We start from the raw sequence: 461,373 nt of genomic DNA, 5'->3' as shown, positions 1-461,373 counted from the left end.
AGCCGCCGGTGCCGCACGCCGGGTCGCAGAGGGCGAAGCCGGGCTTCCCCTGCGGATCGGGCCTGATGCACCGCACGATCGACTGGATCAGGGCGCGGGGCGTGAAGTACTGCCCCGCGCCCTTCTTGCCCTCGGCGGCGGCCTTCTCCAGGAGGCCCTCGTACGCCGCGGCCTGGATGTCCACGCCGAGGCGCGTCCACGCGATCTCGTCGATGAGGTCGACGAGCTTCCCGAGGCTCGCGGGGCTCTTGAATCGCGGCTGCGAGCCCGCGTAGATCTCCCCCAGGACGCCGGGGGCTCCGTCGAGGGAGCGGAGGACGTCGGCGTAGCGGTCGAGCAGCGCTTGCCCGCTGCGCGCGCGCAGCGCAGGCCAGGAGCAGTCTGTCGCATCGACCTCGCCGCGGGGCGTCCTGTGCTCGATGCGCGAGAGATCGATGCCTCGCTCGGCGGCCATCTTCAGGAAGAGCAGGTAGGTGATCTGCTCGATGTAGTCCCCGTGGTCGATGCCGTCGTGGCGGAGCGTGTGGCAGAACCCCCAGAGCTTTCCAACAACGTCGGTCATGCGGCGGCGGCTTCGTTCAGGTCGTGGAGCGGGAAGGCGAGGCGCGGAAGGAGCCGGCTTACCACGGCCGGGCCCCTCACGGCGGCCGCCGCGCTCGTCCATGGCGCTGGGACGCGCCGCCGCCGATGTACTAGGCTCGTCCCGTGCCGCGCGCCCTCACCTCGCTGCTCGCGCTTTTCTTGCCGCGATTGCCCCGATCGCCGCGGCTGCCGCTGCCGCTCCTGTCGCTCTTGCCGCTGTCCGGCCTCGCCTGCGCGTCGTCCTCGCTCCCCGATCCCAAGGAGGCGGTGCAGGTCTACGCCGACGCCGCGGCGCGCGGCGACGCCGACGCGATCTACGGCATGCTGAGCGACAAGAGCCGCACCGCGATGTCGCGCGACGAGGTGCGGCGGCGCGTCGCCGAGGCGCGCGCCGAGCTCGCGGAGCAGGCGCGGAGCGTCACGGCGCCCGGGGTCGTGGTCAAGACCCGCGCCCGCGTCCGCTACCCGGACGGCGAGATCGCGACCCTCGAGCTCGACGAGCGCGAGCACGCCTTCCGGATCTCGGCCGCCGACGCGCTGCCTGCGGGCGGCCGCACCCCCGAGCAGGCCCTCGAGCAGCTCCGCCGCGTACTCGCGCGCCGCAGCTACGCCGGCCTGCTGCGCGTCCTCACGCCGGCCACGCGCGCCGCCATCGAGAGCGACCTCCGCTCGCTCGTCGAGGGGCTCGCTCAGCCCGAGGGCCTCGAGGTCCGGATTGCCGGCGACTCCGCGACGGTGCAGATCCCGGGTGGGCACGAGGTGAAGCTCCGGCGCGAGGCGGGCGTATGGCGGGTCGAGGACTTCGATTGAGACGATGGCTCGGCCGGCTCGGCGCTCGCCGGCCGCACGGCCAGGGCGGTGAGGTGGCGCTGCCGCCCTCGCGCCCCGCCGCCTCGGCCCAGCCGCGGCGCCTCGCCGTGGCGCGGCCGCGGCGCCTCGCGGCCGCGGCGCTGGTGCTGGTCTCCGCGCTGCTCCTCCTCGCGGTGCCGCGCCCTGTGCGCGCCTTTGGCGAGGAGGGGGCGTGGAACCCGCGGCCGCTGCTGACGGGCGACGCGCGATGGGAAGGCGTGCGCGCCACCGCCCCCGCGCGCTGGTCGTTCGAGCTGGAGCGGCGGACGAGCGCGCCAGCGCGCCGCAACCCGACAACGGTCCGCGCCGACGACCCGGCGCTGCTCGCCGAGCCGTTCGCGCTCTGGGGCGGCGAGGGCGACCTCCCGCCGCTCACCGAGCGGGAGGTCTTCGGCCTGCGCCGCTTCCTCGCGCTCGGCGGTGTGCTCCTCGTCGACGACTTCGCCCCGGGGAGCGGCGCGTTCGGCCGCGCCGCGCGGCGCGAGCTCGCCCGCGTCCTGCCGGAGGGCTCTCCCATCCCGATCGGCACGGAGAACGTCGTCTTCCGCTCCTTCTATCTCCTTCCGCGCGCCGTCGGCCGCGTCGAGGGCCCGCCGAAGCTCTCCGCGATCGTGCGCGGCGGCATGCCGCAGGTGATCTTCTCCGACCACGACCTCGCCGGCGCCCTGGCGCGCTCGGAGGGCGGGGGGCCGAGCGTCGAGGTCACGCCCGGGGGCGAGGCGCAGCGGGAGCGCGCGTTCCGCCTGGCCGTGAACATCGCGATGTACGTGCTCTGCTCGAACTACAAGGACGACCAGGTGCACGCGCCGTTCCTGATGCGCCGCCGCGCCATCGACGACAGCCGACCCCGCTCCGCGCCCTCGCGGCCGTGAGGCGCGATGACTTCGGGTCGCCTCGCCGCTGCTCCGAAGCTGGTCTGGCAAGACGACCACTTCACCGTGCTGTTCGACGCGTCCCTTCGCGTCGTCTGGACCGTCCGCAGCTGCAGGCCGTTCACCTCGCTGGAGGAGATCGAGGCCGTGATGGAAGAGCTCATCCGCGTCCTCGACAGGCTGGGCCGCTCCCATCACGCCCTCTTCATCGATATCCGCGCCGTCCCCGGCAGGAACGATCCGTCGTTCGAAGCGACGATGAAGCGCTTCCGACCGCACTGGCTGCGGGGCTTCCGGAGGGTCGGCGTGCTCGTGCAGAGCGTCGTCGGCGCGCTCCAGATCCAGCGCCTCGCGAGGGATGACGGCATCGAGCGGCTGATCACGAGCGATGAGGCCGCGCTCCTCCAGTACCTCACACAGGAGGGCTGAGCGGCCAGGAGCTCTGGTATCTGGGCGCGCTCAGCTACCGTCTGGCGTGGCGGAGGGCGTGCGCGATGCCGCTCTGCAGCGTGCTCAGCGTGGTGATCCCGGAGAGATCCACGCCGAGCGTGACGAGCGTCTGCGCCACCTCCGGGCGGACGCCGGTGAGCACCACGCGGGTGCCGAGCAGCTGGGCGGCGCGCGCGGTGCGCGTCAGCGCGTCCGCGACATGCGTGTCCACGGCGCGCACGCCGGTGATGTCCAGGATCGCCGTGTGGGCGCCCTGGCTGCTGATACCGGAGAGCAACGTCTCCATGATCTGCTCCGCGCGCCCGCTGTCGATCGTCCCGACGAGCGGCATCGCGACCACCCGGTCGGCGAGCGGGATGAGCGGCGTGGAGAGCTCCCGGAGGGCGGCCTGCTGCGCGGAGATGACCTCCTCCTGCAGGGCGGCCCGCTCCGCCTCTGCGCGCTTCAGGGACGTGATATCGGTCACGATGCCACCCAGACCGATCGGCGCGCCGCGATCGTCGTGGATCGGGAATTTGACGGTGAAGAAATGGCGGTGAGCGTCGCCCACCCGCAACTCCTCCTCGAACTGCATGATCTGCCCGCCGGTGAGCACCTCTCGCTCCCTCGCCACGATCCTCTCGATGGCCTCGGGGTCCAGGGTGCTCAGCTCGGCCTCCTCTCTGCCGATGAGCTCGAGGGCGTGCCTGTGCATCGCTCGCGCATGCGTGCGGTTGACGAAGACGTAGCGCCCCGCGCTGTCCTTGACGAAGATGGAGCTGCGCGCGTTGTCCACCAGCTGCAAGAGCAGCTGGTACCGACCCTGCACCGTCTTCTCCCTCCGCCGCTTGTTGCTGGTGTCATCGACGAGCGCCGCGATCTCGTGCACGTCGCCTCGGCTGTCGCGCAGCACGGCGTAGGTCCATCGGCAGAGGAGCGCGCTCCCCTCCTTCGTCCTGCCCTCGCTCATGGTCATGGAGAACCGGCTCTCCGTCCGGGCGAAGTTGAACGCCCGCACCGCGTCCGGGGGCACGGGGTCTGCGCCCACGAGGTCGACCAGCCTGCGACCGACGGCGTCGCTCGCGCTCCAGCCGAGGATGCGCTCGGCGCTGTCGTTCCAGTGCGTCACCGTGCCATCCAGGCGCCAGTGGATCAGCGCCGGCACCGCCGTGGGCAGCCCATCGAGCGCATCGAGGGCCTCCGCGCCTGCCGCGCCTCCCGGCGCAGCTCCGTTCTGCGCGTGACCGTTGGAGCGCTCCGCCAGCGCCTTCTCCAGCGCCTCGACGCGCGCGCGTAGCTCTGTGTTCTCTGCCCTGAGCCGCCCGGCCTCGTCCAGCTCTTCGCGCATCGTCACAAGGCTTCGAGCCTACGCGCGGCGTACCCGGCGTTTCAAGGTGGCTCACCGGTTGTTCGAGGTCGCCTGAGAGGTCGCAGCAACGGCGCCGGGCTGGGACACCCCGCCCCGATGTACTAGGCTCCGCGCGTGTCACGCGCCCTCGACTCGCTGCCCGCGCTGTCGCTCTCCCACGCCGGCGCGGCGAGCGGGACTCCCTCTTCTCGCACGCTTCCTGCGCTTCTCTCGCTCCCGGAGCGGCCGTGACCCGGAGCTTCGCGCCCTCGGGCGACCTCTCGTCGCCGCTCGTCGCCGTCGCCTGCGTCGTCGCCGCTCTGAGCTTCGGCCTGCTCGTGCTCGAGCTCGCCCGCGCGCGCGGCCGCGCCGCCGGGGCGGCGGGCGCCGCGTCCGCGCGGGCGGCGCTCGTCACGGCGCTCACGGGCGCGCTCGCCGTGCTCGGCCTGCTCGCCGCCATCCTCCGCCCGGTCGCTGTCACGTCGCGCGGGAGCCTCGTCGGCCCCAAGGTCGTGGTGCTGGTCGACGGCTCCCGATCCATGGACCTGCCGGGCGTCGCGGGGACCCGCCGCGACAGCGCCGAGCGGGCGCTCGAGGAGCTCGGGAAGCGCTCCGACGTCCGGCTCTCCCGCTACGTGTTCGGCGAAGGGGCGCCGCTGCCGGCCGACGCGCAGACAGGCGAAGGCGGCGGCGCGGCGCCGGGCGGGAGCGCTGGCCCCGTGCCGGCGCCCGACAGGGATGCGGGGGCGCCGGCCGCGGCGCCCGCGTCGGCCGCGGCGTCCGCGCGAGGCCGGCCGCAGCGCCGCTCGGATCTCAGCGCCGCGCTCGAGGCGCTCGCCCGCGCCGCCGACGAGCGGCCGTCGGCGTTCGTCGTCGTCTCCGATGGCCGGCTTGACCGCCCGGGCCCGGACGACACCGCCGCGGCGACGCGGGCCGCGCTGGAGGGGCTCGACGTCCCGGTGCACACGGTCGCGGTGGCGACCGAGTCCGTGCGCGACGCCGGCGTCCGCGCGGTCCGCACCTCCGGCGCCGCGGTCGCCCACCAGCCGCTCTCGCTCCGCATCGACATCGGCTGTAGCGGCGGCCTCGCGTGCGACGCGGTCCCTGTCGTGGCCCGCGAGCTGCGCGAGCAAGGCGCGCCCACGACGCTCGCCACGGGCACGGCGCACGTCGAGGGCGGCGTCGGCACGGTCGAGCTCGGCGTGACGCTCGACCGCGCCGGCACCCGCATCCTGGAGGTGTCGATCAAGGCGCCGGACGGCGACGAGCTCCCCGAGAACGACGTCCGGTACATCACGCTCGACGTCGCGCGCGACCGCATCCGGGTGCTCCACGTGGCGGGCCGGCCGACGTACGACGTGCGCGCGCTCCGGATGTGGCTCAAGGCCGACGCCTCGGTCGACGTCGTGGCCTTCTTCATCCTGCGCACGCCCGGCGACGAGGTGAACGCGTCATCGGACGAGCTCGCGCTGATCCCGTTCCCGGTCGACGAGCTCTTCAGCGTCCACCTCTCGAGCTTCGATGCGGTCGTCCTGCAGGACTTCGACGCCGCGCCGTACGGCCTGACCAAGCACCTCCCGGCGCTGGCCCAGTATGTCGACAAGGGCGGCGGGCTCATCATGGTGGGTGGCCCGAACGCCTTCGTGTCGGGCAACTATGCGCGCACGCGGCTCGCCCGCGTCCTGCCGGTGGATCTCGACATCGGCCGCGCGCCCAAGGTGGATCTCGGCGCCTTCGTGCCGCGCATCACCGCCGCGGGCCGCGCGGCGCCGGTGCTCGCGCCGCTGCTCGCGCTGATCGGCGACGAGATGCCGGAGATGCCGGGGACCAACGTCGTCGGCGATCCGCTCCCCGGGGCGACGGTGCTGATGACGCACCCGACCCGCACGACGGCCTCGGGGGCGCCGATGCCGGTGCTCTCGCTGGGCGAGCACGAGAGCGGCCGGACGATCGCGCTGACGCTCGACGGCAGCCACCGCCTGCTCTTCAGCGCGTTCGCCTCGAGCTCCGCGGGCCGCGCGCACGGCGCGTTCTGGGACGCCCTCCTCGGCTGGCTCATGCGCGATCCGCGCTTCGAGCCTGCCGCCATCGAGCCGCGCGGCGGCTGCCTCGCGGGCGAGGAGACGGCGCTCGTGCTGCGCCCCCTCGCCGGGCAGCGCGGCGAGGCCAGGGTGACCATCGCGCGCCTCGGCAGCGGCGCGGTCGTGAAGACGTTGACCGCGCCGATCGGCGAGGGGGGCGAGCCGGTCGAGCTCGCCGCCGGTCGCCTCGAGCCCGGGGGTTATTCGGCCACGGTGGAGATCGTCCCGGAAGGCGCCGCTGGCGCCGGAGGCGACCAGAAGCGGGCGACGACGCGGCGCGACTTCGCGTGCGAGCGCGGCGGCGACGAGTGGGCCGATCCCCGCCCCGATGTCGCCCGCCTGGAGGAGATCGCCCGCGCGACGGGCGGCGCGTCGGTGCTCCCGTCGGGCGCCGGCTCGCTGTCGCTGCCTGCGGCGACGCAGGTGGCGGCCGAGCGCCACGTCGCGCCGCTCCTGCCCCCCTGGGCCTGGACGCTGGTGGCGGCCGCGGCGCTCGGCGCGCACTGGATCGTGCGCCGGCGCGGGGGCCTCGCCTGAGGCGCGGGCGCCGGCCGGAGCCCTGGTCTCGTCATCAAGGAAGCGACGGCTTCTCGAGCGGATCGGCCTTGTCGCCGACCCAGACCCTCAGCACCCCGAAGTGCGCGGGGTCCCTGGTGAAGCTCGCGTGATTCACGATGAGCAGCGTCTGTGCCGGGTCGTTGAAGGCCACGTTGGCGGGTGCGTCGAGGGGAATCTCCTCCCCTGGTGCGCTGTCGATGCGCGATTCCTCGACCCCGTACTCGTCGAGCACCGAGATCGCGTTGGCCGCCGCGAGCGCGACATAGAGCTTCCCCGACTTGCCGAACGCGAACCCGTCGGGCGCCTCGCCAGCATCGTAGTCGTGGACCAGCTCCAGATCGGCCTCTTCGGGGGCGTCGACGAGCGGGAGCCGGTAGATGGACCCCAGGCTCGTATCCGACGGGGAGAACGTCACCGAGAAATAGACGTGCTCCCGCTCCGGATCGAGCCGGATCCCGTTCACGCCGATCGGCAGGTCGCCGCTGCCGACGAGGGCCATGCTCTGGAACCAGATCTCCGGCGCGCCGCCCCCGGGCGGGTAGCGGAAGATCGTCGCTTGCAGCGAGTCGGTCACATACGCGTAACCCTCCTCGTCGAAGGCGATATCGTTCGGTAGCGGCGGCGTCGGGAAGGGCGTCGGCGAGCACGCATCGCCCGGCGCGGCCATCAAGCACGCCTGTAGATCTGGCAGCGGATCGCCGTAGGTCTCCTGGACATATCCGTGTCCAGTCTTCGTGAAGCGCAGAAGGCCGAGCTGCGTGCTGAGCGCGTAGACGCGGCCGTCATCATCGACGGCGATGCAGCTCAGCGCATGCTCGGCGGAGAGCGTCTCGCCCGCCACCACGATCGTGTTCTTGTGGACTTTGCTGTCCCTGTCGAATACGGAGAGGGTCGACGGGCCTTGACCTGCGGTGCCGAACGTCGCTGGGCCGGAGACGTAGACCCGATTCCCATGGACCGCGATGCCTTCGGGGAACCCCGGAGCCGCCGGAACCGTCGCGAACGTCTTGATCTCGCCGTAGCATCCCCCCTGCGCCAGCGCCGGACCCGGGATCAGCGGCGACACCACGGAGAGGAGCGCCAGCGCGCCGCAAGCCAACCATTTTCCGTTGGAGTGCGATGATTTTGGCGTGGCGGAATGCGACATATGCCCTCCAGGGGTCCATGGTTGCGGGACCGGAGTTGTCGAAATAGGCCGCGTCGAGAAGCCAAAGTGCAAACTGCCTGGCTTCGTCAGGCTGACGACGCGGCCATGATAGCTGGAGTATATGCGGTTGAGTTGATTGGCTGTCGAGTCGAAATTCTTCGGAACATGAAATATCAGGGAGGCCGCAGACCGGCTGACCGGTGCCGCGTCGCCTGCGTCCTGTTTCATATGTGTGTCTGCGTAGTTACGCGCTTGCGCCCTGACTGCACAGCGCGGTCACGTCAGTCACGTCAGTCACGTATGTTACGTAGTGCACGTGGCGACAGATGTATGCAACAGGCGGAGAGCGCGTCCTGGCCGCGTGTTGGTGAATGCTGCCGACTGTCCCCGAAGGCCATTGAGGCGCCTCGGACGATGCCCTGTCGGCCTGCTGCGCATGCGCCGCCGGGAGCGCGCGCGTCGGTCCGCGAGACGGCGGCGCGAGGGCGTCGCCGCCAGCTTGGCGGCTCGGCGCGACTGCGCAGCATCTGGCGCGCGGCGGTCCCCGCGGTCGAGATGTCGCGCTAAGGCTGCGTCGGCCAGGCGACGCGCGTCGGCACGAGCCGGGGCTCGACGGTCCCGTCGCCCAGCTCGCCGTTCCTGTTGTCACCCCAGCAGAGCATCTCGCCCGTGCGCTTGAGCGCGCAGCTGTGGTCATCGCCGAGGGCCAGCTCGACCACATCGGTCAGCCCGATCGATTGCGGCATGAGCCCGGGATCCAGCGTGCCGTTGCCGAGCTGCCCCTTCGCGTTGTCGCCCCACAGGAGCACCGCGCCGCCCGCCACCACCGCGCCGGAGTGCCTCGCGCCGAGCGAGATCCAGGTCACGTCCACGAGGTCCGGGATCTGCCGGGGCGACGCTTCGTCGTTCACACGGCCTGTCCCGAGGCGGAACTGCGCGCCCTTGCCCCAGCAGGAGGCCACGCCGCGCGCCGGCGCGGCGCACGTGTGCAAGGCGCCCGCCGCCGTGAGGGCGACGCTGGTGAGGGTTTCGAGCTGCTTCGGGGTGTTCCACTGGTTGAAGCTGTCGACGCCGAGCTGGCCGCTCTCGTTGTGGCCCCAGCAGTTCATCCTGCGCTCGCCCATCTGCTCGATCATGCCCGCGCAGGTGTGGGAGAGGCCGGCGCTCACCGAGTCCACGTCGTCCAGCATCACGGTGGGCTCGACCCGATCGACCTCGTCGCCATAGCCCAGCTGGCCGGAGCTGCCCTCGCCCCAGCAATAGAGCTCGTGCGACGCCGTCACCGCGCAGGTATGGGTCCCGCCGACGGCGACCTGGGTCGCACCCGCGAGCTCCTTGGCGCGCACGGGGGAGGGGGAGTTCGTCGCCTCGCCGTCGCCGAGCTGTCCGCTGTTGCCCGCGCCCCAGCACGCCACCGTGCCGTCGGTCAGCACCGCGCAGGTGTGCGCGCGCCCCGACGAGATGCTCGCCGCGACCCTGGCGGCGCCGCTGAGGCCCGTGACCGGCCTCGGGATCGCTCGATCCTGCTGCAGCGTCCCGTCGCCGAGGTTGCCCCAGGTGTTCCTGCCCCAGCACCAGACCGTGCCGTCGCTGAGCACCGCGCACGTGTAATCCGTGCCGGCCGCGATGTGCGTGGGCACGATGCAGGCGCCCCGCACGCACTGGCCGCCGCAGGGCTTGTCGCAGCTGCCGCAGTGCGCGGTGCTCGTGAGGAGGTCCACCTCGCAGGCGTTCTCGGGGTCCTTGTCGCAGTTGCCGCGGTTCTCCTCGCACGCTGGCGACTGGCAGACCCCGTCCTGGCAGGTCGGCTCGCCGCCGAAGGTCGGGCAGGCGACGTTGCACGTGCCGCAGTGCTGCGCGTCCGTCATCGGGTCGACGCATGCGTCGCCGCAGAGCATGCCGCCTCCAGGACACCCGCCGCCGCTCCCGCCGCTCCCGCCGTTCCCGCCGCTCCCGCCGCCGGTGCTCGAGCTCGTCGACGCGTCGGGCGGGCGCGCCGTGAACTCGGGGCCGCACGCGGCAAAGGCGATGGCGACGGCGGCTGGCACGTACGCCGCCGCGAGGGGCAGCGAGGCGAACGGGAGCCGGCTGGCCCGAGGTCGATGCATGGAAGCCATGGAGGGCGTTCTTCCCTTGCGTTGAGGCGTGGCTACGCCCTGAGGCGCGGCGTCCGACATTCTACAGCGGGGAGCAGGTTCGTGCGCTACGGGCTCATCCGCGTCGTTCGGCTCCCTGCGGCGTACTTTCGTACGCCTCACTCGCCTGCCTAGCGGCTGAGCCCGTATCACACGAACCTGCTCCCCGCTGTAGCCGAAGTCGCGCGCCGAGATCTCTCGCCGCGCGCCGCGCGCGGGGCGCCTGTCGTGCTGATCAGCGCGTCGCGACGAGCACCTCGTCGATCGACGGCGCCTTCTCGAGCACGCCGAGGTCCACGAGCTGCTTCGCGAGCGTCTCCCAGCGTTCGCTGGTCATCACGCCGAGGCCCTTCTCCTTGGTCTCGGGGGTCTCGATCAGCGGCCGCTGCGCCTCGGCCGCGGCGACGAAGGTCTCCGCGTCCATCGAGGTGTTGAGCTTGGCCATGATCTCGTTGGACCGCGTCGGATCTTGGAGGTATGTGCGCCAGCCCTCGCGCGTCGCGCGGACGAACGCGCGGACGCGCTCCGGGTTCTCCTTCCAGAGGGCTGCGCGCGTGATCACGACCACGACGTACGGGTTGAACCCCTCGCTGGCCACCAGGAACGTGGCGGGATCGCTCCCCTTGCGCTTGGCCGCGATCGGCTCGGCGGTGATGAAGCACTGCTGGGAGAAGTCCTTGTCGGCGACGAAGCGGGCCACGCCGCCGTCGTACGGCACGACCTTCACCTTGTTGAACCCGTACTTCTTCTTGAGGTATGCGGCGTAGGGCAGCCCCGGCTCGATCGCGAGCGTGCCCGACTTGAGGATGTCGGCGATGCTCTTCGCGCCGCGGCTCTCGTGGGTCATGATGGCCTGCGGCGAGGTCTGGAACACGGCGAGGAGGGGGAGCACGTCCGCGCCGCGGGCGCGCGCGGTGAGCACCTCGTCGGCGCCGGAGATGCCGAAATCCACCTGCCCGCCGGCCACCATCTGGACGACCGGCACGCCGGCGCCGCCGCCGAGGATCTCGACATCGAACCCCTCCTTGGCGAACGCGCCCGACTCGCGCGCGGCGTAGAACCCGCCGAACTCGGGCTCCGGGACCCAGTTGAGGGCGAGCTTCACCTTCGCGGCCGGCGCGTTCTGGGCTGGCGCGGCAGGTGCGCTCTGGGAAGGCGCGGGCGGCGCGCTTCCTTGCGGGGAGGCGGACGACGCGCGCCCGTCGCCTTCCGGCGACTGCGAGCGCGAGCAGGCCGGGGCGAGGAGGGGAACGGCGGCGAGAGAGGCGAGGCGTCGCAGGAACAACCGGCGGCTGTCGGGGGAGTGCATCAGCGATTGATCTCCGAAGGATGCCAGCGCCGCAAGAGCCGCCTGCCGGCGAGGTCGACGGCGCCGAACAGCGCGAGGCCGAGCCCGGAGGCGAGCAGCACGGCGGCGAAGAGCAGATCCGTGCGCAGCTGGCGATAGGCGGAGAGGACCAGGATGCCCAGGCCGGCGGCGTCCTCCGAGAAGCCGGCGACGAACTCCCCGACGATCGCGCCGATGACGGCGAGGCCCGCCGCGATCCGGAGCCCCGTCACGAGGTGGGGGAGCGCCGAGGGCAGCTCGAGCTTGCGGAGCGTGGCGAAGCGGCCGGCCCCGTAGAGCCGGAAGAGATCCCGCAGCGCGGGCTCGACGGAGCGTAGGCCGGCGAGCGTGTTCGCGATGACAGGGAACACGGAGACGATGAACGCCGAGACCGCGACCGCGCGCAGGCCGGGGCCGCACCAGAGCACGAGCAGCGGGGCGATGGCGACGATCGGGACGGTCTGCAGGAAGACGGTATAGGGATAGAGCGCCCTCTCGAGCGGGCGCGACGAGGCGAGCGCGATGGCGGCGAGCACGCCGACCGCGGCGCTGAGGAAGAAGCCCGCGAGCGCGGCCTTCGCCGTCGTGAGGGCGCCGGCGAGCAGGGTGGCGGCGTTCACCGCGCCCGCCCGCGCCACGTCCGAGGGGGGCGGGAGGAGATAGGCAGGGATGCCGAGCGCTCGGGCGAGCACCTCCCAGAGCGCCAGCAGGATCACGAGCGCGGCGAGCGGCGGCGCGACGGCTTGGAGCGGGGTGGGTCGCACGGCTCGGCCCTCTCTAGCGCGAGGCCGCCGCGCCAGGAAGATGCTGCAGTGGAAGAAATCAGGCTCGTCCGTGGCCCGGCGCCGAGCGACGCGCGCGCCGAGCCACGGGAGAGGCGAGGTGGGGTGGGGAGCTTTGTCGAAGCGGGGTGTGAGCCGCGCCGAGCGCGGCCCCGCTCGGCCCGGCTACTTGCCCTTCTTGGCGGGGGCGGCCGGAGCAGGCGACGCCTTGGCGGTCGCGGCTGCCTTCTTCTGGTTCTTCTCCGCCGTGTCCTGCTTCTTCTGTCGCTCTTTGGCCTTCGGAGATTTGTCACCCATGGGAGCACCGCCTCGGTGGATGCGTTGGTGTTATCCGCCTTGACCGAGGCTAGCACCATCTCTGGTGGCGCAGTCACGAACTTTGTACTTCGCGAGCGCTTATGTCTCGGCTTCTCGGCGTCTCGTCTCGTCTGGTCTCGTCTCGCCGCCTTGTCGGTTTGCCTCTGGGTTGCCTCTCTCACCGACAGGCAGGGCGGCAGGGAAACGGTCGGCGCGTCCAGCTGGGGCCCTTGCTGCCTCCGGCGGATGGGTGGCTGCTGTGGGCGTCCACGACGTGAATCGCGCCGGCCCGGCGCTCGCGTGCCCGCGTCCTTCCGAGCGGTGAGACGCAGAGGCGCGGCGTCCGCTACCGCCGGGCTCGCTTGCCGGCATCGAGGGGCGGCGCTACGAGGCCCGGCGTGTTCAAGGCCATCCTCTGGGACAACGATGGAGTCCTCGTCGACACCGAAGGGCTTTACTTCCAGGCGACGCGCGAGACGATTGCGTCGGTCGGCGTCGATCTCACCGTCGACGACTATCGCCAGCTGTTCCTCGTCGAGGCGCGCGGCGCCTGGCACCTCGCCAGCGCTCGCGGGGTCGACGAGGCGGGCGTGCGGCGGCTGGCCGACGAGCGGGATCGCCGGTACCTCGAGCTCGTCGCGGGCGGAGACACGCTGTTGCCGGGCGTGCGAGAGGTCGTCACGGAGCTCGCCGCGCGCTTTCGCATGGCGATCGTCACGAGCAGCAGGCCCGAGCCGTTCCACCGAGCGCACGCGGCGACGGGCCTCCTGCGGTGGTTCGAGTTCGCGCTCACGCGGGACCAGTACGCGCGCGCCAAGCCGGATCCCGAGCCGTACCGGATCGCCTGCGAGCGGCTGGGGCTCGCGGCGCGCGATGTCCTCGTGATCGAGGACTCCGAGCGCGGGCTCCGGTCGGCCAAGGCCGCGGGCCTGACGTGCTGGGTCGTCCCGTCGCCGCTGACCGCATCGTCGGACTTCACCGGCGCGGACGCGGAGCTCGGGTCGCTGCGCGAGGTGCTCGTTCGCCTCGGAGGAGCGTGAGCGCGAACGCACGTTCGCGCGATGAGGTAGCTCACAGCGCCTGTGTGCGCGCCGCCACCGCGCTGCGTCGCCCCCTGGATTTTTGCACGTTGCACATCTGCTGGGTGCATGACCATCTGGCGGTTCGCGAACGGTTCGTGGCACCTTCGGGCCCGTGGCTTCCGGTGACGGCATCTCGCTCATCGAGCTCGTCGTCCTCGGTTGGTCGTCGGCCACCGCGGCGCCGGCGCCGATCCCCATTCGCATCGACTTCGATGCCCCGGCGGACTGCTCGACCGCCGAGCAGTTCTACGAGGGCCTCCGTGCCCGGTCGGACCGCGTGCGCCTCGCGGCTGACGGAGAGGAAGGCTGGGGTGTCCGCGTCCGGCTGAGCCGCGGCGGGGCAGGGGTCCACGGCGAGCTGCGCGTCGTTCACGCTGGCGGCGAGACCGACACGCGGATCGTCGATGCCACGTCGTGCGACGTTGTGGTCCAGGCGCTCTCGCTCACCGCGGCGCTCGCGCTCGACGAGGTGGTCGAGGTGACCGCGCCCCTTTCTCCCCCTGCGCCGCCCGTTGTCCCCCCGTCGCCTCCCGTCGCATCGCAAGAGACGCCGCCGCTCAGGTTCACGCTCGGCGCGCACGCCGTGGTGACCCAGGTCGTCGCACCTTATGCGAGCCTGGGCGGAGCTCTCGGTGCCCGGGTGACCCCGCACCTCGAGGGCCCGTGGAGCCCTTCGTTCGGCCTCTCGCTGATGTACGCGCGGAACGACCTGCTGTCGGGCGGCGACACCGCCCTCATCCAGTGGGGGGCCGCGGCCCTCTCCGCGTGCCCGCTGCGCTGGCAGCTCCTCCGTATCGTCAGCGCAGAGCCGTGCGTCGTCGCCGCCGGCGGCTGGCTCGCGGCGACGGGGCGAGGTATCTCGAACCCGGAGTCCGCCGTGCGGTCGTGGTGGAGCGCGGGAGGCTTCGCGCGCGCCGCTGCGCTGCTCGGCGGGGGCACCGCCCTCGAGCTCGAGGCGGGCGCCGTCGTGCCGCTTGTTCACCGGCGGTTCACCATGGGGTGGTCTGCAGAAACCGTCGGCGAAACGCCGGTAATCTCGCCGCTTGTTGGCGTTGGAATCGTGCACAACTTCTAAGCCAGGATTCTGTGATCACTCCGACTCGCGCTGGGAATTATGACCCATGGACGGCATCCGGAAGCTGGGCCGCAGGTATGCTGCCCCCCCCGACCCGAGGACAATGTTCCGCTCTGGCTGTCGCCCATTGCTTCCCGGTAGTGGCCGTTCTTCACTGGTCTCATGCCTCGCCTCGCGGTGAGTATGGTTGCCGACGTCATGACATCGCCTGCTTTGCCTGACAGCGAGCCGGCGAGCGTGGCGCCATCGGCGACCAGCGTGAAGCAGCGGGACGCGCGCCTGCGACGGATGGTGGACGCTCATCTTGACTTCATCGGACGGGTGCTCCGCAACGCGGGGACCCCTGCTGCCGAGATCGACGATGCGGTGCAGCGCACCTTCATCGCCGCCGCGCAGCGGCTGGACGACGTCCGGCCGGGCGCCGAGAAGAGCTTTCTTCTCCAGACCGCGCTTCACGTAGCCGCCCACGCGCGCCGCAGCGCCGCGCGTCGGCGAGAGTTCCCCGCGGCCGAGCCGCCGGAGGTTGTGGACGCTGCGACACCCGAGCAGCTCACCAGCCAGAAACACGCGCGACAGATGCTCGATCAGGTCCTCGACCAGATGGAGTCCGATCTGCGGACGGTGTTCGTGCTGTACGAGTTCGAGGAGATGAGCATGGTGGAGATCGCCGGCGTGCTGGGGATCCCGCAGGGCACTGTGGCCTCTCGGCTACGGAGGGCCAGGGCCGATTTTCGTGAGCGCGTTCGCGCGCTGGAGCTCGTTTCGACGAGCGAGGTGAGACGATGATTGAACCACGTCGCCTACTGGAGGAGAGCGACAACCCGCTCGAACGCGCGCTGCTGAACGCAGGCGCGTCGTATTCCACGTCACCGGAGACGCGCGCGAAGACGCTGGCCGCGCTGGGACTCGCCGGCGCTGCCGCCCTGTCGGCCAGCGTGGCGGCGCCTGCGGCGCTCTCCGCGGCAGGGGTGTCCTCGACATCCTCGTCGCTCGCCGTGAAGCTCGGCTGGACCAAGATCCTCGTCGCGCTCTCGACGGTGGGCATGCTCGCCGGCATCCCGGCGGGCTACCTCGCCTGGCGCGGGCAAGACGCGTCGGAGGTCGCCGCGGCGCACCGCTTCGGCGCCGCGCTCGCCGGCCCGGTCGCGCAGACGGCGGTGCAGCCGCCTGCGCAGGCGCCTGCCTCGGCGCCAGCGCCGGTGGAGGCTATCGCGGAGGAGACGATTGCCCCGGCGCTTGCTGGTGGCAGCAGCGCTGCGGCCACGAAGCTCGATCCGAAGCCGTCCGGTACGGGCGCCGCCCTGGAGGCAGAGCTCGGCGCGCTCGACGCGGCGCGCACGATGCTCGCGAGCGGGAACGCGCGAGGCGCGCTCTCGCTCCTGGACGCCTACTCCAGGGCGCATCCGCGCGGCCGACTGGGCCTCGAAGCCGAGGTCCTGCGGATCGACGCGCTCGCGAAGAGCGGCCGCTCCGACGCTGCCTCGCAGCGCGCCGCGGCATTTCTTCGCCGGCATCCGAACAGCGTGCTTGCTTCCCGGGTACGGCGCTATGTAAACAACTAAACTCTGGGTCATGCGTTGCCCTGCCTCCCTCCGTTCGTTCCGCGCAGCTTCCGGCGTCGCCGGTGCCTGGATGGCGGTGTGTGTGCTGCCTGGGTGTGTGACCACGGTGGATTCGCTCGGCTACGACCGGATGAGCAGCGATGAGCTCGGCCCGCTGACGGGCCCCTCCGAGTACCCCAACGCGTTCCGCGACGTGCTCGGCAAGACGGACGAGGAGATCGCGGCCAAGATCGAGGACAGCTTCAATCAGCTCTTCTACGGCGATCTCAGCAACGAGACCGTCTACTACACGGTGCCCGGCACCGAACAGGCCTACATCTGGGACGACTACCACAATAGCGTGCGCTCCGAGGGCATGGGCCTCGGGATGATCATCACGGTCGAGCTCGACAAGCGAGACGAGTTCGACCGGATCTGGAGATACGCCAAGTCCACGCTCCAGCCCACGTCAGGTCCCAACCAGGGTTATCTCATGTCGTGGTGCGACACCCCGGTAGGCCCGATGTCGTGCGCCGATCCCTTTGGCCTCCAGCAGATCGCGATGGCGCTGTTCTTCGCCCACGGCCGCTGGGGGAGCGACACCGGGACCATCGACTATGGGTTGGACGCGATCAGCCTGCTCGAGGTGATGCGCCACAAGGAGGCCCTGAACGGGGGAGTCGACTCGGGTGTGACGAACATCTTCGAGGCGACGACGAAGCTCGTCTACGACTACCCGCACGTCTCGGCGGGGGCCGTCACCCGTCCTTCCATCGAGATGCCCGCCTATTACGAGCTCTGGGCGCAGGCCATGCGCGACCCCTTCTGGTCCGAGGCTGCCGCCAGCGCGCGCACACACTGGCAGGAGGCCGCGCACCCGAGCACCGGGCTCATCCCGGTGCGCACCCACTTCGACGGCACGCCGGTGCTCAACTGGGACTACTTCGGCTCCGAGGCCTACCGCACGCAGCTGAGCCTCGCGCTCGACCACGTCTGGTTCGGCGTCGACCCGTGGCAAGTGGAGGAGGCGGACCGGCTGCTCGGGTTCTTCTCGAAGCTGGGCATCGACAAGTACGGCGCGGTCTTCAAGATCGATGGCGCGATGCTCAGCGCCACGCCGGAGTCGGCGCTCATCTTCATGAACGGGGTCACCGGGCTGGTCGCGACGACCGAAGATCGCGCCGACTACATCGAGGCGGTGTGGACGACGCCGCCGGCGACCGGGGAGGCCCGCTACTTCTCGGGGTTGCTCCATATGCTCTCGCTGTTGACGCTGAGCGGGCAGTTTCGCGTGTATTGATCCGACGCGCGGCCATCGCCGCGCGACGCGCGGAGGCTCTGCTCGGTCCGCGTCCCGGGGAAGGGATATCGCCCCTCGGGGGCAAGGCCGTAGCGCGAACGGCGAGGCTCATGCGAAGCGGAGGTGGAGGACCGGCGGTGCACCTCTGCCGCGGTGCCGGCCAGGCATCCTGCGCAGGCCGCGGAGCGCTCGCTCGAGCGCCGGCGGAGCGTCGCCCTCGCCGACCGGCCGCAGCCGCGGGTAGCGCGCGACAGAGCCATCCAGGGCCGGGATCTCCAGGCACGCGCGCCCCCGGAGCGGCGCTCGCAGGGGCGGGGACACCCCGTGATCGAGGATGAGCTCCGTCCCTCTCGGGAGGCGCGCGGAGGCCCGCGTGAAGAAGGCGTCGACGAGCTCGCGCGGCTGCCCGGCCAGCGCTCCCTCGGCGATGAGGAGGGTCGGCACGTCGCTCGCGCCGCGGAGGGAATCCATCCAGCCCGTACACGCGATCGAACAGCACCTCGCGAGGGCGTGGCGCTCGGATGCGTGGCAGAGGCGGTGCACGCATTTGAACTCCGCCACGTGGGGCGGATCGAGATCCACCCAGCGGAGCGTCCCGTTGTCGATGCGCGAGAACCGCGTGCAGAGCCCGGCGTTGAGGGCGATGGCGAGGCCGAACGGGTTCCGCTCGAAATAGCGCCTGACGAGCCCGTCGATGATCATGGCGCGCACCGCCGAGGTCCGGAGCGCGCTGGCGTCGAAGCCAGCCGCATCCACGTCGAGCGTGGCCAGCATCGCCTCCGCCCACGGATCGGCGAAGCCGAGATCCGGGAAGCGCACCCGCGCCTCGGCGCGCCCGACCAGCGAGAGCACCGCGTCCCTGGAGACGGCCATGGAGCTCATGAGCCCTCCTTGCATCGCTGGACACGAGGCTGCGCGAGCGCGCGCGCCCCCCGGAGCCGGGGCGTCACGACACCACCCCGCCGTGGCCTCGAACGACCTCGGCGACGAGGGCGAGCTCGAGGCGGATCACCGCGACCCGCTCCGGGAGCTTCGCCTCGACCAGCCCGCCGAGGAGCGTCACGAGCTTGTCGTAATCGGGCGCCTGCGCCTTCCAGTTCGCGATCGGATACGCCTCGTAGAGCCCGCGCGTGAGCCGCGAGGGCGTCAGTATCGAGACGCGCGCCTCCGGGTGCCAGAGCTGCAGGTGCCAGAAGCCGTGCGTGACGAAGTAGTCGAACTTCCGTCCGCTGAAGAGGCGCACCTCCCAGCCCGCGACGACGAGCGCGAGCTCGCGCTCGCGAGGATCGTGCGGCGGCGGAGGCCAGCCCTCCTCGCTCGCGGGCTCCGGCAGGCACGAGAGCCCAGACGGGAGCGGGAGGCCGACAGGAAGCGGTGTGCGAGAGCTCACGAGGCTTCTCCCTGGCGAGCGTCGGACCAGAGGAAAGCGGCGAGCGCTGCGCATCGGTACAGGCTCGGGGCAGGAGGCGTCTCTCGGATCACGTTGGCTCCGTTGTTGATATTGAAAGTGATGTTCAACTTCGATACGCTGTGGTCTCGCTGACGTCAAGCGAAAAGGGGCAGCGTTGGAGGAGGCCGCTCCGAGGGTGGGCGAGGGCATGGGCGCCGGCGGGAGCTCCAGGGGAGCGTGGTCGAGCCCGGGCTTCTGGATCGCCCCGAGGGTTCTGTCGGAAGGGGATGGTGATGCCGGGGGATCCGGATCGGGATCAGCGCGCACGTCGCGGCGACGGCCTCGGCCGGGCCGCGGCGCGGATACCGTGTTGACGCCTGTGTCCGGTCTGGGTGGAAGAGCGGGTGTGTTCGGGATTGCTAGCGCGCCGGGACGAACAAAGCTTTGGGCGGGTGATCATCGGAGACCGGCGTTGGTTACAATGAGCGCTAGATGAAGCCTCGCTGCGCAGCTCGTCCTCTCGCGATCTCCACGAAGTCCCTTGTTGCCCTCGTCCTCTCCGCGTCGCCGGCCGTCTTCGGCGCGGGCTGCGGCGTGGCGGACAGCGTGCCGATCCCGATCGCCGGAGCGCAGGAGGGGACAGGCAATGAGCCGATCGGCACGGGCGCCGCGAGCAGCGGCGCCGGGCCGAGCGGCGGGAGCGCCGCGGACCCCGGAGCGGGCTCGGGCGCGGGGCGCGCCCAGGTCATCGGGGCCGTCGTCTCGCACCATGATGTCGTCAGGATCATCGCTATCGGCGACACCGGCGAGGGAAACCTCGCGCAGAACCAGGTGGCCGATCGGATGAGCGAGAAGTGCATCGACGTCGGGGGCTGTCACGCCGTGATGATGAACGGCGACAATTTCTACGATCACGGCGTGATCGACACGATCGATACGCAGTGGGGCCCCAAGTTCGAGCAGCCCTACGACAGACCGGGGCTGAACGGCCTCCCGTTCTACGCGGTGCTGGGGAACCACGACTACGGCCCCAGCAGCAGCGGCGTGCGGCAAGCGCAGATCGACTATTCGCAGCTGCCCGTGGGCGACGGGCCCGGCATGCGGCTGACCGCCAAGTGGCACATGCCCGCCTCGTATTACGACGTTCGCGTCGGTGACGTCCATCTCTTCGGGATCGATACCGTCGACTTCACCTCCGATGACCAGGCGCGCGACATGAGCGCGCGGGTCGCCGCCTCGGACGCCACGTGGAAGATCGTCTTTGGCCATCACCCCCGCTACACATCCGGAGTTCACGCCTCGGACAACCCGTCGCTCGGGATGAGCGGGATGTACGCCATGCAGCAGGCCATCTACTGCGGGGCCGACATGTATATGGCCGGCCACGACCACAACCTCGAGTTCATCGACAAGGGGCGAGACGAGGGCTGCCCGAACACCTATTTCGCCATCAGCGGCGCTGGCTCGAAGACCCGCCCGGTGTCCTCCTCGGTCCCGACAGAGCGGGGGCAGCTCTTCTTCACGGACAAGACCGAGGGCTTCGCCTATCTGCGGTTCGAGGGGAGGAATCTGCTGTTCGAGTTCATCGACAAACAAGGCGCGGTGATCTTCACGAGGACCATGAGCAAGTGAGCGAGCGCCGCGCTCGGCGGCCGAGCGACGCCGCGGCCGTCAGCGGCGCTCGTCGTCGCGCGGCGGGCCGTCGTGCCCATCGTCGCGCCGCCTCCCGAACGAGATCGTGTTCTCTGTGCCCGCGAGCATCCGCCGGATGTTCGGGATGTGCTTGAGCCAGACGAGCGCGGCGAGGAGCAGCGAGAGGCAGAGGGCCGGGGCGTCCCGCTCGCCGAGGAGCCAGAGCAAGAAGGGCAGGGCGAGGGCGCCTGCGAGGGAGCCGGCCGAGACCATGCGGGTCGCCCGCACGATGAGCGCGAAGATGGCCAGCGTGGCGAGCGTGGACCGCGGCGCCAGCACGAGCAGGACACCGCAGGACGTCGCGACGCCCTTGCCGCCCCGCATCCCGAGGAAGACCGTGTAGTCGTGGCCAAGCACCGCGGTGAGGCCGCCCGCCGCGGCGACCCACCCGCCAGGCGCGACGGAGAGCCACGACGCGAGGGGCCCGGCGACGAGCGCGCCCTTCGCCACATCCGCGGCCAGGACGGCCAGGCCGGGCCCCCAGCCGAAGGCGCGCAAGACGTTCGTCGCGCCGATGTTCCCCGAGCCGACCTCGCGGAGGTCGACCCCTTTGACGAACCGCGCGAAGAGGTAGCCTGTCGGGATCGCTCCGAGGAGGTAGGCAAGGGCCAGGTAGATTGCCGTCATCGGGCGCCTCCCTGCCCGCGCTCACGGGCGGTGTAGCACGCCGCGGCGACGCGTGAAGCGCGCTAAAGGGCCCATGTCGCGATGGCGATCATGGTATTCTGCGAGGATGCCTGACCTGGCGCCCGTCTCGACCCGGAGTGGCCGCGCCCCCAAGATCGCGCTCGTTCTGGCCGGCGGTGCCGCCCGCGGCGCTTACGAGGTCGGCGTGGTGCAGCACATCCTCGAGGACGTCTCGCGCGATCTCGGCCGCGAGGCGCCGCTCGATATCCTGTGCGGCACCTCGGTCGGCGCCATCAACGTCTGTGGGCTCGCCGCGTTCGCGGACGAGGCGCGGAGCCGCGCGCGGCGGCTCGCCGCTGTGTGGACGCGCCTGCGCATCGACGACCTCGTGCGCCTCGACGTGCGCGGCGTGCTCGCGGTCGGGCAGGACCTGCTCCGCGGGGGCGCCGCGAGCGCGCCCTCGAGCGGCCGCGCCGCGCTCCTCGACACGTCGGGCCTCGAGCGGCAGATCGCGGAGGCCGTGCCCTTCGAGCGGATCGACGGCCACCTCGAGAGGGGGCTCCTGTCGGCGCTGACCGTGTCGACGACGCTGGTCAAGAGCGGCCGCACCGTCGTCTTCGTCCACCGCCGCGAGCCCGGCCTGCCGCCCTGGAGCCACGACCCGACGATCTCCCCGCGCGCCACCGCGATCCGCGCGCAGCACGCGCTCGCCTCGTCCGCGCTCCCCATCCTGTTCCGCCCGGTGAACATCGACGGAGAGCTCTACTGCGACGGCGGGCTGCGCCAGAACGTCCCGCTGTCGCCCGCGCGGCGCCTCGGGGCCGACGGCGTGATCGTGGTCAATCCGCGGTACATCGAGCCCGCCTCGAGCGCGGCCGAGCGCGACGCGCCGGGCTTCCCTGGGCCCCTCTTCCTGCTCGGCAAGACGCTGAACGCGCTGATGCTCGACCGGATCGACAACGACCTGGCGCGGCTCGAGAGCATCAACGGGATCCTGGAGGCGGGGCGGCGGCGTTATGGCGAGGGCTTCGTCGGCGAGCTCAACGACGAGCTCGGGCTCCCGCCAGGGCGCGCGCTCCGGCCGCTGCGGTCGCTGCTCATCCGCGCCTCCAAGGACATCGGCAGCCTGGCGGCGGAGTTCGTGCGCTCCCCGGCGTTCCGCGCGCGGGCCACGAGCGTGCTCGGACGCGTGATGCGGCGCCTCGCCGAGGGAGACGAGCAGCGCGAGGCCGACTTCCTGTCTTACCTGCTGTTCGACGGGGATTTCGCCGGGGCGCTCATCGAGATAGGCCGCGCGGACGCGCGCGCGCGGCACGAGGAGCTGTGCGCGTTCTTCGACAGGGCGCTGAGGCCGGGCGGGTTCGAGGAGCGGGCGCCCTGAGGGGGCCTGGAGACACAGGCACGCTCTGGATCCGTCCGGATCCTCTCGGGCGCTGAGGCTCAGACGACGTCGGGGCGCTCGGCGCCTATCTCGGCGCGAGCTCCGCGCGGCCGGGGCGCCCGGTGTAGACTCGCGCCGCGAGATGGCACCTTCGGATCCTTTCGGCTGGGTGGGCGCGACGATCGGCGGCAAGTACCGGCTCGACGCCGTGGTCGGCGAGGGCGGGTTCGGCGTCGTCTACCGCGGCCAGCACCTCGGGTTCGACGAGCCGGTCGCGGTCAAGTGCCTGAAGCTGCTCGGATCGCTGGCCCCGGCGGAGCGCGCGTCGTTCCAGCGAATGCTCCTCGACGAGGGGCGGCTCCTCCACCGCCTCTCCCGGGCGAGCGCCGGCATCGTGCAGGCCCTCGACACCGGCGCCGCGGTCTCGCCGTCGGGCGAGTGGACGCCGTACCTCGTGCTCGAGTGGCTCCATGGCGTGCCGCTCGACCGCGAGATCGCCGAGCGGCGCGCCCGCGGCGAGGCGGCGCGCCCGCTCGCCGAGGCGGTCGCCCTGCTCGCGCCCGCGGCGTACGCGCTCGAGGTCGCGCACGCGCAGGGCGTCGCCCACCGCGACGTCAAGCCGGCCAACCTGTTCCTCGCGGAGATCGGCGGCCGGCGCACGCTGAAGGTCCTCGACTTCGGCATCGCCAAGGTGCTCGGCGAGCTCTCGAGCATGACGCAGGCGATGGCCGAGACGGGGAGCGCGCTCCGGGCCTTCACCGTCCATTACGGCGCGCCGGAGCAGTTTCACCACCGCTTCGGCGCGACCGGGCCGTGGACCGATGTCTTCGCGCTCGCCCTGGTGCTCATCGAGGTCGCCTCGGGCAACCGCGCCCTCCTCGGGAGCGACGTCACGCAGCTCTACATCGCCGCGACCGATCCGGCGTTCCGCCCGAGCCTGAGCGGCGCAGGCGTGAGCGCGCCCGACGCCGTCGAGGCGGTGGTGCGCCGCGCGCTCGCGATCGACCCGCGGGAGCGCTACCGCACCGCAGGCGAGCTCTGGGGAGCGCTCGAGGCTGCGATGGCGGCGGCCGCGCCCGCCGGCGCGGTCGCGCTCGCAGCGGGCAGCCCGCCTGCGGGCGCGGCGCCCGGCGCTGCGGCGCTGGGCGTGGCGGGGACGGAGCGCGTTGCCGCTGGCCCTGCCGCGCCGGGCCTGGCGGACACGGCGCACACGCCGGCCGCGCTCCCTGCGCGTGAAGGCGGCGCGCTCGCGTCCACGTCCATCGACGGCGCGCTTGCGTCCGCAGGCGGCGCGCCTGTGCCCCCCGGGAACGCGCCCGCTGGCGCGCCGCCCACGTCCGTCGGTGCGCCGCCCACGCCGTCCCTCACGACGATGCGCGGCCTGGCGACGAGCGCGCCGCCGCAGGCAGCCCCGCATCCGGGGTCGCCCCCTCCCGAGCCCCAGGTCGCCACGGCCGCTCCGCGGCGGCGTCTATTGCCCGCGCTCGTCTCGGCGGTCGCGCTGGCCGCGGCCGGCGCAGGCGCCGTCGCGTTCGTCCGCCATCGCGCCCCCGACGACGCGCGGCCGGCACGCGCGCTCGGCGGCCTGACCGCGCCCCCGACAAAGGCGCCGCCCCCGCCCGATATGGTCCGGATGCCGGCGGGCCGCTTCACGATGGGCAGCGCGAAGGGCGGCAAATCCGAGCGCCCGCCCCACGAGGTGACGTTGACCCGCGCGTTCGACGTCGATCGCACCGAGGTGACGGTCGCCGCTTACCAGCGCTGCGTCGAGGCAGGCCGATGCACGCCGAGCGGCCTGCACGGCCCCCGCACGACCGACGCCGACGTCGAGCAGCGAGGCGCGCTCTGCACCGCGGAGGATCCCGCGAAGTCGCAACACCCGATCTCGTGCGTCGACCAGGCGCAGGCGGCCGCGTACTGCGCCTTTGCCGGCAAGCGGCTCCCGACCGAGGCCGAGTGGGAATACGCCGCGCGCGGCGCCGACGGCCGCGAGTATCCGTGGGGCAACGAGGCGCCAGGGTGCGCGCACGCGGTCGTGTCTCGGCCTCCTGGGCAGGGGTGCGGCGGGCGCGGCAAGGGCACGCAGGAGGTCGGCTCGGCCAAGGCCGGAGCGAGCTCGGCGGGCGCGCTCGACATGGCGGGCAATGTCTGGGAGTGGGTGGCCGACGGCTGGGACCCAGGCGTGTATGCCAGAGGCGCCCAGACAGATCCCCAGGTGCCGGCGACCGGCAGCAGGGGCGTGCTCCGGGGTGGATCGTGGGACTTCTCCGCTAGCACGGCAAAAGCGACGTTCCGGCTGGCGTATGATCGTGAGGCAGGTGACGTCTCGACCGGGTTTCGCTGCGTTCGCTCGGTCGATTGAACATGAGGTCGCCAGAGCGGGCAGCGGGAAGCGCGGATCGGCCGGCCAGGCTCATTTCAGCCGCGCCGGGGATAGGCTATCTATCCCATCTTGGTCGAACGTCGATTCACACGCCCGAGCGCGAGGTAGGATGTTGGGATAGGTAGAGCTGTGCGATCGGGCGCACGAGGCCAGGTCACCGCGAGCACGGCCTCATGCGGGCCGGCGAGGTCGATCCCGCGCATGAGCCCGGTGACTCCGCTTCCTCACCGGTCAACCCCTGCTGCGTCCACAGGAGCCCATGCAAGAATCCGAGAACATGATCTCCATCGAGGAAGGCCGAATGCAACGCGTCATCGATGCGGTTGCGCTCGCGTCCACGGGAGAGGTCGAGCTCGCGCTGAAGCAGCTGGCGGCGGTCGAACACGACGCCTTCGGGGTGATCGAGGAGGCTCTGCGCGTCTTTCTCTCCGAGCTCTCCGTGACCACGCAGCAGAAGAGCCAGGCGCTCGCCGCGCTCGCCGCCTCGAAGCGCGAGCTCGAGCATCAGCTCGACACCATCCAGCGCCAGGAGAGCGCCATCCGGGAGCTCTCGGTGCCGATCATCGATATATGGCACGGCATCCTCACGCTTCCGCTCGTCGGGCTGTTCGACTCGATGCGCGCCGTCGAGGTGACCGAGCGGCTCCTCGTGCGCGTGGCGGAAGACAGCGACGTCGAGTGGGTGATCCTCGATCTGACCGGCGTCACGCTCATCGACTCCATGACCGCCCAGCACCTCATCAAGCTGGCCCAGGCGGTGCAGCTCCTCGGCGCGCGCTGCGTCCTCACCGGCCTGGGCGGTCATGTCGCGGAGACGCTCGTCACGATCGGCGTCGCGCTCGATGAGCTGAACCCGATGCGCAGCCTGCGCGAGGGGCTCAGGTTCTGCCTTGCGCAGCGGGGGCGCACGATCTCACCGCGGTGATCCGCGGAGCTCCGGTCCGCGCGCGGCGTCGCACACGACGGAGCGCTGCGCCGCAGCGACGCGCCGCGGTGGAGCGCGCCTTTGTGATCCTGCCGGCGTGATCGATCGTACGACGTCGCCTTTGCGGAGCGCAGCCGGTGTGCCAAGGGATATTCTGTTCCATCGCATGGAGAACGCGACGATCCCCGCTCGCTTCCAGGACACCGCAGACGCCCGTCGTCGCTTCGGCGACCAGCTCGATCGACTGGGGCCCTTCCTGCTCCGCGTCGATCCGGTCGCCGACGCCGTCATGGACGCGTTCGCGTCGATGCCCCCGGGCCAGGGCTTCCGCCTCCTGGAGGCTGCCCTCGCGCGCGGCATCGACGATGACCGCGCGGTGAAAGAAGCCCCGGCCGAGCTGCGAGCGCTCTTCGCGTCGATCGATCACGTGCCCCTCTGGGTGGACTGGGAGGCGGTGAACCGCGGCGGGGCGGCGTTCCTGCGCACGGGCGCGCTCGGCGGGATCCTGCTCGGGATGCAGTCGCTCATCCTCGGGTACGCGTCGCCCGGCGGGAACAAACCGCTCGTCTTCTCGGGGAGGCTCCGTGAACAGGCCGAGCGCCGCCTCGCCGAGACGAGCCGGTTCGTCTACGCCGTGAGCCAGGCGAACGGAATGCGCCGCTCCGGCGAGGGCTTTGCGATCACCGTCAAGGTCCGCATCATGCACGCGCAGGTACGGCGCCTCATCCGCGCGAGCGGCCGGTGGCAGACGGCCCTCTGGGGCGAGCCGATCAACCAGCACGACATGGTGGCGACGGCGCTGCTCTTCTCGGTCGCGGTCATCGACGGCCTCGACAAGCTCGCCTACCGCTTCGCGCCCGCCCAGAGAGAGGACCTCGTCCACCTCTGGCGCTACGTGGCCCACGTCATCGGCGTCGAGCCGGAGCTCATCCCCGGGTCCTACGCCGAGGCGCGACGGCTGGCCGAGATGATCTTCGCGACGCAGGGCGCGCCGGACCACGACTCGCGCATGCTCGTGGACGCGCTGCTCACCCGCAGGGTGCGCAGCGCGCGAACCGACGGAGAGCGCCGGAGCGCCGAGCGGTTCATGGCCATCTCCTGCGGCCTCTCCCGGGCCGTGCTGGGCGACGAGCTCGCCGAGCAGCTCGGCGTTGCCCGGCAGCGCTTGCCCCTCGTCGTGCCGCTGCTTCGCGCGGTCGCCGCCGCTTCGAGCCGCGCGCACGCGCTGCCGCCGCTGCAGGATCTCGCGCTCGACCTCGGCGACCTCCGCTGGCGGCGCGTCATCTCCATGGGTCTCGGCGGCCGCCCGGCCGACTTCGCGCCTCCGGAGCGCCTCGCCGGCAGCGGCACCTGAGCGGTCGCGCCGCTCGCGGGGCGAAGCGGCTGCGGCGCCGGATGTCCAGGGCGATGGCGCAGGAGCGGGCTCGGCAGTCGGGGTTGAACCGCCCTCCGGTTCTGCGGTACGAGACCTCCGGCATGGAGATCATCCCTTACGGCGGTTGGAAGCGCGCCGCGCGCCTCGTCTGCGGCGACACGGAGCTCGTCGTCACGCTCGACGTCGGCCCGCGGATCATCCGGTACGGCGTCATCGGCGGTCCGAACGAGTTCTCCGAGATCCCCGAGGACATGGGCGCGACAGGCGGGACCCACTACAGGTTCTACGGCGGTCACCGGCTCTGGATCGGCCCCGAGGACGAGCAGCGGACGTTGCAGCCCGACAACGATCCGGTCGAGCACCGGGAGGAGAACGGCGCGCTCGTGCTCCGCACCGCGCCGGACAGGTACGGAATGCAGAAGGAGGTCCGCATCGCGGCGGACGCCGCGGCGGGCAGGTTCGTCATCGATCATGCGATCGAGAACCACAGCGCTTATGCCGTCGAGTTCACCCCGTGGGCGCTCTCCGTGATGGCGGGCGGCGGCGAGTGCCTGTTCCCGCACGCGCCGTTCTTCCCGCACCCCGATCGCGTCTTGCCGGCGCGGCCGCTCGTGCTGTGGTCGTACACCGACATGGCCGAGCCCCGGTGGACCTGGGGCAAGCGCGTGATCCGCCTGCGGCAGGTCGCGGGCAAGGGCCCGCAGAAGGTGGGTACGCTCGTGACCCAGGGCTACGCGGCGTACGCGAACCACAGGAACGTGTTCCTGAAGCGGTTCCCGTTCATCGAGGGCGCCACGTACCCGGACATGGGGTGCAACTTCGAGACGTTCACGAACGCGGACATGCTCGAGGTCGAGTCGCTCGGCCCGCTGCAGCGCGTGGAGCCCGGCGCCCGCGCGGAGCACCGGGAGGCGTGGTATCTGCTCAAGGGCGTTCAGCCGCCCGCCGAGGACGGCGCGTGCGCGGACTGGCTCGAGGCGGCGGCGCAGGCGCGGCCGCTGTGACCCGCTGCTCCTGAGCGCGCGGCGGTCGGGCCCTCCTCGCCGCCGTCCACTGCGCCGCCGCGGGCGGCGGCGAGCGGCGCTCAGGCCTCCACCTTGCTGGCCGCGCGCCTCAGAAAGCCCTCGATCGCTCGCGCCGACGCCTCCGGCGCGAGCTGCAGCACGAGGTGCGGAGCGTCGACCGTGACGCACTCGAGATCGGGCCGCATGCGGCGGAGCTCGCGCAGCACGCGCGGCGGCACCAGCGTGTCGCCCGCGGCGCCCAGGTAGAGCAGCGGCGCGGCGCAGCCCTGGAGCGCCGCGCGGGCGTCCACCGAGAGCACCTCGCGCACGCGCGCCGCCATCACCGCGGGATCGACGGTCTCGACGTTCGCGGCCACGCGCTCCAGCCACGCGGCGGAGGCGCGCGCGCCGACGAGGTAGCGGCGCGAGACGAGCTCCGGCGCGCGGCGGCGGAAGAGCCACGGGCCGACGAGGTGCCGCGCGAGCGACGGGACGGGCCACACCGGGTTCGTGACGAAGGTGGCCACGAGCACCACGCCGACGAGCTGCCCGGCGCTCCGGCAGGCCAGGCGGAGCGCGAGCGGCCCCGAGAACGACTCGCCGAGCAGCGCATACGGCCCGTCCGCGGGCAGGCGCGCCGCGACCAGCTCCTCGAGCGCGTCGTAATCGAGCGCCCTGTCCGCAGGGTAGGAGATGACCTCTGGCGCGATGTCGGCGGGCAGCGTCGAGAGGAACGGCTCGAAGAGCGCGCCGGTGCCGTCGAGGCCGGGGAGGAGCAGCAGCCGGAGCGGCGCGGTCACGGGCGAGAGGATCGCCGAGCATCCCACGCGCGGCAATCCAGCCGCGCCCCTGCGCGGCGCCCGGGGCGCACCGTGGAAGGGTTGGCTCGTCCCGCGCGCTCGACTATGCGGAGGCTCATGCCGCTCCACCCCCTCGCAGGCCGCAAAGCCCCTCCCGATGTGCTGATCGATCCCGACACGCTGCGCGCGCAGTACTATAGCGAGCGCCCCGACATGGGCGACCCGCAGCAGCGCGTCGCCTTCGGCACCTCCGGCCACCGCGGCTCGGCCGCCCGGCGCAGCTTCAATGAGGCGCACGTCCTCGCGATCGCGCAGGCCATCTGCGACTACCGCGCGAAGCAGGGCACGACGGGCTCGCTCTACCTCGGCATGGACACGCACGCGCTCTCGGAGCCGGCGCAGCGCAGCGTCATCGAGGTCTTCGCGGCCAACGGCGTCGACGTCCTCATCGCCGAGCGGAACGGCGTCACGCCGACGCCGGCCATCTCGCACGCGATCCTCACGGCCAACCGCGGGCGCACCTCGGGGCTCGCGGACGGCGTGGTGATCACGCCGTCGCACAACCCGCCCGACGACGGCGGCATCAAGTACAACCCGCCGAACGGCGGGCCGGCCGACACCGCCGTCACCGGCTGGATCGAGGATCGCGCCAACGAGCTGCTCCGCGCCGACAACGCGGGCGTGAAGCGCACGCCCTACGAGGCCGCGCTGCACGCGCCGACGACCCACCCGTACGATTTCATCGGCCCCTACGTCGCCGATCTCGGCAACGTGGTCGATCTCGAGGCCGTCCGCGGCGCGAAGCTGCGCATCGGCGTCGACCCGCTCGGCGGCTCGAACATCGCGTACTGGGCGCCGATCGCCGAGAAATTCGGGCTGGACATCACGGTGGTGAACCAGGCCGTCGACCCGACCTTCAGCTTCATGCCCCTCGATCACGACGGCAAGATCCGCATGGACTGCTCGTCGCCGCACGCGATGGCGAACCTCATCGCGCTCAAGGACGACTACGATCTCGCGTTCGGCAACGACGCCGACTCGGATCGCCACGGCATCGTCACGCGCAGCGCCGGGCTGATGAACCCGAACCATTACCTCGCCGTGGCGGTGTCCTACCTCTTCCGGAACCGCCCGCTCTGGCGGCCCGACGCGGCCGTGGGCAAGACGCTCGTCTCGAGCAGCATGATCGATCGGGTGGCGAAGGACCTCGGCCGCCCGCTCCGCGAGGTGCCGGTCGGCTTCAAGTGGTTCGTCGACGGGCTGCTCGACGGCTCGCTCGGCTTCGGCGGCGAGGAGAGCGCGGGCGCCTCGTTCCTGCGGAAGAACGGGCAGGTGTGGTCGACGGACAAGGACGGTATCCTCCTCGACCTGCTCGCCGCCGAGATCCTCGCCCGCACCGGGCGCGACCCGGCCGAGCATTACCGCGACCTCACCGCGCGGTTCGGCGCGCCGATCTACACGCGCATCGACGCGCCGGCCACGCCGAGCCAGAAGAGCGTGCTCAAGAAGCTCTCCCCCGACGCGGTGCGCGCCACGACCCTCGCGGGTGAGCCGATCACCGCGAAGCTCACGCGCGCGCCCGGCAACGGCGGCGAGATCGGCGGGCTCAAGGTCGTCGCGGAGAACGGCTGGTTCGCCGCGCGGCCCTCGGGCACCGAGGACGTCTACAAGATCTACGCGGAGAGCTTCAAGGACCAGGCGCACCTGGATCGCGTGCTCGACGAGGCGCGCGCGATGGTCACCGACGCGCTGTCAGCCAAGTGAGCTTCCCGGGCGCGCCCGCGAACTCTTGATCTCCCGGCGCTCCTCCGGGGATCTCGCGGCCGCCCGCCCCCGGATTCGCCTCGTGTGACCAGCGCCGGGTCAGAACAGCGACAGCTGCCGCCGCGCGCCCGTCATCTCATCGAAATCGGCCCCGCCCAGCCAGCGCAGCACCGAGTCCGCGATCGGCTTGAGCTGCTGCGACACATAATGATCGTAGTCCGGCGGCGCCGTCGTCTGGCCCGCCGGCTCCGGGCCAGCGCGCGTGATCACATAGGCCACGATCCGCCCCGCGTCCCCGCCCAGCTTGCGGGCCGCCTTCACGTGCGGCGGCGTCGTCTTCGTGTAAGCGCCGAGCGGCTTCCTCAGCGCCTTCTTGTACACGAGCTCCGCGTCGAACCGCCCCGCGCGGAGCTCCGTCACGAAGCTCCGCACGAAGCCCTCCACCGGGCGATCGTGGAAGACCAGGTCGAGCAGCTCCCGCTGGAAGCGCCGCGCTACCGCGCTCGCGTCGCGCCGGACCGCCTCGAGCCCGACGATCTCGAGCTTGTCGCCGCCCTCCCCGGCGACCAGACCGGCATAGCGCTTCTTGCTGCCCTGCGCGGCGCCGCGCAGCTCGGGCAGGAGAAAGCGCGAATAGACCTTCTCGAACTCCAGCTCCAGCCGGCTCTCGCAGCCGAACGCCCTCGCGATCTCGGCGGCGACCGACCCGGAGATGGCGTCGCGGAGCTCCTCGGCCCGGGTGATGGCGCGCGCCGCGTCCGGCTCGCCGATGTCGACGAAGAGAGAGTCGGTGTCTCCGTAGAGCACCCGGTGCCCGGCCCTCCGCACCGCATCGGCCGTGATCGTGATGACGTGCTGCCCGGCGCGCGTGATGGCGTTCGCGACCTCCGGGGAGAACAGGCGCGACGCGGGAGAGCCGAGCACGCCGAAGAGCGAGTTCATGAGGATCTTGATGGCCATCGCGCCCCGCTCGTCGCCCGCCCGCCGCGCGTCGGCCCGCTCGTCCCAGAGGCGCGCGACGAGCTCGGGCAAGATGCCCGGCTCGCCGCGCCGGAAGGCCGCGCCGCCCGGCGTCATGATGAGCGCCTCGGGCGGCCCGGCGCCCCGGGCGACGAACGTCAGCGGGTCGATGTTGAAGGTGCGAATGAGGCTCGGATAGAGGCTCTTGTAATCGTACACAACGATGTTGCGGTAGAGCCCCGGGAGCGAATCGAGCACCAGGCCGCCGGCGATCTCCGCCTCTCCCTCCGGCCCCTCCCTCGACACCGACGGCGCGACCTTGCCGCGGGCGCGGAGCGCGGGCAGGTAGAGCGAGTCGATCGCGGCGATCTGCGCCCCCACGCGGTCGAGCTGCATGCCGGTGAGCAGGCTCCTCCGCACCGAGAGCTCGATGAGCCCCGTCTTCTCCAGCAGATCCCGGACGAGGCGCGCGTCCTCGAGGTTGTACTCCGCGAGCCGCGCCGGGTCGTCGCGGTACGACGCCTCGATCTGCTCGCCCCGGTCGTCTGGCCCGAACAGCTTGCCGCGCCCGAGGATCGTCCGAGCGGCGGTCTCGAGGCGGTAATCGTCGAGCCGCAGGAAGGCGCCGCGGAGGAGCGCGAGGCCGTCGAGCACCACCCGCCCCGGCAGGACGGCGCGCGCCTCGCGCGAGAAGCCCGGATCGCGCAGGATCGCGATCTCGTCATCGCCCCTCCCGAGCGCACACAGGAGCCCGGCGCGCCGGCAATAGCGCTGGAGCGCGGGCAGATCGAAATCCGGGATGTTCCAGCCGGTGAGGACGTCGGGGTCCGCCTGGGCGACGAGCTCGAGGAAGCGCTCGAGGAGCATCCGCTCGTCAGGGAAGCGCTCGACGAAGGCGGGCAGCCCGCCGGGCACCGGCTCGTCGCGGACGAGGAGGCAGCGCTCGCCGCCCGCGCCCGCCAAGGCGATGGCATAGAGGTGCTCGCCGTCGAGGCTCGTCTCGATATCGAGCGAGAGCACGCGGAGGCGGGGCACGAAGCTCGCGGGGACGAGCGTGGGATTGCGGTACACGCGCCCGACGCCCGGGCGGAGCTCGAAAGGCCCGGAGACCGCGAACGCCCCGCGGATGCCGCGATCGATGAGAAAGCGGTAGGGAAAGCGCACGTCCGCCTCGAGGGCGTCGGCGCCGGCCTCGGCCAGCCTCTCCCGCAGGGCCGCGACGTCCCGCGGGAGCGCGGCGTGGACGCGCAGGACCGGCTCTCCGTCGAGCGTCTCGAGCGCCTCCGGGGAGACGCGGCGGTCCGCGAGCCGCCGCGCGACGTCCTCGTCGCGGGCGCGCACGAAGAAGTAGGGCCTGAACCTGTCCTCGATGACGAGCGCCGGCGCGCCGTCTTCCATCACCGCGTGGAGATGGATCTCCGGGCACCCGGCGACGACCCGGGTTGTGGGCGTGAGGATGAAGCCGCGGTCAGGCATGTGCGAATTCGCGGAGGCCCCCGGGCGAGCTCTTCACCAGCGCGCGAGGCGGCCCGGGGGCCGCTCCACGCTTCACTTGACCACCGGGACCGGCGCCCCGCAAGCCCCTCTCGTGCCTGGGCGCAGGGGATTTCCCGGAGGAGCGCGATTGCCGAGGGAGCCGGGCCTCCGCCGGAGAGGGCGCCTTTCGAGGAGGCGAGCGCCTTTGTAGGGTTGCACGCTCGATTCCACGGGGGATGGCTGGCTTGATGGGTTTGACGTGGAATCCCGAGATACGGCGCGGACGACTCCCCGGGTGTGCGTCGATCGCCCCGCGAGCGCGCCCGCGCGCAGCGCCATGAGCAGGGCAGTCCCGCGGATTACGTCGAGAGCGGGTCCGCCGCTTGCTTGACGTTCGAGACGTCGTGAGCCGCGGGCATCCACGGATCGGCCCGTGAAGCGCGCCGCGGAAATCCAGGAAGGGAATCCACCATGATGCGCCATCATTTCAAGCATCGCGTCGCGGTGATCGCCGCGCTCGCCGCGAGCGTCATCGGCAGCTCCGCGCACGCGGGTGGGCGGGGAGGCTACGTCCATCAGGGCGCGCAGATCTCCCAGCAGCAGCAGAGGCCGCAGAAGGCGAGAATGCAGCCCGCGGAGACACGGGTATCGGACGGCGCCCTCGCCAGGGTGATCTCCGCGGCCAACCAGGGTGAGATTGCCCATGCGAAGATCGCCATCGAGCTGGCGAAGTCGCGCGAGGTGAAGGACTTCGCCAGGGAGATGCTCGAGGCCCACACCCAGGCGGAGAACCAGCTGGGCGCGCTCCTCGGGCGCCTCGGGATCAAGGCGGAGCCGACGCGCGCGAGCGCCCTGCTCGCCGCGCACTCGGCCATCATCGCGGCGCACCTCCGCAGGCAGCCGGCCGAGAAGTTCGACCAGGAGTACATGGCCATCCAGGTGAGGATGCACAGCTATGCCGTGCGGATCCTGGACGAGCAGGTCATCCCGAGGGTGAAAGATCAGGAGCTGAAGCAGGAGCTCCAGCACATTCGCGACGCGGCGGCGAACCACCTGAAGCGGGCGCAGGCCATCCAGGCGACGCTGGCGGAGGGGCAGTAGCCCTAGATCCTGCGCGGCGGCCTCGCGAGGGCGCGGCGGCCTCGCCAGGGTCAGGGGGCGAACACCGCGCGCATGCACGCCTCTGCGCGCGCCTCGAAGAGGCGGTATCCGCGCGGCCCGTCGTCGAGGCACATCCGGTGCGTCAGGAGGTACGACGGATCGATGTCGCCGCGCTGAATGTGATCGAGCAGCCGCGGGATGTACCGCTGTCCGTGCTGCTGGCCGGTCCTGACGATGAGCGCCTTGTTCATGAGCGCGCCGAGCGGGATCTTGTCGGCGAACCCGGAATAGACGCCCACGATGGACACCGTGCCGCCCTTGCGGCAGGCGAGCATCGCCTCGCGCAGCACGAGCGGGCGGTCGCTCTGCATCCGGAACGCCTGCTTCACCCGATCGACCGCGTGCTGCAGGCCCGTTCCATCGGCTTCCATGCCCACCGCGTCGATGCAGGCGTCGGGGCCGCGCCCGCCGGTCATCTCGCGGAGCGCCTCCTGGACGTCGACCTCGGCGTAGTTGATGGCGTCGGCGCCCCCGCGCGCCTTCGCCATCGCCAGGCGGTCCGCGATCCGGTCGATCGCGATGACGCGCTCGGCGCCGAGGAGATAGGCGCTCTTGATCGCCATCTGACCGACGCCCCCGCACCCCCAGACGGCGACGACCTGGCCCGGGCGGATGTCGCAGAGCTCGGCCGCCATGTAGCCCGTCGAGAGCGCGTCGGAGGCGAACAGGGCGCTCTCGTCCGGCACCCCGTCGGGGACCTTGAACGCGCCGTGATCCGCGAACGGCACGCGCACGTACTCGGCGTGGCTCCCCGCGAAGCCCCCGAAAGCATGCGAGTAGCCGAAGATCGCGGCTGTCGTGTCCCCGAACACCCTGTCCGTCACCACGTGATGAGGATTCGAGTTTTCGCAGAGCGACCACAGCTCGCGCTGGCAATACGCGCACCGCCCACACCCGATGATGGACGACACGACGACGCGATCGCCCCGCTGAACCCGCTTCACCTCCGCGCCGGTCGCCACGACCTCGCCGAGGAACTCGTGCCCGAGGATGTCGCCCTGCTTCATCGTCGGGACGTACCCGTGCAGCAGGTGCAGATCCGAGCCGCAGACTGACGACAGCGAGACGCGGACGATGGCGTCGTGCGGGCTGATGAGCTTCGGCTCGGGCACCGACTCCACGACGATGTCATCCACCCCGTTCCAGCAGATCGCGCGCATGGTCACTCCCTCTCACGGTCTGCCCGGCCGGACGGCTGCCCCGCCGTCGTCGGGATCTCGCCGATCTCGATCCATTGCCTCAGCCGCCGCAGCTCGCCCCGCAGCTGCCGTCTGGGCAGCTCCGCGAGCAGCTCGCCCGCCGCGCGCGCGAGCCGCCCCCTCGGCCGCGCGCCGGGCAGCACCACCTTGATCTCCGTGCCCCTGTCGCCCGGCGCGGTCGCGAGCGAAACGACGCCTGCCGGCGTGCGCTCCGGGCCACCCGCGCCGGCCGCCCGGATCGTCGAGGCCTGCCTCTTCGCGCCCGCCTCCACGCGCCCGATGCTCTGCAGGAGGCGCCGCACGCCCGCCGCGTCCTGCAGCGCGTGCAGGACCGCCGCCCGCACGCGGTTCACCGTGACGCTGCTCACGACCCGCGGGGCGCGGGCCCCGAGCGCCCGCAGCGCCGGCGCCGCGATCTCGACCCCGAGCGACGGCCGCTCCTCGGACAGCCCGGCGACCCGCTCGTAGATGCGGTATGCCGCCGTCTCCAGCCGGCTCAAGAGCAGCCCCCCGATTCCCCTCCTCCCCGGCAGCCGCGCGCAGCTCCCGCGCTGCGCCGCCGCGCTCTGCCGCTCTCTCAGCGGGGTTCTCTCCTGCTCCGTCGGGGGCGCGCCTTCGCCGCCGCTCCGCTCCCGGTCCGCGCTCTGCGCGCCCCTCTGTGACGCGGCGCGCGCTCGCCGGCCAGCCTTCGCCCGTGCCATCTCTCCTCCTTCGAGCCTCCCCGAGAGAGCCCGCGAAGGCGCCTTGCAAGCAGGCGGCCACTCGCGCTGATCCAGGCGCTCACGTCTCAACGACGCTCCGAACATGCCACCGCCGTTGCGAGCGGGCCCAACAAGGACATTCGCGCGAGCCTCGCCTCTCTGGCGAACGACGGCGCGAACGACGGCGCGAACGACGGCGAACGACGGCGAACGAAGAGAAAGATGGATTGCAGCGAAGAAAGAAGAAGGTTGCAGGGCCTGAACTTCCAGGCGATACTCGCCGCGCCAGGACGCTCCTTGATTCAATTGACGTCCGGCCCAGAGCGAGCGCTGATTAGCATAACGTAGATACGGAGAGTTGAACGTATGAAGACTAGAATTTTCCTGCGTGCTTTTAACTTGGCGGTCTGTGGACTGGCTGTCGCGGCGTTCGCGGCGTGCGGTGGCGACGACGACGGCGGCGGCGGGAGCGGGGGCGCTGGCGGCTCCGGCAGCGCCGGCAGCACGACCTCCGCGGGCACCGTGGACCCGTCGACCACGACGGCGAGCACGGGGACCACCGACCCCGCCACGACCTCGTCGGCTGCGAGCACCTCGGCGTCGACGGGCGCGGGCGGGGGCCCCCAGACGATCGAGATGATCGATGACATGGAGGACAACGACAACGCCATCCTGGCCAAGGGCGGGCGGGTCGGTTACTGGTACACCTTCAATGACGGTTCGGAGGGGGCCACGCAGACCCCGCCGCCCGATCCGGAGGGGACCGGGGAGGAGCCTTTCACGATGACGGCGCTCGAGCCGGCGCGCTCGCAGAGCACGTATGCGGCGCGCTCGTGGGGGGAAGGCTTCGAGACGTGGGGCGCTGGTTTCGGCTTCGATCTGAACAGCCCCGAGGGCGCCAAGGCCTCCTATGACGCCTCGGCGTACACCGGAATCACGTTCTGGGCCAAACTCGGCGCGGGCTCCGGTACGAGCGTGACCGTTCTGATCTCGGATCCGGGCACGGATCCGACCGGCGGTTCCTGCTCGGAGTGCGACGCGTGGCAAAAGTCGCTCCCCGTCACCGAGGAGTGGCAGCAGTTCACGATTCCCTTCGCGGACCTGAAGCAGGGCGGCTGGGGCGATGCGGCGGGCACCGACCAGATCGACGCGACGAAGCTCTACGCGATCCAGTTCCAGATCGGCATCGCGCCCAAGTTCGACCTCTACATCGACGACCTCGGCTTCTACAACTGAGCGCCCTCGCCTCGGCTGCTCCGGGAGCCCTCGCGCAGGGGGCTCTCATACACTCTTCGCCCCCCGCACCTCCCAGGAAACATGCGAGACGCGTGAGGCGTGACGCGTCACGCCTCACGCGCGACGACCCGGGCGCCTAGCTCCTCTCCGCGCTTCCAACAAAGTGCTTGCATCGCAGGCCCCTCCCAGGCGAACGTGGCCGCGCGCTGACGCCCCTTGCGCCCAGGACAATGCCTCTCCTCGAGCTCGCATCGATCACGAAGCAGTTCCCCGGGGTGAAAGCCCTCGATGGCGTCTCGTTCGACCTCCAGGAAGGCGAGATTCACGCCCTCTGCGGCGAGAACGGCGCGGGTAAGAGCACCCTCATCAAGATCCTCTGCGGCTACTACCCCGCAGGCACCTACGGCGGCGAGATCCGCTTGAACGGCGGCGTCGTGCAGTTCAGCGGCATGCGCAGCGCCGAGGAGCACCGCATCGCGCTGATCGCGCAGGAGCTCGCGCTCGTGCCCGATCTCACCGTCGCCGAGAACCTCGTGCTCGGGCGCGAGCCCGTCCGCGGGGGGCTCATCGACTGGGACGCGGTGCGGGCCCTGGCCCGGGAGGCGCTCGCGCGCGTCGGGCTCGACATCGATCCCGAGCGCCCGATCAAGGACCTGGGCATCGGCCAGCAGCAGATGGTCGAGATCGCGAAGGCGCTGCTAAAGGACGCGAAGATCCTCGTCCTCGACGAGCCCACGGCGGCGCTCACCGAGTCTGGCGTGAGGACGTTGCTCGGCCTGCTCCGCGATCTGCGCGCCCGCGGCGTCTCCTGCATCTACATCAGCCACCGGCTCGAGGAGGTCTTCGAGATCGCCGACCGCATCACGGTCCTCCGTGACGGCAAGTCGATCACGACCCAGCCGCGGACCGCGCTCTCGCCCGACAACGTCATCTCGTACATGGTCGGCCGCGAGGTGACGAACCTCTATCCCTGCCCCCCGCCGCCGGAGGGCCCCGTCGCGATGTCGGTCCAGGGCTGGTCGGTCGAGGACGCTGGGCACCCCGGGCGGTTCGTGCTGCGCGACGTGAGCTTCGAGGTGCGCGCCGGCGAGGTGCTGGGCATCGGCGGCCTCATGGGCGCCGGCCGCACCGCGCTCCTCTCGACGATCTTTGGTGCTGCAACGAGCCGCGTCACCGGCGCGATCTCGGTCCGAGGCGGCCCCGCGACGCCGCCGTACACGGCGCCCGCGCAGGCGATCGAGGCGGGCATCGCGCTCGTCAGCGAGGATCGCAAGCGCTACGGCCTGGTGCTCGAGGCGACGCTCCTCGACAACATCACGCTCGCGACCCTGCGGCGGTTCGTGAAGGGGCTCTTCCTCGATCACACCGATCGGGAGGTCACGGCCGTCGAGCAGATGAAGGCGCTCAGGACCAAGGCGTCTGGGCCGCTCGCGCTCGCGAACCAGCTCTCGGGCGGCAACCAGCAGAAGATCGTCATCGGCAAATGGCTGATGACGGGGCCGCGGGTGCTGCTGCTCGACGAGCCGACCCGGGGAATCGACGTCGGCGCGAAGGCGGAGATCTACCAGCTCATCCACAAGCTCGCTTCGGATGGGCTCGCCGTGGTGCTCGTGTCCTCCGATCTACCGGAGCTACTGGGCATGAGCCACCGTGTGCTGGTCCTCAACCAGGGCAGGCCGACGGCCTGCATCGATCGGAAGGACGCGACCGCGGAGCGCGTGATGGCTGCTGCAACGAGGAAGGTGACGGAATGAGCGAGGCCAAGCTTCGCGTGCGTATCCCCTGGCGCGCCCTCTCGATGGTGGGCTCGCTCATCGCGATCTGGATTGCCTTCTCCATCACGACCGATGGGACGTTCGTGACGCCGCGCAACCTGACGCTCCTCGCGCGGCAGATGTCGGTGACCTCGATCCTGGCCATCGGCATGGTGATGGTCATCGTCGCGGGGCAGATCGATCTCTCGGTGGGCGCGCTCACCGGTCTGCTCGGCGCCTCATCGGCGATGATCTACGTGAGCCTCGGCTGGCCGCTGCCGGCCGCCTTCGTCCTGCCGCTCCTGCTCGGGGCCGTCCTTGGCTTCGTGCAGGGCACCCTGGTGGCGCGGCTGCGGATTCCCCCCTTCATCGTCACGCTCGGCGGGATGCTCATCTTCCAGGGCTCCATGCTCGGCTTGACAGGTGGTGTGTCCATCTCGCCGGCGCGTCCTTACCTGTTCGTGGGCCAGGCGTACGTGCCGCACACCCTCGGCTGGGCGGGCGCTGGCGTCCTCTGCGTCGGGCTGCTGTACAAGGCGGCGCGCGCGAGAGGCTCGGCGCGCTACCCGTGGATCGGGCTCGCCGTGTTCTCCCTCGCGTTCGCCGCCCTGATGAACTCCTACGAGGGTGTGCCGTTCCCCGTGCTGGTCGTGCTCGTGCTCGCGACCGTGTTCACGGTGCTCGCGAAGCACACGACGTTCGGGCGGCACCTCTACGCGATCGGCGGCAACCGAGAGGCGGCCTTCTACTCCGGCATCAGCATCGATCGTCACCTCATCGCCGTGTTCACGCTGATGGGCGTGATGGCGGGCATCGCGGGCGTGGTGCTCACCGCCCGCGTCGGCTCCGCGACCTCGGACGCAGGCCGGATGATGGAGCTCGACGCCATCGCGGCCGCCGTCATCGGCGGCACGTCGCTCCTCGGCGGGCAGGGCACCATCTGGGGCGCGCTGCTCGGCGCGCTCGTCATGGCCTCGCTCGACAACGGCATGAGCCTGATGAACACGGAGAGCTTCTGGCAGCCGATCATCAAAGGCATCATCCTCATCCTCGCCGTCGGCATCGACATGGCCAGCCGCAAGACACGAGGGCATTAGGCGAGCCGCCGCTCGCGTTGCGATCAGGGTGAGTTGCCGCCGCTCGCTTCCCGGTTCTGCGAACAGGTAGGCCCCGGGAGAGGGGGGCCCCCGCGCCGCGCGGCGGACCCCCTCTCCCGGGGCCGGGCAGCCCGTCAGGACCTTCGGGCCGGGCAGCCCGTCAGGACCTCACTGCGGCTGGACCGCCCCGAGCTCCGCGATCTCCTGCTCGATCTGCTCCCACTCCGCCATGAGCGCGTCGATGCGCGGGCCGAGCGCCTCGTCCTCGGCCTGGAGCGCCGCGATCTCGGCCTGCCCGGTGCGCTCGAAGAAGCCGTCGCTGCAGTAGAGGTCGTGGATCGCCTTCTTCCGCGCCTCGGCCGCCTCGATGGACGCGAGCACCTTGTCGCGCCGCGCGGGCAGCTCCTTCTGCCGGTTGCGACGCCGCTTCTGCTCCTCCCAGGAGCCGCCCGCCTCCGCAGGCGCGGCCGCCTTCGTGTGCTCGCGCTTCGCCTTCAGCACCACCGTGTCGGCGTCGAGGTGATCATCGCCGCAGCCGGCCAGGTACTCCTCGTAGGTGCCGGGGAAATCGCGCGGCCCGCTCGGCGTCACCTCGAGGATGCGCGTCGCCAGCTCGGAGACGAAGTAGCGATCGTGCGAGACGAAGAGCACCGTCCCCTCGAACGCCTTGAGCCCCTCGACGAGCCCCTGGATCGCCTCGAGATCGAGGTGGTTGGTCGGCTCGTCGAGCACGAGCACGTTGGGGCGCTCGACGATGATCCGGCAGAAGATGAGCCGCGCCGCCTCGCCGCCGGAGAGCGAGCCGACGCTCTTCTCGACGTCGTCGCCCGAGAACAGCGCCTTGCCGAGCTGGCCGCGGACGTAGCTCGGCGACTCGTCGGGGCACGCCGCCCACAGGAAGGAGAGCGGCGTCATCGACCCGTCGACGAGCAGCTCGCGGTGATCCTGGGCGAAGTAGCCGATGCGGGCCTCGTGCCCCCACGACGCGCCGCCGGCGTCGGCCGCGAGCCGGCCCACGAGGATCTTGAGCAGGGTCGACTTGCCTAGCCCGTTCGGCCCGATCACCGCGACCCGCTCGCCCCGTCGCACCGATAGCGACACGTCGCGCAGCACCTGCTTCGCGCCGTACGACTTCGAGATCCCCTTCGCCTCGAGCACGTCGCGCCCGCTCGGCCTCTGGATCGCGAACCGGAACACCGGCGAACGGCGCGACGTGTCGGCGAGCTCCTCGACCTCGATCTTCTCGATCTGCTTGAGCCGGCTCTGCGCCTGGCGCGCCTTGGTCGCCTTCGCGCCGAACCGCTCCACGAACGCGCGCTTGTCCGCGATGATCTTCTCGGCGCGGGCGATCTCGGCCTGCTTGCGCTCGCGGATCGCCTGCTTCTCGACGACGAAGGCGGCGTAGTTGCCCGTGTAGAGCGTGATGGTCTCGTAGTCGACGTCGAGGATGTGCGTGGCGACGTTGTCGAGGAAGCGCTGGTCGTGGGAGATGACGACCGCGCAGCCCTTGTAGCCGGCCAGGAACTTCTCGAGCCAGCGGATGGAGAGGATGTCGAGGTGGTTCGTGGGCTCGTCGAGCAGCAGCACGTCCGCGCCGCCGAGGAGCACCTGCGCGAGCAGCACGCGCAGCTTGAAGCCGCCCGAGAGCGTGGAGAGCGGCCTCCGGTGCGCCTCCACGGGGATGCCGAGCCCCTCGAGGACGGCGCTCGCGCGCGCCTCCAGCGTGTACCCGTCGTGGGCGCGGATGCGATCCTCCAGGTCGGCCACCCGGCCGGCGTCGCCGCCGTCCTCCGCGAGGCGCCGCGACTCGACGAGCGCCTCCCACACGACGCGATCACCCATCATCGCGAGATCCAGGATGATCTGGTCGTCGCTGAGGAACCGGTCCTGCCGGAGCACACCCACGCGGGCGTCCTTCGGGATGCTGACGTTCCCGTCGCTCGCGGGCTCGTCGCCCGCCACGATCTTCAGGAAGGTGGTCTTCCCTGAGCCGTTCGCGCCCACCAGGCCGTAGCGGGATCCGGCGTTCAGCTTGAGCGAGACGCCTTCAAAGAGGGTCCGATCACCGAATGATTTCGCGAGGTTCGAGGTTCCGAGCATGGCGCTGTAGGGGCTTGGGTCGCGGCGCGCGGGGCGCGGGGTGCAGCGCGCCGGGGCGGCGCGCCTTGCGGGGCGCCGTCAGCGGCGCGGCGGGGCGCACAGGCATAGCACCGCGCTCCGGGCGGGAGCCGGTGTTCGTGCGCCAGCGCGGCGCGCGGCGCCGGCGTGGCGCGCGTCCGGCTGGCAGGGAGGCCCGCCGGCCGGACGCCGGCGCGTCAGTTGATCTCCGGGCACAGGATCTTGTCCGACGCGGCGTCCTTGTTGTTCCCGTCGTTGCACTCGTCGATCGCGCCGTCTGGGTCGACGATGGCGTAGATCAGGATCGACAGGTTCGACGGGAACTTCTCGATGGTGGCGGTGAGATTCACGCTCGCCCCTGGCGCGATCGGCCCCGGGATGACCTCCTCGTGGAGCGCCGTCCCGCCCTGGCCGGGATCGCCTGCGTAGTACCGGATCCGCACGTCGCTGGCCGGCGCGGAGCCGGCGTTGGTGACGGTCGTCGGCACGTCGACCTGCTTCATGGCGCACTTGTTGGTGTTCACCCGGCCGATCTCGATCTGGAGGTCCGGGCGCGCGCTGCCGGCGTCGAGCGGCGCGGTGAGCGTGTTGTTGTCCTCGTGGCACTCGCGCTCGATGGCGTCCTCGTCGACGACCGCGCGCACGCGGGCGGGCAGCGTCCCCTGCGGGTTGTGCGTGGCGTTGTAGTGCACCGTGAGGAGCAACGAGCTGTGCGGCTCGATGCTGCTCTGGAGGACGAACTGCAGCGGCGCGAGGTCCTCACCGTAGAGCGGCTCGTCGACGACCGGCGTGTCCCACTCGCCGTAGAAGTTGATGGCGACGCCGGGGCCGACGCGGAGATCACCGAGGTTCTCGACGCGCACGGTGATGGCGACCTCGTCGGTGAGCTCGCCGCAGGTCGCGTCCGGGGACGAGACCTGGATGCCGCTCAGCGCGAGATCCGGCGCGATCCCGTACGACCGCGGGTTCGAGCGGTAGGTGTTGTAGGTGCGGCCGCCGTACGCCTTCCAGCTCTCGGGCTCCCGCACGGGGATGCCGCCGCTCTCGAGCACGTTCGTCACGTGGTAGCTGTGCTGGTTCCAGATGCGGCGCGCCGAGACCCAGAGGTCGTTCTGCGCGCCCCAGACCTCGAGGCCGTTGTTGAAGTCGGTGCCTTGCGAGCAATGGTTCGATTCGTTCGAGGTGCCGAACACGATCTCCGCGTTGCCGTCGTTGTCGACGTCGGCGACGATCGGGTACTCGGATCGGGTGCGGCTCGGCGAGGGCACCTTGAACAGGACGTCGGCCGTCACGCCGTCGTAGACGCGGAAGTAGCACTCGTCGTTGTAGATGACCTCGGCGGCGCCGTCGCCGTTGAAGTCGAACACGCTCGACCCGGTGGTGCGGCTCGAGTCGTCCTCGGTCAACCGCTGCCAGCCGTTGTGGTAGCAGACGCAGGTGCCCCGCTGCTGGTTGCACGTCGCCGCGCCCGGGGCGCCGCACTCCTCGTCCGTGGTGCACGGCTTCCCGTTCGGGGTCCGCTCCGGGTTGCCCTGCAATCCCGTGACCCCGTCGGTGAACGCGTTGGGCCACGCCGGGCACTCGGCCGTCGGCGCCTGGAGATCGAACATCATGTAGCGGAGGCCGAACGCCGTGCCGACCTCGGGGAAGCCGTCGCCGTCGAAGTCGTCCACGTTCGGGGCGCCGCCGTCGAAGGTGGTGCCCTCGGCCGTCATCACCTGGCGGCGCTTGATGGTGCCGTCCTGCCCGTTGAGCACGAAGAAGTACCCGTTGTTGAACAGGATCACCTCCGGGCGCTTATCGAGCGGGTTGTTCGGCCCGGGCGCGGCGTCCTGGTCCTCTCCGAGGACGTCGGCCACGGCGCAGAGGCCGTCGCGCTGCGCGTTCGGGATCCCGGCCGTGCCGTTGACGGTCTGCCCGTCCCAGAGCTCGAGGAGCTTGCCCTCGCAGAACGCCGTCGCGTCCTTGTCGGCGTAGGGCGGCGCGCACCCGGCCCTGCTCGTCACGCCGGGCGGCGGGCGGGGCAGAATATAGGCGGTGCTGCCCGCGACGATCTCCAGCCGGGGGTCGTCGTCGAGGTTCGCGACGCAGGCGATGGGCCCGAGCCGGTTCTGCGGGTTCGCCGGAGACCCCTGTACCCCTTGAGCCTTGTCGCCCTTGAAGTGGTCGACGATGGAGAGCTCGCGGGTCGCCTCGTCGACGCGCAACGTGAACACGTTCGGCCCGACCACGATCTCCGGGAGCCCCTGTCCGTCGATGTTGGCGAGCGCGGGCGACGGCTCGTTGTAGCCCGTCCAGAGTATGTCCGTGAGGACCTTGGTCTCGCCCGTGTTGCTGAAGATCTGGAGCCCTGTCTTCATCACCTTCGTGGAGCCCTGCATCTCCACGACGGCGGTGACCGCGACGATCTCGGGGACGCCGTCGCCGTCGAGATCGCCGACGGCCAGCCCGGCGGTCGGCATCAGCGTCGCGTCGGCGCAGGCGTAGGGCGCGTCGATGGGGTCGCCTTCGTGCCAGACCTGCGCGCCGAGCACCGCGAAGTAGTTCTCTCCCTTGCGGGGACCGCCGCCGTGGATCGCGCGGAGGACGCCGTTCTTGTCGAAGTCCGAGCCGCAGAACGTCGTGAAGATGATCTCGGGGAAGTCGAGCTCGTTGATGAGCCCGTCGCCGTTGTCGTCGTCGAGGTTGGCGACGAGCGGCGTCATGACGGTCTGCGCCGAGGTCTTGAACGGGCTGTTGGCGGCGTCGGAGTTGGCGCGGTTCTCCCCTCCCCACTGGATCTCGTTCTGCGGCAGGGCGCCCGCGAACGGCTCCGGCGGCAAGAGGCACGTGGGCGCGGCGCCCGTGCCGGAGCAGGAGCCGACCTCGCAGGAGGCGTAGGTGGGGCAGTCCCAGTCGTCCTCGCAGGGGCAGCTGGCGGTCCCGGCGCCGTCGTCGGTGCACGTGCTCTCGAAGTAGGCCTGTCCGCCGCACGTGAAGAGCTCGCGCGTGGTGCTGCCGTTCGACACGCACTGCTGGAGGCTGTCGCCGTCGCACGTCCGCTCGCCGGCCGTGCAGGCATCGACGACGCAGATGGTGCCGTTGCAGAACTGGTTGAAGGCGCACTGGAGGTCGCTCTGGCAGGCGATATCGACGCAGCGCGCGCCTGCATCCGGGGGCGTCTCGCACACCTCGGTGGCGTCGCAGGTGAGATCGTCGCACGTGTTGTTGACGCAGGTGCCTTGTCCGTCCTCCTCCTCGCAGTGCTGGTCCGCCCGGCAGTTCACGCCCTCACAGCCACTCTCGCCGCCTGCGCCGCCCGAGGCGGCCATCGACCCGACGAACCCGCCGCCATCGCCCGAGCTGCTGCTCGTGCCGCCGTTGCCCCCGCCGCCATCGCCGGGTGGCGTCGCGACATCCGGATCACCGCCGCAGGCGGCTATAGCGAGCAAAAACCAAGGAAGGGCGCGGGGAAGCAACTGCCGGGGGCACGTGGGCATGAGACGATTGTACGAGCGCGCTGTCGGCATGGAAGCGCGTTCGCGCGCGGGATCGTGCGGCGAGTGGGAGCTCTGCCCACGATGGGCGTCGCGCGCGGCGGCGGTCAGCGGCAAGCGGGGGAGAGGGGGAACAGGCTACGCGAGCCGTGGGGACGGCCGCGGTGGGGGCCGAGAGCTGCGGCACACGGAGGGTATTGGAGGTGACCTGGGTGCGAGTGCCGATCGCGCTGCCCACGCTCGATAGCGGGCGTGTCGTGCAGCGCCGGAGTCCGACAGCGCGCTTGTTCCGCCCGCGGGGCCTCACGCCCCGCCGCTCTCCAGCGCCTCCTGCAGCGCGCGCACCTCGCGCGCGAACGCGGGCTCGGTGCGCAGCGCGGCCGTCCGCTTGTCCGGCAGCGCCAGCGTGCGGTCGGCGACGACGCGCGCCGGCCGCGGGGAAAGGACGACGGCGCGCTCGGCGAGGTAGGCGGCCTCGGTGATCGAGTGGGTCACGAAGAGCACCGTCATGCCGAGCTCGGCCCAGAGCGCGCGGAGCTCGTCGTCGAGCCGGCTCCTCGTGAGCTCGTCGAGCGCGGCGAACGGCTCGTCGAGCAGGAGCAGCCGCGGGCGCGTGACCAGCGCGCGGGCGAGCGATACGCGCATGCGCATGCCGCCGGAGAGCTCGGCCGGGTAGCGCGCGCCCGCGTCGGCGAGGCCGACCTGGATGAGCGCGGCCCGCGCCGCCGCGTGGCGCTCGTCGAGCGGCGCGCCGGCGAGCTCGAGCGGCAGGGCGGCGTTCTCGAGGACGCTCCGCCAGGGCAGGAGGTGGGCGTCCTGGAAGACGTACGCGAGGGGCGCGCGCGCGCCGCCTGCGCGGCTCTCGCCGCCCGGCGCGTCCTCGGCCTCCACGACGGCCGCGCCGGCGTCGGCGCGGTCCAGCCCGGCGACGAGCCGCAGCAGGGTGGATTTGCCGCAGCCGGAGGGGCCGAGCAGCGCGACGAACGCGCCAGGCGCGATGTCGAGATCGATGCCGTCGATCGCGATCACGCCGGGGGCGCCATCCCTCGGCGCACGGCCCGCGTCGTCCACCACCGGGAACACGCGCCGGACGGCGGTCAGCCGCACGCGGACGCCGCCGCTCGCCCTGGCCTTGTTCGTCTGCATCTGCGCCCGGCGTTCTATCCGCGCCGCCGCCGGTTGACCAGGCGCTCGTGCGCCGCGCGCCGGCGCCGAGCAGCCGCGCGTGCGCCGAGCAGCCGCGCGCCGAACAGCCGTCGCCCGCGCCCTCAGCTCGACGAGGCCGTTCGCACGCAGCGGAAGCCGCCGCCGGCGAAGCGGTAGTGCGCCTCGAAGCTCGTGCGCGCCCAGGTGCGGAGCGACTGCGCGCCGTACATCCACGAGCCGCCGCGCATCACGAGCAGCGGCCGATCCGAAGGCCGCGTGTTGCGCGGGTTGTGGGAGGGGCCGTCCGCATAGAAGTGCGGATCGTCGTAGTCCTCGCACCACTCCCACACGTTGCCGGCGAGATCGAGGATGCCATACGGGGAGGCGCCCCCCGGCAGCGAGCCGACGGGCACCGTCCCGCCCTCGCGGTTGTCGTAGTTCGCGCGCGTGGGCCCGGGCTCGGCGCGCCCCCACGGGTATTTGCGGCCGTCCGTGCCGCGCGCGGCCTTCTCCCACTCGGCCTCGGTCGGCAGGCGCTTGCCGGCCCAGTTGGCGTAGGCCCGCGCGTCGTCCCACGACACGTACACCACGGGGTGATCCTCGAGGCCCGCGGGGATCTCGCCGCGCCTGAAATGGGCGAGGAGCCTGCTCGCGTCGTCGTCGTCGGGGCGATACCCCGTCACGTCGAGGAACGCCTTGAACTGCCGGTTCGTGACCGGCGTGCGATCCATGTAGAAGGCGTCGACATGGACCTTCCTGCGCTGCTGCCCGCTCAGGAACGGCCCGCCGGGGACGAGGATCATCTGCTCGCCGGTCTTCTCGCGGACCGTCGGCGCGAGCTCGCGCCCATCGGACGAGGGCCGCGCCGGGGCGGGCGAGAACTCCGAGAGCGCCTCGTCGAGCCGCGCCCGGAACTCCGCGCACGACCCCGGCCTCCCCGCCGGGTCCTTCGAGAGCGCGTCGAGCACGAGCCGGTCGAGGGCCGGCGGGATGTCGGGGCGCAGCGACGAGGGGGGCGCCGGGGCGTCGGCGACGTGGGCCATCATCACGGCGAAGTGGTTGGGGCTGTCGAACGGCACCTGCCCTGTCGTCAGCTTGTAGAGCGTCACGCCGAGAGAGTAGATGTCCGAGCGCCGATCCGCGGCGTGGGGGCTCTTCACCTGCTCGGGCGACATGTAACAACACGTCCCGAGGAACGCGCCGCTCAGCGTGTACGTCGTCCCCTCCAGGATCTTGGCGATACCGAAGTCGACGATCTTGGGGGAGAGGCCGTCTTTCCCGGTCGTGACGAGGATGTTGTCGGGCTTGAGGTCGCGATGGATGATGCCCATGCGGTGCCCCTCGTCCATCGCCTCGAGGACGCCGCCGAACAGCGCGCGGATCTCCTGGAAGGGGATGCGCCCGCGCCACCGCTCGAGGTGCCGCACCAGCGTCGACCCGTCGACGTACTCCATGACGATCGCGAGCAGGTGATCGCGCTCGACGAAATCGTAGACGGCGACCACGTTGTCGTGGCTCCAGGAGCGGAGCACCCGCGCTTCCCGCGCGAACCGCCGCCGGATCTCCGGGTTGCCGCACAGGTTCGAGTGCAGGCATTTGACGGCCACGACGCGCTCGCGCGCCCGGTCGTAAGCGCGGTAGACGACGCCCATGCCGCCCTCGCCGAGCGTCGACTCGATGCGATAGACGCTGATCTCCGTCCCGGGCAAGAGCCGCACCGGCGGCAGTGGCAAGGAGGAGGGCGGCAGCCCGACGGCGCCGGGCTGCGTCGCGGGGAACGCCGTCGCAGCGAGGGCGGGGCCGGGATCCGGCGCGGTGACGAGCTGGCCGCACGAGGGGCAGAAGCGGGCGTTCTCCGGGAGCGGAGCGCTGCAGCCGGCGCACCGGGGAGGGGTGTCCTGGCCCATCGGTGGCCCGGGAGTCTCGCACAGGTCGGGGCGGCCGTGGGCGGCGAATGTGTGGCGCGCGCGAGCCGATGACATCCACGGAGGTAAGGTAAGATCCGCCCCATGGACGACTGGCTCCACCGCGCGCCGACAGCCTTTCGCGGCAAGCGCATCTTCCGGCTCGGCCTCGCGGCGAACTACGGGATCGACGAGGGCGGGGTGCGCGCGGCGATGGATCGGGGGGTCAATCTCTTCCTCTGGACGATGCGCTCGGGCGGGCTCGGCAACCCGCTGCGCGAGGCGCTGAAGGGGCGCCGCGACAGCGTGGCGGTGGTCGGTTTTGCGCAGGCCGGCTGGTTCGGCTGGGGCGTGCGCCGGGGCGCCGAGAAGCTGCTCCGGGAGCTCGGGACCGACCACCTCGATGTCTACCTGCTCGGCTGGCTCGGCGTCGGGTCCGCCTGGACGAGCGCGACCGAGCGCGAGCTCGTGCACCTGCGCGAGAGCGGCAAGGTGCGGGCGCTCGGGGTGAGCATCCACGACCGCCCGCGGGCAGGCGGCCTGGCCGAGTCGTCGCCGCTCGACCTGCTCATGATCCGCTACAACGCCGCGCACCCCGGCGCGGAGCGTGACATCTTCCCGCACGTGCGCGACGCGAAGCCGAGCATCCTCGCCTACACGGCGACGGCGTGGCGGCGGTTGCTGAAGCAGCCGAAGGGCTGGGATCGGCCGGCGATGACGGCGGGCGACTGCTATCGATTCCAGCTCTCCAGCCCGCACGTGGATCTCGCGCTGACGGGGCCGAAGAACCGGGCCGAGGTGGAGGAGAACCTCGACGCGCTCGCGAAGGGCCCGCTCACCGCGGACGAGCAGGCGTGGATGCGGGAGTTCGGGCGCGCCGTACACGGGTGAGGAGGCGCTGGTGGATCGGCTGATCATCGCGAGCACCGTTGTTCTGCCGTCGGAGGCGGCGCGCTCGCTCTCGGAGGGCGTCGCGCCGCACGCGCTCGAGCTGGCCGCGGCGCGCTCCGCGAAGAACCTCGCCGTCGTCGCGCCGGATCCCCTCGTCCTGGGCGCCGAGGTCGTCTTTGGCCAGCCGCACCCCGACGACGTGTGCGCGGCCCCGCGGCTCCGCTGGGTGCACCTCAGCACGGCGGGGTATGCCCGCTACGACGTGGCGGCCGTGCGCGCCGCGCTCGCCGCCCGCGGCGCCGCCCTGACGACGAGCAGCGGTGTCTACGCCGATCCCTGCGCGGAGCACGCGCTCGCGTTCCTGCTCTCGGCCTCGCGCCGGCTGCCCGAGTGCCTCGAGAACCAGCGCGGCCCGCGCGGCTGGCCCGACGCCTCCGTGCGGTCGAGGAGCGCGCTCTTGCGCGGCCGGCGGGTGCTCCTCCTCGGCTTCGGCGCCATCGGCCGCCGCCTCGCTGCGCTGCTCGCCCCGTTCGAGGTGGATCTGCGCGTCCTGCGCGCCCGCCCCCGCGGCGGCGAGCCCTTCCGCGTGGTCGTGAGGGAGGAGCTGGGCGACGCCTTCGCCTGGGCGGATCACGTGGTCTCGAGCCTGCCCGAGGCCGAGGGGACGCGGCGCCTGGTCTCGGCCGCGCTGCTCGCGCGGATGCGTCCGGACGCGTGGTTCTTCAATGTCGGCCGGGGCGTCACGGTGGACCAGGCCGCGCTGCTCGAGGCGCTCGAGGCGCGCAGGATCGCGGGGGCGTACCTCGACGTGACGGATCCCGAGCCGCTGCCGCCGGAACACCCGCTCTGGCGCGCTCCAGGCTGCGTCATCACGCCGCATTCGGCCGGCGGGCGGCGCGAGGAGCCGATGGCGCTGGTGGAGCATTTCCTGGCGAACCTGCGGCGCTTCGAGCGGGGGGAGCCGCTCGCGGACAGGGTGATCTGATGCGGCGCGTGGGCGCATCTGCGAAGGTGCGGCGCACGGCAAACCGCAAAGAAAATGTTCGGTCAACCCAAGGCAGGTTCCGCCGTTGGAGCGTGACGTCTCCAACGTGCCTGGCTTTCCTCCCCCCGTGCACTCATTGGGTGAGCACGATGCTGTCGACCAGGCCGGTGGTGTTGCTGATGGGTGTGCCGAGCAGGCACCCGACGACGCTGCCGAGATAGCTGACCCCGGATGTGATCTTGGTGGCAGAGTCTCCGGCGTAGCGCCCGGCGGTGACCGTCCCGGAAAATAGGGCGGTTTGGCCGACGACGGTGGGGGCCGACCAGGTGATGGTGCTGGTGCCGCCTGTGGCATCGTTCCAGGTGACAGTCTCGGTCTCTGGCGGTCCCGCGGAGACGGGCACGCAGCCGAGGGACAGCGTGATGGAGGCGGCGCCGGTGGCGCTGGGGCCGATCACGCACGTGTCGTAGTCGAAGGCTTCGGTCACCGTGACAGTCTGCGGGGTGACGGTGACGGCCGGGCTGAAAGATCGGTTGAAGGATCCCACGCATTGAACGTCGATGACCGCCGCGCGCGCGGGCGTGGCGAGGGTGAAGCACACCGGGGCTGCGGCGGCGATGAAAGTGGCAGCGGTGAGCTGGGCGATTCGAAGAGTGTTCATCTTCGCATTGCGGAGCATAGGTCATCCCTCCTGTGAGGATTGGGGAGAGCAGCGCGCCAAACGTGCAAACTCATGGCGCCCTGCGAGCGCAGGGCGGCACCCTACGCCTCTGCGCCGCCGCGATCAATACGCCGAGGCCAGAGCTCACCGACGCGTTATCTGCTCACGGAGCTCGATCCCGTCCCTCGCGGGCCGGCTGGAGCAGCGCTGTGGCGCCGTCCGGAGCGGAATCGCGTTCGGTCACCGGGTCGGTTCAGCGATGTGTTGAGGGTCATGTCGCCTATGCACAGACGTCACCGTCTGTGCAACATACAAACGATAGCGCCCATCCATGAACGTGAATCACAGATGTGAATCACGTGGGCCGACGCATTTTTCGATTTACGTGACTTGCCACGTCCCTAGTATGCGGGCGGGCACTCCGCCGTCGTTCTCGACAGAGTGTCCGCCGTCGTTCTCGACAATGAGGGGTGCGCTCCGCGGCTGAGGCATTCAGGCAGCAGCAGTGGCAGCAGCGGAGCGCGACTGGGCCCGGGGGGCTGTTCGTGCCCGGCATCGCGGTATGCACGATGCCGGTCAAACGGGCTCGATGAGGCGGTGTGCCCTGATTTCAGCGCGGGAGCACGGTGGCTCGTGCGGCGGCGCGCGCGAAACGCGAAAGACGCGCGGGGCCCTGCCCCGATATCACCTCCGCGACTGACGTGCTCACGCTGGCATCGATCTTGAATTGTTGAATCGGACGACCTGAGGTTTCTCCAGCCAGCGCAGGCCCGGCACCGCGCGGCACCCCCGCTTGAACCAAAACAGAGGACAAACCATGCGCTCTTTCAAGAGCTCTCTTCTCGGTTATCTGGCGATCCCGGCTTTCTCCACCCTGCTGCTCGCGAGCTGCACCAGCGCCGGCCCCTCGGGGGCCGACGGCGACGACGAGGCCGCGGGCGAAGCCCATGGCGCGCTCACCCCCGAGCAGTGCAACTACTTCGACGTCAACGGTACGGTCCAGCTCTGTCACAGGACCGGCTCCTCGACGAAGCCGTACACGATCATTCGCGTCAGCGAGCAGGCGTGCATCAACGCGCACAGCGCCCACGCCAGCGACTACGTCACCAGCCTCGACCCGAGCTCGCCGCTCTACGACCCGACCTGCGGCGGTCAGGGCTGTCTGGCCGTGAACGCGCCGTGCGACCCCACGGTGCCGTGCTGTGACGGCCTCACCTGCCAGAGCGGCACCTGCACGGATGTTAACGAGTGCGCCTTGGGCACCGACAACTGCGATGCGAACGCGGCGTGCACCAACACGGCGGGCTCGTTCACCTGCGCCTGCAACGCGGGTTACTCCGGCGACGGCGTCACGTGCACCGACGTCGACGAGTGCGCCCTCGGCACCGACAACTGCGGCGCGAACGCCGCGTGCACCAACACGGCGGGCTCGTTCACCTGCGCCTGCGACGCGGGCTACTCCGGCGACGGCATCACCTGCGCGGACGTCGACGAGTGCGCCGCCGCTACGGCCAACTGTGACGCGGACGCGACGTGCACCAACACGGCGGGCTCGTTCACCTGCGCCTGCAACGTGGGTTACTCCGGCGACGGCGCCACGTGCACGGAGATCGACGAGTGCTCGCCCAACCCGTGCCAGAACGACGGGACCTGCACCGACGGTCTCAGCAGCTACACCTGCGAGTGCTTGCCCACCTACGAGGGGACCAACTGCGAGGCTTGCGAAGGCAGCCTCGCGGACTGCAACGGGCTCACGTCCGACGGCTGCGAGGCGAACCTCGAGAGCAACGCCTCCCACTGCAGCGCCTGCAACGTCGCGTGCGCGGCGGGTCAAATCTGCTCGAACGGTGGCTGCCAGACCCCGCCCTCCGGTCAGGTCCCCGGCACGCCGATCAGCGTCTCCGACCCTCACAGCCCGCTGGCTCCGGCGGTCGCCGATGTGAACGGCGACGGCAAGCTCGACGTCCTGGTGGCCAACGCCGAATCCGGGTCGTTGCTGTTCCCCTCCGGGTCGCTCTCCGTGTTTCACGGCAACGGCGACGCGACCATCCAGCCGGAGCTCTACACCACGGGCGCCCCGCTCTCCAGCAATGCGGTCGTGGCGGTGGACGTGGACGGCGACGGGTGGCTCGACGCCGTCACCGTCAACGGTCAGACCAACCTGCCCCTCATCAACGGGAGCATCAGCGTCTACCGAAACCTGGGCCCGAGCGCGCCCGGAACCTTCGGCGCGCCGACGAATTTCACAACCGGCACCCCGGGCTCCGTCCACCTCTGCACCGGGGACTTCGATCACGATGGGGCGGCCGACATCGCCACCACCAGCGTGACCCTGAACCAGGTGAGCGTGATCTTCGGCACCGGCACGGGCACCTTCGGCACGCCCGTGTTCACAACCATCGCGGGCACCGGCGGTGTGCAGTCGACCATCGCCTGCCGTGATTTGAACGGCGACGGCTTCTCCGATCTCGTGGTGACGAGCCCCGGCTCCGCGCGCCTGTCGATCCTCATCAACCAGGGCAACGGCTCGTTCGCCGCGCCGGTCGCCTACACCAACGCCGTCAACGGCCAGACGGCGGGCATCGCCTTCGGCGACGCCGACGGCGACGGCAAGCTCGACATCCTCTCGAACGGCGCAGCCGGCCGGTACCTCTTCTTCTTCAAGGGGAACGGCAACGGCACTGTCGCGAGCGGCGTTCAGTCCGCCGCCGCGCCCACCGCGATCGCCAACTCGGCGCTCGGGGTCGTGGCCAGCGATTTCAACGGCGACGGCAAGCTCGACGCCTACATCCTGGTCACCACCTCCGCGGGCGGCGTCCGCCCGATGACCGGCAACGGCAACGGAACCTTCGTCTCGGGCACCGTCGTCTCGACCGGCGCTTCGCCTGGCCTCAACGCCATCGCCGCCGCGGACATGGACGGCGATGGGTACGACGATCTCGTCCTGACCAACCGGGCATCCAGCACCGTCACCGTGGTCCCCAACGGACTCTGACCCGCTTCTTCGCCCTCGCGCTGCGTATCGTCCGGAAGTCTGCTGACGAGGCCGTTCGTCCTGGTACGCAGCGCTCCCCGGAGCTCCACGGAGCGACTCACCGTCTCCCCCTCTCGCAGGCACGTTGTAGGATGTCTGTGAGATGGGGGAGAAAGCGAGGGGCTCGCTTCCCGAACACCCGCCGCGCGGAGGCCGTCAGGGGCTCTCCGTCGCGCGCCGGCCGGCGAAGGCGTCGGCGGCGATGGGATCGCCGGTATCGCTCGAAGGATAGAGCAGATATTCCCCGTCCTCGAAGGTGCGCACTCGGCTTTACCGGGCGCAGGGGATGCAGGAGCTCGGGGCGGAGCCGGCCGCCGGCCTGGCGAGCCTGTTCGCGAGGCCCGCTCGGAGCACGGCGGCGGCTGGCGGGTAGGAAGTGGGGAGCCGCGGGCTCAGTTGCAGGTGACGCTCTGGCCCGCTGCGAGGGCCAGGACATCGGCGGCGCACGCCGCGGCCTCCGTCGCACTGAGGCCGGTCAGGAAGGCGGGGAAGGCCCCACCACTGCAATTCCCGGCGAACTCCTGAGACACGTTCATCACCTGCACACCGCAGAAGCTAATGACATCCTCACCCGCCTGCGTTCCGGCAAGGAGCTCCACGACGGAGCTGCCGTTCTCGGTGACTGCCCAGGAATAACTCCCGCCACCGCCGGTCCCGCAGGGGGCCGGGAAGGAGTAGTTGGTGCACCGGCCATCCGTCACGATCGTCCCCGCCATCGCGGACTGCCAGGCCGAGTTCCCGGCGCAGGGGCAGAGAGAGGCGGCGGTGTCGCAGAGGGTGCCGCTGTATCCGGAGTCGCACTCGCACGTGAAGCTGTTCAGGCCGTCGACGCAGGTACCGTGCACGCAGGGGTTCGACGCGCAGTCGTCGATGTTGGTCTCGCAGTTCGTCCCCGCGTAGCCCGGCTCGCATTCGCAGACGTAGCCGTTCACCGCGTCGAGACACTGGCCGTGGACGCAGGGGTCCGAGGCGCACTCGTCGATCTCGGTCTCGCAGTTGGTCCCCGTGTAGCCGGGGACGCAGGTGCAGGTGTAGCCGCTCGCGCTGCTCGTACACGTGCTGCCGTTCTGGCAGGGGCTCGGCGAGCAGTTGTCCGAGACGTTCGGCGTGCAGGTCCCGCCGGTGCACGAGAAGCCTTCACAGCACGGCAGCGTCGTGTCGCACGGCGCGCCCTCGGGCAGGCAGCCGTCGCCCTGGCAATCCGGGTCGTTCACGGCGACGTAGTCGCCGGCGTGCAAGACGTGCGCGTTGACGCACGCCGTCTGGCTGATCTTGAGGATCGAGTACGGGTGCGTGGCCGAGCCCGTGCGGTGACAGATCTGGACCTTGCCGTTGACCGTGTAGTAGCTGCACTGGGCCGCGGTGAGCGCGTCCTGGGACTCGCCGACGGCCTCTGAATGGTCGTGGTGCTCCGCAGGTGCGTCGGTGCCGGCGGTGCTGCAGGCGGCGAACAGCAGGGCTGTGGCCGCCGAGAATGTCAGATACGCCAGGCGAGATGTGTCGGGGTGTCTCATGACTCGTCCTTTTCGATGGGTGAGGCCGCCGCGCGAGGATGGGGCGCTGGCGGCGGGGAACGCGTGGTTCGTGGTCGTCGTTCGTCGTGATTCGATGTCGGTGCTAACCGCGGAACAGCCGATCTCGAGTCGATGTCGCCGGCGCCGCGCGCAGAGGGCGCGTGTCCCCGAGTCTCCAGCGCTCGAAGAGCACCGGGATCGGGGCGCACCACGGCCTCTGGCCGCTCACGCCCGCCGCCGCGAGCTGCGCGGCCTCGGGCGTAAAATGGCCCTCACGATCGCCGCTCACCGCCGCGGATGCCTTTCGACATCAGCCGAGGAGAGGGCGCCTCACATCGCCTGCGACCTCGGGGCCTCACCTTCAGTCGAGCTGATCGGGGAGGGCCGAGATCGATGGCGGTGGTTCAGTCCGCCATGGCGCGCACGTTTCCCGTTCTCGGCCCGAGCTGCAAGCGCGAACATCGGGCGTGCGCAAATTGCAACCGGACTCTGCACAGCGACGGACCGATCGTGCATAACCTTGATCGCTTTGTGCGCAGCGCCGATCGTTTTGCGCGCAGTCACCTTCCTTGCCGCGCGCGCGCGGCGGCCAGGGTGTCCGAGGGGCTCTCGCCGAAGCGCCGCCTGTACTCCACGCTGAAGCGGCCGGGGCTCGAGCCGAACCCCAGCGAGGCGCCGACGTTCATCACCGTCGTCCCGGGCGCTCCCTCGAGCAGCTCGCGGCGCGCGAGATCGAACCGCCGCTCGCGGGCGAACTCCATCGGCGTCGCGCCGTGCGCCGCCCGGAAAGCGATCTGCAACGCGCGCACGGCCACGCCGGCGGCCTCCGCGATGCGGGCGACCGTCAGCTCCTCGGCCGCGTGCGCGGCGATGAACTCCTCCGCGCGGCGCACGCACGGCCGCGAGGTGCTCGGCGGCAGGCGCTCGAAGAGGTGGGAGGCGCTGTGCGGCAGCCCGGTGAGCAGGGCCGTGAGGAGCGAATCGCCCAGCGAGGCGAGCAGGTGGAGCGAGGTGCGGGGCTGTTCGAGCGCGTGGAAGCACGCCTCGACGAGGTCTCGCACGAGCACGCCCGGTCCCGCTTCGAGCGAGAGCGCCGGGGCAAAGACGATCGGGTCCTGCGGCGCCCGGCCGGCGAGCGCGGCCACGTGCGCCGGGAGCGCCGCGGCGTCGAAGACGACGGTCCGGGCGCGAACTGCGGGGTCGGTCAGGAGGCTCCCCGAGAGACCGGGGGAGAGCAGGATCGCGCGCCGTTCGGGGACCACGCCGAGCCGCTCGCCCCCGTGGCTCAACTCGATCGTGCCTTCGGCGCACGTCGCAAGGACATACCGGTCTTCCAGGTGGTCGAAGTGGATGCGGGCCCCGCCGCGCCATGAGCCCGTCACGAAGGTCGCGGGGGCCGCGCCCGTGACGCGCAGCTCGCACGAGAAGGATTCGCGGGAGAGCGGCTCCAGCTTCGTGCCTGGATACAGGCGCTGCATGACGACCTCCGCCTCGGAGGGGTCGGCCGTGCAGATCTCGCGCGACGCGATCGTGGCGGGGCTGTCGATCCTCGTGCGATCTTGAGCGGGGCAAAGCGCGCGATTCGGCATCTGGTCTCTCCGAGATGCAATCCGGATGCCCCAAGCCTGGAGCAGCGCCCGGCGCCAATTTTCGAGCTTCGCGCGCCGTCAGGGGCTCGCCTTCGCGCGCCGGCCGGTGAAGGTGTCCGAGGCGATGGGAGCGCCGGTGTCGCTCGAAGGATCGAGCGGATCTTCCCCGTCCTCGAAGGTGCGCACGACGAGGGAGCCGGCGATCTCGTCGCATCCCTGACCGACCGTGTCGAGCACGATATCGATCCGGGCCGTCGTCAGCAGGGTGTTGTCCTCGTTGTACACGAACGCGAACAGGGCGCCTCGAGCGCCGTCGTTACCGACCTTCTCCCAGCTCCCCTGTTGGTTGGAGAAGTTGTAGAGGGGCTGCGTCGAGGTGGTCCCGAAGAAGGACCCGTCGGCCGCGAACGTCCAGAAATCCCTCGCCCCGCCGGCTTCCGAGATCAGGTAGGTCCCGGCGCAGCTGGAAGGGAAGCCTCCGGCCAGGGTGGGCGCCGGCCGGAGCGCGAGCCCGAAGGCCGCGAGCGGGAGCAGCGAGAGAGCGAGCAGGAGCCTTTTGTGCATACGGTGTCGATCCTTTCCACGGACCAGGGCGCGTGCTCTCGGCGCGTTCGAGCGCCCGGGCACCGCGACAGGTCCGCTCAAACGAGCGTGGAGAAGCTGACTCTTATCTCACGGCGGTGACGCCGCCGGAAGCGGTTTGGGCGCGGGGAGCTACGGCGCGGACGACCGAAGAGCCCTCCGAGCGCTGCGGCTGCAAGATGAATTCGAGAGATCGGCATCGCTGAAAGCTCCTTTGTGTCGAAATAGTCATTCAATCACGCCCGTGCGCCGGCTGTAGACGGGCAGGGAAGGAGCACGGACCCCGGGATCTCGGGATCAGGGCCTAATCGAGCAGCGAGCGCGAGAGCGCGGGCTGCATCTCGCGGAGCGCGGCGTCGAAGCGCGCGACCGGATCGACGCCCCAGAGGGCCAGTTCCGCGCCGATGCCCCCGAGCGTCGCGACGGCCGCCTCGCGCACCGCAGCCATTGCCTCGCGCGCCTCGTACGGGAGCGCGCCCCCGCCGAGCGCGCGGAGCGCGGGCGAGGCCAGCCGCGTGTGCGGGCGCTCGATCTCGTTCTTGAGCGCGACCCAGGCCGGATCGTCGCCCCACGCCTCCGCGCTCGGCAAGCCCGCGGCGAGGCCCAGCGCCGCTGCGGCGAGGATGGAGGCACCTCTGAGGAAGCCCGGTGTGCTCATGATGGAGAGGTCCTCCTTGGCGGCCCCCTGGCCGGAACGCCGCCCCCGGTGCGATTCATCGCAGACCCCGCGTTGCCCTCCTGACGGGGCGGAGGCGCGCATGCCGTGGGCGCACCGTAAATGTGAGCCCGGCGGCCCATCAGGTTGTTTCACTGTGAATTCTCTGTGAATCGCACCGCCGGGTCCGCACTTCACGCTTCCCATCGATCCTCGCGCGCTCCGCGGCGGAACGGCCGAGGGTGGGGCGACGCGAGGGTGGGGCGAGGCGCCATGCCCTCTCGTCCGGCACGTGAATCCGGCAGGGGTCACGCTGTTGCTTCCGGACGGGTCTGTGGGTGAGGATGCTGACACAAATGAAGCGTTCTCCGCAAAGCGCCCAGCGCGCTGCCGTCGTGGCCGAGCTGGAGCGGGTGGTGGCGAGTCCGGTATTCGGTGGGTCTGCGCGGCAGATCCGGTTGCTCCGCTTCCTGGTCGGCGAGGCGCTCGCGGGGCGCGGCGCCGATCTGCGCGCACCTCTCCTCGCCACCCGCGTCTTCGATCGGCCCGAGGGCTTCGACTCCGTCGAGGACTCGATCGTACGCGTCGAGATGAGCAAGCTCCGGCGCGCCCTCGAGCGCTATTACGCCGCGAGCCCCGCCGCCGCGGTGCGCATCGAGCTGCCACGCGGCCGCTATGCTCCCGTCTTCGCCACCGGGCCGGCCGCGGCCGACCCCGCCCAGCCCTCACTCTCCCCACGCCCCCCGATGGATTCGCAGCCCGCTGATGGGTCGGGGCCGCTGTCCCCCCGATCGGGCTGTATCCCGGGCAGCGCCGACGGGCCCGTCGTCGCGATCCTCCCCTTTACCTCGATCGGCGCCGTCGCCACCTCCTCGAGCGGGGCCGCGCCGGACAGCGAGCCGCCGGAGCCGGGCTCTGCGGGCACGCGGCGCTGCGCCGTCGCCCGCGGCCTGACCGACCGGCTCGGCGACCTCTTCGTTCGCGCACCGCGCGTGCGCGTGCTCTCGCGCGCCGCCACCCTGGACGAGGCCGAGGCGCGGGGCGCGCGCTACGTGGTCGAGGGGAGCGTGCGCATCGTCCGCAGCGCGCTGCGCGTGACGGTCAAGCTCCACGACACCGCGCGCGGGATCCAGGTGTGGGGCAAGACGTTCGACCGCTTCGACGTCGACGACCGTCTGCTCGCCGTCGAGGACGAGATCGCTTGTGAGATCACCACCCTGCTCGTCTCGCTGCCCATGGGCGCGATCCATGCCATCGAGTCCGAGGAGCGCTCCCTCCACCCTCCCCGCTCGTCGTACGAGGTGCTCCTGTGCATTCCCCGGTGGCTCGTCACCTTCGATCGCGACCTGCAAGCCGAGCTCGCGGACCACTGCGCGCGCTTCCTCGAGTGCGACCCCGATGACGGGGTGCTGCTGGTGTATTCCTCGTTCTTTCAGGTGCTCTCGTCGTGGACGGCGGCTGGCAGGGATTACGACCTTCGCCAGGCCGAAGACCATGCGCGCCGGGCCGTCGCGCTCGAGCCCAAGCTGGCCAGTGCGCACCAGGTGCTCGCGTTCGTGCTGCTCGACGCCGGCGACGGTCCAGGGGCGCTGGCCGAGGCCGAGATCGCCCTGAGGCTTGGCGGGCCGCTCATGCTCACGGGCTTCCTCCTCGCGGTCGCCGGCGACTGGGAGCGCGGCACATTCATCCTCCGCAAGCACCAGGGCTGGACGAAGCGCTATCCCCGCGCAATCCACCACGCCCTCGCGCTGGACGCCTGTCGCCGCGGCGACTACGCGGCTGCCCTCATCGAGGCCGAGGCCATCGCCCCCCGCCACCTCGCCTGGAGCGCGCTCGACCGCGCCGTCGCCCTGACCCGCCTCGGCCGCTTCGTCGACGCCCGCGCCGCCGCCGGCGAGCTCGCCGCCATCCTGCCCGCAGTCGCGCGGGATCCCCGGGCCGTTGTCCGCCGACTGACAGCGGACCAGGCCCTGGTCGACGACCTCGTGGAGGCGCTCGCGATCGCAGGGCTTGGCTGAAGTGGAGACGGCGGCGCAGGAGCGCCGCCGCCGCTCCTGCTGGTGCGGCGCGCGCTCGCGGCGGCTTCCGCATGCCCTGAGAGCGCCTTCCCGGGTGCCGAGTCGGCCGCTTCAAGGCTTGTGACGGGCGACTCGGCCGCCCAGTCGGCGATTTCAAGCCTTGAAACGGCCCGCTGGGCCGCCGAGTCGGCCGTCTCAAGCCTTGAAGCGGCCCGCTGGGCCGCCGAGGCGGCCGTCTCAAGCCTTGAAACGGCCAACTCGGCGACCGAGTCGCCCGCTGCAAGACTTGCATCAAGCCTTGCAGCGGGCCGCCGGCTCACGCGTCCGGCGAGGGCCCCGGCTGGGCGGACGGCGCGGCTGCCGGCGAGTCCGGCGCGGCCGGCTGGCCGGGCGGGAGGGCGTCGCTGACGCCGGTCGTGCGGTGGATCTCGGCCAGGTCGTCGAAGATGAGCGGCAGGAGCTCGGGCTTGCCCAGGTGGGCGAGCAGCCCGCGCACGAGGCTCTTGTTGGCGTCGTAGACACCCAGCCAGGCCTCGCGCGCGGTTGACACCTCGGGGCCGAGCTCGACCCGCTCGACGCGCGTGGCGCGCTGCTGCCGCTCGACGATCCCGAGCTTCTCGTGCACCTCCCTGAGCTCGGTCAGCCATGCGTCCGCGCCCCGGACCTTCTCGCGCTGCCTCTCGAGCTCGTCGGCGATGTGCCCGACGGCGGCGGTGAGCTTGGTGATCCGCCGGCGCGCGAGGACGCTCGGCATCTCGCCGCGGAAGAACAGCCTGGGATCGACCGGCCTCCCCTTGAGGGAGTCGAGGTACGAGCCAAACCGCACGATCACGTCGCGCGCCTCGTCGAGCACCTCGGCGGTGTCGAGCTCCGGCGCCGGCTTGGGCTGGCGATCGAGGACGTCGGACATCGCCTGATCGGCGAGCAGCTGCTTGCCCATCGCGAACTCGACCATGCCGTCGAGTGCAGCGACCTTGCCCATCAGGACCGCGGCCATCTGCTCGCGGGCGAACTTGCCATAAATCTTCGTCTCGAAAGGATCGATGTAGGGGTCTGCCATAGGCGCCTCCTTGGGTTGAGCAAAATGCGCTGATGTTGGCAGAGCCCGAGGAGCCATGGCAACGCCTGACGGACTCAACGGGACGGAATGGCACGAATCGGACGCCCTGCGGGGCTGAACAGGCCGCGGCCGCGTATCAGTCGCGGTGCGCCGCCGCCCGCAGCCGTCGCAGGAGATCCTCGCGGTCTCCTGCGTAGGCACCTCGCGGGAAGTCGCGCCGGTGTTGCTCGAGCAGGAGCCGCACGGCGTCGTGGCGACCGGCGGCGAACCCCGCGAATGCCTGCCGGATCAGCCGGGCCTCGGAGGAGGGCAGTTGGATGCCTTCGCCGCGACGAGGGCCGGGCAGGTATCGCGGGCTCGCCGGGTCGCGGCGCGCGGTCGTGAGGGCGCCGCTCACGTCGCTTTCGGCCCGCTCCCCCGAGGGCACCTGCGGGCCCGAGGGGACGGCGCTGCTGTGCTGAGCGGGCCATGCGGCCTGTGAGGGGCGAAGCGCGAGCGCATGGACGCTCGGCGGCGGGATCTCGCCGCGCCCGCCGGCGGCCAGCAGGACGAGCGCGCCCGCCACGACGCCGGCTGCGGTGCTGGCCGTCGATCGGCGGACGGCACGTGCGGGTGCCAGCGACGCGTTCCACGAGCTCGCCGCCGGGCTGGCCGCGCCGTGAGACGGCGCGCGCCGGAGGGCGCGGCGAGCCCGGTCGAGCAGCCGCCGCAGCCGACCTCCGTGGAGCGGCCCCGAGGAAGCGCGCGCTTCGGTCGCGCCGAAGGCGATGGCGAGCGGCGCGATCAGGGCGCCACGGCCGCGTCTCCGCGCTCGCCAGCGCCGCGCGGCGGCGTCGAGGCTCAGCCGCGCGAGCCGGAGGTCGTTCCACACGGTATTGCGCGGCATCGCGAGCTCTTCGGCGATGTCCTGGACCGCCTCCTCCTCCAGGTCGTGCGCGACCAGGATCGCGCGGCGCCGCGGAGGGACCTCCTGGAGCAGATCCGCGAGGATGTCGCTCTGTTGCGCCTCGATGAGCCGTGTCTCGGAGTCCGGCGCTGTGCTGGAGAGGCCGTCCAGCGCCTCCTCCGGCCACAGCTCTTCGTGCCGGCGATGGGCGCGCTTGCGCTCGTTGGAGATGTGGTTGAACGCGATCCGCAGGAGCCAGGTGCGCACGGTGGCGATGCGGGGATCGAACCGGGGCAGCGACCGCGAAGCGCCGTGGAAGATCTCCTGGACCAGGTCGTCCCGATCCGCGCCGCGGAAGCCCTGGCGCTCCACGTAGCGGCGGACCGTCTCCAGGTGCTCGGCCATGATCGCCTCGATGGTGAGCGGTGCTTTCTCGGCGGTGCTGTCGGTTTTGCGAGACGATTTCCCCATGCCTGCGTAGTTACGTGGCGAGCTCGTTCGACATTTGAAAATCGGCATATCGGGCGGAGCCGAGGCAGGCCTGTGGCGTGAGCGCTCGGCGCGCCGCGCAGCAGGGCGAGCATTCTCGCGGCGCGACCAAAATTGCCTGATAGTCGAGTCGATTCCGTCACTTTCTCCGGACCAAGGCGGCTTGACCGAAAAGAGACTCGTCACGTAGTATGCCGCGGAGATGGCGTCCACAGGACGGTTGCTCCTCGCCGTGGTCGCCGCATCTGTCGTGTGGAGTCGCGCGGCCGTGGCCGCCGGGGAAGGTCCTTTGGCTGGACCGTCCAGGGCGGCCACGATGCGCTCCCAGGCAGAGGAGGCGTTTGCGCGGGGCGAGAGGGCGCGGCGCGCGGGGCGGTGGCAGGACGCGGAGGCGTCGTATCGCGCGGCGTGGAAGGCGGATCCGCGGCCGGAGTTCGCGGGGGAGCTCGGGCTTTCGGAGCTCGCGCTCGGGCGGTCCCGGGACGCGGCAGAGCACCTGCGGGAATCCCTGCTGGTTCCGGAGACGCTCCAGCCGGCGGCGCAGCGGCGCTTCCGGACGGGGCTCGAGAAGGCGGAGCGCGAGATCTCGTCCGCGACCGTCGCGGTGAGCCGGCCCGAGGCCGAGGTGTTCATCGACGGCCGGCGGATCGGCCGCGGACAGGGCATGTATTTCGTCTACCTCGATCCGGGGCGGCACGAGGCGCGCGGCAAGCTCGATGGATATGTCGATGACGTCTATCCGTTCGAGGCGCAGCGGGGAAGGGAGTCGATGGTCGGCCTTCACCTGGAGCCCAAGCGCCCGCCGCCGGCTGTGCCTGGGCCGGTTGCGCCTGCGCCGATTGCGGCGCCGGTTGCGCCTGTGCCGGCCGCTGCGCCCGGGGGGCCGTCAGCGGGTACGGTGTTCCGCGTCGGCGGGATCGCGCTCGCGTCGGCCGGGGTCGCGCTGGGTACGGGCTTCGCCGTGGCAGCGGCGGTGCGCGGCGGGGAGGCGGAGGCGCAGGCCGCCCAGATCCGCCAGCGCGACGGGGCGGCGGCGTGCTTGTCCAAGGCATACGCCGACCCGTGCGGTGTGCTGCGCGAGATGATCGACGCGCGCGACACCCTGAAGGCCGCCGCATGGGGGAGCTTCATCGGCGCTGGCGTCGCCGGCGCGGTCGCGCTCTCGTCGCTCCTGTGGGCGCCGGAGCCGGGAAAACGCGCCGTGCGCGCGGCGCCGCTCGCGGCTGCGCATGGCGGGGGCGTGATCTTCTCCGGTAGCTGGTGAGGCTGCGCCGGAGGCGGAAGGAGCAGTGCCGATGCGGAGCGTGCGGCGGAGAAGGCTGGCAGGGCTGTGGCTCCTGGGCTTCGGAGGGGTGGCGGCGGCCAGCGGGTGCGGCGGCGCCGGGGGGTACGACTGCGCGGAGGAGGTCGCGTGCGAGATCCGGAACGACGACGGCACCAGCAACGCGCACTGCTGGGGGCAGTGCGTCCACGCGCCGCCGGACTCCTTCGGCGCGCCGAAGCTCGTCTGGACGGGGCCCGAGGTGCTCGCGCCGGCGTCGTGCGCCGAGCTCGTGCGGATCGTCCCCGGGACCGGCGAGAGGATCCCGCTCACCGACGCCACGCGGACGCTCTTCGCGCGGGCCATGCCGGAGCCGGCGCACGGCTGCCCCGCGTGCGCTTGCACGGCGCCGGCGTGCGCGCTCCCGCAGACCGTGACGGCGAGGTCGATCGAGGCCTGCGGCGACGGCAGCTCGGGGACGCAGACGTCGTTCCTACTGCCGGCAGGCTGGGACGGATCGTGTGTGTCGCCCGGCACGGTGACGGCGGAGCAGCTTGGCTCGCTCTCGATCGGTCCGGCGACCTGGGAGCCGTGCACGCCGATCGTGGCCGACGAGCCTCCGCAGCCTCTCGCGGGAGGCGTGGGCGAGGTCGCCGTCGGGTGCAGCGGTGTGGTGGAGGACGAGCTGTGTCCGGGAAAGGGGGAGCTCTGCATGCTCGAGCAGCAGCCGGCCCATCTGCCCGACGGCTGGCGCCACTGCATCGTCGGGGATGGGAATCTGGGCTGCCAGCAGCCCGAGGGAGGAGCGGACCCTCGGAAGATCTTCTCGGACAGGGTGGGGGTGTTCTATGTGAACCTGGTGACCGCGCCCGCGTGCTCGCCGTGCACCTGCGAGGCGCCGGCGACGAGCCGGTGCGAGGCGCTCGTGTACGCCTGGGAGGATGCCGCTTGCAGCGACATCCTCCTCGGCGTCGATGTGAACGAGCGTGGGATCTGCCTGGTTCCTGAGCCGACCTCCAGCTTGGCCAGCGTGAGCGCAACGTGGCTCTCGAACGAGCCCGGGACGTGCACGCCGACGCGCGGTAGACCCGACGACAAGGTGGACGGCAGGGCCAAGACGGTCTGCTGTCTGCCGAAGGCGCTGGATGCGCCGTGACGGCCTGGTCGAGAACACCGGCGGGCGGTTGGGCGCGCCGCCCGCAGCAGGAGACAACCGGAAGTTCAGGGTGTGTGGGCTCCTCGGGAGCGCGTGGGGAAGGCGGTGAGGTCGCGATGAGGTGGAACAGAAGGTGGAGGCTCCTGCGCGCGTTGATCACGCTGCCGCTGGGGGGCCTGGGCGGCGCGCTGGTCGCGGGCGGCTGCGGCAGCGCGGAGCCGCCGTGCGGCTCGCCGTGGAATCCCTGCCTCATCACCAACGAGGACGGCACGAGCAACGGCGTCTGCGCCGGGAAGTGCGTGATACAACCGATGGACAGCTTTCACAAGCCGATGCTCCTGTGGATCGGAGACGCTGACGACCCCGAACCGGCGTGCGAGGACCTCACCGGCCTCGACCTCCAGAGCCGCGATACGGTGCAAATTGCCTCGAGGACGTCCTTCCGGTTCCGGACGCTGCTGCCGGGCGACGAGCCCTGTCCCAAGTGCATTTGTAGCGTTCCGTACTGCTCCATGCCGGAGATCGTTGCGGCGCACTCGGATGCGTCGTGCGAGAACACCCCTGCGGAGACGCTCAGGCCGTTCAATCCGCCGTGGAACTGGCAAGGCGAATGCACGTCTCCGGGGACCGTGCCGGCAGAGGAGTTCAGCGCGATCTGGATCGCGCCGGGGCCGGATGGCTCGTGCACGCCCTCCACCGTGGGCGAGCCCTCTCCACCGAAGAGCCCTGCGAAGATCGCGGTCGCGTGCAGTGGCGTCGTGACGAGCAACCGGTGTCCGGAGATCGGCGACGTGTGCATGGTCGACCAGCAAGAGACCAACGTGCCCCCCGGGTGGCGGTACTGCATGATCTCGCAGTACGAGGGGCCTCACGAATGCTATCCGCCCGCCGGTCCCGGGGAGCGGCCCAGGTTCTCGGACAAGCTCACCTTCTATGATCGAGACCTTGAGCGGAGCTGCGAGCCGTGCGTCTGCGTGCCCAGCAGCACGCCGAGGAAGTGCGTCGCGCGGGTGAGCGCCTACTCGGATAGCGCGTGCAGCGAGGACGCGCTCCTCGGGACGACGCCGGTGACGGCTGGCGGGGCGGATCGCTGCCTGCTTCCCGAGCAGGATGGTGCGGCGCTCGGCAGCATTCGCGCCGAATGGGAGGTCAACGAGCTGGGGCTCTGCGAGCCGGCCGGCGGCGAGCCGTACCCGACCACCGTCTGCTGCCTGCCGGAGCCCGCCGGATGACGCGGCCGTGAACGGCGACGGCCACGCGGACGCGGTCCTCTTCAATCCCCCCCAGGCTGCACGCGACGGTCTCCCTCGGCCGCTTCAGGGGTTCTTGCGGGTGCGTCTTTCCCGAACATTGATGCGCTCTTCCTGGTTCTCGGCCGTCTGGCCAAGGCCCGTGCTCTCTTGCCGGCATCATGCGGCACCACGGGCCGGCTCGGGGATGCTTCGCTGCCCGGAAGTCGGCAACCTGTCGAGCTCCGCTGCGGGCGTGCCGGCGCTGCGCGACGGAGGGGGCGAGAGGGGAGGGCGCACCTGCATCGGCCCCAAGCGGCCCGATGTACGCCGCGCCTTTCCCCGTCGTGAGATGAAACTAGACTCCGGGCATGTCTGACCCGGATCCACTCATCCCGGAAGAACTAGAGGATCTGCTCGACTGGGCGACCATGGCCATGCTCTACGCCGTCGGTTACATCCGCATCCTCGGCGACGCGATCGTGCGCGGCGACGCCGATCTCCAGGTAGATCCCGTGGCGTGGGAAAACTCCCTGATCGCTATCGAGGGCGTGATGGTAGAGCATATCCGCGGTCGCCTGCACGGGCCTACACCCATCACTGTAGAAGACGTCGAGCGGATGCGGCGACTCCGCGGACTAGGTTCCGCTGCGCTCTCGGGCGGTGAGCGGTCGCCCGAGCTCTGCCCACTCGCTCTTAGGTGCATAGAGTGTCTGTTCGGACCGGACTGGAAGCGCGCGGCGCGGCAAGCCGAGTTCTACGCGCGCGCGCTCAATCAGGAGTTCCACGCTCATAGACGCACCTAACGGGAAGCATGCCGAGGTATATACAGATATCTCCGTTTTCATGGAAGCATGACGCAAGATGCAATACATAGAGCGACTCCATGGAGGGAGACGATGGCGGCAACCGTGGGAACCATTCGCATGAACCCGGCGACCGACGCAAGCAGCGGTCCACGTCCGTGGAGTGAGGCGGTGCCATGCGGCAGGGACATCTAGAGTCCATTCCCGGGTTGGAGGACGCGGAGAATTCGCTGTCCTCGTTGTTTCCCCCGGACGCGGCCGGATGGATTACGGCCGAAGTCAGCTCAGCCCTTGCCCGTCGACCACGAGCCAGGAGTCGACGGTGCCGGAGTCGTGGCCGAGAGCGATGCCTTCGGACAGGGGTCGAACTGCGCGCCGGCCTTCTCCTGCACGTCTAGAGGGAGCGAGCGCCGGTACACCTCGGGGAACAGGAGCAGCGACGACGGCGAACGGGGCGCGCAAGATCTGCGTGTACGACAGCCGGGCTACGCGTCTCGATGCTCGGTTCCGCGCGAATGGACCGCGCCCTCGGCGTGGCTCCCGGTTTGGCACGTGGGCTGCAAAAGCAAAAAAGAGCACGTGAGAGACGGAGCCGGCTGCCGACGACCAGGCGACGGCTGGGCGGAGCAGGCGATTCCGAGAAAGAGACACGTCATGCGGCTTGGATTGGCCCTCCTGATCGCGCTCCACGGCGTGATTCACCTCATCGGATACCGCGAGTGGTCGAAGCTCGCCGCCGCGGGTCAGCCGAGCGATCGCACGCTCGTGCCCCTCTCTTCCATGGGCAGTCAGGTCTTCGCCCTGCTCTGGCTCGCGGCGGTGATAGCGCCTCTCGCGGCGGCAGCGCTCCAGGTCCTGCGACGCGACGCGTGGTGGACGCTGGCGCTCTTCGGCGTGCTCCTCTCCCAGGGCCTCATCGTCCTCGCGTGGCCCCAGGCGAAGTTCGGCACCCTCGTCAACGTGCTCATCCTCCTGCCGATCGTGTCCGCTGCCGCACACGCACGCTTCCGCCATGAAGTCGATTCGGAGGTCCGAGCGCTGCTCGCGCGCCCCGCCGAGCCGCACGCTTCCAGCGTCGAGCCCTCCGAGCTCGAGCGCCTGCCCGCGCCGGTGCGCGCCTGGCTAGAGTCCTCAGGCGTCGTCGGCCGGGAACGGGCTCAGACGGTCCGGCTGAAACAGCGCGGCGAGCTCCGGACCAGCCCCGACGCCGCCTGGATGCCCGCGGAGGCCGAGCAGTACTTCTCCGTCGACGAGCCTGCGTTCGTCTGGAAGGTCACCACGAAGATGATGGGCATTCTCCCGATCGAGGGCCGCGACAAGTACGCCGCCGGCAAGGGCCAGATGCTCATCAAGGCGGCTTCGCTCGTCAACATCGTCGACGCGGCTGACGAGAAGATCGACCAGGGCGCCATGCTGCGCTTTCTGGGCGAGATCGTCTGGTTCCCGTCAGCGGCGCTCCGCCCCTACATCACGTGGGAGTCTATCGACGCGACGAGCGCGAAGGCGACGATGCGCCACGCGGGAAAGGTCGCATCGGCGGTGTTCTCGTTCGATCCTCAGGGGCGCGTGGTCGGGCTTCAAGCCGAGCGCTATCTCGGCGGCGGCGCGGACGCGAAGCTCACGCCGTGGTCCGTGTCGTGCTCGGACTGGCGCACGTTCCGGGGGTTCCGGATCCCGAGCCGAGGGGACGTACTGTGGAAGCTCGAGAGCGGGGACTTCAGCTACTACCGCTGGGAGATCCTCGACGTGGAGCACAACCCCGCCGGGCTATACAGGGAGAGCGGCGCTCGCATCCCCGCGCCTCGCTAGAGCGGGCGGCCGATCCGAGCGCAGATCTGCGACCGGATATCCTCCGGAAGCGAGCGCAAGTAATCATCGGGCAGGAGCCGCAACGCCTCGTCGGGCATGAGGAGGAGCCGCTGCTCGGGCGTCAGCCCCGCGACGCGCTGCTCGGGCGGCAGCCCGGCGAGCCGCTGCTCGGGCGGCAGCCCGGCGAGCCGCTGCTCCGGCGGCAGCGCCGCCAGCAGCTCGTCCACCGGCAGACCAGGCAGCAACGCCTCGATCGGCAGCTTCGTCAGCAGCGTCCGCAACACCTCGTCGAAGCCTTCCAGCTCGCGCATCGCCATCGCGATCTCCTCCGCACCGACCTGCTCGGCCAGCCGCCGGCGCGCCTCAACCGTCCGCGCCGTGCCGTGACCGAGCAATGGCGCGGGCGGCGCTGGCGCAGCAGCGCCGCGAGCAGCACGTGCCACGCGGTCCGGGTCGAGCCCATGGCGTCCTGTACTGGGCAACTCCGGTGCAGGACAAGAAAGCATGAGCGAGAGACGTGTCTCAAGGTCCTTGTCTCATCGCTTTACGAGGATGGGTAAAGTTTCATCATGCTTTCTTCAGGACCAAGCGAATCATCGCGACACCCGGGCAGCGCGGCCCCGCGGCAGCGAGCTCGGCGGGTGAGCACGTCCGTCCCCGAAGGGCGTCATTCCGGCGTGACCACCTCCAGCAAATGCCCCAGCCCCTGCGCGCGGAGCGTCTCGGCCTGGAGCCGCTCAGCGACCGCATTGAGCTCGCCGAGCGCCTGCCCGGAGCCGCCGCCCACGATCGTGCGCAGCGGTCGCTTGCCGGCCGGCGCCTCGACGAGCGCCACGACGGCGTCGGCGACCTCGCGCGGGTCGGGCGCGCCTGACGCCTCGAACATGGCGGCGAGGCCGGCGTTCATGCGCGCGGGCAGCTCGGCGAGCTCGCCGTAACCGGCGAGGCGCGCGGGCTCCGCGGGCGCCAGCATGTTCTTGCCGAGCGCGGTCGGGTAAGGCCCGGGCTCCACGATCGCCGACTCGATGCCGAGCGGCGCGAGCTCGAACCGGTACGCCTCCGCGAGCATCTCCAGCGCCGCCTTGCTGGCCGCGTACAGGCCGAAGCACGGCATGACCATACGGGCGAGCCCGGTGGAGACGTGCACGAGCAGCCCGCGCCGCCGCTCCCTCATGAGCGGCAGCACGGCGCGGTTCACGCGGTGCGCGCCGAGCACGTTCACCTGGAACAGCCGCAGCGCCTGGTCCGTCGTGAACCCCTCGCTGAGCCCCATCGCCGACAGGCCGGCGTTGTTGACCACCACGTCGATGCCGGCGCCGCCCGCGGCGAGCGCGCCGATCGCGGCCTCCACGGAGGCGTCGCGCTCGACGTCCATCTCGACGACGGTGATCCGCCCCGCCCCCTGGGCGACGAGCTCCGCGGTGGCGCCCGCGGCCCGCCCCTCGCGGTCGCGCACCGTCGCGAACACGCGGTGCCCGCGGCCCGTGAGCGACAGTGCGATCAGCCTGCCGAAGCCGCTCGAACACCCGGTGACGAGCACGTCCTTGCTCTCTGCCATCTTCACGCTCCTTCGAGCGAGAGCCGTAGCAGGACGGTGCTTTGCGCCTCTACCGCGTTCGGGGCGTGGAGGACGCGTTCGTGACGCCGCGCGCGCCGGCGCCGGTGCCGGTCGAAGCGTGCCGGTAGGCCCCCGGGGTCATCCCGGTCGCCTTCCGGAAGAACGCCGCGAAGTGGCTCGCGTTGGCGAAGCCGACCTCCACCGCGACGTCGACGATCCGGCGGTCGGGGTCGGCGAGCAGCGCCTTCGCGCGATCGACGCGGATCTGGCCGAGGTAGCGGTGCGGCGAGAGGCCAGTCGAGCGCTTGAACATCCGCGAGAAGTGGTGGACGTTCATGCCCGCCGCGTCGGCGAGCTCGACCACGCCGACGTTGCGCTCCATGCCCTCGTGGAGCTGCTCCTTCGCGCGGCGGAGCACTGGCAGCGGCAGACCCGAGCGCGGGGGAGGGCGCAGGGAGAGGCCCGAGGCCCGGAGCATGCGCGCCGCGAGCACCACGGCCGACGCCTCGACATACCCGGCCGCGGCGTCGCCCCCGGTCTCGGCCTCGTGCAGCATCGACAGGGCGAGCTCGCGGCCCACGGGGTCGTCGAAGCGGAACAGGCACGCGACCTCCCGGCTGCCGGGCGGCGCGATGCCCTCGGCCACCCGCGCGACCAGCGCGTCCGGCACGTGCACGTGGAGGAAGCCGGACCGGTCCCGCGTCCAGCACGTGCTCTGCCACCGGGCAGGGATCACCGTGAGATCTCCGCGCCCAAACACGCCCTCGTGGACGTGACCCTCCCGGCGCTGGCGCACGCGCGCGGGCGCCCCGAGGTGCACGCCGAGCACGTGGGCGTCGAAGGCGCCGCTCACGCCGTCGCACGGCGGCTGGTCGCGGCGCGCCACGAGCGCGATCGTTGCCCCCGGCGCTCCGGAGGGCCCAGACGAGGTCGTGAAGTGAAACTCCGCCACCTGCACCCCTCGGGCCCGCGACGGCCCTCGTCTCACCGCGCGTCGCTCGCGGTGAGACCCAGCGTTTCCTGACGTCGCGCGTCGCGCGTCGCGCGCCGCGACGCCCTCTTCCCGCCTACTTGGCGAAGATCGACCCGTTCCAGACGTACCGCGCCGGCTGCGCGCCCCCCCACGGCAGCAGCAGCGGCTCGAAGCCGCCGACGGGCGCCTTGTCCTGGTTGAAGGGGTACGTCTGCTCCGTCCACTCGACGGCCTTCCCCGGGGCGAGCTCGATCCCCATCTTGTCGCCCACGCGCACGAACTTGAGCTCGCCGGCGATCTTCTTGCCGCCGATGCTGCGCGCCACCTCGGCCGCGAAGATCCGCTGGATGCTCTCGCCCTCGACCCGGAAGACCTGCACGACGTCGCGGTCCACGGTCCCGCCGCCCGCCTCCTTGGGCGCCGCCGCGCGGACGGTGCCGTGGACGATGATCTCCGCCTTGCCGTCGCCGGTGAGATCGAGCGCGCGCACCGAGCGGATGTCGGCCGGAGACGCGAACTGCGCGAGCGTCATGAACGCGTACCCCGCGCCGCCCCGGAACCCCTTGCCGAACACCACGATGTCGCGGTCGTGCAGGAGCACCCGCTCGGGCTCCTTGCCGCCGGCCACGTCGGCGCCGAGGTCGAACTGCGGCTTGCTCGACGAGGCGTTCCGGTCGCGCCGGTAGAGGGCGTACACCTTGTCGAGCATCTCGGCCGGCGAGAGGCCGGCCGGCTTCGGCGCGACCCGCGCCTCCTCGGCCTTGGCCGGCGCCGGGCGCGGCCCCGCGGCGCCCGCCTGCCGCTGCTCGCTCGCCTTGGTAAACACGCCACCGGTCAGCTTGTAGAGCTGCGACTTGATCGACCCCCACGGCAAGAGCAGCGGGTCGTACGTCGTCTCGACCCCCTCCGCGTAGTTGCTCGCGTCGTACTTGGTCGCCTTGCCCGGCTCCACGCGGATCGCCATCTTGTCGCCGTCCGCGACGAAGTCGACGTCGTTGACGACCGAGCCCTTGTCCGTCGCGATCGCGATCTCGTGCTGGAAGATCGGCTTCGGCGTGTCGCCGGCGCCGAACTGGAGCACGTGGATCACCTCGCGGTACTTCGTGCTGCTGCCGGAGCGCTTCCGCAGGATGAGCTCGGCCTGGCCGTCGCCTGTCAGGTCGCGCGCCGTGAGCGACGGCAGCATCCCGTCCTTGGCGTCGACCCCGAGGTCCTCGAAGAAGTACTGCGCGCCCTTCCGGAACCCGGGGCCGAGGACGATCAGGAACCGCTCGTGGACGAGCACCCGCTCCCGCATCCCATCGCCGGCCACGTCGGCGACGAGGTCGTAGCTCGCGCGGCCCTGGATGCCCTTGCTCCGGAGGAGGCCGTCGGTGAGCGCGAGCTCCGGCTCGGTCGCGAGCGGCGACAGCGACCCGTACGCCTCCGAGCGGGCGCTGCCGACGACGGCGTCGACCCCTCCGCCGTCGTCGTCGTGGACGAAGAGCCCTGCCCGCAGCCCGACCCGGGTCGTCGCCGCCTCGGGGAACGCCGTCCAGGGGACGCTCGCCTCCAGGGTGTACCCGCCGCTCCGCGGGGCCTCGATGACCCTCGCCCCGGCCACCGCCTTGCCGCCCGGGACCTTGACGCTCCCCGCGGTCTTGCCCGGCTGCCCAGGGTAAAGCGCGACCTCCTGGATCTTTCCGCCCGGGAACCCGATCACGACCTTCACGTGATCGGCGCCGCCTCGCAGCGTGTCGTCGGTCACGTCGGCCGCCACGTAGATCCGTGTGTCGTCGTAGGCGATGGCCACCTGCGCGGCCAGATCGGCCTTGCTGGGCTTGCCCTTGAGCTTGAAGCCGAGGGAGGTGAACGCCACCGGCCACTCCTTCGGGATCCCGTCGAGCTTGAGCCATTTCGACTCGACGAGCGGCACCGCGATCGGCGTGTCGGCGGCGAGGGCGGGGGAGGGTGCTGCGGTGGTCAGCGCCGCCAGCGCGACCGGCACGAGCGCGGCGAAGCGGGAGCCGGAGGCATGAGCCGCCGGCGCACGGAGGGTTTGTGGTTTACGTCTCATAAGCTCGGGTTTGGACGCCTCTCCGCGCCCGCTTGTTCTTACCACGAGCACTTTCTTTCCGGATCGCTCCACGTCGCCCACCCGAGGCGGCACCCTGGACGCCGCGAGGCGGCCATCTCGACGTTGCAGGCGAGGGGGCTCGGCCGTGCCGAGACCCTCACCAGGCGGTCAGCCGTGGGGCTTGGGGGAGGGCGTGAGGCGGGCGGGGCCGGCGCCTTCGGGGCGGATCCGGCGGTACACGAGCTTTGCGATCTCGACGGCCGGGACGATGAGCGCCGAGAGGACGAGCAGGAGCATCCACTCGTTCGACGACATCGCGTACGTGCGGAAGACCGGGCGCAGCGCGGGCACGAGCAGCGCGATCAGGTGGATCGCCGCGCTCGCCGCGACCGCCAGGAGGAGCGGGAGGCTGATGAGCGGCTTCGACGCGAAGAGCGAGATGACCGGGCTCCGGCAGCTCCAGGCGTGGAAGAGCGGCGACAGCGCCAGCAGCGAGAAGGCGACGGCGCGCGTGCGGAGCAGCGCCTCCTCGGTCTGGTCCGACGTCGCGTAGAGCGCGACGGCGGCGAGCCCCATGATCGCGCCGACGTACAGGATCCCGAGGTAGTCGCGCTTGACGAGCAGGCCCTCGTCGCGCGGCCGCGGCGCCTCCGACATGAGCTGCGGATCCGGCGGATCGATGCCGAGCGCGAGCGCCGGCAGGCCGTTCGTGACGAGGTTGATCCAGAGGATCATGAGCGGCGTCAGCGGCGGCCATTTGCCGAAGAACGAGACGACGAACACGGCCACGAGGAGGCCCATGTTCGACGAGAGGAGAAAGAAGATGAACTTCTGGATGTTGCGGTAGATGGCGCGCCCCTCGCGCACCGCCTCGACGATGGTCGCGAAGTTGTCGTCCGCCAGCACGAGGTCCGCCGCCTGCCGCGCCACGTCGGTGCCCCCGCGCCCCATCGCCACGCCGATGTGCGCCTCCCGGAGCGCGGGCGCGTCGTTCACGCCGTCGCCCGTCATCGCCACGATGTGGCCGTGCGCCTTGAACGCCCGCACGAGCCGGAGCTTCTGCTCCGCCGTCGTCCGGGCGAAGACGCGCAGGTGCATGATCCGCCGCGCCAGCTCCTCGTCGCCCATCGCCGCGAGCTCCGCGCCGCTGAGCGCCTCGTCGCCCTCGTCCCAGAGCCCGATCTCCTTGGCGATCGCCGTCGCGGTGAGCCGGTGGTCGCCGGTGATCATGACGGCGCGGATGCCGGCGCGGCGGCACTCGGCCACCGCCTCCTTCACCCCCTGCCGCGGCGGGTCCATCATCCCGACCAGGCCGAGGAACGTGAGCTCGCGCTCGATGTCGTCCTCGTCGCGGCTGACCCGCACCCGGCGGCAGATCGCGAGCACGCGCAGCGCGGCCGCGCTCATGCGATCGGCCTCGGCGGCGATCGCCGTGCGGTCGTCCTCGGACAGCGCCCGCACGCCCTTGTCGTCGGCGAACTTCACGCAGAGCGGCAGGAGCACGTCGACGCTCCCCTTCACGTGCGCGATCTCGCGGCCGCGCTCGTCGCGCGTGATCACCGTCATCCGCTTGCGGTCGCTGTCGAACGGCAGCTCGTGCACGAACGCGTGCGACGGCGCCACCGACTCGCGCGAGTAGTTGCCCTTCGCGGCCAGCGTCAGCAGCGCCCCCTCGGTCGGATCGCCGACGATGTTCCAGCGGCCCGTCGCCCGGTCCTCGTCGAGCGACGCGTTGTTGCAGAGCGCGACCGTCGCGAACAGGTACGTGAGGGGCGCCGAGTGCTCCACGACCTCCGCGCCGCGCTCGTCCCGCAGCGCGCCCGCCGGGTTGTACCCCTCGCCGGTCACCGTGTAGCGGCGGCCGCCCGCGTACACGTTGCGCACGGTCATCTCGTTCTGGGTGAGCGTGCCCGTCTTGTCCGACGCGATGATCGTCGCGGCGCCGAGCGTCTCGACCGCGGGCAGCTTGCGCACGATCGCCCCGCGCCGCGCCATGCGCTGCATCCCCAGCGCGAGCGTGATCGTCGTGATCGCGGGCAGCCCCTCGGGGATGGCGGCCACCGCGAGGCTCACGCCCTCGAGCAGGAGCTCGTGCCACGGCCGTCCGCCCCGGATGAACCCCCAGCCGAGCAGCACCGCGGAGAGCGCCAGGCACACCCGCAGGATCATCGAGCCGAAGCGGTCGAGGCGCTCCTCGAGGGGCGTCTTCTGCTCGCCGACCGAGCGGATCATCTCGCCGATCCGGCCGAGCTCGGTGCTCACGCCGGTCGCGGTCACCACCGCGCGCCCCTTGCCGCGCACGACGCTCGTGCCCGTGAAGATCATCGTGACCCGGTCGCCGAGCGGCGCGTCGCGCGCGACCGGGGCGAGCGCGTCCTTGACCGCCGCCGCGCTCTCGCCCGTCAGCGCCGCCTCCTCGGTCGCGAAGCTGATCGTCTGCACGAGCCGCGCGTCGGCCGGGACCGAGTCGCCCGCCTCGAGCTCGAGGATGTCGCCGGGCGCGACGTCCTCGGCCGCGATGACCACGGTCTTGCCGCCCCGGCGCACGCGCGCGTTCGGCGCGCTGAGCTTCTGGAGGGCCTCCAGGGCCGCCTCCGCGCGCCGCTCCTGGTAGTAACCGAGGAAGGCGTTCAGGATCACGATGAGCAGGATCGCGATCGCGTCGCCGAACCGGTGGAGGAAGCTCGCGTCCTTGTCGGCCGTGAAGCCGACGACGACGGCGATCGCCGCCGCGGCGAGGAGCGTGAGCACGAGCGGGTTCGCGAACTGCTCGAGGATGCGGACGAGCGCGCTCTTCTTCTTCGTCTCGGGCAGGCGGTTCTTGCCGTGCTCCGCGAGGCGCTTCTGCGCCTCGGCGTCGGAGAGCCCGCCGGACGAGCTGACCCCGACGCGCTCGAGGAAGGCGCCGACCTCTTCGGCGTGGACGGGGATGGGAGCGGCGGGAGAGGCGTTCGGTCCGGCCGGGCGGAGCGCCGTGGCGGCTTGGCTCATGGGCAGGCGTGCTCTAGCGCTTCATCCTGGCTTGTTCACGTTGTTCTTCGGCCTCGAGCTCCGCGATCGCCGCCGCGAGCTCGTCTTGCTCGGCCTGGGGCGCGGCGGCCGGCGCGCCGCCTGCGCCGGCCACGCGCACCTGCGGCGGCGGCGCCGCGGCGGGCGGCGGCTCGGGCGGGAGCACGCCCATCTTCCGCTTGAGCGCGAGCAGCTCGTCGTCCGCGCCCGCCGTCGCCTCGAGCTGCCCGAACCGGTGCGCCAGCGTGTCGCCCGTGTACTGCTCGGCGATCTCCCCGGCGGCCTCGGCCTCGGCCTCGATCTGGTCGATCTTGTTCGCCATCCGATCGAACGTCTCGAAGGCGGAGGCGTTGTTCAGGCCGCTCATCGTCTCCTGGATGGCCTTCTGCGCCTCGGCCCGCTTCTTCCGGGCGATGAGCACGTTCTTCTTGCGCTTCGCCTCCTCGATCTTGTTGTTCAGGAGGCGCAGCGCCGTCTTCAGCTGGTCGACGGCCTGTTTCTGCTTCTGCCACTGGTCCTTGTAGGAGGTGGCGAGCTGGTCGTGCTCCTTCTTGCGGTTCAGCGCCTCCTTGGCCAGCGCGTCGTCGCCCGCCTTGATCGCGAGCATCGCCCTGCGCTCCCACTCCGCGGCGTGGGCGGCCTCCTGCTCGGCCTGCTTGGCCAGCCGCTTCTCGTCGGCGATCGAGACGGCGACCTGCTTCTTCGCCTCGATCAGCTGGTTTGCCATGTCGATGACGACCTGGTTCAGCATCTTCTCGGGGTCCTCCGAGCGGCTGATGAGGTCGTTCAGGTTCGACTTGATGAGGGTCGCAAGGCGCGCGAAAATTCCCATAGATCAGCTCCAACTCTCGGGGTGCGCAGGGTCGAAAGGCGCGGCGGGTCTGCTCAGCTGAGCGCGAGATCGTGCAGCACGGGGACGTGGCGGGCGAGCGCGAGATCGATGTCGCTCAGGATCGCCTCGAGCTCGTTCATGTCGAGGTTCTCGAGCTCCAGCGCCGCCGACAGGACGACGGTGCCCGCCTCGATCCCATACGAAGCATGCATCAGATCCGTCGCGTTGTACTCGAGCAGGCGGCGGAAGAGCTTGGTCTGGTGTGTGTCGTCCCCGGGGACAGGGCCGATCGAGACACGCACCGCCACGATCGGCGGGTCGATGCGGATCGCGATCGGCGGCGCGCCCGGGCCCCCCGAGACGAGGTAGGTACCGGCGTCGTTCTCGAACCGGCGATCGAGCTGCAGGAGGTAGGTTTCGACATCCTCGGCTGTGCGCGGCATGGCGCGCCGAGCCTACAGAATCATGTCGCATCGGGCTAGTGCCGCGTCCCTCGGATTCTTCCCGGGATTCCGCGCGCCGCAGGCTGCGGGCCGCGGCGACGACGCCGCGACGATCTTCCATCGAGCGCGCGCGGCTCGCCGTGGTCCTCCGAACCATGGCGTCCCCTTCGTTGGGTTCGTGCTCCGATCGCCTCGGCGCGCTGTCACGCTGTGAGCCCGCAATGCGCGCGGCGAGCCGCAATACGCGCCGCGAGCCGCGCTCCATGATCGGTTCCGCTCGCTCCGGGAATCACCGCGTTTCCCCGGATGCTCGCTTTTTTCTCACCCGTTTGAGAGTGGCGGTGGTACGGTCCCGATCCAGGTTACGTGGCGATCCACCCGGGCGACGTCGTTGCTGGCTACCGTGTCTCCCGCCTGCTCGGGCGGGGCGGCATGGGCGAAGTCTGGGCAGCAACACGGGAATCGGACAATCAGCAGGTCGCCATCAAGGTCCTGCTCGCGCGCGCCGCGATGAAGCCGGATCTCGTGCGGCGCTTCGACCGCGAGGCGAAGATCGCCTCGGCCATCCAGAGCCCGTACGTCTGCCTGCTGCTCGACGTCGGCCAGACGGACGAGGGCGAGCACCTGCTCGTGTTCGAGCAGCTCGACGGCGAGTCGCTGGCGGACCGGCTGAAGCGCGAGCAGTACCTGCCGTTCAGCGAGGTCGGCCCGATCATCGATGACGTGCTCCAGGGGCTCGTGGCGGCGCACGCCGCGGGCGTCATCCACCGCGATCTGAAGCCGGGCAACATCTACCTCGAGCACCTCGGCCTGCCGGACCGGCGCGAGCGCGCGAAGATCCTCGATTTCGGCATCTCGAAGCTCATGCGGCGCGAGAAGGAAGAGCCGACGCTCACCGCCTTTGACGCGACGCTGGGATCGTTCGCGTACATGGCGCCGGAGCAGGTGAGGGGCGCCGCGCGGGCCGACGAGCGCGCCGACATCTACGCGGTCGGCGCTGTGGCCTTCCGGGCCCTGTCCGGGCGGCTGCCGTTCGAGGGGGCGAACGCCGCGGTGCTGGTCGCGATGAAGCTCGATCGCCCGGCGCCGTCGCTCGCCGAGGCGACCGGCGAGAAATGGCCGGTAGGCATCGAGCGCTTCCTCGAGCGGGCGCTCGATCGCCGGCGTGAAGGGCGCTTCGGCTCCGCGGCAGAGGCGCTGTCGAGCTGGCGCGCCATCCAGCCAGCGAACATCACGCGCGCGGCGCGGCGCACGCAGCGGAGCAGGTATCCCTCCGAGCTGCCCGACGCGTTCCTGGAAGACAACCCCACGGTCGTCGACGGCCCCCCGACGATGACGGAGAACGGCGGGTTCACCGACGCCGGCCACAGCTCGCCGCCCCCTCCGCTCGCCCCTCCCAGGGCCAGCACGGTGCCCCCGCCGCCGCCGAGCAGGGCCGGGAGCACGGTGCCCCCGCCGCCGCCGAGCAGGGCCGCTGCGCCGCCGGCGTCGCCGAGCAGGACCGGCGTGGGCGCACCGCCGGCGCCGCCGAGCAGGGCGGGCGCAGGCGCGCCTCCAGCGTCGCCGAGCAGGACCGGCGTGGGCGCGCCGCCGGCGCCGCCGAGCAGGGCGGGCGCGGGCGGACCGCCGCCACCGCCGAGCAGGGCGGGCGCGGGCGGACCGCCGCCACCGCCGAGCAGGGCGGGCGTGGGCGGACCGCCGCCACCGCCGAGCAGGGCGGGCGTGGGTGGACCGCCACCACCGCCGAGCAGGGCGGGCGTGGGTGGACCGCCGCCACCGCCGAGCAGGGGCGGGGGCGCCGCGCCGCCGGCGCCGCCGAGCAGGGGCGGGGGCGCAGAGATTCCCCGGCCGGAGGGTCCACCTTCGCGCCGCAAGACAGAGAGGCACTGAGTTGCTCGACGCGACGGTAGGCACGAAGAACCGGGTCGAGGTGCGTGGCGGGCGCATTCGCCCCACGAAATCGTCGGCCGCGCGTGGCGGCGGATGGCTCGAGATCGGCACGGATCCCGTCATCGTGGGCCGCAACGCGGCCTGCCAGCTGGTCCTCGACGACGCCAAGGTCAGCGCGGTGCACGCCGAGTTCGTCGCCACGGAGCAGGGCGTCCGCGTGCGCGATCTCGACAGCAGGAACGGGACCTTCGTCGGCGGCGTGCGGGTCGGCGACATCTACCTGCTCACGAGCACGAAGCTGCGGCTCGGCGAGACCGAGATCCAGTTCGAGCCCCTGCGGCCCGAGCGCATCACGGTCTCGGCGATCCCGTCGTTCGGCCCGCTCGTGGCGAGCAGCCCCGGGATGCGGGCCATCTTCGAGCGCCTCTCCAAGATGGCGCCGACCGACCTCACGGTGCTCATCACGGGCGAGACCGGCACGGGCAAGGAGCTCGTCGCGCAGGCGCTGCACCTCGCGAGCGCCCGCTCGAAGAAGCCGTTCGTGGTCGTGGACTGTGGCTCGATCCCGCCGACCCTGGCCGAGGCGACGCTGTTCGGCCACGAGCGCGGCGCGTTCACGGGCGCGGTCGACAAGCGCCTCTCGCCGTTCATCGAGGCGGACGGCGGCACGATCTTCCTCGACGAGCTCGGCGAGCTGCCGCTCGAGGTGCAGCCGAAGCTCCTCCGCGCGCTCGCCGAGCGCCGCATCAAGAGCGTCGGCGGGTCGAGCTACCGCGAGGTCGACGTGCGCGTGCTCGCGGCGACGCGCCGCGACCTCGTGCGGGCCGTCAACGGCGGCAACTTCCGGAGCGACCTCTACTTCCGCGTCGCGCAGATCAAGATCGAGCTGCCGGCGCTCCGGCAGCGCGTGGAAGACATCCCCGTGCTCGTCCGCCGGATGCTGAAGGATCTCGGCGACGAGAGCGCCTACGAGCGCGTCTCGAACATGACGCTGGAGCGGCTGATGCGGCACGACTGGCCGGGCAACGTCCGCGAGCTGCGGAACGCGGTCGCCGTCGCGTTCGCGCTCGCCGCCGAGGGGGAGGAGATCGACATCGCGGCGCACCTCGGCGCCCTCACCGAGACGCCGGTGCACCAGAGCTCCTCACCGTCGATCCACCCGGGCGGCGGCGGCAGCGCGGCCAGCAGCGCGTTCGCGTCGATGAAGGGCCGCCAGTTTCAGGAGGCCAAGCGCGACGTCCTCGCGCGGTTCGAGCGCGACTACTTCGCCGCCCTGTCCGAGGACGCGAAGGGCAACGTGAGCGAGATGGCGCGGCGCGCGGGCATGGAGCGGGCGCACGTGCGGGCTTACCTCCGCCGCCACGGCATCGGCGCGAAGCAGGAACAGGAGTGAGCTCGGGCGACGGGCGGATTGAACCCGCCTGAACAGGGCAGAGTCACACCGCCGCGGCCTTGTCGTCCCTGCCGGACGGCGCGATCTCGTCGGACTCGAACAACCCTTCGAGCTCCTGCGCCGCCTGCTTCGCCGCCTCGATGAGCTTGACCTCGTCGTTGTGCACCGCGTGCCCGCGGAGGAGCACCTTCTCGTCGTGGGCCCGGAACCGCTCGATGGTCGTGCGGGCGTCCCGCTCCCGCATCCCGAGGCCCTCGAGCACGCGGGCCGCCACCTCGAGCGACGACAGGAACGTCTCCCGCTCCAGCACCGTCACGCCGATATCCATCAGCTGATACGCGTGCTGGCGGTTCCGGGCGCGCGCGTAGATGAGGAGGTCCGGGAAGTGCCGCTTCACCACCTCCGCCGTCTTCACTGACGACGCGACGTCGTCGATCGCCAGCACGAAGATCTTCGCCTTGTCGGCGCGCGCCGCGCGGAGCAGGTCGAGCCGGGAGGCGTCGCCGTAGTAGATCTTGTTGCCGTACTTGCGGACGAAGTCGACCTGCGTCGCGCTCGCGTCGAGCGCGGTGAAGGGGATCTTCCTCGTGCGGAGGACGCGAGAGACGATCTGGCCGAAGCGGCCGTATCCGGCGATGATGACCCTCGGGTCGTTGTCGTCGATCGCGTCGAACTCGCGCTCTGGCCCGCCCCGCTGCCATCGCTTGACGATCGCGTCGCCGAGCGCGATGACGAGCGGCGTGAGCGCCATGGACAGCGTGACCACGACGACCAGGAGGTCGGCGAGGAGCCTGTCCATGATGCCCTGTCCCGCGGCCATCCCGAAGAGGACGAAGGCGAACTCGCCCCCCTGCGGGAGCGCGAGCGCGAGGTCGCGCGCGGAGCCCGACGCGTGCCCGGTCACCCTGCCCAGGATGAACAGGACAGCGGCCTTGAGCGCCATCACGCCAAGGACGAGCCCGAGGACGAGCAGCGGGCGCTCGATGACGAGGCCGATGTTCGCCGACATCCCGACGGCGATGAAGAAGAGCCCCATGAGCAGGCCCTTGAACGGCTCGATGTCCGCCTCGAGCTCGTGGCGGTACTCCGAGTCGGCGAGCAGCACGCCCGCCATGAAGGCGCCGAGCGACATGGAGAGGCCCACCTGCACCATGAGGAGCGCCGTGCCGAGCACGACGAGCAGGGCCGCCGCCGTGAAGATCTCGTGCGCGTGGGTGGCGGCGATGGCCCGGAAGACGGGGCGCACGAGGTAGCGGCCGCCGGCGACGACCGCGAGCAGCACGGCCACCGCCTTGAGCGACGAGGCGACGGCGCTCCCCTCGGCGGGGGCCGCGCCCCCGTGGCTGAGCAGGGGGAGCACCGCGATCAGCGGGATCACGGCGAGGTCCTGGAAGAGCAGGATGGCGAACGCGGAGCGGCCGTGCTGCGACTGCATCTGGCCCTTCTCGGCCAGGATCTGCAGGACGAACGCCGTCGACGAGAGCGAGAGCCCGATGCCCGCGATGGCCGCCGTATCGGCGCGCAGGCCGAGCCCGGCGCCGATGAGCGCGATGAGCGCGCCCGTGACGGCGACCTGCGCGCCGCCGAGGCCGAACACGGCGCGGCGGAGCACCCAGAGCCGCGACGGCTGGAGCTCGAGGCCGATGAGGAAGAGGAGCAGCACCACGCCGAGCTCCGAGAAGTGGAGGATGTCCTCGACGTTGGTGATGATCCGCAGCCCCCACGGGCCGAGCAGCGCGCCCGCGACGAGGTAGCCGAGCACCGCGCCGAGGCCGATCCGCTTGAACAGCGGCACGGCGACAACGGCCGCACCGAGAAAGACTGCGGCGTCAGAGAGCAAGCTCATTCGTCGTGGGTCTCCTTGAGGCTCCGTGATAAGCACGATCGGCCATGCAGATCGAGCTCATCGCCACGGCAAGCGAAGATTCCGCGTACCTGCCCCGTGTGGGGCTCGGCACCCTCGCGGCGCTCACGCCCCCCGAGGATGAGATCATCTACACCGATGACGTCGTACAGCCCTTCGATCTTGAGCGCGACGTCAAGGACGTCGACCTCGTCGGCATCAGCGTCGACAGCAAGACCGCCCGCCGCAGCTACGATATCGCCGCCGCTTACCGAAGGCGCGGCGTGAAGGTGGTGCTCGGCGGCATCCACCCGACGGCCTGCCCCGACGAGGCCCTGCAGCACGCGGACGCCGTCGTGGTCGGCGAGGCGGAGGACGCCTGGCCCGCCCTGCTCGCGGACGTGAAGCGCGGTGAGCTCAAGCCGTTCTACCGCCCGGAGCTGCCGAACCTCGCGGGCAGGCCCGCGCCGCGGCGCGACCTGTTCACCTCCAAGAAGTACATCCCGTTCCAGGTCGTGCAGACGATGCGCGGCTGCCCGTATCCGTGCGAGTTCTGCAGCGTGTCGACGGCGAACGGCACCACGATGCGGTTCCGCCCGACCGACGAGGTGCTGAGCGAGCTCCGGTCGCTCGGCAAGCTCATCATGTTCGCCGACGACAACGTGATGATCCACCGGGCTTACTCGAAAGAGCTCTTCACCCGGATGGTCCCGCTGAAGAAGCACTGGATAGGCCAGTGTTCGCTCGCCGCGGTCAAGCGCCTCGAGAACGTGAAGCTCATGGCCGAGAGCGGGTGCAAGGCGCTCTTCATCGGCTTCGAGAGCATCGACGAGGAGACGGTGAAGTTCACCGGAAAGCGGCAGAACCGTCCCTCCCAGTACAAAGACACGATGGCGATGCTCCACGATCACGGCATCTCGGTCTGGGGGAGCTTCGTCTTCGGGTTCGACACGGACGATCCCGAGGTGTTCGATCGCACCGTGGAGTTCGGCATCGACATGAAGCTGACGATGGCGCTGTATGCCATCCTCACCCCGTACCCCGCGACGCAGCTGTACCGCCGCCTCAAGGCGGAGGGGCGCCTCACGGACGAGCGCTGGTGGCTGCGCCGCGACCACGACGCCGGATCGCCCTATTTCGTTCCCAAGCAGATGTCGCGGGAGCGGCTCCGGGAGGGGTGGGTGTCCGCGTGGACGAAATTCTACTCGCCGTCCTCGATATGGCGCAGGTTCACCCTCACACGGCAGTCGAGCTGGATTCAGCTGGCGGGCTTCTTTCCGCTGAATTTCATGCAGCACACGCTCGCGCACCGCAAGATCGCGGGCGGCGAGCAGCGCTTCCGCTCCGGCGTGCACATCGAGGAGACGGCCGCTTCGTCGCTGGCGCAGCCGCAGCCGGAGCCGGAGCCGCAGCCTGCGAGGGCCAAGGGCGCTCGGCAGCTCCCGATCATCGGATAGGCGATCCCCTGGCGCCAGCTTCGCGCCCTGTGCGTGCGTGGGCGTCGTCCTGCACGCTGCGGCGCGATGGTACGCGCGGCGCAATGGTGCCGCGCTCCGCTCGTCGGCAATCAGGCGGCGCCTTGGCGCGGATGTGGGCAATCGAGCGCTCCTGGATTGACAGCAGCCTACGGTGAGCGCGCGACATTCTCCTGTCGCGCTTGCAGTGCGATTGTCGCTTGCTGATTTTGCTACACTCGCGTGAGCTCCTGGAATGCCGGGGTATCGAGCGGCGGGTGTGCCTGCTTTGTCGCGGCATTGAGGGTCCCTCAAACGGAGGTGTCATGGGTCGACGTCGGTTCTCCTTCTCGCTCTCGCTCCTCATTGTGGTGGGCGCTGCCGTGTCCAGCGCTGGCTTCGCGGCCAGCTGCAGCGCGACGGGTTCGTCCAACGTGCTCGACTCGAGTGGAGCTGACGATACAGGGGTGGGAGCGGGGGGCACGACCGGTGGAGTCGACGGGCTGGGTGGGCTCCTCGATACCGATGGAGGGCAGGAGCCACACAGCGATGTGACGGTGAACCCTTGTGGGAGCGCGTGCGGCGACAGGGAGCTATGTACCGGCGCGACTCTCGGCCTGGACGACGACTGCGATGGTTCGATCGACGAGACGTGCCCTTGCATCCCCGGTCAGGCGCACTCCTGCTTCCGCGGCGATCCGTCGTTCCGGAACAGCGAGGGCTGCTTTCCTGGCACCCAGCTCTGCGACGAGACCGGCACCTGGGGCCCGTGCGTCGGCGGCGTGCACGCCGACGAGAACTGCCATATGGATACCGGCGCTCCGTGCCACCCGATGCAGGCGGCGCCCTTCGCGAACCTCGACCTCAAGGTAGGCACCGGCGCGTTCAGCGCGGATGCGGTCGCGGGATCCGAGCAGTGGACGGTGGACTGCCCCGATGGCGTCGACCCGTGCCCCGGCGTGACCGGCGCGGATCCAGCGGACGATTTCAAGCCGCTGCAGTCGGGGGAGTACACTGTCACGTACACGAAGCGCGTAGCGAGCGGCGATACCCAGAGCTGCCAGTACCCGCTCTTCGTCAGCGCGGGCGGCCTTCGCGTCGAGCTCGAGTGGGAGCACGACGTGGGCGACGTCGATCTCGATCTGCACCTCCACAAGCCGAACAACACGCAGCCCTGGAAAATGCTGGGGTCGTCGGTGGACTGCGGATGGAACAACTGCGCCATCCTGCACTTCGCGACGGAGTCAACGGAGCCCTCGGATATCCGCTGGTTCTTGAACAGCGCGAGACTACCGGATCCCGTGAACTGGTACCTCGACCCGGTGCCCGACAACAACAGCTGCTTCAACGCACCTCGGGGCGTGGGGAAACAATGGAAGACCAACGGTCTTGGCTGCCATAACCCGCGGATCGACCTCGACAACAGGGGGTGCGACCCCACCCTGACCGACCCCGATGACGAAGACTTCTGCGCGCCGGAGAACATCAACATCGATTTTCCGCCGAAGCGTCAGTGGATGCGCATCGGCGTGCATTACTACAGTGAGGGCATGGTGAGGCACGATATCCACCCGCGGATCAAGATCTTCTGCGACAGCGCCCTCGGGGCCGATCTGGGGCTCACGGGGTTCCACAGCCCTGAGCGTCCCGTCGCGTTCAAGCCCACGGACGGACGCACCATGTTCTGGCTCGTCGCCGACGTGCTCTTCCCGGAGCCGGACGAGTGCGGCCAGGCGGCCTGCGTCGTGCAGCCGCTCTACCAGAGCGCCAGCGCGAAGACGCCGCTGCTCACCACGCGGGACGACGTCGAGACGAGCTTCGGTCCCGCCTACCCGACGCTGCCCTGAAACGCGCGCCCGACGCTGCCCTGAAACGCGCGCCCGACGCTGCCCTGAAACGCGCGCCCGACCCGCCTCCAGATCACCGCGATAGCCAGGGCCTCGCGACGTCAGCGCGCGCGAACGCGCCGGCGCGAGCGCGCGAGCTCTGCCGGCGCCACCTTGCCCCACGCGCAGGGGCCGTGAGGCGCAACGCCACACCGGCCAGCAAGGCAAGCTTCGTGGTGATCTGTCTGAGGATGATTTCTCTGACGCATCGGATGAGCTGGTGGTTCGCCTGACTCCGCGTCTGGCGAGAGTGCGTCTCGTCGGCTGAAGGCGGCTCATTGTGGCCATCGCCGGCCGGAGTCCGTGCTAGGGAGTCCTCCTCCTGCGACTCACCCTGCTGAGTCTGCATGACAGTAGTTCTTATTACTCGATGAGGGTCGGGGCTTCGTGATCCGCCGTCCCGAGCCGCGCGTCCGCGCGCGCTGGGGACAGCGGTATCCGCTTTGCTTCACGCTGTAGTGCCTGGTGCACGGCGCGCTTCGCCGTCGCGCGGAGCGGGCGCAGGCCGCCGCGACACCGCGTCTAGGTCTCCAAGTGGAGGTATCATGTCTCGTCTTCGTGTCTCCTCCGTGCTCCCCGTCGTGATCGCGATCGCGGCGTCGGGCGCCGGTTTCGCGGCCGGCTGCAGCGCCGAAGGCAAGCGGCTCACGTTCGATCTGACGACGGGCGGCAGCTCGCACGCCGACGAGGCGGGCAGCGCCGGCGGGGCGGGCGGCGCCGACGTGGCGACCGCCCAGCCTGGCGACTCGGAAGGCTACGGCGGCTTCCTCGGCGATATCGGTGGAGGGACGCACGAGGACTTGCCCGAGGTGACGGTCAACCCGTGCGGGAGCGCCTGCGGTGCTACGGAGCTGTGTGGCGTGGATGAGCTCGGCGTGGATCACGCCGGGCTGGACGACAACTGCGACGGGATGATCGACGAGAGCTGCGGGTGCATCGCCGGGCAGGCGCACTCCTGCTTTCGGGGCGATCCGTCGTACCGGCGCAGCCCGGGGTGCTTCCCTGGGACCCAGATCTGCGACGAGACGGGCACGTGGGGCCCGTGCGTCGGCGGCGTGCACGCGGACCAGAACTGCCACCGGAACGACGTGGCGGGCTGCCACCCGCTCCAGGCGGCGCCGTTCACCACCGTCGATCTGAAGGAGGGCACCGGCACGTTCAGCGAGGACGCGCGTCCGGGCTCCGAGGTGTGGACGGTGACGTGCCCGCCGGGCGTGAACCCGTGCCCCTCGGTGGGAGGGCAGGGGCCGGCGGACGATTTCAAGCCGCTCCAGTCGGGCGAGTACACGGTCACGTACACGAAGAGCCTGGCGAGCGGCGAGGCCGCGACCTGCGTTTACCCGCTGTTCGTCGGCGCCCGCGGGCTCCGCGTCGAGCTCGAGTGGGAGCACGAGCCGGCCAGCGTCGATATGGACCTCTACCTCCACAAGCCGAACAACATGCAGCCCTGGACGGTCGGCGGCTCCAGCGCCGCGTGCGGCTACGGGAACTGCACGCTCGACAGCCTCTCGGGCGGCGCGGCCATCACGTGGTTCAGCGATGTGGCGACGCCCCCCGAGCCGGTGAACTGGTACCTGGATCCGGAGGAGACCAACAACAGCTGCTTCTACGCGCCTCGCGGGGTGGGGGAGGACTGGCGCGACCACGGCAAGGGGTGCCACAGCCCGCGGCTCGATCTCGACAACATCTCCTGCGCCCACCGCACCACGGACCCGGACGACCCGACCTTCTGCGCGCCCGAGAACATCAACGTCGATTTTCCGCCCAAGGCCAACTGGATGCGTATCGCCGTGCACTACTTCGGCGGCAGCGTGTCGTTCGACGTGCACCCGCGGGTCAAGATCTACTGCAACGGCGAGCTGGGGGCCGATCTCGGGCCCACCGGCTTCTACGACCCCGAGGGGCCCGTGGCCTTCGTTCCGGAGGACTCAGGCGACAGGTTCTGGCTCGTCGCCGACGTGATCTTCCCTGAAGCGGGGGAGTGCGGAGGCGATACGTGCGTCGTCAGGCCGATCTACCGGGACGAGACTGTAAAGACGCCGTACCTCTCGACGGTCCGCGACGTCCGCAACGACTTCGGTCCGGCCTACCCCAGCCTGCCGAGGCCCTGACGGCGCGGCGCTGGCCGGCGGCGGGCGCGCCCCTCACGCCTCGACGCCGGCCCGCCTGAGGAAGGCGAGCGCGGGCCCGAGCGCGTAGGCGGGCGCCCTACCCAGCCGCAGCTGCTCCCCGGTCGACAGGTGGAGGAGCAGCCAGCGCGGCGCGAGGCCCGGCTCGTCGACGTCGGTGTCCGAGGCCGGCGGGGTCGAGACGCTGACGATCGTCTGGATCGGCATGACCCGCCGGAAGCCACGGCCGTCCTGGATGAGCTCGTCGCGCTCGAAGTCGAGGCGGAACAGCCCGTGGAGCCGGCGGCGCCGGCGGACGGCGAGCAGCGCGGCGGTGGCTCCGGCGGTCCACGTCCCCGCGATGAAGAGGATGGGAAAGGGGGCCGCGCGCGCCGCCACGATGCCCGCCACGACGAGCGAGGCGACGAGCGCGAACGCGGCGACGCGACGGACGGCGAGGTCCAGGCCGTCGCCACGGCACTCGCAGACGAGCACGGTGCCTTGCGCCAGGATGGTGCCGTCGGTGTTCGAGAGCAGGACGTCTCCGTCAGGCACGGTGTTCCTCCCGATCGGGTGAGGTGGTCGAATACCGCAGACTCGGGAGCGAGGCGAGGGGCGATGGGGGAGAAGCATGTGCCGAGCCGCCGGGGGTATCCCGGGCGTTAACCAACGCTTCGCGCTGCGTTCTCCTACCTCCGAACGTTTACGTGGACGTGGACGTGGACGTGGACGTGGACGTGGACGTGGTCGTCAACGGCAGGCCGTAAACGACCACGACCACGTTCACGACCACGTTCACGACCACGTTCACGTCCACGTTCACGTCCACGCTCACGTCCACGTCCACGTCCACGTCCACGTCCACGCTCACGTTCACGTTCACGTCCACGTTCACGTTGGTGATCGATGGTGGGGTGAAGGGGGCGGGCTTCGTGCCCTGAACGTGACCGAATCCGTCCCAGCCCGGAGAGGCTCGGCGAAAAGGCGGCAACGGCCGTCAATCGCCTAACGCTCGGCGCGGGATGGGGGCCGCGCGGTGAGACGGGCGCGAGGCGGAAAAGGCATTGAATGCCCGTGGATTGGCCAGGAATGGCGAGGGGGTGGCGCGCGTGGTACGTGGTATGCCGCGGTGCCAGCGAGGGCGAGCAGGCACGCCCCTCGCGCGACCGGGGCGGTCGTCGCGGCGACTGAGGCCGAGGTTCTCATGGGGGCATGCGCGCTCGGGACCGAGCTGCCAGAGGAGGACTCTGCGATGAGTTGGATTGTGAGACAGGCATTGCTCGCGGCAGCGGTGAGCTTGATCGCGGGCTGCGCCGAGGAGCGGCCGGCCATCAGCCAGGTTCAGGCCAACGCGCTGGCGAAATCGTTCTTCGTCGGCGCCGATCTCCAGAGCAAGGAGGACGATCCCGAGTTCTGGGCGCGGACCACGGTGGTCGACGTGGGCTACGGCGCCTCGCAAGACGGGCTCTTCTCCTCCTCGTATGCTCAGGCCGATGTCGCGCGCATCAAGTGGATCATCCAGGAAGACCTCCTGCTCGGGCGCCTCACCTACGAGCGCGTGAACGACAGCGACGGCAAGGGCGCCGGCGCCGCCACGGACGATGGCGTCGTGGTCGTCGCCTACAAGATCCTCTCCCACTTCGACGTCCAGCGCGATTACAACCGAGCGACGGGGGAAGAGAGCAACGTCGTCGTCGAAAATACGACCGACCGTCCATGGTATGAGCGCGAATACATGCGGGTCGACTGGTCGAAGAACCTGAACGTCGACTCCTACGACTTCGACACGCTGTCGCTCATCGGCGTCTACGGCGGCGTGCAGTACGAGCCGCTCTCCTACTACGTCAGCGACCCGAGCCACCCCGACGCGCCCCATTTCGACCCCGAGGAGGGGTATTTCGACGTCACCAACAAGGCCTTCGCGATGCCTCAGCTCGTCGATCTCAGCCACCTCGGGTGGGGCATCGACAGCTTCCCGGCCTGCATGCTCGACACGGACTTCGCGGGCGGCACCGCGCCGGTCGGCTCGTGCAATCCCGTCGAGATCACCCTCCGGCAGTCGTTCCGGCGCGTCGTCGATCGGGACTACGAGCCGACCGAGTGGGACGGCTACCGGTTCCGAGCGTTCGGCGCGTTCGTGCGAGAGCGCTTCGGCTACGCCCGAAACTACGGCATGAGCGACGCCAAGTGGCACCGCATGATCTCCCGTTACAACATCTGGGAACGCAGCCACTACTACGACGATCCAGAGAGCATGACGGGCGAGGTCCCGTGCTTCACGCCCGAGACCACCCCCGCCGGCGCAGATCCGCACCGCGACCAGGACCGGAACGGGACCGAGGACGAGTGCGAGGCCGTCACCGGAGCCTTGATGGCCCGAGATGGAGGGATGGAGGCGGTGGGGCCCGGCTCGCGGTGCGATACCTTCAAGCAACGGTGCACCCTGCCCTACCAGCGGCGCGAGGCCGTGCCGCAGGCGTGGTACGTGACCTCGGACAGCAACCCCGACTATTTCGCCGCCACGGACATGGCAGCCCACGAGTGGGACGTCGCCCTGCGCAGCGCCGTCGTCACCGGCAAGTACGCCGAGTGCGTCCGCACGCAAGGGGACGCGGCGCGCTGCGGTGAGGCGTTCCCGGTCTACGACGGGCAGATGGACGATGACGCCGACGCCATCGCGCTCTCGCGCGAGGTCGACGCGTGCCGGCGCGGCGCGGCGCGCGAGGGGCAGCCCTGCGAGGCCCTCGCCGACGAGATCGGCGCGCGGCGAGGGTACTCGAGGGGCGTCATCGCGCTCGCGAAGATGCCCGAGATGATCGTGCTCTGTCACAGCCCCGTCGAGGCGGCCGACCCCGAGGCGTGCGGCGGTCCGCGGCTCCCCGCGGGCGTGACCGCCAGGATGTGCAGCGACGAGCGCCGCAAGGATTCAGGGCGGGATCCTGAGCGGATGAGGGCGTGCGGCGGTGCGCTGAACGCTCGGATCGGCGACCTGCGCTATCACCAGATCAACAACTTCGAGGCGCCGCAATCGCCGTCCGCCTGGGGCATCTACAGCGACTCGGAAGACCCGCTCACCGGCGAGAAGGTCGCGTCGAGCATCAATATCTGGACGCACGTCAGCGACATCTGGAGCCAGGGCGTCGTGGACACGGCCCGCTACATCAAGGGAGAGCTCAAGACCGAAGATGTGACCGACGGCGATTACGTCCGGGACTGGGCGCAGGCGAGCGAGGGCGCGTCGAGGGGCGGCGCGCTGCCGCGGTTCACGCGGGAGGAGCTGGCGCGGCGGATCGCCCGGTCCGCCGGGGTGGACGAGGCGGCCGTCTCCGAGGGCTCCGGCCAGATGGCGCAGAACCCAGCGCTGCGCGAGAGCCTCCGGCGGCTCTCGAAGGAGGTGCGCGGCATCGCGGCGGACGCCACGGCGCCCGACAGCATGCGCGGGGTCTACGAGGCGCGCCGCAGGGCCGCGGCGGGCACCGAGCTCGAGGCCGAGCTCACGACGAAGGCGATCCAGGAGCTCACCGGCGTCCAGGGGCTGCCGCTCACGGACGAGGTGATGCGCTTCGCCTCGCCGCTCCGAGGGGCGAACCCGAGCGTGCGGCGCGAGCTCGGGAACCTGAAGGAGATCGCGCTCGCCGAGCGCGGCGCGTGCGTGATGCAGGAGGCGCCGGCGCCGCTCGCGACCGCCAACCTGGCGGATCTCCTCGAGGAGAAATTCGCGAGCAAGCACGGGCGCTTCGGCGAGGGGGACGCCGCGCAGAAGGCCCGGCGCGCCGAGGCCATGCGGCGCTACCTCGCGCAGCGGGCGCACTATTCGGTGATCCTCCACGAGATGGGCCACTCCGTCGGGCTGCGGCACAATTTCGTGAGCTCTTCCGACGCCTGGGGCTACCGGCCGCAGTACTGGCAGCTTCGCACGAGCAATGGGCGGGTGAAGACGAAGTGCGAGACGCTCTCGGAGGACGGCGAGGCGTGCGTCGGGCCGAGGTATTACGATCCCGTCACCGAGAACGAGCGGAAGAACCTGATCTGGATGTTCATGCAGTCGTCGACGATGGACTATGCCGGCGAGCCCACGCAGGACCTCATCGGGCTCGGCGCCTATGATTTCGCCGCGACACGGATGTTCTACGGCGATGCCGTCGCCGTGCACGCCGACCCGAGCTACAAGGCGACCACCCCGCGCGGCAAGGGCGTGCTCGCGAAGATCGACGATTTCGGCGGCATCCTCGGCATCCAGCCCGAGTACGACGACGAGGACATCCATTACTCCGAGCTGCAGAACAAGTACGAGCTGATCGCGCCGCGCAGCTGCGTCGAGGTCGACCCGAGCGCATACGTGCCCTCGGACTGGGACGAGGAGCTGGACGGCGTCTGGCACCCCTTGCTCGACGGCCAGCTCGTGTCGATCGGCGGCAAGTACACGCGGTGCCGGCAGCAGAAGGTCGATTATGTCACCTGGCGCGCGCTGGCGACGCCGAAGGACGTGAAGGGGCCCTCGGTGGACCCGGCGGGGCGGACGCGCCTGCCTTACGGCTTCGCGACCGACCGGTGGGCCGACCTCGGCAACCTGAGCGTGTACCGGCACGACAACGGCGCGGACGCCTACGAGCTCTTCAATTTCTTCGTCACACAGCAGGAGGTGAACCACATCTTCGACAACTACCGCCGCGGCCGGCAGGCCTTCAGCGTGCGCGCGGCGTCGGAGCGGACCCTGAACCGATACAACGCGAAGATGCGCGACGGCGCGAAGGGCCTCGGGCTCATCATGAACATCTACCGCGAGTTCGCGCTGGACCGCGGCTACGATTTCGACACGTTCTGGGTCCAGGCCGCGAACAGCCTCTTCAAGGAGAACGCCCTCGCGGCCGGGATCGCGTTCGATCACTTCGCGCTCCAGATGGCGCGCCCGCAGCCGGGCGAGCATTTCCTGCCGGACGGGGACACCGTCCTCCGGTCATCGAGCGATGTCTTCGGCGATCCCGGCGAACCGCTGGTGGTCGTGCCGAACGGCGCGACGGGCTATTTCGGCGATATCGCCGTGGGGGGCAAGCCGCTCGAGAACGCGCTCGCGGAGGACAAGGGCGAGTACGACTCGTCGTACACGATGAACGCCGGGGCCTATTACGACAAGGCGTGGGTGTCGATGCTGATGACCGAGTCGGTCGACAACTTCATCAGCGACTCGCGGCACGACTTCCTCGACGCGCGTTACCGGGCGGTCTCGCTCGCCGACGTCTTCCCGGAAGGGTACCGCCGCTGGCTCGCCAACAACCTCACGGGCGACGACGCCCTCAAGGGCGTGCGCGTCGAGGCGGACCAGCGTGGCCGGCCGGTCCGGGACGCGAGCGGGTACCCGGCCGGCGCGCTCGGCTGGACCTCGTGGTGGGCCGAGAGCGGGCCGGAGAGCTGCTTCCCCGCGGCCGGGAGCATCGTCTGCAGCTCCTACGGCGCGCCCGACAGCGCGCCGTGGAACCCGCGGGCCCCGGCCAAGGTCGCCATCCTCGACCCGCAGATCGGCTGGGAGCAGCAGAAGTTCCTCATCGCGTGGACCCTCCTCTACCTGCCCGAGAACCAGAAGCAGAAGTGGCTGGACATGATGCACGTCTGGGAGGCCGGTGCAGACACCGATCCCGGCTTCCCGGACCGGGTCGAGCTCCACCACCCGTCCGGGAAGGTGTTCATGGCGAAGGCCTACGGGACCGAGTCCGTCTTTGGCAAGGTCGTGCAGAAGGGCATCGGCGCGCGCGTCCTGGAGTACGGGAATGAGCTCCTGGCGAAGGCGTATGTCACCGAGCCTGGGCCCGACCTCGACGGTGACGGCAAGGCAGACTGGCACAAGGTGAAGCTGAACCCGGAGACCGGGCAGCCGATCGTGCGGTGGGATCCGACGATCGCCGCCATCGCGGAAGACGGCGAGGTCCTGCGGGAAGGCGTGGACGGCTGCAAGGCGGACGCCGACGTGGACGATGAGGACTTCAGCGATTTCTACAAATGCACGTGCTCCTCGAACCGCGCTTGCGGCGCGCTCGAGAACTACCTCTCGGTGCCCGCCTTCATCCGGCAAGCGCTGGCGGCGTTCAAGCTGGGTGATCCGACGATGAAGGGCCTCCACTGAGCCCACGCCCTCGCGAGCGGGCCCGGCGCGGAGGACAGGAGCCCCGCGAAGGGATGAGCCCGGCGAGGGCGTGAGCACATCCGAGCACATCCGATGGCCGCCTCACGATGACGAGGCGGAGGCCCGGCGACGCCACAATGGTCGGGGCATCTTGCCGCATGGGGCGATTCGCCCCACGCGGTCGCGCGTTCACCGCGGCGCTCCAGGTGGGCCTGCGTGGCTCGGGTTTTGCTGAACTTTTCCATGAAATGACGTGTTGTTGGATACCGCCCACCCCACACGGCTCCTGTGTCGGTGACGCAGGACGGCCGGGCGGGTCGCGGTGCCGACGAGCTGCATACCGGGCCTGCCGTCGTGGAGCGCGGATTCGATCGTAGCGCCGTCGCGGGACACGGGAAACGCAGAGCAGAGAGGCTCTCCTGCGCCGCGAGCGCCGGGAGAGCCGTTGGCTCGAGGTACGGAGAGGACCAGCGATGGAGTTCGAGAATGTCACGCACGTCCAGAGAGCGCAGGCGCGGGTGGGAACGTCGCTCAACGGCGCGTGGCGGCTGGACGCGCTGATCGGCCTCGGCGGGATGGCGGCCGTGTATGCCGCGACGCACCGGAAGGGCCAGCGGGTCGCGATCAAGCTGCTGCACCCCGAGCGGGCGAGGGACCGGGGCGATCGCGCGCGGTTTCTCCGAGAGAAGGCCATCGCGCAGACCGTCGATCACCCGGGGGTCGCCGCGGTGATCGCGGACGACGTGACCGAGGATGGATCGCCGTTCCTCGTGATGGAGCTCCTCGAGGGAGAGAGCCTTCTCCAGCGCTGGAAGGCGCAGAGGGGCCCGCTCCCGCCGGCCGAGGTCCTCTCCGTGAGCGAGCAGATCCTGGAGGTGCTCGCGGCCGCGCACGCGAGGGGCGTCGTTCACCGGGATCTGAAGCCTGACAACATCTTCCTCACGCGAGAGCGCGGGGTGAAGATCCTCGATTTCGGCATCGCGCGCCTGCGGGTCCCCTCGGGGCAAACCTCCCTCGTGGGGCTCCGCGCGATGGGCACGCCGGCGTACATGCCGCCCGAGCAGGCCCGCGCGCGCTGGGATCTCGTCGATGCGCGGACGGACCTCTGGGCGCTTGGCGCGACGATGTTTTCGCTGCTGGCGGACCGATACGTCCAGGAAGCGCCGACCGTCAACGAGCTCTTCTTTCTGAGGATGACCTGCCCGATTCCGTCGCTCGCGCGGATCGCGCCGTCGATGGTTCCGGCCGTGGTGCGCGTGGTGGACCGCGCGCTCGAGTTCGCGCAGGTGGATCGCTGGCCGGATGCGCGGTCGATGCTGGCCGCTGTGCGCGAGGCGCATACCGCGCTCGCGCTCGCGCTCGCGCCACCCCGGAGCACGCTGGTTCCGCCGCCCCGGAGCACGCTGGTGCCGCCGTCCCGGAGCACGCTGGTGCCGCCGCCCCGGAGCACGCTCGCGCCGGCGACGGACCTGCGCGACCTTGGCGCGCTGGACGAACGGCCGTCTTCGGGTCGTCCCCAGGCGCGGCTTTCCCGGGCGGCGGCGCTCTCGTCGCCGCCGTCGCTCGCGACGAACGCGCGTGCGCGCTCGACGATCCCCCGCGTGCCTTGAAGCGGGCGTGAGGCAGCGACGGCCTGCCCCCGGAGCCGGGCGACGCGCTTGCCGCGCCGTTCGCGATTCGCCTGGCGTGGATCGGGGGGCGAGCCTGCGAGCTGCTCGCTGGGTGATGGGTGCGAGCCCGCGAGCAGCTGACTGGGTGATGGGGGGGCGAGCCTGCGAGCTGCTCGCTGGGTTATGCGTTCAGGCCCGCGAGCAGCTCGCTCGGCCGCAGCACGCCTCGCCGCTCCGGCTCGCGCCGGGCGAGGAGGGTCTCGTAGATATCCATGTAGCTCGCCATCATGCGCTCGGCCGAGTAGCGCCGCAGCGCGAGCTTCCTTCCGCGCTTGCCCATCGCCGCGGACTGCATGGGATCCCCCTTGAGCGTGGCGAGCTTGGCGGCGAGCGCGCCCTCGTCGTCCGACGGCACGAGGAAGCCCGTCTCCCCGTCGGCGATCAGGGCAGGGATGCCGCCCACGGCGGTCGAGACCACCGGCAGCCCCGTGGCCATGGCCTCCACCATGGAGAGCGGCAGACCCTCGGACTTCGACGACAGGACGAAGACGTCGCTCGCCGCGAGGAGCCCCGGCACGTCGTGCCGCTCGCCTGCGAAGACGACGCGGTCGCTGATGGCGAGCTCTTCGGCGAGGGCGCGCAGCGAGGCGGCTTCCGGCCCGTCTCCGACCAGGAGGAGGCGCGCGTTGTCCGAGTTGCCCGACAGGATCCCTGCGGCCGCGGCCGCGCGGAGCAGGAGCGCGTGGTTCTTGACCTGCGACAGGCGCCCGACCGCCCCGGCGACCCACGCGTCCTGGGGGATCCCGAGCTCGGCTCGGGTGCGGCGCCGGGCCGCGGCGTCCGGCCTGAACCGGGAGAGGTCGATTCCATTCAAGATCACATGAAGCTTCGAGATCGGTACCTCGTTGTGCTTCACCATGAAGTCGGCCGTCGACTGCGACACGGCCACGTGCGCGTCGGCGAGCTTGGCGGCCATGTGCCGCAGCCACGCCCTGCGTCCCTGATCGAACATGGCGCCGTGCAGCGTGTGGCACACAGGCACACGGTGCAGCCGGCCTGCGGCCGTCGCGTAGATGAGCGGCTGCTGATTGTGCGAGTGCACGATCGAGACACCATGCTTGGCGAAGAACGCCGCGAGCTTCCCGGGGAGCTTGAAGTCGAAGCCGGAGCGCTTCGGCAGCATGTGCACCGCGACGCCGCGCTCCCGGAGCTGCGCCGCGCGCGGCCCGTCGGGGTTCGTCCCGATGCCCACGACCATCACCTCATGTCCCGCGGCGCGCTGCAGCCCCGCCAGATCCACCACGACCTGCTCAGCGCCGCCCACCTGGAAGGAGTTCAGTACGTGTGCAATCACGAGACGGTTGTGACGTGCTCCGGTCATCGTCGCATGCTCGGTGGTCTTCATATCGTAATCTATGCTCATGGTTCCCCTCTGGGGTGCGCTCCGGGCGCATGTGGTCCGACCTGAGAGAAACCCCTCCTTCGTGTCCGCGTCCCGGGGGGGCAAATTACCACAGCATCTACGAAGCGAGGAGGTTTCTCTGTGGTTCTCCTCGCTATGCCGGGTACCGCTGGATTGACGTGAGGGGATGTCTTCATCGGCCCGTCCGCGGACTACGTGCAATCGCGCCTGTGGCAGATGGCAACAGCTGTGACAAAGAGCGTCGCGGCGGCTTCACGTGCGTGCCACAGCGGCTGTCCCTGATCCAGGGCAGCAGTGATGCCACGCCAACCTTCCGGCAGGAGCGCCGGAAACCGCGCATTTTTTTCGGAGCGTGGAAGAGTCCGATGTTCATGCAGCCACCGGCCAGGAATTCATGCGAAAAGCGTGCAAGCTGCCTCACGCGCTCCTGCGGGCCATCTATAGCCCCGGCGCGCGATGGTGAGGGTGTCGTCTGCTGTGGGTGTGTGTGAGGTGGTGGCGCTTCTGGTAGGTAGGGCCGCTGATCCGGCGGTGCAAGGGGTTCGCAGGTGAGGGTTGCTGGGCCCGGCGGCGTCGCTGGCCGTGCTGCTGGGGAGCGCGGGCGGACCGCGGTGGCCTGTGCAGGCGGGGCGGCAGGTGGGGGGCAGGTGGGGGGCAGGTGGGGGGCAGGTGGGGGGCAGGTGGGGGGCAGGTGGGGGGCAGGTGGGGGGCAGGTGGGGGCTGTGCGGCGATGGCACGGCGTGCTGCCGTGCGGCGTGCGGCGTGTGGAGAGCAACGGTGAGGTGCAGAGCCAGCGGTCCCCCGCCCTCGGGGTCACGGTGGACGGGCGGGGGACAGCGGGTCGAGAGGTGGGCTCGTGCTCACGCGAGCATGGCCCTCCGGTCTTTCGGGATCAGCGCTCGGGCACCTCGGCGCACACGGCGAAGGTGGTCAGCGAGACGGTCTGCGCCTTCTTGCCGAAGCCGCTCTCGAACACGGCGGTCGATGTCCAGCCCGCGCGGCCTTCGGTGGCGTCGAACGGCGAGTTCTCGACCACCCTGCTTGTCGCCTGGGCGCCGCCGGAGATCGAGAATCCGCCGCTGAGCACGACTTCACCCGCGTCGCAGAGCGCCTTGACGTTGACGAACGCGCTCGCGGGCGACGCCTCGCGCGTCACGGAGACCACGTGGATCTTCACGAGTCCAGGCGATCCGACCGGCCCCTGGGGGCCACGCTCGCCCTTGGGTCCAGCGGGGCCCTGAGGACCGCGCGCGCCGTCGATGCCCTTGAATCCCTGGAGACCCTGGATACCGACGATCCCCGCGGGGCCGCGCTCGCCGCGCTCGCCCTTGGGTCCGGCGGGACCCTGAGGACCACGCGCGCCGTCAGCGCCCTTGAGGCCCGGAGCGCCGTCAGCGCCCTTGAGGCCGTGAGTGCCGTCGACGCCCTTGAGGCCCTGGAGGCCCTGAGGACCGACGATCCCCGCGGGGCCGCGCTCGCCGCGCTCGCCGCGTTCGCCCTTGGGTCCGGCCGGCCCTTGGGGACCAGCCTCGCCCTTGGGTCCGGCGAGACCCTGAGGACCGCGCGCGCCGTCAGCACCCTTGAGGCCCGGAGCGCCGTCAGCGCCCTTGAGGCCCGGAGCGCCGTCAGCGCCCTTGAGGCCCGGAGCGCCGTCAGCGCCCTTGAGGCCCGGAGCGCCGTCAGCGCCCTTGAGGCCCGGAGCGCCGTCAGCGCCCTTGAGGCCGTGAGCGCCGTCGACGCCCTTGAGGCCCTGGAGGCCCTGAGGACCGACGATACCCGCGGGGCCGCGCTCGCCGCGCTCGCCGCGTTCGCCCTTGGGTCCAGCGGGTCCCTGGGGACCAGCCTCGCCCTTGGGTCCGGCGAGACCCTGAGGACCGCGCGCGCCGTCAGCGCCCTTGAGGCCCGGAGCGCCGTCAGCGCCCTTGAGGCCCGGAGCGCCGTCAGCGCCCTTGAGGCCGTGAGCGCCGTCGACGCCCTTGAGGCCCTGGAGGCCCTGGAGGCCCTGAGGACCTACGAGCCCTGCGGGACCCTGGAGACCACGCTCGCCGCGCTCGCCGCGTTCGCCCTTGGGTCCAGCGGGTCCCTGGGGACCAGCCTCGCCCTTGGGTCCGGCGAGACCCTGAGGACCACGCGCGCCGTCAGCGCCCTTGAGGCCCGGAGCGCCGTCAGCGCCCTTGAGGCCGTGAGCACCGTCGACGCCCTTGAGGCCCTGGAGGCCCTGGAGGCCCTGAGGACCTACGAGCCCTGCGGGACCCTGGAGGCCGCGCTCGCCGCGTTCGCCGTGCTCGCCCTTGGGTCCAGCGGGTCCCTGGGGACCAGCCTCGCCCTTGGGTCCGGCGAGACCCTGAGGACCGCGCGCGCCGTCAGCGCCCTTGAGGCCCTGAGCGCCGTCGACGCCCTTGAGGCCCTGGAGGCCCTGAGGACCGATGAGCCCCGCGGGGCCCTGGAGGCCGCGCTCGCCGTGCTCGCCCTTGGGTCCAGCGAGTCCCTGGGGACCAGCCTCGCCCTTGGGTCCGGCGAGACCCTGAGGACCGCGCGCGCCGTCAGCGCCCTTGAGGCCCTGAGCGCCGTCGACGCCCTTGAGGCCCTGAGGACCGACGAGCCCTGCGGGGCCCTGGGGGCCGTGCTCGCCGCGCTCGCCCTTGGGCCCTGCCGGCCCCTGCGGACCGCGCGCGCCGTCGACGCCCTTGAGGCCCTGAGGACCCATCTCGCCCTTGGGCCCTGCCGGCCCTTGAGCACCCATCTCGCCCTTGGGCCCTACCGGCCCCTGAGGACCCATCTCGCCCTTGGGCCCTACCGGTCCCTGAGGACCACGCGCGCCGTCAGCGCCCTTGAAGCCCTGGGGGCCGATGAGCCCCGTCGGCCCCTGAGGACCCATCTCGCCCTTGGGCCCTGTCAGTCCCTGCGGACCATGCGCGCCGTCAGCGCCCTTGAGGCCCTGAGCGCCGATGTGCCCCGCCGGCCCCTGGGGGCCGACCTCGCCCTTGGGCCCCATGGGTCCCGCGGGTCCCTGAGGACCACGCGTGCCATCGACGCCCTTGAGGCCCTGGAGGCCCTGCGGGCCGATGAGCCCTACCGCCCCAGCCGGCCCCTGCGGGCCGGGCTCGCCGCGCTCGCCCCTGGGCCCCATGGGTCCCGCGGGCCCCTGCGGACCACGCCCGCCGTCAGCGCCCTTGAAGCCCTGGAGGCCGGTGTGTCCCGCCGGCCCCTGAGGGCCCATCTCGCCCTTGGGTCCCATGGGCCCCGCGAGTCCCTGAGGACCGCGCGCGCCGTCGACGCCCTTGATGCCCTGGAGGCCCTGGGGACCGATGAGTCCCACGGTGCCTGCCGGCCCCTGCGGGCCGGGCTCGCCGCGCTCCCCCTTGAGACCCTGCGGGCCCTGCGGACCGCGCGCGCCGTCGCCACCCTTGAAGCCCTGGAGGCCCTGGGGACCGATGAGCCCTGCGGTGCCTGCCGGCCCCTGCGGGCCGGGCTCGCCGCGCTCCCCCTTGAGACCCTGCGGGCCCTGCGGACCGCGCGCGCCGTCGCCACCCTTGAAGCCCTGGAGGCCCTGGGGACCGATGAGCCCTGCGGTGCCTGCCGTCCCCTGCGGGCCGGGCTCGCCGCGCTCCCCCTTGGGACCCTGCGGGCCCTGAGGACCGCGCGCGCCGTCGCCGCCCTTGAAGCCCTGGAGGCCCTGGGGACCGATGAGCCCTGCGGTGCCTGCCGTCCCCTGCGGGCCGGGCTCGCCGCGCTCACCCTTGGGCCCCATGGGTCCCGCGGGCCCTTGAGGACCGCGCGCGCCGTCGCCGCCCTTGAAGCCCTGGAGGCCCTGGGGACCGATGAGCCCCGCGGTGCCTGCCGTGCCTGCCGGCCCCTGCGGGCCAGGCTCGCCGCGCTCCCCCTTGGGACCCTGCGGACCGCGCTCGCCCTGCGCCCCAGCGGGTCCCCGCTGCCCCATGGGCCCCTGGGGGCCGCGCTCCCCCTTCTGATACTGCTGCCCCACGAACCCCTTCTTGCCGGGCATGTGGTGCCCGATCTCGTCGGACGCCCGGGCCTCCGCCTTGACGTCTTGCGAATCGCCGGCCCAGCTCGCGCCTGTGCTGGCCATCACTCCGGCAAACCCGGCAACGATTCCAGCAGAAACCGCACTCGCTCGATACTTTCGCATGTGACTCCGCCTTTCTATCGATTCCGAGCTTCAATGCGCTCGATCCCGCAGACAGCCGCGTTCAGATGAGGTGGAGCCCAGCAGGCGAGTGAATCGGGCGAAGGCCGACTCCGGGACGGATCTCCGCCCGTGCCCCGCACCGACTTCTCGATGAGAGTCCACCAATTGCCGGCACGAAAAGTCAGGGCGATTCGTCGATGCGGCACCCGACAGGCCACGCCAAGACGCGGGCGTGACCAGGTGCAACCAGCGCTCGAAGGCTCCAGTCGCCAACCCGCTGTGTCTGGAGCGATCCTAAGTTAATGGGGGCGGTTCACCAAGCCCCTGAGGAGGGGTTGACAGCCGCGACGCCTGTCGCGCCGTCGGCTTTTATTCGTCCTCGCGCCGGGGGAACGCCGCGCCCCCATGCGAAGTCGGGGTATTCGCAGGTATCGAGAGCAGAACAGGGCGAACGCGTGGAAAGACAGCAGCTTGCGCCTGGGAGCCCGCAATGGCGCCAAGGGCGCACCAAAGCGAGAATCAGGAGACGACCGCTCACGGGACAGGAAATGGCGAACACGGCGCCCGGCGAGACGGCGCTCCGCGCGCCGCCGATGGCGCTGGGGGCCGGCGGGACGAGCGCGCGGTGCGCTCGTCAAGGCGTGGCAGCACGGCTTCGCTGGAACATCCGGTGCCGATTCAAAAGCGCCCGACATGGCCTCAGGAGCGCCCGACATGGCCTCAGGCGGCCACCGTGACGCGCCGATACGCGCCGCATCACCCCCGCGTCCGGCGTACGCATCTCGGCTCGCCTGGCGGGGCGCGTCAGATCGACGCGCGCCGGCGCCCCGTGATGGGCGAGCGCTGCACTGCGGTGGCGGACCGGGTAGGATCGCCGGGTGCCCGGCCTCGACACCGACGATGACGCCCTCCTCTTGACGGAGCGCCTGAGCCTCCGCCCCCACCGGCTGTCAGACGTCCTGTTCATGATGGAGCTGAACTCGGATCCCGAAGTGGTCCGCTACACCGGCGATACCGCGTTCGCGTGCGAGGACGAAGCGCGCGCGGTCGTCGCGCGGCTCGCGCGCCAGTTCGAGGACTTCCGCATGGGCAGGTTCATCGTCTCGGACCGGAAGACGGGGGAAAAGCTCGGCTGGTGCGGCCTCAGGTGGCACGACGACCTCGAGGTCACGGACCTCGGGTACCGCTTCTTCCGGAAGCACTGGGGCAAAGGCTACGCCACGGAGGCGGCCGCCGCGTGCATCCGGTATGCAGTCGAGGAGCTCCGGCTCTCACGCCTCGTCGCGCACGCGATGCTCGAGAACGTGGCGTCGGTCAGGGTGCTGGAGAAGCTAGGATTCCTCCGGACCGGGCCGACCGTGTTCAAGGGGCTCGTGGCCGAAGGGTTCGAGCTCCTCCTGAGGGCCTGAGCCGCCGGCGCTCTCGTGCGCTGCGCCCAGCTTCACCCGCGGGGGGCGCCGGCGCAGGCGGCCCACCCGACGGCCGTCAATGACGGAAAATGCGGCGTCATCGATCGAGCTCCCGCGACGCGAAGGCCCTGAAATAGGTGAGACCCGGGACTGTGGCCTAGTCCCGGGCCTCGGTTTGCCGCCATCTGCGCACACCCACACGTTTAAGGTCGAAGGTCAGTCCTTACACCGCCGTGTTCTGCCATTAAACTACCGGCCATCATGGACTGCGCGCCGGGGCGGGAGCGCCCCGGCGCCGCGCGAGGAGAGGCGACGCCTCACCGCGGCGCGGGCTGGCCAGGCTGGAATTGAACCAGCATCCGACGATTCAAGCCTTCTTCCGTTCGATTGGGTGATCGGCGACGAATGCTCGAGCCTGGAGTGAGAGCTTGAGACCATTGAACGGGCCGGCGCTGCCTCTTCCAGGTTGGGCTACCCCGCCGCGAGAGAAGATGAGGTGGCGGGGGCAGGATTCGAACCTGCGCTTGGGCGCCGAGCCCATCAAGCTGAGCTTGAGCTTCAACTTGCACTCCGCGGCCACGATATCGCTCCGGCGGCCGCGGCGCAAGCGCCGCCGGCCAGGGGCGGCGCGCGTCCGGCGCGCGCTACCCCGGCCCGCCTGGCGCCCGCGCATGCCGGCCGCGGCCGCGCGGCCGGACACGTCGGAGGAGCTCCGCCGTCGCCTGGCGAGGGCGCCGCCGTGCTCGCGCGCCTCCAGGCGCTTCGCCCCGGCGCGCGGGCGCCTGCAGCGGCCTGGACCCGCGATGCGCCCGGCGCCTGCACGGCGGCGTGGGCGCGCGCGACGGTGAAGCCTCGCGAGACCTCGTCAGAAACGCACGGGCGCCTGCGTATCAGTGGGGCGAGAGGAGACGACGCCTCGGCGACGCGCCGAGCAGCGCGCATCTCCGCCCCCGAACCAGGAGCCCGTCATGCCCACGCATCGGTTGATCTCGCTGTCCGCGTTGTTGACATCACTCGCCGTGGCCCCCGGCTGCGCATTCTCACCCGAAGAAACGGACGCCGAATCCGCCGACGAGAGCGCGGCGCCGCTCACGTTCACGGCCACCCCGGCGCTGGGGTCGCCCATCCTCGTGCGTGATCCAGCGGTCGCGTCCACCGTCACGATCCAGGGCAAGCTAACGCGCCTTTCGATCGGGCGCGCCTCGACCACCGGGCAGAACGGCGGAAACCGCTACTTCGTCACGGGCAGCGATCACAAGCTGCAAGAGGTCGAAATCAGCGCGACGGTCGCCGCGCAAGCCGGTGGCTTCGACGCGATCCTCGGCCGGACGGTCGCCGTGACGGGCAGCTCGTATTCCGCGCGCGGCGGCCTCGTTGCGACGCAGGTCACCGTCCCGGCCTCGGCGGTCGCCAGCCTCGCGAGCCTCGTGTCCGGGAGCTACACGGGCGACAAGCGCTGGCTCATGATCCCGTGCTCCTTCACCGATCTGTCGAATCCGACGCCGCACACGCGTGCCTACTTCGAGGGGTTGATGGGGAATACGCGGCCGGGTCTTGGTAACTATTGGTCCACGGCGTCGCACGGCCGCCTCTCGATCACGACCACGGTGCTCGACTGGCAGCCGATGCCGAACCCGGCGAGCTTCTACAACCTCCAGACCTCCAGCGAGAAGCTCGACGACCTCGTGAACGACTGCTTGAGCGCGGCGTTCTTCGGCGGCGCCAACGTCTTCGACTTCGACGGCTTCGCGCTCGCGTTCAGCCACAACCTGGAGAACCAGGTCGTCGCCGGCACGTTGCAGACGCCGGAGCGGACGCATGGCTTCTCCGTGCTCTCGCCGGTCGAGTTCAGCCATCAAGCGAGCGTCGCGCGCGCGATGGGAGCGGGCATCGATCTCACGTATTCAGGGACGGCCGCGCTGAGGTTCGACTCCCCGTGGGACGTGATGAGCCAGGGCTTCGCGCTCTCGCCGAGCGGCCTGTCGTGCAGCTCGCTCACGGCCTCGTTCGGCTGCGGCGCGGTGTTTCCGGCCGCCGAACACACGGCGCTCGCGGGCTGGCTCACGCCCTCGCAGATCCTGAGCGTCCCCCTCAACTCGATCGCCACCGCAGATCTCGACTTCGTCGGCGCGCCGCCGCTGCCGGGCCACCACGGCGTGATCCGCGTGCCCATCGACGCCACACACTATTACACCATCGAAGCGCGCCAGCAGTCTCCCTCGACGTACGACGTCGGTGTTCCGCGGAGCAGCCTCGTCATCCAGCGGATGGACGTCTCGCCGCTCCCGGACGAACCGACGGCGCAGCAAATCACCGAGTCGGCGACGCGCCTGCGTCTGGTGGAGGCTCCTGCGCCGGGCGTCACGTCCTGGAGCGGGGGATACCGCTTGACGGTCAGCTTCACGCCTCAAGCGACCGGCTACCGCGTGGTCGTCGACCGCTCGCCGCCGCCTCCTCCTCCGCCGCCCGAGCCGGAGCCGGAGCCGGAACCTCTGGACTGCTGGGAGCGTTGCCGAGGGCCCGTCTACAAGTGCGCTCAGATCTGCGGCGATTTCTGAGCCGTCGCCCCTGATTCCCTGGCTCGCGGACGCCGACTCCATGCGCCGGGATCCGCGTCCCCCTTCTTTGCCCGGAGCAGCTCGCGCTCGTCGGGCGTCTTCACCCACGTTCCACGAAAGGTCATCCCCATGAGAACCCGAACCCGCGTATCGATTTCATCCTTCGTCCTGGCAGCGCTCGCGACCACCAGCGGCGCGATGGCGCAGACCTCGTGCCCGACGCCGACGGTCGTCCAATGTCGAGATCCCGCCTACCTCGCGACGGCGTGCGGCCAGGCTTCCGTCGCGAACGAGGCGAGCGCGTGCTCCGTGCTCATCCGCACGGCGTACGACGCGGAGATGCAGCGCCCCGACGTCAGCGTCGAGGAGGTCGCGTCGCCCGACGACCCCGAGACCACCGTCGCGGCAGGCGTGAGGCCCTACAGCTTCTTCAAGCACATGACGCAGCATTTCGAGGGCCAGTTCCTCGGCGTCGAACAGAAGAGCCAGCTCTACAACGCCGGCGGCGGATCCATCAACCTGTTCGCCGACGGCATCACGCGCACCGGCCTCGAGTCGCTCGGCGCGCAACGCGAGCGCTGGCGGGCGAACGGCAACGTCGTGCAGTCGTGCACGGAGTACGTCCAGGAGCGGTTCCACGACTACACCCGCTTTCGCGATCTCGCCGACGTGTCGTTGCTGAGCGATGAGGTCCTTTTCGATCAGGCGTTCGACACGTCCACCGGCATCGCGAACCGGACCTTGTACAGCAAGTCCGGCGCGAGCGCGCTCCCGGCGGTCGTGTGGCCGTCGAACGGCCAGATCGGCACGATCATCGTCGGCGGCGTACCCAAGCCGCTCATGGATCCGAAAGCGCCGAAGAACGGCTACTTCAAGGCGTACAAGTCGCTCGCGCGCGGCAGCTTCTTCGGCCCCGCCGACGCGGCGATCCGGAGCAAGCTCCAGGCCGGGACGTCCCACCACGTGGTGAACTGGAACTGGCACGCGCAGATGCAAGACGCGCTGTCAGATGAGCACCCGGAGACCCTTCGCTACTACGAAGATCAGCAGCAGGACTTTCTGAAGCTCACCGCCGAACGCGACAAGCTGCTCGACCTCATCGCGAAGCACGGGCCGACCTTCACGTCGACCGATCACTGCACGGGACAGCCCGGCTGCGCGCCCGTGACGCGCGATCTGCAAGCCGAGCTCACCGCGCTCGAGGCCGCGCTCAAGGCGCAGCTTTACCAGGCGGACGCGGACGGGTGCATCGACGCCGTGAACGTCACGAAGTGCGACTGGTCGTACCGGCAACTTCGCGATCAGGTGGCGGCGTTCTATTCGAAGCACATGGAGGCCGCGTATCAGACGTGCGTCGCCAACACGAGCGGCAATTTCGCGTCGAGCTCCCCGGTTCGCAACGCCGTGAGCGCCTTCGGCGCACCGAAGAACGACTACACGACGACGGCGGAAGACATCGAGGGCTTCGGCGCCGTCGTCAACAACTGGGTCGCGAGTCAGCCTTTCCCCAAGACGCCGGACGGAAAGCCGTACATCGGCGACCGAAAGAGCGATCACGGCACGCTCGGATCGAGCGACCTGTCGCTCGATTGGTCGTACGACACGGGCTGGGAGGTGACGGGCCTGTCGCCGCAGGCGCAGGCATGCAGCGCCAACCTGAGCGTCGACGGCGCGTTCACGGCGGTCGGCCACGCCTACGGCACCACCGTGGAGGTGATCGACGCTGCCGCCAAGATCTACACCGAGCAATCGGCGGGCAAGGCAAAGGTCCGCCTCGAAGTGCTCGACGTCAAGATCTGGAACCGCTGGGACAACCCGTACAGCGCGGAGCTCCAGACCGGCCTCGTCAAGGAGATGAAGAGCGGGACGAAGAAGGAGTTCACGACCACGGTCTACCCGTTCGGCGTCCCGGTCACGCTCGGCGCAGGTGTCGGAATGTCGGTCGGCATGAAGATCGACGCGAAGGCGCGGATCGGCGGCACGTGCTCGTCGACGCCCACCGGATCCGGCATCGATCTCGCCACGATCACCGGGACGGTCACGCCCTTCGCCCAGGCCGATGCGTTCGCGTCGGCGGCGGTCGGAGTACCCGGCTTCCGCGCGGGCGTGAAATGCAACCTGGTCCTCGTGCGCGGCGAGATGCCGATCAGCGCGGGCGCCAGGATCACGATGAGCCCGAGCAAGGCCGTCACGGCGTCGCTCTCGTTCACGGGGAAGCAGAAGTTTCGCATGCTCGACGGCAACGTGAAGGCGTTCGTCGACGGCCCGTTCTCCTTCCTCGACTCGGAGTGGACCCTGTTCTCGTGGCAGGGCCCGTCGATCGACGAGGAGATCTTCAAGTTCGAGAAGAGCAGCATGCCGCTCGATCTCATCAAGAACTATCTCTGACCTTGGTCCGGGTGGGTCGGGGCTCGGCGGCGTCACGCCGGGCCTCGGCCCGAGCTTCGTCTCTCGGAGTTTGCATTCGTCGTTCAGGAGGTTGTATGTCCTCGCCGTTCGCCCAAAGGTTCCTGCGCCGTCGCCGCTCGATCGCCGTCGCCGCCGCGCTGCTCGCGCTCGGCGTTCCCGCCGCCCGTTACGCCATGCACGCGGCGGAGCCGGTCTCCGTGACGCCGCGAGTGCATGCGCTCTCCCTGCGATTCGAGCCGGGCTCGGTCCTCCATTATCGCGTCTCCTGGTCGGGTGAGCAGCGCGGACGCCTCTTCGCCGCGGGCGTCGGCGCGGCCGAGACGCATACCTCGAGCGCGACGGACATGGCGCTCGACATGGCGCTGTTCGTCGAGTCCGTGGAGGAGGACGGGGCGACGCTCGTTCTCTCGTTCACAGACGTGCTCCGCCACCGGCTCGACGTGCTCGGCACCGAGGCGTTCCCGGCGCGAGAGCACGCGGCGACCGCGCTCATGGGACGGCACGCGCGGGTGCGCGTCGGCACGGACGGCGTGAGCCGGGACGTCGCCTTCGAGGCCGGCGCTCCGGACGTGTTCATGAACCTCGTCCAGTGGGTCGTCGCGCAGTCGAGCGTCTCGCTCGGCCCGAGCGCCGCGGGCACGTCCTGGGAGGCGAACGAGCGGGGGCCGTTCGGCGCGTCCGTCGTTCGTTACGCCCAGGACGAGCAAGATCTCACGCGGGAGCGAGTGCGTTATTCGAGCTTCGACGCCTTCTCGAACCCCGGCTCGGCCAGCCTGCGCGTGCGCGAGCTCCGAGGTGGGTCGTCGATCCGCGTGCGCGGCGGCGCGATCGAGCGCGTCCAGAGCGAGGAGCGCGTCCGCGTGGACGGCCCCGACGGCACGAGCGAGCTCGACGGTCGGGCGCGATTCGAGCTGCGGCTCGTGCGCGTGGATCGCGGTGAGGCCGCTCCGGCCGGTATCGCGTTCGAGGCGCCGCACCCCGCGGGCGAACCGATCGTCGGCGCGGACACCGTACGCGAGCTCCTCACCCAACGCGTCGACGGGCTCACGCGCGAACGGCTGCTCTCCGATCTCGCCCAGTTCGGCAACGGCGGCGTGATGCCGGCCCACACCCGCTGGCTCTGGCGAGCGACAGGGCTCCTCCAACAAGATCCGAAGATCGCCCGGGATCTGGCGAAGCTCGCGCTCGAACCCGGCGCGACCGACAAGGCGCGCGTCCTCATCATGGATCTGCTCGCGTCCGCGGGTCACGAGGAGGCGCAGGCCGCGATGCGCACGATCCTCGCCTCTCCCGCGCTCGCGCGCTCTCCGCTCCGAGCGCCGCTCGTCCAGCGCGTGTCGTTCCTCGAGGCGCCGACGAGCGAGACGGCCGATGCGGTCTGGGACGCCTTCCAGGACGGCCAGCGGCAGGGGTACGCCGACCTGGCCTATGCCAGCGCGCACGCGCTCGCCGCGGCGTCCGGCGCCGCCTTAGCGAACGGCGACGCCGGGACGGCGAACGCCCTCGTCGCCCGGCTGGGCCGCGAGATCGCGTCCGCAGAGACGCCCGAGGCGCGGGCGGCGCTGCTCGGCTCCCTCACGAACGCGCGCAGCCCCGAGGTGCTCGCGATCGCGGAGCCCTACACCACGAGCGAGGACGCCGCCTTGCGCGAAGCTTCCGCCGAGGCGCTGCGCAGGGTCGATACGCCCGAGGCCAAGGACCTGCTCATCACCCTGGCGCGCGACACGGCCATCGAAGTGCAGAGCACCGCCCTCGCGGCCCTGCGCGATCGAACCCTCACCGCCACCGACTGGCGTGATCTCGCGGCGGCGATGAACGAGGGCCGATTCGGCAGCGCGCTCGACGGCACGCTGCTCACGCTGGCGACCTCTCAGGGTCAGGTCCTGCCCGAAGCCCTGAAGGTCGTCGCTCAGCTCGCGGCGCGCCCCGGGACGAGCGCGGCCATCCGGGCCCGGGCGCAGGCGATCCTGGCGGCCGCGGGGTGAGCCCGGGCTGTCCCATGGGTCGCGCGCGCCGCCCGCGGGCGCGCACGCTGCCCGCCAGCGTCCCATGGGCGCCAAACGTCGAGAAATTCGGGCAAGACCCGCTGGCGCCCTTCTTGCTGAACCCCTTGCACCCGCATTCGAGAGGCGGGCCCGCAGCGTCTGGCGCTGCGCGTCCAAGCGAGGAAGGTTCCCATGGTCATCGATCGTGATTCCGACATCGAGCGTGCGACGAGCGGCGACGGCAGAGCGGCGGCGGAGCTCGTCACCGCGCTCTTACCGGTCATACGTCGGCGCGTCGCGCGCGCCCTGCTCAAGGACGAGGCGAGCTGGGGACGGTCGGTCACCATCGACGTCGAGGACCTCACCCAGGAGGTGTTGCTCGCGTTGTTCGCCGACGGCGGCCGCATCCTCAAGGCCTGGGCTCCCGAGCGCGGCCTTGCGTTCGACCAGTTCGTCGGGTTCGTGGCGCGGCGGCATGCCGTCTCGATCCTGCGCAGCGGGCGCAAGGGCCCGCTCAACGCGCATCCGACCGACCCGGTCGATCTCGAGAACCTGCCGCCCGAGAGCCGGTGCCGCGACGCGCTCCGCTCCACCGAGACGCGCCAATCGCTCGAGCGCCTGACGCTCGAGCTGCATCGACGTCTGTCTCCCGCGGGGGTCGACATGTTCCGCCGGCTCTTCGTCGAAGAAGAGTCGGTGAGCGACGTCGCCCGCACTACCGGGCGCAGCGCGGAATCGGTCTATCAATGGCGCACCCGGATTCGAAAGACCGCGCTCGAGGTCCGCACGTCGCTCCCGTTCGAATCGTGAAAGGCGCCATGGAGACGAAACAACGCGCTCGCCGGGCGCTGCTCGCCGGGGCAGGGGCGGCGCGCCTCAGGCGCCGAAGAGGAAGCCGAGGACGGTGGCGCCGACCTTCTGCTCCTCGACCGTCTGGTTGTTCGCCTCCTCGCGGGCGAACTTGACCGCCTTTTGCAGCTTCTCCACCCGATCGAGCAGCTCGTTGATGCGCCGCGCCGGCAGCGCGCCCGAGAACTTGACCGTCTTCCAGTAACCGACGACCACGTCCTCGTGATAGACCTCCACCTGCGCCGGGTGTTTGTCTGTCGCCTCGGCCTTGACGTGGTTGCGCGGGATCTTCTTGGTTCGCGCCGTCTGCACCGGCTCCGTCGCCCAGGAGTCCGCGGAGGGATCGAACGTCCAGCTCTCCGACGCGTCGAGCACCGGCAGCTTCTTGATGAAGGTGTTCATGTCGACGAGCTGCTTCTCCAGGAAGAGCAGGTAAGTCACGGGCGCCCCGGTGAGAAGCACCTTGCCGTCGACGACCACGTCCGCGCGGGCCTTGCAGTTCGCATAGTCCTTGGTGGCCGTGACGTCGAAGAGCTCGCCCAGGATGTCGGCGGTGCTCCGGATGATGTCCTCGGCCTTCGCTTGCACCCTCGTCGCCTCGGGCGGGAGCTGCTCGCCCTCCTCGTCCTTCGACCGGTAGGTGCGCGAGATCCCGGAGAGCAACGCCGGCTTCTGCAGCGCGTGGTGCGCCTCGGTGAGGCGCTGGTGGGAGCGGGCCTTGACGCCCTTCTCGATGGCGATGATCTGGTTCAAGCGAGGCATGGCAGTCTCCTAGGACGACTACCCTATCAGAGGAGCAAAGCACCTGTCAGCGCCGTCGCGTGAGCCTGCAATGGGCCCGGGGAGCGCTGTCGCGAGCGCGTGAGCGCCTAGGCCGATGGGAGCAGGGCCCCTTGGCCCTCGGCCGCCGTCTCCGCCTCGGCCGGGCGCAAGGGGAGCTCGACGATGAACGCAGCGCCGGCGCCTGGCTTGCTCTCGACGCGGATGGTGCCGCCGTGGGAGGTGATGATCCACCGCACGATGTAGAGGCCGAGGCCGAGGCCGCCGATGTTGCGGACGGAGACGGCGCGCTCGAAGCGCTCGAAGATCCTGGCCTGATCGGCCTCGGCGATGCCCATGCCGTGATCGCGGACGACGAGCAGCGCGCGGCCTTCCAGGCCGCGCACGACGACGTGAATGGGGGCCCCCGCGCCGTACTTGATGGCGTTGGACAGGAGGTTGATGAGGACCTGCTCCATGCGAGAAGCGTCCCAGTTGCCCACCACGGGCCCTTCCAGCTCGAGCTGCGTGCGGCAGCAGGCGTCGTCGAGCTGCTGGTGCATGCGCTCGACGACCTCGCGTGTCAGGGCCGCGAGGTCGACGGGCGCGCGCGCGAGGGTGAGCCGGCCGGCGCTCAGCCGGGTGACGTCGAGCAGCTCGTTGACCAGGTGGGCGAGGCGCGCGATCTGGCGGCTCAGGACCTGGATCGCGGCGTCGATGCGCTCCGGAGCGACCTCGGCGCGCTGGAAGCGGGGCAGGAGGCGGGCGAGGAGGTGGGCCTGCATCTTGAGCGAGGTGAGCGGGGTCTTGAGCTCGTGAGAGGCGACGAGGAGGAACTCGTTCCGGCGCTCGATGGCCACCTGGGCCTCGGCGAACAGGCGGCTGTTGTCGAGGGCGAGCGCGGCGCGGCTCGCCAGCTCCTGGGCGAGCCACAGGTCGGCAGAGCCGTAGCGGCGCCGGGGGGCGGTCGCCAGCAGGGTCATGACGCCGAAGCACCGGTCGCGCGCGAGGAGCGGAGCCCGGAGCAAGGAGTGGACGCCGAGCCGCTCCAGGAGGGGCGCGGCGCGCACGTCGCCCACCTCGAGGCGTCGCGGCGACGCCGCCGAGAGCGGCTGCAGCGCGTCGATCACCGCCCCTGCGAGCTCGGCCGGCACCCCCGCGGCGATCGTGGGTCCCGGGGCGCCGCGAGCGAGGTCCACGTCGATGAGGCACTGGTCGGCCAGCTCGGGCACGGCGAGCTGCGCGACGCTGTCGAGGGTGGCGCCGTAGCCGAGGGCCATGAGCTGGCGGCTCGCCTCGGCGAGGAAGTGTTCGGCCAGCTCGGCCCGCCTGCGCTGGGTGATGTCGGTGGAGATGCCGCAGAGCACGCCGGGCATGACCGCCTCGCCGAGAGGGAACTTGACCGACAGGAAGGTGTGCGGCCCGTCGTCCAGCAAGATCTCCTCTTCACACTGCAGCGGCTCGCCCGCGTCGAGGACCTTCCTGTCGTTGTCACGGAGCAGCTCCGCGGTCGAGGCCGGAAAGACCTCGGCGTCGGTCTTTCCGACGAGCTCATGGCGCGACAGCCCGACGGCGCTTCCCGCGTGGCAGTTGGCGAGCAGATACCGGCCGTCGTGATCCTTGAGGTAGATGGCTGCAGCGGAGTTGTCGACGATGGCCTGGAGCGTCTTCTGGTTGGTCTGGAGCTCGCGCTCCGCCCGCCGCCGCTCGGCGTTCTCCTGCTCGATATCGGTATAGAGCATGGCGTTCTCGAGGGAGATGGCCGATTGCGAGGCGAGCAGCTCGAGCACGGTGAGCCGCCCGGGCGTGAACGCCCCGGTGATGAGCCTGTTCTCGAGGTAGAGCAGGCCGAGCAGCCGCGCCTGCCGCGCGATCGGCATGCACAGCACCGATCCCTGCCCCCTCTGCCTGAAATAGTCGTCCTCCGAGAACGGGTGCCGCCCGGCAGCGTCGTCGAGCAGCATGCGCTCGTGGCTCCGGCGAACGTAGTTGAGGACCGACTGCGGCAGCGCGGTCGCCGCCGCTTCGCGCGCGTCGAGCAGCCGCGCCGCGCTGCCGGACGTCGAGATTGCCGCCGCGATCGACAGGCGATCCTCCCGGAGCAGGAGCACGACCCCCTCTCCGGCGCCCGCGTGCTCGACCACGATGCGCAGCAGCGTCTCTAGCAGGCGCGGGAGCTTGAGCTCGCCGGAGATGCTCTGAGAGGCGGTGACCACCGACAGGACATCGAACTGCTCGGCCCGCACGGCGAAGGTGACGGTGGGGGCGATCGGCTTGCGCGGCGCGAGGGTGGGGTAGCGCTGGTCGAGCTGCTCCACCTTGGCGTGGGCGCCCCAGCGAAAGTAGCCGGCGCGGGCCTCTCGCAGGTAGGCGTCGGCGGACGTGAAGAGGCCGCACGCGCGGTAGAACCCCGCAGCGAGCTCGAAGGCGATGGCCTCGTGCTGGACGAAGCCGCCCTCCCGCGCCGAGGAGATGGCCTGCTCGTAGAGCCGCATCGCCTGCGGTTCCTGCCCGCGGAGCCGGGCGATCTCGGCGCGGACCAGGGCGTGCTTGTGGAGGAAGTTCTCGGGGCAGCTCCTGGCCCACGCGCCGAGCTGCCGCTCGCACTCGAGCAGCTCGTCTGGGGGCTCCCTCGGCGGGGCGGGCCGCGCCTCGTGAGCCTCGCCGGAGAGGGCCGCGAGCGAGAGCGCGAGATAATAGAAGCTCTCGGCGATGATGACGTTCGACTCGACCTTGTAAGGGTGCTCGGCGCGCCCGCGGGTCACCGCGGCGAACGCCGCTCCGGGAGGGGCGATCAGGAAGCGCGCCTGCGCCTTCAAGTTGTAATAGATGGCGCGGACGAGCGGAGGATTCCCCTCCTCCAGGGACGCCTCGAAGGCCGGCAGATCGAGCTCCGTGCCGTCCAGGGTCGAGAGGCGCACCGGCCTCCCGCGCAGCGCCTGGATCATGGCGTAGATGCCGAGGAGGACGCAGTGCGGTAGCGCGTAACCGGCCCTGCGCACGAAGCCGAGGCGCTCTTCGACCGCGCGGAGCACGTCCTCCAGCGGCTCCCCGGAGAACAGCGGGAATGTCTCGGCCCACATGCAGTTGTAGCACGCGTCGTTCAGGTTGCCGGACTCGACGGCGGCGCTGAACCCGTCGCGCGTGTACGGATACGTCTCTCGGTAATGGCGCGTCCAGAAGACGATGTGCTGTCCAAACATGGTGAGCACCACCGATTTCGTGGTGAGGAGGCCGCTCCTTTGCGCCAGGTCGTGACCGAGCTTGCCGAACAGATACCCTTCCCGGTATCGCCCGTACCTCGGGCCGATCACCCTCGCGAAGAAGGTGTAAGCGTGAGGGGAGGTCTCGGCGTTGCCGTGGCGCAGGCTGAGCTGGACCATGCGCAGGACGACGAGGTAGTGCAGGTTCGCGTCCATGAAGAACGCGGGGAGGGACACCCCCTTCAGCACGCCCATCGCGCTCTCGATCTCCGGATTCGTCACGCGGGGCAGGTGGATCAGGTCCGCGATCTCGCGATCGCCCAGGTCCCGCCAGACGTGCTCGGTCTCCTCGTCGACCTGTGCGTCGCTGGGGCCGAGCGGAAGCGCGATGTCGCAGGCGCGGAGCCACGCGAGCCCGATCTCTATCGCGCGAGCGTGTCGCCCTCGGGTGACGTTCAGCGCGACCGCGAGCTCGACGGCGGCGGCCGTCTCGGTCCTGGTCCTCGCGCGCTCCATGAGCTCTTCGAGGAGCCGCTCGGCCTCGTCGAAGCCGCCGGTGATGTACGCGACGTGCGCGCGCTCGAAGGTCAGATCGTACGTCAGCTCGTGCCGCGTCTCCCAAGAGGCCTGCGCGAGCAGGGAGAGGCCCGCGGCGAGGAGGGCGGCGGCGGACTGGAAGGCCGCGGCGGCCTTGGCCTTCCTGCCGGCGCGGAGGTTCAGCGCGGCGAGGTCGTCCCGCTCCGCCTGGGAGCGGAGGAGCGCGGCGCCGCGGTTGAGGTGGCCGACGACGTCGAAGAGCGACTCGTCGCGCTCGTCGGCGCGCTGCGCCTTCACGAGCAGCTGGCCGATGCGGAGGTGCACCTCGGCGAGCTGCTCGGCCGGGATGAGCGAATACGCGGCCTGCTGCACCCGGTCATGGAGGAAGCGATAACCAGCGCTCCGCCGGAGGAGCAGCCCCTCCCGCACGGCCTCCTCGAGCGCGTCGCGGAGCGCTTCCGCCGATCGGCGCGCGACGATCGCGAGGGTGTCGAGGTCCAGGCTGCTGCCGAGGCAGGCGGCGAGCTTGAGCGCGTCCCGCGCCGGGATGGAGAGCCGCTTGAGCTTGCCCACCATCAGCTCGACGACGTTGTCGGTGAACCCCTTGTCGCGGATGGCGGCGATGTCCCAGCGCCACACGCGCTGCTCGGCGTCGAAGGGGATGAGACCTTCCTTGTGCAGCTCGAAGAGGAACTGGAGGACGAAGAACGGGTTGCCGCCGGTCTTCTCGTAGACGAGCTGCGAGAGCGGCTCGACGTCCGCTTCGGGCGCGTGGACCGCCTCGGCGACGAGCGCCCCGACGTGGGCGGCCGAGAGCGGCGCGAGGACGAGCTCGGAGACGGCGGCGCCGCGCTTCTGCACCTCGGCCAGGGTGAGCCGGAGCGGGTGTGCGGGGCCGACCTCGTTGTCGCGGTAGGCGCCGATCAGCAGGAGGTGCTCGGAGCCGGTGTAGGTGGCGAGCTGCTCGAGCAAGAGGAGGCTGGCCGCGTCGGCCCATTGGAGGTCGTCGAGGAAGAGCGCGACGGGGTGCTCGTTCCGGGCGCACGCCGCGACGAAGCGCTGGAGCGCCGCGTGGAGCCGGCTCTGGGCCTCGGTGGGCGGGAGCTCGGGCACGGGCGGCTGCGGGCCGAGCAGGAGCGTGAGCTCGGGGAGCACGTCGGCGAGCAGACCGCCATCCTGGCCGAGGGCCTCCCGGAGGCGCCGCCGCCAGCGCTCGAGCTGCTCCTCGCTCGCGCACAGGATCTCCTGCAAGAGCCCCCGGAACGCTTGAAGGAAAGGGAGATAAGGGACATCGCGCTTCAGCTGCTCGAACTTGCCAGAGAGGAAGAAGCCGCGCTCGCGCACGACGGGCCTGTGCAGCTCGGCGACGAGCGAAGACTTGCCGATGCCCGAGTAGCCCGACACGAGCGCGAGCTCAGGCCGGCCATTCGCGACCACGCGCTCGAACGCGGCGAGCAGCGCCTCGATCTCGCGCTCGCGGCCGTAGAGCCGCTGCGGGACCCGGAACCGGTCGGAGAGATCGCGCTCCCCGAGCGGGAAGGGCTCGATGGCGCCGGTCGCCCGCAGCTGAGAAAAGCACCGGTCGAGGTCGTGGCGCAGGCCGAGCGCGCTCTGGTAGCGCTCCTCGGCGGCCTTGGAGAGCAGCTTGAGCACGACCGCCGACAGGAGCGGGGGAATCGAGGGGACGAGCGCCTGCGGCGGCTGCGGCGCCTGGGCGATGTGGCAATGCACCCACTCGACGGGATCGCTGGCCTGGAACGGCAGGGCGCCCGTCAGCATCTGGTAAAAGGTGATGCCAAGGGAGTAGAGGTCGGTCCGCTCGTCGATCCAGCGGTTCATCCGGCCTGTCTGCTCGGGCGCCATGTAGGCGAGCGTGCCCTCGATGAGCCTGTCGCGAGAGAGGTCCTGGGACTCGCGGGGCAGCAGGCAAGCGATGCCAAGGTCGGTGATCTTCACCTCCCCGGTGTCGGGGTTGCAGAGCAGGTTCTGGGGCTTGATGTCCTTGTGGATGATGCGATGGCGGTGCAGCTCGGCGAGCGCGCCGGTCAGGCGGAGCGCGAGAGGGAAGAAGCGCTCGAGCGGCATGGGCCCGTCGCCATCGAGCAGCTGGTCGAGCGAGCGGCCGCCGAAGTCCTCCAGGACCAGCGCGACCTGATCGCCGAACGCCTCGATAGCGCGGGCCTTGACCACGGCCGTGGTGTCGAGCGCGCTGGCGAGCTCGTGCTCGTGGTGCAGCCGGCCAAGGGCGCGGGGGCTTGCGTGGTCGCGCCGCAGGACCTTGAGGACCACCGGTCGGCCGTCCTCCGCGCGCCGGGCTCGGTAGAGGATCGTCTCTGCACCCTGGTGCAGGACCTCCACCACGAGGTAACGCGGGCTTTCTGGCATGGGCAAGAGCGTCGGCAGCCGGAGCGGCCTCCGAGGCGTCGGCGTCTGGCCTGATGGTGCCAAAAGCGCGGTGCTGCGCCACGGGAAATGGCGGCATGCCCTCGCGCCGGCTCGCCTGCAGGGCGCGTGGACCGGCCGCTCCGGGAGCCACCCGGTGAACGTCTATTCTATGTCGATGAGAGGGAGGTGCCCTGGCCGTCTGTCTCCGCCTCAGCCGCATGAAAAGGGAGCTCGACGATGAACGTGGCGCCGGCGCCGGGCTTGCTCTCGACGCGGATGGTGCCGCCGTGGGAGGTGACGATCCACCGGACGATGTAGAGGCCGAGGCCGAGGCCTCCGAAGTTGCGGACGGAGACGGCGCGCTCGAAGCGCTCGAAGATCCTGGCCTGGTCGGTCTCCGCGATGCCCATGCCATGGTCGCGGACGACGAGCAGCGCGCGCTCGCCATCGGCGTGCACGATGACGTGAATGGGGCCTCCGGCGCCGTATTTGAGCGCGTTGGACAGGAGGTTGATGAGGACCTGCTCCATGCGAGAAGCATCCCAGTCCCCGATCACGGGCCCTTCCAGCTCGAGCTGGGTGCGGCAGCGGGCGTCGGCGAGCTGCTGGTGCATCCGCTCGACGACCTCGCGCGTCAGGGCCGCCAGATCGAGGGGCGCGCGGGCGAGGGTGAGCCGGCCGGCGTTCAGGCGGGTGACGTCGAGCAGCTCGTTGACCAGGTGGGTGAGGCGCGCGATCTGGCGATCGAGGACCTGGATCGTGGCGTCGATGCGCTCTGGAGCGACCTCGGCGCGCTGGAAGCGGGGCAGGAGTCGGGCGAGGAGGTGAGCCTGCATCTTGAGCGAGGTGAGCGGGGTCTTGAGCTCGTGGGATGCGACGAGGAGGAACTCGTCGCGGCGCTCGATCGCCTCCTGGGCCTCGGCAAACAGGCGGCTGTTGTCGAGGGCGAGCGCGGCGCGGCTCGCCAGCTCCTGGGCGAGCGACAGGTCGGCAGGGCCGTAGCGGCGCCGGGGGGCGGTCGCCAGCAGGGTCATGACGCCGAAGCGCCGGTCGCGCGCGAGGAGCGGGACGCGGAGGAAGGAGTGAACGCCGAGCCGCTCGAGGAGGGACGCCGCGCGGACGTCGCCCACCTCGGGGCGGCTCAGCGACGCCGCCGAGAGCGGCTGCAGCGCGTCGATCACCGCGCCTGCGAGCTCGGCCGGCACGCCCGCGGTGAGCGCGGTGGGCGTGCGCTCCGGCGCGCCGGGATCGAGGCGCACGTCGATGACGCACCGGTCGGCCAGCTCGGGCACGGCGAGCTGCGCGACGCTGTCGAGGGTGGCGCCGTAGCCGAGGGCCATGAGCTTGCGGCTCGCCTCGGCGAGGAAACGCTCGGCCAGCTCGGCGCGCTTGCGCTGGGTGATGTCGGTGGAGACGCCGCAGAGCACGCCGGACATCACGTCCTCACCGAGCGGGACCTTGACCGACAGGAAGGTGTGCAGCTCGTCCTCGCTCATCACGTCTTCCTCGAACTCGAGCGGCTCGCCCCCGTCGAACACCTTCTGGTCATGATCGCCGATGATCTTGGCGACCTCGGCAGGCAACAGCTCGGCGTTCGTCTTCCCGAGGATCTGCTCGGTCGTCATGCCCAGGATGCGGCAGACCTCGCGGTTGACGAGCAGGTGGCGGCCGTCGCGAGCCTTGAGGTAGATGGCCGCAGCGGAGTTGTCGACGATGGCCTGCAGCGTGGCCTGGCTCTCGCGGAGCCCGCGCTCCGCCCGGCGCCGCTCGGCGTTCTCCTGCTCGATATCGGCGTAGAGCATGGCGTTCTCGAGCGAGATGGCCGACTGCGAGGCGAGCAGCTCGAGCACGGTGAGCCGCCCTGGGGTGAACGCCCCGGCGACGAACCTGTTCTCCAGGTAGAGCAGGCCGAGCAGCCGCGCCTGGCGCACGATGGGAAGGCACAGCACCGACCTCGGCTTCTTCCGCGTGAAATACGCGTCCTCCAGGAAAGGATGCCTGGCCGAGGCGTCGTCGAGCAGCACGCGCTCGTGGCTGCGGCGAACGTAGTTGAGGATGGACTGCGGCAGGGCGGCGGCCGCCGCCTCGCGTGCGTCGAGCAGCCGCGCGGCGCCCCCGGACGCGGCGATCGCCGCCGCGGTCGACAGGCGATCTTCGCGGGCCAGGAGCACATAGCCTTCCTCGGCGCCCGCGTGCTCGATCACCGTGCGCAGGAGCATCTCGAGCAGGCGGGGGAGCTTGAGCTCACCGGAGATGCTCTGAGAGGCCTTGACGACGGAGAGGACGTCGAACTGCTCGGCGCGGACGGCGAAGGTGACGGTGGGGGCGATCGGCTTTCGCTCGACGAGGAAGGGATACCGCTGGTCGAGCTGCTCGACCTTGGCATGGGCGCCCCAGCGGAAGTAGGCGGCGCGCGCCTTCTGGAGGTGGGCGTCGGCGGCGGTGGCGAGGCCGCACGCGCGGTAAAACGCGGCGGCGAGCTCGCGGGCGATCGCCTCGTGCTGGACGAAGCCGCCCTCTCGCGCCGAGGAGATGGCCTGCTCGTAGAGCCGCATCGCCTGTGGTTCTTGCCCGCGGAGCCGGGCGATCTCTGCGCGGACCAGGGCGTGTTTGTGGAGGTAGTTGTCGGGGCCGTTCCTGGCCCACTCGCCGAGCTGCCGCTCGCAGTCGAGCAGCCCGTCCGGCAGCTCCCGCTCTGGCGACGGCGGCGCCTCGCGCGGGCTGTGCGCATCGTCGTCGTCGACGAGCGCCGCGAGCGCGAGCGCGTGATAATAGAAGCTCTCGGCAAACAGCGCGCAGGCGTCCATCTTCCAGTCGTAATTGACCACGTGGGTCGATGCCGCGAGCGCCGCGCCGGGAGAGCCGAGGACGAACAGCGCTTGCGCCCGCATGCTGTGGTAGGCGATGCGCGTGCTGATCCAGTCCCCCGCCAGGAGCCGAGCCTCGAAGCCCGCCTGATCCAGCTCGGAGCCATCCAGCATGGCGAAATGGGCCGGCCGCCCGCGCAGCGTCTGGATGAGGTGCCGGGCGCTGAGGAGGACGTTGAAGATGAACTCATAGCCCGCCTTGCGCACGAAGCCGAGGCGGTCGTCGGTCTGGCGGAGGACGTCCTCCAGCGGCTCGCCGAAGAGCAGCGGGTACAGCGCTGACCAGATGCAATTGTAACACGCGTTGTTCCAGTCGCCGCACTCCACTGCGGCGTTGAAGCCGAGGCGAGTATAGAAACCGGTCTCTCGGTAGTGGCGCGTCCAGAAGACGACCCCTTGCCCGAACAGCGCGAACACCGGGCCCTTCGTGGCGAGGGCGGGGCTCCTGTCCGCCAGGTCGCAGCCGAGCTTGCCGAACAGGTACGCCTCCTTGTATTTCCCGAACCTCGGGCCGAAGACCCTCGCAAAGGCGGCGTACGCGTGGGCGGAGCTCTCGGCGTTGCCGTGGCGCAGGCTGAGCTTCACCATGCGCACGAGGAGCAGATAATGCAGGTTCTGGTCCACGAAGAAGGAAGGGACGGTCATTCCGATCAGGACGCGCATCGCGACCTTGAGCTCCGGGTGTGTCATCTGGGGCAGGTGGATCAGGCTCTCGATCGCCCGGTCGCCCAGGGCCTGCCAGACGCTCTCGCTCTCTTCTTCGACCTGCGCGTCGGTGATGGGGAGTGACAGCTCGATGTCCCAGGCGCGGAGGCACGAGAGCCCGAGCTCCACGGCGCGGGCGCATTGCCCGCGGGTCGCGTACAAGGCAATGGCGAGCTCGACGACGGCGGCCCGCTCGAGCTTGGTCCTCGCGCGCTCCAGGAGCTCTCCGAGCAGCTGCTCGGCTTGCTCGAAGCCGCCGGTGGCGTAGGCGCAGTGCGCGTGTTCCAGCGTCAGGTCGTAGGCCAGCTCGTAGCGCGCCTCCCAGCGGTCCGGCGCGAGCAGGGAGAGGCCGGCGGCGAAGAGGGCGGTGGCGGACTGGTAGGCCGCGGCGGCCTTGGCCTTCCTGCCTGCGCGGAGGTTCAGCGCGGCGAGGTCGTCCCGCTCCACCTGGGAACGCAGGAGCACGGCGCCGCGGTTCAGGTGGCCGACGATGTCGAAGAGCGCCTCCTCGCGCTCTTCTGGGCTCCGCCCCTTCAAGAGGAGCTGGCCGATGCGGAGGTGCACCTCGGCGAGCTGTCCCGCCGGGATGAGCGAATACGCGGCCTGCTGCACCCGGTCATGAAGAAATCGATAGGAGCTTCCTCGACAGAGGAGCAACCCCTCCCGCGCGGCCTCCTCGAGCGGCTCGCGGAGCGCTTCTGCCGGCCGGTTCGCGACCACCGCGAGGGCGTCGAGGGACAAGCCGCCGCCGAGGCAGGCGGCGAGCTTGAGCGCGTCCTGCGCCGGGCTGGAGAGCCGCTTGAGCTTGCCCACCATCAGCTCGACGACGTTGTCGGTGAACCTCTTGTCGCGGATGGCGGCGATGTCCCAGCGCCATACGCGCTGCTCGGGGTCGAAGGTGATGAGACGTTCCTGGTGCAGCTCGAAGAGGAACTGGAGGACGAAGAACGGGTTGCCGCCGGTCTTCTCGTAGACGAGCTGCGAGAGCGGCTCGACCTCCTCGGTTCGGGCGTGGACCGCCCCGGCGACGAGCGCCCCGACGTGGGCGGCGGAGAGCGGCGCGAGGACGATGTCGGTGAGGAGGGCGCCGCGCTTCTGCGCATCGGACAGCGTGAGCCGGAGCGGGTGCGCGGGGCCGACCTCGTTGTCGCGGTAGGCGCCGATCAGCAGGAGATGCGGTGTCCCGGTGGAGGTGACGAGCTGCTCGAGCAGCTGGAGGCTCGCGGCGTCGGCCCACTGGAGATCATCGAGGAACAGCACCATGGGGTGCTCCCTGCAGGCGCACGCCGCGACGAAGCGCAGGAGCGTCGCATGGAAGCGGTGCCGAGCCTCGGCGACCGGGAGCTCGGGCACGGGCGGCTGCGGGCCGAGGAGCGGCTCGAGCTCGGGGAGCACGTCGGCGAGCAGGCTGCCGTTTGGGCCGAGGGCCTCGAGGAGGCGCTCTCGCCAGCGCTCGAGCGCCTCCTCGCTCACGCACAGGATCTCCTGCACGAGCCCCCGGAACGCCTGGAGGAAGGCGTGGTAGGGGACATCGCGCTTCAGCTGCTCGAACTTGCCGGAGAGGAAGGAGCCGCGCTCGCGCACCGCCGGCCCGTGCAGCTCGGCGACGAGCGAGGACTTGCCGATGCCCGAGTAGCCCGACACGAGCACGAGCTCTGGCCGGCCATTCGCGACCACGCGCTCGAACGCGGCGAGCAAGGTCTCGACCTCACGCTCGCGGCCGTGGAGCCGCTGCGGGATCTGGAACCGGTCGGAGACGTCGTGCTGGCCGAGCGGGAAGGGCTCGATGGCGCCGGTCGCTCGCAGCTGAGAAAAGCACGTGTCGAGGTCGTGGCGCAGGCCGAGCGCGCTCTGGTAGCGCTCCTCGGCGGCCTTGGAGAGCAGCTTGAGCACGACCGCCGACAGGAGCGGGGGAATCGAGGGGACGAGCGCGTGGGGCAGGGGCGGCTTCTGAGCGATGTGGGAATGCACCCACTCGACGGGATCGCTGGCCTGGAAGGGCAAGGTGCCAGTCAGCATCTCGTAGAAGGTGACACCGAGGGAGTAGAGGTCGGTCCGCTCGTCGATCGAGCGGTTCATCCGGCCTGTCTGCTCCGGCGCCATGTACGCCAGCGTGCCCTCGATGAGCCCGTCGTGGCTGAGATCGTGGCTATCGCGGGGCGAGAGGCAAGCGATGCCAAGGTCGGTGATCTTCACCTCCCCGGTGTCGGGGTTGCAGAGCAGGTTCTGGGGCTTGATGTCCCTGTGGATGACGTGGTGTCGATGCAGCTCGGCGAGCGCGCCGGCGAGGCGGAGAGCGAGGGGGAAGAAGCGCTCGAGCGGCATGGGCCCGTCGCCATCGAGCAGCTGGTCGAGCGAGCGGCCGCCGAAGTCCTCCAGGACCAGCGCGACCTGATCGCCGAACGCCTCGATAGCGCGGGCCTTGACCACGGCCGCCGTGTCGAGCGCGCTGGCGAGCTCGTGCTCGTGGTGCAGCCGGCCAAGGGCGCGGGGGCTTGCGTGGTCGCGCCGCAGGACCTTGAGGACCACCGGTCGGCCGTCCTCCGCGCGCCGGGCTCGGTAGAGGATCGTCTCTGCACCCTGGTGCAGGACCTCCACCACGAGGTAACGCGGACTTTCTGGCATAGGAGAGCGTCGGCAGCCGGAGCGGCCTCCGAGGCGTCGGCGTCTGGCCTGATGGTGCCAAAAGCGCGGTGCTGCGCCACGGGAAATGGCGGCATGCCCTCGCGCCGGCTCGCCTGCAGGGCGCGTGGACCGGCCGCTCCGGGAGCCACCGGCTGAAGATCTATTCTATTCTATTTCTATTCTATGTCGATGAGAGGGAGGTGCCCTGGCCGTCTGTCTCCGCCTCAGCCGCATGCAAAGGGAGCTCGACGATGAACGTGGCGCCGGCGCCCGGCGTGCTCTCGACGCGGATGGTGCCGCCGTGGGAGGTGACGATCCATCGAACGATATAGAGGCCGAGGCCGAGTCCTCCGAAGTTGCGGACGGAGACGGCGCGCTCGAAGCGCTCGAAGATCCTGGCCTGATCGGCCTCCGCGATGCCGATGCCGTGATCGCGGACGACGAGCAGCGCGCGGTCAGCCAGGCCGCGCACGACGACGTGAATGGGGGCTCCTGCGCCGTACTTGAGCGCGTTGGACAGGAGGTTGATGAGGACCTGCTCCATGCGAGAAGCATCCCAGTCCCCGATCACGGGCCCTTCCAGCTCGAGCTGGGTGCGGCAGCGGGCGTCGGTGATCTGCTGGTGCATGCGCTCGACGACCTCGCGCGTCAGGGCCGCCAGGTCGAGGGGCGCGCGCGCGAGGGTGAGCCGGCCGGCGTTCAGGCGGGTGACGTCGAGCAGCTCGTTGACCAGGTGGGCGAGCCGCGCGATCTGGCGATCGAGGACCTGGATGGCGGCGTCGATGCGCTCCGGAGCGACCTCGGCGCGCTGGAAGCGGGGCAGGAGGCGGGCGAGGAGGTGGGCCTGCATCTTGAGCGAGGTGAGCGGGGTCTTGAGCTCGTGGGATGCGACGAGGAGGAACTCGTCGCGGCGCTCGATCGCCTCCTGGGCCTCGGTGAACAGGCGGCTGTTGTCGAGGGTGAGCGCGGCGCGGCCCGCCAGCTCCTGGGCGAGCCAGAGGTCGGCGGGGCCGTAGCGGCGCCGTGGCGCGGTCGCCAGCAGGGTCATGACGCCGAAGCACCGGTCGCGCGCGAGGAGCGGAGCCCGGAGCAAGGAGTGGACGCCGAGCGACTCCAGGAGGGGCGCGGCGCGGACGTCACCCACCTCGGGGCGTTGCAGCGACGCCGCCGAGAGCGGCTGCAGCGCGTCGATCACCGCCCCTGCGAGCTCGGCAGGCACTCCTGCGGTGGCCGTGCGCTCCGGCGCGTCCGGATCGAGGCGCACGTCGATGACGCACTGGTCGGCCAGCTCGGGCACGGCGAGCTGCGCGACGCTCTCGAGGGTGGCGCCGTAGCCGAGGGCCATGAGCTTGCGGCTCGCGTCGGCAAGGAAACGCTCGGCCAGCTCGGCGCGCTTGCGCTGGGTGATGTCGGTGGAGACGCCGCAGATCACGCCGGGCATCACGTCTTCGCCGAGCGGGAACTTGACCGACAGGTAGGTGTGCGGCCCATCCTCCATGATCAACTCTTCCTCGAACTCGAGCGGCTCGCCCCTGTCGAGCACCTGCCGGTCGTGCGCGTCGAGCGCCTCGGCGCGCGCGGAAGGCAGCAGCTCGGCGCTGGTCTTTCCGATGATCTGATCGAGCGGCCTGCCGAGGGCGCGGCTCACCTCGCGGTTGGCGAGCAGGTGGCGGCCGTCGCGATCCTTGAGGAAGATGGCCGCGGCGGAGTTGTCGATGATGGCCTGCAGCGTGGCCTGGCTCTCGCGGAGCCCGCGCTCCGCCCGGCGCCGCTCGGCGTTCTCCTGCTCGATATCGGCGTAGAGCATGGCGTTCTCGAGCGAGATGGCCGATTGCGAGGCGAGCAGCTCGAGCACGGTGAGCCGCCCTGGGGTGAACGCCCCGGCCACGAGCCGGTTCTCCAGGTAGAGCACGCCGAGCAGCCGCGCCTGGCGCACGATGGGCAGGCACAGCACCGACCTCGGCTTCTTCCGCGTGAAATACTCCTCTTCGAGGAACGGATGCCGTCCGGCGGCGTCGTCGAGCAGCACGCGCTCGTGGCTGCGGCGAACGTAGTTGAGGATGGACTGCGGCAGGGCGGCGGCCGCCGCCTCGCCGGCGTCGAGCAGCCGCGCGGCGCCCCCGGACGCGGCGATCGCCGCCGCGGTCGACAGGCGATCTTCGCGGGCCAGGAGCACATAGCCTTCCTCGGCGCCGGCGTGCTCGATCACCGTGCGCAGGAGCATCTCGAGCAGGCGCGGGAGCTTGAGCTCACCGGAGATGCTCTGAGAGGCCTTGACGACGGAGAGGACGTCGAACTGCTCGGCGCGGACGGCGAAGGTGACGGTGGGTGCGATCGGCTTTCGCTCGACGAGGAAGGGATACCGCTGGTCGAGCTGATCGACCTTGGCGTGGGCGCCCCAGCGGAAGTAGGCGGCGCGCGCCTTCTGGAGGTGGGCGTCGGCGGCGGTGGCGAGGCCGCGCGCGCGGTAAAACGCGGCGGCGAGCTCGCAGGCGATCGCCTCGTGCTGGACGAAGCCGCCCTCCCGCGCCGCCGACGCGGCCTGCTCGTAGAGCCGGGTCGCCTCCGGTTCCTGCCCGCGGAGCCGGGCGATCTCTGCGCGGACCAGGGCATGCTTGTGGAGGTAGTTGTCAGGGCCGCTCCTGGCCCACTCGCCGAGCTGCCGCTCGCAGTCGAGCAGCCCCTCCGGCAGCTCCCGCTCTGGCGACGCCGGCGCGTCGGGGGCATCGTCACAGCCGGCCGCGAGCGCGAGCGCGTGATAATAGAAGTCTTCGGCCACGAGCGCGTGCGGTTCGCACCTCCAGGGCCTGTCGACGATCACCCGGCGCGTCGCCTGGCACGCCTCCCCGGGGGAGCCGAGCAAGAACAGCTCCTGGGCCTTCAGGCTGCAGTAAAAGCTGAGAATGCCGCCCATGTCCCCGGGAGGCAGCCGCGCCTCGAACGCGCTCGGATCCAGCTCGGATCCATCCATCATCGGGAGCCGGGCCGGCCTGCCTCGCAGCGCCTGGACCAGCGCGAAGGCGCCCAGGAGGATGTTGTAGACGAACTCGTATCCGGTCTTGCGCACGAAGCGGAGGCGCTCCTCGATCTCGCGGAGGACGTCCTCCAGCGGCTCGCCAGCGAGCAGCGGGAACAGCGGGGCCCAGATGCAGAGGAAACACGCGTCGTTCAGGTTGCCGGTCTCGACCGCGGCGTTGAAGCCGGCGCGCGTGTACGGATACGTCTCTCGGTAGTGGCGCTTCCAGAAGATGATCTGATTGCCGAACAAGGAAAAGACCATGGCCTTCATGGCGAGGACGTTGTCCCTCTCCACGAGGTCGTGGCCGAGCTTGCCGAACAGATATCCCTCCTGGTATCGCCCGTATTTCGGGCCGACCGCCTTCGCGAAGGCCGCATACGCGTGAGGCGAGCTCGCGGCGTTGCCGTGCTGCAGGCTGACCTTCACCATGCGCGCGACGACGAGGTAGTTCAGGTCCGGGTGCACGAAGTACGCGGGGACAGACACGCTCGCGAGGACGCTCATCGCGATCTTGCACTTCGGGTGCGTCATGGGAGGCAGGTGGATCAGGCTCTCGATCGCCCGGTCGCCCAGGGCCTGCCAGACGCCCTCGGTCTCCTCCGCGAGCCGCGCTTCGGTGAGCGGGATCGACAGGTCAACGTCGCAGGAGCGGAGGAACGAGAGCCCGATCTCCACCGCGCGGGCGGACTGCCCGCGGGTCACGCTCAGGGCGATGGCGAGCTCGACGGCCGCGGCTCGCTCGGCCTCGGTCCTCGCGTGGTCCGTCAGCGCTTGCAGCAGCCGCTCGGCCTCCTCGAAGCCGCCGGTGATGTACGCGGCGTTCGCGCGCTCGAAGGTCAGATCGTAGGCCAGCTCGTGCCGCGCCTCCCAGCAGCCCGGCGCGAGCAGGGAGAGGCCCGCGGCGAAGTGGGCGGCGGCAGACTGGAAGGCCGCGGCGGCCTTGGCCTTCCTGCCGGCGCGGAGGTTCAGCGTGGCGAGCTGGTCCCGCTCCGCCTGGGAACGGATGAGCGCGGCGCCGCGGTTCAGGTGCCCCACGACGTCGAAGAGCGCCTCCTCGCGCTCGTCCGCGCGCTGATCCTTCAGGAGCAGCCGGCCGATGCAGAGGTGCACCTCGGCGAGCTGTCCGGCGGGGATGAGCGCGTGGGCGGCCTGCTGCACCCGATCGTGGAGGAACCGGTAGGTGGCGCCCCGGCGGAGCAGCAGCCCCTCGCGCACGGCCTCGGCGAGCGCCTCGCCGAGCTCGGCTGCAGGGCGGCTCGCGACCAGGGCGAGGGTGTCGAGGTCCAGGCTGGCGCCGAGGCACGCGGCGAGCTTGAGCGCGTCCTGCGTCGGGACGGGGAGCCGCTTCAGCTTGCCCACCATCAGGTCGACGACGTTGTCGGTGAAGCCCTTGTCGCGGATGGCGGCGATGTCCCATCGAAAGGCGCCCGCCTCCGCGTCGAAGGCGATGAGGCCTTCCTGGTGCAGCTCGATGAGGAACTGGATCGCGAAGAAGGGGTTGCCGCCGGTCTTCTCGTGGACGAGCTGCGCGAGCGGCTCGGCGCGCTCGGCCGCGGCGTGGACCGCCCCCGCGACGAGCGCCCCGACGTCGGAGGCGGAGAGCGGCGCGAGGACGAGGTCGCTGAAGGTCGCGCCGCGCTTCCGCGCGTCGGCCAGCATGAGCGGCAGCGGGTGCGCCGGGCCGACCTCGTTGTCCCGGTAAGCGCCGATGAGCAGGAGGTGCTCGGTCTCGGTGTAGGTGATGAGCTGCTCGAGCAGCTGGAGGCTGCCGGCGTCGGCCCACTGGAGGTCATCGAGGAAGAGCACCATGGGGTGCTCCTTCTGGACGCACGCCGCCACGAAGCGCTGGAGCGCCGCGTGAAACCGGTGCCGGGCCTCGACGCCCGGGAGCTCCGGCACGGGCGGCTGCGGGCCGAGGAGCAGCGCGAGCTCGGGGAGCACGCCGGTGAGCAGCGCGCCGGTCGCGCCGACGGCCTCCCGGAGGCGCTGCCGCCAGCGATCGAGGTCCTCCTCGCTCACGGACAGGATCTCCCGCAAGAGCGCCCGGAACGCCTGGAGGAAGGCGTGGTAAGGGATGTCGCGCCTCAGCTGCTCGAACTTGCCGGAGAGGAAGAAGCCCCGCTCGCGCACCACCGGCCCGCGCAGCTCGGCGACGAGCGACGACTTGCCGACACCCGAGTAGCCCGACACGAGCACGAGCTCGGGGCGGCCGCTCGCGACCACGCGCTCGAACGCGGCGAGCAGGGCCTTGAGCTCGCGCTCGCGGCCGTAGAGCCGCTGCGGGATCTGGAACCGATCGGAGAGATCGTGCTCCCCGAGCGGGAAGGGCGGAATCGCCCCGCTCGCTTGCCACCTGGCGAAGCACTCGTCGAGGTCGCGCTGCAGGCCGAGCGCGCTCTGGTAGCGATCCTCGGCGGACTTGGAGAGCAGCTTGAGGACGACCGCCGACAGCTGCGGGGGAATCGAGGGGACGAGCGCGTGGGGTGGGGATGGGTGCAGGGCGACGTGGCAATACACCCATTCCACGGGATCGCTCGCCTGGAAGGGCAAGGCGCCGGTCAGCAGCTCGTAGAAGGTGACGCCGAGGGAGTACAGGTCGGTCCGCTCATCGGTGGAGCGGTTCATCCGGCCCGTCTGCTCGGGCGCCATGTACGCCAGCGTCCCCGCGATGAGCCCGTCGTGGGAGACGTCCTGGCATTCGCGGGCCGAGAGGCAGGCGATGCCGAGGTCGGTGATCTTCACCTCCCCGGTGTCGGGGTTGTAGATCAGGTTCTGGGGCTTGATGTCCCTGTGGATGACGTGGTGTCGATGCAGCTCGGCGAGCGCGCCGGAGAGGCGGAGGGCGAGGGGAAAGAAGCGCTCGAGCGGCGTCGGCCCCTGGATGAGCCGGTCGAGCGCGCGGCCGCCGAAGTCCTCGAGGACCAGCGTCATCTGGTCCCGGAACGCCTCGATCCCGTGGGCCTTGACCACGGCGGTCGTGTCGAGCGCCCTGGCGACGTCGTGCTCGTGGCGCAGCCGCCCGAGGGCGCGCGGGCTCGCGTGGTCGCGCCGCAGGACCTTGAGCACCACCGGCCGGCCGTCCTCCTCGCGCCGGGCTCGGTAGAGGATCGTCTCGGGCCCGTCGTGCAGGACCTCGATCACGAGGTAGCGTGGACTATCGGCCATAGGAGGATCTTCGAAGGCCAATGCGGCGGCCTCCGAGGCGTCGAGCGTCGGTGCATGTTGCCAAAAGCGCCGCGCTCCGCCATGGAAAATGGCGGCGCGCCCTCGCGCCGGCTCGCCTGCGATGACGGGGGGGAAGAGAGGGAATTCGCCGAGAATCCTCAGGCGCCTGAGGCGCCTGCCGCACGGGCACGCTGTGCTGTTTCTACCGGAGCCTGGCGGCCAGCCGTCGTGCGACCGTGGAGCTATGTGCCGCAGCGCTGGACCGTGTAATCGCCGTCGACCGGCCAATTCTGGTCGCCCGCGCCGCGCACCTTCACGAACAGCGAGGTCTCGTCGCTGCTGACGATCTCGAGCGTGCCCCGATGGCCAGGGCCCATGCCGCCCCCTCCACCGCAATCGGAGAGGATCACAGATTTGGAAAAGAGGATTTGCATCGTGTAGAGATCGATGAGACCTGGCTTGTTGAGCTCGGGCGGAATATGCAGGATGAATTGCCAGATCCCTGCCCTGTCACAGTTGACGCCGATCTTGAGATCGATCACGGGCTGGGCGCATTGCTCGACAGCGTTGCTGAAGTACAGGACGAGCGCGTCCGGGGTCTCCTGCGCGACGGCGTGGAGGCCGGAGGCGCCGTCGTCCACGGCGTCCACCTCGTCGTCGTCCACCTCATCGCCGTCGTCGGCCACGACGGCGTCCGGGTTGCTCTCCGAACCCCCGAGTTGAATGGGATTGAAGACGATCTCGTTACATCCGCTGTTCATCACCGCCATCGCTCCGAGGAGCATCATCCATCGTTTCATTCGAGCGACCTCCAGGCCAGGCTCCAGAGGTGAAGTCCCTCCGTCGCGTGACGGCGGCTCATAAAAACAGATCGAGCTCGATGCCGGCTGAAGAGAGGATGAACGGTTTGCCCCAGGTCGCTGTCTCCTGCTCGACGAACCGGACGGAGACACCCTGGACGAGCACGCTGGCGAGGGCGTCGGCGCGCAGCCGGAACGTGGGGGTCAGGGCGAAGGAGAGGCCCAGACCCGCGAAGGGGCTGGCGGTCACCGCGGCCGATGCGCTCGAGCGGAAGCCTTTGGCGGCCACCCCCGTGCTCCAGAGCAACACGGCCGAGAAGCCGAGATCCGCCGAGGCCGTCCAGGGGCTTTTGCGCGGGGCCAGCTGGAAGCGCGCGCCCCCACCGGCGAGCAGCACGGAGAGCTCAGCGGTGCCTTGCGATCGCTCGGTCTGGTGGGCGCTGATCGGAATCGAGGCGAACGCGATCGCGCCGACGTGCTCGCTCGGCAGCCAGGAGAGGCCGACGTCGATGCTGACCGCCGCGCCGAAGCCGCCTGGGCTCAGCAGCACACCGGGAGCGAGCGCGAGGCGGAACGCCGGCGACGGCCTCTGGGCCGGCGCGGGCGGCGTGGCGGGCGCGCGGACCCGCAGCTTCTCGCGGATCTCGGGCGTCGCGGGCACCTCTCCGGGCGGGGGCGCGGGCAGGCCAGCCTCGAGGAGGCTGGCGCGCAGGAGCTCGACCGCGCGGAGCGCGAGCGCCGCGTCGTGGTCGGGCGTGCCGCCGTCGTCCGCCATCTCGCGGAGGACGGTCTTGCCGGTCACCCGATCGGCGATCCAGATCTCGACGCCGCGCTCGGAGGGGACGGCGCGGATCGCGGCGATGGCGCCCACCTCGCGCGCCGAGGCCTCGAGGGACGCGCGCGACGCCGGCTCGGCCGCGGGGTCGAGGCGCTCGGCCCGGAAGCCCAGCGACTCGATCTCGGCCACGATCCGCAGGCCGAAGCGATCGTCAGGGGCGCAGAGGACAGCGATGGTCGAGGGGGCTTCGGTCCGGGTCTCGTCGGCGCGCGCGCCCTCCGCGAGCGCGGCCCCTGCTGCGAGCGTGGCCCCGGCGAGGAAGGCGAGGGAGAGGAGCGTCGCGGCGCGGCGTCTCACGGCGCCGGAGGCTCGGCGGCAGGGCCCGGCTCGCCGGGCGAGCCTCCGGAGGGGACTGGCCTGCCAGGCGAGCCTCCGGGGGGGACCGCCTTCGATCCGCGCGCGAGCACGTGCTTCGCGTACGCCGCGTGCGAGCCGCTCGGATGAGCGGCGAGGTACTGCTCGGCCGCCCTCCGGGCGCCCGCCTCGTCGCCCCGCCTGTCCTCCGCCTCGACGAGGCGCCCCGCGGCATCGGCGGCGAACGCGCCCGCCGGCTGCTCGTTCAGGTACCGGGAGAACCAGCGTGCGGCGGCCGCGTGGTCCTTGCTCTGGTCCTGGGCGATCCTCCCCAGCATGAACGCCGCCGACGCGGCCTCGGGCGAGCTAGGGAACCGGGCGCGGAGGGAGGCGAAGGCCTGGGTGGCGCGCGCCGGGCTCCCGCCGAGCCGGGCCGCGTCGCCGAGCGCATGCAGATCGCTCGCGCTCGCGGCGTCGCAGAGCGCGTCGAAGCCCTCGCTCTCCGCGGCGGCCAGGGCGTCCCTGTACCTGGCCTCGAGGACCAGGGCGCGCCACGACGGCGTTTCTTGGTGCGCGGGCAGGGGAGCGACCGAGCCCTCGCCGCCTGCTTGCCCTTCCAGCGCGGCCGTCCCGGCGTCCCGGGTGCGGGCGGTCGCCAGAGGCGCGCTCGTCGAGGGCGCAGCCGCGCCCGGAGCGGCTTCGCTCGGGGCAGGTGTGTTTGGAGCGGCCGCGCTTGGAGCGGCCGCGCTCGGAGCGCCTGCGTCGAGATCGGCCGCGCTCGTGGCCATCGCGCCGGGATCGGCCGCGCTCGGGGCAGCCGCGCCGGGATCGGCCGCGCTCGGGGCAGCCGCGCCGGGCGCGATCGCCGTCGATGTGGGGCCAGAGGCAGCGTCGATCGGGCCCACCTCGAGGGTGTTCGTCGCGGGCGAGATGGTGAGCCGCTCGCCGGCGTGGACGGCGCGCGATTCGCCCACGACCGGCCCGGAGACCGTGATCGCCCCCTCGTGCAGCGCGACCATGAGCTGCTCGGTCACCGGGTCCCATCGGGTCTCGAAGCGCGTCCCGATCACGTGGATCTGGAACGGCCCGACCCGCACCGTCCAGCGCGCGCCCTCGCGGTGGACGACCGAGAGATCGAGCGCGCCTCGCTCGAGGGAGAGCTCCGCGCCGTCCGCGTCCACCGAGGCGACGCGGGCGCGCCCCCCCGGCGCGAGGCGAAGCAGCGAGCCGTCGGAGAACCGGATCGGCAGCTCCGCCATGGCGGGCGCGGCGATCCACGCGCCGACGGCCCCTGGATCGGCCGTCCCGAGCTCGAAGCGCATCGGAGCGCGGGGGCGCGCCACGAGCGCGACCGCGAGCGCGGCGACGAGCAGGGGCACCACCGCCAGCAAGGCGGCGAGCCGCACCGCGAACGGCCATCCGGGCCTCGTCCGCCGCCGCGCCCAGGAAGACTCACGGCGGGACCTCTCTCCCCGCCCGGCCGGCTCCGTATCGGGCACCGGCCCCGCAGCGAGCAGCCGCGCTCGCCCGCGCTCGCGATCGAGCCGCGCCGCCGGCATCCGGTCCTGAAGCTCGGCCACGTGCCGGCCCAGGGTGGTCAGCGGGCGCTCGGATTGCCCCACCGGGTACCTCCATCGAGCCACGCCTCGAGCGCGGGTTGCTTGCGGGCTTCGGCCTCGAAGCGGGCGCTGGCGCGGGCCAGCCGCCGCTTGATCGTCGCGAGCGAGGTCTCGCACGCCGCGGCGACCTCGGTGAGCTCCATGCCGTCGATGAACCGGAGAGCAAAAGCGATCCGCTCGTCCACCGGGAGCGCGTCCAGGACCGCGTAGGTCGCGCGCAAGGCGTCCAGCACGTCGCCCGACGCCGCGCCGGACTCGACCTCGGGCAGCTCTTCGCTCGGCAGGAACCAGAGCCAGCTGCGCCGCTTCCTGCGGGTGATCGACGATCGCGCCACGTGCACCGCGATCATCGTGAGCCAGCCCTTGAGCGCGCTCGGGTCCTCCAGGCCCGGCAGCGAGCCGAGCGCGCGGACGAAGACGTCGTGGTGCAGGTCGGCCAGGTCGTGGCTGAAGCCGAGCAGCCGGTAGAGCACCCGGTGGACGTGATCCGCGAACCGGTCGTAGAGGGCGGCGCGCGCCCCGGGGTCGCCCCGCCGGAACGCGTGCACGAGGGTCGCGTCGTCGCCAGCGAAGGCCCGCTTCGGGGCGGGCAGCGGCGGTCGGACGAGCTTCAAGGGGCGGGTCAAGCGGGGCTCCTCTGCTGAAGTCCCGCGAGGGGCGCCCCACGGCTCAGGGGGGCCAGATCCTGCCGCAGAGAGAAATGTTGGTTCCAGTTTGGGTGGAATATTCTGTGCGGTGGAGCCGGGGGATCAAGCACGGTAGAGCGGTTGGTTTGGATTGCGCGCGTACTTCGCGCACAGCGCACCCCAGAGCTCGCCCTCGCTCGGGTGGTCTGAGATGAGCTCCTCGGCGTCCTGAATGCCCGCCTGTATCGCGCCGTTGATGAACTCGGGCTCGAACAGCACGTAGCTCAGCACGTCGGGACGGCTGTACGGGCTCACGGAGGTCAGCCAGTACAGAAGGTTGAGATCGACGCGCTTGAATCTTCGCGTGCCGCGAAGGATGTCCTCCAGGGCTCTCGCTGCCACGGAGCCGACGTCGTCTTGCCCTGATGGACCACCGAAGATGATCGGAATTGTCCCCTTTCTCGAGCTTTCCATGTTCTGCTCAAGCAACGTGCGAATCTCCTCGACCATGCGATCGGAGGTGATCATGCGCAGGAGCTGCAGGATGTGGTCTTGCATCGCCGGTATCCGGCGGAGGTTCACGGCTGCGGACGTGCCGTACCACCGGGAATCTGTCGAGACCACGACGATGCCCTTGGCTCCGAACTTTTGCGCGGGCGCCAGCGGCGCGTTGAGGCGCAATCCACCGTCGACGTAGAAGGGGCCGCTGTCCTGCGGGCCGATCCGGGTCGGAGGGAACAGCACCGGGATCGAGGCCGACGCCAGCACGTGCTCCGCCGACAGCCGGGTCTTGACGTAGTCGATGGCGCGCGCCTCGTCGGACTGCAGGAGTGTAGATTGCTGTGTTTGGTAAAATATCTTGGTTCGACCCGAGCCGCTCTCGGTGGTGGCGACCGCGAGCGTATGGATACGTTCGCTGATGATGTTGGTGTTGACGGCGTTCCAGTCGATCAGGGCGCGATTTTTGAGGTTGGCGAGCAGGGGCCGTGTGTCGAGCAGGCTCATCGGGCTGGGGCCATCGATGCCCAACAAACCGGCGATGTATTCTCGGCCTGCGCGCAGCAAGGAGCGGAAGACGGAGCCCAGGACCATCCCCTTGTGGATATTTTGCCAGCGTTTCACGACCTCGTCGCTGGCCTCTTCCGGGGACATGTGGCCCAGCGACGCGAGCAGGGCCGCGTTGATCGCGCCAGCGCTGGTGCCGACGAGGATCGTCGGTCGACTGTGCTGGAGCCTGGGAAGCAGCCTGGAAACGAAGCCGGCCTCGTATGCGCCGCGCGCTCCCGCGCCGGTCAACACGATGGCAACCGGATCTTGAGGCACGACGCCGCAGCCCCCCGCGGATCGGGCCTCATTGTCGTGGTCGGACATGACGTTATCCCTCCCCCTTTGAGTATCCCAGGCAATCGCTCTACACCGAGCGACGACGAGCGCGCCACGCCGCCTTCGGGCCGTGCCGCGCAATGGCGAGGTTGTACCACGATGAGGGTGATTGTGGTAGTGAAGGGGGGATTCTGTCGAGCACGCATCTCTCGTCTGTGTCGGGCAGATCATCTGGGCGAGAGGAGCGCGGGTGAGCCCGTAAGGTTGTGAAATGAGGTGCGGAGGGAATGCGGCTCCTTCGAACCACGGAACCCTTGGTGAGCTAGCGTCGCTCTTGCTGACCGGGGCGGTCACGCTCCAGCGCGGGTAGCCGGCCCGGGGAGCGGCGACTGCGAGAGCTCAGTTCCCGTATCCCGCGCTCACGGCACCACCTTTGCTTGCGGGGCCGTCGCGCCCCGGGCTGAGGGGCACGCTTTGAAAGGGGAGCACGATGCGCAACCTGCTTCTTCGCCTTCACGTCGTCCCGATCCTCGTCGCCCTCGCCGCCGGCTGTTCGGGCGAGGGGAGCCAGCCCGCGCCGGGCACCGACGGCACCCAGCTGCCCTCCACGGAGCTCGGGCCCGAGCAGCAGGCGGAGCTCACGGCGTTGCTCGCCGAGAAGGATGCTTCGGCGAGCATGACCGCCGAGGACTTCGCCTCGCGGTACCCCGTCCCCTTCGCGTCGGGCCTGTCCTATGCGCCGGCGGACGCCGCGGGCCTCTCGCTGCTCCAGGGCACCGCGCTCGCCCTCGACGAGGACGAGCTCGCGAAGCTGTCCGAGAATGGCTTCGTCATCTCGAGCAAGAAGTCCTTCCCGACCTTCGTCTACGGATACAGCAGCATCTACGCGCTCGACCTGCCGCTCTACGTGTCCGCGGACTCGATCCTGTTCGCGGTCCACCGCTCGTACGACGCGATCCTGAAGGCGGTGGAGCTGGCCTCGCTCGCGCCCGAGCTCGCGACGATGCTGAAGCAGATGCGCGCGCGGCTCGCCGAGGGGGCCGGAGCAGAGCTCGGCGCCGAGGCGCGCGCGGACGCGGATCTCTTCACGGCCGTCGCGCTCGCGCTGCTCGACGGCGCGCCCGTCGCCCCCGTCGCGGGCGCCAGCGCTGCGGCGATCGACGAGCTCGTCGCGGGCGCCGAGGCCCACCAGGGCATGGCGGAGGTCCGCCTCTTCGGCTCGGACCGGCTCATGGACTTCTCGCAGTTCGAGCCCCGCGGCCACTACCTCGATGAGCTGCACCCCGAGCTCGCGCGCTACTTCCGCAGCATGATGTGGCTCGGCCGCGTGGATTTCCGCTTCCTCGAGACCCAGCAGGACGGCACCCAGCGCTTCCAGAGGCGGCACCTCGAGGGCGCGTACGTGCTGCGCGCCCTGGCCGACGCGGAGACCGTCGCTCGTTACAAGCGCATCGACGACGCGATCCAGGCATTCGTCGGCGAGAGCGACTACATGACCCTGCCGGAGCTCGACGACCTGCTCGCCGACCTCGGCCTCAGCGACGCCGCCGGCCTCGCCGGCGTCCCGGACGCGCGGATCGCCGAGGTCATCGTGAAGGAGGGCCACGGCACGCAGCGGATCTCGAGCCACATCATGATCAACGGCCTCGGCAAGGGCACGATGCCCCTCTCGTCGAGCTTCGCGCTGCTCGGCCAGCGGTACGTCGTCGACTCCCACGTCTTCTCGAACGTGGTCTTCGACCGGGTGAAGGGCGGCGCCGTCAAGCGCATGATGCCGAACCCGCTCGACGTGGGCTTCGCCGCGCTCAGCAACGATCAGGCAGGCCAGCTGCTCGCCCCTGAGCTCGGGCAGTTCGACTACGCGCCCGACCTGCACATGATGCGCGTGCTCGTCGACGCGCACCCCGGGGACTTCTGGGGCAAGAACCTTTACAATCGCTGGCTCGGCGCGCTGCGGGAGCTGTCGCCGGCGCGGGCGATCGGCGACGGCGAGGGGCTGCCCGGGGTGGCGAAGACCGAGGCGTGGGGCCGGCGCCTGCTGAGCACCCAGCTCGCCTCCTGGGCCGAGCTCCGCCACGACACCCTGCTCTATGCCAAGCAGTCGTACACGGGCGGGGACACGTGCGAGTTCCCGGACGCGTACGTCGACCCGTACCCGGCGTTCTTCTCGCGCATCGCCGAGCTGGCCGAGCACGGCGTCGAGATCGTCGGCGCGCTCGATCTGTCGAGCGCGCCGCAGCTCGGGCAGAGGGTGTCGGCGTACTTCTCGCAGCTTCACGATGTCGCGCGGACGCTCGGCGAGATGGCCGCGAACGAGCGCGCCGGCCTGCCCCTCACCCAGGAGCACCTCGATTTCATCAACGAGGCCGTGCAGATCCAGTATGAAGGTTGCGGCGGGCCCACGGGCGTCCAGGGGTGGTACAGGCAGCTCTTCTTCGACGAGATGAAGAGCCTGGAGCAGGATCCGACGATCGCCGACGTGCACACCCAGCCGACCGACGAGGGCGGCGCGCCGGTCGGCCGCGTGCTCCACGTGGGCACCGGCCTGCCGCGGCTCATGGTCGTGACGGCCGACCCCTGCGGCGGCGCGCCTCGCGCGTTCGTGGGGCTCGCCTCGTCGTACTTCGAGTCCATCACCGAGAACTTCGAGCGGATGGATGACCGGGAGTGGGCCGGCACGGTCCTGGAAACGACCCCCGACGTGCCCTGGATGAGGGACGTCGTCTCCCGCTGATTCCGCTGATTCCGGCGACCCAGCGCTCGGCGCTGGCGGTCCCGTGAATTCGTGCCGAGCTGTGTTGACTTGTGTCGACTTGTGTCGACCAAAGGCCGCTGCGCGCCAGCGGGATCATGGTGCTCGATCGATCCCGTCAGTCCCCGGAACGTACCACCGTCATGCGCCTGTCGCCATTTCGGTCTCGAGCTTGAGGTAAAGCTCGCGGACGATCCTTTCAATTGTCTACGCCGGTTACTTCGATTACGTCGGTTCGGCAGGTTGCCCAGAATCGCCGGCTCCCCAGCGGATCTGGGCCGTGGAAGGCCATAGAGAGGTTCGGCTGTTATGCAAGCGCAGAGCATGTTGGTGCAGCTAGGGACGGCGGTCTTCGCGATGCTGGCGGCGTCGGGCTGCATCGTCGCCGAGCGGATAGAGCAACCAGGAGACGAGCAGGTCGACTCGGTGAGCGAAGCGCAGCTCGACCCTGGCATGTTGACCCCGTGGCGGCTGTACACTGCGACGTTCTCGAACGGCCAGCCGTTCTTTCGAGCCCTTGCGATCGGCGCGAGCAATGTGGGCAGTTACCAGGCGAACACCGAGTACTTTTATGTGACCACGGCGAGCCTGCAGTACCTCGGCAAGAAGGGCGTGAGCGTCAGCCACACGGACGGCAGCGGCACGCCGCCGGCGCAGAGCGGAACGCAGCAGTTTCAGCTGCCGGTGAGCTCCTCCTGGACGTGGTTCTCGAGCGACCAGGTGAGCGGTGGATACCGCTATGACAACGGCGACGTGCACCTGCGGATCGGCACGGGCGGCGGAGAGATCACCCGGCTGACGTGGTACCAGACGATCGGGCAAGGACAGAACCCGGCCAACCTCACGCCGAACGGGGCGTTCACCGTCGGCTCAGGCGCCGTGACGGTCCCGGTTGGAAGCGCCGGATATTACGTCGACGACACGATCCCGTGATCACGGCGATCCACGGGGCGTCGAGGCGCTGACCCGGAATCAGGCCTGTGGGAGCAGGTCCGCTCGGCCGTCCGTCTCCGACTCTGCCTCCGCCGCGCGCAAAGGCAGCTCGATGATGAACGTGGCGCCCGCGCCCGGCTTGCTCTCGACACGGATGGTGCCGCCGTGGGAGGTGACGATCCATCGAACGATGTAGAGGCCGAGTCCGAGGCCGCCGAAGTTGCGGACGGAGACGGCGCGCTCGAAGCGCTCGAAGATCCTGGCCTGATCGGCCTCGGCGATGCCCATGCCGTGATCGCGGACGATGAGCAGCGCGCGGTCAGCCAGACCGCGCACGACGACGTGAATGGGGGCGCCCGCGCCGTACTTGAGCGCGTTGGACAGGAGGTTGATGAGGACCTGCTCCATGCGCGTCGCATCCCAGCTGCCCACCACGGGGCCTTCCAGATCGAGCTCGGTGCGGCAGCGGGCGTCGTCGAGCTGCTGGTGCATCCGCTCGACGACCTCGCGCGTAAGTGCCGCCAGATCGACGGGCGCGCGCGCGAGGGTGAGCCGGCCGGCGTTCAGGCGGGTGACGTCGAGCAGCTCGTTGATCAGGTGGGCGAGGCGCGCGATCTGGCGGTTGAGGACCTGGATGGCGGCGTCGACGCGCTCCGGAGCGACCTCGGCGCGCTGGAAGCGGGGCAGGAGGCGGGCGAGGAGGTGGGCCTGCATCTTGAGCGAGGTGAGCGGCGTCTTGAGCTCGTGGGATGCGACGAGGAGGAACTCGTCGCGGCGCTCGATCGCCACCTGGGCCTCGGCGAACAGACGGCTGTTGTCGAGGGCGAGCGCGGCGCGGCTCCCGAGCTCCTGGGCGAGCCACAGGTCGGCGGGGCGGTAACGGCGCCGGGGGGCGGCCGCCAGCAGGGTCATGACGCCGAAGCGCCGGTCGCGCGCGAGGAGCGGGATGCGGAGGAAGGAATGAACGCCGAGCGACTCCAGGAGGGGCGCAGCGCGGATGTCACCCACCTCGGCGCGGTCCGACGAGGTCGCTGCCAGGGGCTGCAGCGCGTCCAGCACCGCGCCTGCCAGGTCGGCAGGCACGCCTGCGGTGACCGCGGTGACCGTCCGCCCCGGGGCGTCCTGGGCGAGATCCACGTCGATGACGCACTGGTCGGCCAGCTCGGGCACGGCGAGCTGCGCGACGCTCTCGAGGGTGGCGCCGTAGCCAAGGGCCATGAGCTTGCGGCTCGCCTCGGCGAGGAAGCGCTCGGCGAGCTCGGCGCGCTTGCGCTCTGTGATGTCGGTGGAGATGCCGCAGAGCACGCCGGGCATGACGTTCTCGCCGAGCGGGAACTTGAGCGACAGGTAGGTGTGCGGCCCGTCCTCCATCATCACCACCTCCTCGAACTCGAGCGGCTCGCCCGAGTCGAGCACCCGCCGGTCGTTGTCAGCGATGATCTCGAGGTCCGTGGAAGGGAAGAGCTCGGCGGTCGTCTTGCCGATGATCTGAGCGGGCGGCATGCCCAGGAGGCGGCCCACCTCGCGGTTCGCGAGCAGGTGCCGGCCCTCGCGATCCTTGAGGTAGATGGTCGCAGCGGAGTTGTCGACGATGGCCTGCAGCGTGGCCTGGCTTCCGCGGAGCTCGCGCTCCGCCCGGCGCCGCTCGGCGTTCTCCTGCTCGATATCGGTATAGAGCATGGCGTTCTCGAGCGAGATGGCCGACTGCGAGGCGAGCAGCTCGAGCACGGTGAGCCGCCCCGGGGTGAACGCGCCGGCCACCAGCTTGTTCTCCAGGTAGAGCAGGCCGAGCAGCCGCGCTTGCCGCACGATCGGGAGGCACAGCACCGATCTCGGCCGCTTCCGCGTGAAATACTCGTCCTCCGAGAACGGGTGTCTGGCGGAGGCGTCGTCGAGCAGCACGCGCTCGTGGCTGCGGCGAACATAGTTGAGAATGGATTGCGGCAGCGCGTCCGCCGCCGCCTCGCGCGCGTCGAGCAGCCGCGCGGCGCCCCCGGACGCGGCGATCGCCGCCGCGGTCGACAGGCGATCTTCCCGGACCAGGAGCACGTATCCTTCTCCAGCGCCCGCGTGCTCGACCACGATGCGCAGGAGCATCTCGAGCAGGCGCGGGAGCTTGAGCTCACCGGAGATGCTTTGAGAGGCCTTGACGACGGAGAGGACGTCGAACTGCTCGGCGCGTACGGCGAAGGTGACGGTGGGGGCGATCGGCTTTCGCTCGACGAGGAAGGGATACCGCTGGTCGAGCTGATCGACCTTGGCGTGGGCGCCCCAGCGGAAGTAGGCGGCGCGGGCCTTCTGGAGGTAAGCGTCTGCAGGCGTGGATAGGCCGCGGTCGCGGTAGAGCCGGGCGGCGAGCTCGCAGGCGATGGCCTCGTGCTGGACGAAGCCGCCCTCGCGCGCCGAGGAGATGGCCTGTTCGTAGAGCCCGATGGCCTCCAGGTCCTGCCCGCGGAGCCGCGCGATCTCGGCGCGGACCAGGGCGTGTTTGTGGAGGAAGTTGTCGGGGCCGCTCGCGGCCCACTCGCCGAGCTGCCGCTCGCAGTCGAGCAGCCCGTCCGGGAGCTCCGGGCGGGGCGACGGCGCCGCCGCGCGGTCCTCGTCGGCGTCGACGAGCGCGGCCAGCGCGAGCGCGCGATAGTAGAAGCACTCGGCGTACAGCGCGTTCGTGTCCATCTTCCAGTCGTAATCGACGACCACACGGGCCGTCGCCGCGACCGTCTCCCGGTGAGCGCCGAGGACGAACGTCGCCTGCGCCTTCATGCTGAAGTGGAAGCATCCAGGGACGCCGCCGCCCTCCTGGCCGAGCCGCGCCTCGAAGGCCGCCTGATCCAGCTCGGCGCCATCCAGCATCGCGTAATGGACCGGCCGCCCGCGCAGCGTCTGGATGAGGTGCCGTGCGCCGAGGAGGACGTCATAGACGAACGCGTAGCCGGCCTTGCGCACGAAGGCGAGGCGGTCTTCCGTCAGGTGGAGGGCGTCCTCCAGCGGCTCGCCGGAGAGCACCGGGAACATTGCTGCCCAGATGCAGTTGTAACATGCGTTGTTCCAGTCGCCGCCCTCCACCGCGGCGTTGAAGCCGCGGCGCGCATAGAAGCCCGACTCCCGGTAGTGGCGCGTCCAGAAGACGATCTGCTGCCCGAACAGGGTGAACACCGCGCCCTTCGTGGCGAGGGTGTGGCCCCTGTCCGCGAGGTCGTAGCCGAGCTTCCCGAACAGGTACGCCTCACGATAACGCCCGACCAGCGGGCCGACCATGCGCGCGAAGGCGGTGTACGCCTGGGCGGAGCTCTCCGCGTTGCCGTGGCGCAAGCTGAGCTTCACCATGCGCACGAGGAGCAGATAGTGCAGCTTCAGATCCACGAAGTAGGCGGGGATCATCACGCCGAGCAGGATGCGCATCGCGACCTTGATCTCGGGGTGATCCATGGGCGGCAGGTCGACCAGCGCCTCGATCTTCCGGTCGCCCAGCGCCTGCCAGACGCCCTCGGTCTCTTCCTTGACCTGCGCGTCGGTGACGGGGAGCGACAGCTCGATGTCCCAGGTGCGGAGGCACGAGAGCCCGAGCTCGACGGCGCGGGCGCACTGCCCGCGGGTGACGCTCTGCGCGACGGCGAGCTCGACGACGGCGGCGCGTTCGATGTTGGTCCTCGCGCGCGCCATGAGCTCGTCGAGCAGCCGCTCGGCCTCCTCGAAGCTGCCGATGGCGTAGGCGGCGTGCGCGCGCTCGAGGCTCAGGTCGTAGGTCAGATCGTACCGAGTCTCCCAGCGCTCGCGGGGATCTTGCGCGAGGAGGGCCAGGCCGGCGGCGAAGAGCGCGGCGGCGGATTGAAAGGCCGCGGCGGCTTTGGCCTTCCTGCCAGCCCGGAGGTTCAGCGCGGCGAGCTCGTCGCGCTCGGCCTGCGAACGGAGGAGCGTGGCGCCGCGGTTGAGGTGGCCGGCGATATCGAAGAGCGCGTCCTCGCGCTCGTCGGCGCGCTGCGCCTTCAAGAGCAGCTGGCCGATGCAGAGGTGCACCTCGGCGAGCTGTCCGGCCGGGATGAGCGAATAAGCGGCTTGCTGCACCCGGTCGTGGAGGAATCGATAGGCGCTGTCCCGGCGGAGCAGCAGCCCCTCCCGCACGGCCTCTTCGAGCGCCTCGCGGAGCCCCTCCGCCGGGCGGCGCGCGACGACCGCCAGGGTGCCGAGGTCCACGCTGCCGCCGAGGCACGCGGCGAGCTTGAGCGCGTCGCGCGTGGCGACGGGGAGCCGCTCCAGCTTGCCGGCCATCAGCTCGACGACGTTGTCGGTGAAGCCCTTGTCGCGGATGGCGGCGATGTCCCACCGCCATGCGCCCGCGTCGGTGTCGAACGTGATGAGCCCCTCTTCGTGCAGGGCGATGAGGAACTGGAGCACGAAGAAGGGGTTGCCGCCGGTCTTCTCGTAAACCAGCCGTGAGAGCGGCTCGACCTGCGCTTCGGGCGCATGGACCGCCTCGGCGACGAGCGCCCCGACGTGGGCGACGGAGAGCGGCGCGAGGACGATGTCGCCGACGGCGGCGCCGCGCTTCTGCACCTCGGCCAGCGCGAGCTGGAGCGGGTGCGCGGGGCCGACCTCGTTGTCGCGATAAGCGCCTATCAGCAGGAGGTGGGCGTCGCCGGCCAGGGTGGCGAGCTGCTCGAGGAGCAGGAGGCTGCCGGCGTCGGCCCATTGCAGGTCGTCGAGAAAGAGCGCGACGGGGTGCTCTTTCCGGGCGCAGGCCGCGACGAAGCGCTGGAGTGTGGTGAGCAGCCGGCTCTGGGCCTCGGCGGGCGGGAGCTCGGGCACGGGGGGCTGCGGGCCGAGGAGCAGGGCGAGCTCGGGGAGCATGTCGGTGAGCAGCCCGCCGCTCGCGCCGAGGGCCTCGCGGAGGCGCTCTCGCCAGCGCTCGACCTGCTCCTCGCTCGCGCTGAGGATCTCCTGCACGAGCCCGCGGAAGGCCTGAAGGAGGGCGCGGTAGGGGACGTCGCGCCTGAGCTGATCGAACTTTCCGGAGAGGAAGAAGCCGCGCTCGCGCACGATGGGCCCGTGCAGCTCGGCGACGAGCGACGACTTGCCGATGCCCGAATAGCCCGAGACGAGGACGAGCTCTGGCCGGCCGTTCGCGACCGCCCGCTCGAACGCGGCGATCAGGGCCTTGAGCTCGCGCTCGCGGCCATAGAGCCGCTGCGGGATCTGGAATCGGTCGGAGACGTCGCGCTGTCCGAGCGGGAAGGCCTCGATGGCGCCGCTCTGGCGCAGCTGGGAAGAGCAGGTGTCGAGATCGTGGCGCAGGCCGAGGGCGCTCTGGTAACGCTCCTCGGCGGCCTTGGAGAGCAGCTTGAGGACGACGGCGGAGAGCTGCGGGGGAATCGATGGGACGAGCGTGTGCGGCGGCTGCGGCGCCTGGGCGATGTGGCAATAGACCCACTCGACGGGGTCGCTGGCGTGGAAGGGCAGGGTGCCAGTCAGCATCTCGTAGAAGGTGACGCCGAGGGAGTACAGGTCGGTCCGCTCGTCGACCCAGCGGTTCATGCGGCCCGTTTGCTCCGGCGCCATGTAGGCGAGCGTGCCCTCGATGAGCCCGTCGTGGGCGAGCTCCTGGGCCTCGCGGGGGGAGAGGGAGGCGATGCCGAGATCGGTGATCTTCAGCTCGTCGGTGTCGGGGTTGTAGAGCAGGTTCTGGGGCTTGATGTCCTTGTGGATGACGTGCCGCCGGTGCATCTCGGCGAGCGCGCCGGCGAGGCGGAGGGCGAGGGGGAAGAAGCGTTCGATCGACATCGGGCGCATCGGCCCATCGCCATCGAGCAGCCGGTCGAGCGAGTGGCCGCCGAAGTCCTCGAGGACCAGGGTCATCTGGTCGCGGAACGGCTCGATCCCGTAGGCCTGGACGACGACGGGCGACTTCAGGGCCCTGGCGACCTCGAGCTCGTGCTGGAGCCGGCTGAGGGCGCGGGGGCTCGCGTGATCGCGCCGCAGGGCCTTGAGCACCACCGGCCGGCCGTCCTCCTCGCGCCGCGCGCGGTAGAGGATGGTGTCCGCACCTTGGTGCAGCACCTCCAGCACGCGGTAACGTGGACTATCGAGCATAGGAGGATCTTTGAAATCCGGAGCGCCGGCGGCGTGTTGCCATTCAACCCGGTACACTGCCAAAAGCGCCGCGCCTCGTCACGAGCAAACGGCGGCGCCATCTCGCGGGCTCGTCCGTCGCGTGTCGCGCCTCCGTCATCCGTCATCCAGCGCGGGAGCCGTCGGACCGCCGCGGAGCGTCGTACGTGGACAGCCCCTCACGGAGGTGATCCAATGGAATGGCGTTCACGGTACGGCAGCTGACACGTGGTGTCTTGGCGGTGGAGTAGGGAGTCCTACAGGGCCTCTCCCTCGGCCTCGATCACGGCATGGAACCGCGACGATCTCTCCTCGCCGGAGCGCTCCGTGTTCGTGAGCCGCTCCGCGCCCGAAGGGCGCTGGACCGAGACCGAGGTGGTCGTCGACGAGGCGACCGCGCAACCTCGGCATCCGTTCACAACGGAGGAGCCCGTGGGGGGCGAGGTTCAGGCTCGGGTGGGCCGCGATGCGCGCGAGATTGCCGGGCAGCCGACCAGGGAGCGCGCTCCTACGCCTGCGGGAGCAGGGCGCCCTGGCCGTCCGTCTCTGTCGCCGCCGCATGCAAAGGCAGCTCGACGATGAACGCAGCGCCCGCGCCTGGCGTGCTCTCGACGCGGATGGTGCCCCCGTGGGAGGTGACGATCCACCGAACGATGTAGAGGCCGAGGCCGAGGCCGCCGAAGTTGCGGACGGAGACGGCCCGCTCGAAGCGCTCGAAGATCCTGGCCTGGTCGGTCTCCGCGATGCCAATGCCGTGGTCGCGGACGACGAGCAGCGCGCGGCCTTCCAGGCCGCGCACGACGACGTGAATGGGGGCCCCCGCGCCGTACTTGAGCGCGTTGGACAGGAGGTTGATGAGGACCTGCTCCATGCGAGAAGCATCCCAGTCCCCGATCACGGGCTCGTCCAGATCGAGCTGGATGCGGCAGCGGGCGTCCGCGAGCTGCTGTCTCATTCGCTCGACGGCCTCGCGCGTCAGGGCCGTCAGGTCGAGGGGCGCGCGCGCGAGGGTGAGCCGGCCGGCGTTCAGGCGGGTGACGTCGAGCAGCTCGTTGACCAGGTGGGCGAGGCGCGCGATCTGTCGGTTGAGGAGCTGGATCGCGGCGTCGATGCGCTCCGGGGCGATCTCCGAGCGCTGGAAGCGGGGCAGGAGCCGGGCGAGGAGGTGGGCCTGCATCGTCAGCGAGGTGAGCGGTGTCTTGAGCTCGTGCGACGCGACGAGGAGGAACTCGTTCCGGCGCTCGATCGCCTCCTGGGCCTCGGCGAACAGGCGGGTATTGTCGAGCGCGAGCGCCGCACGGAGCCCGAGCTCCTCGCCGAGCCACAGGTCGGCGGGGCCGAACCGGCGCCGGGGCGCGGTCGCCAGCAGGGTCATGATCCCGAAGCGCCGGTCGCGCGCGAGGAGCGGGACCCGGAGGAAGGAGTGAACGCCGAGCGACTCCAGGACGGGCGCGGCGCGGACGTCGCCCACCTCGGGGCGGTCCGGCGAGCTCGCTGCCAGGGCCCGCAGCGCGTCCGTCACCGCGCCTGCGAGCTCGGCCGGCATCCCGGCGGTGACCGTGCGCCCGGCGGCGCCGTTGGGGAGCTCCACGTCGATGACGCACCGGTCGGCCAGCTCGGGCACGGCGAGCTCCGCGACGCTCTCGAGTGTGGCGCCGTAGCCGAGGGCCATGAGCTTGCGGCTCGCCTCGGCGAGGAAGCGCTCGGCCATCTCGGCCCGCTTGCGCTCGGTGATGTCGGTGGAGATGCCGCAGAGCACGCCGGGCATGACCTCCTCGCCGAGAGGGAATTTGAGCGACAGGAAGGTGTGCATCCCGTCCTCCTGCGGCAGGTCCTCCTCCCACTCCATCGGCTCGCCTGCCTCCAGCACTCGTCGATCGTGAGCGCCGATGATCTCGGCGACCGCGGCAGGCAAGAGCTCGGCGTCGCTCTTTCCGAGGAGCCGATGGCTCGGCAGGCCGGCGACGTTGCTCGCCTGGCGGTTGACGAGCAGATACCGGCCGTCGCGATCCTTGAGGAAGATGGCCGCGGCGGAGTTGTCGACGATGGCCTGGAGCGTGGCCTGGCTCTCGCGGAGCTCCCGCTCCGCCCGGCGCCGCTCGGCGTTCTCCTGCTCGATATCGGTATAGAGCATGGCGTTCTCGAGCGAGATGGCCGATTGCGAGGCGAGCAGCTCGAGCACGGTGAGCCGCCCTGGGGTGAAGGCGCCGGTGACGAGGTTGTTCTCCAGGTAGAGCAGGCCGAGCAGCCGCGCCTGGCGCACGATCGGGAGGCACAGCACCGATCTCGGCCGCTTCCGCGTGAAATACTCGTCCTCCGAGAACGGGTGTCTGGCGGAGGCGTCGTCGAGCAGCACGCGCTCGTGGCTGCGGCGAACGTAGTTGAGAATGGATTGCGGCAGCGCGGCCGAAGGGGCCTCGCCGGCGTCGCGCATCCGCACCGCGCCCCTCGGCGTCTCGATCGCCGCGCTCCACAGGCGTTCACCCCGGACCAGGAGGACGCACCCCTGCTCGGCGCCCGCGTGCTCGACCATCGTGCGCAGGAGCATGTCGAGCAGGCGCTGGAGCTGGAGCTCTCCGGAGATGCTCTGAGAGGCCTTGACGACGGAGAGGACGTCGAACTGCTCGGCGCGGACGGCGAAGGTGACGGTGGGTGCGATCGGCTTTCGCTCGACGAGGAAGGGATACCGCTGGTCGAGCTGATCGACCTTGGCGTGGGCGCCCCAGCGGAAGTAGGCGGCGCGGGCCTTCTGGAGGTAAGCGTCGGCGGGCGTGGACAGGCCGCGGTCGCGGTAGAGCCGGGCGGCGAGCTCGCAGGCGATGGCCTCGTGCTGGACGAAGCCGCCCTCGTGCGCCGAGGAGATGGCCTGCTCGTAGAGCCCGATGGCCTCCAGGTCCTGCCCGCGGAGCCGCGCGATCTCGGCGCGGACCAGGGCGTGTTTGTGGAGGAAGTTGTCGGGGCCGCTCCTGGCCCACGCGCCGAGCTGCCGCTCGCACTCGATCAACTGTTCGGGCAGCCGCTCGGGGAGCTCCTCTGGCGGGGAGTCCCGCTCCGCGTGCGGTGCGTTGAAGAGGGCCGCGAGCGAGAGCGCGAGGTAATAGAAGCTCTCGGCCATGAGCGCGTGCGGCTGGTTCCAGAAGGGTTGCTCGGTGACGACGCGGGTCGCCGCCGCGAGCGCCTCGCCGGGAGAGCCGAGCACGAAGAGCGCTTGCGCCTTCAAGCTGTAGTACAATTCGTCCGTTGTCTCCAGCTCTCCCGCCTTCAGCCGCGCCTCGAAGGCCGCCGTATCCAGCTCGGAGCCGTCGAGCATCGCAAAGCGGGCCGGCCTCCCTCGCAGCGCCTGGATCATGGCGCGGGCGCTGAGGAGGACGCCGTGCGCGAACGCAAAACCCGCGCTGCGCACGAAGCCGAGGCGCTCGTCGACCTCGCGGAGCACGTCCTCGAGCGCCTCGCCAGAGAGCAGGTGGAACAGCGCGTCCCACATGCAGCTGAAGCACGCCATGCTCAGGACACCGGACTCGACCGCGGCGCTGAAGCTGGCGCGCCCGTACGGATACGTCTCTCTGTAGTGGCGTGTCCAGAAGGCGACGTGGTGTCCGAAGGTGGCGAACACCATCGATTTCGTGGTGAGGAGGCCGCTCCTCTGCGCCAGGTCATGGCCGAGCTTGGCGAACCGATAGGCCTCCTTGTATCGACCGAACCTCGGGCCGAACATCCTCGCGAAGGCCGTGTACGCGACGGCGGAGCTCTCGGCGTTGCCGTGGCGCAGGCTGAGCTGGACCATGCGCAGGAAGGTGAGAAAGAACAGGTTTGGGGTCATGAAGGACGCAGCGATGCCCGCGCCCTCCAGCACACCCATCGTGAGCTTGATCTCCCGGTCGGTCATGGGGGGCAGGTGAATCAGGTCCTCGATCGCCCGGTCGCCCAGGGCCTGCCAGACGCCCTTCGTCTCCTCTTCGAGCTGTGTGTCCGTGGGGAGGCGCGGAAGATCGATGTCGCAGGTGCGGAGCCACGAGAGGCCGATCTCCACGGCGCGGGCGGATTGCCCGCGGATCATACAGAGCGTAACGATGAGCTCGACGGCGGCGGCCGTCTCGGTCCTGGTCCTCGCGCGCTCCATGAGCTCTTCGAGGAGCCGCTCGGCCTCGTCGAAGCCGCCGGTGATGTACGCGACGTGCGCGCGCTCGAGCGTCAGGTCGTAGGTCAGCGCGTGCTGCGCGTCCCAAGAGGCCTGCGCGAGCAGGGAGAGGCCCGCGGCGAAGAGCGCGGCGGCGGACTGAAAGGCCGCGGCGGCCTTGGCCTTCCTGCCAGCCCGGAGGTTCAGCGCGGCGAGCTCGTCGCGCTCGGCCTGAGAACGGAGGAGCGCGGCGCCGCGGTTGAGGTGGCCGACGACATCGAAGAGCGCCTCGTCGGGCTCCTCCGCGCGCCGCGCCTTCAGGAGCAGCTGGCCGATCCGGAGGTGCATCTCGGCCAGCTGCCCTGCCGGGATGAGCGAATACGCGGCTTGCTGCACCCGGTCATGGAGGAAGCGATAGCCAGAGCCCCGGCGGAGCAGCAGCCCCTCCCGCACGGCCTCCTCGAGCGCGTCGCGGAGCTCCTCCGCCGGACGGCCCGCGACCACTGCGAGGGGTTCGAGGTCCAGGCTGTTGCCGAGGCACGCGGCGAGCTTGAGCGCGTCGTGCGTCGGGGCCGAGAGCCGCTTGAGCTTGCCGGCCATCAGCTCGACGACGTTGTCGGTGAAGCCCTTGTCGCGGATGGCGGCGATGTCCCACCGCCATGCGCCCTCGCCTGCGTCGAAGGTGATGAGCCCCTCGTCATGCAGGGCGATGAGGAACTGGAGCGCGAAGAAGGGGTTGCCGCCGGTCTTCTCGTAGACGAGCTGCGAGAGCGGCTCGACGTGCGCTTCGGGCGCGTGGACCGCCTCGGCGACGAGCGCCCCGACGTGGGCGGCGGAGAGCGGCGCGAGGACGAGCTCGGAGACGGCGGCGCCGCGCTTCTGCACCTCGGCCAAGGTGAGCCGGAGCGGGTGCGCGGGGCCGACCTCGTTGTCGCGGTAGGCGCCGATCAGCAGGAGGTGCTCGGAGCCAGTATAGGTGGCGAGCTGCTCGAGCAAGAGGAGGCTGGCCGCGTCGGCCCACTGGAGATCATCGAGGAAGAGCGCGATGGGGTGCTCCTTCCGGGCGCAGGCGGCGACGAAGCGCTGGAGCGTGGCGAGCAGCCGGCTCTGGGCCTCGGTGGGCGGGAGCTCGGGCACCGGCGGCTGCGGGCCGAGGAGCAGGGCGAGCTCGGGGAGCACGTCGGTGAGCAGTGCGCCGTCCTGGCCGAGGGCCTCACGGAGGCGCTGCCTCCAGCGCTCGAGCTGCTCCTCGCTCGCGCCCAGGAGCTCCCGCAAGAGCGCCCGGAACGCCTGGAGAAAGGCGTGGTAAGGGATATCGCGCTTGAATTGCTCGAACTTGCCCGAGAGGAAGAAGCCGCGCTCGCGCACGACGGGCCTGTGCAGCTCGGCGACGAGCGAGGACTTGCCGATGCCCGAATAGCCCGAGACGAGGACGAGCTCTGGCCGGCCGTCCGCGACCACCCGCTCGAACACGGCGAGCAGCGCCTCCACCTCGCGCTCGCGGCCGTAGAGCCGCTGCGGGACCTGGAACCGGTCCGAGAGATCGCGCCCGCCGAGCGGGAAGGGTTGAATCGATCCGCTCGCCTGCCACCTTGCGAAGCACGCGTCGAGGTCGTGGCGCAGGCCGAGGGCGCTCTGATAACGCTCCTCGGCGGCCTTGGAGAGCAGCTTGAGGACGACCGCCGACAGGAGCGGGGGAATCGAGGAGACGAGCGCGTGCGGCGGCCGCGGCGCCTGGGCGATGTGGCAATAGACCCACTCGACGGGGTCGCTGGCCTGGAAGGGCAGGGCGCCAGTCAGCATCTCGTGGAAGACGACGCCGAGGGAGTACAGGTCGGTCCGCTCGTCGACGCGGCGGTTCATACGGCCCGTCTGCTCTGGCGCCATGTAGGCGAGCGTGCCCTCGATGAGCCCGTCGTGCGCGAGCTCCTGGGCCTCGCGGGGCGCGAGGGAGGCGATGCCGAGATCGGTGATCTTCAGCTCGCCGGTATCGGGGTTGTAGAGCAGGTTCTGGGGTTTGATGTCCTTGTGGATGATGCGGTGCCGGTGCAGCTCGGCGAGCGCGTCGGTGAGGCGGAGGGCGAGGGGGAAGAAGCGCTCGAGGGGCATCGGCCCGTCGCCATCGAGCAGCCGGTCGAGCGAGCGGCCGCCGAAGTCCTCGAGGACCAGGGTCATCTGGTCGCGGAACGGCTCGATGCCGTAGGCCCTGATGACGACGGGTGAATCGAGCGCTCTGGCGACCGCGAGCTCGTGCTGGAGCCGGCCGAGGGCGCGGGGGCTTGCGTGGTCGCGCCGCAGGGCCTTGAGCACCACCGGTCGGCCGTCCTCCTCACGCCGCGCGCGATAGAGGAGGGTATCTGCTCCTTGGTGCAGCACCTCCAGCACGCGGTAGCGTGGACTATCGGGCATAGGAATTTCTTTGAAAACCGGGGCGCCAGCGCCGCGTTGCGGCTCAACTCGCTACACTGCCAAAAGCGGTGCGCCTCGTCACGAGCAAACGGCGCCGCGTTGTTGTGCCGGCTCGCCGGTGGTGACGCCTTCGTCCATGCACGGCGATAGCGGGGACGGAAAGGGAGCTGCTGAGGCGCAATCGGGCGTAGGCGCGCGCAGCGCGCTGCGCGCGCCTACGCCTGCGGGAGCAGGGCATCCTGGCCGTCCGCCTCTGCCTCCGCCGCATGCAAAGGCAGCTCGACGACGAACGTGGCGCCCGCGCCCGGTTTGCTCTCGACGCGGATGGTGCCGCCGTGAGAGGTGACGATCCACCGAACGATGTAGAGGCCGAGTCCGAGACCGCCGAAGTTGCGGACGGAGACGGCGCGCTCGAAGCGCTCGAAGATCCTGGCCTGATCGGCCTCGGCGATGCCGATGCCGTGATCGCGGACGACGAGCAGCGCGCGATCGCCGTCGCTGCGGACGACGACGTGAATCGGCTCTCCCGCGCCGTACTTGAGCGCGTTGGACAGGAGGTTGATGAGGACCTGATCCATGCGAGAGGCATCCCAGTGCCCGACGACGGGCCCTTCCAGCTCGAGCTGGGTGCGGCAGCGTGCGCTCGCGAGCTGCTGCCTCATCCGCTCGACGGCCTCACGCGTCAGGGCGGCCAGATCGACGGGGGCGCGCGTGAGGGTGAGCCGGCCGGCGTTCAGGCGGGTGACGTCGAGCAGCTCGTTGACCAGGTGGGCGAGGCGCGCGATCTGGCGGTTGAGGACCTGGAGCGTGGCGTCGATGCGCTCCGGGGCGACCTCTGCGCGCTGGACGCGGGGCAGGAGGCGGGCGAGGAGGTGAGCCTGCATCGTGAGCGAGGTGAGGGGCGTCTTGAGCTCATGGGATGCGACGACGAGGAACTCGTTGCGGCGCTCGATCGCCTCCTGGGCCTCGGCGAACAGGCGGGTATTGTCGAGCGCGAGCGCCACGCGGAGCCCGAGCTCTTCGGCGAGCCACAGGTCGGTGGGGCGGTAACGGCGCCGGGGAGCGGCCGCCAGCAGGGTCATGACGCCGAAGCGCCGGTCGCGCGCGAGGAGCGGGACGCGGAGGAAGGAGTGGACGCCGAGCTGTTCGAGGAGGGGCGCGGCGCGGAGGTCACCCACCTCGGGGCGGTCCGGCGAGCTCGCTGCCAGGGGCCGCAGCGCGTCCGTCACCGCGCCTGCGAGGTCGGCCGGCACGCCTGCGGTGACCGCGGTGACCGCGTGTCCCGTGGCGTCCGGGGAGCTGCGAGCGAGGTCCACGTCGATGACGCACCAGTCGGCCAGCTCGGGCACGGCGAGCTGCGCGACGCTCTCGAGGGTGGCGCCGTAACCGAGGGCCATGAGCTTGCGGCTCGCCTCGGCCAGGAAGCGCTCGGCGAGCTCGGTGCGCTTGCGCTCTGTGATGTCGGTGGAGATGCCGCAGAGCACGCCGGGCATGACGTTCTCGCCCAGCGGGAACTTGATGGACAGGCCGGTGCGCAGGTCGCCGTCGATCAGCACCTCCTCCTCGAACTCCATGGGCTCGCCGGAGTCGAGCACCTTCCGGTCGTGGTCGTCGATGGCGCTGGCGACGGCGGCAGGCAGGAGCTCGGCGGTCGTCTTTCCGACGATCTGCTCGGCCTTCATGCCGAGGGCGCGGGCGACCTCCCGGTTGACGAGCAGGTGGCGGCCGTCGCGATCCTTGAGGTAGATGGCTGCAGCGGAGTTGTCGACGATGGCCTGGAGCGTCTTCTGGTTCGTCTGGAGCTCGCGCTCGGCCCGGCGCCGCTCGGCGTTCTCCTGCTCGATATCGGTATAGAGCATGGCGTTCTCGAGCGAGATGGCCGACTGTGAGGCGAGCAGCTCGATGACGCTGAGCCGCGCCGGAGTGAAGGCGCCGGTGACAAGGTTGTTCTCCAGGTAGAGCAGGCCGAGCAGCCGGGCCTGGCGCACGATCGGCAGGCACAGCACCGATTTCGGGCGCTTGCGCCTGAAATACTCGTCCTCCATGAAGCGGTGCAGGTCGGTGGCGTCGTCGAGCAGCACGCGCTCGTGGCTCCGGCGAACATAGTTGAGGACGGCCTGCGGCAGCGCGGCGGCGTGCGCCTCGCCCGCGCCGAGCAGCCGCACCGCGCTCCCGGGCGCCCCGAGCGCCGCCGTGCACGGGCGCTCACCCCGGACCAGGAGGACACATCCCTCCTCGGCGCCCGAGTGCTCGATCACGACGCGCAGGAGCGTCTCGAGCAGGCGCGGGAGCTTGAGCTCGCCGGAGATGCTCTGTGACGCCTTCACGACCGACAGGACGTCGAACTGCTCGGCACGCACGGCGAAGGTGACAGTAGGGGCGATCGGCTTTCGCTCGACGAGGAAGGGATACCGCTGATCGAGCTGCTCCACCTTGGCGTGGGCGCCCCACGAAAAATAGCCGGCGCGGGCCTTTTGCAGGTAGCTGTTGGCGGGCGTGGAGAGGCCGCAGGCGTTGTAGAACCCCGCGGCGAGCTCGCAGGCGATTGCCTCGTGCTGGACGAACCCGCCCTCCCGGGCCGACGTGATGGCCTGCTCGTAGAGCCGGCTTGCCTCCGGTTCGTGCCCGAGGAGCCGCGCGTTCTCGGCGCGGACCAGGGCGTGCTTGTGGAGGAAGTTGTCGGGGCAGCTCTCCGCCCACACGCCGATCTGCCGCTCGCACTCGACGAGCTCTTCCGGGAGCGCCTGCAGCGGGGGCGACCGCGCCTCGTGCGGCGCGTTGAAGAGGGCCGCGAGCGCGAGCGCGCGATAATAGACGCTCTCGGCGATCAGCGCGTCCCGGAAGAGGTGCTCGGTGCTCTCGCGGGTCACCGCGGCGAACGCCTCTCCGGGAGGGCCGAGCACAAAGAGCGCCTGCGCCTTCAGGCGGTAATAGAGCGCGCGCGCGACATGTTGATCCCCCGCCTCCAGCCACGCCTCGAAGGCCGGCGGATCCAGATCGGACCCGTCCAGCATCGAGAAGCGGACCGGCCTCCCCCGCAGCGTCTGGATCATCGCGAGGCCGCCGAGGAGGATGCAGTACGCGAACGGGTAACCCGTCCTGCGCACGAAGCTGAGGCGCTCTTCGAGCTCGTGGAGCACGTCCTCCAGCGGCTCGCCAGCGAACAGCGGGAACAGCGCGGCCCATATGCAATTGTAACACGCGTCGATCAGCTTGCCGGACTCGACCGCGGCGCTGAAGCCGGCGCGCGTGTACGGATACGTCTCTCTGTAATGGCGTGTCCAGAAGACGACATTCTGACCGAAGAGGGTGAACACCACCGATTTCGTGGTGAGGAGGCCGCTCCTCTGCGCCAGGTCGTGGCCGAGCTTGCCGAACCGATAGGCCTCCTGGTATCGCCCGAACCTCGGGCCGATCATCCTCGCGAGGGCGGTGTAGGCGTAAGCGGAGCTCTCGGCGTTGCCGTGGCGCAAGCTGAGCTTGGCCGCGCGCAGGACGATGAGAAAGTTCAGGTTCGGGTCCACGAAGTACGCAGGGAGGGCCGCGCTCTGCAGCACACCCATCGTGAGCTCGAGCTCCAGGTTCGTCATGGGGGGCAGGCGGATCAGATCCTCGATCGCCCGATCGCCCAGGGCCTGCCAGACGCTCTCGGTCTCCTCGTTGATCTGTGCGCCGGTGGGGTGGAGCGGCAGGTCGATGTCGCAGGTACGGAGCCACGAGAGCCCGATCTCCACCGCGCGGGCGTAGCGCGCGCGGGTGACGTTCAGCGCGACGGCGAGCTTGACGACGGCGGCCCTCTCGGGCCGGGTCCTCGCGCGCTCCATGAGCTCGTCGAGGAGCCGCTCGGCCTCGTCGAAGCCGCTGGTCATGTACGCGACGTGCGCGCGCTCCAAGGTCATGTCGTAGGTCAGCTCGTACCGCGTCTCCCAGCGGTCCGGCGCGAGCAGGGAGAGGCCCGCGGCGAAGAGCGCGGCGGCGGACTGGAAGGCCGCGGCGGCCTTGGCCTTCCTGCCGGCGCGGAGGTTCAGCGCCGCGATCTCGTCCCGCTCTGCCTGGGATTGCAGGAGCGAGGCGCCGCGGTTGAGGTGGCCGACGACCTCGAAGAGCGCCTCGTCGCGCACCTCCGCGCGCTGCGCGTTGCGGAGCAGCCGGCCGATCCCCAGGTGCACCTCCGCGAGCTGTCCGGCCGGGATCAGCGAATAAGCAGCTTGCTGCACCCGGTCGTGGAGGAATTGATAGGCAGAGACCCGTCGGAGCAGCAGCCCCTCCCGCACGGCCTCCTCGAGCGCGTCGCGGAGCTCCGCCGCCGGGCGGCTCGCGACCACCGCCAACGCGTCGAGGTCCAGGTTGCTGCCGAGGCAGGCGGCGAGCTTGAGCGCGTCCCGCGCCGGGATCGAGAGCCGCTTGATCCTGCCCACCAGCAGGTCAACGACGTTGTCGGTGAAGCCCTTGTCGCGGATCGCGGCGATGTCCCACCGCCACCTGCCCTCGTCCGCGTCGAAGGCGATGAGCCCCTCCTGGTGCAGCGCGATCAGGAACTGCAGCACGAAGAAGGGGTTGCCGGCGGTCTTGTCATAGACCAGCTGCGAGAGCGGCTCGACGTGCGCTTCGGGCGCGTGGACCGCCTCGGCGACGAGCGCGCCGACATGAGCGGCGGAGAGCGGCTCGAGGACGAGCTCGGAGACGGCGGCGCCGCGCTTCCGCGCCTCGGCCAGCGTGAGCCGGAGCGGGTGCGCGGGGCCGACCTCATTGTCGCGGTACGCGCCGATCAGCAGGAGATGCTCTGGCTCGGCGTAGGTCGCGAGCTGCTCGAGCAGGAGGAGGCTCTCCACGTCGGCCCACTGGAGATCGTCGAGGAAGAGGACGACAGGGTGCTCCTTCTGGGCGCACGCGGCGACGAAGCGCTGGAGGGTCGCGTGCAGCCGTCCCTGGGCCTCGGCGGGCGGGAGCTCGGGCACGGGCGGCTGCGGGCCAAGGAGCAGCCCGAGCTCGGGGAGCACGTCGGCGAGCAGCCTGCCGTTGGGGCCGAGGGGCTCCCGCAGCTGCCGTCTCCAGCGCTCGAGCTGCTCCTCGCTCGCGCCGAGGATCTCCTGCACGAGCGCCCGGAACGCCTGCAGGAAAGCGCGGTAGGGGACGTCCCTCGCGGTCTGGTCGAACTTACCGCAGAGGAAGAACCCCCGCTCCCTGACGATCGGCCGGTGCAGCTCGGCGACGAGCGACGACTTGCCGATGCCCGAGTAGCCCGACACGAGCACCAGCTCTGGCCGGCCCTGCGCCACCACCCGCTCGAACGCCGCGAGCAGCGCCGCCACCTGGCGCTCGCGCCCGTAGAGCCGCTGCGGCGCCTGGAATCGGTCGGAGAGATCGCGCTCACCCAGCGCGAAGGGCTCAATGGCGCCGTTCGCCCGCCACTTCACGAAGCACTCGTCGAGATCGTGCCGCAGGCCGGCAGCGCTCTGGTAACGCTCCTCGGCGGCCTTGGAGAGCAGCTTGAGCACGACGGCCGAGAGCTGCGGTGGAATCGAGGGGACGAGCGCGTGCGGCGCGATCGGCGTCTGGGCGATGTGGCAATAGACCCACTCGACGGGATCGCTGGCCCGGAACGGCAGGGTGCCCGTCAGCAGCTCGTAGAAGGCGACCCCGAGGGAGTAAAGGTCGGTCCGCCCGTCGATCCAGCGGTTCATCCGGCCCGTCTGCTCCGGGGCCATGTAGGCCAGCGTCCCTTCGACGCGCCCTTCGTGCGTGAGGTGCTGGTGCTCGCGGGGTAGCAGGGAGGCAATGCCCAGATCGGTGATCTTCACCTCGCCGGTGGACGGGTTGAAGAGCAGGTTCTGAGGTTTGATGTCCTTGTGGATGACGTGCCGCCGGTGCAGCTCGGCGAGCGCGGCGGCGAGGCGCAGGGCGAGGGGGAAGAAGCGCTCGATCGACATCGGGCGCATCGGCCCATCGCCCTCGAGCAGCTGGTCGAGCGAGCGGCCGCCGAAGTCCTCCAGGACCAGCGCGACCCGATCGCCGAACGCCTCGATCGCGTGGGCCTTGACGACGACCGGCGCGTCGAGCGCCCTGGCGATCTCGAGCTCGTGCTGGAGCCGGCCGAGGGCGCGGGGGCTCGCGTGATCGCGCCGCAGGACCTTGAGCACCACCGGCCGGCCGTCCTCCTCGCGCCGCGCGCGGTAGAGGATCGTATCCGCACCTTGGTGCAGCACCTCCAGCACGCGATAACGTGGACTATCGGGCATAGGAAGAGCTTTGAAAACCGAGGCGCCAGCGACGCGTCGCGGGTCAACTCGATACACTGCCAAAAGCGCCGCACCTCGTCACGAGCAAACGGCGGCCCGTCCGCGCCGGCTGAGGCAGCAGTCGGTGCCGACGCGCGCAGCACGCAGCGCGCGCCTACGCGTGCGGGAGGAAGGTGCCCTGGACGTCTGTCTCCGGCTCGGCCGGGTGCAAAGGCAGCTCGACGATGAAGGAGGCGCCCGCGCCCGGCGTGCTCTCGACGCGGATGGTGCCGCCGTGAGAGGCGACGATCCATCGAACGATGTAGAGGCCGAGTCCGAGACCGCCGAAGTTGCGGACGGAGACGGCGCGCTCGAAGCGCTCGAAGATCCTGGCCTGATCGGCCTCGGCGATGCCCATGCCATGATCGCGGACCACGAGGAGGGCTCGATCGGCCTGCCCGCGCACGACGACGTGAATGGGGGCGCCCGCGCCGTATTTGATCGCGTTGGAGAGCAGGTTGATGAGGACTTGCTCCATGCGAGAGGCATCCCAGTGCCCGACCACAGGCCCTTCCAGAGCGAGCTCGGTGCGGCAGCGCGCGCCCGCGAGCTGCTGGCTCATCCGCTCGACGACCTCGCGCGTCAAGGCCGCCAGATCGAACGGCGCGCGCGTGAGCGAGAGCCGCCCGGCGTTCAGGCGGGTGACGTCGAGCAGCTCGTTGACCAGGTGGGCGAGGCGCGCGATCTGTCGGTTGAGGACCTGGAGCGCGGCGTCGATGCGCTCCGGGGAGATCTCCGCGCGCCGGTAGCGGGGCAAGAGCCGCTCGAGCAGGTGCGCCTGCATCTTCAGCGAGGTGAGCGGTGTCTTGAGCTCGTGGGAGGCGACGAGGAGGAACTCGTTCCGGCGCTCGATCGCCTCCTGGGCTTCGGCGAACAGACGGCTGTTGTCGAGCGCGAGCGCCGCACGGAACCCGAGCTCCTCGGCGAGCCGCAGGTCGGCAGGGCCATAACGGGGTCGGGGCGCGGCCGCCAGCAAGGTCATGACGCCGAAGCGCCGGTCGCGCGCGAGGAGCGGGACGCGGAGGAAGGAGTGAATGCCGAGCTGCTCGAGGAGGGGCGCGGCGCGGACGTCGCCCACCTCAGGGTGGTTCGGCGAGGTGGCTGCGAGGGGCCGCAGCGCGTCCGTCACCGCGCTTGCGAGGTCGTCCGGCACGCCCGCGGTGACCGTGGTTCCAGGGGCGCGGCTCTCGAGGTCCACGTCGATGACGCACCGGTCGGCCAGCTCGGGCACGGCGAGCTGCGCGACGCTGTCGAGGGTGGCGCCGTAGCCGAGGGCCATGAGCTTGCGGCTCGCGTCGGCGAGGAAGCGCTCGGCGACCTCGGCGCGCTTGCGCTCGGTGATGTCGGTGGAGATGCCGCAGAGCCCGCCGGGCATGACCTCCTCGCCGAGAGGGAACTTGAGCGAGAGGAAGGTGTGCAGCCCGTCCTCCAGCGGCAGCTCCTCCTCCCACTCCATCGGCGCGCCCGCCTCGCGCACCTTCCTGTCGTGGTCGTGCAGGGCCTCGGCGACTGGAGGATGCACGAGCTCGGCGACCGTCTTTCCGACGATCGCCGAGATCGGCATGCGCATGAGGGCGCCCACGTGCCGGTTGGCGAGCAGGAGCCGACCTTCGTGATCCTTGACGTAAATGGCCGTGGCCGAGTTGTCGACGATGGCCTGGAGGGTCGCCTGGTTGGTCTTCAGCGCCTGCTCGGCCCGCCGCCGCTCGGCGTTCTCCCGCTCGACCTCGGCATACAGCATGGCGTTCTCGAGCGAGATGGCCGATTGCGACGCAAGCAGCTCGAGCACGCTGAGCCGCCCGGGGGTGAACGCCCCGGTGATGAGACTGTTCTCCAGGTAGAGCAGGCCGAGCAGCCGGGTATGCCGCACAATCGGGAGGCACAGCACCGATCTGGGCGCCTTCTGCCTGAAATACTCGTCCTCCGAGAACGGGTGCCTCGCGGCTGCGTCGTCGAGCAGCACGCGCTCGTGGCTGCGGCGAACGTAGTTGAGGACCGACTGCGGTAGCTCGGCCGCCGCCGCCTCGCGCGCGTCGAGCAGCCGCGCCGCGCCGCTGGACGTCGAGAGCGCCGCCGCGATCGACAGGCGATCCTTCCGGACCAGGAGCACATGCCCCTCTCCGGCGCCCGCGTGCTCGATCGCGACGCGCAGGAGCATCTCGAGCAGGCGCGGGAGCTGGAGCTCGCTGGAGATGCTCTGAGAGGCCTTGACGACGGACAGGACGTCAAACTGCTCGGCCCGGACGGCGAAGGTGACGGTGGGCGCGATCGGCTTGCGCGGGGCGAGGTGGGGATAACGCTGATCGAGCTGCTCCACCTTGGCGTGGGCGCCCCAGCGGGAATAGGCGGCGCGGGCCTTTCGCAGGCAGGCGTCCGCGGGGGTGGCGAGGCCGCGCGCGTGGTAAAACGCCGCGGCGCGCTCGCTGGCGATGGCCTCGTGCTGGACGAAGCCGCCCTCTTGCGCCGACGACGCGGCCTGCTCGTAGAGCCGGATCGCCTCCGATTCCTGCCCACGGAGCCGGGCGATCTCGGCGCGGACCAGCGTGTGTTTGTGGAGGAAGTTGTCGGGGCCGTTCCTGGCCCACTCGCCGAGCTGCCGCTCGCACTCGATCAACTGTTCGGGCAACTGTTCGGGCAGCTGCGCGGGGAGCTCCCCCGGCGGCGTGGGCCGCGGCTCTCGTGCCTCGCGCACCTCGCCAGCGTCGGTGAGCGCAGCGAGCGCGAGCGCGAGATAGTAGAAGTTCTCGGCGATGAGCACGTGCGGCTCGGTCCTCAAGGGGTGCTCGTTGATCGCGCGGGTCGCCGCCGCGAACGCCTCGCTGGGCGCGCCGAGCACGAAGAGCGCCTGGGCCTTCAAGCTGTAATAGCGGCTGCGAATTCGGTGCAGATCCCCCTTGTCGAGCCGCGCCTCGAAGGCCGGCGGATCCAGCTCGGACCCGTCCAGCATCACGACGCGGGCCGGCCTCCCGCGCAGCGCCTGGATCATCACGTGGGCGCCGAGGAGGGAGCTGTGCGCGTACGCGTATCCAGCCCTGCGCACGAAGCCGAGGCGCTCATCGACCTCGCGGAGCACGTCTTCCAGCGGCTCGCCAGAGAGCAGCCGGAACAAGGGAGCCCAGATGCAGTTGAGGCACGCCATGTTCAGGTCACCGGACTCGACCGCGGCGCTGAAGCCGGCGCGCGAGTACGCATACGTCTCTCGGTAGTGGCGTGTCCAGAACACGACATGCTGTCCAAAGACGGTGAACACCACCGATTTCGTGGTGAGGAGGCCGCTCCTCTGCGCCAGGTCGTGGCCGAGCTTGCCGAACAGATACCCCTCCTGGTATCGCCCGAACCTGGGGCCGAGCACCCTCGCGAAGTCGGCGTACGCGTAAGCGGAGGTCTCGGCGTTGCCGTGGCGCAGGCTGAGCTCGACCCTGCGCAGGACCATGAGACAGTGCAGGTCCACGTCCGCGAAGAACGCAGGGGTGGCCATCGCCTGCAGCACACCCATCGTGACCTTGATCTCCGGGTGCGTCATGGCGGGCAGATGGATCAGATCCTCGATCGCCCGTTCGCCCAGGGCTCGCCAGACGCACTCCGCCTCCTTTTCGAGCTGTGCGTCGGTGGGGTGGAGCGGAAGCTCGATGTCGCAGCTGCGGAGCCACGAGAGCCCGATCTCCACCCCGCGGGCGCATTGCCCGCGGGTCAGGTAGAAGGCGAGGGCGAGCTCGACGACGGCGGCCGTCTCTCGATGGGTCCTCGCGCGCCGGGGGAGCTCTTCGAGGAGCCGTTCGGCTTCGTCGAAGCCGCCGGTGATGTACGCGACGTGCGCGCGCTCGAAGGTCAGCTCGAAGGTCAGCTCGCGCCGCGTCTCCCAGCGGTCCGGCGCGAGCAGGCCGAGGCCCGCGGCGAAGAGCGCGGCGGCGGACTGGAAGGCCGCGGAGGCCTTGGCCTTCCTGCCGGCGCGGAGGTTGAGCGCGGCGACCTCGTCGCGCTCGGCCCGGGAACGGATGAGCGCGGCGCCGCGGTTGAGGTGGCCGACGATGTCGAAGAGCGCCTCGTCGCGCTCCTCCGCGCGCGGCGCCTTCAGGAGCAGCCGGCCGATCCCGAGGTGCACCTCGGCCAGCTGTTCTGCCGGGATGAGCGAGTAAGCGGCTTGCTGCACCCGGTCATGGAGGAAGCGATAGCCAGAGCCCCGGCGGAGCAGCAGCCCCTCCCGCACGGCCTCCTCGAGCGCGTCGCGGAGCTCCTCCGCCGGACGGCGCGCGATGATCTCGAGGGGTTCGGGGTCCAGGGTGTTGCCGAGGCAGGCGGCGAGCTTGAGGGCGTCGCGCGTCGGGACCGAGAGGCGCTTGAGCTTGCCGGCCATCAGCTCGACGACGTTGTCGGTGAAGCCCTTGTCGCGGATGGCGGCGATGTCCCACCGCCATGCGCCCTCGTCGGCGTCAAAGGTGATGAGCCCCTCTTCGTGCAGCGCGATCAGGAACTGGAGCACGAAGAAGGGGTTGCCGGCGGTCTTCTCGTAGACGAGCTGCGAGAGCGGTTCGACCTGCGCTTCGGGCGCGTGGACCGCCTCTGCGACGAGCGCCCCGACATGGGCGGCGGAGAGCGGCTCGAGGACGAGCTCGGAGACGGCGGCGCCGCGCTTCTGCACCTCGGCCAGGGTGAGCCGGAGCGGGTGCGCGGGGCCGACCTCGTTGTCCCGGTAGGCGCCTATCAGCAGGAGGTGTTCGGGCTCGGCGTAGGTGGCGAGCTGCTCGAGCAAGAGGAGGCTGGCCGCGTCGGCCCACTGGAGATCATCGAGGAAGAGCGCGACGGGGTGCTCCTTCTGGGCGCAGGCGGCGACGAAGCGCTGGAGCATGGCGAGCAGCCGGCTCTGGGCCTCGGTGGGCGGGAGCTCGGGCACCGGCGGCTGCGGGCCGAGGAGGAGATCGAGCTCGGGGAGCACGTCGGTGAGCAGCCTGCCGTTCTGTCCGAGGGCCTCCCGCAGCTGCCGTCTCCAGCGCTCGACCTGCTCCTCGCTCGCGCCGAGGATCTCCTGAAAGAGCGCCCGGAACGCCTGAAGGAAAGCACGGTAGGGGACATCCCTCGCGGTCTGATCGAACTTACCGGAGAGGAAGAAGCCGCGCTCGCGCACGACAGGCCCGTGCAGCTCGGCGACGAGCGAGGACTTGCCGATGCCCGAGTAGCCCGATACGAGCGTGAGCTCAGGCCGGCCCTGCGCCACCACGCGCTCGAACGCGGCGAGCAGCGCCTTGATTTCGCGCTCGCGGCCGTAGCGCCGCTGTGGGACCCGGAACCGGTCGGAGAGATCGCGTTCACCGAGCGCGAAGGGCTGGATGTCGCCGTTCGCCCGCCACCTTGCGAGGCATTCGTCGAGGTCGTGCCACAAGCCCGCCGCGCTCTGGTAACGCTCCTCGGCGGCCTTGGAGAGCAGCTTGAGCACGACCTCGGACAGGAGCGGTGGAATCGATGGGACGAGCGTGTGCGGCGGGACCGGCTTCTGCGCGATATGGCAATAGACCCACTCGACGGGATCGTTCGCCCGGAACGGCAGGGCGCCAGTCAGCATCTGGTAGAAGGTGACGCCGAGGGAGTACAGGTCGGTCCGCTCGTCGATCGAGCGGTTCATCCGGCCTGTTTGCTCCGGCGCCATGTAGGCGAGAGTCCCCTCGATGAGGCTCTTGTGGATGGGGTCCTGGGACTCGCAGGGCAGCAGGCAGGCGATGCCGAGATCGGTGATCTTCACCTCGCCCGTGCTGGGGTTGCAGAGCAGGTTCTGGGGCTTGATGTCCTTGTGGATGACGTGCCGCCGGTGGAGCTCGGTGAGCGCGGCTGTCAGGCGGAGGGCGAGGGGCAGGAAGCGCTCGAGCGGCATCGGCCCGTCGAGGAGGTGATCGAGCGAGCGGCCGCCGAAATCCTCCAGGACAAGCGCGGCCTGATCGTTGAACGATTCGATCGCGTACGGCTTGATGATGGCCGCCGTGTCGAGCGCGCTGGCGACCTCGAGCTCGTGCTGGAGCCTGCCGAGGGCGCGGGGGCTCGCGTGATCGCGCCGCAGGACCTTGAGCACCACCGGTCGGCCGTCCTCCTCGCGCCGCGCGCGGTAGAGGATGGTATCCGCACCTTGGTGCAGCACCTCCAGCGCGCGATAACGTGAACTATCGGGCATAGGAAGAAACCGGTGCGCCAGCGACGTGCCGTGGTTCAACTGTGTACACTGCCAAAAGCGGTGCGCCGCGTCACGAGCAAACGGCGGCGTCATCTTGCGCCGGCTCGCCTGCAGCGGTGCAGTCGTCATGCACGGCGGGAGCGGGGACGGAAAGGGAGCTGCTGAGGCGCAGTCGGGGGCCGAGTGCGCAGCGCGCACCTACGCCTGCGGGAGCAGGGCATCCTGGCCGTCCGCCTCTGCCTCGGCCGCATGCAAAGGCAGCTCGACGATGAAGGAGGCGCCCGCGCCCGGCTTGCTCTCGACGCGGATGGTGCCGCCGTGGGAGGTGACGATCCATCGAACGATGTAGAGGCCGAGGCCGAGACCGCCGAAGTTGCGGACGGAGACGGCGCGCTCGAAGCGCTCGAAGATCCTGGCTTGATCGGCTTCGGCGATGCCCATGCCGTGATCGCGGACCACGAACAGCGCGCGCTCGCCTTCGCCCCGCACGGCGACGTGGATGGGGGCGCCTGCGCCGTACTTCATCGCGTTGGACAGGAGGTTGATGACGACTTGCTCCACGCGAGAAGCATCCCAGTGACCGACCACGGGCCCTTCCAGGTCGAGCTGGGGGCGGCAGCGGGCGTCGGCGAGCTGCTGTCTCATTCGCTCGACGACCTCGCGCGTCAGGGCCGCCAGATCGACCGGCGCGCGCGCGAGGGTCAGCCGGCCAGCGTTCAGGCGGGTGACATCGAGCAGCTCGTTGACCAGGTGGCCGAGCCGCCCGATCTGGCGATTGAGGACCTGGAGCGCGGCGTCGATGCGCTCCGGGGAGATCTCCGAGCGCTGGAAGCGCGGCAGGAGCCGAGCGAGGAGGTGGGCCTGCATCGTCAGCGAGGTGAGCGGTGTTTTGAGCTCGTGCGATGCGATGAGGAGGAACTCGTCGCGGCGCTCGATCGCCTGCTGGGCCTCGGCGAACAGGCGGCTGTTGTCGAGCGCGAGCGCGGCGCGGCTCCCCAGCTCCTCGGCGAGCCGCAGCTCGGCGGGACCATAGAGGCGCCGGGGCGCGGTCGCCAGCAGGGTCATGACGCCGAAGCGCCGGTCGCGCGCGAGGAGCGGGATCCGGAGGAACGAGTGAATGCCGAGCTGCCCGAGGAGGGGCGCGGCGTGGACGTCGCCCACCTCGGGCCGATCCGGCGAGGTCACTGTCAGGGGCCGCAACGCGTCCATCACCGCGCCTGCGAGCTCGGCTGGCACCCCCGCGATGACCATCTGCCCCGAGGCGCCGTGGGTGAGGTCCGCGTCGATGACGCACCGGTCGGCCAGCTCGGGCACGGCGAGCTGCGCGATGCTGTCGAGGGTGGCGCCGTAGCCGAGGGCCATCAGCCTGCGGCTCGCCTCGGCCAGGAAGCGCTCGGCGAGCTCGGCGCGCTTGCGCTCTGTGATGTCGGTGGAGATGCCGCAGAGCACGCCGGGCATGACGTGCTCGCCCAGAGGGAACTTGACGGACAGGCAGGTGCGCAGCTCGCCCTCTATCAGCACCTCTTCCTCGAACTCCATCGGCTCGCCCCCGTCGAGCACACGCCGGTCGTGGTCGTCGATGGCGCTGGCGACGGCGGCAGGCAGGAGCTCGGCGGTCGTCTTTCCGAGGATCTGCTCGGTGGGCATGCCCAGGCCGCGGCCCACCTCGCGGTTGACGAGCAGGTGCCGGCCGTCGCGATCCTTGAGGTAGATGGCTGCAGCGGAGTTGTCGACGATGGCCTGGAGCGTCTTCTGGTTGGCCTGGAGCTCCCGCTCTGCCCGCCGCCGCTCGGTGTTCTCCTGCTCGATATCGGTATAGAGCATGGCGTTCTCGAGCGAGATGGCCGACTGCGAGGCGAGCAGCTCGAGCACGGTGAGCCGCCCCGGGGTGAACGCGCCGGTGACGAGCCTGTTCTCCAGGTAGAGCAGGCCGAGCAGCCGGGCGCCGTGCACGATCGGGAGGCACAGCACCGATCTCGGCCGCTTCTGCGCGAAATACGCGTCCTCGAGGAAAGGGTGCCTCCCGGCGGCGTCGTCGAGCAGCACGCGCTCGTGGCTCCGGCGAACGTAGTTGAGAATGGATTGCGGCAGCGGGGCCGCCGCCGCCTCGCCCGCGTCGAGCTGCCGCGCGGCGCCTCCGGACGCGGACATCGCCGCCGCGGTCGATAGGCGATCTTGTCGGATCAGGAGCACATAGCCCTCCTCGGCGCCCGCGTGCTCGACCACGATGCGAAGCAGCGTCTCGAGCAGGCGCGGGAGCTGGAGCTCGCCGGAGATGCTCTGAGATGCCTTGACGACGGAAAGGACGTCGAACTGCTCGGCCCGCACGGCGAAGGTGACGGTGGGCGCGATCGGCTTGCGCGGGGCGAGGTGGGGATAGCGCTGGTCGATCTGCTCGACCTTGGCGTGGGCGCCCCAGCGGAAATAGGCGGCGCGGGCCTTTTGCAGGTAGGCGTCGGCGGGCGTGGTGAGGCCTCCCGCGCGGTAGAACCCCGCGGCGAGCTCGCAGGCAATGGCCTCGTGCTGGACGAAGCCGCCTTCCCGCGCCGACGCGATGGCTTGCTCGTAGAGCCGGATGGCCTCCGGCTCGTGCCCTCGGAGCCGGGCCATCTCGGCGCGGACCAGCGCGTGTTTGTGGAGGAAGTTGTCGGGGCCGCTCCTGGCCCACTCGCCGAGCTGCCGCTCGCACTCGAGCAGCTGCTCGGGGAGCGCCGGCGGCGGGGAATCCCGCGCCTCGTGCGGCGCGTTGAAGAGGGCCGCGAGCGCGAGCGCGAGATAATAGACGCTCTCGGCGATGACGGCGTGCGGGTCGGTTTTGAAGGGGAGCTCGGTGACGACGGGGGCCGCCGCCGCGAACGCCTCTCCGGGAGAGCCGAGCACGAAGAGCGCCTGCGCCTTCAAGCCGTAATAGAAGTCGCGAGCGATCGCCAGCTCTCCCTCCTTCACCCGCGCCTCGAAGGCCGGCGGATCCAGCTCGGTGCCATCGAGCATCGAGAAGCGGACTGGCCGCCCGCGCAGCGCCTGGATCACGGCGTGGGCGCTGAGGAGGACGCCGTGCGCGAACGCATAACCGGCCCTGCGCACGAAGCCGAGGCGCTCGTCGACCTCGAGGAACACGTCCTCCAGCGCCTCGCCAGAGAACAGGCGGAACTGCGCGTCCCACATGCAGTTGAAGCACGCCATGTTCAGATCGCCAGACTCGACCGCGGCGCTGAAGCCGGCGCGCGTGTACGGATACGTCTCTCTGTAGTGGCGTGTCCAGAGGACGACATGCTGTCCGAAGATCGTGAACACCATCGATTTCGTGGTGAGGAGATCGCTCCTCTGCGCCAGGTCGTGCCCGAGCTTGCCGAACCGATAGGCCTCCTGGTATCGCCCGAACCTCGGGCCGATCAGCCTTGCGAAGGAGGCGTACGCGAAAGCGGAGCTCTCGGCGTTGCCGTGGCGCAGGCTGAGCTTGACCATGCGCAGGACGATGAGAAAGGGCAGGTTCCGGTCCACGAAGGCCGCGGGGATGCCCGCGCCCTGCAGCACGCCCATCGTGATCTTGCTCTCCGGGTGCGTCATGGGGGGCAGATGGATCAGGTCCTCGATCGCCCGATCGCCCAGGATCTGCCACACGCTCTTCGTCTCCTCGTCAATCTGTGCGTCGGTGGGGTGGCGCGGAAGATCGATGTCGCAGGCGCGAAGCCACGCGAGCGCGATCTCCACCGCGCGGTCGTATTGCCCGCGGGTGACATTCAGCGTGACGACGAGCTCGACGACGGCGGCCGCCTCGCTCCGGATCCTCGCGCGCTCCATGAGTGCTTCGAGGAGCCGCTCGGCCTCGTCGAAGCCGCCGGTGATGTACGCGGCGCGCGCGCGCTCGAGCGTCAGGTTGTAGGTCAGCTCGTGCTTCGTCTCCCAAGAGGCCGGCGCGAGCAGGGAAAGGCCAGCGGCGAAGAGCGCGGCGGCGGACTGGTAGGCCGCGGCGGCCTTGGCCTTCCTGCCGGCGCGGAGGTTCAGCGCGGCGAGATCGTCCCGCTCCGTCTGGGAACGGATGAGCGAGGCGCCGCGGTTGAGGTGGCCGACGACGTCGAAGAGCGCCACGTCGCGCTCCTCTGGGCGCTGCCCCTTCAAGAGGAGCTGGCCAATCCGGAGGTGCACCTCGGCGAGCTGTCCCGCGGGGATGAGCGAGGTTGCGGCTTGCTGTACCCGGTCATGGAGAAATCGGTAGGCGCCGCCCTGGCGGAGGAGCAGGCCCTCCCGCACGGCCTCCTCGAGCGCGTCGCGGAGCTCCTCCGCCGGACGGCCCGCGACCACCGCGAGGGTGTCGAGGTCCACGCTTCCGCCGAGGCACGCGGCGAGCTTGAGCGCGTCGCGCGTCGGAACCGAGAGGCGCTTGAGCTTGCCGGCCATCAGCTCGACGACGTTGTCGGTGAAGCCCTTGTCGCGGATGGCGGCGATGTCCCACCGCCATGCGCCCTCGTCGGCGTCAAAGGCGATGAGCCCCTCGTCGTGCAGCGCGATCAGGAACTGGAGCACGAAGAAGGGGTTGCCGGCGGTCTTGTCGTAGACGAGCTGCGAGAGCGGCTCGACGTCTGCTTCGGGCGCGTGGACCGCCTCGGCGACGAGCGCGCCGACATGGGCGGGGGAGAGCGGCGCGAGGACGATGTCCGAGATCACGGCGCCGCGCTTCCGCGCCTCGGCCAGCGCGAGCCGCAGCGGGTGCTCGGCGCCGACCTCGTTGTCGCGGTAGGCGCCTATCAGCAGCAGGTGCGCGGCGTCGGCATGGGTGGCGAGCTGCTGGAGCAGCTGGAGGCTGGCTGCGTCGGCCCATTGCAGGTCATCCAGGAAGAGCGCGACGGGGTGCTCCTTCTGGGCGCACGCCGCGACGAAGCGCTGGAGCGTGGCGAGCAGCCGGCTCTGGGCCTCGGTGGGCGGAAGCTCGGGCACGGGCGGCTGCGGGCCAAGGAGGAGCGTGAGCTCTGGGAGCAGCTCGGCGAGCAGCCTGCCGTTCTGGCCGAGGGCCTCGCGGAGGCGCAGCCTCCAGCGCTCGACCTGCTCCTCGCTTGCGCCGAGGATCTCCTGAAAGAGCGCCCGGAATGTCTGAAGGAAGGCGCTGTAGGGGACGTCCCTCGCGGTCTGATCGAACTTGCCGGAGAGGAAGAAGCCCCGCTCGCGCACGACAGGCCTGTGCAGCTCGGCGACGAGCGACGACTTGCCGATGCCCGAGTAGCCCGATACGAGCGCGAGCTCAGGCCGGCCCTGCGCCACCGCCCGCTCGAACACGGCGAGCAGCGCCTCCACCGCGCGCTCGCGGCCGTAGAGCCGCTGCGGGATTTGGAACCGGTCGGAGCGATCGCGCTGTCCGAGCGGGAAGGGGGCGATGGCGCCGCTCGCCCGCCATCTGGCGAAGCACTCGTCGAGATCATACCGCAGGCCCGCCGCGCTCTGGTAACGCTCCTCGGCGGCCTTGGCGAGCAGCTTGAGCACCATCGCGGACAGGAGCGGCGGAATCGATGGGACGAGCGTGTGTGGCGGCTGCGGCGTCTGGGCGATATGGCAGTAGACCCACTCGACGGGATCGTTCGCCCGGAACGGCAGGGCGCCAGTCAGCATCTGGTAAAAGGTGATGCCGAGGGAGTACAGGTCGGTCCGCTCGTCGACCCAGCGGTTGATCCGGCCTGTTTGCTCCGGCGCCATGTAAGCCAGCGTCCCTTCGATGAGCCCGACGTGCGAGAGCACTTGGGCCTCGCGGGGCGAAAGGGTGGCGATGCCGAGATCGGTGATCTTCACCTCCCCGGTGTCGGGGCTGTAGAGGAGGTTCTGGGGCTTGATGTCCTTGTGGATGACGTGCCGCCGGTGGAGCTCGGCGAGGGCGCCGATCAGGCGGAGGGCGAGGGGCAGGAAGCGCTCGATCGACATCGGGCGCATCGGCCCATCGCCATCGAGCAGCTGGTCGAGCGAGCGGCCGCCGAAGTCCTCAAGGACCAGCGCGGCCTGGTCGTCGAACGATTCGATCGCGTAGGGCTTGACGATGGCCGTCGTATCGAGCGCTCTGGCGACCTCGAGCTCGTGGTGCAGCCGCCCGAGAGCGCGGGGGCTGGCGTGGTCGCGCCGCAGGACCTTGAGCACCACCGGCCGGCCGTCCTCTTCGCGCCGCGCGCGGTAGAGGAGGGTATCTGCACCTTGGTGCAGCACCTCCAGCACGCGGTAACGTGGACTATGGGGCATAGCAAGAACTTCGAAAACCGGCGTGTCAGCTGCGTGCTGCGGCCCAAATCAGTACACTGCCAAAAGCGCTGCGCCTCGTCACGAGCAAACGGCGTCGCGTCAGCGCCGGCGGAGGCAGCAGTCGGTGCTGACGGGCGCAGCGCGCAGCGCGCAGCGCAGCGCGCGCCTACGCCTGCGGGAGAAAGGTGCCCTGGACGTCTGTCTCCCGCTCGGCCGGGTGCAAAGGCAGCTCGACGATGAAGGCGGCGCCCGCGCCCGGCTTGCTCTCGACGCGGATGGTGCCGCCGTGGGATGTGACGATCCATCGAACGATGTAGAGGCCGAGTCCGAGACCGCCGAAGTTGCGGACGGAGACGGCGCGCTCGAAGCGCTCGAAGATCCTGGCTTGATCGGCCTCGGCGATGCCCATGCCGTGATCGCGGACGACGAGCCGCGCGCGATCGCCCTCGCCGCGCACGACGATGTGAATGGGGCCTCCTGCGCCGTACTTGATCGCGTTGGACAGCAGGTTGATGAGGACCTGCTCCATCCGAGAAGCATCCCAGTCCCCGACCACGGGCCCTTCCAGGTCGAGCTTGGTGGGGCAGCGGGCATCGGCGAGCTGCTGTTTCATCCGCTCGACGACCTCACGCGTCAGGGCGGCCAGATCGACGGGCGCGCGCGTGAGGGTCAGCTGGCCGACGTTCAGGCGGGTGACGTCGAGCAGCTCGTTGACCAGGTGGCCGAGCCGCGCGATCTGGCGGCTCAGGACCTGGAGCGCAGCGTCGATGCGCTCCGGAGAGATCTCCGCGCGCTGGAAGCGGGGCAAGAGCCGGGCGAGGAGGTGGGCCTGCATCTTCAGCGAGGTGAGCGGGGTCTTGAGCTCGTGAGAGGCGACGAGGAGGAACTCGTCCCGGCGCTCGATCGCCACCTGGGCTTCGGCGAACAGGCGGGTGTTGTCGAGCGCGAGCGCTGCGCGGAGCCCGAGCTCCTCGGCGAGCCACAGGTCAGCGGGGCCGTAGCGGCGCCGGGGAGCGGTCGCCAGCAGGGTCATGACCCCGAAGCGCCGGTCGCGCGCGAGGAGCGGGACCCGGAGGAAGGAGTGAATGCCGAGCCGCTCGAGCAGCGGCGCAGCGCGGAGGTCCCCGACCTCGGGGCGGTCCGGCGAGCTCGCTGCCAGGGGCCGCAGCGCGTCCATCACGGCGCCTGCGAGGTCGTCCGGCACGCCCGCGGTGACCGCGTGTCCCGGGTCGCCGTGAGCGACGCCCACGTCGATGACGCACTGATCGGCCAGCTCGGGCACGACGAGCTGCGCGACGCTGTCGAGGGTGGCGCCGTAGCCCAGGGCCATGAGCCTGCGGCTCGCGTCGGCCAGGAAGCGCTCGGCGAGCTCGGCCCGCTTGCGCTCGGTGATGTCGGTCGAGATTCCGCAGAGCACGCCGGGCATGACGCCCTCGCCGAGCGGGAACTTGATCGACAGATGGGTGCGCAGCTCCCCGTCTATCAGCAACTCTTCCTCGAACTCCATCGGCACGCCCGCGTCGAGCACCTTCCGGTCGTGGTCGTCGATGGCCTCCAGGAGCGCAGCAGGCAAGAGCTCGTTCATCGTCTTTCCGAGGAGCTGCTCGGTCCGCATGCCCAGGATGCGGCCCGCTTGCCGGTTGACGAGCAGGTGGCGGCCCTCGCGATCCTTGAGGTAGATGGCCGCGGCAGAGTTGTCGACGATGGCTTGCAGCGTGGCCTGGCTTTCGCGGAGCTCTCGCTCTGCCCGCCGCCGCTCGGCGTTCTCCTGCTCGATGTCGGTATAGAGCATGGCGTTCTCGAGCGAGATGGCCGATTGCGAGGCCAGCAGCTCGAGCACGGTGAGCCTCCCTGGGGTGAACGCTCCGGTGACGAGCCTGTTCTCCAGGTAGAGCAGGCCGAGCAGCCGGGCCCGGTGCACGATCGGGAGGCACAGCACCGATCTCGGCCTCTTTCGCGCGAAATACTCGTCCTCCATGAACGGGTGCTTCGCGGCGGCGTCGGCGAGCAGCACGCGCTCGTGGCTGCGGCGAACGTAGTTGAGGATGGACTGCGGCAGCGCGGCCGCCGCCGCCTCGCCCGCGTCGAGCAGCCGCGCCGCGCTACCGGACGCGGCGATCGCCGCCGCGGTCGACACGCGATCTTGCCGGACCAGGAGCACATAACCCTCCTCGGCGCCCGCGTGCTCGACCACGATGCGCAGCAGCGTCTCGAGCAGGCGCGGGAGCTGGAGCTCGCCTGAGATGCTCTGAGAGGCCTTGACGACGGAGAGCACGTCGAACTGCTCGGCCCGCACGGCGAACGTGACGGTGGGCGCGATTGGCTTGCGCGGGGCGAGGTGGGGATAGCGCTGGTCGAGCTGATCCACCTTGGCGTGGGCGCCCCAGCGAAAGTAGGCGGCGCGCGCGTTCTCCAGGTAAGCGTCGGCGGGCGTGGCGAGGCCGCGCGCGTGGTAGAACTGGGCCGCGAGCTCGCAGGCGATGGCCTCGTGCTGGACGAAGCCGCCCTCTTGCGCCGACGCGATGGCCTGCTCGTACAGCCGGATGGCCTCCGGCTCGTGCCCCCGGAGCCGCGCGATCTCGGCCCGGACCAGCGTGTGTTTGTGGAGGAAATTGTCGGGGCCGTTCCTGGCCCACTCGCCGAGCCGCCGCTCGCAGTCGAGCAGCTGCTCGGGGAGCTCCTGCAGCGGGGAACCCCGCTCGGCGTGCGGCGCGTTGAAGAGGGCCGCGATGGCGAGCGCGGAATAATAGAAGCTCTCGGCGATGAGGGCGGTCGGCACGACCCCATATCCATGCTCGCTCATCCCCCGGGCCGCCGTCTCGATCGCCTCTCCGGGAGAGCCGAGCACGAAGAGCGCCTGGGCCTTCATCTCGTGATAGAAGCTTTGAACGTTTTGCAGCACCCCCTCGCCGAGCCGCGCCTCGAAGGCCGGCGGATCCAGCTCGGATCCATCGAGCATCGAGAAGCGGACCGGCCTCCCTCGCAGCATCTGGACCATTCCGTGCGCGCCGAGGAGGATGCCATAGGCGAACGGGTGACCGGCCCTGCGCACGAAGCCGAGGCGCTCGTCGACCTCGCGGAGCACGTCCTCCAGCGGCTCGCCAGCGAGCAGCCGGAACAGCGTGTCCCACATGCAGTTGAAGCACGCGTGGTTCAGGTCGCCCGACTCGACCGCGGCGCTGAAGCCGGCGCGCGAGTACGGATACGTCTCTCGGTAGTGGCGTGTCCAGAAGACGACATGCTGTCCGAAGATCGTGAACGCCATCGATTTCGTGGTGAGGAGGCCGCTCCTGTCCGCGAGGTCGCAGCCGAGCTTGCCGAACCGATAGGCCTCCTGGTATCGCCCGAACGTCGGGCCGAGCATCCTCGCGAAGGACGTGTACGCGTGAGGGGAGCTCTCGGCGTTGCCGTGGCGCAGGCTGAGCTGGATCATGCGCAGGACGATGAGAAAGGGCAGGTTCGCGTTCACGAAGGACGCGGGGATGCCCGCGCCCAGCAGCACGCTCATCGTGGCCTTGATCTCCGGGTGCGTCATGGGGGGCAGATGGATCAGGTCCTCGATCGCCCGGTCGCCCAGGGCCTGCCAGACGCTCTTCGTCTCCTCTTCGAGCTGCGCGTCGGTGGGGAGGAAGGGAAGATCGATGTCGTAGGTGCGGAGCCACGCGAGCCCGATCTCCGCCGCGCGGACGTATTGCCCGCGGGTGACCTTCAGCGTGATGACGAGCTCGACGACGGCGGCCGTCTCGCTCCTGGTCCTCGCGCGATCCTCGAGCTCTTCGAGGAGCCGCTCGGCGTCGTCGATGGCGCCGGTGATGTACGCGACGTGCGCGCGCTCGAAGGTCAGGCCGTAGGTCAGCTCGTGCTGCGTCTCCCAGGAGTCCGGCGCGAGCAAGGAGAGGCCCGCGACGAGGAGCGCGGCGGCGGACTGGAAGGCCGCGGCGGCCTTGGCCTTCCTGCCGGCGCGGAGGTTGAGCGCGGCGACCTCGTCCCGCTCGGCCCGGGAACGGAGGAGCGCGGCGCCGCGGTTGAGGTGGCCGACGGCGTCGAAGAGCGCCTCGTCGCGCTCCTCCGGGCGCCGCCCCTTCCAGAGGAGCTGGCCAATCTGGAGATGCACCTCGGCCAGCTGCGCTGCCGGGATGAGCGAGTAAGCGGCTTGCTGCACCCGGTCATGGAGAAATCGATAGCCGTTGCCCTGGCGGAGGAGCAGCCCCTCCCGCACGGCCTCCTCGAGCGCGTCGCGGAGCTCCCCCGCCGGGCGGCGCGCGATCAGGGCGAGGGTGTCGAGGTCCACGCTGCCGCCGAGGCACGCGGCGAGCTTGAGCGCGTCGCGCGTCGGGACCGAGAGCCGGTTCAGCTTGCCGGCCATCAGCTCGACGACGTTGTCGGTGAACCCTTTGTCGCGGATCGCGGCGATGTCCCACCGCCACATGCGCTGCTCTGCGTCGACGGCGATGAGCCCCTCTTCGTGCAGGGCGATGAGGAACTGGAGCACGAAGAACGGGTTGCCGCCGGTCTTCTCGTAGACGAGCTGCGAGAGCGGCTCGACGTGCGCTTCGGGCGCGTGGACCGCCTCGGCGACGAGCGCCCCGACGTGGCCGGCGGAGAGCGGCGCGAGGACGAGCTCGGAGACGGCGGCGCCGCGTTTTCGGGCCTCGGCCAGGGTGAGCCGCAGCGGGTGCGCTGGGCCTACTTCATTGTCCCGGTAGGCGCCGATCAGCAGGAGGTGCGCGTCGCCGGCATGGGTGGCGAGGTGCTCGAGCAAGAGGAGGCTGGCCGCGTCGGCCCACTGGAGATCATCGAGGAAGAGCGCCATGGGGTGCTCCTTCCGGGCGCACGCTGCGACGAAGCGCTGGAGCGTCGCGTGCAGCCGGGCCTGCGCCTCGGTGGGCGGGAGCTCGGGCACGGGCGGCTGCGGGCCGAGGAGCCGCTCGAGCTCGGGGAGCACGTCGGCGAGCAGCCTGCCGTTCTGGTCGAGGGCCTCGCGGAGGCGCTCTCTCCAGCGCTCGACCTGCTCCTCGCTCGTGCTGAGGATCTCCTGAAACAGCGCCCGGAACGCCTGAAGGAATGCGCGGTAGGGGACATCCCTCGCGGTCTGATCGAACTTGCCGCAGAGGAAGAAGCCGCGCTCGTGAACGACGGGCCTGTGCAGCTCGGCGACGAGCGACGACTTGCCGATACCTGAATACCCGGACACGAGCACGAGCTCCGGCCGACCCTGCGCCGCCACGCGCTCGAACGCGGCGAGCAGCGCTAGGGCCTCGCGCTCGCGGCCGTAGAGCCGCTGCGGGACGCGGAACCGGTCGGAGAGATCGCGCTCACCGAGCGCGAAGGGCTGAACGGCGCCGCTCGCCCGCCACCTTGCGAGGCACTCGTCGAGGTCGTGACGCAGGCCGAGCGCGCTCTGGTAGCGCTCCTCGGCGGCCTTGGAGAGCAGCTTGAGCACGATCTCGGACAGGAGCGGTGGAATCGAGGGGACGAGCGCGTGGGGCGGGACCGGGCTCTGCGCGATATGGCAATAGACCCACTCGACGGGATCGCTGGCGTGGAATGGCAGGGTGCCAGTCAGCATCTCGTAGAAGGTGACGCCGAGGGAGTACAGGTCGGTCCGCTCGTCGATCCAGCGGTTCATCCGGCCTGTTTGCTCCGGCGCCATGTAGGCCAGCGTCCCCTCGATGAGGCTGTTGTGGACGAGATCCTGGGATTCGCGGGGGGAGAGGGAGGCGATGCCGAGATCGGTGATCTTCACCTCGTCGGTGTCGGGGTTGTAGAGCAGGTTCTGGGGCTTGATGTCCTTGTGGATGACGTGCCGCCGGTGCAGCTCGGCGAGCGCGCCGGCGAGGCGGAGGGCGAGGGGGAGGAAGCGCTCGATCGACATCGGGCGCATCGGCCCATCGCCATCGAGCAGCCGATCGAGCGAGCGGCCACCGAAGTCCTCCAGGACCAGCGCGGCCTGGTCGCCGAGCGATTCCATCGCGTACGGCTTGACGATGACCGCCGTATCGAGCGCCCTGGCGATCTCGTGCTCGTGCTGGAGCCGCCCGAGCGCGTGGGGGCTCGTGTGGTCGCGCCGCAGGACCTTGAGCACCACCGGTCGGCCGTCCTCCTCGCGCCGCGCGCGGTAGAGGATGGTATCTGCACCGTGGTGCAGCACCTCCAGCACGCGGTAACGTGGACTATGGGGCATAGGAGGATCTTTGAACCCAGGGCGTCAGCGGCGTGCTGCGGTTCAATTCGGTACACTGCCAAAAGCACTGCGACCCGTCACGAGCAAACGGCGGCGCGTCAGCGCCGGCTGAGGCAGCAGTCTCGGTGCTGACGCGCGCACCGCGCAGCGCGCGCCTACGCCTGCGGGAGGAAGGTGCCCTGGACGTCCGTCTCCGCCTCCGGCGGGCGCAAAGGCAGCTCGACGATGAAGGTGGCGCCCGCGCCCGGCGTGCTCTCGACGCGGATGGTGCCGCCGTGGGATGTGACGATCCATCGAACGATGTAGAGGCCGAGTCCGAGGCCGCCGAAGTTGCGGACGGAGACGGCGCGCTCGAAGCGCTCGAAGATCCTCGCCTGATCGGCCTCTGCGATGCCGATACCGTGATCGCGGACGGCGAGCACCGCGCGGCTGGTCAGGCTGCGCACGACGACGTGAATGGCGCCTCCCGCGCCATATTTGAGCGCGTTGGACAGGAGGTTGATGAGGACCTGCTCCATCCGAGAAGCATCCCAGTTGCCCACCACGGGTCCTTCCAGGTCGAGCTGGGTGCGGCAGCGGGCGTCCGCGAGCTGCTGGTGCATCCGCTCGACGACATCGCGCGCCAGGGCGGCCAGATCGACGGGCGCACGCGCGAGGGTCAGCTGGCCGGCCTTCAGGCGGGTGACGTCGAGCAGCTCGTCGACCAGGTGGCCGAGGCGCGCGATCTGGCGGTTGAGGAGCTGGATCGCGGCGTCGATGCGCTCCGGAGCGACCTCGGCGCGCTGGAGGCGGGGCAGCAGCCGAGCGAGGAGGTGGGCTTGCATCGTGAGCGAGGTGAGCGGTGTCTTGAGCTCATGGGATGCGACGAGGAGGAACTCGTCGCGGCGCTCGATCGCCTGCTCGGCCTCGGCGAACAGGCGGCTGTTGTCGAGCGCGAGCGCGGCGCGGCTCCCGAGCTCCTGGGCCAGCCACAGGTCGGCGGGGCGGTAACGGCGCCGGGGCGCGGCCGCCAGCAGGGTCATGACCCCGAAGCGCCGGTCGCGCGAGAGCAGCGGCGCCCGGAGGAAAGAGTGAACGCCGAGCGGCTCGAGGAGGGGCGCAGCGCGGATGTCGCCCACTTCGGCGTGATCCAGAGAGCTCGCTGCCAGGGGCCGCAGCGCGTCCGTCACCGCGCTTGCGAGCTCGGCCGGCAGGCCTGCGGTGACCGCGTGTCCCGGGGCGCCCGGGGGGCTGCGCGCGGGGTCCACGTCGATGACGCACCAGTTGGCCAGGTCGGGCACGGCGAGCTGCGCGACGCTGTCGAGGGTGGCGCCGTAACCGAGGGCCATGAGCTTGCGGCTCGCCTCGGCCAGGAAGCGCTCGGCGAGCTCGGCGCGCTTGCGCTCGGTGATGTCGGTGGAGATGCCGCAGAGCACGCCGGGCATGACGCTCTCGCCGAGCAGGAACTTGGTGGACAGGTAGGTGCGCAGCTCGCCGTCTATCAGCACCTCCTCCTCGAACTCCATGGGCTCGCCCGAGTCGAGCACCCGCCGGTCGTGTTCGTCGAGGATCGCGGTCGCGGTGGCAGGCAAGAGCTCGGCGCTGGTCTTTCCAACGATTTGATCGAGCGGCCTGCCGAGGCCGCGGCTCACCCGCCGGTTGACGAGCAGGAACCGGCCGTCGCGATCCTTGAGGTAGATGGCGGCAGCGGAGTTGTCGACGATGGCCTGCAGCGTGGCCTGGCTTTCGCGGAGCTCCCGCTCTGCCCGCCGCCGCTCGGCGTTCTCCTGCTCGATATCGGCGTAGAGCATGGCGTTCTCGAGCGAGATGGCCGACTGCGAGGCGAGCAGCTCGAGCACGGTGAGCCGCCCTGGGGTGAACGCGCCGGTGACGAGGTTGTTCTCCAGGTAGAGCAGGCCGAGCAGCCGCGTTTGCCGCACGATCGGGAGGCACAGCACCGACCTCGGCCTCTTGCGGCCGAAATACTCGTCCTCCGAGAACGGGTGCCGTTCGGTCGCGTCGTCGAGCAGCACGCGCTCGTGGCTGCGGAGGACATAATTGAGAATGGATTGCGGCAGCGCCGCCAGGGCCTCGCCCGCCTCGAGCAGCCGCGCGGCGCTCCCCGACGCGGTGATAGCCGCCGCGGCTGACAGGCGATCTTCCCCGACCAGGAGCGCAACCCCCTCTCCGGCGCCCGCGTGCTCGACGACGATGCGCAGGAGCGTCTCGAGCAGGCGCGGGAGCTTGAGCTCTCCGGAGATGCTCTGAGAGGCCTTGACGACGGAGAGGACGTCGAACTGCTCGGCGCGTACGGCGAAGGTGACGGTGGGGGCGATCGACCTTCGCTCGACGAGGAAGGGATAACGCTGGTCGAGCTGCTCGACCTTGGCGTGGGCGCCCCAGCGGAAGTAGGCGGCGCGCGCCCGCTGCAGGTGAGCGATGGCGGGCGTGGACAGGCCGCGGTCGCGGTAGAACCGGGCGGCGAGCTCGCACGCGATGGCCTCGTGCTGGACGAAGCCGCCCTCTTGCGCCGAGGAGATGGCCTGCTCGTAGAGCCGGATGGCCTCGGGCTCGCGCCCCAGGAGCCGGGCGATCTCGGCGCGGACCAGGACGTGCTTGTGGAGGTAGTTGCCGGGGCAGCTCGCGGCCCACACGCCGAGCTGCCGCTCGCACGCGAGGAGCCCTTCGGGGAGCTCCCGCTCTGGCGAGGTCGCCGTGTCGTGCGCGTCGTCGAACACGGCGGCGAGCGCGAGCGCATGAACATAGAAGATCTCGGGGATCTCCGCGCATGCGTCCATCTTCCAGTCATAATCGACGACGACACGGGTCGATGCCGCGAGCGCCTCCCGGGGAGAGCCGAGAAGGAACAGCGCCTGCGCCTTCAGGCAGCAGTACAGGCTATGAGCTCCGTACGAGGAGCCCGGAGGAAGCCGCGCCTCGAAGGCCGCCTGATCCAGCTCGGAGCCATCCAGCATCGCGTAATGGACCGGCCTCCCGCGCAGCGTCTGGATGAGGTACCGGACGCTGAGCAGGATGCCATGGATGAACGCGTAACCGGCCTTGCGCACGAAGCCGAGGCGCTCCTCGGTCAGGTGGAGGACGTCCTCCAGCGGCTCCCCGCAGAGCAGGGGGAACACCGATGCCCAGACGCAATGGTAACACGCGTTGTTCAGATCGCCGCACTCCACGGCGGCGTTGAAGCCGAGGCGATTGTAGGGGTAGCTCTCTCTGTAATGGCGCGTCCAGAAGACGGTCAGCTGCCCGAACAGGAAGAACACGGTGGGCTTCGTGGCGAGGTGGTCGCTCCTCTCCGCGAGGTCGTAACCGAGCTTGCCGAACAGGTAAGCCTCCTTGTATCGCCCGAACCGCGGTCCGAGCACGCGCGCGAAGGCGGCGTACGCATGGGCAGAGCTCTCGGCGTTCCCATGGCGAAGGCTGAGCGTGACCATGCGCTCGAGGACCAGATGATGCAGGTTCTGGTCCACGAAATACGCAGCGACGGACACACTCTTCAAGATGCTCATCGCGATCTTGATCTCCGGGTGCGTCATGGGGGGCAGGTGGATGAGGTCCTCGATCGCCCGGTCGCCCAGGGCCTGCCATACGCTCTCGGTCTCTTCGTCGAGGCGCGCGTCGGTGAGGTGGGTTGGCAGATGGATGTCGTAGGAGCGCAGGAAGGAGAGACCTAGCTCCACAGCGCGGGCGCTCTGCCCGCGGGTCACGTGCAGGGCGACAGCGAGCTCGACGACGGCGGCCCTCTCGATCTTGGTCATCGAGCGATCGGTGAGCTCCTCGAGCAGCCGCTCGGCTTCATCGAAGTTGCCGATGATGTACGCGCAGTGCGCTCGCTCGAAGTTCAGGGCGTAGGTCAGCGCGTGCTGCGTCTCCCAGCGTTCCTGCGGCTCGTTCGCGAGGAGGGCCATGCCGGCGACGAAGAGGGCGGCGGCAGATTCATACGCCGCGGCGGCCTTGGCTGTCCTGCCGGCGCGGAGGTTGAGGGCGGCGAGCTCGTCGCGCTCGGCCTGGGAACGGAGGAGCGCGGCGCCGCGGTTGAGGTGGCCGACGATCTCGAACAGCGTGTCCTCGCGCTCGTCCGGCCTCCGCCCCTTCAAGAGCAGCTGGCCGATCCCGAGGTGCACCTCGGCGAGCTGTCCGGGCGGGATGAGCGAATACGCGGCCTGCTGCACCCGGTCATGGAGGAAGCGATAGGCGCTGTCCCGGCGGAGCAGCAGCCCCTCCCGCACGGCCTCCTCGAGCGCCTCGCGCAGCTCCTCAGTCGGCCGCCTCGCGACCACCGCGAGGGCGTCGAGGGTCAGGCTGCCGCCGAGGCACGCGGCGAGCTTGAGCGCGTCGCGCGTCGGGACCGAGAGCCGATTGAGCTTGCCCACCATCAGCTCGACGACGTTGTCGGTGAAGCCCTTGTCGCGGATGGCGGCGAACTCCCACCGCCATGCGCCCTCGTCGGCATCGAAGGTGATGAGCCCCTCGTCGTGCAAGGCGATGAGGAACTGGATCAGGAAGAAGGGGTTGCCGCCGGTCTTCTCGTGGACGAGCCGGGCGAGCGGCTCGACCTGCGCTTCCGGTGTGTGGACCGTCTCGGCGACGAGCGCCCCGACGTGGGCGGCGGAGAGCGGCTCGAGGACAATGTCGGAGGCGGTGGCGCCGCGCTTCTGCACGTCGGCCAGCGTGAGCCGGAGCGGGTGCGCGGGGCCGACCTCGTTGTCGCGATAAGCGCCTATGAGCAGGAGGTGCGCGTCGCCGGCGAGGGTGGCGAGCTGCTCGAGGAGCAGGAGGCTACCGGGGTCGGCCCATTGCAGGTCGTCGAGGAAGAGGGCGACGGGGTGCTCCTTCCGGGCGCAGGCGGCGACGAAGCGCTGGAGCGTGGCGAGCAATCGGCTCTGGGCCTCGGCGGGCGGGAGCTCGGGTACGGGGGGCTGCGGGCCGAGGAGGCGCTCGATCTCCGGGAGCATGTCGGTGAGCAGCCTGCCGCTCGCGCCGACGGCCTCGCGGAGGCGCTCTCGCCAGCGCTCGACCTGCTGCTCGCTCGCGCTGAGGATCTCCTGCACGAGCCCCCGAAAGGCGTGAAGGAGGGGGCGGTAGGGGACGTCGCGCTTGAGCTGATCGAACTTTCCGGAGAGGAAGAAGCCGCGCTCGCGCACGACGGGCCCGTGCAGCTCGGCGACGAGCGAGGACTTGCCGATGCCCGAGTAGCCCGAGACGAGCACGACCTCTGGCCGGCCGCTCGCGACCACGCGCTCGAACGCGGCGAGCAGCGCCTCCACCTCGCGCTCACGGCCGTAGAGCCGCTGCGGGATCTGGAACCGGTCGGAGATGTCGCGCTGTCCGAGCAGGAAGGCCTCGATGGCGCCACCCTGGCGCAGCTGGGAAAAGCACGTGTCGAGGTCGTGGCGCAGGCCGAGGGCGCTCTGGTAGCGCTCCTCGGCGGCCTTGGAGAGCAGCTTGAGGACGACGGCGGAGAGCTGCGGGGGAACCGATGGGGCGAGCGCGTGCGGCGGCTGCGGCGCCTGGGCGATGTGGCAATAGACCCACGCGACGGGATCGCTGGCGCGGAAGGGCAGGGTGCCAGTCAGCATCTCGTAGAAGGTGACGCCGAGGGAGTACAGGTCGGACCGTTCGTCGACCCGGCGGTTCATGCGGCCCGTCTGCTCTGGCGCCATGTAGGCGAGCGTGCCCTCGATGAGCCCGTCGTGTGCGAGCTCCTGTGCCCCGCGGGGGGAGAGGGAGGCGATGCCGAGATCGGTGATCTTCACCTCGTCGGTGTCGGGGTTGCAGAGCAGGTTCTGGGGCTTGATGTCCTTGTGGATGACGTGGTGTCGGTGGAGCTCGGCGAGCGCGCCGGCGAGGCGGAGGGCGAGGGGGAAGAAGCGCTCGATGGCCATCGGCCCATCGAGGAACCTGTCGAGCGAGCGACCGCCGAAGTCCTCGAGGACCAGGGTCATCTGGTCGCGGAACGGCTCGATCCCGTAGGCCTTGGCGATGACCGGCGAAGCGAGCGCCGTCGCGACCTCGAGCTCGTGCTGGAGCCGTCCGAGGGCGCGGGGGCTCGCGTGGTCGCGCCGCAGGGCCTTGAGCACCACCGGCCGGCCGTCCTCGGCGCACCGCGCGCGGTAGAGGATCGTGTCCGCACCTTGGTGCAGCACCTCCAGCACGCGGTAACGTGGACTATGGGGCATAGGAGAATCTTTGAACCCGGGACGTCAGCGGCGTCTGCGGTTCAACTTGGTACATTGCCAAAAGCGCTGCGACCCGTCACGAGCAAACGGCGCGGGGCAGCGCCGGCTGCGGCTCCGGTGAACGCCTACGCCGGCCGGAGCAGGGTGCCCTGGCCGTCCGTCTCCGCCTCCGGCGGGTGCAAAGGCAGCTCGACGATGAAGGTGGCGCCCGCGCCCGGCTTGCTCTCGACGCGGATGGTGCCGCCGTGGGAGGTGACGATCCATCGAACGATGTAGAGGCCGAGGCCGAGGCCGCCGAAGTTGCGGACGGAGACAGCGCGCTCGAAGCGCTCGAAGATCCTGGTTTGATCGGCCTCGGCGATGCCCATGCCATGATCGCGGACGACGAGCACCGCGCGAGCGCCCTCGCGGCGCACGATGACGTGAATGAGGCCTCCCGCGCCGTACTTCATCGCGTTGGTCAGCAGATTGATGAGGACCTGCTCCATCCGAGAAGGATCCCAGTGTCCAATCACGGGCTCGTCCAGCTCGAGCCGGGTGCGGCAGCGGGCGTCCACGACCTGCTGGTGCATCCGCTCGACGACCTCGCGCGCCAGGGCGGCCAGATCGACGGGCGCGCGCGCGAGGGTCAGCTGGCCGGCGTTCAGGCGGGTGACGTCGAGCAGCTCGTTGACCAGGTGGGCGAGGCGCGCGATCTGGCGGTTGAGGAGCTGGATCGCGGCGTCGATGCGCTCCGGGGCGACCTCCCCGCGCTGGAGGCGGGGCAGGAGCCGAGCGAGGAGGTGGGCTTGCATCGTGAGCGAGGTGAGCGGCGTCTTGAGCTCGTGGGATGCGACCAGGAGGAACTCGTCGCGGCGCTCGATCGCCTCCTGCGCCTCGGCGAACAGGCGGCTGTTGTCGAGGGCGAGCGCTGCGCGGCTCGCCAGCTCCTGGGCCAGCCACAGGTCGGCAGGGCCGTATCGGTGCCGCGGCGCGGCCGCCAGCAGGGTCATGACGCCGAAGCGCCGCTCGCGCGCGAGGAGCGGGACCCTGAGGAACGAGTGAACGCCGAGCGGATCGAGGAGAGGCGCGGCGCGCACGTCGCCTATCTCGGGCCGGTCCGGCGACGCCGCTGCCAGGGGCCGCAGCGCGTCCGTCACCGCGCTTGCGAGCTCGGCCGGCATCCCCGCGGTGACCGTCCGCCCCGGGGCGTCCTGGGCGAGGTCCACGTCGATGACGCAGCGGTCGGCCAGCGCTGGCAGCGCGAGCTGCGCGACGCTCTCGAGGGTGGCGCCGTAGCCGAGGGCCATGAGCTTGCGGCTCGCGTCGGCGAGGAAGCGCTCGGCGAGCTCGGCGCGCTTGCGCTCGGTGATGTCGGTGCAGATGCCGCAGACCACGCCGGGCATGACGCTCTCGCCGAGCGGGAACTTGAGGGACAGATAGGTGCGCGGCTCGCCCTCTTTCATCATCACCTCTTCCTCGAACTCCAGCGGCTCGCCCGCGTCGAGCACCCGCCGGTCGTTGTCTCGGAGGATCCCGACGTCCACACCACGATAGAGCTCGGCGTCGGTCTTTCCGAGGAGCTCATGGCTCGGCACGCCGGCCACGTTCCCTGCGTGGCGGTTGGCGAGCAGATACCGGCCCTCGCGATCCTTGAGGAAGATGGCCGCGGCGGAGTTGTCGACGATGGCCTGCAGCGTCGCCTGGTTGGCCTTCAGCGCCTGCTCCGCCCGCCGCCGCTCGGCGTTCTCCTGCTCGATATCGGCATAGAGCATGGCGTTCTCGAGCGAGATGGCCGACTGCGAGGTGAGCAGCTCGAGCACGGTGAGCCGCCCGGGGGTGAACGCCCCGGCCACGAGCCCGTTCTCCAGGTAGAGCACGCCGAGCAGCCGGGCCTGCCGCATGATCGGGAGGCACAGCACCGACCTCGGCCTCTTGCGCGCGAAATACGCGTCCTCCGAGAATGGGTGCCTGGCGGTCGCGTCGTCGAGCAGCACGCGCTCGTGGCTGCGGAGGACGTAGTTGAGAATGGATTGCGGCAGCGCCGACGACGCCTCGCCCGCGTCGAGCAGCCGCGCCGCGCTGCCGGACGTCGAGCGCGACGTCGAGATCGCCGCCGCGGTCGACAGGCGCTCCTCCCGGACCAGGAGCACGACCCCCTCTCCGGCGCCCGCGTGCTCGACCACGATGCGGAGGAGCATCTCGAGCAGGCGCGGGAGCTTGAGCTCGCCCGAGATGCTCTGAGACGCCTTGACGATGGAGAGGACGTCGAACTGCTCGGCGCGGACGGCGAAGGTGACGGTGGGCGCGATCGGCTTTCGCTCGACGAGGAAAGGGTAACGCTGGTCGAGCTGCTCGACCTTGGCGTGGGCGCCCCAGCGGAAGTAGGCGGCGCGGGCGTCCCGCAGGTAGGCGCCTTCGGGCGTGGACAGGCCGCGATCGCGGTAGAACCGCGCGGCGAGCTCGCAGGCGATGGCCTCCTGCTGGACGAAGCCGTTCTCCCGCGCCGAGGAGATGGCCTGCTCGTAGAGGCGGACTGCCTCGGCCTCGCGCCCGAGGAGTCGGGCGATCTCGGCGCGGACCAGCGCATGTTTGTGGAGGAAGTTGTCGGGGCAGCTCGCGGCCCACTCGCCGAGCTGCCGCTCGCTGTCGAGGAGGCCCTCGGGGAGCTCCTCCGCCGGCGACCGCCGCGCGTCGTGCGGCTCGGGCGGCTCGGGCGGCTCGGTCGCGCCATCGTCAGCGAGGGCCGCGAGCGCGAGCGCGTGATAATAACAGTTCTCGGCGATGAGCGCGTAGGGCTCGCTCTTGAAGGGGTGGTCGACGATCACGCGCGTCGCCGCGGCGAGCGCTTCGTCGTGAGAGCCGAGCACGAAGAGGGCGCGGGCCTTCATGCTGTAATGGAGGCCGCGGACGCCCCTCATGTCCCCCTCATCGAGCTTCGCCTCGAAGGCCTGCCGGTCCAGCTCGGAGCCGTCGAGCGTCGAGAAGCGGACCGGCCTCCCGCGCAGCGTCTGGATGATGGCGTGGGTGCTGGCCAGGACGCCGTAGGCGAACTCGTAACCGGCCTTGCGCACGAAGCGGCTGCGCTCCTCGACCTCGTGGAGGACGTCCTCCAGCGGCTCGCCGGCGAGCAGCGGGAACAGCGGAGCCCAGATGCAGTTGAAGCACGCCATGTGCAGATCGCCGGACTCGACCGCGGCGCTGAAGCCAGCGCGCGTGTAGGGGTACGTCTCCCGGTAGTGGCGTGTCCAGAAGACGACGTGCTGTCCGAAGATGGTGAATACCAGCGACTTCACGGTGAGGAGGTTGCTCCTGTCCGCGAGGTCGTAGCCGAGCTTTCCGAACAGGTAGGCCTCGCGGTATCGCCCGAACCGCGGGCCGAACATCCGCGCAAAGCCGGCGTACGCGTGGGCGGAGCTCTCCGCGTTGCCGTGGCGCAGCCCGAGCTTCACCATGCGCAGGACGACGAGGTAGTGCAGGTCCTGGTCCACGAAGATCGAAGGGCCGGCCACGGCTTGCAGCACGGCCATCACGACCTTGCACTCCGGGTGCTCCATGGGGGGCAGGCGGAGCAGATCCTCGATCGCCCGATCGCCGAGGGCTTGCCAGAGGCTCTCGGTCTCTTCTCTGACCTGTGCGTCGGTGGGGTGGAGCGGAAGATCGATGTCCGAGGCGCGGAGCCACGCGAGCCCGAGCTCGACGGCGTGGTCGGATCGCCCTCGGGTCTGATAGAAGATGACGGCGAGCTCGACGACCGCGGCGCGCTCGATCTCGTTCCTCGTGCGCACCAGGAGCTCCTCGATCAGCCGCTCGGCCTCCTCGGAGCTGCCGGTGATGTACGCGGCGCGCGCGCGCTCGAGGCTCAGAGGGTAGGCCAGGTCGTACCGAGTCTCCCATCGCTCGCGGGGATCTCGCGCGAGGAGGGCCAGGCCGGCGGCGAAGAGGGCGGCGGCAGACTGATACGCCGCGGCGGCATTGGCCCTCCTGCCAGCGCGGAGGTTGAGGGCGGCGAGCTCGTCGCGCTCGGCCTGGGAGCGGATGAGCGCGGCGCCGCGGTTGAGGTGGCCCACGATGTCGAAGAGCGCGTCCTCGCGCTCTTCGGCGCGCCGTGCCTTCAAGAGCAGCTGACCGATCCGGAGGTGCACCTCGGCGAGCTGTCCGGCCGGGATGAGCGAATAAGCGGCGTGCTGCACCCGGTCGTGGAGGAAGCGATAGGCGCTGTCCCGGCGGAGCAGCAGCCCTTCCCGCACGGCCTCCTCGAGCGCCTCGCGGAGCCCCTCCGCCGGGCGGCGCGCGATGATCGCGAGGGTGTCGAGATCCCCGCTGCCGCCGAGGCACGCGGCGAGCTTGAGGGCGTCGCGCGTGGGGACGGCCAGCCGCTCCAGCTTGCCCACCATCAGCTCGACGACGTTGTCGGTGAAGCCCTTGTCGCGGATGGCGGCGAACTCCCACCGCCATGCGCCCTCGTCGGCATCGAAGGTGATGAGCCCCTCGTCGTGCAAGGCGATGAGGAACTGGATCAGGAAGAAGGGGTTGCCGGCGGTCTTCTCGTAAACCAGCCGTGAGAGCGGCTCGACCTGCGCTTCGGGCGCATGGACCGCCTCGGCGACGAGCGCCCCGACGTGGGCGACGGAGAGCGGCTCGAGGAAGAGCTCGGAGATGGCGGCGCCGCGCTTCTGCACGTCGGTCAGCGTGAGCCGGAGCGGGTGCGCGGGGCCGACCTCGTTGTCGCGATAAGCGCCTATGAGCAGGAGGTGCGCGTCGCCGGCGAGGGTGGCGAGCTGCTCGAGCAGCAGGAGGCTACCGGGGTCGGCCCATTGCAGGTCGTCGAGGAAGAGGGTGACGGGGTGCTCCTTCCGGGCGCAGGCCGCGACGAAGCGCTGGAGCGTGGCGAGCAATCGGCTCTGGGCCTCGGTGGGCGGGAGCTCGGGCACGGCGGGCTGTGGGCCGAGCAGCAACGCGAGCTCGGGGAGCATGTCAGTGAGCAGCCCGCCGCTCGCGCCGACGGCCTCGCGGAGGCGCTCTCGCCAGCGCTCGACCTGCTGCTCGCTCGCGCTGAGGATCTCCTGCACGAGCCCCCGAAAGGCGTGAAGGAGGGGGCGGTAGGGGACGTCGCGCTTGAGCTGATCGAACTTTCCGGAGAGGAAGAAGCCGCGCTCGCGCACGACGGGCCCGTGCAGCTCGGCGACGAGCGAGGATTTGCCGATGCCCGAGTAGCCCGAGACGAGCACGACCTCCGGCCGGCCGCTCGCGACCATGCGCTCGAACGCGGCGAGCAGCGCCTCCACCTCGCGCTCACGGCCGTAGAGCCGCTGCGGGATCTGGAACCGGTCGGAGACGTCGCGCTGTCCGAGCGGGAAGGCATCGATGGCGCCGCTCTGGCGCAGCTGGGAAAAGCACGTGTCGAGGTCGTGGCGCAGGCCGAGTGCGCTCTGGTAGCGCTCCTCGGCGGCCTTGGAGAGCAGCTTGAGGACGACGGCGGAGAGCTGCGGTGGAACCGATGGGACGAGCGCGTGCGGCGGCTGCGGCGCCTGGGCGATGTGACAATAGACCCACGCGACGGGATCACTGGCCTGGAAGGGCAGGGTGCCAGTCAGCATCTCGTAGAAGGTGACGCCGAGGGAGTACAGATCGGTCCGCTCGTCGACCCGGCGGTTCATGCGGCCTGTCTGCTCCGGCGCCATGTAAGCGAGCGTGCCCTCGATGAGCCCGTCGTGTGCGAGCTCCTGTGCCCCGCGGGGGGAGAGGGAGGCGATGCCGAGATCGGTGATCTTCACCTCGTCGGTGTCGGGGTTGTAGAGCAGGTTCTGGGGCTTGATGTCCTTGTGGATGACGTGGTGTCGGTGGAGCTCGGCGAGCGCGCCGGCGAGGCGGAGGGCGAGGGGGAGGAAGCGCTCGATCGACATCGGGCGCATCGGCCCATCGAGGAACCTGTCGAGCGAGCGGCCGCCGAAGTCCTCGAGGACCAGGGTCATCTGGTCGCGGAACGGCTCGATCCCGTAGGCCTGGACGACGACGGGCGATTTCAGGGCCCTGGCGACCTCGAGCTCGTGCTGGAGCCGGCTGAGGGCGCGGGGGCTTGCGTGGTCGCGCCGCAGGGCCTTGAGCACCACCGGCCGGCCGTCCTCCTCGCGCCGCGCGCGGTAGAGGATCGTGTCCGCACCTTGGTGCAGCACCCCCAGCACGCGGTAACGTGGACTGTCGGTCATAAAGGGAGGGTGTCCAAGGCCGGATCGGTCTCCGAGGCGCCCGGTCGATTCGTGATGTTGCCAAAAGCGCCTCGCTGCGCCACGGGAAATGGCGGCCAGCGCTCGCGCCGGCCCGCCTGCGGCGGCCTCTTGCGTCATGCAGGGCGGGAGCGGCCGGACGGCCGCTGGACGCCGTGCCTCGACAGCACCTCACGGACGCGATCCAGCGGAATGGCGTCCACGGTGCGACCGCTCCCCGTGGTGGTCTCGGCCGTGAAAAGCGAGTTGTAGATGGCCTCCTCCGTCGCCTCGATCACGGCCTGGAAGAGGGCGGACGTCTCGTGGTTCGAGAGCTCCGTGGTCGCGAGCCGCTTCGCGCCGGAGCGGCGCCGCACCGAGGCGCTCGTCGAGAAGGCGATCGCGTAGTCGCCGGAGCCGTTCGCGCCGGAGGACCCGGTGCGCGCGAGGCCCAGCATCGCGCGGGCGGCGAGTCGTCCGAGGTTGCGATCCGACAGCGGCGCGTCCGTCGCGACAAGGATGAGGATGGAGCCGTCTCCCGCCGCCGCCTCGACCTGCGACCGGAAAGCGTACCGGCCGAGCTCCTCGCCGACGGGCGCCCCCATCACCTGCAGCACGCCGCCGAAGTTCGACTGGACGAGCACGCCGACGCAGGCCCCGCCGAGCGACGCTGGCAGCACCCGCGAGGCGGTGCCGATCCCCCCCTTCCATCCGAACGCGACGGTGCCCGTGCCCGCGCCGACGCACCCCTCCAGCGTGGGCCCCTCCCGCGCCGAGCCCAGCGCCGCGCGCACGTGATCGGCGGTGATCGGACGGAGCCGCACCGCGTTGAGCACGCCGTCGTTGGTCTCGCCGACGACCGGGTTGAGCGAGCGCACCTCCTCCATGCCCGGCTGCGCCAGCATCCATTCGACGAGCGCGTCGGCGGCCCGGAACGCGCAAAGCGTGGTCGTGAGGAGAAGGGGAGTCTCCAGCTCACCCAGCTCGCGGACCTGGGTCGCGCCGACGAGCTTTCCAAACCCGTTGCCCACGTGAATCGCCGCGGGGACGCGATCGAGGTAGAGGTTTCCCCCGTGGGGGAATACGGCGGTGACGCCGGTGCGGATCGCGTCCCCCTCGATCACCGTGGCGTGCCCGACGCGCACGCCGCCCACGTCGGTGATCGCGTTCAGCGGCCCCGGATCGAAGATGCCAGGCGCGACGCCGAGATCACGCGCGCGCATGGCGTCTCCCGCGGGCTTCGTGGATCCGGGCGCGGGGGGCGCGCTGCCCGCCTCGTCCGGGCAGCGAGCGGCCGGGCAGCGCCAGGACGAGGCGGCCGGGCGCGGCGTGCGGCCCGGTGGCGGCAGACGGCCGAGAGATGGTTTCGCCATCCACGGAGAGCAGCGATATCAACCTCCGTGCCAGGCGCGTCGGATGCCGCCCGATCAGGCCGTGTCCTCGTCGGTACGCCGCGAGCGGCTCGAGCAGCGGTGCGAGCCGAGGTCGCGCGCCCGAGCAGGCGTTGACCAACTCGGGGTGAGCGACGGCGCTACCCGCACGAGATTGTTAAGTCTATTACATAATGGCGGGCGCATGGCGATTCCCGGAGAGCGCGTTGAAAGGTTAGGCTATTCGACGGGGCGTCCGGCTCGGAGAACGCTGGGCCGCTCGTGTCGCGTAGAAGGATCCCGAATGACCATAGATCTCGATGGGCCTGGCTCGCACATCGGCGCCGGCCCTCTGCCGCACGCCGGCGCCGGCCCCCTGCCGCACGCTGGCGTCGACCCCCTGCCGCTCCTCTGCGCGCTCCCGGTACCTGCCGCTGTCTTCGATGCAAAGGGAGCGCTCCGGTGCGCCAATCCCCGCCTGGAGCAGATCCTCGCGGAGGGCGCGTTCACCGCCTGGCCGGTGTCGCCTCCATGCGCGCTGGCCGCCCTGCCCGCGTCGCCCGAGGGGCTCGCCGGCGAGGCGCAGGAGGTGCTCGCAGGCATCCGCGCTGTGCTCGACGGCGAGCGCGAGCAGGCCGGCATCGAGCTCCGGGGCGGCGCGCCTGGCGCGCCGTCGTGCGAGATCTCGGTCACGCAGCTTCGCGTCGATGGCGCGCGCGGCGCGCTCGTCTGCGTCCACAGCCCGGCTGCGCCGCGCAGCGAGCCAGAGACGGTGCCCATCGAGAGCTTCCTCGACACCATCATCGAGCACGTGCCCGTCTCGGTCTTCATCAAGGAAGTGACGGAATTCCGCGTTGTCCGGATGAACGGCCACTACGAAACAGTCTTCGGCGCCCCCCGGAGCGCCGTTCTCGGCAAGAACGTCTTCGACCTCTTCCCGCATCGGCTGGAGGAGGCCAACTGGCTCGATCGCATGGATCGTGACGTGATCGAGAAGGGCGAGATCGTGGACGTGCCCGAAACGCGCATCGCCACGCCGGCCGGGGAGCGGTGGCTTCACATGGTGAAGGTGCCGCTCAAAGACGAGCACGGCGTCTGCCGCTATCTCCTGGTCATGATCGAGGACATCACGGAGAAGAAGCGCGCCAACGAGGCGGTGCAGAAAGAGCTCGCGTGGTTCGCGACGCAGCGGAAGCTCCTCGACGTCATCCAGGAGCTGTCCACGCCGGTCATCCCGGTCCACGAAGGCATCCTCGTGGTGCCCCTCGTGGGGACCATCGACTCCGCCCGCGGCGCACAGCTCCTGGAGACGCTCCTGCAGGGCATCGAGCGCAACAGGGCCGAGACGGTGCTCATCGACATCACGGGCGTACCGGTCCTCGACGCCGACGTGGCCGCCCGCCTCCTCCAGGCCACGCGGGCGGCCGCGCTCCTTGGCGCCACGTGTGTCCTCGTCGGGGCGTCACCCGACGTCGCACAGACGCTGGTCGCGCAGGGGATCGATCTGGGAAACCTCCTGACGCAGCGCGATCTCCAGGCCGGCATCCGTTACGCCCTTGCCCGTCAGGGCAAGGCGATCGTCGAGCAGCGGCGCGGGCGGCGCTGATCTCACCATCGTTCAATACAGGGCCGCCGCCGGCGGACACACTGCGCCTGAGCCGCCGCACGCCGGCGTCGCTCGAGAGGACCGCAACGCATGAAGGCAATCGGAATCCATCACCATGGCGACGCCTCGCAGCTCGTGCCGCTGGAGCTGCCCGAGCCAGCGCCCGGACCCCACCAGGTGAGGGTGCGCGTGATCGCCTCGTCGGTCAACCCGGCAGACATCCGGGCGCGCTCGGTCGCGCCCGGGCCGCGCCGCATCGAGCGGCAGTTTCCGCTGGTGCTCGGCTACGACGTCTCCGGGATCGTCGACGCGGTCGGCCCCGGCGTCGACGATCTCGCGGTCGGAGACGAGGTGTTCGGCTCACCGAGCCTGTTTGGGCAGGGCGCGAACGCGGAGCGGGTTGTGGCCGACAGCCGCACCCTCGCGCGCAAACCGGAGGCCCTCTCCCATGAGCAGGCTGCATGCCTGTCGCTCGCGGGCGTCACGGCCTGGGAATGCCTCTCGCGCGCGCGGCCCGCGCCTGGCGCCACGGTGCTGGTCACCGCGGGCGCAGGCGGCGTGGGCCACCTGCAGCTGCAGCTCGCGCGTCACCTCGGGCTACGGGGGGTGGCGACCGCCAGCCGACCCGAGTCGACGGCGCTCTGCCGCGACCTCGGCGCCGCGGTCGTGCTCGATCACATCACGCAGGACGTGGGCCAGGCGTGCCGGGATCTGACCGGCGGGGCGGGCGTCGCGGTGGCCTTCGACAACGCCGGTGGCCGCGCGCTGGATCAGGCGCTCGACGCCGTGGCGCCGATGGGCACCGTGGTGAGCATCGTGCCGACGCCTGCGCCGGTCGCGGACCGGCTGTTCATGAAGGCGGCGTCGCTCCTCTATCATGTGATGGGGGCTGCCACGATCTGGCGGCTCGACCCGCACGCGCAGGGCCGCGCGCTCGCCGCGGTGGCCGAGCTGGCGGCGCAAGGCCACATCAGGCCCATTGTCAGCGCGAGCTACCCGGTGCGCGAGCTTGCGCAGGCGCACCGCGCCATCGAGTCGGGCCGCACGATCGGGAAGATCGCGATCCGCGTGGCGGAAGGCTGGTGAGGCCGGTGAGGCTGGGTGGGAAGCGCTGGGACGCCGGCGGGAGATCGGGCGGGCGCTCGAGCGCGCCCGCGCCACGCCGCGCTACTTCGTCTGGATCCGGCGCGCTGGCACGAGGCGCCGGAGCGAGGGCGCCTCGAAGGACACGAGCCGCCTGGCGAACGCGCCGATCGCCCGGTATTCCGCGTCCGCGATGAGCGCCAGCTCGACGCTGATCATGAACGCGGCGAACGTGCCGAGCCCCATCATGACGGCGATGCCGGCGTGGAACAGGAACGCCGCGGCGAGCGAGAGCCTGCGTGTGTGCCGGTTCAGGGCGAACAGGAACGGGAAGCTGATCTGGAACCCGACTGTCGTGTAGGTCAGCGCCGTCACCACCGCCACGCTGCGAGACAGGCTGTCGCTGTGGCCGGGCCACGTGAACTCGCCGACGCGGGTGATGTAATAAAGCGCCGTCCCGTTCTGCCACAGCTCCCCCTGCACCTTGTAGAGCCCTGCGACCCCGTAGACCAGGCACACCTGGACGGCGCAGGCGAGGATCGCCGCGTTGTGGAGCATCCCCTTGATCCGCTGGAGGTCTCCGCCGCGCTCCCGCTGCGCGCGCAGGCGGTCGGCGTCGAGCGAGAAGTATGCGCCGAGCTCGGCGAAGATGCCGTACAGCAGCGCGAGCCGGACGAGGTTGTCGCCGCCGTCGAGCAAGGCGGGGTTCCGCTGATGCAAGGACCAGAGCCCAACATACGTGAGCAGCGACATGAGCCGCGTGCGGAAGCCGATCACCCACAGCGCCGCGAACAGCATGGCGAGGTGGAAGACGACATCGAAGTAGAGCGGCGACCTGCTGAGCAGGTAAATCGAGAACGCGCCGGTGTTGTGGGCCTCCTCGAGCGACCGCGCGAACGGCCACACCCCCTCGGGGCCATAGAGGTAATGGCGCTGGAAGTAGTTGGCCAGGTAGAGGTGGAGGATGGTCAACCCGGCGACGATCCGGAAGAGGCTGGCCCCGATCAGGCAGCGCTCGCGGCTCGCGAGCTCCACGATGCGTTGCCAGCGTGCGTTCAGCTTGCTCAGCATGGCGTCACCTCTCCTCCGCGGCTGCTGCCCGGAGGGCCATGGGCGTCTGGTGTCTGTCCTCGGCCGTCGCGTCCAGCGGCGCCACCTGTTGATAGGGAGCCCAGTCGAAATCATAGTACGTCATCTCACCCTTCGAGTCGGGCAGGTCGCGCCGGGAGAAGCGCGGGAATTTCAGCACCGCCAGGCGCAGCCGCACCGCCGCGGTGCGGTTCGGGCCGTACAGGCTGTCACAGTGCGCGGAGCCGGCCCGCTCCAGGACGCTCTTGCCGAGCTGATAGCCAGCGTCCTGCTCCTTCTTCACCTCGTCCCTGAGCTGGTCGACCACCTGCGCTTCGGGGGCCTCTGCGCCGCCTTCGCCCGCCTGCGCGCGCGTGCGCTGCTGATCGAGCTTCTTCGCCATCTGCAGCGACGTCGGATCGACGGTGTAGATCATGCGCGCCGCGCCCGTCACCGATCGTCCGAGGCGGGTCGCGGGGCCGAGTCGGTTCTCCAGGTGGGATTCCCAGTAGGGGGTCGTGATATCGGTCCACCCGGTCTCTGTCGTGCTCCCGTCCGGCTCGTGCAGGCGGCAGGCGACCATCACGAGGCGCGTGTCGGTGATGGGATCGGGGGCGAAGAGGTGCCAGTTCTGCTGGAAGAACGGGTTCATGTACCCGCTGATGAGCCGCGCGAAGCGGAGCTGGAGCGGGTTCTGCGGCGTCAGGTATGCGGCTGTCATCGCGAAATGAAAACAGAGCGCCGCGGCGAGCAGCGCGGGCGCGGACGTCGAGAGCACACGGAGTAAACGGCGCATGGTTTCGTCCATCCCGGGTTCGGGGTCGTCGGAGAGCGGCGCAGAGGTCCGGCCATCTCTGGCCGGACCTCTGCGGGCGGAACGCTAGTTGTCGAAGAGGATGTCTGTTTGACCGGACGCCGGCGCGTCGTTCAGCGCGATCCTCCTCCAGCCTCCATGGCCGTGGAAGCCCCCTGCGTTCGCCGTCGCGACACCGACGTTGCCGTACCCGCCGGCCTGGGCGACCGACGACTGGGCGACGGAGCCCGAGGTCCCGATGGCGATGCCCGCGATGCCGATGTTCGTCGAGGTGGCCACGTTGGCCCCAGGGAACCCGCAGTAGTACGCCACCTTCTCGGGCACGCCGGCGCTCGCGTTGGCGTGAACGACTGAGCGGCCCTTCAGGCTCGAGGTGGCGGGCGTCGCTGCCTGCGCCATCGCCACGCCGACGAACAACGACATACCAGCGACCGCGGTGATGATCTTTCGTGTCATGTTCTTTCTCTTTCGTTCGATCTTGTGATGGTTGATGGTTAGAGAGGCCAGACATGCCAGCTGCGTTTGCCGACCGTGCGGAGCCCCTGCGTTCGAGGAGCTCCACTGAACTCGGTCCATCAAGCCAGCTCGCAGGTCATGTGCCCCTGTGTGCTGCATGACGTCCGACGTAAGAGCACTCGTCGTGCCAGCCGCGCTCTCGGCCGGTCCAGCGCGCGCCGCGCCCTCTCGCCGCGCCAATGTGAGGCCGCGGCCGCTCGTCGGCGCTTCCCGCCCGCGGCCAGCTTGCGTGTTCGAGCAAACCATCGCGCGCAACCCTTTGCTCGGATTGTCGCGTTCGAAACAGCGATCTCGCTGCCTTTGGTGATGATCCGTCAGGACAGGCGAGCTCAACCCGCGCAGCCGGGCTGGCTCCGCTGTCTGAACATCGCGGACACATGCGGGGCAGCGCCCCCGTACCCGCCGCTGCGCCGCGAGCTCGGCCGCCGGCCGCGCCATTCGGCACGCCGCGTGCCTCGGCCCCTGGCAATCAATGATGCCCATTCATGGAAGCATCGCTGATCAGGAGGAGTGAAGATGCGCGGTACGCTGTTATCGGTGTTCGTGTTGTCGGTGCTGCCCGCTTCCACGGCGCTCTGGACGAGCGCTGCCGCGGAGGCTGCGGACGGCAGAGCGGGGGCGTCGGTCGACGCCAATGAGCCAGATCCTTCGCCGGCTAGAGACGCTGAGGTCGCGGCGGGCGGGGAGGAGGACTCGATCGCCTCGTGCGTCGCCACCTGCCCGAAGGGCGATAAAGTCGTCACGTGTCATGAGGGAGTGTGTCAGTGCCACTGTGACGATGACGGTCGCCCGGTCTGCAAATGCGAATGAGCGTGCGCCGAAGGCGCGTCCATAGTGAGGTGTAGATTCGGGTGATACGGGCTCATCCGCCAGGGAGGCGAGCGAGGCGTACAAAAGCACGCCGCAGCGAGCCGAGCGACGCGGATGAGCCCGTAGCGCACGAAGGCGCGCGCGTGGGCGAACGCGAGCAGGGGCCGACGGCGAGCGGCTCCTACGGGCGGTGCCCCTTCTGGTACGTCCCGACAAGCTCGACACGCGCGAGGACGTGTCCCGACATCGCCTTCTCGAGCTCCACCTTCGTGAGCCCGCCTCGCGGGGGCAGCACGGTGTCGAGCGCATACAGCTTGAAGAAGTAGCGGTGCTTGCCGACGGGCGGGCACGGGCCGCCGTAGCCGGCGCGCTTCCAGTCGTTCCTTCCCTCGAGCGTGCCTGTCGGCAGATCGGCCTTGTGCGCGCCTTCGGGCAGGCCACCGGCGTCGGGCGGGATGTTGTAGAGCACCCAGTGGACCCACGTCGTCTTGGGGGCGCGTGGATCGGGCGCGTCCGGGTCGTCGACGATGAGCGCAAGGCTCTTCGTGCCGCCGGGGACGCCCGACCAGGAGAGCGCGGGCGGCACGTCCTTCCCCTCGCAGGTGTGCACGATCGGGATCACGTCGCCATGGTGGAAGTCGGGAGATTGTAACGAGAGCATCGGTTCACCTCGCCTTCAGAGCCTCCCTGAGGCCCATTCCTGATTTCGGCCGCCGCGCGTGGACCGCCTTCGCCAGGCGGCCCTCAGGGCAGGACGCCGAGCTCGTCGAGCGCGGCGCCGAGCTCCGCGGGGTCGCGGTATACCCGGTACGCCCCCGCCGCGAGCAGCTCATCTTGCCCGTACCCACCGGAGAGCAACCCGACCCCGAACATGCGGGCTCGGCGCGCGGCGAGCAGATCCCATACGGAGTCACCGACAACATAGCAGTCCTCGGCCGCCACCTCGAGGCGCTGCTGGCACGCGAAGAAGAGATCGGGCGCCGGCTTTGCGCGACTCACGTCGCCGCGAGCGACCACGACCATGTCCGGCGGGAGCTCGAGCGCCGCGAGCGAGGCGTCGATGTCCGGACGCCGTCCGGAGGTGGCGATCCCGTGCGGCACGCCCGCCTCGCGCAGCTGGCGGAGCAGCGCGACGGCCCCCGGGAGAGCGCGCCGCTCCGGCAGGATCTGCTGGAAGATCTCGCCGTGGCGTTCCTGGACGAAGCGCGCCTGCTCGGCCGCCAGCGGATAGCCGACCTCGCGCGCGACCGCGCGAGCGAAGAGCCCGCCGCTCATCCCGATGCGCCGGTGCACCCGCCAGGCGTCGATCGGCATGCCCGCCTCGGCGAACGCGCGCTGCCACGACAGGACGTGGGCGTAGACCGTGTCCACCAGGGTCCCATCGAGGTCGAAGAGGATCGCGTACACAGCGCTTCCGCGGTTCAATGGATTCACCTCCTCCTGCGCCGGGATGCCCGCGCGCCCAGCGCGCTTTGCGCTGCGCGCGCCATGCAGCCGGCGTCACACGCCGGAAGGGTAGGTCTCCGGCGGCTCCTTCTCTGCCCGCGGCGCGAGGTGCAGGGGCCGGACGGCCTGCGACTCGTCCACGAAGATCAGCGCGTCGTAGCGGCGCGGCAGCGCCGTCGGCACGTAGTTCCCGTACCAGTCGTACTCGGGGTGGTAAACGACGCCGACGGCGCGGTGGCCGCGCCAGTCCAGCGACTCCTCCGGTAGCCGCCCCGGGTCGAAGATCAGCAGCCGGTCCTGGTTGCCCGTGTCGTGCAGCAGGTCCTCCCAGCTCTCGGGCCGCCCGACCGGCAAGCGCATCACCTCCATCGGCGCGTCCCACTCCCGGGCGGCGATCACCGTGCCTCGGTGGGTGCCTAAGGCGACGAGCGCCACGCGCTCCTCCCCGTGGCGCTCGCGGGCGAGCTGGCCGAGGTTCACCTCACCCCGCTCCGCCATGTCGGTGAAGCGCGCGTCGCCGATGTGCGTGTTGTGCGCCCAGACGAGCGCGCGGGCGCGCGGGCCGTGCTGCTCGAGCAGCCGATCGAGCGTCTCGGCCATGTGCCGATCGCGGACGTTCCAGGACTCCGCGTTGCTGCGCACCATCGCCCGGTAGTAGGCCTCGGCGTTCTTGACCACGAGCGCGTTCTGCTCGGCGACGAAGTGGCCGTCGCGCCCGTCGGCGCCGAACCCCGGCGCTCGCCTGCGCACCTCGGCGAGCAGCTTGACGGCCTCCGCCTGGCACGACTCCGGCACGAGCACCGTCGCCCGGGCGTACTCCTGGGCATCGTCGGCATACGGCTCGAAGCAGCGCAGCGCGCGCCGCGCGGCCGGCAGCGCGTCGGGGGCGGCCCCTTCCAGGTAGCGCATGACCTCGCGGAGCGAGTCCCAGAGGCTGTAGACGTCCAGCCCGTAGAAGCCGACCCGCTGCTCCTCGGGCCGACCCTGGTTGTGCCTGCGCAGCCACTCGATCAGCTCGGCGACCTCCTCGTTGGCCCACATCCACGTCGGCCAGCGATCGAAGGCGCGCAGCACCGCGCGGGCGCTGCTCCCCGCGTCCGCGTGGCCCTTCACATAGCGGTTGACGCGGTAGCAATCGGGCCAGTCGCCCTCGACGGCGATGAAGGAGGCGCCCGCTTCGACGATCAGCCGCCTGGAGAGCTCCGCGCGCCACGTGTAGAACTCGCGCGTCCCGTGCGTCGCCTCGCCCAGGAGCGCGCAGCGCGCGTCGCCGATGCGCTCGATCAAGGGGTCGAGATCGGCCGTGGAGCGCAGCGGCCGAGCCAGCGCGCGGAGCCCGGACAGGAGATCGGGCGTCGCGCGCGTCCCCGGCTCGATGAGGCGTCGCAGTCGAGCCATGATGCGATCCTCCTGGGGCACCGCGGCGGAACGGCAAGCTCGCGCGGGGTAAGGGCGAGTGTGCAGGCCGCCTGGCGGCGGGAGAAGAACCGCCCGGTGCCGCTGAGCTCGTGCCTTCGCGGGCACATCACCGCCGGAGTGCGGTTCGTCCTCCGACGACGAGCAAACGACCCGACTCTACGTGAACGCGACGCGACGAAAAAAGTCTTGCCAAAGAGCGTCGCTTCCTCGGATGTCCCGTAGGTGCGAGCTTTCGCGAGGTGTTCCCGGAGATGATCCGTATGGATCACATCGACTGCAGGCTTGTTGAACATTTGCATCCTGACCAAACGCTGCCCGCTCCGGTCGTACGATTCCCAGCGATAAGCGTGATCGAACCGCCCTCCGCTGGGAATGGGATCTGACGATGTCGTTCGGGCCAACCTTCTCCAAACCTGTCCGTCTAACGGCCCTCCTCCCCCCGTTCGTCGCGTGCGGCCCCAGTCATGGCGGCATCACAGTTGATGAGGATGACAACTCCAGCACCGGCAGCCCGACCAGCGGCTCTTCGTCGGCTGGCACCACGTCGTCCGTGGCCGGCACCGGCGGCGGCAGCACCCGTGGCGTGACCTCGGGAACGGGCGGTTCCTCGACGAGCGGTGCGGGCGCCTGCGGCTCGAACCCGACGGGCGGCGGGGACACGACGCTGGTCGGGGTCGAGACCCACGGCGCGGACTGCCCCGTGCCCAACATGCCCGCCTTCAGCGAGCTGAAGGCGTATGACAAGCTGCACGATCCCTTCACCACGATGGATGGCACGAAGGTGACGACCCGGGTGCAGTGGGTGTGCCGGCAGCAGGAAATCTCGGAGATGATCCATCACGACGAGACCAGCCCGAAGCAGAGCAAGGAGGCCACTGTCTCGTTCACGTGCCATTGGCATGGTCACAGCGCAAATTCGTACGCGTGACAAAAACAGCGTCATCAACGCGAAAGACGCACAGGTTCCCCTGACGTCTGCTATAAGAACGGCGGTTTTTCGCGTGTCACGTACTACGTGTCATGCACCGCGTGTCGCTTTCCGCCACTGCATTCGAAACATGGAGGCATTCATGTCTGTCCGTTCTCGTGCTTCGCGTAGCTTAGCCGCTCTCGCGATTCCCGCCCTCGCCCTCTTGAACTTCCCTGGCTGCGCTTCAGAAATCGGATCCGGCGGTACCGGGGGAGATGCTACGGGCACAGGCGGCGGGACACCGAGCGGGAGCGGGGGAGTCACCACGAGTGGAGGCTCCGCGACCAGCGGTGCTTCCGTGACCAGCGGAGTCGCCAGTACGGGCGGCGGTGGTCCGACGAGTGGGTCCGGCACGGGCGGCTCCCCGACGGGCGGGGCCAGCGGGACCGGCGGGGCTGACGGGACCGGCGGGGCCAGCGCAACCAGCGGGACCAGCGCGACCAGCGGGGCTGGCGGCGGCCCCTTCACGTGTGTCCTGCCCACGTTGCCTGAGCCGAGTGGTCTGACCGAGGTCAACGAGAAACTCCCGGATCCGTTCACGTTCTATAACGGAACGAAGGTCACTACCAAAGAACAGTGGGAGTGCCGCCGCAAGGAAATCCTGGCAATGGCAGCCAAGTACCTTTATGGTCCAGTCCCCGGCGCACCGGACGAGGTGACGGGAACCGTATCCGGAGGTACCGTTTCAATCACTGCCAAGGTGGGCGGAAAGTCAGAGAGCTTCTCGGCGAGCATCAGCGGATCCGGCTCAGTGATCGCCCTCAAGTTGTCGGGTGGTATCTTCCCATCAGGCGCCAAGACGCTGTCGTTTGGAAGCGGCTTTGAGGGCAAGATAAGAAATCTCTTCGGCATTTCCGAGGTCAACACCAACATCGCCAACGGATGGATGATTGACCGGGTGATGGACGTGTTGGAGAAGAACCCGGGCAGCGGACATGATCCCACAAAGGTCATGGTGTCGGGATGCTCCGGATGTGGAAAGGGTGCTTACCTGGCGGGTGTCTTCAGCCGTGCGCCGGTGGTTGTTATCGTCGAATCGGGCGGTGGTGGTGTAGCCAACCTGCGTCAGGCAGAGTGGTTCAGGCACGGTGACGGTGGCTCTGTTTGGCAGTGTTCAGATGCCAAGCCTCAGAGCATCGACAACCTCGAAGACAGCGGTATCTGCGGACCCTGGGTGACCAGCGCGGCCCGTTGGCTCCGAAACGACCCCTCGAAGGTATACAACCTCCCCTTTGATACGCATATGCTCCTGGCGACCATCGCTCCACGGCATCTGGTGCACTTCACAAATGCCAATGGCAGGAACTCATGGTGTCACCTGGGTGGAACCTGTGAAGCCCTCTCCGCATGGGCAGCAAAGCCGGTGTGGAAAGCGCTCGGTGTTCCGGAGCGCATGGGTTTCCAGATGTACAGCGCAAACCACTGCGGCGCATCGGGCACTCAGACCGCCCTTGCCGGCGAAATGTTCAAGCGGGCGTTCGAAGGCAACAACAGCGCAAACACGGACGTGATGGGCATCCTGGACAATGGCGTTCAGCAGCCGGTCAGCGAGTGGAAAGACATGTGGATTGACTGGGATATGGATACGGTGCTGCAGTAGTGATGCCCTTGGGGGGCATGAAAGCCATTCTGGCCTTGCCCCCCCCATTCGGCGTAATTCCCGGGCGTCGGTCCTTCGAAGCCTCCCGAGAGCCCGTCTTGCGCATCTTGGGCAGGGCAAGACGGGGGCGTTCTGCGAGGCCCGCCCCCCTTCCTCCCCACCATCGGTCACCAACGTAAACGTGGACGTAAACGTGGACGTGGACGTGGACGTGGACGTTTACGGCTTACCGTTGACGACCACGACCACGACCACGACCACGTAAACGTCCACGTTTACGTTCGGATGTAGGAGAACTAGGCGCGAAGCTTGGTTAACGCCTATGCGGGCGGCCGGTCCGGTAACGGACCGGCGCGACAGCGCGGAGACGAAGCTCGTTCACTCCCAGCCGGAGCTGCTGGCCGCGCCCAGGAACGCGCTCACGCCGTAGACCTGGCCGCCGCGCATCTTGAACATGTGCATGTCGGTGTTCCCCATGAACATGGTGAAGCCGACCCCGATTCCCCTCTCGACGTCCGCGAAGATGAGGCGAGGGGCGAGCGCGGGTGACCCCGAGCCCGGCTGGCCAGGATCGCAGCTCGCGCCGGCGCTGCACGTGAAGGACCCGCCGCCGTTCTCGATGCGCTTGCAGTTGCTGACCGTGTTGCAGACGCCGCGCGGGAACATCCAGAAGTACTTCTCCATCCAGCCCTCGAGCTCGTCCCGCGAGTTGCGCTCGTTCTCCGGAACGGGCTCCTCCCACTTGACGGTATCGCCGCTCGCGATGATGGCGCCGGTGTTCGAGGCGAAATTTCCCCCGGAGACCTTGTAGTCCCCAGGTCGCACGGCGATGGTCTCGATCTCGGTGATCTCCTGGCCCTGGAGCTTGAGGCGAAGGGCGACCGGGATGTCCATGCTGCCGTCCGGCACCACAGCCTGGCTCGCGGAGCTGCAGGTCTCGGTGTCGAGCGCGCTGTGAGCGTACTTGAGCGCTCCGGCGGTCTTCCAGAGCCCTTCTTGCCCGAGCGTCAGGGCTTTGCCGTTTTCCGTGAATTTTACGTTGTCGGCGAGGGGCAGTGTCGACGGATCGTGCGCCGCGAGCGCCTCGAAATAGGCGTCGATCGTGCTCTTCAGGAGCTCGCGCGTGCACGCCGTGGAATTCCCACCTCCCCCTGTCCCTGTCGCTGTCCCAGTCCCGGTTGTCGCGCTGCCACCCCCGCTTCCAGCGGAGGTTCCTCCCCCGCCGGCCCCAGCGGCCTGCGACGCTCCGGCCCCGCTGCTGCTCGTCGTGCCGACACTCTCACCGGTCGACGTTGTGCCCGTGCCGCCGCTGCCGCTTGTTTCCGGCGTAGGCGGTGTGTTGTCGCCATCTCCGCCGCAGGCGACGAGCGCGAGCAACGGCAGACAGGCAGCGAGGGAGCGACGCACAGAGAGGATGGATATCACGCCATGGTCAGCCATATCCTCGGCTACATCTCCCACGTCGGCACGTCAAGGCCATCTTGCTTGCTGCGACGGCGCACATCTCTTCGAAGGTTCGAGTGCTCCTCCGAGATAGAGAAAAATATCGTCACAACGTGCCCGTCACACGCTGACCCGGGCTCGCTCGTCGCCGCTGGACTGGCGCTTGCCGCTCCAGGGGCGCGCGTGCTCGGCGCGCCCACGAGGCCGGATACCGGACAGGAAATGCCCGAACGGCACCCGTGCCCGCGCCTGAGGCGCAAGAGAGGGCGCGTATGAGACGGTCTGCGGCTACAGGGGCGGCGCTGCGCGTGGTCGCTGCGATTCACACCATGGCCGCCTGCTCGCCGGGCGTGGACCTGTACGAGGACCTTGGGGCGGATGAGCCCGCGGCGTCACCGCTGGGGGTCGCGACACCGAGGCTGGGCCGCTCCCGGTGGGAGGCTGTCCGCATGAACGACTTCGACGCCGACAGCATGGGGGACATACTCTGGAGCAGCAAGGAGCAGAACCTGATCGCGATCTGGCTGATGGAGGGGAACCGTCTCCTGGCGCCGGGGCCGTTCATCCCGGGACCCATCGGCCAGGGCTGGGAGGCGGCCAACGCGGGCGACTTCAACCGCGACGGCATGGCTGACGTGGTCTGGCTCAACGCAGGCCAGAACCTGATGACGATATGGCTGATGAACGGAAGCCAGCTGCTCGCGCCGGGGCCGGTGCTCCCAGGGCCGCCCGGCGAGGGATGGACGGTCACCTCGGCGACCGATTTCAACATCGATGGGATGTCGGATCTGCTCTGGAACAACGAGCGACAGAACCTGATAACGGTCTGGCTGATGGATGGAGGCCAGCTGCTGGCCCCGGGGCCGGTGTTCCCGGGGCCGCCCGGCGAGGGATGGACGGCTCCCACCGCGCAGGACGTGAACGCCGACAACATGGGGGACGTGTTCTGGAACAACATCGAGAAGAACCTGATGGCGATCTGGCTGATGGACGGAACCGAGCTGCTGGCGCCGGGGCCGGTGATCCCGGGGCCACTCGGCCGTGGCTTCAAGATCGTCACGTCGTCGGACTTCAATTTCGACGGCATGGGGGACGTGCTCTGGAACAGCCCCGAGCAGGGCCTGATGGCCGTATGGCTGATGGCCGGAGACCAGCTGCTGTCGCCGGGACCGGTGCTCCCGGGGCCGCTCGGCCGCGGCTGGGAGTTGCGCCCCGGCACCGACGTGAACTTCGACAGCATGGCGGACGTCCTCTGGTACGCTGTCGGGACGAGCCAGGCGGCGGTCTGGCTGATGGAGGGCACGCAGCTGCTCGCTCCCGGGCCGGTGATCCTGGGGCCTCACGACGGCGGCTGACGCCGCGCCGTCGCGCGCCCAGGCAGCCGACGGCGCGCGCGGCTCAATGCCGCCGCTTGTTCTGGACGCGCGACTGCGGCAGTCCGGCGCGGTTCTTCTGGAGGTAGCAGATCTCGACGAGCGTCGGCCACAGCTCGAGCGAGCCCTTGAACTGGCTGATCACGTCGTCGACGATGCGGACGAGGTTCTGCTGGAAGAAATCGGGCTCGAACCCATAAAAGGCCTTCTCGAGGGTCACGGCGAAGCGGCGCAGGGCGTCGGCGCGCTCGTGGCTCACGGTCGCCGCTGCGGCGCCCAGCACCCGCGCATGGAGCGCGGTGATCCGTCCGAGGATCCGGTCGCAGTCCTCCGCGGTCACCTCGCCGCCGTAGTCGAAGCTGATGCTGAGATCCTCGACCTTGGAGAGCGTCGACTTGATCTTCAGCTTGAGGAGGTTCGACACCTCCTCGTTGAACACCTCGGCGGCGAGCGGGCTCCGCATGTAGTTGCTCTTGACGTGCGTCTGGACGGCGTCGACGTGGGCGGCGGCCACGCCTTGCTGCTGTATCCAGAGCCGGTAGATGTAGTCCTCGAACCGGAGCCGCGTCGGGAAGAACGGCGGAAGACCGAAGCTGTTGTCATAGCCGGCGACTCCGCAGTCGATGCGCCAGTTCTTGTTGGTCACCGCGGGGCGGAAGTTGACGAGGACGTAGACGTCGTTCAGCTCATCGAGCTCCACCTGCCCCTCGTCGTCGAGGAACATCTCCACGTAATCGATCGCGTCGATGTCGTTCGTCCCGGACCGGAACGTCTGCGCGACCTTGACCACCGCGTCGTCGGGCACGTCGCCTGGGTCGAGCAGCAGCGAGTTCTCGCGGACGAGGCCCTGCGTGGCGTTGGTCTCGAGGTCCATGGCGCTGTCGCGGAGCAGCTCGCCGCGCGCGTGGTTGGCCGGGACGTCCGCGACGCGCCTGCCAAGCACGTCGAGGAACGCGGCCAGGATATCGAACGATTTGCGGGTGAAGCCATCGCCGTTCACCTTCAGGAGCTTGCCGCGGCAGACCTCGTCCTGTTCGAGCGACTCCGGGCTATGCTCGACCAGCGCGTAGGGGCGCATGTCGTCGTCGGCGCTCAGCATGCGGGTTCCCAGCGTGTACATCAGGGTGTAGTTGCGGTTCCCGCCGTAGCTCGGCCGGAACAGGTTCCTGACGAGCGGCTCGAGCTTGCGGTCGCGGAGCCGGTCGTTGAGGTACGCGATGAACGCCTCCTTCTCGCGCGGACCGACGTAGTAGAGGTCGTTGTAGGTCGCCGTCGCCTCGAGCAGAGCGTAGTATTTCTGCTGGTTGTGAACGTTCGAATCGTCGAAGACGACCATCGGGATCGCGTGTCCGTTGCGCCAGAAGTGCTCGTCGTAGAGGTGGATGGTCTCGCCCACGTCGCGCAACCGGTACGTGGGGATGACGAAGAGTGGTGGCCTGTTCTGCATGACAGCCCCAAAGCTAGGGCCGCCGGCTTCAAGAAACCGTCAAGAGTCGCCCGGGCGGCGTCAAGAAATCATCAAGCAGAGTGCACTCGTGCACTCGCGGGCTCGTGATAACGTCGCTTTCCAGGGCGGGCGGATCGCGCAAACGATTGTTCTGTCGACTCGGAGCACGTCGCGTAATGGCTGGGGGCTTGACGCTTCCGAAACGATTCGATTTCCTCCCCTCTCATGAACGGTGTGAATTCAGCTGACGGAACTGCCGGCGAAGGCGCAAGAATCCGACGCTCGGCTCGATTGTGGCTCGGCCGGCTCACGTGGATGGCCGCGGTGTCGTTGCTCGTCGCGTGCGGTTCGGGCGATGGGAACAGCGCCAGCGCGGGCGACACGGTGACGGGGGGCTCGGGCGGCGCGACGAGCGGGACCTCTGACGGTGCGTCGGGAGGTCTGGGCGGAGGCAGCGACGGCGGCGGGGCGGGGGAGGGCGGCTCGGGCGGCGACACGGACCCTGGCGCAACGTCGGGCGCTTCTGCTGGGGGCGCGGGTGGGGCCGGAGAGGGCGGCGCTGGAGATTGCGAGAGCGGCCCGGAGGCGCTCGAAGGCAGCGTCTATCAAGGCGATCTGCTCATCGCGTCGGACGCGGACGTCCTGGCAGCGCGCGCTTACTCCACGATCAGCGGCACGATCTCGGTCAGCCCCGGCTTCGCTGGAACGCTCGACTTGCCCAGCTTGCTCGAGGTCGGCGGTATCCAGGCCGAGGGCGGTGCCGAGCCGGCCACGGCGCGGATCAAGGCGATCCGCATGCCGAACCTGGTGCGAGTTCGCGGTACGTTGTGGATCTATCTGGCGTTCGAGCTGCTGGAAGCCGATTTTCGCAAGCTCGAGACCGTCGATGAGCGGTTCTGGATCCATCGAAACACGGAGCTCGCGACGCTGCGGCTCGATGCCTTGCGCACCGTGGGCGAGGACGTACAGATCACCGGCAACCTGAAGCTCCCGGCTTGTACTCTCGAGAGGATCGAAGCCAACCTGAAGGCGGCCGGCAACACCGACATCAGCATCTCCGGAGGCCTCCAGGAGACCGGCTGTGAATGCACCCTCGTCTGCGGACAGGGGCTCTGCTTGTAACGAGCGTCGATCCGTGGCCGAGTCGAGAATGTGAGCCATCGGACAGGGGAGGCCTCCCTGCCGGCAGCTTCGGGGCGTCGATCCGCGCGGCGCAGCGGACCATCGCGAGGACGCCCCCATCGAGACCTCGTGCGCGGCGTCTATCCGGTCTATGCTGCGACCAGCACGCCAGGTCGTCGTGCTGGTTCGCTCGGACGATGGAGTTGGAGTCAACCCGGCCCTTACCATGAGGCAGGTGCGCGAGTTCTTTCGATCCGTGTGGTCCGAGCCGCGAGCACCGCACCCCCCTCGACGCGTCCGGATGGATTGGGTGCTCCTGGGCGTGTTCGCCGCGCTCGGGTCGCTCGAGGTCGCGATCCGGCGCGACCTGCCGTGGCGGATCGCTTCGCTGGTCCTTTGCATCGGGCTCTTGCCGACGCTGCTCTGGCGGAGAACCAGACCGCTGCAGATGGTCGTGATCGCGTTCGGCCTTCTCATCGCGATACAGCTCGCCGTGATGGTGACCGGCAGCGCGTCACCAGGGCTGTACGCGATGGTCTATATGGTGCTGTTGCCCTATTCGTTGTTCCGGTGGGGTACGGGGCGTGAAGCGACGATCGGGCTGCCGATCATGGTGACCTCGGCGGCGGTCGACATGATCCGTTCTCATGCCAGGACCGGCGATGTCATCGGGGGTTACGCCGTCCTGCTCTCCACGATGGCGCTCGGCGCGGCGGTGCGCTATCGGGATCGCGTGCGTCTGCGAGAGCTCGATGAAGCCAAGCTGGCCGAGCGAGAGCGGATCGCCCGCGACCTTCATGACACCGTCGCCCACCATGTATCGGCGATCGCGATCCGCGCGCAGGCTGGCCTCGTCGCCGCTTCGGCTCGCCCCGAGGCTCCTGTCGACGCGCTCCGCGTGATCGCGGACGAGGCATCTCGTGCCCTCGGCGAGATGCGCACGATGGTCCGGCTCCTGCGTCGCGGCGAGTCGGCCGAGCTCGCGCCGAGCCCGCGGGTCGCCGACCTCGGACAGCTCGCAGGCCCATCCGCCGCAGGGGCTGCTGTCGAGGTGAAGTTGACCGGGAGCTTCGATGACTTGCCCTCGTCGGTCTCCGCCGCGATCTTTCGCCTCGCGCAGGAGTCGATCACCAACGCTCGCCGGCACGCTCGCCACGCGACCCGGATTGACGTGGAGGTCACGGCCGACGACACGTCCGTACGTTTGCGGGTCACCGACGACGGCCAGGGGGCCCACGCTGGCCATTCAACGTCGACGGGATACGGGTTGGTCGGCATGATCGAACGAGCGACGCTGCTCGGCGGCACATGCCATGCGGGCCCGGGCTCACAGCGCGGCTGGACGGTGACGGCCGTGCTGCCTCGGAATGGACGGACAACATGAGCATTCGCGTCATCGTCGCCGACGATCAAGAGATCGTCCGCACCGGGCTCAGCATCATCCTCGGCGCCCAGCCTGACATCGAGGTCGTGGGCGTCGCCGACAACGGACACAAGGCGGTGGAGCTGGCGCTCGCTCTCCGTCCCGACGTGTGCCTGTTCGACATTCGCATGTCCGGGATCGACGGCATCGAGGCTACCCGACGGCTCGCCGGCCCGACCGTCGACCGTCCCCTGGCGGTCGTGGTGATCACAACCTTCGATCATGACGACTACGTGGTTGGCGCCCTCAAGGCCGGGGCACGCGGCTTCTTGCTGAAGGACGCCGGTCCCGACCTGCTCGCGCAGGCCATCCGCGCCGCCGCGAGCGGCGACGCCTTGATCGCTCCACGTGTCACCGCCCGCCTCCTCTCCACGTTCGCCGCCTCCAAGCCCCAGCAGCCACGAGCACAGCCCGGGGAGGCCCTCAGCGCCCGCGAGGAGGAGGTCCTCCTCACCGTGGCCCGCGGTCGAACCAACGCCGAGATCGCGGATGAGCTCCACATCAGCCTGAGCACCGTCAAGGCGCACGTCGCCAGCCTCATGACCAAGCTCGGCGCGCGCAACCGGGTCGAGATCGCCATCTGGGCCTACGAGACCGGCCGCGTCCGCGACTGAGCCGCCAGCCCAGGGCCGGGTGGCGGTGCACCTGGCCGAAAGTACGATCGCCCCATCGGGCAATCGGCCAACTCCGATCCGACATTTGCGCCAATTGCGACGCCATCATGGCCATCACTAGCTTGGTGCCATGACGAACGAGAGCACCACGACCCCCTCGGCGAAGCGAGACTGGCTCGTACCCGCGCTTCTGCTGGGCCTCAGCGCGGTCCCTGTCGTGGCCGGCGCCTTCCGCCTGGCCGAGCTGAGCATCGGCGCCAGGGTCACCCCGGACAACGCGCGCTTCTTCGCTGCGCCCGTGCCCATTGTTCTGCACATTTTCAGTGTGAGTGTATTCTCGATCCTGGGTGCGTTCCAGTTCTCCTCGGGCTTTCGCCGCCGGAAGCCTCGCTGGCATCGCGCGGCGGGGTGGGCTGTGGCCCCGTCGGGGCTCGTGGCTGCCGCTTCGGGTCTGTGGATGCAGGCGTCTTACGAGCTCCCCAAGGGGGACGGCGACGCCCTCGCCGTTCTCCGGGTGCTGTTCGGCTCTGCCATGTTCATGTCGCTCGTGCTCGGTCTGGTCGCCATCTGGCGGCGCGACTTCGTCCGCCACGGCGCCTGGATGCTGCGAGGCTACGCGATCGGTCTGGGCGCGGGGACTCAGGTGCTGACCCACGTGCCGTGGGTGCTGCTCTTCGGCGTGCCGGGCGAGGGCGTCAGAGCGCTTCTGATGGGCGCTGGCTGGGTGATCAACGTCGCCGTCGCAGAGTGGATCCTCCGCAGGAGATCGACGTCTTCTCACAAAGAAAAACAGCCGGGCGCGCAACGGCGTCACCCGGCTGTCGTCCCCGCGATCGCTCGACTTATCGGATCCAGCGATTGACGATGTTTTCGTACAGCTCTTGCTGACCGCTCGTGAGCTTGATCTCACCGCCAGCGTTGCCGATCTCGGCCAGCTGCTCCAGCGTCAGCTTGCCCTGCTCGAACTCGGCGCCCTTGCCGCCGTCGAAGGACGCGTAACGCGTCTTGCGCATCGCCTCGAGCGGCGACTTGCGGATCAGGTCATCGGCGATGAGGAGCGAACGGGCGAACACATCCATGCCGCCGATGTGGCCGTGGAAGGTGTCGATGAGATCGCTCGAGTTGCGGCGGCGCTTGGCGTCGAAGTTGACGCCGCCGCCCTGGAACCCACCGCTGCGGAGCAGGATGAGCATCATCTCGACCGTCTCGTTGATGTTGTAGGGGAACTGATCGGTGTCCCACGCGTTCTGATAGTCGCCGCGGTTGGCGTCGATGCTGCCGAGCATGCCGTTGTCCGCCGCCACCTGCATCTCGTGGTCCATGGTGTGGCCGGCGAGCGTCGCGTGGTTCGTCTCGAGGTTGAGCTTGAAGTCCTTGTCCAGGCCGTGCTGACGCAGGAACCCGATCACGGTCTCGGCGTCGAAGTCGTACTGGTGCTTGGAGGGCTCCATCGGCTTGGGCTCGATGAAGAAGACACCCTTGAAGCCGCGCGAGCGCGCGTAGTCGCGAGCGACGGTCAAGAAGCGAGCGAAGTGCGCCTTCTCGCGCTTCATGTCCGTGTTCAGCAGGCTCATGTAACCTTCGCGGCCGCCCCAGAACACGTAGTTCTCACCGTTCAACGCGATGGTCGCGTCGAGGGCGTCCTTGAGCTGGGCGCCGGCGTAGGCCAGCACGGAGAAATCCGGGTTCGTGGAGGCGCCGTTCATGTAACGCGGGTTGGAGAACAGGTTCGCCGTGCCCCACAGCAGCTTGACGCCCGACTGCGCCTGCTTCTGCTTGGCGTACTCGACGATGGTCTGGAGGCGACGCGACGTCTCGGCGCGGTTTTCGCCCTCCTCCACGAGGTCGATGTCATGGAAACAGTAGTGCGTCGCGCCCAGCTTGGTGATGAACTCGAAGTTCGCGTCCATCTTCATGCGAGCGCGGGCCAGCGCGTCCTTGCCCTCATCCCAGGGGAAGTTGATCGTCCCCGGACCGAACGGATCGTGCCCACGCCCGCAGAACGTGTGCCAGTAACACACGGCAAACTTGAAGTGATCCTTCATGGCCTTGCCGGCAACGACGCGGTTGGCGTCGTACCACTTGAACGCAAGGGGGTTGTCGGACTCAGGCCCCTCGTAGGGGATCTTGCCAACACCCGGGAAGTACTCTCTGTCTCCAGTGACAACGGTCATAAACGGATCTCCAGCTCGTGGTTTGCGTGTGCCTTAGTGTCAGAGGGCGCTTTCGACAACGGTGTCCGCGCGGTAAGCCCCAGGGCTCTGGTCTGCGGGCCAGGGTGGAGGCGGCGTCTCCACGCCCGAGTTGGGCTTCCAAGCTTGTTGCGTTTGTTGTGGCTCCAGCGCTCCTCAAGTCAGGCGAACCACCGGCGCGCATCAATTGCGCGCGTGGCGGAATCGGCGGGCTAGCAATAACATGGTGCCGGGTCGGAGGCTAGGGTAGCCCTCCGGCGCCTCGCACCGTTGACTCTGGCTAGCTGTGCCGCGTCAACCTCCCCCGCACGGACGAGCGCGAGACCTTACCGAGGTTGCCTGCGCTGCCCTCGCTGGATCCGTCAAGGCGCTCGCGCTGCCGCCCCCTGCGACGCCGGCCGTGTTGAGCGAGCCGGTCCATGGCGGCGGTCTCTTACAGCAACATGGCATTTGAGCGCCTGGTGGTGGAACTTCGACGTGGGTGACCCCTGAGAGGGGCCAAGCCCTGCGCGTCCGTCGCTTCGCGAGGCAAGAACTCACCCGCATCGTTTGCCGCCAGCCGTGCTCGCCCGGACGCTTCGCCCGCGTACCAGGTCGGCGTGTGCATGTCAACGCTCGCCAGGACCCGCCTGACGAGGGGGCGGACGGTGGTCCTGAGCGCCCCAGACTGCGGCCATCGCGGCGGATCACGAGCGACGGTTCGGCACCGAGAGCTCGTCGCCCAGGGGCTCGTCGCCCAGGGGCGCCTCTGGCGTCGCAGGAGGCCTTGCCGAGCCGCCTGGCCCCCTCACCCGGGGGCCTGCGGGAGGATCCTGGGAATCGTCGCGCGGTGGTGGGTGAGCGAATGTCCGCCATCGATGGCTGTTCTGGTCCGGGGTGCTGGCGTGGTGTCCTGGCCGGCGAGATCTCCGCACAGGACGCTGAGCGCCAGAGGGCGTTCCTCATGCGCCGAGCGGAGATTCTGCCCCATGGCGGGCCGGTTCGCGCGGTAGCGTGGCGAGATGTCGAGACGATGCATGCGAGTCATCTGGTCTTTGGTTCTTGTCACCTTGCCCCAGGGCTGCGTTGGCGAGTCGGGCGGTGAGGTGTCGAGCAGTGGCGGAGGCGCATCGAGCGCGAGCGGGGGAGGGGCGTCGAGCGCGAGCGGCGGCGGAGCGTCGAGCGCGAGCGGGGGAGGGGCGTCGAGCGCGAGCGGGGGAGGGGCGTCGAGCGCGAGCGGCGGTGGAGCGTCGAGCGCGAGCGGCGGTGGAGCGTCGAGCGCGAGCGGCGGTGGAGCGTCGAGCGCGAGCGGGGGAGGGGCGTCGAGCGCGAGCGGCGGCGGAGCGTCGAGCGTGAGCGGCGGAGGTGCGGGCGGGGATCCGGGCCCAGGCACGTGCGGCGTCACCCGCGACCGCATTCGCATCACCCAGGTCGACGTCGGGGGCCGCGTGGTCAACAACGAGGACGAGGCCGCGCTGAAGCCGCTCGTCATCTCGCCGATACCGTCCGGCGGGTCGCGCCTGGCATGGATGAGCGACGACGGGCAGGTCCACGTCCTCGAGCTCGACGCCGATGACAAGGCCGTGGGGCGCTCGTTCGGCTTGCCGGCGAACGACTTCGCCGACCTCTACGCGGACGACGACGGCGGCGTGCTGCTGCTCACCCGCGATGCCGAGGGAGGCGGGACGCTGAATTGCGGCACGCCCTCGAACCTGTGCGGAACGCCGCCGTCCCCTCCGATCGCCTGTCACGACATGTACATGGTCCGCTTCGACGGCGAGCGCGAGACCTGGGCGACGAAGCTCACGAGCTCGAGCGCCGCGCTGCCGCCGTACTCGACGGGACCCACCGGACCCCAGGTGTACATGATCTGGTGGTACGCGCACCACGGCCGCATCGCCTTCGACGGCTCGCGTTATGCGGGCTATTTCGGCGCCGCGATCAGCGTTTCGCAAGGCGGGTGCATCAACATCCATCAGGGCGATCGCATGAAGGTCGTCGACGCGAACGGCGCGCTGCAGAGGGACGGCTTCGACTGGGGCTGCAGCCACAGCGGTTACGAGCGCATCCTCTGGGACGACAGCGCCCGGAAGTTCGTGACGGTGTGCAAGACCGACAACAACAACCGCATCTCCTTCGCGCCGAATTACAAGACCATCTATCCGGTCGATCTCGCCTACTCGAACCTTGGGAACCTCGTCACGGCGGCCGGCGGCGGCTACTGGCTCACGACGAGCAATATCCGCTCGGGCCAGCCGGCGGGCGCGAACGGGCTCGCGGACGTCCGGCTGCTCCACTTCACCGACGGCACGGCGGACAAGGACCTCACGATCGCCAGCGACGCGGGCATGAACCACCGCGCTCCGCACCTGGCCGCCTACGGCCGCTCCCGCATGCTCGCGGCCTGGGAGACCACGACCAGGGCCGGTGATATCGCCCGCAACGACGCGGCGCGCGCGCTGTTCCTACAGACGCGCGACCGCGCCACCGGCGAGGCCGAGGGCGAGCCGCTGGAGGTCGACGTGCTCGGCAATCGTTACCAGGACTTCGTCGCGTTTCCCGACGGGAGCGTGGCCTTCGCCGCGCCCGGCAGCTCGAACACCACGATCCAGGTGCTGCGCATCCTGCCCTGCGAGTAGCGCGCGCCGCGCGGGCGACTCGCCACCTCCGCAACGCCGCGGCGCGCGCCGCGGCGACCTCGGCCGTCGATGGCGGGCCGCGAGCCGGCCCGCACGCCTGGGGAGATGGGCAAATCGACCTTGACAGAACTGTGATTCATCGCGCCTTCTGGACCATCGCGTCGCACGTCGTGACGGCGGATCGAGTGGGACCTATGCGCCATGGAGTGGATCTCTTCGCGACATTGCAGCAGATCGTGCGACGGGCCATGGCGATCGCGCCGCGGGCGCCGCGCGGCAGCCTGCTCCTCTGCGAAGGGCACCGCCTCGTCTACAGGGCACTCGAAGGGTTTGACGCGTTCGCTCGGCAGGGGGTGAGCCTCCCGACCGACGCGGGCCTCGCCACAGAGAGCGGCCCGCGCGCCCCGCGCGCAGCGCCCGAGGCGGCCCGTGGGATGTGCGTTGTCAGTGCACATGCGTGGTATGAAGCGCACCTGCCTCTCGCGATCGCGACAGAGGGGGCCGTGCCCGCCGACGCGGGGGTGCTGGTCGCGCCCGTCGTCGTCCGGGGGGCGCCGGCAGGCTACCTCGCCCTGGAGCAGGCGACCCTCGAGCCTCCGCAGGGCGAGCGCCGCGTGATGCTCGAGGTGTTCCTGGACGCCGCTGGGGCCGCCTTGGAGCGGCACAGGCTCTATGACGAGAAGGCCAGATTGGCACAGGAGATTCGCCTGCTCGAGCAGGTGCTGAACGCGGTGGGCACCACGGTGGAGCCGCGCCACCTGCTGGACACGCTCGCTCACGGCATCAAGAGCGTGCAGATCGACCAGCAATGGGCCTCGGTGGACCTGTGGCTGGTCGAGGACGCCGGCGGGGGAGAGGGCGTCGTGGCCGCTTCAGGCGAGCAGGAAGCCCGCGTGTTCCGGGCCCGGCGGTCGGCCCCCATGACGTACTTCCACACCATGCGCGACGGCGCGGTCGACGCCGCGCGCGGCCTCGGCATCTCCGTGGATTTCCGCGTCGGCCCCGCCGGCGGCCCGGGGGGCCAGCGCGAGATCCTCGAGGACGGCATCCGGCGCGGCGTGGACGGCATCATCATCGCTCCGGGCGCGCCCGAGGAGGCGGAGGAGGGGTTCCGGCGCGCGGCGGAGGCGGACATCCCGGTGGTCGTCGTCGATACGCCGCCGGTGCCGGGAAGCCGGGCCCCGATTTACATCGGCACGGACAACGTGGCGGCGGGCAGGCTCGCGGGCGAGGTGATGCGGCGGCTGCTGCCGAGCGGCGGGGTCGTGGCGCCGCAGCGGCCCACGAAGGACGCGATCAACACGCGCGAGCGCATCGAGGGGTTTTGCGCGGCGATGGAAGGGGCGGAGTTCACCGTGCTGCCCCCCCACGAGGACAGCGACCACGACCAGGAGCTCGGGACGGAGCTCGCGCGGGCGGCCCTCCAGCAGCGGCCGGACATCGCCGGCGCCTTCGGGGTGGCGGGCGGCGGCGGGCCGGCGTGGGGCCGCGCCGCGCGGGAGATCGGCAGGGGCGGAGAGCTCAAGATCGTCGCGTTCGATCTCTTCTCCGCGACGGTCGCGCTGCTCCGTCGGGGCGCGATCCACGCGACGATCGTGCAGCGCGAGTACGACATGGGGTATCGCGCCGCCGAGATCGTCCACCGGATGATCACCCGGGGCGTCGAGCCGACGCTCGCGGAGCTGCCGGCCTCACGCATCATCCATACCGGCGTCGATTGCGTCACCCTCGAGCACACGCCGTGGTCCACGACGCTCAGCGATCACCTCGCGCTCGACGCGGCCCGCCGGGTCGCGAGCCGGCGCGTCGAGTGCAACACCGCTGGCCGGCCGATCGAAGTGCTGTTGATCGGCGTGTCGGCGCGCACGGAGCCCGTCGTCGAGGAGCGTGTGTCCTTCTCGCCGCGCTCGCTGGTCGGCCGTATTCTCGATGCCGGCCGCCCGCTCGCGATCGATCCGGCCGGGCACGACGGCCGAGAGGACGCCTCGCTCCTCCGCGGGCACGCCGGCGCGCGGACGCTCGTCGGGGTGCCGCTGCGGGCGCGAGGCAGCGTGGTCGGCGTCCTCGTCCTGAGCAGCGAGCGTGAGGACGCCTGCGGGAGCGACGACGTGCCGTTCCTCGAGCGCGTGGCCGGCACCGCGGCCGTGGCCATCGAGAACGCCCGGCTGTTCAGCCGGATCTCCGAGCGGACCCTCGACCTGGAGCGGGCCAACGAGCTCCAGGAGTCGATGCTCCGGACGATCCATGAGCTGTCGAGCCCCGTGGTGCCGATCGCCGATGGAATCCTGGTGATGCCCGTGGTGGGCACGATGGACGCCCAGCGCTCGAGCCGCTTCATCGCGTCGCTGCTGAAGGAGATCCACGAGCACGACGCGCAGGTGGTGCTGATCGACGTCACGGGGATGGCGGTGGTCGACGCCACGGCGGCGAACCAGCTTGTCCGGGCGGCGCAGGCGGCGGCGCTGCTCGGCGCGGAGGCGGTGCTCGTCGGCGTGACCGCAGGAGCGGCGCAGATGATGGTCGCCCAGGGCCTGGACGTCGGCGCGATGGTCACGCACGTCGACCTGGCGCGCGGCTTCCGGTACGCCCTGGCGAAGACCGGCGGCCGCATCCTTTATCAGGGCTCACCGCGGCGGTGACGGCGGCCGACCGGGCGGGCGGCTCAAGCCGCGCTCTCGACCGGCCGGAGCTTGCTCTGCTCCGCGCCGGCGCTCGCGTCGACGCGCGCGGCGAGCATCGGGCGGAACGCGGCGCGGTACGCGAAGGCGAGGTAGAGCTCGATGGCGAGGATGAACCACGCGAGCGGGTTCCCCGGCGCGAGGAAGGTGTGGAAGGCGACGATGTTCACGATGATGGGCGCGAGGAGCGCGAGCGCGAGGGGCACATAGCGGTTCGAGAGCAACAGCGCGCCTGCGACGACCTCGGTCCCCTTGATGAGCGGGAACATGTACCCGGTCGCCGCGAGCGCGCCCGCGAAGCTGGCCGCGGCCTCAGGAGCCGGGGGCTGCGGCAGGAACTGCAAGAAGCCGTTGAGCCCGAACACGAAGAACACGAGCCCTTGCAGGATGCGGGCGGCGGTGGGGGCGAAACGCTTGACGTTGTTCATGATGAGCCTCGCTGAGGTGTGGCGGGCTCTCCCGATCGGAGCGCCCACGCCTTTCCTGATGCGCCCTCGCGGCGCCCGGTGCTATCGTGCAACGGCTCAACTCAACGTTGCGCTGGCGCAACCTGGCGAGAGCCCCCCGAACGACGCCGCCCGCCTCTCGTGAGGTCCTACCATGCCCAGCCCCCGCGCGGCAGCCCGAGCACGCCCTACCCGGGCGCCCCAGCTCGATGAGATCGCCGCGTTCGCCAGGGTGGCGGAGCTGGGCTCGTTCACCGCCGCGGCGGAGCAGCTCGGGGTCCCGAAATCGACGGTGAGCCGCGCGGTGACGCGGCTCGAGGACGGCCTCAAGGTGCGTCTCCTCCAGCGGTCGCCGCGCGCCGTGGCGCTGACCGACGCGGGCCGTCGCTTCTTCGGCGACGTGGCGCCCCACATCGCCGGTCTCCGCGACGCGGCGCAGGCGCTGGACGCCTATCAAGGGCAGCCTCAGGGCACGATACGGCTGAGCGCTCCCCCGGATGGCGGGGAGTCTTTCCTCGGAGAGATGCTCGTCGAATTTGGCGCGCGTTACCCGCTGCTGTCGATCGAGGTCGACATGTCCACGCGCCGGGTGGACCTCTTGCGCGAGGGCTTCGACGTGGCGCTCCGGGCGACGCGCGAGCTCCCGGACTCCTCGCTGGTCGTGCGCAAGCTGCTCGACTCCTACGTGCAGCTCTTCGCTGCGCCGGCGTACCTCGCGCGCCGCGGCCTGCCCCGCGGGTTCGAAGAGCTCGCCGACCACGAGCGGGTGGTGTTCCTCCCGAGCGCCCGGCGCGGACAGCAACCCGTCGACGGCCCCCGCGCGGTGCGCGACGCGATGGCGACAGGGCGCATCGCGACCGACGACTTCCAGCTCATCCGCTCGGTGCTCCGGGCGGGGGGCGGTATCGGGCCGCTCCCGCGCGTCCTCGCCGCGCCCGAGCTGGCGAGCGGGCGCCTTGTCCACGTGCTGCCGGAGTGGTCGCAGCGCGCAGGGACGCTGTACCTCGTCTATCCCAGCGCGCGGCACGTGCCGCGGAACGTGGCGGTGTTCCGCGACTTCGTCCTTACCTGGGTGAAGCGGCTCGCGTGCTAGGGCAGCACGCGCCTGGTCCGCTCGACCTCGGCCGCCTGGCTCAGGGCGCTCCGCGCGTCAGCTGGTGAGGCGGCCAACGGCCGCCAAGCGCTTCTGCGGACCCGCGCGGCGCGGGCGCTCGCGCCGCGCGCTACAATGGGCGCGGTGTTCATGAGGGAGGTCCTGCGCAACGCGCACTTCGTCGTTGGCGTAGATCACGCAGCGAAGCTCGTGAGGATCACGCGGTCCGCGGAGCCATTCGATTCCATCGAGCAGATCGAGCAGAAGTGTCGGGAGGTCACCGCGGCGCTCGCCCCGGTGGATCGGACGGCGATGTCGCTGCTCCTCGACATCCGCGCGGCCCCGGGGCGAAACGATCCGAAGTTCGAAGAGGCGACGCTGCGGCTGCGGACGGCCTCGGTGCGCGGCTTCGAGCGCATTGGCGTCCTGGTGCAGACCCCCGCCGGGGCGCTGCAGGTCCGGCGCCATAACCGCGAGGACGGCGTCGACCGGTTGATCAGCGACGACGAAAGCGAGCTGCTCACCTACCTCGCCGAAGCGCTGCCGCCGCGCCGCCGCTGACCGCGGCCAGGGGGCGGCCGCGCGCCCCGCCTCGGCGGGGGCGCTCAGGGGCTCGGTGCCTGGTTGTCGATCATCCTCTGGAGGGTCGCGGCGATCTCGAGGAGATCGGCGTCCGCGCCGGTCGTGTTCGCGGCGAGGACTGTCTCCCGGGCGGCGGAGAGCGCGCTCGCGCGCTCTCCGGGGCCGAGCTCGGCGAGCTGCTTGAGGGCCTCGGCATACGCGATGATCGCCGCCGCCTTCGTGAGGTTGCCGTCGTCGATCCCGAGCCCTCCGAGCGTGGTTTGCTGCACGGCCTCCTTGGCCTCGCCGGTCGTCGCGTCGCGCCAGGTGACGCGGACCTGATAAGGGTCGTTCGCGCTCGGCAGCGACGGGTCGCACGGGCGGAGGATCTGATACAGCATCATCGAGTCGCTCGGGGCGAGGTGCTGCGTGCGCACCTTGGCCGGATCAGGCGAGTACTCCTCTCCATAGAATTTCTGGATGCCGAAGTACGCCGGGAGCGTCAGCTCGATCCTCACGTCGCGCGCGGCGACGAGGACCGTCTCGGCGAACCGGTCGACGAAGACGCGCCTCGCCTCGTCGGCGCTGTCGAGATAGACATACGCGCCGCGGCCGGCGTCGGTGACCACGTCCATGAGCGTGTCGTTCACGCCGTCGCCGACGCCGACGCCGACGAGGTAGATGCCTTCTCCGTCCGCGTCCTCGGCGTTCCCTCCGATGAGCTCTTCCTCGGTCACCCCGACGTTGGCCTGTCCATCGCTGATCAGCACGACGCGGTTGATGCCGCCCGCGGTCCTGTGCGTGTTGGCGAGCGCGTACCCCGCGGCGAGGCCGCTGTTCAGATCGGTGCCTCCGTCGGCCTCGATCGCGCTCGCGACCTCGAGCAGGACGGGGTCGTCGGGGCCCGAGACGACGTGGCCTTCGAGCACGGGGCTCTGCCCTGTATTCCACGTGACCGCGTTCACGACGTCGCCCTCGATGAGCGTCGACGCGATGGCCCGGACGGCCGCCCTCTCGAGCTCGATCGGCTCTCCCGACATCGATCCCGACGTGTCGAGCACCAGCGTGATCGTCATGGGCTCGCGCGCGGCGGGCGCCCGGCTCGACTGCACCGCGATCTGGAGCGCCAGATCGCCCGTGAGCACGCAGGAGCCGAGCTGCGATACGATCGAGAGCTCTCCCGGCTCGGCCGGGGCGAACGAGTACCGGTAGTAATTGAGGAACTCGTGCGTGCGGATGACATAGGGGTCGACCAGCGGCGCGCCGCGCTCGATCTGGCGGCGGACGATGACCGGAGATGCCATCGAGTTCGAGTCGTCCGACGAGAGGTACAGCGTGAGCGGCGTGGAGAGGTTGACCCCCGCGCACGAGCCGCCGCTGGCCTGCGGCGCGAGCCGGGGCCCGGCGTCCCGCGAGCTGCCGGCCCCGCTGCCCGTCGTTGTGCTGCCGGCGGTTGTCGCGCCGCCCGCGCCGCCGCCGCCGCTGGCCGAACTGCTGCTGCCGCCCTCGTCGCCGCATCCGCCCCCGGAGCCGCCACCGCCGCCGGCCCCGCCTTCGGCGCACCCGCCCCCGGAGCCGCCGCTGCCGTCCACGGCACCCCCGCTGCCCCCGGCGCCCCCTTCGCCAACGGGAGGCTCACCCGGTGGCTCGGTGTTGGGGTCCGTGGAGCCGCCGCTCGAGCTCGAGCCCGTGCTCGATCCCGCGCCCGTGCTCGTGCCCAAGCCGTCGCCCGCCACCGGGTCGCGGCCGGAGCCGTCCCCCTCGCGGGTCGCGCCGCCGCCGCAGATCGCCGCCGGCGCCTCGCCCAGCTGGAGCGGCTCGTGTGGCGGCGCGTCGCTCGACGAGGAGCAGGCGATCGACAACGAGGCGGGGATGATGAGAGCGAGCGCTGTACGCTGAAACTGTGCCATGAACACCTCCACGGGCCGTGCGCTCTCGCACGGATGGTGCCAGGGAATTCGTCAATTATTCCGGCGATGGACACCTCGTTGCGCCACGGTGTTCGGCTCATAGTGGCCTGAATCGATTCGAGGTGTGCCAATGTGCGATGGGCGCGTCCGCTGCGCGCCGGCGATGAGGATGCGCCGAGCGCCCTCGCGGCTCTGGGCCACGCGGAGGCGCCGCTGGGGCCGGGATCGCGCTCGAGAAGCGCACGGCGATGACCGCAATGCCGCCGCGGGCGATGGCTCGGTGTACCCTCCCGCGCCGTGCGTGCGTTCGAGAGTGCCGTGCTCCACCCGCGCTGGCTCGCAGCTGTCGTCGTGCTCGCCGGCGCCCTGACCGGGGGTGACGCCTGGGCGGAGGTCCAGCGCCTGCGCATCGCGTACGAGGCGCACGACGGCTGTCCCGACGCCGCGGCGTTCCTGCGCGAGGTGACCGCGCGCACGGACCTCGCCCGCGCCGCCGCGGCGGACGAAGCGGCGCTCGACGTGCGCGTGCGCATCACCTCGAGCGGGGGCAGGAGCCGTGGCCGGATCACGCTCGGCAGGGGCGAGGACGCGCGCGTCCGCGAGGTCGACGGCTCGACGTGCGGCGAGGTCGTCGCGGCCCTCGCGCTCATCACGGCCCTCCGGGTCGACCCCACCGCGTCTCTCGATCCGCAACCGCCGGCCGTTGGGCCGCGCTCGTCCGAGGCTCCGGATGCCGGCGGGGCTCCAGCGCCCGCCGTGGATCCCGCAGCCGCCCCGCCACCCGCCGCGGATCCCACCGCTCCTGCGCAGCCGGCCGGGGCCGCGCAATCCGCGGAGGCCGGCGTCCCCGGCGGCGCAGCGCCGGGTGCGGGGAGCCCGCCGCAGCTGCCCGCGCCGCCGCCCGCTGCCTTGCCGGCACCTGCCGCGCGCCCCGCGACCGCGCCGATCCGCCTGCCGTCACCGGTCGCGGGGGCGTCGCGCTCTCCGCAGCCGCGATGGCCCGTGGAGCGCCCGTGGACGCTCGGCGTCCAGGGAAGCGCGGCGTCCGGGGTCGCCCCCGAGGCGCTGCTCGGCGGGGGGCCCTTCGTCGAGCTGCGCGCCGATCTGGGCCTCGGCGCGGCCTTCCGCGTCGCTGCCGAGGTGGCCGCCACCGGCGAGGTCGATGCCGGGCCGGGCGGCGCCCGCTTCGTGCGCGGGATCGGCCGGCTCGACGCCTGCGCGGACCTCTTCCGTCCGGCACGCCGGCTCTCGCTCGGGCCCTGCGTGGGCGCGGAGGGCGGCTTCCTTCACGGCAGCGGGCTGGTCGGCGAGGCGATCTCCGACGTGGAGGAGGGCACCGTCCCCTGGGCCAGCCTCGGGCTCCTCGCGCGCGTCACCGCCTCGCTCGGGTCCCTCGTGCGGGTCGACGCGCAAGGTGGACCGGAATTTCCGCTGGTGCGGCGATCGTTCGTTTTCGAGCACCCCGCGCAGCTCATCCACGAGGTCCCCGCGGTCACGTGGACGCTCCGGGTCGGCGCCGGCCTCTCGCTCTGATCACCGGCCGCAGGGAGCGACGCGCGACGAAATTGTGATCCCGGGGGAGAGCCTCGGAGATTGCTACGGCGGGAGGCTTGGTCATGAGGCTCTTGAAAGCCGTACCTTCACTCGGTTTCTTCTCGGTGCTCTCGCTCATCGTCGCTGGGTGTGAGATCACGATCTTGGGGGACGACAACGGCGGTAGCGGTGGAGCCGGCGGCGGCAGCGTTGGCCACGGCTCCACGGTCAGCGTCGGGGAGGGCCCAGGCAGCGGCGGGGGGGATCCCTGCTTCCCCGGCGTCCCGGTGAGTTCCCAGATCCCGCGCCTGCTCAACCGGGAGTACGACGCGGCGGTGCGGGATCTGCTCGGTGTGACGGCGCTGGCGATGGCCGGCAACGGCCCGCCGTCGACGCTCCTCGCCCCCGACTTCGAGGGGGACATGACGGGTGTCGCATGGAACGCCTACCTCGCGGTCGCCGAGCAGATCGCCGCCGAGGTGATCGCCGGGCCGAACAGGTCCAGGTTCGTCAGCTGCGATCCGGCGGCGTCCGGGTGCTTCGAAGAGACGATCATCGACTTCGGGCGCAAGGCCTTCCGTCGTCCTCTGCTCGAAGAAGAGGTGCAGAGCTTCCTGCGGCTCACCGCGGTGGAGCCCCAGGGCACGCCCGACGAGATCGCCGAGGCCATCCTCTTCACCTTCCTCGCCTCGCCCTCGTTCATCCTGCGCCCCGAGCTGGCGGAGGAGGCAGAGGGAAGCGCCGTCAAGCTCTCCAGCTACGAAGTGGCGGCGAGGCTCTCGTTCCTCCTCTGGGACTCCGTTCCAGATGACATCCTGAACGCCGCGGCCGACGCTGGCCAGCTCGCCACCAAGGAGCAGATCTTGGCGCAGGCGCAGCGGATGATCCAGATCCGCGAGAAGACGGCGCCGGTCGTCGTCGCCTTCCACCGTGATTACGCGGACATTCGCCAGGGCTCGCACTGGGGAGTCCACGATCACGACACGACCGCGTACCCCGACTATTCCCCGGACGCGGTCGCTCCCATGATGTCAGAGATGGACGCCCTCTTCGAGGAGGTGGCGTTCGAAGGGGGGTCCTTCGAGGACCTTTTCCTGAGCAACGTCGCCTTCGTCAACGAGGACACCGCGGCGCTCTATGGGCTCGATCCAGCGAATTTCGGCGCGGAGCTGACGCGGGTGGAGCTCGACCCGACCGAGCGGCCGGGGTTCTTGACCCGCGTCGGGTTCTTGAGCTCCTACTCGTCCTACGCCTCCACGAGCCCGATCCTCCGGGGCGCGTTCATCTCGAGGCTGATCGGGATCAACCTGCCGCCGCCGCCTCCCGTGGAGCCGTCGGTCGTCCCGGGCGACTACACCACGCAACGCCGGCGCGTCGAGGCGCTGACCTCCCCGGCGGTGTGCGCCGGGTGCCACGTCCCTTACATCAATCCGCCGGGCTTCGTGCTCGAGAGGTACAACGCCGTCGGCCAGGTGCAGACCACCGATCCGCTCGGCGGCCCCATCGATGGAACCGCCGACGTCCACTTCAACATGGATGTCACCGAGACGATCGAGACACCGCTCGAGTTGATGAACGAGATCGCCGTTGCTCGGGCGGCCCAGCACCACTATGCCGAGCGGTGGGTCACCTTCGCCACCGGGCGGCAGCCGAACCCGAACGACATCTGCGACGTCGATGAGCTCGACGCCAAGCTGTCTGCCGACGGTTACACCATCCTCGACCTGCTCGCCGATCTTACCCAGGCCGATTCGTTCCGTCTGCGCGTCCGCGGAAACTGAGGTGAGAATACGCCATGACGAAGAACCTGACCCGAAGGGGGTTCCTCCGAGGCCTGGGCGGAGCCCTTGTCGCCGCGCCGTTCCTGGGCTCCGTCGCGGAGCGCGTCGCGGAGGCGCAGTCGAGCGGCGCCGCGAGCCCGAAGCGGCTGATCGGGTTCTTCACGCACCATGGTTGCCTGACGAACCGGTGGTTCCCGAGCAAGTCCCACGGCGCCTTGACCGCCGCCGATTACGAGGCGACGACGCTCAAGCACCTCGCCCCCTTCGCGTCCAAGCTCCTGATGCCCCGCGGCATCCGGGCGATGAACGAGTGGAGCTTCACGCGGGACTACGGTCAGAGCACCGACCCCCACGCTCAGGTCATGGGATCGTATTTCACCTGTCACCCGGTGACGCCCGAGGACGCCAAGTTCAACGCCAGACCGACCGGTCGATCGCTGGATCACTTCTGTGCGGAGCAGGTCAACCCGGGCGGCGCGGATCCCCTCATGATGCACGTCGGCGGGGCAGCCAGTGACGCCGTGGAATGTTTTTCGTACTCCGCACCCGGCGTGGCGTTTCGGGGAGTCGGCAATCCGACAGCGATCTTCACTACCCTCACGGGCCTCTTCGGCCAGGGATCCATGTCGCCGGACACGTACAAGGTGGCCCGCGGCAAGAGCGTCATCGACATCGTGCGAGACGACCTGGCGAGGCTCCAGCGGGTCGACATGAGCCGGTCGGACAGGCAAAAGCTCTCTGCCTGGGTGGAGCTCCTCCACCAGACGACGGGCGCGGTCAGGGCCCAGTGCTCCGCGGAGATCGCGGCCGCGCTCGGCTTGACGTCCGCGTCCGTGCAGGCGGCGGGGCAGAGCGACGGGCTCCGCAGCGACCTGTCCAAGTGCACGAACGTCATGCTGGACCTCGCGGTGCTCGCGGCCCTCTGCGACCAGAGCCGCGTCGTCTTCACGAAGTTTCCCTCGATAATAACCTTCAGGTGGGACGGCATCAGTCATACAACGGACTCCGATGGCCTATCCCACCGCACTGGCAGCCCGTCCATGGGCGGGACATGTTATCCCGGTGTGAATGACAGGCTTCATGAGATCGACGACTGGTATGCGAAGAAGTTCGCCTACCTCGTCGGTCGGCTCGACAGCATCGAGGAGGGCGACGGGACGGTCCTCGACAACACCGCGACCGTCTGGTTTCAGGAATGCTCGGACGGCAACAGCATCAACCTCAACAACCTTCCGATCCTCCAGGCGGGGAGCTGCGGAGGCTACTTCAAGGTGGGGCAGGCCGTGAACGTGGAGGACGGCAGGGCGGACATGACCCGCGGCAACAGCGAGGGTGTTTGCGGACCGGGCGACACGGAGTTCGGGTACGATGAAGTCGAGAGCACCGGGACTCCGCCGCAACTCGCCACGCAGCCGATCAACAAGTACTTCTGCAACTTGATGAACGCCATTGGAGTGAAGGCCGGTGCGGACGGCTTCCCGGCGATAGGTGGCACGAGCGAGGTGACGCACTTCGGCAAGTACGACGATACCAAGCTCTTCGCCGACCCGAACAACCCACCGAGCATCAAGGACCCGGGAGAGTTCCAGGCGCTTCGCGCGAACGGCTGAGGTTCGCCGCTCCTCGCAGGGGACGCTCCCGCCGCCGTTCAAGCAGAGCGCCCGGCGGCGGGGCGCGGCGCTCGACGCGACGCGGCGCTTCCTCGAGGCGCGCCCGAGCAGGCCCCACGCTGGCCGCATCGACCGACCGCATCGAAGCGGGCGCCGGGCCGACGTGCGCGACGAAATTGTGATCGCGGGGAAGCCACCCGGGGATTCTACGCCGGGAGGCTTTGTCATGAGGCTCTTGCGCGCCGTGTCCTCGCTCTGCTGCTTCGCGGCGCTCTCGCTCGTCGCCTCTGGGTGCGGGATCACGATCCTGGGCAAGGGCACCGACCGCGACGAGCAGAGCGGCGGTGGCAGCGGCACCGCAGCCGGCGTCGGGGGGGGATCGGGCGTCGGAGGGGGGGACTCCTGCTTGCCCAGCATCCCGGTGACGTCCCAGATCCCGCGCCTGCTCAACCGGCAGTACGACGCGGTGGTGCGGGATCTGCTCGGCGTGGCGACGCTGGAGAGCGCCGGCAACCTCCCACCGTCTGCGCTCCTCGTCGCCGACTTCGACGGGGACATGACAGATAGCGCATGGAGCGGCTATCTCGCGGCCGCCGAACACCTCGCCGCCGAGGTGATGGGCGGGCCGAACAAGCCCAGGTTCCTCGCCTGCGATCCTGCGGCGTCCAGGTGCCTGGAAGAGACGATCATCGCCTTTGGTCGCAGGGCCTTCCGCCGTCCTCTGCTCGAAGAAGAGGTGCAGAGCCTGCTGCGGCTCACCGCAGTGGAGCCCCAGGGCACGCCCGAAGAGATCGCCGAGGCCATCCTCTTCGCCTTCCTCGCTTCGCCCTCGTTCATCATGCGCCCTGAGCTGGCGCAGGAGCCCGAAGGAGCCGCGATCAAGCTCTCCAGCTACGAGGTGGCGGCGAGGCTCTCGTTCCTGCTCTGGGATTCCGTGCCGGATGAGGCCCTGGACGCCGCGGCCGACGCTGGCCAGCTCGCCACCAAGGAGCAGATCCTGGCGCAAGCGCAGCGGATGATCCAGGACCGCGAAAAGACGGCGCCGGTCGTGGCCCAGTTCCATCGTGTCTATGCGGACATTCGCCCGGGTTCGCGCTGGGGAGCGGTCGAACACGACACGACCCGGTTCCCCGACTACTCCCCGGACATGGTTGCTCCCATGATGGCAGAGATGGACGCCCTCTTCGAGGAGGTGGCGTTCGAGGGGGGGTCGTTCGAGGACCTCTTCCTGAGCAACGTCGGTTACGTCAATCAGGACACCGCTCCGCTCTATGGGCTCAATGCGGCGGACTACGGCGCGGATCTGACGCGGGTGGAGCTCGATCCGAACGAGCGGCCGGGTTTCTTGACCCGCGTCGGGTTCTTGAGCTCCTACTCGCGTTACGACGCCACGAACCCGATCCTTCGGGGCGCCTTCGTCGCCACCAGGCTGCTCGGGCTCAGCCTGGCGCCCGTGCCCGGCGCGAGCGAGACGCCGCGGCCTGCGGGCCCGTTCTCCACGGAGCGTGAGGCTGTCGAGGCGCTGACCTCCACCGCGGAGTGCGCCGGATGCCACAGCACGTACATCAACCCGCCGGGCTTCGTGCTCGAGAGGTACGACGCCGTCGGCAAGGTGCAGACCATCGATCCGCTCGGCGGCCCCATCGACGGGACCGCCGACGTCACCTTTGGCGCCGACGACGTCAAGAAGATCACGTCACCCATCGACCTGATGAACGAGCTCGCGGTCGATCCGGGCGCCAGGCGCCATTATGCCGAGCGGTGGGTCGCCTTTGCCACTGGGCGGGCGCCAAACGAGAGCGACGCCTGTGACGTCGACGGGCTCAGCGCCAACCTGTCTGCCGACGGCTATACCATTCTCGATCTGCTCGCCGATCTCACCCAGACGGACTCTTTCCGCCTGCGCATCACCGGGAACTGAGGAGGGAATGCGATAGGGCGAAGAGTCTGTTCGCTTGCCTTCGCGCGAACAGCCGATCGTCGCTCGCTCGCTCGCCGCAGGGGCCCTGGAGGTTTTGTCATGAGGCTCGTGGTCGCCTTGTCTTCACTCTGCTGCTTCTCGGCGCTCTCGCTCGTCGTCCCTGGGTGCGGGACCACGATCCTGGACCCAGGCAGCGACGCCGACGATCAGAGCGGCAGTAGCAGCAGCACCACGGCGGGCGTCGGGGGGAGCTCAGGCGTCGGAGAGGGCTCGGATCCCTGCGTCCGCGGCATCCCGGTGACGTCGCAGATCCCGCGCCTGCTGAACCGGGAGTACGACGCGGTGGTGCGGGATCTGCTCGGCGTGACGGCGCTGGCGAGCGCCGGCAACGGCCCGCCGTCGGAGCTCCTCTCGGCCGACTACGACGGGGAGCTGACCGACATCGCGTGGAACGGCTACCTCGCGGCTGCCGAACGTATTGCCGCCGAGGTGATGGCCGGGCCCAATAGGTCCAGGTTCATCTCCTGCGATCCGGCGGCGCCTCGGTGCCTCGAAGCGACGATCCGCGCTTTTGGTCGCAAGGCTTTCCGCCGTCCTCTGACGGACGAGGAGGTGCTGAGTTTCCTGCGGCTCACCGCCGTGGAGCCCCAGGGTACGCCCGACGAAATCGCTGAAGCCATCCTCTTCGCCTTCCTCGCCTCGCCCTCGTTCATCACGCGCCCCGAGCTCGCGCAGGAGCCAGAACCAGGGGGAAGCGCCGTCAGGCTGTCCAGCTACGAAGTGGCGGCCAGGCTCTCGTTCCTGCTCTGGGATTCCATTCCCGATGACGTCCTGAACGCCGCGGCTGACGCTGGCCAGGTCGCTACCAAGGCGCAGATCTTGGCGCAGGCGCAGCGGATGATCCAGAACCGCGAAAAGACGGCGCCGATCGTGGCCGCCTTCCATCGTGATTACGCGGAGATCGGCGAGGGCTCGCGCTGGGGAGCCGTGGACCACGACACGGCCATGTACCCCGACTATTCCCCGGGCGCGGTCGCTCCCATGATGGCAGAGATGGACGCCCTGTTCGAGGAGGTGGTGTTCGAGGGGGGGACGTTCAAGGACATGTTCCTGAGCAACGCTGGCTTTGTCAACAGGGACACCGCGCCGCTCTATGGGCTCGATCCCGCGAGCTTCGGACCGGAGCTGACGCGGGTGGAGCTCGACCCGACCGAGCGGCCGGGGTTCTTGACCCGCGTCGGGTTCTTGAGCTCCTTCTCGTCGCACGACGCCACAGACCCGATCTCCCGCGGCGCGTTCATCACGAGGTTGCTCGGGCTCCGCTTGGGGCCTGACCTTCCTGCGGACCCGATGCCGCGCCCTCCGGGCAACTACATCACGCAACGTCAGTACATCGAGGAGCTGACCTCCTCGGCGGCGTGCGCCGTGTGTCACGGCCCTTACATCAACCCGCCGGGCTTCGTGCTCGAGAGGTACGACGCGATTGGCAGGGTGCAGACCACCGATCCGCTTGGCGGCGCCATCGATGGAACCGCCGACGTCGCCTTTGGCCGCGACGACGTCGAGACGATCAGGACACCTCTCGAGCTGATGGACGAGCTCGGCGCTCGTCCGGCCGCAATGCATCGCTATGCCGAGCGGTGGGTCGCCTTTGCTACGGGACGGCAGCAGCCGAACGGGCACGACGTCTGCGACGTTGATCTGCTCAACCTCAGGCTGTCCGATGACGGCTATACCATTCTCGATCTGCTCGCCGATCTTACCCAGATGGACTCTTTCCGTCTGCGAGTCGCTGGGACCTTTTGAGGAGGAACTACGTCATGGCGAAGGAGCTGACCCGACGAGTGTTGCTCCTCTCATGATGCCAGAGCCGCATGCTCTTCGCGCGAACGGCTGAGCGTCGGTCGCTCCCGCGGCGTCCTGGCGCGGCCCGGCGGCGGGCTCTTCCGGCGGCTTGAGCGGCGGCACCTCCGCGCGTAAGGTTCGCCGATGAAGCTCCCGTTCGACAACACCTACGCCCGCCTTCCCGACCGCTTCCACGCGCGCGTCTCCCCCGCCCGGGTCCGCGCGCCGCGCGTCGTGAAGGTCAACCGCGCGCTCGCGGAGGTGCTCGGGCTCGACGCGGAGCAGCTCGCCTCGGCGGAGGGGGCGGAGGTGCTCGCGGGCAACACGCTGGCCGAGGGCGCGGAGCCGATCGCGCTCGCGTACGCGGGGCACCAGTTCGGCAGCTTCGTGAGCCAGCTCGGGGACGGTCGGGCCATCCTGCTCGGCGAGGTCGTGGGCAGGGACGGCAAGCGGCGCGACCTGCAGCTCAAGGGCGCGGGGCGGACGCCGTTCTCGCGGGGTGGAGATGGGCGCGCGGCGCTCGGGCCGGTGCTGCGCGAGTACGTCGTGAGCGAGGCCATGGCGGCGCTCGGCGTGCCGACGACGCGCGCGCTCGCCGCGGTGACGACGGGCGAGCCGGTCTATCGCGAGGAGGTGCTCCCCGGCGCGGTGCTCACCCGCGTGGCCGCGAGCCACATCCGCGTGGGCACGTTCCAGTTCTTCGCCGCGCGGGACGACCGCGAGGCGCTGGCCACGCTCGCTTCGTATGCGCTCTCCCGGCACTACCCCGACGCGATGGGCAGCGGCAACGACGCGCTGGCGCTGATCGAGCGCGTCGTCGACGCGCAGGCGACGCTGGTCGCGCGCTGGCTCGGCGTCGGCTTTGTGCACGGGGTGATGAACACCGACAACACGTCGATCTCCGGGGAGACCATCGATTATGGGCCGTGCGCGTTCCTCGATGAGTACGATCCCGCGAAGAAGTTCAGCTCGATCGATCGGGGCGGCCGGTACGCCTTCGGGAACCAGCCGCGCATCGCGCAGTGGAACATGGCGCGGCTCGCCGAGGCGCTCTTGCCTCTCCTGGCCGAGGGCGAGGAGGCGGCCGTGCGCCTCGCGACCGAGCGCGTGGAGCGCTTCTCGGCGCTCTTCGTTGCGGCACACGGGCGTGTCCTGCGGGCCAAGCTGGGGCTCGCGCGCGAGGAGGAGGGAGACCTCGCGCTCGCCGCGGATCTGCTGGAGCGCCTCGCGTCGAACGGCGTCGATTACACGGTCTTCTTTCGCCGGCTGTGCGCTTCAGCGGCCGATTCAGCGGCCGACGCCCAGGTGGCCGCCCTGTTCGCGGAGCCCGGCGCCTTCCGCGACTGGGCCGAGTCGTGGCGCCGGCGGCTCGCCCGGGAGGAGGTCACGTCCGAGGCGCGCGCGAGCGCGATGCGGCTCGTCAACCCGGCGTTCATCCCGCGCAATCACCGGATCGAGGCGCTCATCCAGGCGGCCGTTCTGCGTGACGACTTCGAGCCGTTCGAGACGCTGGTGCGGGTGCTCGAGCGACCGTACGACGATCAGCCGGAGAGCGCGCATCTGAGCGAGCCCCCGCAGCTGGACGAGCGCGTGCAATACACGTTCTGCGGTACCTGACCATTCTCGAACAGCGAGGTATCTCAGGGAGTCAGCCGTAACGGCCGATCACCAACGTGAACGTTTACGTGGACGTGGACGTGAACGTTTACGTGGACGTGGTCGTTTACGTGGTCGTGGTCGTGGTCGTTCACGGCCTATCGTTGACGACCACGACCACGTAAACGACCACGTAAACGTCCACGTCCACGTAAACGTTCGGATGTGGGAGAACTCGGTGCGAAGCTTGGTTAACGCGTAGGAGGGCTGGCGGACGTTTTGGACGTGTGATAAACTACCGTTTCTTCGAACGCTCGGGCGGCAACCACCCTCCAGGATCCGGCCACCATGAGTCAGAGGAAAGGCAAGCCGCGCCCCGCGTCAGGAAAGAAGGCCCGGCGAGACGCCCGCAAGGACGGCGCGGGTCGCGTGCACCTCACGGTCCTTCGCGACCCCGCGAGCGGGCATGAGCGCGTGGCGCTCAGGACCCCGGTGTTCCGGGAGGCGTGGCAGAACGACATCACGGCGGCCGCGGCCAACACGGCCTATTCCGCCCTGCGCGGGGAGCCGAGCGTGGATGGCGCGGTCGAGCTGGCGCGGGACGCGATGGCGGCCACGTCGCGGCTCGCGGCGGGCCTGCTGGCGCGCGCGCCCGACGGCGCGGTGGCGTGCAGGGCGGGCTGCGATCACTGTTGCCATCAATCGGTCGGGGTCACTCCGCCGGAGGCGCTCGCGATCGCCGACCACCTGAAGTCGACCCTGTCCGACGCGGAGCTCGCGCGCGTGGCTCAGCACGTGTCCGGGTGCCACGACAGGACGCGGAGCCTGTCGTCGGCAGAGCGGTTTTCGCCGGACCACCCTTGCCCCTTCCTGCGATCGGGGCGGTGCTCGATCTACGAGGTTCGCCCGCTCTCCTGTCGAGGGATGAACTCGCTCGACGCGGGCGAGTGCGCGACCAGGCTGCGGGACCCCGAGGCGCGCGCCGCGTTCCTGGCGCGCGGCGTGGGGGGCCGCTCGTTCATGGAGCCCATTCGCGGCGTCCACGCCATCAGCGCCGGCCTGCAGCTCAGCCTCTCCGAGCTCTTTCGCCTCGACATGCGCCCCCTGGAGCTGACGGCGGCGATGCACCTGCTCCTGAACGGGCCGGACTCGCTCGCCGACGCATGGATCCGTGGGGAGCGGCCGTTCGAGTCGGCGCGCAGCGCCGACAAAGCGACGGATCCCGGCCTGGGCGAGCTGATCGAAGCGGTGGGTCTCGCGCCCGGCCGGGATCCGTGAGGACTTACAGCGGTTTCCGCCAACCTCTGCACCGTGCAGAGCGGCGGTCTCCCGCACAGGAGACGGGCCCAGATCGGCGTTTTCGGCGCGCAAGCGCACTCCGGTGCGCTGAGCACCGAAAACGTCGAGGTGGGCCCGTATCCGAAGCGGGTGACCGCCGCTCTCAGGCCTTGAGCGCGGTTAGCTCGCCCGGCTTGGTGATGCCGGCCTGAGCGTCCCTGCTGTCGAGCTTTCCAAACTGTGTGACGGGCCCACCGTCCGCCGCCGTGCACCCGACGGCGTTCATCAGCGTCACATAGAGCTTGTTGACGGGGACGCTGCCGGTGTTCGAGCCCGTGCCGAAGCCGACGCTGGTGTCGCCGCCCGTGCAGTCCGCCTCGCTGTTGCCGGTGCCGAGCTTGCCGCCGTCGACGTTCACGACCTGGCCCTGCTTGAGGTAACCCCCCGCGCTGCCCGCGATCACGATCGGCAGGTTGTTCGTGTTGTGGGCGTTGCCGTCGGCCAGCTCCGGGAGCCACATCGTGGCGGTGTTGTCGAGCAGCGTGCGATCGCCCTCCGTGATGCTGTCGAGCAGGGTGACGAGCCGCACGTACTTGGCCGCGTACCAGGCGTCGATCTGCGCGATCATGTCGAGCACGCCGTTCTTGCAGGTCCCGCCCACCGCGAACGAGCCGTTCCGGTGCGAGAGGCCGTGGTGGTCGGCGTCGTGCTTGATGCCATCCCAGTCGAAGGTCACGTAGCCGGGATAGACGAGGATCATCGACCGGTTCATGTCGCAGATCATGCTCAGCGCCATGAGGTTCATCATCATGTCCCCGCCGGCCGTGAACGACGTGCCCAGGCCCGCGCCGAACCCGCCGCCCGCGCTCGCAGCGTCGACCTGGGCGGCCGTGACGCCGACCTTGGTCGCGGTCGCCTCGTTGCACGCCGTGGGCGCGACGGTCTGCTCCGTGCTGCGGAGCAGATCGAGCCAGTCGCTGATCCGGCGCTGGTCGGACTTGCTCATGTTGAGCCGCTGATAGCTCTGGAGGTCGTCCTTGACGAGATCGATGGCGCTCTGCCCGCGCTTGACGCGGTAGTCGCCCTCGGTCTCCTGCCCGCCCCCGAACAGCCCGGTGAGCTGCTGGTACACCGTCTTGGGGTTGACGACGGCCGGGAACGCGGTGTTCGGCCCCGAGAAGGACAGCACCTCCTTGATGCTGCTGCTCGACGGGCCGACCGAGAGCACAAGCGGGCTCGCCTTGCCGGGGTTGATCTGCTTCGCGATCTCGTGGTCGAGCGAGTGGGACGTCGCGTACCGCGTCTTGTCGTCGCTGATGAGCGCGCAGGTGAGCTTCCCCCCCATCGCCTGATCGTGCGGGTCGATGGACTGGATCTCCGCGTAGGAGTTGAACATCTTCAGGCCGCGCGGGAACAGAAGCTTCGACACGAACGGCGTCAGCCCCGCCAGCGTGGTGCCCTTGATGTGCTCGGCCGTGAGGGGGCCGTTCTCGATGGTCGGGAACCAGCGGTTGGTGAGGCACCCGTTGTGCGTGTAGAAGATCACGAGGCGCTGCGGCGGCGACGATGCGGGCGCGGACTGCGCCTTGACCTCCCGCTCGTGGACCGAGCTCAGGAACGGAGCCGCGACAGCGGCGCCAGCGACACCCTTCAGGAAGACTCTGCGCTTCATTCGCCTACTCCAGTTCTACGGCTCGGGTTCGGAACGACGGAGACTGCGTGAGGTCCGTGACGAGGTTGAGGACCGTGTACCCCCCGGCGGTGATCTTCGTGGACAGGTCGCGTACCGTGCACGAGTCCAGCTTGTGGCCGTCGCGCTCGTAGGCGTACGAGACCCACTTCTGCGCGTACTGGCGCTGCGCGTTCGGGGAGACGGCGAGCTTCGCCATCAGGTCGGCCGGGCTCGTGACCCTCACGGGCTGCCCGTCGATGTGCACGTCCGCGACCGTGTCGATGAGCGCGCCGGTCAACGCTTCCTGCGTCTGCCACGACCCCATGGCGTCGTACGCCTCCATCACGAAGCCCGGCGGGTTGATGTAGTTGTGGTGGCACGCGGCGCAGGTGGCGCCCGCCGTCTGCGCGTCCACGCGCTTGCGGTTCGTGTCGAGATCGTCCCCTTCTGGCAGCGGCGTCTCGAGCGCGCCCGGAGGTGGGGTGCCCGGGTCGATGCCGAGCACGTCCTTGGTGATGAACACGCCCCGGAGGATCGGCGAGGTGCGGTTGTACGACGAGTACGCGTTGAGGAAGCCCACCCGCGTCAGGAACCCCGGCCGCTGCGTCGGGTCGAGGGACACCTCCTCGAGATCGGCCCCGAACTGGGCGGGATCGAGCCCGTAGAGCGGCGCGGTCGTCGCATTCACGAAGGCGATCGGGCTGAGGAGGAACTCCTGGAACGTCCCGTCGCGCGTGAAGACCAGATGATCGAAGAAGCGCTCGGTCTCCTCCGCCATGATCGGGATGAGCGCGCGATCGAACATGGGGAACATGGTCGTGTCCCGCTGCGCCGAGTCCCAGCGCGTGTTCGGCCCCAGCTCCAGGTAGTATCGATGGAAGGCGGCCACCATCTGCCGGGCCCTCGGGTCCTCGAGCATCCGCTGGGCCTGCGCCAGGACCTGCGCCGCGGTGGACAGCTGGCCCTGATCGGCGGCCTGGTTCAGCGCGTCGTCGGGGATCGTCCCCCAGAGCATGTAAGAGAGGCGGGACGCGACCTCATGGTTCGAGAGGGTGAACCCCACGGTGCCCTCGGGCGTCTCCGTGATCTCCGCGCGCTGGATGAACGTGGGGGAGATCAGGAACATGAACAGCAGCGCCTCCGCGACCTCCTCCGGGGCCCCGCTCGCGGTGATTTCCCGCCCCTTGGCCACGATCGCGTCGAACCTCGCCACCTCCGCGTCCGTCAGCGGCCGGCGGAAGGCGCGCCGCCCGAACTCGAGGATGGTGTCGTGCAAACACGCGGCGCCGTCACCGCTGGGCGTGCACTTCAGAAAGTTCTTCTTGAGCGCGGGGTCCGCCATCACCTGCGCGGCGATCATCTCGGCCACGGCCCTGTAGGCGCTCCAGCCCAGATCCGTGAGGCTCCCTGCCTGGTCCGTCGCCAGCAGCGTCGAGGGCGCCACATTGCCGGAGGCCGTCAGCGCCGTGACACCCAGCAGATCACGGACCGTCCTGTCATACTGCGCGTTCGTCAGGCGCCGGATCTGCGACGTCGGCGCGATTCCGGGCTTGCACTCGCCGCTCCCTCCTCCTGGGTCGTCCGGCGTGCCGTCCGTGCCCCCGGTGGGGTTTTGCCCGCCCGACTCCGAGTCGACCCCGGCGTCTCCTACGGAGCCCACACAGCCAGCCGCGAACGCGGTGGCGACGATGATGCCGCTCCTCCACGTATGCATCGCACTCACCTCAGGTGTTTATGTTCCAGCTCAAAGAACCCAAGCGAAAGCAGCGAGGGCATCTTTTGCGACCGACATGCGAAGTTCGGTGGCTGCCCTGCTCCCCGCGCCCCACATTCTCTCATGTCGAGAGGATGTGTAGCAATGATGTGTCGGTGAGGGCTCTCATTTTTTTTTTCTGTGATTGCTGCTCTAATTTTTCATCAAAGGCATGCGGGAACATTTGGATGTTCACCCATGTGGGTTTTTCGTCAAGGCATGAGGGAACCAATGGATGTTCACCCATGCGTGCCCCGCAGCCTCTCGCGCGAGCTCCGCGAGCAGGCCTCCGTCCATCGGCTGTGGCCGCGGTTTGGGTTCGCAGCGGCCAGAACGGAAGGCCGGCGACGACTCGCCATGTCCAGCTTGGTGAGAGCGCGCCTGTCGCGCTGTACGTCCGCGCCGCCACGCTCGATGACGCGGTGTGGGGCAAGTGTTGCTCTATTGCCGCGCTGCCCCTGAACGAAGCCGCCCTGCGTCATTCACCGCCCGAGCCAGCGCGTCCTCTCACGCGCGAGACGCGCGACGGCCGCCCAGTCGATCGGCGCCGCTCTGCGCAGCTCGTGGGCGGGCGAAGCCGCGTTTTCCCACATGTCCTTCGCGCCGAAGAGCACCTCGACAACGGCCGGGTCCTCGTCCCACGCGACGGGCACGAGGTCGTCGAGGCACGTGGTATCGATGGGCGCCTCGGGGTCCGCGATGAATTTCGCCATCATCTGCGTACCGCAGGGCGCTGCGCCGGCGGTCTTCACGGGGGACTCGAACGCGACCCCGTGCGGGCTCCAGGGCACGGCCACGAACGTCTGATGAGGCGCGGTGAGCTTGTCGGCCGAGAGCTCCGCCAGGTCGATGGGCGTCTGCGGGTCGAGCAGGCCGTTCATCGCCAGGATGGGCACGGTGGAGTCCGGCCACCCGCCCCAGAACCGGTCGTGCGGGTAACGCGGCCAGGCCTCGTAGAGCGGGCCGAGCTCGAGCGCCTCCCGCGGGCAGAAGCGCTGCGCATCGCAGCGCGCCTGGAGCTCGGCCGGGGCAGGGGCCGGCTCTTCCCACAGCTCGGAGAGCGCCACGTGGTTCGCCAGGATGACGGATTCCCGTGGCTCGCCTCCGCCGGTCTGCGACATCAGGTCGAGCAGCGTCTGCATGTAATGGCCGACCACCTGCACGTCGCCCGGCTCGCAGCGGTCGATGCGGTAAGCGAGCGGGAAGAGGTGCGCCCGCAGGCCGCGGAGCTGAACGAAGAACGGAGCGATGGACGCGAACAGCGCGACATCGGCGCCGAGCTCCGCGCAGTGGCCTTCTGCGAGCTTGCCGAAGAGCGCGTCGAGCTTCGCCCAGGGCTCGGGGCCGAGCTTTGCCCCGCAGGTCGGATCGGCGGCGCAGAGGGCGGACAGATCCTTCGCCACCGGATCGAACTGGGTATCGTACCGAGACAGGTGCTGCGCGCCCGGCGATGCGACCGAGTCGAGGATGACGGCGTCGGCCCCATCGGGGTGCGCCTGCAGGAAGCGCAGCGCGCGCGTCGTCCCGTAGGAGACGCCGTAGACGACCACCTTCTTGCCGGGTTCGCGCGTCCGATCGATGAGGCGCGCGAGATCCTCGGCGTCGGCTGACGTCGTGAAGTGATCGAGGTCGTCGCCCCATCGCTCCTTCAGCGCCTCTATGCAGGCGGGCCACTCGCTCGCGGCGATGTCCGCGCCGCCCTCCGAGCCCGGGTCCTCCTGCACGGGGCAGTCGAGGCGGCCCGAGAGCCCGACGCCGCGGTGCTCGAGCACGTACCAGTCGACGTCGGGCATGACGCCCTGCCACAGCTGCTCGATGACGTCCTTGAACACGGCGCCGGAGTCGCCGGGGCCGCCTTGCAGGAGCCAGACCTGCGCCCTCGCCGCGCCGCCCGGCGCGAGGTGCCGCGAGACGAAGACGGGCAGCGCTTCCCCGTCAGGCGCCGACGGGTCGAAGGGCAGGGGGACCGCGGCGCACTCGGAGAGGAAATCGTCTGGGCAGCTTCCCCATGCGATCGCCGCGCTGTCGCCCGAGCCGCCAGCGCCGGTTGTGCCAGCGCCGGTCGTGCCAGCGCTGGCCTGGTCTCCGCCGCCGGAGCAGCCAGCAGCCAGGGCCGTGAGCCCGAGCATTGCGGGGAGGAGCCCCGCCCGAAGGACACGATCGTCGATCATCCCTGAACCTCGCAATCGTCAGAGGGCCGTTGAACGGCGCGAGGTCTCGGTGGTCGTGACCAGGGCGCCGGCGGCCTCGAACGCGTGGAGGTCGAGCGCCGTGCCCTGTGTGCCCGCTCGTCTGGTTTCCGCTCAACGCGGGCTCTGTTTTTCCGGGCGGGCCGCAGGGCCGAGGGAGGCCCCGGCCCGCCGGCGGAAGTGCCCTCCGCTCAGAGGAGCTTGAGATAGGCGACCATGTCCGCCTCCTCCTGGGCGGTCAGGGTCGAGCGTCCCCCGAGGATCGGGGCGGCCAGGATCGGGGCGGCCTCGAAGGCCAGCTTGTAGTGGTGGATGACGTCCTCCAGCGTAGGGGCCGAGTTGTCGTGGAAATAGGGCGCCGTCTCGTTGATGCCCCAGAGGGAGGTCGTCTTGCCGTCCCCCAGGACGTCCAGGGTGCCGAGGACGAGAGCGGAGCCCGGGTCGGCGGCCAGCATCGAGAGGACGCCGTTCTCGAGCCTCGGCTGGTAGACGGCGATGAGCGGGAAGAACAGGTCCGGATTGGAGCAGAGGAGGCCGCTCCCGTCCGACGGGCAGGCCATGGCGTAGCGATGCATCGGGTTCGGCGTCGGCCGCACCTCCGAGGTGCCGAGGACCTCGCCCGAGAAGCCGGTCAGCACGCCGGTGATCCTGGTGAACGCCCCGAAGGGGAACTGCTCGCTGCTCGTGTTGAGCATCGGCCCGCTGTGGCACTGGCCGCAGACGCCGTTCGGGAGAAAGTGCTTGCGCCCGCGCTTCTCGGACCGCGTGTGGCCACGAGGCAGCTCGGGCTCAGGCCCGCCGTGCGCGTAGCGGCGCAGCTCTCGCGAGCTGAACAGCGTCCGCTCGTAGTCGGCGATCTTCTCGAGCTGCCGCTGCGTGGGTGTGACCGTCGGCTCGAAATGCGCCAGGATCGCGTTCGCGGCCTGCGTCTCGAGGTCGGGTTCACGGGCATCAAACGTGATGAGCGGATCGAGCGCAGGCGAGTTCTTGACGGAGGGGACGCCCCGGAAGACGGTCACGCTCGTGGCCGCGGGGTCGTCCTGGATCCAGATGTTCGGGGGCAGCGGGAACTCGAAGCGGATCGTGGCCTCGTTGAGGAGCCGCGTGTAGCTGTCGCCGACGCCATCGTCGCTGTCGATCGGGCGGAAGAGGGGATCGTGCGGGTTGGCCGCGTACCGCGCCTGCACGTCCGCCGGGGAGATCGTGCCGGTCTCCTCGCTGTGGCAGGTCGCGCAGCGGCGCCCGTTGCCGCCGAAGGTCGCTCTCTCGAAGAGCTGCTCGCCGCTCTGGACCCGGTGCGCCTGGGCGGCGACCGCGACCAGCTCGTCGGAGTCCCACTCCTCCTGCCCGGCGCAACCCGCGGCCCCCAGCAGCGGGATAAGGAGGAAGAGACAGGCCATGAACATGCCTTGATGGGAATTGACAATGCTATTCATAAACCCTCCCTGATAATGAATTTGACAGGGGAGCGTCGCCCGGAACGAACACGGTGTCGTGATCGCGCCGGTCGAGTGACGCGCGCTTGAACCGAGCGCGCAGCCATCATGTTGGATCTAGATCGCGGTGATTCGGGCGTCCGCGCGAGGTTGCGGCGCGCCGCGAAGAGGACCCCCAGGTGACCTCGCAAGTTTCAGAAAAAACGAATCGGTCCCCAGCTGTCAAGGGAGCTCAGCCGTGCTCGACCCATTCGCCATGGTGTGCGTGTCGTGGGGTTCAGGTCGCCGATGCGCGCTGGGTTCCGCCGCTGTGGGACACCGCGTCGCCTGCCGGACCGAGGGAGCCGCGAGAGCCTGGCCAGGCCGGTTCAGGAGCCTGCCCGATCAACGCGTGTTACCCTGCGTCGGTGGACATGGAGTCGCAGCTTACAATCGACGCCCTCGAGTCCGGCGTGATCCACGTACGTGCCTGTCGCGCGCCGGAGATCTGCCCGATACAGCGCGCCGCCGTGCACACCTATTCTGTCCTCGCCTTTCACCTCGGCGGCCGGATGCGGGTGGAGCACCGCGGCGAGCTGGAGCTGACGGCTGGCCAGGTCCACCTCATCCCGGCCGGCGATGCCCATCGGTGGCTCACGGCGAGCAAGGTGGATCTGCGCGGCGTGGCCTTCTGTCGCTCGTGCCTGCCTCAGGATCGTTTTCAGGAGCTGCTCGCCCCGCTCGATCGCGTCCGGCGCGGCGCTTTCCCGGTCGTCGAGCTGCCGACCAGCAGGCAGCCCCACGTGCTCGGCCTGCTCGAGGAGCTCGAGCGCGAGCTGTCGCGGTCCTCGGGCATGCTGCCTGTTGTGGCCGAGAGCCTCCTCGGGCTCTTGCTCGCCGAGATCGTGCGCGCCGCCCCGCGCGACGCAGCTCTCCCGGAGGCCCCCTCCGTCGTCGCCGAGGCGCTCGCCGTGATCGAGGCGCGCTGTCTGGGACCGCTGACCCTGGGCGAGGTCGCCCGCGCGGTGCACCGATCTCCCGCGTACGTCACGACCGCGGTGAAGCGGTCGACGGGCCGCTCCGTGGTGGCGTGGATCCTCGAAGGCCGCCTCGCCGAGGCGCGGCGTCGCCTGCGCGACACGGATGAGCTCGTCGAGATCATCGCCGAGCGGGTCGGCTATGCCGACGCCAGCCAGTTCAGCCGCCTCTTCCGCCGCCGCCACGGCGTGTCCCCGGCCGCGTGGCGCACCCGCGAGCGCGCGCTGCCTCGCCCTGGGTGATCGTCCAGCAGGCCTGTCGCGCCGAGCGCGCTTTCCGGCCGGCTCGAACGCCGTGAGCCCTCGGGCGCGGCCGCCAGGCGGCCTTGCAGCGAAGTTGCCTTCATTGATCGGGTGGGGCATCACCCCGACCCCCGAGCTGGTCGGGCCGCCGCCGCGCGGGTCGCGGCGGCGGTCCGTTCAGAACGGGGCCGAACGAAACGAGAGGAGAACCCACGATGAGCTACGTCGACGGTTTCGTTGTGCCGGTGCCCGCGGGCAAGAAGCAGGCGTATCGCGATCTGGCCGCGAAGGCCGCGGTGGTGTTCAAGAAGCACGGGGCGATTCGCGTCGTCGAGTGCTGGGGCGATGACGTGCCCGACGGCAAGATCACCGACTTCAAGGGCGCGGTGAAGGCGGAGGAAGGCGAGGTCGTCGTCTTCTCGTGGATCGTCTGGCCCTCGAAAGAGGCGCGCGACGAGGGCAACAAGAAGGTGATGGAGGACCCGCTCATGAAGATGGACGAGGACACGCCCTTCGACGCAAAGCGCATGATCTACGGCGGGTTCGACGTCCTCGTCGACGTCTGACCGGCAGGCTGCGGTCTCGAGCCCGCCCCGGTCAGGCCGGCCCCTGGCCGGTCATGGCGAGTCGGCGGCGTCGACGCGGTGGGTATCGACCACCGCATCCCAATGGTCAACGTGGTGGACGAGGCTCACGGCAAAGTGCTCCTCGTCCAGGTCCACGACGATGGGGTCGGACTCGTCCCAGCTCGCACCGGCGAGGACGGCGGCCACGCAGCCGGCAGCGAGCTCCTTGCGGCCTGCATCCTTGAGCGCAGAGACCCTGGCGCGAGCCCAGCCGGTCCGGGCATCGAGCAGCAGAGCGACAGTCGCCGACGGGAAGGCGCGCTCGAGGTGGGGGAGCGCTTGAGGGGCGCCTGACGGCTCGCCTCCAGGCGTGGCGATCAGGACGAAGAACTCCGAGGTGCTGGGGTCGCCCTGGAGCGCAGCGCTGTATCGAAAGAACTGCGGGCTGTGCTCGACGCCAGGGACCGGAAGCATGACGAAGCGGCCCGGCGCGACCTCACCCGCCCCAGGATGTCCGGGCGGAACGAGGAACCCGTCCTCGATAGGCTTCACCTGGGCCGACACGGCGTGCTGGCGCGCCGCGCGCGCCGTCACCCCGGGCCCCGCAGCGCCTCGACCAGCGCGTCGACCAGCTCGCGCACCGGGAGCGAGGGCGACCGCTCGCCGAGCAGCTCGAGCACGTCCTCGTCGTCCTCGCCGCACGAGAGCTGTACGGCCGCGACCACGGCCCCATCGCGCTCGACCGCCAGGTCGAAGATCCCCTCCTCGTCGCTCACCGGCGCGCCGAGCAGCGCCGACAGCCTGCGGCCCAGGAGCTCGGCCAGCGGCTCGTCACCGCCGAGGCTCGCCTCGTCGGGCTCGATGGTGGCCTGGACCGCGCGCGTCGGCGCCCCGCTCACCTCGGCGCCCTCGCGATCGAGCCGGAAACGAAAGCCACGCGCCTCGAAGAACCCCGTCGTCATGCGCTCGATCAAGGCACGCCGCGGGCGCGCCGGCAAGCGGGTCGGGTATCGAGCGAAAGGAGCAGAGGCGTGTACTCTCGTCGTCACGACGCTGCAGCCGCCGACAAGAACGTGCGGGTCTCGGCCACGACCCGATCCTGGAAGACCGGGGCGCGCACTTGCGTCGAGCCAAGCATCGGAGCTCCGCCCTCGTCGTAGTAGACGCCAGTGCTGCCCGAGGTGTCCGTCATGATCTTGGTGATCACGCGCGCGGCGCGCTTCGTCGTGCTCCAGTACTTCATGAAAGGCGTGAGCAAGGGGAGGACGTAGTGCAGCAGAAACCCCACGAACGCGTTGACCTCGCGGTGCAGACCGCTGTTCGGGATGAAGCCCGGTTCGACCGCGTTGAAGTGGACTCGCGGCGTCTCGCGAGCGAGCGCCATGGCCGTGGCGATGTTGCACTGCTTCGAGGTGGCGTAAGCGTCTTGTCCGACGACCGAGGAGCCGCCTTTCGTCCACTCGCCCCGCGCGGAGGCCTCCACGGAGATGTAGCGAGCGCCGCGGAAACCAGCGGCCCTGGCGGGCTTCCGCTCCGGATCCTCCGTGGCCGAGCCGACGAAGAGGACGTTTGCGCCGTCGCGGAGGTGCGGCACGAGCGCTTCGGTGAGCGCGAAGGGTCCGAGGTGGTTTGTCGCGAAGGTCATATCCCAGCCTCGCGCGTTCCTCGTCAGGCGCGGCTGCTGAACGCCCGCGTTGTTGAGCAGCCCGACGATCGGGAGATGGAGCGCGACGATCTCCGCAGCCGCGCGGCGCGCGCTCGCAGGATCCGACAGGTCGCATTCGACGGACACCGCCTGTTGCCCTCGCCGCTCGATGGTCTTTTGCAGGTCGGCTAGCTTTCCGCGGTCGCGGCCGACCAGGATGACCGTGCCGTGCGTGGCCAGCTCGAGCGCCGTGGCGCGGCCGATGCCGGAGGTCGGGCCCGTCACCACGTACGCCTTGGGGTTCTTCGAGATGTCTTGCTTCGTCGTCATCTGTGGCCTCCGAAATGTTTGTCTAGTCAGTCATTTTAGGCGCAGGGCAAAGCCCTCATCCCGCCAGCATGCGCCAAGCGGCGTTGAAGCCGACTTCGCAGTGCTGGTCCGCGCGGGCCGGGTCATTCACCATGAAGTCCATCGTCGCCTCCGCCACCGCGGTCATCAGCGCGATGACGAGCTCGAAAGGGGCGTCGCGCATCGGCCCATTGGCGCGACACCGCTGCGTCAGCTCGGCGAGCCCAGCCATCGTCTTGTGCCCGGCGGCACGGGTCGCGGGTGTGATGTCGTCGGCGACTCCGAGGAGCGCCAGCGCACGCCTCTTCTCGGGGTTGCGGACCGCCCAGCGCGTCCAGTTCGACCAGGAGAGGGAGCACTGCTTGCGAAGCGCCGCGTTCGCCGGCACTCCTTCCAGCGCAGCGCTGGCCATCTCCGACTTCAGCTCCAGGTAGAGCTGGTTGTAGAGCTCGGTCTTCGTCTCGAAGTACGTGAAGAGTGAGCCGTTCGCGACGCCGGCCTCTCGCGCGATGGTCGCTGTCGCCGCGCTCAACCCTTGCTTCACGATCACGCGGATCGCAGCCGCGACGATCGCGTTCCGCTTGTCGTCGCTCTTCGGCCGGGCCACGCCACAGAATATGCACATGAGTGTCTAGGCAGTCAAGGAACGCTCGGGCAGAAGCAGGGGCTTGCCCTCGCCGTTGCCGATCGCTGCCATCGCCTCGTCGATCTGTTCGAACGTGTACGTGCGGCCGAGCGGGGTCTTGCAGTGGGGGAGCGCGAGGAGGTCGCCGATGTGACGGAGGGCTGCGTCGAGGCTTTGCGGCTCGCGGACGGTTGGGCTCGCGATGTTGCTGAAGCTGCGCAGTGTCAGCGCCTTCGTCATGAGAAGCGCCGTCGGGATCTGGAGCGGGACGTCGCGTCCGCCGAGGTGGCCGTAGCTATGGACCGTCGAAGCGTGCGCGAGCCGCGGCACGAGCCGCGTGAGCAGCGCGCCGCCTACGCCGTCGAAGACCGCGGTCGCAGCGCGGCGTTCGATGGCGACCTGCACGTCGGTGTCGAAGCTGGCGTCGCTCTGCGCAATCACGTCGTCGGCGCCGAGCCCGCTCAGCTTCTGTCGCCCAGCCTCGCCTCGCACGATGGCGACCGTTGCGAGCCCGAAGCTGCGCGCGATGCCGACGAGCGCCACGCCCGTGGCCGACGTGCCGGCGGTGATGAGCGCGCCCCGGTGGCCATCGGCCTGCGCCTGCTTCGCGAACGCGTACGCGGTGATGACGTTCACCAGCGAGCCGCTGTAGTCACGCGCATCGAGGCCATCGGGGATGAGCGCGCAGCAGCGCGCGTGCATCTGCGCGAGCGTGGACCACGTGCCGAGCGCAGGGTCGCTCGGCGATAGCGAGCGATAGACGGCCACGCGTCGTCCGACCCACTCCGGCGGTACGCCTGCGCCGGCGGCCACGACCGTGCCGGCGCCCGAGGCGCCCCAGACGTCGTGCTCGCCGCGCCGCGCCCCTCGAGGCGGCGGCGCGCTCAGGAAGAATTTGTCGCCGGGGTTGATGGCGCAGGCCTCCATGCGGAGGACGACATGCTCTGGCGGCGGGTCGCGGGGCGCGGGGACGTCGCGGACGACGAGGGAGCGATCGGGCGTGACGCAGAGGGCTTTCATGCGGGTTCCTTTCGCTTTAGCGGATGAGCGTCTAGTCAGTCAACAAAATCGTCGACCCTGGGGTGCTCCGCTCACTCGCTCCCTCCCCGGTATGTAGGTCTGGCACGCCGTTCGCGGGGCGATTCTGTACGCGGCGGTTGCCGCCGTGCGGGGACGAGCTCCCGCCGACCTTACGAGACGCCTGGCGCCCTACGTCTACGCGCGTACGCGCGTGGCGATTCGCCCATCGTCCTCTTGAACGCCGCGCTGAACGCGCTCTCCGACTCGTAGCCGACGGTGCCCGCGATCTCGAAGACCGAAGCGTTGGAATGAAGTAGCTTCTCGCCCGCGATCAGCATTCGCCACCGCGTCAGGTACTCCATCGGCGACTCGCCGACCGTTCGCCGGAAATGCTCTGCGAACGTCGTCCTCGACATGCTCGCCTGCTCGGCGAGCGCCTGCACGGTCCAATCGTGCCCCGGCGTCTCGTGCATGCTCGCGATCGCGCGCGCTATCCGCGGGTTCGCGAGCGCGAAGAGCCAGCCGATGCCGCCACGCTCACCGCGCGCGAGGTACATGCGGAGGACGAGCACCAGCATCGAGTACGCGCTCTGTTGCGCGAGGAGGAACCCGCCAGGCTGCGGGTCCTTCATCTCCTCCATGAGCTGCTCGAGGTGGCCTCGCAGCGACGGCTCTTCCGCACCCTTTCGCAGATGCACGAACGGAGGCAGCACCCGCAACAGGAGCTCGGCGTTGCCTTCGAGCGCGAAGTGCCCGCCGATCAGCATGAAGTCATCGCCGGGCGCGATCGAACGAAAGCCGTTGTAGCGGTCGATGGGGCCGGAGAAGAGCGTGCGCGCGTCGCGCGAACGTGCGTCCAGATCGCTGCAGAGGCGAAAGGGGCGACCGTGCGGGAGCATCAGGCAGTCCCCGGTGCGCAGATGCGCGGGCTTCTTCGCGCCGTCGATCGCGACGAAGCATTCGCCCTTCATGATGGCGTAGCACTTGATGCCTCCGTGCGCGGGGAACTCGAGCGCCCAGCGGCCACCGCCGATGAGCCCTCCTGAGGCGTAGTTGTTGGGCTTCACGAGCGACAGGACGTCAGAGAGCGGGTCCATCGAGGCCTCCGTACGAACGCGACAAAAACACGGACGAACCAGCATGGATCGTACGGAGCAACGGCCATAGAAACAAGCGAACCCAAACGGGAGGTTTCATCCATGTCCGCTGACAAGAAGACCCGCACGATTCGCTTTCATGCTTACGGTGAGCCCGCTGATGTGCTTCGCCTCGAAGAGACGGAGCTGCCCGAGCCCGCCAAGGGGCGCATCCGCATCGCCGTCCATGCGTGCGGGCTGACGCCGGCGGACTACGGTTTGTGCAAGGGGCTGTTTCCATTTCAACGCGAGCTTCCGCGCGGCATCGGGATCGAGGCCTCCGGCATCGTCGACGCGGTCGGCGAGGGCGTCACGGATGTCGCCGTCGGCGACCGCGTCCTCGGCGTGCCCGACTACGCGGGAGCGCCGATCGGCGGCGCGTCGGACTTCGCCATCCTGAGCGCCTGGGCGCAGATGCCCGGAAACCTCGATTTCGCGCCCGCCGCCGCGCTACCGATGGCGGTGGAAACGGCGTACCGCAGCCTCGATCAGCTCGGCGTGAAGGCGGGCAAGTCGCTCTTGGTTCACGGCGCAGGGACGACGGTCGGATTTGCCGCGGTGCAGATGGCGCTCCTTCGCGGGGCTCGGGTCTTCGCGACGGCCGGTGAGACGTACGCCGAGCGGTTGCGTGCGTTAGGGGCCAAGGTGACATCGTACAACGCGGGCCTCGCCGACCGCGTCCTGCAGCTCGCGGGAGGGCCGGTGGAGCTTGCGCTCGACACCGCGCCAGTGAACGTGTCGAGCACGGTGAACAGCGCGCTCGCTGACCTCGTTCGCGCTGTCGGCAGCGATCCGAAGCGCGTGCTCACGATCGCCGACTTCGCCGGCGCCGCGAAGCTCGGCGTCCGTACCAGCTTCGATCCGGAGGGCGCGACGATCGGCGGGTCTGACACACCGCAGTTCGACGAAGGAGCAGCGGAGAAAATAGCGAACACGCTTCGCTACGACGTGCTCGGCGAGTTCGCGAGGCTCGCCGCCGAAGGTCGCTTCTCGATCCCGATCGCACGCAGCTTCGCGCTCGAAGAGTGGCGCCAGGCGTTCGACATCCTCCTGACGGGCAACGCGCGCGGAAAGCTGCTGCTGTTGCCGCGTTGATGGCCGGCTGAACGTCACGACGTGACGTCCACGAGGACCTTGCCGACCGCGCGGCTCTCCACCGCCCGGTGCGCGTCGGCGGTGCGGTCGCGCGGAAAGCGGACCAGCGGCAGGCCGTGCTCCTCGCCGACCGGCTACGCGATCCGGCGGTCGACCGTGGTCACGCGCGCGAGATGCTGCTCGCGCTCGTGTCGCGCGTGCTCGGTAACAGGCCCTCGTCGCCGACCGCAAGCTCCGCGACGGCAGAGGATTGACCGCGCGCGATCGCGCTCGCGCAGCGCATCACCGTGCGTGTACGCCTGCGCCCGCCGACCGAGAGCGAGGCCGTGCTCTTCCTCGACAAGCCCCTGGCTATCCACCACCGAAGCGAGCGGTGCGCGGGGCAACCTCACCAGACCGGCTTTCCTGTCCGCTTGAGCGACTGCAGGAAGCGCAGTCGATCGGCCTCGGGCGGCAGCGGATCCGAGCCCTGGGCCTCGACGATGAGGAAGCAGGTCATGTCCTCGAAATCCACCGTCCGCTGGTGTGCCACCGGCGGCGTCCCTTTCACCTCTGACCTGTCACTGCCGGGCGCGCGCGCCTCCGGCCCGAGCTTTCCATCTCGCCGCGCCATGCAGCTCGCGCTGAAGGCGAGCCGTCCAGGCGTCTTGCCGCCGACCGTGTGCGTGCGCAGCTCGACATCGTCAGTCGTCCGGGCGCGCGTTCGAAAGTCGTTGAACGGGAGCGGCAACTCCACGGAGAAGGCGCCTTCCGTCGATCGAGCGAGGTGCCAGCCATCCCCGAGCGGCTCGGTGGCCTGGACTCTGTGCATCACCATGAAGACGCCTGCGCCGATCTCACGCTCCTCGCCCGGGCCGATGCCCGCCAGTCGTTCGGCCACCTCGCTCTTCGAGGGCGCGGCCTGGCCAGCGACCGGTGGAGCGTGCGAGTTTGCCGGTGCGATCGTGCCGCTGGTGGGGGCCGTCGCGCTCGCGGTTGAAATCTCGCTCGATTGTGTGGGTGCTCTTTGGCACCCGTAGAGGACCGCGAGCAGCATCAGAGGAAACCGCCTGCTTCTTTCAAGCGCGCTCTTCATGGAAGCACCTCGTGTCGCGGGCTTTCTGGGGATGTCGCGACCTCTACTCGTCCTGCTGATGCTCGAGGCCGAGCTCGGCCGCGAGCCGGTAGAAGTGCTCGGCCTCCTCTCGGTCGCCAAGCAGCTCATGGGAGCGGCCGAGGTTCACATACAACGAAGGGTAGAAGCTCCGGACACGCTCATCGTCGACCTTCCTTGCGCGAACGAGCGCCTCTCGATTCCACGACATCGCCTCCTCCGGCGTGTCCTGAAACCGTGCGACGTAGTGCGCCGCCACGCAGGCGTCGTAGTCGTCCTTGCAGACAGCCCAGGCCTGACGATAGAGCTCCCGGGCATCTTCTTTCCTGCCTTCGAACTCCGCCCGGGTGCCCTCCGCGCAGAGTCGAATCACGGGATTGTCCAGGTCCATGCACCACCTTCGTGCCTACCTCGATCCCGGCGAGTGCCTTGCTGGTGAGGAGGCCTCGACCCCGCCCGCGCCCGGCGCGTCACCCGCCTGTGCCACGGAGCCCCGCCTCGGTGACGGCCCGCTCCACACGGTCGGGGGACCATGCGCCGGCGTGGCGCGTGAAGAGCGTTCGCCCCTTGAACGCGCGGCCCGCGAGCTCCGCGGGCATGTCGGGCCAGCGCGCGACGAAGCTCCCCTTCGGCGCCCCCTTGCGCGCGGCGACCCAGGGAGGCGCCCCGCCCTCGATCGTGAACCAGTCGATCACACGCTCCACGTCCTGGGCCGCCTCGAGCCGCCCGATGAGCTTCGTGCTCGTGTTGCCGAACACGTTGTAATCCACCGATCGAGGGCTCTGGGTGCACAGCAAGCAGCCCACGCCGTACTTCCGGCCCTGGGTGAAGAGCCGGATGAGCGGCTGCTTGGCGGGCGGCTTGCTGCCGCCGGCCGGGATCCAGTCGCGCGCCTCGTCGATGTAGAAGAGCAGGTTCACGCCGCCGGAGGTCGCGTCCACGGTCGTGATCATCCAGCGGTACAGCTCGGTCGCGAGGGCCGCGAGGAAGAAGTGCTTCTCGTCGTCGTTGCTGAGCGCGTTCAGGTAAACGACGTTGAGCGGGACGCGCCCGGGCTTCGAGGGCCGGAGCAGCTCGGTGAAGTCGAGGCGCGTCCCCCCCGAGAAGAGCCGCGCGGACGGGCCCTGCACGAACGTGTTGAGCTTCCGCGCGAGCCGCTCGCGCTCGGACTTGCGGATCAGGCTATCGACGTCGTCGATGCCGAGGTCCTCTGGCGCGGTGACGGCGGCCACGATGTCCCTCAGCCGGACCGGCGCCGCGCGCGGCAGGTGCCGCAGCACCTGGTAGAGGAACGTGCGCTGCGATTCTTCCTCGCCGCCGCACGCGCACAGGCTGACGAGGTTGGCCGCCACCGCCACGAGCAAGCCCTCCTCCTCCTCGGCGCGGAGCGCGGGGTTCGCGATGTGGGAGAGCTCGCCCGCGCTCGGGAGCCGCAGGGGGTCGAGGCAGAGCCGCAGGCCGTGCGAGGACCCGGGCGTGAGGATGCGCGGCTCCATGCGCTCCCTCAGCTCCTCCCACGCGCGGTGCAGCTCCGCCGGCACGTCGGACGGCGGGCGGGCCTCCATCATCTGGACGAGATCGCCCTGGGGGTCGATCGCGACGACGGGGACACCGGCGCGCAGCGCCTCCTCCGCGATGACCTTGGCCATCCACGTCTTGCCGCTCCCCGCCGCGCCGACGACCGAGACGTGCGTCCGGAGCACCGCAGGGTCCACGCAGACGGGCGAGCCGCCGTCGTCGAAGCCGAGGAGCATGCCGGTGACGTTCGCGGTGCGGGCCTCCGGAGGCCTCGCTCCCGCGTCGAGCACCGTGGGGGTCGAGCGCTCACCGCCTGGCGGCGCCTCCGGCGGCCTGGCGCTGGTACCGCCCGGCGGCGCCTCCGCGGGCGCCCTTCGCCCGCGGCCCCGCGCCGGCGCCGGCTTCGGGCGCTCGACGGCCGGCTTGACGACCGCCAGCGCCTCGTCGAGCTCGGGATCGTCCTCCACCATCGGCTCGTCCGCCGGCTCGTCCGCCGCCGGCGCGCTGGCTGCGGCGCGCTCGCTCCCCTCCGGCGCGCCGCCGCCGCGCGTGGCCTCGAGGGCCGTCCAGCGCCTGTCCCACGCGCCCACGTCCTTGTGGCCGAGCTGCGAGACGCAGGCCCCGGAGCGCTCGTGCTTGCAGCCGCCGCAGTACGCGCGGTCGCCCGGCGGCGCGAGCCCGCCCGCGCCCACCGCGTGGTCGGACCAGGCCACCATGCTGGCGATGAGCTCGTAGACCTTGCCGCGCTTCGCCTCGATCTCCTCCCAGCGCGCCTCGCGGACGCTGCGCGTGGGGTGCAGGTAGAACACCGCCACGTCCGGCCGGGTGCCGTGCTGGTGGTGGTGCATCAGCGCGTACGTGAAGACCTGGAAGAGATCGCTGTTCGGCGAAGTCGCGGGCGTGAGCTTGTAGTCCACGATGCGGTGCTTCCCGAGCCGCGGATCGAAGTACACGTAGTCGATCGCCCCGGTCACGTGGACGTGCACGTCCTCCCCCACGTGGAACGTCACGTCGACCCGCTTGCGCGAGTCTCCGAAGAGCTGCGCCCGGAGCTCCGCCGCGGGCAGGCCCGCGGCCCTCGCGTGCGACGCGAGCCGGGCGAGCTCCTCCATGTAGAGCTGGACCGCGGAGATGAAGCCCAGCCGCAGCGGCACCGGGCGCGCCGCGAGCGCGTCGAGGTTCAGGCAGGAGGCGTTGAACCAGCGCATCAGCGCCTGCTGGAGGCCCGGGGCGTCGCCGGCGGTCTCCAGCGCCGCCAGCACCTCGTCCGAGCTCGCCGCTGCGGCGTTGAAGCGCTCCACCGCGGTGTGGAACAGCGCGCCGCAGCCGGGCGCCTCCCCGCCCTTGCGCCAGATGCGGCTCACGACCGTCCGCCCGTCCTGCCGCTCGGCCGTGGCGCGCGCGTCGAACCAGTGGAGCCTCGGGCACGTCGCCGCGACGCGGAGCTGGGTCACGTTGACGTGCACGAGCCTCACTTCTTGCCCCGCAGCTGGACGAAGAGGTCGTCGTCGGTCGCGGTCGCGTGGACGTGGCCCTCGTCATGGAGCACCTGCGCCGTCTTCTTGATGTGCGACCACACCTCCGGGAAGCGCTTCTCCTGCAGCTTCTTCCGGCTCGCGAAGATCTGCGCGAGCTCCTTCGCCATCAGGCCGAGGCGCCACGACAGCTCGGCCATGATGTGCTCCCGCGTCTGCGTCTGATCCCACGCCGGGGGCGGCGTCGAGTCGCCGGTGCCCTTCACGATCTCCTCGGTGAGCAGCTCGCGCAGCAGCGGGTGCGTGAGCAGGAGGCTCTGGCGCTCGAAGGACGCCAGCACCTCGGCCTCGGTCACCTTGCGGTACTGCCCGCGGGGGTGCTCGATCTCGAGGTCGTGGCTCCTCGCGGCGCCGAGGAGCCCCACCAGCGAGTCGAGCTCCGCGTGCCCGGCGAAGTCGAGGTGGAGGTGGAGGAAGCGCTGGCGGCCCAGCTTGCAGAGCGCGTCGTACGCGGCCTTGCCGGCGCCGCCGAGCCGCAGCGGACGGCGCTCCTCGTCGGTGACCAGGATGCGTTTGTCCGTGTGCTTCGTGTCCTCGACCATGCGCTGGAGCGGCAGCCGCGCGCCGTGCCCGCTCGGCGCGCAGAGGAACGTCACGCCGGTGGTCACGATCACGCCGTCCGCGCGCTTCTCCTTGGCCACGAGGTGGTGCGCGGGGGCGGTCTTGCCGCGCTTCTTCGCGGTGGCGTGCTCGACGCTCAGGAGCGTCGAGGCGCCCTTGCCGGCGCACCTGGCGAGCAGGTGGTGCGTCAGGCTGGCGAGGTTGTCCTCGTCGGGCGGCAGCGACGCCTGCTGCAGCCGGCGGCGGGTCGTGCCCTCGACGAGCTTCTTCTTCACCTCGGCGTCGATGACGTCCTCCAGCTTCGGAGCCGGCGGCTTCGGTCCGCTCCCGTCGAGGTCGGGCCACTCCTTGAGCCAGCGCTTGCCGCCGACGGCCGCGAGCCGGTCCTGCTGCGCCTCCCAGCGGTCGCGCGCCCAGAGGATCGCGTCCCGCGGCCGGAGCTCCTGCACGCCGTCGAGGCGCCGCTCGAGCCACGCGCTGCCGAGCGGGAAGAGCCGATCGCGCTTGCGCGCGGCGATGACCTCCTCGATCTCCTTCTCCTCGAAGCCGGAGAGCGCGGCGTCGAGCCGCCCCTCGAGGATGGCGCGGGCCTCCTCCGGCGAGACCATGTGCAGCTCGAGGATCCGCTCGGCGATGCGGTCCCACGCGGCAGCCGGGATCACCTCGCCGGTGCGCAGGGAGAGCATCGACTGCTTCACGCCCGAGACGATCACGACGAGGTGCTTCGCCCGGTCGAGCAGCGCGTGCGCGTACGACATCAGGGCGCGCACGGCCTCGGCGTCGAGGTTGTCGATCTGGTCGAGGCAGAGCACGAGCGGGAGCTCGGCGAGGGCGCACAGGTGCGCGAGGACGTGGAGGACGCGCTCCACCGCGGCGTCATCCGCGAGAGCGAGGCCGTCCTCCCCGGCCGCCTGGTCGAGCAGGCGCGCCTCGTCGGGCCCGAGCGTCTCGCCCGAGAGCCAGAGCACCGCCGCCTGGGCGCGCTTCTCGGCGCTGGCGTCGCCGAGGCTCGCGTGCGACGTCCCGGTGAGGAACGCGTTGAGCACGGGGATAACGGCGTTCTGCGGGTCGATCTTCGCGCCGAGGCGGGCCAGCGCGTCCTTGCGCGCCTCGATTTCTTTGGGGCCCGTCATCATCCTGCGGCCCTTGAGCGAGCCCGTCCGGATGAGGGCGCGGTTGAGGACGGTATAGAGGCGCGACTGCGTGTAATCGCTGCCGCGGTGCCCCGCGAGGTCGCTGACGGTCGCGTTGAGCACGTACCGGAGCATCCGCTCGGGCGACGCGAGGATGTTGTGCAGGTAGACGACCGTCGCCTTGTCTTCCCCGGCCCACTGGAACAGCCGCGCGAGCAGGTGGCTCTTGCCGACGCCAGGCGCGCCGATGAGCAGCGCGCCGATGCTGGTGGGCTCCTTCGCGGCGTCCTGCACGACGCGCACGAGCCTGGTGAAGGCGTTCTTGTGGATCGACTCGACCGTGGCCTCGCCGCCCCCGACGTCGGTGATGCGGTGGCTGCGGAACGGGTTGGTGCCCCGGACCGCGGCGAGGAAGCGCTCGAACGTCGGCTCCTCGCTCATGCGTCGTCCCTCCTCTGCGCCACGTAGACGAGCAGGTTCCCGGCCTCCATGATGCCGGCGTCGCGCTCCGCCTCGGCCATCTGGTGGTGGCGCCCGTCGGACGGGTCGAGCGAGTAGCGCCGCTGCCGCCGGAGCGCGGCGAGCTCCGTGTCGAAGGTGTCGCGCGGGATGTCCGGCAGCGCGGCGCGGAGCGCGTGGAGCGTGACGTAGTTGAGGCGGCCGGAGGCGCGGTCGAGCGAGGAAAACGCGGCGTCGAAGCGATCGGCGAAGGAGATGGCCGGCGCGCCGGGGCCGCTGGCGGCCAAGGTGCCGGGGCCGTCCGAGGTTGCGTTGCCGGCGCCGTCGGGGGCCGCGCGGCGGGCAGCGCCGTCGGTCGTGGCCGCGGTGGGCCGCGCCGGTGTGCCGGTGGCCGGGAGGACGGCGTCTTCGAGGAAGAAGAACAGCGGCTTCTTCCCTATCAAGGCGCCGATGGTGCGGGGGAGGCGGCGCCCGGCGATACGCTGCTCGAGCGCCGCCTTGAACGCGCGGCTCAGGGCAGGAAGGAGGCCCTTGGGGAGCTGCGCCAGTTCGACCGCGGGAGCGTCGGGCTTCCGCGCCGACTGCAGCTGCACCTCCAGGAGCCGATCGGACTGCGCGACCGCCTCGACGTCCTCCGCGAGCAGCACGAGCGTGGTATCGGGCGCTGGCTTCTTCTTGCCCCCCGCCGCGCGGGAGAGCAGCGCGCGCGCCTTCGCTTCCTTGGTGTTGAGCGCCTTGCTCGTCTCCGTGGGCTTCTCACCGATCAGCTCCGCGAGCCGCTCGAGCGTGGGCGGGTACGACGCGCCGCCGAGCTGCTTCTGCGACTCGAGGACGCCGAGGAGCCTCGGCACCGGCGACGGCGGCGGCGCCTTCTTGCGCGGGGCAGCCCTCTGCTTCGGGGGAGCTTTCTCCTTCGGCGCTCCGGCGCTGCTCTTCCTCGCGGCCGTGGTCTTCGTGGTCGTCACCCGCGCGCGCGGGCTCGATGCGCTCTTCGTGTTCGTGGCCCACCTCCCGAGTGCCCGAGATTACCCGGGCATCCAGCCATGGGAAGAGGCTCCGCTCTGCCGCGCGGCCGCCGTGGAGGGCGCGCATCCCGTGGGTCGCTGGCTCGGGATGGACGCTCAGGTGGAAGGCCCTGGCACACGCTGCCACCGAGGCAAGCTCGTCGGTAGAATCGTCACGGCGATCGGGCAATGCGGGTCGCCAGGTGCGGATCGCCCGACCCGGGTGAGGTCGCCGCGAAGGTGTCCCAGGTTCGGGCGAGGGGGCCGTCAGTCGGCCACGAAGCCCTTCCATCTCCGCAGGTACCCGGCGAAGGTCTCGGAGACGCCGCGCTCGTACAGCTCGGCGCGCGTGAGCGGCGGTCTCCGCGGTTGCCAGGCCGGGTCGGCGATCCGCTGCGGCCAGTCGGGGTTGGTGATGGCGGCGCGCCCCAGCGCGACCGCGGTGGCGCCCTTGTCGAGGAGCGCCTCGGCCTCGGCCCGCGTCCAGATGCCGCCGGCGACCACGAGCGGCAGGCTCGCCCCCACCGCCTCGCGGAACAGCGGCAGCGGGTGTGTGTCCCCGCGCTTCTGCGACGGCTTGCGGCGTGCGCCCGCGTCGCGGCGTCCTGGAAGCGGTCGATCACCGCGAGGATGTCCTGCTCGGTGGCGGCGCGAGGGACGGGGAGGTCCGGCTCGGCGACGGCGCTGGCGCTCCACGTGGGCAGGCCGGAGACCTGGGGATTGGCACGGAGGCCGCCGTGAAAGAGCTGAACGAGGCCGAGCGCGCCCGGGGTGGCGATCTCGGTCGCGAGCCGGCGGAGGCCGGGCAACAGGCGGTCGGCGAAGACGCCGAGCTCGCCCTTCCAGCCCTGGCCGTCCTCGGCCACGTGGGCGGCGCAGGTCTCGACGACGCCGAAGCCGCCTCGGGCGCGGTAGGAGAGCCAGCGCAGCTCGTCGTCGCCCAGGCAGCCGTCGTCATGGCTTTGCCCGTTCGTGAGCGGGGCGAGCCAGACGCGGTTCCTGGCGGTGAGGCCGTTCGGGAAAGAGAAGGGAGAGCGTTCCGGCGCGACCTCAACCTGGGTGACCTGGGTCGCCTCCAGGGTCCGATCGGAAACCCCTGGGTGCCGGCGGCTCAGCGTCCTCCACCCGAGGTCAGCGCGCCCCGCAGCCTTGCCCTGTCGATCTCGGCGGACGGCAGCCACTCCAGGACGCCCTCGATGGCCCGATCGATGGCGATGCGGTCGGCGCCGTCGCTGAGCATGTACTCCTCCGCGACGACCTGCCGCGGCACGCCGATCGCGAGCAGGGCCGCCGCGATGACGACCCCGGTCCGGTCTCTCCCCGACGTGCAGTGGACGTAGACCGGCCAGGGGAGGGCGGGGGCCGCGAGCGAGGAAAGAGCCTTTCCGATCCAGCTCCTCACCCGTCGCTGCCGCGTGTCGTAGTTCTCGATGTCGTCCTCTGCGGCGACATGTACAACCTTGATTCCCGTGAGATGACCGGGATCGGCGCCGCGCCGGAGGTTCAGTATCGTCCCGGGGAAACCGAGATCGCTCGCCGTTGTCATGAGATCGAATCGCCCGCCGCGGAGCAGGCGGCCGGCAGGGATCGGCGAGACGTCGAGCCAGAGCCCGAGCATCTCGCCGACATCCCGGTAGTTGGCAGGCCGGAACGTCGCGCTCATACGGATCGCCTGCGCCGTCTACTCGTCGTCTTCGTCGTCCTCGTCGTCCTCGTCCGTGGTCGTGGTCACCGGCGCCTCACGCTCGAGCTGCTCGGTGATCGTCTGCACCTGGATCTCCGCGGCATGGATCTTCTGGCGGCAGAGCGTCACCAGATCCGCGGCCTCCTTCACGAGCGCGGAGAGCGCGTCGATGTCGACCTGACCTTCCTCGATGTTCTGCAAGATCTCCTCGAGGCGCGACGACGCCTCGCCATACGAGACCTCTTTTGCGGCGCGCTGCGGGCTTGTCGTGTCCCCGTCGGACAGCTCCTTCGTCCCGCGCTTCGGCTTTGCCATGACCCTATGTCTCCTCCGATCCGTCCGAGCGAAGCCGCAGCACGCCCCGCTTCAGCTCGGCGATGAGCGTCGTTCCCTGGGGCGCGCGCGCCGCGTCGGTGAGCACCGCCCCTTCCGTCGTGCGCAGGATCGCATATCCCCGCTCCACGACGCGCCGCGGATCGAGGAGGCGCAGGCGCCGTTCGCGCGACTCGAGGCGCTCGGATTCGAGCGCGAGCCGCCGGGAGGAGCGCGGCCCGAGGAGCGAGGCCATCTCGTCGACCCGATGCGAGGCGGCGTCGAGATCGCGCCTCGCTCCCTGGCGAAGCTGGCGGACCGCCTCCTGGAGCTGGCCCGCGCGGCGCGCGATGAGCAGCGACGCCGAGCGCGGGACCCGGGCCGCCCGGCGGGTGAGATCCGACGAGGCCGACTGGAGGACCCGCCGGCCCTGGTCGAGGATGCTCAGGAGCGACGATTCAACCTCATCCCGCGCGTCCGACACCCGCTTCACGAGCATCGCGGCCGCGGCGGTCGGGGTCTTCTCGCGAAAGCCCACGAAATCGAGCGCGGAGATGTCTCGCTCGTGGCCGATGCCGACGATCACAGGGAGGGGGAATGTCGCGACGGCGCGGGCGATCGGCTCCGAGTCGAACCAGGCGAGGTCGGTGCGCGAGCCGCCGCCGCGGCAGATCAGCAGCACATCGAGCTCCGCGGCGCGCGCCCGGAAATAGTCGAGGGCGTTCAGGACCGATGGCTCCGTCTGCCGCCCCTGGACGCGCACCCCGTGCGCCACGACGCGGAACGCGAAGCCTGACTCCCTGAACGTGCCGAGCACGTCGTTGTAGGCGTCCGAGCCCAGGCTGGTCACGAGGCCCACGCGGAGGGGCAGGGCGGGGAAGGGAAGGGAGCGGTTCCGATCGAGGAGCCCTTCCTCGGCGAGCCGGCGGCAGATCTCCTCTCTCCGCCGGGCGGCCTCGCCGAGCGTGTAGCCCACGTCGAGGTCCTCGATCAGGAACCGGTACGAGCCCCAGGGGACGTAGAGCTCGACGCGCCCGCGCACGCGGATCTGGATCTCGTCCTCGATCTGGAACGGGTTGCCCGCCGCGGCGAGGCGCCGCTCGATCTCGGCGCGCGCGCTCTCGAAGAGGGTCGCCTTGACCTGGGCGATCTCCTTGCCGTGGGCGTCGCGCTCGACGAGCTCGAACCCGACGATGCTCTTGTGGGCGGCCCGGTTGTACCCGCAGACCTCTCCCACAAGCCAGATCGAGGCTGGAAACGCCGCCTCGAGCGCGGCGCGGACCTGTCCGTTGAGCTTCGAGACCGTGAAGTCGGACGCGGCCACCGCTGGCCTCGGCCGTGCGTCCCCGTTGCGCGGCTCATCGGCTCGGGCTGGCTCCACGCTGGGGATCGGCGTGACGCCCCCTTCGTCGAGGGCGAGGGCCCCGCCGCGTTCCCGGTAGAGGCGCTGCGTCACCTCGCAGAAGCCGAACCCCTCGGCGTGCAGCACCTCCACCACCGCGACCACGTGTGTCTCCGGGACGCGCCAGGTCTTCTGTTCGGGATTCCAGCGGCGGGACGGGAGCGACTTCACGACCTCCACCAGCCTGCGATCGAAGGCGAAGTGGATCTGGAGGGTCCCGGTCCCGTCGCTGGTGACGCGGCGGCTCATCGCGCCACTCTATCACCGCGGGCGGGCATCGCGGGTCGCGCACGGGCATCGCGGGGGATCTCCCGGCCGACCTGCCGGGGCGTGCGGATGCGCCGCGCGGTGGCCGAGCGCGCGCTGCGTGGCGGCCGAGCGCGCGCTGCGCCACGGCCTGCGCGATGGCGACGACGAGCAGGCTCTCGGCCTGGAGGACGAGAGCGCCTCCAGCCACCAGCCCCTCACGCCTTGAGGCTGGCGAACGCCTGGGCGATGCGCGGGGCCGCGTGCGGGCGGGCGTACATCCGATCCATGTAGGCGCGGAGCTGCGGGAAGTCGTCCAGGAGATGGGCCTCGTTGGCCCAGTCCAGGGTGTAGGCCATCACGAGATCGGCGACCGTCACGCGGTCGCCGACGACGAACTGCCGCTGATCCATGTGCTTCTCCAGCACGTCGGCCATGGCCTTGAAGTCCTCGCGGGCGACGGGGATGTCGCCAGGCTGGCGTTTGTCCTCCGGATACAGAAACTTGTGGCGCGCGATCCGCCACAGCGGCTGCTCCAGCTCGGTCGCCGCGAACAGCAGCCATTGGTTGACCTTGGCCCGCTCCCTGGGGTCGGCGGGGAGCAGGCCCTTGTCGGGGTACTTCTCGGCCAGGTAGAGCACGATGGCAACGGACTCGGTGAGCACGAGGTCGCCGTCGACGAGCACGGGGAGCTTGCCGGCTGGGTTGAGCTTGAGGAACTCGGGGCGACGATTCTCGCCGGCCCGAAGGCTGACCTGGATGGCCTCGAAATCCACGCCGAGCTCCTGGAGCGTCCAGCGCACACGGATCGAGCGGGTAGGAGCAAACTCATAGAGCTTCATCGATGCCTCCCTCCTCAGCCGCGCGTTGCGGCTGATATCGATGCTTTTGTTTACTTGCGTTCGGACCTGCTGTCCTTTGAAACGAACGGTGTCGGCCAGCGGGCGAATGGCCGAGTGTATAGCCGCACCGCGCGACGAGTGTCAATGGACACATTCGCGGTACGCAGACGGCCTCTGCGCCGCTTTTCGGTGGCCTGGAGCAGGCTCAGCCGGCGTCAGGCGCTCTTGCCATGCCATGACCAGAACCAGCGTGGGCATTCTTCAGAAGGAGGAAGGAGACGATGCAAAGAATCAGCTCCGAGATCGCCTCGGAGGCCCAGATACCCGTCAGGGAGAACAGGCGGGAGGCCAGCAGCAGCACCGGCAGCTTGACCAGGACGATGCCCCCGAGGGTGAGCAGCAGCGCCTCCCTGGCCCGGCCGACCGACTGAAACGAGGCCGCCGTGACCATGGCCACGCCGGCCAGGGGATAGGAGAGCGCCAGCAGCCGCAACGCGGTCTGCCCTTCAGCGATGATCGCGCTCTCCCTGGAGAGCAGGGCGATCAGCGCAGCCGGCATCACCAGGCAGACGCCGCAGACGAGCGATCCATAGACGACCGCGGCGCCAAGGGAGAGCCGGATGGCCTCCCGCACCCGCTCGAGCTTCTTCTGGCCGAAGTTGTACCCGACCAGCGGCTGCATCCCCTGGACGATGCCGGTCAGCGGCGCGATCAGCCCGGAGTAGAGCCGGCTCACGATCGCGAAGACGCTCAGGGCGCTGTCGCCGCCGATCCGCCTGAGCAGGTTGTTGGTGACGATGGCGATGAGGCTGACGCTGGCGCTCTTGATGAGCGAGGGGGACCCGATCGTCACCACCTCGCTGATGATGGGCCAGTCCGGCTTGAAATAAGACGCCTTGATGCGATAGGAGCGGTTCTTTCTGAAAAAGAAGAAGTGGAGGCCCATGCCGGCCGAGGTGGCCTGGCAACAGACCGTCGCCAGGGCGGCGCCCGAGACGCCCATCTGCAAGATGATGATGAAGAGCCAGCACAGGACGATGTTGACGCAGATGGGGATGATCCACATGGCGGTCGAGTACCTGGCGTTGCCATCCGCCCTGACGATGGCCGAGTAGCCGGTGCCGGCGATGGTGCCGAGGAAGATGATCCGCCCGTACTCGATGGCGTAGGGGGCGATGCTGTCGGTGGCCCCGAGCAGATAGACGATCGGCTCGATGAAGACCGAGCCCAGGACCGTGATGGCGATCGCCGCCGTCCAGAAGATCAGGAAGGTGTTTGCCACCGTCCGGGAGGCCTTCTCCACGTTCTGCTCGCCGAGCGCCCTGGAGACCACCGAGGCGCCGCCGGCCCCGACGGTGGTGGCGACGGCGCCGAGGGCGATCTGGACCGGCGAGATGATCGAGGCCGCGGCGGCGGCCAGCGAGTTGACGCCCACGGAGAGAAAGTAGATGTCCGTGAGGCTGTAGACGGTAAAGACCAGTAGCGAGAGCGTGGTCTGGGAAGACATCTCCAGCAGCAGCTTCCCGACCCGCTCGGTCCCCAGACTTTCAACCCTGGAGTTGCCGCCCATGCGCGTTCAGTTCGCTTTCAGCCAGTCCATGTGTTCGCCAATCCACTGCATGGAGAGTTTGTAGACGGAGTCGGTGTCGTAGTTGCGGTAATAACACTCCGTGTTCATGACCAGGGCGAGGTGCAGCGAGTACAGGCGGCATCTTCGCTCTTCTTCGAAGGTGAAGGAGGTCTTGCCGTAGCCGCGCATGCTGCTGGTGATGCCGTCGGAGGAGAGCGGCCGGAACTGGGCCTCCATCAAGGGATCGGCCCAGAGCGCCCTCTCGAAGTCGATGAGGCCGGTGACCCTGCCTTCCTTGACGAAGACATTGGGGTTCCAGACGTCCCAGTGGACCAGGCAGGGCGTGGTGACCTCCTCCAGCGCGGGGGCGTGCCTGAGGACGGCGGCGCGGATCTCGTCGTAGCCGTGGTCGTACGCCGCGCCTTTCCGGGCGCCGTCTTCCAGCACCGACTCCATGACCTTGGTGAACGCCTCCCTCCAGGTGTTCGCGCGCAGGTCCGGGTTCCCCTCGTAACCAAAATAGGTGCCGGTGAAGCCGTTGATCGCCCGGATGATCTCGCCGATGTGCAGGTCGATGGACGCCTGCGTCTCGGGGGGGAGGCTCGCTCTCACGTGCTCGAGGTTGTCCCCGGAGATCTTCTCCATGAAGAAGTAATCCGAGTCGCACAGGTCACGGGCGTCGTCGAAATGGTAGATCTGGGGCACCGGGATGGTCCGGTTTGGCCGGACCAGGCGCATGGCGGCGACCTCGGTGGTCATGATGTTCTTTTCGTAGAGCATGACCTCCGCATCTCTTGGCGGCGCGATCTTGAGGATGACCTCCCGACCATCGGCGAGCCGGACGCCGTAAGCCGCATTGAACCAGCCGTCTCTCAGCTCAACCACGGCGTCTTCGCCGTCCGCGAGCGCCATGCCGCCAAAGGCTCTGGCGGCCATGGCGGCGATCTGCGGGCGTGTCTTTGTGTTCTTGGTCTTGCTCTCCACGGTCTTCCTTCGTCGATTGGCGGCCCTTGTGATGAGCGAAATGGCGCCCATTGTGCTGGATCCTGGGAAGCTGTCAAGTCGCGGCCTGGAGTGTGCCGGGGCCCGGACCAGGAGGGGGCCAGAGTCGCCGGTGTAACCGGCGGGGGCTCACGCGGGTTATCGTGTTATCCTGCGCCCTATGCCGACATACGATCCCGAGGAGAGCTGGAGTCGCGGGGTGCCCACCAGGCGCATCAAGGCGCCCCGCGCTCGTCGCATCTTCTGCGGTTCGCGCGGTTCGTTCCTGGTCGCGTCCGCCCTCGTGGCGGGCCATCTCCTCGCTGGTTGCGGCGGGAACACGCCCGGACCGAGCGCGGCGGTCGGACCGGCGCCGGCGGGGCTGGCGGAGCCCCAGACGGTAGAGGACCGGCGGACGTTCGCGGAGCGGGCGCCTGCACGGACGCGTTTGCTCGCGCAGATCGAGCCAAAGGCTTTGCCCGCCGCCGACGTCAGCGCCGTGGTCGGATGGGGCGCCGCGCGGTGCGGCGTGGACATCGAGCGAAGCATCTCGCGAGTTCAGATCGCCGTCGCCGAGCCGTCGGAGATCCGCGCCGACATCCTGGGCTCGCTCACGGTCGAGGACGTGGGCTGCCTCCTCGAAGCCGAGCAGGAAGGAGGCAGGCTCCGCGCCGGTCCGCTCGAGATCGTCCCGCTGCCCCACGGCGGCGTGCGGGTCGCGACGCCGGGCGCCCTCGCTGACGGCCCAGGCGCGAAGGAGGCGCTTGCGCGGCAGCTGGACGCAGCGCTCTCCCGCGGCGGCGCCGCGGTGGTCGCTGACCTCGGGGCCGCCGATGCCGCGATCGAGCTCGTCGCGACGGTGACCGATCACCTGGAGGTGAGGCTATCGTCGCCCGGTCGCTCCGACGCGTCGGTCGCAGGAGCGCGGCTCGGCGAGGCGCTGGCCACCGCCCGGCAGAGCGGGGCGGCGGGCCTGGAGGCCCTCGAGATCGCGGCCGCTCCTGCCGACGGGTTCGTCATCAGGGTCAAGATCGCGGCGGACCCTGCGCGCGCCGCGGGCACGGCGCTCGCCGTGCGGCGGCACGTGATCGAGTCCTTCAAGGTGCCTTCCGGGAGCATGAGCCCGACCGTGATCCCGGGCGACCACCTCTTTGTGCTGAAAGACAAGCGTGGCGAGCGGGCCGGCCGGGGCGACGTCGTCGTGTTCCGCTCCCCAGCGAACCCGAGCCAGCGCTTCATCAAGCGGATCATCGCTACCGGCGGAGATCGTGTTCAGATCGACGAACGAGGCCTGCGGATCAATGGTCGCCTGGTGCCTTCGGAGCTCGTCGATGCAAAGCACGTCATTCCGGGAGACGAGGGGCAGATCCGTGAGCTATGGCAAGAGACCCTCGACGGGAGGCGCTATCCGATCTTGCGCACCCCCGGCGTTCCGGCGCCGAGCGCCCCGATCGATACGACGGTGCCTCGAGGGAGCGTCTACGTCATCGGCGATAACCGGGACAACTCGCATGATTCCCGGCATTTTGGCCCCGTGTCCGTCGAGGCCATCGAAGGGGTCGCCGCTGTGATCTACTTCTCCATCGACGCGAACGGCCTGGGCCGCTGGGAGCGCACCGGGCTCGCGGTACGGTAGGGGGCTCCCCCGAGGCGCCTCCACGGAAACGTGCGATGCTTGACCTGTGTCCCGCGTCGCTCTCATCTCCGACCTCAATCGTGCCTTCGATGCCCAGGCCGACCCCCGCAACGTGGCCATGATCCGGCGTCGCCATGCGTTCTGGGCCCAGCTCGCCCGCCTTCATGGCTGGGATCTCGCGGTCTGCGACGTGGCCCAGCTCGACGCGTCGCAGGGGGCCCGCGGCAGCGTGTCCTGGGTCGATCTGCCGATGCTCCCTCGCGCCGCCTACACAGCCGTCTTCAATCGGGCGATTGCTGCCGGCGCCGCCTGCGTGCTCGACCTCCCCGAGCATGTGGAGCGGGTCCTCGGGCTCGATCGATTCTACTCGGTCCTCACGAACGCCGGTGTCCCCACGCCACGCACCGCGTTGCTGCCCGTGGACGCCGCCGTCGCTGCCGCGATCGACTCTCCCGCGGCCGTGCGCCGTCTGTTGACCGAGGCGATCTACGGTGCCCTCTTCGATGCGGAGATTGATCCCCACGCCGGGGTCTTCGTCCGCGGCTTCTACTCGTCGGCCAAGTCCGCCAACCCCGAGCTTTACTACGGCAGCAACCAGGCGGACATCGAGGCCACGGTCTTCGAGGTGGTCCGCCGCCTGCGTGTCGCTCTCGATGTCGGTGGCCTCGCCTTGCGCGAGCACCTCGACCTTGAGCGCATCGAGCTCGCCACCCTGCCCGGCGACCGCAACCCCATCCGGGTGCCCTTCGAAGTGCGGCTGACGGTGCTGGGTGGCCGCCTCCTCATGGCCAGCTACCACGGCCCCTTCGAGGTTCTCATCGACGACGCGCGCCGGCTCCTCGCCGATGAGCTCACTGCCAGGAGCGAGGTGGTGAAGCGGGCGGTTCGCTCCCTTGTCCCAGCGCTCCTCACGGCTGACCTGCCGGCGAATTACGTGGCTGACGTGGCCTTCGCTCGAGACGGCCAGCCAGTGGTTCTTGAGCTCAATCCACTCTATGCCGCGGGTTACAACGTGCCCTCCGCGCACGCCCTGCTTGTCGCTGCGCTCGGCGCCGACCTTGCGCACCGCGCCGGGTACGCAGCGTTGCGGTGGACCGAGATCCTCGACAGCGCTGCGACGCTTGCCGGCGAACGTGTTGAGCAGAGCCCGGCGGTATGGCTGCTCGGGTAATCGGCTGCCTGGCTGTCCAACCGGCCGACCGGCCATGCAGCAGCTGGAGCGCCTCGTGGCCGAGGGCATCCCACTCCCCGGTGACACCCCAGGCGCTCCGAGCGGCGCTCGGCAGGACCCTGCCGGTCACGGCCCACCTGTCGACGCGACGTTCGCCGCATCGCGAGTCATTCGCTCTCGAACTCGAGGCAGGCGGAATTGATGCAGAAGCGCTCGCCCGTCGGCGCTGGCCCGTCGTCGAAGACGTGCCCCAGATGTCCATCACAGCGCGCGCATACGACCTCGACCCGATCGAGGCCATGCTTCCGGTCGGCTCTGCGCTCAATCCGCTTCTCGTCGAGGACTGCGCTGAAGCTGGGCCAGCCGGTCCCCGAGTCGAATTTCCTCTCCGACGAAAAGAGCTGGGTGCCGCAGCCGGCGCATCGATAGCGGCCCGTGCCGTGGTGGTTCCAGTACTGCCCCGTGTACGGACGTTCGGTGTTGCCGTAGCGGAGCATTCGGTAGCGGTGCGGCCCGAGCAGCAAGAGCCACTCGGGTTCGGTCTTCGAGATCTTCTTGTCTGCCATCGCTGGATCCCGTCGTTGGGGCCTGGTGTCACGCGCGTTCGGGCGAGCTAGACGTTATCCTCGGGATCGCGTTCATAGTCCAGAGGTTCCTCCTGAATATGCCGAAGCCATCGAGCGAGATCGGGCGCGTAGTGCATGTAGCCGAGATCGCCGCATACTACGCCTGTTGCCGCCACCGGCAATGTCTCCCCCAGCCACTTTTGGAGCGCGGCCACGGAAGGCATCCGCGGTGAGCGCGCGTGCTGGGTGTAGCCTTCGACGTCGCCATACAATGAGAAGTAGACGTCGTGGACGGCGTATTCGACGGGGCCGTCGCTTCTCGCATGCCGCATCACACGGGGCTGGTAGTACTTGCCGGAGGCCTCGATGCGCAGCTCAGCCGCACGGCTGCGTGCCACGGACGCGGCGAGTTGGTGTGCCGCCGCCGCTCGCGCTTCGGCCAGCTGTTCATACCATGCAGCGCCCCGCTCCAGCGTGCTTCGTGACGACTCGCGCCAAAGACTCAGCGCCTCTTCGAGCAGCTTCGCAGCAGATCCCAGATCGCCGGCGCTCGACTCGATTTCGGCATGGCGCGCGAGCCGTGCCGCGAGCTCATCCGGTGAAACGTGATTCTTTCGCAGTAGGTCAACCAGACGACCGTAGAGCGTGGACGCCTCTGCCCACCGCTCTCGGCCGTGAAGGTAGTCGGCGATCGACTCGAAGGCACGTGCGCGCTCTGCTGCTTCGGTCTCCGCCTCCGCGCAACGAATGGCCCGTCCAACGAGCTCGTCGGCACGGGCCGGGTCGTCTCGGTGGTTCCATCGGGCATCATCCAGCAGAGTCTTCCACGCCATGGCTTCACCAGGTCATCGGCGCCAGTCTAGCGACCTGGCGGTGCGCCGCGAGCGCGACGCGCCCGTCGGTGCCAGCGCCTGATCGGGCAGAGGTCGGCATGATCTACGTTGCCCGCTCCTGATGCTCGGAGACGGCTCGTACAAGGCGCTCCACGTCTGCCGAGTAAAAACGGCTTCCGTTGAAGCAGTTGCACTCGACAATCTTCCACGCGCCGTCGACCCGTGCGACGTCAAGAACAAACACACTCGCCGGCGCCCACCGCGAGGCTGCTTTCTCCGCGAAGTCGATCAGCTCGCGAGGGAGGTATGGATCGCCGCTCGGGCGGTACATGCTACCTGTTACAACTTCACCGTCTACGACAAACAGCCGCCATTCTCCATCAATCTCACACGGTTCGCCAAGGACGACTTCGGACGTGGGCTCCACCGGCCTCGCTGCACCTCGTAGAGTTTGAAACAGGGCCGCGCACTCCGAAAAGCGAAGAATTTGTCCAGTAAAGTGCTTCAGATCGTCGTTCGGCTTCAGAAAAACAAGCTCGTTCGGAGCACGTGGCTCGGCGAGGAGTCTCTCCCATGACATGACCTGCGCATCGGCATTCAGCATCTGGTCGCCGTACGCAGCCACGTAGGATCGATGTTGAAAGCGCACGGGGTCGAAGAAGACGCCATGGCGCCATCTCGCGTGCTCGGAGGCGCGCAGGATCAATGTTGTTCGACCATGAAGGACGACCGGCCCGTCGATACGCGGCAGTTCGGGAAGCGTCGCGGAACCAGCGATGACAGAAACCTCATGGAAGGGCCGCTGCTCCGTGGAACACGCACCACGCAGAGCGGCTGGGGATGTCGATCCTGGCTCGACGTTCGTCTGAACGATCCAGGTGGTTCGCATGGTTCGGATCTCCATTCTCTGCGGGAGGTCTTGTTCCTTGTGTCCAATGGGAAACATCCCGGACCGGCATCGTCGTGGTGCGATGCTACCACGTTCTACCGCACACGGCAGCAGATGAGCCGGCTCGAGGTGCCACCTGTAACGTTCGGCTTCGTCCGACGGCTTCGTTTTGCGCCTGGTAACCACGCGTCGTGGTAGGGGCTCGTCGTGGTAGCGCCTGGGTGGGATGGTGTCGGCCGCGCGCGAGCTGCGAAGGCAGCTTTCTGGCGGGCCCCGTGTCGAGGAACTCCCCCTGACGCCCGGCCGATCGCGTCCGATCTGGAACCCGGCACGCCTCGAGGTGTCATGCACGAGGTGGAGGACGTGTTGCCCCCTCGCGCGAGCAGTCCCTATCGAAGCCCGTCGCCTGTTCCTCCAAACGCTCCGCCTGCACCCCGAGTCGCAGGGCTCGGCTTCAAACCAAGCGCGTGCGCGCTCGCCGTCGTTGTTTCGGCGCTCGTCCATGGAGCAGTCCTCGTGATCGCCGCGGTGGCTCCTCCTGGAGCGTTGATGCCTGCAGATCCGGAGCAGCGCGAGCAGCTGTCCCGGGTGCGCGAACGGGCGGGGCTTCCCAGAACATTGATGCCGGCGCATCCGGAGCCGCTGCAGACGCTCATTGGGGGCGACGGGGCGTTCTTGGTGCGCGCTGCCCCTCTCTGCATCGCAAATTCGTGCGTGAAGTGGGGACGGCCGCCGCCGGAGTTAGCGGCGTGCTACAGCCGCCAGGAGCTCTGCGAAGCCGGCTACGACATATCTCCTGGTGACGCGTACGGATACTCCGCCGCGCTTGAGCGAAGTTGGCTTTCGGTCGCCACAGGAGAGAACACAGGTGGCGCGACGGATGTCTCGGCGGAGTCGTACCTCGCGCTCATCCGTGGATGCATCATCTGGGGAAGTGGACACGGCGAGGTATTCCTCCGCATCGAGCGAGCGCGTGATGGGACCGGGATCGCGCGGGCTGAGGCACGTGACGGTCAGATAGATCCGACGATACTGTGCTGTCTACGCGAAGCCCAGAGCTCGCTCGTGCGGGCGCTGCGCCCCGGCACGGCACGTGTGCTCATGGTCCGCTTTAACGGTGAGCGCGAGTTTGAAATGACATCTTTCTGACTAGCCGAGTCGAATTTCGTTAGACATGCTGTCCTTCCAGGGAGCTCCAGGCCAGCAGATGGTAATAGGGCTCCGTGATCACCCCGATGGCCCGCGCTGCCTCGATGCGGCGCTCGTGTGCCTCCGGAGAGATGTCCACGATCGCATGATCGGCGCCTTCCCCACCGATGCCGGCCACTTTCACGCCGAGCACACCTGGATACCATGAGCGGCACCACTGACGCACACGATCGAGCTCCTCGTGCGAGAGCTCGCGCCCCTCGAGCAGGAGCATCCTATCGCGCAATGACTGGACTTTCTCGTCGAAACCTTGCCGCCACAGCGCCCGCGTTCCGTCGGCGTCGCCGTAGACGTGCTCGCTCTGGTTGCCTCGGGCATTCTCGCCCACGAGGAGAACGCCGCTCTGGAGGGTACCGTATACGGTCAGGATGATGGCCGTCTCCTCATGGAAACCACCCGCGAGCGCGGCAGAGATCTCGTCCCACAGTGACGCGGGCAGCGCATTGGCCTTGTCCAGCCTGATCCTCAGCCGCTCGACCGGTCTCGCCGAACACCTACTTGTGAGCGGTGAATGCCTGGGCGTGGGTTGCGTGATATGTGACGAGCCAGTCCGACAGGCGAAGAACATACCTGTCCGTTGTTCGCTCGTAGTCCCACATCGAGCCCCTCAAGATCAGGTGGCCCGGCGGACGTCGCGGAAGCTCCGACAGGTCGGAGGGAAATTTCCCTGTCGTCGCCTTGTAAAGGGCCAGGGCATCCCGCAGGGATTCGCCAGACGCGATGCACTCGTTGAACGCAGCGGTGGCCTCTCGGCCACCGGTCCACCAGGCGACCCAAAACGAAGCGACCGCAGCAGCGACAGCGACAGCACGCCACAGCCGGCGCCTCATCGGAACAATGGCGGCGCCGCCCCCACCTGCGACGGTCCACATCAACGTGGTCCCGCTCGGGAGCGGTCCGACGCGCGCCTCGCCGGACCACAGGCCTGCCACCGCCGCGACGAGAAGGACGAGCACGAGGAGCACAATGGCGGGCTTGGTCATCCGATCCTCCTTCCGAACAGAGCGGGCGGCCGAACGATGATCGCTTGTTAGCCGGCGGTCACGGTCGTCGCTCGCTTCTGGACTGCGGCGGCGCCCAGGGCGCGGACGAGCGCCTGTGCGATCTTCAAGCCGCCGGCGCCCGACGGCTCGATGGCGTTCGCGAAGTCCCCCACCTCCGAGCAAACAAGGCGGAGATCGATGACGTCGAGCGCGCGCGAGAAAGCTTGACGAAGGATGACGTCATTGAACGTCATCAAGGCGATGCGAGCTCGCTCCGCCTCACCGGGAGCGAGGTTGCCGTTGTAGATCGTGCAGACCGTGGTCGGTCGACCGAGCGCGACGACGGCCTCGAGCGCCCACGAGTAGGATTGCTCGAACGCATTCACGCGTTCGCGGAATATGTCCAGAGCCTCGGCCGTCGATCGGACAGGCAGCCCGAGAATGTCCGCGTTCGAGAGCGCGTCGTTTCCGCCAAGCGAGAGGAGGACGTGCGTCGTGTCCTTCGGTATTCGAGCGAGCTGAGGTCCGATATCAGAAGTGGTCGTACCGTCGACCGCACACAGGGTGACTCGCCAGGAGGGTAAGAGCGCGCGAAGGTGCGAGGCGACATCGGGATCGCCGTTGGTATACGAGCCATTGTCGAAGATTGAATCGCCCAAGAGAACGACAGACGGCATGATTCTCTCCCGTGAAATGAGTCGCAGCGGCTGGTTCGGCGGTCGGTCGGGTTGCTTGAGCGCCGCAGCGCGATCCCGCGCGGTCAAGTCGGAGGACGAGGCGGATCGGGGTCGACGGCACCGGGGGGCGGGCCCTCAACGCGCGGAGAAGGCGCGCGGCCGTCGCCACTCCGTCGTCCTCGGCTGCGTCCACGATCATGCGCTCGGCCGTGGTCGGGAGCGGGCGCGGCCCCGGACCCGCTCGTCGTTGCGGCGCGTGGTGCCGGCGGTCCGCGTCGAGGCGCCCGCGCGGTACCCGGTGAGCTCCACGAGGTCGGGCCGCTCGCGGATCCGCGTCCAGTACTCGACCCTGGCGTCCTCATCGATGTGGACGACGCCGCCGTAGAGCTTGTCGGCGCCGTCCTTGCGTGGGCCGGAGACCCAGTACGCCGCCCGGGTCTCCTCGTCGACGCAGTTGTACTTGTATCCGCTCCCCGTCTTGGCCAGGTGGCGACCGCGGTAATGGTACGTCCGCCCCGATCGGGAGAGCTCGACCCAGCCGATGCGACCGTCGCCGTCGAGCCCGCCGCACTTGTTCTCCACGTACATGATCCGGCGCATGGCGACCTCTCTCGTCTGTTTCTATCAGGATACGGCGACGGCGTGGCGCCTGGATCGGGTTTCCCGTTCGATGCGGCCGTCACGTACAGGAGGGCACTTCCGTTCCGCCCGCCCTGGCATGGCGCCCGCCCGCCGAACGAGCGGCCGCTCTGCAGCAGGGCGCCGCGCCGAGCGCAGCGAGGCCCGGCGCACCGTCCGCAGTAGCGGTTTGTTCGGCAGCCCCGTGGCATACGCCCAGGCGTCGGGGGGCGGCTGGCCGACGTCACCATGGCGATCGAGCAGGCCGACGGCCGCACGGTCAATGTTCGTGCAACACCGCCTCCAGCCGGTGGCCGTCGGGGTCGCGAACGAACGACGCGTAGTAGCCGGGATCGTAGTTCTCACGAACGCCGGGCGGTCCCTCATCGACACCGCCCTTGCTGAGGGCCTCCGCATGGAAGCGATCGACCGCCTCGCGGCTCGGGGCCACAAAGGCGAGGTGGAAGCCTCGACCGGGAGCCTTCGCGTCAGGACCGGACGCGACGATGGCGAAGGGCGGCTCAGCTTCGTACCGCTCGGGCCCGTACCCCACGCTACGGGCGTTTTGCGAGAGCCGGACAAAACCGAGCGGCGCCAGACAGGCGTCGTAGAACTCCGCAGCACGCTCGAGGTTCTCGACACCGACCGAAACGTGGTCGAACACGAAGACTCTGGAGTCCTTGGGCATGGGTACGAGGTACCTCTTGCGGTCGTCCGTGGCAAGCGACAAGGCGCGGGAAGACCTGCACGAACGCGCCGGAGAGAGCGGCACCGAGCGGACAGCCGAAGACTGCCGAGGACAGGTGTTGCCTGGCGCTCGCCGCCGAGCAGCTCGCGCCCGACGAGCGCGCGGCCCTCAATCTTTGCCCACGAAACAATGGTTTCAAACCGTGGCCATGGCGCAGGGTCAAGGTGAGAATTTGAAGGAGGACTCCACCAGCTCAAGGCCGGGCTTCACATGCGTCATGTCCTCGTCGTAGCATTGCTCCACTGTGATGAACGAACGCTTGTCATTCGCGTGAGAAAACACTCGAACTGAGCCTGCGCTCACGCCCAGGAGCTTACCTTTCAGGAGCATGCCTTGTCCGGCGTATCTGCCCCACATGGTAAACGGTGTGCGCGCAGGGGCAGAGAGCAACTTGGGGACGAACCCGTCAATCTGCGCTTGAACGTTGTCTGCAGGCTCGGTTGGCGCGTCAAAGACGAAGATCATCGTCATACACGAGCCGGGGCTCTCGACGTTCACGTGGTGATCGGGATCATTCTCCGGGGAGTCCGCCTCGACTTTCCAATTTCCTGGGTATTTGAAGGAGAAGCCGGGCCGCACGTAGCTCTGGACGTTCACGAGATCGGCAGGCGCCTCGCTGGACGCGAGATCTTCGAGGAACGCAGCGCCGGCCTTCGTCGCTCCGATTCCAGCGAAGAACCCTGCCAGGAGCCCGATGAACAGGAACAGGAAAGCGACGGCGGTCTTGCTCATCCCGCCTGCTGATTGCGCCGGGCCGTGGGGTGTCATCATTGGTAGATCCTGCTATGTTTCAGGCTGATAGCTACAGTGCGGCGACCCGATGCCGTACATGTCCAAAGACTTGTTCAGGCGCGCGCATTTCGCGCGTCAATTGACTGGTCGCTTCCTACGGGGCTGTTTTTGGTGCCGAACAACGCGAGCATCACAAGGACGAGCCCGACTAGCTCCACGAGGTGAGAAACGAGACCGGTCAGGGAGGCAATCCAGACGAGTTCTTGCGCTGCGCCACTGCCCCGAAAGCTGGATATCTGCCAGTACATGTACACGGCATTGATGAGCCAGCCCATGACGAACAAGAAGAATCCGCAGCCTGCAAGGAGGGCCGCCTTGCCTTGCGTTGGATAACGGGAGAACGCAAGGGCGATCGCTATGATGTAGGCGATGAGGAATGGCATGCGGAAAATCTGCGTCCCGAGAAACGTCAGCATCGTCTCGCCCATGATTGTGCGCAGCTCCTCTCGATATCCGGCGTCAAAGGTAGGGTAGCTGACGGTTGCCCCGCCTTGTCAAGGAGACCAACGCGTGATCGTGCGGGGGGCGAACAGGCCCTCGATGCACCGCCCCTCCGAGCCGACAAAGCGGCCCTGCAGCGGCCCGGCGGATGTGCGTCTCGCGCCGCGCCGCCGGGTGAAGCAGCCTTGTCTCGGCCCGCCTGGCTCCGCGCCAGAATCGCGCGACCACGGCGCCGGGCTCAACGCCGGCTGCTGTCCTGCCCGCTCTCCTCGGTCAGCTCCGCCTTCTGCGCGCGCGTCGACGGCACCTCGAGCCCTGCCGCGCGGGCCAGCCCCATCACCCCCTCGACGGCCGCCGCGATGTATCCGAACGGGTTCGCCCCCTCGACGGCCGTGATGTGCACCTCTCCCATCCGCTGCTGGAACGCGGCGGCGAGCGCCGGCATCTGCTGCGCGACCGTCAACCGGATGACCTCCGGCGACACGGTGTTCTCGATCTCCCGGAGCGCCCGCGCGCGGTCGAGCTCGATCTCCTGCGTGAGCCGCGCCTTCCTCGCCTCGATCTCGGCGATGGCGAGCTCGGCCTCGGCCACGAGCCGGCGCGCGCCCGCGATCGCCGCGCGCTGCCTGAGCAGGTCGATCTCATGGGCGCTCGCGGCCATCTTCGCCGCGTGGCGCGCCGCCGCCGCCTCCGCCTCGAGCGTCGTCTTCTCGATCTCGGCCCTCAGCGTGAGCGCCGCGATCTGCTGCTCGTGGGCCAGCCGCGTCTCCTTCAGCCGCGCGTCGGCTGCGAGCTCCTCGAGCTTGCCCTGCTCGCTCGTCGCCTGTCGCTGCTGCTTGATGCTGACGTCGGCCGCGAGCTTCCTGAGCTCGATCTCGCTGTCGAGGGTGATCTGCCGCTCCCGGGCCGCCCGCTCGGACACGAGCTTCGCCTCCGACACCCGCGCCTCGGAGGCGAGCTCCTCGAGCCGGGCCTTCTCGCTGGTCTCCTGGCGTCGCGTGCGCAGCTCGACCTCGGCGGAGAGCTTGGTCAGCTCGATCGCGCGCTGCGCCTCGGCCTCGCCCTGCCGGACCGCGCGCTCGGTGAGCAGCGACGCCTCGCGGGCCTTCCGCTCCTGCTCCTGGCGATAATGCGCCTGCAGGTTGCCGAACACCGCCGGAGAGAGGATGCGCACGTCCTGGATCTCGATGGTATCGATGAGGACGCCCCACCCCTTGTCGGTGGCGTCCTCGGTGCTGCCGCGCCCGGAGACGACGGGCACGATCTCTCGTATCAGCTCGCTGGCGAGCCCTTCCTTCCGCCGCGTCAGGCATTCCTCGACGGAGAGGTTCGCGACCAGCCGGCGCACGGCGCCGGCAAACATGTCCACGAGGAGCGCCTCGAGCTTCTCCTGCGCGCGCTCCGGGAACGAGAAGTTCAGCATCCGGAACGCGATGAGCGGCTCCACGATGCGGTAGACGGCGAGCCCCGTGACCTCGACGCCGACCTTCTCGAGGGTGACCTGGTCGGCCGTGAACTGGAGCCTCTGGACCGTGGTCGGCACGATGGCGACGCTGTCGCCCGGGAGCTTGAAGCACGAGGCGCCCTGACCGGAGGTGGGCCGGAGGCTACCCCGCCGCATGTGAATCAGGTACTCGCTCGGCTTCGCGCTGATACGGCCCCATTTCTTGAGCTTCTCTGGATCTTCGGTCGGCTTGCCGGCGCGCCAGCCCTGATCGTACCGCCCGCGACCGGCAGCCCCGGCCCCGTGATCGTCCGCGTGGAGGACCGCCGCGGCGCCGCCCGGCACGCCGCCCTCGTGGATGATGACCCTGCGTTGCTCGATGTGCGTCATGACCTCTACCTCGCGAGAACGGCTTTCGCAGGAAGCGGGCCAGGAAGGAGACACGGCGAAGGAGGCGTTCCGGGGCCGCGCCGCGCGCCGGCGAGCCACGACAGGCGAGGCGCCGATCCAGAATGGAGCGCAGCACCGGTCCAGGATGGAGCGCTGCCGCCCGGCCGCGGCGGTGGCCGCCCCCGCTTCTGTCGCGATCAGCGCAGCGCGTGGGAGCGGGTCATCCGGTTCGCGAACGTCGACAGCGTGTACGTGCCGATGCCGACGATCACCTCGAGGGCCTGCTCGGCGGTGAAGCCCGCGCGGAGGAAGGCGTCGAGATCGGCGTCCGGCACCTGGCCCCGCTCGCGCAGCGTCGCCTCGGTGAACGCCGCGAGCGCCTGGAGGCGCGCGTCGGACACCGGCCTTCGCTCGAACAGCGCCGCGGCGACCTCGGGGGAAGCCCCCGCGCGGAGGAGCAGCCCGCGGTGCATCGTGCGGCAGAGATCACAGCCGTTCTCTCCGGCGACGACCATCACAACGACCTCGCGCTCGACCGGCGAGAGCGTCGCCCCCTCGAAGACCGCGAGGAGCTCGTCGAAGGCGCGCACCAGGAGCGGCGAGGTCGCGAAGCGCGCCAGGGGCAGCGGCAGGAAGCCGAACTTCCGCGAGGCCCGCTCCAGCGCGGGGCGGGCCGCCGCGGGCGTCGTGTCGAGCGTGTGCGCAGGAAAGTGAGGGGAAGCAGCGGTCTGGCTCATGCGGGTGTCTCCTGAATTAGTTGTCTATGCAATTAATTGGTGATGAAAATGGCGGTGTGGAGGGCGGGGCTACCTTCAGCCCTCGGGCTCGATGTTCGCGAGGATGCGCTGCAGCGTGCGCCGGGTCGTGAGGAGATCGTCCTCCGGGATGCCGGCGCGCCCCTCGTCCACGAGGGCCTTCGCCTCGCCCGACAGGGCCTTGCGCAGCGCTCGCCCGCGCGCGGTGAGGTAGACGAGCCGGGCGCGCCGGTCCGTCGGATCGAGCCGGCGCTCGACCAGCCCGTCGCGCTCCATGAGCGCGATGATCCGGCTCATCGTGGGCACGTCCCGGAAGGTGCGCTCGGCCAGGTGCGTCTGCGTGACGCCCTCCTGCTCCCACAGGCGGACGAGGACCATCCATTGCTCGGGCGTGATCTCGACGCCGTGCGCGCGGAAGCGCCGGTACATCGCGGCGCGGGAAGCGAGGTAGACGCGCGCCACCCAGAAGCCGAGCGCGTTGTCGAGGACGATCCCCCCTTCGGCCGTGAACTGGTCGCGCATGATGAACGAGCATACCGCACAGGATTTAGTTGTCAATGCAATCAATTGGGTGATGTGCCGTACGGCCTCGCCAGGGCGCAGGGCCGAGGGAGGCGGGCGCGCGTGGCAGCTGATCGAGCGATGGCGCGCAGGGGAGACGTAGAGCAGCTCGGCCGGCTCGCTGCGAGCCGACCCGCCTCGCGAGCGACATGGCTCTCAGGGCGCCGCGAGCTGGGTCTCGAGCAGGTGCGCGAGCACGCTCCGCCGCTCGTACATCGACGCGTGCGACGGAAAGGATCTCCCCGACTGGACCAGCGGACGAAGCTCCGCGTAGATGGCGTCCTTGGCTATCGGCTCGGCCTGGAACGCCGAGCTCGTGGCCGGCAACAGGTAGCGCGGCACCGCGGTCGGCCCGGCATCCTTGGAGATGAGCAGGTCGCGCACCACGTCGTCGCGGGTGATGAACTCCGCCCACGCGGCGGCCGCGGCATTGCAGGCTGGATTCCCGGAGCATCCCTTTCGCCGCACGAAGGCGTCGCTGAACAGGAGGGGCGTGGCGCTGGTACCGAGCGGGATCGTCGACACACGCAGCCCCTCGATGGGCACGCCCTGCGCCTTCATGAGTGTCACAGTCCGATGCAGGCGCTCGCTGTATCCCCAGTACCCGATCGCGGTGCCCTTCACGAACTCCTCGATCGGACCCTCCAGCGTCTCGTCGTACGTGCCGTCGATGCAAGGGTTCTTGTCACCCTGCCGACAGAGCTCGGCAAGCTGCTTGAGCGCCGCTGTGCTGTCGGCGTGAAGGGGCGGCTTCACGGCATTGCTCAGGGCCAGTCGATTCGTGGCATCGAGCCCGTTGTCGACACGTGCGTCCAGGTAGAGGGCGGGTAGATCCCAGCTGCTCGCGAAATTCCCGAGGAGGGGCTTCCCGCTCTCGCGCACGGCCTTCACGAGGCCGGTGATGCTGGAAGCGGCGTCGAGCTTCTCGGATCTCGTGACCAGGAAGAACCCGCAGGTGAGATGGGGGACACCCCACCAGACAGACTTGCCACTTCGGTCGATCTCGGTGCTGCCTGACCTGGCTGCGGCAAGGTAGTCGCGCTCCGGCACGGAAGGCCACGGCTCGAGGACGTCGGCGTCGATCAGATCCCCCAGCACCAGGGTGTCGATCTCGAGGAGATCGTGGCGACCGGACGCAAGCCATCCGGCGAGGCGTGTCGGATTGTGGTAGCTGTCATCGGACTTGATGAGGCGCAGGTCGAGATCGATCGCAGCATGCTGCGATTCGAATCCGTCCTCGATCATCTTTCGCAGGGACGCGAGGTCATCGCCGGCGGCGTCTGGAATCCACGGGATGAGGGCCACGCTGAGCTTCGTGCGGCCAGGCTTGCCGGCGGAATCGATCGACGAGGCCGCCGGAGGCGGTGTGGGGGGTGGGCAGGGCATGCTGGCGGCGGTGCCCCCCACGCCTCCGCAACCGGCAGCGGAGAGCGCGAGCACGGCGGTCCGCAGACAGGCGCTCGGTCGTCGGAGCATGGTCATGTTGTCCATGGACGGAGGCGCCGGAATGGCGTCGCGTGTGCGTTAAATGATGCCGTTCATGGCTTACCCTGGGTCGCACCAAGCTCCCGTACGAGTCGCTCGAGCGTGAACCTCGATTCGTGCCACCAGGTGTCGCTCCGGCTGAGCGGGTAGATCCGGTCCAGGAGCGCGTTCATCTCGGGCAACAGGGCGGACGCATCCTGCCCAAGGGCGGCGACCGCGCGCAGCCAGCACTCGAGCTGATAGGGAGCACGCAGAGCGTCGAGCCGTGGACGTGACGCGGCAAGGACCGGCGCCAGCGGGTGTTCATCGCCGCTGCGCGCGAGCGCCTCCACCGCCAGCCAGCGCACGGTGAACAGCTCGTCGGCGAGCGCACGACGGAGCGCCGGAGCCTGCTCGGGACACGGCGCAGCGCGCGCGAGCACGCAGGCCGCGGCGATCCGAACGGTGGGCTCCTTGCTCGTGAGGGCATCGGCGACCGTACTCAGGACAGGCCGCGCAGCCGCCCCGGCTCTCGCGAGGGCGGCGAGGGCGGTTCGCTGGACGTTTGGATTGGATGCATGTACCCAGCGGGCCGCGCTCTGCACGCCACGCTCGGTCGGGGCGACCGGCGGCAGCCACCTTCCGATCGGCGCCCGACATGGAACCGGGCGGCCCCACGCCCCGACGAGCGCGAGCAGGAACCGCTCAGGCTTCGGCTCTTCCCCCGAGAGACGCTCGATCGCCGCATCGATTCGCGCCCGATCCTGGGCAAGAGCCTTCTTGAAGTCGTCCTCCCGGTCACCGTGGTGAGGCATTCATCGTCCTCCAAAGAAACCGCGCTCGTTCAACGTCGCTGCCTCGGTGAAGTCGACCTGTCCCACGAGGCGCACCCGCTCGCTACCGCCTGAAGAACGATGCCTGCTGGAAGCGCAGGCCGGCCAGGATCTGATCCACCCGTGCGTCGGACAGCGACCCGATCCGCTCGCCCAGGCGGGCCTTCTCGACCGAGGAGATCTGCGACACGACCACGACGCTCTGCCTGGGGAGGTTGCCCTCGCCCACGTCGAGCAGGACGTTCCCAGGCTCGTTCGCCCGGCCCAGGTTCGATGTCAGCGCGCACACGACCACCGTCGTGATGCGCGAGTGGTTGAAGACGTCGTCCTGGACCACCACGTGGGGATGGGAGTAGCTCGGGGCAGGCCCCCGCGAGTCATCGGGCCCTATCCAGAACACGTCACCGCGATCGATCCGCGCTGAGCGCGTGCCTGTCGGTTCTCCTGCGTCCATCGTCATGTGCCTCGCGCGCCGGCCCGAAGGATGGTCCGTGGCGCACCTCGGCGCAACCCGCTCGTGCGGCACGACCTTCCCAGCGCACCACGGGGTCTGGCAAGGAGACACAGGCACATCGACCCCGCCGATCCATCGGTTGCGCCATCACCGGCGCCTCCCAGCTCGCTCATGAGCACCGCGTGAGGCTCATCTTGGCACAATCTGCTCCAGGCTTGCCGGCTGGGCGCGTCTCCCCAGGACAAACGTGCGATTTTCGGCGCAAAGGCGCTCTGGCACGCAGGCTGCAATACCCTGGCATCATGAGAACATCAATTATCTTGGCGACCGTGGTCATGTCGGCTCTGGTGGGGTGCAGCTCGAACGAGGGAGGCGGCACCGGCGGCGGTGGCCCGGACCAGGGAGAGGGCGGCTCGGGCCCGGGAGGGGGCGGCTCGACCGTCGAGTGCTTCGAGAAGATGGCTGGCTGCGTGCTGCCGTCGGACGCGGCGCGGATCGAGAGCCCGGTCGTCTCGGAGGAGGATCAGGTGTTGCTGACGCGCAACAACGCGAGCTTCGCGCTCGACCTTGGCCGCGTGCTCGCCAGCGAGAACGGGAACGTCGTCTACTCGCCTTACAGCATCTCGACGGCGCTCGCGATGACGTACGCGGGCGCGCGGACCACCACGGAGCAGGCGATGGCCGCGACGATGCGGTTCGAACTCCCGCAGGAGCGGCTGCACCCGGCGTTCAACTACGTGGATCTCGAGCTCCACAAGCGCGCCGAGGTCTCCAGCGACATCGAGGGAGGCGGCTTCCGGCTCCACACGGCCAACGCGATCTGGTCGCAGATCGATCTCGGGCTCGAACAGCCGTTCTTGAAGGTGCTCGGCGAGAACTACGGGGCGCGCGTGCGGCTCGCCGACTTCGGTGCCCCGGAGGAGGCCGAGAGCCTGATCAACGCGTGGGTGAAGGACCAGACGGAGGGCATGATTCCGAAGCTCCTCAACAAGAACGTGACCCCGGAGACGAGCCTCGTGCTCACCAACGCGATCTACTTCGACGCCGCGTGGCACACGCCGTTCAGCGAGGGCGCGACGAAGCCCGGGGCGTTCCAGCGCGGCGATGGCACGAGCGTCACCGCCCAGATGATGCACGGCACACAGGAGACGCGCTACGGCGCCGGCGACGGCTGGGAAGCGGTGGAGATCCCGTATGCGGGCACCCCCGTCTCGATGTTCCTCGTCCTGCCTGCCGAGGGGAACGCGGACGCGCTGGCGGAGTCGCTCGACGGCGCGGGGCTCGAGACGATCATCGCCTCTACGCAGTCGCGGTCGGTCGATATCACGATGCCGAAGTTCTCGTTCGGCACCTCGGCCTCTCTCAAGAAGGCGCTCGTGGATCTCGGTATGGGGGCCGCCTTTGGCCCCAGCGCCGACTTCTCGGGGATGATCGCGGGTGGAGGGGTCCAGATCCAGGACGTCATCCACAAGGCGGTCATCGACGTGGACGAGGCCGGGACCAAGGCAGCGGCGGCGACAGCGGTCCTCATCGCCGCCACGGGCGCGGGCTTCTTCCCCGAGCCCGCGGAGATCGTGCTGGACCGTCCGTTCTTCTTCTTCATCAGCGATCTGCCGACGGGGGCGCTCCTCTTCGCGGGGCGCGTCAACGATCCGACAGCGCACTGAGGAGACGTGAGGCAGGCGCGCTGCTGAGAGCGCCCTCGCGCTGCAGATTCTCCTACGATTGGTTCGACGTGTCAGTAAGTGCAGGTCGGTTCATGCGGCATTACGGGCATCACTCGAATACCGCGTCGAGTCTGCCTATTCTACGATTCGACTCTCCGGGTCGATAGATGGTGGTCCGCGCCGCGATCATGGGTTATAGGGTCGCGCGCCGATGCACAACCGCTCCGACCAGTTCTCCAAGAACTTGCTGCGCGATGGGCTGAGCCTCGTATCGGCGGCGCAAACCGAGGTCGAGGTGCTGGCGGCTACCCAGAAGATCGACGTCTACTGCGTGCCCGATCCAGCTCGGGAGGCGGAGCGTGCCAGGATGGGACTGCTCGGCGAGCTCTCGACGGGGCCGAGCCTGTTCGAGCCGTTCCACGGCACGCCGAGCCTTCGGCTAGTCCGGCGGTGCCTGCGCAAGCAGCTGACATGGCACCACGAACTCGAACGTCGCGCCCGCGCTGCAGCCGGCTCCGTCGCGCCGGACGAGGACACCGAGGCGCCCTTGCTGCCGGCGGTGGACTTTCCTGCGCTGGTCGTCATCAGCCGGGGACGTCCTGAGACGGTGCTCGACGCGTACGGGTTCAAGCCGGCGCAGGCCGGCGTCTACCAGGCTGTGCCGGGCCTGGCGATGCGCGTGGTGGTGCTCGCCGAGCTGCCCCCGACGCGTGCCACGCTGCTTCTGCGGCTGCTCGGGTCAGGCCGCCGCTTTCGCGAGGCGCTGGCGGATCTAGCGGCCCTGCCGGACGGTGCCTGGGAGAAGAGCGTCGCCACGCCGCTGCTGGTACACTTCCGGTTCGCAAGCCATGAGCCGACGACGGACGAGGAGGACGATGTGAGCGCAGAGATCCGGGCGTGGTTCGAGGAATACGAGCGGAAACTTCGGGCCGAGGAGCGGAAGGAAGGCCGCGCCGAGGAGGCGGCGCGTGCCGTGCTGACCGCGCTCAGGGTTCGTGGCATTGCCGTGCCGGACGTGGTGCGTGAGCGCATCCTGGCGGAGAAGGATCCGGAGACTCTGGAGCGATGGCATGAGCGGGCCATCGTCGCCGCGTCGCTCGCCGAGGTACTCGGCGGTCTGAGCTGAGCGATACCGGCCAACGACCGGCTGCCCAGGGCGCAGGCGTCGGTAGCGGCGCCTCCTTCTTGAGCGCGGGTCTGCCGCCGCGGATCGCGCCCTGCGGCGAGAGGGCGCGCTCACGCCCTCGTGAAGGCCGAGAGGCGGCGCAGCAGCCCCGAGAGCTGCGGATACATGTCCCGGTAGATCCCCAGCAGCGCCGCGTAGCGCCCCCGGCGCGCGGCATCGGGATGGAACGTCGCCGTGGCGGTCCCGCGCATCGCCCTCGCGGCCGCCTCGATGCTCCCGGCCAGCCCGGCGCCGGCGGCCGCGCACATGGCGGCGCCCAGGCACGCCGCCTCGACCGTCTCGGACCGCTCGATGGCGACGCCTGTCACATCGGCCATCACGGCACACCAGAGGTCGCTCGCGGCCACGCCCCCGACCGCGGCAAACTCCGCGACCTCGACGCCCGCCGCGCCGCGCATCAGGTCCAGCACCAGCGCCTGCTCCAGCGCGACGCCCTCGATCAGGGCGCGGTAGACGTGGCCGCGCCCGTGCGCGTCCGTGAGGCCCAGGATCGCGCCGCGGGCGTCGGGATCCCAGTGGGGGTTCATGGCGCCCTCCCAGTAGGGCAAGAGCAGCAGGCCGTCGCTTCCGGGCGGGAGCGACGCCGCCTCGGCCTCGAGCGCGGCCATCGCGGCCCCGTCGCGCGGATCGACGCCCAGCTGGCGGCGCAGGTACCAGTCGGAGAGCAGCGCGCCGCTGCGCAGGCTGCTCTCCAGCACGTAGCCGCGGCCGGAGGCGCTCGTCATGGTCCGCCACGCCGGGTCATGCCGCGGCTCGGGGCAAAAGACCCCGAAGACCACCGCCGTGCCGAGGTTCAGGTAGGCGCGCCGCGGGTCCAGGGCATCGACGCCGAGCCCGGCCATCTGGCCATCGCCGCCGCCGGCCAGCACCGGCGTGCCCTCGCGCAGCCCGGTCGCCGCCGCTGCGGCCGCCGACACCGCGCCGAGCAGCGCGCCGGGAGGGAGCGCCTCCGGCAGTCGGTCGGGCGTGATGCCGGCGGCGGAGCAGAGCTCCTCGGACCAGCGGTGCGCGCCGATGTCGAAGAGCGCGAGCGGGTCGGCGCTCGCCCAGCTGGTGCGGGCGCGACCGGTCAGCGCCTGCACGAGGTAGGCCTGCACGTCGCAGAAGAGGGCAGTGCGGCGGTGGGTCTCCGGCTCCTCGCTGGCCAGCCAGGCGATCTTGGGCAGCGCCGGGCCGAAGTCCGCGGCCTTCCCGGACAGCGCCCTCAGGCGGTCTTGCCCGATGCGGTCGATCACGGCGCCGAGGTGCCCGCGCGCTCGCCCGTCCAGCCAGAGCATGGCCGGGCGGAGCGGCTCGCCGTCGGGACCGAGGCAGGCGAACGTCTCGCGCTGGTGCGCGATCGCGAGGCCCGCGATGCGGCCCGGGTCCACCGCGGCGGTGACGCTGGCGACCGCCTGGCACAGGGCGGCCCACCAGTCCCGGGGATCCTGCTCGAATCGCTCAGGAGCCGGCCGGGCCAGCGAGAGCGGCGCCCGGCCGGCGGCGTGCAAGCGCCCCTGGACGTCGAAGGCCGCCGCCTTGGCGGCGGTGGTGCTCAGGTCGAGACCGAGGACGAGGTCGGCCTGCATGGCGCCGTCAGCGCCCCGGAACGCAGGATTGACAAGCGATCACCGGCGCAGACTACAGTAGGGAATCGCGCGGGCACAACCGTCCAGCGCGGCGCTGCCGGGGAGCCGGCGGAGCCTTGAAAGGGAGTCTGGAACGGTGCGCGCAACCTTCATTCACGGCATCCGCGATGTCCGGCTCGGCGAGGTCGAACCTCCGCGGCCGCGCGAGGGCATGGTGACGATCCAGGTCGCGGGCTGCGGGATCTGCGGCAGCGACCTGCACTATTACCTGGAGGGCGGGATCGGCGCGGCGCAGGTCCGGGACCCCTTCGTGCCAGGGCACGAGTTCGCCGGCTGGGTCGTCGACGACCACCCGGAGCTGGGCCTGTCGAGGGGGCAGCTGGTCGCGGTCGACCCCGCGCACGCCTGCGGCCGCTGCGAGTGGTGCCACCGCGGCCACGTGAACCTGTGCCCGCACGTGGAGTTCCTGGGCGCGCCGCCGCTCCACGGCGGCATGGCGGAGCGGCTGGCGGTGCGCCCCGATCAGGTCGTGCCGGTCCCCCGCGGCTTCTCGGTGCGAAAGGCCGTGATGCTGGAGCCGCTGGGCGTCGCCGTCCACGCGATGGACCTGGCGCGGCCCCACCTGCAGGAGACGGTGGTGGTGCTGGGGTGCGGGCCGATTGGCCTGTGCCTTGTCCAGCTCGCGCGCCTGGCCGGCGCCGAGCGCGTCTTCGCGATCGACCCCGTCGCCTACCGGGCCGAGGCCGCGCGCCGGCTGGGCGCGCACGACACGGCGCCGAGCTTCGCGGCCGTCGCGGAGTGGACGGGCGGCCGGGGCGTCGACCTCGTGCTCGAGGCGACGAACTCGCCCGAGGGCTTCCACCACGCGGCCGAGGCCGCGCGCATCGGCGGGCGGATCCTGCTGGCGGGCATCCCCGACGGCGACCGCTATTCGCTGCCGGCGGCGCTGTGCCGCCGCAAGGGGCTGAAGATCAAGTTCTCCCGGCGCATGGGGCACGTGTACCCGCGGGCGATCCGCCTCGTCGCCGAGGGGGCGGTGGACGTCGAATCCATCGTCACGCACCGGTTCGATCTGTCCGACGCCGAGAAGGGCTTCCGCCTGCAGGCGGATTGTCAGGACGGGGCGCTGAAGTCGATCATCGTTCCGGACGAAGGCGACACGCCGTTCTGAATCCGGGTCGCCGCGCGGGATCTCCAAACGAGGCAGCGCGGCTGTCATTTTTTCTTCGATCCATGTCACACGAGCTAGACCCACCTCGTCATTGAGGGCGAGCGCGGGGTCACAGGAGCAAGGCACCGGTCGCTCGCGTGACGGACAAGGGAGAAAGATATGAAGATCGTGGTTATCGGTGGAACCGGCCTGATCGGGGCGAAGCTCGTACGCAGGCTCCGCCAGCAGGGTCATGAGGTCGTCGCGGCGTCGCCTTCCACGGGCGTCAACTGCCTCACGGGCGAAGGGCTCGCCGGAGCGCTCGCAGGCGCCGAGGTCGTGGTCGACGTGGCGAACTCGCCGTCGTTCGAGGACAAGGCGGTCCTCGCCTTCTTCGAGACCTCGGGCCGCAACCTGCTCGCCGCCGAGGCCGCTGCGGGCGTCAAACATCATGTGGCGCTCTCGGTGGTCGGCACCGATCGAATGCTCGGCAGCGGCTATTTTCGCGCGAAGATGGCGCAGGAGGCGCTGATCAAGGCCTCCGGGATCCCCTACACCCTCCTGCGGGCCACGCAGTTCTTCGAGTTCATGGACGGCATCGCGCGCTCCAGCGCTGACGCTGAGCGGGTCCGCCTCTCGTCGGCGCACCTGCAGCCGATCGCGGCCGAGGACGTCGCCGAGGCGCTGGCCGATGTCGCGCTCGGGGCGCCCGTGAATGGCATCCTCGAGGTGGCCGGCCCCGAGAGGCGCCCGCTCGCCGAGTTCGTCGGCAAGTACCTGAGCGCGAAGAAGGACCGCCGCGAGGTGATCGCCGACGCAGAGGCGCCCTATTTTGGTCTCCGGATCGACGATCGGTCGCTCACCCCCGACGACGGCGCGCGCGTCATGCCGACGCGCTTCGACGACTGGCTCGCCCTGTCGCTGGCTGGCGCGGCGTGAGGCATCCGATGGGACCCGCGGTACCGGAGGGGCGAGCGCGCTCTTGACACGAGCGTGAGCCGTCGCGTTCCCTGGACGCACGTGTTCCCGACGCCATGTGTCGCGCCATGGATCGAAAGACGACCGCGTGCGCGCGGGTCCGTGAGGTTCGATCCCCCGCGGCCATGGACGATCGAGGATACGCAGGAGCTTCCATGCGCGCGCATAGCAGATGGTTAGCAGCTCTCCTGACGGCCCTCGGCCTCATGCTCGGCAGCGCGGCGCTCGTGGTCGCGCACGCGCAGGCGCCGAAGGCGCAAAAAGCTCAGAAGAAGCCGAAGGCGCAGAAGGCGACCTCGCAGCCCAAGGCCCAATCGGTCGGCACGTCGCCGCCGCAGCCCGGGGCACCGCTCGCGCTCTTGCGCAGCAAGCTGCCCCCGGGCTCCGGGGTCTACTTCGTCTACTCCGTGAAGGCTCAGTCGAACGGCTTCGACAAGGCCTTCAGGTACGTAGGCTCGTCGTGGAACCTGCGCAATCGTCTGACGGATCCCAAGCACCCGATCAGCGATGTCAGCTCGCATGCTCCGGGCGTGCCCCTGCTCGAAAACGCCAAGGATCTCGTGGTGCTGATCTGGGAGCTCCGCTTCGCCGACTTCCCGAGCAACAGCGCGTGCATGTGCGTGCGCTACTGGGAGCAGCGCGCCATGGTCGCGACGAGCACGTGGCCGGGGAACGACGGCGTGCTCAACGATCGGCCTCCGGTCTCGGAAGAGGAGGCGGCCAACATGGCGGCCGTGTGCAAAGACATCAAGCCTTCCCGGGTCCGCGTCATCCTCGGCGACAAGCTGAAGATCCTCGAGACCACCGAGGAATACAACGCTTTCCTCGCCCGGCAGCGGCAGAACAATCCGGAGACCGAGGCGGAGCGCGCGCAGCGCGAGCTGCGGAAGCTCGACAGACCAGGCCCGAACGACATCCCCTCGAGCCGGAATCTGTGGGGGTGGCACTGGGATCTGCGGCCGAGCCAGGACGTGCCGTCGCCGCCGCCAGCCGGCGGCCAGAACGCGATCCGCCGGGGCATCGACTACGGCCGTGAGCGCTATACGCTCAGGCGCGATCTGCCTCGCACGCTCGGCATCTACCACCTCACCGGCACCTTACCCAACGTCGGACAGCAGTACTATACGGGCTCCGCGTCCAACGTATTCGATCGCCTCCTCCGCCAGGCGCACCCCAAGGCCGACCACATCCTGAACCATCACGATGCGTCGGTCATGGTATGGCCCGTCAACCTGCCGAGCGCCTCGGATCCGGAGAAGATGTGCAGCTGCCTGCTCTGGGCCGAGCAGAAGATCATGGGGCTCATGGCCAACACGCCGAACAGCAGGGCGAGCATCGCGCCGAGCTGGCTCGACGCGAACAAGGGGTCGCTCAACTCGTACCGGGCCCTCTCGGAAGCGGCCGTCAAGGAGCTCGAGCCCATCTGCCGCACCACGCTGGCCGGGACCACGCAGCAGGTCGACGGCCAACCGGTCCTGACCCCGGCTATGGGGAAGACCGTCTGGCCCGTCCCGTCAGGGGTGTATCCCGCCTGCGTGCCCCAGAATGAAGGCCGGTGCGATTCGGACGTGGAATGCTGCGAGAACGGGGTGGACGACGCGCCCTATACCAGCCACTTCTCGTGGAGAGCCCGGTGCGTGAAAGACAAGAACACCGGCATCGGCACCTGCCGGAAGCCGACGTGCGTGAAGGCGGGCGACGCGTGCAACTGGACAGCCGAGAGCTCGCAGCAACACTGGCTCGGAAAGTCGTGCTGCCTGGATGGATCCACGCAGGGCGGGGCGCCGCAAGGCCAGACGTCCTATCACTGCTACCCGACGAACGACCGCACGAAGGACGGCACCTGCGTCCAGTAGCATCGCCTCCTCGCGCCCGCGGTGCGAGAAGCCGAGTTGCCGGGGGGCCGAGGACATCGTGGGGAGGCCCCCACCCGCGTAGACGTGAGCCCATGGCGAAGGGGCCGTGCCTGCGAGCCCTCGCGCACGCGCCGGAGAGGCCGAGGCGCCCGAGCATCCGGTCGGCTCCCTGAAAACCCGCGCGCCCCGCTCCCGTTTCCGTTCTTCCCAAACGCCGGCGCGCCTCGCTAATCTCGCCGGATGTCCCTCGACCCGCAGCGCCTCGCCCGTGTTCGCGCCCATTTCCTGGCGGCTGCCGCGCTCGTCACCGCCGGGTGCGGCGCGAGCTCCGCGCCGGACCACACGATCAACGAACCCCCTTCCGTGGACGACGCCCCGCCGACGCCCACCGCGACAGCGCCCGCGGCGTCCTCCGCTGCGACCCCGCCGGAGCCCACCGCGACTCCCCAGGAGCCCCCGGCGGGCCGTACGGACGACGGGCCGGGCAAGGCGGCGATGGACGTGAACACGCCACCGCCGACGCTGCCGACGCCCCCTGCGGCGTCGTCCTCCGCGGCCGCGCGTCGGCCTTCGCCCCACGTACCGACCCCGGGCCGGCCGACGCACCTCAACACCCCGGCTCGACCGAAGCCGTGACGCCGACGACGTTGCCCGCCGTCCTCTCCGGTCGGCGACCGCAGCGGTTCCGCGCATGAAGACCGCGTCCCTCTCGGCACGACCGAGTCGAGCTCCTCACGCCCCCGTCAACGTGGTCGCCAGGCGATCCGATCGTAGGCGGGAGCGTGATCGAACGGAGCGGTGACGCCTACGCCCTGAGAGCCGGCGCCTACACGTTCGTTCATGTCGAGAACGGCAGCGAAAGTCGCGTCTATGTGACGGTCGTCGACCTCGGAGAGGGAGATTGGAGCATCGTCCCCATGATGCCTCTCGATCCTTCTATGGGGAGTTACATCGCCATGGAAACCGGGGCGCATCTCTGGTTCGCGATCGAGGCGATGCTGCGCTCCGGGAGCACGTCGGGCGTCGACGTCATCAAGGTATTCGCGACCAACAGCGACACAGATTTCTGGTGGCTCCTGCACCCGCCCATCGATCAGCCCATCACCCGGTCGCTGAAGCGGAGAGTCGGCGCTGCGCAAGACACGCTGTTTCGGCTGCGCGAGGCGCTCGACGCGGATGAGAACAAGGAGCGCGCGTTTCGCGTCGTCCCCCAGCCGGGCTTCGACTGGAACGTGCTGCAGATCCACGCCAGGATAGGGTAGCCTCGACGACTGGATGAGGGCGCGCTCGTGCCCAGCTACCGGGCTTCACGCGCGCCTCCACGCCCGCCGGCGCCTCCGCTCCCGCCGCTGCCGTCCGAGCCCCCCTCACCGCCGACCTCGTAGGCGCCGATGTCGAGCGCGCCGACCGTCGTGCGTCCCGTGGACCCGGCAGGGTGCACGTAGTGAAACCTGGGGGGCAGATCGATCCCGCCGCTCATCCCCGGCACCTCGCCCTTGTCCACGCAGGGCGAGCCGTCCTGCAGCCGGTAGTCGAACGCGGCCTGGTCGACGAACATCGGCTCACCCTGGAAGTTCGTCCCGAGGCTCGCGTTGCCCTGGTTCGTCAGCGTTCCCGGTTCGACGAAGAGGTTGTTCCGGACGACCGCGGGGACCGCGCCCGAGCCGATGTTGAGGAACGTGCCGCCGTTCGGGCGCTCGTTGACGAACGTGTTGTTCACGACGAAGAGCTCGGTGCTCTTCCCTGCGAGGCGTGGTCAGCGCCGTCCGAGCGGCTTCACGACGAGCGCCCCGGTCTTGACATAGCGCTCGTAGACGACACGCAGCTCCGCGTCGTTGAGCCCCTGCTCGTCGGCGATGATGTAGACCCCGCGCTCCGGGTCGCGGTGGACGTTCGCCTTGAACTCCTCCCAGCTCATGATCTCGTCCCCGTTCGGCGTGGACTCGTCAGCCTCGGAGGAAGAGGAGGAATCCGCGCCGCCGCAACCGGCAATCGCGAGCGCCACCACGGGCGCACAGAGAAGGACAGACAGGGAGCGCTCGATGCGGCTCCTGGGCAGGCGCCCCGAAGACGATCCTTGATTCATTGAAACACCTTTCGCGGTAAGGTCATACGTTGTTCGCAATCAAGAGAATCCTGCCGGCGGCGATTCGACATCCAGCGCCGCCAGCATCTGGTATATTTACACAGGAATCGAGGAACATGGAAGTCCCATGCGGGGGCTGCAGTGCGCCTCGGTCGTCGCCGGCGAGGGGTTGCGGTCCCAGCGGCGACTGCGCCTGCGAGCCAGGAGGCGAAAGAGAAGCCGCACCGCACCTGCCACGGGTCGTGCAGATCGAACGAACCCGGCGCGCCTGGGCTACCTCGGCCCCATCAGGGCACGCGGCGGGGCGCGCCGCGCTGCCTCAACGGCTTACCCACGCGTCGAGGGGCCGCAACCGCGCCGGCGCTTGCCCGCGGGCGGGTCCTCGATGCGCTCCAATCTGGAGTCCTTGTCGTGCAGGGACTCGAGCGCCTCCGCGAGCGCGACATCGTCGGTGGCATCGGCGACGCGCTCGAGCCCTCCGCGGGTCTCCGGGCTGGCCACGGAGGCGGCGGCGATCCGCAGCCGCTGTCGCGCTCGCTCGTGGTCGAAACGGTAGAGGGCGACGGCGGCTGCGGTCCGTGTGACCGCAGGTGCGTGCGGATCGTCGAGCAGGGCCCGGAGCCGGTCCACGGTGATCGCGCAGTAGGCGCCCGCGGTGCTCGCGGTGAGCCTGCGCAGCGCGTTGAGCCAGGCTGCGCCGCTCCGGCCCCTCCGCGCGAGCGCTTCCTCGTGCGCATGCCCCCGGCGCGCGTTCCAGGCGTCGCGCTGGCGCTGGATCTCGAGCATGATCTCGCCGCCCACAGCATCGAGCGGCCCTGTGTACTCCGGTTGTGGTGAGCCGAATCGCCAGGTCGTGAGATCGACGAAGCCGCCGCCCACGAGCCCGATTCTCACGATGGACGAGGTGCTCCAACTCGTGGTTTGCCCATCGTCTGTTTCCATGGTGCGCTGTTCCTCGTCGACGGAGACGATCTCGTCGTATCGAATGAGTCGCCGGGACAGGAAACGCCGGATGAGGATGCCGTCAGCCCCCACGACGAGCTTCGGTCGAAGCCGCTCGAGGAGCTGAAAGGTCGCCAGCAGCAGGAGCAGGCACCCTGCGATGGCAACGATGGCGCCGAGCTTGAACCACAGGAAGAAGCCCACGAGCGTGATCGGGCAGAACGCGATGAAGGGGATCTCGTTCATCGTGTCCGGGATCTGGAGCAAGAACGTGCGGGCGCGCTGCTCTTCCGCTGCCGCCTCGACCAGCTTCCCGTGCTCGTCGCTCACCGCATGCCTCCGGCTGCTTTCCCACCGAACAGCAGATGATCAGGATCGTTCCCGCTTTTCGCGCGAGGACACGAGCGGTTCGACGGCACCTGGGATGCCGAGGACATGAGCCGCGACGCTCGGGGGCGACCCGCGGACGGCCGAACGTATATTTTTCTAGGCGCCCTGGTTCCCTGCTGGAAAAGCGAGCCATATCAACGGTTTGTCCACGCGTCGGAGGGGGTCGATTTCGCTCCGGGGTCTGCTGGGTGGTGACGAGGTGATTTTCAACCGCTTCCTCTGTACTATCTTCCTTCGCGGGGAGGTCTTGTCACGATGCTTTCGCTTCTCATCGTCCCTGGCTACAGCGGCTCCGGCCCTCGCCACTGGCAGACGCTCTGGGAGCAGAAGCTCTCCTTCGCGCGCCGTGTGGAGATGCCCGACTGGGATCACCCTGACCGACGCGCGTGGGTCGAGGCGCTCGACGGGGCGGTCGCCGCCAGCGCTGAGCCCCCGGTGCTCGTCGCGCACAGCTGCGGCGTCAGCACGGTGGTCCACTGGGCGGCCCTGCGCGCGCGGCCCGTGCGCGCCGCGCTCCTCGTCGCGCCGGCCGACACTGAATCGCCGAGCTATCCGCGCGACGCGTCAACGTTCCACCCGTTGCCCAGCGTCAGGCTGCCGTTCCCCTCGATGGTCGTCGCGAGCTCGAACGACCCGTACTGTACCCCGGAGCGAGCCGAAGCCCTCGCGCGCGCCTGGGGGAGCCGGCTCATCCATGCGGGGTCGTGTGGGCACATCAACGTCGACGCCGGCTTCGGGCCGTGGCCCGAGGGCGAGCGGCTCCTCGCGGCGCTGATCGGAGAGCCCGTGTCTCGTGTGTTTCGCGCTTGAGACGGCGAGTGCCCTCTCAGCGATTCTCGGTCTGGGCCGGGACCTCGAGGCGCAACGCCCATGCCTCGTACGCCGGTACGCCTAGCGCGGCAAACGAGGGGAGGATCACGCGGTCAATCCGCTCGTAGAAGGCGCGCGCCGCGGCCGGGCGCGAGGGGATTCCGAGGTTCGGGCCGGCGGGCGGGGGCGCCTCGGGCAACGGCTCGCCGTCGGCGCGCGAGGCGCCGGCGTGGATGCGGTCGTAGTGCGCAAGCGAGAACGCCAGATCGGCGGCGAGCCAGTCGCGCTCGTCCTCGGTGAGGCGCGGAAAGACGAGGCGCGCGAGCGCCCAGCCGAATCGGTCGTGGAGGATCTCGTCCCGAAGGAGGGTGCCCACGACGACCTGCAGGCAAGGATCGGTGGTGTGCTGCTGGAGGACGTCGAGGATGCCGACGGACGCGGATTCGCCCACGCAGAACATCGATGCGGTCCACCGGGCGACGAAGAGATGGGCCGGGAGGCCGTTTCGCGGGAGCTGGAGATCTGAGGGGGCGAGCGTCGCTCCATGGTTGCCGCCGAGCGCCTCGGCCGCGCGCGCGCACAGCTCGGTGTGTCGCGCCTCGTCCTGGAGGAGGCGCGAGGCCGCGGTCGTGACCTCCAGGGGCAAGCGCAGCTCGGCGAAGCGGGCGATGAGCTCGCCGAAGACGATCATGGATCGGTATTCGGCGACCGCTCGCGCTGCCCACGCCTGGCGGGCGATCTCGACGTCGGCCGGCGGGAGCGCCGCCGGGTCGAGGCGGTCCCACGGGGGCGCGGGGTAATGGCGATCGAGGAAGCGGCGGTGGAGCGTCGCGAAGAGCCGCTCGGTGGTGCCGAGAGGGAACGCGGTGTTCATGAGGGGATGGGGCGTGGCCGCGGGCGAGCGAGGGGGGCGGCGGGGGATGTCGCTCGCGTCACGGCTTCGAGCGCGCCGGCGTGTTGAGGTGCACCGGCGGCCCCGGGGTCGGAGCTTGCGGCGCGGTCGCGGAGGACGACGCGGAGGGCGCCGTCGGGGGCGTGTTCACGTGCATCGGTGTCGTCAGCGGTCCGTCGCTCGGAGGAGCGTCCGGCGGGGTCGCGGAGGACGATGACTCGGTGGGCGCCGCGGTCGGCGTCGGCGGGACGTGGTCGGAGGGAACCGCCTGGTTGATGGTGTGGTCCGGCGCGGAGCTCCCGCCGCACCCGGTGACGAGCGCGGCAGCCGCCAGGAAATGGGCGCGAACACGGGCGAGGCGCTGCGGGTCGAGGGGCATCCGGCGAGACTAGCGGGGCGCGTGGGGGTTGGGAAGCGTGGAGACGGGAGCGATGGGGGCGCGGGGCCGCTTGCCGGTGTGGTTTACTCGGGCGCGGTCGCCACGGTGTCTGCTGCCGTCGGCATGTCGGCTTCTCGCACCGCGGGCGGCTCCTTTCCGGAGAGCGAGCGGCCGCTGCCGCCTGCGATGAAGGCGGCCCAGTAGTAGGGGTGCAGGCCCTGGCGAGCCATTGCGAGCTGCACTTCGCGCAGCGCATCGCTCCGCCCGTCGTCGGCCGAGAGGCGACCGTAGTAGGCCTTCATGAGCGCCTGGGTCTCCTCGTCGGCCACCTTCCACAGACTCATGATCTGGCTGTCGGCCCCGGCGAGTACCAGAGCGCGCCGTAGGCCGTAGACGCCCTCGCCCCGGGAGAGCGTGCCGATCCCTGTGTCGCACGCCGACAGCACCACGAGCTTGGTCCCCCACAGGTCCAGGCCCGCGACCTCGAGAGCGGTGAGCACGCCGTCCTCGCCGCCGCTGCGTCGCTGGTTGGCGCCTGCGAGCGCCAGACCCGAGAGCAGCAGCGGGTTCTCGGGCAAGGGCGGCAGCGCTCCGGGCTGCAGCAGCGTCAAGAACGGCCGCTGGGCCCCGCGGGACGCGTGCGGTGCCGCGGGCTCCTCCGCCAGGAAGAAGCCGTGGGTGGCCATGTGCACGATGGCGGGGCCCGCGAGTGCCTTGATCGCGGCCTCGGTGGCGTCCTTGTCGAGCAGCAGCCGTGCGCCCGGCAAGAGGTCCTTGACGGCGCGCGCCTCTGGCTCCGTCCACCGGAGTGGGCCGAACTGCATGGCTCCCATGCCGTCCGATCGGCGCCCCGAGGTCGCGCTGGCCGGCACGCCGCCGCCCTCGTCGTAGGCCGGGTTGCCGATGACCAGCGGTGATGAGCGGGGACTCTCGGTCTGGGTAACTTCGAGGCGGAGCAGGTCGCGGCCGCTGGTCAGGTAGGTGAAACGGTAGCGCGCGAGGAGAAACTGCCCGCGCTCGTCGACCAGCGCGGCGAAGGGCACGAGGTTGAGCTCTCCGTCTGGCGACAGGTACACATCGCGCGCCTCGCCCAAGAGCTGCCTCACGGGCTGCATGACCTTCTCGTCGAGCGCACGCGCCGCCTCGGCGTAGCGCGGATCGGCCGCGCTCAGGAGCGCGCGCGTTTCAGCGACGAGCGCATCGATGGGCGCGGCGGGGCCGAGCTCCACCCATCTCGGATCGCCTGTCCGGTGCAGCACATAGGCGACGTAGTGCAGGTTGCCAAGCCTGCGCTCGGGGTTCGCACGCGCATCAAAAGGCCGAAACAGCGCGATCTCGACGAGCGCGGCGCTCGGACCGAGCGCCGCTTGCACGGTCTCAAGGGTGACGGCGCGGCGCTCCGCGGCCAGCGCCTTGTACCGTGCCGCCAGGTCCCGCTCGAGCACCTCGACATCCGCCCGCAGCTTGGCGAGCGCGTCGCTATGATGGCTCACGTCCTCGCCGGGCGCAGGCCCGTGTAGCGTGCGCGTTGCCAGCTCGCCTCTGAGGCGAGCCAGCTGGGTCAGCTTCGCCTGGTCCTCGGGTCGGCCGCGCGCGCGGAGCTGCGCGAGCATGTCGGTCATGGCGTCGAGGACGCGGCCCTTGCGCTGTAGCAGGACGGCGAGCGCGAGCCGGGCGGCGTCGACGCGGTCCTGCAGCGTGCGGACGTGAAGGGAAACGGTCACGTCGGTCTCGCCTTGCACCGTCCGCACAAATGCGTGCTTTTGCCGCTCGCTGCTGGTGGCTAGGACGGAGGCCAGGACCCGCTCGTGGATCGCAGCGGCCCGCTGTATCAGCGGAAGCGCCCGCGTGGGCGCTGCGCTCACCCAATGCAAGACGGCCAGATTGTAGAGGCTTGCGGCCACCTTGGGATGCTCAGGTCCGAGCGCATTCTCCTGGATGGCCAGAGCGCGACGGTAGAGCGGCTCGGCGGACGCGTGGTCGCCTTTCGCCTCGAGCAACACGGCCAGGTTGTTGAGGCTGACGGCCACATCGGGGTGCTCGTGCCCGAGCGCCTTCTCGCGGATGGCCAGAGCGCGACGGTAGAGCAGCTCGGCGGCCGCATGGTCGCCTTTCTTATCGAGCAACCCGGCCAAATTGTCGAGGCTGACGGCCACGTCGGGATGCTCTGGGCCGAGCGCCTTCTCCTGGATGGCCAGAGCGCGACGGAAGAGCGGCTCGGCTGCCGAGTCGTCGCCTTTCTTATCGAGCAACACTGCCATATTGTTGAGGGCAGTGGCCACGTTGGGATGCTCTGGGCCGAGCGCCTTCTCCAGGATGGCCAGAGCGCGACGGTGGAGCGCCTCGGCCTCCGCATCGTCGCCTTTCTCCTGGAGCAACCAGGCCAGGCTGTGGAGGGCTTTGGCCACATTGGGATGCTCTGGGCCGCGCACCTTCTCCAAGATGGCCAGAGCGCGCCGGTAGAGCGGCTCGGCCGCGGCGTAATCGCCCTTCGCATAGAGCAATACGGCCAGATTGTGGAGGACGGCGGCCACGCTGGGATGCTCCGGCCCGAGCGCCTTTTCCCGGATGGCCAGAGCGCGCCGGTAGAGCGGCTCGGCCGCCGCGTAGTCGCCTCTCAAAAAGAGCAATTCCGACAGGCTGTTGAGGGCAGTGGCCACGTTGGGATGCTCCGGCCCGAGCGCCTTCTCCCGGATGGCCAGAGCGCGCCGGCAGAGCGGCTCGGCCGCCGAATAGTCGCCTTTCGCCTGGAGCAACGCGGCCAAATCGCTGAGGGCAGCGGCGACGTTGGGATGCTCTGGGCCGCGCGCCTTCTCCCGGATGGCCAGAGCGCGCCGGTAGAGCGGCTCGGCTGCCGTATAGTCGCCTTTCGCCTCGAGCAACCCGCCCAGGCCGCTGAGGCTCACAGCCACGTCGGGATGCTCCGGCCCGAGCGCCTTCTCCCGGATGGCCAGAGCGCGCCGGTAGAGCGGCTCGGCCGCCGCATCGTCGCCTTTCGCCTGGAGCAACTCGGCCAGGCAGTTGAGGCTGAAGGCCACGTCGGGATCCTCGGGGCCGAGCGCCTTCTCTTGGATGGTCAGAGCGCGGCGGAGGAGCGGTTCGGCCGCCACGATGTCGTCTTTTGCAAAGAGCAACCCTGCCAGGCTGTTGAGGCTCTCAGCCACGTCGGGATGCTCCGGCCCGAGCGCCTTCTCCCGGATGGCCAGAGCGCGACGAAAGAGAGGCTCGGCCGCTGCGTAATCGCTTTTCGTCGCGAGCAGTGCGGCCAGGTTGTTGAGAGTGGTGGCCACGTCGGGATGCTCAGGCCCGAGCACCTTCTCCCGGATGGCCAGAGCGCGACGGAAGAGAGGCTCGGCCGCCGCGTGGTCGCCTTTCGCCTTGAGCAATGCGGCCAGGTTGTGGAGCGTGATGGCCACGTCGGGATGCTCGGGCCCGAGCGCGTTTTCTCGCAGGTCGAGCGCCCTCCGAGCGAGGGGGATGGCGTCGTCATATCGGCCGGCCTTATGGAGCTCGACAACGCGGCGATTCAGCCGCTCTGCCTCTTCGAGCGGCCCTTCCGCCGCCGTGGCCGCCTCCTGTGTCGGGGTCTGCGCCTGGGCCGCGACCCCTGCTTGCGCGACCACGATCGCTGCGGCGAATTGTGTTGCACGGACCGTCGAACCCCCCTTCATTTCACCGCTCCTCATCCCTCAGCTTCGACCACGGCAAGCGCCGTCGCGTCGGCGAACGGCGCAACTTGGGCGTAGTCCCCTTACCACGCGCTCGGGTCTACTCGGGCGCGATCCCCCCGGTGTCCAGAGCCCTCGGCACATCGGCGACTCGGACGGGGGGCGGCCCGTTTCCGGAGAGCGAGCGGCCGCTGCCGCCTGCGATGAAGGCGGCCCAGTAGAAGGCGTGCAAGCCCTGGCGAGCCATGGCGATCTGCACTTCACGCAGAGCATCGCTGCGCCCCTGGTCGGTCGAGAGGCGACCGTAGTAGGCAGTCATAAGCGCCTGGGTCTCCTCGTCGGCCACCTTCCACAGACTCATGATCTGGCTGTCGGCTCCGGCGAGCACGAGCGCGCGCCGTAGCCCGTAGACGCCCTCGCCCCGATGGAGTGCGCCGATCCCCGTGTCGCACGCCGACAGCACGACGAGCTTGGTTCCCCAAAGATCCAGGCCCGCCACCTCGAGCGCGGTCAGCACGCCGTCGTCGCTGCCGCTGCGTCGCTGGTTGGCGCCTGCCAGCGCCAGACCCGAGCGCAGCAGCGGGTTCTCGGGCAGGGGCGGCAGCGCTCCGGGCTGCAGCACGGTCAGGAACGGCCGGGCCTCACGGAGCGCGTGCGGTGCCGCACGTGCCTGCGCCAGGAAGAAGCCGTGGGTGGCCATGTGCAGGATGGAGGGGCCCGCGAGCGCCTTGACGGCGGCCTCGGTAGCGTCCTTGTCGAGCAGCAGGCGTCCGTCTGGCAAGCGCTCCTTGACGGCGCGCGCCTCTGGCCCCGTCCACCGGAGTGGGCCGAACTGCATGGCACCCATGGCGTCCGAGCGGCGCCCCGAGGTCGCAGCGGCCGGCGCGCCGCCGCTTTCGTCGTAGGCGGGGTTGCCGATGACCACGGGCGACGAGCGAGGGCTCTCGGTCTGGGTGACCTCGAGGCGGAGCAGGTCGCGGCCGCTGGTCAGGTAGGTGAAGCGATAACGGGCGAGCAAGAACTGCCCATGCTCGTCGACCAGCGCGGCGAAGGGCACGAGGTTGAGCTCTCCGTCCGGCGACAGGTACACCTCGCGCGCCTCGCCGAGAAGCTGCCTCACCGGCTGCATGATCTTCTCGTCAAGGGCGCGCGCCGCCTCGGCGTAGCGCGGATCGGCCGCGCTCAGCGCCGCGCGCGCTTGAGCGACGAGCGCATCGATGGGCGCGGCGGGGCCCAGTTCCACCCAGCTTGGATCGCCGGTCCGGCGGAGCACATAGGCAACGTAGTGCGGATCGCCGAAATGGCGGCCGGGTTGAGCGTGCGGATCGAAAGGCAGCAACAGCGCGATCTCGACGAGCGCGGCGCCCGGACCGAGCGCAGCCTGCACAGCGTCGAGGGTGACAGCGCGGCGCTCCGCAGCGAGCGCCTTGTACCGTGCGGCCAGGTCCCGCTCGAGCACCTCGATGTCCGCCCGCAGCTTGGCGAGCGCGTCGCTGTGATGGCTCACGTCCTCGCCGGGCGCAGGCCCGCGCAGCGTGCGCGTGGCCAGCTCGCCCCTGAGGCTTGCCAGCTGGGCCAACTTGTCCTGGTCCTCCGGCCGGCCGCGCGTACGGAGCTGCGTGAGCATGTCGGTCATGGCGTCGAGGACGCGGCCCTTGCGCTGCAACAGGACGGTAAGCGCGAGCCGAGCGGCGTCGGCGCGGCCCTGCAGCGCGCGGACGTGAAGGGAAACGGTCATGTCGGTCTCGGGTTCCGCCGTCCACGCGAAAGCGTGCTTTTGCCGCTCGCTGCTGGCGGCAAGGACAGAGGCCAGGACCCGCTCGAGGATCGCTGCAGCCCGCTGCATCAGCGGAAGCGCCCGCGTGGGCGTTGCGAGCGCCCAGTACAACCCGGCCAGGTTGTTGAGGGTGTCGGCCACGTCAGGATGGTCGGGTCCGAGCGCCTTCTCCCGGATGGCAATAGCGCGATGGTAGAGCGGCTCGGCCGTCGCGTAGTCGCCTTTCGCATAGAGCAACCACGCCAGGTTGTTGAGGCTCTGCGCCACGTCGGGATGGTCGGGCCCGAGCGCTTTCTCACGGATGGCGAGAGCGCGACGGTAGAGAGGCTCGGCCGCCGCGTAATCGCCTATCGCACGGAGCAACCGGGCCAGGCTGTTGAGGCTCTGCGCCACGTAGGGATGCGCTGGCCCGAGCGCCTTCTCCATGATGGCGAGAGCGCGACGGTAGAGCGGCTCGGCCGCTGGGTAGTCGCCTTTCGCATGGAGCAAACCGGCCAGGTTGTTGAGACTGATGGCCACGTTGGGATGCTCGGGTCCGAGCGCCTTCTCCCGGATGGCGAGAGCGCGACGGTAGAGCGGCTCGGCTGCCGCGTAGTCGCCTTTTATCCCGAGCAATACGGCCAGGTTGTTGAGGCTTTGGGCCACGTCAGGATGCTCTGGTCCGAGCGCCTTCTCCCGGATGGCGAGAGCGCGACGGTAGAGCGGCTCGGCCGCCGCGTAGTCGCCTTCTTCCCCGAGCAACAATGCCAGGTTGTTGAGGGGGATAGCTACGTAGGGATGCTCTGGTCCGAGCGCCTTCTCCCGGATGGCGAGAGCGCGACGGTAAAGTGGCTCGGCCGCCGCGTCGTCGCCTTTCGTCTGGAGCAAACTGGCCAGGTTGTTGAGACTGGTGGCCATGTCAGGATGCTCTGGTCCGAGCGCCTTCACCCGGATGGCGAGCGCGCGACGGTAGAGCGGCTCGGCCGCCGCGTAGTCGCCCCTCACCTCGAGTAAACTGGCCAGGTTATTGAGGCTGTTGACCACCTGGGGATGCTCAGGCCCGAGCGCCTTCTCCCGGATGGCGAGAGCGCGACGGTAGAGCGGCTCGGCCGCCGCGTAGTCGCCTCTCGCCTCGAGTAAACTGGCCAGGTTGTTGAGACTGGTGGCCACGTTGGGATGCTCCGGCCCGAGCGCCTTCTCCCAGATGGCCAGCGCGCGACGATGGAGCGGCTCGGCCGCCGCATAGTCACTTTTCGCCTTGAGCAAACTGGCCAGGTTGTTGAGGCTGATTGCCACATCCGGATGCTCCGGCCCGAGCGCTTTCTCCCGGATGGCGAGAGCGCGGCGGAACAGCGGCTCGGCCGCCGCGTAGTCGCCTCTCGCCCAGAGCAGTTTGGCCAGGCGGTTGAGGCTACGGGCGACGTCGAGATGCTGAGCCCCGAGCGCCCGCTCCCGCAGCTCGAGCGCCCGCCGTGCGAGGGGGATGGCCTCGTCGTATCGGCCGGCCCGCTCAAGTGCGACGACGCGGCGACTCAGCCGCACCGCCTCCTCGAGCGGCCCTTTCGCTGCCGCGTCGTCTTTCGGCATCTCCGCCGGTGCCTCGACCCGCGGACGGTCGTCCCCGACCGCCACCGCGAATCGTGCTTCGCGTGCCATCGAAGACCGCTTCATCTCGCCGCTCCTGATCCTTCAGCTTCGGCTGGGCGGGCGCCTTCGCGCTGGCGAACAGCGATACCAACACCTGGAGCACCCGTCCGAACATGCGTCGCCGTGCTTCGTCGACGACTGTCCGCCAGAGAGCCTTACGCCGATATTGGAAGTTCCTCATGCGCGTCGCACACCGGTGATCGTGCGTGCGCCGGCCGGGACGTCAAGTGGACACTGCTCCCTCTTTCGGGAAGTGCTGTCGGCGTCGATGCGAGCCGCGGTTCCCTGGTGTCCTTGTCCCGTCCCTCTGCCGTGGGTGCCCCATCTCCTGGAGCACGCGTCGCTCATTGAAGCTGAAAATGCCGCAGCTGGCTCCCTCGGACTGAAAACCAGCGTGAAACGATCTGGGGTTCGCCCCTTCCGCCCCAGCTTGACCTTTGAGCCCTGTTCTTTATCGATCTGTCATGGGCTGCCCGCGCCCACGAGCGCCCGTCGGCCTTCGAGGAAGGGTAGGAATATTGTGACGCCAGAAGCCAACGTCGGCATCTGCCACGATCGGAAGCTCCTGCTCGATCTGCAAGAGGATGGAATATGGGTTGGCGTGCGACGCGCACCCATCGCGGGCACATGATGGTCTGGGGAGCCACCGGAGGAAATGGCCTCGCGGCCGCTATTGCTGGAGGAGCACCATGGATAGCCAGCCGAACGACGAACACGACGAGGCGGTGACGAGACGCGCTCGCGACACGGGCCCGACCTTCCGGGCGTTGCTCATCGGCATCGACCTCTATCTCCCGAACCGGCTTGAGAACGGCGCCACCTACGCGCCGTTGAGCGGCTGCGTGAACGACATCCGCCTCGTCGAGGAGGCGCTGCACACCCACGTCACCGGACCGCTCGAGATCACGAAGCTCGTCGCGCGCGACACCGGGGCTGACCAGCCCGATGGGTCGAGCTCCGACTGGCCTACGTACGCCAACATGAAGGCGGCGTTCGATGCGCTGGTCACCCGGGCGCAGCCAGGCGACCAGGTGTACATCCACTACTCTGGCCACGGCGGCCGCGCCCCCACGAGGTTCGAGGAGCTGAAGGGGGCGGGCAGATACGACGAGACGCTGGTGCCCATGGACATCGGCGGGCGCTCGACGCCTTACCTGAGCGACGTCGATATGGTGTATTACCTCGACGCGCTCACGAGGAAGAGCCAGGCGATCGTGACGGTGGTGCTCGACAGCTGCCATTCCGGCGGCGCGACGCGAGGGATCGACGTCGCGCCGCGGTGCGCGACTGGCGCCCGCGAGGGGGTCGATCCCACGCTCGACACCACGGAGCGGCCGAGGGGCGGCGTTGCCTCGGACGACGAGCTTCGCGCCGCGTGGAAGCGGCTCGTGGCGACGGGCGCCGCGCCGGGAGCGGCCGTTGGCACGAGCTGGCTGCCCCCGTCCAACGACTACGTGCTCCTTGCGGCGTGCCGCGACGACCAGACAGCGCTGGAGGCCAACGACGGTGACCAGCGGGGCGGCGTGATGACGGCAGCCTTCCTGAACGCGCTGACGCGGCTCGGCAAGGACCAGACCTGGAAGACGCTCTACGAGCGCCTCTTCACCTTGGTGCATAGCCAGCACCCGACGCAGACACCTCAGTTCCTCGGCAAGGGCGAGCGCCAGGTGCTCGGCGTCGCGCTCCGGCCCGTCGCGTACAGGCTGAGGGTCCTCGGAATCGATGAGACGAACCGGAGGGTGAGGCTCAGCGCCGGCCGCGCGACGGGGACGAAGATGGGCAGCAAATTCGGCATCTATGTTCCTGGGACGACGGACTTCACGCAAGACAACAAGCGCGTGGGCGGCGCAACCGTCGACGAGGTGACAGGCACGGAGAGCTGGGCGACGCTGGACGAGGGCACCCCGGTCAAGGCGGTCGAGCCGGGCGCTCCGGCGCTCCTCGAGGACGTGGGATCGGTCGCGCTGAAGCGCGCAGTCAACCTCTTCCGCCGGAATGACCTGCCGCCCGAGATCGATCAGGAGCGGGCGTTCGCCGCCCTGCGGACCGCGATCGAGAACAGAGGGCGCGGCTTTCTCGTGCTCCACACGAGCGGGACGCCGCACTATCAGGTCGCCATCAACGACGGCGGTCAATACGAGATCTGGGACCCGAGCGGAAAGCGGATGCCCAACGTGCCGGCGGTGAGCGTCGGCGCGCCGAAGGCCGTCGAGCTCGTGGTCGACCGGCTGATCCACATCTTCCGGTACAAGACCATCGAGGAGATTTACGACCCGTTCTCGGGGCTCAAGGACGCGCTTCGCGTCGAGCTCCGCGCTCCACCGCCGGGGTGGTCGCCGGGTGATTGGATCGAAGGCGGGACGGTGATTGAGCCCAAGGATGGGCGATACGTCGTGAAGCCCGGCTCCTACTCGTTCGTGCGTGTCGTGAACGACAGCGATCGTCGAATCAATATCGTGGCCATCGACCTCGAAGATGATTGGAGCATCGGTGCCGTCATGCCTCCTGACCCGTCCCGGGAGTACTACACCACCGTGGAGCCACATCGAGACGCCTGGTTCGCGCTCGGGGCCCTCCTGCGCGCCGGGCACGCTTCGGCCATGAACATCATCAAGATATTCGTGACCGTCGACGACTCTGATTTCTGGTGGCTCCTGCACCCGCCGATCGATCAGCCCATCACCCGCTCGGAGAGGAGGAGAGCCAGCGCCGCGCGAGACACGCTCTTTCGGCTGCGCGAGGCGCTCGACGCGGAGAGGAACGAGGAGAGCAGGATGCGCGTCGTGTCCCAGCCGGGCTTCGACTGGACCGTGCAGCAGATCCTCGTCGACACGAAGTAGCCTCGACGATGTGCTCAAGGCGCACTCGTGCTCCGGGTTGCGCCTGCGCGGGGTCTCCGTCTTTAGGTGTGTGTCCGGAGGGGCGGGGAGCGTGTCCTGATCCCTTCTGCGCGACGCGATCGCCCGCGGCAAGCCGCGGCTCGCGTACCGTGGCTTGCCGGCGCGGCTCCCTCGCCACGAGCGCGGGTCTACTCGGGCCCGGCCCTCACCACGGTGTCCGCTGCCCTCGGCACATCGGCTTCTCGCACGGGGGGCGGCTCCTTTCCGGAGAGCGACCGCCCGCTGCCGCCTGCGATGAAGGCCGCCCAGTAGTACGGATGCAAGTGCTCGCTCGCCATCGCGAGTTGCACCTCCCGCAGCGCGTCGCTGCGCCCCTCGCCGGCGGAGAGCCGGACGTAGTACGCTTTCATGAGCTCCTGCGTCTCTTTATCGGCGACCTTCCACAGACTCATGATCTGGCTGTCGGCCCCGGCGAGCACGAGCGCACGCCGTAGGCCGTAGACGCCCTCGCCCCGGGAGAGCGCGCCGATCCCCGTGTCGCACGCGGACAGCACAACGAGCTTGGTCCCCCACAGGTCCAGGCCCGCGACCTCGAGCGCGGTCAGCACGCCGTCCTGGCCGCCGCTCCGTCGCACGTTGGCGCCAGCGAGCGCCAGACCCGAGCGCAACAGCGGATTCTCGGGCAAGGGCGGCAGCGCTCCGGGCTGGAGCAGGATCAGGAACGGCCGGGCTTCGGCGGGCGCGTGCGGTGCCGCGGGTGCCTGCGCCAGGAAGAAGCCGTGGGTGGCCATGTGGACGATGGAGGGGCCCGCGAGGGCCTTGACCGCGGCCTCGGTGGCGTCCTTTTCGAGCAGCAGGTGGGCGTTCGGCAAGAGCGTCGCCACCTCGCGCGCCTCCGGCGCCGTCCACCGGAGCGGGCCGAAGTGCATCGAGCCCATGGCATCCGAGCGGCGCTCCGAGGTCGGGTTGACCGACGCGCCGCCGCCCTCGTCGTAGGCGGGGTTGCCGATGACGAGCGGCGACGAGCGCGGGCTCTCGGTCTGGGTGACTTCGAGGCGGAGCAGGTCGCGGCCGCTGGTGAGATAGGTGAAGCGATAACGCGCGAGCAGGAACTGCCCACGTTCGTCGACCAGCGTCGCGAAGGGCACCAGGTTGAGCGCTCCGTCCGGTGACAGGTACACCTCACGCGCCTGGCCCAAAAGCTGTCTCACCGGCTGCATGACCTTCTCGTCGAGCGCGCGCGCCGCCTCGGCGTAGCGTAGATCTGCCGTGCTCAGCGCTGAGCGCGCCTGCGCGATCAGCGCATCGATGGGCGCGGCTGGGCCCAGCTCCACCCAGCTCGGAACGTCGGTTCGGTGCAACACGTAGGCAACGTAGTGCGGGTCCCCAAAGCTGCGGTCGGGCTTCGCGTGCGGATCAAACGGCTGAACTAGCGCGATCTCGACGAGCGCGGCGCCCGGACCGAGCGCGGCTTGCACGGCTTCGATGGTGACAGGTCGGCGCTCCGCGGCCAGGGCCTTGTACCGTGTCGCCAGGTCCTGCTCGAGCACATCGGTGGCCGCACGCAGCACGGTGAGCGCATCGCTGTGATGGCTCACGTCTTCCCCGGGCGCAGGCCCGCGCAGCGTGCGCGTCGCCAGCTCGCTCCTGAGACTTGCCAGCTCGGCCAGCTTCGCCTGGTCCTCCTGCCGGCCGCGCACACGGAGCTGCGCGAGCATGTCGGTCATGGCGTCGAGGACGCGTCCCTTGCGCTGCAGCAGGACGGTGAGCGCGAGCCGGGCGGCGTCGGCGCGGTCGGGCAGCGCGCGGATGTGCAGAGAAACGGTCATGTCGGTCTCGCCTTCCACCGTCCACGCGAACGCGTGCTTTTGCCGCTCGTTGCTGGTGGCGAGGACCGAGGTCAGGACCCGCTCGTGGATCGCAGCAGCCCGCTGCATCAGCGGAAGCGCCCGCGTGGGCGCTGTACTCGCCCAATGCAAGACGGCCAGGTTGCCGAGGCTTTTGGCGATGTCGGGATGCTCGGGGCCGAGCGCCTTCTCCCAGATGGCGAGAGCGCTACGGAAGAGCGGCTCGGCCGCCGCGTAGTCGCCCTTTGTACGGAGCAAACCAGCCAGGTTGTTGAGGCTTTGGGCGACGTCGGGATGCTCGGGGCCGAGCGCCTTCTCTCGGATGGCAAGCGCGCGACGGTAGAGCGGCTCGGCCGCTACGTAATCGCCTGTCGCGCGGAGCAGCCCGGCCAGGTTGTTGAGGCTGGCGGCCACGTCGGGATGCTCGGGGCCGAGCGCCTTCTCCCAGATGACGAGAGCGCGACGGTAGAGCGGCTCGGCCGCCGCGTAGTCGCCTCTCGCCTCGAGCAACCCGGCCAGGTTGTTGAGGCTGGCGGCCACGTCGGGATGCTCGGGCCCGAGCGCCGTCTCTCGGATCTCCAGAGCGCGGAGGAGCAGCAGCTCGGCCGCCGCGTAGTCACCTTTCGCACGGCGCAACTCGGCCAGGTTGTTGAGGGCGGTGGCCACTTTGGGATGCTCGGGCCCAAGGGCCTTCTCCTTGATGGCCAGAGCGCGAAGGTAGAGCGGCTCGGCCGCCGCAAAATCGCCTCTGGTCTGGAGCAGCCCGGCCAGGCCGTTGAGGCTGGTGGCGACGTCGGGATGCTCGGGCCCGAGGGCCTTCTCCTTGATGGCCAGAGCACGACGGTAGAGCGGCTCGGCCGCCGCAAAATCGCCTCTGGTCTGGAGCAACCCGGCCAGGTCGTTGAGGCTCGTGGCGACGCTGGAATGCTCGGGCCCGAGGGCCTTCTCCTTGATGGCCAGAGCACGACGGTAGAGCAGCTCGGCCGCTGTGTAGTCGCCTTTCGCCTCAAGCAATATGGCCAGGTTGTTGAGGACCACGGCCACGTGAGGATGCTCGGGCCCGAAGGCCTTCTCCCGGATGGCCAGAGCACGACGGTAGAGTGGCTCGGCCGCAGCATAGTCGCCTTTCGCACGGAGTACATTTGCGATATTGTTGAGGCTGGTGGCCACGTGAGGATGCTCGGGCCCGAGCGCCTTCTCCCGGATGGTCAGAGCGCGACGGTGGAGCGGCTCGGCCGCCGCGTAGTCGCCTTTCGCCTCAAGCAATACGGCCAGGTTGTTGAGGCTGTTGGCCACGTGAGGATGCTCAGGCCCGAGCACCTTCTCTCGGATGGCCAGAGCGCGACGGTAGAGCGGCTCGGCCGCCGCGTAGTCGCCTTTCGTCTGGAGCAACGCGGCCAGGTTGTTGAGGCTGGTGGCGACGTCGGGATGCTCGGGCCCGAGCGCCTTCTCCCAAATGGCGAGAGCGCGACGGACGAGCAGCTCGGCTGCCGCGTAGTCGCCTTTCGCATGAAGCAAAAAGGCCAGGTTGTTGAGGCTGGTGGCGACATCGGGATGTTCAGGCCCGAGCGCCTCTTCTCGCAGCTGGAGCGCCCTCCGTGCGAGGGGGATGGCCTCGTCGTATCGGCCGGCCCGCTCAAGCTCGATGATGCGGCGATTCAGCCGCTCTGCCTCTTCGAGCGGTGCGCTCGCCGCCGCCTCCGCGTCGTGTTGCGTCGTCCGCGCCGGCGCCTCGACGGGTGGATACACGGCCACAACCGGCGCTGCGGGTCGCGCTGCATGTTTCCGTGCCCCCGAACGCCGGTTCATCTCACCGCTCCTTGTTCCTCAGTCTTGAGCTGGACGAACGCCGTCGCGTCGGCGAACAGCGCAACCCGGGCACTGTCCTCCTCGCCTTGGGCTCGGGTCCACTCGGACGCGGCCCCCACTGTATCTACATCGACTACCCTCGGCAGAGCAGCTTCTCGCACGGCGGGCGGCTCCTTTCCGGAAAGCGACCGCCCGCTGCCGCCTGCGATGAAGGCGGCCCAGTAGTAGGGATGCAATCCCTTGCTAGCCATGGTGATCTGCACTTCCCGCAGCGCATCGCTGCGCCCGTCGTCGGCAGCGACGTGACCGTAGTACGCTGTCATGAGCGCCTGGGTCTCCTTGTCGGCCACCTTCCACAGGCTCATGATCTGACTCTCGGCGCCGGCGAGCACAAGCGCACGCCGCAGCCCATTGACGCCCTCGCCGCGGTAAAGCGTGCCGACCCCTGTCTCGCACGCCGAGAGCACGACGAGCTTGGTTCCCCACAGATCCAGGCCCGCGACCTCGAGCGCGGTCAGCACGCCGTCCTCGCCGGCGCTGTGCCGCAGGTTGGCGCCTGCGAGCGCCAGGCCCGAGCGCAAGAGCGGGTTCTCGGGCAAGGGCGGCAGTGCTCCGGGCTCCGGCACGGGTACGAGCGTCCGGCTTTCGGCAGGCGCATGCGATACCGCGCGTGCCTGCGCCAGGAAGAAGCAGTGCGTGGCCAGGTGCAGGATGGAGGGGCCCGCGAGCGCCTTGACCGCGGCCTCGGTGGCATCTTGTCCGAGCCACAGGCGTGCGTTGGGAAAGAGCTTCGCCACCTCGCGCGCCTCCGGCTCCGTCCACCGGAGTGGGCCGAACTGCATTGCGCCCATGGCATCCGAGCGGCGCTCCGAGCTCGCATCGACCGGCGCGGCGCCGCCGCCCTCGTCGTAGGCCGGGTTGCCGATGACCAGCGGCGATGAGCGCGGGCTCTCGCTCTGGGTGGCTTCGAGGCGGAGGAGATCCCTGCCGCTGGTCAGGTAGGTGAAGCGATAACGCGCGAGCAGGAACTGCCCGCGCTCGTCGACCAGCGCTGCGAAGGGCACCAGGTTCAGCTCTCCGTCCGGCGATAGGTACACCTCGCGCGCCTTGCCGAGCAGCGGCCTCACCGGCTGCATGACCTTCTCGTCGAGCGCGTGCACCACATCGACGTAGCGCGGCTCGGCCGCGCTCAGCGCTGCGCGCGCATCAGCGACGAGCGCATCGATGGGCGCGGCGGGGCCCAGCTCCACCCAGCGTGGATCGCCGGTCTGGTGCAGCACACAGGCAACATAGTGCAGGTCGCCAAACCTGCGACCGGGCTTCGCGTGCGGATCGAAGGGCTGAAACAGCGCGATCTCGACGAGCGCGGCGCCCGGAGCGAGCGCGGCTTGCACGGTCTCGACGGTGACGGCGCGGCGCTCCGCGGCCAGCTCCTTGTACCGTGCCGCCAGGTCCTGCTCAAGGATCTCGGCGTCTGTACGCAGCTTGGCGAGCGCGTCGCTGTGACGGTTCACGTCTTCGCCAGGCGCAGGCCCGCGCAGCGTGCGCGTCGCGAGCTCACCTCTGATGCTTCTCAGCTCGGCCAGTTTCGCTTGGTCCTGCGGCTGACCGCGTGCACGGAGCTGCGTGAGCATGTCGGTCATGGCGTCGAGGACGCGGCCTTTGCGCTGCAAGAGGACGGCGAGCGCTAGCCGGGCGGCGTCGGCGCGGTCGGGCAGCGCGCGGATGTGAAGGGAGACGGTCATGTCGGTTTCGCCTTCCATCGTCCACGCGAATGCGTGCTTTTGCCGCTCACTGCTGGTGGCAAGGACCGAGGCCAGCACCTGCTCGTGGATCGTAGTAGCTCGCTGCATCAGCAGAAGCGCCCGCGTGGGCGCACCGTTCGCCCAGAGCAGCCCGGCCAGGCTGTTGAGGCTCTGGGCTACGTCGGGATGCTCAGGCCCGAGTGCCTTCTCCTGGATGGCCAGCGCGCGGTGGTAGAGCGGCTCGGCTGCGGCGTAGTCGCCTTTCGCCTGCAGCAACCCGGCCAGGCTGTTGAGGCTCTGGGCCACGTCGGGATGCTCAGGCCCGAGCACCTTCTCCTGGATGGCCAGGGCCCGACGGAGGAGCGGCTCGGCCGCCACGTAGCCGCCTTTCGCCTGGAGCAACAAGGCCAGGTTGTTGAGGCTCTTGGCCACGGCGGGGTGCTCAGGCCCGAGCGCCTTCTCCTGGACGACCAGCGCGCGACGAAGGAGCGGTTCGGCCTCCGCATAGTCGCCTTTCGCACGGAGCAACCGGGCCAAGCTGGTGAGATTTTGAGCCACGGCGGGATGGTTCGGCCCGAGCACCCTCTCCCGGATCGCCAGGGCGCGACGGTAGAGCGGTTCGGCTGCGGCATAGTCGCCTTTCTCCTGGAGCAACCCGGCCAGGTTGTGAAAACTTATGGCCACGTCGGGATACTCTGGCCCGAGCGCCTTCTCCAGGATGGCCAGAGCGCGGCGGTAGAGCGGCTCGGCTGCCACATAGTCGCCTTTCGCACGGAGCAACCCGGCCAGGCTATTGAGGCTCTGGGCTACGCCGGGATGCTCAGACCCGAGCGCCTTCTCTCGGATGGCCAGAGCGCGACGGAAGAGCGGCTCGGCTGCCGCGTAGTCGCCTTTCTCCTGAAGCAACCCGGCTAAGTTGTGTAGGCTTTGGGCCACATGGGGATGCTCAGGTCCGAGCGTCTTCTCCTCGATGCCCAGAGCGCGGCGGTAGAGCGGCTCGGCTGCCGTGTAGTCGCCTTTCGCCACGAGCAGCGCGGCCAGGCTATTCAGGCTCTCGGCCACGTCGGGATGCTCAGGCCCGAGCGCCTTCTCTCGGATGGCCAGAGCGCGACGGAAGAGCGGCTCGGCTGCCGCATAGTCGCCTTTCGCATGGAGCAACCTGGCCAGGTTGTAGACCCTGTCAGCCACGTGAGGATGCTCGGGTCCGAGAGCCTTCTCCCAGATGGCCAGAGCGCGACGGTAGAGCGGTTCGGCTGCCGCATAGTCGCCTTTGGCCTCGAGCAATCGGGCCAGGCTGTTGAGACTGGTGGCCAGGTCGGGATACTCGGGCTCGAGCGCCTTCTCCCGAATGGCCAGAGCGCGACGAAAGAGCGGTTCGGCTGCCGCATAGTCGCCTTTCGCCTGGAGCAACCAGGCCAGATTGTGGAGGCTGTCCGCTATGTGAAGATTCTCAGGTCCGAGCGCCTTCTCCTCGATGTTCAGAGCGCGGCGGTAGAGCGGCTCGGCTGCTGCGTAGTCGCCTTTCGCCACGAGCAACGCGGCCAGGCTATTGAGGCTCTGGGCCACGTCGGGATGCTCAGGCCCGAGTGCCTTCTCCTGGATGGCCAGAGCGCGACGGAAGAGCGGCTCGGCCGCCGCGTACTCGGCTTTCGCCAGGAGCAACTCGGCCAAGCTGTTGAGGCTCTGGGCCACGTCGGGATGGTCCGGCCCGAGCGCCTTCTCCCGAATGGCCAGAGCGCGACGGAAGAGCGGCTCGGCCGCCGCGTACTCGGCTTTCGCCAGGAGCAACTCGGCCAAGTTGTGGAGGCTCTGGGCCACGTCAGGATGCTCGGGTCCAAGCGCCTTCTCCCGGATGGCCAGGGCCCGGCGGAAGAGCGGCTCGGCCGCCGCGTACTCGGCTTTCGCCAGGAGCAGACTGGCCAGGGCGTTGAGGCTCTCTCCCACGTGGGGATGCTCAGGTCCGAGCGCCGATTCTCGCAGCTCGAGCGCCCTCCGTGCGAGGGCGATGGCCTCATCGTATCTGCGGGCCTGCGCAAGCTCGACGACGCGGCGATGTAGCCGCTCTGCCTCGTCAAGTGGACCCGACGCTGCCACGTCCGCATCCTGTTCCGGCATCGCCGGCGGCGCATCGATCGGCGGATGCTCGGCCCCGACCGCCACCGCGAACCGTGATGTGCGTGCCTTCGAAAACCGCTTCATTTCACCGCTCCAAATTCCTCAGCTTCGAGCTGGGCGAGCGCTGTAGCTCCGGCGAACAGCGCACCCCGGCGACAGTCCAGGTGGCGTCATCGTCGAGAGGACCGCATGCTGTAGATTCTTGTCCGGCCGCATTGATGTCGATGCCCAGGCCGCCCGTCTGAAACCGCGTCATCTGGCGAATGTCGCCAGGCAAAGCTTCTCTCGTTGACATTGGAAGTTCCTCATACATGCCGCACACTGGTAATCGTGCGTGAGCTGGCTGGGACGTCAAGTGGACACCTCTCCCTCCTCTGGGGTGAGCCCTCCGTACCGACGTGAGCCGCGGCTCTCTGAACTGATTTGCTTGCCCCATCCCTGCGGCGCGGGGGCACAAGCTCCTCGAGCACGCGTCGGTTCAATGAATCTGAAAATGCCGCAACTGCCTCCCTCAATCTGGAACCCGCCGCGAGGCTATTCGACGTGGGCTCCCCTCCGTCCCAGCTTGACCTTCGCGCACTCTTCCTTATCGATCCATCACGGGCTGTCCGTGCGCCCGAGCGCCCGCCGGCCTCTGAGGAGGGATAGGAATATGGCAACGCCGGAAGCCAATGTCCGCATCTGCTACGATCGGAAGCTGCCGCTCGCTCTGGAAGAGGACGGAAGGCGGGCCGCCGTGCGGGAAAATCCGGCGAACGACGTGGACCCCAGCCTCAATCCGAACGACCCGAACCTCACCCCATCGGAGAAAATCGCGCTCATCGCGAGCAAGCGGTGGCGCCCAGGGAAGCTCCTGAAGATCCGCTTCCTCGACGGCTCCTCCACGATGCGGGCGAAGGTCGAGCGGTACGCCCAAGAGTGGACGAAGCACGCCAATATCCAGTTCGACTTCGGCGATTCGAAGTACGCGGAGATCAGGATCTCATTCTACGCCGACGAGGGTTCGTGGTCAGCGCTAGGCACCGAGGCCCTGGTGGAGGATTACTTCCCGCTCAAACAGCCCACCATGAACTTCGGCTGGCTCCGGGACGACACCAGCGACGAGGAGTGCTCGCGCGTCGTGCTCCACGAGTTCGGCCACGCCCTCGGCGCCATCCACGAGCACAAGAACCCTCGTGGCGGCATCGTGTGGGACAAGGAGGCCGTCTACAAGTACTTCTCCGGGCCGCCGAATTTCTGGACCAAGGAGGAGATCGACTACAACGTCATCGAGCGGTACTCGGAGAATATCCTCCTGGGCACCGCGTTCGATCCTGCCTCGATCATGATCTACCCCCTCCCCGAATCGCTCATAATAAGCCCCGCGGGCTTCAGCGCTCCATTGAACACCAAGCTGTCGCCGATGGACATCGACTTCATCAAGATCGCTTATCCCCACACACCCTCGGCACGGTAGCATCGGCGCTGCGGTGGATCAGCGATGCGCATCCATCGCGGGCGCATGACGATCTGGGGAGTCACCGGAGGGGCCGGCGTCGCGGCCGATATCATGGGAGAGGCGTCATGGAGAGCGAGCCGAACGACGACCACGACGAGGCGGAGACGAGCAGCGCCGCGGAGATGGGCCCGACCTTCCGGGCGCTGCTCATCGGCATCGACTTCTATTTTCCGAACCAGCTCCCGAGCGGCGCCACCTACAGGAACCTGAGAGGCTGTGTGAGCGACGTCGGGGCCATCGAGGCGATGCTGAACGCCCGGGTCCCGGGACCGCGCGAGATCAGGAAGCTCGTTGCGGCCGACACCAGGGCAGGCGTGCCCGCCGGGCCGAGGAGCGACTGGCCGACGTACGCCAACATGAGAGCGGCGCTCGATGGGCTGGTCGCCAGGACGCAAGCGGGCGACCAGGTGTTCATCTACTACTCCGGCCACGGGGGCCGCGTCCCCACGAGGTTCCCCGAGGAGAAGGGGCTCGGCGGGTACGACGAGACGCTCGTGCCCATGGACATCGGCGAGAGCTCGACCCGCAACCTGCGCGACCTCGACCTCGCATATTACCTCGTCGAGCTCGCGACGAAGAAGCAGGCGATCGTGACGGTGATGCTCGACAGCTGCCATTCCGGCGGCGCGACGCGTGGGGTCGATGTGGCGCCGCGGTGCGCGACAGGCGCCCGCGCTGACCTCGATCCCACGCTCGACACCACGGAGCGGCCGACGGACGGCGTCGCCCCCGATGATGAGCTACGCGCCGCGTGGAGGCGGCTCGTGGCGACGCGCAGCGCGCGAAGTGCGGTGGCGGCCACGACCTGGCTCCCTGGATCCAACCACTACGTGCTCCTCGCGGCGTGCCGCGACGACCAGTCGGCGCTGGAGGGCGACCTCGATGGATCCCGGCCCCGGCGAGGCGGCGTGATGACGGCGGCCTTCCTGGACGCGCTGGCGCCAGTCGGCACCGATCAGTCCTGGAAGACGGTTTACGAGCGCGTGCTCGCCTGGGTGCAGAGCCGATTCCCATCGCAGACACCGCAGCTCCTCGGCGAGGGTGCGCGGCAGGTGCTTGGCGTCAAGCTCCAGCCCGTCGCGCACACGGTCACGGTGGTCGGAATCGATAAGCCGAACCGGAGGGTGAGGCTCCGCGCCGGCCAAGCGATGGGGATCGCCATGGGCAGCAACTTCGGCCTCTACAGCCCCGGGACGACGGACTTCACGCAGCTCGACCGGCGCGTGGGCGGCGCCGTCGTCGACGAGGTGATGGCCACGGAGAGCTGGGCGGTCCTGGACGAGGGCACCCCGGTCGACAAGATAGAGCTTGGCGCCTCCGCGCTGCTCGAGGACGTGGGATCCGTCGCGCTGAAGCGCGCGGTCAACCTCTTCCGCCGGGGCGACCTGCCGCCCGGGATCGACCAGGAACGGCCGTTCGCCGTCCTCGAGGCCGCGATCAAGGCGAGAGGGCGCGGCTTCCTCGTGCTCCACACAAGCGGGACGCCGCACTATCAGGTTGCCATCAACGACCGCGATCAATACGAGATCTGGGACCCGAGCGGAAAGCCGATGCCCAACGTGGGAGCGGTGAGCGTCGGCGCGCCGAACGCCGCCGAGCTCGTGGTCGATCGGCTGCTGCACATCTTCCGGTACCAGACCATCCTGGAAGTCGACGACCCGTTCTCCGGGCTCAAGGACGCGCTCCGCGTCGAGCTCCGCACTCCTCCGCCCGAGTGGTCGCCGGGCGCTCCGATCCAGGGCGGGACGGTGATCGAGCCGAGCGGCGACGCTTATGCTGTGAAGTCGGGTGCCTATATGTTCGTGCATGTCATCAACGACGGCGACCGCCGGGTCAACATCGTGGCCATCGACCTCGACGACGATTGGGGGATCGTCGCCGTCATGCCTGAGGACCCGTCGCGGGGACCCTACACCCCTGTGGACGCCGGGAAGGATGTCTGGTTCGCGTTCCAGTCTGTCCTGCGCCCCGGGCGCACTTCGGCGGTCGATATCATCAAGATCTTCGCGACCGTCGATGACGCCGACTTCTGGTGGCTCCTGCAGCCGCCCATCGATCGGCCCATCACCCGGTCGGTGACGACAAGGAGCGGGGCTGCTCGCGACGCGCTCTTCCGGCTGCGGGAGGCGCTCGACGCGGATCGGAACACGGCGCGCGTGATGAGCACCGTGTCAAAACCGGGCTCTGACTGGACCGTGCGGCAGATCCGCGTCGTTACGAGCTAGGCACGAGGATGGGAGCAAGCGCACGACCGCGCTGCGTGGCGCGCCCTGGCCGGTTTGCCGGCCAGATCGGCCACGCGACCCGCGTCGCGCGCAGCCGGCCTCTCCCGGCGTGGAAACGGGCGATGATCAGAAGCTGACGAGGAGCTCGCCGCCGGCCGTGGCGTTGTTGCCCTCGAGGAGCTCGGCGACTTCGCCGTAGGCGTCCACGATGGCCCCGAGCGTGTAGGTATCCACGGGGAGATAGGTATCAGCGGGCACGAGGAGGCTCTCGCACTGGCCAACGCCGAGGCTCGGCACCCAGGCGCCTCCGGCGAGGAAGTCGTCCGTCGTGATCGTTGCGTCGGCCGACAGCCGGACCTCCACCATGGTGCCGTAGCTCGGGGCCGTCCCCTTGTTGCACACGGTGACCGAGGCGTCGAAGAGGCTGCCCTGCGTGGCGCTCGGCGGGCCGCTCACGGCCGACACGACGAGATCGGGGCCGTAGCCGATGGCCATCAGCTCGCTGGCGGCGGTGTTGTTGGTCTCGATGAGCTCCTGGACCGGGCCGTTCAGGTCCACGATCGCGCCGAGATGGTACGCGCCATCGGAAGCATACGCCCCGGCGGTCACGGTAACGCTTTCGCACTGGCCGGGGCTCAGCCCGGGGACCCAGCTGTTGCCGATATGGATATCGGAGGGCGTGACAGTCCGGTCCGACGACAGCAGCACATCGACGCTCGTACTGCCGCTCGGGGTCGTGCCCTGGTTGCACACGGTGACGATGGCGTCGAAGCCGCTGCCCGGAGCGGCGGTCGATGGGCCGCTGACGGACGCAATGAGATCCGGCCGGTAGCCGACGCCGAACACGCTGCTTGCGTTCGTGTTGTTGGTCTCGATGAGCTCCTGCGTCGAGCCGTACGGGTCCACGACGGCAGCGAGGCGATAGGCGCCGTCGGGCGCCGCCGCGGAGGCGGGGATGGTCACGACCGTGCACTGGCCAGGATCCAGGTACGGCGCCGGCGCGCCCCCGGCGATGGGACCGGTGCCGGCCGCCTGGTCGCTGGCCGCCAGTCGCAACTCCACATCGCTGCCGTAGCTCGGCTGCGTGCCCTGGTTGCAGACGGTGACCTCGGCGTCGAAGCTGCTGCCCGGCAGGGCGCTGGCCGGACCCTCCACCGCGGAGACGATGAGGTCCGGCCGATAGCCGACGCCGAGCACGCTGCCCGCCGCGGCGTTGTTGGTCTCGATGAGCTCGGGAACCCCGCCGTACGGATTGACGACCGCGCCCAGGTGGTAAGCGCCTTCGGGCCCGTACGCGCTCGCCAGGAAGGTCACGGTGGCGCACTGGCCCGGCGCCAGGTAGGGCACCGGCCCGTATGCGGCCAGGAAGTCGGCCGTCGTGATGGTCGCGTCCACGGAGAGGCGCAACTCCACGTCGCTCCCATAGCTCGGCTGCGTGCCCTGGTTGCAGACGGTGACCTCGGCGTCGAAGCTATAGCCCTGGGCGATGCTCGGCGGCCCGCTGATGGCGGAGACGATAAGGTCCGCCCCGAAGCCGACGCCGAGCACGCTGCCCGCCGCGGCGTTGTTGGTCTCGATGAGCTCCGTGAGCGACTCGCTCCAGTCCACGATCGCCCCGAGGCGGTGGGCGCCGTCGGCCCCATAGGCGCTCGCAAAGACGAGCACCGAGGTGCACTGTCCAGGGCTCAGGCCGGGCACATAGCCGTTCCCGGCGTGGATGTCCGCGGGCGTGATCTCGTCGTCGCTCGACAGGAACAGCTCGAGGTCGACGCCGTAGCTCGGGGACGTGCCCTGGTTGCAGACGGTGACGGAGGCATCGAATCCGCTGCCCGGCGGGGCGCTGGGCGGACCGCTGACCGCCGACACGACGAGGTCCGGCCCGAAGCCGACGCCGATGAGGGCGCCTGAGGTGGCGTTGTTGGACTCGATCAGCTCATCCTGCCAGTCGTCCGCATCGACGATCGCTCCGAGGCGGTAGGTCCCGTCGGGAACATAGGAAGTTGCAGAGACTGCTACCGCGGCGCACTGCCCGGGTGCCAGGAAGGGGACCATGCCGGCGCCAGCGGGTGTGTCGCCTGCCGTGATCGTGGCGTCGGCGGACAGGTAGAGATCCACGTCGGTGCCGTAGCTCGGCTGCGTGCCCTGGTTGCACACAGTGATGGAAGCGTCGAATCCGCTGCCCGGCACGGCGCTGGGCGGGCCGCTGACCGCGGAGACGATGAGGTCGGGCCGGTTGCCGACGCCGATCATCGCGCTCACTTCGGCGTTGTTCGTCTCGATGAGCTCGGGGATCCAGTCGAACCTGTCGACGAACGCGCCCAGGTGGTAGGAGCCGTCAGGCACGTACGCGATCGCCGGGAAGGTCACGGTGGTGCACTGTCCCGGATCCAGGTACGGCACCGGACCGTTGCCAGCAGGGGAGTCGGCCACCGTGAGGGTCGCGTCGGCGGAGAGGAGCAGCTCCACGTCGCTGCCGTAGCTCGGCTGCGTGCCCTGGTTGCAGACGGTGACCGACGCGTTGAAGCTTCCACCGGGGATGAGGCTCGGCGGCCCGCTCACCGAAGACACGATGAGGTCCGGCCGATAGCCGACGCCGATCACGCTGCCCGGCGCGGCGTTGTTGCTCTCGATGAGCTCGGCGAGCGCGCCGTACGGGTCCACGATCGCGCCGAGGTGATAGGCGCCGTCGGACACATAGGTGCTCGCGGGGATCGTCGTGGTAAAACATTGCCCTGGGTTCAGGTAGGGCACATAGCCGCCGCCGATCGGGAAATCAGCGGGTGTGATCGCGCCGTCGGGTGAGAGGAAGAGGTTGAGCTCGGTGCCGGAGCTCGGCTGCGTGCCCTGGTTGCAGACGGTGACCGAGGCGTTGAAGGTGCTGCCCTGCGTGATGCTCGGCGGGCCGCTCACCGCCGAGACGAGGAGATCGGGGCCGTGGCCGATCGCGATCAGGTCGCTGGCGGCGGTGTTGTTGGTCTCGATGAGCTCCTGGACCGGGCCGTTCAGGTCCACGATCGCGCCGAGATAATAGGCGCCGTCAGGCGCGTAGGCCCCGGCGGCCACGGTGACGCTTTCGCACTGGCCAGGGTTCAGCCCGGAGACAACCGCGTTGCCGACATGGATATCGGAGGGCGCAACGTCCCGGTCTGACGACAGCAGCACGTCGACGCTCGTGCCGCCGCTCGGGGTGGTTCCCTGGTTGCACACCGTGACGACGGCGTCGAACCCGCTGCCCGGCGTGGCGATCGATGGGCCGCTCACGGCGAACGCGATGAGATCCGGCCGGCTGCCGACGCCGAACACGCTGCTTGCGTTGGTGTTGTTGGTCTCGATGAGCTCCTGCATCCAGCCGTAGGGGTCCACCACGGCGCCGAGGTGATAGGCGCCGTCGGGCCCTGCCAGGTACGTGGGGATGGTCACGACCGTGCACTGGCCACGATCCAGGTACGGCACCGGCGCGCTTCCGGCGAAGAAACCGGTGTCGGCCTCCTGGTCGCCGGCCGCCAGGCGCAGCTCCACATCGGTGCCGTAGCTCGGCTGCGTGCCCTGGTTGCAGACGGTGACCTCGGCGTTGAAGCTGCTGCCTGGCAAGGCGCTGGCCGGGCCCTCCACCGCAGCGACGATGAGGTCCGGTCGATGGCCGACGCCGATCACACTGCCCGCCGCGGCGTTGTTGGTCTCGATGAGCTCGGAAGTCCAGCCGTACGGATCGACGAGCGCGCCCAGGTGGTAAGCGCCTTCCGGCACGTAGCCGTTCGCCGGGAAGGTCACGGTGGCGCACTGGCCCGGCGCCAGGTACGGCGCCGGTCCGTTGCCGGCCAGGAAGTCGGCCGTCGTGATGGTCGCGTCCAAGGAGAGGCGCAGCTCCACGTCGCCGCCGTAGCCCGCCTGCGTGCCCTGGTTGCAGACGGTGACCTCGGCGTTGAAGTTATCACCCGGGGCGAGGCTCGGCGGTCCGCTCACGGCGGAGACGATGAAATCCGGCCCGAAGCCGATGCCGATCACGCTGCCCGCCACGGCGTTGTTGCTCTCGATGAGCTCGACGAGCGATTCGCTCGGGTCGACGATCGCCCCGAGGCGGTAAGCGCCGTCGGCCCCATAGGCGCTCGCGGCGACGAGCACGGAGGTGCACTGTCCAGGGCTCAGGCCGGGCACATAGCCGCTCCCCGCGTGGGCATCCGAGGGCGTGATCGCGTCGTCGCTCGACAGGAACAGCTCGAGGTCGATCCCGTAGCTCGGGGACGTGCCCTGGTTGCAGACGGTGACGGAAGCGTCGAAGCCGCTGCCCGGCGGGGCGCTGGGCGGGCCGCTGACCGCCGAGACGACGAGGTCGGGCTGGAAGCCCACGCCGATGAGGTCGCCCGAGGCGGCGTTGTTGGACTCGATCAGCTCTTCGGTCCAGTCGTTCACATCGACGATCGCCCCGAGGTGATACGCGCCATCGGGAACATAGGCGCTCGCGTAGACGAGCACGGAGCTGCACTGCCCGGGTGCCAGGAAGGGGACCATGCCGGCGCCAGCGGGTGTGTCGTCGTCCGCGATCGCGGCGTCGTCGGACAGGTAGAGATCCACGTCGCTGCCGTAGCTGGGCTGGGTGCCCTGGTTGCAGACGGTGACGGAAGCGTCGAATCCGCTGCCCGGCATGGCGCTGGGCGGGCCGCTGACCGCGGAGACGATGAGGTCGGGCCTGTAGCCGACGCCGATCACGGCGTTCACCTCGGCGTTGTTCGTCTCGATCAGCTCGGGAATCCAGTTGTCCCGGTCGACGATCGCGCCCAGGTGGTAGGCGCCGTCGGGCACGTACGCGCTCGCCGGGAAGGTCACGGTGGCGCACTGGCCCGGATCCAGGTGCGGCACCGGACCGTTGCCAGCATGCGAGTCGGCCATCGTGAGGGTCGCGTCGGCGGAGAGGAGCAGCTCCACCTGGGTGCCGTAGCTCGTCTGTGTGCCCTGGTTGCAGACGGTGACCGACGCGTCGAAGGTTCCGCCAGGGATCATGCTCGGCGGCCCGCTCACGCCGGAGACGACGAGATCCGGCGCGTAGCCGACGCCGATCACGCTGCCTGCCGCGGCGTTGTTGGTCTCGATGAGCTCGGCGAGCGCGCCGCTCGGGTCCACGATGGCGCCGAGGTAATGGGCGCCGTCGGGCACATAGGCGCTCGCGGGCACGACGACGGAGGCGCACTGCCCGGGGTTCAGCCCGGGGACATAGCCGTCCCCGGCGTGGCTGTCCGAGGGCGTGATCGCCCCGTCGCTCGACAGCAGCAGCTCGACGTTGACGCTGTAGCTCTGGGTCCTGCCCTGATTGCAGACGGTGACGGCGGCGTTGAAGCTGCTGCCGGGCGTCACGCTCGACGGCCCGCTCACGGCCGAGACGACGAGGTCGGGCCAGGTGCCGACGCCGATCAGATCGCCCGGCGTCGCGTTGTTGGTCTCGATCAGCTCGGGCTGCCAGCCGTACGGATCGACGATCCCGCCGAGGTGATAGGCGCCGTCGGCCACGTAGACGCTGGCGGGGATCGTCACGGCCGCGCACTCGCCGGGATCCAGGTAAGGCGTCGGCGCGCCGCCCGCGAACGCATCGGCCTCCGTGAGCGTGGCGTCGGCGGACAGGCGCAGCTCCACCATGCTGGAGCCCGGGGTCGTGCCCTGGTTGCAGACGGTGATCTCTGCGTCGAAGCCGCTTCCCGGCAGGACGCTGGGCGGCCCGCTCACGGAAGCGACGGTGAAGTCAGGCGCGTAGCCGATGCCGATCAGAGCGCCTGAGCCCGCGTTGTTGATCTCGATGAGCTCGGGGACCCCGCCCTGCGGATCGACGATCGCGCCGAGGTGGTAGGCGCCCTCGGGCACATAGGCGCTCGCCGGGAAGCTCACGGTGGCGCACTGGCCCGGATCCAGGTACGGCACAGGACCGCCGCCAGCGAGGAAGTCGGCGGTCGTGACCGTCGCATCCGCGGTGAGGCGCAGCTCCACGTGGGTGCCGTAGCTCGTCTGCGTGCCCTGATTGCAGACGGTGATCGACGCGTCGAAGCCGCCGCCGGGGAACACGCTTGGCGGCCCGCTCACGGCGGAGACGATGAGGTCGGGGCCATGGCCGACGCCGATCAGGCTGCCCGCCGCCGCGTTGTTGGTCTCGATGAGCTCGAGGAGCGAGCCGGCCGGGTCCACGACGGCGCCGAGGTGATAGGCGCCGTCAGGCGCGTAGGCGTTCGCGGGCACGGCGACGGAGGCGCACTGCCCGGGGCTCAGACCGGGCACATAGCCGCCCCCGGCGGGCGCGTCGAACGGCGTGATCGCCTCATCGGACGAGAGCACCACGGCGATGTCGCTGCCGTAGCTCTGCGTCGTGCCCTGGTTGCAGACGGTGACGGAGGCGCTGAATCCGCTGCCGGGCACGACGGCCGGCGGCCCGCTCACGGCGGAGACGATGAGGTCCGGCCGATAGCCCACGCCGATCAGCCCGCCCGACGCGGCGTTGTTGGCCTCGTTCAGCTCTTCTTGCCAGTTGTACAGATCGACGATCGCGCCGAGGTGATAGGCGCCGTCGGGCACGTAAGCGTTCGCCGGGATCGTCACGGCGGCGCATTGCCCCGGATCCAGGTACGGCGCCTGGGCGCCGCCGGCGGGCGGGTCGGTCCCCGTGATGTTGTCGTCGGGTGACAGGCGCAGCTCCAGGGCGGCGCTGTAGCTCGGGGCCGTGCCCTGGTTGCAGACGGTGACGGTGGCACCGAAGCCGCTGCCCGGGAGGGCGCTCGGCGGGGCGCTCACCGAGGAGACGATGAGATCCGGCCGATAGCCGATGCCGACCACGTCGCCAGCTGCGGCGTTGTTGTTCTCGATGAGCTCGGGAACGCTGCCGTACCGATCGACGATCGCGCCCAGGTGGTAGGCGCCGTCAGGCGCGTAAGCGCCCACGTGGAGCGTCCGCGTGGTGCATTGCCCCGGATCGAGGTACGGCACCATATCGCCGCCGACGGGCACGTCGTTCGCCGTGATGATCGTGTCCGAGGAGAGGTACAGCTCCACGTTGCTGCTGTAGCTCGTCTGCGTGCCCTGGTTGCAGACGGTGACCGAGGCGTCGAGGGAGCCGCCAGACGTCACGCTCGGCGGCCCGCTCACCGCCGCTACGACGAGGTCCGGCTGGTAGCCGACGCCGATCGCGCCTCCCGCCGCGGCGTTGTTCGCCTCGATGAGCTCGACGATCCAGGCCGGGGCGTCGACGATCGCGCCGAGCGTGTACGCGCCGTCGGGCACGTACGTGTTCGCGGGGATCGTCGTGGAGAAGCACTGTCCGGGGCTCAGATACGGCACATAACCGTCGCCGATCGGGAAATCGGCGAGCGTGATCTCGCCATCGGACGAGAGCAGGAGGTCGACATCGGTGCCGTAGCTCGGCTGCGTACCCTGGTTGCATACGGTGACCGAGGCGTCGAACCAGGCGCCGGGCACCTGGCTCGGCGGCCCGCTCACCGCCGAGACGACGAGGTCCGGCTGATAGCCGACGCCGAGCAGCCCGCCCGCCCGCGCGTTGTTGGACGTGATGAGCTCCGGGTTCCAGCCGCTCTCGTGCGCGATCGCGCCGAGGTGATAGACGCCTTCGGGGACATTGGCGCTGGCGGGTACGGTCACCGACTCGCACTGGCCAGGGTTCAACCACGGAACTGGGGCGCCGCCGAGGAGGGGATCCGGCGGCTCGATCGTGGCGTCCGGCGAGAGGAGCACATCCACGAGCGCGCTCTGGCTCGACGTCGTGCCCTGGTTGCACACCGTGACCTGGACCTCGAAGCCGCCGCCGGGGAGGGCGCTGGGCGGGCCGCTCACGGCCGAGACGATGAGGTCTGGGCCGTAGCCGACGCCGATCTCGCCTGCCAGCGCCGTGTTGTTGGTCTCCGAGAGCTCGATCACCTGGTCGAGCTGGTCCACCACGACGCCGAGCGTGTACGCGCCGTCGGGCACGGCCGCGGTGGTCTCGGCGCCGACCTCGACGCATTGCCCCGGGCCGAGGTACCCCACCGGCGCATAGCCGACGGCGAGATCCGATGGTGTGATGATGTCGTCGTCCGACAGGCTCACGTCGACATGGGTGCCATAGCTCGCCGAGTTGCCCTGGTTGCACACAGTGACAGACGTTTTGAAATAGCTGCCCGGCACGGCGCTCCGGGGCGCGTTCACGCTCGAGATCACGAGGTCGGGCTCGTCGCCTGTGAGCGCCCCGGTCGCGGCCCCGATCGGCTCGGGATCGTCAGGGGGTCCGCTGCTCCCGCACCCCACGGTCATCGCCAGCATGCCGAACACGAAGCACGCCCGTCGCACCAGAGATACTCTTAGCCTGAGCATAGAGAATCAGGAGAAGCTGGGGGCGCGTCCACGTCAAGGGGGTCGCAGATTCTTGCCGGAGTTTCGCGGGATAGGGACGTTGCGCCGTCACGAGGTGGGGTGCGCCTCCGCTTCCCTGGCGTCTTCCGTGACGCCTGTGACGTCTGTGACGTGTGTTTCCATGGCGCACGCGCGGTGGCCTTGCGCTCACCGCTGGAACCTGAGAGAGGAGCTGCATGAACGGGAAGGTCTGCATCGTCACCGGCGGCAACACAGGCATTGGCAAGGAGACGGCCCGCGGCCTCGCACAGCGCGGCGCGAAGGTGGTGCTGGCGTGCCGCGACACGGGCAGAGGGGAGGCGGCGCGCGACGACATCGCTCGCTCCACCGGCCGCAAGGACGTGGAGGTGATCGCGCTGGATCTCGGGAGCAAGGCGAGCATCCGCGCCTTCGGCGAGCGGTTCCGCGCGGCGCACGAGCGCCTGGACGTCCTTGTGAACAACGCCGGGGTGTGGCAGAGCTCGCGCGGCACGACCGGGGACGGGATCGAGGCGACGTTCGGGGTGAACCACGTGGGGACGTGGCTGCTCACGCAGGACCTCCTCCCGCTCCTGAAGAAGAGCGCGCCGTCGCGGATCGTTGTCCTGTCCTCGAAGCTGCACTACCGCGGCCGGATGGACTGGGAAGATCTGCAGTTCGAGCGGCGGAAGTACGGCACGACCGCGGCATACACCCAGTCGAAGCTCGCGAACGTGCTCTTCACCAAGGCGCTGGCCCGGCGGCTCGAGGGCACCGGCGTCACGGTCAACGCCGTCCATCCGGGCGTGGTCGGGACGGACCTGATGCGCGATTATCCGAAGCTCCTTGTGAAGCTCTTCAACCTGTTCCTGCTCACGCCCGAGCAGGGCGCCGAGTGCTCGCTGCACGTGGCCACGGCGCCGGAGCTGGCCGGGGTGACGGGCGAGTACTTCGAGAAGAGCCGTATCAAGCCGGCGGCTGAGGCGGCGCTCGACGAGGTCGCGCAGGAGCGGCTCTGGGCGCTGACCGAGGCGCTGGCGGCGTAGCGGCGCACGGTCGAGCGCGACGCTCGCAGAGCAGGTAAAGGCACCCCATGCTGCACGAACCCGAGCGCCACGAGGCATTGACATCCGTCGCATGGGACGAGGACGTCGCGCGCGACGCCATCGAGGGCATCGTTCGCGACACCGAGGGGCGCTTCTCGGAAGACGCGTACTGGCCGCTGCACCCGAAGGACGTCGAGCCCGGCGACGACCCGAGCCAGCCGGCGCTGCCGCTCTACCACGGCGCTGCAGGCGTCCTCTGGGCGCTGCGCTACCTGCATGCGGTGGGGGCGGCGCCGGGCGCGAGGCGCACCACGGAGCAGCTCGACGCGCTCGTGCCACGCAACCGCGCATGGCTGGCCTCGATGCCGGGTGATGAGAGCGCCGCGTTCATGATGGGGGACACGCCCATCCTCCTCATGGCGCAGGGCGAGGGGCCCACCGAGGAGCGAGCCGATCGGCTCGCGGCGCTCATCGAGGGCAACCTCGATCACCCGGCGCGCGAGCTGATGTGGGGGGCGCCCGGAACCATGCTGGCGGCGTCGTTCCTGCATGAGCGCTTCGGCGACGCGCGCTGGGCCGATCTCTTTCGCCGCACCGCCGCGCGCCTCTGGTCGCAGCTTCAGTGGTCCGACGAGCACGGCTGCCATTACTGGTCGCAAGACCTCTACGGCCGCCGGAGCACCTATCTCGACGCCGTCCACGGGTTTGTCGCGACCGCGCGTGCGCTCCTCCATGGCCGGCACCTGCTGGACGCCGGCGACTGGGCAGCCTGGGAGCAGGTCATCGCCACCACGATCGCGCGGACAGCCACGCGAGAAGGCAAGATGGCCAGCTGGCCAGCGCAGCTGGCTTTGCAAGGCGATGCCCCGTACCCCCGGCTGATGCAGTTCTGCCACGGCGCGCCTGGCTTCGTCATATGTCTTGCCGAACTCCCCAGCCCCACGCTCGACGAGCTCCTCTGGGCCGCGGGCGAGGCGACGTGGGCGGCCGGGCCTCTTTGCAAAGGCTCGAACCTTTGCCATGGCACGGGCGGAAACGGCTACGCCTTCCTCAAGCTCCACGAGCGCACGGGCGACGCGCTCTGGCTGGATCGCGCGCGCGCCTTCGCGATGCACGGCATCCTGCAGACGCAGGAGGACGCGCGCCGGTACGGACAGCTGCGCTACTCGCTCTGGACAGGCGATCTGGGGTTCGCGGTCTACCTCTGGGACTGCATCCGCGCCGAACCGGCTTTTCCGACGCTCGACGTCTTCTATCCGCCCGCGTAGCGAAGCCCTGGAGGCGCTGCGGCCTTGCCCGGGAGCTCGCTGTGACCGGCGCGATCTCTGCCGCGGCGCAGCCGCGGAGGCGATCGTAGGCGCACGCCAACAGGTGTTGGTCCACGCCTACAGCCCGAGGCCGGCGCCCGGGCTCGAGGGCGCGCCTGTGCGGCCAGCGGAGCGCAATTTCCTCCCTGGTCTGACGCGTGCATCGGTCGCGGGTGAGACGCGCGAGCCATCCGCTGGCTGCTTTCGGCCAGCAGCTGCCGAGGGATGCGCGCGGTCGTCTTGAACCAACACGATTGGAGAGGGTTGTCATGCGTAGGATCGATAAGGGGAGCTTCATCGCGCTGTCGCGCCGCGCCTTCATCTCGGCGACAGCCGCCGGCGTGGCGGGGGTCGTGACCGGGATCGAGCGTGAAGCCGGAGCGCAGGTGGCGTTCACGCCGCGCGTCTCCGGCCTCACGCTCACGGAGGCGACGATGGCCCACCTCAAGGACGCCATCCGCCGCGGCGGCTATCAGATGCTGAAGGTGGTCACCGGGTGGGGGCTGCACGACCGCTCGATCACCGACCCGGCGACCATCTCGGAGCTCTGCTCGCTGACGCCCATCACCCTCGTCCGGACGACCACCGGCGACAGGTACCATGTCGATCCGAACAAGGTCGAGGAGGAGATCGCCCCCTGGTACGCGGCGAAGGAGAAGAAGAGGGATCTCATCATCGAGCTGGGCAACGAGCCCAACACGGTGAACGATCCGGACGGCACAGGGGCGTTCTGGGCCAGCCGGAGCCGCGCGTGGAAGGAGAGCTACATCTGGGAGAACCGGTACTATCTCGCGGAGGCCATCGCCCGTTGCCGGCAGCGGTTCCCCTGGGCCAAGATCGTCACCTGCTCGCTCGCCCCGCGCACCACCCTCGATATCGAGTGGTTCTTGCAGATCTACGCGCAAGGCACAGACAGCCCGCTTCACAACGCGGACTACGTCGCCGTGCACGCGTACAACGGGCCAGGCGAGACCTGGTATCAGGGCCAAGATCTCCCGTTGGTGCTCGATCTCTACGGCCGCTACGCGCCCACGAAATCGTGGATCATGACCGAGGTGGGCCTGCACACCGATGAGACGAGGGCGCGGAAGGGCGAGCGCATGGCGGGGGTCATGCACTATGGCGAGAGCAGCCTTGTCCTTCCCTGGAACGTCTGGGGATTCTGCTATTTCCACCTGAAGCTCGACCGCGACGGCAACCCCGTCCCGGGCGACAGGGCCGCGGCGTATTACGGGGAAGGGGACTCGGCCTATGCGCAGCGGGTCAACGCGGGGAGGCTGCGGCGGACCCCTGTCGGCTGGCTTGACAGCATCGATCCGACGACCGGGGTGGCCTCGGGGTGGGCGGCCGACCCCGACACGCCGGCCAGCGTGGCGGTGCACTTCTACGCGAGCGGACCGGGCATCGACGGCATCCGGTTCGTCGGCGGCACAGGCGCGGACCTGCCGCGGCTGGACGTGAACACCCACCTCAACATGGCGGGGCATCACGGGTTCTCGCTCCGGATTCCGGACGCGTGGCGCAACGGGACCGAGTACCGGCTGCACGCGTATGGCCTCGACGCCACCGGCGACCTCAACGCGGAGCTCTCAGGCTCCCCCAAGGCGTTCCGCCTCTGAGCGGCGGTCACCCGCTTCGGATACGGGCCCACCTAGAGCGACGGTCACCCGCTTCGGATACGGGCCCACCTCGACGTTTTCGGTGCTCAGCGCACTGGAGTGCGCTTGCGCGCCGAAAACGCCGATCTGGGCCCGTCTCCTGTGCGGGAGACCGCCGCTCTGCATGGGGCAGAGGTGGGCGGAAACCGCTGTAAGGGACCAGGTTCCCTGCGACGAGCGGCAGCTGGTCACCGAGCAGGAGATCGAGTCGCGCGTCGCGTGATGCTCGGCGGCAGGGCGGCGGAAGAAATCGCGCTGGGGTAGGTGTCGAGCGGCGCGCGCGATGATTTCGGGCGCGCCACGGCGCTCGTCGGCGAGATGGTGACCCGCCTCGGGATGAGCCGGCGCCTCGGTGGCCTTCCGTCGTTGCTCCGCTGCCTCGGGCGGCCGCCCCTGTCCACGCGGTTGAAGATCGCGGGTCGAGAGGTTCGCCCTCGGAGTCGAATCAAGCACCTTCAGGCGGAGCGCGTGTCCCGCTCGGCCAGGAGGCGCCTGCGTTGTTTTTCAAGGAGGGCCGGGCCGCGGAAGGTTCTCGCCCTGGCCAGGCGAGGCCCTCTGAGCGATCATGCCTTCGTGGAAGCCCTGCTCCTCTCCGCGCTGGGCGTCGCGCTGGCGCTCGGCCTCGGCGGGGCCGGGCTTCGATGGGCGCTGGGGCGCGCCGAGCGAGAGCGCCTGCGCCGCGCGTGCGTCGAATCGCTCGCGCAGCTGCGGCCAGCCCGCTTTACCGCCGCGAGGGGCCGAGCGGTGCCCGTCGGCGAGCCGCTCGTTTCGCCCTTCAGCGGGCGCCCGTGCGTCGCCTTCCGGGTCGTGCGCTGGCGGCAGGAGCGCAAGGGCGGCTTCGGCCCCAACAGCATGGGCTTCGTTTGGGTCGTCGACGACGACGACGAATGGGCCCCCGACTTCGCCCTCGACGACGGCACGGGCCAGGCGCTCGTCCGCCCGAGCGGCCACGTGCGTTTCGACCTCGCGGACGCCGAACCGCCCCCGGACGCCGCCGACCACCTCGACACCTTTCGCAAGCGCTACGGCCACGAGCGCGCGTCGTTCTTCGCCGGCTTTCACGGCACGGTTCGCTATCGGGAGACGGTCATCGAGGTGGGGCAGCCCGTGCTCGTCGCGGGCACCGCCGCCCTCTCGATCGGGCTCGACACGAACGACGAGCGGGACGGCCGCCGCGCGTCGCCGCGGCCGATCGAGCTTCGGCCCGACGACGAGCCGCTCTACATCGGCGACGGCCGGCGACCGGACGCGTGATCCCCGATGTTTACCGCGGTGGACGACCTCGCGCAGCGGAGCGCCCGCGTCACGCGCGGAGGTCGACAGCTTCCCCGTCCGCCTCCACCTCGGCCGCCGCCCCCGCGCGCGCCTCGGAGCGTCGATGCAAAATGAAGTCGTTCCCGATGCACCATGCGCCTGATGGCGGGCGCCCGATCGACAGGGCTGGTGCTCGGCGAGGGCCGCCTGGAAGCGGCGCTGTCAACTTACACCGCCACGCCCTCGAGTCGCCAGGCTTGCGCGAGGCTTTCGCGCCAACCTTCGTCGATGACCTCGGCATGCCCTACGATGAGACGTTGAGCCGGTCGCTCCAGCATGGTGTGGATGGAGCGCGCTGCCGCGGTCTTATCCAGAATCTTCTTTCTGGCGTCGGGAGGTACGCGCACCCGCTTGTAGAAGCCGGTGATGCGCGCGGCACAACGCAAGGTCCAGTGGTCCTCGGCGCCAGCGCAAAGGACAATGTCCGCGCCCAGCAGGGTTTGTGTTGGCCGATGGTAGAGCACTGTCTCGTCCCAGAAGGGCACGCCCTGAAGTGGCAAGGCCTCAAACTCGGGAATCTGCTCGCCGAGTTGGGCGCCGTGGATATCCACGTGGAGCTTCAAGGCCTTGTTCCTGTTGAGCGCCGACGTCGGTCCCACCACCTGCGCCTCAGGGAAATAAGCCGCCGCCGCGGGTGTCCCAAGATGATGCCAGCAGTTGGGTACCACCAGCCAGCGCACCGGGCCCAGGGCTCGTAGCTGCTCTGCCAACGCATCGGTGGGAGGGGCCGGCGTGTGCAGGAGTAAACTGCCGTCGTCGAGGCGTACGACCGTGGTGCGGGCGCGCATCCGTACCCCGCTGAACCACACGGGGCGGTCCAGGGTCCAGATCTTGTCATCCACTACGGCGGTGAGAGCGCTGTCAGGCATGCGGGCGACCTCCTCCAAGCGGCTAAGGCCTTCAAGAGGGGTCAGGAAATCCAAACGCGATCCGAAAGTCAATCACCTCGTCGTGGCCGTTCCACAGTACAGCCACGGTGCACGCCCCTCGGCGCCGGTCAGGATCACGGTCTGCGAGCGCTCGGGCAGCGTGAGCTCGCGCCCATGCGCCGCAGCCGCAGCCGTGAAGACCGAGACGCCGGGGATGATCTCGTCCGTCCGAACAGGTGCTCGAGACGAAGCCGGATCTAACGCTCGACATGATCGCTCTGCGGCCGCGAAGCGGTGCGCAGCTCCGCAGACGAAGTTTACCGCAGGAGTGATAGGAACCAGGCGTGTGAGCTCGAAAGAGCAGAGCGGTCTTGCGGCGGATACGCGAGGTAGCCAGAGAGATGGCTCGAGGCGCGGAAACCCTGCTAGGCTCGCTCGTTCCCGAGGCGGCGGTCGGGTGGCTGGCGGCGGTCGACGTCCTCGGGCCAGGACGCCGTGAGGCTACTCTCGGCGCTCAGAAAGGACGACGTCAGATGTCGAACGTACCTTTGGGGTTCGCGGTGTTGATGGCGGTGTCGGGCTGTTCGAACACCGTGTACTTGCCCGGAAGTGGCGCCGGCGCAGGCAGCGGCGGTGAGCAGGCGGCCAGCGACACCACAGACAGCAGTGGGACGATGGACGGCAGCGGCCCCGCCGCGACGGGCGGCGCTGGCGCCACAATCGGTGATGGCGCCACGACGACCAGCGGTGGAACGACTGGAGCCTATGGCGATCCTGGCGCGGCGGCTGGTTGCGGTGGCCCAACCAGCATTCCATGCCCGAAGGGACAGTTCTGTGACCTGTCGTCGAACTGCGGCAAGATCCCCGATGCAACCGGGGTCTGCGCGCCCACTGGCCCAACCGTGAATTGCGGGGAGGACGAGCTGCCGGTCTGCGGTTGTGAAAACGGAACCTACATCAATGATTGCTGGCGCCAGGCGCTCGGCATGCTCAAGGCATCGGAGGGTGTCTGCCCTGGTAACGGCATCCGGAGCTACCCTTCGGCGTACCTTGCCTGGCACGCGCCCAGCGGCAGCGCGGGCACCGGGCCGGCCATGGTGGTAAGCGGCGCCGGCTGGGCCGCTACATGGGCCAATGTTGCTGACTTCTCGCCCGAGACCCCGCCGCCCGGCTCGACGGAGACCTATTCGTTGACCATCGACACTACCGACGACCTGTTCCTGCGACTTGTCGGTTTCCCCGTCGCATCCCTGCCGCATGGCCCAGCCGTGAGCTCCGAATGCAGCTCGACACTCTACTACCGACTCTGCGATGGTTGCGCTGTAAACACCGTTACTTACAACAGTCCCCAGGGAATCTTACCGGAAGTGGAAGGCGTGTGGTTGTGGTTCGACAGGATCGTCGGAGCCGACGCAGGAGCCAATCCTCGCGCCTATTGCAATTGAGAGCGACGAACAGAATCTCGCAGCGCGGTGCAGACAATCTTGCACAGCCGAATGCACTCGTTGGATCGGTGGTGCACAACCAGGCAGCGCTCCCCGGGCGCTCCTCGAACGCGCACAACGCAGGATCGCCGTTCCCAGCGATCAGCGTGTTCGGCAGCTACGGCCATTCGCCCTCAACCCGCAGCGCCGGCTGGCCGCTTCTTCCTTCTCTTCTTCTCACCCTCGCGCGCCTGGTCCGCCGCCCGCAGCGCGCTGAGCTCGCGCCGGAAATCCGCGGCCGCCGCGTAGTGCTCGTCAGCCGACCGAACGACGCCGGCGATGGCGCCGCTGCAGCGCGGGCACGCGCTCCGATCGGACGTCAGCGCCGTGCGGCAGCCCGGCTCGGAGCAGAGATCGTACTGCCACAAGTAGCCGACGGCCCAGCCGATCAAGGGCGCCCCGAAGAGCAAGGTGGCGGCGAGCAACCCACCGGCGCCGCGCGGCAGGGCGGCCGGGACCAGGATCGCCCCGCAGAAGCCCGCGAGCAGGCCGAGGAACAGGCCCATGCCCGAGTGCGCGCGCCGCAGGCGGAAGACCGGCCGCGGATCGCCCTCCTCGAGCTTCGTCATCGCGGCGGGCCCCTCCTTCGGATCGTCCCAGACATGGCCGCACTTGTGGCAGTGCCAGCGCCTCGGCAGGAACAGCAGGAGCGGCGTGGCGAGGATCGCGAGCGCGGTGGCGGCGCTCGAGCCCTCGAGGCGCAGGCGCTCGTGGAAGCAGTAGGCGAGCTCGCAGCGCGGGCAGCGGACCCCGGCAATCTCCTCGTCGTCGTTGCTGGCCGCCTCCCCGGGATGGACCTCGAGGAGCCCCTCCACGCGCCGGAGATCGCCCTCGCGCACCTGCAGCTGCGTGCCGCCGGCGGCGCCGCTCAGCAACGGGTTGTAGCTCGCCGCCTCGAACACGTGGGACTCGATGCCGTTGGCCGAGAGCAGCGTGCGGTCCATCTGGGCCGCGACCGGATCGAGGTAGCGGCGGACCGTGATCAGCTTCCCCGTGCCCGAAGCAGCATCCAGCTTGTCGCGGTACGGCAAGACGTCGCCTCCCCTGGGTCGAGACAGTGTCGCCCGGCTATGGGGCTAGAAAATCCAAGCGCGATCCGAAAGTCAATCTCCTTTTTGCGCCGTTGCGTCTTTGCGCCTTTGCGTTGAACTCTCTCTCTCCGGATCCATGGCCAGGACTCCTGGCGAGCGGAGCTAGGGGCAGCTCGGCCGCCACGCGTCGTCGGCGAAGTACCTGGCGATGAGATCGTGGAGCGGGCGATCGTAGTCGCGCAGCTCGGCCCGGGTGTCGATCTCGTTGTGGATCCCGTTCGTGGGGATCGCCTCGGTGTTGGCGTCGAACCAGGACTGGACCCCCTCGGCCCAGTATTCGTCCTTGTTCGTCGCCGCGTAGGTGTTCTCCCATTTCCCGGCCTGGAGCGCGGCATCGAAGACGTCCTCGAGCTCCCCGTTGAACGTCGGCTCGACGAAGGCGATGCCCATGATCGCGATGGCGTGCGAGAACTCGTGCACCAGGATGTCCTCGCCGAGGTAGGGATCGCTCGGATAACACAGGACGTTCTCCTCGGCGCAGGAGCTCGCGGGCCGGGCGGGGGTCGCGCCGAGGCCGCGGGCCCGCGTGTCCCAGTCCGTCCCCGGGAACGCCTCGTACAGGTCGCTGTGCTCGGGGATGTCGGTTGTCACCTCCGTCTCCGCCATCACGGCGACGCGCGTGTGGTTCTCGATCATCGCCTGACGCACGTCGTCGCGGTGGCCGAGCATGCGGACGACGACCGAGCACGCGCGCAGCAGCGCCGCGTCAGGCACCTTCTCGGAGCTGATGACGGGAATCCCCGCGGCGTCGACGTGCTTCTTGTAGAAAGGGTCGAATCCCAGCTCGGGCGGCACCTCCGAGACGCTCCCGCACCCGCCCTCGGGCTCTCCTCCGCCGCTGCCGCCGCCGGCCCCGGCGCCCGTCGCGGCGCTGGAGGTCGCGCCCTCGGCCGCGCTCGAGCTGGCCTCCGCGGCGCCGCCGGAGCCGCCGCTGCCGGCTGGACCCGCGCCACCGCCGCCCGCGCCGCCCTCGTGGGCCGGCGACTCCGAACAGGCAGCCAGGGCGCAGGTGAGGAGAGCGATCCATGCATATCGGCCATGCACGCTTTCACGCATGCGCGCGATGCTACATGAGCTCAAGCCAGCATCCAAGTCGCGCGCCGGCTGAATGGGCAGTTGACCGTGTGAGCCGGCGCGGCCCCCTGGCGATGACGGCGCAGCGCTGGCACAGCCCGGCTCACGGCGAGCCGCGCCGTGCGGCCAGACCGCTTGGTTCCCTGCGTTTTCTGCGCTGGGCCAGGCGCCGGTGCGTGCGGCACGCTGCGTGCTCCATGCGGACCGCGCGAGCAGGATGGGGCGGGCATGACGGAGCAGGCACGACGGGAGCACACATGACAGAGCGCTCATCCAGCAATCAGCACGTTCATCCTTTGTCCCAGCCGCGCGTGGGTGCGGCCCTCTTGTCGCTCGCCCTTGGCGTCGGCTGCTCGGGCGAGACCCAGCTCCCGACGGAGGAGCACCCACCGAAGCCGGAGGTGTGCGACTTCGAGCTTCCTGTGGCCGCCGCGCCTGCGCTGAGCGGCGATCTTCGCATCAACGAGGTGATGACCGGCAACGACGGCGCCTGGGTCGACGAGGTCGGCGAGACGGACGATTTCATCGAGCTGATGAACATCGGCCAGCGCGCGCTCGATCTCGGGGAGTACTCGCTGAGCGACAAGTCCGGCAAGGCGACGTCGCTGCCGAGGATGACGCTCGGGCCGGGGCGAACGGTGCTGTTCTGGGCCGACGACACGCCGGAGCAGGGCCCGCTGCACCTGCCGTTCAAGCTCTCGAATTCGGGCGCGCGTGTGGCGCTGTGGTCGGCGTCGTGCCAGCTCGCCGACCTGGTGAATGTGCCGGAGCTGCCGCGGTCCGAGAGCTACGCGCGCTTGCCCGACGGCACGGGCGAGCTGTCGATCTGCCGGTATGCCACGCCCGAGCGAGAGAACGGCGAGACCTGCGGTCCGCCGGATCCGCCGAACCTCGACGACAGCATCCGCTTCGCGCCTTTCCAGTGGCCCGAGCCGTTCCCGGCCATCGCCGGGCCGCTGGTCATCTCCGAGCTGTCGCTGCGGCCCGCGGGGTTCGTCGAGGTGCTGAACGCGAGCGGCGCGCCCGTTGCGCTCGACGGCTTCGCGCTGCGCCTCGCGGCGCTCTCTCCGGGGCAAGCGCCGCCCGGCGCCGGTGCGGGCGTGCTGCTCGCGTGGCCCGAGCCGTCCGCCACGCTTGCGCCCGGGGAGCGGGTGAGCGTCCCCGTGAGCGCGAGCGAGACGGCCGAGCTCGAGGCCTCGCCCGAGTTCGAGGGCATGGCGACGCTGTGGCGCGAGGACAGCCCGGAGCCGAGCGATCGCATCGACTTCATGGCCTGGCCCGAGGGCGCGTCGCTGGCCCGCGTGCCCGACGCCACCGGGGCGCCGCGCTTCTGCGGCGCGGCGAGCCCCGGCGCCGCGAACGAGGGCTGCGCCGAGCTCCCGGGGCGTGAGCTCGCGAGCGGGCGCGCGCACCGGCTGGAGACGGCCGCAGACTTCGCCGAGCTGGCCGAGGGCGGCACCGCGGTCGGCGAGCTCGGCGTCAAGTTCGTCGTCGACATGGCGGCGAACGACACGGTGCACCTCCTGAGCACGCGCCAGTGGGCGCTCCACTACACCTTTGTCCGCGAGCAGATCCGGAAGGAGCCCCACCTCGATCGCTGCGACCCCGAGCAAGCCGCGGAGTTCAACGTCGGTTGGGGGTTGTTCAGCCAGACCGAGTACTTCCGGGCCGAGGGCCGTCGCTACCTCCTCGGCACCCTGGTCGAGCACACCAACGGAGCCAAGACCGTCGAGTTCTCGCCCGGCGACCAGATCATCGGCGAGCAGATGCGGCGCGCGTTCTTCGCGGCGATGAAGGCGGTGCCCGACCCGGAGGCGTGGGCGATTCGGCCCACCGAAGGGCGCCAGATCATCGAGCTGCGGGCGATCGAAGGGACCGCGCCCATCGTGGGGCCGAACGCGCCGTACAAGGGGCTCACGTACCAGTCGCTCAACCCGGCCGAGGGTTTTGGCACGCTGACGTTCGTCCCGGCGCGCGATCTGGAGACGGCCGAGCTCGGGCCGAACGTGATCGTTGTGACCGACGATGTGCCGAACGAGACCGCGTTCATGGGCGGCCTCATCACCGAGGCCTTCCAGACGCCGCTCGCGCACGTCAACGTGCTGGCGCGCGGCCGGGGCACGCCGAACATGGCCCTGCGCGGCGCGCGCGACGACGAGCGCCTCAAGGCCCTGTTCGGCAAGCTGGTGCGGCTCGAGGTGCGCGCGTCGGACTTCGACATCCGCGAGGCCACCGCGCAGGAGGCGGACGATTACTGGGAGAAGCGCAAGCCGGCCGGCGAGCGGCTCTCGCCGGCGCTCGACCTCTCCGTGCGCGGGATCGTGCCGCTCGACGCCGCGGGCTACGCCATGGGCGACAGCATCGGCTCCAAGGCGGCAGGCATGGCCGAGCTGTACCGCGTGACCGGCGTGGGACAGTATTGCCCGCTCGACCTGCTGCCGCTGTACGTGCCGCCCGCCGCGTTCGCGATCCCGTTCTCGCACTACATGGATCACTTCGAGGCGAGCGGCGCGGCGGAGCTCCTGGCCGAGCTCGAGCAGGATCCCGAGTTCCGCGCCGATCCGCACGCGCACGCCGAGGGCCTGGCCGAGGTGCGGGCGCGGATGCTGGCGCACCCGGTGGACCCCGCGATCTTGAGCGAGGTCACGGGCGCGATCGAGCAGCGCTTCGGCGGCGATCGCGTGCGCCTGCGCAGCAGCAGCAACACCGAGGATCTCGCGACCTTCAACGGCGCGGGCCTGCACACGTCGACGAGCGGCGACCTGGACGCCGAGTCGAGCTCCATCGAGGACGCGCTGCGCACCGTCTGGTCGAGCCTGTGGAACACGCGCGCTTACGACGAGCGCGAGTTCGGCCACGTCGAGCAGGCGCGCGCGGCCATGGCCGTGCTGGTGCACCAGGCCTGGCAATCGGAGCGCGCGCAGGGCGTGGCGATCAGCCGCAACGCGCTCGACGCCACCCGCGACAGCCAGTACTACATCAACGCGCAGATCGGGGAAGCCTCGGTCACCAACCCCGCGCCCGGCGTGAGCAGCGACGAGATCGTGTACACGCCGCCGCCTCGCACGATCAAGGCCGAGTACCACACGCGCTCGAGCCTGTCGCGCGGGCGCGACGTGCTGTCGTTCCCGGAGATCCAGCGGCTCGGCTGCGTGCTCGAGGCCGTCCACGCTCATTACCGGCCGCTGGTGGACCCGAAGGGGGAGAACCGGCTGTACGCGATGCAGATCGAATGGAAGCTGATCGGTCCGGAGCGCCGGCTGCTGGTCAAGCAGGCGCGGCCCTACAGCTTCGGCACGCTGGAGGCGCCTGGCGACTGCCGCGAATACTAGACTCGGCGCCTCCCTCTCATTCGAGGAAAACCGTGATGGGATTCAGGTTCATGGTGGCCAGGCGGTTCGCCGGATCCGTGAAACAGGAAGGGTGGTAGATGCCATTCTTGGGGGCGATGGGATTGCAATAGGCATCACACGGGCCAAGACGCTGGATCGCCCCGCACGCTTGGATGGATCCAGTCGTCTCGTCGATGTGGCCGGCGGCGCAGTCACGAAGCGCGGCGCGTGAGCTCGCATCGTTCTCTGTCACATGACAGGAATAGAGCGCCGGCGAGCTCCCGTAGATGTTGCCCCAGAACGCACCCTCCTCCCTCGTGAACGTGGACAGCTCCGGCGAGTTTTGTTTGTTGATCGCCTTGGTAGGTCCGCGCGAAGAGAGCACGACAGGGACCCTGTAGTAGTTGGTACGCGCCGCGAGGCACGCCGAGACCCAGCGCTGGCCCTCACCCTCCAGCGGGAGCCACGCCCAGTTCCTCGCGAGTCCGAGCACGCCTGTGTAGATCTCGTCGTGATAGACGCCAGAGGCGTCGATCCAGCCGAAACGGAATGATTGCGAGCTCTCGAGAGCGCATTCGACGGCGTACCTCAGGTGCTCGCGTGAGAGGGCGCCGTTCGGCCCGGGGTCCAGGATCGCGGTCAGCGCCGGCGAGCCAAGGGCGATGAGGCTCAAGGCGCCGACAGCCAGCGTGTTGGGGTTCAGCGCGTTGGGATTGAGCGCGTTGGGGTTCAGCGCGTTGGGATTCAGCGCATTGCCGGCCTCCAGCGCGCTCTGCGCTTCGCCCAAGGGCTCTTCCAGCCACTCTCCGTCCTCGCCGCATCCGGTTCCGGCCAGAACGATGAGCGGTATCAGACCTACCATGGTATTTCGAGCCATATCAGTCCCCCGCTGAAAGGCTGCAATTCTGGTAATAATGGCAGAGTTTACTGAGGGTGTCGAGCGAGCGGGTCGAAGTCGTGGCGTGACGTCCGACGGACAGATGTCTGGAGCGTGAGTTGGACTTCGATGGCGTGCGCTGTTCCGCCCTTGGTCAATCGCGGGTATGTCATTGGCGGCGAGCGGTATCGAGGGCGCTCCGCGCGGCGACGCCTCGGCGGTTCCACCGGTACTCGGGGAGTTCGACGGAGACGGCCGCGAGGAGGAGGATGCCTTTGATGAACCGCTGCCAGCAGCGGCCACCTCGAGGAGGCCAGGGCTGTTGTTGAGGACGTCGGAGAGGAGCACTCGGTGTAAGGAGGCCGCCGGCGGTCCCGATGCCGCCTGGCGTCGAGACGCCTCCGATGACGCAGGCCGCGATGGCGTCGAGCGCATACATGAGGCCGCCATCAAGTCGAGCGTTTACAGGCGCGCCGTCGGCCGTTAGTTTCGCGAGCAGCGAGGTGCCCATGTCCACAGCTGCCCAAGGTCCGAAGCCCAATCAATCCCCCACTCCCGTGCGCTGGGGCGTCCTCGGGGCGAGCACCTTCGCGTTGACGGTCAGCTTGCCCGGCATGAAGCGGGGGCCCCTCACCCAGCTCACCGCGCTGGCGTCGCGTGACACCGGCAAGGCGCGCGACGCCGCGCGGTCGCTCGGGATCCCGAAGGCGTACGGCAGCTACGATGAGCTGCTCGAGGATCCGGAGATCGATGCCGTCTACAACCCGCTGCCCAACCACCTGCACGTGACGTGGACGGCGCGCGCGGCCCGCGCCGGCAAGCACGTCCTGTGCGAGAAGCCGATCGCGCTCAGCGCCAAGGACGCCGAGGCGCTGGTCGACGTCCAGCGCGAGACGGGCAAGCTGATCGCCGAAGCGTTCATGATCCGCAACCACCCGCAGTGGCAGCAGGCCAGGGACTGGGTGCGAGGCGGCCAGATCGGCGACCTTGTCAGCGTCCAGACGGCGTTCTCGTATTTCAACCGCGACGCCACCAACATCCGCAACAAGAAGGAAGTCGGTGGCGGCGCGCTCTACGACATCGGCTGCTACGCGGTGAACACGTCGCGCTTCCTGTTCGGACGAGAGCCCGTCCGGGTGATCGCGCTCGTCGAGCGCGATCACGAGTTCGGCACCGATCGCTTGACCTCGGGCCTGCTCGACTACGGCGGCGCGCACCTGACGTTCACGTGCAGCACGCAGGCGGTGGCCTACCAGCGCGTGAACGCGCTCGGTACCAAGGGCCGCATCGAGATGGAGATTCCGTTCAACGCCCCCGCCGACCAGCCGTGCAAGATCTTCCTCGATGACGGCTCGACGCTGAACGGCAGCTCGGCCAGGGTCACCTCGTTCCCCGCCGTCGACCAGTACCACCTGCAGAGCGAGGCGTTCTCGCGCGCCATCCGCACGGGCAGCCCGGTCGAGAATTCGATCGAGGTCGCGGTGGGCAACATGCGGGTCATCGACGCGCTCTTCCGTTCCGTCGAGAGCGGGCGCTGGGAGAGGGTCTAGCTGCGCGTCAGCGCGTGACGGCGCCGAGCTCGACGAACGCTCCGTCGGTCATGACCACGAAGGGGCGCTCGTCGAAGGTCAGACCGCCCTTGCCGTCGTGGTCGACGATCTGCAGCTTGCCCATGCCGTAGCCCATCGGGCCGCGCGCGTAGTAGTGCGCCTGCAGGGTGTATTGGCTGGCCCGTTGCTCCCGGGGCGCGCGGATGGTGAAGCACTCGGGCCCGTAGCCGGTGGTCACGTCGGCGTAGAGGCGCCCGCCGCCTGGCAGCGTCGGGTCGCCGTAATAGGCATGGCCGCCGCGGTCGTCCCGGATGTGGAAGTCGACGTCGTTGGCGTCGGTCTCCCAGTTCAGCACGAAGCGGAGCGAGGGCGCGTTTTCGAGCGCGGCGCCGGCCTTCGCGAGCCGGGCCACGATGGCCGCCCGTCGCGCGGGCTCCGCCTTGAGCCACGCCGCGGCGACCAGGCCAAGATCCTCGCGCAGGATGCTCTCCACGCCCGAGAAGCGCCCCGGCGGGTAGCGGCGCGCGATGCCCGCCGCGAGCGCGTCGAAGGCGGCGGCGTGCTCGCCCCGCTTGAGGCGGGCGAACGCGAGCAAGCGGTGGCTCGCGGGGTGGTCGGGGCGCTGCTCGCGCGCCTTCTCGTACGTGTCGACCGCCAGCTCGAGGCCGGCGCCGCCCGCGAGCCGCTCGAGGCGCGCGCCGGCGAAGCGGCGGAGGTCCGCGCGCGCCGGGAACAGATCGATGAGCGAGCCGTACGCGCGGGCGGCGCCCGGCGTGTCGCTCGCCGCCTCGAGCGCATCGCCGAGCGCGACGAGCGCGAGCACGTCGCCGGGGGCCTCCGCGTGCCAGGCCCGGGCGTCGCGCACGGCGGCCGGCGCGTCGCCCCGGGCGAGGATGTCGTGGACCTGCTTGAAGCGGCCGGTATACGGCTCCGATCGCGGGGGCGCGGCGTCGTCAGGCGCGGCGGGCGCATCGGCGTCGTTGGGCGCGTCGGGGGCGGCCGGCGCGGGCGCGGCGTTCGGGGGCCACGAGAACGCGATCGGGAACACCACGTCGACGCTGCCGCCCTCGGGCGCGGGGAAGGTGAGGTCGCGGAAGGCGCGGACCACGCAAGAGACCACGGCCCTGTCGGGCAGATCCGAGCCGCCGTCGCGCGCGTTGATGAGCGCGCCGCGCGGGTCGATGGTGAAGCGCACGGTGACGCGGCCTCGCAAGCCCTCGTCGCGCAGGAGCCCGCCCTCGTAGCAGAGGCGGAAGCGGCCGAAGTTCTGGCGGATGATGCGCTGGATCACCTCCGGCGGGAGGCGGCCGCTCACCTGGGTGGCGCCCATGCGGACCTGCGGCGCCCTGGTTCGGTGGCTGCCAGCGAGGCGGCCGTGCCCGCTGCCGAAGCCCTGGCCGGTGCCCGTGGCCGACATGGCGCTCGGCGCGGGAGCCGCGGCCCCGGCCGCGGCCCCGCTGCCGTGGCCAAGGGTGCCGATCGCGCCGAGGCCGATGCCCTCGCCGCGGCCGCCGCCGCCCTCGCCGACGCCCGATAGCCCGAGCCCGCCGGCGCTCCCGCGGGCACCCGACGGCGCGAGCGCGTCCTCGATGAAGGAATATCGGGTGTCCGCGTCGGCAGGAGGCGCCGGCGGCGCGGGGGGAGGGCGCAGGGCGGCGCTCCCGCCAGGGGAAACGTCGGCGCTCTGCTCAGCGGCAACCTCGGCGTGCTTGTCAGGCGAAGCGCCGGCGACCGGGCTGGTGGCCGGCGCGGGGGCCGACGGCTTCCCACCCTGCGGCCGCGAGCGCCGCTGCACGGCGATGCGGCCGCCGTCCACGGTCAAGATGTCGGAGAGCCCTCGCCGGGCGATGTCGAAGCGCGCGTAGTCGTGCTCGGTCTCCAGCACGAGCAGCGCGGTGTACGGGCTCAGCACCCGGTGCGCGATCGAGAGATCGATGATCTGCTTGCGGATCGCGTCCTGGTTACCACCTCCGCCCTCGCGGGCGAGGAGGCCGTCGATCTTCGCCCGGGCCCACGAGCGCTCGAGCAGCGGGCGCTCCACGCCGCGGAGGTCGGGCGTCGTGGTGCGGCCGTCGACCGTGAGCCGGACGGGCAGCTCGGCCGGCACCTCGGCGTAGACGAGCGCCTCGTCGCCGGGCTGCACGCCGTTCAGGGCGCGGGGCCAGACCCAGCGCGCGCCCTCGATGTTCACCGCGATCCCCGAGCGCGTGGCCAAGCCGAGGCGCCGCTCGATCTCGGCGGCGCCACGCGCGCCGTCGACCACGGCGCCGTCGCGGGGCAGGCCCGCCGCGACGAGCTGCCGCAGCGCGGCCTCGTCGCGGAGGCCGCCGAGCGCGACCGCGTCGAGCCGCTCGACCCCTGCGGTCCGAAGCGCCGCCGCGGCGCCGCGCAGCGCGCCCGGCGCGACCTCGCCCGCCGTGGCGATGCCGTCGGAGAGCAGCACAACGCGCCGCTGTCCGCGGGCGCGCGCGCGTTCGCCTGCCCAGCGGAGCGCGCGCCCGAGATCCGAGGCGCCGAGCGCCTGCCGCTCGCGGATGCGCGCGAGCTCCACCTCGCCGAACGCCGACGCCGCGCCGTCGAAGAGGGGGGTGACGGCCTGGTCGTAGCAGGCGACGGTGAGCGGCGCGCCTGGGCCGCCTGCCTGGGCGACCGCCCGCGCGAGGGCCGCGAGCACGCCGAGCTGCTCCTCGAGCCCGAGCGCGCGTGAGGCGCTCGTGTCCACGAGGATCACCGCGGAGGCGAGCGGATCGGGCCGCGCGTCCACCGGAGCGTTCACGCGGGCGAGCACGAGCTCGCCGCTGCGCAGGCCGCCACGCGCCTCGATGCGCGCGCGATCCACAACGAAATCGGCCTCGGGCGCGGCGTCGTTCCGGCGCAGCGCGTGGACGGGCGCGGCGGCGCCCGCGGCGGTGGCCTCGATGTCGAGGCGGCTCACCGTGGGCAGGCCGCGCAGCGGGACGGTGAAGGGCGCGTCCGGGCGGAGCTCCTGGGAGTACGACAGGACGATGTGCTTCACGCCGCGCGCCGGGATGGGGAAGACCCGCGCGCTCACCTCGTTGCCCGCCGCCTGCTCGAGCAGCGCAGGGTCCTGCTTGCGGTGGAGGAAATCCTCGTACGCCTCGCGCGCGCGCTGGCGCTCGACGACCTCGCCCTCCTGCCACCGGTCGTCGATCTTCATGGCGAGGCGCCCGACGCTCGCCCCGGGCGGCAGCGTCACGCTGAAGGTGCCCTCGAGCACGCGATCCTCGGGGTTCTCGAAGGTGAGGTGGAGCTCGGCGAGCGCGAGCGGCGCCTCGATCACCGCGCGGCCGGTGAGCGCGACGAGGCGCAGCCCGGTGCCGTCCGCGGCGGTGAGCCGGAACGGCGCGGCCTCGGGGCGTCGCGCCGCGACGGCGACCACCGGCGCGGCGGGCAGGGGGCGCGGCGCGGCAGGCCCGGGCCCGCGCGAGAGCGAGGCGGGGGTGGCGGGCGGCGAGGGGCTGTCGGCGCAGCTGAAGAGGGCAGGGACGAGGGCGGCGATCGCGGCGAGCGCAGCGCGGCTGCGGAGGAGGGCTCTAGGCACGGGGGATCTCCGGTCGTTGCGCGGTGGGCCGAGCCTGAGCGCGGGCCCGCCAGCGGTGGGGCAGGGCGATCGACAGCCCGGGCGGGCCGGAGGTTCCCGCCTCGCGCAGCTCAGTCCTTGGAGAACCGCGTCGGAGTCACCGCGGCATCGGCCGGCTTGGGTTGCTCGGCCACATCTAGATTCGCTTCCGCGACGCCGCCGCCACGCACGTTGGTCGACGTGGCCCGGCCTGCTGAGTTGACCAGGACCATGTAGGCGCCGTCCGGCAGATCCGTCACCCGGTAAGTCCCGTCGGGCCCTGTCGTCGGATAGCGCATGTCGAGCCCGCCCTCTCCCTGGTTGCAGGCCACCTGGACCTGGATCCCCCGGAGCGGCTTCCCGCCGGCAGTGACGCGCCCGCGGATCTCGCCCGAGCCCTTCGCGAAGAGCGCCAGGTTCCGCTCGACCTCGCGCCCTTCCGTCACGCTGACGTGCGTCACGTTGCGCTGCGCAGGGTCGACCAGCTCCAAGCGCACCACGACCGGCGGGAGCTGCTCGAAGCGATATCGACCCTCGGCGTCGGTCACCGTGTTCACGAAGCCGATGCTCCGGTGAGACGCCACGAGCCTCGCGCCGGCGAGCGGCTTGCCGTCGCTCCCGCGCACCATGCCGACGACGCTGCCGCCCGTGGACATGGTGAGATCGACTGGCGCCAGATCGCCGCACGCGGAGACCTGGACGCCCGTCGTCGTCGTGGCGTAGTCGCTGGCGTACCCGCGGACCAGGATGTCGCCAGCGGGGACGTGCTCCAGCCGGAAGCGGCCTTCGAGGTCGCTCTGCGCCTGGCTCGCGGCATCCATCGACCACTGGCTCGCTGTGCCCGCGGCCTGGCGCGACTCAGCGTCGAGGAACACCCCTGCGAGCGGCGCGCCTTTCTCGTCGTGAACCGTCCCCGTAAGCGTGCACCCGCCCGAGAGTGTCAGATCGACGTTGCGGCTCTCGCCGGCCCTGGCGTAGACGAGCGAGGAGAACGTCGGCGCATAGTCGGACGCCGTGACCCTGAGGAGCACCGGCCAGCCAGGGAGCTGGTCTACGCGGAACGCGCCGTCCGGCCCCTCGAAGCGCTTCGACAAGAGGGGCGCAGGCGCCGCCGTGCTGTCGGGGGCCATCGTGATGACATCGACGGTGAACCGTGTGATCGGCTCCTTGCGCTCGTTGTAGACATGTCCCTCGACGATCCCGCTCCTCGGGAGCATGAGGGAGACGTCTTCACCGCTGTGCGCGATGACAAGCGACGGGCCGTATCCCTCTTTGTTGCCAACGAGATTGTACGTGCCCTTCGGGACACGGAGCTCGAAGCGTCCATCTTCGTCGCTCTGGACGGAGGCCGCAGTGGTCGGGAAGTTGCCGGCGACCTCGTACGTGGCCGCGGCGACCGCGACCCCGGCGAGCGGGACGCCGGTCAGGTCGTAAACCGTCCCGGAGATCGACGCCTGCTCGAGGGCTTGCTCGGCAGGGCGCGCGGCGGGGAGCTTCCATTGCGCCCGGTTGATGTAGCCCGATCGCTTCTGCGCAGGCGCCGGCTCGCGTTGCGTGGTGAGGGGCGCTTCGTGCTTCGGCCGGAAGAACAGCACGGCGACGAGGGCGAGCGCCGCGAGCAGGCACCAGAGCGGCCATCGTCGGGGAGTATCGTGACGCAAGGCAGGGGGTTGCATGAGAAGTTCTCCATCGAGTCATGGTGTGGGGAGCTGCGGCGCTCGCAGCGATGTCACCGCCGCGAGGAGCGGGGATATCCACTGCGGCTCCCGCTCGCTCTCGGGGCGAGGCAACGGCGGACACAGGGAGCGAGCACCGGCGCATCGAGGAGGCCTCCGGGACCGGTCCCGCCCGGCCCCGGAGGCTCCCATCATCGGACGTCGACGCGGCGGGGTGCGCTCGGCGTCACGCAAACGTGATGCCTTGGGCACCAAGGAATGGGAAAACTGGAATCTGAATGATGCCGACCAGGGACGGCGTCAGCGCCACAGTGTTCGCAATCTCGCCGAGGATCATGATGGCGCTGGGTGAGAAGGGGGGACCGAACGGCATACCCATCTGGGTAAACCCCATACAGGTGGGCGTGAAGCCATCGCCGGCGTACGCGGTGCTGTTGATGTCAGTCATCATGTTCTGTATGCAGCTCGGGTTGGTCGCCGTCGTCGCCTCCAGGACATTGCAAACCCCGTCGCCGAACAGGGGGTTATTCCTCCAGAGCAGGTTGTACCCGCATGTCCCGTTCGGAGCGGCGACGCTGTTGGGAATCGGGCCGCCTGAGAACAGGAAGACAAACCGCCCTGTGCCGGCCGACAGCCCTTCGATCGTGATGGCGCGCGGCGGCTCGGGCGGCGTGACCTGGATGGTCCTGATGGCCATGGCGCTGCCCGAGAACGACATGGTGGCGAGCGCGGTGAGGATGACGAGCTTCTTCATAAGCACAACTCCTTGTGTTTCGTGACCTGTGGAACGTGCGTCTTGAGATGAACGCGGGGCGATAACCCCTACGGAGAGCGCCAGATGTGCTTGCTCTCCTGGGGCCATGCGCTGCCCGAAGACCGCCGCGCCGGATGTCTGGCGAGGGAACGCCACCGCAGGCGTCGCTCCCTGCCATCGACTTCATGGCGCGTGGCGCCAGCGGAGAGGGCACGCCACAGCGGACCCCTCCGACGTACGCCTCGATGGAACCGGATATCCTGTCGGCTTGGACAGGAACTCCTCGAATCGGACGGGGCTGACGATACCCCTCATTTCCCAACGAGCAAGTCCTGGAGAAAGAAAGAATACACTAAACAAGCGAGAAACGCGTGGACGGCGCGCCACAGCTCGGGCGATCACCGGTGTTGCACCCAAACTGCACAATCTTGGAACATCCCAAAGCGCGCCACAGGTCGTCCAGCCGAGAATGCGCCTGTTTGTCAGGAGCATTGTCAGACATGTCCAACGTGGTTCATCGAGTGACGCTGAGCGCACAAAGGCCCCGTCCAGCGTGGCCAGTTCCAGGTGCGCTTGTGTCCTTTCTTGTACGCCATGCCAAGGTCGCCGCGGCGCGGGGGCGCCCTCGGGCCTCGTAGAGGTCGCGCCGACGCTTGCCCGACGAGGGACGCCTCACAAGGAGAGGAGGGGATCTGTCCGATACGGACCGGACGGCCCACGAGGAATGAGCTCGGCCCGCGAGGGGCCGGCAAGAGCGCTCGCAGGGAGCTTTGGGGCGGAGCGATGGCGAAAGGCGTCCAACGGCAGCGGCCCAAGCACCGCGGTGCGGCCGCGCCCTGCTTCGCGCGATCCGGCCTCAGTGCATCTTCACGAGCTCAGTCGGCGATTGGGGCTTCAGAATTTGGGGAACCTCTCGTGGACCGTCCGCATGCGTACCTGGAGTGGTCATCTCGTGTCCATCGGTCGATTACGCGACCGGGCCGAAGGCACGATGGGTACCCGCGGTGCACGCCGTCCGCACGCTCACCGCATGGACGGCGCCGTTCACTGATTCGTCACTTTCTCGAGCACGCTACAGCGTCAGCGCAGGGAGGATCCCCTCATCGCTCTCGTGCTCGTGCCATGTGCCAGGGGAGTCCCGCTCCTCGTCCGTCGTGTCCTGGATCTGCTTGAAGCGGCCGGTCTACGGCGCGGCTCGACGGGGCGCGGGGGCGTCGGGATCCGCCGGCGCGGCCGTGGCGCGTGGCGGCGTGAACACGAGTGAGTACCACACGTCGACGCTGCCGCCCTCGGGTGCCGGGAAGCTCAGATCCTTGAAGGCGTCGACGACGCAGGAGACCGTCCCCTGGTACGGCAGATCGGAGCCTTCGTCGCGCGCCTTCACCACCGCGCCTCGCGGATCGATGGTGAAGCGCACGGTGACGCTGCCTTTCAAGCGCCGGTCGTGATGGAGCCCGAGCTCGTAGCAGGCGCGGTAGCGGTCGAAGCGCTGGCGGACGATGCGCAGGTCCACCGCTGACGGAGAGCGGCCCCTCACCTGGACTTCGCCCTCCCGGACCGACGGTGCAGCGGTAGCGCCGCTGTTGACGTTGATGCCGCTGCCCTCGCCGACGCCGAGCCGCCCGAGACCGCTCTCGAAGGAGGAGCGTGGGACGGCCACGTCGCTGGAAGGCGCTGGCGGTGCAGGGGGCGGGCGCAGGGCCGCGCCCTGGTCATCGGAAGCGTCGGCGCCCGGGCCAGGGGCAGCGCCGGCGCCTGGGCCAGGGGCAGCGCCGGCGCGTGGGCCAGGGACAGCGTCTCGGATAGCGCGCAGCGTACGCTTGAACCAGATTCCGGCGCACCTTATGCAGCTCCTGAACCTCCCACCCGCGGAGATACGTACGGGGGGAACCTCGGAGCAGGCTTTGCGGCCGGCGGACAACGAGCTGACCGCATCCGTCGAGTCCGTCGACGTGGCGCAGTGACCGCCGCGCCGAGCGCAGGCTCGTCGGCTCGTAGAGTGGAGCTGGCTCCAGTTTGCTGGAGTCGTGCTTTCCGTCGGGCATGCGGTGAGGAGCGGGTTAGCCTCCTTGGGTTCTGTGCGTGACGGGGATCGTGCAGGAGAACGTCGTCCCCGCGCCGAGCTCGCTATCGACCGAGATCTGCCCCCCGTGCGCCTCGATGATGCCCTTGACGATGTACAGCCCGAGCCCCGCGCCCGCGCAGCGCGCCGCCCGCCCTTGCCAGTAGCGATCGAACAGGCGCGGGATGTCTTCGGGCCGGATCCCCGTGCCCGTGTCGCTGACGGACAGGCGGACATGGGTCCCCTGGCGCTCCGCGCTGATCGTGATCTCCCGTCCTTCGGCGGTGAACTTCAGGGCGTTGCCCACGAGGTTCGACAGCACCTGGAGCATGCGGCCACGGTCGCAGCTGAGCTCCAGGCCGCTCCCCGGAAGGAGGGTATTGAGCTGGATCCGCTTCTGCTCGGCGAGCGGCGCGAGCATCTCGGTGACCTCGTGCACGAGCGAGCCCACCTCGCACGGCTCGATGTCCAGCTTCAGGCCCTTCGCCTCGATGATCGCGGCGTCGAGCAGCTCGCCGAGCATCTCGACGGTGCGCTCCGCGGCGCGCTTGATCTGCTGCGCCCGATGGCGGATCGGCTGCCCCGCCGCGTCCGCCGGGGCCGATCGCGCGAGCAGGGACGCGGCCAGGATGATCGACGACAGCGGGTTCCGGAGGTCGTGCGCCGCGATGGCCAGCGCCTCCTCGCGGAGCCGCCGCGCCCGCTGCTCGGCCTCGTAGAGGCGCGCGCGCTCCAGGGCCTGCGCGCATTGCAGGCCGAGCGTCGTCATGAAGCGCCGGTCGTCCTCGCTGATCCGACAGGTGTCGAGGTACGTGACCCCGAGCACCCCGAAGGTCACGTCGCCCAGCGTCATCGGGACGCAGATCCGGGTCTTGGCCCAGTCGCCCATCGGCGCGCCGGGATAGGCAGCCTGATACGCCTCGGGCGACTCGAAGATCAGCAGCTGGCCCGTGCGGATGCAATCGACGACAGGCATGCGCGCGGACATGGGAATGCGGCGCAGGCGCTCGATCATGTCCTGCGGATAGCCGGGCGCGCGGAGGACCTCGATCACGCCGTCCTCCGCGAGGAGCGCGACGTACCCCGCGTCGGCGTAGAGCGCGGCGAGCCCGAGCGAGAGGACCACCTCGGCCACCTGCGCGGGCGTCACCGCGCGCGAGAGCTCGGACGTGAACGTCTGGAGGCGCGCGATGCGCGCCTCCGCCAGCTCGACCCGGATGCGCGCGACGCGCTCGCAGGCGAGCGCCCGCTCCCGCGCCTCCTCGGCCCGCTTGCGGCGCTCGATCTCCTTCACGACCTCGACGACGTACAGCGGCGCCCCCGCGCGATCGCGAGCGAGCGAGCGCGTGACCGCGACCCAGAGCATCGACCCGTCTCGCCGCACGCAGCGCTCTTCGGTGGTGGAAGAGGGGATCTTCCCGTCGCCCAGCGCATGGACGTGCCGGAGCGCTCCCTCCGCGTGGTCCGGGTGCCGGAGATCCTGGGCGCGGAGCGCCATCAGCTCCTCGACGGTGTATCCGAGCAGCTCACAGAGCTTCGGGTTCACGCGGAGCAAGCGGTCGTCGAGGGAGACGTGGGCCATCCCCACCGCCGCCTGCTCGAAGGCCGCGCGGAACCGCTCGTCGCTCTCGGCGCGCGCGATGTTCGCCGCGCGCGCCGAGAGCAGAGCGCGGACGGCCGTCATCAGGAGCCGGCTCTCGGTCGGCCATGCGCGCGAGCCGACACGACAGCAATCGTACGTGGAACCGCACGTCGAACCGCGCGTCGAATTCAAGGTCAATGGTTGATCGACGGCCGCGCTGGTCCGGCTGGCGTGCAGCACCGGGGTGGCCGCCGCGCCCAGCGCTGCCTGGAGGCGCTGGCAGAGCTCGCACCGCTCGCCGTCCGGCAGATCGACGCTGATCAGCACCAGGTCCGGCGGTTGATGGGCTCTCCGCAGGCTCTCCGCGATCGTCGCTGCGAGCTCGACCCGCAGCCCAGCGGCCTCGAGCGTGCGGCGGATCTCCTCTCGTTGGGCCTCGTCATGATCGACGATCAGGACGGTAGGTGCCTGCATACGGTCCGCGCTCTTCCTTGGGAGGATGGAGAATTGAAATAGCTCACTTCTTCGCTGCTCGCCTCTCGAGGCGGCGTGTCGAGGGTACAAACTGTGCAAGATCCCGGAGCAGAATCGCGGACGACGGTGGACGCAACCGCACGCTCGAACGAGGGGTGGGCTCATGGCAGCGTGGCTGGAATCAGCGCTCGAGGCGGGCCGCCTCTACCGCTCGATCGGCGCCCTGGAGGCGGACCAGCTGCGTCCTCACGTGCACCGCGCCTGGGTGCGCTCTCATGGGGGAGGGGCCGATCCGCGCCGCCCCAAGACCGAGTTCCTGAGCGCGCTCGACACCGAGCGCCTGCGCGAGCGGCACCAGGACCTCATCCTCGCTTCAGAACCCTACCTTCACGCGCTCAGCCAGGCGTCGGGCGACGAGCGCCATGCGGTCATGGTGGGGGACGCGCGGGCGATTCTCCTGGATGTCCGCGGTGACGAGCAGACCATTCACGGTCCCGAACGCGTGCCCGGTCCCGGCGCGTTGCTCGAGGAGCGCGTCTGTGGCGCGAACGGCGTCGGTACGGCGCTCGCCGAAGATGGCTATACGGAGCTCGTGGGGCCGGAGCATTTCATTCAGGGATTCCACGCCTTCACGTGCCATGGGCTCCCGCTCCGGGACGGCGATGGGGCGGCCATCGGCGTGCTCAGCCTCTCGGTCAGGAAACCCGAGATTGGCTGGCGTCTCCGCGAAATTCTGCTCTGCGCCGCGCACGCCATCGAGATGGAGCTCCTCGCCATGCGGCTCGAGCGGGACATGGATCGTCTGCTCACTGCGCGGGACGTGCCCATGGAGGACCTGAGGCGGTTGCTTCAGGACATCCTCCAGGCGCGGGCCGCCGCGCGGCTCAGGATCGATCTCGCCGCGGATCAGCTCGCCGGGAGCGTCCTCGCCCAGACGCGCGATCTGCTCCACCTCGCCGCCAACGTGCTGCGCCGCTTCCAGCGCTCCGCTGCCCTGTGGCGGGCGCTCGCGCTGGACGGGGCGACGGCGCCGCGCCCGGTGGCGCTCGACGCGCTGATCCGCGATCTCGCGGAGCTGCTGGAGGTCGAGTCGGCTGTCTGCGACGTCACGACCAGCATCCAGGAAATCGAGCCCGTGGTGGTCCAGGCGGACCACAACACCCTGGCGCGCGGGCTCTTTCGCGTGATGGTGAGCGCCATCCGGGCTGCGCGCCACGGCGTCGTGCACCTCGCGCTCCGGGCGAGGCCGACGGGCGGAGAGCTGTGCCTCACGCTCTCACCCGGCGCGGGGGTCGCCCAGCGCGCGCCGCTCCCCGTGCGGGTGCTGGTGCCGACACACCCGCACCCGGGAGCCCCGGAGCGCGCGGCGAGCGATCTCACGGCGTGCATGGCCTGAGCCGGCGGGCCCGGGCGCGTCCCTTGCGGCGTCAGCGCGGAATGAGGTTGCGGCAGCCGCTGCCGCAGGCGTCCCCGTCGCGGTTGTTGCCGTCGTCGCACTCCTCCACGTCCTGGACGACGCCATCTCCGCAGTACTCGCCGAGCTTGCAGTCCTGCGCGCACTCGCCGTAGCCGCCGTCGTTCACCCCGTCGTCGCACTCCTCGCCCAGGCTGACGACGCTGTCGCCGCAGACGGGCTTGCACTCGCTGCGCGCCGTCGCGAAGCCCTGCAGGGTGAGCTTGAACGTCGACGCCGCGGTCTGGCGCTCGGCGTGGAACACGGCGATCTGGTAGACGCCGCCGTCCATCAGGCCGAGATCGACGTTCCGCGGCTGGATGACATCGTCTTCCTCTGTCGCGTAGGTCACCCTGCCTCCCCCGTTGGCGTTGATGACGAGGTGCCCGGTGACGGCGCTGTGGATGCCGCCGACGTCGACCGCGAGGCGATCGTTGATGAACACCCACACGTCGTCGTCGCCGGTGAAGTCGAGCTCGTACTGCTCGCCCGCCGTGTACTGGAACCAGTAGCGGATCTCGCTCGTGAAATGGAAGTTGTGCTTCGGGCTGCCCTGCTCCTTCAGCCAGTCGCCGCCGCCGTAGCTCGGGAAGATGTCGGCCGCGACGCGCTCGGCCGCCGGGGTGAACGGATCATCGTCGACCGGGAAGAACAGCGGGTTCCCGTCGTAGGTCTCGTCGATATACCTCGCCCAGTAGACCCCGCCGCGCACCTCGCAGCTGTGGAACTCCTCGCTGTGGATGTCGCCGCACTGCGGGGTCGCCTGCGCGGACGAGGTGCACTCCTCGTCGTTCACCTCGTTGCCGACGTTGCCGCAATAGTGCTCGCTCTCCTGGGACAGCAGGGTCCACTGCTGGCCGTCCTCGCCCCAGCGGTTCACGAAGCGGCCGTCGCCGGTGTCCCAGAGCGTGAGGGTGGTGGCCGTGGTGCTGTTGGTGCCGGGCACGTCGTGGTACCACTGGGCGAAGCTCTGCGCGCTGTTGACCAGGCTGTTTGCGGTGGTCATGTACGTCGGCTTCTTCTCGGCGTCGAGCCGGGGCGCGACCATGTTGAAGACCGGCGTGGTGCGGCCGGGACCATCCGGCTCGAAGTCTGGGTGTGCCTCCTTGAAGTCGCGGAAGACAACCGGCACGGCCATCGATCCCGAGGGCTGGGGAACGGCGCAGGTGTAGCCCGGCTCCTCCGTGCACGTCGCGGAGCAGCCGTCGCCGTCGATGTTGTTGCCGTCGTCGCACTCCTCGCCGAGCACGAGGCCGTCGCCGCAGGTGGACGCGCAGGAGCCCGCGGAGCAATCGGGCTCGGCCTGGCAGCTCGCGGAGCAGCCGTCGAAGGGCATCGTGTTGCCGTCTTCGCAGCTCTCCGCGCCCTCTTGCGTCTGGTCGCCGCAGGTCGTCGGCGTGCAGGCGCTCGGGTTGCCGCTGCACTTGAAGCCGACCTCCACCTTGCAGGTCGGCGAGCAGCCGTCGGCCGCCTCGGTGTTGCCGTCGTCGCAGAGCTCCGGGAACACCACGGCACCATCACCGCAGCGGGCGATGCGCGTGCAACCGACCCCGGGCAGCGGGCAGGACCAGCCGAGCTCGACCGAGCGGCAATCCGCCGCACAGCCGTCATCACCCACGGCGTTTCCGTCGTCGCAGGCCTCGTCCCTGGTCAGGCCCCCGTCGCCGCAACGGAACGCGCTGTCGCCGTCGCCGATGTCCGATCCGCTCCCCGTGGTGTCGCCGTCGCCGAGATCGCCGCCGGTCGTGGTGGTGGGATTGTTCCCGCCGCCGCCGGTGGTGCCACCGCCTTCGGAAGGGCGGCCGGCGCTTGCAGAGCAGCTCGCCACCAGGGCGGCGCAGCTCGTGATGAAAATGGTCGAACCAAGCCACGAAGATCGAGGACGCATGACCTGCTCCTTCCGGTTGCCCGGGACCTCTCGGGATGCGTGAATTGGCGACAGTCTCCCACGTGGGTGCCCTGAATTCGAGCCCTTCCTGCGCGAGCCGCCGCCTTCAGGGCTGCTGAATAAGGCGACTCCCCCTGTGCGTGGATAAATCCTGATACAGCGTCTCTTTCCCCCGAGAGCGGACCGCGAGAAGGGACGTATACTCGCGCGCCGCCCGGCTCGCTCCTCCTCGCAGGGCGGCCGGCCCGTCACCGGACCTGGAGCGCTGCATGTTGCGATCGTCTGACTCGACCCATCCTCCGGGGAGCGCCCGCCTCCCCGGCGCGACCGCGCGCACCCGGCGCTCCTGGCCCGGATGGGCCGGCTTCTCTGGCCTGCTCCTTGTGGTCATCCTCGTGCCGTTCTTCCTCTTCGCCGACAGCCTCGAGGCCGCAGCGCGAAGGCTGCTCGCGGCGCCGCCTTCGCCCATTGCGACGGCGCTCGTCCTCGGCGGATTGCTCGCTGGCGATATCGTCCTGCCGGTTCCATCGAGCCTGGTGAGCACCGCGGCGGGCGGGCTGCTCGGCTTCTGGCGCGGGACGGCGGTCTCCTGGGCGGGCATGATGGTGGGCTCGGGGCTGGGCTATCTTGTCGGCGCGCGCGCGGGCGCGCCGGCCTTGCAGCGGATGGTGGGCGAGGCGGAGCTCGCGCGCCTGACGCGGGCCGCCGAGCGGCACGGCCGCTGGTTCCTGCTCCTCTTCCGTGGCGTGCCCGTGCTCGCGGAGGCGTCTCTCGTCTTCGCGGGCGCGGGCCGCATGCCCTGGCGCGCGTTCGTCACGGTGACGGCCCTGGCCAACCTGGGCATCTCGGCGACCTATGCCGCGGTGGGCGCCTCGGCCGCGCGGCTCACGTCATCCCTGGTGCTGCTCGCAGGGATGGTGCTTCTGCCGGGGCTCGCGCTGCTCCTCGTGCGCCTGCCGGAGCGCTGGCGGAGACCGGAAGGGGAGGGCGAGGGCCGCGGGAGAGGAGGGGAGTAGCGCTGGCAGCTCAGCTGCCGGCACACCCGCCGCCGTCAGGAGCGATGAAGGCCGGAGCAGCGCGTCGACGCGTCGACGCGTTGCGTGCCCCCGTGACAGGCATCGTGACGAGACGTGGCCTTTCAGCGTGCCTTTCCCATTGGCGAGCTCTGCCGATGTCCCCTTTCGTTGAGTTTGACGCTGCGCGCAGGATGGATGACGCTGCGCGCCTATCAAGCTGACGCTACGCACCTATCGAATGACGCTGCGCGCCCTGCGGGAGCACGGGGCGCTCAGGCGGTTCATCAATTCGAGTGCAATTTGAAAGTCAAGCGTCTTGTGGAGCTCGTCCCCTCGTGCAGCGTTCCTGCAGGATCCCGTTGGAGGAGAGCCCCTCCTGCGATCCACCGTCGTGGGAAAAACACCGCCATATCGATAATTGGTCCCGGCATCGGGGGGTGCGTCTCGTCTTGACCCTCTGTTTGGTGGCGGGTAACATGCGAGCCCGGTTGGCAACCCGTCGGTGTTGCTTGATTGCGAATTCTGCGCAGGGTCGACTGTCGAGCGCGACCAACCGTTGATCTGGCTGAGATTGTCTTAAGGACGAGCCTTGGGGGTTGTCGCTCGAAGCAGCGCGCCGTGCTCTGAATTTGTGCTTAACGAAAGAACGAACCTATGAGAATCCGAAGAAGCCATATCTTCTTGTGTTCCTTCGCCGCCCTTGCCCTGGTGGGCATCGCCTGCGGTGGTGATGGATCGACCGCGGCGACCGGGGGTGGGCTGACGGGCTCCGGCGGCGCCAGCAGCGGCAACGGCAGCGGCGCGGGCAGCTCGGTGAGCAACGGCAACGGCAGCGGCGCGGGCAGCACGGTGGGCAACGGCAGCGGCGCGGGCAGCTCGGTGAGCAACGGCAGCGGCGCGGGCAGCTCGACGAGCAGCGGCGACACCAGCGGCGCCGGCGCTGGAATCCCGAGCGGCAGCGGCAGCGGCAACCCGGACCTGAAGCCGACGCCGGACACCGACGACTCGCCCAACGGGAAATTCCGCGTCAACCTCGACAATGGCCGCCTGACGCAGGACGGCACGGAGATCCAGGTTCGCGGCGGCAACTGGTTCGGGCTCGAGGGACAGGACGATCTCGAGCGTCCCGGCGCCATGGAGCTCTTCATCGGGTCGATGTGGTGGGCGGAGAACAGCGCCCCGCGCACCATCGAGAAGACGATGCAGGAGCTCACGAGCTCCAACCTCAAGTTCAACACGATCCGGCTCCCCATCGCGCCGCAGACCCTGGTCGCCAACCACCCGGACGGCAACTACAGCACCACGTCGCCCCGGATCAGGAACAACGACGAGTCGGTCTACCCGTACGCCAACGCCCTCGAGGCGCTGGAGGACTTCCTCAAGCAGGCCGACAAGAACAAGCTGAACGTCATCATCGGCATCCACTCCTGCTCGAACCACCTCGGGTGGCGCGCGGGCAGGCTCGACGATTCCCCGAAATACGTGGACAGCGATCGCGAGAACTACGATTACAACGCGGACGCCTACAACTGCCTTACGGGCGAGGACGCCTACAACTTCGACAAGTGGCTCGCGGACATCCGTACGATCGCGAAGCTGCCGGCGAAGCTCGGGATCAAGAACATCATCGGCATCGACTGCTTCAACGAGCCGTGGAAGTACAGCTGGCCCGAGTGGGCGGACATGGCCAAGGCCTGCTACGACGTCATCGCCGAAGAGAACGACGACATGATCGCGGTGGTCCAGGGCGTGTCCGGCAGCCACCAGCCCGCGGGCGCCAGCGGCCTGACGCTGGAGCCGGAGCCCCACGGCGATCCCGACCTCAACCCGAACTGGGGTGAGAACTTCTACGGGCAGACGGCCTACCCGATCCAGATCCCCAGGAATCGGCTCTGCTTCTCGCCTCACACCTACGGGCCTGCAGTGTTCGTTCAGAAGCAGCACGTCGATCAGTCCAAGCCCGAGTGCGTCGGGCTCGAGGACGAGGCGGCGGCCAAGGCCAAGTGCGGGCTGGTTGTGGAACGCAGCAACGCCGATACTGTCGCGAAGCTGACAAAGCAGTGGGACGAGCACTTCGGGTTCCTGCACGACCAGAAGTTCTGCGTGATCACCGGCGAGTTCGGCGGCGTGAAGGACTGGCCGAAGAACGAGCTCGACCCGGCGCTGGCCCAGCAGTGGGCGCACCTGCCTGCCGGCAAGCGCTACGACTGGGAGTGGCAGAACATGTACGTGGACTACCTCATCAAGAAGAAGATGACGGACTTCACCTACTGGTCCATCAACCCCGAGTCGGGTGATACGGGTGGTATCTACGGCCACAAGTACACCGACGCCGACAAGTCGGGCTGGGGCACCTGGACGGAGCTCGACAAGGAGAAGGTCGACATGCTGGCCCGCCTCAAGTAGGCCGAGCCACTGACCAAGAAGACCGCCCGCAGGCCTGGCCCTGCGGGCGGTTCTCTTTTGTGACTTCAGCCTCTGCACCATGCCGAGCAGAGCGGCGGTCTCCCGCACAGGAGACGGGCCCAGATCGGCGTTTTCGGCGCGCAGGCGTACTCACGTACGCCGAGCACCGAAAACGTCGAGGTGGGCCCGTATCCGAAGCGGGTGACCGCCGCTCTAATCGCAGCTGTTGTCGCGGGCGTTCACCAGCGTGAGGTCGCGGAAGGTGCTGTTCTCGGCGCAGGGGCTCTCGTTGACGGCCGTGTCCGTGATCGTGAGGTTCTGGATCGTGATGTCCGAGGAGTTCGCGAACTCGGTCCGTGCGGCGAGGCGGATGTCGCCGCCGCCGTCGACGGTCCCGGACTCGGCGGCGATGTTCACGTTGTGGCAGTTCTCGATCAGGATCGCGTTGTTGCCGGTGTCGGCGAGATCGATCCGGTCGATCGTGACGCCCCCGCTCTCGGACACGCAGAAGATCCCGCGCCCGCCGCCGCGGGCGATGACCTGGCCGACGTGGATGTTGGTGGGATAGCCGCTGCCGATGCGCCCCGCGCGGTTGGCGAGCCGGAACGCCGCGTAGCCGGTGCCCGCACCCGCGTTCACGGCGTCGACCGTCCCGACCTCCGCGTTGGTCGTGTCGTTCAGGAGGAGGCCGCATTCCCCGGTGTCGCGCGCGATGACGGTGCCGATGCGGATGTCGTCGACGCCGTAGGTCTCGACGCCGTGAGAGCTGGTCCCCTCGGCGTAGACATGGTCGATCTCGATGTTCTTCACCTTGTTGGCGCGGTCCGAGCGACCATGGTTGTCGATGCGGACGCCGAGGCCGCTCGAGACGCGCAGCTCGACGTGGCCGAGGCGCAGGTTCTCGACGTCGCGGAAGAACATGGCGTAGAGCGGGGTGCCGCTGATCGTGACGTTCGGGATCTCGATGTCGGTCCGTCCGCGCGCGTAGATGGGCGCATTGTCGCCGGAGCCGCTGCCGGTGACCTCGATCGTGCCGCAGACGTTGAGCACGGTGTAGCTGGGCACGTTCAGCCGCGAGTTTGCGGCCACGGTCCCGGAGCCCTGGACCAGGACGCTCTGCTTGCTGGTGCGGCCGGAGCTCAAGCTGTCGAGCGCCGCCTGCATCGCGGCCCGCATGTCGCCGCCGCTGTAGACGTTGCGAGCGCCGTTCTGCGCGATCCAGTCGGAGCCGGATCGGGTCACCACCGCGTTGTAGCCGCTCGTGTCTCCGTCGCACGGATAGGCCGCATCACCACCGCCGCTGCCGCCTGCTCCCGCCCCTCCGGCGCCGCTCCCGCCCGTGCCGGCCGCGCCGGAGTCCGCGCCTCCGGTGCCGTTTCCGGCGGTGCTCCCCGCGCCGGAGTCCGCGCCTCCGGTGCCATTTCCGGCGGTGCTCGCCGCGCCGGAGTCCGCGCCTCCCGTGCCGGTGCCGCCCGTGGCGGCGGAGCCTCCCGAGCCAGCCGCGCCGGCGCCCGACGTCCCGCCGCTCGCGACGCCGCCGCCCACGCCTGAGCTGCCGCTCGCGGGCGTGCCCCCCGTCGCCGAGCCGCCGCCGCTGTTCTCCGGGTCGCTGCCGGCGTCCGAGCCGCAGGCGGCTGCCAGGAGCACTCCGATGACTGCCGCGGGTATCGCTGAGATGGTGCGCAATCGAGTCTTCATTCCAAGCTCCGAACGGTGAAAGAGACCTGGCGTCCCCTGGTCCGCGCTCGCGCTTGCGGCCCGGCGCCCGGGCCCCGAGGGGGAGCGTGGAGCGATGACAGGACTGCCGTCGCCAGGGTGGTGTCGGCGTGGGGGCAAGACCAATCACCGCTCTCGACCGGCGACGATGTGTTCGCGTGCGAACGCACGATTGCAGTGTTACGCGTCGCTGGCTCGATGCTCGAAGGGGTGAGGCTTCGGCGATCCACTGCGACGCATCAAGCGGCCTATCGTCTTGCCGGTGTGCCGCCGCGCGAGGCGCCGTTGGCACCAGCGGCTTGTTGGGCGGGAGACAGAGCAAGAGAGTTCACAGGGAGGCGGGGAGGCGGGGAGGAGAGAGATATAAAGAGACCAAGGTGGAGAGGCGAGAGGTGGGGACCCTCCTTGGAGTCTGCTCGCCCAGCCGCCCTGCCTCGATGCCGCCCGAAGCCGTCGGCGCCGAGCTGGATGGTTCGAACGACGGATCCCCATCTCTCGCCTCCCCGCCTCCCCGTCTCCCTGTGAATCTTCTCTTCTTCCTCTCCGCCCAACCTCGCGTTTCGTCTTGGTCGATGTCGCGAGCGCCACGCCCTGCGTGATGAGGAGCTGGGCAGGACTCCTCTGTCCGGGTCGATCGCACTTCGCCGCTGTGGTCTCTATAGCTTACCGGTGTGTATTCCCGTATTTCGTGGTCTCCGACGATGTGGCGAGAGCTGCCCCACATGAACTGGATGGACTGGCGTCCGAGGAACTCGTAGCCTCGCCCTGACAACTGGATCTTCGTCGCGTCCGGAGGTGAGAGCCGTTCCGCGCGACGGGCGCATGTGAACCATCGGTCGGGGGGGCCCGGGCGGCTGCGTAGCGGTGCGAGTGCCGGTTTCGGCAGAGCCCGTGGCACGGGAGGAGGCTCATGGAGGATCGCAGGACTGCCCGCGTGAGCGCGGACCAGAACGTACGTTTCAGGGTGCTCGCCCCGCTGGTGCTCGCGCTGGGCCTGCTGCTCGCGCTCTACCTGGTAACGACCTACAGAGCGTTCGCGTCGCAGCGCGAAGCGAGCCTCCGGCAGGCGACCGAGTCCACAGCGGAGCTCTTGCGGCGGACGACCGCGGACAACATCGCGACCCTGGGCTCCCTCGCGAGCGCCATCCGGCGCGATCCTCTCCTCGAGGACGCGATGAACCGCCAGGATCGCGAGGCGCTCCTCGCGCGCGGGGCGCCGCTCCTTCAGGAGCTCCAGGCGCGCGCGGGGATCACGCACCTCTACTTTCATGCTCCCGACCGCGTGAACTTCTTGCGGGTTCACCAGCCCCCCCGTTTCGGCGACACGATCTCTCGCTTCACGCTCATGGAAGCGGAGCGGACGGGACAGCCGAGCGTCGGCAACGAGCAGGGGCCGCTCGGCACGTACACCCTCCGGTACGTCACGCCCTGGCGCTCCGGAGATCGCCTCCTCGGGTACATCGAGCTCGGCAAGGAGTTCCACCACGTCGCCTCCTCGCTGCGCGACGTCCAGGGGCTCGATGTCGCCATCCTTGTCGACAAGAAGTACGTGCAGCGGGCGCTCTGGGAGCCGAGCGCCGCAGAGCACAGGCTGCCTCCGTGGGACGCGATCCCCTCGATCGTCGCCGTCTTCAGCACGGTGCAGGCGCTGCCCGACGAGCTCTCGGAGAGGCTGTCGCGCCAGGGCCTGGACCTCGACGAGCCGACCGTGACCGTCCAGGCGGACGGACGTGTCCTGGAGTGCACGCTGCTCCCGATCGAGGATGTCCGGTCCCTCGAGACAGCGAAGCTGCTCGTGATGCGCGACGTGACGGGCGCCGCCGCCGCCGCCCGCGCGCAGCTCGTGGCCGGCTGCGCCGCGTTCGCCGGCGTGAGCGGGGGGCTGCTCGCGATGTTTCACCTCCTCCTCGGCCGCATCCAGCGGGATCTCCGGGAGCGGTCGACGCTGCTGAGCGGCGCCAAGGAGCGTCTGGAGCAGGAGATCGAGGTGCGGATCGTCGCGCAGCGCGAGCTCGAGGGGGCGCTCAGCGCGTCGGCGGCCGCGTCCCAGGCCAAGACCGAGTCGCTCGCCCAGCGCGAGGAGGCGCTCTGCGCGCTGCACGCCGCCAAGGGCGACCTCGAGCGGCAGCTCCAGACCATCGAGCGCCAGCGCGTCACCATCCGGGAGCTGTCGTTGCCCATCGTGGACGTGTGGGATGAGATCCTCGCGCTCTCGATCGTCGGGCCCGTGGACGCCGCGCGGGCGGCTGACATGATGGAGGGCCTGCTCCGCCGGATCGTCGACGCGCAGGCCCGCTGGATCATCCTCGATGTGACGGGGCTGCCGGCCATCGACGACGAGGTCGCGGCGCGCCTCGCCCGGGTGGCCAAGGCCGTGCGGCTGCTCGGCTGCGCCTGCATCGTGACGGGCATCAGCCCCCATATCGCGCGCGCGTTCGTCGCGCTCGGCGTCGAGCTGGACGACCTCCGGCCATTGCGCAGCTTGAAGGACGGCATCAAGCACTGCATGGCCGCCCGCCAGGCGGCCGCGCTCCGATCGACCCTGGCGACCTGAGCGCCGCGCGGTCGGGGGGATCGGGCAGCGCGCTCGCCGATCGGCGGCAGCGGCGCGCTGCCGTGTTCCGCGGCGCCCCCGGCTTGGATACGCTACCTCACGAGCTCGCCCGTCTCGTGTGTGGATCCGGGGCCGAGCGCGCTGAGCTTCGAAGCCCCGCCCCCGCCATGTACCGAACCGCCGCCCCCCTGCCTCCCGAGCCGCCCCGCGAGTGGCAGCTCATCGTCGAGGCCTTCCTGTACGAGCACCTCTCCGTGCCCGAGGCATGGCTCGCGCGCGCCGGGGGCACCGTGGCGCTGCTCGTCGGCGCGCGGATGCTCGCGCCCGAGAACCACGGGGAGAACCGCGCCTGGCTGTTCGGCGATCTGCGGCGGATCGAGGGCCAGCGGCCGCCGCTCCTCGCCCCCGCCTCGTTCGGGCTGGAGCGCGTGTGCGCGCCGGGCGAGGCGGAGGCCCTCCCGCGGCACGTCGCCGTGTGCCCCTGGCCCGACGCGGCGGGGATGACGCTGGCGGGCATCGCGCGCCACCTTCCGGGCTCGCGCTTCGAGATCGGCGCGGCGGCGGAGGTCGCGGCGCAGCTCGCGCGCGTGCGGCTCGCCGTGCCGCACGCGCGCTTCACGTACGCGCGCGTCATCGTCTTCGAGAGCGGCGAGGTGCGGGTCGCGCCGCCCCTGCCGGAGACGGAGCGCTCGGCCGCGCTGAGCGATTCGGGGTTCGAGTTCCTCGACGACCTGGGAATCAGAATCTCCCCGCTCCACAACCCGAGCGACCTCGAGCCGGCCTTCGGCGTCGCGTCGGCGCTCTTCGAGCTCGTCGCGGGCTTCGGCGAGGCGGGCGCCGTGGCGAAGCGCCAGCTCCTCCACGCCACCGTCACGGCGCAGCCCGCGCACCCGCTGCCGTCGGACTTCGGCGTGCGCAGCCGCGAGGTCGACGCCCTCGTCGCCCGGGGCACCTCGGGCGAGGCGTCTCTCCCCGAGCTCGCGCAGGCGCTCGCGGCGCTCAGCCAGGCGCTCGACGGCGCAGCCGCGCTCGGCCGCGCGGTGCGCGCGAGCGTCGCCGCGGCCGCGCCCTCGCCGCCCCACAGGCAGACGTGGGATGGAAAGCGTATTTACATGCTCTTCCCCGACGTGCAGGCCCTGCCTGTCGGCGCAGGCTGGCCGGGGCCCGAGCCATGAAGAGGCCGCGCCGCCGCGGCGTCTCGTGCGTGCCTCGTGCGTCTCTCGTGTGGCGCCGCGGCTAACGCCTCGTGCGTCTCTCGTGTGGCGCCGCGGCTAACCGCAGCCCGGCACGTCGTCGAAGCTGAAGAAGACCTGCTTGCCCATGGAGCGGGACAGCTCGACCATCTCGTCGGCTCCCTTCGAGGGGCCGCCGATCCGCAGGCAAGCGTCGCAGCGCGCGACGAGCCGGCGGGCGACAGGATGGAAGATCTCGCTCCAGATCTCGTCGCCGATCTGCCGCGACCCGGCGTGCTCGATGAGCGGCAGCGCGAACCATTCGCCGAGGACGGGGAGGTGGCCCGCCCGGAACAGGCGCACGGCCATGTCGTTCATCGCGCGAACGTTGGCCGCGATCAGGACCGGATCATCCCCCGTGCCGGAGCGGTAGGGCCCGGCGACAAGGATCATGAGGGGCTGGGCGGGCTGCATCGTTGACCGTCAGGGGGCTTGCAGGTCCCGATCGGCGCTCGGGAACCAGCGCGTCGCTGCGCGGACCGCGTTGGTGGCCGCGCCGAGCCGAAGGTTGTCCCCGACCACGGTCAGGCACACGCTCTTCCGGTCGCGGTCCCGGTGATCGGGGCGGATCCGCCCCACCAGCGCGAGGTCTCGGTCCTGCACGCAGTGGAGCGCGCTCAGGCCCTCGCCAGCGGCGCCGGGGAGGTGCTTCACGAAGGGCGACTTCGCCGGATCGCTCAGGAGGCTCGCGACCCGCTCGAGATCCACCGGGCGATCGAACGTGACCCACGCATTCTCGTAGTGGCCCACCGCGACGCCGACCCGACAGCACTGCGCGGAGACGCCGAGCTCCGGCATGCTCAGGATCTTGCGGCTCTCGAAGATGAGCTTCCGCTCTTCCGAGGAGAAGCCGCTCTCGTCGGTGCCGCCGTTGTGCGGGACGGTGTTGCCTGCGTAGCCTGACGCCTTGAACGGCAGGCCCAGGCGATCGAGGGCCTGGAAGCCATCGCGCGCGTCCGCGAGGAACGAGTCCAGGGCGGCGATGCCGGCGCCGCTGACCGCCTGGTACGTGCTCACCGTGACCGCGCTGAGCCCGAACTCCCGGCGCAGGGGCGAGAGCGCGAGCATCAGCGGGATGGTCGTGCAGTTCGGATTGGCCACGAGCCGGACCGAGTCATCGATGATGCTCGAGTTCACGCCGGCGACGACGAGGGGCACCTTCGGGTCGGCGCGGTAGGTGTTGCTCTTGTCGATCACGCGGTACCCGAGCTCCACGAGCCGCGGGACGTACCGCTTGCTGTGATCGTCATCCAGGGCCACGAACGCGAGGTCTCCGCGGGGGGCGTCCTGCGCCTCGAGGCGCGACGCGCCGAGCACCTCGTACGACTTGCCGTCGAGGGTGAGCTCCTGGTCCCGGCTCGCGAACAGGGTGAGCGTCGCGCCGGGCCAGGCCCGCGCGATGAGGGTGATGGTTTCGCGGCCAACAAGGCCCGTGGCGCCGAGGATGCAGATTCGCATAAGGGCGCTCTTTACCAGACCGGGGCCCAGCCGACGAGGGGCGAGTGGCCGGGCGCCGCAGCGACGTTCTGCCTGGCCTACCCGCGCGGCGCGTCCCTTCCGCCCGCGCGCCCAGCCGCCGTCCCCTCGGCGGCCGGGGCGCTGCCCGCGCTCAGATGACCGTGCCCGGCGGGACGACGGCGTTCTTCGGGACGACCACGATGCCCTCCCGGGCCGCGTAGTACGGGGCGTCGGTGTCCGGCCGGTCAGGGATGTTGCGGATCACCACCCCGTCGCCGATGCGCGCGTTCTTGTCGATGATCGCGCCGTCGATCGTGCACCCCCGGCCGATGCCGATGGGCGGGAGACCCCTCGTGCTCTCGGGGCCGTGGGCCTGGAACAGGGACTCGTAGTCCGCGCCCATCATGACCGTGTTCGACATGGAGACGTGGGGCCCGATGGAGGAGAGCTGCCCGACGACCGACCTGGAGATCTTCGACTCGACGATCCGGCTCCCCTCGGCGAGGAGCACCTGGTCGAGGACCGAGCCGGCGGTGACGTGGGCCGGGGGGAAGAACTGCGGGCGGGTGTAGATCGGCCGCTGCGGGTCGTAGAACGAGAACGGAGGATCGGAGTCGGTGAGCGCGAGGCTGGCCTCGTAGTAGCTGCGGATCGTGCCGATGTCCTCCCAGTACCCGTCGAACGTGTAGGTCATCATCCGATGGGTGTCGAGCGCCCGGGGCAGGATGTGGCTGCCGAAGTCGGAGGCGTTGTCGCGCTCGAGCATCTCGTAGAGCGCCTTCGCGCTGAAGATGTAGACGCCCATCGAGGCGAGCCACGGGTTCGCCGGATCGGGCAGCTGCCGCACGTTGTCGAGCAGCTTCATGTCCTTCGGCTTCTCGATGAACTTGACCACCCGCCCGGTGTCGTCGGTGTCCACGATGCCGAGGCGCGACACCTCGGCCGTCGGGACGGGGCGAACGGCGAGCGTGACGTCGGCCCGGGTCTCGCGGTGGTGCTCGAGGAAGGGCTCGTAATCCATGCGGTAGAGGTGATCGCCCGAGAGGATCATGACGTCCCGCGGGTTCGGCGATTTCACCTCGACGAGCTGCTTGCGGACGGCGTCGGCGGTGCCCTGGTACCAGTCGCTGTGGGTCGGCGTCTGCTCGGCCGCGAGGATCTGCACAGCGCCGGCGGAGAAGACGTCGAATCGATACGTCTGCGTGATGTGGTTGTGGAGCGAGACCGAATTGAACTGCGTGAGGATGTGGATGCGGTTGAAGCCCGAGTTGAGGCAGTTGCTGATCGGGATGTCGACCAGCCGGTACTTGCCGCCGGTCGGGACGGCTGGCTTCGAGCGCAGCTTGGTGAGCGGGTAGAGGCGGCTTCCAACGCCTCCACCGAGGATCAAAACCACCACGTCGTTGTGCTTCAAGCGGGTCTCCGCAGAGGTGAGGGGGACGGTTCGACGCCCGGGACGATGGGCGCGGTTACACTAGCAGGTGCGGCGATACAACCGGGCTGCAGATCGCTCAGCGGCAGCGCGCCGGGCGGTCGCTCGGGCGGGGGGATTCCCGGGCGATCGCCCCCGTCTGCTCCTCCACGCTGAGGGACGTGATCCTCGCGTCCGGCGAGGTGTCTACACGCACGGCCAGCGAGAGCGCGCCGCGCTCGCAGCGCAGGCCGAAGCGCGCCGCCGTGGCGCTCTCCACCACGGCGGAGCCGTCGAGCGCGCACGCTCCCACCCGCGCGCCGGCGTCGCGCAGTGTCCTTCGCAGCGACGCGAGGTGAGCCTCCGGGAACCAGCCGGGCCTGAGCCTGCGATCGAGCGCCTCCGTGCGCGCGTGGCCGATGACGGAGGCGACGGCCTGGGCGGCGCGGCGCACGGGCAGGGAGGGCGGGACGACGCGCGCCTGCATGGCGCTGGTCGCGGCGAGCTGGCCGAGCACCTCCGCGTTGAGCGACTCGAGATCGGCGCCAGCCACGTTGGCGAGCGCGACAACGCCGACGCCTCGGTGCGGGAGGAGCGTCACCGACGCGGAGAAGCCGTCGATGAGGCCGTTATGGAAGACCACGTGGCCGAGGTCGCAGTCCTCGCGCACGTGCCAGCCGAGCCCGGGGCCGTCGTCGCCGCCGGCGGCCGGGAACGCCGAGCCGTTGCGCGCCATCAGGTGCGACTCGCGCACCGTGCTCCGCCGCAGGGCCCCTGTCTCGGGCGCGTCGCGCGCGGGCCAGGCGGCGAGCTGGAACCCGACGAAGCGACCCATGTCGGCGAGGCTCGCATAGAGCCCCGCGGTCGCCTCGGAGGCCCCGAGCCGCCAGGGCTGGATCGGCGCCACGGCGCCGTCGTCGACGCCGCGCGCGTGGGGTGACGCGAGCGCGCCGGGCGGCACCTGCGACGGGTCCCAGGCGGCGTCGCGCATGCCGAGCGGCCCGAGCACCGCGTCGCTCATGTAGCGCCGGTACGGCACGCCGGAGGCGCGCGCGACGACGAGCCCGAGGAGCGAATAGCCGAGGTTCGAGTAGGAGGTCGTGGTGCCCGGCGCGCTCTCGAGCCCGAAGCCGTCGAGCGTGGCCAGGATCTCCCGCTCGGTGACGTCGCGCGACGTGGACGCGGGGGAGAACACGCCGAGCCTCGGCAGGCCAGAGCTGTGCGTGAGCAGGTCGCGGACCGTGATCTGCCGCGCGTCGCGCGTCGGATAGACGACGCCGGCGAGCGCCGGCAGGTAGCGCGCCGCCGGGGCGTCGATCGACAGCCGCCCTTCGTCGCGGAGCCGCAGTATCGCCGCCGCGGTCAGCGGCTTCGTGACGGAGCCGATGCGGAAGCGCGTGTGCTCGTCGACCGCGCCGCCCGCCGCGACGTCCCGCACGCCGAGCACCGCCTGGATCGCGAGCTCCTCGTCGATGACGACGCCGAGCGCGAGCGCCGGCAGGTGCTCCCTCTCCGCGGCGCGCCGCGCGAGCGCCTGCACGTCGGCCGCCGCTGCGCGGAGCTTCTGCCCGCGCTCCGGGTCGGGGAAGCGCGGCGTCGGCGCGGGCTCGCTGGCGAAGCGCTGGGCGAGCGGCGCCGCGGTCCCCTGCGCGGCGGCCCGCTGCGCGGGCGCGGTCGATGTGCACCCGCAGAGGAGCGGGGGTGACGCGGAGAAGACGGCCGCGGCGAGGAGCGCGGCGAGCCTGTCGTCGATCGTCCTCAAGTCGGAGGCATGACTCTCGCTCTTCGATCGCGACCCGACAATTCGAAACGGACCCGGTGGAGGGGGTCAGTCCTCGATTTTCTCGGTGGAGGTAGGCGGGGAGCGCGACGTCCACGCAGCTTTGGCGTGGGGATCCCACGGTGTGATCCGCGTGGAGCCGTGACGGCGCGCGGGATCGGCGGCGCTGGGGGCGTACGCGCCTACGCCTTCGCGAACCGCTCCTGGAAGGCCCGGTAATTCGGCCGATCGTCGCCCCGGTCGTACACCGCGAACACCACGCGCGAGAACGCGCCGCGGAAGCGCGGGCTCTCGAGGCACCGGGCGAAGACGTCGGCGACCACGCGCGGATCGTTGCGGAAGACGCCGCAGCCCCACGCCCCGAGGACCAGGCACCGGTGCCCGTGCGCGCCTGCCGCGGCGAGCACCATGTCCGCGCGGCGCTCCAGCGCGGCTCGGATCTCCTGGTCCGTGGCGTCGTCGCGCTGGAACGCCTCGCCGGCGTTCGGCGCCGGCGCCGTGATGATCGACAGCGCGAACGGCCGGTCCAGGAGGGCGTGCTGCTCGTCGCGGAAGAACGGCACGTCCGGCGAGTAGATGATGTGGTCGGTATAGAGGAAGCTCCCGCAGGCGCGGTTCTCGTCGTAATACTCGCGCTGCTCGACCAGGGACGCATACAGCGCCGAGCACCTGGCGAGGTCCTCCTCCTGGGCCTTGGCCCCGCGCAGGAACCCGCCTCCGGGGTTCTTGGCGGAAGCGAAGTTGAGGGCCATGACGCGCGCCTCGCCCTCCTGCTCGATGAGCCGCCGCCCCGCCGCCCCCGTGGTCTCGCCGGTGACCTGGATCGTCGCCGGGCTATCGAGGCGCTCCTTCGGCTCCCAGGCGTCGAGTGATCCGGGCCGGTAAAGCACGGTCCCCTTCACCGCGGCGAGCACGCGGTCGCGGATGCGGACGGTCGCGCCCGAGCGCGCGGTGTACTCGCCGCGACTCGCGATCTGCACGGTCTCTGCGGCGATGCTGGTCAGCTTCATGCGCTCAAGGATTGGCGAGCCGCAGCCGCTCGTCCAGCGAAACGCGCCCCGCGGCGGGGAGCGCAGCTCCCCTCTGCCGGAGGCGCAGGCGGGCCGGCGATTTCCTCCAGTCAGCGTTCGCCCGCGCTCCCGCCCTGCGCCGCGTCAGCGCCGCACGGTGAAGAGCGCCCACTGCCCGTCGCGCGCGACGAGCTCGAGCCGCTCGTGGGCGAGCAGCGCGGGAGAGGGCGAGCGCAGGAGGACGTAATCGAACCTCGTGAGCTCCGGGTGGCGGAGCCAGCTCGGGCCGAGGCCAGGCATCGGGTTCTTGCCGCCGACGTACTGAATGAAGTTCATCCCGTAGCCTGCATAGGAGCTGTTCGGCAGGCCGCCGTGGCGCACCGTGGCGATCTCCTGGACGGCGCGGAGCGGCTTGACGGGGAACGCCTCCGTCGCCCCCCACGCGTCGAGGGGCGCCAGCAGCGTTTGGCCGTGAGATAGCTTGTCGATGAGCCGGGAGGCGCCGACCGTCTCTCGATGGAAGTCGACGAAGCGCCCGCAGAGGTGGAGGAGCAGGGCGCCGCCGCCGAGCGCGATCGAGGCGAGGAGGCCCGCTCTCGGCGCGGGGCGCGCCGGCAGGTTCCAGGCGAAGGTGAAGAGCAGCGCGGCCATCCAGGGGTGCCGGTTGTTGATCCCCTCGACCCCGAGGCAATACGAGGGGAGGACCAGGTGACAGACCACGCTGGCGAGCGCGAGCACGGCGAACGCGTTCGGGACCCGGTACCGGGCGGTCGGGGACTCGGGCGACGCGTGGGGCGCGGCGGGCTCAGCGGTGGCGCCGGCGACGACGAGCAACGCGAAGAGGAGCACGTAACCGACCGAGATCGGAAGGAGCACCCCGACGAACTCGGGGAGCTGCGCAGCGTTCTCGAAGAAGGGCGGCCACGCCGCGACAGGGCCGGGGACGGGGGCGCCGGAGGGGCTTGTGAGCACCGACCTGGCCACCCAGATGGCGAACAGGACGAGCGCTGGCGCGAGCGGGAGCAGCGCCCGCCATCGCTCCCGCGGCCCTGGCGCCCTCCAGAGCGCCCAGAGCAGCGCGACGTCGAGGAGGAGCTGGGCCAGCGCGAGCGCGTGCCACAGGAGCAGGGCGACCGCGATCGCGGCGAGGCCGACGCCGAGGCGCGGCGACGGCCGATCGAGCCATCTCACAGCGACGGCCAGGCCCAGCACGACGAGCGGAGGGGCCGTCGCGAACGCGAAGAAGCCGCCGCTCACCCAGTACGAATGCACGAGGGGGAAGACGAGCAGCACGCACCAGCGATCCCGCCGGAGCACGCGGAGGAGGAGCATCGAGGCGGCGGGCAGGGCGACGGTGTACGCGGTGAGGAGGACCTTGCCCGCGATCTCGATGGAGCTCACGGCCGCGATCGCCCGCGCGAGGACGATCGGCAGGACGAGCGGCGCGATGGGCCAGCCTGTCGTGTAGGTGCCGTGAAAGGGTGAGGCGGGATCCCCGTGGTCCTGGAACGCTCGGACGAACGTCAGGAAGGGTGGGTAATCCATCATCGGCAGGAGGTCGGTCAGCCAGAAAGGCACCGCTGCGAGGAGCGTCAGCGTGAAGACCGTCACTCCATGGGCCCAATGAGCCCACGGGAATCGTGCGACGGGACGTTCCATGGCCTGGTCGAGGTGAGGGGATTACTTGGCGCGCTTCATCACGCGGCCTGAATTCGCGTTGTTCGTCCAGTACACGCTCGTCTCGTCGAGAGCGATCTCCCAGGGCATCTCCTGCGCTTCGGCGAACGTCTCCTCGACGCCGCCGTCGAGCGGCGTGCGCCTCACCGCGCCGTCGTTCGGGGCCGTCCAGTACACGTGCGTCGCGTCGACGGCGATGCTGCGCGCGTGCGTCCCCGCCCTGACGAGCGTGACGTCCCTCCCACCGCCCTCGCGCTGGGTCTTGTGGACGTCGCCCTCCTGGTTCACCCAGTAGACGTGCGTCGCGTCGACGGCGATGCCCTGCGGCTGGCGCTGCTCCGCGGCGAGCGTCTCCGCCTCGCCTCCGGCGATCGGCGCCCGCAACACCATGCCCTTCGAGATTGTCTCTGCGTCGAGCGTCCAGTAAACGTGCGTCGCGTCGACCGCGAGATCGAACGGCTCGTTTTGCTCGGTGACGAGCCGCACCGGCTCGGCGCCGCCCGCGAGCGACATCTTGCTGATGGTGTACCCGACGGCATCGGCCCAGTAGAGGTTCGTCGCGTCCACCGCGATCGCGACCGGCTTCGACTGCTGCGTGAGGTCCACCGGGTCGGACCTGTCGATCGGCGATCGGCTCAGGTAACCGAGCACGTAGCTCGACCAGTAGACATAGTCCCCGGCCACCGCGATGTCCCACGGGCTGTGCACGCCCGTGGCCAGCGCCGCGGGCGCGCCTCCGCGCTTCGACACGGTCATCACCGAGCCCTCGACGGCCTGGTTGGTCCAGTAGACGCGCTCCGCGTCGAGCGCGATGCCGACCGGATTCCGGAACCCCTCCGCGAGCACGACCGGCTGGCACGCCGACGCCTCGCACGCGCCTCCCTGGCAGTCATGGCCGCAGGCGCCGCAGTGCAGCGGATCGGTCGCCGTGTCGACGCAGGCCTCCTCGCAGTACGCCTCGCCGGACGGGCACATGCACGCGCCGTCGTCGCACGACCCGCTGCCGCCGCAAGGCGTCCCCGCGTCGGCCGGCTCGAATCCACAGATGCCGTCGTCGCACACAGGGACCTGGCAGACGTCGCCTCCAGGGCACTCGTCCGCCGAGGCGCACGTCTCGGGCGGCTCGCCGCCTGCACCTCCGCCGCCACCTTCGCCCCCGCCGCCAGCACCTCCGCCGCCGCCTGCGCCTCCGCCGCCTGCACCTCCGCCGCCGCCCGCGCCCCCGCCTCCGGCGCCGACGACTTCGTAATAGTCCTGGTCCCCTCCGAGGAGGGCCGTGCAGGCCGACGAGAACGCGAGGCCCGCGGCGATCACCCAGCGCACGCGCACTCTTTCCATCAGGTCACCATGCCCCTCGCACATCGAGCGCAGCGCCGCCGGAGTCGAGCGGCGCCACGCTTGCGGCGATCCACGTCCCGCGGGACGCGCCCGGGTCTGGGGCCCTCGGCTCGGTCAAGAGCAGCACCGCGGCGGCGCCGGCCCCGGCGAGCCCCACCCCGAAGCCGATCGTGCTGGCGAGCCCGAGCGCCTTCATCGTGTCGGCCGCCGTCTTTCCTTCGTGATTGCAAGCCGTTCCGGCGCAGTTCTTGTCGACGATGCCCTTCCTCTCCATCGCGAGCGCGCCGGTGACGCCGCCCACCGCGAACCCCGCGAGGCCCAGCCCACCCGCAAGGTAGATCGCGAGGCGGCGCCCGCCGGCTCCCTCGTCGCGCGTCGTCGGGGCGGGCGGCACGCTGACCTGGATGGGGCTCGTCATGCCCGCTGCTCCCGAGTTGCCGGACGGCGGCGGCGAGGGCGGCGGTGGGGGCGGCGCCGTGACCTCCAATGCCACGGTCTTTTCCTCTCCCTTGTCGAGGGCCACGGAGCGCTCGAAGACGGGACCTCCAGGCGCCTGCGCCTTGATGAGGTGCTTCCCCGGATCGAGAGGCAGCAGGGATCCGATCGCCGTGGGGGCGAGGGTCCGACCGTCGAGCTCGACCACCGTGCTCGGCGGCGCGTGCGGCGGCAGCTCCAGCCGGAGCCCGGGCACATGGCGCGCGAGCGCTTCTCTCTGCGTGCGCGCGCTCTTCTCGCGATCACCCTGCGTGCGCTGCTGCTTGGGCGTCAGGGTGGGGTAGAGCGCGAGGTACTCGTCGAACCGGGCGATCGCCGTCGCGAGCCGTCCCCGCAGCGCCTCGCACTCGGCCAGCGTGAACAGCGTGCCGGGCCGCGGATCGATCTGCTGGCTGTACTCGATGGAGGGACAGCCCTCCTCGAAGCGCCCTGCCTCCATGAGCGAGACGCCATGATCGAACGCGGCCTGGGCGGGATCCGAGGGGGCAGCCGAGGCCGCGCCCGCGGCGGCGAGCGCGCTCGAGAGGCATGCGGCGGAGAGGGTGGTTCGCGCTGTGTTCATCGGAGCGTTCGGGCGTTCGTGGCGTCGTCAGGGCTCTCGGGATCGTCGCGCGCGGCGAGCCTCTCTCAGTCGCGCGTCCATCTCTTCTTCTTGGCGGTCGGGGCGCCAGCGGGCGCCTGCGCGCCCCGCGCTGTGGAGGAGGCGCCCGCAGAAGGCGCGGCGGAGGCGGCGCCGACCAAGGGCGCGGCCGAGCCAGCGCCGGGAGGCGCGACGTCCGATGGCGCGGCGAGGGCGGGCTCGGACGGGACGTCCGATGGCTCGGCGGAGGCGGCGCCAAGCGGCGCGATGCGGGGCGTGACGACCTTCGGCTCCGCGTCCGTCGTGATGCCCGCGCCTGCCGGCGTCCCCGCCGGTGCGCTCCCCGCGGGCGCCGGCGCGCGCTCGACCTGCGTGGCATAGACGACCGCGCCGAGGAGCCCGCCGACCGCGAGCGCGATCGCGATGCCGGCGATCCGCCCCACCCGCGACGGCGCGCTCGCAGGCGCTTCGGCGTGCAGGGTCCCCGGGGGCAGCGGCGTCTTGTCGGGCTCATCGTCCTGCGGGTCCGGCGGCGTATGGATCGGCGTGCCCGCAGACACGGAGACGACCGTGGCGCTCGTCGCGAGCTCGGCCATCCACGCCGGCGACCGCGCGGCGCTCGGCGGGGGCGCGATCTCCAGCGCCTCCGCGAGCGCGCGCACCGCCTGCGTCGCGACCTGGAGCCGATCGTCGGGCCGGAGGGCGGTGGCCTTCTCGAACCACGCATCGAACGCCGGCGACAGCGTCACGCCGCGCGCGGCCGCGCGGGTGCTCGCCGGGTCGGGCCTCCCGCGCGAGGCGGCGGCGAGGATCGCGAGCAGGTTGCCGGTCTTCTCCTCCTTGACCCAGTACGAGGCCCCGACGAGGAGCGTGTAGGCCACCATGCCGAGCGCGTACACGTCCGTCGCGCTGCTCAGCGGGGCGCCGTCGAACTGCTCGGGCGCCATGTAGATCGGCGTGCCCACGCCGTGGGTCGCGCGCCCGGCGCTCGCGTGCTCGGCGACGAGCTTGGCGATGCCGAAATCGAGGATCTTCACGTGGGGCTGCCCGTCCTCGCGCTGCGTGAGGAAGATATTCTCGGGCTTGAGGTCGCGGTGGACGATCGAGGCTCTGTGGGTCCTGTCGAGCGCCAGCGCCACCTGGTGGAGGTACGTCACGACCTCGAGGGGCGGCAGCTTGCCGAGGCGCTCGATGCGGTGGTCGAGGTCCTCGCCGCGCAGCAGCTCCATCACGAGGAACGGCATGCCCGTCTGCTCGTCGATGCCCGCGTCGAAGACCTCGACGATGAACTCGCTCTCTATCTCCGCGGAGATCCGCGCCTCCCGCTGGAAGCGCTCGCGCAGGTTCGGGCTCTCGAAGAGCGTCGGGTGCATGATCTTGAGCGCGCGCCGCCGGTTCGTCTCGATGTGTACGGCCTCGTACACGGCGCCCATGCCGCCGACGCCGATGACGGGCCCGAGGCGGTAGCGCCCGGCGAACACGGTGCCCTCCGCGAACGCGAACGTCATCAGCGGCCGCCTCCATCGGCGCGCGCGCCCCGCGGGAGTCGCCACCGCGCACGGGCGCGCCGCCATGTCCCTCTCCCCGGCATGGCTGCCACGATTTTCTGTTCGCGCCGTGCCGTCAAGCCCTCGATTGCAGGCCGCCGCGCCGTACGCCACCCGGCGGCGCGCAGCGCACGATCACGACGCTCGACGCTGGTCGCGCCATGCGACCAGCACGATGGCGGGACGAAGTACCCGTCGATCCACCGCCTCGATCCGATCCCGGCGGCGCGCGCTTCCCGCTCTGCTTCGATCTCGATACGCAAGTCCTTGCACAGGTGCGCAAGCACCCGCTGCACAGGAGTGGACTCCATCGCTTCGCGCTTGACCTCTGGACGGCAAAGTCACGCCATCGCGCGTGCGGCACGTCGCTTGCCAAGTTCGGACACCGAAACCGGACGCCATCCGCGTCAGCACCAGCAGTCGAGTCGGCCCGACCCGCCGTGGGGGTCCCGTGGCGCCGTCCGGCGGAGCTCACTGCGGCGCTGCGCGCCCTCGCCTGACCCGAGAGGGAAAGGCATGAACGAGAGGTACTTGTATGATGAGCCATCTGTCTGCGGAGTCTCGTGGTCTCCTTCATGGCACTCTTGGTCTCCTTGTCTTGTCGCTCGCGCCGGTCGGGTGCGCCGCTGGCGCGCCTGCGGGAGAGGAGATCTCCGAGCAGGTCGGCGATACGGAGGTGAGCTTCGACGAGCTCGTGGCTCGCACCTATCGTGAGCCGGAGAGCGGTATCTACATCGTCGATGGCGACGTTCCCGTCGAGAGCCTCGACGGGCTCGAGCGGTTCTATGAGCGCCACGTCCAGCGCGGAGCGCTCATCGTCGACCAGAGCCATGGAAGGGACGTGAGGTGGAGCGACAGGGAGAAGCGGAACCTCAGCTACTGCGTGAGCGAGGCGTTCGGTGACGACCATGGCGCGGTGGTCTCCGCGATGGAGAGCGCCACCGCGGCGTGGGAGGAGGTGGCGGGCGTCCGCTTCGTTCACAGCGCGGACCAGGACGCCGCGTGCGATGCGCGCAACAAGCGGGTCGTCTTCGACGTGCGCCCGGTCGAGGGGCAGCCGTACTACGCGCGCGCGTTCTTCCCCGACAGCTCGCGCCGCGCGCGCAATCTCCTCATCGACTCGGCCGCCCTCGGCCCGCTGGATCTCTGGACGCTCACGGGCGTCCTGCGGCACGAGCTCGGCCACGCGCTCGGCTTCCGCCACGAGCACACGCGGCCCGAGGCGGGCGCCTGCTTCGAGGACGACGGCTGGCGCGCCCTGACGCCGTACGACGCGGGCTCGGTGATGCACTATCCGTGGTGCAACGGCACGAACTGGGGCGACCTCGACCTGACGGAGCACGACGCGCGCGGCGCCGCCGCTCTGTACGGTCCGCCCTGCCGGTGAGCTCCGCCCCGCGGCGCGCGCTGCGTGCCGCGCGCCGGCGGGGCGGCGAGCCCTCGGGAGCGCTGGTGGGGTAGGAGCCCGAGGGAGCATGGCGCGCGCGCGCCGCGCGTGAGATCATGGCGCGCCATGGAGGAGGTCGAGCTCGGCGTCCGGCGATACTCGGCCGAGGTGGTCGCGCACCGCCACGCGCACCACCAGCTGGTCTTGCCCCTGGAAGGCGCGATAGAGCTCTCGATGGACGGTCGAGAGCTCATGGCATCCGGGCTCTCGGGGGTGCTCGTCCCGTGCGACACCCGTTCGCGCTGCGTCGGCAGTGGGCGGGGCTGCTCGTGCTCACGCTGGCCGAGCGCGGGGCGCGCGGCGCGCTCGGCCCGATGCGCGCCCCGGAGAAGCTGCGCCGCGCTCTGCGCTTCCTCGAAGACCACGCGCACGAGCCGCTCACCGTCGCGGACGTGGCTGCCCGGGCGGAGCTGAGCCTGGGGCACCTCCACCATCTGTTCCGCACGGTCCTCGGGACGACGGTGCAGGAGCGCATCGCGGATCTGCGCCTCGCGCGCGCGACCGACCTCCTGTCCCGCACCGAGCTCGGGATCGCGGAGATCGCGATCCGCTGTGGCTACGCCGACCAGAGCTGCCTGACCCGCAGCCTGCAGCGCCGCCGCGGCGTGACCCCGGCGGCCCTGCGTCGTGCGGTCCGGGCCGAGAGTCGGGGCGAGCCGCGGCGCGGGCGAGCGTAGCCGGGCCGCGGGCGCGCAGCCCAGGCACAGCAAGCCGGGGCGCGGGCGAATGTCGTTAGGACGGGGCGTGTAGCTCCGGCACAGCGAACCGCGTGGCGCGGGCGAATCTCGCTGGACCGCGAGCCCGGAGTCCAGGCACAGGACAGCGGAGCCTGAGCCAAGACGGCGGCCGGCCGGCGCGCCATGCTCGGCGCCATGTCGGACACGACTCACGGCGCTGCCCTGTCGGACGCGACGCCGTCAACGACGCCAGCGGCGCGCCCCTCGCGGCGAGCCGCCACCCTGGCGGGCGTCGCCGCGATCGGCCTCTGGGGCAGCCTCGCCCTGCTCTCGACCTCGGTGCGCAGGTTGCCGCCGCTCCAGGTGCTCTCGTCGACCTTCGCTGTCGCGGCGCTCCTCGGGGCCGCGCGGCTCGCCCGGCGTGGCAGGGGCGGCCTCGGCGCGCTGCGCCAGCCGCTCGGCAGCTGGATCCTCGGCGTGGGCGGCCTGTTCGGTTATCACGCCCTCTATTTCTATGCGCTCTCCGCCGCGCCGCCCGTGCAGGTCAGCCTCATCTCGTACCTGTGGCCGCTGCTCATCGTCCTGCTCTCGGCGGCGCTCCCCGGCGGTCGCCTGCGCCGCAGGCACCTGGTTGGGGCGCTGCTCGGGCTCGCGGGCGTCTGGACGCTCGTCGCCGACGGGGGCACCGTCCGCCTGAGCGCCACGCACACGCCCGGCTACCTGGCCGCGCTCGGCTGCGCGCTCGTCTGGTCGACGTACTCGGTGCTCCAGCGCCGCTTCGCCGAGGTCCCTGCCGACGCGATCGCAGGCTCCTGCGCCGCGACGGCCGCCCTGGGTCTGGCCGGGCACCTCGCGTTCGAGCGCACGATCGTGCCCACGGCCGGAGAGGCGCTCGGCCTGCTCGCGCTCGGGCTCGGCCCCGTGGGGGTCGCGTTCTTCGCGTGGGATCACGCGACGAAGCACGGCGACGTGCCGCAGCTCGGGGCGCTGTCCTACGGCGCGCCGATCCTCTCGACGCTGCTCCTCTGCGTCGCCGGCCACGCCGAGGCGAGCTTTCAGCTGCTCGCCGCCTGCGCGCTCGTGGCTTTCGGCGGCCTCGTGTCGACCGTGCCTGCGGCGAACGTCGGCGTCGGCACCCGCGCATGGCCGACGTTTGTGCGCTGGATCACCCGCCCTCGATCGCGGCGCTGACGCGCCCGCGATCGAGGGCGCTCCTTTCGTTGCGGCTCGTGGCTACGCGCGGCGCGTGGGGGTCGGCTCGTCATAGAGCAGGCCCGCGGTCGCGCTCGGCGTCGTGAACACCCCCTGCACGTCGTCGGCCGGAGCCCAGTGCCCCGCGCACATGAGCGCGCCCCCGGTGATCTCGGGCTGCGACGAGAGGCGCGCCTGCACGTCGTCCGCGTGCACGCACACGTTGACGTGCAGGCGCGGGTCCGCCTCCGGTCGCTGGGCCAGCGCCCGGTGCACGGCGTTCGCGAGCTCGATCGCTGCGCGCCGTTCCTGTAGAGCCTGTGCCGCGTTTCCCGGGAGGAGGCGAACGCCGAGCACCTCGTTGCCGGTGATCGACGCCAGGATGAACCCTGCGCGCGAGAGCTGCGACTCGGCGATGTCGAGCACCCGACCGATGTCGAAGGTCAGCGTGTCATCCAGCTCACCGGCGTCGCCGCGGGTCCGGACCTCCAGATAGACCGCCACCGCAGGGTGCGTCGGGTCGGGCCCGCTCGGCAGGCCCGACGCGGGCCCGCCGATGGCGTCCCTGAGCGCGGCCATCAGCTCCTCGACCGAGCCAAAGCGCCGCTCCCGCCGCTTCTCCATGCACCGCAGCACCACCGCGTCGACCTCGATGGGCAGCGGGACCCGCAGGCTCGGTGGCAGCGGCGGCTCCTCCAGGTGCTTCCGCACCATCTCATCCATATCGTGTGTGTGGAACGGCAACCGGCCCACCAGCATGCGATGAAGGAGGACGCCAAGCGCATAGACGTCCACCCGCGCATCGATAGGACCGCCGAGGATCTGTTCTGGAGCCATGATGGATGGCGTCCCGGGCATACGTCCGGCCGTGGTGAGCCATGTTGACCCCTCCTCGGGCGCCATCATCTTCGCGATTCCGAAATCGAGCAGTTTCACGGTACGTGGCGGACCCGAGCAGATGAAGATGTTGCTCGCTTTCACATCCCTGTGAACGATGCCCGCTGTGTGCGCGGCTGCTAGCGCTGCGCACACAGGCTCCATCAGCTCCAGGGTCTCGCGCGGCGTGAGCCGCGTCTGGGACCGGATCAGCGCATCAAGCGTCTGGCCCTCGAGGCGCTCCATGACATAGAATGGCTGAAAGTTGTTCAGCTCACCTACTCCGAAGATTTCCACAATGTTGGGGTGGGATATCGACCGCAGCACGTCGATCTCGCGTGCGAACCGATCGACCACACGGCGAGAGTGGGCCACCGCCTCGCTCAGCACCTTGACCGCAGCGGGTCTGCCCGATTGGACGTGCCTCGCCCCGTAGACCACACCGCAGCCGCCACGCGCGATGAATCCTTCGAGGATGTACTCGCCCGCCAGGGTACCCGGCGGGAACTCGCCGCGCGCGGCCGACCTCTCGAAATCTGAAAACGGCCTGGTCTCGTCCTCTTCGTCGCTCATCTGCCCCTCCGCGCCGTGCGTCGCGGTGCGTTACAGCCCAGCTGCCAGAGTGTTCTCCAGATCGAACGCATCCTTTACTAAAGCACTATGCAGAAGCATTTCGAAATGGTAACTTAAACTTTGCGGCTACTCGACCCTAAACGCCAAATCGCGGCGATGACAAGGGGGAGCACCATGGTTCTTTTCAGTGCACGAAGTGTTGCGGTCTTCGCATTACCTCTGCTTACCGCTGCCTGCATCGGCGCCGAGATCGACGAGCAGGCGGAGGAGCTCGTCGGGGAGGCCGAGGGCGAGCTCATCGCCGAGAACGGCCAATTGCCGAACGCGCTGAGCTTGAACGCGCTGAGCCTGAACGCGCTGAGCCTGAACGCGCTGAGCCTGAACGCGCTGAGCCTGAACTCACTGAGCACGAGCGCGAAGTCGGCCATCCAGAACCCGGGAGAGACCGGCGCCCTGTCCAGGGACCTCCTGCGCTACGTCGTGAGCTGTTCGCTCCGCACCGACCAGACGTTCTCGTTCTCATGGACCGACAGCAGCGGCGTCATCCACCCCGAGGTGTACCGCGGCGACCTCGGCTACGCGCACTGGTGGGCGAGCAATGGCATCAGTAACGATACCTATGTCCAGAATCAGATCTCGGCCTGCCTCGCCGCGCGGGTCAACTGGTACGGTATCTCGGTGAGGATCTCCCTGCGCAACAACGAACTGGCGTCAACGACGGCGGAGCGCGCGGAGTTCCCGGTGAGAGAGGGCGCGTTCTGGGGCAACCTGTTCTCCACGACACCGTATGTGGGGGCCTGCTACGATTCGGTGGGCTACGTTCGTGCGCGCCAGGTGAAACGCGACTGCGCGGCCGGCCACGTTGAGACCAACCCGACGACCGGGGAGGTCACTTGGCAACCGTGCGGCGCCATGGTGATCTGGGGCTCGTGCAATCAGCTGTGCAACGGGATCGACACCAACGCCGGCTACTTCAGGGGGTGTGTCACGAACTATTTCGTCAACCCTTACGCTCGCACGGACCAGGTGGTGACCACATTCTTGACGGCCGGCCCCTAGGAGCGTGAATGGGCTCGGAAGCCCTACGAGACGAGCAGCCGGAACGCGCGGCCCGGGAAGCGGGGCGCTGTCCGGCCTGCGGGCGGCGGAATCAGGGCGTGTGCCCCGAGTGCACGCAGTCCGCTAGGCCGCTGTCTGGCCAGTCGTCGATTCCTCCGGAGATCACGGAGGTCGTCCCCGTCGCTTTGCCTCGTTTCCCCGGCTACTGGACCCGCAGGACGCTGGGGCAGGGCGGCTTCGGCCTCGTCTTCGAGGCCGAGCCGGAGGGCGGCGGCGCGCGCGTGGCCATCAAGCTCGCGCGCGCCGATCGCCGCGACGCCGCCCAGCGCCTCCGGGGTGAGGTCGAGGCGCTCTCGGCCATCGGCGCCCCCCACGTGCCGGCCGTGCACGCGGGGGGGGCGCTGGACGACGGCTCGCCCTACGTGGTGATCGAGCACATCGCTGCGCCCACGCTCGCCTCCCGCCTCGCGGCGCGCCCTGCGCCGCAGCTCGAGGAGGCCGCCCGGCTCGGGCTCGCGACGCTCGCGACGCTCGAGGCCGTGCACGCGCGCGGCTACGTGCACTGCGACCTCAAGCCCGAGAACATCCTCGTCGATGAGGCGAAAGCGACGCTCATCGACCTCGGCATCGCCCGCGTCGTGGGGTGGCGCTACGACGGGCAGGACGAGGACCTCGCCGTGGGGACGGCCGAGTACATGGCGCCGGAGCAGTCGGCCGGGTGGCCGGATCTCGACGCCCGCGCCGACATCTACGCGATGGGCGTCATCCTGTACGAGCTCTTCGCGGGCCGGCCGCCGTTCTGGGGGCCGCGCGCGGCGGTGCTGGAGGATCATCGGAGCCGCAGGCCGCCGCGCCTGTCGGCCAGCGCGGCCGTACCGCGGGCGGTCGAGGAGGTGGTGCACCGCTGCCTGGCCAAGGAACGGAGCGAGCGGTTCGCGAGCGCGAGCGAGCTCCGCGTGGCGCTGGAGCGCGCGCTCCGGGACGAGGTCGCAGCGAGCGCGCGCGAGGGGTCGCGCTCCGCGGCCGGCATCGAGCGCCGCGTGATGGGGCTCCTGTTCTTCGAGAGCGCGGCCGATCGCATCGCGGTGCAGCGCAGGCTCCTGGCGCTCGGTGGCGAGCTCGCGCACGCGTCCGGCGCTCGTTACGTGGGCGTCTTCGGCCAGGAGGGGCCGACGAGCCCCGCGCGCCGCGCGCAGCGGGCGGCCGACGAGCTCCTGCGACGCGGGCTGTGCACGCGGGTCCTCATCGATCTCGCGCCCGTGTCGATCCAGGCGCGCCCGGACGGGACGCGGCGGTTCCTGAGCCCGCTCTTCTCGCGCGCCGAGCGGTGGCCGTCCGCCGCCGGGCCGCTGGGGCCTTTCCTCACGCCCGAGGCGTCGGCCGCGCTCCCGCAGCCGTCGCACGCCGCAGTGGGCGACGAGCTCCCGCCGGGCATCGAGGATCAGTCGCGGGACGCGACGCGCCCCGGCGGGTTCGTCGGCCGTCGCGACCTCCTCGAGCAGCTCCTGCAGAGCGCCGAGGAGGCGCTCTGCATGAAGAAGCCCACGGTCGTCTCGGTGACGGGCGGGCCCGGCCACGGGAAGAGCCGCCTCTTCGTCGAGCTCGGCAAGCAGCTCCGGGAGCGGCTGCCGAACGCCCAGATCATCGAGCTGCGCGGGCAGGAGCCGACGAGCGGCGTGTCGGACGCGACGCTCCACGAGCTCGTGCGCAAGGCGCTCTGCGTGCCCGAGCAGCCCCCGGAGAGCGGCGTCCGCGGGGCGCTCCCGGAGTCGCTCGGTGCCGTGCTTGGCGAGGAGCTCCGCCTGGGGCTGGCGATGGCGCTCGGATGGGTGGACGAGCAGACGGGCGTCGACATCTTCCCCGAGCTCGAGGCGCTCCGGGCCGCGCCCGGCGCGCTTCGCTCGGCGCGCGTGCGGGCGGCGGGCGAGTGCCTGCGCCAGTGCGCGGCCGCGTCGCCCGTGATCGTCCTCCTCGACGACGCGCACTTCGCCCACGACGCGACGCTCGCTGCGCTCGAGTACGCGGCGCTCGCGGACGAGGCCACGCCGCTGTGGATCTGCGCGATGGGGCGCCCGGCGTTTGCCGAGGCGCACCCCTCGTGGGGCGAGCGCGCCGCGCGACACGAGGCCCTGCGGCTCGAGCCGCTGGACGACGAGAGCGCGCGGGCGCTGTGCCGGCGGCTGCTCCTGCCCGCGCGGGACGTGCCGGAGCCGGCGATCGATCGCCTGCTCGAGCGCTCGCAGCGGGTGCCGCTCTTGCTCGTGGAGCTCGTGCACGGGCTCAAGCGCGAGGGGATCCTGCGCCGGCACCTGCGGGGCGACGCGTGGTACCTGGCGACCGATGAGCTCGAACGCCTCCCTGTGCTGCCGTCGCTCGATCCGCTGGCGCAGGCGGAGATCGCGGCGCTCGGGCCGGCGCTCGGGGCGCACGCGCGGCTCGTCTCGCTGCTTGGCGCAGAGGTGTCGATCGACGAGATCGCGGGCGTGCTGCGCCAGCTGGATCTCCGTGGCGACGGCGCGGCCTTCCCGCTCGATGCGCGCGTCGGGACCGAGCGGTTGCTGAAGGTGGGCGTGCTGGTCGGCGACCGGAAAGACCGGCTGCGCTTCCGCCACGCGCTGGTGCGGGAGGCGGTCGCGCAGGACGTCGCCGAGGCCGAGCGGCGGCGGATCCACCTGGCGGCGTACGAGCACCACCGCGAGGCGGCCCACGAGGGCCGGGAGCAACGGCGGCTCAGGATCGCGCACCACGCGGCCGAGGCGGGGCTCGCGACGGTCGCGGAGGACGCCTACCTGGAGCTCGCCGAGCGGTCGCGGGCGCGGCACGCCTACGTGGAGGCGGAGCTCTACTACAGCCGGGCGCTCGCGCAGCCTGTCGAGGCGCCTGGGGTGCGGCGGAGGAAGGCGTACCGGGGCCGGGGGCTGATGCGTTACCGGCTGGGCCGCTACCACGACGCGCTTGAGGATCTCGATCGCGGGCGCGCGATGGCGGTCGAGGAGGGCGACGTGATCGAGCAGATCGAGATCCTGCTCGACGAGGCAACGGCGCTCGACTGGATGGACGACTACGGACGATCGAAGCAGCGCGTGGAGGAGGCGGGGGCGCTCGCGCGCGGCGATCTGCCGGCCGCGCTGGCGGCGCGGCTCTCGATGGGGGTGGCGCGCTCGCTCCACCGCGAGAGCCGCGATGAAGAGGCGGCGCATCAGTTCGAGCGCTCGGCGGCGCAGGCAGAAGGACTAGGCGACGAGGGCTACGAGACGCTCGTCGTGTCGTTGCTCCTCCTGGGCTTCATCTACCCGGGGCTGGGGAAGCTGGACGAGGCAGGCACGGTGCTGAATCGTGCGGTCCGCATGTGCGAGGAGCGCGGCGATCTCCTGCATCTCGGACCAGCGATCAACGCCCGGGCGCTCCAGCGGGCCTGCCTCGGGGACAGCGCGGGGATGATCCTGGATTTTTGTCGACTGCTCACCATCTCGCGCGAGCTGGGTCAGGGGATCATGGAGCTCGTGAGCGAGTTCAACCTGGGAGAGTACCTTTACCTGATGGGCAATCTGGACGCCGCCCTGCCACACGTGGAGCGGGCCATAACGCTGGAGCGCCAGCGGTGGGGGGAGGAGATACGGCCGGTGGTCCAGCTCCTTCAGGCGAGGCTGCTCCTTTATCAGGGCGAAGAGGGCAGGGCGCGGGAGATCATCGAGCCCATCCGGGCTCGGCAGGCGACGGCCGTCGCGGCGGGGCGCGAGCACACGGCGATGACCCCTGCGGAAGAGGTGCTGTGGTCGATGATCGATCTGGCGACGCGGGAGGCGAGCGACGAGGAATGGGACGAGCTCGAGCAGCGGTCCGCTCGCCACTTTGTGGGGCAAGAGCAGATCGAGGTCATCGAGGCGCGAGCACGGGCGCGCTCGCGGCGCGGTCTCCACGAGGACGCGAACGCGGCGCTGGCGCGGGCGATCGAGGCGGCCGGGAGGATCCCTAACGTGATGCGGGAGCGGCTCGAGCGGCAGCGAGGGCGCTAGCCGCTCCGTGAGCCGCTTACGCCGGCTCGTGACCCGCGGACCTAGCACCGCGCGTACGAGAAACAGACACCCAGCTGGCCGGCACGAGTACATAGGAAGCGCCGTGCACGCGCTGGACCTCGTCGAGGATCGGTTCGAAGTCGAGCGTCTCGCCGCCTCCGGCGGGATGGGCGACGTGTACCGCGCGCGCGACCGGCTGTCGGGAGAGGCGATCGCGCTCAAGGTCCTCCAGGGCACGAGCGCGCGCGATCTGCGCCGGTTCACGCGGGAGGCGGAGGCGCTCGTCACGCTGCGGTTGCCCGGCGTCGTGCAGTATGTCGCGCACGGCGTGACCGGCGCAGGACAGCCGTACCTGGCCATGGAGTGGCTCTCCGGCGTCACCCTGGAGGCGAGGCTCGCCGAAGGGCCGCTCGCGTTCGCCGAGAGCGTGACGCTGGCCACGCGCGTGGCGGCGACGCTCGGCGCCGTCCACCGCCACGGCGTCGTTCACCGCGACCTCAAGCCGAGCAACCTGATGCTCGTCGAGGGCGCCGTCGAGCGCGTCACGCTGCTCGACTTCGGCGTCGCGCGCGACCTCCGGCTCGCGCGGAGCCTCACGTCGCCCGGCGCTGTCCTCGGCACGCCCGGGTACATGGCCCCCGAGCAGGCGCGCGGCGATCTGGCCGTCGACGCCCGTGCTGACGTGTTCGCGCTCGGATGCGTGCTGTTCCAGTGCCTCGCGGGGCGCCCGCCGTTCCTGGGCGACAGCGCGCTCGCGCTGCTCGTGAAGGTCGTCCTGGAAGAGCCGCCGCGGCTCGGGGAGCTGCGCGGCGACATCCCTGAGCCGTTCGAGCGCCTGGTGATGCGGATGCTGTCGAAGAAGGCAGGGGAGCGGCCGCGCGACGGCGACGCCGTCGCAGCGGAGCTCGCCGCATTCGCCGGCGAGGGGCTCGCCGCCGGAGGGAGCGGCGTCGCGGCGCCGCGCGCTCCTGGCGAGGAGATCACGACAGCGGAGCGCAGGGTCATGTGCGTCATCCTGGCCGCTAACGGCAGCGCCGAGACGGAGGCCACGCTCTCGGACGCCGAGGGGGTCGCGCGGACGCAGGCGCTGCGGGACATCGCGGCGCGCCACGGCGGGAGCCTCGATTTCCTGCAGTCGCGCTGGCTTCTCATCGCGCTGTCGGGCGCCGAGTCTCCGACGGATCTCGCGGTGCGAGCGGCCCGTTGCGCGCTCGCGCTCCGGACGGCGCTCGGCGGCGCGCCCATGTCCGTCGCGACGGGGCTGGCGGAGATCGAGGGGAGGTTGCCTGTCGGCGAGCTCGTCGATCGTGTGGCCCAGTTCATCGCCGGGCCCGGCGACCAGCCGCCCTCGGGCATCCGGCTCGACGATGCGACCGCAAGCCTGCTCTCGAGCCGCTTCGATACGGCGCGGGAGCCCGAAGGATGCTGGCTTCGCGGCCCCAAGGCGGAGCCGGACTCCGTCCCCAGGCTGCTCGGAAAGCCGACGCCCTGCGTGGGGCGCGAGCGCGAGCTCTCTCAGCTCGCCGCCGAGTGGCGCCATTGCGTGGAGGAGCCCTCCGCGAGCGCCGTGGTGGTCGTGGGCGCCCCCGGTCTCGGCAAGTCGCGCCTCGCCTGGGAGTTCCTCCGCACGCTCAAGGAGCAGGGCGAGGCCGCCGAGGTCTGGATCGGCAGGGCCGATCCGATGGCGGCCGGCTCCGCGTTCGGCCTGCTCGCCCAGGCGCTCCGCCGCGCCCTGCGCATCCTCGACGGCGAGCCGCTGGAGGTGCGGCGGAGCAAGGTGGTCGCCCGGGTGGAGCAGCTCGACGAGCTCGTGGTCAAGCGCCCGCACGTCGCGGCGTTTCTCGGCGAGCTCGTGGGGGCGCCGTTCCCCGACGAGGGCGATGTGCAGCTCCGCGCGGCGCGGCAAAACCCGATGCTGATGGGCGACCGCGTCCGCGAGGCGTTCGTCGACTTCATCAAGGCCGAGTGCCAGCGGCAGCCGGTGCTCGTGGTGCTGGAGGACCTCCACTGGGGCGACCTGCCCACGGTGACCCTGATCGACGCCGCGCTCCGGCACGCCAGGGACCTGCCCTTGTTCGTCCTGGCGCTTGGCCGTCCCGAGGTCCACGAGCTCTTCCCGACGCTCTGGAGCGAGCGCCACGGCCTCCGGATCGGCCTTGCGCCGCTGCCCCGGCGCGCGAGCGAGCGGCTGATTCGCGAGGTGCTCGGCGAGGCCATCGGCGCCGACCAGATCGAGCGGCTCCTCTCCCGCGCCGAGGGCAACGCGTTCGTGCTGGAGGAGCAGATCCGCGCCGTCGCCGAGGGGAGGAGCGCGGGAACGCCCGAGACTGCGCTCGCGATGGTGCAGGCGCGGCTCGAGGTGCTGGAGGTCGAGGAGCGGCGCGCGCTGCGCGCGGCGAGCGTCTTCGGCGAGACGTTCTGGGAGGGCGGGGTCGCCGCCCTCGTGGGCGGCGCGCCGGTGGCGCCGCGGCTGGGTGAGCTCGCGCGGCGGGAGCTCATCCAGCGACGCCACGAGGCGCGCGTCGCAGGCGAGGTGGAGTACGGGTTCCGCCATGCGCTGGTCCGGGAGGCCGCCTATGGCATGCTCACCGAGCGCGACCGCCGCATCGGACATGCGCTCGCGGGCGACTGGCTGGAGCAGACCGGCGGCGCAGACGCGATGGCGCTCGCAGAGCACTTCGAGATCGGCGGCGCGCCGTTGCGGGCGGCCGAGGCGTACCTGCGCGCCGCGGAAGAGGCGCTTCGCGGCAACGACCTGGTCGCCGCGCTGGAGCGGGCCGACCGCGGCATCGGCTGCGGTGCCGCCGGAGAGACTGCAGGCAGGCTCCGCCGGGTGCAGGCCGAAGCGTATGCGTGGCGCGGCGATCTCGCGCTCGCCCTGGAGCGAGGCATCGAGGCGATCGCGTGTGTCGAGCGTGGATCGGTTGTCTGGTTTTCGGTCATCGGGCAAGTGGTTATTGTCTTGTCCTGGCTGGGATCGATCGATGAGATCGCGCGATGGATGTCCGTGGCGGCGGATGCCCCCGCTCCAGGCAACGCGCATCGCGCCAAGCTCGCATGTCTCGGCGACGTCGCGAGCGTGTTGATCATGGGTGGACGTTATGCCGAAGGGAGCGCTTTGATCGAAACCATCGAGCGCGCTTTGTCGCCAGCCGAGCTGCAAGACATGGACGTGCTCGGGCGCCTCCACGAAGCACGTATGAGCCACGCAGTGTGTACGGGTGACCTGAGCGCCGCCGTGAGCAGCGGGGAAGCCGCGGTATCTGCCTATGAGCAAGCTGGAGATCGCCGCAACGCCTGCAGCTGCCGTGGAAACCTGGGGTTTGTCTACGCGGAGCTAGGCGACTTCGAGAGGGCGGAGTCGGCGCTGCGCCCAGCCCAGGAGGAAGCTGACCGCTTGCAGCTCGGCGACCTGAAGCTCGTCCTTGACTCCAACCTGGCGCAGGTCCTCGCGTATCGCGGCCAGCTGGCCGAGGCGCGGATGCTCACAGAAGCAGGCGCCACGCCGAGCCTGGAGGCGCGCGGCGCGCGCGTGGTGGTGATCTCTCGCTGCTGCCTCGCGAGGATCGCCCTCGCCGCCGGCGATCTCGAGACCGCCGAGCGCGAGGCGCGCGCTGCCATTTCGCTCGTTCCCGACGTACCGACGCTCGGCGTGCAGGCCTTCGCGGTCCTCGCGCGTGTGTTGCTCCGGATCGGTCGCATCGAGGAGGCGGTCCGGACAGCGGTCGAGGCCAACGCCACGCTGGCGTCGTTCGGCACCATCGAAGAGGGCGAGTCGTTCGTCCGCCTGACCTACGCCGAGGCGCTCTCCGCGAGCGGCAGGCACGATGAGGCTGCCGTCGCGATCGCTGCGGCCAGGACGGCCCTGCTCGCGCGCGCCGAGAAGCTCGGCGATCCGGCCTGGCGCGAGCGCTTTCTCCAGCACGTCCCCGACAACGCCCGCACGCTCGAGCTCGCGCGCCGGTGGCTCGGCGGCTGATCCCCGCCGAACCGAGCGCCCTTCCTCCGCCCGCGCGCCCTCCGCGCCGCGCTGCCCAGGCGCACGAGGCAAGGCGCCGGCGCGCGGCGACACCGCCGCCGGCCGGCCGCCGTGGAGCCCCGTCCTCACCGCGGGACAGCCGCTGCGGCGCGGCGCGGTGGGTCCTCGCGGTGGGAGACGCCCGTGACGGCGCCCTTTGCGCCCAGATGCGCAGCGGGATCGCCCGTCGCGTCGAACAGGGCGAGCGCCCTCGAATAATCGAGCGCCGCCCCGGCGGTATCGCCCCGCTCGCAGCGCAGGTCGGCGCGCGCATGGAGCACCGCGGCCTGGCCCGCGCTGTCCCCGAGCTCCTCGAAGAGCCGCAGCGCATCCTCGTAGTCGCGCTGCGCGCCCGGGAGCGCGCCCCTCTTGCGGCGCAGGTCGCCGCGGGCCTTGAGCACGGCGGCCTCGCCGCGGCGATCTCCGCTGTCCCGGTACAGCAGGATCGCATTGCCATAGTCGCGCGCCGCGAGCGCCGTCTGCCGCTCTCGCAGGCGCAGGTCGCCGCGGGCCTGCCACGTGCGCGCATGGGTCTGCTCGCACCCGAGCGCCCGGAGGAGCTCCGGCTGCGGGAGCACCTCGCGCGCGGCGCGGACGCGGGAGCTCGCCCCGCGACGCTCATCGTGGCTGCTCGGCGGGGGCGAGCGGAGCTGGCTGAGGACGCGCTCCTCCACGCCCTCGAGGATGTAGAGCGCGCGGTCGTAGTCGCGCGCGGCGCCCGCGAGGTCCCCCTCCCTGAAGCACAGATCACCCTGCGCCTTCAGCACGTTGGCCTCGCCCAGGCGATCGCGGCAAGCCCTGAGGAGCGTGAGCGCGCACCCGTAGTCGCTCGCCGCCCCCGCCAGCTCGTCCTGATCGAGCCGGAGGTTGCCGCGCGCGAGCAGCCCCATCGCCTCTCCGGCCCGGTCGGACGCCGCCTTGAACAGCGACAGCGCCCGCTCATGGTCGTGTGAGGCGGCCGCGAGGTCCCCCTGCCGCCGGCGCACGTCGCCGCGGAGCAGGAGCGCCGTCGCCTGGCCACGCCCGTGCATGGCCGCCTCGAACGCGGCGAGCGCTTCGCTGTAGTCCGCCACGGCGGCGTCTAGCGCGCCCTCGCCGAGGCGCCGGTTGCCGCGCGCGAGCAGCTCCTTTGCGCTGTGGAAGACCTCGTCATCGGCCGGCGGCGAGCTCCGCGCCGCCGCGCGCTGCGCGTTCGCGCGCACCGCCTTGCGGAGGACGTCGCGGTGACCCGGGCGGCCGCGCTCGCGAGCGGCCGGCGTCGCGCGGAGCGTCCCGAAGGTGCCGCGCCGCTTGCTCGCGAGCTCGGCGCGGCGCGCGCTCTCGAGCGCCGCGAGAGCGCGCTCGCGCAGCTCGGGGAGCGCGTCGCCCGAGAGCCGGGCCGCCTCGTCGAGCAATCGCTGCTGGAGCTCGGCCGGGAGGCCGAGATCGACCACCGTGCAGGCGTCGACGAGCGCTCGCGCCAGCACCTCGGCGCCGCGCTCGCCGTCCCGGAACGGCGCGAGGTCGAGGGCGGCGAAGAGCTCGCAGGCGACGCGCCGGCGCGACGCCGCCTCCGGCCGCCCCTCGACGGCGGCCGTCCAGAAGAGCAGCGCCTGCATCGCGTCCGCCGCTCCCCGGTGGAGCGCATCCCAGCGCCTCGCGTCGGCCGCCGCGTCCTCGCGGGCCGCGGCGCGCACGGGGGGCGTCATCGTGAAGGTCTGCGGGCCCTGCTCGAGCGACACCACCCGCCCATGCACGAGCAGCTGGAGCGGCCGCGCAGCGGAGGGCGCCGGCTTCCCCGCCGCGGCGGCGACCACCTCCAGCGGAACGCCGGCCGGAGGCAGCACGGCGAGCGCATGCACCACCCGGCGCGCCTCCTCGCCGAGCGACTCCAGCGCGTCGCCGAGCACCAGACCCACGATCTCCCCCTCGGGTCCCCCCGGGTCCAGCTGCGCTGCGTTCTTCCGCAAATACGCCTCTGCCGACATCCCTGTCCGCCGCAGCGTGGCTGCGGCGATCTCGATCGCGGCCGGCAGATACCCGAGCGCAGCGACGAGCGCATAGGCCCACTGGACCTCCGCAGCGGGCGGCGCTTCCGTCCCCCATGCACCCTGGGAGAGGACGGACATCGCAGCGGATACGGAGAGCGCCGAGACGCTGAGCTCGGCCATCTTCCGATCTCCGGACGTGGAGCGGAACCTCAACATATCGCCTCTGTCATTCCAGAAGAGCTGGTTGTCCGAGCAGGCGCCGTCCGGCTCTCGGCCCGCGGCGACATGCCTGCTGGCCCCCAATCAGCCTGGAGATTGCTGTGTCGAAGCCTGTGTCGAGGAGCTTAGCGCGGCGCGCGACAGGCTCAACGGCCTTCCAGGTTTTCATGCGATCCCCGCGGCAAATTCGCGGCGAACCAGCCCGCGCTGGCACGCGTCCGGCAACGGCTCGCCGATCATGGGAAAGCGCGTTCGACGAAGCGGAACGACGGGATCCTGCGCCGGACGCTCGCTCCTTGTCGCAGGCTCGTATGTCCCGCGGTCGGGTCGAGGAGAGAAGATCCTGCCCATCTCCGCGGGCCCCGTGGAGAGGCGGGGGGCTCCGGCGGAAGGCAGTGGGCGAGAGATCCGGGTCGGAGACGAGATCCTTTATGTGACCGAGACGGGCACCGGCAAGCCCGCGGTGCTTCTGCCCAGCATGCTGATCGACGGAGCGACTTACCGGCCCACGGTCGAGGCGATGGCGCGCCACGCGCGGGTGCTCGTCCTGGAGCTGCCCGGCTCGGGCCGCGCCTCGCGGCTCCGCGCGCCGTGGACCTTGGCGCGGTATGCGCGCTGCGTCGCCGAGGCCTTGCGGGCTTTGCGCCTCGAGCGCGTCACGTTGATCGGCCACTCGCTGTCTGGCGCCGTGGCGCTGGTCGTCGCGGCGCTGTACCCCGAGCGGCTCTCCGGGGTCGTGCTCGTCGATTCCATCGGATTCAACCCGCCGGGCTCGGTCCTTACGCTCGTCCTCGCGCGCGCGGCCGAGGTGCTGCTGGCGCCTCGCTTCGTCGCGCGGGGGACGCCTGCTCTCCTCCACAACCTGCTCTTCCACACGTGGAGCGCGCTGAGCCTCCTGCAGATCGCCGCGACCGCGGATCTGAGCGGCCACGCGGCGCGCGTGCGCGTGAGGACGCTGCTCGCCTGGGGCGCGCGCGATCTCACGGTGCCGATCGGCTCGGCCCTCGCCATCCAACGCTTGATCCCCGACTCGACCCTTGTCGTCTCCTCGAGGGGAAGCCACGACTGGATCGTGGAGCGACCAGCCGAGTTCGCGGATGCGGTGGCGAGGTTCATGGCTGGCAGCGGCGGAGCAGCCTGAGCAGGGGGTATCGTGGAGCGCCGCCATGCGCTACCCTTGTCGCGGCGTTCTTCGGCGTGAACCTCAGGGAGCATGGCGCGCGGCGCGAGCCGAGCGGCCATAGCAGGGAGCGGGGCTTGACTGGTTTGTGGCGCCTGCTGGAACAGGCCGCGAGGTGGGCGCGGCTCGCGACCCCGCTCCTCGCGTTGCTCGCGACGATGGCACTGTGCCTCCCCGCCCGCGGCGAGACGGCGGCGCCCGCGGCGGGCCCGGGCGGCGCGGCCGCGGCCGGAGCCCCCGCGCCGCCCGGCCCGCGGCCGCTCCCGTCGATCCCCGGCGCGGGGAAGGTCACCGTGGTCGCGATCTCGGGGACGATCGATCTCGGCCTCTCGCCCTTCCTGGAGCGCATCGTCGCCGCCCAGGGGGAGGGCGACCTCCTCGTGCTCGACATCAGCACGCTCGGCGGCCGCATCGACGCCGCGCTCGCCATCCGGGACGCGCTGCTCCGGGCGCGCGCGCGCACGGTGTGCTGGGTCAACCCGCGCGCGATCTCGGCCGGAGCGCTCATCTCGCTCGCCTGCGATGTCATCGCGGTCGCCCCCGGCGCCACTCTCGGCGCGGCGACGCCCGTGCAGATCGGCGAGGGTGGCGAGATGAAGCCCGTCGCCGAGAAGGTCGTGTCGTACATGCGGAAGGAGATGCGCGCGACCGCGGAGGCGAAAGGGCGTCGCGGCGACATCGCCGAGGCCATGGTCGACGCTGACGTGGAGGTCCCCGGCCTCGATGAAAAGGGGAAGCTGCTCACGCTGGACGGCGCGCAGGCGCTCGCGTGGGGCGTCGCCGAGGTGCAGGCCGGCAGCGAGGCAGACCTCTTCGGCGCTCTGGGCCGCTCCCAGCCCGCGGAGATCATCCGTCCGCGCCCCAGCTTCGCCGAGGAGCTCGCGCGCTTCCTCTCGGATCCCACGCTCTCCGGGGTCCTCATGACCCTCGGGATGCTCGGTATCCTCCTCGAGCTTTACGCGCCTGGCCACGGCGTCTCGCTCGCCGTCGGGCTCTCGTGCCTCGCGCTCTTCTTCTTCGGGCACCACGTCGTGAAGCTCGCCGGCTGGGAGGAGCTTGCGCTCTTCGCCGTCGGCGCGATCCTCATCGCGGTGGAGATCTTCGCCCCGGGGCACATCGTCCCTGGGGTTGCGGGCGCTGCGTGCGTGGCGAGCGCCCTCGTCCTTTCGCTCCTCGATCTCGAGCGCGTGCCGGTCGATGTCGCCTGGCACGCCGGTTGGCTGCCGCGCGCCCTCGCCTCGGTGTGCGGCTCGCTCGCGGCGACGGCGGCGCTCGCCGTGGGCGCCGCCCGCATCGCGCCGAGGACGCGCTTCGGGCGGCGGTTCGTTCTGGACGCGGCGATCCGCGGCGTCGCCGTCGGAGGACCTCCCGACGCCTCCGCGGCGCCCGCGTCGCTCGTGGACCGGCTCGGCACGGCCGCGACCGATCTGCGCCCCTCGGGCAAGGTCGCGCTCGACGGCCGCCGCGTGGAGGCGCTCTCGGAGCTCGGCTATGTCGAGGCCGGCGCCCGCGTGCGCGTGATCCGCGCGGAGGGGGGCCGGGTCGTCGTGAGGGCGGTCGCGCCCAGCGCGGGCGAGGAGCGCGGAGCGTGACGCCGGCGCTGCTCGTCGTCGCGCTGCTCGTGGCGGGGCTCGTGCTGCTCGCCATCGAGGTGCTGGTCATCCCAGGCGTCGGCCTCGTCGGGGTCCTCGGCGGCGCCGCCGTGCTCGGCGCGGTCGCGCTCGCATGGGCGTCCCTCGGGATCGGCTACGGCCTGCTCGCCCTGGGCGCCGGCGTCTGCGTGACGTGGCTCCTGTTCTGGGCTGTCCCGAGGACGCCGGTGGGCCGCAAGATGGTGCTGCTCGAGACCCAGCGGAGCGGGCGTGGCCCGGACGCGCGGCTCGCCGCGCTGGCCGGCAAGGAGGGCAGGGCGCTCACGCCGCTCCGCCCCGCCGGCACGGTCGAGATCGAGGATCGCGCGGTCGATGTCGTGACCGACGGCCTCTACGTGGAGGCCGGCACGCCTGTGCGTGTCGCGAGCGTGGAGGGGAATCGGGTCGTCGTCGAGCCGCGCAAGCCCTAGAGAGCGCGCGAGAGGCGGCCCTTCACGGACAGGGACGGGTGGAGAGGGATATGGAGATCATCTCGGTCATCGTGATCGGCGGGCTCGTGCTCGTCGCCATCGTCGCGACGCTGTACATGGTGCCGCTGCGGCTGTGGATCGCCGCGCAGGCGTCGGGCGCCGGGGTCTCGATGCTCACGCTCATCGCGATGCGCCTGCGCCGGGTGCCGCCCGATCAGATCGTCAACGCGCGGATCAGCGCCGTGAAGGCGGGTCTCGAGGAGGTGTCCGTCGACATGCTCGAGGCCCACTACCTGGCGCGCGGGCGGGTGGAGGCGGTCGTCAACGCGCTCATCTCGGCGGGCAAGGCGGGGATGGAGCTCGATTTCTCGCGCGCGGCCGCGATCGATCTCGCCGGCCGCAACGTGCTCGAGGCGGTGGCGATGTCGGTGAACCCGCGTGTCATCGAGACCCCGAAGGTCTCGGCCGTGGCCAAGGACGGTATCCAGCTCCTCGCGATCGCGCGCGTGACCGTGCGCGCCAACATCGATCGCCTCGTCGGCGGCGCGGGCGAGCAGACGGTGCTGGCCCGCGTCGGCGAGGGCGTCGTCTCGACCATCGGCTCGGCCGACGACTACAAACACGTCCTCGAGAACCCCGATACCATCTCGAAGAACGTGCTCAAGAAGGGCCTCGACGCAGGGACGGCGTTCGAGATCCTCTCCATCGACATCGCCGACGTCGACGTCGGCTCCAACATCGGCGCGAAGCTCCAGACGGAGCAGGCCGAGGCGGACAAGCAGGTGGCGCAGGCCAAGGCGGAGTCGCGCCGCGCGCTGGCGGTCGCGCAGGAGCAGGAGATGAAGGCCAAGACGCAGGAGATGCGGGCGAAGCTCGTCGAGGCGGAGTCGACGATCCCGCTCGCCGTCGCGGAGGCGCTCCGCACAGGCAAGCTCGGCGTCATGGATTACTACAACATGCGCAACGTCATCGCCGACACCGAGATGCGCCAGGGCATCGCCGGCACCACGGGGGGAAAGCCCGACCCCGTCGGGGAGTCGTGAGGTGCCGCCGCGCGACCCACCGAGCCCGCTCCTCGCGTGGCTCGGCCGCCGCGACGCGCTCGTGCGGCGCTTCGTCCTGGCCGAGGTGCTCGGCCCGCCCCGGGCGTTGTCGCCGCGCGCTGCGCGGCCAGAGAGCCGCGCGGCCTGCGAGCCGCGCCCCGACGACGCTGGACGGGCGCCATGCGTGACATCGACCTCGAGAAATACGTCGGCGCCCTCATCGGAGTGATCTGGGCGATCGTCAAGCTCGCGAGCATGGTCGGGAGCCTGCAAGCCAGGCGCGCCGAGCGCGCTGCGCGTGCCGCCGCGCGGCCTGGCGGCGAGGACGCCCCGCGGAGCGAACCAGCGCTCGTTGACGTCGCGCCGGGGAGCGACAGGGCGCCCGTTGACGTCGCGCCGCCGAGCGCTACGCCGTGGGCGGGGATGCCGTTCGGCGCCCCGCGCGCGCCCGACGCCGACCGGCTGCGCGTGGTGCTCCTGCGGCTCGTCGAGCTCGAGCAGAGCGCCGTGGCGCTCGGCGAGGTGGTGCGTCACGAACGGGCGAACCGGCGCTTCACGGACGTGCTCCTCGGGGCCGTCCCGCACGAGATCGGGCGCCTGCGCGCCGCCGTCGACGCGGGCTTCACGGCGCGCGAGGCGGAGGCCGCGGCGGACCACATCGAGCTCGTCGTGGGCGAGATCGCGGTGCTCGTGCGGCAGCGCCGCGACCCGTCGCTCCTGCCCGAGCTCGGCGACGCGGACGCCCTCGCCGACGCCTGCTACGCGCCCGTGATCGCGTTCGCGCGGGCGGAGGGGCTGCCGCTCCGGAGCGGAGCGCCGGCCACGCAGCTCACGGAGTTCGATATCGCGATCTGGACGGGCTTCATCCCGACGTCGATCGCGCCCATCTTCCTCCCTGTCGACTTCTTCTCGACCCCGCTGCGCTGGCCGGCGCTCGCGCACGAGATAGGCCACGATTTCCTGGCCTCGGTCGACGGCCTCGAGCCGGCCCTGCGCCGCGAGCTCGGCCTGGGGGGCGAGCAGGTGCGCCCGCTCGCGCCGGACGGCGATCGCCTCGGGGCTCCCGCGCTCAGGCGGGTGTTCGGCGTGTGGTTCGAGGAGATCTTCTGTGACGTCTTTGGCACGCTCATGTTCGGCCCCGCCTACGTGCTCACGATGAGCGAGCTGTTCTTCCAGGAGGACGAGCCGTACGCGTCTATCGCCGTCCCCACGGACGTGACCGGCGCGCGTTATGACGAACACCCTCCGCCGCACCTGCGCGTGCTCATCGGGTGCATGGTCCTCGACCGGGCCGGGCTCAACGAGGACGCGCGCGCCCTGCGGGAGGCGTGGGCGCGCCGCCACGCCGAGGTGAGCCTCGATGACCTGCTCTTGCCTGTGAGGGGCTCTTGGCGCCCGGTCCCGCTGGCGCCCTTCGCCACCATGGCCGCGTGGATCGTGGAGCGCCTCTATGCCGGCCCGCTCACCGCCCTGTCCGGCTTCGGTCTGCAGGACATCAACGGGCTCGACTACGGCCCTCACGAGCGCCAGGAGGCGTCGCGCGCGCGCGGCGCGCTGCTCGCCGGCCGGGTCCCCGCCGTCCTCGACGCCCGGGCGCTCCTTGCGGGCGCGGTCCTGGCGGCCCATCAGGCGCCCGCGCAGTCGCTCTCGATCCTCATCAGGGCGCGCGCCGCGATCCCGGCGCTCGGCACGAGCGAGCGACGGCCCGACGCGTTCGGGTCGCGCCTCGACGCGTCCAGCGTCGCGCTGGACCGCCGCGCCGTGGCGGAGGCGCTGCTCTTCCGAGAGGTCCTGCTGCCACCCCGAGCGCTTCGTTCCCGCCGCCGCGCGCGCCTTTAGCGTCCGATGGAGCGGCGCCGCGCCGCGCGGATCAGATGGCGTCGAGCTCGGCCGGGCCCTGGCTGGGGTGGGCCGTCTGGATCGTGGGCGCCCGCGGCGCGGCGAGGCTGCCCGCCGTGATCAGGGGCAACGGCGCTCGCGGCGGGGGGACGCTCTCCGAGCGGAGCTTCATGAGCTCCTCGCGCTGGTGCTTCCACACGGTCCGGTAGCGGAAGAACGGCACGGCCGGGTAGAGGTGATGGATCAGGTGATACGTCTGCCCGAAGAGCAGCACGTTGAACAGCGCGCTGTCGACCGCGCGCGTCGCGCTGTACCGGTTCTGCGCCGCCGTGATCTCGTGGGGGTAGTGAGGCAGGTAGTCGAAGGCGAACGCGAGGAAGAAGATCGCCAGCCGCGCCGGCAAGATCCAGTAGAGGAGCGCGAGCTCGCCATAACCGAGCCCGAAGGCCAGCGCCACGAGCGCGAGCATGGCCGCGAGCGACGCGACCGTCTCGATCCGCTCCGCGCGCTTCTGCGCGTGGTAGGAGCGCAAAAATAGATAGTAGTAGTGGAGATCCTGTGTCGCCCAGCGGAGCGGCAGGAGGTACCACGGGCCGCGCCCACTCCAGTAGTCGGGATCCCGGTCCGCCTCGTTCGTGTGCTTGTGGTGCTCGAGGTGGAAGTGACGCACCGCCAGGAACGGCGCCACGAGCAGCAGCCCGGACAGCCGCCCGATCACGCCGTTCAGCAGCGCGGAGCGCGCCAGCGACCGATGCGAGGCCTCGTGCATCGGCGTGAAGGAGGCATACGCGGCGACGGCCGCTGCGAGCACGGCCGGCACGGTCGACACCCAGCCCGCGACGCCCGCGTAGACGGCCGTCGCCCAGAGGGCGTACGACCCCGCGAAGAGCGCCACCGTCGGCCACTCGATCGTCCGGGTCTGCAGCAAGCCGCTGTCGAGCGGCAGGACGCTCCAGAGGGCCGGCCGCCCGGAAGGTCTCCCCGACGGCCTGCCTGAGGGCCGCACCGAGGGCCGCCCCGACGGCCTGCCCGAGGGTCTCCCCGACGGCCTTCCCGAGGGGCGGCTCGGGCAATTCTCGTCGTTGCTCCTCGTGAAACTCCAGACCGCTGGCCGCCCCGATGGACGACTGAGTCGATTCTCGTCGTTGTTCATGGCGCTCAAAACTCCCGGGGGAAGCTTCGGATCTTCACGTTGGTGACAGCGAACGGTGGACACCGGATCAAGCGCAAACGAACGTTCGACCACTCGGGACCGCGTTCCAGGGATGGCACCGAGAGGTCGTCAGGGGTTAGCGACCTCCAGAGCGAGGCCGTCCACGGCCATTCTCTCGGACGAACAGGGGAGCGCCATGGGCGGTTCCACTGCGAGAGAAGGCGGGAGACGCTCGCAGACGAGCACGAATCCAATCTAGCAGCCTAGCAACAGGAGCACAACGGGACTTTCGGAGCGTTGCGTTGGGCTTTCTGGTTGGCTGGATTCCAGAAGCAGCGTCGTTTGTTTCGGTTGGTGGCGGCTACGTCGGTTGCGTCGGTTACGTCGGTTGCGGCGGTTGCGTCGGTTGCGGCGGTTGCGGCGGTTGCGTCGGTTGCGGCGGTTACGTCGGTTGCGGCGGTTGCGTCGGTTGCGACCGTTGCGATCGACGCAACCGTTGCGTCGGTTTGCGACGACTTCGTCCACCTGCGTCAGCGCGGGTTGGCTCGTAGCGGCGTTCGCTGCGGCGTGTGTGGGTTGGCGTTGGCGCCGCTGCCCTTTGTCCGAGGAACAGGCCCGGAGGCGCCGCGCTGACGCTGACGCTGACGCTGACATCATCGCGCGCGTCAAAACAGTGCGCTCGGCACATTCCGCTAGACATGGCCGTGTGTCGAGGCGTTGCCGTCCCGCAGCATCGCGCTCACCTCGTGGGCACAACCCCATGCCAGCGTGTATCCCGAACCGCCGTGGCCGTAGTTGTGGATCACACGGCCTTCACGCTCGACCCGCACGGTGCTCCGATAAGGGCGCAGCCCGGCGCGTGAGCCGAGCAAGCGGCCCGGTCTGAGCCCGGCCGCGAGCACCCGCTGGAGCATTGCGTCAGCGAGCTTGGGATCAGGCGTCAACGGGCGATCATCGGGCGATGGAATGAAACAACCGCCAATCACGATCTCGCGACGCCTTGGGATGACATAGACGAGCGCCGATTCGTCCCTTTCATCACCCAGTGCGACATCTGGGTGGATCTCGCCTGGTTCGACGATCGCTACCTGGCCGTAGACGGCGACGAGCTCGCCGTCGCCGGTGAGCGCGCGCGCCCCGAGCCCGGTGCAATTCACGACGCAATCGCCCTCGACCTCGGCGAGTGATCGCACGTGCTCGGTGCGCACCGGACAGTCGAGCTGCGCCTCCAGCCAGGGCAGGTGCAACGATGGCTCGATGCGCGGCGCCGTGAATCGCAAGCTGTACGGCGCGCCCAGCGGGTGGGGTCCAGGCTCGAGCGCGAGGTCCGGGACGCTCGGAGCCCACCAGGGCAGGCGCGTGTCGTCCGCCGCCTCGCGCGCGGTCAGGAGATCGACTCCCGCCTCGGGGTGTTCGTTCGCGATGCGCGTGAGTTCATCGAGGCTCCTCAACGACCACGCGTTGACGCGCTCGGGCGGGTCCGCCAGGAAAGGATGCCACAGCGCGGCCGCGACCGCGGACGTCGTGCCCTCGCCGCGCGCCGCTGCGATCACCTGCACCCGGTGGCCGTCGCGCTGGAGGACGACCGCCGTGGTCAACCCGATCACGCCTGCGCCCACGACGGTGATCTGCTGCGCCTGAGCTTGGCCTCTCGATGACGCCACGATCGCGCGCTCTAGCACGCCGCTCCTCAGCGTCGACATCGCACACCACACCCCGCATCGAATCCGGTCTCGTGGACGTCCAGCGACGTCCCGCTGCGTCCCGCGACGTCCAGCTGCGTCCAGCGACGTCCCGCTGCGTCCAGCGACGTCCCCTGATGTCCGATCCACATCGGTTTCCGCCCACCTCTGCACCCTGCCGAGCAGAGCGACGGTCTCCCGCACAGGAGACGGGCCCAGATCGGCGTTTTCGGCGCGCAGGCGTACTCACGTACGCCGAGCACCGAAAACGTCGAGGTGGGCCCGTATCCGAAGCGGGTGACCGCCGCTCTAGCGCGCGCAGCGGGCGCCGATGTTGTTGACGCGATCGATGGGATAGCTGAAGTCGCGGTTGCCTGCGCGTACGTCCGCCGCAGGCGCGCGGTAGCTCCCGCCGCGGGTGACCCGCGTCGCGTCGCGATCGCCGTCCACGCGATGCACGCAGTCGATGCACGGCGTGGGGAGCGCATCCCGCCACCAGTCCATCGTCCACTCCCACATATTCCCGGCCAGATCCGAGTGCCCCCATCGCCCGTCGCCACGCGGCTTCGACCCGACCGGCAGGATGTCGCTCAGCGCGCAGGCCCCCGCGCCGCTCCCATCCCCGGTGCAGTTGTAGGAGGCGCGATCGCCGTCGATCTCGGAGCCCCAGGGGTAAGGTCGATGCTCGTCGCCTCCGGCAGCCGCATAGTTCCACTCCGCCTCGGAGGGCAGGCGGCCGCCGTCCCACGCGCAGAACGCGAACGCCTCGAACCAGGTGATGCAGTTGATCGGCAGCTCCTCGTTCGCGCCGGGGGCGTCGGTCCACGTCCAGAGGCGATCGCCATTGCACTGCAGCGCCGCCCGGAGCCCCGCGGTGTTCGGCGCGAGCCGCGTGTTCCACCCTGCGATCCACCCGCTGCCGCTGACGTGGGGGTGCCGGCCAGCCCCGATGGCCGGCGGCCTCTCCTGCACGCCCTGCCCGGCATCCACGAACGCGCGGAATCGCCCCACCGTGATCTCGTACTTGTCCAGGCGGAAGTCGCTGACGGCCGCGGGGAACGAGTCGTCTGTGCTCGGCGTCCCGTCGTAGCCCCTCAGGAACGTGCCACAGGGGACCATCCTGTTGCCGCAGCAGCTCGCGTCGCCCGGCCCGCAGCTGTCTCCGGCACCCGGTCCGCCCCCCACGCAGCTCGGAGGCATGGCCATCACGTCCGTCGATCCGCACGTGTTCGGGCAACCCGGCTCCCCGCACTCGCACTGCATGCCGCCCGCGCACGCCACGCAGTCCCCGGTTCCATCACACTCCGCGCTGCCGTCTGCCCCGCAGGGTGTCCGCGCCGGCCTCGGCCGCTCCGCACACTCACCCTCGCTGCACACCGCTTCCATGCAGGCGCTCTGCGCTGCCGGGCAGTCCTCCGCCGGGTCGACGCAGCTATCCGTCGCACCGCCGCTGCTGCTGCTGGCGCCGCTGCTGCTGCTGCTGACGCCGCTGCTGGTGGTGGCGTCACTGCTGCTGGCGGTGGCGCTGCTGCTGCCGCCTGCCCCGCTTCCACCGCTCCCGACGTCGTGGTCACCGGGGAAATTACGCACCTGGGGGCTGCAACCCGAGACGAGAGAGGTGGCCACGATGAGCGCCAATTTTCTCATGTACGGCATCATACGCGACTGGGCGCACCGCCGTCGCGCTGGATGCCGTACGGGTCCGGAGCGCCTCAGCGCCCGACCTGCGCCGGGCGCGCCAGCCTCCGGGTGACCGGGGCGGCGGCCACCGTTCCACCGACGGCGGCCGCCGCGCTGCGTGCGCTGTGGCCTCGTTCGCGCCTCGCCTGCGTGGCTCGGCGGTTGGACGGCGGCTGGAGCTCCGTTACTTGCGCTGCGCCGGGGCGGTCGCGGTCGCGCCGTCCCCGGCGCGCCGGCTCGGCTCGATCTGGCCGACGTCGCGGACAGCGCCGTTGGCGGCGCTCGTGGCCATCAGCGCGTAAGCCCGCAGGGCAGGGGAGACCTTCCGGTCGCGGTTCGGCCTGAACGCATCGGCGCCGCGCGCCTCGGCGGCGCGGCGGCGGCGATCGAGCTCCGCCTCGCTGACGAGGACATCGATCGTCCGGGCGGGGATGTCGATCCGGATGCGGTCGCCCTCCTCGATGAGCCCGATGCTCCCGCCTTCGGCCGCTTCGGGCGAGACGTGCCCGATGCTCAGGCCCGACGTCCCGCCGCTGAACCGGCCGTCGGTGATGAGGGCGCACGCCTTCCCGAGGCCCTTCCCCTTCAGGAACGACGTCGGATAGAGCATCTCCTGCATGCCGGGGCCGCCCTTCGGCCCCTCGTAGACGATCACGACCACATCGCCCGAGCGGATCTGGTTGTCCCAGATCGCGTCGCACGCCGCCTCCTGCGAGTGGAACACCCGCGCGGGCCCCTCGAACTTCCAGATCTCGGGATCGACGCCGGCGGTCTTCACGATGCAGCCGTCCACCGCGATGTTGCCGTAGAGCACGGCGAGCCCGCCCTCGCGGCTGTACGCGTGATCGACGTCGCGGATGCAGCCCTTCTGGGCGTCATCGTCGGTGTCGGCGAAGTACTTGTCTTGCGAGAACGCGACCGTGGTCGGCACGCCGCCCGGCGCGGCGAGCGAGCGCTTCTTCGCGGCGGCCGTCGCCGTGGGGCGGCGGATGTCGTTCTCGTCGATGGCCTCGCCCAGCGTGCCCGCGTGGACCGTGCCCGCCTGCCGGTGGATGAGCCCAGCGCGGTCGAGCTCGCCGAGGATCGTCAGCACGCCGCCCGCGCGGTGCACGTCCTCGACGTGGTGATGCGACGACGGCGCGACCTTGCAGATGTTGGGCACCTTGCGCGACATCCGATCGATGTCCGCCATCTTGAAGTCCACCTGCGCCTCGCGGGCGACCGCCAGGATGTGGAGCACCGTGTTCGTCGAGCCGCCCATCGCGATGTCGAGCGCCATCGCGTTCTCGAACGCCTCGAAGGTCGCGATGCTCCGCGGCAGCACCGAGGCGTCGCCGTCGACGTAGTGCCGCTGCGCGAGCGCGACGACGCGCTTCGCCGCCGCCTCGAAGAGCTCCCAGCGCGCCGCGTGCGTCGCCAGCAGCGTGCCGTTGCCGGGCAGCGCGAGGCCGAGCGCCTCGTTGAGGCAGTTCATGCTGTTGGCCGTGAACATGCCGGAGCACGAGCCGCAGGTCGGGCACGCGGACCGCTCCATCGCGGCGAGATCCGCGTCGGTCACCTTGTCGTCGCTCGCGGCGATCATCGGATCGATGAGGTCGAGCTTCCGGATGAGCGGCTTGCCGTCGCGGTCGTGCGTCCCGACGATCTTGCCCGCCTCCATCGGACCGCCCGACACGAAGATGGTCGGGATGTTGAGCCGCATGGCGGCGAGGAGCATGCCGGGCGTGATCTTGTCGCAGTTCGAGATGCACAGCAGCGCGTCCGCGCAGTGCGCGTTCACCATGTACTCGACGCTGTCGGCGATGAGCTCCCGGCTCGGGAGCGAGTACAGCATGCCGGCGTGGCCCATCGCGATGCCGTCGTCGATGGCGATGGTGTTGAACTCGACGCCCCACCCGCCCGCGGCGTCGATGACCTTCTTCGCCCGCTGGCCGACGTCGTGGAGGTGGACGTGCCCCGGAACGAACTGCGTGAAGCTGTTGGCGATGGCGACGATCGGCTTCTCGAAGTCCGCGTCCTTCATGCCGGTGGCGCGCCACAACGCGCGCGCCCCTGCCATGTTGCGCCCCTGGGTGGATGTACGACTGCGGTATCCGGCCATGCCGGGAACCTACTCCGTTCCGGCCTTCGCGCCTAGCCGGCAGGCGGGGCCGGCGTCACGGGACCGCCGCGCTCGCCGTGCGCGCTGCGTCCACGAGCGGCGAGGTCGTTCGAGCGGCCAAGGCGGCGCGCAGAAGGTCTCTCGGGGTTTGGGCCCGCGACTCCGTGCGTCACCGCAGCCCGGGGCCGGCCCGTCGATCATCGGCCTCGTGGCTTGGACCACCGATCCACGGCGACCATCGCGGCGCCGAGCCCGTCGATGTAGGTGCCGTGCCGGAACGTCGCGCGCTTGAGCGCCACGACCAGCGTGGCCAGGAGCTGGCGCGCCTCGTCTCGTTCTCGCCGCAGGTCCTGGACCTCATCCCGCGACGGCCGGTTGACGACCGCAGCTTGCCCGGCGTCGTTCGTGCCTGTCTGACTCGCTCTCTCGGACATGGGTCTGATCCTCCCATATCAAGTTAGCGCCGCGTCGCCCGCGCCATCAACCTCCATAGGAGGTATTTCAATGGGTGTTCGTATCCCGGCCCACGTCAGCTCCGGAGCGCGACGAGGGTGACGAGGCCGCGCGCGATCTCGCGATGGATGACGCGGAGTCCGGCCGCGTCGAGCCTCTCGCAGATCCAATCGGGGGAGAGGCGCAGCTTGCGATAGAAGCTCGCTGACAGCGTCCACCGGCCGTCCTCTCGGCTGCGCGTGTGAACGAGATCGTGCACCTTGACGGTCTCGGGTTCGTACTCGAGGAAACAGGTCATGATCACATCTGCCGAGTCGTGTACTGGGATGAACCGGTCGACGCCTCCGAGCTCCCGGGTGAGGTCACGGAACGTGAGCACGAGATGGCCGCCGGGCGCGAGTCGCCGGGCGCAGCCGGCGAACATCCGCTCCACGTCCGACTTGCTGCCGAGGTGGGGGAGCGTGTCGCCCATGCACACGGCGAGCGCGCAGGGGGGCCCCGAGCGCTCCAGCGCGTCAAGGAGATCCCCTCTCACGATCTCGACGGCGAGCGGCCCGCGGCGCGCGTCGAGCTCGGCGAGCAGCCTGTCCGAGGTGTCCACGGCGGTCACCCTGAACCCGAGCTGCGCCAGCGCGAGGGACTGAAAGCCGGAGCCGCACCCGAGGTCGATGGCCTCGGGTGCGGCTCCGGCCGAGCCTTCAGGGCGCAGGCCGAGGCGCTCGAACAGGGCCCGCTGCTCGGCGACCTTGGCGTCGTGATCTCCGAACATCCTCGAATAGTGCTCGGCGAGGACTTTGTCGTAGTGATCGGCGACCGTGGGCATGGGCTCTGTTCCTCCGCGGCCATCCTACAGCCGCAGGGCCCGCCGGCGCGCCGGCGCCGGCACACATGGATAGACGGCGCACATGGACGCAGGGGCATATGCCCTGCGCCGGCACGCGTCACACATGCACGCACGGGGGCTCACCAGAATCGATTGCGTCCGAAAATTTCTGCTCTGCTTTGACGAAGACATGATATCTTGGTTGAAACGCGACTCTTACTCCGACATCGATTTTCGGGTCGGCGGTGTTGGAAGGCACCGGGAAGGTTCCCGGAGCGAGGTTGGAGAGGGAGAGGTCGCGCTGCTGTACGCAGCTGGTTTCGTCGGACGGGTGAGAATGAGGCACGGCGGGCTTGGACCGAGCCAGCCTGTCGCTCGCGTGGGTGTTTCGCTCTTCGAGAGCGCGCCTCGCGAAGCGCGCTGATGGACCCGTCGGAGAACCAGCGAGGCGAGCCGGAGAGCCCAGGCAGGCGGTCAAGCCGGGCGACCAGGCAGCCGGAACGACGGGCCAGCCAGAACGACAGGCAAGCCAGATGACCAGGTGAGCTCGGGCGAGCCGCGCCGCACTCCTGCGTGCGCCGCGCAGCCGGAGCCCGGTCGGCCTCGCCGAGGCGGCCAGCACCGGAATCTGCGCGAGGCGCGCCCAGGCGCCCAGGGCGGAGAGAAGCTGACGAGACTGACGAGACTGACGAGACTGACGAAGCTCAGGCGCCGCCGACGAGCTGCCGACGATGAAGGTGAAGCTGCGCGGGGCGGCGCGCGGAAGAGGCCACGGTCAGTAATGAGTTGCGGAAGGTGTCAGTCTGCGTCACGATGAGAAGTTTTATGACTGCGGTGTTTGCGATCTTGCGGAGTTCACGCGGGTCGTGGGATCACGTCGAAGTAGCGAAGGAGCATGGGGCATGAAGACGGTTGGTGATTGGCTCTCCAGGTGCTCGCGATCGCTCGTCGCCGCGGGCGCGGCCGCGCTCCTCTCCGCCACGCCGACCGCGGCCTCGGCAGAGCACCCCGCCACGCCGCGGCAGGCTGCGCCGGCGGCAGCCGGCGCCGAGAGCGCGCCTACGGCAGAGCCCGCCTCAGCCCCCAGCGCGGGCGAGTGGGACACCTTCTCCGTGGAGGTCTACGGCAGGCTCGTCTCGCGCGCGGGGAAGGTCGCGACGCTGCTGCCGCTCGTCTCCACGACCGAGAAGCCGGTCGCCGCGGGGACCAAGGCGGTGCTCTTCCGCAAGGTCGAGGACCCCGAGGGACCGAGATCCACGAAATGGGTCGAGATCGCCAGGGTGACCATGAAGAAGATCGAGTCGACCGGCAACATGCAGCTCACCATCGACTCGGAGCAGCAGGCGCCTCCCGGCGAGAAGGGCAAGACGCCAGGCCACTTCGTGAAGGGCGCCCGGCTCAAGCTCGCGATCCAGTAGCTCGGCGCCGCGTCGCGGCGCAGCACGCCGCGGGCGTGAGCCGGGTCGCACCGCTCCGAGGAGGACCGGCGCGGTCGCCGCGAGCGGGGGCGGTGGGTGGGAGTCGGCGCGGGGGCCGCGCGGCGCGGGTCGCCGCGGCTGAATGTCGCCGCCGTCGCACGACATTTTGAAACGCGGCGCCTCATCGTTGATAGAGTCGGCTTGCGGAGACGAGCGACGACGATGAACGCCCTTCGATCCTGGCTCTCGCAACTGAACCGCCCCGAGGTGACAGAGTTCGCCGTGGCCACCGGGCGCATGCCCAGCGTCAAGGTCTCGGGCGCCTTCCAGGCCGTCGATCCCAGCGCCCTCTCGACGGAGGACATCCTCATGCTCCTCAGCGCGCTCGGCGGTGGCCGCCACGTCGAGGCCCTCGGCGCGAAGCCGTCGCAGTGGCACATCCGCATCGAGGGCATCGGCGCCATCTCCGTCGTGGCCGCGCGCCAGGGTGACCTCGTGCACGCCCGCATGACGCGGATGCAGTCGTCCGCCGGGTCGGGGGCCGCGACCGCGGCGCCTCCCGCGCGTCCCTCGCAGCAGTTCTCCATGCGGGAGCACCTCGCACCCGAGGAGGCGCAGCGCCCACCGCCGCGCGAGGCGGACGCGAAGCGCACGAGCTCGTCGGAGGTCGCGCTCGACCTCCGCTCCCCGCCGCCGCCTGCAGAGCCCCGCGGCAGCCGGCCATCGGTCGCCCGCTTCGAAGCGCGCGCCGACGATGCGCCGGCCGCCGAGCGCGCCGCGCCGGCCGCCCGCCCGTCATCGCCCTCCCCGGAGCCCCGCGCCGCCGCGCGCGCAGCGGCGGGCGGGCGCGCGCGGCTCTCCTCCGCCGAGATGCCGGCGGCCGCCCTCGACGGGCTGCTCGCGATGGCGCGCGATCAGGGCGCGAGCGATCTCCACCTCGTCGCCGGCCGCCCGCCGCTCCTGCGCGTGGCGGGCGAGCTCATGCCGCACGGCGATCCGCTCGACCCGGCGGCCGTCGAGTCCCTCCTCTTGCCGCGCGTCCCGGCGCGCCTCTCGCAGGTGCTCGAGGTCGAGGGCTCCTGCGACTTCGCCCTGGAGCTCGGCGGGCTCGGCCGATTCCGGGTGAACATCTCGCGCCACCGGCAGGGCTACAAGGGCTCGTTCCGGCTGATAGCGCGCACCATCCCGACCCTCGCGTCGCTCGGCCTACCCGACGCCATCGGGCTCGCCACCCGCCACCATCAGGGCCTCATCGTTCTCACCGGGCCGACGGGCCACGGCAAGACGACGACGCTCACCGCGGTCGTCGATATCCTGAACCGCGAGACCAGCCATCACATCATCACGGTCGAGGATCCCGTCGAGTTCGTCCATGCGCGCGGCAAGGCGATGATCAGCCAGCGCGAGGTCGGCACGCACACCCGCTCCTTCGAGAACGCCCTCAAGGCCTCGCTGCGCGAGGACCCCGACGTCATCGTCGTCGGCGAGCTCAGGGACACGGCGACGGTCCGCATGGCCCTCTCCGCGAGCGAGACTGGCCACCTCGTCCTCGGCACCATGAACACCCCGAGCGCGGCGAAGACCATCGATCGGCTGATTGACCTCTTCCCGCCCGGCGATCAGCAGCAGGTGCGCGTCACCCTCGCCGGCGGCCTCCGGCTCATCGTCAGCCAGCGGCTCCTGCCGAGCGAGGGCGGCAGGCGCATGGTCGCCGCCGCCGAGGTCCTGCCCGGCTCGGTCCCGCTCTGGAACCTCATCCGCGACTCCAAGACGTTCCAGATACCGAGCCTCCAGCAGCGGGGGAAGGGCATCGGGATCATCCGCCTGGACGACTCGCTGGCCGAGCTCGTCCGCGCCGGCAAGACCACGCTCGAGGCCGCGCTCAAGGTGGCGGAGGCCCCCGACGAGCTCGAGGCCGTCCTCGCCGGCAGGCGGCAGCCCATGCTCACGCCGGACAGGCGGCCGCCCGCCCCACCGCCCGACGCGTCGAAGTCCGCGCCCATCGAGGCGGGCAAGGGCCTCTTCGAGCGCGCGGGCGCGCTCTTCGGAAAGAAGGGAGCGTAACGTGGCCCGGATCGACCGCCTCTTCGACGAGCTGCTCTCCAGGAAGGGCAGCGACCTGCACCTCGGCATCGGCTATCCGCCGCTCGTGCGCGCCCGCGGCGAGCTCATCGCCCTGCGCGACACGCCCCTCGACGCCGCCGAGATGGAGGCGCTCCTCTTCGAGATCACGACCCCCGAGGAGACGCGGCGGATCGTCGACGAGCTCGATCTCGACTTCGCCTATTCCTACGCGGACAGGGCTCGTTTTCGCGCGAACTACTTCTACAAGACCACCGGGCTCGCGGCCGTCTTCCGCACCATCCCGAGCAAGATCCTCTCGCTCGACGATCTCGGCTGCCCCGAGATCATCCGCCGCCTGTCCGAGCGCACGACCGGGCTCATCTTGATCACGGGGCCGACCGGCTCCGGCAAGTCCACGACGCTCGCGGCGATGATCGATCACATCAACCGCTCGCGCGCCTGCCACGTCCTCACGATCGAGGATCCTGTCGAGTTCGTGCACGGCCCCATCAAGGCCCAGATCACGCACCGCGAGGTCGGCCCTGACGCGGGCAGCTTCGCGAGCGCGATCCGCAGCGCCGGGCGCGAGGACGCCGACGTGATCCTGATCGGCGAGCTCAGGACCAACGAGACCATGAAGCTCGCCTTGCAGCTCGCGAGCTTCGGTGTCCTCGTCTTCGGCACCGTCCACACGAACAGCGCCGCGGCGACGATCGACCGTATCATCAACGCGTTTCCCGCCGACGAGCAGCTCCAGGTCCGCGGCATGCTCGCCGAGAGCCTCGCCGCGATCATCGCCCAGCAGCTGCTCCGCACGAAGGACGGCACCGGCCGCGTCGCCGCGCACGAGATCCTCGTCGGATCGAGCGCGCTGTCCTCGATGATCCGCGAGGGCAAGACGTTCCAGATCACGAACCTGATGCAGGCTGGCCGCTCCGCCGGCATGCAGACGATGGACATGGCGCTGGAGCGGCTCGTCAAGAAGGACACCATCTCGGTCCAGGCGGCGCTGGAGAAGGCGATCGACAAGGACAGCTTCCAGAAGCTCTTCACCGACGCGCAGGGGGCTTGAGGGGGGAGCTGCTGCCAAGGCGTTAGAAGATTGGATGAAGAAGGAGAATTTAACGCAAAGGCGCAAAGTCGCAAAGCCGCAAAAAAGAGAGAATCAAATGAATCTCTCTCTCCTCCTTTTTGCGCCTTTGGGACTTTGCGCCTTTGCGTTAAATTCTCTCTCGTTCGACACCCCTGCTCCAGCCGATCACCCCGCGAGCCGGCGGGGCAGATCCACGGTGAAGCAGGCGCCCTTGCCCTTCTCGCTCGACACGTGGATCGTGCCGCCGTGCGCCCGGACGATCTCGTTCGCGATGTAGAGCCCGAGCCCGAGCCCGCCGTAGGACCTCGACGAGACCGCCCGCTCGAACCGCTTGAAGATGCGCTCCATGTCCTCCGGCGCGATGCCGGGGCCATGATCGCGCACGACGACCCGCGCCGTGTCGCCGCGCTCGGCGACGGTCACCTCGATGGCCCCGCCCCTGCCGAACTTGATCGCGTTGTTGAGCAGGCTCCTCAGGACCTGCGCGACGCGGAGCCGATCGAAGCGGCCGAGCACCGGGCGCCCCGCCGTGATCTCGAGCCGGCAGCCCGCCCGCGACAAGGGCTCGCGGAACTCGCTCACCACGTCGCGGGTCAGGGCGGAGAGGTCGACCTCCGCGAGATCGAGGTCGAGCTCATGGCGTGCAATCTGGTTCACGTCGAGGAGGCCCTCGATGAGCCGCTCGATCCGCTCGACCTGCCCCAGGCTCACCGCGACCATGCGCTCGAGCGAGGGGTTCACGACCTCGGTCGCGAGCTTCTTCTGCATCATCCCGAGCTTCAGCCTGAGCGGCGTGAGCGGCGTGCGGAGCTCGTGGGACGCGACGGCGAGGAACTCCTCGCGGATCTGGACGGCCTGCTGCGCCTCGCGGTAAAGGCGCGCGCTGTCGAGCGCCATCGCGGCCCTGCGCGCGAGCTCCTCGACGAGCGGCGTGTCGGCCCCGGTATAACGCGGCGTCGCTCCGGTCCGCATCAGCGAGAGCACGCCGAGACAGCGGCCGCGCGTCACGAGCGGCGCGTTCATGTACGCCGCGGGGTCACTGGCGGGCGCGGCGAGCTCGCGCAGGCGCGCGGCCTTGGCCGGGGAGTCCGCCGCGACGGCCGCCTGCTGGAGCGCGCCCGCGTCGTCGAGCACGTAGAGCGCGGCGCCCTCGGCGAGCTCGGGCACCGCGACCCCCGCGATCGCGTCCAGCGTCGCCTCGTAGCCGAGATCGGCCGCGAGCCGCCTGCTCGCCTCCGCCAGGAAGCGCTCGGCCATCTCCGCCCGCTTGCGCTCGGTGATGTCGGTCGAGATGCCGCAGATCGCATAGACCGCTCCGGCGGCGTCGTGCAGGGTGAACTTGAGCGACAGGTACGTGCGTGGCTCGTCGTCCACGAGGACGACCTCCTCCAGGTCCACCGGGCTGTCCGCCTCGATCACCTTGCGGTCATACGCCGCGAACGCGTCCGCCGCCTCCGGCGCGAAGATCTCGTGATCTTTCTTGCCGAGTATCCGCGCTCTCGGCAGGCGAACGAGCTGCTCGTACCGCCGGTTGATCAGGAGCAGTCGGCCTTCCAGATCCTTGACGTAGATGGCGGCCGGCGAGCTGTCGACGATGCTCTGGAGCAGCGCCTCGCTCTTCTTCAGCGCCGCGTAGAGCGACGCGTTCTCGAGCGAGATGGCGGCCTGCGACGCGAGCAGATCGAGCACCGCGAGCGTGTCCTGGGTGAACGCGCCTCGCATCAGGGCGTTCTCCAGGTAGAGGATCGCGTGGTGCCCCGAGCGCCGCGCGATCGGCATGCACATCACGGATCTCGGCCTGACCCGCGCGACGTACTCGTCCGCCGAGAACCGTGTCTCCGCCGCGTCGTCGAGGATGACCGGCTCGCCCGTACGGACGACGTAGTTGACGACCGACAGCGGCAGTACGGCGGAGGACGCGGGCGTGCGCGTCTCCCCGGCGAGCACCTCCACGAAAGGCTTTCCTCCCTCGATCCTCGCCTTCGCCCGGATCGACGCTGCGCCGCGGCCGGCCTCCAGCAGGTAGCCCTTCTGCGCGCCCGCGTGCGCAAGGACGACCCTGAGCAGCGCCTCTTCGAGGCGGGGCATCAGGATCTCGCCGGAGAGGCTCTGAGACGCCCTCACGACGGCCAGCCTGTCGAGCTCCTCGGCCGGCATGGTGACCGTGCTCGTCGCGGCGAGCGGGCGCGCCGCGAGGCGCGGAAAGCGCTGATCGAGCTGCTTCACCTTGCCGTCGGCGCCCCAGCGGGCGTAGCTGCAGCGGGCCGCGCGGAGGTAGGTGTCGGCGATCAGGTCGAAGCCACGATCGCGGTAGAACGCCGCTGCGAGCTCCTGGCTCAGCGCCTCTCCATGGACGAAGCCGTTCGCGCGCGCTGCCCGGATGGCCTGCTCGTAGAGGCGCATCGCGGAGAGCTCGTCGCCCGCGATGCGCGCGATCTCGGCCGATACGAGCGCGTGGCGGTCCGCCTGGTTTGCGGGCTGGACCTCTGCCCAGCGGCGGAGATCCGCCTCGTGCGCCCTCAGGGTGGGGAGGAGCTCGCTCCGTTGCTCCTCTGGCAGGTAGCGGGCATGGCACGAGAGCGCGAGCGCGGCGATATAGCCATGGGTGGTGACGTGGAACTGGTCTGTCACGGTGTCTAGCAGCTCGCCCGCCGCGCGCGCCGCGGCCACGGCCTCGCCATAGCGACCGAACAGGAGCGCTGCCTGGGCGCCGAAGAGGCGCTCGAGGAAGCGCGTGAACCGCGCCGCCGCCCCGCGCGGCGGCTCCTCGACGTTCTCGGCGTCCCCGCACGCCCAGCCCTCTTCGTACCCGCGCAGACGCTGCGCGAACCGGTGCATGACCGCCACGGCGTCGTGGGCGATGTCGTACCGAGCCCGGCGCGTGAAGTCCATGCGCTGCTCGGCCTCGGCGGCGACGTCCGCCAGCGGATCGCCCGACGCGAGGCGCAGCATCACGATCTGGAAGGAGCAGTACGACGCGTAGATCAGCGCGCCGGTCTCGACGGCCTCGTCGAAGGCCTTGTGGCAGAGGTCGACAACGTCCCGCAAGGGGCGAATCCACGGGTCGATGAAGACGCCGATCATGTTGAGGATCTGCGCCCGGCTCCCGGCCCGGCCGCAGGTCTCGAGCAGCGCGCGGGCGAGCTCCCCGAACCGGTAGCTCTCCCGGTAAAGGCCGAGGACGCGGCCGATGGTCCCGCCGAACGCGACGTATCCAGGCGGAGAAGCCTCCGAGTTGCCCGTGCGGAGGCTGAGCCGGACCATGTGGCACGCGATGAGGCTGTAGAGGTTCGGATCCGTATAATAGGCTGCCGGGAGCGCCGTCGACAGGGTGGTCATCACGGCCAGCATGTCCGGATCGACCATGCGCGGCAGGCTGACGAGCTCCTCGATGCGGCGGTCGCAGACCTCGTCCCAGGCCTCGCGCGCCGCGCGCACCACCGCGTCGCGCGCCGGGTGGAGGGGGATGTCGACGCCGAAGCGGCGCACGCAGGAGAGGGCGCTCTGTGCCGCTCGCTCGAAATCGGTCCGGGTCGTGTGGAGGACGATCTCGATGCCGTGGACCTCCGAGAGCTCGATCCGGCTCCGGGCGCGCTGGAGGAGCACGTCGACGAGCCGCTCGGAGGCGGCGAAGTCGCCGCTCAGGAAGGCGCAGCGCGCGCTCTCGCAGTGGAGGTCGAACGCGAGCGCGTGCTCCTCCTCCCAGACGTCGTCCCCGAGCAGCGCCACGCCCGCCGCGAGGTAGCTGGCCGCGGCTGCGTAGGCTGTAGAGGCCTTGGCTCGCCGGCCCGCCATCAGGTTGAGCCTTGCGATCCGGTCCTTCTCTTGCCGGTCGGTCACCAGGGCAGCGCCCAGGTTGAGGTGGCCGGCGATCTCGAAGACGCGCGCCTCGGCCGCGTCGGGGGGCGCGTGGGCGGAGAGCAGCCGGCCGATGCGGAGGTGCACCGCCGCTCGCTCCGCCTCCGGGATGAGCGCGTGAGCCGCCTGCTGGACACGGTCGTGGAGGAACCGGTAGGTGTCGCCGGACCTGAGGACCAGCCCCTCGCGCACGAGCTCCTCGTGGTCCTCATGAATGGCCTCCTTGGACCGATCGCGGATGACGGCGAGGGTGCTTGCATCGACGGTATTCCCGACGCAGGCGGCGAGCGTGAGCGCCATCTGGGCAGAAGGGGAGAGGCGCTTGATCTTCGTGATCAAGAGATCGACCACGTTGTCGGCGAGGCCCTTGTCGCGTATCGCGTCGATATCCCACCTGAAGGCGCCGGCGCGCAGATCGACCTCGAGCAGGCCCTCCTTATGGAGCATGGTCAAGAACTGGGTGGCGAAGAACGGGTTGCCGGCGGTCTTCTCGTGGACGAGGCGCGCGAGCGGGGCGACGTCCTCTCCGCTCGTATGGACCGCATCGGCGACGAGCCGCTGCACGTCGCCCGCGGACAGCCGGGAGAGCTCGATCTCGACGAGCTCCGCGCCGGCGCTCCGCGCCCGCTCGAGCATGCGCGCCAGCGCGTGGAGCGGGCTCACCTCGTTATCGCGGTAGGCGCCGATGGTGAGCAGGTGCCGCGTCTCGGGGTGGGAGACGAGCTGCTCGACGAGCGCGAGGCTCTCCGGGTCTGCCCACTGGAGGTCGTCGAGGAAGAGGCAGAGCGGGCGCTCCTCGCGGCAGAAGGCGCCGACGAAGTGCCGGAACACCATCGCGAACCGGCTCTGCGTCTCGGTCAGCGGGAGCTCGGGGACGGGCGGCTGCTCGCCGAGGATGAGCTCCACGTCGGGGAGGACATCGATGATGAGCTGCGCGTTCTTGCCGAGGGCCGCGGAGAGCCGCCTCCGCCACTCACCGAGGACGGGCTCGCTCCCGCCCAGGAGCTCGAGCACGAGATCGCGGAGCGCCTGGACGAGCGTGGCGTAGGGGACGTGCTGGTGCTGCTGGTCGAATTTGCCCGCCGCGAAGACGCCTCGCTCCCGGACGGCCTTCCGGCAGAGCTCCTGCACCAGCGAGGTCTTGCCGACCCCGGCGTTGCCGGAGATGAGGAGAAACTCGGGGGCTCCGCGCGACGCCACGCGCTCGAAGGCGGCGAGGAGCGCGCCGAGCTCGCGCTCGCGGCCGTAGAGCGTCTTCGGGATCTGGAAGAGCCCAGAGAAATCGTGCTCTCCGAGCGGGAATGGGTCGATGCGCGCGCGCGTCGTGAGCCCCTCGAGGCATCGCTCGAGATCGCGCGTGAGGCCGCGCGCGCTCTGATACCGATCCTCGGGAGCCTTGGCGAGGAGCTTCATGACGAGATCGGACACGGGCGAAGGGAGACCCGGGACGAGCTCCGACGGAGGCCGGGGCAGCACGGCGGCGTGACGGTGGACCCACTCCAGGGCATCGCCGGCCGAGAAGGGCAGGACGCCCGTGAGCATCTCGTAGAGCGTGACGCCCAGCGAGTAGAGGTCGGTACGGAGATCGACCGCCCGGCTCGTACGCCCTGTCTGCTCGGGCGCCATGTAGGCCAGGGTCCCCTCGATGACGCTCGGGCTCCGCGCGCCGCCGTGCTCCTCGGGGAGGAGGGAGGCAAGATCGAAGTCCGCGATCTTCACCTCTCCAGACATGGAATCGACGAGGATGTTCTGCGGCTTGATGTCCTTGTGGACGACCCCCTTTGCGTGGATGTCCGCGAGGGCCGTCGAGATGCCGGAGGCGATCGCCAAGAAACGTCCGAGATCCATCGGCGCCCCGAGCTCCCGATCGAGCGAGCGACCACGGAAGTCTTCCAGGACGAGCGCCGGCCGGCTCCGGTAGGTGGTGAGCTCATAGGGCCTGATCGCGGACCGGCCGCTGAGCCTCCGCCCGATCGTGAGCTCGTGGCGCAGCCGCGCGGCGTCCCGGCCGTCGAGGGGCTCTGCCCGCGGGATCTTGAGCAGGACCGGACAACCGTCCTCGTTCCGGAGGCCGCGATGGACGACGAACCTGGTCCCCTCGCGGAGGATCTCCGTCACGGTATAGCGGTCGGGCGCGGGCATGTCGTTCGACCGGCGGCGACCAGGCTGCGCCGGGCGTGTTGCCCAGTCCGCCGCCGCGCGGTGTGATGATCATCCCGGCGCTCCACGGACCTACCTTGCGCAGAGAGCCATCGAGCGCTCTCCGCGGCGAAGCCACGGAGCGGACCAGCGCAGCCTGCATGGGTTCGATGGTTCTGCTCCACCGTCGTCAATGTGCTGACCGGTGTGTTGACGGTCAAGCGAGGGGCCGCGTATCCTGGCTGCACCGATCTAATGCAACCTTCCACACAGGACAGCGCTCCGCTCGATCTCGACGCCTACCTCGCCCGCATCCGCTACCGCGGCGCGCTCGCCGCCACGCGGGAGGTCCTCGACGCGCTTCACGCGGCGCACGTCTACTCCATCCCTTTCGAGAACCTCGATGTCCTGCTCGGCCGACCGATCCGCCTCGACCTGGCCAGCGTCCAGGCGAAGCTCGTCAGGGCGCGCCGTGGCGGCTATTGCTTCGAGCACAACACGCTGTTCGCCGCGGTGCTGCGCCGGCTCGGATTCAAGCTCACGACGCTCATCGCGCGGGTGCGATTCCAGCGCAACGACACGGGCCCTCGATCTCACATGCTGTCGCTTGTCGAGCTCCCCGAGGGGCCGTTCATCGCGGACGTCGGCTTCGGCGGTCCGGGGCTCCTAAAGCCGCTCCCGCTCGTCGAGGGCGAGGGGCACGCGCGGGTGCTCGACGTGATCGGCTTGCGCCGCGAGGGCTCGTCATGGGTGCTCGCCTCCAGGGCGGGCGAGGCGTGGCAGGACATCTATGCGTTCACGCTCGAGGAGCACCTCCCGATCGACTACGAGGTGGCGAACCATTACACGTCCACGCACGCGAACTCGCTGTTTGTGAACAACCTCATCGCGGCGCTCCCGTCGCCGGAGGGCCGGGTGACGCTGCGCAACCGCGAGCTGGGTCGTTGGCGGGAAGATGGCGTCGAGCTCGTCGTGGTGCGTGACGACGCGCTCCTCGACGTCTTGAGAGAGCGCTTTGGGCTGGAGCTCCCGGCCGGGACGCGGCTCTCCTGCGCGGGCCTCGACGGCTGAAGCGACGGCGCGTCCTCCTCGGAGCCTGCCCGGGAGGCCGGGCGGGCGCGGCTCACCTGCCGCGCCCGCCGCCCCTCGCGCCGGGGCGCTTCCGGATCAGTGCACGCGCCCGATGCCGCGGCGGATGAACGCCGAGCGGCTCGCGGCCGCGCTGGTCGGCGCGCCGCCGCTCGGCGCGGCCCTGAGCGCCGCGAAGGTCGGGGCAGGCTCGCAGACCAGCGCCGTCAGATCCTGATTCCGGCGCCTCAGATCGTTCAAGGTGCGCGGCTCGCCGGTCACCGGATCAGGGACGATGGTCCCGGTCATGAAGCCCGACAGCGACGCCTCGTTTCCGAGCGACCTCGGGTTCACGTGCAGGAACCCCGTCCCCGTCTCCTGCGCGCCGTGGCACCCATTGCAGGTGTTGAGCGAGAACTTGTGCCGTGCCTCGTTGTTGAGGATGCCAGGAGCGGTCCAGGCCGTGAGGTTGTTGAACGACGAGCCGCCGAGGAACGGATTCCCCTGGAACGTGTCCGGCACCGTGTGCTGCTCCGCGATGATCGAGGCCTCGTTCTGGTTCACGAAGTCAGCGAGCGTGGGCGAGCCGTCGAAGCCGAGATCCGGCGTCAGCTTGACGGTCTCCGGTCGCAGGAAGCCCGTCTCGGGCGAGAGGACGAACTCGCGCAGCTCCCACGGCCCCGCGAGCGCGATCTCGTTCGTGCGGAGCTGCCCGAGCGAGCTCCCGTTCGGCTTGCCAGGCGCGGCGTTCCGGCCTGCGAACCGCGTGGTGATGTCCTGGAGCGCCGCGTTGTACTCCTCGGACGGGAAGGGCAGGCTGCCGAGGGCGTGCCAGTCGTTCGCCCAGTCGAGCACGTCGGCCTCGGTCGACGCGGGGAGCTTGTACTCCAGGATCACGGTGAACTGCTGCGAGAAGCCCTGGCTGACGACGCCGAACACGAACCTCCCTTCGCCGGCGTTGCCTTCGGCGAGGTTGCGCACGTCGATCCTGTTGACGATGCCGAGCAGCAAGAGCGGCGCCTGCTGCAGGTCGAGCGACCCGTCAGGGCTCCTCGGCCACTCGTCGAACACGACCTGTTGAATCGCCGTGCGCGCCGGCACGGTGAAGCCGTTCACCTCCTGATCGGTCAGCCAGGTGCTGAAGAGCTCCTCGACCATCGCCGGGGCGTCGGCGGGCGTCGGCGCCATGTCCTCCATCAGGCGCGCGAACGTCCATGCGCCCGTGCGGGGGTCGCCCGGCGGCCCATTGAACGTCGTGCGGAGGGGATCCTCGACCACGCTGAGGTGCTTCACGAAGATCTCTCGGCTCGTCCGGACGAAGCACCCCGTCGGCTCCGTCAGCTCGAAGTTGAGGGCCCCCGAGGCGACGATGAACTCGGGCGAGTTGAAGTTGATCACGGAGAAGGGGATCTCGTGGGCGCCGGGCTCCGCGTCCTCGGTACCGGTGACGGTGACGGGGAACGTCGCCGTGCTCCCGGGCAGGACGCCGGGGATGAACGTGGGATCCCCGAAGACGTCGATACCCGCCGACGGGCTGAAGATATCGAGGAGGTAGTCGCCGGGGGTGCACGAACCGACATCGTTGTTGGTGACGTCGACCTGGTACGTCGCAGGCGTGTTCGGGGCGACCGGGCCGCTGCTCTCCGGCGTGACGACGACCGTCGTGGGGCGCCTGAGGCAGGAGAGCTCGGCGATCTCGAAGGCGGTCGTCGGTGAGGCCGAGAGCCAGACCTCGTCGAGCACGCCCGTGAAGCGCTCCTTCTGCACGTTGTTGCCGATACGGATGGGCGCGTCGATGTCGTGGAGCGTGCCCGCCGCGCTGATCTGGCCGACCTGCTCGCCGTTCACGAAGAGCCGCACGAACCTGCCGTCGTAGGTCCCCGCGACGTGGGTCCACACGTCGGCCTGGATGGGGGCGCGGGAGGTGACCGTCCGCCCGCTGGTCAAGGTCACGGTGAACCGCGCCTGGCTGTTCCGGATGTCGAGCGAGAAGCTCGTCTCTCCGCCGCCCTTCTCCTGCACGATGGTCCGCGGCGTCGACCCCGACACCGCGGTCGGCTTGACCCACGCGGCGACCGCGAGGTTCTGTCCGAACGTGAAGCTGGCATCGTCATCGACCAGGATCTTGTCGTTGTCCTTGTTGAAGGCGATGCCGAGACCACTGACCCCTTGAGCGCACGCCGCGCTGGCCGAGCGGGTGGCCGTGTTGCCGTTGCCCGACGAGTCGAACAGCGCCGTGGTCGCGGCGTTGCAGTCGTCGAGCTGCCAGAAGCCGACGGCCGGCGGCCCCACCGGGGGCGGGTCGCCGGGATCGCCGCCGCCGACGCCGACGCCGCCGCCGACGCCGGTGGTCGTGGCCGTGCTGCTGCCGAAGCCGCCGGTGCCGACGCCGGTGGAGCTGGCGACCACGCTGCTGCTGAAGCCGCCGGTGCCGCTGCCGCCGGCGCCGACGCCGGTGGTGGAGGTGGCGACCGAGCTGCTGCCGAAGCCGCCGGTCCCGGTCGCGCCGACGCCGGTGCCGACGCCGACGCTGGTGCCGACGCCGGACACGGAGCCGCCGACGGCGCCCGGCCCGCTGGCCGTCGCTTCGAGAGCTAGTTCTGCATCGTTGAGTGAACCTTCATCGACGTCATAGCTTCCGCACGCGGCGCCCGAGGCGAGCAGGGCGAGGACCGCGGCCGAGCTGGTTTTGATTGTGAAAGGATGGGCGAAGCCGAAGGAGAGGTTCCGCATGTGCGTTCTCGTTGGGTAAGAGTTGACTGCACGAGCGCCGTCCGGCCGCAGCTCGAGCTGCGGCCGCCGACGCGAACAGGCGTCTGTCTGACCCGACCGGGCTGTTCGGGTTTGGGCGCTGGTGCGGAGCACCCGATTGGCAATTGATATGCCCGGTCCCAGATCGAGATTTTCGCCTTGTCGCGTCGATCCCAGCGTGCCTGGGCATGTCGGCGGACTCCGACACTGGCACATCTGGCACACCCATTTTGCGACCCCAGGCGGGGGCTCGAGATCCAACAAGCACGCTTCCGACGCGTCCGAAGGGTGCGCAGCTGCGCGCGGCGACGAGGGACAACAAGGTTCCTTCTCGCAGCCGCACGTCCGTCGCACTTCGTCCTGACCGCAGCTCCGCCGTCTCGCGGTCATCCATTGCGCCGCTTCTATATGCCGCGCCGCGCCGCCACCTCCACGCATCGCGCCGCCATCTCAATGCATCGCGCCGCGCCGCCGTCGCGCTATCCCACCATCGCGCTATGCCGACATCTCTCTATAAGGAGGCGAGCCGCGGCCTATAAGGAAGCGAGCCGTGGCCTATGAGGCGGGCCGCAGACATCCCGTGTTGTGACGGCGCGCCGCCCTTTGCCGCCGCGGCGGTGTCCGTTGCCGAATCCCGGCGCGAAGCCGTCTCCGGCTCGCGCCCTCCGCCGCGCGGCTCCCCACCCCCGGCAAGTTTCCGCCGCGCGATCCTCTCCGCTCTTTCTCCGAGCTCTGATACACCCGTTAGCGGAGCTCTCCCGCACAGGAGACGGGCCCAGATCGGCGTTTTCGGCGCGGAGGCGTACTCAGGTACGCCGAGCACCGAAAACGTCGAAATGGGCCCGTATCCGAAGCGGGAGAGCTCCTCAGGAGAAGGACCAGCGGGGCCCGCTGGGGGTATCTTCGAGAACGACACCTGCTTCGGCCAGCAGGTTGCGGATGGCGTCCGCCTTGGCGAAGTCCTTCGCCTTCCGAGCCGCCTGGCGCATCGCGATCAGCCGATCGATCGCGGCGTCACCCCCGCGCCCGGCCGCGCCCTCGGCCGGGGCAAGCGCGTAGTCCGGAACGAGCTCCGGATAGAGCGCCGGCTCGGCGATCTCCACCCCGAACACCGCGAGGTGACGCACGATGGCCCGGTAGACCGCGAGCATCGACGGGCGATCCTCACACCGCTCGATCCCTGCCGAATAGAGCGCGCTCACGTAATCGAAAAATGCAGCCACAGCGTTCGGCGTGTTCAGATCGTCGTCCATCGCCTCGATGAAGCGCGCGATGAACCGCTCGGTGAGCTCCCCGAACTGGCCGTGAACGTAGTGGTGGCGCATCCTCGGGAACCGCTCTTCCTCGGGTCGCTGCGACGCGTACGCGCCCGGGGCGAGCGGAGCCTCTGTCGTTCCGCGCAGCTTTTCGGCGAGGACCGTCGCGAGCTTCTTGATGCGCGCATAGCCCTGAGCGGATTGCTGGAGCAGCTCCCAGCCGAACGGGAGCTTGCAACGGTAATGCTGCGTCACGAAGAACCACCGCGCCTCGTCGTGCCCGTGCCTCGACAGGAGCTCCTCGACGGAGATGACGTTCCCGAGGCTCTTCGACATCTTCACGTCCTTGAGATCGAGGTGCTCCGGGTGCAGCCAGTAGCGCACCCAGGGCCGCCCGCAGAGCGGCTCGCTCTGCGCGATCTCGTTCTCGTGATGAGGGAACATGTTGTCGATGCCGCCCCCGTGGACGTCGAAATGGTCGCCCAGGAGCGCCGTGCTCATCGCCGAGCACTCGATGTGCCAGCCGGGGCGCCCGGTCGGCCACCCGTCCACGCCGGTGCGCCAGCTCGGCTGGCCCTCGCCGGTCGGCTTCCAGAGGCTGAAGTCCGCCGGGTGCCTCTTCCGAGCGAAGTCCTCCTCGACGCGGCCGCTCGCCCCGACCTCCTGCTCGTCGACCTTGCGCCCCGAGAGCTCACCGTAGGACGCCCACGTGCCGACCTCGTAGAAGACCTCGCCGTTCACCGTGTAGGCGTGGCCCTTCTCGATCAGGCGCTTTGCCATGTCGACCTGCTCGTCGACGAAGTCGGTGGCGCGCGTGTAGACGGCGTAGTCCTTGATGTGGAGCTTGCGGCAGTCGCGCCGGAACGCCGCGATGTTCCGCTCGGCGACGTCGACGGCGCCCTCGCGCTCGCTCGCGCGCTGCATGATGCGATCGTCGATGTCCGTGTAGTTGATGATGCTCAGCACGTGATAGCCGCGGTACTCGAGGTAGCGGCGGAAGACGTCCCAGAAGCAGTAGGTGCGCGCATGGCCGATGTGCATCGGGGCGTAGACCGTGAGACCGCACGTGTAGATGCGCACGACCTTCGGCCGGGCGGAGACGAAAGGCTCCTTCTTCCTCGTGAGCGTGTTATGGACCTTGAGCGGCATCGGCCACCTGCGTGAGTGTGCGAGCACCCCCCGGGACCGCGTACGCTACCCTGGTCCCGCCGCTCGGTCAACGCGGAACCTCGCCGGTTTTCCCTGTGGTTTCGCGGTGTCTGCCTCGTTTGGCCTCGTTTGGCCTCGTTTTGCCTCGTTTGGCCTCGTTTGGCCTCGTTTTGCCTCGCCTTGCCGCGTCTTGCCACGTCTTGCGGCCGTCCTCCCTCCGGTCTACGCAACCGCGCATGCATATCACTTCAAGGACCTTGCTGTTCGTCCTCGCTGGCGCGCTGTCCGCCTGCGCGGGGAGCCCGCCGCCCGTCGAGAGCGCCCCGCCGCCCCCGCCGCCGGCCCCCACGCAGGCGCCGCCGGCCGCCGCGCCGGCCGCGCAGCCCGAGGCCGCGACGCCGCCCAAGGCGGACCCGGAAGCCGAGAAGAAGCAGGCGGAGCTCGCCAAGCTCGCCGAGGACACGAAGGCCATGGAGGCCAAGGCCGACAAGGAGGCGGCGCGGTTCGACGACGCGCTCAAGGCCGAGGTCAAGGCGCTCGCCGCGGCCAATTACCCGAGCGCGGGCGCCGCGCTGCGGGCGGCGCTCAAAGGGAAGTACCGCACCCCGGGCAACGCCGAGCGCGACGCCGCCCGGCACCCGGTCGAGAACCTGGAGTTCTTCGGCCTCAAGCAGACGAGCACGGTCATCGAGCTCGGGGCCGGCGAGGGCTGGTACACCGAGCTGCTCGCGCCGGTGCTCGCGAAGAAGGGCAAGCTCATCATCACGTCGTTCGATCCGAACGGCCCCGCGGACTCGCGCAACACGCTCTATGGCAAGCGTGTGAAGCGCATGATCGAGAAGTCACCCGAGCTGTTCGGCAAGGTCGATGTCGTCGTGATCGACCGCGACAGCCCGAAGCTCGGGATCGAGGGCAAGGCCGACCTCGTCATCGCCATTCGGGAGGCGCACAACTGGCACCGGAGCGGCAAGTTCGACGCCTACGTCGCCGAGGCGTTCAAGGCGCTCAAGCCGGGCGGCGTCTTCGGTGTCGTGGCGCACCGGGCGAAGCCCGACGCCAACCCCGATGAGAGCGCGAAGCAGGGATATCTCCCGGAAGCGTGGGTGATCCAGAAGGTCGAGTCGGCGGGCTTCAAGCTCGGCGGCAAGTCCGAGGTCAACGCGAACCCGAAGGACACGAAAGACTACCCGGAAGGGGTCTGGACCCTGCCGCCGAACTTCCGGCTCGGCGACAAGGACCGCGCGCGCTACGCCGCGATCGGCGAGAGCGACCGCATGACCCTGAAGTTCGTCAAGCCTGCCCGCTGACCCGCCCTGCGCCTGGCGCTCGCGGCCCCGCGAGCGCCGGGGCGCTACGCGGCGCGGCCCGGCGGCCGCACGAACACGCGGCGCATCGGGATCGTGGCGCCGGCGGCCCCCGAGACCCGGTGGGACAAGAAGGCGACGCCATCGAGCATCGCTGGCGACGCGTACACGCCCGGCTCCGCCGTCTCCGGGAGGCACGAGGAGAGCTCGAGGAGGTTCCCGCCCACCAGGGCGCCGTCCTCGGTGAGCACCGCGTCGCCGGCGTGGAGGCAGAAGCGGACGCTGATCCTGGGATCGCGCTGGCCCGGCCCGGCGAGCCGCGTGTGCAGCGCGATGGCGGCCGCGATCGCGCGCTGGCGCGCCTCCTCGGTGCCGCGCTCGTCGCGCCGAAGGGGCGCCGCGAGCAGCGCGCTGGTGCTCGTGATCGCGAGCGGCGAGAACCCCGAGGGCGCGAGCGCGGCCACGGCGTCCGGGACCACGGCCTCGAAATCGGCCAGGAAGGCGTCGGTGGGGGCCTCGAGCGCGCGGCTCTCGGCGAGGACCTCGACGAGCAGCCCGATGGCGAGGCGCCGGATGTGCCCCGCCTCCACCGCGCCGGTCCGCGCAATTCGCGCCGTCGCGGCCCGCACGTCGCCCAGGAACGCGGTGACGTCCGGGTGGCGGCCGGCGGGATCCTTGCTCATGGCCCGCACGACGATATCGTCGAACGCCGGGTCGACCGGCGCGTGCAGGCTCGGGCGGGGCGGCGCCTGGTGCAGGTGCAGGTGGCGCAGCACCGGGTACGTGGTCGCCAGGAACGGCATGGATCCCGCGATCATCGTGTAGAGCAGCGCGCCGAGCGCGTAGACGTCGGTCCGCATGTCGACAGGCCGGTTGAGGAGCTGCTCGGGCGACATGAACGCCGGGGTCCCCACGACGTGCCGTGACGACGTGAGCGAGAGATCCGTCGCGTCGAGCAGCTTCGCGATGCCGAAGTCGAGCAGCACGACCCTGAGCTCCCCGCCGTGCTCGCACAGGATCACGTTCGAGGGCTTCACGTCGCGGTGGATGATCCCGAGCGCGTGGACCGCGGCGAGCGCGCTGCAGAGCGGATCGAGGATCGCGAGCGCCTCGTCCGCCGAGAGCCGGCCGCGCGCGAACAGGTGCTGTTCGAGGCTCCTGCCCTGAAGGAGCTCCATCGCGTAGTAGGGCCGCCCGTCGTCGAGCCGCCCGACGTCGAGGATCTCCACGACGTTCGGGTGCCGGATCCGCCCGATCGCGTCCACCTCGCGCTGGAAGCGGAGCACCACGTCGGCGCGCGAGATCAGGTCGGCGTGCATGATCTTGACCGCCGCCGGCGCCCTGCTCGTCGCGTGCACCGCGCGGTGGACGACGCCGAACCCACCCTCGGCGATGACGCCGTCGAGGAGGTACTCGCCTGCCCGCAGCGCCGGGGCGCGCGGGGCGCCCGGACCGGCGCCCTCGCGATCGCGCGTGTCGGGCGTGTGTTGTTTCCATGTCCGCGACGTGACGACCGGCGGCTCGCCCGCCGCGGGGGCGTCGTCCGGCGGCGCGGCGGGGAACGGCTCATCGTTCTGGCCAGGGTTCTTCATGGGATATGCGACAGCCGCTTACTTCCTCAATGACAACTGCTGAGCCCGCGCATTACAGTATGCGTAAGCCGGTGTCGAATGCGACCCCGGCTGCCGGCAGACGAGCCGAATCATGCACCGTTGCTCCGTATGTCACGGGCGGCTCGCCACTGACGCTCCGTGCGTCAGAGATGGCTTTATCCCGCCGCCCGTCGAGCGTGACACCGTGGAGCGGGCGGCGCCCGTGATAGAGGGCTTCTCGCTGCTCGGGCCGCTCGGTCATGGCGGCTTCTCCGACGTCTGGGCCGCGCAGCAGGACTGCGATGGAGCGCCGGTCGCCATCAAGGTGGGGAAGCACGCGGCGTGGAACCTGGGCGAGCGGTTCCGGCGGGAGGCCGCGCTGCTCGAGCGCGTCGGCGTGCCGCACGTCCCGCAGCTGGTCGCTTGCGGCGAGCTCCCCGGGGGGCGGCCCTATCTCGTGATGGAGCGGCTCTTCGGCCAGACCCTCGCCGAGGAGCTGGCGGCGCTGCGCGCGCCGCTCGATCCGGACCGCGCCGCCGGGCGCGCGGACGCGATCCTCGCCGTGATCGAGGCGGCGCACGCGCGCGGCGTCATCCATCGCGATCTCAAGCCGGAGAACCTCTTCCTCCTCGGCTCGAGCGGGCGCGCAGTGCTGCTCGATTTTGGCCTGGCAAGGCCCGCCTCCGAAGGCGAGCCGCCGGTGGTGTCCGCCGGCGTGACGCGCGCCGGCGACATCGTGGGGACGCCGGAGTACATGGCTCCGGAGCAGCTCCGGGGCGACGCCGCGCGGATCGACGCGCGCGCGGACATCTATGCGTTCGGCGTGATCCTGTTCGAGCTGCTCACCCTGCGCCCGCCGTTCGTCGGCGGCGAGACGGCCGTCGAGCACGGCCACCTGGCGCTGCGCCCGCCGCGCCCGAGCGATTTCGTGGACGTCCCCGAGGGGCTGGAGGCGCTGACGCTCGCCTGCCTCGCCAAGGACCCGAGCCGCCGCCCGGACAGCGCCTCCGCGCTCCGGCGCACCCTGCACGCCCTGCGCGCGCGGCCTCGCGCCGACTCGATCCCGCCCCCGTCCGCGCCGCGATCGCAGCGGCAGGACGACGGCGCCGCGGCGGCCGTCGCCGAGGGGCGGCAGCCGGTCGCGCTGCTCTTCGCGGAGGGCAGCGCGGGGCCGGTGATCGCGGCGGTCGGCGGCCGCCGGGGGTTCGTCGCGCGGCAGCGGGGGCAGCGCTGCCTCGCCGTGTTCTCCGCGAGGGACGTCGACGATCCAGCCCGCGCCGCGCTGGCCGCGGCGCGCGACCTCGTGCTGAGCAGCGGCGCGCGGGTGGCGCTCCACCTCGCCAGCGTGCGCCTGCGCAGGATCGCCGGCGGGCTGCACGCCGCCTATGGCGCGCCGATCGAGCGCCCCGAGTCGTGGTTGCCGGCCGAGCCCTGGGGCAGCCTCGCGATGACCGAAGAGTTCGAGCGCGCGCTGCCCGACGACGAGGTCGTCCCCACGCCGCCGGGCGACCCGGAGAGCCTGCGCGAGCCGGCGTTGCTCGGCCGCGACGACGTGCTCTCGGCGCTCGCGACCAGCGCGACCGACGCCTTCGACGGGACGTGTCCCGGCCTGTTCACGCTCATCGGCGACGCCGGTCTCGGCAAGACGCGCCTCGCGGCCGAGGCGGCGAGCATCGCCGGCGTGCCGGTCCCGGACGCGCGCGTGGTGGCCGTGCGCGCGCTCCATCCCATCCACGGCGGCGCCGCGCAGGCCGTGCGCGCGCTCCTCTCCGTCGCGCTCGACGCGCCGAGGGAGAGCCCCGCCGACCCGCGGCGGTTCTGCGTGGAGCGGCTCGGCGAGTCGCTCGGCGGCGCGACGTGGGAGGCCGTCGCCGCGGCGCTCGGCTGGGCCGGGCCCCGCGGGGGGCGCCTGTCCGGGGAGGACCGCCACGGCCTGATGCTGGCGCTCGCCGAGGCGCTCCGCCGCGGGGCGCGCCGCGGCCCCCTGGCGGTGATCCTCGACGACGCCGACCAGGCGGACGACGTGCTGCTCGACGCGCTCGAGTACGCCACGCTCGACGGCGAGGGCACCCCCCTCTGGGTGGTCGTGACCGCGCGCCCTCGCCTCGATCAGGCCCGCCCCAGCTGGGGCCAGCGCAACCAGCGCCACACCCGCGTGACGCTCGCGCCCCTGGCGGAGGAGGCGGCGATGGATCTTGCGTCGCGCCTGCTCTTGCCGGCCGAGTACCCGCCGGCGGAGATCCTCCGCCGGCTGGCCGACTGGGCGGGGGGCAACCCGGATTGCCTGCGGCAGATCGTCCGCTCGCTCAAGCGCGCGGGCGTCGTGCGCCGGCGCGCCGGCGGCGGCTCGTACGTGGCGACCGCGGAGGTCGAGGCGCTGCCGCCCGCGCCGGCGTGGCAATGGCTCGCGGCGCAGAAGCTCGACGATCTGCCGCCGGAGCTCGCGACCTGCGCCCGGGTCTGCTCGGCGCTCGGCATGTCGTTCGATCGCGCCGAGCTCGAGGCGGTGCTGGACGGCCTGGAGCGCGCGGGCGGCGCCGGGGCGATGGTCGACGCGGGCTTCGGGCTCGCGGCCCTCGTCGAGCGGCGGATCCTGCTGCGCGACGGAGAGGGCCGCGGCGGCAGCGTGGACGACCGGCACGCGTTCCAGAACGCGGTCCTCCAGGAGGCGGTCTACGAGATGCTCGACCCGGCGCACCGCGCCGCGATCCACCGGAGCGCCCTCGCGTACTGGCGGGCGCAGGTGGCGGCCGGATCGACCGACGGCCTCCGCGCGCTCGCGCGCCACGCGGCCGTGTGCGGCGAGCGCGCCGAGGCGGCCGACGCCTACCTCGCGCTCGGCGATCTCGCGTCGGCGCGGCACGACGCCGTCGAGGCGGACCGGCGCTACGACGCCGCGCTTCAGAGCGCCGAGCCAGGCGACGCGCCCCGGCGCGCGCGCGCGCTCGCGGGCCGCGGCAGGAGCCGGTACCGGATGTGCCGCGTCCGGGAGGCGCGCAGCGATTTCGGCGACGCGCTCGCGCTGGCCGAGGCGCTCGGCGACGCGCAGGCGAGGGCGGGCCTCCTGCTCGAGGACGCGACCGTGCTCGACTGGGCCTTCGAGTTCGAGGCGTCGGCGCGGCGGGTGGAGGAGGCGCGGCCGCTCGTCGACGCGCGCGCGCAGGGCTCGCCCGAGCTCGCGCTGCGCCTCCGGGTCGCCGACGCCCGCACCTCGTGGCGGCGGGGGAGGATCGAGGAGGCCATCGCGGAGCTCACCGCGTGCGCCGATCGCGCGGCGGCGTCGGGAGACTACGACGCGCGTGTCCCTGCCCTGATCATGCTGTCGTTCCAGCTCGCGAGCGCAGGTCGCCGCGACGAGGCCGAGCGCGCCTCCGAGGACCTGATCGCCCTGGTCACGGCGGCCGGCGATCGATTTCACCTCTGCGGGGCGTACATCAACCGCATCGCGCTGTGGGTCTGGCGGTGGTCTCTGCCGGGCGCGGTCGGCGACCTGCGCCGCGCCGTGGATCTCGCGCGCGAGATCGGCAATCCGTGGCTGGAGAAGATGGCGTCGTACAACGTCGCCGTGCTGCTCCACTGGAGCGACAGGCAGCGCGAGGCGCTCGCGCTCCTGCGGCGCGCCCGGTGGCTGGAAGAGCAGGCCTCCGAGCGCCCGATGCCTCAGACGGCGATGATGCTCGCGCACATCCACCTCGCGCTCGACGAGTACGAGCAGGCCAGCCAGGTCGCCCTGTGGATCCAGCGATCCTGCGCCCTCGAGCCGGGCGACCTCACGGACTACAGCTTGCTCGAGCTCGTGCTCTCCGAGGTCGGGCTCCGGCCGGCACCTCCGTCCTCCCTCGCGTGGGGGGAAGCGATCCGGCTGGCGAAAGACCAGTCGATCGCCGAGCAGATGCTGATGTTGCTCTACTGGCGTGCTCGCATGGCGCTCCGTCGCGGACACCTGCGTGAAGCGGAGGAGGCCCTCGCGAGCGCGCGGGAGCGCCGCGGGGAGAGCCCCTTGTGGCTGTCCCGCTTCGTCGAGCTGGAGCGCGCGCTGGAGGAGAGGTCGCGGGCTCCGGACGCTCATCCACCCGTGCCGGACTGATGCGACCCTGTCGCGATAGGGTTTGTTCTGTGTCGTGCTCGGGCTGCCCCCTAGTTTTACACAACCGCTTCACACACCAGCTTCACACAACCGCCGTGTACCGATTTTCAGCATTGCGCGCCATCCTGGAAGATGGGAGACTGCCAATTTAAGGAAGATCGATATTGCTGGTCGATGTCTGATCCTGGCCCGTGCCTGGCTGCGCGACCACCTCGGAGGAGAGCTGAATGTTATCGACCCGTTTCATCGCGGTTGGGCTTCTTGGCGCCGGTGTGTTCACGGCGGGATGCGCCGCTCCGCTGGACACCGACCCCGACGCCCCGTCCGACACCGACCCGGTCGAGACGGCGGAGCTGCCCATACGGCGCACTGTGGTGCCCATCGGATGTAACGGCCTGCTCCCCAGAGACTTCTGGGCGCCGGCGAACCGCACGGCGTTTCGCGCGCTCGGCCAGCGCGCGCTCGCCGGCGCCAACAAGGTCGTGGCCCCGACGGCGCTGCTCGGCACCTCCGGCGGACAGAGCGTGCTCGACTACACCGTGCGCTGCGCGCTGTCCTCTGACCAGGTCGTCTACGGTCCGGACGGCCGTGAGTTCAACGGCTCCTTCGGGTTCGCGCCGGCATGGACCGAGCGTGCTCTGACCCCCTCGGAGCAGCGCTGGGTCTCGGCGTGCATCTTCCAGCACCTGAACGGCACCGGCGAGCATGTGGATATCTTGCTGCAGGGCAGCCACCCGGCCCTCGATGGCCCCTTGAACGAGGAGCCCTACACGGAGTTCGTCGTCCGCGACGCCACGATGTACGGGAACGCGTTCCTCTCCGGGACCATCGCCGGGTATGCCTGCATCGATCCCGATCTCACCGGGCAGGTCTCGGCGCTCTCGCTGAGCTGCCCGCTCGATCTCAGCCTCCTCTCGCTGGAGCGGCTCTGTGGGCACGTGCCGACGTGCGGTATCGCCTTCCTTGGGCTCTGCGATCTGACCTGCCTGGAGGACTTCTCCGGCAACCAGACGTGCCACACGCTGCCGCTGGTCGGGCCGCTCCTGGGGTCACTGCTCGGGCCGAGCTACTCGGAGACGATCCGGAGCGAGGTGCGCGACAGCGATCTCCTGCCGCTCTACGAGGGCTGCGGCCTGCTCTGAGAGGCGCCTCGGCGGGGCGGGGCCCGGATGACTGGAGGCGCGCCGCGCGCGCCGGTCACGTCCCGAGGCGCGTCTTCAGCTGCTGAATGGCGTCGGCGATCGCCTTGTCGTCGCGGAAGCAGCACGGATCGGTCCGCCTGCACCGCGCGCCGTGCAGCACCTGGAGCTCGAAGAGCATGCGCTCGTCCCCCTCGGCCGCGGCGCGGCCGAAGAGCGCCCGCTTGCCGCCGCAGCTGGCCCTGCGGAACGCGAAGAGGACGCGGAGCGCGGGGGTCGCGCGCGCCATCACGTCGGGCCGGGCCAGGATCTCGCTGGCGCGCCGGGCCGCCTTGGTGCCTCCGCGCGCGCGCACCAGGTCGAGCAGCACGTCCAGCCCGCCGCTGCCGAGCCGGTTCGTGAGCAGGTCGAAGACCTCGTCCGCCGCCGGATTGTCCTCCTCGAACCCGATGCCCGCCACGGTGGAGAGCACCTCTTCGCGCAGGCCCCTGCTCAGGGCGAGCTCCGGATCGGCCTCCGCGAGGGCCAGCAGCGACCGCGCCCCGAGCACCCAGTTCCTGGTCGCCACCGCCCGGCTGAGCTGCGAGCGCGGGGTCGGGGCGCCGCGGGCGTCGTCCTCGGGCGCCGCGCTCGCTGACGCGGGAGGGGGCGGCGCTGCCGGCGCCGGGGGCTCGACGGAGGCGACCGCGGGCGCCTCCGTGGTCGCCGCGGGCCGCCGGACGACGAGCCAGAGCGCGACGCCGATCGCGAGCGCTGCCAGGGCCGAGAGCGCCGCCGCGAGGGGCACCCAGCCCGGCGAGGCCGTGGGCCGGCCGTGCGCGCGCGCGAGCAAGGTTTTCCGGGGCCCCGGCCAGGCAGACGGCGCCTGAGCCCTGGGCGCCGCCTTCGCAGCCTGCTCGGCGGTCCCGCCCGCCGCGGTGGCACCGCTCGCCGTGGCCTGGCTCGCCGCGGTGCTCGCGCCCGCAGCGGTGCTCGCGCTCGCCGCGGTGCTCGCGCCCGCAGCGGTGGTTGCTCCCGCCACGGCGGCCCCGCTCGCCGCGGTGGTCCCTCCGGACGGGGCCTGCCCAGCCGCAGCGATCCCGCCCGCCGCCGGCGCCGCGGCGCGCGCGATCGCCGCGAGCCCCTCATCGAGCGCCGCGATGGCGTCGGCCGCCGTCTGGAAGCGGAACGACGGATCGTGTTCCATGAGCCGCATCACGGCCTGCTGGACCTCGTAGGGCACCTCCAGATCCGGCGCGCGCGCTCGGAGGGCCGGCGGACCATCCGGCCCCTGCTGCTTGAGCCGCTCCACCACGTTCTTCGTGTTGAAGGGGTGCTGACCGGTGAGCATCTCGTAGAGCACGAGCCCGAGCGCATACAGATCCGCGCGCGCGTCCACCGCGTCCATCCCGCGCAGCGCCTCCGGCGCGAGGTACGCGAGCGTGCCGAAGACCTCGCCGGCGCTGGTCAGGGCGGGGCTCGGCGTCGCCGTCTTGCGGCTCTGGCTGGACAGGAGATCGACGTTCACCTTCGCGAGCCCGAAATCGATGAGCCTGACCTGATCGTGCGCGTCGAGCAGGACGTTCTGGGGCTTCACGTCGCGGTGGACGATGCCCTTCTCGTGCGCCGCCGCGAGCGCCGACGCGATCTGACGCGCGATGCGGAGCGCCCGCGCGGGCGGGAGCCGCCCCCCCGCGATCGCTTCCTTGAGCGGCGTGCCCTCGACGTACTCGAGGACGAGGAAGAACGACGCGTCGTCCAGCTGACCGAAATCGATGGCGGCGACGACGTTCGGGTGCCGGATGTGCGCTCCCGCGACGGCCTCGCGCTCGAACCGCGCCACGAGCTCCGGCATCCGCCGGGCGAGGGGACGGAGCAGCTTGATCGCGACCTGCTTGCGGAGGTGCACCTGCTCGCCGCGGTAGACGGCGCCCATCCCGCCCTCCCCGATGAGCTCGTGGACGCGGTAGCGCCCCGAGATCAGGCTCCCGATCAGCGGGTCGGCGCCCGTGCTCCCGGCCGCCGCCGCCTCGATCGCCTCGATGTCCTCGGTGAGCGCCGAGCTCGAGAGCTCCTCCATGGGCTGCGCGGCCGGCGCGCCGAGCCTCGGGACCGTGACGTCCTCGACCAAGGCCGAGCCGAGCGTCTCTTCGGATCGCGGCGTCTCCGGCATGCGGCGCAGGATATCAGGTCGGCCGGCGTCGCGGGGAAGCGGTGAGGAGGCGCTCTACGGGCGGGAGGGGCGCGGGAGCGCGCGACGCGGGTGTCCGCGAGCGCGCGAAATTCACAGGAGGAACGAGACGCCCAGCGAGAACGCGGGGTATCCGAGGCGCATCGTGAGCGTCACGTTCTCCGTGAAGTGGAAGCGCCCGCCGACGAAAAGGGCCGGTGAGACCCCGAGGACCCCGTCGCGGCCCACGTCGCCGAGATACAGCGACAGCCCGGGCTCGCCGAAGACCGACCACTTCCGGTGGAGCCAGAAGTTCCACTGCATCACGACCGAGCCGAACACGTAGTTCGACGGCGCCCCGTACCGGTCGACCTCGGTGCAGATACGCGTGCCCGCGGGCCCATTCTCGAAGCGGGTGCACTCGCCGCGGTAGTCCGCGTTCCCGCCGTAGTGGATGCCGTCAAGGCCAAAGCCGATCCCGACCGAGTCGTTGATGCGCTTGATGAAGCCGTCGGGCGCGATGTCGATGGTGGCGCGGAACCCGGCCCCGAGGCCGTTCCCGGCGCCGGGGCCGCCGAGCGGCTCGAACGGCGTGATGAGGAGGTGCGGCTCCAGCTCGACCTTGTAGTCGGGGCGATCGCCGGGGCGCTTGATCGTCATCTGCGCCTCGCCGACCTCGGCCCACCCGATCGTCAGCGCCGCGAACGAGAGCGCGGCGGCCAGGAGGCGCGGCGCGCGAAGCTGCGAAGTCATCGCTCTCTGCATCGGTCTCGGTCTCCTCAGCATCCGCCGCACGAGCGCGAGCCGTCCGGGCACATGACCGCAGCCTCGCCGCCGGGGCAGGTGACGCGGCACTCGCCGCCCACGTTGTCGCAGAACACCTGGCATGAGCCCCGGCACTCGACCTCGCAGGTCGCCACGTTCCGGCAGGTCACGACGCTGCTCGAGCCGACGATGACGCCGCACCGGCTCGTGTCGTGACACTCGTACCGGCAGTCGCGATCGCAGATGGCCCCGCACGCCGCCGTGTTATGGCAGTTGAGGTCGCAGTCGTCCCCGCAGGAGGCCGAGCACTCGTCGACATCGAAGCACTCGAACGAGCACCCGTGCTCGCAGACGGCGCCGCAGCGATCCATCTGGAAGCAGCGCTGGTCGCAATAGTCACCGTCGCAGCCGAGGTAACACTCATCCCCATTGGAGCACTCGCACGCGTCTCCCTCCACGCAGGCGCCGCTGTTCCAGCAGCTCGCCAGGCAGAGGCTCGCGAAGAGCGTCAGCAAAGTCAGTGCATAGAAGCGCATGGCCGGGCGAGCATACCCGAGCCTCTCGGAAATTGTCACGAAATCCGCGGAGGTACGCGCGAGGTACGCCTGAGGGCCCGGCTCACCACCGTGTCCAGCGAGAGATTCGCCGCACCCGGGTATACCGCGTATTGTCGTTCGCAAGCCCGACCCGCTCCGCGATGTGCGTGCCGAGGTGGGGACCCCAGCCGCCGTCGTCCTGCGGCACGTCCGCGTCCGCGCCGAGGTTGTATTCCCAGCACTGCGCGTAGTGCTGCGTGACATTCAGGGATTCGACCGCGCAGTTATTATCCGGGGCAGTGTCACCGTCGTGGTCGCGCGACGACCACCCCGAGAGGAACTGGGAGAAGTAGACGTTGGCGTCCCCGGAGCGGTGCGACGGGCGGATGAACTTCATGGTGGTCGTGTCGATGCCTTCGGCGGTCGCGCGCATGACCTCCGCGACGGTGCCCGCGACATCCACGATCTCGTCGCGGTACTCTCGCCCGACGAGGTAGAGGGAGCCCCTGTAGAAGTTCCGATCGAGCGCCGGCTCGCCCTTGGTGCCGAGCCGCTCTGCGTACGGGATGTCCCAGAACGACAGCGTCGCTCCCTCCGCCGAACCGACGCTGTTGTAGACGAGCGCCCACCCGCTACCGTCCGTCTCCAGATCGCACACCACGGGGAACTCCGGATCTCCCCCGGCCCCGTCCAGATCGAGGGTGTACACGCCGCTCGGCGCGCCGCGGGGGACGTCGGCGCACCGGGCGTAGGCGCACCCCTTGTTGACCGCGCCGTCGCAGTCCTCGTCCCCGGCGGTGTCGCAGCGCTCGGGCGAGGGCACCACCGCTCCGGCGCACGGGCCGTACCCGTTCCCTTCGTCGTCGCAGATCTTCACCCCGGCGCGGCAGGGTCCGCGGTTCAACGTGTCCGGCGACCCCTCGTAACAGGCCTCCTGGCGGCCCGGCTCGCACCCGCCCCCGCCGGTCGACGCTGAGCCGCCGCCGGCGCTCGAGGCCGTGCTGCCCTCGCCGGCGCTCCCGGCCGAGCCGCCGCCGGCGCTCGACGCCGAGGCGCTCCCGCCGCCTCCGGCGTCGTCGTCTCCGAACCTCCGCACCCTGGTCGAGCAGGCCGACACGGCGGTGAGCAACACGATGGCTGCGCAGCAGGCTCCTGCGACCGAACCTTGGCCGAGCGACATGCGACCTCCACGGACACGAACACACGCCACGCGGCCTTATACACCAGCCCCCCCGGCGCGTGCATCCGTCCCGCGCGGTCGGCTGCTCCGCCGCTGCGCGCTGGCACGTTTCCGACGTTTTATTGGGCGAGGGCCCGTGGCGCGCCCTGGTCGCTTTGTAACGCAAAGGCGATGGCGCTCTGGAGCGTGCTCTTGGTCAGGAGGCCGGCCAGGTCGAGCGAGAGCCCGACGAGCGTCTGCGCCACCGCTGGCCGGATGCCGGTCAGGATCGTCCGTGCGCCGAGCAGCTGCAGCGCCTTCGCTGTGTCGACGAGCCCGGCGGCGACCCGCGTGTCGATTTCCTTGAGCCCTGTCACGTCGAGGATGACCACCTGAGCCTGGGTGGACTGGACTCCGGCGAGCGCGGCCGACATCACCTGATCGATCCGCTCCGAGTCCATCTGGCCCACGAGGGGCATGACCATGATGCGATCGGTGATCGGCATGAGCGGCGTCGACATCGCCTGCATCGTGTCGCGGAGCCGCGCGAGCGTCCGCTCGAGCTTGTCGAGCAGCTCCCTGTAAGGCGTGACGTCGTGGGCGGTGCCATAGACGAGGCGGCGCGATGGCTCCTCGGCCGCGTCCAGGTGCGCGGTCCACGCGAGCCACTTGTAGGAGCCGTCCTTGCACGCGTACCGGTTGTCGAACTTGATGGTCGTGTGGCCCTGGAAGAGCGCGGCGGCCTCGGCGAGCGTGGCCTCGCGGTCGTCGGGATGGACGAACTCGATGAACGGCTTCGCGATCATCTCCGAGGGGGACCAGCCGAGGGTGCGCTCCCAGGCCGGGTTGGCGTGGCGGAAGTACCCCTCTGCGTCCAGGGTCACGAGCAGGCCCACGGACACACGGAACAGCTTCTCGTAGACCGTGGTCAGCTCCGTCGCCTGCGTGAGCTGCGCCGTCCGCTCCCGGTCGCTCGTCAGGTCGAGCGCCGTGGCGACCATGAGGCGTTCGGAGGGCGCTTCGTCCATGTCCACTCGGGCGGTCCAGCCGAGCCACCGGTACGAGCCGTCCTTGCACACATAACGATTGTCGAACCGGCCGTTCGCACGACCCTGGAAGAGGGCGGTGGCCTCGGCGAGCATGGCCTCGCGGTCGTCGGGGTGGACGAGCTCGATGTATGGCCTGGCCCTGAGCTCGTCGAGGGACCAGCCGAGGGTCTGCTCCCAGGCAGCGCTCAGATCACGGAAGTAGCCACGCGCGTCCGCGGTGGCCAGGAGTCCTGACGAGACCTGGAAAAGTCGTTCGTAGCTCAAGCCCATGTCGTCTCCCGCGCGGGCAGGCAGATGCGCGCCCGTCGTCGAGGCCGCCCGCAATCAGCGATTCTCCTGTCCGAACGCCGGCGAGTGCCGCCCGCGCCGCCTGGCCAGTGCGCGAACGCGCAATTTCCAGGCGGCGCGACGTCGACCTCACCGCGCGTCGAAGCCTGCTTGTCCACGAGAACGGCTTATGTGTCAAGGGTATCGGGAGGCTCGCTAGCGGGCGTGCAGGGCCGGCTGCGCCAGCAGGGACGCCCGGGTCTGGCGAACACGCGCGCGCTCGGATGTCCCCACTGTCATGTCGCCGAGGTTGCCAGCCCACGATGAGGCGAGTACGGTCCGCGCCCCAAAGGAGTGGACCATGACCGTCTCTGCGATTTTCAACCCGGCGCGCTGGCGTGAGGTCGATGGGTTCTCGTTCGAGGATCTCACCTATCACCGCGCCGTGGACCAGGGCACCGTCCGCATCGCGTTCAACCGACCTGAGGTCCGCAACGCGTTTCGTCCCCGCACCGTCGATGAGCTGTACACCGCGCTTGAGCACGCGCGCACGACCTCGGACGTGGGTTGTGTGCTGATCACCGGCAACGGGCCTTCGCCGAAGGACGGCGGCTGGGCGTTCTGCTCCGGCGGCGATCAGCGCATCCGCGGGAAGGACGGATACAAATACGAGGGCGAGAGCGCGGGGCAGGCCGACCCGGCGCGGCTCGGCCGGCTCCACATCCTGGAGGTGCAGCGGCTCATCCGGTTCATGCCCAAGGTCGTCATCGCGGTGGTGCCCGGCTGGGCGGCGGGCGGCGGCCACAGCCTCCACGTGGTCTGCGACATGACGCTGGCGAGCCGCGAGCACGCGATGTTCAAGCAGACGGACCCGGACGTCGCGAGCTTCGACAGCGGGTATGGCTCGGCGCTGCTCGCGCGGCAGGTCGGGCAGAAGAAGGCGCGGGAGATCTTCTTCCTCGGGCTCGATTACACGGCGGAGCAGGCGGCGGCGATGGGGATGGTCAACGCCGTCGTCCCTCACGCGGAGCTCGAGGAGGAGGCGCTGCGGTGGGGGGCGATCATCAACTCGAAGAGCCCGACCGCGATGCGGATGCTGAAGTACGGCTTCAACCTGCCTGACGAGGGGCTCGTCGGACAGCAGCTCTTCGCCGGCGAGGCGACGCGGCTCGCCTACGGCACGGAGGAGGCGAAGGAGGGGCGAGACGCTTTCCTGGAGAAGCGTCGTCCGGACTTCACCCGTTATCCCTGGCACTACTGACGACGACGCGCCGCCCGCTCCCACGCCAGGAGCCCACATTCGCGCTTGACACCGACATCCACTTCATTGATGGTGGCGGCGCTGTAACATTCCGCGCGCGCCGTCTGGTCGCGCGGCTTCAACTTTACCTGGAGATACGCATCATGCTTTGTCTTTCGGCTGCGAAGTCGGCTCGTCGGGAGCGTTCTTGGCTGTGGTTGGGAGGGTCTCTTCTTCTGGCGCTCGCGGGCGGCCTCACCGCTCTTGGCTGCGGCGACGGCAACAGCTCCTCGGGCGGCGCGGGGGCGTCGGGCGGCGAGGGGGGCGCGGGCGGCGCGGGGGCTTCTAGCGGCACGGGCGCTTCTGACGGCTCGGGTGGCGCGGGCGGCGAGGCGCCGATCGAGACGGTGCCGCCGTCGGGCACCGAGCTGATCCGCGTCAACCAGGTCGGGTACCTGCCGGCCGCCGCCAAGGTCGCCACGGTCGTCGCCGCGGCCGACAAGCCGCATGCGTGGGAGCTCGTCGACGCCGGCGGCGCGGTGGTCGAGAGCGGGGCGACCCGGGTGGTGGGCGACGACGCGAGCTCCGGCGAGCACGTGCACACCATCGACTTCAGCGGCTTCACCACCCCCGGCGAGGGGTACGTGCTCCGTGTCGGGGAGGTGTCGAGCCACCCGTTCGACGTGGGCCCGACCATCTATTCTCAGATGAAGTACGACGCGCTCGCGTACTTCTATCACAACCGTTCTGGCATCGAGATCCTGGCGGAGTATGTCGGCGCTGCCCACGCGCGCCCGGCGGGGCACCTGCCGGACGAGGCCCCTTGCGGCGCGGATATCGGCTGCACGTACACGCTCGACGTCACCGGCGGGTGGTACGACGCCGGCGATCACGGCAAGTACGTGGTCAACGGCGGTATCTCCGCCTGGACGTTGCTGAACCAGTACGAGCGCTTCGTCGCGCTCGGGTCCACGGCGGACGACTTCGGCGACGGCAAGCTGAAGATCCCCGAGAACGCGAACCAGATCCCCGACCTCCTCGACGAGGCCCGGTGGGAGATCGAGTTCATGCTCGCGATGCAGGTGCCGGAGGACCAGGCCAACGCGGGCATGGTGCACCACAAGATCCACGACCTGGAGTGGACCGGCCTGCCGATGCCGCCGCACGAGGATCCGCAGCCGCGCTTCCTGCGCCCGGTCAGCACGGCGGCGACGCTCAACCTGGCCGCCACCGCGGCCCAGGCCGCGCGCATCTGGCGCGAGCTCGATCCCGCGTTCTCGGCCCAGTGCCTCGAGGCCGCGACGCGGGCGTGGACCGCGGCGAAGGCGAACCCGAAGGTCGTGCCGAACGAGAGCGGCGTCGTGGGCGGCGGCGGCTACGGGGACGCCGAGCTGAGCGACGAGTTCTACTGGGCGGCCGCCGAGCTCTTCCTCACCACGGAGGACGCCGCGTATCAGGCCGAGCTCGCGGCGTCGCCCTTCAGCGAGGAGCTCGCCGGCGTGGACGGCACGTTCAGCGCCATGACGTGGGGACAGGTCGACGGGCTGGGCGCCATCTCGCTCGCCGTGGTCGAGGCCCAGCATGCCGCGGCGGAGCGTGAGGCGGCCCGGATCAAGCTGATCGCCGTCGCCGACAAGTACCTCGAGGCCCTCGGGGCGGAGGGGTACCGGGTGCCCTTCAAGGCGGACGAGAGAGGGTATCCCTGGGGCTCCAACTCCTTCGTGCTCAACAACATGCTGGTCCTGGCGCTCGCTCACGACTTCACCGGCGAGCAAAAGTACTTCGACGGCGTGGCGTCGGGCGCGGATTACCTCCTTGGGCGCAACCCGATGGACAAGTCCTACGTCTCCGGTTACGGCGAGAACCCGCTCCAGAACCCGCATCATCGCTTCTGGGCGCACCAGCTGGACGCGTCGTTCCCTTCCGCTCCGCCGGGCGCGGTCTCCGGTGGGCCGAACTCCGGGCTGGAGGATCCGGTGGCGAAAGAGGCGCTCGACGCGACGGAGGACCGCGCGAAGTGCGTCCCGCAGAAGTGCTACATCGACCACATCGAGGCGTGGTCGGCGAACGAGATCACGATCAACTGGAACAGCCCGCTCGCGTGGACGGTGGCCTGGCTGGACGAGAAGGCCAAGGCGAGCGCCCAGTGACCAGGAGCGCGGTGGTGGCGCACGTTGACTGAAGGTGGGGGCTTTTGAACCGCCAAGGCGCCAAGGACGCCAAGAAAATCTAATAATATTGGCGTCTTATGGCGCCTTGGCGGTTCCATCATCCCGGCAGGGCGGGGGAGTTCCCCCACCACCCGGAGCGCCGTGCAGCCGCGCTGGATACGCGATTGGCCGCGACAACCGTCCAGCTTCTGCTAGGTTGCGCGGCTTTCATGAATCCAGCCTCATCGCTCGACGCCTTGCCCGCGCCGCTCGCGGGCGCCCTCGCCCGCCGCGGCTTCACCTCCCTCACCTCCGTCCAACAGGCCGTCCTCGCCCCTGAGCTCGCCGGGCGGGACCTTCGTGTCTCGTCGCAGACCGGCTCCGGAAAGACCGTGGCCATCGGCCTCGCGCTCGCCCCCCGCCTCGAGCGCGCCCTCGCCGAGCGCGCCGCCGCGGCTGCGCCCGACGGCGCGCCCCGCACCGCGGCGGCTCCGGCCGCGGTGATCATCGCGCCGACGCGCGAGCTCGCCGCCCAGATCGCCGGCGAGCTCAGCTGGCTGCTCTCGCCCCTTGGCGCGCGCGTCGCGTGCGTCACCGGCGGCACCAGCTTCGGCGCCGAGGCGCGCTCGCTGCGGCGCGACCCCCTGGTCATCGCCGGGACGCCCGGCCGCCTGCTCGATCACCTGGAGCGCGGGACCCTCGATCCGCGCGGCGTCCTTGCCCTCGTGCTCGACGAGGCGGACCAGATGCTCGACCTCGGCTTCCGCGACGACCTCGAGGCGATCGTCGGCAAGATGCCCGCGGATCGCCAGACCCACCTCGTGTCGGCCACCTTCTCCCGCGAGGTCCGCGCGCTCGCCGATCGCTTCCAGCGGGACGCGGTGAGCGTCGAGGGCACACGCCACGGCGCCGCGAACGGCGACATCGCCCACGTCGCCCACCTCGTGCTGCCGGCGGAGCGCGACGCGGCGGTCGTGAACCTGCTGCTCCTCGCGCCCGGCGAGCGCACGCTCGTCTTCGTGCGCACCCGCGAGGGCGCCGCCGAGCTCGCCGACAAGCTCACCGCGCTCGGCCTGCCCGCGCGCGCCCTGAGCGGCGACCTCGAGCAGCGCGAGCGGACGCGCACGCTCGACGCGTTTCGCTCGGGCGCCATCACGACCCTCGTCGCGACCGACGTGGCCGCGCGCGGCATCGACGTCCCCGAGGTCGGGCGCGTCATCCACGCCGATCCCCCGGGCGATCCCGAGATCTTCACGCACCGGAGCGGCCGCACCGGCCGGGCGGGCCGTAAGGGGACGAGCGTGCTGCTCGTCGCGCCGTTCGCGCGAGAGCACGCGCTGAGGCTGCTCCGGCGCGCGCGCGTCGAGGCCACGTTCCGGCCGGCGCCGTCGCCGGAGGACGTGCTCCGCGCCGCCGACGAGCGGCTCGCCGCCGAGCTCGCCGTGGCGCGCCGGGAGGGCGCGGCTGCGGGCGATGCGGCCGAGGTCAACGCGGCCGAGGTCGACGCGGCCGCGGTCGACGCGAACGTGCGCGGCCCGCGCGAGGCGTCCGGCCCCGCGCCCGAGGCGCGGCACAGGGAGCTCGCTGCCCGTCTGCTCGCGGACATGGACGCGACCGAGCTCGTCGCGGCCCTCCTCGCGCGGGCGAAGCACACCGGCCCCTGCGCTCCGCAGCCGGTCACAGCCGTCGCGCCGCCCCGGTCCGAGCCGCCTCCGTCGCGCGCCCGGCCGTCGGCGCCGCCCTGGTCCGGGGCGCCGTCGCGCGCCCGGCCGTCGGCGCCGCCCTGGTCCGGGGCACCGTCGCGCGCCCGGCCGTCGGCGCCGCCCTGGTCCGAGGCACCGTCGCGCGCTCGCCCCGCCGCTCGTCAAGGCAACGGGGAGCAGCCCCCGCGCCTCCCCTTCGTGCCTTTCCAGGTCAACTGGGGGGAGCGCCACGGCGCGGACCCCCGGCGCCTGCTCGCCCTCGTGTGCCGCCGCGGCGGCGTGTCGAGCCAGCAGATCGGCGCGATCCGTATCGGCTCCACCGCGTCCGTCGTCGAGGTGGCCTCCCCGGCCGCGCCCGAGTTCGCGCGCGCGGTCAACCAGCCCGACGCGCGTGACGCGCGGATCCGCATCGTCCGCGCGAGCTCGATGCGCGTCGACTAGTACGCCCGCGAGAAGGCCGGCTGGTACGCCCGCGAGAAGGCCGGCCACGGATCCCGAGAGAGATTCGACGCAAAGGCGCCAAGAGCGCAAAGACGCAAAAATTCACGACAATTGTTCTTTCTTTTGCGCCCTTGCGTCTTTGCGCCTTTGCGTTGAACTCTCTCTCCGCTTGCAAGGCAGGTCCCTGGCAGGCTTCCTGACCCGCGGTACCAGCGCCACTGCGGGAAGTGAGCATGCCGCGCCGCGACGCGCGCTGCGCACCCGCGCTACGGCTGTGATCGCCTGCGAGGGCGTGGGGTTTCCTGATTTCTCGGAGACCTCGGGTGTTGTACAACGGCCGGGTGAACCGAAGCTCGAACAACAAGCCACCCCTACGCCGCCTCGCGAGCCCGGCCGCGGTGCTCGCTGCAGTGCTCGGTCTTGCCCTCGCCGCGTGCGGCGGTACCGTGCCTCCGCCGAACGACCAGCTCGCCTCGTCCCAGGCCGCGATCCGCGCGGCCGACGAGATGGGCGCCGGGTCCGACCCCCAGGCCACCCTCCACCTGAAGCTCGCCCGCGAGCAGCTCGAGAAGGCCAAGCAGCAGATGCAGGCGGAGGACAACGAGTCTGCCACCCGCCTCCTCCAGCGCGCCGAGGCCGACGCCGAGCTCGCGCTGGCGCTCGCGAAGGTGCGCTCCACGCAGGCCGAGGCGCAGGAGGCGCTGAAGCAGGTCGACAAACTGAAGCAGACGGGGGTCAAGTGAAGCGAGAGGTGATGGTGATGGCTTCTCAGGTGAAGAACCCGTCCTGGCCTGCCCGGTCTCTCGCCCTGTGCGCCGCGCTCTACGCGGCGTCGGGGTGCGGCGCGGCGGTCCCGCCGAAGGAGCTCGTCGACGCCCGCGCGAGCTACAGGCGCGCGGCGGAAGGCGCCGCCTCGCGCCTCGCGCCCGCCCAGCTCGACACGGCGAAGCAGGCGCTCTCCCGCGCCGAGGGGGCGTTCGGCGAGGACCCCGAGTCCCCGCAGACGCGCGATCTCGCGTACATCGCCGACCGCCAGGCCCAGGAGGCCGAGGCGGCGGCGGCGCTGCTGCAGGCGCAGCGCGACAAGGCCGCGGCCGAGGACGCCTTCAAGGACCTCTCGCAGCAGCAGCTCGCCAACGCGAGGGAGGCGCTGCACAGCGGCCAGCAGCAGATCGAGCGCGAGCGGCACGCGCGCGCCCAGGCCGAGACCGCGCAGCAGCAGGCCGAGAGCGCGCGGCAGCAGGCCGAGAGCGCGCGCACCGCGGCCGAGAAGGGCCGCCAGGAGGCCGAGGCGGCGCGGCGGGAGGCCGAGCGCGTCGCGAACGCGGCGCTCGCGAGCCTCAAGGAGATCGCTGCGGTGAAGGAGGAGAAGCGCGGCGTGGTCATCACGCTCTCCGGCGCGGTGCTCTTCGCCTCGGGCAAGTCCGATCTCCTGCCGATCGCCAAGGAGAAGCTCAACCAGGTCGCGGCCACGCTGAAGGACCAGGGGTCGCCGCCCATCAGGATCGAGGGGCACACCGACTCGACCGGCTCCGCCCAGGCGAACCGCAAGCTCTCGCAGGAGCGCGCCGACGCCGTGAAGGCCCACCTCATCACGGCGGGGCTGCCCGGGGACAAGATCGCGACCGTGGGCCACGGGCCGGACCGCCCCGTGGCGGACAACACGAGCACCGAGGGCCGGGCCAACAACCGGCGCGTCGAGATCATCGTCAATCCCACCACCCAGCAGTAGAAGCGCCTGCCCGGCACGGTTGTGCCGGGGGCGCCGGCGGTGATAAGCACGGCGCGTGATCGGACGCTTTTTCCGCCGGATCTGGCAGGAGTACGTCATCGACCTGCGCGATCGGCTCGACGCCGAGGCGGCGCACCACAGGGCCACCACGCCCGCGGGGGAGGTCACCCGCCGGATGGTGTGCGTGTTCCTCACCGTCATCGGGGTGCTCATCTTCGTCCGGTTCGCGGGCAACGAGAACGACACGCGCTGGATGGTCGATGGCCTGCGCGTCGTGGGCCTCGACGGCGCCTCGGCGAGGCTCCACGACGCGCTGAACACGTCGCCGGATCGCCGCTTTCACCAGCGGATCGTCTGGGCGCTCGGCCGCCTGGTCGGTTATCTGATACCGACCCTCGTCGTCGCGAAGTTCGTGCTGCGGGCGCCGATCCGGAGCTTCGGCCTGCGCGTCCGCGGGACGGCGCGGCACCTGCCCGTCTACGGCTTCCTCTTCGCCGTCATGGCGCCGTTCCTCTTCGCCGCGTCGCTCTCGCCGGCCTTCCAGGCGAAGTATCCCTATTACAAGCTCGCGCCGGGCGAGGGCCTGTGGCCCTGGCTCTGGGCGTGGGAGGTGCTCTATGCCGCCCAGTTCATGGCGCTCGAGTTCTTCTACCGCGGCTTCTTCGTCCACGGGATCCGCCGCGTGCTCGGCTACTCCTCGATATTCGCCATGATGGTGCCTTACGCGATGATCCATTTCGGCAAGCCGCTGCCCGAGGCGCTCGGCTCGGTGCTCGCCGGGTTCATCCTCGGCACGGTGAGCCTGAAGAGCGACTCCATCTGGGGCGGGTGCGCCATCCACATCGTCGTCGCGACGTCGATGGACCTGCTGTCCCTGGCCCATCGCGGCCTTCTTTAGCTCCGCCCGCGCGGCGCGAGCGCCGGCCCGCCGAAAGCGTGTGATCCGAGCGAAGGTCTTCGGGGCGAGGCCGTTCTCAGCGGTGAGCACATCGATAAGCCGGCGGTGGCCGATGCCGAGCGTGGCCGCTACGTCTTCGCTGTCTTGACGCGGTACTCGATGGTCACCGTGTGCAGGTGCAGATCGCCCGGGGTCCGCGTGGTCGGGTGCGTGACCGGCCCGCCCTTCAGCAGGTGATCGAAGTCCGCGGCCGTGAGCGTCACCTGGTGGTTGTGCCCCGTGAGGCCCTGGAGGTCGTAGGTCTTCTCCACCTTCGCGGCCATGTCCTCGGCGGTGACCACGATCTCGTGCTCGTCCTTGCCGCTCGACGAGAACTTGACGACGCTCACCCACTCCGGCGGATCCTCGGCCGGGGCGCATCGCACCAGGACGTAGTGCGCGTGGCCGTACGTCGTGCTCTTCGCCCGCACGATCTTCCCCTCTTGCAGGCTCTTCATGTCGTCGGCGGAGAGCGTCACGGCGTGGGTATGGCCGGAGTTCCCTTTCAGATCATAGGTCTTCTCCGCGCCGGCCATCACGTCGGCCAGGGTCACCGTGAGCACGTGGCCGTGATTGCGGCCCACCCTTCCGATGACCCGCGTGAACGAGACCTGCGGCGGCTCCTCCTTGGCAGGAGCCGCGGCCGCATCGGCGCCCTTGTCCTCGGGCGGCGGAGGGCTGTTGTCCGCGGTCGCCGCCGGTTCCGGCGCGACGACCGCTGCCTTTTCACCGGCGGGAGGGGCCGTCCCGGTGGTGGGCGCGGGTTGCGGCATCGGGGCGCTCGCGCCGCACCCCGTGAGCGGCAGCGTCGTCAGGGCCGCGCCGAACCGGAGAATCTGTCGCCTGTCCATCGTGGTCCTCACGCCGTCGAAACCGCTTGATCTGATTGAAGAGTCGCTGCTCGATTCGACGTCCAACGCTGGTTTGCATCCGACAAGCACCATCGCTGGGCCTCCGGACCAGCGATGGATGCTCAGGCCAGGGTCCTGCCGCCGTTCACGGACAGCTTCTGGCCCGTGATGAACTCGGCGGCGTCGGACGCGAGGAAGGCGACGGCCTCGGCGATGTCGTCCGGCGTGCCCATCCGCCGGAGCGGGTTGCTCGCCCGGTAGGCCTCGATGGCCTCGGCGCTCGCGCCCTCCTGGATGTGGCGCTCGACGACGACCCAGCCGGGGGACACCTGGTTGACGGTGATCCCGTGCGGGCCGAGCTCCATCGCCCAGGAGCGCGTGAGGCCGAGCTGCGCGCCCTTCGCCGAGACGTAGCTGGAGAACTCAGGGACGCCCTGCTCGAAGACCTCGGACCCGACGTTGATGATCCGCCCCGACCGGCGCTCCTTCATCCCCGGGACCACCGCCTTCGCGAGGAGGACCGGGCTCTTCACGAAGAACTCGAGCTGGTCCAGGCAGTGCTTCCAGGTCAGGTCCTCCAGCTTCACGAACGGCTGCGGGCCCGTCGCGTTGATCACGAGCACCTCGATGGGGCCGAGGCGGGCCTTCACCTCGCCCACGAGGCGGGCGACCTCCTGCTCGTCGCGCACGTCGGCCCGGAACGCCTCGGCCTCGCCGCCGCCCTGGCGGATGTCCTCGACCACGCGGGTCGCCGCCTCGCGGCTGCCGAAGTAGTTGACGGCCACCCGCGCGCCCGAGGCGGCGAGCTTGCGGGCGATGGCCGCCCCGAGGCCGCGGGAAGCGCCGGTGACAAGGGCGACTCGTTTGGAAAGTTCGTGCGCCATTCAGGCTTCTCCAGGAGATGGGTGACCGCGGTTCGCTCGCCGCTGCAAAGGAGATCGGCGCACAGGCGCGCCTCCGGGGGCCTGCCTGCCGCGCGGACCGCTCGCCGCGCGGTAGGTAGGTGGGTAGGTAGACAGATGGTCGAGGTCGGTCACCCCAAGCTGTAAACGAGCAGGATCCAGCAATACAAGATTTTTCCGCGCAGAAGCTTGATAATGGGTCTTTCCAGCAGCACAGTTGAAGTTTTTCAATTCAATCCACTGCTGGGCCCACGGGGGGTGGTGTACGCTGGGCCACATGAACAAGCGCACGATCCGGCAAGCCTTGCGGTTCCTGGTGATGCTCGCGATGGGGCCTGTGTTCTGTGCTGCCGTGGGGATCACGGTGATCCACGCGTGGCTCGACGGGCGGCGCAGGCCGCCAGCGCGGCGTCCTTTCTCCCGCGCGGGGGTGCGGTATCGCCGCCTGCGCCCGCGCGAGCAGGCGCCGCTGTGATCGGCGCGGTGCTTGCTCCGAGAGGGAGAGCGAGAGGGCGGCGTGGCGGGGTGGGGTGGCGGCGTGGCGGGGTGGAAGCGCGGCTCAGCGTACGATGAGGAGCCAGGCGAGCGCCGCGGCGGTCGAGGCCAGCGTCACCGGGACACCCACCCTGGCGTAAGCGCGGAAGCCGATCTCGCGCTCCGCGCCCACCGTCTCCACGACGATGATGTTGGCGACCGAGCCCAGCAGCGTGAGGTTGCCCGCGAGGGTGGACACCAGCGCCGTCGTGATCCAGGCGAGGTGCGGATCGGGCTGGCTGCGGATGTACGAGTCCGCCAGAAGGATGAAGGGGACGTTGGAGACGATCTGGCACCCGACGAGCATCGCGATGCTCAGCCCGAGCAGGCCCAGCGTCGGCCCGGCGGGGAGGAAGGGGCTGGCCGCGCGCAGCGCCTGCTCGGGCATGCCGGTCTTCTGGAGGCCCGCCACGACGACGAAGAGGGCCCCGAAGAAGACGAGCACGGTCCACGACACCCGCTCGAACAGGGCGTTCGCGTCGCGCCGGTGAAGCAGGATGACCGCGGTCGCGCCGCCGATCGCCGTCCACGCCAGGTTCGCGCCGAGCACGAACATCACGGACACGACCGCGATGCAGGCGAGCGGGGCGAGGGCGCTCGGCCGGGCGCCTCCCGTCGGCGCGGGCTCGGGCGTGGGCTCGGGCGCGGGCGTCCGCACCGAGATGCGGCGCCGGAGCAGCAGGTGCAGCGTCACGGCCGTGACGGCGAGCCCGATCAGCGCGGCGGGGCCCGCCTCCAGCAGGTACGTGCGGTACGAGATGCCGGAGAGGTGGCCCACCAGCATGTTCTGCGGGTTGCCGGCCAGCGTGAGCGCGCTGCCGGCGTTGGCGCCCATCGCGAGCGCGAGGAGGTACGGCGCCCGCTCGAGCCCTGCGCGCCGGGCGGTCCGGTCGACGAGCGGCGCCAGCATCACGCAGACCGAGTCGTTCAGCAGCACCGCGGAGGCGAGCCCGGAGCCCACCGTGACGAGGTAGAGCAGGCGGACCGGCGACAGATCCCGCTGCGCGACCCACGCGGCGGCGCGCTCGAACACCCCCGCGGCGTCGAGCGACGCCGCCAGCAGCATCATGCCGAGCAGGAGGCCGATGGTGTTCGGTTCGATCGCCGCGAACGCCTCGCGCGGGTCCAGGCCGGCGCCCGGCTGGATCGAGCTCAGGAAGACCATGGCGCACGCGCCCGCGAGCGCGCCGGCCGGGCGTCCGATGGGCAGGATCGACAGGCGCCGCGCCGCGATGAGCATGTACGTTGCGGCGAATACGAGCAGGACGGACCACACGGCGCGGATCTAGTGTGGTCGGGGGGGATCCTGTCAAACTGGGAATGCCAAGGCATGGGCAGGCAGCTCTCGACCCCCAACGCGATCCTCCTTGGCAGCGCCATGATCGCCGCCGCGGTCTACCTCGGCCTGCGCCACGGCCCAGCCGGCGTCCCCACGGACCCGCGCCCCGCCGGGGGAGCGCCCGCGCTGCCTGCCGATGCGGCGTCCTCCGCCGGGCCGGCGGCGCGGGCGCCTGGAGCGGGCGCGCCGGCACGCCTGCTCCAGGCGCCCGCACCGGCGCCGCAGCCCGCGCCGATCGTGCCGCGCGACGAGGTCGCGACGCAGGCGGCGCGGGCGCTCGAAGCGCACCGGCCGGCCCTGATCGAGCGCTGCTACAAGCCGGCGATCGCGGCGCAGCCGGCGCCGCGCGGGGTGAAGTACGTCTTCAACCTCACGTTCGACCCGCAGGGCCGGCAGCTCGCGCGCGGCATCATCGAGGACCGCGAGGCGTCGCGCCCCGAGGTCACCGCCTGCCTGGTCGACGCGCTGCCGTCGGTCGCCGTCGCGCCGCCGGGGGCGAACGTGCGCGTCGACGTCCCGTTCTCGCTGCCGTGATCGAGGGGAGGGCCGGGCGCGCGGGCTCGCCGGCGCCGGGAGCGAGCGCGGCGCCCTTGACGCACCCGCCTGAACGCCCGATGCCGGAGCGGTGACGCCCGACCAAGCCTTGAAGGAAGCGACCACCGGCGCCCTCCGCCCGGTCTACCTCGTGCTGGGAGAGGAGCGCTGGCTGGTCGATCGCGTGGTGAGCGCGATCCGGGAAGCGGCGGCCAAGGGGGGCATCGCTGGCTTCAACGAGGACAAGTTCACCGCGGGCGACGCGCCTATCGAGTCGATCCTCGGCGCCGCCCGCATGCTGCCGATGATGGGCCCGCGCCGCTTCGTGCTCGTCCGCGGCGTCGATCGCTGGGAGAAGAAGGACGAGGGCGACGACGGCGAGGGGGACGACGAGCGCGGCGCGAGCGGCGCGGGTGGTAAACGGGGCGTGTCGAAGCAGCTGAGCCCGCTCGACGCGCTCGCGGAGTACGCCAAGGCGCCGTCGCCGAGCGCGGTCCTCGTGCTCGTCGCGACGAAGCTCCACGGCCAGCGCCGCCTCGTCACCGCCGCCAAGAAGGGCGATTTCCTTGTCGCGTGCGAGCCCCTGAACCGCCGCGCCTTGCCGGGCTTCATCGCGACCGTCGCCCGCGAGAAGGGCAACCCGATCGCGCCCGACGTGGCCGATCAGCTCGCCGAGCTCGCCGGGCCCGAGCTCGGCTACGTCGTCGACGCGCTCGAGCGGCTCTCGCTGTACGTCGGGCCGAAGCAGCCGATCACCGAGGACGCGATCGCTCAGATCGTCATCCGCATCCGGCAGAGCACCGTCTGGGAGCTGATCGACGCGCTCGGGAAGCGGCGCCTCGACCGCGCGCTCGCGGCGCTCGCCGACGCCTACGATCCGCGCGACGGCGGGCTGCGGCTGCTCGGGGCGGTCTCGTGGTCGGTGCGGCAGATGGTGAAGTTCGAGTCGGCGCTCGCCGCGGGCGCGAGCCAGTCCGAGGCCGCCCAGCGCGCGGGCGTGGCCCCCTTCAAGGCGAACGACGTGGCGCAGTCGGTCCGCCAGCTCCCGAAGGGCGCGCTCGCCGGCTGGATGCGCGTGCTCGCGGAGACGGATCTCGCGCTGAAGAGCAGCCGCCGCCCAGCGCAGGCGGTGCTCGAGACGATGCTGATGGAGATGTGCGCGCGCTGAGCGGGGCTCGGCGACAGCCTCGCGATCCCGGGATCGAAGCCTTCACTCCTCGACGCTGCGCCGCACCGCGAAGGCGAGGCCGCAGCCTTCGATCTGCTCGCGATGGAGCACGCCCATTGGCGAGAGCCCTTGCTCGTCGACCCGCCGGCCCACGCGCAAGAGGACCTTCTTCGCGGCAAGATCCACGAGCGAGACGCGCGCCGAGCTCGCGGACGTCGTGCTCTCGGCCGGGCTTTCGGCCACGATGATCAGCACCTCCGCGCCGGCCGCCTTCTTCGCCAGCTCGATCGGGGATTGATCCAGCTCCTTGCGGTGCCTCTTCACCGCCGCGACGTCGCGGGCCGCGCGCACCGAGCCCTCGAACACGGGGCCGAGCACCGCGAGGCCGAGCCGCGCCTCGGCGAGCCGGCGGACGTTCGCTGTCTCCTCGTCGACCTTGGTCCCGCCGAAATACACGCCTCGCACCTTCGTGAGCAGATCGCGCTCCGAGGGCGAGGGCGGAGGCTTCAGGAGGCACAGGAGGAACGCATCCTTGTCGGATCCGCGCGCGGCGTCCTCGATCCCGCGAGCGTCGCGCAGCTCGGCGCGAGGAGCGCGCACGTACACCGCGGGCCGGCTGAGCAGGGCGTCGAGGGCCCCTGGAGCGCGGAGCGAAGGGTCGACGACCTCGGAGGGGTCCCCGTCGCTCGCGGCCTCGCCGATCCAGCGATCCGTGGCCTCGACGAAGCCCTCGTAGCCCGCCGGGAACCCCGCGCGGCGCTCGTCGAGCAAGGCCAGCAGGGCGCGCCGTTCGGCCTCGACGGCGCGGCGATCCTGGACGTACATCGCGATCGCGAGGAGCACGACGGCCGCCGCCGTCAGCAGGGTGAGCAGCCGCGCGCGACCGAGCCGCTTGTCGCTCGCGAAGGTCCCCTTGATCCCGGCTCGAGCCGCGTGATGGCGCGCGCGCGTCCGGTGGCTGGCGGCCCGCTCCACGCGCGCGCGGAGCGCGGGGTTCATCCGCTCGGTCGTGAGGAACGTCGCCACGTCAGCTCTCCCCGGAGGGACCCGCGTTCGCGGAGTCCCGACCCACGATGGAAAGCGCTCGGGAGGCGAGCTGGTTGCGATCGATGTTGCGATCGATGAGGCCCTCGAGCTCGCCGCGGGTCACGCCGAGCCGAGCCGCGGCCTGGGCTGCGAGCGAGGTCGCGGCCACGCCGTCGACGAACTGATACGTGGGCTTCTGCGCTGCGTCGAGCTCGACCTGGACGAAACGAAGGTTCCTGATCGCCTTCTCCCGCTCGAGCCGCGCCGCGAACGTCAGGAAATGCGTGGTGATGAACGCCTGCGGGCGGAGCTTCTCGAGCAGCGTGACGACGAGCTCGAAGATCTCCTCCCCCTCGGACGGGTTCGTCCCCGAGCAGAGCTCGTCGAGGATCACCATCGCTCCCGGGCCGAGCTCCTCGAAGAGCGCCCGGATCCGGAGGAGCTCCATGCCGAGCCGCCCCTCGCTCTGATCGAACTTCGTCTCCTGGATGAGCGACACCACGAGCCCTGGGACGCGGGCGACGCTCGCCCTGCGCGCCGGCACGAACACGCCTGCCTGCGCGAGGAGCTGCGTGAGCGCCACCGACTGGAGCAGGCGCGTCTTTCCGCCCGAGTTCGGCCCCGTGACCAGGAGCGTCGTGTCGGCCCGATCGGTCACGACGTCGCACGGCACCGCCTTCCCTCCGCCGGCGACGAGGAGCGGATTGAAGAGGCCGAGGAGCACGCGCTGGCCCTCCGGGGCGGACCGGAGCTCCGGCAGGCAGACCTCGAGCCCCGCCGCTTCGGCGAGATCCCGGAAGCCGAGCGCTCCCAGGTAGACCTCCATCTCTCCGACGAGCGGGACCAGCTTGACGACCTGATCCTCGATGCCCTCGAACACCGCGTCGACGAGCCTCGCCATGACCTCTCCGTCGCCAAAGCTGTACCCGCGGAAGAACATCTCGAGCTTCGCGAGCCAGCGCCGCACCGGCGACAGGACGAACGGGTTCTCCTGCCGCTCCCGGACGGTCACGACGTCGAAGCCTCGGATACGGCCGTCGGCGCCGACGCGGATGTCCAGGCGGAGCGTCGCGAGGTGCTCGTCATAATCGAGGAGATCGGCCATCGATCGATATCCCTCGGTCGCCTGCACCGCCTGGCCGAAATCGCGCAGCCGGGAGAGGCCCGATCGCGCGCCCTCGAACGACTCGCTCATCAGGTCGAAGACCTCTTTGACGATCGCGAGCACGTCGAGCTGCCTCCGCGTCGGATCGAACTTCTTCCCTGCCACCGCGCCCTCGAGCGCGCCCCGCAATCGGCATGAGGCCGTGTAGAGCTTCTCGAGCTGCCTGCGAAACGTGGGTGAGCCCGAGAGCTCGTGGAGGATCCCCCTCCGGAGCTCGGTCACGCGCATGTCGCTCGGGGGCCGGGAGAGGACGCGGAGGATGAACCCTCGGTTGACGACGGCCTCGTGCCCCCCGACACGGACGCGGAAGCACCGGGCAACGAGCTCCTCAAGGAACAGGTCCGGCGCGAAGCTCTTCGGATCCCACGTGGAGGGCGCGATGGGCGCCCGATCGAGCGCCTGGCTGAAGAGCCCGCCGGAGACGCCGCTGGTGAACGCGAACGAGAGGGCCTGTCGCAGCTCGTCGAGATCGGTCCGCGCGGGCGGGTCCACGAAGAGCAGGCTGGGGGTCTTGTCCGTGGACGGGAGGGCGGGCGCGTAGGGCACGTCGGGCCTACGGGGCTCGGGCGGGCGGGCGATGCTCTCGGTGGGAACCTGCGCACGGATCGGGTGCATGAGCAGGCGACCCGCGCTCGCAGGAAAAGTTCCCGCGCGCAGGGAACACCCATGAAAATAGTAACGCCGCGCGCTGCCGTGGTGGCATCAGGCTTCTGGGGACGAACGCTTTACAGTACGATGTCCGTTCGCGTGCTCGGTCGCGCTCCCGAGCTCGACACGCGATGGCGCACGATCCGATGTGCGCGACCCCTGGAGCCTACAGCATGCCCGACTACCCGCCGCTGTCCTCGTTGAGCATCTTGAGCGTCCTCGATGATATTCCTGAGATGTCCTACATTTACCGTGACGATGGGATGCTGATGGCGATGAACGCCACCTGCGAGCGGCTCACCGGGGTCCCACGAGCGGCGGCGATCGGCGTGTTCAACCTGTTCGCGAACGAGGCGGTGATGGGTCCGGCGCTGATGCAGGGCTATCGGAGCGCGTTCCGCGGAGAGACCCAGATCCTCCCCCCGACGGAGATGCGGCTGGAGAAGCAGCAAGCGGTCGACTTCGAGATCCGCTCCTCGTTGACATGGGTCGAGACGCTGCTCATCCCGCTCGAAAGAGCTCCGGACGGCACCGCACCGTATGTGCTGGGAATCCAGCGCGACGTCTCGGCGCTCGTCCACACGCGCAACGAGATCGAGGCGGCGAAGCAGCAGATCGACTTCCAGCGCGACACGATCGCCTCGCTCGAGGCTGCGCGGAAGGAGATCGAGGCGCAAAAGGTGACGATTCACGCGCTCTCGACGCCCGTGATCGAGGTCTGGGACGGCATCGTGACGCTGCCGCTGCTCGGGCACTTCGACGCCGAACGCGTCAACAGGATGACCTCGGAGCTGCTCGACGCGGTCGTGCGGACACAGGCCCGTTACGTCATCCTCGATCTCACCGGCATCGCCATCATCGACACGGCCACCAGCGACCATCTCCTCCGGATCGTCGGCTCCGTGGGGCTCCTGGGTGCAACAGGGGTCCTCGTGGGCATCCGGGCCGATGTCGCCCAGACGCTGGTCGGCCTCGGCGTCGGGCTCGACCACCTTCGGCTATACCAGAATCTGCGCCAGGCGTTGAAGGCATGCATGCGCGAACAGGGGCTCTTCTGAGATGACATTCTGTTGTTCTGAAAACTTCAACTGTTTGTCATTCTTGGTGAATGTCCCGTGAACCCGCGCTGCGCTATCATCGAAGCCTCGAGGTAGAGGCATGCAAAGCGACGAGTTCATCCGCCGGCAGCAGGCCGACGTGATCGACAGTTACGACGAGGAGCTCGAGCTGGAGCTCGAGGACCGCCCGTTCGACGCCGACGGCAACGAGGTGCCGCTGAGCCTGCTGGAGAAGCAGGAGCGGCGGCGCTACTTCCGCGAGCTGCTGCGCCTGCAGGGCGAGCTGGTGAAGCTGCAGGACTGGGTGGTGACCACCGGGCACAAGCTGGTGATCTTGTTCGAGGGCCGCGACGCGGCCGGCAAGGGCGGCGTGATCAAGCGCATCACGCAGCGCCTCAACCCGCGTGTGTGCCGCGTGGCCGCCCTGCCCGCCCCCAACGACCGCGAACGCACGCAGTGGTACTTCCAGCGCTACGTGGCGCACTTGCCGGCCGCCGGCGAGATCGTGCTGTTCGACCGCAGCTGGTACAACCGCGCCGGCGTCGAACGCGTGATGGGCTTCTGCAACGACGCGCAGTACGAGGAGTTCTTCCGCACGGTGCCCGAGTTCGAGAAGATGCTGATCCGCTCTGGTATCCAGCTGCTGAAGTACTGGTTCTCGATCTCCGACGAGGAGCAGCACCTGCGCTTCGTCAGCCGCATCCGTGATCCGCTCAAGCAATGGAAGCTGAGCCCGATGGACCTGGAGTCGCGCCGCCGCTGGGAGGACTACACCCGGGCCAAGGAGGTGATGCTTGCGCGCACGCACATCCCGGAGGCGCCCTGGTGGGTGGTGCAGGCCGACAACAAGAAGAAGGCCCGGCTGAACTGCATGGAACACCTGCTCGCGCAGGTGCCTTACGCCGAGGTCGACCATCCAGCCATCGCGTTGCCGGATCGGGTGCGCCACGAGGATTACTCGCGCAGGCCAGTGCCGCGCGAGATGTTCGTGCCGGAGAAATACTGAGGACCTGGCCGAGTTCGAGCCAAACCTGGATGGCGGCCTCAACGCACGCCGACTCGGACGCGGCGGCCACGTGCTTGGTGCACGACGGCTTGCCGTCGCATTTCTTGAAGCTTTCTTCCTCCTGCCCGGGGCACGCCGTGCGCGTACAGGTGATGTCACAGGCGGCCTCGTCCGCTTACCGGTCGCCGTCGCCCGCGTGCTCTAGCAGTTGCGTCATGCGGGCTGGTTTGACGGCATCGCTGCGCTCGCCTTCGGTCGCTTGAGCGGTCCGGACGCCGAAGGCAACACCGCATGCCTCGTGCCGTCCGATGAAGGGGGCGGCACGAGGCATGCACGCGTCCAGGGATGGCCCAGGAAATCGAGATCAAGTTGGAGGTGCCGCCTGCGGCTCTCGAGCGGCTGGAGGCTTCGGCGCGGTTTGGCGAGCGCGCGGGCGAGGTGCGGCGGGAGGAGCAGCGCTCGGTGTATTTCGACACACCGCGGCTGGAGCTGCGCGACGAGGGGGTCGCGCTACGTGTTCGCCACATCGGCGATCGGCGCGTGCAGACCGTGAAGGCGGCTCGGCCGGAACAGGCGCTGGCGCGTCAGGAGTTCGAGCAGGAGATTGAGGGCGACGCGCCCGACTTGAAGCGAGCGCGCGGCGCCGGGCGACGGCTGACGAAGAAGCTCGGGCGCAGGCTCGCGCCGGTGTTCGAGACGCGCGTCGAGCGCACGATTTTGCCGGTGCGGCGCAACGGGAGTGAGCTCGAGATCGCCATCGATCGCGGCGAGATCTGCGCGGGGGAACGGGTGGAGCCGATCAGTGAGATCGAGGTGGAGCTGAAGGGTGGCGAGCTGGGGGCGCTGGTGCAAATGGCTCGGGCGCTGGCCGCCCAATTCGAGGTGCGTTACGGCGTGCGTTCCAAGGCCGAGCGGGGCTACGCGCTGTTCGAGAAGGCGCCGGTGCAGGCGGTGCGGGCCGAGGACATCGAGCTGCCGCGGTCGGTCGACGTGGCGGCGGGCTTTCAGGTGATTGGTCTTGCGTGCCTGCGGCACTTCGCGCTCAACGAACAGGCGCTGCAGCGGGGTGACGCGGAGGGCGTGCACCAGACGCGGGTCGGGCTGCGGCGGCTGCGCGCGGCGATGTCGCTGTTCAAGGATCTGGTGTGTGACGAGGAGACCGAAGAGGTCAAGGAGCAGCTGCGCTGGCTCACGGCGCAGCTCGGGCCGGCGCGTGACTACGACGTGCTCGTGGCAGAAAGTGTGACGCCCCTGAAGCAGTCGGACCCGCATAAGAGCGAGCTCGAGAAGCTCGAGGTGGCGTTGCACGAGGGTCGTCAGGAGAAGCTCGAGGTGGCGCGCTCGGCGGTGGCGAGCGATCGCTGCCGGCAAATTGTGCTGCAGGTCGCGCTGTGGCTGCTGGGCGGCAACTGGACCCGCGACTCGAGCAAGCGGCTGATGCGGCTGCGCCGTCGCTCGCTTCGGTCGATGGCCGGCAGCGTGCTGGCCGAGCGCACGAAAAAGCTGTGCAACAAGCTGCGAAAGCTGGAGGAGCTGGACGGCGAGCAGCGCCACAAGCTCCGCATCGCGGTGAAGAAGCTGCACTACGGCACGGAGTTTTTCGCGACGCTGTTTCCGTCGCGAGCAGGCAAGCGCAAGGCGTTTTTGGCGCTGCTGAAGGAGCTGCAGGACGACCTGGGGAGGCTGAACGACATCAGCATTCACGCAGGCATCGCGCGCGACATCGTGCATCCGACCAGCGCCCTCGCGGCGGCGGCCGATCGCGAGGCGGCGTTCGGCATCGGCCTGGTGACAGGCATCGAGCAGACCGAAGCGCGCGATCTATTGCGCTCCGCCAGCCGAGCGGGGCGCCGGCTCCGGCGGGCGCCGGCGTTCTGGAGCTAGGGCTGGTCGTGGTGGCGGGGTCTACCCTCCGTGTCAGAGAACCTGTCGCCCTATCTGGATCCTCTTCCTGAGGATCAGAACACCGCTTTCGTGATCTCGCAGAGACACTCTGTCGCATCGGCGCCGCAGCGGCCGGGTGGCCGCTCGTCGAGGGATCTCGGATCTCAACCGAGCAGCGCCTCGAGCGCGCCCCTCGCCCGGAGGTCGCTGAAGCTGTGGGTCGGGGCGCAGGCGGCGAGCTCTGCCAGGGCGTAAGTGCCGGTGGCCACGGCGATCGACTCGGCGCCGATCGCCCGGGCCGCCGCGATGTCCTTCGGGGTGTCGCCGATGACGACGACACGGCACGCCGCGAGCGGCGCCTCGAGCATCGCCGCCCCGCGCGCCGCGCCGATGCGCAGGAGCTGGTCGCGGCGCTCGTGATCGCAGCCGAAGCCGCCGAACGCGAACCGCTCATAGATGCCGACCCGCGTGAGCTTCGCCTGCGCCCCGGCGCGGACGTTCCCCGTGCCGAGGCCGACGGCGCACTTCGCGCGCCGGGCGGCGGCGTCGAGCGCCTCGATGACGCCGGCGTGGACCCGGGTGTCGCCGGCGAGCGACATCTCCTGCGCGAGGATCTCGACGTAGATCGCGAGGAGCGCGTCGATGGCGTCCTCCGTGACCTCGCGCCCGACCGTCTCGAGCCCTGTCCGGATGATGGCCCGGTCGGTCATGCCGGCGAACGAGAACGCCTCGCACGCGTCGCGCCGGTCGGCGTACCGGTCGAACGCGCGCTCCATGGCGCGCCGGCCTGCGCCGCCGGTGGAGAGCAGGGTGCCGTCGATGTCCCAGAGGAGGACGGTGGGGCGCATGCCCCCATGCTAGATGCGGCGCGACCGGAGGGCGAGCGCGGAGGCGCGGATCGAGCGCGAGAGGGCGGCGGGCGGCGCGAAGCGGAGCGGCACGCCGCACGAGCGTCGGCGCAGCGGCGCTGGCAGAGCTCGAACAACACGGGTCGGCAGGAGCGCGTTTGACACGGCGCAGCCCTCCTTGACGACCCCCCGGTTCGTGGTGCATGTCGGAACGGCGGTGCCGGCGCGGCGAGCCTCTCGCCGGAGAGGGTCGAACGCACCGCTCTTACGACAACAGCCGTGGCGCTCCGAGCGGCGCCTCACGCAGGGCCGATCATCGTGCCGGTTTTTGCTGAGGGGGGAACATGTCGCAGGACACCAAGCAGGATACGCTCATCCTTGTCGTCGAGGACGACCCAGACATCCTGCAAGTCGTGCAGGAAATGCTCGAGGACGAGCAGTTCCTGGTCCTCACGGCGCGGGATGGGGGCAAGGCGCTGCGCATGCTCCAGATTTGCCGTCCCGATCTGATCCTCACCGACATGATGATGCCTGAGCTCGATGGCTTTGGTTTCCTCCGTGCCTATGCCGAGCGGCCGGGGCCGGGCGCGCCGGTCGTCGCCATGTCTTCGCTCGGTGCGTACCTGCAGGAGGCGCGCAAGCTCGGAGCCGCGGCGACCCTGGACAAGCCGCTCTGCTTCGAGCGGCTGATGGAGACGATACGTACCCTCACCGCCGGCCGATCGGCGCAGGCGGAGCCGATCCCTTGCAGCCTCGCGTCGCCCGAGGAGGCGCGACGGCTGCAGACGATCCTCGATCTGCGCCTGGACGAGCCCGCCCCCGAACCGGCGCTCTGGGCCTTCACCGACAGGGTCGCGCGCCACTTCAGCGTGCCTGTCGCCCTGGTGTCGGTCGTCACCCAGGATCGGCAATTCTGGACGGCGAGCTGTGGGCTCCCCGAGGACCTCGGCTCAGGGACGTCTCGGCAGGACTCGTTCTGCACCCACGCGGTCTCGGGGCGCACCGCGCTGGTGGTCCAGGATACGCTCGAGAACCCTTTCTTCCGCGACAACGTCCTCGTGAAGACGCGAGGGCTCCGCTTTTACGCTGGCGTGCCGTTGATGGCGCGGCACGGCGAGGCGGTCGGGACGCTCTGCCTCCTCGACTTCAAGCCGCGGCGCTTCACCTACTTTGATCTGGAGCTGCTCACGCTCTTCTCACAGAGCGTCCTTTCCTCGCTGGAGTGGCGCGAGAAGCGAACGCATCCGGCGATCCCCGACTCTGCCTTCTGCTATCTGCAGCACCTGGATCAGGACCTCGACATCTTCGGGAGGGTCTTGTTCTGTGAGCTCGCCGTCGTCGAGGGCGCCCGCGCGGCGGAGTACCGCCTGCCGGTGTCCTGCGTCGCGCTCGCGGTGTCCGCGCGGCGGATGCCTGACGTGGTGGCGCGGCTCAAGGTGCGCCCCGAGGGCGGTATCGTGGGGCGCCTGGGCCACGCGAGGCTCGGCTGGCTGGTCCCCGGCCTCTCGGCCGAGAAGGCGCGCGCCGCGGCCCTGGAGGCGGCGAGCAGCCCGTACGCCTTCGCGGAGGCCGTGCAGCTCGATCGGTACGGCGGCGCCGCCCGCGCCGGCTTCGTGCAGATGGAGGCCGCCCTCGGCGACGCCGGCCTGGCCTGAGCGCGATCCGAGCGCCCCTGGAGGCGACTGGGCCGATGTCCAGCGGTCCCGTTCCGAGCAGCGTCGGCTCACCCAGGTTGAGGAGACAGCTCACCCAGGTTGAGGAGCTGCGTCGCGTCGGCTGACCCAGGTTGGGAATTTTTGGAGCGTCAGCTCATCAGCTGTGAGAAATTTATCTCGATCGATGCAATGCGAGGCACGCGTCCTGGTGTCCACCCTACATCTTGAGTGGTTCGAACACAGCTGTACGGTGATCTCGGGCGTCAGCTGACCCAGGTTGAGAGCATAGTGAAAATTTTGGCGCGAAAACTCATCTGGTATGAGAATTTTCGTCCGCTAAATGCAATGCGTGTAGTTGGTCCTGGCGCCTTCTTGTCGTGTAGTTCGTCCCCACGTCTTCTGTTGGTGTCGAGCGTTTCGAGCGCAACCGCGCGGTGATCTCTGGTAGGAGAGGCGCTGGAAATCGAGAGAGCGCATTGCCCGAGCTCCCGTGCCAGGCCCTCGATCCTGGGCCCGAGGCGCACCGCGCCTGCGACGCCCTGGCGAACTGCGCAGGGCGCCCCCGCCGCGCGGAGGACACCCGGAAGACAAGACCATGCGACGCCTGCTGCTCAGCCCGATCACCGCGGTCCTGCTGCTGCTCACCTGCCCAGCACCGGCTGCGGCAGCGCCGCTCCCGCAGCGGCCGCCGCCGACCGGGCCGGAGCGGGAGATGCTCGACGAGGCGAAGCGGCTCCTGGACGAGGGGCGGCTCGCGGACGCGCGCGACATCCACCTGACGCTGTGGGGGCTCACGAAGAGCGCCTCCGACGCGTTCCGCGTGGGGATGCTGTCGTTCAGGCTGCACGACTTCGAGAGGGCGGCGGAGTTCCTCTCGATCTACTTCGACATGGTCGGCACCCCCGACGCCCCGAAGATCTGGGTGCCGCCGGGTTTCAAGGAGAGTTACGACCTGGCGCGGGCCAATTTCGCGGAAGCGCGGCGGCACGTCGGCGAGCTCGACGTGCGCGTGAGCGAACCCGGCGCCGCCGTGCTCGTGGACGGGCGGCAGGTCGGCGTGTCCCCGCTCCCGCGACCCGTGTACGTCGCTCCCGGCCAGCACCGCGTGCGCGGACAGCTCGCCGGGGCGCAGCGCGAGGACGTGGCCGTGGTCGACGCGGGCGGCGAGAGGACCGTCTGGCTGACGTTCCCGCGCGCCCGAGCCGAAGCGCCAGCGCGTCCCCCGGCGAGCAAGGTAGCCTCGCGGCCCGTCGCGGCGCCCCTTCCTTCCACGCGCAGCCCCGCGCTCCGATGGTGGACCGTGGGCGCGTTCGCGGCCACGTCGGCCGCCCTCGCCACCGTCGGGGCCCTCTCGGTCTTGGAGGCCAACGACGCTGCCGAGGACCGGGACGCCGCCATGGACCGAGCGCAGTGGGAGGTCTTCCATCATTGCCGACCGGGGCTCCCTGCTTGCGACGCGTATGCCGACGCCGATGGGCGCACGAAGACGTTCACGGCCCTGTCCGTCGGCGCCTTCGTCGGTGCGGGTCTTTCGGCCGGCGGCGCCGTGGCTGCGGGGTTCCTGCTCGCGCCACAGGCAAAGGTCCGCGTGGGGGCCGTGGGGACCGCCCCGGGCGTGGGGCTCTCGTTCTCGTGGTAGCGCCCGAGCTCCGCAGAGACGTGCTCCCGGGCAGAGAGCCGACCTCATCTTTCTGAATGGTAGTTCATCTTTGGTGGAGAATTTGCGGACGTTGATCGCAATGCGAACAACGCGCGTCGTTCGACACGTGGCTGGGATCTCCGCGATCCTCCGGACGAGGAGGCCTGATATCATGGCTCCGATGTGGCAGCGCGGGCTGTGCGCTTCCGGTGCGGTGTTCCTGGTGTGCTCGCTCTGGCCTGCCTGCAGCGGTGACGCCTATGTCGATGTGGAGCAGGAGCCTCTGTGCGATTCAACCGCAGACTGCCAGCCCAAGCAGAGCGGAACGCAGTGCATCGATGGGCGCTGCCGGTGTCCGGACCCGGAGGAGGCGCGCTGCTGCGAGCCCGGCGCCAGGGAGGAAGAGGGTGATTCCTGCAAGCGGGAGTGTCGGCCCATCAGCGAGTGCAACGCACTGCTGTGCAAGACAGCCGAGGATTGCCCGAAGCCTGCGGACCCCCGCTGCGGCGAGGCCGTGTGTGAAGCGGAGGTCTGCAGGCTGGCCCTGCGAGAGCGATTCCCGAACCAGCGGGCTGGCGATTGCGTGATCCTGCGCTGCGACGAGGCTGGGCGGGTGGTCGCCGAGGCCGACGACGGCGACGCCTTCAACGACGGCAACGAGTGCACGATCGACGCGTGTCTGCAAGGGGTCAGCGTGCACCATCCGAGGGCAGCAGGGGACGCCGAAGAGGGCTCCGGGTACTGCGATGGCGAAGGGCATCTGGTCGGATGCCTTCGCGACGAGGACTGTGGGACCCCCTCGTACGCCTGCTCGACATCGGGTTCGTGCGTCCTCGAATGGTGCGACAACGGCATCTTTGATGATGCCTCGGGCGAGACGGCGCGGGACTGCGGCGGCCGGTGCCAGCCGTGCAGGGCAGGACAGCCGTGCACGGCCGACAGCGACTGCATCGCGGGCGGGTGCGGCTCGGACATGCTGTGCAAGGAGACGAGCTGCCGTGATGGCATCCTGAACGGCGCCGAGACCGACGTCGATTGCGGCGCGCCGTCGTGTCCCGCGTGCGCCGCCAGCCGGCGGTGCAACGCTCACGAGTCCTGCCAGAGCGGTGTGTGCGCGGACGGCAGGTGCCGTCGCCCGACGTGCGAGGATGGAGTGATGAACGGCAACGAACCAGGCATCGACTGCGGCGCGAACTGCCCCACTTCCTGCCCACTGTTCATCTCCGACGAAGAGACATGAAGAAAGGCAACATGACCACGAGCAGGCACCTTTTTGCCGCCGGCGCGATGCTTTCCGTGGCCCCGCTGTGGATGGCGTGCTCGGAGGGGGCCCCAGCGCCTCCGCCGGAGCGCCCCGAGTGCGTGACCGAGTACGATTGCGACGACCCGCCGGACCCCGCCTGTGGCACCGTGAAGTGCATCGATGGCAAGTGCCAGCGAGAGGTGGGGGAGTACCGCGGCCAGTACCCAGGCGACTGCATGACGATCGCGTGCGACAGGGACGGGCAGAAGGTCGCCTTGCCCGCGCCGGACGACGTGCCGGACGACGGCAACCCTTGCACGGATGACTTCTGCGACGGCGCGCATCAGCTGAACGAATGGACCCGGCGAGGTCCGGCCCCTGACGGCTCGGGGCTGTGCGACGGCCAGCAAAACTTGGTCGAGTGCCTGTCGGACGCAGACTGCGGGGACCCGACCATGTACTGCTCCCCGCGCAGCAAGTGCATCCCGCTCGACTGCGACAATGGCGAGCTCGATGTAGACACCGGCGAGTCCTATGTGGACTGCGGTGGCCGCTGCGATCCGTGTCGCCCGACGTACCCGTGTGCGACGGGAGAGGATTGCAATACGGGTGTGTGCGGCTTCGATGACCGGTGCAGCTTTGCCACGTGCAGCGATGGCATCCAGAACGAGCATGAGGTCGACATCGACTGCGGATCCAACTGCCGTACCTGTGCCGCTGGAGACAAGTGCATCGACGGCCCGGATTGCCTGACGAAGGTGTGCTTTCAGGGCCGGTGCCAGCCGCCGAGGTGCGATGACGATCGCCAGAATGGCTTGGAAATAGGTGTAGATTGCGGTGGTGACTGCCCTCCTTGCCCGGAGGGGCTCCCCTGAGCGGAAGGGGCATCGTCGCCGTCTCTCTCAAAAAGCAGGGCAGCGAGGTGGACATCATGAGCAATATCGCGAGGCCGGCCGTGATCGCGGCGCTGGGCCTTTCGGGAGTGGCGTGCGCGCCGGACGAGTACCGGCCGCTCGCGGAGAACGACGCCGTTCGCATCGACGTCTACGGGTTCGAGCCGCCCCTCGTCCGCGATGGCGTCACGTACCGGGGCGAGGTGGAGGGCTACGTCTGGAAGACGGACAACCCCAATGCGTTCGGTATCCGAAAGCACGACGACGGGGAATATCTCCCCGACAGGTTCGTCGTGAGCAACGGCCTCGAGGTGACCACGCTCCGTTGCGTCCTCTACGAGGACATCTATCCGGAGGACGACCTCATCGCCACCTTCTGTCACGGTCAGTTCGTCCAGGCCGAGCCCGGTCGTGCAATTCATGCCACCTTCAACGAGTTCGACGGCTGGGAGGTCGTGATGCCCGAGCTCTCGAAGCTCACGTCTCCTGAGCAGGACAGCGAGTTCAGCCTCAGCGCCGGCCAGGATCTGGTGCTCTCGTGGGAACCGCTGGGCACGGACGACCGGATGGGATGGTCTCTCGGACCCGCCAGCTTCGACGACCCGGGGCCGTGTGTGAATGACGTGGAGTGGTACCGCTCGGACGGGGTCATGGACGACACCGGGGCGTTCGTCGTTCCCAGGGATTCGTATCCCACCGGCCTTCCCGCCGAGGGGTGTCAGGCTTTCCTTCGATTCGACCGCGGCCGCCGCGGGACCATCGATCCCGGTGTCCAGAGAGGCTCGATCTTTGCGCGCCAGTCTTACGAGGTACGGATCACGCTGAAACCGTAGCTTCTTTCCAGCGAGAAGGCGCACAGGTTGCCCCCGTGCGGCGCAGCCGTCTCTTGCAATGATATCGGATCGTGGAGGAGTTCATGAGAGGCATCGTATGGCTGGCTTTGATCGCCGTTCTGGGCCTTTCCGGGGCAGCGTGTGGGCCGGACGAGTACCGGCCCCTGGCGGAGAACGAGGCGGTCGTCATCCGGGTCTACGGATACAACGTGCCGATCGTCCGCGATGGCGTCGAATACCTCGGCGAAGCGGAGGCCTACGTTACGAAGGTGGACGTCAGCAGCGCGTTCGGCGTTCGAGACCCTGGGGACGGGGAGTACCTCCCCGACAGGTTCGTCGTGAGCAACGGCGCGGAGGAGGCGGAGCTCGCCTGCTATTGGTGGCATGACAGCTATCCGGAGGACAACCTCATCGCCGCCAAGTGCCGCGGTTACCTCAAGGAGGCCAAGCCGGGCCGCGCGATCCATGCCCGGTTCAACGACCTCGACGGCTGGGAGATCGTGATGCCCGAGCTCTCGGAGCTCACGTCGCCCGAGCCGGAGAGCGAGTTCAGCGTTGGCTCCGGCGAGGATCTGGTGCTGGCGTGGGAGCCGCTGGGCAAGGACGACATGATGAGGTGGTCCATCGGACCTGTCAGCTTCGATGAGCCGGGTCCTTGCCTGGATGACGTATCCTGGGACGACTCGTCGGGGGAGGTGGACGACACCGGCTCGTTCACCGTTCCCGAAGGCTCGTACCCCACGGGGCTTCCCGCCGAGGGGTGTCAGGCCTTCGTGCGCTTGAGCCGCGGTCGGGACGGGACCATCGATCCTGGCGCCCCGGCGGGCGTGATGTTCGGCATGCAGACCTACAAGATGCGGATGACGCTGAAGCCGTAGCTCCGTCCGGCAGGCGCGCGCGCAGGTTGGCCCAGCCAGTCTTCGGTGGCCTTTCGCCGGCGCAGCGGAGGAAAGCGCTCCTCATCGCTCAGCAGCCTGCTCGACGGAGAGCGTCGGCGCTCGCCTCCTGCTGCCGCGGATGTCATCATGGCGCTCATGTCCCCCGCGCCGGCGATCCAGCGAGAAGACCTTGTGGGCGGAGGCCGAGCGATCTTTTGCTGCCGGCAGCCCTCGCCGGCGCAGCCGGTCCTGCGGGCGTCAGTGACCCACGCCTTCGCCGCGCTGGCGTTCTACACGAGCGGCTCTTCTCGGATCGAGCAGCGCGGTCGATGGAACATCGAAGCTGGAGACGTCCTCCTCGTGCCTGCCGGACAACCGCACCGCTCGATCGAGAAGGCGGCCCCGGAGTGGATCGGCCTCGGCTTCTGTGTCCCCTGCTTGGCTGCCGAGGAGGCGGGCAGCCTGATCGAGCCGTTCGAGCGCGTGCGCGCCGGCGCCTCCCCCGTCGTTCGGGTGCCCGCGGATCGTCACGCGCACATCGAAATGCTCCTTCACGAGCTGATGCGCGTGACGGGATCGTGTGATGGCAGCGCTCCTGACATCGTCCAGCGGAGCCTCCTTGTGCTCATCCTCAACGAGGTTCGGCAGGCCGCGCGCTCGCAACACCCTGCCTCGCCATCGCCGGGAGTCGTCGTCGATGCCCTTCGCTTCATCGAGCGAAACTGCCTTCGCCCGCTCTCGCTGAAGGACGTCGCGCGGTCTGTGGGACGGAGCCCGGCGTACGTGACGACGGTGCTCTCTCGGGCGACGGGCCGGAGCGCGGTCGAGTGGATCGTGGCTGGGAGAATGGCAGAGGCACGCCGCATCCTCCTCCACTCCGACGAGAGGGTCGAGATCGTCGCCGAGCGCGTCGGCTACG

At 70.2% G+C, this 461,373-nt stretch carries 288 protein-coding genes and 3 pseudogenes (2 of these 291 cut by a window edge); 130 read left to right on the top strand and 161 right to left on the bottom strand.

All coding sequences use genetic code 11. The annotated features are described in order from the left end of the window. A protein-coding gene (locus tag WME79_RS31110; RefSeq protein ID WP_437522214.1) for an N-6 DNA methylase crosses the window boundary here: on the bottom strand, positions 1-562 show its beginning. It extends 902 nt beyond the left edge of the window; 562 of the gene's 1,464 nt are visible here — the first part of the coding sequence; the start codon lies at positions 560-562; its stop codon lies off the left edge, out of view. A 143-nt stretch (positions 563-705) separates the two neighbouring features. On the opposite strand from WME79_RS31110, the gene WME79_RS31105 reads away from it, so the two are divergent. From WME79_RS31105 to WME79_RS31095, 3 genes are read left to right on the top strand one after another with little or no spacing between them, the layout of a single operon-like run. Beyond that, positions 706-1,392, top strand: coding sequence for a hypothetical protein (locus WME79_RS31105; protein ID WP_437522212.1), 687 nt, complete (start codon positions 706-708; stop codon positions 1,390-1,392). Beyond that, positions 1,389-2,303 (top strand): DUF4159 domain-containing protein, encoded by a 915-nt coding sequence (locus WME79_RS31100; RefSeq protein ID WP_437522210.1) that lies wholly within the window; start codon positions 1,389-1,391, stop codon positions 2,301-2,303. The genes WME79_RS31105 and WME79_RS31100 overlap by 4 nt, the downstream gene beginning before the upstream one ends. Positions 2,304-2,309: 6 nt before the next feature. Continuing rightward, positions 2,310-2,732, top strand: coding sequence for a hypothetical protein (locus WME79_RS31095; RefSeq protein WP_437522208.1), 423 nt, complete (start codon positions 2,310-2,312; stop codon positions 2,730-2,732). Positions 2,733-2,766: 34 nt separating this feature from the next. On the opposite strand, the gene WME79_RS31090 is transcribed toward WME79_RS31095, so the two are convergent. Then, positions 2,767-4,080 (bottom strand): PAS domain-containing protein, encoded by a 1,314-nt coding sequence (locus WME79_RS31090; RefSeq protein ID WP_437522206.1) that lies wholly within the window; start codon positions 4,078-4,080, stop codon positions 2,767-2,769. Between the two features lie 248 nt (positions 4,081-4,328). Here WME79_RS31090 and WME79_RS31085 point away from each other — a divergent pair, with 248 nt between their 5' ends. Continuing rightward, complete coding sequence (locus WME79_RS31085; RefSeq protein WP_437522204.1) at positions 4,329-6,698, top strand: glutamine amidotransferase; 2,370 nt, start codon at positions 4,329-4,331, stop codon at positions 6,696-6,698. A 34-nt stretch (positions 6,699-6,732) separates the two neighbouring features. On the opposite strand, the gene WME79_RS31080 is transcribed toward WME79_RS31085, so the two are convergent. The 5 genes from WME79_RS31080 to WME79_RS31060 form a co-directional block, all read right to left on the bottom strand. Then, a complete protein-coding gene (locus WME79_RS31080) occupies positions 6,733-7,818 on the bottom strand; it encodes an SMP-30/gluconolactonase/LRE family protein (protein WP_437522202.1) in 1,086 nt (361 codons plus the stop codon). Between the two features lie 611 nt (positions 7,819-8,429). Continuing rightward, a complete protein-coding gene (locus tag WME79_RS31075) occupies positions 8,430-9,974 on the bottom strand; it encodes a hypothetical protein (protein WP_437522200.1) in 1,545 nt (514 codons plus the stop codon). 262 nt (positions 9,975-10,236) lie between these two features. Then, a complete protein-coding gene (locus WME79_RS31070) occupies positions 10,237-11,310 on the bottom strand; it encodes an ABC transporter substrate-binding protein (RefSeq protein ID WP_437522198.1) in 1,074 nt (357 codons plus the stop codon). After that, a complete protein-coding gene (locus WME79_RS31065; protein ID WP_437522196.1) occupies positions 11,310-12,092 on the bottom strand; it encodes an ABC transporter permease in 783 nt (260 codons plus the stop codon). Before WME79_RS31065 ends, WME79_RS31070 begins: the two co-directional genes overlap by 1 nt. 183 nt (positions 12,093-12,275) lie before the next feature. Then, a complete protein-coding gene (locus WME79_RS31060) occupies positions 12,276-12,407 on the bottom strand; it encodes a hypothetical protein (protein WP_269454198.1) in 132 nt (43 codons plus the stop codon). A gap of 398 nt (positions 12,408-12,805) precedes the next feature. Between WME79_RS31060 and WME79_RS31055 the strand changes: the two genes are divergently transcribed. The 5 genes from WME79_RS31055 (at position 12,806) to WME79_RS31035 (ending at position 17,405) form a co-directional block, all read left to right on the top strand. Next, complete coding sequence (locus WME79_RS31055; RefSeq protein WP_437522194.1) at positions 12,806-13,447, top strand: HAD family hydrolase; 642 nt, start codon at positions 12,806-12,808, stop codon at positions 13,445-13,447. Between the two features lie 154 nt (positions 13,448-13,601). Beyond that, the gene (locus tag WME79_RS31050; RefSeq protein ID WP_437522192.1) at positions 13,602-14,564 is read left to right on the top strand and encodes a hypothetical protein; all 963 of its coding nucleotides are present in this window, start codon (positions 13,602-13,604) and stop codon (positions 14,562-14,564) included. Positions 14,565-14,762: 198 nt separating this feature from the next. Beyond that, positions 14,763-15,350, top strand: a complete 588-nt coding sequence (locus WME79_RS31045; RefSeq protein ID WP_437522191.1) for an RNA polymerase sigma factor — start codon at positions 14,763-14,765, stop codon at positions 15,348-15,350. Then, on the top strand, positions 15,347-16,126 hold the full coding sequence (locus tag WME79_RS31040) for a hypothetical protein (protein WP_437522189.1): 780 nt from the start codon (positions 15,347-15,349) through the stop codon (positions 16,124-16,126). Before WME79_RS31045 ends, WME79_RS31040 begins: the two co-directional genes overlap by 4 nt. An 82-nt stretch (positions 16,127-16,208) precedes the next feature. Continuing rightward, complete coding sequence (locus WME79_RS31035) at positions 16,209-17,405, top strand: glycosyl hydrolase family 8 (protein ID WP_437522187.1); 1,197 nt, start codon at positions 16,209-16,211, stop codon at positions 17,403-17,405. 108 nt (positions 17,406-17,513) lie between these two features. On the opposite strand, the gene WME79_RS31030 is transcribed toward WME79_RS31035, so the two are convergent. Then, positions 17,514-18,287, bottom strand: a complete 774-nt coding sequence (locus WME79_RS31030; protein ID WP_437522185.1) for a class I SAM-dependent methyltransferase — start codon at positions 18,285-18,287, stop codon at positions 17,514-17,516. 64 nt (positions 18,288-18,351) lie between these two features. After that, entirely contained in the window at positions 18,352-18,795 is a 444-nt protein-coding gene (locus tag WME79_RS31025; RefSeq protein ID WP_437522183.1) for a hypothetical protein, read from the bottom strand. Positions 18,796-19,287: 492 nt separating this feature from the next. Here WME79_RS31025 and WME79_RS31020 point away from each other — a divergent pair, with 492 nt between their 5' ends. Then, complete coding sequence (locus WME79_RS31020; RefSeq protein WP_437522181.1) at positions 19,288-20,427, top strand: purple acid phosphatase family protein; 1,140 nt, start codon at positions 19,288-19,290, stop codon at positions 20,425-20,427. A 39-nt stretch (positions 20,428-20,466) separates the two neighbouring features. On the opposite strand, the gene plsY is transcribed toward WME79_RS31020, so the two are convergent. After that, positions 20,467-21,114 (bottom strand): glycerol-3-phosphate 1-O-acyltransferase PlsY, encoded by a 648-nt coding sequence (gene plsY, locus WME79_RS31015; protein WP_437522180.1) that lies wholly within the window; start codon positions 21,112-21,114, stop codon positions 20,467-20,469. Between the two features lie 106 nt (positions 21,115-21,220). Between plsY and WME79_RS31010 the strand changes: the two genes are divergently transcribed. The 5 genes from WME79_RS31010 (at position 21,221) to WME79_RS30990 (ending at position 28,182) form a co-directional block, all read left to right on the top strand. Continuing rightward, on the top strand, positions 21,221-22,495 hold the full coding sequence (locus tag WME79_RS31010) for a patatin-like phospholipase family protein (protein WP_437522178.1): 1,275 nt from the start codon (positions 21,221-21,223) through the stop codon (positions 22,493-22,495). Between the two features lie 142 nt (positions 22,496-22,637). Continuing rightward, positions 22,638-24,857, top strand: coding sequence for an SUMF1/EgtB/PvdO family nonheme iron enzyme (locus WME79_RS31005; RefSeq protein ID WP_437522176.1), 2,220 nt, complete (start codon positions 22,638-22,640; stop codon positions 24,855-24,857). 322 nt (positions 24,858-25,179) lie between these two features. Beyond that, the gene (locus tag WME79_RS31000; RefSeq protein ID WP_437522174.1) at positions 25,180-25,803 is read left to right on the top strand and encodes an STAS domain-containing protein; all 624 of its coding nucleotides are present in this window, start codon (positions 25,180-25,182) and stop codon (positions 25,801-25,803) included. Between the two features lie 166 nt (positions 25,804-25,969). Next, entirely contained in the window at positions 25,970-27,157 is a 1,188-nt protein-coding gene (locus WME79_RS30995) for an oxygenase MpaB family protein (RefSeq protein WP_437522172.1), read from the top strand. A 122-nt stretch (positions 27,158-27,279) separates the two neighbouring features. Continuing rightward, positions 27,280-28,182, top strand: a complete 903-nt coding sequence (locus tag WME79_RS30990) for a hypothetical protein (RefSeq protein ID WP_437522170.1) — start codon at positions 27,280-27,282, stop codon at positions 28,180-28,182. 80 nt (positions 28,183-28,262) lie between these two features. Here the strand turns inward: WME79_RS30990 and WME79_RS30985 are convergent, their stop codons facing one another. After that, entirely contained in the window at positions 28,263-29,009 is a 747-nt protein-coding gene (locus WME79_RS30985; RefSeq protein WP_437522168.1) for an alpha/beta fold hydrolase, read from the bottom strand. Positions 29,010-29,099: 90 nt separating this feature from the next. Here WME79_RS30985 and pgm point away from each other — a divergent pair, with 90 nt between their 5' ends. Further along, on the top strand, positions 29,100-30,746 hold the full coding sequence (gene pgm / locus WME79_RS30980) for a phosphoglucomutase (alpha-D-glucose-1,6-bisphosphate-dependent) (protein WP_437522166.1): 1,647 nt from the start codon (positions 29,100-29,102) through the stop codon (positions 30,744-30,746). Positions 30,747-30,845: 99 nt separating this feature from the next. Here pgm and WME79_RS30975 read toward each other — a convergent pair whose 3' ends face one another. Continuing rightward, the gene (locus WME79_RS30975; protein ID WP_437522164.1) at positions 30,846-33,182 is read right to left on the bottom strand and encodes a DNA polymerase II; all 2,337 of its coding nucleotides are present in this window, start codon (positions 33,180-33,182) and stop codon (positions 30,846-30,848) included. 471 nt (positions 33,183-33,653) lie between these two features. Here WME79_RS30975 and WME79_RS30970 point away from each other — a divergent pair, with 471 nt between their 5' ends. After that, positions 33,654-34,283: a DUF4142 domain-containing protein gene (locus WME79_RS30970; protein ID WP_437522162.1), complete on the top strand. Its 630-nt coding sequence runs from the start codon at positions 33,654-33,656 to the stop codon at positions 34,281-34,283. 50 nt (positions 34,284-34,333) lie between these two features. On the opposite strand, the gene WME79_RS30965 is transcribed toward WME79_RS30970, so the two are convergent. Next, complete coding sequence (locus WME79_RS30965; protein WP_437522160.1) at positions 34,334-35,503, bottom strand: zinc-dependent alcohol dehydrogenase; 1,170 nt, start codon at positions 35,501-35,503, stop codon at positions 34,334-34,336. 2 nt (positions 35,504-35,505) lie between these two features. Continuing rightward, positions 35,506-36,243: a hypothetical protein gene (locus WME79_RS30960; RefSeq protein WP_437522158.1), complete on the bottom strand. Its 738-nt coding sequence runs from the start codon at positions 36,241-36,243 to the stop codon at positions 35,506-35,508. A gap of 366 nt (positions 36,244-36,609) precedes the next feature. Between WME79_RS30960 and WME79_RS30955 the strand changes: the two genes are divergently transcribed. The 3 genes from WME79_RS30955 (at position 36,610) to WME79_RS30945 (ending at position 40,330) form a co-directional block, all read left to right on the top strand. Then, positions 36,610-37,479 (top strand): hypothetical protein, encoded by an 870-nt coding sequence (locus WME79_RS30955; protein WP_437522156.1) that lies wholly within the window; start codon positions 36,610-36,612, stop codon positions 37,477-37,479. Positions 37,480-37,709: 230 nt separating this feature from the next. Next, positions 37,710-39,233 (top strand): sugar ABC transporter ATP-binding protein, encoded by a 1,524-nt coding sequence (locus WME79_RS30950; protein WP_437522154.1) that lies wholly within the window; start codon positions 37,710-37,712, stop codon positions 39,231-39,233. Further along, the gene (locus WME79_RS30945) at positions 39,230-40,330 is read left to right on the top strand and encodes a sugar ABC transporter permease (RefSeq protein ID WP_437522152.1); all 1,101 of its coding nucleotides are present in this window, start codon (positions 39,230-39,232) and stop codon (positions 40,328-40,330) included. Before WME79_RS30950 ends, WME79_RS30945 begins: the two co-directional genes overlap by 4 nt. Positions 40,331-40,498: 168 nt before the next feature. Here WME79_RS30945 and WME79_RS30940 read toward each other — a convergent pair whose 3' ends face one another. The 4 genes from WME79_RS30940 to WME79_RS30925 form a co-directional block, all read right to left on the bottom strand. Beyond that, on the bottom strand, positions 40,499-42,430 hold the full coding sequence (locus tag WME79_RS30940) for an ABC-F family ATP-binding cassette domain-containing protein (protein WP_437522150.1): 1,932 nt from the start codon (positions 42,428-42,430) through the stop codon (positions 40,499-40,501). A 215-nt stretch (positions 42,431-42,645) separates the two neighbouring features. Then, complete coding sequence (locus WME79_RS30935) at positions 42,646-45,879, bottom strand: CARDB domain-containing protein (protein ID WP_437522148.1); 3,234 nt, start codon at positions 45,877-45,879, stop codon at positions 42,646-42,648. Between the two features lie 348 nt (positions 45,880-46,227). Next, positions 46,228-47,070 carry an ABC transporter ATP-binding protein gene (locus WME79_RS30930; RefSeq protein ID WP_437522146.1) on the bottom strand — a complete coding sequence of 281 codons (843 nt, stop codon included), beginning with the start codon at positions 47,068-47,070 and terminating at the stop codon, positions 46,228-46,230. Between the two features lie 122 nt (positions 47,071-47,192). Beyond that, the gene (locus tag WME79_RS30925) at positions 47,193-48,977 is read right to left on the bottom strand and encodes an SUMF1/EgtB/PvdO family nonheme iron enzyme (protein ID WP_437522144.1); all 1,785 of its coding nucleotides are present in this window, start codon (positions 48,975-48,977) and stop codon (positions 47,193-47,195) included. A gap of 102 nt (positions 48,978-49,079) precedes the next feature. Here WME79_RS30925 and WME79_RS30920 point away from each other — a divergent pair, with 102 nt between their 5' ends. Beyond that, a complete protein-coding gene (locus tag WME79_RS30920; RefSeq protein WP_437522142.1) occupies positions 49,080-49,865 on the top strand; it encodes an aldo/keto reductase in 786 nt (261 codons plus the stop codon). 10 nt (positions 49,866-49,875) lie between these two features. Further along, positions 49,876-50,850, top strand: coding sequence for an NAD(P)-dependent oxidoreductase (locus tag WME79_RS30915; RefSeq protein WP_437522140.1), 975 nt, complete (start codon positions 49,876-49,878; stop codon positions 50,848-50,850). Between the two features lie 133 nt (positions 50,851-50,983). Here WME79_RS30915 and WME79_RS30910 read toward each other — a convergent pair whose 3' ends face one another. Then, the gene (locus tag WME79_RS30910; RefSeq protein WP_437522138.1) at positions 50,984-51,529 is read right to left on the bottom strand and encodes a hypothetical protein; all 546 of its coding nucleotides are present in this window, start codon (positions 51,527-51,529) and stop codon (positions 50,984-50,986) included. 799 nt (positions 51,530-52,328) lie between these two features. Here WME79_RS30910 and WME79_RS30905 point away from each other — a divergent pair. Further along, on the top strand, positions 52,329-54,506 hold the full coding sequence (locus tag WME79_RS30905) for an FG-GAP-like repeat-containing protein (protein ID WP_437522137.1): 2,178 nt from the start codon (positions 52,329-52,331) through the stop codon (positions 54,504-54,506). Between the two features lie 431 nt (positions 54,507-54,937). Here WME79_RS30905 and WME79_RS30900 read toward each other — a convergent pair whose 3' ends face one another. From WME79_RS30900 to WME79_RS30885, 4 genes are all read right to left on the bottom strand, one after another. Continuing rightward, entirely contained in the window at positions 54,938-56,059 is a 1,122-nt protein-coding gene (locus WME79_RS30900; RefSeq protein WP_437522135.1) for a calcium-binding EGF-like domain-containing protein, read from the bottom strand. A gap of 560 nt (positions 56,060-56,619) precedes the next feature. Further along, complete coding sequence (locus tag WME79_RS30895) at positions 56,620-57,648, bottom strand: AraC family transcriptional regulator (protein ID WP_437522133.1); 1,029 nt, start codon at positions 57,646-57,648, stop codon at positions 56,620-56,622. Between the two features lie 78 nt (positions 57,649-57,726). Continuing rightward, positions 57,727-58,212 (bottom strand): hypothetical protein, encoded by a 486-nt coding sequence (locus WME79_RS30890; RefSeq protein WP_437522131.1) that lies wholly within the window; start codon positions 58,210-58,212, stop codon positions 57,727-57,729. Between the two features lie 322 nt (positions 58,213-58,534). Continuing rightward, a complete protein-coding gene (locus WME79_RS30885; RefSeq protein ID WP_437522130.1) occupies positions 58,535-58,888 on the bottom strand; it encodes a hypothetical protein in 354 nt (117 codons plus the stop codon). Positions 58,889-59,241: 353 nt separating this feature from the next. Between WME79_RS30885 and WME79_RS30880 the strand changes: the two genes are divergently transcribed. Then, complete coding sequence (locus WME79_RS30880; RefSeq protein ID WP_437522128.1) at positions 59,242-60,903, top strand: hypothetical protein; 1,662 nt, start codon at positions 59,242-59,244, stop codon at positions 60,901-60,903. Between the two features lie 316 nt (positions 60,904-61,219). Here the strand turns inward: WME79_RS30880 and WME79_RS30875 are convergent, their stop codons facing one another. Next, positions 61,220-61,963, bottom strand: coding sequence for a hypothetical protein (locus WME79_RS30875; RefSeq protein ID WP_437522126.1), 744 nt, complete (start codon positions 61,961-61,963; stop codon positions 61,220-61,222). Between the two features lie 136 nt (positions 61,964-62,099). Further along, positions 62,100-63,320 (bottom strand): RNA polymerase sigma factor, encoded by a 1,221-nt coding sequence (locus tag WME79_RS30870; RefSeq protein WP_437522124.1) that lies wholly within the window; start codon positions 63,318-63,320, stop codon positions 62,100-62,102. Between the two features lie 334 nt (positions 63,321-63,654). Here WME79_RS30870 and WME79_RS30865 point away from each other — a divergent pair, with 334 nt between their 5' ends. The 5 genes from WME79_RS30865 to WME79_RS30845 all read left to right on the top strand — a co-directional run bounded on the left by WME79_RS30865 (position 63,655) and on the right by WME79_RS30845 (position 69,599). Further along, on the top strand, positions 63,655-64,602 hold the full coding sequence (locus WME79_RS30865; RefSeq protein ID WP_437522123.1) for a hypothetical protein: 948 nt from the start codon (positions 63,655-63,657) through the stop codon (positions 64,600-64,602). A 31-nt stretch (positions 64,603-64,633) separates the two neighbouring features. Then, positions 64,634-65,755: a hypothetical protein gene (locus tag WME79_RS30860; RefSeq protein WP_437522121.1), complete on the top strand. Its 1,122-nt coding sequence runs from the start codon at positions 64,634-64,636 to the stop codon at positions 65,753-65,755. Positions 65,756-65,871: 116 nt separating this feature from the next. Continuing rightward, a complete protein-coding gene (locus WME79_RS30855) occupies positions 65,872-66,987 on the top strand; it encodes a hypothetical protein (protein WP_437522119.1) in 1,116 nt (371 codons plus the stop codon). A gap of 368 nt (positions 66,988-67,355) precedes the next feature. After that, positions 67,356-67,790: a hypothetical protein gene (locus WME79_RS30850; RefSeq protein WP_437522117.1), complete on the top strand. Its 435-nt coding sequence runs from the start codon at positions 67,356-67,358 to the stop codon at positions 67,788-67,790. Between the two features lie 654 nt (positions 67,791-68,444). Beyond that, complete coding sequence (locus tag WME79_RS30845; protein WP_437522115.1) at positions 68,445-69,599, top strand: DUF6544 family protein; 1,155 nt, start codon at positions 68,445-68,447, stop codon at positions 69,597-69,599. Here WME79_RS30845 and WME79_RS30840 read toward each other — a convergent pair. From WME79_RS30840 to WME79_RS30810, 7 genes are all read right to left on the bottom strand, one after another. Further along, positions 69,596-69,916, bottom strand: a complete 321-nt coding sequence (locus tag WME79_RS30840) for a hypothetical protein (protein WP_437522113.1) — start codon at positions 69,914-69,916, stop codon at positions 69,596-69,598. The two genes, WME79_RS30845 and WME79_RS30840, sit on opposite strands and share 4 nt — an antisense overlap. 350 nt (positions 69,917-70,266) lie before the next feature. After that, a complete protein-coding gene (locus WME79_RS30835) occupies positions 70,267-71,157 on the bottom strand; it encodes an SDR family NAD(P)-dependent oxidoreductase (RefSeq protein WP_437522111.1) in 891 nt (296 codons plus the stop codon). A gap of 49 nt (positions 71,158-71,206) precedes the next feature. Next, positions 71,207-72,043, bottom strand: coding sequence for a helix-turn-helix transcriptional regulator (locus tag WME79_RS30830; RefSeq protein WP_437522109.1), 837 nt, complete (start codon positions 72,041-72,043; stop codon positions 71,207-71,209). Between the two features lie 181 nt (positions 72,044-72,224). Continuing rightward, positions 72,225-74,186: a sugar-binding protein gene (locus WME79_RS30825; protein WP_437522107.1), complete on the bottom strand. Its 1,962-nt coding sequence runs from the start codon at positions 74,184-74,186 to the stop codon at positions 72,225-72,227. A 168-nt stretch (positions 74,187-74,354) separates the two neighbouring features. Continuing rightward, the gene (locus tag WME79_RS30820; protein ID WP_437522105.1) at positions 74,355-77,177 is read right to left on the bottom strand and encodes a cation-translocating P-type ATPase; all 2,823 of its coding nucleotides are present in this window, start codon (positions 77,175-77,177) and stop codon (positions 74,355-74,357) included. A 13-nt stretch (positions 77,178-77,190) separates the two neighbouring features. Next, on the bottom strand, positions 77,191-78,027 hold the full coding sequence (locus tag WME79_RS30815; RefSeq protein ID WP_272094395.1) for a PspA/IM30 family protein: 837 nt from the start codon (positions 78,025-78,027) through the stop codon (positions 77,191-77,193). 53 nt (positions 78,028-78,080) lie between these two features. Continuing rightward, positions 78,081-78,470: a hypothetical protein gene (locus tag WME79_RS30810; protein ID WP_437522103.1), complete on the bottom strand. Its 390-nt coding sequence runs from the start codon at positions 78,468-78,470 to the stop codon at positions 78,081-78,083. 366 nt (positions 78,471-78,836) lie between these two features. Between WME79_RS30810 and WME79_RS30805 the strand changes: the two genes are divergently transcribed. Together WME79_RS30805 and WME79_RS30800 are read left to right on the top strand one after the other, a co-directional pair. Beyond that, the gene (locus WME79_RS30805) at positions 78,837-80,360 is read left to right on the top strand and encodes a serine/threonine-protein kinase (protein ID WP_437522102.1); all 1,524 of its coding nucleotides are present in this window, start codon (positions 78,837-78,839) and stop codon (positions 80,358-80,360) included. A gap of 1 nt (position 80,361) precedes the next feature. Further along, entirely contained in the window at positions 80,362-81,753 is a 1,392-nt protein-coding gene (locus WME79_RS30800) for a sigma 54-interacting transcriptional regulator (protein ID WP_437522100.1), read from the top strand. 43 nt (positions 81,754-81,796) lie between these two features. On the opposite strand, the gene WME79_RS30795 is transcribed toward WME79_RS30800, so the two are convergent. Continuing rightward, positions 81,797-83,599, bottom strand: coding sequence for a monovalent cation:proton antiporter-2 (CPA2) family protein (locus tag WME79_RS30795; RefSeq protein ID WP_437522098.1), 1,803 nt, complete (start codon positions 83,597-83,599; stop codon positions 81,797-81,799). Between the two features lie 44 nt (positions 83,600-83,643). Here WME79_RS30795 and WME79_RS30790 point away from each other — a divergent pair, with 44 nt between their 5' ends. The 3 genes from WME79_RS30790 to WME79_RS30780 all read left to right on the top strand — a co-directional run bounded on the left by WME79_RS30790 (position 83,644) and on the right by WME79_RS30780 (position 89,047). Beyond that, positions 83,644-85,053, top strand: a complete 1,410-nt coding sequence (locus tag WME79_RS30790; protein WP_437522096.1) for a B12-binding domain-containing radical SAM protein — start codon at positions 83,644-83,646, stop codon at positions 85,051-85,053. A 323-nt stretch (positions 85,054-85,376) separates the two neighbouring features. Beyond that, positions 85,377-86,897, top strand: a complete 1,521-nt coding sequence (locus WME79_RS30785) for a hypothetical protein (RefSeq protein ID WP_437522095.1) — start codon at positions 85,377-85,379, stop codon at positions 86,895-86,897. Positions 86,898-87,481: 584 nt separating this feature from the next. Beyond that, positions 87,482-89,047, top strand: a complete 1,566-nt coding sequence (locus WME79_RS30780; protein WP_437522093.1) for a hypothetical protein — start codon at positions 87,482-87,484, stop codon at positions 89,045-89,047. Positions 89,048-89,080: 33 nt separating this feature from the next. Here the strand turns inward: WME79_RS30780 and WME79_RS30775 are convergent, their stop codons facing one another. Then, positions 89,081-89,599: a hypothetical protein gene (locus tag WME79_RS30775; RefSeq protein ID WP_437522091.1), complete on the bottom strand. Its 519-nt coding sequence runs from the start codon at positions 89,597-89,599 to the stop codon at positions 89,081-89,083. A gap of 148 nt (positions 89,600-89,747) precedes the next feature. Then, the gene (locus tag WME79_RS30770) at positions 89,748-89,939 is read right to left on the bottom strand and encodes a hypothetical protein (RefSeq protein ID WP_437522089.1); all 192 of its coding nucleotides are present in this window, start codon (positions 89,937-89,939) and stop codon (positions 89,748-89,750) included. A gap of 357 nt (positions 89,940-90,296) precedes the next feature. On the opposite strand from WME79_RS30770, the gene WME79_RS30765 reads away from it, so the two are divergent. Both WME79_RS30765 and WME79_RS30760 read left to right on the top strand, forming a co-directional pair. Continuing rightward, a complete protein-coding gene (locus WME79_RS30765; RefSeq protein ID WP_437522087.1) occupies positions 90,297-95,162 on the top strand; it encodes a hypothetical protein in 4,866 nt (1,621 codons plus the stop codon). Positions 95,163-95,635: 473 nt separating this feature from the next. Continuing rightward, complete coding sequence (locus WME79_RS30760; protein ID WP_437522085.1) at positions 95,636-96,772, top strand: serine/threonine-protein kinase; 1,137 nt, start codon at positions 95,636-95,638, stop codon at positions 96,770-96,772. A gap of 181 nt (positions 96,773-96,953) precedes the next feature. Here WME79_RS30760 and WME79_RS30755 read toward each other — a convergent pair whose 3' ends face one another. Together WME79_RS30755 and WME79_RS30750 are read right to left on the bottom strand one after the other, a co-directional pair. Continuing rightward, on the bottom strand, positions 96,954-98,177 hold the full coding sequence (locus WME79_RS30755) for a glycosyltransferase (protein WP_437522083.1): 1,224 nt from the start codon (positions 98,175-98,177) through the stop codon (positions 96,954-96,956). Positions 98,178-99,087: 910 nt separating this feature from the next. Next, positions 99,088-102,285 (bottom strand): collagen-like protein, encoded by a 3,198-nt coding sequence (locus tag WME79_RS30750; RefSeq protein WP_437522081.1) that lies wholly within the window; start codon positions 102,283-102,285, stop codon positions 99,088-99,090. Between the two features lie 938 nt (positions 102,286-103,223). Here WME79_RS30750 and WME79_RS30745 point away from each other — a divergent pair. The 5 genes from WME79_RS30745 to WME79_RS30725 all read left to right on the top strand — a co-directional run bounded on the left by WME79_RS30745 (position 103,224) and on the right by WME79_RS30725 (position 111,516). Continuing rightward, entirely contained in the window at positions 103,224-103,754 is a 531-nt protein-coding gene (locus WME79_RS30745; RefSeq protein WP_437522079.1) for a GNAT family N-acetyltransferase, read from the top strand. Positions 103,755-104,722: 968 nt separating this feature from the next. After that, positions 104,723-106,312 (top strand): hypothetical protein, encoded by a 1,590-nt coding sequence (locus WME79_RS30740; RefSeq protein WP_437522077.1) that lies wholly within the window; start codon positions 104,723-104,725, stop codon positions 106,310-106,312. A 129-nt stretch (positions 106,313-106,441) separates the two neighbouring features. Next, entirely contained in the window at positions 106,442-108,700 is a 2,259-nt protein-coding gene (locus tag WME79_RS30735; protein WP_437522075.1) for a hypothetical protein, read from the top strand. Positions 108,701-108,795: 95 nt separating this feature from the next. Continuing rightward, entirely contained in the window at positions 108,796-110,706 is a 1,911-nt protein-coding gene (locus WME79_RS30730) for a HEAT repeat domain-containing protein (protein WP_437522073.1), read from the top strand. A gap of 192 nt (positions 110,707-110,898) precedes the next feature. Continuing rightward, positions 110,899-111,516, top strand: a complete 618-nt coding sequence (locus tag WME79_RS30725) for an RNA polymerase sigma factor (protein WP_437522071.1) — start codon at positions 110,899-110,901, stop codon at positions 111,514-111,516. A gap of 66 nt (positions 111,517-111,582) precedes the next feature. On the opposite strand, the gene WME79_RS30720 is transcribed toward WME79_RS30725, so the two are convergent. The 9 genes from WME79_RS30720 to WME79_RS30680 all read right to left on the bottom strand — a co-directional run bounded on the left by WME79_RS30720 (position 111,583) and on the right by WME79_RS30680 (position 136,368). Further along, the gene (locus WME79_RS30720; RefSeq protein WP_437522069.1) at positions 111,583-112,317 is read right to left on the bottom strand and encodes a DUF7873 family protein; all 735 of its coding nucleotides are present in this window, start codon (positions 112,315-112,317) and stop codon (positions 111,583-111,585) included. Between the two features lie 107 nt (positions 112,318-112,424). After that, positions 112,425-118,439: an AAA family ATPase gene (locus tag WME79_RS30715; protein ID WP_437522067.1), complete on the bottom strand. Its 6,015-nt coding sequence runs from the start codon at positions 118,437-118,439 to the stop codon at positions 112,425-112,427. 167 nt (positions 118,440-118,606) lie between these two features. After that, complete coding sequence (locus WME79_RS30710) at positions 118,607-124,636, bottom strand: AAA family ATPase (RefSeq protein WP_437522065.1); 6,030 nt, start codon at positions 124,634-124,636, stop codon at positions 118,607-118,609. A gap of 181 nt (positions 124,637-124,817) precedes the next feature. Beyond that, on the bottom strand, positions 124,818-130,820 hold the full coding sequence (locus WME79_RS30705) for an AAA family ATPase (protein WP_437522063.1): 6,003 nt from the start codon (positions 130,818-130,820) through the stop codon (positions 124,818-124,820). 242 nt (positions 130,821-131,062) lie between these two features. Next, on the bottom strand, positions 131,063-131,608 hold the full coding sequence (locus WME79_RS30700; RefSeq protein WP_437522061.1) for a hypothetical protein: 546 nt from the start codon (positions 131,606-131,608) through the stop codon (positions 131,063-131,065). A gap of 70 nt (positions 131,609-131,678) precedes the next feature. After that, the gene (locus WME79_RS30695; protein ID WP_437522059.1) at positions 131,679-132,755 is read right to left on the bottom strand and encodes a hypothetical protein; all 1,077 of its coding nucleotides are present in this window, start codon (positions 132,753-132,755) and stop codon (positions 131,679-131,681) included. Beyond that, positions 132,752-134,374 (bottom strand): FecR domain-containing protein, encoded by a 1,623-nt coding sequence (locus WME79_RS30690; RefSeq protein WP_437522057.1) that lies wholly within the window; start codon positions 134,372-134,374, stop codon positions 132,752-132,754. Before WME79_RS30690 ends, WME79_RS30695 begins: the two co-directional genes overlap by 4 nt. Beyond that, positions 134,350-134,997, bottom strand: coding sequence for an RNA polymerase sigma factor (locus WME79_RS30685; RefSeq protein ID WP_437522055.1), 648 nt, complete (start codon positions 134,995-134,997; stop codon positions 134,350-134,352). Before WME79_RS30685 ends, WME79_RS30690 begins: the two co-directional genes overlap by 25 nt. Positions 134,998-135,120: 123 nt before the next feature. Beyond that, entirely contained in the window at positions 135,121-136,368 is a 1,248-nt protein-coding gene (locus tag WME79_RS30680) for a patatin-like phospholipase family protein (RefSeq protein WP_437522053.1), read from the bottom strand. 442 nt (positions 136,369-136,810) lie between these two features. Between WME79_RS30680 and WME79_RS30675 the strand changes: the two genes are divergently transcribed. Then, positions 136,811-139,054 (top strand): DUF3160 domain-containing protein, encoded by a 2,244-nt coding sequence (locus WME79_RS30675; protein WP_437522051.1) that lies wholly within the window; start codon positions 136,811-136,813, stop codon positions 139,052-139,054. Between the two features lie 342 nt (positions 139,055-139,396). Further along, positions 139,397-140,005 (top strand): hypothetical protein, encoded by a 609-nt coding sequence (locus tag WME79_RS30670; protein WP_437522049.1) that lies wholly within the window; start codon positions 139,397-139,399, stop codon positions 140,003-140,005. A gap of 39 nt (positions 140,006-140,044) precedes the next feature. Here WME79_RS30670 and WME79_RS30665 read toward each other — a convergent pair whose 3' ends face one another. The 9 genes from WME79_RS30665 to WME79_RS30625 all read right to left on the bottom strand — a co-directional run bounded on the left by WME79_RS30665 (position 140,045) and on the right by WME79_RS30625 (position 191,052). Continuing rightward, on the bottom strand, positions 140,045-146,092 hold the full coding sequence (locus tag WME79_RS30665) for an AAA family ATPase (protein WP_437522048.1): 6,048 nt from the start codon (positions 146,090-146,092) through the stop codon (positions 140,045-140,047). Positions 146,093-146,618: 526 nt separating this feature from the next. Further along, positions 146,619-152,636, bottom strand: coding sequence for an AAA family ATPase (locus WME79_RS30660; RefSeq protein WP_437522046.1), 6,018 nt, complete (start codon positions 152,634-152,636; stop codon positions 146,619-146,621). Between the two features lie 215 nt (positions 152,637-152,851). Beyond that, a complete protein-coding gene (locus WME79_RS30655) occupies positions 152,852-158,875 on the bottom strand; it encodes an AAA family ATPase (protein WP_437522044.1) in 6,024 nt (2,007 codons plus the stop codon). 154 nt (positions 158,876-159,029) lie between these two features. Next, complete coding sequence (locus WME79_RS30650; RefSeq protein WP_437522042.1) at positions 159,030-165,071, bottom strand: AAA family ATPase; 6,042 nt, start codon at positions 165,069-165,071, stop codon at positions 159,030-159,032. A gap of 198 nt (positions 165,072-165,269) precedes the next feature. Continuing rightward, positions 165,270-171,287, bottom strand: a complete 6,018-nt coding sequence (locus WME79_RS30645) for an AAA family ATPase (RefSeq protein ID WP_437522040.1) — start codon at positions 171,285-171,287, stop codon at positions 165,270-165,272. Between the two features lie 166 nt (positions 171,288-171,453). Continuing rightward, the gene (locus WME79_RS30640; protein WP_437522039.1) at positions 171,454-177,471 is read right to left on the bottom strand and encodes an AAA family ATPase; all 6,018 of its coding nucleotides are present in this window, start codon (positions 177,469-177,471) and stop codon (positions 171,454-171,456) included. 155 nt (positions 177,472-177,626) lie between these two features. Next, positions 177,627-183,644 carry an AAA family ATPase gene (locus WME79_RS30635; RefSeq protein ID WP_437522037.1) on the bottom strand — a complete coding sequence of 2,006 codons (6,018 nt, stop codon included), beginning with the start codon at positions 183,642-183,644 and terminating at the stop codon, positions 177,627-177,629. Positions 183,645-183,769: 125 nt separating this feature from the next. Further along, on the bottom strand, positions 183,770-189,832 hold the full coding sequence (locus tag WME79_RS30630) for an AAA family ATPase (protein WP_437522035.1): 6,063 nt from the start codon (positions 189,830-189,832) through the stop codon (positions 183,770-183,772). A 134-nt stretch (positions 189,833-189,966) separates the two neighbouring features. Continuing rightward, positions 189,967-191,052 carry a P1 family peptidase gene (locus WME79_RS30625; RefSeq protein ID WP_437522033.1) on the bottom strand — a complete coding sequence of 362 codons (1,086 nt, stop codon included), beginning with the start codon at positions 191,050-191,052 and terminating at the stop codon, positions 189,967-189,969. 451 nt (positions 191,053-191,503) lie between these two features. On the opposite strand from WME79_RS30625, the gene WME79_RS30620 reads away from it, so the two are divergent. Together WME79_RS30620 and WME79_RS30615 are read left to right on the top strand one after the other, a co-directional pair. Continuing rightward, positions 191,504-192,805 (top strand): PAS domain-containing protein, encoded by a 1,302-nt coding sequence (locus tag WME79_RS30620; protein ID WP_437522031.1) that lies wholly within the window; start codon positions 191,504-191,506, stop codon positions 192,803-192,805. Between the two features lie 90 nt (positions 192,806-192,895). Then, positions 192,896-193,891: a quinone oxidoreductase family protein gene (locus WME79_RS30615; protein WP_437522029.1), complete on the top strand. Its 996-nt coding sequence runs from the start codon at positions 192,896-192,898 to the stop codon at positions 193,889-193,891. An 81-nt stretch (positions 193,892-193,972) separates the two neighbouring features. Here the strand turns inward: WME79_RS30615 and WME79_RS30610 are convergent, their stop codons facing one another. The 6 genes from WME79_RS30610 to WME79_RS30585 form a co-directional block, all read right to left on the bottom strand. After that, positions 193,973-194,959, bottom strand: coding sequence for an HTTM domain-containing protein (locus tag WME79_RS30610; RefSeq protein ID WP_437522027.1), 987 nt, complete (start codon positions 194,957-194,959; stop codon positions 193,973-193,975). A 4-nt stretch (positions 194,960-194,963) separates the two neighbouring features. Next, positions 194,964-195,752 carry a DUF5819 family protein gene (locus tag WME79_RS30605; RefSeq protein ID WP_437522025.1) on the bottom strand — a complete coding sequence of 263 codons (789 nt, stop codon included), beginning with the start codon at positions 195,750-195,752 and terminating at the stop codon, positions 194,964-194,966. An 84-nt stretch (positions 195,753-195,836) separates the two neighbouring features. Next, the gene (locus tag WME79_RS30600) at positions 195,837-196,226 is read right to left on the bottom strand and encodes a hypothetical protein (protein WP_437522023.1); all 390 of its coding nucleotides are present in this window, start codon (positions 196,224-196,226) and stop codon (positions 195,837-195,839) included. 1,051 nt (positions 196,227-197,277) lie between these two features. Beyond that, complete coding sequence (locus WME79_RS30595) at positions 197,278-197,757, bottom strand: YbhB/YbcL family Raf kinase inhibitor-like protein (protein WP_437522021.1); 480 nt, start codon at positions 197,755-197,757, stop codon at positions 197,278-197,280. 83 nt (positions 197,758-197,840) lie between these two features. Beyond that, positions 197,841-198,521: an HAD family hydrolase gene (locus tag WME79_RS30590; protein WP_437522019.1), complete on the bottom strand. Its 681-nt coding sequence runs from the start codon at positions 198,519-198,521 to the stop codon at positions 197,841-197,843. Positions 198,522-198,596: 75 nt separating this feature from the next. Next, complete coding sequence (locus WME79_RS30585) at positions 198,597-199,940, bottom strand: erythromycin esterase family protein (protein ID WP_437522017.1); 1,344 nt, start codon at positions 199,938-199,940, stop codon at positions 198,597-198,599. Between the two features lie 406 nt (positions 199,941-200,346). Here WME79_RS30585 and WME79_RS30580 point away from each other — a divergent pair, with 406 nt between their 5' ends. Then, positions 200,347-200,889, top strand: a complete 543-nt coding sequence (locus tag WME79_RS30580) for a hypothetical protein (RefSeq protein WP_437522015.1) — start codon at positions 200,347-200,349, stop codon at positions 200,887-200,889. Between the two features lie 526 nt (positions 200,890-201,415). Further along, entirely contained in the window at positions 201,416-202,531 is a 1,116-nt protein-coding gene (locus tag WME79_RS30575; RefSeq protein WP_437522013.1) for a glucuronyl esterase domain-containing protein, read from the top strand. Positions 202,532-202,909: 378 nt separating this feature from the next. Here the strand turns inward: WME79_RS30575 and WME79_RS30570 are convergent, their stop codons facing one another. Then, positions 202,910-203,938 (bottom strand): hypothetical protein, encoded by a 1,029-nt coding sequence (locus WME79_RS30570; RefSeq protein ID WP_437522011.1) that lies wholly within the window; start codon positions 203,936-203,938, stop codon positions 202,910-202,912. Between the two features lie 485 nt (positions 203,939-204,423). Between WME79_RS30570 and WME79_RS30565 the strand changes: the two genes are divergently transcribed. Continuing rightward, positions 204,424-205,329, top strand: a complete 906-nt coding sequence (locus WME79_RS30565; protein WP_437522009.1) for an FG-GAP repeat domain-containing protein — start codon at positions 204,424-204,426, stop codon at positions 205,327-205,329. Between the two features lie 43 nt (positions 205,330-205,372). Here the strand turns inward: WME79_RS30565 and WME79_RS30560 are convergent, their stop codons facing one another. Continuing rightward, positions 205,373-206,794, bottom strand: coding sequence for a hypothetical protein (locus WME79_RS30560; RefSeq protein ID WP_437522007.1), 1,422 nt, complete (start codon positions 206,792-206,794; stop codon positions 205,373-205,375). Positions 206,795-207,118: 324 nt separating this feature from the next. On the opposite strand from WME79_RS30560, the gene WME79_RS30555 reads away from it, so the two are divergent. From WME79_RS30555 to WME79_RS30540, 4 genes are all read left to right on the top strand, one after another. Beyond that, positions 207,119-207,916, top strand: a complete 798-nt coding sequence (locus tag WME79_RS30555; RefSeq protein ID WP_437522006.1) for a hypothetical protein — start codon at positions 207,119-207,121, stop codon at positions 207,914-207,916. A gap of 226 nt (positions 207,917-208,142) precedes the next feature. Continuing rightward, on the top strand, positions 208,143-209,300 hold the full coding sequence (locus tag WME79_RS30550; RefSeq protein ID WP_437522004.1) for a sensor histidine kinase: 1,158 nt from the start codon (positions 208,143-208,145) through the stop codon (positions 209,298-209,300). Beyond that, positions 209,297-209,953, top strand: coding sequence for a response regulator (locus tag WME79_RS30545; protein WP_437522002.1), 657 nt, complete (start codon positions 209,297-209,299; stop codon positions 209,951-209,953). Before WME79_RS30550 ends, WME79_RS30545 begins: the two co-directional genes overlap by 4 nt. Positions 209,954-210,083: 130 nt before the next feature. After that, positions 210,084-210,815: a DUF2306 domain-containing protein gene (locus tag WME79_RS30540; RefSeq protein ID WP_437522000.1), complete on the top strand. Its 732-nt coding sequence runs from the start codon at positions 210,084-210,086 to the stop codon at positions 210,813-210,815. On the opposite strand, the gene xylA is transcribed toward WME79_RS30540, so the two are convergent. Then, positions 210,796-212,127 (bottom strand): xylose isomerase, encoded by a 1,332-nt coding sequence (gene xylA / locus WME79_RS30535; protein ID WP_437521998.1) that lies wholly within the window; start codon positions 212,125-212,127, stop codon positions 210,796-210,798. The two genes, WME79_RS30540 and xylA, sit on opposite strands and share 20 nt — an antisense overlap. 1,034 nt (positions 212,128-213,161) lie before the next feature. Between xylA and WME79_RS30530 the strand changes: the two genes are divergently transcribed. Together WME79_RS30530 and WME79_RS30525 are read left to right on the top strand one after the other, a co-directional pair. Beyond that, complete coding sequence (locus WME79_RS30530; protein WP_437521996.1) at positions 213,162-214,763, top strand: hypothetical protein; 1,602 nt, start codon at positions 213,162-213,164, stop codon at positions 214,761-214,763. Positions 214,764-214,957: 194 nt separating this feature from the next. After that, the gene (locus WME79_RS30525; protein ID WP_437521994.1) at positions 214,958-217,402 is read left to right on the top strand and encodes a substrate-binding domain-containing protein; all 2,445 of its coding nucleotides are present in this window, start codon (positions 214,958-214,960) and stop codon (positions 217,400-217,402) included. A 23-nt stretch (positions 217,403-217,425) separates the two neighbouring features. Here the strand turns inward: WME79_RS30525 and WME79_RS30520 are convergent, their stop codons facing one another. Next, entirely contained in the window at positions 217,426-217,869 is a 444-nt protein-coding gene (locus tag WME79_RS30520) for a DoxX family protein (RefSeq protein ID WP_437521992.1), read from the bottom strand. Positions 217,870-218,041: 172 nt separating this feature from the next. On the opposite strand from WME79_RS30520, the gene WME79_RS30515 reads away from it, so the two are divergent. Both WME79_RS30515 and WME79_RS30510 read left to right on the top strand, forming a co-directional pair. Beyond that, a complete protein-coding gene (locus WME79_RS30515) occupies positions 218,042-218,980 on the top strand; it encodes a LysR substrate-binding domain-containing protein (RefSeq protein ID WP_437521991.1) in 939 nt (312 codons plus the stop codon). A 150-nt stretch (positions 218,981-219,130) separates the two neighbouring features. Then, complete coding sequence (locus WME79_RS30510) at positions 219,131-219,541, top strand: hypothetical protein (RefSeq protein ID WP_437521989.1); 411 nt, start codon at positions 219,131-219,133, stop codon at positions 219,539-219,541. A 44-nt stretch (positions 219,542-219,585) separates the two neighbouring features. Here the strand turns inward: WME79_RS30510 and WME79_RS30505 are convergent, their stop codons facing one another. Beyond that, the gene (locus tag WME79_RS30505; RefSeq protein ID WP_437521987.1) at positions 219,586-221,451 is read right to left on the bottom strand and encodes a vWA domain-containing protein; all 1,866 of its coding nucleotides are present in this window, start codon (positions 221,449-221,451) and stop codon (positions 219,586-219,588) included. Between the two features lie 318 nt (positions 221,452-221,769). Between WME79_RS30505 and WME79_RS30500 the strand changes: the two genes are divergently transcribed. From WME79_RS30500 to WME79_RS30470, 7 genes are all read left to right on the top strand, one after another. Beyond that, on the top strand, positions 221,770-222,984 hold the full coding sequence (locus WME79_RS30500; protein ID WP_437521985.1) for a hypothetical protein: 1,215 nt from the start codon (positions 221,770-221,772) through the stop codon (positions 222,982-222,984). A gap of 83 nt (positions 222,985-223,067) precedes the next feature. Next, positions 223,068-224,765, top strand: a complete 1,698-nt coding sequence (locus WME79_RS30495; protein ID WP_437521983.1) for a DUF1592 domain-containing protein — start codon at positions 223,068-223,070, stop codon at positions 224,763-224,765. Positions 224,766-224,779: 14 nt separating this feature from the next. Then, entirely contained in the window at positions 224,780-226,375 is a 1,596-nt protein-coding gene (locus tag WME79_RS30490) for a DUF1552 domain-containing protein (RefSeq protein ID WP_437521981.1), read from the top strand. Positions 226,376-226,601: 226 nt separating this feature from the next. Next, positions 226,602-228,296 (top strand): DUF1592 domain-containing protein, encoded by a 1,695-nt coding sequence (locus WME79_RS30485; protein ID WP_437521979.1) that lies wholly within the window; start codon positions 226,602-226,604, stop codon positions 228,294-228,296. A gap of 99 nt (positions 228,297-228,395) precedes the next feature. Beyond that, entirely contained in the window at positions 228,396-230,102 is a 1,707-nt protein-coding gene (locus tag WME79_RS30480) for a DUF1592 domain-containing protein (RefSeq protein WP_437521977.1), read from the top strand. Positions 230,103-230,285: 183 nt separating this feature from the next. Further along, on the top strand, positions 230,286-231,758 hold the full coding sequence (locus tag WME79_RS30475; protein WP_437521975.1) for a protein adenylyltransferase SelO: 1,473 nt from the start codon (positions 230,286-230,288) through the stop codon (positions 231,756-231,758). 327 nt (positions 231,759-232,085) lie between these two features. After that, positions 232,086-233,015, top strand: coding sequence for a YkgJ family cysteine cluster protein (locus tag WME79_RS30470; protein WP_437521974.1), 930 nt, complete (start codon positions 232,086-232,088; stop codon positions 233,013-233,015). Positions 233,016-233,178: 163 nt separating this feature from the next. Here the strand turns inward: WME79_RS30470 and WME79_RS30465 are convergent, their stop codons facing one another. The 4 genes from WME79_RS30465 to WME79_RS30450 all read right to left on the bottom strand — a co-directional run bounded on the left by WME79_RS30465 (position 233,179) and on the right by WME79_RS30450 (position 240,065). Beyond that, a complete protein-coding gene (locus tag WME79_RS30465; protein WP_437521972.1) occupies positions 233,179-234,687 on the bottom strand; it encodes a DUF1552 domain-containing protein in 1,509 nt (502 codons plus the stop codon). 4 nt (positions 234,688-234,691) lie between these two features. Further along, complete coding sequence (locus tag WME79_RS30460) at positions 234,692-236,401, bottom strand: DUF1592 domain-containing protein (protein ID WP_437521970.1); 1,710 nt, start codon at positions 236,399-236,401, stop codon at positions 234,692-234,694. Between the two features lie 521 nt (positions 236,402-236,922). Then, entirely contained in the window at positions 236,923-238,611 is a 1,689-nt protein-coding gene (locus WME79_RS30455) for an alpha/beta fold hydrolase (protein ID WP_437521968.1), read from the bottom strand. A 209-nt stretch (positions 238,612-238,820) separates the two neighbouring features. Continuing rightward, complete coding sequence (locus WME79_RS30450; RefSeq protein ID WP_437521966.1) at positions 238,821-240,065, bottom strand: hypothetical protein; 1,245 nt, start codon at positions 240,063-240,065, stop codon at positions 238,821-238,823. A 509-nt stretch (positions 240,066-240,574) separates the two neighbouring features. On the opposite strand from WME79_RS30450, the gene WME79_RS30445 reads away from it, so the two are divergent. Next, a complete protein-coding gene (locus WME79_RS30445) occupies positions 240,575-241,324 on the top strand; it encodes a helix-turn-helix transcriptional regulator (protein ID WP_437521964.1) in 750 nt (249 codons plus the stop codon). Positions 241,325-241,539: 215 nt separating this feature from the next. Continuing rightward, entirely contained in the window at positions 241,540-241,890 is a 351-nt protein-coding gene (locus WME79_RS30440) for a DUF1428 domain-containing protein (protein ID WP_437521962.1), read from the top strand. A gap of 51 nt (positions 241,891-241,941) precedes the next feature. On the opposite strand, the gene WME79_RS30435 is transcribed toward WME79_RS30440, so the two are convergent. From WME79_RS30435 to WME79_RS30410, 6 genes are all read right to left on the bottom strand, one after another. Further along, positions 241,942-242,484, bottom strand: coding sequence for a hypothetical protein (locus WME79_RS30435; protein ID WP_437521960.1), 543 nt, complete (start codon positions 242,482-242,484; stop codon positions 241,942-241,944). After that, the gene (locus WME79_RS30430) at positions 242,481-242,852 is read right to left on the bottom strand and encodes a hypothetical protein (RefSeq protein WP_437521959.1); all 372 of its coding nucleotides are present in this window, start codon (positions 242,850-242,852) and stop codon (positions 242,481-242,483) included. The genes WME79_RS30435 and WME79_RS30430 overlap by 4 nt, the downstream gene beginning before the upstream one ends. An 83-nt stretch (positions 242,853-242,935) precedes the next feature. Then, on the bottom strand, positions 242,936-243,865 hold the full coding sequence (locus tag WME79_RS30425) for an SDR family NAD(P)-dependent oxidoreductase (protein WP_437521957.1): 930 nt from the start codon (positions 243,863-243,865) through the stop codon (positions 242,936-242,938). A 55-nt stretch (positions 243,866-243,920) separates the two neighbouring features. Further along, positions 243,921-244,490 carry a TetR/AcrR family transcriptional regulator gene (locus tag WME79_RS30420; RefSeq protein ID WP_437521955.1) on the bottom strand — a complete coding sequence of 190 codons (570 nt, stop codon included), beginning with the start codon at positions 244,488-244,490 and terminating at the stop codon, positions 243,921-243,923. Between the two features lie 24 nt (positions 244,491-244,514). Continuing rightward, positions 244,515-245,528, bottom strand: coding sequence for a quinone oxidoreductase family protein (locus tag WME79_RS30415; protein WP_437521953.1), 1,014 nt, complete (start codon positions 245,526-245,528; stop codon positions 244,515-244,517). A gap of 170 nt (positions 245,529-245,698) precedes the next feature. Continuing rightward, positions 245,699-246,625, bottom strand: coding sequence for an AraC family transcriptional regulator (locus WME79_RS30410; protein WP_437521951.1), 927 nt, complete (start codon positions 246,623-246,625; stop codon positions 245,699-245,701). Positions 246,626-246,727: 102 nt separating this feature from the next. Between WME79_RS30410 and WME79_RS30405 the strand changes: the two genes are divergently transcribed. Continuing rightward, positions 246,728-247,759, top strand: coding sequence for an NADP-dependent oxidoreductase (locus WME79_RS30405; RefSeq protein ID WP_437521949.1), 1,032 nt, complete (start codon positions 246,728-246,730; stop codon positions 247,757-247,759). Between the two features lie 14 nt (positions 247,760-247,773). Here the strand turns inward: WME79_RS30405 and WME79_RS30400 are convergent. The 14 genes and pseudogenes from WME79_RS30400 to WME79_RS30335 all read right to left on the bottom strand — a co-directional run. Further along, positions 247,774-247,893 (bottom strand): annotated as a pseudogene (locus WME79_RS30400) (NADPH:quinone reductase); the annotation flags it as partial. Positions 247,894-248,147: 254 nt separating this feature from the next. Beyond that, on the bottom strand, positions 248,148-248,639 hold the full coding sequence (locus WME79_RS30395) for a hypothetical protein (protein ID WP_437521947.1): 492 nt from the start codon (positions 248,637-248,639) through the stop codon (positions 248,148-248,150). 238 nt (positions 248,640-248,877) lie between these two features. Further along, complete coding sequence (locus tag WME79_RS30390; protein WP_437521945.1) at positions 248,878-249,243, bottom strand: hypothetical protein; 366 nt, start codon at positions 249,241-249,243, stop codon at positions 248,878-248,880. A 79-nt stretch (positions 249,244-249,322) separates the two neighbouring features. Continuing rightward, positions 249,323-251,836, bottom strand: a complete 2,514-nt coding sequence (locus WME79_RS30385) for a helicase HerA-like domain-containing protein (RefSeq protein WP_437521943.1) — start codon at positions 251,834-251,836, stop codon at positions 249,323-249,325. Between the two features lie 5 nt (positions 251,837-251,841). Then, on the bottom strand, positions 251,842-254,040 hold the full coding sequence (locus WME79_RS30380; protein ID WP_437521941.1) for a hypothetical protein: 2,199 nt from the start codon (positions 254,038-254,040) through the stop codon (positions 251,842-251,844). Continuing rightward, positions 254,037-255,023 (bottom strand): hypothetical protein, encoded by a 987-nt coding sequence (locus WME79_RS30375; RefSeq protein ID WP_437521939.1) that lies wholly within the window; start codon positions 255,021-255,023, stop codon positions 254,037-254,039. Before WME79_RS30375 ends, WME79_RS30380 begins: the two co-directional genes overlap by 4 nt. Positions 255,024-255,329: 306 nt before the next feature. Further along, positions 255,330-255,587 (bottom strand): HisA/HisF-related TIM barrel protein, encoded by a 258-nt coding sequence (locus WME79_RS30370; RefSeq protein WP_437521938.1) that lies wholly within the window; start codon positions 255,585-255,587, stop codon positions 255,330-255,332. Between the two features lie 113 nt (positions 255,588-255,700). Further along, positions 255,701-256,243: pseudogene (locus tag WME79_RS30365) on the bottom strand (hypothetical protein); the annotation flags it as partial. Next, on the bottom strand, positions 256,174-256,725 hold the full coding sequence (locus WME79_RS30360; protein ID WP_437521936.1) for a tyrosine-protein phosphatase: 552 nt from the start codon (positions 256,723-256,725) through the stop codon (positions 256,174-256,176). The pseudogene WME79_RS30365 and the gene WME79_RS30360, both read right to left, overlap by 70 nt. An 18-nt stretch (positions 256,726-256,743) precedes the next feature. Then, positions 256,744-257,061 (bottom strand): exodeoxyribonuclease VII small subunit, encoded by a 318-nt coding sequence (gene xseB, locus WME79_RS30355; RefSeq protein ID WP_437521934.1) that lies wholly within the window; start codon positions 257,059-257,061, stop codon positions 256,744-256,746. A gap of 4 nt (positions 257,062-257,065) precedes the next feature. Further along, positions 257,066-258,709: an exodeoxyribonuclease VII large subunit gene (xseA, locus tag WME79_RS30350; protein WP_437521932.1), complete on the bottom strand. Its 1,644-nt coding sequence runs from the start codon at positions 258,707-258,709 to the stop codon at positions 257,066-257,068. Positions 258,710-258,924: 215 nt separating this feature from the next. Beyond that, a complete protein-coding gene (locus WME79_RS30345) occupies positions 258,925-259,548 on the bottom strand; it encodes a glutathione S-transferase family protein (protein ID WP_437521930.1) in 624 nt (207 codons plus the stop codon). 205 nt (positions 259,549-259,753) lie between these two features. Beyond that, complete coding sequence (locus tag WME79_RS30340; protein ID WP_437521928.1) at positions 259,754-261,055, bottom strand: MATE family efflux transporter; 1,302 nt, start codon at positions 261,053-261,055, stop codon at positions 259,754-259,756. Positions 261,056-261,124: 69 nt separating this feature from the next. Continuing rightward, entirely contained in the window at positions 261,125-262,102 is a 978-nt protein-coding gene (locus WME79_RS30335) for a phosphotransferase family protein (protein ID WP_437521926.1), read from the bottom strand. A gap of 217 nt (positions 262,103-262,319) precedes the next feature. Here WME79_RS30335 and lepB point away from each other — a divergent pair, with 217 nt between their 5' ends. Together lepB and WME79_RS30325 are read left to right on the top strand one after the other, a co-directional pair. Further along, positions 262,320-263,735 carry a signal peptidase I gene (gene lepB / locus WME79_RS30330; RefSeq protein ID WP_437521924.1) on the top strand — a complete coding sequence of 472 codons (1,416 nt, stop codon included), beginning with the start codon at positions 262,320-262,322 and terminating at the stop codon, positions 263,733-263,735. A gap of 46 nt (positions 263,736-263,781) precedes the next feature. After that, positions 263,782-264,906: an ATP-grasp domain-containing protein gene (locus WME79_RS30325; protein ID WP_437521922.1), complete on the top strand. Its 1,125-nt coding sequence runs from the start codon at positions 263,782-263,784 to the stop codon at positions 264,904-264,906. Between the two features lie 167 nt (positions 264,907-265,073). Here WME79_RS30325 and msrB read toward each other — a convergent pair whose 3' ends face one another. The 3 genes from msrB to WME79_RS30310 all read right to left on the bottom strand — a co-directional run bounded on the left by msrB (position 265,074) and on the right by WME79_RS30310 (position 267,194). Next, positions 265,074-265,472, bottom strand: a complete 399-nt coding sequence (gene msrB, locus WME79_RS30320; RefSeq protein ID WP_437521920.1) for a peptide-methionine (R)-S-oxide reductase MsrB — start codon at positions 265,470-265,472, stop codon at positions 265,074-265,076. Positions 265,473-265,519: 47 nt separating this feature from the next. Then, a complete protein-coding gene (locus tag WME79_RS30315; RefSeq protein WP_437521919.1) occupies positions 265,520-266,305 on the bottom strand; it encodes a hypothetical protein in 786 nt (261 codons plus the stop codon). 103 nt (positions 266,306-266,408) lie between these two features. After that, positions 266,409-267,194 carry an ATP-grasp domain-containing protein gene (locus WME79_RS30310; protein ID WP_437521917.1) on the bottom strand — a complete coding sequence of 262 codons (786 nt, stop codon included), beginning with the start codon at positions 267,192-267,194 and terminating at the stop codon, positions 266,409-266,411. Between the two features lie 516 nt (positions 267,195-267,710). Between WME79_RS30310 and WME79_RS30305 the strand changes: the two genes are divergently transcribed. Continuing rightward, complete coding sequence (locus WME79_RS30305) at positions 267,711-268,343, top strand: hypothetical protein (protein ID WP_437521915.1); 633 nt, start codon at positions 267,711-267,713, stop codon at positions 268,341-268,343. A 19-nt stretch (positions 268,344-268,362) separates the two neighbouring features. On the opposite strand, the gene WME79_RS30300 is transcribed toward WME79_RS30305, so the two are convergent. The 13 genes from WME79_RS30300 to WME79_RS30240 form a co-directional block, all read right to left on the bottom strand. Then, the gene (locus WME79_RS30300) at positions 268,363-268,971 is read right to left on the bottom strand and encodes a hypothetical protein (protein ID WP_437521914.1); all 609 of its coding nucleotides are present in this window, start codon (positions 268,969-268,971) and stop codon (positions 268,363-268,365) included. Beyond that, positions 268,898-269,386, bottom strand: coding sequence for a hypothetical protein (locus WME79_RS30295; RefSeq protein WP_437521912.1), 489 nt, complete (start codon positions 269,384-269,386; stop codon positions 268,898-268,900). Before WME79_RS30295 ends, WME79_RS30300 begins: the two co-directional genes overlap by 74 nt. Before the next feature lie 47 nt (positions 269,387-269,433). Then, entirely contained in the window at positions 269,434-270,150 is a 717-nt protein-coding gene (locus WME79_RS30290) for an SGNH/GDSL hydrolase family protein (RefSeq protein WP_437521910.1), read from the bottom strand. A 108-nt stretch (positions 270,151-270,258) separates the two neighbouring features. Further along, complete coding sequence (locus tag WME79_RS30285; RefSeq protein WP_437521908.1) at positions 270,259-270,663, bottom strand: 1-deoxy-D-xylulose-5-phosphate synthase; 405 nt, start codon at positions 270,661-270,663, stop codon at positions 270,259-270,261. Positions 270,664-270,961: 298 nt separating this feature from the next. Continuing rightward, positions 270,962-271,345: a VOC family protein gene (locus WME79_RS30280; protein ID WP_437539981.1), complete on the bottom strand. Its 384-nt coding sequence runs from the start codon at positions 271,343-271,345 to the stop codon at positions 270,962-270,964. A gap of 243 nt (positions 271,346-271,588) precedes the next feature. After that, positions 271,589-272,200, bottom strand: a complete 612-nt coding sequence (locus tag WME79_RS30275; RefSeq protein WP_437521906.1) for a hypothetical protein — start codon at positions 272,198-272,200, stop codon at positions 271,589-271,591. Between the two features lie 74 nt (positions 272,201-272,274). Next, positions 272,275-272,649, bottom strand: a complete 375-nt coding sequence (locus WME79_RS30270) for a hypothetical protein (RefSeq protein ID WP_437521904.1) — start codon at positions 272,647-272,649, stop codon at positions 272,275-272,277. A 251-nt stretch (positions 272,650-272,900) separates the two neighbouring features. Beyond that, positions 272,901-274,496, bottom strand: a complete 1,596-nt coding sequence (locus tag WME79_RS30265) for an SPFH domain-containing protein (RefSeq protein ID WP_437521902.1) — start codon at positions 274,494-274,496, stop codon at positions 272,901-272,903. A 197-nt stretch (positions 274,497-274,693) separates the two neighbouring features. Then, positions 274,694-275,233, bottom strand: a complete 540-nt coding sequence (locus WME79_RS30260; RefSeq protein WP_437521900.1) for a carboxymuconolactone decarboxylase family protein — start codon at positions 275,231-275,233, stop codon at positions 274,694-274,696. Between the two features lie 75 nt (positions 275,234-275,308). Beyond that, positions 275,309-275,773, bottom strand: a complete 465-nt coding sequence (locus WME79_RS30255) for a MarR family winged helix-turn-helix transcriptional regulator (protein ID WP_437521898.1) — start codon at positions 275,771-275,773, stop codon at positions 275,309-275,311. 195 nt (positions 275,774-275,968) lie between these two features. Then, on the bottom strand, positions 275,969-277,288 hold the full coding sequence (locus tag WME79_RS30250; protein ID WP_437521896.1) for a hypothetical protein: 1,320 nt from the start codon (positions 277,286-277,288) through the stop codon (positions 275,969-275,971). A gap of 62 nt (positions 277,289-277,350) precedes the next feature. After that, entirely contained in the window at positions 277,351-278,091 is a 741-nt protein-coding gene (locus tag WME79_RS30245) for a HEAT repeat domain-containing protein (protein WP_437521894.1), read from the bottom strand. Between the two features lie 82 nt (positions 278,092-278,173). Then, positions 278,174-278,569 carry a type II toxin-antitoxin system PemK/MazF family toxin gene (locus tag WME79_RS30240; protein ID WP_437521892.1) on the bottom strand — a complete coding sequence of 132 codons (396 nt, stop codon included), beginning with the start codon at positions 278,567-278,569 and terminating at the stop codon, positions 278,174-278,176. 329 nt (positions 278,570-278,898) lie between these two features. Here WME79_RS30240 and WME79_RS30235 point away from each other — a divergent pair, with 329 nt between their 5' ends. Both WME79_RS30235 and WME79_RS30230 read left to right on the top strand, forming a co-directional pair. After that, the gene (locus WME79_RS30235) at positions 278,899-280,230 is read left to right on the top strand and encodes a serpin family protein (protein WP_437521890.1); all 1,332 of its coding nucleotides are present in this window, start codon (positions 278,899-278,901) and stop codon (positions 280,228-280,230) included. A gap of 211 nt (positions 280,231-280,441) precedes the next feature. Next, entirely contained in the window at positions 280,442-281,356 is a 915-nt protein-coding gene (locus WME79_RS30230) for a hypothetical protein (RefSeq protein ID WP_437521888.1), read from the top strand. A 110-nt stretch (positions 281,357-281,466) separates the two neighbouring features. On the opposite strand, the gene WME79_RS30225 is transcribed toward WME79_RS30230, so the two are convergent. Next, positions 281,467-282,984 carry a xylulokinase gene (locus WME79_RS30225; protein ID WP_437521886.1) on the bottom strand — a complete coding sequence of 506 codons (1,518 nt, stop codon included), beginning with the start codon at positions 282,982-282,984 and terminating at the stop codon, positions 281,467-281,469. A gap of 136 nt (positions 282,985-283,120) precedes the next feature. Here WME79_RS30225 and WME79_RS30220 point away from each other — a divergent pair, with 136 nt between their 5' ends. From WME79_RS30220 to WME79_RS30200, 5 genes are all read left to right on the top strand, one after another. Then, positions 283,121-284,155 (top strand): zinc-dependent alcohol dehydrogenase, encoded by a 1,035-nt coding sequence (locus WME79_RS30220; protein ID WP_437521884.1) that lies wholly within the window; start codon positions 283,121-283,123, stop codon positions 284,153-284,155. A gap of 159 nt (positions 284,156-284,314) precedes the next feature. Further along, on the top strand, positions 284,315-285,073 hold the full coding sequence (locus WME79_RS30215; RefSeq protein ID WP_437521882.1) for an SDR family oxidoreductase: 759 nt from the start codon (positions 284,315-284,317) through the stop codon (positions 285,071-285,073). Positions 285,074-285,318: 245 nt separating this feature from the next. Further along, positions 285,319-286,968, top strand: coding sequence for a hypothetical protein (locus WME79_RS30210; protein WP_437521880.1), 1,650 nt, complete (start codon positions 285,319-285,321; stop codon positions 286,966-286,968). A gap of 240 nt (positions 286,969-287,208) precedes the next feature. Then, on the top strand, positions 287,209-287,604 hold the full coding sequence (locus WME79_RS30205; RefSeq protein WP_437521879.1) for a hypothetical protein: 396 nt from the start codon (positions 287,209-287,211) through the stop codon (positions 287,602-287,604). Positions 287,605-287,750: 146 nt separating this feature from the next. Next, a complete protein-coding gene (locus WME79_RS30200) occupies positions 287,751-288,230 on the top strand; it encodes a hypothetical protein (RefSeq protein WP_437521877.1) in 480 nt (159 codons plus the stop codon). 35 nt (positions 288,231-288,265) lie between these two features. Here the strand turns inward: WME79_RS30200 and WME79_RS30195 are convergent, their stop codons facing one another. The 3 genes from WME79_RS30195 to WME79_RS30185 all read right to left on the bottom strand — a co-directional run bounded on the left by WME79_RS30195 (position 288,266) and on the right by WME79_RS30185 (position 290,326). Beyond that, a complete protein-coding gene (locus WME79_RS30195; protein ID WP_437521875.1) occupies positions 288,266-288,688 on the bottom strand; it encodes a hypothetical protein in 423 nt (140 codons plus the stop codon). Positions 288,689-288,724: 36 nt separating this feature from the next. After that, positions 288,725-289,054 (bottom strand): hypothetical protein, encoded by a 330-nt coding sequence (locus tag WME79_RS30190; protein WP_437521873.1) that lies wholly within the window; start codon positions 289,052-289,054, stop codon positions 288,725-288,727. Between the two features lie 327 nt (positions 289,055-289,381). Continuing rightward, a complete protein-coding gene (locus tag WME79_RS30185) occupies positions 289,382-290,326 on the bottom strand; it encodes a PH domain-containing protein (RefSeq protein WP_437521871.1) in 945 nt (314 codons plus the stop codon). A 315-nt stretch (positions 290,327-290,641) separates the two neighbouring features. Here WME79_RS30185 and WME79_RS30180 point away from each other — a divergent pair, with 315 nt between their 5' ends. Then, positions 290,642-291,196, top strand: coding sequence for an RBBP9/YdeN family alpha/beta hydrolase (locus WME79_RS30180; protein WP_437521869.1), 555 nt, complete (start codon positions 290,642-290,644; stop codon positions 291,194-291,196). A gap of 16 nt (positions 291,197-291,212) precedes the next feature. On the opposite strand, the gene WME79_RS30175 is transcribed toward WME79_RS30180, so the two are convergent. The 4 genes from WME79_RS30175 to WME79_RS30160 form a co-directional block, all read right to left on the bottom strand. After that, complete coding sequence (locus WME79_RS30175) at positions 291,213-292,070, bottom strand: hypothetical protein (RefSeq protein WP_437521867.1); 858 nt, start codon at positions 292,068-292,070, stop codon at positions 291,213-291,215. A gap of 58 nt (positions 292,071-292,128) precedes the next feature. Next, positions 292,129-292,467, bottom strand: a complete 339-nt coding sequence (locus WME79_RS30170) for a hypothetical protein (protein WP_437521865.1) — start codon at positions 292,465-292,467, stop codon at positions 292,129-292,131. Positions 292,468-292,550: 83 nt separating this feature from the next. Further along, complete coding sequence (locus tag WME79_RS30165) at positions 292,551-296,138, bottom strand: tetratricopeptide repeat protein (RefSeq protein ID WP_437521863.1); 3,588 nt, start codon at positions 296,136-296,138, stop codon at positions 292,551-292,553. A gap of 97 nt (positions 296,139-296,235) precedes the next feature. Beyond that, on the bottom strand, positions 296,236-299,562 hold the full coding sequence (locus tag WME79_RS30160; RefSeq protein ID WP_437521862.1) for a tetratricopeptide repeat protein: 3,327 nt from the start codon (positions 299,560-299,562) through the stop codon (positions 296,236-296,238). Positions 299,563-300,227: 665 nt separating this feature from the next. Here WME79_RS30160 and WME79_RS30155 point away from each other — a divergent pair. Then, positions 300,228-302,378 (top strand): caspase family protein, encoded by a 2,151-nt coding sequence (locus WME79_RS30155; RefSeq protein WP_437521860.1) that lies wholly within the window; start codon positions 300,228-300,230, stop codon positions 302,376-302,378. 188 nt (positions 302,379-302,566) lie between these two features. On the opposite strand, the gene WME79_RS30150 is transcribed toward WME79_RS30155, so the two are convergent. Next, positions 302,567-306,034 (bottom strand): tetratricopeptide repeat protein, encoded by a 3,468-nt coding sequence (locus WME79_RS30150; RefSeq protein ID WP_437521858.1) that lies wholly within the window; start codon positions 306,032-306,034, stop codon positions 302,567-302,569. Then, a complete protein-coding gene (locus tag WME79_RS30145) occupies positions 306,031-309,978 on the bottom strand; it encodes a tetratricopeptide repeat protein (protein WP_437521856.1) in 3,948 nt (1,315 codons plus the stop codon). Before WME79_RS30145 ends, WME79_RS30150 begins: the two co-directional genes overlap by 4 nt. A gap of 568 nt (positions 309,979-310,546) precedes the next feature. On the opposite strand from WME79_RS30145, the gene WME79_RS30140 reads away from it, so the two are divergent. Then, positions 310,547-311,350: a matrixin family metalloprotease gene (locus tag WME79_RS30140; RefSeq protein WP_437521854.1), complete on the top strand. Its 804-nt coding sequence runs from the start codon at positions 310,547-310,549 to the stop codon at positions 311,348-311,350. A gap of 107 nt (positions 311,351-311,457) precedes the next feature. After that, positions 311,458-313,617: a caspase family protein gene (locus WME79_RS30135; protein ID WP_437521852.1), complete on the top strand. Its 2,160-nt coding sequence runs from the start codon at positions 311,458-311,460 to the stop codon at positions 313,615-313,617. A 126-nt stretch (positions 313,618-313,743) separates the two neighbouring features. Here the strand turns inward: WME79_RS30135 and WME79_RS30130 are convergent, their stop codons facing one another. Beyond that, complete coding sequence (locus tag WME79_RS30130) at positions 313,744-321,930, bottom strand: CARDB domain-containing protein (RefSeq protein ID WP_437521850.1); 8,187 nt, start codon at positions 321,928-321,930, stop codon at positions 313,744-313,746. Between the two features lie 239 nt (positions 321,931-322,169). Between WME79_RS30130 and WME79_RS30125 the strand changes: the two genes are divergently transcribed. The 4 genes from WME79_RS30125 (at position 322,170) to WME79_RS30110 (ending at position 327,216) form a co-directional block, all read left to right on the top strand. Continuing rightward, complete coding sequence (locus WME79_RS30125) at positions 322,170-322,997, top strand: SDR family oxidoreductase (protein ID WP_437521848.1); 828 nt, start codon at positions 322,170-322,172, stop codon at positions 322,995-322,997. Positions 322,998-323,044: 47 nt separating this feature from the next. After that, entirely contained in the window at positions 323,045-324,265 is a 1,221-nt protein-coding gene (locus tag WME79_RS30120; RefSeq protein ID WP_437521846.1) for a lanthionine synthetase C family protein, read from the top strand. 308 nt (positions 324,266-324,573) lie between these two features. Continuing rightward, entirely contained in the window at positions 324,574-325,923 is a 1,350-nt protein-coding gene (locus WME79_RS30115; protein WP_437521844.1) for a hypothetical protein, read from the top strand. A 612-nt stretch (positions 325,924-326,535) separates the two neighbouring features. Further along, positions 326,536-327,216 carry a hypothetical protein gene (locus WME79_RS30110; RefSeq protein WP_437521843.1) on the top strand — a complete coding sequence of 227 codons (681 nt, stop codon included), beginning with the start codon at positions 326,536-326,538 and terminating at the stop codon, positions 327,214-327,216. Between the two features lie 227 nt (positions 327,217-327,443). Here WME79_RS30110 and WME79_RS30105 read toward each other — a convergent pair whose 3' ends face one another. Together WME79_RS30105 and WME79_RS30100 are read right to left on the bottom strand one after the other, a co-directional pair. Beyond that, positions 327,444-328,145 (bottom strand): DUF4336 domain-containing protein, encoded by a 702-nt coding sequence (locus WME79_RS30105; RefSeq protein WP_437521841.1) that lies wholly within the window; start codon positions 328,143-328,145, stop codon positions 327,444-327,446. A 105-nt stretch (positions 328,146-328,250) separates the two neighbouring features. Then, positions 328,251-328,367: pseudogene (locus WME79_RS30100) on the bottom strand (SAM-dependent methyltransferase); the annotation flags it as partial. 311 nt (positions 328,368-328,678) lie between these two features. Between WME79_RS30100 and WME79_RS30095 the strand changes: the two are divergent. Then, positions 328,679-329,590 (top strand): hypothetical protein, encoded by a 912-nt coding sequence (locus WME79_RS30095; protein WP_437521839.1) that lies wholly within the window; start codon positions 328,679-328,681, stop codon positions 329,588-329,590. 173 nt (positions 329,591-329,763) lie between these two features. Here the strand turns inward: WME79_RS30095 and WME79_RS30090 are convergent, their stop codons facing one another. Further along, positions 329,764-330,660 (bottom strand): hypothetical protein, encoded by an 897-nt coding sequence (locus tag WME79_RS30090; RefSeq protein ID WP_437521837.1) that lies wholly within the window; start codon positions 330,658-330,660, stop codon positions 329,764-329,766. Between the two features lie 162 nt (positions 330,661-330,822). Beyond that, on the bottom strand, positions 330,823-331,776 hold the full coding sequence (locus tag WME79_RS30085; protein ID WP_437521835.1) for a hypothetical protein: 954 nt from the start codon (positions 331,774-331,776) through the stop codon (positions 330,823-330,825). Positions 331,777-332,120: 344 nt separating this feature from the next. Here WME79_RS30085 and WME79_RS30080 point away from each other — a divergent pair, with 344 nt between their 5' ends. Continuing rightward, the gene (locus WME79_RS30080) at positions 332,121-335,126 is read left to right on the top strand and encodes a PEP/pyruvate-binding domain-containing protein (protein ID WP_437521833.1); all 3,006 of its coding nucleotides are present in this window, start codon (positions 332,121-332,123) and stop codon (positions 335,124-335,126) included. Between the two features lie 16 nt (positions 335,127-335,142). Here the strand turns inward: WME79_RS30080 and WME79_RS30075 are convergent, their stop codons facing one another. Then, positions 335,143-335,988: a hypothetical protein gene (locus tag WME79_RS30075; RefSeq protein WP_437521831.1), complete on the bottom strand. Its 846-nt coding sequence runs from the start codon at positions 335,986-335,988 to the stop codon at positions 335,143-335,145. Between the two features lie 181 nt (positions 335,989-336,169). Here WME79_RS30075 and WME79_RS30070 point away from each other — a divergent pair, with 181 nt between their 5' ends. Next, a complete protein-coding gene (locus tag WME79_RS30070) occupies positions 336,170-336,490 on the top strand; it encodes a hypothetical protein (protein WP_437521829.1) in 321 nt (106 codons plus the stop codon). Between the two features lie 22 nt (positions 336,491-336,512). Next, positions 336,513-337,553, top strand: a complete 1,041-nt coding sequence (locus WME79_RS30065) for a Gfo/Idh/MocA family protein (protein ID WP_437521827.1) — start codon at positions 336,513-336,515, stop codon at positions 337,551-337,553. Between the two features lie 7 nt (positions 337,554-337,560). Here WME79_RS30065 and WME79_RS30060 read toward each other — a convergent pair whose 3' ends face one another. The 5 genes from WME79_RS30060 to WME79_RS30040 form a co-directional block, all read right to left on the bottom strand. Then, a complete protein-coding gene (locus tag WME79_RS30060; protein WP_437521825.1) occupies positions 337,561-341,115 on the bottom strand; it encodes an AgmX/PglI C-terminal domain-containing protein in 3,555 nt (1,184 codons plus the stop codon). A gap of 110 nt (positions 341,116-341,225) precedes the next feature. Beyond that, complete coding sequence (locus WME79_RS30055) at positions 341,226-342,809, bottom strand: carboxypeptidase regulatory-like domain-containing protein (RefSeq protein ID WP_437521824.1); 1,584 nt, start codon at positions 342,807-342,809, stop codon at positions 341,226-341,228. A 226-nt stretch (positions 342,810-343,035) separates the two neighbouring features. Beyond that, a complete protein-coding gene (locus WME79_RS30050; protein ID WP_437521822.1) occupies positions 343,036-343,563 on the bottom strand; it encodes a hypothetical protein in 528 nt (175 codons plus the stop codon). Between the two features lie 1,183 nt (positions 343,564-344,746). After that, positions 344,747-345,223 carry an AgmX/PglI C-terminal domain-containing protein gene (locus WME79_RS30045; RefSeq protein ID WP_437521820.1) on the bottom strand — a complete coding sequence of 159 codons (477 nt, stop codon included), beginning with the start codon at positions 345,221-345,223 and terminating at the stop codon, positions 344,747-344,749. A 400-nt stretch (positions 345,224-345,623) separates the two neighbouring features. Next, entirely contained in the window at positions 345,624-347,681 is a 2,058-nt protein-coding gene (locus WME79_RS30040; RefSeq protein ID WP_437521818.1) for an ATP-binding protein, read from the bottom strand. A 163-nt stretch (positions 347,682-347,844) separates the two neighbouring features. Here WME79_RS30040 and WME79_RS30035 point away from each other — a divergent pair, with 163 nt between their 5' ends. Further along, complete coding sequence (locus WME79_RS30035) at positions 347,845-349,077, top strand: sigma-54-dependent Fis family transcriptional regulator (protein WP_437521816.1); 1,233 nt, start codon at positions 347,845-347,847, stop codon at positions 349,075-349,077. Positions 349,078-349,108: 31 nt separating this feature from the next. Here the strand turns inward: WME79_RS30035 and WME79_RS30030 are convergent, their stop codons facing one another. Beyond that, the gene (locus WME79_RS30030) at positions 349,109-351,022 is read right to left on the bottom strand and encodes a DUF4215 domain-containing protein (protein ID WP_437521814.1); all 1,914 of its coding nucleotides are present in this window, start codon (positions 351,020-351,022) and stop codon (positions 349,109-349,111) included. A gap of 269 nt (positions 351,023-351,291) precedes the next feature. On the opposite strand from WME79_RS30030, the gene WME79_RS30025 reads away from it, so the two are divergent. Further along, on the top strand, positions 351,292-352,038 hold the full coding sequence (locus tag WME79_RS30025; protein ID WP_437521812.1) for a TVP38/TMEM64 family protein: 747 nt from the start codon (positions 351,292-351,294) through the stop codon (positions 352,036-352,038). Between the two features lie 654 nt (positions 352,039-352,692). Next, the gene (locus WME79_RS30020; RefSeq protein ID WP_437521810.1) at positions 352,693-354,444 is read left to right on the top strand and encodes a glycoside hydrolase family 5 protein; all 1,752 of its coding nucleotides are present in this window, start codon (positions 352,693-352,695) and stop codon (positions 354,442-354,444) included. 213 nt (positions 354,445-354,657) lie between these two features. Here WME79_RS30020 and WME79_RS30015 read toward each other — a convergent pair whose 3' ends face one another. Further along, positions 354,658-356,142, bottom strand: a complete 1,485-nt coding sequence (locus WME79_RS30015) for a right-handed parallel beta-helix repeat-containing protein (RefSeq protein WP_437521808.1) — start codon at positions 356,140-356,142, stop codon at positions 354,658-354,660. Between the two features lie 928 nt (positions 356,143-357,070). Between WME79_RS30015 and WME79_RS30010 the strand changes: the two genes are divergently transcribed. Continuing rightward, the gene (locus WME79_RS30010; RefSeq protein ID WP_437521806.1) at positions 357,071-358,714 is read left to right on the top strand and encodes a cache domain-containing protein; all 1,644 of its coding nucleotides are present in this window, start codon (positions 357,071-357,073) and stop codon (positions 358,712-358,714) included. 167 nt (positions 358,715-358,881) lie between these two features. After that, a complete protein-coding gene (locus WME79_RS30005) occupies positions 358,882-359,889 on the top strand; it encodes a hypothetical protein (RefSeq protein WP_437521804.1) in 1,008 nt (335 codons plus the stop codon). A gap of 96 nt (positions 359,890-359,985) precedes the next feature. Here the strand turns inward: WME79_RS30005 and WME79_RS30000 are convergent, their stop codons facing one another. The 9 genes from WME79_RS30000 to WME79_RS29960 form a co-directional block, all read right to left on the bottom strand. Then, entirely contained in the window at positions 359,986-360,360 is a 375-nt protein-coding gene (locus tag WME79_RS30000; protein WP_437521802.1) for a DUF4406 domain-containing protein, read from the bottom strand. Between the two features lie 9 nt (positions 360,361-360,369). Then, positions 360,370-361,404: an aspartate-semialdehyde dehydrogenase gene (locus WME79_RS29995; protein WP_437521800.1), complete on the bottom strand. Its 1,035-nt coding sequence runs from the start codon at positions 361,402-361,404 to the stop codon at positions 360,370-360,372. A gap of 151 nt (positions 361,405-361,555) precedes the next feature. Next, entirely contained in the window at positions 361,556-362,818 is a 1,263-nt protein-coding gene (locus WME79_RS29990) for a glucose-1-phosphate adenylyltransferase (protein WP_437521798.1), read from the bottom strand. Positions 362,819-362,915: 97 nt separating this feature from the next. Beyond that, a complete protein-coding gene (locus WME79_RS29985; RefSeq protein WP_437521797.1) occupies positions 362,916-364,577 on the bottom strand; it encodes a serine hydrolase domain-containing protein in 1,662 nt (553 codons plus the stop codon). 200 nt (positions 364,578-364,777) lie between these two features. Next, positions 364,778-365,605 carry a TIGR02452 family protein gene (locus WME79_RS29980; protein WP_437521795.1) on the bottom strand — a complete coding sequence of 276 codons (828 nt, stop codon included), beginning with the start codon at positions 365,603-365,605 and terminating at the stop codon, positions 364,778-364,780. Positions 365,606-365,749: 144 nt separating this feature from the next. Further along, a complete protein-coding gene (locus tag WME79_RS29975; RefSeq protein ID WP_437521794.1) occupies positions 365,750-367,264 on the bottom strand; it encodes a hypothetical protein in 1,515 nt (504 codons plus the stop codon). 21 nt (positions 367,265-367,285) lie between these two features. Then, complete coding sequence (locus WME79_RS29970; protein ID WP_437521792.1) at positions 367,286-368,620, bottom strand: hypothetical protein; 1,335 nt, start codon at positions 368,618-368,620, stop codon at positions 367,286-367,288. 4 nt (positions 368,621-368,624) lie between these two features. Further along, positions 368,625-369,677, bottom strand: a complete 1,053-nt coding sequence (locus WME79_RS29965) for a tetratricopeptide repeat protein (RefSeq protein ID WP_437521790.1) — start codon at positions 369,675-369,677, stop codon at positions 368,625-368,627. A 65-nt stretch (positions 369,678-369,742) separates the two neighbouring features. Then, positions 369,743-371,203 (bottom strand): protein kinase domain-containing protein, encoded by a 1,461-nt coding sequence (locus tag WME79_RS29960; protein WP_437521788.1) that lies wholly within the window; start codon positions 371,201-371,203, stop codon positions 369,743-369,745. A gap of 637 nt (positions 371,204-371,840) precedes the next feature. Between WME79_RS29960 and WME79_RS29955 the strand changes: the two genes are divergently transcribed. The 3 genes from WME79_RS29955 to yddG all read left to right on the top strand — a co-directional run bounded on the left by WME79_RS29955 (position 371,841) and on the right by yddG (position 374,557). After that, positions 371,841-372,629: a matrixin family metalloprotease gene (locus WME79_RS29955; RefSeq protein ID WP_437521787.1), complete on the top strand. Its 789-nt coding sequence runs from the start codon at positions 371,841-371,843 to the stop codon at positions 372,627-372,629. A 284-nt stretch (positions 372,630-372,913) separates the two neighbouring features. Further along, positions 372,914-373,366, top strand: coding sequence for a helix-turn-helix domain-containing protein (locus WME79_RS29950; RefSeq protein ID WP_437521785.1), 453 nt, complete (start codon positions 372,914-372,916; stop codon positions 373,364-373,366). A 195-nt stretch (positions 373,367-373,561) separates the two neighbouring features. After that, positions 373,562-374,557, top strand: coding sequence for an aromatic amino acid exporter YddG (gene yddG, locus WME79_RS29945; protein WP_437521783.1), 996 nt, complete (start codon positions 373,562-373,564; stop codon positions 374,555-374,557). A gap of 42 nt (positions 374,558-374,599) precedes the next feature. Here the strand turns inward: yddG and WME79_RS29940 are convergent, their stop codons facing one another. Next, a complete protein-coding gene (locus tag WME79_RS29940) occupies positions 374,600-376,006 on the bottom strand; it encodes a serine/threonine protein kinase (RefSeq protein ID WP_437521781.1) in 1,407 nt (468 codons plus the stop codon). A gap of 174 nt (positions 376,007-376,180) precedes the next feature. Between WME79_RS29940 and WME79_RS29935 the strand changes: the two genes are divergently transcribed. The 3 genes from WME79_RS29935 to WME79_RS29925 all read left to right on the top strand — a co-directional run bounded on the left by WME79_RS29935 (position 376,181) and on the right by WME79_RS29925 (position 385,060). After that, positions 376,181-377,065: a hypothetical protein gene (locus tag WME79_RS29935; RefSeq protein WP_437521779.1), complete on the top strand. Its 885-nt coding sequence runs from the start codon at positions 376,181-376,183 to the stop codon at positions 377,063-377,065. 8 nt (positions 377,066-377,073) lie between these two features. Then, positions 377,074-381,081, top strand: coding sequence for a serine/threonine-protein kinase (locus WME79_RS29930; protein ID WP_437521777.1), 4,008 nt, complete (start codon positions 377,074-377,076; stop codon positions 381,079-381,081). 103 nt (positions 381,082-381,184) lie between these two features. Beyond that, positions 381,185-385,060 (top strand): protein kinase domain-containing protein, encoded by a 3,876-nt coding sequence (locus WME79_RS29925; protein ID WP_437521775.1) that lies wholly within the window; start codon positions 381,185-381,187, stop codon positions 385,058-385,060. Between the two features lie 125 nt (positions 385,061-385,185). On the opposite strand, the gene WME79_RS29920 is transcribed toward WME79_RS29925, so the two are convergent. Continuing rightward, on the bottom strand, positions 385,186-387,249 hold the full coding sequence (locus WME79_RS29920; protein WP_437521773.1) for a hypothetical protein: 2,064 nt from the start codon (positions 387,247-387,249) through the stop codon (positions 385,186-385,188). Between the two features lie 472 nt (positions 387,250-387,721). Between WME79_RS29920 and WME79_RS29915 the strand changes: the two genes are divergently transcribed. From WME79_RS29915 to WME79_RS29895, 5 genes are all read left to right on the top strand, one after another. Beyond that, positions 387,722-388,429, top strand: a complete 708-nt coding sequence (locus tag WME79_RS29915; RefSeq protein WP_437521771.1) for an alpha/beta fold hydrolase — start codon at positions 387,722-387,724, stop codon at positions 388,427-388,429. A 116-nt stretch (positions 388,430-388,545) separates the two neighbouring features. After that, the gene (locus WME79_RS29910) at positions 388,546-390,060 is read left to right on the top strand and encodes an NfeD family protein (protein ID WP_437521769.1); all 1,515 of its coding nucleotides are present in this window, start codon (positions 388,546-388,548) and stop codon (positions 390,058-390,060) included. Further along, positions 390,057-390,530, top strand: a complete 474-nt coding sequence (locus WME79_RS29905) for an NfeD family protein (RefSeq protein ID WP_437521767.1) — start codon at positions 390,057-390,059, stop codon at positions 390,528-390,530. Before WME79_RS29910 ends, WME79_RS29905 begins: the two co-directional genes overlap by 4 nt. A 50-nt stretch (positions 390,531-390,580) precedes the next feature. Then, on the top strand, positions 390,581-391,573 hold the full coding sequence (gene floA, locus WME79_RS29900; RefSeq protein WP_437323358.1) for a flotillin-like protein FloA: 993 nt from the start codon (positions 390,581-390,583) through the stop codon (positions 391,571-391,573). A 180-nt stretch (positions 391,574-391,753) separates the two neighbouring features. Beyond that, on the top strand, positions 391,754-393,412 hold the full coding sequence (locus tag WME79_RS29895) for a hypothetical protein (protein ID WP_437521764.1): 1,659 nt from the start codon (positions 391,754-391,756) through the stop codon (positions 393,410-393,412). Positions 393,413-393,443: 31 nt separating this feature from the next. Here the strand turns inward: WME79_RS29895 and WME79_RS29890 are convergent, their stop codons facing one another. The 6 genes from WME79_RS29890 to WME79_RS29865 all read right to left on the bottom strand — a co-directional run bounded on the left by WME79_RS29890 (position 393,444) and on the right by WME79_RS29865 (position 401,304). Next, entirely contained in the window at positions 393,444-394,340 is an 897-nt protein-coding gene (locus WME79_RS29890; protein ID WP_437521762.1) for a fatty acid desaturase, read from the bottom strand. Positions 394,341-395,257: 917 nt separating this feature from the next. Beyond that, complete coding sequence (locus WME79_RS29885) at positions 395,258-396,229, bottom strand: FAD-dependent oxidoreductase (protein ID WP_437521760.1); 972 nt, start codon at positions 396,227-396,229, stop codon at positions 395,258-395,260. Positions 396,230-396,556: 327 nt separating this feature from the next. Further along, positions 396,557-397,894: a formylglycine-generating enzyme family protein gene (locus WME79_RS29880; protein WP_437521758.1), complete on the bottom strand. Its 1,338-nt coding sequence runs from the start codon at positions 397,892-397,894 to the stop codon at positions 396,557-396,559. A gap of 217 nt (positions 397,895-398,111) precedes the next feature. Continuing rightward, positions 398,112-400,028, bottom strand: coding sequence for a dihydroxy-acid dehydratase (gene ilvD, locus WME79_RS29875; RefSeq protein ID WP_437521756.1), 1,917 nt, complete (start codon positions 400,026-400,028; stop codon positions 398,112-398,114). 197 nt (positions 400,029-400,225) lie between these two features. Then, on the bottom strand, positions 400,226-400,462 hold the full coding sequence (locus WME79_RS29870) for a hypothetical protein (protein ID WP_012237958.1): 237 nt from the start codon (positions 400,460-400,462) through the stop codon (positions 400,226-400,228). Positions 400,463-400,557: 95 nt separating this feature from the next. Further along, positions 400,558-401,304: a class I SAM-dependent methyltransferase gene (locus WME79_RS29865; RefSeq protein ID WP_437521754.1), complete on the bottom strand. Its 747-nt coding sequence runs from the start codon at positions 401,302-401,304 to the stop codon at positions 400,558-400,560. 902 nt (positions 401,305-402,206) lie between these two features. Here WME79_RS29865 and WME79_RS29860 point away from each other — a divergent pair. From WME79_RS29860 to WME79_RS29850, 3 genes are all read left to right on the top strand, one after another. Next, a complete protein-coding gene (locus tag WME79_RS29860; protein ID WP_437521752.1) occupies positions 402,207-402,722 on the top strand; it encodes a hypothetical protein in 516 nt (171 codons plus the stop codon). Positions 402,723-402,944: 222 nt separating this feature from the next. Next, positions 402,945-404,786: a type IV pilus twitching motility protein PilT gene (locus WME79_RS29855; protein WP_437521750.1), complete on the top strand. Its 1,842-nt coding sequence runs from the start codon at positions 402,945-402,947 to the stop codon at positions 404,784-404,786. A gap of 1 nt (position 404,787) precedes the next feature. Beyond that, complete coding sequence (locus WME79_RS29850) at positions 404,788-405,858, top strand: type IV pilus twitching motility protein PilT (RefSeq protein ID WP_437521748.1); 1,071 nt, start codon at positions 404,788-404,790, stop codon at positions 405,856-405,858. Positions 405,859-406,044: 186 nt separating this feature from the next. Here WME79_RS29850 and WME79_RS29845 read toward each other — a convergent pair whose 3' ends face one another. Further along, complete coding sequence (locus WME79_RS29845; RefSeq protein ID WP_437521746.1) at positions 406,045-411,879, bottom strand: AAA family ATPase; 5,835 nt, start codon at positions 411,877-411,879, stop codon at positions 406,045-406,047. A 252-nt stretch (positions 411,880-412,131) separates the two neighbouring features. On the opposite strand from WME79_RS29845, the gene WME79_RS29840 reads away from it, so the two are divergent. Continuing rightward, positions 412,132-412,947, top strand: coding sequence for an arylamine N-acetyltransferase family protein (locus WME79_RS29840; RefSeq protein WP_437521744.1), 816 nt, complete (start codon positions 412,132-412,134; stop codon positions 412,945-412,947). Positions 412,948-413,043: 96 nt separating this feature from the next. Here WME79_RS29840 and WME79_RS29835 read toward each other — a convergent pair whose 3' ends face one another. Together WME79_RS29835 and cysS are read right to left on the bottom strand one after the other, a co-directional pair. After that, positions 413,044-415,677, bottom strand: coding sequence for a LamG-like jellyroll fold domain-containing protein (locus tag WME79_RS29835; RefSeq protein WP_437521742.1), 2,634 nt, complete (start codon positions 415,675-415,677; stop codon positions 413,044-413,046). 884 nt (positions 415,678-416,561) lie between these two features. After that, positions 416,562-418,100: a cysteine--tRNA ligase gene (gene cysS, locus WME79_RS29830; protein ID WP_437521740.1), complete on the bottom strand. Its 1,539-nt coding sequence runs from the start codon at positions 418,098-418,100 to the stop codon at positions 416,562-416,564. Between the two features lie 236 nt (positions 418,101-418,336). On the opposite strand from cysS, the gene WME79_RS29825 reads away from it, so the two are divergent. Further along, a complete protein-coding gene (locus WME79_RS29825; protein ID WP_437521738.1) occupies positions 418,337-419,407 on the top strand; it encodes a class I SAM-dependent methyltransferase in 1,071 nt (356 codons plus the stop codon). A 44-nt stretch (positions 419,408-419,451) separates the two neighbouring features. Here the strand turns inward: WME79_RS29825 and WME79_RS29820 are convergent, their stop codons facing one another. After that, positions 419,452-420,996: a serine/threonine-protein kinase gene (locus tag WME79_RS29820; protein ID WP_437521736.1), complete on the bottom strand. Its 1,545-nt coding sequence runs from the start codon at positions 420,994-420,996 to the stop codon at positions 419,452-419,454. A gap of 223 nt (positions 420,997-421,219) precedes the next feature. Between WME79_RS29820 and WME79_RS29815 the strand changes: the two genes are divergently transcribed. Together WME79_RS29815 and WME79_RS29810 are read left to right on the top strand one after the other, a co-directional pair. Further along, positions 421,220-425,083 (top strand): serine/threonine-protein kinase, encoded by a 3,864-nt coding sequence (locus WME79_RS29815; protein ID WP_437521734.1) that lies wholly within the window; start codon positions 421,220-421,222, stop codon positions 425,081-425,083. Between the two features lie 227 nt (positions 425,084-425,310). Further along, complete coding sequence (locus WME79_RS29810) at positions 425,311-426,225, top strand: hypothetical protein (RefSeq protein WP_437521732.1); 915 nt, start codon at positions 425,311-425,313, stop codon at positions 426,223-426,225. 55 nt (positions 426,226-426,280) lie between these two features. On the opposite strand, the gene WME79_RS29805 is transcribed toward WME79_RS29810, so the two are convergent. The 5 genes from WME79_RS29805 to WME79_RS29785 all read right to left on the bottom strand — a co-directional run bounded on the left by WME79_RS29805 (position 426,281) and on the right by WME79_RS29785 (position 432,150). Continuing rightward, positions 426,281-428,374, bottom strand: coding sequence for a protein kinase domain-containing protein (locus WME79_RS29805; RefSeq protein WP_437521730.1), 2,094 nt, complete (start codon positions 428,372-428,374; stop codon positions 426,281-426,283). Between the two features lie 111 nt (positions 428,375-428,485). Further along, positions 428,486-429,124: a hypothetical protein gene (locus WME79_RS29800; protein WP_437521728.1), complete on the bottom strand. Its 639-nt coding sequence runs from the start codon at positions 429,122-429,124 to the stop codon at positions 428,486-428,488. A gap of 26 nt (positions 429,125-429,150) precedes the next feature. After that, positions 429,151-429,672: a hypothetical protein gene (locus tag WME79_RS29795; protein WP_437521727.1), complete on the bottom strand. Its 522-nt coding sequence runs from the start codon at positions 429,670-429,672 to the stop codon at positions 429,151-429,153. Between the two features lie 82 nt (positions 429,673-429,754). After that, on the bottom strand, positions 429,755-430,852 hold the full coding sequence (locus WME79_RS29790) for a fibrinogen-like YCDxxxxGGGW domain-containing protein (RefSeq protein ID WP_437521725.1): 1,098 nt from the start codon (positions 430,850-430,852) through the stop codon (positions 429,755-429,757). 119 nt (positions 430,853-430,971) lie between these two features. Then, the gene (locus WME79_RS29785; protein ID WP_437521723.1) at positions 430,972-432,150 is read right to left on the bottom strand and encodes a PAS domain-containing protein; all 1,179 of its coding nucleotides are present in this window, start codon (positions 432,148-432,150) and stop codon (positions 430,972-430,974) included. Between the two features lie 358 nt (positions 432,151-432,508). On the opposite strand from WME79_RS29785, the gene WME79_RS29780 reads away from it, so the two are divergent. From WME79_RS29780 to WME79_RS29755, 6 genes are all read left to right on the top strand, one after another. After that, entirely contained in the window at positions 432,509-433,408 is a 900-nt protein-coding gene (locus WME79_RS29780) for a 1,4-dihydroxy-2-naphthoyl-CoA synthase (protein WP_012237941.1), read from the top strand. A gap of 197 nt (positions 433,409-433,605) precedes the next feature. Next, on the top strand, positions 433,606-435,537 hold the full coding sequence (locus WME79_RS29775) for a glycoside hydrolase family 9 protein (protein WP_437521720.1): 1,932 nt from the start codon (positions 433,606-433,608) through the stop codon (positions 435,535-435,537). A gap of 230 nt (positions 435,538-435,767) precedes the next feature. Further along, entirely contained in the window at positions 435,768-437,681 is a 1,914-nt protein-coding gene (locus WME79_RS29770; protein ID WP_437521718.1) for a DEAD/DEAH box helicase, read from the top strand. Positions 437,682-438,022: 341 nt separating this feature from the next. Next, on the top strand, positions 438,023-438,424 hold the full coding sequence (locus tag WME79_RS29765) for a DUF4398 domain-containing protein (protein WP_437521716.1): 402 nt from the start codon (positions 438,023-438,025) through the stop codon (positions 438,422-438,424). A gap of 17 nt (positions 438,425-438,441) precedes the next feature. Further along, entirely contained in the window at positions 438,442-439,413 is a 972-nt protein-coding gene (locus WME79_RS29760; RefSeq protein ID WP_437521714.1) for an OmpA family protein, read from the top strand. Between the two features lie 55 nt (positions 439,414-439,468). Then, positions 439,469-440,311 (top strand): CPBP family glutamic-type intramembrane protease, encoded by an 843-nt coding sequence (locus WME79_RS29755; protein WP_437521712.1) that lies wholly within the window; start codon positions 439,469-439,471, stop codon positions 440,309-440,311. A 128-nt stretch (positions 440,312-440,439) separates the two neighbouring features. Here WME79_RS29755 and WME79_RS29750 read toward each other — a convergent pair whose 3' ends face one another. Together WME79_RS29750 and WME79_RS29745 are read right to left on the bottom strand one after the other, a co-directional pair. Then, a complete protein-coding gene (locus tag WME79_RS29750) occupies positions 440,440-441,201 on the bottom strand; it encodes a hypothetical protein (protein WP_437521710.1) in 762 nt (253 codons plus the stop codon). Between the two features lie 122 nt (positions 441,202-441,323). After that, a complete protein-coding gene (locus WME79_RS29745; protein ID WP_437521708.1) occupies positions 441,324-442,085 on the bottom strand; it encodes an SDR family oxidoreductase in 762 nt (253 codons plus the stop codon). Between the two features lie 295 nt (positions 442,086-442,380). On the opposite strand from WME79_RS29745, the gene WME79_RS29740 reads away from it, so the two are divergent. Beyond that, positions 442,381-442,578 (top strand): hypothetical protein, encoded by a 198-nt coding sequence (locus WME79_RS29740; protein WP_437521706.1) that lies wholly within the window; start codon positions 442,381-442,383, stop codon positions 442,576-442,578. A gap of 84 nt (positions 442,579-442,662) precedes the next feature. On the opposite strand, the gene WME79_RS29735 is transcribed toward WME79_RS29740, so the two are convergent. After that, the gene (locus tag WME79_RS29735) at positions 442,663-443,913 is read right to left on the bottom strand and encodes an SLC13 family permease (protein WP_437521704.1); all 1,251 of its coding nucleotides are present in this window, start codon (positions 443,911-443,913) and stop codon (positions 442,663-442,665) included. Positions 443,914-443,967: 54 nt separating this feature from the next. Here WME79_RS29735 and WME79_RS29730 point away from each other — a divergent pair, with 54 nt between their 5' ends. Both WME79_RS29730 and holA read left to right on the top strand, forming a co-directional pair. Continuing rightward, positions 443,968-444,510: a hypothetical protein gene (locus WME79_RS29730; RefSeq protein WP_437521702.1), complete on the top strand. Its 543-nt coding sequence runs from the start codon at positions 443,968-443,970 to the stop codon at positions 444,508-444,510. 109 nt (positions 444,511-444,619) lie between these two features. After that, the gene (gene holA / locus WME79_RS29725) at positions 444,620-445,678 is read left to right on the top strand and encodes a DNA polymerase III subunit delta (RefSeq protein ID WP_437521700.1); all 1,059 of its coding nucleotides are present in this window, start codon (positions 444,620-444,622) and stop codon (positions 445,676-445,678) included. A 42-nt stretch (positions 445,679-445,720) separates the two neighbouring features. Here the strand turns inward: holA and WME79_RS29720 are convergent, their stop codons facing one another. Next, the gene (locus WME79_RS29720) at positions 445,721-446,704 is read right to left on the bottom strand and encodes a hypothetical protein (RefSeq protein WP_437521698.1); all 984 of its coding nucleotides are present in this window, start codon (positions 446,702-446,704) and stop codon (positions 445,721-445,723) included. Position 446,705: 1 nt separating this feature from the next. Next, the gene (locus WME79_RS29715) at positions 446,706-448,484 is read right to left on the bottom strand and encodes a MutS-related protein (RefSeq protein WP_437521696.1); all 1,779 of its coding nucleotides are present in this window, start codon (positions 448,482-448,484) and stop codon (positions 446,706-446,708) included. Between the two features lie 269 nt (positions 448,485-448,753). On the opposite strand from WME79_RS29715, the gene WME79_RS29710 reads away from it, so the two are divergent. From WME79_RS29710 to WME79_RS29700, 3 genes are all read left to right on the top strand, one after another. Further along, positions 448,754-449,575 carry an STAS domain-containing protein gene (locus tag WME79_RS29710; protein WP_437521694.1) on the top strand — a complete coding sequence of 274 codons (822 nt, stop codon included), beginning with the start codon at positions 448,754-448,756 and terminating at the stop codon, positions 449,573-449,575. A gap of 100 nt (positions 449,576-449,675) precedes the next feature. After that, on the top strand, positions 449,676-450,581 hold the full coding sequence (gene ppk2, locus WME79_RS29705) for a polyphosphate kinase 2 (RefSeq protein ID WP_437521692.1): 906 nt from the start codon (positions 449,676-449,678) through the stop codon (positions 450,579-450,581). A gap of 345 nt (positions 450,582-450,926) precedes the next feature. Continuing rightward, a complete protein-coding gene (locus WME79_RS29700; RefSeq protein ID WP_437521690.1) occupies positions 450,927-452,465 on the top strand; it encodes a CYTH and CHAD domain-containing protein in 1,539 nt (512 codons plus the stop codon). Between the two features lie 164 nt (positions 452,466-452,629). On the opposite strand, the gene WME79_RS29695 is transcribed toward WME79_RS29700, so the two are convergent. Continuing rightward, positions 452,630-453,313 (bottom strand): HAD family hydrolase, encoded by a 684-nt coding sequence (locus WME79_RS29695; protein WP_437521688.1) that lies wholly within the window; start codon positions 453,311-453,313, stop codon positions 452,630-452,632. 344 nt (positions 453,314-453,657) lie between these two features. On the opposite strand from WME79_RS29695, the gene WME79_RS29690 reads away from it, so the two are divergent. The 7 genes from WME79_RS29690 to WME79_RS29660 form a co-directional block, all read left to right on the top strand. Continuing rightward, positions 453,658-454,968, top strand: a complete 1,311-nt coding sequence (locus WME79_RS29690) for a response regulator (RefSeq protein WP_437521686.1) — start codon at positions 453,658-453,660, stop codon at positions 454,966-454,968. Positions 454,969-455,563: 595 nt separating this feature from the next. Beyond that, positions 455,564-456,607, top strand: coding sequence for a hypothetical protein (locus WME79_RS29685; protein ID WP_437521684.1), 1,044 nt, complete (start codon positions 455,564-455,566; stop codon positions 456,605-456,607). A 172-nt stretch (positions 456,608-456,779) separates the two neighbouring features. Next, on the top strand, positions 456,780-457,847 hold the full coding sequence (locus tag WME79_RS29680) for a hypothetical protein (protein ID WP_437521682.1): 1,068 nt from the start codon (positions 456,780-456,782) through the stop codon (positions 457,845-457,847). Further along, positions 457,844-458,725 (top strand): hypothetical protein, encoded by an 882-nt coding sequence (locus WME79_RS29675; protein ID WP_437521680.1) that lies wholly within the window; start codon positions 457,844-457,846, stop codon positions 458,723-458,725. Before WME79_RS29680 ends, WME79_RS29675 begins: the two co-directional genes overlap by 4 nt. Continuing rightward, on the top strand, positions 458,704-459,576 hold the full coding sequence (locus WME79_RS29670) for a hypothetical protein (protein ID WP_437521679.1): 873 nt from the start codon (positions 458,704-458,706) through the stop codon (positions 459,574-459,576). The genes WME79_RS29675 and WME79_RS29670 overlap by 22 nt, the downstream gene beginning before the upstream one ends. 83 nt (positions 459,577-459,659) lie before the next feature. Further along, a complete protein-coding gene (locus WME79_RS29665) occupies positions 459,660-460,454 on the top strand; it encodes a hypothetical protein (RefSeq protein ID WP_437521677.1) in 795 nt (264 codons plus the stop codon). 147 nt (positions 460,455-460,601) lie between these two features. Beyond that, positions 460,602-461,373, top strand: the 5' portion of a protein-coding gene (locus WME79_RS29660; protein WP_437521675.1) for a helix-turn-helix domain-containing protein. It continues 128 nt past the right edge of the window; only the first 772 of its 900 coding nucleotides appear in the window; the start codon lies at positions 460,602-460,604; the stop codon falls past the right edge of the window.

This window comes from Sorangium sp. So ce726 (assembly GCF_051521405.1).
Classification (GTDB): Bacteria; Myxococcota_A; Polyangia; order Polyangiales; family Polyangiaceae; genus Sorangium.
The sequence above is the reverse complement of the archived record's forward strand: the minus strand, read 5'-3'. Positions and strand labels throughout refer to the sequence as shown.

Bases quoted from the DNA above. Each gene is read 5' to 3' on its own strand.
- WME79_RS31095 (WP_437522208.1), top strand. From the start codon at position 2,310: ATGACTTCGGGTCGCCTCGCCGCTGCTCCGAAGCTGGTCTGGCAAGAC.
- WME79_RS31090 (WP_437522206.1), bottom strand. From the start codon at position 4,080: ATGCGCGAAGAGCTGGACGAGGCCGGGCGGCTCAGGGCAGAGAACACA.
- WME79_RS31075 (WP_437522200.1), bottom strand. From the start codon at position 9,974: ATGCATCGACCTCGGGCCAGCCGGCTCCCGTTCGCCTCGCTGCCCCTC.
- WME79_RS31070 (WP_437522198.1), bottom strand. From the start codon at position 11,310: ATGCACTCCCCCGACAGCCGCCGGTTGTTCCTGCGACGCCTCGCCTCT.
- WME79_RS31060 (WP_269454198.1), bottom strand. From the start codon at position 12,407: ATGGGTGACAAATCTCCGAAGGCCAAAGAGCGACAGAAGAAGCAGGAC.
- WME79_RS31045 (WP_437522191.1), top strand. From the start codon at position 14,763: ATGACATCGCCTGCTTTGCCTGACAGCGAGCCGGCGAGCGTGGCGCCA.
- WME79_RS31040 (WP_437522189.1), top strand. From the start codon at position 15,347: ATGATTGAACCACGTCGCCTACTGGAGGAGAGCGACAACCCGCTCGAA.
- WME79_RS31030 (WP_437522185.1), bottom strand. From the start codon at position 18,287: ATGAGCTCCATGGCCGTCTCCAGGGACGCGGTGCTCTCGCTGGTCGGG.
- WME79_RS31020 (WP_437522181.1), top strand. From the start codon at position 19,288: ATGAAGCCTCGCTGCGCAGCTCGTCCTCTCGCGATCTCCACGAAGTCC.
- plsY (WP_437522180.1), bottom strand. From the start codon at position 21,114: ATGACGGCAATCTACCTGGCCCTTGCCTACCTCCTCGGAGCGATCCCG.
- WME79_RS31010 (WP_437522178.1), top strand. From the start codon at position 21,221: ATGCCTGACCTGGCGCCCGTCTCGACCCGGAGTGGCCGCGCCCCCAAG.
- WME79_RS31005 (WP_437522176.1), top strand. From the start codon at position 22,638: ATGGCACCTTCGGATCCTTTCGGCTGGGTGGGCGCGACGATCGGCGGC.
- WME79_RS31000 (WP_437522174.1), top strand. From the start codon at position 25,180: ATGCAACGCGTCATCGATGCGGTTGCGCTCGCGTCCACGGGAGAGGTC.
- WME79_RS30995 (WP_437522172.1), top strand. From the start codon at position 25,970: ATGGAGAACGCGACGATCCCCGCTCGCTTCCAGGACACCGCAGACGCC.
- WME79_RS30990 (WP_437522170.1), top strand. From the start codon at position 27,280: ATGGAGATCATCCCTTACGGCGGTTGGAAGCGCGCCGCGCGCCTCGTC.
- pgm (WP_437522166.1), top strand. From the start codon at position 29,100: ATGCCGCTCCACCCCCTCGCAGGCCGCAAAGCCCCTCCCGATGTGCTG.
- WME79_RS30975 (WP_437522164.1), bottom strand. From the start codon at position 33,182: ATGCCTGACCGCGGCTTCATCCTCACGCCCACAACCCGGGTCGTCGCC.
- WME79_RS30970 (WP_437522162.1), top strand. From the start codon at position 33,654: ATGATGCGCCATCATTTCAAGCATCGCGTCGCGGTGATCGCCGCGCTC.
- WME79_RS30965 (WP_437522160.1), bottom strand. From the start codon at position 35,503: ATGCGCGCGATCTGCTGGAACGGGGTGGATGACATCGTCGTGGAGTCG.
- WME79_RS30960 (WP_437522158.1), bottom strand. From the start codon at position 36,243: ATGGCACGGGCGAAGGCTGGCCGGCGAGCGCGCGCCGCGTCACAGAGG.
- WME79_RS30955 (WP_437522156.1), top strand. From the start codon at position 36,610: ATGAAGACTAGAATTTTCCTGCGTGCTTTTAACTTGGCGGTCTGTGGA.
- WME79_RS30950 (WP_437522154.1), top strand. From the start codon at position 37,710: ATGCCTCTCCTCGAGCTCGCATCGATCACGAAGCAGTTCCCCGGGGTG.
- WME79_RS30945 (WP_437522152.1), top strand. From the start codon at position 39,230: ATGAGCGAGGCCAAGCTTCGCGTGCGTATCCCCTGGCGCGCCCTCTCG.
- WME79_RS30940 (WP_437522150.1), bottom strand. From the start codon at position 42,430: ATGCTCGGAACCTCGAACCTCGCGAAATCATTCGGTGATCGGACCCTC.
- WME79_RS30930 (WP_437522146.1), bottom strand. From the start codon at position 47,070: ATGCAGACGAACAAGGCCAGGGCGAGCGGCGGCGTCCGCGTGCGGCTG.
- WME79_RS30925 (WP_437522144.1), bottom strand. From the start codon at position 48,977: ATGGGCCAGGACACCCCTCCCCGGTGCGCCGGCTGCAGCGCTCCGCTC.
- WME79_RS30920 (WP_437522142.1), top strand. From the start codon at position 49,080: ATGGACGACTGGCTCCACCGCGCGCCGACAGCCTTTCGCGGCAAGCGC.
- WME79_RS30910 (WP_437522138.1), bottom strand. From the start codon at position 51,529: ATGCTCCGCAATGCGAAGATGAACACTCTTCGAATCGCCCAGCTCACC.
- WME79_RS30905 (WP_437522137.1), top strand. From the start codon at position 52,329: ATGCGCTCTTTCAAGAGCTCTCTTCTCGGTTATCTGGCGATCCCGGCT.
- WME79_RS30900 (WP_437522135.1), bottom strand. From the start codon at position 56,059: ATGAGACACCCCGACACATCTCGCCTGGCGTATCTGACATTCTCGGCG.
- WME79_RS30895 (WP_437522133.1), bottom strand. From the start codon at position 57,648: ATGCCGAATCGCGCGCTTTGCCCCGCTCAAGATCGCACGAGGATCGAC.
- WME79_RS30890 (WP_437522131.1), bottom strand. From the start codon at position 58,212: ATGCACAAAAGGCTCCTGCTCGCTCTCTCGCTGCTCCCGCTCGCGGCC.
- WME79_RS30885 (WP_437522130.1), bottom strand. From the start codon at position 58,888: ATGAGCACACCGGGCTTCCTCAGAGGTGCCTCCATCCTCGCCGCAGCG.
- WME79_RS30880 (WP_437522128.1), top strand. From the start codon at position 59,242: ATGAAGCGTTCTCCGCAAAGCGCCCAGCGCGCTGCCGTCGTGGCCGAG.
- WME79_RS30875 (WP_437522126.1), bottom strand. From the start codon at position 61,963: ATGGCAGACCCCTACATCGATCCTTTCGAGACGAAGATTTATGGCAAG.
- WME79_RS30870 (WP_437522124.1), bottom strand. From the start codon at position 63,320: ATGGGGAAATCGTCTCGCAAAACCGACAGCACCGCCGAGAAAGCACCG.
- WME79_RS30865 (WP_437522123.1), top strand. From the start codon at position 63,655: ATGCGCTCCCAGGCAGAGGAGGCGTTTGCGCGGGGCGAGAGGGCGCGG.
- WME79_RS30860 (WP_437522121.1), top strand. From the start codon at position 64,634: ATGCGGAGCGTGCGGCGGAGAAGGCTGGCAGGGCTGTGGCTCCTGGGC.
- WME79_RS30855 (WP_437522119.1), top strand. From the start codon at position 65,872: ATGAGGTGGAACAGAAGGTGGAGGCTCCTGCGCGCGTTGATCACGCTG.
- WME79_RS30850 (WP_437522117.1), top strand. From the start codon at position 67,356: ATGTCTGACCCGGATCCACTCATCCCGGAAGAACTAGAGGATCTGCTC.
- WME79_RS30845 (WP_437522115.1), top strand. From the start codon at position 68,445: ATGCGGCTTGGATTGGCCCTCCTGATCGCGCTCCACGGCGTGATTCAC.
- WME79_RS30840 (WP_437522113.1), bottom strand. From the start codon at position 69,916: ATGGCGATGCGCGAGCTGGAAGGCTTCGACGAGGTGTTGCGGACGCTG.
- WME79_RS30835 (WP_437522111.1), bottom strand. From the start codon at position 71,157: ATGGCAGAGAGCAAGGACGTGCTCGTCACCGGGTGTTCGAGCGGCTTC.
- WME79_RS30825 (WP_437522107.1), bottom strand. From the start codon at position 74,186: ATGAGACGTAAACCACAAACCCTCCGTGCGCCGGCGGCTCATGCCTCC.
- WME79_RS30820 (WP_437522105.1), bottom strand. From the start codon at position 77,177: ATGAGCCAAGCCGCCACGGCGCTCCGCCCGGCCGGACCGAACGCCTCT.
- WME79_RS30815 (WP_272094395.1), bottom strand. From the start codon at position 78,027: ATGGGAATTTTCGCGCGCCTTGCGACCCTCATCAAGTCGAACCTGAAC.
- WME79_RS30810 (WP_437522103.1), bottom strand. From the start codon at position 78,470: ATGCCGCGCACAGCCGAGGATGTCGAAACCTACCTCCTGCAGCTCGAT.
- WME79_RS30795 (WP_437522098.1), bottom strand. From the start codon at position 83,599: ATGAGCTTGCTCTCTGACGCCGCAGTCTTTCTCGGTGCGGCCGTTGTC.
- WME79_RS30790 (WP_437522096.1), top strand. From the start codon at position 83,644: ATGCAGATCGAGCTCATCGCCACGGCAAGCGAAGATTCCGCGTACCTG.
- WME79_RS30785 (WP_437522095.1), top strand. From the start codon at position 85,377: ATGGGTCGACGTCGGTTCTCCTTCTCGCTCTCGCTCCTCATTGTGGTG.
- WME79_RS30780 (WP_437522093.1), top strand. From the start codon at position 87,482: ATGTCTCGTCTTCGTGTCTCCTCCGTGCTCCCCGTCGTGATCGCGATC.
- WME79_RS30765 (WP_437522087.1), top strand. From the start codon at position 90,297: ATGAGTTGGATTGTGAGACAGGCATTGCTCGCGGCAGCGGTGAGCTTG.
- WME79_RS30760 (WP_437522085.1), top strand. From the start codon at position 95,636: ATGGAGTTCGAGAATGTCACGCACGTCCAGAGAGCGCAGGCGCGGGTG.
- WME79_RS30755 (WP_437522083.1), bottom strand. From the start codon at position 98,177: ATGAAGACCACCGAGCATGCGACGATGACCGGAGCACGTCACAACCGT.
- WME79_RS30750 (WP_437522081.1), bottom strand. From the start codon at position 102,285: ATGGCCAGCACAGGCGCGAGCTGGGCCGGCGATTCGCAAGACGTCAAG.
- WME79_RS30740 (WP_437522077.1), top strand. From the start codon at position 104,723: ATGCCCACGCATCGGTTGATCTCGCTGTCCGCGTTGTTGACATCACTC.
- WME79_RS30735 (WP_437522075.1), top strand. From the start codon at position 106,442: ATGAGAACCCGAACCCGCGTATCGATTTCATCCTTCGTCCTGGCAGCG.
- WME79_RS30730 (WP_437522073.1), top strand. From the start codon at position 108,796: ATGTCCTCGCCGTTCGCCCAAAGGTTCCTGCGCCGTCGCCGCTCGATC.
- WME79_RS30725 (WP_437522071.1), top strand. From the start codon at position 110,899: ATGGTCATCGATCGTGATTCCGACATCGAGCGTGCGACGAGCGGCGAC.
- WME79_RS30720 (WP_437522069.1), bottom strand. From the start codon at position 112,317: ATGCCTCGCTTGAACCAGATCATCGCCATCGAGAAGGGCGTCAAGGCC.
- WME79_RS30715 (WP_437522067.1), bottom strand. From the start codon at position 118,439: ATGCCAGAAAGCCCGCGTTACCTCGTGGTGGAGGTCCTGCACCAGGGT.
- WME79_RS30710 (WP_437522065.1), bottom strand. From the start codon at position 124,636: ATGCCAGAAAGTCCGCGTTACCTCGTGGTGGAGGTCCTGCACCAGGGT.
- WME79_RS30705 (WP_437522063.1), bottom strand. From the start codon at position 130,820: ATGGCCGATAGTCCACGCTACCTCGTGATCGAGGTCCTGCACGACGGG.
- WME79_RS30700 (WP_437522061.1), bottom strand. From the start codon at position 131,608: ATGATGCTCCTCGGAGCGATGGCGGTGATGAACAGCGGATGTAACGAG.
- WME79_RS30680 (WP_437522053.1), bottom strand. From the start codon at position 136,368: ATGTCCGACCACGACAATGAGGCCCGATCCGCGGGGGGCTGCGGCGTC.
- WME79_RS30675 (WP_437522051.1), top strand. From the start codon at position 136,811: ATGCGCAACCTGCTTCTTCGCCTTCACGTCGTCCCGATCCTCGTCGCC.
- WME79_RS30670 (WP_437522049.1), top strand. From the start codon at position 139,397: ATGTTGGTGCAGCTAGGGACGGCGGTCTTCGCGATGCTGGCGGCGTCG.
- WME79_RS30665 (WP_437522048.1), bottom strand. From the start codon at position 146,092: ATGCTCGATAGTCCACGTTACCGCGTGCTGGAGGTGCTGCACCAAGGT.
- WME79_RS30660 (WP_437522046.1), bottom strand. From the start codon at position 152,636: ATGCCCGATAGTCCACGCTACCGCGTGCTGGAGGTGCTGCACCAAGGA.
- WME79_RS30655 (WP_437522044.1), bottom strand. From the start codon at position 158,875: ATGCCCGATAGTCCACGTTATCGCGTGCTGGAGGTGCTGCACCAAGGT.
- WME79_RS30650 (WP_437522042.1), bottom strand. From the start codon at position 165,071: ATGCCCGATAGTTCACGTTATCGCGCGCTGGAGGTGCTGCACCAAGGT.
- WME79_RS30645 (WP_437522040.1), bottom strand. From the start codon at position 171,287: ATGCCCCATAGTCCACGTTACCGCGTGCTGGAGGTGCTGCACCAAGGT.
- WME79_RS30640 (WP_437522039.1), bottom strand. From the start codon at position 177,471: ATGCCCCATAGTCCACGTTACCGCGTGCTGGAGGTGCTGCACCACGGT.
- WME79_RS30635 (WP_437522037.1), bottom strand. From the start codon at position 183,644: ATGCCCCATAGTCCACGTTACCGCGTGCTGGAGGTGCTGCACCAAGGT.
- WME79_RS30630 (WP_437522035.1), bottom strand. From the start codon at position 189,832: ATGACCGACAGTCCACGTTACCGCGTGCTGGGGGTGCTGCACCAAGGT.
- WME79_RS30625 (WP_437522033.1), bottom strand. From the start codon at position 191,052: ATGCGCGCGCGTGATCTCGGCGTCGCGCCTGGCATCTTCGATCCGGGG.
- WME79_RS30620 (WP_437522031.1), top strand. From the start codon at position 191,504: ATGACCATAGATCTCGATGGGCCTGGCTCGCACATCGGCGCCGGCCCT.
- WME79_RS30615 (WP_437522029.1), top strand. From the start codon at position 192,896: ATGAAGGCAATCGGAATCCATCACCATGGCGACGCCTCGCAGCTCGTG.
- WME79_RS30610 (WP_437522027.1), bottom strand. From the start codon at position 194,959: ATGCTGAGCAAGCTGAACGCACGCTGGCAACGCATCGTGGAGCTCGCG.
- WME79_RS30605 (WP_437522025.1), bottom strand. From the start codon at position 195,752: ATGCGCCGTTTACTCCGTGTGCTCTCGACGTCCGCGCCCGCGCTGCTC.
- WME79_RS30600 (WP_437522023.1), bottom strand. From the start codon at position 196,226: ATGACACGAAAGATCATCACCGCGGTCGCTGGTATGTCGTTGTTCGTC.
- WME79_RS30595 (WP_437522021.1), bottom strand. From the start codon at position 197,757: ATGCTCTCGTTACAATCTCCCGACTTCCACCATGGCGACGTGATCCCG.
- WME79_RS30585 (WP_437522017.1), bottom strand. From the start codon at position 199,940: ATGGCTCGACTGCGACGCCTCATCGAGCCGGGGACGCGCGCGACGCCC.
- WME79_RS30580 (WP_437522015.1), top strand. From the start codon at position 200,347: ATGTCGTTCGGGCCAACCTTCTCCAAACCTGTCCGTCTAACGGCCCTC.
- WME79_RS30565 (WP_437522009.1), top strand. From the start codon at position 204,424: ATGAACGACTTCGACGCCGACAGCATGGGGGACATACTCTGGAGCAGC.
- WME79_RS30560 (WP_437522007.1), bottom strand. From the start codon at position 206,794: ATGCAGAACAGGCCACCACTCTTCGTCATCCCCACGTACCGGTTGCGC.
- WME79_RS30550 (WP_437522004.1), top strand. From the start codon at position 208,143: ATGAGGCAGGTGCGCGAGTTCTTTCGATCCGTGTGGTCCGAGCCGCGA.
- WME79_RS30545 (WP_437522002.1), top strand. From the start codon at position 209,297: ATGAGCATTCGCGTCATCGTCGCCGACGATCAAGAGATCGTCCGCACC.
- WME79_RS30540 (WP_437522000.1), top strand. From the start codon at position 210,084: ATGACGAACGAGAGCACCACGACCCCCTCGGCGAAGCGAGACTGGCTC.
- xylA (WP_437521998.1), bottom strand. From the start codon at position 212,127: ATGACCGTTGTCACTGGAGACAGAGAGTACTTCCCGGGTGTTGGCAAG.
- WME79_RS30530 (WP_437521996.1), top strand. From the start codon at position 213,162: ATGCGAGTCATCTGGTCTTTGGTTCTTGTCACCTTGCCCCAGGGCTGC.
- WME79_RS30525 (WP_437521994.1), top strand. From the start codon at position 214,958: ATGCGCCATGGAGTGGATCTCTTCGCGACATTGCAGCAGATCGTGCGA.
- WME79_RS30520 (WP_437521992.1), bottom strand. From the start codon at position 217,869: ATGAACAACGTCAAGCGTTTCGCCCCCACCGCCGCCCGCATCCTGCAA.
- WME79_RS30515 (WP_437521991.1), top strand. From the start codon at position 218,042: ATGCCCAGCCCCCGCGCGGCAGCCCGAGCACGCCCTACCCGGGCGCCC.
- WME79_RS30510 (WP_437521989.1), top strand. From the start codon at position 219,131: ATGAGGGAGGTCCTGCGCAACGCGCACTTCGTCGTTGGCGTAGATCAC.
- WME79_RS30505 (WP_437521987.1), bottom strand. From the start codon at position 221,451: ATGGCACAGTTTCAGCGTACAGCGCTCGCTCTCATCATCCCCGCCTCG.
- WME79_RS30495 (WP_437521983.1), top strand. From the start codon at position 223,068: ATGAGGCTCTTGAAAGCCGTACCTTCACTCGGTTTCTTCTCGGTGCTC.
- WME79_RS30490 (WP_437521981.1), top strand. From the start codon at position 224,780: ATGACGAAGAACCTGACCCGAAGGGGGTTCCTCCGAGGCCTGGGCGGA.
- WME79_RS30485 (WP_437521979.1), top strand. From the start codon at position 226,602: ATGAGGCTCTTGCGCGCCGTGTCCTCGCTCTGCTGCTTCGCGGCGCTC.
- WME79_RS30480 (WP_437521977.1), top strand. From the start codon at position 228,396: ATGAGGCTCGTGGTCGCCTTGTCTTCACTCTGCTGCTTCTCGGCGCTC.
- WME79_RS30475 (WP_437521975.1), top strand. From the start codon at position 230,286: ATGAAGCTCCCGTTCGACAACACCTACGCCCGCCTTCCCGACCGCTTC.
- WME79_RS30470 (WP_437521974.1), top strand. From the start codon at position 232,086: ATGAGTCAGAGGAAAGGCAAGCCGCGCCCCGCGTCAGGAAAGAAGGCC.
- WME79_RS30465 (WP_437521972.1), bottom strand. From the start codon at position 234,687: ATGAAGCGCAGAGTCTTCCTGAAGGGTGTCGCTGGCGCCGCTGTCGCG.
- WME79_RS30460 (WP_437521970.1), bottom strand. From the start codon at position 236,401: ATGCATACGTGGAGGAGCGGCATCATCGTCGCCACCGCGTTCGCGGCT.
- WME79_RS30455 (WP_437521968.1), bottom strand. From the start codon at position 238,611: ATGATCGACGATCGTGTCCTTCGGGCGGGGCTCCTCCCCGCAATGCTC.
- WME79_RS30450 (WP_437521966.1), bottom strand. From the start codon at position 240,065: ATGAATAGCATTGTCAATTCCCATCAAGGCATGTTCATGGCCTGTCTC.
- WME79_RS30440 (WP_437521962.1), top strand. From the start codon at position 241,540: ATGAGCTACGTCGACGGTTTCGTTGTGCCGGTGCCCGCGGGCAAGAAG.
- WME79_RS30430 (WP_437521959.1), bottom strand. From the start codon at position 242,852: ATGACGACGGGGTTCTTCGAGGCGCGTGGCTTTCGTTTCCGGCTCGAT.
- WME79_RS30425 (WP_437521957.1), bottom strand. From the start codon at position 243,865: ATGACGACGAAGCAAGACATCTCGAAGAACCCCAAGGCGTACGTGGTG.
- WME79_RS30415 (WP_437521953.1), bottom strand. From the start codon at position 245,528: ATGAAAGCCCTCTGCGTCACGCCCGATCGCTCCCTCGTCGTCCGCGAC.
- WME79_RS30410 (WP_437521951.1), bottom strand. From the start codon at position 246,625: ATGGACCCGCTCTCTGACGTCCTGTCGCTCGTGAAGCCCAACAACTAC.
- WME79_RS30405 (WP_437521949.1), top strand. From the start codon at position 246,728: ATGTCCGCTGACAAGAAGACCCGCACGATTCGCTTTCATGCTTACGGT.
- WME79_RS30390 (WP_437521945.1), bottom strand. From the start codon at position 249,243: ATGGACCTGGACAATCCCGTGATTCGACTCTGCGCGGAGGGCACCCGG.
- WME79_RS30380 (WP_437521941.1), bottom strand. From the start codon at position 254,040: ATGAGCGAGGAGCCGACGTTCGAGCGCTTCCTCGCCGCGGTCCGGGGC.
- WME79_RS30360 (WP_437521936.1), bottom strand. From the start codon at position 256,725: ATGAGCGCGACGTTCCGGCCTGCCAACTACCGGGATGTCGGCGAGATG.
- xseB (WP_437521934.1), bottom strand. From the start codon at position 257,061: ATGGCAAAGCCGAAGCGCGGGACGAAGGAGCTGTCCGACGGGGACACG.
- xseA (WP_437521932.1), bottom strand. From the start codon at position 258,709: ATGAGCCGCCGCGTCACCAGCGACGGGACCGGGACCCTCCAGATCCAC.
- WME79_RS30345 (WP_437521930.1), bottom strand. From the start codon at position 259,548: ATGAAGCTCTATGAGTTTGCTCCTACCCGCTCGATCCGTGTGCGCTGG.
- WME79_RS30340 (WP_437521928.1), bottom strand. From the start codon at position 261,055: ATGTCTTCCCAGACCACGCTCTCGCTACTGGTCTTTACCGTCTACAGC.
- msrB (WP_437521920.1), bottom strand. From the start codon at position 265,472: ATGGCAGACAAGAAGATCTCGAAGACCGAACCCGAGTGGCTCTTGCTG.
- WME79_RS30315 (WP_437521919.1), bottom strand. From the start codon at position 266,305: ATGGCGTGGAAGACTCTGCTGGATGATGCCCGATGGAACCACCGAGAC.
- WME79_RS30310 (WP_437521917.1), bottom strand. From the start codon at position 267,194: ATGCGAACCACCTGGATCGTTCAGACGAACGTCGAGCCAGGATCGACA.
- WME79_RS30300 (WP_437521914.1), bottom strand. From the start codon at position 268,971: ATGTTCTTCGCCTGTCGGACTGGCTCGTCACATATCACGCAACCCACG.
- WME79_RS30295 (WP_437521912.1), bottom strand. From the start codon at position 269,386: ATGACCAAGCCCGCCATTGTGCTCCTCGTGCTCGTCCTTCTCGTCGCG.
- WME79_RS30285 (WP_437521908.1), bottom strand. From the start codon at position 270,663: ATGCGCCGGATCATGTACGTGGAGAACAAGTGCGGCGGGCTCGACGGC.
- WME79_RS30275 (WP_437521906.1), bottom strand. From the start codon at position 272,200: ATGATGACACCCCACGGCCCGGCGCAATCAGCAGGCGGGATGAGCAAG.
- WME79_RS30270 (WP_437521904.1), bottom strand. From the start codon at position 272,649: ATGGGCGAGACGATGCTGACGTTTCTCGGGACGCAGATTTTCCGCATG.
- WME79_RS30265 (WP_437521902.1), bottom strand. From the start codon at position 274,496: ATGACGCACATCGAGCAACGCAGGGTCATCATCCACGAGGGCGGCGTG.
- WME79_RS30260 (WP_437521900.1), bottom strand. From the start codon at position 275,233: ATGAGCCAGACCGCTGCTTCCCCTCACTTTCCTGCGCACACGCTCGAC.
- WME79_RS30255 (WP_437521898.1), bottom strand. From the start codon at position 275,773: ATGCGCGACCAGTTCACGGCCGAAGGGGGGATCGTCCTCGACAACGCG.
- WME79_RS30250 (WP_437521896.1), bottom strand. From the start codon at position 277,288: ATGCTCCGACGACCGAGCGCCTGTCTGCGGACCGCCGTGCTCGCGCTC.
- WME79_RS30245 (WP_437521894.1), bottom strand. From the start codon at position 278,091: ATGCCTCACCACGGTGACCGGGAGGACGACTTCAAGAAGGCTCTTGCC.
- WME79_RS30240 (WP_437521892.1), bottom strand. From the start codon at position 278,569: ATGACGATGGACGCAGGAGAACCGACAGGCACGCGCTCAGCGCGGATC.
- WME79_RS30235 (WP_437521890.1), top strand. From the start codon at position 278,899: ATGTCGGCTCTGGTGGGGTGCAGCTCGAACGAGGGAGGCGGCACCGGC.
- WME79_RS30230 (WP_437521888.1), top strand. From the start codon at position 280,442: ATGCACAACCGCTCCGACCAGTTCTCCAAGAACTTGCTGCGCGATGGG.
- WME79_RS30225 (WP_437521886.1), bottom strand. From the start codon at position 282,984: ATGCAGGCCGACCTCGTCCTCGGTCTCGACCTGAGCACCACCGCCGCC.
- WME79_RS30215 (WP_437521882.1), top strand. From the start codon at position 284,315: ATGAAGATCGTGGTTATCGGTGGAACCGGCCTGATCGGGGCGAAGCTC.
- WME79_RS30210 (WP_437521880.1), top strand. From the start codon at position 285,319: ATGCTCGGCAGCGCGGCGCTCGTGGTCGCGCACGCGCAGGCGCCGAAG.
- WME79_RS30205 (WP_437521879.1), top strand. From the start codon at position 287,209: ATGTCCCTCGACCCGCAGCGCCTCGCCCGTGTTCGCGCCCATTTCCTG.
- WME79_RS30190 (WP_437521873.1), bottom strand. From the start codon at position 289,054: ATGAATCAAGGATCGTCTTCGGGGCGCCTGCCCAGGAGCCGCATCGAG.
- WME79_RS30180 (WP_437521869.1), top strand. From the start codon at position 290,642: ATGCTTTCGCTTCTCATCGTCCCTGGCTACAGCGGCTCCGGCCCTCGC.
- WME79_RS30175 (WP_437521867.1), bottom strand. From the start codon at position 292,070: ATGAACACCGCGTTCCCTCTCGGCACCACCGAGCGGCTCTTCGCGACG.
- WME79_RS30170 (WP_437521865.1), bottom strand. From the start codon at position 292,467: ATGCCCCTCGACCCGCAGCGCCTCGCCCGTGTTCGCGCCCATTTCCTG.
- WME79_RS30165 (WP_437521863.1), bottom strand. From the start codon at position 296,138: ATGAAGGGGGGTTCGACGGTCCGTGCAACACAATTCGCCGCAGCGATC.
- WME79_RS30160 (WP_437521862.1), bottom strand. From the start codon at position 299,562: ATGAAGCGGTCTTCGATGGCACGCGAAGCACGATTCGCGGTGGCGGTC.
- WME79_RS30155 (WP_437521860.1), top strand. From the start codon at position 300,228: ATGGATAGCCAGCCGAACGACGAACACGACGAGGCGGTGACGAGACGC.
- WME79_RS30150 (WP_437521858.1), bottom strand. From the start codon at position 306,034: ATGAACCGGCGTTCGGGGGCACGGAAACATGCAGCGCGACCCGCAGCG.
- WME79_RS30145 (WP_437521856.1), bottom strand. From the start codon at position 309,978: ATGAAGCGGTTTTCGAAGGCACGCACATCACGGTTCGCGGTGGCGGTC.
- WME79_RS30140 (WP_437521854.1), top strand. From the start codon at position 310,547: ATGGCAACGCCGGAAGCCAATGTCCGCATCTGCTACGATCGGAAGCTG.
- WME79_RS30135 (WP_437521852.1), top strand. From the start codon at position 311,458: ATGGAGAGCGAGCCGAACGACGACCACGACGAGGCGGAGACGAGCAGC.
- WME79_RS30125 (WP_437521848.1), top strand. From the start codon at position 322,170: ATGAACGGGAAGGTCTGCATCGTCACCGGCGGCAACACAGGCATTGGC.
- WME79_RS30120 (WP_437521846.1), top strand. From the start codon at position 323,045: ATGCTGCACGAACCCGAGCGCCACGAGGCATTGACATCCGTCGCATGG.
- WME79_RS30115 (WP_437521844.1), top strand. From the start codon at position 324,574: ATGCGTAGGATCGATAAGGGGAGCTTCATCGCGCTGTCGCGCCGCGCC.
- WME79_RS30105 (WP_437521841.1), bottom strand. From the start codon at position 328,145: ATGCCTGACAGCGCTCTCACCGCCGTAGTGGATGACAAGATCTGGACC.
- WME79_RS30095 (WP_437521839.1), top strand. From the start codon at position 328,679: ATGTCGAACGTACCTTTGGGGTTCGCGGTGTTGATGGCGGTGTCGGGC.
- WME79_RS30085 (WP_437521835.1), bottom strand. From the start codon at position 331,776: ATGCGTGAAAGCGTGCATGGCCGATATGCATGGATCGCTCTCCTCACC.
- WME79_RS30075 (WP_437521831.1), bottom strand. From the start codon at position 335,988: ATGGTAGGTCTGATACCGCTCATCGTTCTGGCCGGAACCGGATGCGGC.
- WME79_RS30070 (WP_437521829.1), top strand. From the start codon at position 336,170: ATGTCATTGGCGGCGAGCGGTATCGAGGGCGCTCCGCGCGGCGACGCC.
- WME79_RS30065 (WP_437521827.1), top strand. From the start codon at position 336,513: ATGTCCACAGCTGCCCAAGGTCCGAAGCCCAATCAATCCCCCACTCCC.
- WME79_RS30055 (WP_437521824.1), bottom strand. From the start codon at position 342,809: ATGCAACCCCCTGCCTTGCGTCACGATACTCCCCGACGATGGCCGCTC.
- WME79_RS30050 (WP_437521822.1), bottom strand. From the start codon at position 343,563: ATGAAGAAGCTCGTCATCCTCACCGCGCTCGCCACCATGTCGTTCTCG.
- WME79_RS30040 (WP_437521818.1), bottom strand. From the start codon at position 347,681: ATGCAGGCACCTACCGTCCTGATCGTCGATCATGACGAGGCCCAACGA.
- WME79_RS30035 (WP_437521816.1), top strand. From the start codon at position 347,845: ATGGCAGCGTGGCTGGAATCAGCGCTCGAGGCGGGCCGCCTCTACCGC.
- WME79_RS30030 (WP_437521814.1), bottom strand. From the start codon at position 351,022: ATGCGTCCTCGATCTTCGTGGCTTGGTTCGACCATTTTCATCACGAGC.
- WME79_RS30025 (WP_437521812.1), top strand. From the start codon at position 351,292: ATGTTGCGATCGTCTGACTCGACCCATCCTCCGGGGAGCGCCCGCCTC.
- WME79_RS30020 (WP_437521810.1), top strand. From the start codon at position 352,693: ATGAGAATCCGAAGAAGCCATATCTTCTTGTGTTCCTTCGCCGCCCTT.
- WME79_RS30015 (WP_437521808.1), bottom strand. From the start codon at position 356,142: ATGAAGACTCGATTGCGCACCATCTCAGCGATACCCGCGGCAGTCATC.
- WME79_RS30010 (WP_437521806.1), top strand. From the start codon at position 357,071: ATGGAGGATCGCAGGACTGCCCGCGTGAGCGCGGACCAGAACGTACGT.
- WME79_RS30005 (WP_437521804.1), top strand. From the start codon at position 358,882: ATGTACCGAACCGCCGCCCCCCTGCCTCCCGAGCCGCCCCGCGAGTGG.
- WME79_RS30000 (WP_437521802.1), bottom strand. From the start codon at position 360,360: ATGCAGCCCGCCCAGCCCCTCATGATCCTTGTCGCCGGGCCCTACCGC.
- WME79_RS29995 (WP_437521800.1), bottom strand. From the start codon at position 361,404: ATGCGAATCTGCATCCTCGGCGCCACGGGCCTTGTTGGCCGCGAAACC.
- WME79_RS29980 (WP_437521795.1), bottom strand. From the start codon at position 365,605: ATGAAGCTGACCAGCATCGCCGCAGAGACCGTGCAGATCGCGAGTCGC.
- WME79_RS29975 (WP_437521794.1), bottom strand. From the start codon at position 367,264: ATGGAACGTCCCGTCGCACGATTCCCGTGGGCTCATTGGGCCCATGGA.
- WME79_RS29970 (WP_437521792.1), bottom strand. From the start codon at position 368,620: ATGGAAAGAGTGCGCGTGCGCTGGGTGATCGCCGCGGGCCTCGCGTTC.
- WME79_RS29965 (WP_437521790.1), bottom strand. From the start codon at position 369,677: ATGAACACAGCGCGAACCACCCTCTCCGCCGCATGCCTCTCGAGCGCG.
- WME79_RS29960 (WP_437521788.1), bottom strand. From the start codon at position 371,203: ATGACGTTCGCGTTCGCGGAGGGCACCGTGTTCGCCGGGCGCTACCGC.
- yddG (WP_437521783.1), top strand. From the start codon at position 373,562: ATGTCGGACACGACTCACGGCGCTGCCCTGTCGGACGCGACGCCGTCA.
- WME79_RS29940 (WP_437521781.1), bottom strand. From the start codon at position 376,006: ATGAGCGACGAAGAGGACGAGACCAGGCCGTTTTCAGATTTCGAGAGG.
- WME79_RS29935 (WP_437521779.1), top strand. From the start codon at position 376,181: ATGGTTCTTTTCAGTGCACGAAGTGTTGCGGTCTTCGCATTACCTCTG.
- WME79_RS29930 (WP_437521777.1), top strand. From the start codon at position 377,074: ATGGGCTCGGAAGCCCTACGAGACGAGCAGCCGGAACGCGCGGCCCGG.
- WME79_RS29920 (WP_437521773.1), bottom strand. From the start codon at position 387,249: ATGGCCGAGCTCAGCGTCTCGGCGCTCTCCGTATCCGCTGCGATGTCC.
- floA (WP_437323358.1), top strand. From the start codon at position 390,581: ATGGAGATCATCTCGGTCATCGTGATCGGCGGGCTCGTGCTCGTCGCC.
- WME79_RS29895 (WP_437521764.1), top strand. From the start codon at position 391,754: ATGCGTGACATCGACCTCGAGAAATACGTCGGCGCCCTCATCGGAGTG.
- WME79_RS29880 (WP_437521758.1), bottom strand. From the start codon at position 397,894: ATGAGAAAATTGGCGCTCATCGTGGCCACCTCTCTCGTCTCGGGTTGC.
- ilvD (WP_437521756.1), bottom strand. From the start codon at position 400,028: ATGGCCGGATACCGCAGTCGTACATCCACCCAGGGGCGCAACATGGCA.
- WME79_RS29870 (WP_012237958.1), bottom strand. From the start codon at position 400,462: ATGTCCGAGAGAGCGAGTCAGACAGGCACGAACGACGCCGGGCAAGCT.
- WME79_RS29865 (WP_437521754.1), bottom strand. From the start codon at position 401,304: ATGCCCACGGTCGCCGATCACTACGACAAAGTCCTCGCCGAGCACTAT.
- WME79_RS29860 (WP_437521752.1), top strand. From the start codon at position 402,207: ATGAAGACGGTTGGTGATTGGCTCTCCAGGTGCTCGCGATCGCTCGTC.
- WME79_RS29855 (WP_437521750.1), top strand. From the start codon at position 402,945: ATGAACGCCCTTCGATCCTGGCTCTCGCAACTGAACCGCCCCGAGGTG.
- WME79_RS29845 (WP_437521746.1), bottom strand. From the start codon at position 411,879: ATGCCCGCGCCCGACCGCTATACCGTGACGGAGATCCTCCGCGAGGGG.
- WME79_RS29840 (WP_437521744.1), top strand. From the start codon at position 412,132: ATGCAACCTTCCACACAGGACAGCGCTCCGCTCGATCTCGACGCCTAC.
- WME79_RS29835 (WP_437521742.1), bottom strand. From the start codon at position 415,677: ATGCGGAACCTCTCCTTCGGCTTCGCCCATCCTTTCACAATCAAAACC.
- cysS (WP_437521740.1), bottom strand. From the start codon at position 418,100: ATGCCGCTCAAGGTCCATAACACGCTCACGAGGAAGAAGGAGCCTTTC.
- WME79_RS29825 (WP_437521738.1), top strand. From the start codon at position 418,337: ATGCATATCACTTCAAGGACCTTGCTGTTCGTCCTCGCTGGCGCGCTG.
- WME79_RS29820 (WP_437521736.1), bottom strand. From the start codon at position 420,996: ATGAAGAACCCTGGCCAGAACGATGAGCCGTTCCCCGCCGCGCCGCCG.
- WME79_RS29810 (WP_437521732.1), top strand. From the start codon at position 425,311: ATGTTATCGACCCGTTTCATCGCGGTTGGGCTTCTTGGCGCCGGTGTG.
- WME79_RS29805 (WP_437521730.1), bottom strand. From the start codon at position 428,374: ATGCCGGAGACGCCGCGATCCGAAGAGACGCTCGGCTCGGCCTTGGTC.
- WME79_RS29800 (WP_437521728.1), bottom strand. From the start codon at position 429,124: ATGACTTCGCAGCTTCGCGCGCCGCGCCTCCTGGCCGCCGCGCTCTCG.
- WME79_RS29795 (WP_437521727.1), bottom strand. From the start codon at position 429,672: ATGCGCTTCTATGCACTGACTTTGCTGACGCTCTTCGCGAGCCTCTGC.
- WME79_RS29790 (WP_437521725.1), bottom strand. From the start codon at position 430,852: ATGTCGCTCGGCCAAGGTTCGGTCGCAGGAGCCTGCTGCGCAGCCATC.
- WME79_RS29785 (WP_437521723.1), bottom strand. From the start codon at position 432,150: ATGGGCTTGAGCTACGAACGACTTTTCCAGGTCTCGTCAGGACTCCTG.
- WME79_RS29780 (WP_012237941.1), top strand. From the start codon at position 432,509: ATGACCGTCTCTGCGATTTTCAACCCGGCGCGCTGGCGTGAGGTCGAT.
- WME79_RS29770 (WP_437521718.1), top strand. From the start codon at position 435,768: ATGAATCCAGCCTCATCGCTCGACGCCTTGCCCGCGCCGCTCGCGGGC.
- WME79_RS29760 (WP_437521714.1), top strand. From the start codon at position 438,442: ATGGCTTCTCAGGTGAAGAACCCGTCCTGGCCTGCCCGGTCTCTCGCC.
- WME79_RS29750 (WP_437521710.1), bottom strand. From the start codon at position 441,201: ATGGACAGGCGACAGATTCTCCGGTTCGGCGCGGCCCTGACGACGCTG.
- WME79_RS29745 (WP_437521708.1), bottom strand. From the start codon at position 442,085: ATGGCGCACGAACTTTCCAAACGAGTCGCCCTTGTCACCGGCGCTTCC.
- WME79_RS29740 (WP_437521706.1), top strand. From the start codon at position 442,381: ATGAACAAGCGCACGATCCGGCAAGCCTTGCGGTTCCTGGTGATGCTC.
- WME79_RS29730 (WP_437521702.1), top strand. From the start codon at position 443,968: ATGGGCAGGCAGCTCTCGACCCCCAACGCGATCCTCCTTGGCAGCGCC.
- WME79_RS29715 (WP_437521696.1), bottom strand. From the start codon at position 448,484: ATGCACCCGATCCGTGCGCAGGTTCCCACCGAGAGCATCGCCCGCCCG.
- WME79_RS29710 (WP_437521694.1), top strand. From the start codon at position 448,754: ATGTCCTACATTTACCGTGACGATGGGATGCTGATGGCGATGAACGCC.
- ppk2 (WP_437521692.1), top strand. From the start codon at position 449,676: ATGCAAAGCGACGAGTTCATCCGCCGGCAGCAGGCCGACGTGATCGAC.
- WME79_RS29700 (WP_437521690.1), top strand. From the start codon at position 450,927: ATGGCCCAGGAAATCGAGATCAAGTTGGAGGTGCCGCCTGCGGCTCTC.
- WME79_RS29695 (WP_437521688.1), bottom strand. From the start codon at position 453,313: ATGCGCCCCACCGTCCTCCTCTGGGACATCGACGGCACCCTGCTCTCC.
- WME79_RS29690 (WP_437521686.1), top strand. From the start codon at position 453,658: ATGTCGCAGGACACCAAGCAGGATACGCTCATCCTTGTCGTCGAGGAC.
- WME79_RS29685 (WP_437521684.1), top strand. From the start codon at position 455,564: ATGCGACGCCTGCTGCTCAGCCCGATCACCGCGGTCCTGCTGCTGCTC.
- WME79_RS29680 (WP_437521682.1), top strand. From the start codon at position 456,780: ATGGCTCCGATGTGGCAGCGCGGGCTGTGCGCTTCCGGTGCGGTGTTC.
- WME79_RS29675 (WP_437521680.1), top strand. From the start codon at position 457,844: ATGAAGAAAGGCAACATGACCACGAGCAGGCACCTTTTTGCCGCCGGC.
- WME79_RS29665 (WP_437521677.1), top strand. From the start codon at position 459,660: ATGAGAGGCATCGTATGGCTGGCTTTGATCGCCGTTCTGGGCCTTTCC.